Below are 457,023 nucleotides of genomic sequence, written 5' to 3' on the forward strand. Positions count from 1 at the left end.
AAGTTTCCTGCAAGGCTCGAACTTCTCTTGCGCTGTCTGAGCTGATGCCTCTGACGTTGGCACGGAGCAGGCCCGGGCGGTGGGACAGGGGGTGCCGGGACCGCAAAAACGCCATCCATGGCAGCTCGACAGCGGACATCCATGTCCGCTGACGCCCCGGCACCCCCTGTCCCACCGCCCGGGCCTGCTCCGTGCCAACGTCAGAGGCATCAGCTCAGACAGCGCAAGAGAAGTTCGAGCCTTGCAGGAAACTTGAAGGCGGTAGGGGCGGGCGTGGTAGTAGGGGGTTCCGGAACGTGCGAGGCATGGATGCCGAGCCCGAGCTGCCATGGATGGCGCTTTTGCGATTCCGGAACCCCCTACTACCACGACCGACCCGGCTCGGATGGCACACTGGAATCACCGCCCGGGCCGGCACTACTGGCACCCAGGGCCACACTGGTGGCACCGAGACAGACGGATCAGGATAATGGCCAGCTTTGCGGCAGAAGCACGGATCGACGATGAAGAAATACCGGGTCTACGGCATGGGGGCGGCGCTCCTCGATACGGAAATCAAGGTGACCGACGACGAACTCGGGAAGCTCGGCGTGGAGAAAGGGCTCATGACCCTGGTGGACGAGGCGCGGCAGGGTGAGCTGCTCGACGGGCTGCGCGGGCACCTGATCAAGGCCAACCATGCCAGCGGCGGCAGCGCGGGCAACAGCATGATCGCGACGGCCCAGTTCGGCGGGCCGACCTTCATGACCTGCAAGGTTTCCGGTGATGCCGACGGCGACCTGTACCTTGCAGATCTCGAGTCTGCGGGCGTAGACCATCCGCTCAAGGGCCAGCGCTGCGGCGGCACCACCGGCAAGTGCCTCGTCCTGATCACGCCGGATGCCGAGCGCAGCATGAACACCTACCTGGGTGTTTCCGAGACGCTGTCGGTGGACGAGCTGGACCCGGACGCGCTCGCCGCCTCGGAGTACCTGTACATCGAGGGCTACCTCGTGACCTCGCCCAGCGGTCGGGCCGCCGCCATCCGCGCGCGGCAGCTGGCCGAGGCCGCGGGCGTGAAGGTGGCCATCAGCTTTGCGGACCCGGGCATCGTCGCGCACTTCCGCGACGGGCTGGCTGAGATGGTCGGCGACGGCGTGGATCTCGTCTTCGCCAACGGCGACGAGGCGCTCAAGTGGACCGGCGCGGACGACCTCGCCGTGGCCGTGGAGCGCATGAAGGCCACGGCGAAACAGTTCGTGATCACCCGCGGCGGCGACGGCGCGCTCTGCCACGACGGGCAGGATGCACACGAGATCCCCGTGCACAAGGTGCACGCGGTGGACACCAATGGCGCCGGCGACATGTTCGCCGGGGCCTTCCTCTACGCGATCACCCGCGGCGAGGACTTCCCGACCGCCGGCCGCTTTGCCAGCCTGGCCGCCGGCAAGGTGGTGTCGCAGTACGGCCCGCGGCTGGAAGCGCAGGAGTACACGGCGTTGCGCGAGGAGTTCTTCGGCAATTAGAAGAGCGCGTACTGCGCGTCCACCACCTCGGCGAAGGACGTGCCGAGCTGGTGGAGCATGCCGTCGGCCACCGGCGCCAGCTGGCGGTCGATGTAGTGCTGGTAGTCCAGCGGGGCACGCGGGTCGTCAGCGGGTTCGGCGCCGGCGGTGGTGATGACGTAGCGCACGGCGCCGCCCCGGTGCGGCTTGCGCAGGCCCCGCTCGACGGCGAGGCGCGCGGCCTGCACGTGCGGCGGCACGTTGCGCTGGTAGTCGTCCAGGCGCCGGCGCAGGCGCTTGCGGTAAACGAGCTGGTCATCGCGCTCGCCTGCGCGCACGGCGGCCGCCTCGGCCCGCAGCCACTCCTCCCACGGTTGCTCGCGGAAGATGCGGCCGTAGAGTTCCTCCTGCACCTGCCGGGCGAGGCGCGTCCAGTCCGAGCGCACGTTCTCGAGACCCTTGAACACCAGGCGGTCGCCGCCAGCGCCATCCGCCACCAGGCCCGCGTAGCGCTTCTTGCTGCCCTTCTCCGAGCCGCGCACCGTGGGCATGAGGAAGCGCCGGTAGTGCGTCTCGAACTCCAGCTCCAGCCGGGATTCCACGGCGAACTCGGCCGCCAGCGTTTCCCGCCACCAGTCATTGAGCGTACGCTCCAGCTCGCGCCCGGCGGCCTCGGCGGCCTCATCGTCTTCCGCCTCTTGGATCCACACGAACACCGAGTCCGTGTCGCCGTAGATCACCGTATGGCCCGCGACCTCGATGCGGTCCTTCGTGCGGTTGAGAATCTCGTGGCCGCGCAGGGTGATGGAGGCGGCGAGGCGCGGGTCGAAGAAGCGGCAGCCCGGCGAGCCGAGCACGCCGTAGAAGGCGTTCATGATGATCTTGATGGCCTGCGACAGCGGCGCATCGGAGGCCCGCTTGGCCGCGTCGCGCTGGGCCCAGAGCTGCTCGATGAGGTCCGGCAGGATGTGGCCGTCGCGGGCGAAGCGCACACCGCGGAAGCCGGGCACGGCGGCGGACTCCGGCAATTCGGGATCGGCCGCCAGCACCAGGCCGAGCGGGTCGATGTTGAAGGTGCGGATGATGCTCGGGTACAGGCTCTTGAAGTCCAGCACCAGCACATGGCGGTAAAGGCCGGGACGCGAGTCGAGCACGAAGCCCCCGGGCGCATCCGGCGCCGTACTCGCCGCCACCGGCGCCACGAAGCCGCGGCGGTGCAGCCGCGGCAGGTAGAGGAAGTCGAAGGCTGCGACCGAGCCGCCGGAGCGGTCCGCCGCCAGCCCGGTCAGGTTGCTGCGCGCCAGGCAGAACTGGATGAGCCCGGTCTTCTCAAGGATCCAGCTCACCAGCTCGCAGTCGCGCAAGTTGTAGTCCACCAGCCGCTCCCGGCCCTCCCGGAACAGCCGGCCGATCTCCTCGCCCCGCTCGGGCCCGCGCAGGAGCTTGCCCTCGCCGAGCAGTTCCTTCGCCACGTTGTCGAGCGCAAAGCTCTCGAAGCGGTAGAACGCCGCCCGCAGCCACTCCGGCCCGTCGATCACCAGCCGCCCGGTCACCTGCAGCGCGTGGCGCTCGCCATCGTCGTCCAGCGGCCGCCAGTGCGACGGCCGGCCGTCGCGGCCGAGCGTGAGGGACACGCCGAGCCGGTCCGCCAGGCGCTGGAGGAAGCGCAGGTCGAAGTTGATCACGTTCCAGCCGGTGATCACGTCCGGGTCGTAGGCGGCGAGCCAGTCGAGGAAGGCGAGGAGCACCGCGCGGTCCGTCGGGAAGGCCTGTACCACGGCCTGCCCGGTCCCGGGCCCGCGCAGGAACACCCGCCGCTCCTCCACCCCGCCCGGCCCGGTGCCATGCGCGGCGATGGAGTAGAGCTCCAGTCCCTCCATGGCGGTCTCGATGTCGATGGAGGCGATGCGCAGCGCCGGGCGGTAATCCGCCGGGCGCAGCCGGGGAGACTTCATGACCAGGTGGCCGTCCATGCGCTCGACCGCCCCCTCCAGCGTGGCGGCGCCAGTGATGAAACGCTCCATCAGGTAGCGGTCGGCCGGGTTGAGATCGGCTTCCAGCGGCTCAAGCCCCGCGTCAAGGAGCCGGCGCGAGGCCTCCCGGGCCTGGCGGTGCGCAGGAAAGTAGAGCGCGCGCACCGAGCGTCGCGAGAAATCGCGCAGCCCGGGCTCGCTGGAAGTGAATCCTCGCTCACCTGCCAGCAGCCGCTCCGCCTTGGGCCACTGCTCCGCGGGGAGAAAGAAAACGCTCTGCTCTCCGGTGATGTGGGCACAGAGCGATCCATCTGCCGTGGCAAACCAAAGGTCAATCGCGACCCCGCCCGCAACATCTCGCCACTGGCGGGACAACAGGCAACCGGTGAGTTGCCGGGTCACGCCGGGAGCAAGACGTTCCCGCGGGAACGCTTTCTAGTAATAAATAGCAGCGCCTCTAACATCCGCACGTTATATCGCCGACCGCCAGAAAAGACGAATTGTAAGTGTCGCTACGGCGACCCGCTTCAGGCTATTGTCGTGCGGTAATTCCGTACGCTTAGGTACTATCGTGGAATCGGTCAGCGTCAACAAGTTCAGAGACAACCTGAAAAGCCTCATTGAGCAGGTTGTCAGCCGGCACGAGCCGCTCAAGGTCACGCGCCGCGCCGGGGAGGCCTTCGTGGTGATGAGCGCCGAAGACTGGGAGCGCGAGCAGGAAACGCTGCACGTACTGCAAAGCAAGGCGCTCATGCAGCAGATCGGCGAGTCACTGCAGACGCATACCCGCGGTGAGGGCTACCGGCCAACCGACGAGCAGCTGAATGAGATCACTGGTCTTTGAGGGGAACACCCGGGAGGCCTACGAGACCCTGCGCGAGAAGGACAAGCGGCTGCACAAGGCGCTCTGCAAGCTACTGAGGGAAATGCTTCGGTCAGAAGACCCGTCCCCAGGCCTCGGCAAACCCGAACCGCTCAAATACAACCTCACCGGCCTGTGGTCGCGGCGCCTGTTGCAGCGGGACCGGCTGATCTACCGCTTCGACGAGAAGGCCATCTACGTCTTCGCCATCGGTGGCCACTACGGTCAACGCTGACTTCCGCCCCCTCGCCCACAGCAGCGACCTGACCTCCATTACGCCAACCGGGCGCCGTTCGGAACGTCCGATTCCGGGCTGACCAGCACTACGGCACCATCCTCGCGGTGCACACCGGTCACCAGGCACTCGGAGATAAAAGGGCCGATCTGCTTGGGCGGGAAGTTGACGACAGCCAGCACCTGCTTGCCGAGCAGGGCTTCCTTTACGTAGAGGTTCGTGATCCGGGCGCTGGAGCGCTTGATGCCGATCTCATCGCCGAAGTCGACGCGCAGCTTCCAGGCCGGCTTCCGGGCTTCCGGGAAGTCCTGCACTTCGACGATAGTCCCGACCCGCAGTTCGACCTTTTCAAAATCGGCCCAGCTGAGCGGCGTTGTCGTCATTTCTTCCTCCGCATCCCGCTGCCCAGGGCAAGACCCACTGCAATACCGATAGCCAGACCCGCCCCCGTGTTGTCCATCGCCGCGCCCAGGGCAAGGCCGAGGCCGATGCCGATCGCGAGCCCGGCACCGACCGCGCCGGAATCGCGCTTCTCATTCGGCTCTGATGCCATATCGCCCCCCGTTAACGCCAGTACATGCTGAAGCTTTATCCTACCACTGGATCAGGCTACGACCCCAAAGGCGACCGACCGTGCACTGGAAGCACCCACGACCAAACCCTCCAACCTAGGCGATCCCCCTGCCGGCTACCCGCCTGGGGAACATCAGGCGTTACAGCCGGCAGTATGGCCAGCTGGCTACGAGCGAGGCGCCTGGTGACCTGACCCAAGCGGTGCATTACCCACGAGCGAACTGTGGTTGCCGGCCGCCGCGCAGGTCATCGGAAAGCGTCTATAGCCGCACGCGGGAGGTCGGCGACGACGGTGAGTAGGTCAACTCACCTGTCATCGGCGCGTACGCTCCGCGGCCTTTTCGATACGCACGGGAATGGATTTGAAGGCCGGTGTCTGGCTGCGCGGGTCTCGCTCCCGGGCGGACAGGCAATTGGCTTCCGGGTAATAGGCAAGCACATTTCCGGGAGGTAGATCGAATGGTCGCACAATCGCTCGGCGCATAACGCCGTCGCGGGAATACACGTCCACCAGACTTCCGGATTCCAGCCCCATGGCCTGCATGTCTTCGGGGCAGAGGAGCACGGCCCTTCGTTCCGCACCGTACCGATAGCTGTCCGTTTCTTCGTAAATGATGCTGTTGAACTGCCCCTCGCTGCGCACCGACGCCAGCAATAAGGGATACGTCTCCGGCACCGTACACGGTGGCAACGAACGAACACGGAAACGCGCCCTGCCGTCGCTGGTCCGAAAAACAGGGCGGTGCAGCGTGCGACCGCTAACATGAAACTCCCGCCGTGCTACGGCAATGTCCGCCAGTTCCTCCATGCCGGGAACGGTCCGCGAGATGGTCTGGCGGATGCGCTCATGGTCGCCATAGGCCGCAAAATCCGCAGGGTGATCGGGCAGTAGACGGCTGCCGAGATCGGCAAGGATCGCCACCTCGGAACGAACGTTGGGCAGGCGGCGGATCCCGCCATCGCTCAGGCGCACATAGTTGAACATGGATTCCTGGGTGGTGGGCTGAGGCTCTTCGTCGCGAGCCGTGACCGGGAGCACGAGCACTTCACCGTCGTCAACACCATGGAGATGGCCCTGGTTGAGGGTTGTGGTCAGGAACAGCTTGAAGGGGATTCGGTTAAGGGCGGTTGATGCCCAGGCGCTATCGGGTGTTGCCGCGTAGAGGTTACCTCCCATAACAACAGCGGCGTCTATGGCACCGGCGTGAGCCGCCTCCAGCCCCGCCATGGTGTCCAGCCCGCGCCCCACCGGGAGCTTGACGCCGAGCTCGGACTCCAGACGCTCGAGGACGTCCGTCGCTAGCACAGGCTTTACGCCAATGGTGCCGATACCCTGCACGTTGCTGTGCCCGCGCAGCGGCAACAGCCCCGCATGGCGCCTGCCAACCATCCCGCGCAGCAGCGCGAGATTGGCGATATACTCGACGTTGTCACAGCCGTGACGGTGATGCGTCATACCCATGCCCCAGGCGAATACCGCCGCATTGGCCGACGCGTAGCAATCCGCTACCACTTCGATAGCCTTCCGCTCCAGACCGCAGCATGCGAGCAGCGCCGCCCAGGACGTCTCCTCGAGATCGGCACGAAAAGCCGGCCAGTCACGACAGTGACGCTCGATGAACGGCCTGTCGATGGCATCACGCTCCAGCAATGCCTTCGCGATGCCCTTGAACACGGCGATATCGCTGCCGATACGCGGTTGCAGGTAGTGCGAAGCGATATCGCTCCCCCCGGCAATCATGGACCGGGCGCTCTTGGGCACCGCAAAGCGGACAAGGCCCGGCTCCCGGGCGGGGTTGATCACAATGACCATGCCGCCGCGCTGCCGGCAGGCGAGCAACTGGTGAATGAAGCGGGGATGGTTGGACGCCGGATTGGCGCCGATCAGAAACACCAGATCACAGCCGGACAGGTCCGTCAGCTCCACCGTCGCAGTACCTGTGCCCACGGTTGAATCGAGACCGACACTGGTTGCCTGGTGGCAATAGTAAGAGCAGTTGTTGACGTTATTGGTGCCCCAGCAACGCGCGAGAAGCTGCAGCAGGAAACCGGCTTCGTTAGAGGAGCGCCCGGAAGCATAGAAGAATGCCCGCCCCGGGTCGACGGCGGCAAGCCGGTCGGCCGCGCGTGCCATCGCCTCATCCCAGCAGACTTCACGGTAATGCTGCGCCCCGGCGTCCTTGTACAAAGGGTTGCCGAGACGCCCGGCGTGCTCGAGCTCATGGGGAGTCAGCTCCCGAAGCTCAGCGAGGCTGTGCCCGAATACCTCCGGAGGAATGGCAGGCTGGATGTCCGTCGACTGCGCCTGGACGCTCTTGTTGCAGACCGACGGGAACTCATCGAGCTCATTGGTCATGCCGCCGCGCTGGCCACCCATGCCCAGGCCGCAGGCCTTGCAGGTGTTGTTCGCGGTAAGTGCCTTTGCGGACCTACCCACGCCGATGCGCCTTACGGTGTTCAGCGTGTAGAGGACCTTCTTTACGCCACCACCTGCCAGTTCGCTCATAATTTTCTAACGTATTGCCATCTCGGGCCCGCCTCTAGCTTTCCGCACGCGGACGCCGCGCTGCCCACGCCTATTGACCCGTGGAAACTCCGTAAGAGCCCTGGGGCCGGGCAGCCTGTGCAGCGATTAGCGTATTTTCAAGCAAGCAGGCGATCGTCATCGGCCCGACCCCTCCCGGAACCGGGGTGATCGCACCCGCGACAGCAGCGGCCTCGTCAAAGTCTACATCGCCGACAAGTACAGCTTTGTCGCCCCGGGATATCCTGTTGATGCCCACGTCGATGACAATCGCGCCGGGCTTTATCCAGTCACCTTTAACAAGGCCGGGAACCCCCACCGCCGCGACAACGATGTCTGCCTGGCGGACAAGCTCCGGCAGATTGCGGGTCCGCGAATGCGCAAGCGTTACCGTGCAGCTTTCCCGCAACAGCAGCATAGCAACAGGCTTGCCGACGATGTTGGAGCGGCCGATAACGACGGCATGACAGCCCGCGATAGGCTCACTCGCAGCCTCGGTGATCAGGCGCATACATCCCCGCGGGGTGCATGGCACCAGCCCACGGCTATCACCGATCATGAGGCGGCCCGCATTGACTTCATGGAAACCATCAACGTCTTTCGCCGGGTCAATGAGGTCGAGCACACGGGTCTCGTCGATGTGTTCCGGTAGCGGAAGCTGGACAAGAATGCCGCTCACATCAGGGTCCGCATTCAAAGCCGCTATCTCGGTGAGAAGGTCCTGCTCACTGATCGATTCGCGGAAGCGTTTCACTTCACTGCGAAAGCCGACCTGCTCAGCACGCTTTTGCTTGTTCCGCACGTAGACTTGGCTGGCTGGATCCTCTCCCACGAGGATAACGGAAAGTCGCGGCGCCGTTTCCGGCGAGTACCCACAGTCCTGCAGACGCCGCGTGAGGTCGCTGCAGAGCGAATCAGCTATCAATTTGCCATCAATCAAGTTCATGTAGAAGTTCCCTGCCCTGGATCCGGGGGTGGACTACCGGTCAAAGACAACCGTGCGATTATTGCTCGCTAACATTACACGACCCTCCGCGTGCCACTTTGCTGCGCGCGCCAGGACCTGCGCCTCGACATTCTTGCCGACGGTGACGAGTTCTGTCGCAGCTGCAGCATGCGACACGCGGACGACATCCTGCTCAATGATCGGGCCCTCATCCAGGTCAGCCGTCACGTAGTGGGCCGTAGCGCCGATCAGTTTCACACCCTTGTCATAGGCCTGGTGGTACGGCTTGGCGCCCTTGAACCCCGGCAGAAAGGAGTGGTGGATATTGATCGCCCGGCCCTCGAGCTTTTCACAAAGCGAGTCGGAAAGGATCTGCATATACCTCGCAAGAAGCAGGAGCTCAGCATCGCGGTCCTCCATCACCTTGAGGATTCCGACTTCCTGCTCCGCCTTGGTTTCGGGGGTTACCGGAAGGTGGTGATAGGGCACCTCATACCATTCCGCGAGACCTTCCATGTCACGGTGATTGGACACTATCGCGACGATAGCCAGTGGCAGCTCACCGCTTTTCCAGGCGTTGAGCAGCGCGTTGAGACAGTGTCCCCACTTCGAAACGGCGATCACTGTACGCGGCCAATCGCTCTCCTTACGCAGCGACCAGTCCATGGAAAACTCCTCCGCCACGGTGGCAAAGGCGGCTTGCAGCGTTTCCAGCGTGTCCTTGCTCGCTGCCGGTGGGCACAGCACACTGCGCAGGAAGAACTGATTACCGCTCGGCTCGGTATGTTGCGCGGACTCTACGATGCTCCAGCCGCGTTCTGCGAAGAAGGTCGTCACCGCAGCAACAACGCCCGGGCGATCATCACAGCTAAGCCGGAGGATAAGCCGGTCCGGGGTCTGGTTCTTATTCATGACGTATCCGTAGTTCCTTCATTGACGTGAGAAGCGTTTGGGCTACCCCTTCATTCTGCTGCCGCTGGGGTCATACATCGGTCTCAGCGACGCAAGTGCCGGACAGCGCTCCCCCGCCACCAGAATTTCGAATTTCGAGCTTTCAAGCAGCTGCTTGTCGACACCATCGCCGCAACGAACATAACCGAGGCCCACGCTCGCACCCAGGCTGTGACCGTACATCGCTGAAGTCAGGTACCCCACCTCCTGCCCATCCATGAGTATGGGCTCGTTGTGATAGAGCATCGGCTCCGGGTCCTCCAACCGGAACTGCACGAGTCTTCGAAGAGGCTTCTCCACCTTGTTGATTCTGGCCCTGAGCGCGTCCGCGCCGATAAACCCGCCTGCCTTGTCGAGCTTGGAGGCAAACAGCAGCCCAGCCTCCCTCGGGTCATCATCGGAGCCTATGTCATGGGCCCACTCCCGGAAGGCTTTCTCAATGCGCAGGGAATTCAGCGCGTGGTACCCGCACAGCTTGAGCCCGCAAGGCGCGCCGGCTTCTCGCAGGGTATCGAATACCTGCGGCAGGAATTCTGTCGGCACGTAGAGCTCCCAACCCAGCTCGCCGACGTAGGAGATACGGAGCGCCTCCACCCTGGAGTAACCAATGTCGGCGGATCTCATCGTGCCGAAGGGATGACCAGCCGCCGAGAAGGACTGCCCGGAGACATCCTCCAGCAATGCGCGTGACCCCGGCCCCTGGACGCTGAGCACGCCCCAGGAAGCCGTGACATCGGTGACCGTAACGAACTGGTCTTTGCCGATATGCTGCCGCAGCCAGTGAAAGACGTGTGAATGCGTGAACGCTGCAGTGACCACAAGAAACTCGTTCTCGGCCATGCGCGTGATGGTCAGGTCAGCCTCGATGGTGCCGCGGGGGTTGAGCCATTGCGTGTAAACAGCGCCTCCGACCGGCACGTCCACCTCATTCGTACTGATCCAGTTCAGGTAGGCGCATGCATCTCTTCCCTGCACCAGAAACTTGCTGAAAGCGCTCAGCTCAAACATTCCCACCCCGTTACGCACAGCGAGGTGCTCGTCGCGGGAATATTCAAACCAGTTCTGCCTGCCAAAGCTGTATTCGTATTCCGGTTTAACGCCCTCGGGCGCATACCAGTTCGGACGCTCCCAGCCAGCCGCCTCGCCCATACAGGCGTTCGCGGCAAGCAGACGGTCATGCAATACAAGACGCTTTACGCCTCGTGCAGAGTTCCATTGCCGGAATGGCCAATGATTCTGGTAGCCGATGCCAAGCGATTCAACGATCCGGTCTTCGAGGTATTTGCGGTTGCTCTGAAAAGGCATGAACCGCCGTAAATCACTGTCAAAAAAGTCGCGGGGGCTGTGGCCGTCAACGATCCAGTCCGCGAGAGCCTTGCCGGCACCACCGGCAGAGAGGATCCCGAGGGAATTGAAGCCGGCTGCGACAAAGTATCCGGGAACGTTGGGAGATTCGCCCATAATGTAGTTGTGATCGGGGGTGAAACTTTCAGGTCCGCAGAAAAAGAGCTGGATGCCCGCATCATAGGATGCGGGAATACGGCCCATGGCGCGTTCCAGGTAGGGCATGAGCCGTTCCCAGTCAGGCGGCAGCTCATCAAAGCAGAATTCTTCAGGAATTTTGGGGACCTTCCACGGTGCTGCCGTGTCTTCAAACAGACCGATCATCAACTTGCCGGTTTCTTCACGGTAGTAGGCCTGGTTTCCCGGATCGCGGAGGATCGGCAAGTCGGCACGGACGCCCTCAAGGCTGTCGGTGACGAGGTAGTAGTGTTCTGCTGCCTGGAGAGGAACAGAAACGCCAGACCGCTCACCGAACTCCCTGGCCCACATGCCGGTGCAGTTCACCACGACGTCGGTGCGTATCGTGTGCTCGCCGGTCTTCACACCGACCACCCGGCCATCCTCAATGAGGATTTCATCGACCACGGTACCTTCAAAGAGCTTCGCGCCACCCGCGCGCGCACCTTTGGCCAGGGCTTGTGTCGTGTCTGTCGGGTTCGCACGACCGTCGTGGGGAAAATGAAAGCCGGCGATAATGTCATCCACGTTGGCCAGCGGCCAGAATTCCTTTACGTCCGCGGGCGCAAGCTCCCTGGACTCAACACCGAAAGAGCGGGCGACATCACATCCCCGCCGCATCTCTTCTACCCATTCGGGGCTGCTGGCGATCTGAATAGATCCGATCTCGCTGAAACCTGTGGCCTGACCGGTCTCTTCCTCCAGGCGGGCATAGAGGTCGCGCGTGTACTTGGCGAGCCAGGTCTGATTCTCCGTCGACCGCAGCGTCGTGATAAGACCAGCCGCGTGCCAGGTGGTCCCGCAGGTAAGCTGCTTCCGCTCAAGAAGCACCACGTCGGCGACGCCGCGCTTGGTCAAATGGTAGGCAACACTGCAACCGATGATTCCACCACCGACAATCACCACGGAAGCCGTGGCTGGAAGCTCCTTGGGCATGTTTTCCTCGTATGAAGCGGCGCATTCAATTTTCTTTCAGGTGAAATTTATCGCATCATTTTCACTTTTGCGCAACAGCTGGGCGCCAATAGTGAAAATTTTATTGTGGACTTACGTCGCTCTGGTCAGGACGAGCGCTGCACGCCGCCCCTGAATGCTTTGTGCGCCCGGTGCTGCAAACAGAAAAAGCCGCCAGGCGGCGGTGGCACCGGCCCCGCGAAGCATGGCACCGCAACACTAATTCGGTGTGGTGGCGCGCCGGAACTAGTACGAAGGGGGTGTAATGCACCAGACGACGGTGGTGCGCGTCGGACCCGGATTGCGGTAGCTGTGCTTCAGCGTGCTGGGAAAGGAAAAACTGTCGCCCTCGCGGAGGGACTGCACCTCGCCGTCTATGGAGATTTCGAACTCTCCCTCAATGACGATGCCGCACTCTTCTCCTTCATGCTGGTAGGGTAAATCACCGGAGCCCGCGCCGGGCTCAAAGGTACACCACAAAACCTCCAGCTGACTGATGGAACGGGTGTTCAAAAGAAAGTCCGTTACGCCCGTGCGGAAGTTCAGCTCCAGGCGATTCCCGGACCTGACAACAAAGCGGCTGGAGTCTTTCGCATGGCCATCACCCTGATGAAAAAACCAGGCCACATTGACGTCGAGTGCATGGCTTATCTCGAAGAGAACCTTGATCGTGGGCGAGGAGATATCCCGCTCGATCTGGCTTAGATAACCGATAGAGATGCCCGTTGCTTCAGACATCTCTGCGAGGGTCATCTTTTTCGCTTTGCGCAGCCGACGGATCTCTTGACCTACAAGATCCCCTTCCGAGTGACCGGGCGCACGGGCACCCTCCGGCATGGTCGCCAAATCTTTCACCGCAACAACTATCTCATCCCCGGGGCGTTGCGATGATGTCATAGGCTCAGCGTTCCATCAATAAACCGCGCACCAGCCTCGATAGCAGGGGGCAAAGGCAACCACCGCTTCTTAGCCCCACGCTGAGCGCGGGGCGAAGCGTACTTGTCAGAAGTCCTTGCGCAGAGACACGCCCCACCACTCCGGCCGCCCCTGCGCCTGCAGGTTGCAGCCACACACCTGGGACAGGTCAAAGCCAATGACGTCATAAACCTCGTCGGTAATGTTGCGCCCGAATACATCGATCCGCAGATCGCCCTCCGCGTTCAACCAGCTCAGCCTGGCATTCCACACCGTCCAGGAATCGAGCGTAGTGGCATCGTAGTTGGTGAGGTTATGCCAAACTTCATCCTGGTAGCTCACGTCTACCTGCAGCGAAAGCTCCCCGTCGGCAACCCGCATCGGGAAGTAGTACTTGGCCATGGCAGAGGCAGTCCATTCGGGTGCGAAGGTTGTCTCGACATCCTCCGTACGATTATCAAAGGGCACATCCTCTACTTCATTGTCCTGGTAGCCTGCGGCGATCATTACATCAAAGTTCGACGTGACGGATGCGGTCAAATCGAACTCCGCCCCCATGATGGTTGCATCGGCATTGACGATCTGATTGGCAATACCGGTCCAGCGGGACGCCTGGTAATCCTCGTAGTCGTAGTAAAAGGCCGCCGCATTGAACCGGACCTTTCCGCCCAGCCAGGTCGACTTCATACCAAGCTCGTAGCTGATGAGCGTTTCCTCATCGTAAGGAATCTCTTCGTCAAGCAGCGTTGCCGCCCCCGCATTGAAGCTGCTCGCCTTTACACCCTGGCTGATGCCACCGTAAACCAGCAGATCGTCCGTAGGACGGTACTCAAGCTGCATCTTCCAGGTCCAGAGGTCTTCATCAATCGAGTCCTGGTAGAGATCCCGCGAGAATCCGGGGAAAGGTATCGCCGGCTCATAGTCCCAGGCCAACGGGTCGCCGTCGTCATTCGGAAACACGAAGAGCACTTCAAAATCGTAGTCCTTCTCTTCCTTTGTGCCGCGCAGGCCCGCGATGACAGACCACTGCGGTGAGAGCTCATATTCCACCTGCCCGAACAGTGAATAGGATCGCGTTTCCATCGCTGCAACACGCGGCTGATCCCAGGAGGGTATGTGGAAAGCACTGTCCGGAAGGGCTCCAATACCGTGGACACTCTCATTGTCGATACCGAGGAAGTAGGCGCCTGCCACCCACGTCAGCGGTCCGTTCACGCCATCCAGCCTGAGTTCCTGAGTGAAGGATTCGGTCTCGGCCTCACCAATCCAGAAAAACTGGTTAACGGGAGCCGCCTCAAGATCGAGCCCGAACTTTTTGTCGAAGTCCTTGTAGTCGGTTATCGACGTCAGGGTAAAGGCGTCAAAATCGTAGGTGAAATTGACCGTCAGGCCGTAGGTCTCATAAGTATTGAAATCGTCGAAAGCATAATCACTCGACGTGGTGAAGTCGCTTCCATCAGGGTCCAGATAACCGAAGAAGTCGCGACCGGGTACCGGACGCGTGACATCTTCGGGGTCGTTGTCAAAGGTGCCGTTAGCACACCCTACTCCAAGCACGAGCGCTTCGCAGGTCTCGTCAGGCCCCGGGTAGACCGTGTTGACCTGGTCGCCGGCCGCATTGAATACCGACATCGACGGCACCTGCTGGTAGGGGCCGATTGAGCCTTCCGTTTCCGCTCCGACCGCAGTCAGCAGCAGGGTGCCGCGGTCTGTCACGTCGAATTCCAGGTGGCCGCGGAGCGCCCAGGAGGTCTGCCCGGCGAGGTCATCCCCGGCGCCGGGCAGCGTCACGCTGTTCAGCGCGTCCTGGAATTCAGGCGGAACAAAGGTCTCGTTGGGATAAACGTTGTCCAGGAAACCGTCGAAGGAGTGATACAGACCCGAGAGCCGCCCCCGCACACCGTCGCCAAGAGCGCCACTGACCGCACCTTCGATCCGGGTTTCATCGTAAGAACCGTAAGAAAGATCAAGGAATGCCTCAAACTCTTCTGTCGGCCGCTTGCTCAGGAAGTGGACCAGGCCACCGGTCGCATTCCGCCCGAAGAGAGTTCCCTGCGGCCCCTTCAGAACTTCGACGCGATCGACATCGAACATCGAAAAGGTCTGGCCTTGCTGCATGGCCACGTACCCTTCGTCAATGTACACCGCGATCACCGATTCTACGTGATCATTGAAATCATTCTGAGTCACGCCGCGGATGGTGAACTGTGACATCTGGCCAGCGTAGCTGCCGGACACCGCAACATTAGGTGTCATCTTCGCGATATCAATACTGTCATTGAAGCCGAAATCCTTCAGCTGATCCCCGGAGAACGCGGAAATGGCAATGCCCACATCCTGAATTGACTGTGAGCGCTTTTGTGCGGTCACGGTCACCTCCTCCAGCATCCCCGAAGACCGAGTGGCCTGCCCCTCCTGGGCAGCGGCCACCTGCGGCAGGGTCACCGACATCGCTACAGCGGTGACCAGCAGTCGAGGATTGAAAGCTGGCACCGCGGAAGGGCCCGGCAATAGGTGGTGCTGCTCTTTATTCGTCATGTCGATTACCCCTCTTTTTAGGCAGAGTCCCCCTGCGGCGGGGTAGAAAACCCCGCCGTAGGTCGGGTTAGCGTTGTGTTACGTTAGGGTCAGCTCGTGCTCGCGGCAGCCCTGAGTTCCGCGGTTCGCGCCTCATCGATCAGCATGGTCTTCGGATCGATATGTACGCCGTAGACCTCGCGTGCTTTGTCGATGGAGATGTACTCGTCCAGTACATCCTCAAGAACCGCCTTTTCCGGACGCTGCCGCGGGTCACCCCAGCCGCCGCCACCGGTGCTCTCGAACATGAACATCTCAGCGGGACCGAATTTGTGGGAGGCCAACAGCGGGTTCTTCCAACTGCTTTCGTCGAGAGATTTGCCGCCGATGACCTCTGAACGCCCATCGGGGAAAAGGTGGTAGGCACGCTGAACCGCGGAGCGTCCACCACCGGCAACGCCGGGGCTGCCCTCCCGCGTCCGGGCGGTTTCCATGCCCAACTCACCACCATTCAGGAAGCGCACCTTGAAGATAGCGCCGAGGCCGCCCCGGTGCTTGCCCGCACCCGCCGAGTCCTTGCGCAGCTCGAAGGCCTCGTAGGCGATAGGGAAGAAGAGCTCGGCACTCTCGGCAGGCATGTTCATGCAGTTGCCCAATGGATCCATCGTCACGCTCATGCCGTCCGCGTAGGGCGTTCCACCCCAGCCGCCAGCAGGCAGATCAGAAAATACATCGATATCGCCTTCTGGAGTCGTGCAACTGGACACAAACCAGTTCGCTTCAGAGCAGGTCGAGCCGGTCACACGCTCGGGGACGGCCTGAGCCAGGGCCTGCCAAACGGCGCTGGTTATCTTCGCAGCGGTGAGGGTGGTACAACCGATGGTCGGCGCAGGCCACTTGCAGTTCAGCCAGCAGCCTTCAGGCAGCTTCACCGTGATGGGGTTAAACATGCCCTGGTTCTGCGGCGCATCGGGCGCGAGGAAGAACTGCAGCGAGTAAAGCGCGGAGGAAATTGTGTTGGCCGCCGGGCTGTTAATAGCGCCCGCGCATTGCGGATCGGTACCTTCAAAATCAAGCTCAATGTCGCTATCGCTCACGGTGAGCTTCACTTTGATTTTGACGGGATCATCGGTGACCCCATCGGTGTCCGCGAAGTCCTCTGCCTCATAGACACCATCCGGGATAGTCCTGATCGCCTCACGAATCATGCGCTCGGTGTAGGCCTGAATGTGTTTCATCGCCAGTCTCACCGTGTCCGCCCCGTAGCGCTCACAGGCGCGCTGAATCTCCTGCTCTGCGGCTTTCAGGCAGCCCAGGTGCGCCTGCAGGTCACCCTTTACGAAATGGGGCGTCCGGGTATTGTTAAGCATGATGCTAAGTACATCCTCGTTGACCTTTCCTTCGCTGTACATCTTCAGGGGAGGCAACCGCAACCCTTCCCCGGCGATGTGAGTACCGAAAGACTGCCCGCCTGCACCGCCACCGCCAAGGTCCATCCAGTGGCCGCGGCTCACGGCGTAGCCCATCAACGTATCGCCGAAGAAGATCGGCATGATGAACGAGATATCGTTAATGTGCGTGCCCCCGCGGTAGGGGTCATTCACAATCAGAACGTCGCCCTTGTTGACGTTGGTTGCGCCAAAGGTGTTAATCGCTTCCTCGGCACTGAACTTCATCGCGGCCAGGTGTATCGGGCAGTTGGCAGCCTGCGACAGCAGGTTGATATCAGCGTCATAAATGGCGTTGGAGAAATCCATCATGTCGGAGAGAATCGGCGAAAACGACGAGCGCTGCAGCACCGTCGACATACGGTCACTTGCATACTCGAAGATGCTGCGAAGTACTTCAAAGGTGATCGGGTCAAGCCCGGAGTCCATATCAAACAGTGCTGGATGATTCATCTGCTGCCTCCTCTCCGCTCAGTTGAGGGTAATGACCAGTGAGCCACGCTCGTTGACGACACCTTCCGAATCGGGAGGTAGTACGGCACAGGCGTGATCGTATTCAATGATGCAGGGGCCGGAGAGCGGCTTGTCGGCGCCGAGGACATCACCGTCATAAACGGGACAGTTGATCCACTCGCCGTCGAAATAAACTTCCCGCTCACCTTTGTTAATTTCTGCCCCCTCGACCTTCTCCATATCAAGGAGGGGGGGAGAGGTCATCTTGCCAACCGCCGTAACGCCCAGAGAAACGAATGCCGGCGCAAAATCGTCTGAACTGACACCGAACTCCCGTTCATGCGCCTCATGGAACGCCTGTTCAATCTTCGGGAGCTCGGAGCTGCTGATTTTCCCGCTTTCCACTTCAACATCGACCTCGTAGGACTGACCCACATAGCGCATCTGGGCCGAGCGCTGAATCTCGATATCGGCTTTGGAAGTAACGCCCTGCTCGGCCAGTACGGCGACCGCTCGCTGCTCAAGCTCGTCGAAGATACTGTTGATTTTCTTGATGTCAGCCTCAGCCACTGGGGTGTAATAGAACGCTTCAAGGTCCTGCCGCAGGTTCATCGCCGTCGCGCCGAATGCCGAGGCAACGCCCGCGAACGGGGGAACAATGACTCTCGGAATATTCATTGACTGCGCCACGAACGCAGCGTGCAGGGCGCCGGCACCGCCAAAACTTGCAAACACGAAGTCCCGCGGATCGCGACCACGCGATACCAGCATTTTCTTTACCGCCTGCGCCATGTACTCGCAGCCGATCCTGATCATCCCTTCCGCGGTCTCGAGCATGGAGAGGCCTATCTGTTTCGACAGACGCTCCATTGCTTTCTCAGCGGCAGCGATGTCCAGGTTCATCTTGCCTCCCAGCGTGTGCTCGAGGCGCCCCAGGATGAGATTGGCATCGGTGATCGTCGGTTCGGTCCCCCCCCGGCCGTAGCAGACCGGGCCCGGCTCGGACCCGGCGCTCTGCGGACCCACCCGCAGCGAACCGCCCGAATCCACCCAGCCGATTGAGCCGCCGCCCGCACCGACACTGTGAATGTCCAGCATCGGGACGATAACGGGAACCTCCCACTCGAGTTCGTGATTCCGGGTAATCAGGCCCTTCCCGTGCTCGACGATCGAAACGTCGAAACTGGTACCGCCCACGTCCGAGTGGAGGATTTTCTCAAACCCGCCGTGCTCCGTGAGATAACTTGCGTAGGCGACACCGCCGGCCGGCCCGGACTCGAGCATGTCCTCGGGGTGCTGGCGCGCCAGGGAGGAAGACATCACGCCACCGCTGCTCTTGAGTATCAGAAGAATCCCGCTGAAATTGTACTTGCCCAGCCTCGCCTCGAGATCGTCGATGTACTTCGCCATAACGGGCATGAGGGCCGAGCGGATGGCGGTTGTTGTAAAGCGGCCATGCTCGCGAAATACCGGGCGCGTCTCGTGAGAGGTCACTACGTGGATGTCGGGGCAGTACTCCTTGAGAATGCGAGCGGTCTCAAGCTCATGCTCGCCGTTCTTGTAGGAGTTGATGTAGCCGATACCGACTGACTGAATACCGGAGTCCTGGATCTTCTCGGCGACCGCGCGGACTGCATCTGTGTCCAGGGGGCGGTCGATGCCGCCGTCCACATTTATCCGCTCAGGTATGGCAAAACGGAAACGACGCTTGATGATCGGCTTGGGCTTTTCCTGATAGGGATCATAAAGGTGCTGGCGGTGCTGCCGGCCGATTTCGATCGTATCGCGGAAACCTTCGGTAGTGATGAAAGCGGCATCGGGGTAACTGCGCTCGATCAGGGCATTTGTCGCCGTCGTCGTGCCATGCATCAAGTGGCTGATTTCGCCGATATCTATATCGGCCTGGTGGATAGCCTCGACAACTGCGATCGACCTGTCCTGCTTCGTGGTGAGTACCTTTGCCGTTACCTGTTGCCCTGTCTTTGCGTTCCAGGCGAAAAGATCAGTAAAGGTTCCACCAACGTCTACACCAACTCGCCACATTCGTCGTTATCCTCCGGAGTCGTCGCTATCCCGCTTTTCCAGGAACCCCACTGAATATTCATGAGAAAGTGAAATTCCCCTCGTCAGATTTCACCATTGTATAAATTTTGAGGTATGTCAATAGAAAGTTTTGCTGTGGCAACTGGACTACAGCGCAGAAGAAGGCACTCGCAGTGTTTGGCAGCTGGCTTCATGGTCCGAGGCAAAGCCGACCAGAACGGGCTAACAGTCACACTTTTTCAACTTGCCGGCCAAATTTCATCGGAGTGAAACTCCGCGTTTGAGTGAAAGATTCCGTCTCCCGGCAGCATGCGACAGCATCCAGCCTGTGAGATGCGCCAGGCCCTGACGCCTGCGCCGACCAAGCGAACCTTTCCCCGGGGCTATTGAGGCGGGCGAGCTGGAAGTAGCCCGTGGCGCTGCTCGCGGATGAAGGTCTTCAAGTGCAAGGCGAGGCCGACGCTTGCATCGCGTCGGGTGGCCCCCAGCCTGCTGACAAGCTCGATCGAGCGATCGCCGGAGAGCCCGCGCTCGCTGACGACGGTCAGCTTCCCGGCCCTCGCATGCTCGGCAATTTCGAGCCCGTCGGCCAGGGCAACGCCAAGACCCAGTCGCGCGGCCTCAATCGCCTGATAAGCATCCGTTACATACAGCGAGGCCATGCCTTCGGGTAGGTCCACACCCTCCTGGTGTGACCAGCGCTGCCAGTGGCGATGACGGTCGTGTATCAGAGGTAGCGTGAGAATTTCGGCCGGGCTTTTCGGTGCACCGAAGCGCGCCAGCAGTTCAGGACTGGCAACCGGCAACAGGTTCTCCCGATACAGCGTATCAATCCTGCGGGTCCGGGCGTCCATCGGGCTGCCGAAGGTCACGGCCAGGTCCAATGATTCAGGGAGCTCAGTAGAGGCCGGGGCAAGGTTGACAAGTTCCAGTTCGATGGTTGGGCGGGTGCGGCGAAAGCTTTCCAGCCCCCGCAGCAACCAGGTCATCGTCACCGACGGCGTGGAACCGATTCGGAGCCGAGCGTCTGCCTGGCCCTGCGCAACAACGGCGAGTGTATCGCCAAGGTCATCAAATACCTGCCCGAGCCTCGCGGCCAGCGTCCGACCGGCCGCGGTGAGCTGCAGCCGCCGCCCCTGGCGATCGACCAACTGTGCGCCCGCACGTTCTTCGAGAAGGCGAAGCTGACGACTGACAGCGCCATGGGTGACGCCCAGCTCCCGCGCCGCTGCCTGCAAGGTACCGCAGCGTGCAAGCACCTCCAGATGCCGCAGCCCGTTCAGTGGCAACAGCCGGCGGTCCCGACTGCTGACTGCGGCCGGCGGTGACCCCGACGAATTCACATCCACAACATCAGCTCACGCCTGTCTATTGTGAGTTTTACTGACAAAATATCAGAGAATAAATCGTTTTTATCAATATTTTTCTCCGATTAGTCTCCGGAAACGGTGAGCCGGAGACGCAGATCGATGCAAACGCTACTGACAGATGCCGATGACCGCCTTCAACCGCGATTAGTCATTGCGGGTCGATGGTGCGACGCCGAAGGAAGCGCCCGGTCCGCGGTGGTCAACCCCGCCACCGGCAGGACCATCGGTGAGTTTGCCTGCGCGGGTGGCGCCGACGCGATCAGGGCGGTGGATGCAGCCACCGCGGCGCTGGCAGAGTGGCGATCCCTCAGCGCACTGCAGCGGGCAGACCATCTGCAGCGCTGGTACGAGATGGTTTTGTCGAGCAGAGAATGGCTCGCCACTACGATCACCCTGGAGCAGGGCAAGCCGCTGAAGGAGGCACGCGCCGAAATTGACTACGCCGCCAGCTTCATACGCTGGTTTGCTGAGGAGGGACGCCGCATCTACGGCGAGACCATTCCGGCCGACGGCCCGGGAAGGCACCTTACGGTGAGCCATCGGGGCATCGGTGTCTGTGCGGCAATCACGCCGTGGAACTTCCCTGCCGCCATGGTTACCCGGAAAGCGGCACCCGCGCTGGCAGCCGGGTGCACGATGGTTCTGAAGCCCGCGGAGCAAACACCACTGACGGCGCTCGCCCTGGCGCGGCTGGCGCTGGAGGCCGGCATAGCACCAGGAGTGTTCAACGTCGTTACTGGACCACCGGTGGAAATCGGCGCGGTGCTGACCAGGGATCCGCGCATCCGAAAACTCTCGTTCACCGGTTCCACCGCCGTCGGCAAGAAACTTATGGAGGCATGCTCATCAACGGTAAAGCGCCTGTCACTGGAGCTCGGCGGTAACGCACCCTTCCTGGTTTTTGATGATGCCGATATCGAGCTGGCCGTTGAAAGCGCGATGCTCGCCAAGTTCCGCAATAGCGGCCAGACCTGCGTTGCTGCCAATCGTTTTCTGCTCCACGAGAGCATTGCCGACCGCTTCGTCAGCAGGCTTCTCCGCAGCATGGAAGGGCTGGTGGTCGGTCCCGGCATCGAGGACTCCTCCCGGCTCGGCCCCCTCATCAACGATGCAGCGGTCGGAAAAATCGAGCGACTTCTCGCAGACGCCACGGCGCGGGGCGCTGAATTGCGCACGGGCGGCAAGCGGCACCGACTCGGCCTCAGCTTTATTGAACCCACGCTGCTTGAGAGCGTGGACCCGCAAGCAGCAATCATGCAGGAAGAGGTCTTCGGGCCGGTGGTCCCGGTCACAACTTTCAGAGACGAACAGGAGGCCGTAGCGCTCGCCAATGCCACTGACTCCGGCCTCGCGGCCTATGTCCATACGCGGGACGTCAGCCGCTCACTGCGACTTCACGACGCGCTGGAGGTTGGAATGCTGGGGCTGAATACCGGCCTCGTGTCAAATGCCGCCGCTCCCTTTGGCGGCATCAAGCAGTCGGGGTTCGGCAGGGAGGGCGCTCGACAGGGCATTCAGGAGTATGTCGATACACGCCTGCTTTGCGTGGGCGGCGTCGACCGATGAGCAGCGTCATCTACCCGAGCACCAACCCCGCTGCAACCGAGCAGTGGCTGAGTCAGCGCGGTGAAGGCGTCTACGTTTTCGACGACAAGGGGAAGCGCTATCTTGAGGCGCTCTCCGGCCTCTGGTGCAACGCCCTCGGCTATGGAAACCAGGAACTGATAGAGGCGGCAAGGGAACAGATGCAGACCCTCGCCTATAGCCACCTCTTCGGCGGCCGCAGTCACGCACCGGCCATGAGGCTGGCGGAGGAGCTGGCGGCGGTTGTACCCGTGCGGTCTGCTAAGAGTTTTTTCGGTACCAGTGGCTCCGACGCCAACGATACGCACTGGAAGCTGCTTCGCTACTACTTCAACGCTATCGGGCAACCGCAACGCAGAAAGCTGATCGCCCGTGAGGGTGCCTATCACGGCGTTACCGTTGCTGCCGCAGCGATGACAGGGCTGCCCATTAACCACCAGCATTTTGATTTGCCCATGGAAGCGCTTGGCATCGTGCGCGCCCCCGGCATGCACTATTACCGGGAAGCGATGCCGGGCGAGTCTGAGCTGGATTTCTCCTCACGACGCGCGTCAGAGCTTGAGACGCTCATCGACCGCGAGGGCGCGGAAACCATAGCCGCCTTCATCGCTGAGCCCGTCAATGGCGCCGGCGGCGTCATCGTGCCTCCGCGCGGCTATTGGGAGAAGATACAGGCGGTGCTGCGCCGCCACGGTATCCTGTTCATCGCGGACGAGGTCATTACCGGCTTCGGCCGCACCGGCACGGCCTTCGGCTGCGCAACCTACGACATTGAACCGGACATGATGACTGCGGCCAAGGCCCTGACATCAGGCTACCTGCCGCTCTCTGCTTCGATTGTCCGCGGTGACCTCTACGAGGCGATGGTAGAACCTGCCGCCAACGTCGGCGCCTTCGGCCACGGATACACCTACTCGGGTCACCCTGTCAGCTGCGCAGTGGCGCTAGCAACGCTACGGATCTACCGCAGGGACCGGGTTTTTGAGCACGCGGCAAAAGTCGGACGCTATTTCCAGCGGCGGCTCGGTCGACTCTCGGACCATCCGCTGGTGGGAGACGTACGGGGCGTAGGGTTGCTGGGCGCGCTGGAGCTGATGGAAGATCCGGCGAGGAAAAAACCTTTCGCCGATAACACTGTCAGCCAGTTTATGCAGCAAAGCGCGATGCGCCATGGTGTCATCGTTCGCTCACTCGGCCCCACCATCGCACTCTGCCCCCCGCTCATCATCACGGAAGCGCAGGTCGACGAGCTTGTCGTCGCTCTTGAAGCTGCCCTCGACGACTCGCTCGAGTTCGCACGGCGCGGCGCCCGCTGAGGCGGTGCCGCGCCCTTCGAAGAATACTCAACCCGGATGCACACCCAGACTATGAGTCCCGCTTGGCAGAAGATGGATTGGAAAGACCCCCTCGGTCTTGAGCGACAACTCAGTGGCGAGCAGCTCATGATCCTGGAGAGTGCGCGCGCTTTTGCGCAGGAGGTTCTGGCGCCGCGAGTCCGGGCCGACTTTCGGTCCGGGGTTATTGACAGATCTATCTTCGAAGCCATGGGTAACCTGGGGTTCCTGGGATCCACCATCGACAGCTACGGGTGCGCGGGCGTTGACTATGTCAGCTACGGCATCATCGCCAGGGAAATCGGACGCATTGATTCAGGCTACCGCTCCATGATGAGCGTGCAGTCCTCGCTCGTGATGTTCCCGATTTACGCCTATGGAACAGAAGCGCAAAAGCAACAATACCTGCCAGGGCTTGCACGAGGAGAACTGATCGGCTGCTTCGGCCTCACCGAGCCGGATCATGGCTCTGACCCCTCCGGCATGACGACTCGAGCGCGCTCCGTCGAGGGCGGTTACCGGCTTTCAGGCACCAAGCAGTGGATCACCAACAGCCCCATCGCCGATGTGTTTATCGTCTGGGCCAGGCTCGACAGCGGGGATATCGGCGGTTTCATTCTGGACCGGGAGGCAGCTGGTCTCAGCGCGCCTGAGATCGACAGCAAGCTCGGACTCAGAGCGTCGATCACCGGTGAAATCGTGATGGAGAATGTCTTCGCCGGTCATGAAAGCCTTTTGCCCGGGGCCCGCGGACTCAAAGGGCCATTCGGCTGCCTGAATAACGCGCGTTACGGGATTGCCTGGGGCGCTCTCGGCGCGGCAGAGGCATGCTGGGAGGCAATGGAATCTCTGACGAGTGCCCCGTCATGCGTCACATGGTTAACCTTGAGGCAGTGAATACCTATGAAGGAACACACGATATTCATGCACTGATACTGGGCCGCGCGCAGACGTGCATTGCCGCGTTCTGACTGCACGCACAGCCACGACGCGCAATCACTTGCACATAACACTTTGTTCATGCAAGGAAGCAACGGCCGGGCCTACCGCCGCGGTTGACTGATACTCACCACGATCCGACAGGAGGCTGACCAGCCATGAAGACCAATATGTTAAGAGTGCTTGTGTTCCTGACTCTATCCGGTGCGGCTGAACTGAAGGCGAGCGAAGATACCGACGCGGCCTTCGACGCGCCTGAACAGGCGCACTGGCATCGGCAATCAGAAACGTGGTTCGTCTCGAACCTCGGCGGTGGAATCTCCTTGGAGCGGGACGGCTATGGCTGGATCACTCGACTAGACAAAAGCGGCAGGGTAGTCGATTCCCGCTGGCTCTCGGGACTTGACGCTCCCACCGGTATGGATTCCCGCGGAGGGCGACTCTACGTCGCGGACAGAAATAGACTGCTTGTCATCTCGATCGCCGAAGCATCAATCGAAAGCACCGTGCTTCTCCCCGAAGCTCGTTTCCCGAACGACGTGGCGGTTGACGGCAACGGCGCCGCCTACGTCTCGGACTTCACCGGTCACCGCATTTTCCGCGTGGCCGACGGAAAGGCAGAAGTCTTTCTCGACGACCCGGAGCTTCGCTACCCGAATGGTCTTCTCGTCGATGGGGACGAGTTGCTCATAGCAACCTGGGGGGAGATGCTGGATCCGTCTTCATTCGCGGTTTCGCAACCCGGAACGCTGCTCAAGGCGGACCTGAGCACAGGTTCCCTGTCAGCCTACGCTGACGGCCGCCCCACCGGGAGCATGGATGGTATCGTAAAGGTGGGCGAGTACATTTATGCAACCGACTGGTTAGCAGGCGCAGTGCTGCGTATTGCAGCGGACGGCGCCTTTACCCGGGTGTTGTCGGGCCTTGAGAATCCGGCTGACCTTGGCTATCGGCCGGACACACAGCAATTGATGATCCCCGAGATGGCAACCAACCGCGTCCTGATGCTTCATATTTCACCCTAGGCGGCATCGCGCCTTGTGAATCGCCGCACCGGAACGGTGGGCAGCAAACCTTCCTGGGATGGGGAGTCCTGGAGCCATGAACACCAGCTATTCAACGCAACCGCTTCACCCGAATGACCGGGCCGATTGGCAACCACTCTTCGAAGGCTATGCGGCCTTCTACGAAGTCCCCGTCTCAAAGGCGATCATTGATCGCGTCTGGAACTGGCTGCAAGAGCCGTCCCACCCCGTCGAGGGCCTGTTAGCAAGGGATAGCAAAGGCGTAGCACAGGGGCTGGTCCATTTCCGCGCATGCCCACGTCCTCTGGGCGGCTGCTACATCGGGTTTGTGGACGATATGTTTGTCAGCCCTTATGCGAGAGGCACGGGAGTCGCGGATGCGATGTTTGATGCCTTGGCAGAGATTGCGGCATGCCGGGCGTGGCCCGAAATCCGGTGGGTAACACAGCACTTCAACGACCGGGCGCGACGCTTCTATGATCGCTATTCATCAGGGCCGAGCGACTTCATCATGTACCGGTGGAATCAATAATCAGGTCAACAGCGACTCCAACCGCAGCGCCAGCGTCAACCCCCCGGTGCCCATGACTGGGTTTCCGCGCTTCACTACCGTAAGCTACCACCCCAAGGGCTTTCAACCTTGCACCGGGACCCCCCATGACCAAACCCGTCATCAAATCCGACCCCCTCTATCAACTCCTCCGCCAGGAGGACATCAAGGGCTTCAACGAGCAGCGCGACAAGCTGGATACGAGCCAGTTGAAGAGCGGCGACTACCGCGGCCGTGACCTGCGCAACATGAATGCCGCCGGGCTGGATTTCTCGGATTCCTACTTCCGCAACGCGGACCTGTCGGGCGTCGACTTCCGCACCACCAACCTCGAGGGAGCGAGCCTGCTGGACGCCAAGCTCTCGGGGACGTACTTCCCGGCGGAACTCTCCGCCGAGGAGATCCGCCTGTCGCTGGATACGGGCACCCGGCTGCGCTACCAACGCTAGCCGCGGGTCAGCCCTGGGCGAGCAAGTCACGGAGATCGATGATCGCCGCGTTGGCGCGGGCTAGGTAGGAGGCCATCACCAGGGAGTGGTTGGCGAGGAGGCCGAAGCCGGTGCCGTTCAGAATGAACGGGCTCCAGACGATGGCCTGGGTGCCCTCCAGCTCACGGATAATCTGCTGCACGCTCACCCGGGCGTTCTTCTTTTCGAGAATCTCGGCAAAGTCGATCTCCACCGCGCGCAGGAAATGAATGAGCGCCCAGGCGCTGCCGCGGGCCTCGTAGAAGACGTCGTCGATTTCGGTCCAAGGGGTGCGTACCTCCATTTCGCCCGGTGCAGCGGTGGACTGGGTAGCGCTCGCATCGCCGGCGAGGTCCGTGTTCAGGCGGCGCTGACCGACGCTGGCCACCAGCCGCTGCGACAGGCTGCCGAGGCGGGAGTTCACCGTTGTCAGCCATTCGCGCAGATTGTCGGCGCGGGCATAGAACTGCGCGTCGGCCTGCTCTTCGTCGACCAGGCGCTCCAGGTAGTTCCGGAAATACTTGAGCCCCTTGCGGTATTCCGACTCGGAGGGCGGCAGCAGCCAGCTGTCGGTCTGGAAGTTAAGGCGCGGCTCGCCGAGGGCGAGGTCCGGGTCTTCCTTGGACTGGGACTGGGAGCGGGAGAGAACCTCCCGGAAGGCCCGGCCGAGATCCCGGCTCTGGATGAGGACGCCGTATTCCCAGTGCGGCATGTTGTCGAGGTAAAGGCCCGGCGGCATACGGTCGTTGTAGAGAAAGCCGCCGCGCTTATCGAGGAGCGTATCGACCACGCCGATGAGCGTGGCGGTGGTGACTGCGCCGGTCACGTCGCTGCGGCCGGCGGGCACCAGTTCCGCCGTTTTCACCTTCACGTCGAACTCGGACGGCGCCACGCTCCAGACGAAACCGAGGATGATCACGATCACGGCGTAGATCGCCAGCAGGACACCGAGGAAGCGGAGCCAGTTGCCCCGCGGCAGGTAATCGTCAGCGAAGTTCTGCAGCCGCTGGCGGAGGCCGGGCTTCTTCGGGGTCACGTCAAGGGTGTCGTCTGCCATGATCAGTGCTCGTGGTGTTGGCCGCCTGCCGGGGCGTCGCGGCGCACGGCGGCTTCGGCGCAGCTGGGTTCGCCCTCGTCGGTGATGAGACAGAGGCGCACGGTTTCACCCGGGGCGGGCATGCGCGCGAGGTCCTTGAGCATCAGGTGCAGGCCGCCGGGTTCAAAGCTGGCGCTCTCGCCGGGAGCCAGCGGCAGGACCGCAACGGGCACCATGCGCATCGCACCGCCCTCGGCGCGGCTCTCGTGCAGCTCCGTCCGGCCGGCGCCGCTGGCTGCCGCGCCGACGATGCGCACGGCCTCACTGCCGTTGTTGGTCACGGTCAGGTAGCCGGCAGTCATCGACTGGGTCGGCGGCAGCGCCCGCACCCAGGCGCCCTCGACGGTGAGTGGGTCGGCGATTGCTGGAGCGGCAAGCACCGCGCCCAGGACAAGAAGGTGCAGGGGTCGGAACACGCGGAAAACCTCGATAGCTGTCTGGCGGGCGCACGCCGCGCCCGAGCCCCGATCATAACATCCCGACGCACGGGCGGCGCGTTGGGGGGGCGACGAGGCGCTGCTACAATGCGCCTCCTTCTCGATCCTCCGGGCCCCGGCTCCATGCGCGCACTCCTCGCAGCCCTCCTGCTCCTTTTCGCGACGGTCACCGCCGTGACGGCCACCCGGGCCGCGGGGCCGCTGACGGCCTCACCGCAGGCGGGCTCGCCCTTCGCGAGTCTGGAGCAGGACTTTCTCCCGGTGGAGGAGGCTTATGTGCCCGCCGTGGAGCTGCAGGACGACGGCACGCTTCGCCTGTACTGGCAGATCGCCCCCGAGTACTACCTCTACCAGCACCAGTTCGCCTTCTCGCTGAGTGATGCGCGGGCTGACGTGCCGCTGGAGGCCGCACTGCCGCCGGCACTCACGCGCACCGACGAGTTCTTCGGCGAGGTCGCGGTCTACTACGACAACGCCGATATCACGCTGTCTCCGGCCCGCCCGCTCGAGGGCACGGCGACGCTAACGGTGCGCTCACAGGGCTGCGCGGACGCCGGGCTCTGCTACCCGCCGCGGGACCAGGCCTTCCGCATCGACGCGGCCTCGGGGTCGATCAGCGAAATTGCGCTCCCGCGCCCGGGCCGGGCAGTGCCAGCAGCACCGCCCGCCGGGGCCGCTGGCGGCCTCCTGACCATGCTGCTGTTCGCGGCCCTCGGCGGGCTGATCCTCAACCTCATGCCCTGCGTGTTCCCGGTGCTCTCCCTAAAGGCGCTGGGCTTCGCCGCGGCCGAGCCCGCCGAGCGGCACCGCCACGCCTGGCTCTACGGCGCCGGGGTGGTGCTCAGCTTCCTGGTGGTGGCCGCGGCGCTCATCGCCCTGCGCGGTGCCGGCATGGCCGTGGGCTGGGGTTTCCAGCTGCAGTCGCCGGGCTTCGTCATCGGCCTCGCCTACCTGTTCGTCGCCATGGGCCTGTCGCTCTCCGGCCTGGTGCACTTCGGCGGGCGCTTCATGAACCTCGGCAACAGCCTGGCCAGCGATGGCGGCGACCGCGGCGCCTTCTTTACCGGCGCGCTCGCCGTGGTGGTGGCCAGCCCCTGCACCGCCCCGTTCATGGGCACGGCCCTCGGTTTTGCCCTCACGCAGCCGGCGCTGATCGGCCTCGCCGTGTTCGCCGCCCTCGGCGCGGGCATGGCCGCGCCCATGGTGCTGCTAGGCCACAGCACGCTGGCGCGGCGCCTGCTGCCGAAGCCCGGGGCCTGGATGCAGCGCCTGCAGCAGCTGCTCGCCTTCCCGCTCTATGCCACCGCCCTGTGGCTGTTCTGGGTGGCCGGGCGCCAGTCCGGGGTGGATACGATGACCGCGGCCCTGGGCGGCGCGCTCCTCCTCGCCCTCGCGCTGTGGCTGTGGAGCACCGGCGGCTGGCGCCGGGGTGCGGCTCTGCTCGCGCTCGTCGCCGCGGTGGCGGCGGGCAGCTACCGCGGCGAAGCACCGGCGGCGGGCGGCCCGGCCGGCGGGCACACCCCCTGGTCCGAGGCCGCTGTGCGCGAGGCCCAGGCGGCCGGCATGCCGGTGTTCGTGGATTTCACCGCGGACTGGTGCATCACCTGCCTCGCCAACGAGCGCACGGTGCTGGAGACGAACGCCGTCCGGGACGCCTTCGCGGCCCGCGGCGTGCGCTATCTCGTGGCGGACTGGACCAACCGGGACCCGGTCATCGCCGACTTCCTCGCCCGCCAGGGCCGCTCGGGCATCCCGCTGTACCTGCTCTATCCCGGCCGTGCCGGCGCCGCGCCCGTGGTGCTGCCCCAGCTGCTGCGCAAGGGCGTGGTCCTCGAGGCGCTGGAAGGCCTGTCGTCCACCTGAGGGGATGACCCCCGGCAATGTGTTCACCTCATATATTGCCGCGATAGTGCGGCTAAATTCGGGAAAAATCGCCAAAAACCCCGTTTGCGGTGGACAGGGCCCCCATCCTGATCCACACTGTGCCCTCTTGTGGAGCAACTCGGGCTTGCGCGCGCCATGGCCAGCATCCTCGTCCTGCACGGTCCCAACCTGAACCTGCTCGGTGAGCGGGAGCCGGCGGTCTATGGGCGCGAGACCCTCGACGACATCGATACGCACCTCGCCGCCGTGGCCCGCGATGCCGGCCACCACCTGCTGTCGCTGCAGAGCAATGCAGAGTCCGAGCTGGTGGAGCGGGTGCACGATGCGCGCCGCGAGGGGGTGGATTTCATCCTGATCAACCCGGCCGCGTTCACGCACACGAGCATCGCCCTGCGCGATGCCCTGGCGGCGGTGGCCATCCCCTTCATCGAGGTTCACCTGTCGAACGTGCACGCGCGCGAACCCTTCCGCCACCACAGCTATTTTTCCGACCTCGCACGCGGGGTCATCTGCGGGCTCGGGGCCCAGGGCTATGAACTCGCCCTGCAGGCCGCGCTGCGCCAGCTGGATACCTGATACCGACAACGCTTTTTTTCATTACAGGAACGCCGCTATGGACATTCGCAAGGTCAAGAAGCTGATCGAGCTCCTGGAGGAGTCGAACATCGACGAGATCGAGATCCAGGAAGGGGAAGAATCCGTGCGCATCAGCCGCAACGGCTCCCGGGTACAGTATGCGCCCGCCGGCTACGCACCGCCGCCCCCGCCGCCGGCCCATCCCGCTCCGGCAGCCGCGCCGCAACAGCCGGCCGCGGCCGCCCCGGAGCCGGCCGCGGCGCCGGAGGAGAAGGGCCACCTGGTGCGCTCGCCCATGGTCGGCACCTTCTACCGCTCGCCGTCGCCCTCCTCGTCGCCATTCATCGAGGTGGGTGCCACGGTGAAGGAGGGCGACGTGCTCTGTATCGTCGAGGCCATGAAGATGATGAACCAGATCGAGGCGGACAAGTCGGGCACGGTCGCCGCGATCCTCGTCGACAACGGCGAGCCGGTGGAATATGACCAGCCGCTCGTCTCCATCGTCTGATCGAACGGCCACGAGGTAACCCCATGCCCATGCTGGAAAAGGTGCTCATCGCCAATCGCGGCGAGATCGCCCTGCGCATCCTGCGCGCGTGCAAAGAGCTCGACATCCCCACGGTGGCGGTGCACTCGAGCGCCGATACGGAACTCATGCACGTGCGCCTCGCCGACGAGGCCATCTGCATCGGTCCCGCCGGCTCCTCCCAGAGCTACCTGAACGTGCCGGCGATCATCAGCGCCGCGGAAGTCAGCAATGCCGACGGCATCCACCCCGGCTACGGCTTCCTGGCCGAGAACGCCGACTTCGCCGAGCAGGTGGAGAAAAGCGGCTTCACCTTCATCGGCCCGCGGGCGGACACGATCCGCCTCATGGGCGACAAGGTCTCGGCCATTGCCGCCATGAAGGCCGCCGGCGTGCCCACGGTACCCGGCTCCGACGGCCCGCTGCCGGACGACCCGGACGAGATCCTCGCCATCGCGCGCAAGGTCGGCTTCCCGGTGATCATCAAGGCCGCTGCCGGCGGCGGCGGCCGCGGCATGCGCGTCGTCCACAACGAGGCGGCCCTGCTTAACTCCGTGCAGGTGACCAAGTCCGAGGCCGGCGCGGCCTTCGGCTCCGAGGTGGTCTACCTCGAGAAGTTCCTGCAGAAGCCGCGGCACGTCGAGATCCAGGTGATCGCCGACGGCCAGGGCCACGCCATCCACCTGGGCGACCGCGACTGCTCCCTGCAGCGCCGGCACCAGAAGGTGATCGAGGAAGCCCCGGCGCCGGACATCGACCCGCACCTGCGCGAGCAGGTGGCGGACGCCTGCGTGAAGGCCTGCATCGATATCGATTACGTCGGCGCCGGCACCTTCGAATTCCTCTACGAGGACGGCGGCTTCTACTTCATCGAGATGAACACGCGGATCCAGGTCGAGCACCCGGTGACGGAGATGATCACCGGCATCGACATCGTGCACGAGCAGCTGCGCGTGGCCAGCGGCCTGCCCCTCTCCGTGACCCAGGAGGAAGTACGCTTCCGCGGGCATGCCATCGAGTGCCGCATCAACGCCGAGGACCCGCACACCTTCATGCCCTCGCCGGGCACCATCAGCACCTATCACCCGCCCGGCGGCCCGGGCATCCGGGTGGACTCGCACATCTACGACGGCTACACGGTGCCGCCCTTCTACGACTCGCTCATCGCCAAGGTCATCAGCTACGGCGAGACCCGCGACAGCGCCATGGCACGCATGCGCCAGGCGCTGGACGAGCTCATCGTCCAGGGCATCCGCACCAACACGGCGCTGCACCGGGACCTGGTGCGCGACAGGGCCTTCCAGGCCGGCGGCGTAAGCATCCACTACCTAGAAAGCAAGCTCGAGGACCACTAGTGGTGCCGGCACGGACGGTGCCGTGAGCTGGCTGCAGCTGCGGCTGGACACGGAGCCGGACGCGGCCGCAGCCCTCGAGGACGCGCTCCTCGCCGCCGGCGCGGTGGCCGTTACCCTGGAGGACAACGCGGACGAGCCGGTCCTGGAGCCGGGCGTCGGCGAGACCCCGCTCTGGCGCCGGACCCGCCTCACCGGCCTGTTCCCTGCCGATGCGGACATGGACGCCGTGCTCGCGGGGCTCGACCCGGCGTTCACCGTCGACGCCACGCCGCGGGTCGAGATCCTCGAGGACAAGGACTGGACCCGGGAGTGGATGCAGCACTACCGCCCCATGCAGTTCGGCCCCCGCTTCTGGGTCTGCCCGAGCTGGCTGGCCCCGCCGGACCCCGGGGCGATCAACCTGCTGCTGGACCCGGGGCTCGCCTTCGGCACGGGCACGCACCCGACCACGGCGCTTTGCCTCGGCCAGCTCGCCGAAGCCGTTGCCGGCGGCGCGCGGGTGGTGGATTACGGCTGCGGCTCCGGCATCCTCGCGGTGGCCGCGGCGAAGCTCGGCGCGGGGCCGGTGCTCTGCGTGGATAACGACCCGCAGGCGCTCCTGGCCACCGCGGATAATGCCACCCGCAACGGCGTGCCGCTGGACGCTCTCACCATCGCCCTGCCCGGTGACTACGACGCCGGGCCCTGGACGGGCGAGAGCGACCTCGTGGTCGCCAACATCCTCGCCGGCCCGCTGCTCGAGCTGGCGCCGGTGATCACCGGTTTCCTCCGTCCTGGCGGCGTGCTCCTGCTGTCGGGGCTGCTGGCCTCGCAGGCCGCCGCGCTCATCGAGGGCTATGCCGGCCGGCTGCCGCTGGCGGTCGCCGGTGAACAGGAGGGATGGGTGGTACTGCGCGGGGTGCTGCCTGCCCGGCAAACGTGACTGTTGGCGCGTTTTTAGGCGGTCAGGCTTTAACCAGTTGCGACGCTCGCGTATCATCGCCCGTCCCCTGTCAGACGGCTGACCCATGATCCGCATCGGCGACTACACGCTGGCAAACCGCGTTGCCCTGGCCCCCATGGCCGGCGTCACGGACCTGCCTTTCCGTCGCCTCTGCACCCGTTTCGGCGCGGGCTATGCGGTCGCCGAGATGGTCACTGCCGACCCCTCCCTCCGCGACTCCCGCAAAAGCCGCCTGCGCAGCCGCCACGATGACGAGGCCGAGCCGCGGGCCGTGCAGATCGTCGGCGGCGACCCGGCCATGCTCGCCGAGGCAGCCCGCTACAACGTCGCTCTCGGCGCCCAGGTCATCGACATCAACATGGGCTGTCCGGCGAAAAAAGTCTGCCGCAAGGCCGCGGGGTCGGCGCTGCTCGCCGACGAGGCGCTGGTCGCGGACATCCTCCACGCCGTGACCGCGGCCGTGGACGTGCCCGTCACCCTGAAAACCCGCACCGGCCCCACGGCGAAGCGGCGCAACGGCGTGACCATCGCTCGCATCGCCGAGGACGCCGGCATCGCCGCCATCGCGGTGCACGGGCGCAGCCGCGCCTGCGCCTTCGGCGGCGAGGCCGAGTACGACACCATCGCCGCCATCGCCGCCGCGGTCGACATCCCGGTCTGGGCCAACGGTGACATCGACTCGCCGGCAAAGGCGCAGCAGGTGCTCGCCCACACTCGGGCCGCGGGCGTCATGATCGGCCGCGCCGCCCAGGGCCGGCCCTGGCTCTGCGGCCAGGTCGCCGCCCGCCTCGACGGGCGCCCGGTACCGGCCACCCCGGACCGGGACACGCAGTTCGCCGTGCTCAGCGAGCACCTGGCCGCACTGCACGCCTTCTACGGCGACTTCCTCGGCCCGCGTATCGCGCGCAAGCACGTGGGCTGGTACCTCACCGATGCCGGGATATCCGCCGCTATCCGGCGCCAGTTCAACCGCCTCGAAACGCCCGCGGAGCAGCTCGCCCTGCTCGCGGAACTCGCGGCCCAACGGCCAATGCAGGACCTGGCAGCATGACGAAGAACAGCAGCACCGGTAGCAAGACCAACAGCAGCACGAACAGCAAGAAGAACGCCGGCGCGGTGCCCGCCGTGCCTGCGACCGACGCCACGCCCATCGACGCCACCGTACGCACCTCCGTCCGCCAGTACCTCGCCGAGATCGACGGCGAACTGCCGACGGACTTCTACCAGCTGGTCCTGTCGCAGGTGGAGGCGCCGCTGCTCGAGGAGGTCATGCGCCACACCCGCAACAACCAGACCCGCGCGGCGCACCTGCTCGGCCTCAACCGCGGCACGCTGCGCAAGAAACTGCGCCTGTACAGGCTCTACGGCGAACCCTGACACGAGGAACAGCTCAACCATGACAGAAAGCCACCCGGTGCGCGTCCGGCGGGCGCTGATCAGCGTTTCCGACAAGACCGGCATCGTCGCCTTCGCCCGCGGCCTCGCCGATCTCGGTGTCGCCCTGCTCTCCACCGGCGGCACCTACCGGCTCCTCACCGGCGAGGGGCTCCCGGTCACGGAAGTGGCGGAGCACACGGGCTTCCCGGAGATGATGGACGGGCGGGTGAAAACGCTGCACCCGGTGATCCACGGCGGCATCCTCGGCCGGCGCGGCACCGACGACGCCGTGATGGCGGAGCACGGTATCGCCCCCATCGACATGGTGGTGGTCAATCTCTATCCCTTCGAGGCCACGGTCGCCCGGCCCGGCTGCACCCTCGAGGACGCGGTGGAGAACATCGACATCGGCGGGCCGACCATGGTCCGCGCCGCCGCCAAGAACCAACGCGACGTGGCCATCGTGGTCAATGCGCAGGATTACGACCGCGTGCTCGAGGAGCTGCGGGCCAACGACGGTGCAACCACCCTCGAGACCCGCTTCGACCTCGCCATCCGCGCCTACGAGCACACCGCCGCCTACGACGGCGCCATCGCCAACTACTTCGGCCAGCGCGTGCCGGGTGGCAGCGAGGGCTTCCCGCGGACCCTGAACCTGAGCTTCAGCCAGGTGGAGGCCATGCGCTCCGGCGAGAACCCGCACCAGCGCGCCGCCTTCTACCGAGAGCACAACCCGGCCGAGGCCGGCGTTGCCACCGCGCGGCAGCTGCAGGGCAAGGCACTCTCCTACAACAACGTGGCCGACACCGACGCGGCCCTGGAGTGCGTAAAGAGCTTCAGCGAACCCGCCTGCGTGATCGTGAAGCACGCCAACCCCTGTGGCGTCGCCGTGGCCGGCGACCTGCTGGCCGCCTACGAGCGCGCCTTCGCCACGGACCCGGAATCCGCTTTCGGCGGCATCATCGCCGTGAACCGGGAGCTCGACGAGGCTACGGCGAAGGCCATCGTCGAACGGCAGTTCGTCGAGGTCATCATCGCCCCATCAGTGAGCGACGGTGCCGCGGCCGCCATCGCCGGCAAGAAGAACGTGCGCCTGCTGGCCTGCGGCGAGTGGCAGGCGCCGGTGCCGGCCATGGACTACAAGCGGGTCACCGGCGGCCTGCTGGTGCAGGACCGGGACCTTGGCGCCGTGGGCGCCGCCGACATCAAGGTGGTGACGAAGGTCGCGCCGAGCGAAGAACAGCTGAAGGACCTGCTGTTCGCCTGGCGCGTGGCCAAGTTCGTCAAGTCCAACGCCATCGTCTACGCCGGCGGCGGACAGACCGTGGGCATCGGCGCCGGGCAGATGAGCCGGGTCAACTCCGCGCGCATCGCCGCCATCAAGGCCGAGCACGCGGGGCTGCCGGTGACCGGCTCGGTGATGGCCTCCGACGCCTTCTTCCCCTTCCGCGACGGCATCGACAACGCCGCGGCCGTGGGCATCGCCGCGGTGATCCAGCCCGGCGGCTCCATCCGTGACGACGAGGTCATCGCCGCGGCCGACGAGGCCGGCATGGCCATGGTCTTCACCGGCATGCGCCACTTCCGCCACTGAGGAGAACAGCTGTGAACGTACTCATCATCGGCAGCGGCGGGCGCGAACACGCCCTCGCCTGGAAAGCGGCCCAGTCGCCGCAGGTCGACACGGTCTTTGTCTGCCCGGGCAACGCGGGCACGGCCCGGGAGCCGGGCGTGACCAACCTCGCCATGGACCCCATGGACTTCTACAGCCTGGCGGACTTCGCCTCAGGCCTCGGCGGCGTAGAGCTGACCATCGTCGGTCCGGAGGCGCCGCTGGTCGCCGGCATCGTCGACGAGTTCCAGGACCGCGGCCTGCGCTGTTTCGGCCCGAGCGAGGCGGCAGCCCAGCTCGAGGGCTCCAAGGCCTTCAGCAAGGATTTCCTTGCCCGCCACGGCATCCCCACCGCAGCCTACGCCACCTTCAGCGAGCTGGAGCCGGCGCTGGCCTACCTGCGCGAGCAGGGCGCGCCCATCGTCGTCAAGGCCGACGGCCTCGCCGCGGGGAAGGGCGTGGTGGTTGCCGGGACCCTCGAGGAGGCCGAGGCCGCGGTGCGCGACATGCTCGAGGGCAATCGTTTCGGCGGCGCCGGCGCGCGGGTGGTCATCGAGGAGTGCCTCGACCGCGAGGAGGCGAGCTTTATCGTCATCGCCGACGGCCGCAGCGCCTTGCCCATGGCGACGAGCCAGGACCACAAGCGCATCGGCGACGGCGACACGGGGCCGAACACCGGCGGCATGGGCGCCTACTCGCCCGCGCCGGTGGTGGACGAGGCCCTGCACCAGCGCATCATGGACGAGATCATCATGCCCACGGTACGCGGCATGGCCGAGGACGGCCGACCTTACACCGGCTTCCTCTACGCCGGCCTCATGATCACCCCCGCCGGCGACCCGAAGGTCATCGAGTTCAACTGCCGCTTCGGCGACCCGGAGACGCAGCCCATCCTGCTGCGCCTGCGCTCGGACCTCGTCGAGCTCTGCGAGCGGGCCCTTGACGGCGACCTCGCCGGCGCCAGCGCGGACTGGGACCCGCGGCCGGCCCTCGGCGTGGTCCTCGCCGCCGGCGGCTACCCGGGGAGCTACGACAAGGGCGCGGTGATCAGCGGCGCCGACGAGGCCTTCGGCGACGCGGTGAAGATCTTCCACGCCGGTACCGCCGAGGAAGGCGGCCAGCTGGTCACGGCCGGCGGGCGGGTGCTCTGCGTCACCGCCCTCGGCGATGACGTGAAGGCAGCGAAGGAGGCGGCCTATGCCGCCGCGGAGCACATCCGCTTCGACGGCCTCACCCGCCGCAGCGACATTGGCTGGCGCGCTGTCGAGCGCTATAGTTGAAGCACATCGTGACCCTGCCGAGCGCCATGTCCAGCACCTCTTCCGCTACCCCCGGCACCCCTTCCAGCCCCCGGCGTCAGCGCCGGCTGAGCCTCATCGACCGCCTCATCAGCGAGACGGATACGGTCATGCGCACCCTCGCCAACCGCGGCAACACCGCGGGCCGTGAATCGCCCGCCGCCGGGCACAGCGAGACCCCGCTGACCGAGACCGAGCGCAGGCACGTGGCGGGGCTGATGCGCGTAAACCACACCGGTGAGGTCTGCGCCCAGGCCCTCTACCAGGGCCAGGCGCTGACCGCGCGCCTGCCCACGGTGCGCGAGGAGATGCAGGAGGCGGCCGCCGAGGAAGTGGACCACCTGGTCTGGTGCGCCGAGCGGCTGCGCGAGCTAGACAGCCACCCCAGCGTCCTCAACCCGGCCTGGTACGGCCTCTCCTTCGCCCTCGGCGCCGTCGCCGGCGCCATCGGCGACAAGGTCAGCCTGGGCTTCGTGGCCGCGACGGAAGAGCGCGTCTGCCGCCACCTGAAGGACCACCTCAAGGAGCTGCCGGAGGACGACCGCAAGTCGCGGCTCATCCTGCAGCAGATGCTCGAGGACGAGGAGCGGCACGGGCAGAACGCCCTGGATGCCGGCGGCACGGAGTTCCCCCGGCCCGTGAAGCAGGCCATGACCGCCGTCTCGAAAGCCATGACCCGGAGCAGCTACTGGGTCTGAGCACCGCTCAGGCGGCGGCATCCTCCTCGACGATCTCGAAGCTGTGGCTGATCGCCACGCCCGCGGCACCGAGCATGATCGAGGCGGAGCAGTACTTCTCCGCTGACAGTTCCACCGCCCGGCGCACGTGGCTTTCCTTCAGGCCGCGGCCGGTCACCACGAAGTGCAGCGTGATCTGCGTGAACACCGCCGGCACGGCATCGGCGCGCTCGGCGCTGATCTCCACCCGGCAGTCGGAGACCGCCTGGCGCGACTTTTTCAGCATCGACAGCACGTCGTAGATCGAGCAGCCGCCGGTACCGAGGAGGAGCATCTCCATCGGGCGCGGGCCGTGGTTGCGGCCGCCGAGGTCTTCCGGGCCGTCCATGACCACCGCGTGGCCGCTGCCCGACTCGCCCACGAACAGGGCGCCGTCGAGCCACTTCACTGTTGCTTCCATACAATCCGTTCCTTTCCGCCTGCCGGTTTCTCGAGGCGCGAAGCATAACCGCATTTTAACCGCGCCCGCGATGCAGTATTCTTGCGTCGGGATCAGAACAACAAGGGGCAACTGTGGTCAGGCCGCAGGTCAAGCAAAGTCTCCCTAGCGTCGAGAACTTTCTCCGCTACTTCGAGCAGAAGCAGTACCCGGCAAAGACGGTGATCCTCGCCGCCGGCGAGGCCAGCCGCAGCCTGTTCCTGATCCTCGACGGCTCTGTCTCCGTGATCGTGCAGGACGAGGAGGACGAGGGCCACAAGATGGTCGTGAGCTACCTGAACCCGGGGGAATTCTTCGGCGAGATGGGGCTCTTCGAGCAGGACGACCCGGAGCGCAGCGCCTTTGTGGAGGCGCGCACGGCCTGCACCGTGGCCGAGATCAGCTACGACCGCTACCGGCAGATCCGCGACAACTACCCGGAGATCCTCTTCGGTATCGCCCAGCAGCTGGCCAGCCGGCTGCGCCGGACCACCCTCAAGCTGCGCGACCTCGCCTTCGTGGACGTCTCCGGCCGCATCGCGCACACGCTGCTGGACCTCGCCCACCAGCCGGACGCCATGACCCACCCGGACGGCATGCAGATCCGCATCACCCGCCAGGAGCTCGGCAAGATCGCCGGCTGCTCCCGGGAGATGGCCGGGCGCGTGCTCAAGACCCTGGCCGAAAGCGGGCTGATCTCCGTCTCCGGCAAGACCATCGTGGTGTTCGGCACGCGCTGAGGCCGCGGACGGCTCAGGCAAACAGTTCGCGCAGCTTCTCGCCGGGTTCCTCGGCGCGCATGAACGCCTCTCCTACCAGGAAGGCATTCACACCGCCGGCGCGCATGCGCGCGACGTCCTCGGGGCCGTGGATGGCGCTCTCGGTGATGACCGTGCGGTCCCCGGGGACGAGCGGCAGCAGGTCGAAGGTGGTAGCGAGGGTGCAGGAGAAATCGTGCAGGTTGCGGTTGTTGATGCCGAGGAGCGGCGAGGGCACCGCCAGCGCGCGCTCGAGCTCCCCCCGGTCGTGTACCTCCACCAGCACATCACAGCCCACCTCGGCGGCGCAGGCCGCGAGCTCCGCCAGCTGCGCGTCGCCGAGCGCCGCGACGATAAGCAGCACGGCGTCGGCGCCGAGCGCCCGGGCCTCGACCACCTGGTAAGGGTCGATCGTGAAATCCTTGCGCAGCACCGGCAGCGCGCAGGCGGCACGGGCAGCCTGCAGGTAGGCGTCGGCGCCCTGGAAGAAATCCACGTCCGTGAGCACCGACAGGCAGGTGGCGCCGCCCGCTTCGTAGCTGGCGGCGATGGCCGCCGGGTCGAAGTGCTCGCGGATAACGCCCTTGCTCGGCGAGGCCTTCTTCACCTCGGCGATGACCGCGCTGCCCGGACCCGCGGCCGCGCCTGCGACCGCGGCGGCAAAGCCCCGGGCCGGCGGTTGCGCTCGGGCGTCTTCCTGCAGCGCCGCCAGCGGGCGCCGGGCGCGGCGCTCGGCCAGCTCCTCGGCCTTGCGTGCAAGGATGCGCTTCAGCACCGTGGGCAGACCGTCGTCGCTCACGCGCCCTCCTCGGCCATGAGCCGGGTGAAGTCGATGAAGGCCTTCAGCTTCTCCGCCGCCTGGCCGGTGGCGATGAGGTCCTCGGCCAGGCGCACGCCGTCGGCGAGGGAGCCCGCGACACCGGCCACGTGCAGCGTGGCGCCGGCGTTGAGGGCGATCAGCGCCGCCGCGTCATCATTGTCACCGGCGAGCGCCGCGCGGATCAGCCGGGCGGAAGCCTCGGCGCTGTCCACCGTGAGGCCGTCGACAGGCCGGCGCTCGATGCCGAGTTCCTCCGGCGTCACCGCGTAGCAGCGCACCGCGCCATCGCGGAGCTCCGCCACCCGCGTCGGCGCGGCGAGGGAGAACTCGTCGAGGCCGTCCTCGCCGTGCACGACCAGCGCGTGCTCGCTGCCGAGCTCACCGAGAGCCTTCGCCAGCGGTTCGCAGAGCGCACCGTCGAACACCCCGAGCACCTGCCGGCGCACGCCCGCCGGGTTGGTCAGCGGGCCCAGCACATTGAACAGGGTGCGCATGCCAAGCTCGCGCCGCGGACCGATGGCGTGGCGCATGGCGCTGTGGTGCGCCGGCGCGAACATGAAGCCGACACCGACCTCGGCGATGGCGCGGGCGATCTGCCCGGGGCTGAGGTCGAGCGGTACGCCAAGCGTTTCCAGCACGTCGGAGCTGCCGCTGGTGCTGGAGACCGAGCGGTTGCCGTGCTTCGCCACGCGGGCGCCGCCCGCCGCGGCGACGAAGGTCGCGGCGGTGGAGACATTGAACAGGTTGGCGCCGTCGCCCCCGGTGCCGACCAGGTCCACGAGGTCGAAGTTGCCGGGCACGGTCACCGGCGTGGCCAGTTCGCGCATCACCCGCGCCGCCGCGGCGATCTCCTCGATGGTCTCGCCCTTGGCGCGCAGGCCGAGCAGCAGCGCGCCGATCTGCGCGTCCGTGGCCCCGCCGGTCATCACCGTGCGCATGACTTCGGCCATGGCGTGCCCGTCCAGGTCACCCCCCTCGGCGAGCACCGCCAGTGCATCCTTGAGGCTCATGACGCGTCGCTCCCGGTATCGCGCAGCGCCCTGTCGCCCGGATAGCTGCCGCGCAGAAAGTTGTCGAGCAGGGCGTGGCCGTGCTCCGTGAGGATGGATTCGGGGTGGAACTGCACACCCTCCACCGCCAGCTCCCGGTGCCGCAGACCCATGATCTCGTCCACGGCGCCGTCCTCTGTCTCCGTCCAGGCCGTAAGCTCGAGGCAGTCCGGCAGGCTTTCCCGGGCGACCACCAGACTGTGGTAGCGGGTCGCCGTGTACGGCGACGGCAGGTTGCGGAAGACACCCTCGCCGCGGTGGTGGATCGGCGAGGTCTTGCCGTGCATGACCTGCCGCGCCCGTACCACGTCGCCGCCGAAGACCTGGCCGATGCACTGGTGGCCGAGGCAGATGCCGAGGAGCGGCACGCGGCCGGCGAAAGCCTCTACCAGCGCCATGGAAATGCCGGCCTCGTTCGGCGTGCAGGGGCCCGGGGAGAGCACGATGCGCTCCGGGGCCAGTGCCTCCACGCCGGCGACGTCGATCTCGTCGTTGCGGCGCACGACCACCTCGGCCCCGAGCTCGCCGAGGTACTGCACCACGTTGAAGGTGAAGGAGTCGTAGTTGTCGATCATCAGGATCACGGCGAGCCCTCCCCGCCCCGGGCCCCGCTGCCGGCCTCGTTACCGGCGCCACTACCGGCCATGGCCGCGGCACGGAGCACGGCGCGGGCCTTGTTCACCGTCTCCTGCCACTCGAGAGCGGGCACGGAGTCGGCCACGATCCCGGCCCCGGCCTGCACATGCAGCTCACCGTCCTTGATCACGGCGGTGCGGATAGCGATGGCCGTGTCCATGTCGCCGCCCCAGGAGAGATAGCCCACGGCGCCGCCGTAGACACCGCGCTTGACCGGCTCGAGCTCGTCGATGATCTCCATGGCGCGGATCTTCGGCGCGCCGCTCAGCGTGCCCGCGGGCAGCGTCGCGCGCAGCACGTCCACCGCGCTCAGCCTCCCGGCGAGGCGGCCGGTCACGTTGGAGACGATGTGCATCACGTGCGAGTAGCGCTCGATGACCATCCTGTCGGTGAGCTCGACGCTGCCGGTTTCGGCGATGCGGCCGACGTCGTTGCGGCCGAGGTCGATGAGCATGAGGTGCTCGGCGATCTCCTTCGGGTCCGCGAGCAGCTCCTCGGCGAGCGCCGCGTCCTCGGCGTCATCCCGGCCGCGGTGGCGGGTGCCGGCGATCGGGCGCACGGTGACCATGCCGTCCTCGAGGCGGGCGAGGATTTCCGGCGAGGAGCCGACGATCTGGAAATCCTCGAGGTCGAGGAAGTAGAGATAGGGCGACGGGTTCAGGTTGCGCAGCGCCCGGTACAGGTTCAGCGGCGGCGCCGCGAAGGGCACGCTGATACGCCGCGCCGGCACCACCTGCATGACGTCGCCGGCGAGCACGTACTCGCGCACACGCTCCACCGCGGCCTCGTAGGTCGCCTGATCCATGCTCGTGCGGGCGCTTTCCTCGAGCGTGGTCGAGCCGCGGGCGGCCAGATCCACCTCGGGCAGCGGGGCGATGGGCTCGCGCAGCTGCCGGGCCAGGGCCGCCAGCCGCGCCTCGCCGGCGGCCAGGGCGCCGTCCGCGGCCGGGTCGACGTTGACGATCAGCTTGAGCGTGCCGGCGAGGTTGTCGAAGACCAGCACCTCGTCGGAAACCATGAGCAGGATGTCCGGCGTCCCCAGCCCTTCCGGCGGGCAGCTCTCCGCCAGCCGCTCCTCGACATAGCGCACCGTGTCGTAGCCGAAGTAACCGACCAGGCCGCCGTGGAAGACCGGCAGATCGTCGGCCGGAGCGGCCCGGAAGCGCGCCTGGAAGGCCTCGACCCAGGCCAGCGGGTCCGCCACCGTCTCGCTGGCGGCCAGCTCACCGGCCTCCCAGGTCTCCACGCGCCGGCCGAAGACTTTCACCAGGGTGCGGCAGGGCAGGCCGATGATCGAGTAGCGGCCCCACTTCTCGCCGCCCTGCACGGATTCGAACAGGTAGGAGTAGGGGCCGTCGGCGAGCTTGCGGTAGGTGCTCACCGGCGTTTCCTGGTCCGCCAGCACCTCCAGGCTCACCGGGATGCGGTTGTAGCCCTCGGCCGCCAGTGCCCGAAAAGCCGCCGGGGTCATCAGGCCGGGGCGGCGAGCGCCGCGCGCATGTCGCCGATCACCGCGGCGTAATCGGGCTGGTTGAAGATCGCCGAGCCGGCGACGAAGGTGTCGGCGCCGGCCGCGGCGATCTCGCCGATGTTCTTCGGGCCCACGCCGCCATCGATCTCGAGGCGGATGTCGCGGCCCGAGGCGTCGATGCGCCGGCGCGCCTCGCGCAGCTTGTCGAGGGTCGCCGGGATGAAGGACTGGCCGCCGAAGCCCGGGTTCACCGACATGAGCAGCACCACGTCCACCTTGTCCATCACGTAGTCGAGGGCATCCAGGCCGAGGTGCGGGTTGAACACGAGCCCGGCCTTGCAGCCGGCGTCGCGGATCAGCTGCAGCGTGCGGTCGACGTGGGTGACGGCGTCCGGGTGGAAGGTGATCCAGCTGGCTCCGGCCTCGGCGAAGTCGCCGACGAGCCGGTCCACCGGGCTGACCATCAGGTGCACGTCGATGGGCGCGGTGACCCCGTGGTCCCTGAGCGCCCTGCACACCATGGGCCCGATGGTGAGATTGGGCACGTAGTGGTTGTCCATGACGTCGAAGTGCACCACGTCCGCGCCGGCGGCGAGCACGTTGTCCACCTCCTCCCCGAGGCGGGCGAAATCCGCCGACAGGATGGACGGCGCGATCAGGTAATCGGGCATGGGGCTCTCCAGCGGGTCTGGACGCGGATTCTAGCGTTTTGCGCCCCCGGGCACACCCTTCGCAGCAGGCTGCCCGGGGCATGCGCCGTCGGCGACCGAAAAGGGCTGATGCGCCCGCCTGGTGATGAATGTAAGATTTCCTTACTTTACTAAAGAAGGAATTCGCAGAATGCTTGCCAAGCTCACCGCCAAGAACCAGATCACGCTGCCCAAAGCCGTCGTCTCCAGCATCGATCAGACCGAGTACTTCGAGGTCACCGTTGAACAGGGCCGTATCGTCCTCACGCCGGTACGTCCCCAGGGCGCGCAGTATGTTCGCGACAAGCTCGAGGAACTGGGGATCAGCGAGAAAGATGTCGATGACGCTGTGAACTGGGCACGGGGCCGGTGAGAGGCGGCAGCACCGCCACCCCGAAACGGGTGGTGCTGGACACCAACGTGGTGTTGTCGGCGCTCCTGTTCACCTCGGGACGCCTTGCCTGGCTCCGCCACGGCTGGCAGCGTGGCACCATCCGCCCCCTGGTCTGCCGCGAGACGACGACGGAACTCCTGCGCGTGCTCGGCTACCCGAAGTTCGGGCTCTCCCGGGGGGAACAACAGGTCCTGCTCGCGGAGTTCCTGCCCTGTGCTGACGCGGTGCGACTACCCCGCCGAAGGCCTCCGCTGCCGCCCTGCCGGGACGCCGCCGATGAAGTCTTCCTGGTGCTGGCAGCCGCCGCCAACGCCGATGCGCTGGTGACGGGCGACAAGGACCTCCTGGCCCTGCGCGGTGAATTCCCCGGCATCGTCACCCCCGATGAGCTGGGCGCCATGCTGGGCCCGCGCTGACACCTGATCTACTGCCCGCGGAGCGCCGCATCCAGCGCCGCCAGCCGTTCCGGGGTGCCCACGTCGACCCAGCGCCCGCGGTGAAGCTCGCCGCTGAGGCGCCCCGCCGCCATGGCCGCCTCGAAGAGCGGGCGCAGGGGCCGGGCCCCCGGTGCCAGGCCCGCGAAGAAGGCCGGGTGGTAGAGCGCGGTACCGGTGAAGGTCAGCGTGCCCTCGCCGGCTGCGGGCTCGACGACCCGCCCGTCGCGCAGGGCGAAGTCGCCGCCCGGGTGGTGGGGCGGGTTGTCGGCCAGGAGCAGGTGGGCACCGGCGGGGACGAGGGCCGCGGCCCGGGCGGCCAGCGCCGGCACGTCGTAGTCCATGAACACGTCGCCGTTCACCACCAGGAACGGCGCGTCGCCCAGGAGCGGCAGCGCCTGCACGATGCCCCCGGCGGTCTCCAGCGGCGCAGGCTCCCGGGAATAGCGGATCGACAGGCCCCAGGCGCTGCCGTCGCCGCAGAAAGCCTCGATCTGCCCGCCGAGCCAGGAGACGTTGATCACGACCTCCCCCACCCCGCCGGCCGCGAGGCGCTCGAGGTGATGCTCGAGCAGCGCTTTGCCGCCTACGGCGAGCAGGGGCTTGGGCGTCTCGAGGGTGAGCGGGCGCATGCGCTCGCCGCGCCCGGCGGCGAGAACCATCGCCCTCACGGTGCGCGCCACCAGGGCTGCGCCGGCAGCCGGGGCGCGACCACGGCGTCGAGCCAGGCCGCAAAGGCGGCGAGCGCGGGCTCCCCGGGGAGTGCCGCGAGCACGTCGCGCACGTAGCCGTAGACCCGGGGCAGGTCGCCGAGATAGCCGTCCTTGCCGTCGCGCAGCCAGAGCCGGGCAAAGATACCGAGCACCTTCAGGTGCCGCTGCAGGCCCATGAGGTCGAAGGCGACCAGGAAGCCGCCGGCATCCGGCAGGCCGGCGAGGCCGCGGGCGGCCAGCTCGCCGTGAAACGCCCGCGCCCAGCGCTGGACGTCGTCGTCGGGCCAGCGGCAGTAGCAGTCCCGGAGCAGGGACACGAGGTCGTAGGTCACCGGGCCGCAGAGGGCATCCTGGAAGTCGATGGTGGCGAGGCCCCCGCCGGTGATGAGCAGGTTGCGGCTGTGGTAGTCGCGGTGCACGGGCACCCGGGGCTGGGCCGCGGCACTGGCAAGGAGGCGGGCGCAGAGGTCGTCGAAGCGGCGGGCCGCATCCGCATCCAGCGAGAGCCCCAGGAGCTGCTCGCAGAACCAGTGCGGAAAGAGGTCCAGCTCGGCCCGGAGCGCCGCGTCGTCGTAGGGCGGCAGGCCGTCACAGGGCGCCGTGGCCAGGGCGAGGAGCGGGACCATGGCCTGGCGGTACCAGCCGTCGACGCTGTCGCGGTCGAGCGCGGGCAGGAGCAGCGCATCGCCGAGGTCCTCGAGGAGCAGATAGCCTCGCTCCAGGTCGGCCCCGAGGAGCCCGGGCACGCGCACGCCGGCGGCGGCGAACTGCGCGCGCACGGCGATGAACTCGGCGTTCTTCTCGGTCGCCGGGGGCGCCACGCAGGCGACGGCGGTGCCGCCGTCCCAGCGCAGCCGGAAATAGCGGCGGAAGCTGGCATCCCCCGCGAGCGGCGCGAGCGCCGCCCCGGCCGCCCCGGGTAGCTGCGCCAGGCACCAGGGCAGCAGGTCCGCCGGGGCACTGCTCACGGGCGCTGTACCCGGGCAAAGACCCCACGGCGGGAACGGACAAGCAGCGGGGGATGCTTTATCATCCCCCGCAGGCACGTCCCCCGTCTTCTTCCATCGCTCAAAGGCCCATACCCGACACCCCATGATCCCGGCCCCAGCGAAGCACACGCTCCTGCGCGCGGCGGTTGCCGCACTGCTGCTCGCGCAGGCGCTGCCGGGGCGAGCGCAGGATAGCAACGGGGAGCGCTGCGCGGCCAGCGGTGACTGCGCGGAAGAGCGCCTCGAGGTCGAGGTCGTCGAGCCCGGCGCCGGGCTGGACTGGGTCCCCATCGAGGACGTGCCGCCGGCGCTCCGGGACCGCAGCTGCCAGCTCTGCCGCGGGCGCTACATCGACCCCAAGGCGGACCTCGCCGGGGGCAAGGACCCGGAGCAGGCCGACATCGAGGCCACCGCGGCGCGCACCGAGCTCCGCGGCAGCCAGCTGCGCCTCGAGGGCGGTGTGGAGGTCACCCAGGGCTACCGGGACCTCGCCAGCGACCGGGCCGACTACGACCGGATCAGCGAGACCGGCAACGTCGAGGGCAACATCGTGCTTCGCGAGCCCGGCCTGCTGCTGCGCGGCAGCCGCGGGGAGTTCTACTCGCGCACCGGCGAGGCCCAGCTCGAGGACGGCGTCTTCGTGCTCCACGAGAAGCACATGCGCGGCGAGGCCAGGCTCCTGTCGCGGGACGCCGAGGCGCTGATCCGCGTGGAGGACGGCGCGCTGACCTACTGCGCCCCCGGCGACCGCGACTGGTACCTGCGCAGCCGGCAGATGACCCTGGACCTCGACAAGGGCGTGGGCGTGGCCCGCGGCGCCACCCTCTCCGCCGCCGGCGTGCCCTTCTTCTGGACCCCCTGGCTGAGCTTCCCCCTGGATGACCGGCGGCGCACGGGCTTTCTCTTTCCCACCGTGGGCAACGACAGCCGCGGCGGCATCGACGTGAGCGCGCCGTTCTACTGGAACGCGGCGCCCAACTACGACCTGCTCTACGTCCCCCGCTACATCCAGGAGCGGGGCCTGAACCACGAGGTGCAGGCGCGTTACCTCGACCCGGCGCGCGGCCAGTGGCTGGTGGGCGGCGCCTTCCTCCCCGGCGACGAGCAGTACGAGGAAGACTTCCCGGCGGACGACAATGCCAACCGCTGGCTCGCCCAGGTGCTGCACAACGGCCTCTACGGCGAGCGCTGGCGCTCGCGCATCGACTACACGCGGGTCAGCGACGTGGCCTACATCCGCGACCTCGAGACCTCCAACCTCGAGACCCGTCGCGAGGTCAACCTGCTGCAGCTGGCCTCGCTGGACTACCTCGGCGACGACTGGCTGGTGAACATGGAGCTGCAGCAGTTCCAGAGCCTGGCCGACGACATCCGCGAGGACTACAAGAAGCTGCCGCAGCTCACCGTGCAGCGCCGCGGTGAGCGCGAGCCCTTCCGCCTAGAGCCCGTGTTCCTCGCCCAGTACAGCCACTTCGACAGCGACGAGGAGCGGGTCACCGGCCAGCGCCTGTATACGGAAGCGGGGGTCAGCTACCCGATGCTGTGGGAGTACGGTTTTCTGCGCAGCACCGCCAAGTACCGCTACCTCGACTACCGCCTCGACGACCCGCTGCTGCCGGACCGGGACGACCCCAGCGCCGGGTCGGCCCTCGCCAGCGTCGACGGCGGGCTCTACTTCGAGCGAGCCTTCAACTTCGCCGACCGGGAACTCGTGCAGACCCTCGAGCCCCGGCTCTACTACCTCTACTCGAGCTACGAGGACCAGCGCGACCAGCCGGATTTCGACAGCGCCGAGCTCACCTTCAACTACAACCAGCTGTTCCGGGACACGCGCTTCTCGGGCCGGGACCGCCTCGACGACGCCAACCAGCTCGCCATCGGCGTGACCACCCGCTTCCTGAGCCGCGAGACCGGCACGGAGCTTCTCAACGCCAGCCTCGGCCAGATCGTCTACTTCGAGAACCGCAAGGTGCGCCTTACACCCACCGCGCCGGAGCTGGACCGCACGGAATCGGAAATTGCCGGGGAACTGAACTTCTATCCCACGCAGCGTCTAAACCTGCGGGCGACGGTGCAGTACGACCCGTCGACGGAAAAGGTAAACGCCGGCAACCTGTTCAGCAGCTACGAGCGCGAGGACGGCGCGCTGTTCAACGTCGGCTACACCTACCGGCGACCCATCAACCTGGTGGGCACGCAGCCGACCACGGACCAGGCGCACGTCTCCGCCTACTACCCCGTGAGCCGCAACTGGCGCGTCTTCGGCGCGTGGAACTACAGTCTCGAGGCCGACGAGAGCGTGGAAGACATGCTGGGCATCGAGTACGATAACTGCTGCTGGAAAATCCGCCTGTTGCACCTGCGCTATTTCGACACCGCGCGTGGCATCGTCCCCGATTTCGATTCGCCCAACCTGGACCGCGAGCGGGCCGTCCAGGTGCAATTCGTGCTCAAGGGCCTCGGCGGCCTGGGGACGGAGGTGGAGCAACTGATGACCGACATGATCCGGGGGTTCCGACCGTGACAGCAATCAGCAACACCCTGCGCGCTTTGGCCGCGACCCGGGCCTTCGCAAGCACCCTCGCAAGCGCCGGCCTGCTGGCAGCCGTTTTCTCGGCGCCTTTCTCGACACCGGCCGGCGCGGAAACGGAAATGCTCGACCAGGTGGTGGCCATCGTCGACGACGACGTGATCATGGCCAGCGAGCTGCGCGAGCGCCTGGCGACCGTGACCAACAACCTCGAGGCCCGCGGCATGGACGTGCCGCCGGAGGACGTGCTGATCAGCGAGACCCTGGACCGGCTCATCCTCGACAGCATCCAGCTGCAGATGGGCGAGCGCTTCGGCGTGCGCATCCCGGATGCGCAGCTCGACGCGGCCATGCAGCGCGTGGCCGCGCAGAACGGCCTCTCCCTGGACCAGTTCCGCGTAGCGCTGGAGCAGCAGGGACAGTCCTACCGCGCCATGCGGGAAAAGATCCGCCAGGAGATGGTCATCCAGCGGGTCCAGATGGGCAACGTGAACCAGCTCATCGAGCTCTCCGAGCAGGAAGTGAAGAACTTCATGGCCACGGAAGAGGGCCAGAAGCTGATCCAGCCCGAGTACCGTATCGTCCACGCCCTGATCCCCGTGTCCGAAGACGCGCCCGACGCGGAAGCCTCGGCGGCCCGGGAACAGGCCGAGGCCCTGGCACGCCGCATCCAGGGCGGAGAAGGCTTCCAGACCGTTATCAGCGAGGCGAGCGAGCGGGTGCCCATGACCGGCGGCGACCTCGGCTGGCGCAAGCTCGATGACCTGCCGTCGCTGTTCCAGGATGTCGCCCCCGGGCTGTCCCCGGGCGAGCTCGCCGACGTGTTCCGCTCCCCGAGCGGCTTCCACCTCGTTTATCTCGCCGATGCGCGCGGCGCCGGCGGCCAGACCGTGGCCCAGACCCACGCCCGGCACATTCTCATCAAGCCCTCGGAGATCCTCACCGACGACGAGGCCCGCGAGCTCGCCGCGGAGCTGAAGGCGAGGATCCAGGCCGGCGAGGAGTTCGGCGCCCTGGCCCGCGAGTACTCCGAGGACATCGGCACCGCCGCCGAGGGCGGCGACCTGGGCTGGAGCAACCCGGGCCAGATGGTGCCGGCCTTCGAGAACACGATGGCCTCCACACCCATCGGCGAGATCTCGGACCCGGTGCGCACGGAATTCGGCTGGCACATCATCGAGGTGCTGGACCGGCGCGAGAAGGACATGACGAAGGAGGTGCAGGTCGCCCGCGCCACGGAGTTCCTGCACCAGCGCAAGTACGACGAGGAACTGGACGCCTGGCTGCGCAAGATCCGCGATGAGGCCTTTGTCGACATCAAGTAAACGCGGCGGCACGGCATGAGCGTGCCGCGGCTGGCTATCACCGCCGGGGAACCGGCGGGCATCGGCCCGGAGCTGCTGCTGGCGATCGCCGCGGAGCCCTGGCCGGTGCAGCTGGTGGCCATCGCCGACCGGGACATGCTCGCGGTCCGCGCCGCCGTGGTCCCGGGGCTGGGCGCGATCGCCCTCGACGACTTCGACCCTTCTGCGGCGCCGACCCCTCACGCGCCGGGCCGCCTGCCGGTCCTGCACACGCCGCTTGCCCGCCCGGCGGATCCCGGACGCCTGGACCCCGCCAACGCCGCGGCGGTCCTCGCCACCCTCGACACCGCCGTGGATGGCTGCCGCGACGGCCGCTTCGCCGCCATGGTGACCGGGCCGGTGCAGAAAAGCGTCATCGCCGATGCCGGTTTCGCCTTCAGCGGCCACACCGAGTACCTCGCCGCGCGCTGCGGCGTGGAGCGGGTGGTCATGCTGCTGGTGGCGGGCTCGCTGCGCGTCGCCCTGGCCACCACGCACCTGTCGCTCGCGGCCGTGCCCGGGGCCATCAGCCGGGAGCTGCTGGCGGGCACGCTGCAGATTCTCCATGGCGACCTGCGCGAGCGCTTCGCCATCGACGCGCCGCGGATCGCGGTGCTCGGCCTCAACCCCCATGCCGGCGAGGGCGGTCACCTGGGGCGTGAGGAGATTGACGTCATAGTCCCGGTACTGGAAGCACTGCGCGCCGAGGGCCTCGATCTCACCGGCCCCCTTCCCGCTGACACCGCCTTCACGCCCCGCGCGCTGGCCGGCGTGGATGCGGTGCTCGCCATGTACCACGACCAGGGCCTGCCGGTGCTCAAGCACGCGGGTTTCGGCGAGGCGGTGAACGCCACCCTCGGCCTGCCGATCGTGCGCACGAGTGTGGACCACGGCACGGCGCTGGACCTGGCCGGGACGGGAAAAGCGGATGCGGGGAGTTTGCGGGCGGCCGTCAGGCTGGCAGTGGACCTGGCGAGCCCGGGCTAGGCTAGCCAGGCCTGCAGCTGCGGCACCACCAGGACGAGGATGATCAGGCCCAGCATCCAGGTATGCAGCACCAGGATTCGGTCCTGGCGGGCGAAACGGGCGTCATAACGCGATTCCTGCTCCACGAGCTTGGCGTCGAACCGGGCTTCCTGCTCCGCAAAACGCGCGTCGAGCACCTCGTGGAAGTAGTCCTTCGTCAACAGGTTGTCGGCGTAGAAACCGAATGCCTCGGCCATGAGTTCTGCCTGCACGTTTGCCTGCGGCTCCGGCACGCCGGCTTCCCGCAGGCGGCGGGCGTAGCGCAGCGTGTCAAAGGCCATTGTCGTCATGGTAGCCGACTCCTGCGGCAAGGCAACCCGGGGACCTCAACACAGTCTGTGCCCGCAGCCCGGGTGGGGGCAAGCACGGCGATCCATCACATCCGCGCACCGAATCATCGGCCCACACGGTAGCCGACGATCTCCTTGAAGGCGCGGCCCGCGCCGTCCAGCGCCTCCGCGTCCGGCAACCAGTCCACGGCGGTGAAACGGTCCCGGGCCTCGTGGTCGGTCGCTGCCGGGATCACCTCGAGCCCCTGCGCCTCGAAGCGGGCCACGGCGCGGCGCATGTGCAGGGCGGAGGTGACCAGCAGGATTCGCTCGATACCGCGAGCGCGGAGCAGGCGTGCGCTGAAGGCCGCGTTCTCGCGCGTATTGCGGCTCTCCTCCTCGACCAGGATGGCCTCTGCCGGTACACCGAGCGCCAGCAACAGCTCCCGGGTGACGGCGGCCTCGCTGCGGGCGCTGATCACGGGATTGGCACCGCCGCTGAGGAGCAGGCGCCCGACCCGGCCGGCGTGGTAGAGCTCGGCCGCGTAGAGGACACGATCGGCCTGCGCATTGAGGTTGGCCGGACCATGAAGCCTTCCCGGCGGATCGATGCCGCCGCCGAGCACCACGGCGACCGGCGCCCGCGGCGCATCAAGCGGCGCAATGTAGGGGTAGGCCTCTTCGAGCATACCGCGCAGGGCGAAACTCGCGGGCGGTAGCGACCAGGTAAGCAGCCAGGCGAAGGCGGCGAGCCCCGCCAGCCAGGCGAGGCCGCGCCGGCCCAGGACCGCGAGCAGCAGGGCCGCGCCCCCCAGCGCGAGGGCGCTGCCGAGCGGTGCCAGCAGCGCAATTACCAGCTTGTCGAGGAACATACCCGAGCCACCGGGGCGCGGTTTACACCCATGGGCGCCCTCCCTACACTCTCAGCTTCACACGCACCGGCGCCAGGCCCACGGATGAGCAACGACAGCGGCATCTCCTATTCCTACAGCACCACCGGGCCCGCAAGCGCCGGCGCGCCCGCGCTCTACGCTTTCGCCAACTGCGAACTGGTCCCGGTAGACCATGCCGTGACGCTAGTGATCAATCGGGACAATGGCAAGCAGCAGCTGATCTCGCCGCAGGTGGTCGATGCACTGAAGACCTGCACCACCTTCCGTTCCCTCGACGCCCACGCCGACCAGCTCGCGCGCACCCGGCCGGAGCTCAAGGGCAACCGGGCGCTGGCGATGCAGGCGCTCGAACAGGTCCGCGATGCCGGCCTGCTGCTGGCCGCCGGCACGATCCGCGAGCGGCTCGGGGCTGCCGATGAGCGGCAGCTGGCGCCAACCCGGGTCTTCGTCATCACCTGCGACCGGCCGGACGCCGTCGAGCGGCTGCTCGAATCGCTGCTGCGCATCGGAACGCTGGCCCGCCACGATGCCCTGACCCTGGTCGATGACTCCCGCGACCCCGCCAACCGGGCCGCCAACCGCGACGCGGTAGAGCGCTTCAACCTACGCAGCGCCAAGGACATGCGCTACTTTGGCGCTGGGGAACAGGCGACGCTGCTGGAACAGCTGGTCAGCGCACTGCCGGAGCACGAGGCGGGCATCCGCTTCCTCATCGACCCCGCGCGCTGGGAGGGCAGGAAGACCTACGGCCGCAGCCGCACGCTGTGCCTGCTGCTCTCCATGGGCTGCCGGGCCATCGTCATGGACGACGATATCCTCTGCGAGGCCGTGCTGCCGCCCATCCCCGGCGATGACCGGGTCAGCTTCAGCGGCGAGCGCAAGGCGGCCTTCTACCCGGACCGGGAGTCGCTGATGGCGGCCCGCCGGCCCGCCCCGGAGGACCCGCTAACCGGCCATGCCCGCTGCCTCGGCCAGTCGCTGGGGTCGGCGCTGACCAGTCTCAACGGCGCGGCGCTGGAGGAGGCCCAGTTCGGCGACTGCAATGCCGCCATGCTCAACGTGCTGGACCCGACGGCCCCGATCCTGGTGACGCAGTGCGGCTCCTGGGGCGACCCCGGCACCGGCAGCGTTCACTGGGCAGTGCACCTCGGCGAGGACTCCATCGAGCGGCTGGTCAATGCCCCCCAGGGCATGGCCGCCGCGCTGGAGAGCCGCAGCAGCTGGCTCGGCTGCGCGCAGCCCACGCTGCACAAGATGGCCTTCATGTCGCAGATGACCGGCCTCGACAACAGCCACTTCCTGCCGCCCTACTTCCCGGCCTTCCGCGGCGAGGACCTGCTGTTCGGGACCATGCTCGAGGCCATGTACCACCGCGGCGCGCTGGTGGAATGCCCCTGGGCCGTGCCCCACCTGCCGCTGGATGAGCGCCGGCACAGCATCCGCGATCCGATCGCGAACGCCGGCGGCATCGGGCTGTTCTCGCGCTACCTGACCAGCCGCATAGACTACGAGGATGCAAGCAACCCCGCCGGCCGCCTGCAGCACATCGCCGACGACGCGCGGCGCCTGGCCGCCCGCTCCGACGCCGACCTGCTCCTCGACTACCGGCGCGAACAGGCAAAGAGCGAGGCCGAGACCCTCGCCCTGGCCCGGGCCCAGCTCAGCCGGGCGCAGGAGCTGCCGTCCATGAACTGGCAGGGCTACCTGTCGCGCGCCGTGGAGGAGCTTGGCAGTTCGCTGCAGCGCCGGCACAGTCCCATGGAGATCCGGGGCGTGCCGGAGGGGGCGACGGAGGAGGGGCTGGTGGCGGAGTTTCGCGGGTTTGCCGAAGGGTGGGCGGCGGCGCTGGAGGCGTGGCCGGCAGCGCGAGAGGTATGCCAGGCGACCGGCGGTCGCTGAGAGGCTGGCTATGGCCGGATCCGGGGCGGAGATGCATTCAGAGACCGGAGCCGAGGGTACGCGGGGGCCCGTGGAAAGCACAGCCCTGCCGCGCGGCCCCGCGTTTGCCGCGACGCTCACCATCGCACTTCTTTCACTGCTCGCCAGCACAGCGCTCGCAGCGCTCCTGCTACCTCGCGCACTGCCGCTGCTGAACCCGGCCCTGGCTCCCTTTTTGGGGTCTGCTGCGGTCGCCCCTGTAGAAGTCGCGGGCAACCGCTTCCGACCCGTCGTCTACGGTGAGGGCGGCTACGCGGGCAACGCCAGCCGCATCACGAGCCTGCGGGACGGCGAGGCGGTGCTCGTCGCGAAACTGCGCGAGCCGGCAAACCACTTCCCCTTCCTCCGCTGGCGGGCCACCGGCCTCCATCCGGGCTACATGACCCACCTGTTCTGGCGCGTGGCGGAGCGACCGGACGAACTGTTCAGCACACCGCTGCAGTACGCAGGGCAGGGCGCGAACTGGGCCAACCTGTCCAAGCACCCGGACTGGCGGGGCACGATCACTGAGCTCGGTATCGGCGTCTTCGGCGATCTCCGCGAGACAGCCTTCACCCTCGAGGCGGTCGCGCTGGAGCCGTATAGCGCGGCTGCGGCGCGGCGGGTGGTATGGCAGGAGTGGACGAACTTCCTACCATGGCAGCAGAACACGATCCATGCCTATCGGGGGCAGACGCCCGGCATGCTCGTAAGCCCTGTGCTGTTGATAGGCGCTGCGACGATCGTAGGTCTGGGCATTTCTGCGATTGCGTGTTTGCTACTTGGCCGAATGAAGGGCTACGCAGGGTTTTCTCACAACATGCGCTGGGTGTCACTCGCCGTCATCGGGGTCGGTTGGCTCGCTCTGGATGCCCTATGGCAGCACCACCTTACACGACAAGGCGCAGAAACTCGCTTGCTCTTCGCTGGCCTAGAACATGAAGAAAAGCTGCTGGCGGACTGGGACGGCGACTACTTTGCATTCGCAAGGAAAATCAGTGAAACATACCTTCCGGGAAACAAGGACAGCATCCCCTTGCTGGCCGTGCCGCAGACTCCGAAGCGATACGGATTCCGCATACGCTATCACCTGCTTCCGAGTCACTACGCCGATATCTCACACTTCAGCTATCCGCCAGGAGGCAGCGACTACCTCCGCCCAATGAATAGCGATCTGCTGAAAAAAGCCATTCGAAGCAGTGAATACTTTGTAGTGATCACCCCGCCGCAGATAAAGGCAAACAAGGTGGACGTCTTCTCGCTTGCTAACGTAGAGCCCAGCGGGATCGAAGAGAATGTCTACGCCAATGAGGCCGCGGTTCTGTTCAAGGTGCGACTCGAAGATGATTAGCAGGCGCAGAAGAGCTTTGACGGACCAAAGAGGCAGGCCCCGGGGCCTGCTGCCGTGATGATCGCCGGCGTCTGCTTTGCTGTTATTGCCCCGTGGGTGCTGGGCTTCCTATTGGCGTCACGTTTACCAGTAACAGCGAACCTCAACCCTGCCCTCCGCCTGGCACACGGCTACCTGATAGGAACCTTCTTGTGCACGATCTTGCTTCGCCTGTGCAACTTTGCGAACTGGTCGATCAACTTCATCGCGATCAGTGCCGTCCTGCTCTTCGGCGGGCTGCTGTTGTGGCTTCTGCCACCCCGACTGTCGAAGAACCAACTGCTCTCAAGGTACGCCACTGAAGCAAGGCGGCCGTTGCATCAGTTGCAGGAAGGGGGTTGGCTCCGCGTGCTGAGCGCCATGCTGCTTCTCGGCCTTATCGCATGGCGCTATTACACCATCGCCGTCGAGGCGCTCATTCGGCCCGTCTTCGCCTGGGATGCGTGGGCGTCCTGGGTGCCTCGAACACTGCAGTTTTTCGAAACCGGGACGCTGGAAGCTGGACTCAAGACGATCAAGGGCAGCCACGGGCTTTTCACCAACTTAGTTCATTACTGGGCCATGCTTGGGGCCGGCACGCCACAGGCCACCTTTACGGCCTTGCCCTGGCTCGGGGCGAGCCTGTCGATCACCCTCGGCGTCTACGGCTGGCTGCGCCCGGCAGGCGCTCCATTGCTACCGGCCCTGCTGGGCTGTTACCTACTGATTAGCCTGCCCTTCTTTGATATCCACAGTATGCTGGCGGGCTATGCGGACCTCTGGCTGACGCTGGCCATGTTACTGGGTCTGTCAAGTTGTGCTGCTTTCGCCGAAAGGCCGACTGTGGCAGGAGCATTGCTCGTAGTTTTCTACGCGGGCTTAAGTGCCAGCATCAAGCAGGCCGGCTTCGGCTGCGCGCTGATCCTCCTCGCCTGCCTGGTGCATTCCTGCTTATGTCGGTCCAAGGCCTGGGCCGCCTCGGTCATCCCTACCATAGCTGCCGCCGCTTCGGCCCTCTGTCTCCTGCTCCCTCAGTCGGGGCTACAAGTGAGCCTACCTCTCTTCGGCGAGCACCTGCTGCTGATGGATAGCGAACAACTGGGCATCACTGGCTTTATGCTTGTAAAAATCGATGCCTATGACAGCATTGGACATTACCTGTTTGAAAGTCTGTTCCTTTTCCCCAGCTGGCACCTTTTGTTTCCTATCGCGATTGGCGCGTACCTCTGGACCCTTCTGCGGGGAGACTATCGGCGCGCGTGCTTTCATTCGACGCCGTTGGCCCTTGTACTGGGACTACTCTACTCGGCTCTCTACCATGGACTCGCTGCACCGGAGGCAGCCGCCGGCCACCAGGGCCTCACCCGATCCATGCTCTACTTCGTGCCCGCCCTTATCTGTTGGCTGGTGATCGCCTTCCAGTACACACAAACCAGAGAGGTTGATGTCAGAACACTCAGCCGGAGCCTATCGAAGCCCCAGTAGCAATGAACGAGACGTAGGACATTTCGGCAAAGGCAGAGAGAAAGCCAAATTACAAAATAGACCAACGAATCAAGCGCGGAAGACCAGCAGAGCCCAACTAAAGGTAAGCTTACGGCACGACAACCCTTGCAAATTTACAGGCGGGCTTCCGCCCGAAACTCCAGGAACCATTGATAGGTATTTGCCAAACCTTCCTCCAAGCTGATGCTTGGGGCCCACCCCAAAGTCCGTAAGCGCGACACATCCAGCAGCTTGCGTGGTGCCCCATCAGGTTTACTGGTATCGAAAGTTAGACCCCCCTCAAAGCCAACCACTACGGCGACCGTCCGGGCCAGCTCAGCGATGGTACAGTCTCGCCCCGTGCCAACGTTGATATGACTTAGACGGGGCCGGGTGTTAGCAGCGTAAACCGCCTGAGCCAGCTCCATAACGAAGATGGAAGCCGCGGCCATGTCGTCCACGTGCAGAAACTCACGCCTGGGCGTGCCGGTTCCCCACACCATCACCTCTTGATCGCCCCGTCGGGCTGCCTCACTAAAGCGCCGCAGCATGGCCGGGATCACATGGCTGTTATCGGGGTGGAAGTTGTCGCCGGGGCCGTAAAGGTTGGTAGGCATAACCGAGCGGTAATCCCGCCCATGCTGACGATTGTAGCTCTCACAAAGCTTTATGCCGGCGATCTTGGCGATGGCGTAGGGCTCGTTGCTGGCCTCGAGGGGGCCCGTGAGCAGGGCCTCCTCCCGCATGGGCTGTTCCGCCAGCCGTGGATAGATGCAGGATGAGCCCAGGAAAAGAAGCTTCTGAACCCCCGCCGCGTGCGCGCCATGAATGAGGTTCGCTTCGATCAACAGGTTCTCGTAGATGAAATCCGCCGGGTACGTGTTATTGGCATAAATCCCGCCGACCTTCGCCGCCGCCAAGTACACCTGGTCGATCGCTCCGTTGGCGAGAAACGCATGAACCGCGCGCTGGTCAGTGAGATCCAGTTCCTCCCGTCCGGCGGTCACCAGCTGAACATCATCCCTCCCGGCCAACTGCCGACAAAGCGCTGCCCCCACCATACCCCGGTGCCCAGCCACGAAGACCCGATGCATTACCAGCTTACCCCACGCTTCACTAGCAACAGCTCGTCGCGATCAGGGCCGAAGGCCCGTTCAACACACATCTGGCCCACGCCTCGCCCCTACAAATCCTGCGGCATCGTCACATCATGCCCATATGCCCGCAACAACGCATTCCGCTGAGCTGCCTTCACATCCTCCGACACCATCTCCGAACACATCTCCCGTGCAGTAATCTCCGGCTCCCAGCCCAACTGAGCCTTCGCCTTAGCAGGATCCCCAAGCAACGTCTCCACCTCCGCCGGACGGAAGTAGCGTGGGTCGACCCGTACGATCACGTCCCCGACGCTCACGGCCGGCGCCCAGGCTCCCTTAACCGCCATAACCCGGGCCACCTCGTTCACGCCCTCGCCCTCAAAGGCGAGGGACAAGCCAAGATCCTCCGCCACCCAACGAATGAACTCCCGGATCGAATACTGCTGTCCCGTCGCGATCACGTAATCCTCAGCGCTTTCCTGCTGCAGCATCAACCACTGCATGCGCACATAGTCCTTCGCATGCCCCCAGTCCCGCAGCGCGTTCAGGTTGCCCATGTAAAGGCAATCCTCCAGGCCCTGGGCGATATTGGCCAGCCCCCGGGTGATCTTGCGCGTCACGAAGGTCTCACCCCGCCGCGGCGATTCGTGGTTGAAGAGGATCCCGTTGCAGGCATACATCCCGTAGGACTCGCGGTAGTTCACCGTGATCCAATAGGCATAGAGCTTGGCGACTCCGTAGGGCGAGCGCGGATAGAAGGGCGTGGTCTCAGTCTGCGGCGTCTCGCGCACAAGGCCATAGAGCTCAGACGTCGACGCCTGGTAGAAGCGCGTCTTCTCCTGCAGACCCAGGAGACGGATCGCCTCCAACAGCCGCAGGGAACCCAGCGCGTCTACATCCGCAGTGTACTCGGGGGACTCGAAGCTCACAGCCACGTGCGACTGGGCGCCGAGGTTATAGATCTCGTCCGGCTGCATTTCTTGCACAACTCGGATCAGGTTGGACGCATCGGTGAGGTCGCCGTAGTGCAGGATGAGCTGCTTATTCTCCTCGTGCGGGTCCTGGTAGAGGTGATCGATGCGCTCGGTGTTGAACAGTGAGGCCCGGCGCTTGATGCCATGCACCTCGTAGCCCTTGTCGAGTAAGAACTCGGCCAGGTAGGACCCGTCCTGGCCGGTGATGCCGGTGATTAGTGCCCTCTTCATCGACTCCACCCTACTTTCTAACGATTCCCCGCGCCTCGCAGCGCGACGCGCTCCGCGCTGAAAAACTCAAAAATGTCACTCCTCCCAATTACCCACCATATCCTTGAACGTCTCGTAACAATCGGCCAGCCCAAGAGGTCCTTCTCGACGCGTTGCGCCGTCCGCCGCATGTGGATCTAACGGGGTTACTATAGTCCCCACATTTTCTGCACTGCCTTTGGGTACAAGAGCAAGCGCCCACTAGCATCCAACACGGGCGCGCTACCGCCTACCATAATGGGTTGATCATTGATTCAACGCCAGAGCAATCCTGTCTCCAGTGCCCTAGCATGGCATATGAATTATCGGTTCGCATGTCCAGATATCTTACAGCCCCCAAGTGATATAGCTTCATGTAGGGTCGTAGCGCGGGCTGACGCGCCTAGGTTCATACAGACGAGGCGAGTGTAGTAGTGAGACCACATGTCGCCCGGATCACTCGGCTCGCCGGCGCCTCTGTAAGCGGGCTCCACGCGTGGCCCGCGCTCCATAGTCACTGACCGCAGGCTACTTGACCGGAGCGCGTCAACTAACGGGACAGCCAAGAGAGCGGCGCAAGCCAGGAAAGCATGCTCCTTCCGCACTTAACCGCACTCGAAAGGATTTCTTAAATAGTTTCCGCGGGGACACGAGCCGATCGCTCTCGATGTCCGCTGAGGGAGCGGACCAAGCATTTCCGGCCGCGGACAGACATCGACGCTAACCATTAGCAGCATGATCATATCTCTCTGCCGTTCACGCGAAAACCTCTTGCACTTTGGACTCGCGCTTTGGCGAGTTGCAGGTCTCTGATAAACAGAGTATTTCCGGAATCGCTGCTCTCGCCAGCGAGGTCGTCAAGGCTACGGGTAAAAGGGTCATAGGCATAACTACGAAACCCGTAGTCGAACATTAGTTCGAGTATAAGCGACTCATCAAATCCATATCGACTGCCACTACCGTTCAATTCTATAATCACTGAGTTCAAAGCTGATGAGTTCAATACTCTTGACGCCCCCATAAGCACGGGCATCTCAAAACCCTCCACGTCAATTTTAAGCAGCATCGGCTCACTTGCTCCCAGTGCCTCATCCAGCGTTAACACCTCGACATCTACGGCATCCACCGTGACCTCACCCTCAGCAAGCACATGATTAACTGTGTCTCCATCGGTCGTGAATCGGATTATCCCAGACTCTTTACCTATGCCGATTTGCGGGTGATCGACACATTCTTCAATACAATTCAATCGTAGGTTTTCTACGAGCCTTGCGTGCGTTGCGGGTACCGGTTCAAACGCAAAGCCCCTGGCTCCGACGGCACCACATGCGAGAATGCTGTAGGAGCCCGCGTTGGCGCCAACATCAGCGAAGACATCTGCTTTGCGCAGTAGATGAAGAACGTACGCCATGTCTATAAACTCGTGTAGACCAGTATAGATATTGCCGGTGAGGCCTGTTTCACCATTTCGGACTAGAAGCTTAGTGCCGCTAATCCAGTCTACAACCACAGCCCCTGGCGCCATACGGCTACTAAGCTGCCATTTGGCAAATCTGCACAGCGCTGCAATTTCTCTGCCTTCGTTGAGCGGATGAGATGTAATGAAGCAAAGAGTTTTTAGAATGGACATGCCGGCCTCTAAAGTGTAAATCGGCACGTGCAATTGTACAGCCAGCCTGCCCGTCGAAGCTAGGTGTGATATTTTGACCTGCCCGCCCTCAACGCACTCAGGCTATGTCGACGACGTGTAGAACCATGCCACAGAGACATTGCGAAGGGCAGGTCAAACCATTATGTCTATTTTTAGTGCGGCTTGAATAAGTGAGCTCTACAAGACAGTCCGCTGTCGACGAGCGTGGGACGCCGATGGTTGGAGCAGCATAAAGGTAAACACTGTTCGCACCTTGATTCGTTCTCTTACGCTGCGGGACACAAAACCTAGGATGTTTTCAAACTCTGTAATGAACTGCAGCCCGCGTAGCGCCGCTCTTAATAGTTCCGGCCGAAAAATTGTCAACTTCAGTTTCGACTTGTTGGTCCTTTGATTCCCATCTCGCGCAAACATCTTTTCATAAGAACTGTCCAAGCTTGCTTAGGTTCTTCATGGCGAGCGCACGAAGACCACCGACTCCATTGCTCCGCAAGGCCCGGTAGTCCTCGCGACTCTTTTCAATAATACGACCGGCCGATCGATTGCTCTCTCCACCTACGCGCATCTTGACCAGGACTTCTTGAACATAGGCTAAACTAATCCGACCGTGCGCAAGGTAGCGGAGCACCGCATCATAATCCGCGGCGATCCGATATTCGGTGTCATAAAGCCCCCACTTCTCGAAAACCTCACGTCGTAAGTAAAGCGTGGGGTGAGGTGGCATCCAGCCGCGACGCAGCCTGTGTAGTGCGTAGGTACCAGCCTTCCAGTTTCGGATAACACGGTCCGGATCGCTAGTAGAGACGTACTGGAGGTCCCCATAAACCCCTTGAACACTGGGATTGGCCATAGCATTCGCGATCTTTTCTAAAACGTAATCATTGGCATAGAAATCGTCGGAATGCATTAGTCCTATGATGTCGCCGGTGGATCTCAAAATCCCGCGGTTTACGGCCTCATAGAGGCCATTGTCTGACTCGGAGTAGAGCATTGTGGCCGAATTTGCGAGTCGGCTGATCTCTTCTAGGGTCCCGTCTGTTGATCCGCCATCCTGTATCAGATGCTCGATATCACCATGAGTTTGTGACTGCACACTTGAAATAGCGTGACCTACTGTATCAGCGCGGTTGTAAACGGCTGTAATAACTGAGATCTTCACCGAGAGATTACCTGCTCGCGGTATTCAATTGACGAAAATCAAGTGCAGCAAAGCACTGCGAGAAACAGACCCCTAAAGCAGCGACCTGCGACATAAACAGAACCCAACGACCTCCGATGAGCCAGACTAAAGTAGTTTTGTAAACCACAACGAGCACGACCAGACAGCAAAATCAACTTGGCGAAGAGACCGCTCATTGACTCTTTCTCGCCACCACACGCACCTGACGTCGACGCCAATCTATGATTGCCCATAGTCGAGAGAACAAATGAAACAACTTCCAGCCAAAGGTTCTCTGGATTAGCGCCCAGCTTGGTGGCCAACTGTGCAAAATACGTTCAGCTTTCTCGACCTCAAAGCCCGCTGCCGATGCAAGATTTCCAAGGTTGCCAGCGCTCCATGAGTATAGATGAAAATCCTTATCGTTCTGCCTATATGGAACCGTAGCAGCATCGATGGGTGCAACTATGATCATGCGGCCGCCGGGTTTTAATATACGATACATCTCCCGAATAGCATCGAGCGGTCTCTCTACATGCTCAATTGCGTGGTTAGATATCACTATATCAACACTCTCTTCTTCCACTTGCGATAACTCCGAGTAGACATCGATCCCGTTTTTTCTGGCGATCTCTCTGGCCGCAGGGTTGATCTCTACTCCCAGCCCACCGCCAAGTTCTCTAAGCAAAGCTCCGCTGCCACAACCAAAATCAAGAACAACCATGGCAGGCTTGACATAGGCTTCAAACTTGAAAGCATTGGCCTTGGCCTGAATATACATATTCTGGCTCTGCCACTGAAAGTAGGCATCGTCGTAATGAGTCTCTGGTCTTTTCAATAGTCCGCTCCCCAGCAATGAAACGCACCCCCATGATACCGGCAAACGCGTCGCCAGTCGGCCGCTAGCCGGCATTGAGGGGATCAAATGCCAAACTGTTGCATCTCGGCTGTTCCCAAATTCCCTGCTCCAAAGGCATCACATCGTGACGCACCTGCATGCGTCTGCGAGTTGTGCCATCCACGGGTGCCTCCCGTGGCGAACTATTCCAAGTGAATGACCACCGGTCGCAAGTTAGCAGAAAATTTGATCTGAAAGGCCGACATTACCCGTCCACTAGGATTATACGCACGTTGATCTTCAATATCGCCTAAACGGCATCGTCCGCTTGAGATGACTCACATAGCTCATGTTAGATTCCTAGCGAGATTGTCGATCTGCATCGCGATCTGAAAAACTGAGAATCGACGCCATCTGCCGATCAAATCTTTCCAAGGAAAAACGAGCCCTTGCGCGGGCGGCCGCTGCGGACAACTCACTATTATCAGGTGGCCTTGAGCAGAGCGTCGTGAGTGCTGTGATTACGCCTTCTGTACTCGAAGCACAAAGAATGGATGGGTAGTCTCCCAACGTTGCCCGCATAGCGGCGGTATCGGAAGCAATGACCGCTTTACCGGCGCACATGGCGTCGATCAGCGCGAGTGGCTGACACTCACTAGCGTAGCGCGACGGCAGCGCCACTGCATCCGCACTCGCGAGGTATGATGGAACGACCTCCGGTGGAACAGCGCCAACCACGGAGATCCAATCACTATCAATCAGACCATTTAGCCAGGAGAGCACCTCATCTTGATCAGCCTCCGCATCAGCCATAGGACTACCTAGTAGAATAAGGCGCAGAGAGGGGTGGTCGGCCCGCACGCGCTCGCAAGCAGTTACCAGATCTAGGACGCCCTTGCTGACCATCAGGTTCGAATTCCAAAGTACAGTGACGGTGCCCGAGGTCGACTCGTCTAGCAAGGATATCTCATCGGGACGGCCGAAATTTTCGCAAAGATGTACTTTGGCGCAGAACGCGTGAAGATCGTCAATCAAATGAAGAGATGGCACGATCACCTCGCATTTACTGTATAAAAATTTTGCCAGCCTGCTGATTGCCCGATGTTGGAGCAAATCGGGTAGGTCTGAACCGTGCGCATGGACGACTACTCGCGCCCCAAAGCGAGCCAAAACCAGTGCGGGCACATCTCTCAGAAAGCCGCCAGTCGAGCGCGAACAGACCAAATAGACGGTAGCCGCCCGCCCCAACAGCACCGCCGACCACGCCCTAACCGCGCTATACACAACACCGAGGACCGCTCGTGGGCCTCGTCCTGAAGGAAACGTCGCCATGACCCAATCACAATCGACATGGATCACCCTTTGGGTCACTAGCGCTTGCCCCGTAACCTCGCTCGTATCAGGGCTCCAAAAAACTATGCGTCCGGTCATCTACTGGCTACCACCATACAGTCGACGAACCCGCGGCGGTAAAGCCTGAACGATCGTAGCGCGACTTGGCTCGGAAAGCGCCTGCGCCTCCAAGTGAGTCCTCCCTTGCAGCGAAGACTCTGCACTGGCAGCCGGATCGGTGATTAACCGCCCGCTGTAGGCCTCAAAGGAATGGCGGTCTAGGAAAGACTTAAGGACATCCCCTTTCATGCCAATGTCGAGCGCACCAAATATTCTTCCGAAGGTCGCATTTGGCTCCGAACAACAGTCTTCATACCGCACTACGATTGCATTGGGATGGTCCTCACAAAAGGCTAGGAGTCTATCGTACTGGCCAAACCTATCCTTTTCCGCAAAATAGGATATAGCGTAGACGATCCGCTCGTGCTCCGTCTTGCAAGCCAAAAGGTCAGCGCGCCGTCGGAACATCTCTTCTCCGCGCTTGGTGATATGGTATTTCGACGTCGATTTGATCCACGAAAGCACCATTGCTACTGGATCGCGCACCACTGCCAATACGGCGACGCCATCAGATGCAAGAGTTTTGGCATCCTCTGGACCAAAGCGGCGGATAGGACTGTACACTCCGTCTACAGGTAGCGGGCTTATAGTGTGGCGCCAAGCTTGGTCTCGAAAGACCAGGCCGGAATAGGAATATACGTCAAGGTCGCTGAACATCTCGCGGAACCATACGGAGCCCGTCTTCTGCAGACCCACATGAGCAATCGCGCGGAATCGCGAGTGGTGACGCACAGGGCGCAGCATTCTCGCGGCGCCCAATGCAACCAGTTCAGTCCGCTTGACGGCCCGTACCATGCCTGGGGGAGCATGGCGACGAAGGAAGGTTGTCTTTTTAAGCCTACGATACGTACTGAACATATGCTGACCTTCGTACCGCGAACGTCAATCCGCGTGTGTTAAGCAAGCGGACGCTGCTCGGGAGCGCGGCAGGAGAGCGGAAAGTCCGCAGAATACCAGGAAGGGTCCGACCGTAAAAATCCAAAATAGAAGACCTGCAACAGTGTCCTGCAGCAGGAATTGTACGTAAAAGGAATAGTACCCAAACAGCATAACCGAAAGAAAATAACCTCGATATTGCCGCACGTGCTTGAGTAAGTACCCCCCTATAAAGCCGAAAAAGAACCAAAAAAACACTACAAACAAACCCCACTCAATAAAGGACTCGACCATACCTCCCGTGTGGGATCCGGAAGGTATAAAGAAATCTTCCGTGGAGTCAAAAACCTGGTAGGTTGTTGTTCCCATGTCATAGCGCGAGGGCTTGTCGGCCCAGACGGCCCTCGGTATAAGATTGACTATTGGAAAGGTCCAGCGGACTCCATAGTTGGGATCATAGCGTTCCATCGCCCCGCTCAAAGTGTTTGCCGCGAAGATTACGTGCTTGCCTTCGAGGTAGACTCTCATCTCACGGCCGGTTTTATCTGAAAGCTCCGGGAGGTTCCGCACTACCTCTGTAAAATTGCCGAGCGTAGATAGGCTAGTGGCCTGCCTTAAATAGGGCAAGAAGTTGAGCAAGACCATTGCTGTGCCGAGTAGCAAGAGTGCAGGCAGCTGCCGAGCTCGTGTCAGATAGCCGTAGACATAGAAAGGTACAAGTATTAACAGCACGAAACGGATAGTGTTGCCGCGCTTGCCTTGAGTGAAAGCGTCAAAGAACAGGAATACCGCCCCAAACACCATCAGAAGCTTGAGCGTTCTGGAAATACTTCTTCCAGAGAGACGATGGATCATGAGTATGAATATGGCGGTGAAGAGGGATAGCGGCAGTCGATATATATAGGCTGTAGTGAAGTTGGCGCTCGCGCCATGTGTCGCTGAATACTTCGCTAAGAATCCACCTGACTGCGAAATAAACACTGCCATCCCCACAGCGCCCACAAAGAATAGTAATGCCGCAATCTGGAGATACAGTCTTGGCTTCTCCACATGCACTTTCTTCCTTGCAACCATACGGCGACCAGCGTACTCGCCAGCCATGACACATAGAACGAAGATTCCTGATAACAGTAAAAGAATCGAGTATTCATCGGGTGTGATAAAATACCATCTCATATATCCGGGCATACGCAAGAAGTCGTAAACATAAAGTCCAATCACCGCAATGAAGGTCAAGAAAGAGAACGACATCCACGTTTCAAAGCCACGACCAGCGAGTCCACGGTAGAAAAGAAAAATCCCAGCAAAGCAGAGAAGTTGGATGCCCAACAACCCTGCCAGGTTCAGCGCCGTCATGACCCTGGGTTCCACCGCGCGGTCGCCTCCAGGTAGGTAGCGATCGCTTCCACTTGTTTCTCAGACATGCGGTCTACGTGTCGTCCAACGGTCTGTGGGCGTGCATTTCGTGTTAGATATCCAATCATCGGTTCAGGATCGCCGAGACCAAGAAACGCCGCCACTGCCGCACCTGTTTCTGCGGGCTTGAGCACGAGATCTTCGTAGCGCAGAGGCATAAAATTGTCACCGCCAAGGCCTCGGCTACCCAGGTAGATATGCGAATTGCAGGTCACCCACTGGTGAGTCGCGGCGATCTCAACATCAAAAGCGCGGCGCAGATCGGCGAGACCCGGTACGCGTTCGCCCCAATTCTCGGCGCGGCCAGTGATCGCTATGCGCAATGTCTCAAAAGCCTGATCAACCACGGCGTACGGCAGACGACCCAAAGGGATGTTACCGCGAGCGACGATGCGACGGGCGTGGGCAATCCGATCCTTGAGTATTGAAAAACGATGCTGGCTCGCACTAGCTGTATCATTGGCGGTAGGTATTTCTTGCCCAATCATGTGCAGTTCTTTGAGCCTTGAAGCCACATTGTCGAACGGATCTCGAAATACACCGATGATCTGCGCCTCGGGGAACACTGCCCGACAGAAAGGAAGCCTAAGCGAATTCGACGGCGTTTTGTCCACCACCCGCGCGCCTCGCCCCACCCGTGCAAAATGTTTCCTAATATACCGTTTGGTCGTGGGCGTAGCTTCTTTCGCGCTGCGTACGTCAGAGCCAAAGAGCCGCTGTCCTTTCATCCACACGTACCGCTGCTCAAAACAATTTACGATTCCTGTGACCTCCCCCAGAGCCATAGCTAGAAGGTTGGTCCCGGACCGCCCCGCACCCACAATCAGAATGGGGTAATCCAAAGCGCCCGCGTGCCTAGTCATAAGGTACTTGCTACTGAACCGCGCCTGCTGTCCCGCGCAGTCTTATAGCCGAGATCGGCGCAAGCGACCCCCAACGATGCCTCCGCCCGGAGAGTGTCCGCAGCACTCCAAGACAGCCAGTTGTCTGTGCTGGGCACGAATCCTTTAGTGCCTCGCGCGATCGGATCTTCAGTTCCAAAATTATGCAGCGCCTTATGATGCTCAAGCTGCGCTGGTTCAAACGATTCGCCCAACCATTCCATCAGCCCGCGGATCTGCGCCTCTGGGGCGGCTACCAGGTCCTCGTAGCGACTACGCCGGCATATTTGAGGGTTTTCTTTCTCAAACGCAATCTGCATCGCGTACTGAGACTTCATGTGTGCCAGGATTCCCTCAAACGTCGCAGACCCCTGACCTGAGAGGCTCCACCCCCGCTGTCGAATGGATTCGGCGACATCAAAGGGATGGCGGTAGGCCATTATGAAACGCGCGCCCGGAAACAAAGCTTTAAGCTCAGGCAAAACCGCAATGTAACCAGGCGTCTTATCAGCCCAAATTCGCTTACCTCGCGCAATTCGAAGACCCTCGTGTAGGCTTGAAGCTTTGCGAGCCAAGTCCGCTCGCATTAAGTCGGTTTCATTGCCAAAGCCACGATAGCCGGCGGCGACCTTAGTGTCCATGAGCATTTTCGCATAATGAGCCATAAAGAAGCTTTCTGGCGGGCACGCTATATTGGAATGTGCATTTAATACTCGCCGCATGAGCGAAGTCCCCGAGCGATGCAAACCGATTATGAAGATGGGGTCTTCACACGGGTCAATATCAGACAAAATGACAATACGGTCTTGAACCACCAGCCTTGGCTGACTAAGCCACGCGCGAAACCTGCGCAGGAAACTACTCATACTCGAGACCTACTTATATATGAAAATGGCAACTTCTCTATGGCTTTCGAACTGATCCGAATCGCGCGGAAAATGGAGCGATCCAATAATGAAAGGACGGGCAATGGCTCTGCCATCATGATGTGTGAGATAGCCAGAACGGAATTGGCAAACCGGTCTGCGTCCCAGATTGCACTGATGCTTGGGCAAACTGATGCCATCCTTTGGATCAGTTCAGGGTCACCCGACAAGGCCTCCATATAACGTGCAAGCTCTACATGATCGGACGGATCGAACTCGTAACCATTGAAACCATTTAGGACCAGATCGCGCGCTGACCCACAACGCTCCGAAACAAGAATGGGCAGCCCGGCAGCGAGCGCTTCGTTGACTACAAGACCCCATTGCTCCACCAAGCTAGGCAAAATAAACACATTAGCGGCATGATAGATGCCTGGGAGCTCGATATACTGCGCGAAGCCTGGGAACTCCACAAGCTCCGCCAAGTCAAGCCGCTGAGCCTCTGCTATAAGCTCGTCACGCTGCCCACCATCTCCAACCAGGACTAGGCGCCATGGGCTTCGTCCAGCAGGGAGCCGATCCAAATAGATTCGGAAGGCCTTCAATAAACCGAGAAAGTTTTTCCGGGGAATAAAGCGCCCGACCGAAAGGAAAACCCCAGAGCCGCGAATTTTTGTGTGTTCATCGCGTGCAAAATGAGCGTTATCTACGCAATTGTAGCCCAAAACAACCCTATCTGAGGGCAAACCAAGTTTGCATATATACTCTCTAGCACACCGACCAGCGACAAAGCCTCCACATGCATGCCGCACGATAGCCTTCTTGATTCGCTCGACAACCCATCGCCTCGGCGCGTCGAAGAGGTTACTATCCGACATTATGAGAGCGCGAGCATTGTTGCGGTAAGCCCAATCGATTCCGGCATGCGCATAGCTCGGAAACCACCCAGGTACAGCAACGATATCGGGGCTGTGCTTGTCGAGTCGATCGAACAGCCTGTCTGCTATCGCGTTTCTGCCAACTGACATATCTTTTGCTAGGCATTCGAACTTATAGGAGCCACGAGACCGTGCATGGCCCCACTCGTAGGTATCATCCGCTTGCGCGATTTCGATGCCTACAGTATCGATCAACTTTGCTACCGCGTGTAAGCGCGCATGGTGGTATTCTCCAAAACGCTCGAAGATAATCGCGACCTTCATGGCATGGTACCCGCTGAAGCAATGTGTCGCGCTCTAACCAGCTCAAATGTCGCAATTGCCTCGGCTTCACCCGGCGCGTCGAGATTGTCCAAGGCCTGAATAGCTTCGCATAGGAATGCTACTTCACTTTTATTGAGGTTTACATCAGGAGGGTTGGCGGGCGGCAGCAGCCCGTAAGCTAGAGCGCGACGCCACGATCTCGGAATGTATTCTCTCACCACTCCGTATGCCTGAGAATGAATCAAGAAACGCAGTCGTGATCGGTAGGCCGAGCGACGAGAAAATCCTCGATTGATGTTCATACCGTCTAAAGAAGCCAAATCCAATACGGGCAGGTCAAGGAAGTCAAACACGCGCGCTATAAGTTCATTGCGGTTTTCCTTATATTCTTTAAGATCGAACACCATTATGTGTTCACGGGGCACCCATTTTTTCCACAGGGACAGTTGCATTTCGTATGCAGAAACAAATGCGTACTCAGGGTTCTCAAATACGTCGAGAGCAGAGCTTCGGGTTTCTCCGTTGCCAATGTGATGCGCAATGTGACGCTCAATCCGTCGAATCGGATCGCGTAGCATGTAAAGCACACGAATCTCCTCCCGCTGCACGGAAGCTGCTTCTGCCGGGCAGGGCAGCATAGGGAACTTAGAATAACCAGTCGACGCATCACCGAGATAGATCTCCTGTCGACCCGCATATAAATCGGCATATGCTCTTGAGGCAGCTTGGTCGCCCTGGGCAATCCCATGAAGCCCGTTGGGCTCTTTTTTTTCAGGGAAGAAGATCTCGGGATGGCGGGATATGTCGGCGTAGAACGAACTAGTGCCAGCCTTCATGGCGCCAATTAGAAAAAGGTTTGGGAAGCGGGAGGTCATCGCGCCAGATCTCACGCTCTGAAATTCAGGCGTGTTGTGTCGTGTGCAACTTGGATGAGGGATCGTTCCTCTGCGACACATTCCTCCGAAAGGTTAATGCAAAATGTCTCTACGATCAGAGTGAACAGTTCATTAGATCGCGCAATAACCATCTTGGCGAGACGATTGGCTATATCTTGTAGGAGGCGACATCTGCAAGCGACCTGAGAAAATTCCTCACCACCCGGCAGAAGGGCTATTGCTACACCCCACGCTTTCGCTTGAACAAGCATTGATGCCAAGCGAATTCTAAAGGACGTGTGATCCTCCATAGTCATTTCTCCAATACACGGTTTAGAACTCGTCCATTACGAAATGGACTGGAGTCACTCGGCAGAAAGTCGTAGATCTGTCAGTCGACATCGACGCAATTGCTGACATAACCCTCATAACAAAGGCCTGAAGAATGCGTTCGGACAAGATCGCTTGCCGATAAGACTTCCCCAACTGCGCATGCAGAAGCCAACTCGCCCTTGGGGTAGATTACCTCAATCTCTAGCCTAGCATTGTGTTAGCGCTGCAAGCACTTTGCCAGCCTTAGCTACAATCTTCGACACTGGGACGAATACGCAGGGACGCGTAGTGTGAGCGGCACATCAAACTGTGGACACAGCTTTAACTTTCCCAACAATCCGGTGGTTTAACGACGTCTTACCTTCGGTTTCTGTCCCGGGCCTGGCCGGAAATATAGCCCAATTGAAGTGTCAACCCCTGCCCTCGCCCTAACAGCCAACCATATTACAGTGCTGCTCAATGTGGTCATCAGCAGAAATGCGGCGGCGATCGAGATCGGCGTCTTATTGACGGGGAGCAGCAAATATGCGCCGACAACAACAAAAAAGGCACCGAACCGTGCAATCGCGCTAAAGTGTTCGAGCTGCAGTTGGGTTGCAAAGGTCATATGGCCACCGTACAAGACTCTAATAATCGGGTTAGCCAGCATGAGCACAAAAAGAGCAACCCAGTACCACGAGAAACCTACTTCATAGAAGCGCATAATGACGGGGGATAAAGAAAGCACGGCCCCGGCGAACACTAGCGATGGCCAAACGGATATGTGCAGATATCTCCGCGCATGAGCTTCCAATCTCGCAGCGTCTGCTACCGCCGCGCTCTGAGCGATCTCGGTGGTTAGATCCCAATCTGATACTGTCTTTGGCAATATGGCAAGATTGGATATGCGCTTTACGACCTGATAGACACCTAGGTGTTCAGCAACCAGAAAGGCACCACCGATAAACGTATCGGTATGCTTGATCAAAATACTCAAGGTGCCGTTAACCCAAAATGATAGGGATAGCTTAGACTCTTCCGTTTCTCTGAAAAGTGTTCCAACTGGAAAGAAGGCCCAGTGACAGATCCAGATTAGAATGACGACCACCGCTCCACTCAACGCAAACATGTTTAGCAGGAGGTCAGCGCTGGGCTCAGCGCACGCAGTCATTAGCACCAAACTTGCCAGCAATATAAACTGGTTGCCAGCGAGCGAAATGTACATCGCAGAATTTTTACATTCAAAGACACGGAAGATGATAGCAACGTGCTGCACCTGAACTGATACCATTGACGCAATAACAATCGAGAAAGCAGCAACGTCTCCAGGAAGCAACGGAAGCGCAATGCCAAATAACCTTAATGCGGAATAAATGCCGTAAGCAGACGCAAGTACGATGCCGGGGATTATGACGGCCAGCTTGGTTGCGTAGCTTAACGAAACTCCGCGGCCTGGCGCAGCTTGATAAGCTGCAAGTTCTCGCAGCAGAAATTGTGGGGCGCCAATGGAGGCGAACGCTCCCAGAACTAGGATGGTGGACCAGTAGACCGCAAACCTTCCGAACTCTTCAAGAGACATCAGAGAGGCGATAACAAGCATAGTCCCAACCTGAATTCCAGAAGCGGCGACTCGATTGGCGGCTAATAACTTGTTCATTCCTGTATCAATGATTTTTTTGGCCTACGCCACGACCTTGATAAATGAGAAAGCGGAGTTCTCCCCCTGGCTAAGGTGCAGCTAGCGCAACCCCAATATGCGTGCTAATCAGGAAAGTTCAGACGTGATCATTACCTTCCCCTGAATCAAAGATCATACGCACAACCGTAGATTCGTGGCCCCAGACCCTCGGCTCTATAGTCATTGATCTCCAGAGCCAGAAGATGAACGCTGCGGCGATGGGAAGTGGCAAGTCCCGAAGACACGTATGGTAGTAGGAGTAGATCCTGAACAATCATTTCCAGCGATCATACATGATTTCGGTGCGACCGCGGCGCATGTCTGAGGCGCTATTCATAACGGGCCGGTTTATTGCGAATCTCTTTCCCAGCATCGAGGACCGCTGCTCCCGACCTTGAACGGCCTCACGGAACCGGTCTGCGGCGCAGCACCCATCCACCATCGGCGAGTTCGCCACCCGAAGTAAAGTAGCAGGTCGCTGTCACTCGGATGTACCCACGAGCATGACCGATCGCGGCAAGAACCTCGATCTGCAATCAGAGGGTGTCGATTACGGAATGCTCCAGCGGTTTGTTCCGCTTTCTTGCGTCAAGCCAAACGTCACACGACCGTAGGCAATTGACTGCGCTCAAGAATCCGGAAGGCTCTAGCGGGGCGCTCAGGTAAAGCAATTTGCGAAGGCGTGATCTCTAGCAAACCCTGCTTCGCAATAGTCCTGCGCAGTCGACTTCGCTCACCGGGGCGCGCCCAAGCCTGCTTCCGAACGAAAGGACGCAAACCAGGCCCCGGGTGGACCGGATCGGCGCGAGGTCCTGCTGCCCGACCTCTGCCGCAAGGAACAGGTAGCGTGGAGACAGCGGCCCGGCCACCCATTGCCAACCGCCGGGGCGGCGTTTACGCTCCTCCAGCGGCGGCAGGAACACATCGTAACCCTGCCGGGCGAGTTGCTCCGCTGCCTGCGCTTCGCACCGGGGCTTTGTGTAGACCACCAACCAATCCATGGACTAACGCCGTGCCAGGACCATTTCGCGATAGTATCGCAGCCCGGAAGCCAGGGTGCAGTGCCTGTCGTAATCAAGCTTTCCTAAACTGCCCATTTCTTCCCGCGTAAGCGGTAGGCCACCCCGCATGTCGGATCTGCTGATTCAAACCCTGGTCGCCTTTGCCGCTACGCTGGTATTCATCCGCGTGCTGGCGGCGATTGCTCCACGGGTTGGGCTTGTCGATGCCCCCAACCAGCGCAAGCTCCACACCGGCGAAATCCCGCTAGTGGGCGGCATCGCGATCTATCTCTCGTTACTGCTGGGAGCGCTGCTCTGGGGTAACGAAGGCGTGGACAGCCTTTCCAGCCATGGCAAGCCTGTATGGGTCTTCCTGCTCGCAGGCGGCATCCTCGTGCTGGTCGGCATTATCGATGACATACGCCACATCAGCGTTTTTGCCCGTATGCTGACGGAAATCACCGTCGCACTGTTGATCATCGAAGGCCTCGACCTGCGCGCCAACAACCTGGGCGACCTCGTTGGCACTGGACCCGTCAGCCTCAAGGGCTGGATCGCCTACCCGTTTACCGTGATCTGCGTGTTCGGCATCATCAACGCCTACAACATGCTGGACGGCATGGATGGCGTGCTCGGGATTATGGGCCTGATTACGCTGCTCGGCTTCCATCTTTTCACAGATACGGCGCCGGGCTTTATCACCATCTTTATCGGTATGTCTCTGCTAGCCTTCCTCGTATCCAACCTGGGCCTGTGGCCGGCGATACCCAAGACCTTCCTGGGGGACTCGGGCAGCAAGCTCATGGGCCTGATCGTCGTCTCTCTCATACTTACCGTGGCGGACGCAGGCGTGGCGGGCCTCAAATACATCGAGCCCGTCACGGCCCTGTACCTGGTGGGCCTGCCGCTGTACGACATGACCTTCACCACGCTGCGGCGGGTTTTCCGCGGCTACTCGCCGATCAGGCCGGATCGTTCCCATATTCACCACCTCATGCAGGAGCTTGGTTTGAGCGACCGCCGCGGCCTCCTGGTGATCAGCACACTCGGTCTCACCTCGCCACTGCTCGGCCTGATGCTCGCCCGCTCCGGGGCCAGCACGCCTTACCAGTTCTATATTTTCGTGGGCCTTTTCTTGCTCTATTGCGTGCTGATGCAGCAGGCCTGGGTGGTTGCAGAACGCCGGAAGCCTGTCGGTGTGCAGAGCGAGCATGCTACGCTTCCCGCGATGTCAGACGCAGCTTCCCACGATGAATAACACTCCGCGCCGTGAGGCGATGCCGCCGGCGCAGTACCCGGGCGCGCAGTTCGTAAGCTACGACGACGAGATCGACCTGCTGGAGCTGGGGGCCGGCCTGTGGCATCAGCGGCTGCTGATTCTCGCCACCACCGCGGCAGCAGCGCTGCTCGCCCTGCTGTACCTTCTCATCGCGAGCCCGGAATACCTTGCGGAGGCGCGTTTGCGCCCCCCTACCGCTGCGGACTTGCGCTTGCTGGAGGCGCGGTCGCCGCCACTGCTCGTCGGCGCAGACAAGAACGACGCCGAGCTCTTGACGCTATATGCTCCAGAGGCATCTGAGGTCTTTAAACAGATCATTGCCACAGCGCAGTCAAATGCAGCAAAGCGTGCGGTATTCGATGGGCTGGCCTCTGCACTCGTAGAGCCCGAAGCATCCGCCGAAGAACGCTCGAGAGCGCTTTCCCGCTTCCTCGACGCCTATGCGGTAGCCCAGAAGGGCGTCGACCAGCGCAACCCTGCGGTGGAAGTCACGCTAGAGATTGCTTTCCGAAACGCGGATCCAACGCTTGCCGCTAATGCCGTCAACCAACTCATCCGGGTCGCAAGCAGCTCAGTTGTCACTGACATTGTGGACGAATTCCGCACGGCAATCACATCGCGCATCACTTCGCTCCGTGCGGAACTGAAACGACGCATCAGCGCTGTTCGGCTCTCTACCGCGCGCACCATCACCCAGTTGCTCGAGCAGGACTCGCTTAAACGGGCCCAGCTCGAGGACGAGCTGGCGGCAGAGCTGCGCAAGACCACACAGGCGCGTGCCGACCGCATCACCGCGCTGCGGGCCGCACTGGCCATCGCCCGATCCCTGGACATCGAGCAGCCAACCAACCTCGAAACGCTGGCTGCACAGTCACTGCCCGGTGATGCCAGCATCCTCAACCTCGATGCCGCGGGTCGAGAAGAAGAGCTGCTATTCCTGCGCGGGACGGTCATGCTAGAGGCAGAGCTAAGGGAGCTTGAAGCTCGGGAGGACGACAAACCCTATACCGCCCTCGCCAGGGAGATCGAGAAGCAACTGCAATTGCTCGAGAAAAACCGCACCGTCGAGTCTCTGCGCGCAAGAAAGGACTTCGCAGCCTTTGCACCGCAAGCCGACGAGATTGAAGCCGAGATCGAAAAGCTGGAGGGCTTCCTCGAGCGCGACTTCAGCGAGCTACGCGTCGCCCGCATTGACCAGGTCGCTACACCGCCCACGCAGCCGGTGGCGCCGCGCAAGCGACTCGTTCTAGCGGCTGCTGTAGTCCTCGGCCTGATGCTCGGTGTGGTGGCGGCACTCATCCGCAACGCCGTGCTCAACCGGCGGGAGCCAGAGCCCGGCTGACGGTTGCTTGCATGCGGCCTCCCACAGCAGTCTATCCGCAGCTTAGCCGGCACCTGGCGCAAACAACATGAGCGCGCTTCGCAAGCTCGTCGCGCTCCTCTGCCCCGGCTTCGTCCTCACCGCAGGCCTGGCGATACCCCCGGCAATTGCCCAGGGGGAGGCCTACAGGCTGAACGGGGCGGATCTGGTTCCACTCCCCGGTGCAGCCATAACGCGGGAGAAGGGAACCATGATTGTGCATGGCTGGACCGACGGACAGGCCGTCGTCCACCGGCCGGTGCATCTCGAAGCCGCCGACTACGCCTACGCAACCATCGCCCTGGAGGGCCTCGCGCCCAGCCGGCAGGCGCGTTTCGCCTGGAAGGCGCGCGAGGAGGGTGTCACAACGCCGGTCAAGGCCCGCCTTCCGTGGACGGGCGGAGGTACGGTAACAATCGCCCTGCCCCCGTCGTGGCGCGGCACCATCAGCGAGATCGGGCTGCTGGTCGCCGGGCAACCGGGGCAGGCGCTGCGAGTGAAGTCACTTACACTGCGGGAACCCTCCGTCACCAACTGGCTGCGCGCCCGCCGGGATGACTGGTTTCACTTCGGGCCGTGGCAGCTGGTCGATATCAACTTTCTCCGCGCCCACGGCCTCGGCACGGCACCACGGCTCGTTCCCGCCATCCTCGCGGCATGCGCCCTTGCAGCGGTATTCGCATTGATCGCCGGGCATGGGGCGGGGCGGCAGCGGGCGCCGCTGGCGCTGGCCCTGGTCATCGCAACCGGCTGGCTCCTGCTTGACGCCGCCTGGCAGCGCAAGCTGCTGCTTCAGCTTGCAGTGACCCGCGACACTTTCGGCGGCGTTCCCGTGGCCGAAAGGCCCGAGCGGGACATCGACGCCCACCTGTTCGCGCTGTCGCAGAGGCTGGCGCCGCAGCTGCCGGTGGACCCCGCGCGACGGGTGTTTCTCCTGCACCCGGCCAAGGGTCACCAGTACGACCGGCTGAAGCTGCAGTACCACCTGCTGCCTCGCAACCTGTTCAACTTCGGCAGCTCGCTCCCCGCACTCGGCACTTTCCGGACCGGCGACCACGTGCTTCTCCTGGGCAGCGTCCCCAACGTGACCTTCGATGCGGCCTCGGGGGTCCTGCGCGATGAGAAGCGGGCGGTCGCAGCCTCGCCGGTGGACGTTACCGAGGCGGCCGCCCTCTACCGCCTGGAAGCCGGAGGCTCAGCGCCCTGATGGCGACGACGGGATTCATCATCGCCTCGCTCCTGCCCTGGCTGGCCGGTACCGGCCTCGCGTACCTCTGCCTGCCCAGGGGCAGGACAGGGACGCTGGCGCTGGCGCTTGGCTACGGCTACCCCCTGGGCATGCTGCTGGTAATCGGCCTGCTTCTCGTCTTCGAAGGGTTGGGGTTGACGCTGGCCGCGCTGCCGCTCGCTGCTGCACTGGTGCCCTTCGCCGCCGGGTTCGCATTAGCAGCCTACCGGCGACGCCACGAGAGCTCCGGACCCGACGGGCCTGTCCTGTCCGGCACAGCGGCGCAGACGCTGACCGCGCTCCTGCTCATCCTGGTCCTGGCCCGGATCGGCCTATTTGCCGCGGAGCTGCTCTCCCGCCCCCTCTACGCCTGGGACGCCTGGATGAACTGGGCGCCCAAGGCCGTGGTCTGGTTCCACGAGCAGCGCCTCGTGCCCTTCGTGCCGCCCGGCGAGTGGCTCGCCGCCGCGCCCGACAGCGGCGTCTACACCCTGGGGAACCGCGCTGCCTCGGCATATCCGCCCGGGGTGCCGCTGATCATTCTCTGGCACATGCTCGCAGCGGGCAGCGCCGAGAGCAGCCTGGCGTTCCTGCCCTGGGCACTGCTCCTGCTGGCAATGGGCGCTGCCTGCTGGGGCTACCTTCGCGGCCTCGGCGCGGCACCGGTCACGGCGGCGGCGGCGGCCTTCGGGCTGGTTTCGCTGCCCCTGCTCAACGTTCACGTCGCCCACGCCGGCTACGCGGACCTCTGGCTCGCCGGCTATTTCGGCCTCGCCGCGCTCGCCCTGGCGGGCTGGGCCCGTGATCGGACACCAGGGCTCCTGGCGTTGGTTCTCCTGCTGGCTCTGGGTGCCGCGCTGGTGAAAAAACCGGGCCTCGCGTTTGCCGCGGTCATCGTGCTCCTCGCTGCCGCGCGGGCGCTGGGCTGGTCGCTGCGCACCTGGGTCACGCTGCTGCTGGCCTCCGGACTGGCCGCCATCAGCCTCTTTGTCTTTCGACTCGAGATCCCCCTGCCCGGCGGCGCCTCGCTCGGCTTCGACGGAACCTTCCTGCGCCTGCCCTACCTCGGCAGCCTCAGGCTCTCAGCCCACCCGCTGCTTCCCATCCTCGGGGAGAACCTCTTCTTCTCGGCCAACTGGCACCTGCTCTGGCCCGCGCTGCTGCTGGCCATCGCCGCGAGCTGCATCCGCCGCCGCAGAGCGGTCGTGGGGGATGCGCTCCTCCAGGCCATCATCGTTGCCCTGGCACTGTTGTACTTCGTGTTCGGCTTTACCCAGTACTTCGACCAGGCGGCCAACCTGCTGACGCTGAGCAGAACGCTCTTGTACCCGGCGCTCCCGGCCGTGGTGTTCTGCCTGCGCGAGTTCGATGCCTGGTGGAAAAACCCGAGTGCTTCGGAGTGACACGGTGCTAGTGCGTCGCAGCTCGGTGCAAACCACGGCGCTACGGTGGCGTCGCACCGCTAGACGCTTCGACCGGAGCCTCCGCGGAGAAATAGGCGGTAACGAGCAGTAGCGCATAGCCGAGCCAGAGATCATCGAGCCAGGGCTCGACGACGACCAGCCCGGCGTAGAACGCAAAGAACACCAGCGCAAGCGGATGCCGGCGGCACAATGCCCACGCGCGCCTGACGAACAGCGCCACGAGAACGAGGGCGGCCAGGCCGGTCTCCGCCAGGAGGTTCGACAGCCCCGCGTAAGGCTTGTTGAGCGTGGATACCATCATCCGCGGGTGCTCCTGGAAGTGGCTCAACACGGGGCCGAAGTAGTCGACATAGAAGCTGCTGGTGAAAAGGCCCGGTAACTGCACGGGATCCCGCTTGAGCCGGACCGCCTCGGTGCACCACTGCTGCGGGCGCGACAGGAACTGTCCGAGACCCGTGCCGGTCAGCAGCGTCAGGGGTTCGCCCCGGTAGATGTCGGCGACCAGGCCATAGGCCAGCACCTTCGGCGGCACCCCGTAAATGGCGTAGAGCGTGTTGTTGACCGACGCCAGGCGGACCACCAGGGCGTAGTAGATTGCCGGCGCGGCCAGCAACACCGTGCCCAGGAGCAGCAATGGGCGACGCCGCGCCAGGAACCCCAGCGCCACCAGCCCGATCAGGATGCCGAAGTTGTAGCTCGGCAGGATGAAGTTTGCCGCCGGGACCAGGCTCCACGCGACGGTGCGCAGCAGCGAGGGCCCGCGCGCCGCGGCCTCCAGCAACAGCCCGGTGAAACCGAGGACGGTGACAATGCGGGCACCCCCCCAGCCGTATGCAGCCCAGTAATAATCCGCCGAGAAGTCGACGTAGGGAAGCTTCGCGGGGAACCCCTGGCCGAGGTAGCTGGCCAGACTCAGCAGCAGGCAGGCCAGGTTGATGGCGCGGAGCATCCACAACGCGTCCCGGGCACTGACGCCCGGGCTGAAGCCCGAAACGAACAGGAGGAAAGGCGCGACCAGCAGGAGCTCCAGCAACAGCGCCGTCGGCGACAGCACGGCACCCGTCGCGCTCTGGATGAGATAGGCCAGCAGCAGCCAGCCGACAATCAAAGCGAGGCAGCCGTACGCCCGACGCTGCGAGAGCCCCAGATCGACCAGCAGGCCATTTCCGAGCAGGTAAGCCGGATACATGGCGGCGCTGCGCGGCAGGACGATGAGCAGGGCGGACAGGCAGGGCCGCCAGCCCGGAAATGACGCCTTCACTGAATCCCCTCCGGCTTTCTGCGATACTCTCCCGGGTGCTTACGTCGGTGCAACCCCGCCCCATGCCAGACCAGCGAGCGACATGAACGCCGATCGGAGAGACCTGTCGCGCGTATTTCCACTGCTCGACGCCACTATGCTCGTCGCAGCCGGGCTGCTTGCCTACTGGCTGCGCTGGCAACACCTGCCCCCTCGCCCCGACTACAGCCTGGCCCTGGTGCTGGGCGGCCTCCTCGCCCTGGTGCTGCTGCCGGCCACCGGCGCCTACCGTTCCTGGCGCGGCCGCGACCACAGCCTGCAGGCGGGCAACGCGCTGCCGGGCCTCGCGGCGACCTTCCTCGCCCTCGTGGTCATCGCGGCCTTGAGCAAGACCACCGCCGATTACTCGCGCCTGTGGATGGGCTACTGGGTGCTCGCGGCGACCCTGCTCCTGTTCCTTGCGCGGCTGCTACTCGCCAAACTTCCCGCCCTGGCGTCGGCCGGCGCGCCGCGCATCCTCATCATCGGCACGGACCGGCTCGCCGCGGAGACGGTCGAGCGCCTGCGCCAGGCCTACCGCGACCCCGCGGTGGTCGTCGGCCTGCTGCACCCCGGTGACGACCCGGTGCCCGGCAACCTGCCCGCCCCGGTGCTCGGGCGAACCGCCGACCTGGACCGCTATCTCCGGGAAGAGGAGTCCGCTATCGACGAGGTCTGGCTGGCCAGCAGCCACCTGCCCGAGGCCAGCCGGGCTGCGCTGGTCGCCCGGCTGCAGGCGAGCTGCCTCACGGTCCGCTTCGTCCCCGATCTCTCCCTCCTCGATCTCCTCGGCCACATGCCGCGGGAGATCGCCGGCATGACGGTCATCGAGCTCAATGCCACACCGCTGACCGGCTCGGCCGCCCTGATCAAGGGCGGCTTCGACCGCCTTGGAGCGCTGGCGCTTCTACTGCTGCTCTCACCGCTACTGCTGCTGGTCGCGGCCGCCATCCGGCTCGAGTCGCCCGGTCCGGTGCTGTTTCGACAACGGCGTCACGGCGGCCTCGGCAACGTCATCGAAGTCTACAAGTTCCGCACCATGCGACACGAACCCGGGGCCGGCTACCAGCAGGCAACCCGGGGCGACCCGCGGGTCACCCGGCTCGGCGGTTTCCTGCGGCGTACAAGCATCGACGAGCTGCCGCAACTGTTCAACGTACTCCGCGGCGACATGTCGCTGGTGGGGCCCCGCCCCCACCCCGTGGAGCTGAACCTCGAGTTCACGGACAAGATCGATGCCTACATGCAGCGCCATCGGGTCAAGCCCGGCATCACCGGCTGGGCTCAGGTCCATGGCTATCGCGGCGAGACGGACACGGTAGAGAAGATGGCGCAGCGTGTCGCGCACGACCTCTACTACATCGAGAACTGGTCACTGTGGCTGGACATCCGCATCCTGCTGATGACGGCCTTCGGCGCCTGGACCGGCCGCAATGCCTACTGAGCGGCGACCCAACCTGTTTCTTGTCGGCGCGCAGAAGAGCGGTACCACGACCCTGGCCACGCTGCTGTCCTGCCATCCGCAGGTTTTCTTCTGCAGCCCCAAGGAGCCCGGCTTTCTCGCCTTCGGCGAGCGGGGCTACCCGTTCCCGACGGGCCGTGGCGAACCGGCCGCTGCCAGCGACTGGGTGGTCCAGGAGGAAAGCAGCTACCTTCAGCTTTTCGCTCGCGCACCGGAGGCTGCCAGCTACCTGGGCGACGCCAGCACCTGGTACCTCTCCGAGCCCGGCACGGCCGAGCGCATCCAGGCGTTCAGCCCCGACGCGCGCATCATCGTCATCCTTCGACACCCCGCGGAGCGCGCCTACTCGGCGTGGAGCCACGCGCGGCGGGACGGCGAGGAGCCGCTTGCCGACTTTGCCGACGCCCTGGCCGCGGAGACGGCACGGCAAAGCCCGTCGCACCTCCTCCGCTACCGCGCCATGGGCCGGTACGCGTCGCAGCTACGCCCCTACCTGGAGACGTTCGGACGGGAGCGCGTGCTCGTCTTGCGCTACGAGGACCTGCGGGACTCGGTGGACGCGCTCTGGCTCCAGTGCCTCCTGTTCCTGGAGCTCGATCCGTCGCTGCCCGCGCCCAAGGCCTATCGCCAGAACCGCTCCGGCATGCCGCGTTCCCGGCAGGTGCAGCGCCTTCTCAAGCACGAAGGCTTCAAGAGCACGATGAAGCGGCTGCTGCCGACGCCTCTCGCCGCTTGGTCCAAGGCCCAGGTGGACCGGCTGAACCTGGAGCGCTTTCCGCCGATGCCGCCGGCTGCGCGCGAGCTGCTTGTCGCGGACTATCGCGAAGAAGTGCGCGAGCTGGAGGCCATGACCGGCCTGGACCTCTCTGCCTGGCAGCGCTGACGTGCCTGCAATCACCCTCGATCACTGCGCGGCGCGGGACTTCTTCGGCACGACGCTCACACCCTTCCCCGAGAGCGAACTCCCGGCCATGATCGAACGCTGCCGGGCTGCGAAGAGCGGTGCCGCGATCATCGGCCACCACAACCTGCACAGTCTCTACCGCCGGCACAAAGAGGCACCGGTCGCCCGGTTCTACGAGGCCTGTGACTACTGCTACGTGGACGGCGTGCCCGTGCTGTGGCTACTGCGGGCGCTTGGAATCCGCGAGCCGGCGGCCCGTTTCAGTCTCATGGACTGCCTGCCCTCGCTCCTCGGGAAGGCCGAGCAACGGGGTTGGCGCCTCTGTTATCTCGGCAGTACACCGGCCGTCGTGGAACGCGCCAGGGCCTGGGCCGCCCGGCAATGGCCGGCCCTCCAACTCACGCTGGTCGACGGCTATCGAGAGGACGGGGACGCGTTCGCGGCCGTGGAGGACGCACGCCCCGACGTCCTGCTGGTCGGCATGGGCATGCCTAAGCAGGAGGCCTGGATCATGGCCCACGCGCAGCGCCTGCCCCACTGCGTGATTCTCCAGGCGGGCGGCACCCTGGACTATTACACGGGCGCCCAGGCCCGGCCGCCGGCGCTGCTCAGCCGCCTCGGCCTCGCTGGCCTCTATCGCCTGCTGCGCAACCCGCGAAGGCTCTGGCGCCGTTACCTGCTCGAGCCCTGGTCACTGGTCGCGCCGATCCTCGAGTTCCGGCGCCGGTTGTGCCGGTCGGGGGCGGAGTAGTGCGCGCGCGATCCGCGGTGAACGCAGCAGCCTGGTCAGGATCGGCCCACGGGCAGCTAGCGCGCCGAGCCCATACTGCGTCGCGAGTACTACCCGGCGCCGCCGATACAGTGGGGTGGCGCGTTGTTCCGCCTCCAACGCGAGTTCATCGATAGGGGGACGCCGCGGCACTCCGGCAGCCGCGGCGACGAGGGTAGCGACCTGGCGCACGCGCTGGAAGCGAAGATAGAGACGGGCCCGGCGCGGCAGCATCGCAAAGGCGTTGCCGCCGTGGATGCGGTAGGAAAACCCCTCGGCGGCGACGGCATACTTGCGCGCACCGAGCGCCGACGCCAGGCGAACGATGACGCCGTCGGCGTAGAGCCGGTTGTGATGCCCCACCTCCGGCGGCATACCGAGGAGCCGCCGCCAGCGCGGGTTCATCGGCACGCTGTCGGGCATGTCCTTGCATGCCCGACACAGCTCTCTCGCGAGCGGCGCCCGCAGCGCAAGGCCCGAGGTCGGGCTACCGAGGTACTCGCCGAAAAGCACCGCGGCGCAGCGGGTCACGCCCAGCGGGCCCTCGTCGTAGTGCATGCGCGCCAGGCTGCGGGCGACCGGGCTCAGCGCTTCAGCGTCCGGTCCCTCGGGGCGTGCCCGGGCGAAGAAAAAATCGGCCCCCGGGTTGCCGGCCGCGCACTCGCGCAGGCGCTCCAGGTAACCGGGGAGGTACTCGTCGTCGCTGTCGAGCAAGGCCATGAGTTCGCCGCGGGCTGCCGCGAGGCCGTTCGTGACGGCCTTCAGCTGTCCCTTGTTTGCCTGTCGGATCACCCGTACCCCTGGGCGCCCTCCATAATCGGCGAGCACCGCCGCCGACCCGTCCGTGGATCCGTCGTCAACGATCACCAGTTCATCGCCCTCGGCCAGCTGCACGAGCGCCGAGTCGAGCGCCGCGGGAAGAAAGCGGGCGTAATTGTAGTTGTTCACGACGACCGAGATCGACGGCGTCCTGTGCTTCAGCATGGCCAGCCCCAATCCTCGCCGAGCAGTTCGAACAGGCGGCGGTTGTACGGACGGTAGTAGTCCGTCAGCCACTCGCGGGTGGCAGGGGCCATGGGGTCGCGATAGGCGCCCTCGTTAGCCCTGATGGCCACGTAATCATGGGATGGCAGGCCGAGGAACGCCGCGGCCTGCGCAGCGGCGACCCGGGCATCACCTCGCCAGGCGTCAAAGTTCAGGATCAGCAGCCGCTCTCGAGGAAAGTGACGCAGCCAATGGGAGAGGTGCTCCACGTAATGGCCGCGGTTCAGATACCCATAGTTATGCAACAGGCGGCGCTGACGCCGAGAGCTGTCTTCGGTGAGCTGCAAACCCTGCTCGAGGAGCGCGGCCTCCTGTTCCAGCGCCACCTCAAAGGCGCGCCTGTCCGGTATGGCCGCGAGGGCCATGTGCTGGTAGTGGGAGTAGGCGCGGTCAACGGGGTTTCGCAGCGAGACCACGAGGCGCGCCTCCGGCAGCAGCAGCGCCGCCCGCTCGGCATAATCCGGAAGCGACATCGCGGGGGTGGCTTCACCGGTGAGGGGTCGATAGCCCAGGACCCGCTGCGAGGCCTCAACGGCCGATCGCGGCGGAAAGCAGCCTCGATACCACAGCTCCCCACGCCGGTAGTTCCGGGGGTGACTGAAGTACTGAAGCTCCTTGGTCACCGGCCTCAACACACCAGGGTGCTGGCAGAGCATCGCGAACAGCGTGGAGGTGCCCGATTTCATGGCGCCGATGATCAGGAAGTCCGGCAGCACGCCGGGCTCGCGCAGCCGGCTGGTCAGCGCCACGCGATAGGGAAGGGACCGACGTTCCAGCAATTTGACGATACTGCGCGTGCGCCTGCGGAGTCGTTTCATCCCCTTGACCGTCGCCCTCGCTCAGGACGCCCGCTGTAGCGATGCGAAGTAGTCCACGGTCCGCTCGAGCCCGGTCTTCAGCTGGGTACTCGGCTCCCACCCAAGCTGTTCCCGGGCGCGCGTGATATCCGGCTGCCGCTGCCGCGGGTCATCCTCCGGCAGGGGGCGGAATACCAGCTCGGAGGTCGATCCGGTCAGCTCCAGCACCTGCTCTGCAAGCTCGCGGATCGAGAATTCCAGCGGGTTGCCGAGGTTGATCGGCCCGGTCACCTCGTCCGCGCTGTCCATCAGCGCGATAAGACCGTCGACGAGGTCGTCCACGTAGCAGAAGGAGCGGGTCTGCTCGCCGTCGCCATAGAGGGTGATCGGCTCGCCGGCCAGCGCCTGGACGATGAAGTTGGATACGACGCGGCCGTCGTTCGGGTGCATGCGCGGGCCGTAGGTATTGAAGATGCGGGCGACCTTGATGCGCAGGTCGTGCTGGCGGTAGTAGTCGAAGAACAGGGTTTCTGCGCAGCGCTTGCCCTCGTCGTAGCAGGAGCGGGCACCGATGGGGTTGACGTGCCCCCAGTAGGACTCCTCCTGCGGGTGCACCTGCGGGTCGCCGTACACTTCGCTGGTCGAGGCCTGCAGGATCTTCGCCCGCACGCGCTTGGCCAGGCCCAGCATGTTGATGGCGCCGTGCACGCTGGTCTTCGTGGTCTGCACCGGGTCGAACTGGTAGTGCACCGGCGAGGCCGGACAGGCGAGGTTGTAGATCTCGTCCACCTCTACGTAGAGCGGGAAGGTCACGTCGTGGCGGAGGAGCTCGAAGTGTGGGTTGTCGAGCAGGTGGATGACGTTGTCCCGGGCTCCGGTGAAGAAGTTATCGACGCAGAGCACGTCGTGCCCCCGCGCGAGCAGCCGCTCGCAGAGGTGAGAGCCGAGAAACCCCGCACCGCCGGTCACCAGGCAGCGCTTGCGCAATGGCTGCATTCTGCTTCCCTCTTGCTATTGCCGGTTGCCGTCGCTACGCCGCGCCGTAGGCGGCCAGGACGTCGTCCACCGCGCCGTGGGCCCGGATGCGCCCGGCGTCGATCCAGGCCGCAGTATCACACAGGGTCGCCACCTGGTCCTCCTGGTGCGACACCAGCACCACCGTCTGTTCACCGGTCAGACGGTCTTCCATCAGGCTGCGGGCTTTCTTGCGGAAGGCCGCATCGCCGACGCTCAGGATCTCGTCGATGAGCAGGATATCCACCCGCGTCATGATCGCCGTGCTGAAGCCGAGGCGGGAGCGCATGCCGGCCGAGTAGGTGGCAACCGGCTCCTCGAAGGACGGACCCAGCTCCGAGAACTCGCGGATCTCCTCGAGGCAGGCCTGGGCCTGGCGCCGCGTCGCGCCCTGCAGCATGGCGGAGAGGAGCGCGTTGTCGCGGCCGGACAGGTGCGGCTGGAAGCCGAGGCCGAGGGTCAGCAGGCTGCAGCTCGCCCCCGGCCGCCGCCACACGGTACCGGCCCGGGGCGCGAGCACCCCGGCGAGGAGCCGCAGCAGCGTTGTCTTGCCCGCGCCGTTGCGGCCGAGGATGCCGAGCGTTTCGCCGCGGCGGATGCGCAGGGACACATCATCGAGCACCCGGTGCAGGCCGCGCTCGAAGTTCGCGCGACGCGCGTGGTAGCTGTGCGACACCCCCTGGAGTTCGAGTACGAGCTCCGCATCCCGGGTTTTGGCCACAGCCCCCTCGCTCATCCCGTGATGGCCTTCAGCGCGAGGAAGCGGCTGGCGCGCCGCAGGAGCAGCACGCCGGCCGCCACCAGCGCCGCGGCAGCCGCGCCGATCACGCCGAGGTGGACGGGGTCCGGCGCGACACCTTCCATCAGCACCTGCCGGTAGGCATCGATGAGGAAGGCCACCGGGTTCGCCGCGAGCACCGCGTCGGTCATGGCCGGGTCCGGCAGGTCGCGCACATCCCAGAAAATGCCGGAAGTGAACAGCAGGAAGATCATGCCCAGGGAGATCAGCATGCTGAAGTCGAAGGCCACGCAGACCAGGAAGGCGCCGAACAGGGAGAGCCCCACGATAACCAGGTAGTTCACGATCACCACCGGCAACAGCCAGGCCCAGCTGGCGCTCATGGCGTAGCCCTTGGCCCAGAGCACGATGAACAGCAGGAGGAACACCGACGCCTGCTTGTAGAGCCCTTCCTGGATCGTGGCCATGGGGAAGAGGCTCTTAGGCACGTCAATCTTCCCGACCAGGCCCTTGCTAGCCACGATACTGCGGGAGGCCTGGTTCACGGACTTGGAGAGCCAGATGAAGGTGAGCTTGCCGCACATGAGGAACACCAGGAAATCGGCGCGCTTGCTGCCGAGGATCACCTCGAAGACCACGTAGAACACGGCGACGTAGAGCAGCGGCTCGAGGATCCACCACAGGTACCCGAAAAAGAAGCGGGCAGCGTCGGCCTTGAGCGACATGCGCGCCATGGTGTCGACGAGGGTGAAGTAGTGCCTGAGAGTCATGGGTGGGGTGTCTGTCCCGCGAGGGGCGCTATGTTACCAACTTGGCACGCGCTAACATACGGGCCATGCCCCCACGCACCCCCAGCCCCCCGCCGGCGCGCAAGCGTTTCGGTCAGAACTTCCTCCAGGACGCCACGGTCATCCACCGCATCGAGAGCGCCATCGCACCGCGGGAGAGCGACCACCTCGTCGAGATCGGCCCGGGCCGCGGCGCTCTCACGGAGGCCCTCGTGAGCACCGGCTGTCGCTTCGACGCCATCGAGCTGGACCGGGACCTGGCAACGGGGCTGCTCGCGGCGTTCAGCATCTACCCCCGCTTCCGCCTGCACAAGGCCGACGCTCTGAAGTTCGACTTTGCCGCCCTGTGCGAAGGCCCGGATGCACCGCGACTGCGGGTGGTGGGCAACCTGCCCTACAACATCTCCACGCCGCTGATCTTCCGGCTCCTCGACCAGGCGGAACTCGTCGAGGACATGCATTTCATGCTCCAGCGCGAGGTGGTCGAGCGGCTGGCGGCCAGCCCCGGCAGCGGGCAGTGGGGGCGCCTGGGCATCATGGCCCAGTATCTCTGCGAGGTGGAGGCACTCTTCGACGTACCGCCGGAGGCGTTTACGCCGCAGCCGAAGGTCCAGTCCGCCGTGGTGCGCCTCGTGCCCTGGCGTGAGTCCCCGTGGCCGGCCTGCGAACGGGCGGCGCTCCGGGCGACGGTACAGGCCGCCTTCGCCCAGCGCCGCAAGACCTTGCGCAACAACCTCAAAGGCCTTACAACGGAGGACACCCTCGCGGCGCTGGGCATCGACCCCGGCGCCCGCGCGGAAACCCTCGAACTCCCGGATTTCATCAGGCTGGCGAACGCGCTGCACGGCACCGAGCACGGCAACGGGAAGACCGATGAAACAGGCGGCGGGAACGGCGACAAGTAGTGAGACCATGAGCGATTTCGACCCGGACCAGGTCCGCATCGAGGTGCAGACCACGTACCTTCCCTCCCACTCGAACCCGGAGGAAGCGCAGTACACCTTTGCCTACACCATCTCCATCAGCAACCTCGGCGAGGCGCCGGTGCAGCTGCTGTCGCGGCACTGGCAGATCACCGACGGCAACGGCGAGGTGCAGGAGGTGCGGGGCGCCGGCGTGGTCGGCGAGCAGCCGGTGATCGAGCCCGGCCGCTATTTCCGCTACACCAGCGGTGCGACGCTGCCCACGCCCGTGGGCTACATGCAGGGGGAGTACACCATGGTGCTCGCCGGTGAGACGGCCATCGATCCGGAAGCGCAGCCCGCCTTCGAGGTGCCGATCCCGGCGTTCACCCTGCACACGCCCACCGCGCTGAACTGACCGCCGAGGCAGACAGGCATGGCTGATTACGCCGTCGGCGACATCCAGGGCTGCCTGCCGCCGCTGGAGCGCCTGCTGGCCCGGGTGCATTTCGCACCGGACCGGGACCTGCTCTGGTCCGTGGGCGATATCGTCAACCGCGGCCCGGCATGCCTGCAGACCCTGCGCTTCCTCTACGAGCGCCGCGACAACCTGCGCCTGGTACTCGGCAACCACGACCTGCACCTGCTGGCCGCCCGCGCCGGCGCACGCACCCTGTCCCCCTCGGACACGCTCGGGCCCATCCTCCGCGCGCGGGACAGCGACCGGCTCCTGGACTGGCTGCAGGAGCAACCGCTCCTGCGCCGGGCGGGCGACGACCTCTTCGTCCATGCCGGGATCCCGCCGCAGTGGGACAGCGCCACCGCCGAGGCGCGGGCGCGGGAAGTGGAAGCGGCCCTCACCGGTGCCGACTGCGACCGCTTCTTCGGGCACATGTACGGCAACGAGCCGGCCACCTGGGCGGACGACCTGGCTGGCTGGCCGCGGCTGCGCGTGATCACCAACTATTTCACCCGCATGCGCTTCTGTGCCGCCGACGGCACCCTGGAACTCGAGAACAAGGGGCCGCCCCCCGAACGCGGCCAGGCCGACGGAGAAGACGAGCCGTTGCGCCCCTGGTTCCGCCACCCGCACCGCCTCGAGGACGGGGAGCGCGTGATCTTCGGCCACTGGGCCGCCCTCGGCGGCGCCACGGACGACCCGCGCTTCATCGGCCTGGACACGGGCTGTGTCTGGGGCGGCGAGCTGACCTTCTTCATCCTGGCCAACGGCGAGCGGCTCGCCGAGCCCTGCGGCGGCTGACGGCCCGGTCTACACTGGGCCCATGGAAATCTACCTGGTTGGCGGCGCCGTCCGCGACGAGCTGCTCGGCTACCCGTTCACGGAGAAGGACTGGGTCGTCGTCGGCGCCCGCGCCGAGGACCTGCTCGAGCAGGGCTATACTCCGGTGGGCAAGGACTTCCCGGTCTTCCTGCACCCGGACAGCAGGGAGGAGTTCGCCCTGGCACGCACGGAGCGCAAGCAGGGCCACGGCTACACCGGTTTCGACGTCCACGCCGCCCCGGAGGTGACCCTCGAGGAGGACCTGAAGCGCCGCGACCTCACCGTCAACGCCATGGCCCGCGACCCGGACGGCCGCCTCATCGACCCCTACGGCGGCCAGCGCGACCTCGAGGCGCGGGTACTGCGTCACGTCTCACCGGCCTTCGTGGAGGACCCGCTGCGCGTGCTGCGCACGGCCCGCTTCGCCGCCCGCTATGCCCACCTAGGCTTCACGATCGCGCCGGAGACGCTGGCGCTCATGGCCGAGATCGTCGCCCAGGGCGAGCTCGCCCACCTGCCGGCCGAGCGGGTCTGGGTGGAGACGGAGAAGGCCCTGCGCGAGCGGGACCCGGCGGTCTACTTCTCGGTGCTGAACGACTGCGGGGCGCTGGCAGCCCTTGCCCCGGAGCTGGCCGGCCGGGGCGACGCGTCCCTGGAGCAGCTCTCGGCCGCCGCGGCCGGCAGCGAAGACAGCGCCCTGCGCTTCGCCGCGCTCACCCACGGCCTCGAGCCCGCGGCGCTGGAGCAGGTCTGCGAGCGCCTGAAGGTTCCCCGAAAGCACCGGGAGCTGGCCCTGCTGCTCGCCGCCCAGGCGGAGCGCGCCGCCCGGGCGCGGAGCCTCGGCGGCGAGGAACTGCTGTTGCTGCTGGAAGCCGCGGGGGCGCTGCGCGACCACGGCCGCTTCGAGGTCTTCCTCGACGGCGCGGCGGCGCTCGCCGGCGAAGGCTTCCCGGGCGACTACCTGCGCCGCGCCCGCGAGCTGGTGCGCGACGTCTCTGCGGCGCCCTTCGTCGCGGAGGGCCTGGGGGGCAAGGCCATCGGCCGGGCGATGGAGGCGGAACGGCTGCGCCGGCTCGAGGCGCTCAGGGACAGTCCCGCCGGGGCGTGAGGTCGCGGCCGCGCCAGGCAAAGGGCACGGCGCGGATCGGCTGCGCGGCCTGGTCGAAGCGGTCCCACAGGGCCGCATAGGTCTCGCCGCAGGCCGGGTGCCGGTCGCCGGGGGCGAGCGCCGCGAGCGGCCGCAGCACGAAGGCGCTGGTGAGAATCTCCCCCCGCGGCAGCTCCACGCCCTCCTCCGTACCGACCCGGTCACCGTAGGTCAGGATATCGATATCCAGGCGCCGCGGGCTGTTGCGGGTCGCGTTCGGTGGGCGCCCGTGGGCCCGCTCGAGGGCGCGCAGGTCGTCCGCCAGCGAGCGCAGCGGCAGCTCGCCGTCGACCCCGACGACAAGATTGAGGAAAGGATCACCGACAAAGCCGAGGGCCGGCGCCTCGTAGACGGGCGACACGGCGACCTCGCCGAAGCGCGCGGCCAGCGCATCGAGGGCGATGGCCACGTGGCGCTCGCGCTCGATGTTGCTGCCGATGCCCAGGTAGATACGCGGCATCAGGGGCGCGCACCCCGCTCGATGATCACCCCCACGTCGTCGGCACCGGCGACGGCGCCGGGCTTGGCCAGGCGCAGGCGCAGCCAGGGCACGGCGAACTCCTCGCGCAGCAGAGTCGCTGCACCCTCGGCAAAGGTCTCCACCAGCTGCCACTCGCTCTCTGCCCCGTAACGGCGGAGCCGCTGGCAGACGGCATCGTAGTCGAGGGCCCCGTCGACGTCGTCCGTGGCCGCTGGGCTGGCGATATCCGCCGCCAGCTCCAGGTCGAGGACCAGGGTCTGGCGCACGGTGCGCTCCCAGCCGTAGACACCGATGACCGTGTCCACGCGCAGCCCGCGGATGAAGACCCGGTCGCTCACGGGGTCGCGGCGCCCGTCGCGGAGGCGAGGGGCGCCAGCTCGTCCATAGGCCAGCGCGGGCGCACGCGCGCCTCCGGCCCGTCCACCTCGCCGGCGGCGAGGCGGCAGGCACCGGCATAGGCGATCATGGCGCCGTTGTCGGTACAGAAGGCCGGCGCCGGGTAGAAGACCTGCGCCTGCCGCGCGCCCAGGCTGTCCGCCAGCCGCGCGCGCAGGCGCCGGTTGGCGCTGACGCCGCCGGCCATGACCAGGGTGGCGAGCCCTTCCTGCTCCAGGGCCCGGCGGCACTTGATCACCAGCGTGTCGACCACCGCCTCCTCGAAGGCGCGGGCGATGTCGGCCTTGTCGCGGGCGCTCGCCTCGCCCCCGCCGGCACACTCGCGCAGGGTGACCAGGGTGTGCGTCTTCAGGCCGCTGAAGCTGAAATCGAGGCCAGGCCGGTTGACCATGGGCCGCGGGAAGGTGAAACGCTGCGGGTTGCCGTCCGCGGCCAGGGCCGCCACCTGCGGCCCGCCCGGGTAGGGCAGGCCCAGCATCTTGGCGACCTTGTCGAAGGCCTCGCCGGCGGCATCGTCCACGGACTCGCCGAGGAGGCGGTAGGCGCCGATACCGTCGACCCGCACCAGCTGCGTGTGGCCGCCGGAGACCAGCAGGGCGACAAAAGGGAAAGCCGGCGCCGCATCCTCGAGCATGGGGGCGAGCAGGTGACCCTCCATGTGGTGCACGCCGAGGACCGGCACGCCCCAGCCGGCGGCGAGGCCGCGCGCCAGCGTTGCCCCGACCAGCAGGGCCCCCACCAGGCCCGGGCCGGCAGTGTAGGCGACCGCGTCGATATCTGCGGCCGTGCAGCCCGCGTCGGCGAGTACCTTTTCCAGCAGCGGGATGGCGCGCCGGACATGGTCCCGGGAGGCGAGCTCGGGCACCACGCCGCCGTAGAGCGCGTGCATGCCGACCTGGCTGTGCAGGGCGTGCGCGAGCAGGCCGCGGTCCGTGTCATAGACCGCGACGCCGGTCTCGTCGCAGGATGTCTCGAGGCCAAGAACCCGCATTACCCTTCCCTAGGGCGAAAAGAGGGCGCATGATACCGCCCGCCGGCAGGCTTTGCATTACGCACACCTTGCGTATAGAATGCGCGCCCCTTTACTGCACGGGACGTGCACTGCCGTGCTCAGGCGTGCGCGAACGATGAACAGACAGGTGAGGTTACATGCCGCACATCAAGGTTAAGGAAAACGAGCCCTTCGACGTGGCCCTGCGCCGCTTCAAGCGCTCCTGTGAAAAAGCCGGCGTGCTCTCGGAAGTGCGCCGCCGCGAGCACTACGAAAAGCCGACCACGGTGCGCAAGCGCGCCCAGGCCGCCGCCGTCAAGCGCCACCTGAAGAAGCTGGCTCGCGAAAACCGCAAGCGCACCCGCCTCTACTGAGGCAGGCGCCGTGAGCGAAGGCAGCATCCCCGAGCAGGTCAAGGCCGCCATGAAGGCGGCCATGAAGGCCCGTGACAAGGAACGCCTCGCCACCATCCGCCTCATCCAGGCCGAGTTCAAGCGCGTCGAGGTCGACGAGCGCATCGACATCGACGATGCCCGGGCGCTGACCATCCTCGACAAGATGGTCAAGCAGCGGCGCGACTCCCAGGCCCAGTACGAAGACGCCGGCCGTGCGGAACTCGCGGCCCAGGAAGCGTCGGAAATCGACGTGATCACCGAGTTCCTGCCCACTCCGCTCTCGGACGCCGAGCTCGAGCAGCTGGTCGACGAGGCCATCGCGAACAGCGGCGCCGGCGGCATGCAGGCCATGGGCGCTGTCATGGGTGAACTCAAGCCGAAGCTCGCGGGCCGCGCCGACATGGGCGCCGTGAGCAAACTGGTCAAGGCCCGCCTCTCCGGCTAACCGCAGTGCAACGTCCCCCGGCCCGGCCCCGCGCCCACCGACCGGTGCCCCGCTGATGGCCGGCCGCATTCCCCAGAACTTCCTGGACGACCTCCTCGAGCGGGTCGACATCGTCGACGTGGTTGATCGCCGCGTGAGGCTGAAAAAAACCGGCAAGAACTACAGCGCCCGTTGCCCGTTCCACGATGAGAAGACCCCCTCCTTCACGGTGAACCCCGAGAAGCAGTTCTATTACTGCTTCGGCTGCGGTGCCGGCGGCAACGCCCTCGGCTTCCTGATGGACTACGAGAACATCGACTTCCCGCAGGCCGTGGAGAGCCTCGCCGGGACCGTCGGCCTCGAGGTCCCGCGCGAGGCGGGGGGCCGGCGCGGCAGCGGCAACGAGGACCGACACAAGCCGTTGTTCAGCCTCCTCGAGGAAGCGGCTGTCTACTACCAGAAGGCGTTGCGGAGCCACCCCGCCGCTGAGCGTGCCGTGGGCTACCTGCGCGGCCGCGGCCTCACCGGCGAGATCGCCCGGGACTTCGGCCTCGGCTTTGCCCCGCCGGGCTGGGACAACCTGCTCGGGGCCCTCGGCACCGACGAGCCCCGCCGGGAGCGGCTGCTGGCCACCGGCATGGTCGTGCGCAACGATGCGGGCAGGGTCTACGACCGTTTCCGCGACCGGGTGGTTTTCCCCATCCGCGACCAGCGCGGCCGCGTGGTCGCCTTCGGCGGCCGGGTGCTCGGCGACGACAAGCCCAAATACCTGAACTCGCCGGAGACGCCGGTGTTCCACAAGGGCCGGGAGCTCTACGGCCTGTACGAGGCGCGGCAGCACAATCGCAAGCTGGAACGGCTGCTGGTGGTGGAGGGCTACATGGACGTCATCGCCCTCGCGCAGCACGGCATCCGCAACGCCGTCGCCACCCTCGGTACGGCGACCAGCCAGACCCATCTCGAGCGCATCTTCCGCCTGTGTCCGGAGGTGGTGTTCTGCTTCGACGGTGACGAGGCCGGCCGCAAGGCCGCCTTCCGCGCCCTGGAGGCGACGCTCCCGGCGATGACCGACGGCCGGCAGGCCCGCTTCCTGTTCCTGCCGGAGGGCGAGGACCCGGACACGCTGGTCCGCGCCCGTGGCCCGGAGCATTTCCGGGGGCTGGCGGACCAGGCCGCGCCGCTGGAGAGCTTCCTGTTCGAAGCCTGCGCCGAGGGCATCGACACCGGCACCCTGGAGGGCAGGGCCCGCTATGCAAAGGCAGCGCTCCCGCACCTGCGTACCCTGCCCCAGGGCGTCTACCGGGAACTCATGTTCCGTGAGCTCGCCGAGCGGACCGGGCTGGAACTCGCCAGCCTGATGGCCCTGGAGGCGCCCCCGCCGCCGCGGGAGTCACCGGTGCCGGCGCCGGAAGAACCGGCCCCCGATGCCGCCCCGGGCCCGGCCCCGCGGCGGCGCTCGCCACTCAGGGAGCGGCGCAGCGGGCACGCCAATCTGCTGCAGAGTGCCATCGCCCTGCTCCTGCACCAGCCCGCCGCCGCCCGCCACGCCGACCCGGCGGCCCTGCAAAGCCTCGCCGGCGAGGAAGCGGCGCTTTTACGGGCGATGGTCGAGCTGCTTCAGCGTCACCCGGACTCCAGCACCGCCATGCTCCTCGGTCACTGGCACGGGACCGCGGAGGGCGAGCTGCTGGGACGGCTGGCCGGCCAGGAGCGGCTCATCCCGGCCGAGGGCATCGAGACCCAGTTCCGCGCCACCATCGACCGGTTGCTGGCCCAGCCGGAGCGGGAGCGCATTGTGGCGCGGGTCGACAAATTAAGAAGCACCGACTACGCTTCGATGGGCGCAGAGCAAAAACAAGAACTGAGGGAACTGTTGCATCAGTTGCAGCAACTCGACAGGCAATCCCGCGACGACCGCCGTTAGCGCGTTCAATGCCCGCCTCGCCCCGAACAGACACCCGGCAACACGATCATCAACACCGGCTACGAGACAAAGCGACATTTTCCCGGACATTTTGTGGGCAAATCACCCTGATACCCGCTATAATGGCCGGCTACGTTTTTTCTCTTTATCGCTGATTTACAAAGGTTTTCTTGCATGACGAGCGTCGTGAAGCAGCAGTCCCGGCTGAAGTCCCTGATTGCCAAGGGCAAGGAGCAGGGCTACCTCACCTACGCCGAGGTGAACGACCACCTCCCGGACGACATCTCCGATCCGGACCAGGTAGAAGATATCATCCAGATGATCAACGACATGGGCATCCATGTCTACGAGCAGGCCCCGGACGCCGATGAACTGCTGATGACCGAGGGCGACAGCTCGGCCGACGATATCGCCGCCGCCGAGGCCGCCGCCGCGCTCGCCGCCGTGGAGACGGAAGCCGGCCGCACGACGGACCCGGTGCGCATGTACATGCGCGAGATGGGCACCGTCGAGCTGCTCACCCGCGAGGGCGAGATCGTCATCGCCAAGCGCATCGAGGAAGGCATCCGCGAGCTAATGGCCGCTCTCGCCTTCTACCCGGGCGCGGTGAAGTCGATCCTCGACGAGTACGCCCTGGTCACCAAGGAGGAGCGCAAGCTCAGCGATGTGCTCGTCGGCTACCTCGACCCCGCCGAGCACGTGCCCTCCGCCGCGCAGATCGCCGAGGCCGCTGCCAAGGACGATTCCGACGACGACAACGAGGGCGGCCCGGACCCGGTGGAAGCCAAGAAGCGCTTCACCGCCCTCAAGCGCCAGTTCAACAAGACCGAGAAGGTCATCACCGCGAAGGGTCGCCAGCACAAGGAAGCCATCGCCGAGATGGAGAAGCTCGGCGAGCTGTTCAAGTTCTTCAAGCTCACGCCGCGCGTCTTCGAGCCCATCACCGAAGAGGCCCGCACCGCCCTGGCGCAGGTCCGCGAGCAGGAGCGCGAGATCATGCGCATCGCCGTGCGCGATTGCGGAATGCCGCGTAAGGAATTCATCAAGTCCTTCCAGGGCGCGGAAGCGGACCTCAAGTGGGCCGGCCGCCACGCCCGCAAGAAGGACTACGGCAGCAAGCTCAGCGCGCGCAAGGATGACATCCAGCGCGCCCAGCGGCGCATCCAGCAGATCGAGGAAGAGACCGGCCTTTCGGTCACCGAGATCAAGGAGATCAACCGCCGCATGAGCATGGGCGAGGCCCGGGCCCGCCGCGCCAAGAAAGAAATGGTCGAGGCCAACCTGCGCCTGGTCATCTCCATCGCCAAGAAGTACACGAACCGCGGCCTGCAGTTCCTGGACCTCATCCAGGAGGGCAACATCGGCCTGATGAAGGCGGTCGACAAGTTCGAGTACCGGCGCGGCTACAAGTTCTCGACCTACGCCACCTGGTGGATCCGTCAGGCCATCACCCGCTCCATCGCGGACCAGGCCCGGACCATCCGTATCCCGGTGCACATGATCGAGACCATCAACAAGCTGAACCGCATCTCCCGGCAGATGCTCCAGGAGATGGGCCGGGAGCCGACGCCGGAAGAACTCGGCGAGCGCATGGACATGCCCGAGGACAAGGTCCGCAAGGTGCTGAAGATCGCCAAGGAGCCGATCTCCATGGAGACGCCCATCGGCGACGACGAGGATTCGCACCTCGGCGACTTCATCGAGGACACGACGATCCACTCGCCCGTGGACTCCGCCACCGGCCAGGGCCTGCAGGAAGCCACCAAGGACGTGCTCGCCGGCCTCACCGCCCGCGAGGCCAAGGTGCTGCGCATGCGTTTCGGCATCGACATGAACACCGACCACACCCTCGAGGAGGTCGGCAAGCAGTTCGACGTGACCCGCGAGCGCATCCGCCAGATCGAGGCCAAGGCCCTGCGCAAGCTGCGCCATCCGACCCGCTCGGACTACCTGCGCAGCTTCCTCGACGAGTAAGCCCCGGGGGCTTCACTGGTTGGCGCATGACCGGGGACCACCCTGCCATTGCGCCTTCGCTCAAACGGGGTTACTTTGCGCTGACTATTTAAAATCCTGGCCGGAAGATCAGGAAGGGGGGGGAGAAGAAATGCGCACGCTGCCAATCGTTATTACCCTTATCGCTTGTCTCGCGAGCTCGCTGGCAAATGGCGCAGCCTACATCCGGGGCGCCAGTGCACCATGGGGTGAGAACACTAACGAAACGGCGATGGACACGGTCTTCGGCGCCGGAGGCTGGGACGATCTACGTATGGCGGACGGCGCGACCCCTTTCACGTCCGGTGCGCATGACTTCATCTTCCTCGAGGGCGGGGACAGCACGGCAAATGAACTGTCGACTTACCTGACCACCTACCGCACGGAAATCGAAGCTTTTGTTAGCAGCGGCGGCGCCCTGCTGCTAAATGCCGCGCCCAACCAGGGTGGTAACATCAATTACGGCTTCGGCGGTGTCACGCTGACGTACCCGGCCTTTACTAGTGACGTGGTTGCCGCGAGCCCTGGGCACCCGGTCTTCAATGGACCTTTCACCCCCGTCGTAACCAGCTATTCCGGCTCCTCTTTCGGTCACGCCATTGTTGGAAACGGACTCTCGCCTATTATTATCGGGGCGCCCGGCGATACCAACGAGGGTGAGACGGTCCTCGGAGAAAGGAACTTCGGCAGTGGTCTTGTATTACTGGGCGGAATGACCACTGACAACTTTCACGACCCCCAGCCGGAGGCCGCCAACCTGCGTGCCAACATCATCGCCTACACCGCCGCCGGCGGTGACCTCAACCTCGAGCCCGAGGTCGTGCCGGCGACGCCTGTATGGTCTATCGCAATGCTCGCCATTCTCATGCTGCTGGCCGCCGGTCTGCGTAGACGTGCCGGACACGGCTGAAGGCGTGGCTTCCTCCCAGCAGTAACCAGGTCAGCCGACCCGGACATGGACACGGACCACACCCTCGAGGAGGTCGGCAAGCAGTTCGACGTGACCCGCGAGCGCATCCGCCAGATCGAGACCAAGGCCCTGCGCAAGCTGCGCCACCCGACCCGCTCGGACTACCTGCGCAGCTTCCTCGACGAGTAAGCCCCGCGGCGGCGCCCGGCCGGGCGCCGCCCTTTAAAGCTTGACAGAAACTGTGCGGCAGCCCCCGAAAACCGTGGGTAAATGCCGCTAACTCCCTGTTTCTGATTCAATTTTCCTCATTGCGCGCTGTCCAGCGCAAGGTTCATCCGACTGCAAAAGCGGCCGCGTAGGTTTTGTAGCCTGCCGCCCTGGTGACCAAGTGCCGGACGGGAATGGCTCCCCCAAAACCTGTCAATAACTGCCCCACGCAAGGAGTCCGAGCATGAAGTTGAGCAAGACGCTGAAGCAGTTTGTCCTTGGTTCCGCCGCTACCTTCGCCCTGCTGCAGGGTGCCCAGGTGCAGGCTAGCGAAGCTTTCGCCGCCTGCAATGCCACCCCCCGCGTATTCTTCGACGGCACTGTCGTCGACGCCGCCCTCGCGACGCCCGAGCTGTCCACGCTGGTGGACGCGGTAACGGCCGCCGGCCTCGTCGATGCGCTCGCCACCACGGAAGACATCACGGTCTATGCACCGACCAACGATGCCTTCGCGGCGTTGCCGCCAGGCATGCTGGACGCGATCCTCGCCGACCCGGACGTGTTGACGTCGGTCCTGACCTACCACGTCTCCACGGGTCGCCGTGATCCGCGTATTCACTTCACGTCCGTACTGCGCAACACGCTGCAGGGACAGCGCGTGTCCTACGCGTTCGTCGACGGCCACACCCGCGTCAACGGTGCCGGCGTGAGCTGCCAGGGCGTGAGCACCAGCAACGGTATCGTCTGGGTGATCGACAGCGTCCTGCTGCCCCAGTTCTGACCCCCCCTGCGGGTGGCCGCGTCGCCGCGGTCGCCCGCCTTTTTCTCTTCCAGCATCCCGCTCCTTCCAACCCCGCCTCGCCCCACCCGGGCCCATCGCCCTGTGCCCGCGCGGCGCCATGGCCTATACTCGGCGCCCGTACACGGGCCCATAGCTCAGTTGGTTAGAGCAGTCGACTCATAATCGATTGGTCGCAGGTTCGAGCCCTGCTGGGCCCACTATCTCCTATGAAGTTCATGGACTTTTAGCACCGCTGACCCATCGCCCAGGGGCGTGACACATAGCTCCGGGTCGGCAGGTGAACCGGTTGCCGCACAGACAAGCTGGCACTCTCGCCTCGGCCTCTTCGGGGCACCCATCGGGATCACGCCATGCTGAAATCAGTTTAATGACCCCGGTGTCTACGTTTAATGGTGGAAAGCAGTCCGGCGACAGCTCGACAAGCTCCCTCAAGGAGCAGAACAGCGTGATACTCAATATTGACGTCCAGTTGCAATACGCGGTCCAGGCACAGACGGACATAATCTTACAGATCACGGTCCCGGACTTTGCAGGTCAACGCGTCGTCAGTGAACAGCTGGTTCTGAGCGAATCGCTGCACAGCACTTCAGTGCCTGGTGAGGCGGGAGTCGGAACGCGTCTGCTTCTGTGTGTTGAGAGAGACTTCGAGTGCCACTACAGAGCGCAGGTGGTAATCGACCGACCGCTCGTTGACATTAGCCCTCTCGCTGCAGTGCCTCCCCACCGACTTTCTGATGACGCGCTGCGCTACCTGATGCCCTCTCGCTACTGCCAATCCGATGAGCTGCAAAGCTTTGTCGAAGCGGAGTTTGGCGGCAGTGCCGGTGGCGAGCGCATTGCGAGTATTCGGGACTGGGTTTTTGAGCGCTTCCGGTACTCGGCAGACAGCAGCAACCGACACACCACTGCGGTGGATTCACTCGTGCATGCTCAAGGCGTGTGCAGGGACTTCGCCCATGTCCTCATAGCGCTGGCACGAGCGTCGTCGATTCCTGCGCGATTTGTCAGCGGCTACGCACCCTACGTTGCGCCTCCCGACTTTCACGCAGTTGCAGAAGTCTACCTCGATCACGCCTGGCACCTTGTCGATGCGACAGGAATGTCCTCATCAAACCAAGTAGCCTTCATCGGCATGGGGCTCGATGCAGCCGAGGTGGCATTCCTCGCGAGCTTTGAACCAATCACGCTGCAGAAACAGACGGTTAGCGTGTTAGTGGAAGCCTGAGCTCGCGCCGTGCCTTGCCGCAGCGGTTTCGTCTTCGGGCCCATGGCCAGGTTGAAGGGAACGGCCTAGATTTAAGCTGGTTATAGCGGGACCCCAAGCCCGGATCTCCTCCCATAGCCCGCGGCGCGGGGCGTTCCCGCGCCCAGACGCGGGTTACTCAGGCTTCGTAAACACGAAGAAGAAGCGGTCGGTGTTTCCGGCGACCGTGCGGCGCCCCACTTCGTACTCGAGGCTGTCATCGAGCCGATAAAACATGTCGGAATAGTCGAGGAGGTCAAAACCCGCTGACTGGACTTCGACCAGCACCTTGACCGGGTCTTCTCGACGCACGTTTTCCGGGCCATCGGGCTGCATGTGCCGTCGGGAGTGGTCGACCACCACGTAGCGACCACCGGGCTTCAACGCTTCAAACACCGCCCTGTTGAAGGCCATGCGGTCGCCACCATGCAGATTGTGGTACTCGCGGATGTTCAGGAACATGTCCAGGCCCTCCGCATCAAAATCCATACTGTTGAAGGAGAATGCGTAGAGCTCACTGTCCCAGTCCATGTCGAGGTTGACCCGGCGCACCGCCGACAGCTCCGGCTCGGCGAGCAGATCGGCCAGCTCGTCGATCCACTCCTTCTTGTAGCCGATGATGAGTTCGCCCTCGTCTTTCAGGACCGGTGCCAGGATTTTCGTGTACCAGCCTGCCCCCGGACCAAACTCGAAGACTTTCATGTCGTCCCGGAGACCCATGAACTGCAGCGCCTGCAGGGGTGCCCGGTTGGCATCGCGACGGGTGTCAGCCTCGGTGCGGTAAGCAAGCGCGAGGGCGGCCTGGACCTTTTCGGTTGTGCGATCAGCGGCAACAGCCGGGAAGGCCAGTGACAGGGCGGCCGCCGTGGCGGCAATCAACAGAGCGTTTTTCATCGAGCAGTCTCCAGCGAGGTTCCGTGGCCGAGCTTTCAGCATAGCCCATGACGGCACCGGGCGAGAGACTAGCGCCAGCTGAACCCGGTACTTCCCGGGCACGTGGTCAACACACCCGGTACCAGGGGATCGGTCTCACTCGATAGCAGAGGATAAGCAAGCTCATCGGTGAGCTGGATGGTTATCATTGCCCGCATCGGCCCAGGAAGGACTGAAGGATGCCACAGCCCTCGAAAGTCATGGCGCTCGTGCCGGCCTATGCGTCGGCGGGAATCATACAGGAAACGCTGGACTCGCTATCGGCCCAGACCTACCCGAACTTCGAGGTACTGGTCTCTGTCGACGTCTGCAATGACGGCACCTACGAAACCTGTCTCGCGCACAGCGAACAGGATTCCCGGTTCCGGGTAATCCGCCAGCAGGGCGAGCGGCTTGGGTACTCGGGCAACTGCAACTTCCTGATGGACGAGGCCGACGCTGACTACGTGATGCTGGCCTTCCATGATGACCTGCTGGAACCGGAGTTTACGGAGAAGCTCTGTCGCGTTCTGGATCAGCGACCCGAGGTCATCCTCGCCTTTCCCGATACCTACCTGACAAACCCGGATGGTTCACAGGAGCACTGGAAGTTCACCGCCCTGGAGGGGTTGGAAACCCCGTTGCAGCGGGGGCTCGTGATGCAGGGACGGCCGCGACTCTGGTGGGCGCCCAACCGTGGCATGTTCCGTCTGAAGGAGGCGCGCGCGATCGGCGGTATCAAGCCGCACCGCGCCGGGGAGTTCTCCGTGGACTACCCGTGGCTTTTTCATATGAGCTTGCTCGGTGAGTTCGCGCGCGTACCGGAAACGCTCGTTCACAAGCGATATCAACCGGACAGCCTGTCGCGTTTGTGGGAGTTCAGCGGGGAGCAATGGCTGGAGGCCATGGGCTCGTGCATGCGCGAACTGTGGAACGCCGATATTGCCACCGAATACAAACTGCTGATCAGCCGTCGCCTGCACAGCGAGATGGGCCTGCTGCACGATCGACTGAAGGGAACAAACCCTGCAATGGTTTTCGCCAGGCGCGCCCTGCGCAAGCTTCGCTCCCTCCTGCCCGGCACCTGGTGAGCGTGCTCCAGCTCTCCCCGAGTCAGATCCGCCTGGCTGCCGAAAGCACCGCAAGGAGGTAGAAGGCTGCCGACGCCCGGCCGGGAGTACGGCGCTCGAGGGAACTGCCGCTACGCGGGCTCGGCCCATAATCCGGAATCCGCTGCTATAGTTGAGAGGATGAATAGCAACGCGCAGCGCTCGATTCCCGAAGGCGCGCAGGGCACCATGGTTGGAGGAAGCGCAGCGCCTTCAACGGGCCGGTGCGGCCGGTGACTGCAAAAAAAGACGCTGATGAAGCGAGGGTCGCCGCCGAGAGGCGCCATTTCGAGAGCGCCGGCGCCCACGACCCGCTCCCGGAAATCTGCCGCTACCGGACCCGCCGCTATGTCCAGCCGCGGGTCAACGAAGTGTTCGGCACTCTTACCCAGGCAGACTTCTACACCCGCCCGATCCTGGAAAAAGCGGCATCCGGCCGCCAGGTCACCGTCCTCAGCCTCGGCAGTGGCAACGGCGAGCTAGAGCTAGGCCTTGCAAGCGATCTTCTGCGCGGCGGTACGGACCGTTTTCACATCGAGGGTCTAGAGCTCTCCACGGTTAACGTCGAGGCGGCCAATGCAAACGCGAGGGCGCAGGGCCTCGAGGGAAAGGTGTCTTTCTTCGAGGGGGACTTCAACACGCTGACCGCAGACCGCGAGCGCGACTTCGTCATCGCCAACCAGGTGCTGCACCATGTATCGGCGCTGGAGAACCTGTTCGACGCGTTGGCACATATCCTGGGCAAGGACGGCATTCTGCTGACGCGCGACATGATCGGTCGCAACGGGCACCTGGCATGGCCTGAATGCCGCGAATTGATCGATCGTGTATGGAGCGAAATCCCGCGGCGCTATCGCTACAGCCACCGGGAGAACCGTTTTCTCGATGAACCCCCGGACCGGGACTATTCCAGGAACTCTTTCGAGGGCATCCGTGCGCAGGATATCCTGCCGCTCATGCTGGAGCGCTTCTCCTTCGCGCGCTTCTACGCCTTCGGCGGCATCACGGAGAAGATCCTGAATCGCGCCCTGGGACCCAATTTCAGCGTGGACAACGAGGATGACCTCGCCTTCGTCAACAATCTCGAGCTGTTGAACGACACGGCAATCAACGGCGGCCTGATCAAGCCCACGGTCATGCTGGCCCACGTCGCTGTCGAGCCCCGGACGCTGACCTGCTGGCGCGAACGCACGCCGGAACGCTGCGTGCGCATGCCGGGCTGATCGCGGAGGAATCAGTGGGCCGGGGTCGCGTGCCGGGCCAGCTCGTGCGCCTCGCGATCATCTGCTCCTGGCCAACCGCCCACAGCTGGCAGCTTGCAAAAAAGGCAAGAAAAACCGCCCCCGGAGGAGCGGCACTCTGTTCAATACGCCGTGCTATTTGTAGGTGATCCTGCGCAGGAGCTTGTAGTCGACGATCTCCCGCATGTCCTCGTAGCCCTTGGCAGTCGCGTCCTCCTCTTCCTCGTTCATGCCCGCCTCCCGGAGCGCCGCCATCAGCTGGTCGTAGCGAGCTTCGCTGCCCTGCATGGCGGCGGCGTTCTTGAACGTTGTGGTCAGGAAAATGTTTGGAGAGTCGGACACATTGGCAGCCCACACGCCGTAATCGACGACGTGACCCATCTCTTTCTGAATCTCCATGGCTCTGACCCAGGTGGTCTTGATCTGCATGAGATAGTCATCGGCGTAGTTTGATTTAACGTCAACGACCACGAGTTCCGTGATTTCTTCGCTGGGCGTATAGTCTTTCCATAGCTCGGCACCTGCGGCCATCGGCAGGCAGGCAATAAGGGCGAGGACTGACAGCTTCTTGAACATGGGCATGTATCCTTTTTCTGCTTTGGTTGGAGTACTGCCGTTCCAAGCTAGCACAGCAACGCTGCTACCGCCCCAATAAATCGGCGCTAACGGAGAAACAACGGAGGCCCCCATGGCCGGTGGCTTTGCAAAGGACGGCGCGGTCCAGGAACAGATCGACGCCAGCCTGACCGACGAGATCAACCGGGCGCGCAGCCGGCTGCCGCGCGGTGAGAGTGCGCGCGAGTGTGACGAATGCGGCGCGAAGATTCCCGAAGCGCGGCGCCGGGCAGTGCCCGGCGTCCGCCTCTGCGTTGCCTGCCAGGAGCTGGCCGACGGCAAGCAGCGGGCGACCACCGGCTACAACCGCCGCGGCAGCAAGGACAGCCAGCTGCGCTAGCAGCTGGCACGCCATGGTTTTCGAAACGCCGGGCCCACGCGCCGTTATCTTCGACCTCGACGGTACGCTCGTCGACTCGCGGCTGGACTTTCCCGCCATGCGGGCAGAGCTGCAGGCACCGGTGGATGTCGGCCTGCTGGAGTACATCGAGGGCCTGCCGACCGCCGGCGCAAGGCGCTCGGCGATGGCGGTCGTGCACCGGCACGAAATGGCAGGCGCTGCAGCGGCAACCTGGATGCCCGGTGCCGAGGAGGCCCTGCACACGCTGCACCGTGCGGGGCTGCGTACGGGCATCGTTACGCGCAACAGCCGCGAGGCCGCGCGCCTCACCATGGAGCGCCTGGGCATGCCGGCCATTCCCCTTAAGGCCCGGGAGGACGCGGCGCCGAAGCCGGACCCGGAGGCCCTGCTCTCGCTCGCCGCCGCCTGGGCACTGCGGCCAGCGCATTGCGCCTATGTCGGGGACTTCCGCTTCGACATCGAGGCGGCCGTGCGCGCGGGCATGACGCCGGTACTCTATGCGCCCGCCGGCAGGGCGGCACCGGCTGAGGCCGCACGCAGTCACCTGCTGACCGACTTCCGGCACCTTGTCGCCTGGGCCATGGGCCCGGCACCATGAGACCTGCGGTCTCAACACACCAGGACCCGGGAGGTACCCTTGGCTGAAAACCCCGAAACGACAGCCTGTGCAGAGCTCAAGTTCCTGGCCGACCTGTCACAACCGCTGGTCTACGTCCCTTCGAAGGGCGGCGGCGACCAGACGGAACACCAGGGCAACTTCCGCACGCACAGCGTCGAGGTTCACGACGCCCGGCGTGCCCTGCCCGCCACCGACCTGGACCGGGAGGGCTTCGTGCTTCTCGCACAGCCCAGTGCCGTCGGTGATTTCTACGACGATGATGCACTGCATGACACCTACCACGGCGAGCTGATCGCGCTCATCAAGGCGACCACCGGGGCACAGCGCGTCGAGGTCTTCGACGACACGCGCCGGAGCGCCTCCATCGCCACGCAGCGCGAGCGCGGCATCCGCGAGCCCGCGAACATCGTGCACAATGACTACACCGCCGCCTCCGGCCCGCGCCGGCTCAGGGACTTTTTCGCCGACGCGCCGGAACAGGCCGAGACACTGCGCCAGCGGCGCTTCGCGATCATCAATGCCTGGCGCCCGATCAACGGCCCCGTGTATGACCAGCCACTGGTGCTCTGCGATGCCAGCACGATCGCCGACGGCGACCTGGTCGCCATGGAGCGGCGCGCCGAGGAGCGTGTCGGCGAGCTGCAGGTCGCGCTCTTCAACCCGGAGCAGCGCTGGTACTACTACCCGCGGATGCGACCGGAGGAAGTCCTGCTGTTCAAGACCTACGACTCCGCTGAAGACGGCCGGGCGCGTTTCACGCCGCACTCGTCCTTTGCCGACCCGACTGCGCCGCAGGCTGCGCCCGCGCGCGAAAGCCTCGAGTCGCGCTGCCTGGTGTTTTTCTGAGCGGAGAGGCCCCCCGCTGTCTACTTCCGTCGAGGCTTCGAAGCCGTGACTTCGCGGTACGGGCGGCCTACCCTGACGTTTCGGGTACCGCCCCGGCGACCTACCCTGTCCAGCACAACAAGGAGAAGTGACATGGACTCTTTCCGAAGAACCCTTGCGGCCGCGAGCCTGCTCGCGGTGACCGCGACAGCCACAAACGCCGACGAGCTGGTGCACATGGCACCGCCCGGCGCCCTCGCGGATCTCCCCTTCTCGGAGGCGGTCATCTACGACGATTTCATTTTCTTGAGCGGCCAGCTCGGTGTAGACCCGGCAACCGGCGAGCTCGTCGAGGGCGGCATCGGCCCGGAAACGCGCCAGACCATGGAGAACATCCAGGCCACGCTCGCCCGCGCCGGCGCCACCATGAATGACGTGATCAAGTGCACCGTGTTCCTGGCCGATATCGAGGAGTGGGCCGCCATGAACGCGGAGTACGTGAAGTTCTTCGACAAGAAGCCGGCGCGAAGCGCCCTGGGTACCGCGGGCGGCATCGCCCTCGGGGCCCGCACGGAAATCGAGTGCCTCGCCGCCGCGCCTGACGACGACGCCGAGTAAGCCCCTCGGAAGCAACACCGCGCCCCGGTGACACCCGGGGCGGCAACTCATTTACCGGACAAGGACTTATCCATGTCGACCCTTCGTCTTTTCGCCGTGCTGACGGCCTTTGCCCTCTCACCCTTCGCCATCGCCGACAGCGCGGCGGACGATCCGCTCAAGGCGGAGGTCATCGCCTCCGTCGACGCCCAGGCCAAGGCCCTGGCCATGACCATGGTCGACCTCTACCAGAACCCGGACCTGGTGCAGGCCATCAAGGCCGAGTTCCGCGAGCGCAAGGGTGACTACGTTTACGAGGGCATCGTGCCCCCGGGGCCGCCGCCGCTGGACTTCGAGCAGTGAATCGTCCCGGGTGAGTGACCCCGAGACAGGTGAACCTCCCGGCCGCCCCACCGGCGCCGCCGTCAACTGGCCCCTGTTCGCCCTGACGGCGGGCTTCATCGCCGCCTTCTGCGGCCTGGCCATCGTCAGCGCCGAAACGCTGAACCGGATCGTCGATGCCAGCTTCGCCTGGTCGGCGCGCTTCTTCGGCCTCTACTGGCAGTTGCTGCTGCTGGCGACCTTCTTCGTGGGCCTGCTCATTGCCCTGCTCCCCGGCGGGCGCAGCGTTCTGGGCGGCCGGTCGACACCGGAGTTCAGCCTGTTCCAGTGGGGATCCATGATCATGTGCACGCTGCTCGCCGGCGGCGGCGTGTTCTGGGCGGCCGGCGAGCCCCTTGCCCATTTCGTCGACGTACCCCCGGCGTTCCCGGGCGTAGAGGCCACCACCAGGGCAGCCGTACCCTATGCCCTCGCGCAGTCCTTCCTGCACTGGGGCTTCCTCGCCTGGGCGATTCTCGGCAGCCTGACGGCAGTGATGCTCATGCACTACCACTACGACGAGGGCCTGCCGCTGGCACCGCGAACCCTCCTGTATCCCGTGTTCGGCCGGCACGCCATCGACGGGCCCGTCGGCGACCTCGCCGACGCGGCCTGCATCATCGCCGTGGTCGCCGGCACCGTCGGCCCCATCGGCTTCCTGGGCCTGCAGGTGAGCTACGGCCTCGAGGCGCTGTTCGGCATCCCCGACCGCTTCCTGACCCAGGCGGCCGTGATCGGCGTGCTGATGGTCGTTTACCTGGTCTCGGCGGTGAGCGGCATCGGCCGCGGCATCCAGTTCCTGAGCCGCGTGAACATGTTGCTGGGCGGGCTGCTGCTGGTCTTCATCCTGGCGGCGGGCCCTTCCCGCTTCATTGTCAGCAGCTTCTTCTCGGGCCTGGGCACGCACCTCGCCAATTTTTTCGACCTTGCCCTGTACCGGGGCGACGCCGAGCTTTTCGGCCCCGCCGGCTGGCTGGGCTGGTGGACGGTGTTTTTCTGGGGCTGGTTCATCGGCTACGGGCCGCTGATGGCGATCTTCATTGCCCGGGTGAGCCGCGGCCGCTCGATCCGCGCCATCGTGGTCATGCTCTCCCTGGCTGCACCGCTCATCACCATGGGCTGGTTCACGATCCTCGGCGGCGCCGGGCTGGGGCTGGAGCTGGCGGACCCGGGGGTCATCTCCGAACCCATGGCCGGCCTCAACCTGCCGGCGGCGCTGCTCGCCGTCACCCAGGCCATGCCCCTGGGTTTCGTTGTCTCGCTGTTGTTCCTGCTGCTCACGACGATCTTCGTCGCCACCACCGGCGACTCCATGACCTACAGCCTGTCCGTGTCCCTGTCGCGCAGCGACCGGCCGTCCACGGCGATGCGGGTTTTCTGGGGCGGCGCCATGGGCGCCATGGCGCTGGTGCTGGTCTCCCTCGGCTCCGGCGGCATCGGCAAGCTGCAGAGCTTTATCGTGGTCACGGCGGTGCCCGTGTCGCTGGTGCTCCTGCCCTCGCTCTGGGACGCGGTGCGTATCACCCTGGCGAGAAGCCCGGTGCGCTGACGCGGCCCCGGCTCAGAGTTGCGGGGCCAGCCACTGGGCATAGGCGAAAACGAGCAAGCCGACGAACAGCCAGAGGCCGAGTGCGAGCGCTGCGGCGGCGAGCCAGCGCATCATGATGAGGCATTCACTCCATGGAAGGGGTTGGAGGTCAACAATGCCCCCACGGCAGCCGCAACGATAAACACCCGCCGTAGTATAGGCCACGTTCATGCCCTGAGGCCCGGGAAACAGTGCCCCGGAGGCGGGGACGCGTCATACTCGGGGCACAGTCATCGCCCCGAGGAACCTCCTGCCCTTCATGGCCGCAACGCCTTCATCCTTTCGCCCCGGCGCCGCCCTGCCTGTTACGGCGGCCGTCACCGCCGTGCTCGCCCTGGCCTGGAGCGGTGTGCTCGACCGCCCCTCGGAGGCCTACCTCGATGCGGCGCTCCTCGGCGCCGGCGCCATCTATGCAACGGCACGGGCGATCAACGGGCTGGTCTCGGTGCTGCAGGGCACCGAGTTCAGCATCCCCATGCTGTCGTTCACCATCGGTGAGTTCCTGGACCCGGTGAACGACCTGGTCGAGCGCTTCTCCGCCGTGATGATGCTGGCCCTCGGCTCCCTGGCGCTGCAGAAGGTCCTGCTCGCGCTGGTCACGGACCGGCTGTTCAATCTTATGCTCACCGTCGTGGGCATCGCCGCTGCGGTGGCCAGTGCAGGCGGCCCGGCCGCGCTGCGCCGGGGCCTGCTCCTCGCCTTCACGCTATTCGCCGCCGCCCGGCTTGCGCTGGTGCTGGCGGCGCTGGCGGCGGGCTGGACCGACCAGCTTTTCCTCGCCGGCGAGGAGCGGGCGCGCCATGCGCAGATGCAGGACTTCCGCGGGGAGCTCGAGCAGGTGGGCCGCAGCGCCGGCGTCTCCCTCGAGGACGGCGCCGAAGGAGAGCAGAGCGGCCTCGGCGACCGGCTGCGCGGCATGGGAGAACTGCGGCCTCAGCTGGCGGCGCTGGGTGAGCGGGTGGATGCGTTCGCAAGCAACCTGATCACGCTGCTCGCCGCACTGCTGCTGAAGACCGTGCTGCTGCCCCTTTTGTTTCTCTACGCCCTGCTCCGGCTGGTCCGGCGCGCCTTCACAGCGAGGGTACCCCTACCGCGACAAGGGGCTTGATCGGAAATGCTGCTCACCATCATCGAAAAAAACCGATGGAAAAGCGGTTTGTGATCGACCTACCCTTAAATTATCTCGTGGCCAGCGTGAAGTCGGCCTGAAGCTCCGAAGACATCGCGTCGGGGTAAGGACCGGGTTACGGGAGAGACGGTGCAAGCAGGTACCTGCTTTTCTCTTGCACGTTGTAACCGCAAGAAATGATGAACCGGGAGGCAACATCCATGGTAAAGAAGACACTGCCCGCCGCGATCCTCGCGGCCCTCATGTCCGCATCCGCAGGAGCGGACATGCACAATGCCGAGAGCGGCATGATGACCGGCAAGCCGAAGCCGAACAGCTTCTGGTGGCCCGACCAGCTCAACCTGCAGCCGCTCCGTGACCACGCAATCGAATCCAACCCCTACGGCGACGATTTCGACTACGCCGAGGCGTTTGCCGAGGTGGACTTCGAGCAGTTGAAGGCCGACCTGAGAGAAGTCATGACCGATTCCCAGGACTGGTGGCCGGCCGACTGGGGCCACTACGGTCCGTTCTTCATCCGCATGTCCTGGCACGCTGCGGGCACCTACCGCACGGCCGACGGCCGCGGCGGCGCCGGCGGCGGCCAGCAGCGCTTCGAGCCGCTTGCCAGCTGGCCCGACAACGCCAACCTCGACAAGGCTCGCCGCCTGCTCTGGCCGGTGAAGCAGAAGTACGGTCGCAACGTCTCCTGGGCCGACCTGCTGGTTCTCGCCGGCACCGTCGCCATGGAAGACATGGGTTTCAAGACCTTCGGTTTTGCCGGCGGCCGTGAAGATGACTGGGAGCCGGATATCGTCTACTGGGGCCCGGAAGAGGAGCTGCTCGCCAGCGACCGCCACGACAAGGACATGAACCTGCAGCCGGGCCTCGGCGCCACGGTCATGGGCCTCATCTACGTCAACCCCGAAGGCCCGGGTGGCAACGCCGACCCGGTGGCGGCGGCCAAGCAGATCCGCCAGAGTTTCGGCCGCATGGCCATGAACGACGAGGAAACCGTCGCCCTGATCGCCGGCGGCCACACCTTCGGCAAGGTCCACGGTGCCGGCAAGGCCTCCGAGTGCGTCGGCCCCGATCCCGCCGCCGCACCGGTCGAGCAGCAGGGTCTCGGCTGGAAGAACAGCTGTGGCAAGGGCAACGCCGAAGACACCATCACCAGCGGGCTGGAAGGTGCGTGGACGGCGGCACCGACGCAGTGGACCATGCTGTACCTGCAGAACCTGTTCGCCTACGAGTACGAGAAGGTGAAGAGCCCCGGCGGGGCCGTGCAGTGGGTGGCCAAGAACGACGCCACCAAGGACACGGTGGCACCGGTTGTCGAGGGCGCCGACAAGTCGACGCCGATCATGCTGACGACTGACCTGTCGCTGAAGGAAGACCCGGTTTACCGGGAGATTTCCAAGCGCTTCCTGGACAACCCGGAAGAGTTCGAGCTCGCCTTCGCCAAGGCCTGGTTCAAGCTGACGCACCGCGACATGGGTCCGAAGGCCCGCTACGTCGGGTCCGAAGTGCCCGACGCCGATCTCCTCTGGCAGGACCCGCTCCCCGAGGCGGACTACAAGATGATCGACGACGGCGATGTCGCCAAGCTCAAGGAGCAGATCCTCGAGACCGATCTCACCAACGCAGAGCTCGTGCGCGCGGCCTGGGCCTCGGCGGCCAGCTACCGCAACACCGACATGCGCGGTGGCGCCAACGGCGCCCGGGTACGCCTGGCGCCGCAGAAGGACTGGCCGGTCAACGACCCGGAGGAACTGGCAAAGGTACTGTCTACACTGGAAGAGCTCCGCGAGGACTTCAACAGCGGTCTGTTCAAGAGCAAGAAGGTGTCCCTGGCTGACCTGATCGTCCTCGGCGGCGCGGCGGCCGTCGAGCGCGCGGCCAGCGAGGCGGGCTACGACGTCGAGGTGCCGTTCATCCCCGGCCGCGTGGATGCGACCGCCGAGATGACGGACGTCGAGTCCTTCGAGCCGCTCGAGCCCCATGCCGATGCGTTCCGCAACTACTATGCCGAGGGCAACCGCCTCTCGCCGGCAGAAATGATGGTGGAGCGCGCCGACCTCCTGGGCCTGCGTGTCCCGGAGATGACGGTCCTGGTCGGCGGGATGCGCGCCCTGGGCGCCAACAGCGGCGGTATTGAGCACGGCATCTTCACCGACCGGCCGGGCACGCTGAGCAATGACTTTTTCGTCAACCTGCTCAGCATGGACACGAAGTGGGAGAAGTCGGACGACATGGAAGGGATCTACGAGGGCTATGACCGCGCCAGCGGCGAGCTCAAGTGGACCGCCACGCCCGTCGACCTGATCTTCGGCTCCAATTCCGAGCTGCGCGCGGTGGCCGAGGTCTACGCCGAGGCCGGCGGCGACGAAAAGTTCGTCAACGACTTCGTCGACGCCTGGGTCAAGGTCATGCGGGCCGACCGCTTCGACCTCGACGAGGCCTGAGGCACGGCTGCAGCGGGGCCCTCCCCGGGCCCCGTCCCCCACCCTGGAACCCGGCGGCAGTCCGCCGGGTTTTTTATGTCCGGCGCCGGGCTCTTCACCGACCCCCCGGCACGCTATAGTGTCCGGAGGAACCCGCCAGAGACAGCATCCGCCGCATGGACCGCCCCCGCAAACACGCTCCCAGGCTGAGCCTGGGCACGCTGCTGACGGCGCTCGTCCTCGGAGCCGTGCTGTTCGCGGCGGCGACGATCACCGCGATCAACTACTACTTCGATACCCGGGCCGCGGAACGGGTGGCTGCCGAGGAGTTCACCGCCATCGCCCAGCGCAGCGCGGAGGCCGCCGGACGCCTCGAGCGCCGGGGCGAACAGCTGGCCATCGCCGTTCGCCGCGAAGAGGCTTTTAGCGCTCCGCTGGGGCACGGCCTGCATCCTATCGTGGGCCCGCTGGTGGAGTACCTCCAGCGCCGGAAGGGCGTGTTCAGCCTCTTCGTCGGCTACGCCAACGGCGATTACCTGGAGGTCTCCAACCTGGAAGTCGCCGCCGGCGTGCGCGCGGCCTGGGGCGCCCGCGACGACGAGCGGTGGGTCGTCATGCAGGTCTCGGACTTCGACGGGGAGCGGGTAGAGAAGCGCCGCTTCCTGGACGACGCACTGCAGGTGGTGCGCGAAACAGACAGCTCCAGCCAGTATTATGCCGACCTGCGACCCTGGTTCACCGATGCGCGACCGGGCCAGGTCCGAAAAACGGCCCCCTACGTCCTCACCATGGTGCAGGAACGGGGCATCAGCTATACCGTCGGCTCCCCGGAGGGCGCCGTCGCCGGCGCCATCGTGCTCTTGTCCAGCCTCGACGCACTACTCGACAGCAGCCGCTTTCCCCAGACCCACGCGGCGATGATCTTCAACACGGAGGGCCGCATCGTCGCCAGCAGCGCCCGCGACCGCCGCTTCCGCGGCGTGACCTCCGCCGCCAACATCCGCGATGATACGGAGGTCTACCCGACCCTCGTGGCGCTCGCCGGCGACCCCGCCGGCTACGGCCTGCTGCAGCGCACGCGCGTTGGCACGGCCGACTACTACGCCTGGGTGCAGCCGTTGGACAGCTTCAGTTCACAGAGCACCCAGGAGTACATCGGCCTCCTCGGCCAGCGCGCCGAAGTCATGGCCCCCTATCGCCGCCAGGCGCTGGTCACCCTAGCTCTGTCGCTGGCCGCGGCGCTGCTGCTACTGCCGCTGGTCTTCGTCTCCACGCGGCTGGTATCGCGGCCGATTCGCGCCCTGGTCGAGCAGAGCGACAAGGTGCGACACCGGGATTACGCGAGCGTGACGCGTGTACCCACGGCAATCCGCGAAGTGGGCTGGCTGTCGAGTTCCCTCGTGAACATGGCCGAGGCCATCAGCGACTACGAACAGAAGCAGCGTGACCTGCATGACGCCATCGTCCGCCTGATCGCCGCGGCCATCGACCAGAAATCCCCGCATACCGGTGGCCACTGCGAACGGGTACCGGCTATCGCCGCGCTGCTGGCAGAGGCCGCGACAGAAGCAGCGGAACCCCCCTTCGACGATTTCGCCCTGCGCTCCGAGGAGAAGTGGCGCGAGTTCAAGATCGCCGCCTGGCTGCACGACTGCGGCAAGATCACCACGCCGGAACATATCGTCGACAAGGGCGCAAAGCTCGAGGCGCTGTACAACCGTATCCACGAAGTGCGCATGCGCTTCGAGGTGCTGCTGCGCGACGCGGAGATCGACTACCTGCGTGCCCTCCGGGAAGACCCCGGCGCAGAGGCGGAGCTGCGCGCCGAGCTGGCAGAGAAACAGCGCCAGCTGCGGGAGGACTTCGCCTTCGTGGCCGAGTGCAACGTGGGCGGCGAAGCCATGAGCGACGCGGCCATCGAGCGCCTGCATCACATCGCGGGCCGCAGCTGGCTGCGCACGCTCGATGATCGCCTCGGCCTGTCGCCGATGGAGGCGCTGCGCCTCGCCGACTTTTCCAGCGAAACCCCGCGGTGGGAGCCCCTCCTCGCGGACCGGCCCGAGCACCGCACGCCCCGCGAGGACGCCGAGTCGCGCTTCGCCGGCTTCGGCTTCACCATGAGGCCGCCGGCGCTGGAGCAGGACCTGGGAGAGCTGTACAACCTCTCCATCCGCCGCGGCACGCTGACGGACGAGGACCGCTACCGCATCAACGAGCACATCTCCTCCACCATCGAGATGCTGGAAACCCTGCCCTGGCCGGAAGAGCTCGCCCGCGTGCCGGAAATCGCGGGCGGCCATCACGAGAAGCTGGACGGTACCGGCTACCCGCGCAGCCTGCCGGCAGAGAAGCTGAGCGTGGCGGCGCGGATCATGGCCATCGCCGATATCCTGGAAGCACTCACCGCCCCGGACCGCCCCTACAAGAAGGGCAAGACCCTGTCGGAATCCCTGCAAATCATGCGTTTCATGGCCCTGGACCGGCACATCGACGCGGATTTGTTCCGCCTGTTCATCGAGCGCGGCCTGCACTACCGCTATGCGGAGGTGTGGATGAACCCCTCGCAGATCGACGACGTGGACGCGACCGCGCTGCTCCGGGGCTTGCAGGGAGTCTCCGTGTCCGCCAACCAGCGCGGCGTTGTCGAAAACCGACCCCGCGCCTAGACTCCTCATAAACTCCACGCGGACAGCCCGAATGAGCACCCAGATCCTCGCCCCCGCCGCCGTTCTCGTCGCCTGGACAATCCTCGTCCTGTTCTGGATGGCCGCGCGCCGCTTCCCGGCCATGAAGCAGGCCGGCATCGACCTCTCCAAGCCTCAGCCCGGCGGCCGACGCGGCCAGGACCTCGATGGAGTGATACCCGATTCCGCCAACTGGATCGCCCACAACTATGCGCATCTGCTAGAGCAGCCCACAGCCTTCTACGCAATCGGCGCTATTCTCGCGATCACCGGTAGCGTCGGCAGCTGGGACCTGCGCCTGGCCTGGGCCTACGTCGGCCTGCGCGTTGCCCACAGCCTCGTGCAGTGCACCGTGAACTACGTGCCAGTGCGCTTCCTGCTGTTCCTGCTCTCGACCTTCTGCCTCCTCGGGCTCACGGTTTCGGCGCTGAAAGCAACACTCTGAACAAGCCACCGCACGGCGCGCTTCCCCGCCGCTGCGACGGGGTGCTATCGTGGCGAAAATGATAAGTAGAAGCACGCCAACCGCACGGGGGTCCCTGCATGAGCGAGTTCTTCATTTACCCACCTCTCCTGGGTATCGGCGGTCTGCTGGTCGCCTTCTTCATCTACCACCTGCTGCTGCGCCACAACCACGGCGACGGCGTGGTGAAGCACATCGGCGATCAGATCCACCTCGGCGCCATGGTCTTCATGCGCAGGGAGTACCAGCTACTCGCGCTCTTTGCCGCCGCGCTGCTGGTGGCCATCCTCGCCTCGCCGCTGTCCGTGAACACGGCCATCGCCTTCACCGTCGGTGCCCTGTCATCGGCGACCGCCGGTTTCCTCGGCATGTGGGCAGCGACCAAGGCCAACGTGCGCACGGCAGTCGCAGCGCAGAACCACGGCCAGGCCTTCGCGCTGTCCATCGCCTTCTACGGCGGCTCCATCATGGGGCTCTGCGTCGCTTCCCTGGGGCTGATCGGCCTGGGCAGCCTCTACTACTACTTTGGCGGTGATCCGCACACGGCCCACGCCATCCATGGCTTCGGCATGGGCGCCTCGGTGGTCGCGCTGTTCTCACGGGTCGGCGGCGGCATTTTCACCAAGAGTGCCGATGTCGGCGCGGACCTGGTGGGCAAGGTCGAGGCGGGGATCCCGGAGGACGATCCGCGCAACCCGGGCGTCATTGCCGACAACGTCGGCGACAACGTCGGCGACATCGCCGGCATGGGCTCGGACATCTTCGAATCCTACTGCGGCTCCATGATTGCCTGCATCGCCATCGCCTCGACCATGGCCGTCGACGCTGACACGCAGAGCGCGCTCATGTTTCTTCCCCTGGCGCTGGCCAGTATCGGCCTGCTCGCCTCCCTGGTGGGGATCGTCGTGGTCCGGGCGCGCTCCGGCTCCGCGCCGGAAGCAGCCCTGCGCACCGGGACGATCCTCGCGCCGGTGGTCTTCATCATCGCCGCCTGGTTCCTGGTGGGCGTCATGGGCCTGGACAGCCGGGTCTGGTGGTCCGTGGTCGCCGGCGCGGTCGGCGGTGTGTTCATCGGCCTGATCACCGAGTACTACACCGGCGGCGCGCCGGTAAGGAAAATCGCCGAGTCCGGCGGTACCGGCCCCGCGACGGTGATGATCACCGGCCTCGCCGTGGGCATGCAGTCCGTGGTGCTGCCGATCCTCTTCCTCGCCGGCATCATCTACCTGTCGACGGAGCTCTCCGGCCTCTATGGCGTCGGCATCTCCGCCGTCGGCATGCTTGCCACCGTGGGGATCACCATGGCCATCGACGCCTACGGGCCGGTGGCCGACAACGCCGGCGGCATCGCCGAGATGGCCGGCATGGGCCCGGAGACCCGCAAGATCACCGACGGTCTCGACGAGGTGGGCAACACCACCGCTGCCATCGGCAAGGGCTTCGCCATCGGCGCCGCGGCGCTGGCGGCCATGGCCATCATCGCTGCCTTCGTCGAAACGGTGACCCTCGAGCACCCGGGCTTCGCGCTCGAGCTGTCAGACCCGAAGGTCCTCGTGGGCCTGTTCATCGGCGGCACGATCCCCTTCCTCATCGCCTCCATCACCATGACGGCCGTGGGGGACGCGGCCTTCGACATGATCAAGGAGATCCGCCGCCAGTTTCACGAGATCCCCGGGCTCCTCGAAGGCACCGCGGAGCCGGATACGGCGCGCTGCGTCGACATCGCCACCACCGCAGCCCTGCGCCGCATGATCCTGCCCGGCGCCATCGCCGTGGCCGCCCCGGTCATCGTCGGCTTCGGCCTCGGCGCGCAGTCCCTGGGCGGCATGCTCGGCGGTGCACTGCTGGGCTGCGTGCTGCTCGCGCTGATGATGGCCAACGCCGGCGGGGCCTGGGACAACGCCAAGAAGTACATCGAGAAGGGGCACCACGGCGGCAAGGGCTCGGACACGCACTCGGCAGCGGTAGTGGGCGATACGGTCGGCGACCCCTTCAAGGACACTTCCGGCCCGTCCATGAACATTCTCATCAACGTCATGGCCATCGTCAGCCTGGTCATCGCGCCGCTGCTCTGACCGGCGGCGCGACGGTCCGCGGAAGCGTCGGTCGTGGCAGCGGGCCGCATTCCGTTACCCTTGACCCTTTGCAGCAGCGGAGACCGCCGTGCTGACGGCAAAGGGACTGACCTACCGTTTTCGCGAGGGTGGCGCCGACCACGAGCTCTTTGCCGGCCTGGACCTCGAGCTTGCCGCCGGTGAGTGCGTTGCGCTTCTCGGCGCCTCGGGCTCCGGGAAATCCACGCTGCTCAACCTCCTCGGCACCATCGACAGCCCGCAGGCCGGTGCGATCCATATCGGCGGGCGCGACATCTCCCGACTCGTCGAGCCGGAGCGGACGCTGTTCCGCCGGCAACACCTCGGTTTTGTCTACCAGCGCTTCCTGCTCGTTCCTACCCTGACCGTCGCGGAAAACGTCCGCCTGCCCCTGGACCTACTCGGCGTGCCGGGCAACGACGCCGACGCGCGGGTCGCGCACTGGCTCGACGCCGTGGGCCTCGGCAGCCGCGGCGAGAGCTTTCCGGACCGGCTCTCCGGGGGCGAGCAGCAGCGGGTGGCCATCGCCCGCGCCCTGGTTCACGCGCCGGAGCTGGTCCTCGCCGATGAACCCACCGGAAGCCTCGACGCAGAAACCGGCGAGCGCGTCCTCGACCTGCTGCTGGCGCGGGCGCGGGAGGGTGGCGGCGCCCTGCTGCTGGTGACCCACAGCGAGGCGGTCGCCCACCGCGCGGACCGGGTGCTGCGCCTCGAGGGCGGTCGCGTGACGTCGCTGTGAGCGGCAGCCGCCTTCCCGTCGCGGCCAGCACCCGCTTCTACCGGCAGCATCCGCTGCAGCTGCTGCTCGCCCTGCTCGGGATCAGCCTGGGCGCGGCAGTGATCGTCGCCGTTGCGCTGGCTACCCGCACCGCCGCGCTGTCCTTCGACCGCTCCCTCGAGGCGCTCGCCGGCCCCATGACGCACGAGCTTCGTGCCCGCGATGGCGCCCTGCAGGAAGACCTCTACCGCCGGCTGCGCTTGAGCGGCAACCCGCCGCCGGCCCTGCCGATGCTGGAGGCGCAGCTGCGTATCGGTGATCGGCAGCTAACCCTGGTCGGCATCGATCCGCTCGCGCTGCCTCCGGGCGGCCCTGCCCCGGGGGCAGTCAGCAGCGAGCTGCCGCGGCTGCTCACGGAGCCCGGTGCGGTGCTGGTGCCCGAGACGATCGCGGCGGAGACGGGCCTCCGGCCCGGGAGGCCGGCCCGGGGCACGATCCGGGAGCGTGGGATGGCCCTCCTGCCGCTGGCCCTTTTTCCCGCGGGCCCCGGGGACTGGCTCGGCGATGCGCTGCTCGCCGATATCGCCACGGTCCAGGAGCTCGCCGGTCGGGAGGGCGAACTGGACCGTATCCAGCTCAGGCTGGCGCCCGGCGAGGCCGAGGTCCTGCGGCGCGCGCTGTCGCCGACGGTCGAGCTTCGCCGCCATGCCGACCGCCGGGACACCTTCGACGCCATGACCGGCGCCTTCCGCACCAACCTGACCGCCATGAGCCTGCTAGCCATGCTCGTCGGCGCCTTCCTGGTCTACAACACCATGGCCTTTGCCGTGGTGCAGCGACGGGCCACCTTCGCCGTGCTGCGCATGGTCGGCACGACACCGCGGCAGCTCTTTCACCGGCTGCTGCTGGAGGCAGCGGCCCTCGGCCTGGTCGGCGGGCTTCTCGGCATCGCCCTGGGTCTCGTCCTCGGACAGGGCCTGCTGACGCTGGTCGCAAGGACCGTCTCCGATCTCTATGTAGCTATCGAACCGACACGCCCGGCCATCGCCCCGTCGCAGCTGCTCACCGCGCTGGCGGTGACCCTCGGCGCCGTGCTTGCCGCCACCCTGATGCCCGCGCGGGAGGCCGCGCGCACCGCGCCCGTGGCCCTGGAGAAGAGCAGCGCGGCGCCGGGACGGCGTCGGCTGCAGGCCGCCGCCGGCCTCGTCCTGCTCGCCGCCTGTCCGCTGCTACTCGCCGTTTCCGGCAGCTCCCTCCTCGCCGGCTTCACCGCCCTGTTCCTGCTCATCACCGGCTACGCGCTGCTCTGTCCCGCGCTACTGCGCGGATTGCTCGCCGGGCTGCTGCGGGTCCTGCCGCGGCGCGGCGGCGTGGGCCCGGCGCTCGCCCTGCGCGGGGTCGAGAGCGCCCTTCCCCGCACAGCCCCGGCACTGACTGCGCTCGCCGTCGCCGTGGCCGCCACCGTGGGCGTCGCCATCATGATCGATTCCTTCCGCGGCAGCGTTGCCAGCTGGCTCGAGCGGACACTGCAGGGCGACCTCTATGTCTACCTCGAGGGCGAGGGGGAGCGCCTCGCCCCGGACTGGGAAGCGCGCCTAGCGGCCCTGCCGGGTGTGGAGACCGTCGCCGCCGCGCGGCAGCGCACGCTGCGCATCGACGGCGAGCCGCTGCGCGTTCTCGTGCTCGGCGCCAACGCGGTGGCCTCGCGCAGCTTCGCGATCGTCACGGGCCCGGCGACGGCAGCGGGGGATATGCTCGCGGCGGGCGACGGCATCCTCGTGTCAGAGCCCCTGGCGCGGCGGCGCGGGCTCACCGTCGGCAGCACCATCGAGCTGGCCACGCCGGCGGCGCCACTGACGCTGAGCGTACGCGGCGTGTACCGCGACTATGCCAGCTCCTACGGCGCGGCGGTCCTGCCCCGCGCCCTCTACGAGCGTCACTGGCCGGACCGGGAGCTGTCCAGCATCGCGCTCACGCTGGCCGCGGATGCGGACCCGCAAGCCCTGCGCCGGCAACTTCTCGCGCTCGGCGCCGCACGCGGCCTCGAGCTCAACGTGAACTCCAACCGCGCCATCCGCGATCACTCCCTGGCGATCTTCGACCGCACCTTTGTCATCACCGAGGTGCTGCGGGCGCTGGTCATCGTGGTCGCCTTCGTGGGCATCCTGAGCGCCCTCATGGCCCTGTTCCTCGAGCGCAGCCGCGAGTTCGCCGTGCTCCGCGCCACCGGCATGACGCCGCGACAGCTCCTCGGCCTGGTGCTGACGCAGGCCGGCGCCAGCGGGCTCCTCGCAGGGCTCCTCGCCCTTCCCCTGGGCGGCCTTCTCTCGATACTCCTCATCGACGTGATCAACCGGCGCTCCTTCGGCTGGTCCCTCGCCACGCGCGTGGATCCGGCCATCGTCCTGCACTCGCTCCTGCTTGCCGTCGCCGCGGCCGCCCTCGCCGCGCTCTGGCCGGCCCGCCGCCTCGCCGGCAGCGATCTCCGCGACGCTCTCTACGCGCCATGAGACGGGCCTCGCTGCTGCTGCTCTGCCTGCTCGGCGTCGCCTGCGGTGATCGCCGGCCCGCCACCGGGCTCGACGTGTCCAGCGCCCTCGGCGGCGAAGCGGCGGCCGGCTTCGCGCGCGCCAGCGAACCGCGGCGCTTCGCCTTCCCCGAGGACCACAACGCCCATCGCGCCTTCCGCAACGAGTGGTGGTACTTCACGGGCCAGCTGGCGACGGCGGACGGGGAAGGCTTCGGCTACCAGGTGACCTTCTTTCGTATCGCCCTGGCGCCAGCTGCGCCGGGCCGGTCCTCAGCCTGGGCAACGCGCCAAGTGTGGATGGCTCACGTCGCCCTCAGCGCCATCGATGCCGGTGCGCACTGGCACGGGGAGCGCTTCGCGCGCGCGGCCCTGGGGCTCGCCGGCCAGCAGGCGCGGCCCTTCCGGGTCTGGCTGGAAGACTGGCAGGTCACCGGGGGCGAGGGCGGCAGCTTTCCCTGGGAGCTGGCCGTCGCAACGGAGGACTTCACCCTGGCCCTCAGCCTGAGTCCCGAGCGCGACCCCCTACTCCAGGGCGACGAGGGGCTGAGCCAGAAAAGCGCGGAGGCAGGCAACGCCTCCTACTACTACTCGATCACGCGCCTGGCCACGGCCGGTGCGATCACCGTGGGCGGCGAGCGTCACACCGTGACGGGCCGGTCCTGGCTTGACCGGGAGTGGAGTACCAGCGCGCTGGGTGCTGACCAGGCCGGCTGGGACTGGTTTTCCCTGCAGCTCGACAATGGCGCGGACCTGATGGTCTACCGGCTGCGGCAGAAGGACGGCAGCACCGACCGGCACAGCGCCGGCACGCTGCTCGGCGCCGACGGCCGGCGGCAGGCCCTGGCCGCCGGTGACTTCCAGCTGCAGCCGCGTCGCTGGTGGCGGAGCGAGGATGGCACACGCTACCCCGTCGCCTGGCGGCTGCAGGTACCCGGCGCCGGGCTCGATCTCCGGGTCGAGGCCCTGCTTGACGACCAGGTCATGGACACGGCCGTGCGCTACTGGGAAGGTGCCGTCTCGGTAGCGGAGGCGGACAGCGACCGGACCCTGGGCCGCGGCTACCTGGAGATGACCGGCTACCGGCCCTGAGGACACGGAACCTGATCAGTGCGCGAGCAGGCCTTTAAGGACCATCTCCCGGTAGGTGACCACGCCGACAATGTCCTTGTTCTCGACCACGGGCGCCGTGGACAGGCCGAAGCGGGAGAACAGCCGGGCGCAATAGCGGATATTCATCGCCGGGGCGACGCCGATCACCGGCTTGGTCATGATCTCGTAGAGATTGACCCGGTCCGGCGCCCGGTCCCGCGCCAGCACCTGGTCGGCGATGTCGGCGAGGACGACGATGCCGGGCTCGTCGTCCTCGTGGCGGCGGTGAATGAACACCGTGTCGGCGTTCTCACGCACCATGGTGTCGATGGCCTCCTGCACGGTCGCGAGGCCCTCGAGACAGACGAAGCTGTACTGCATCACGTCGCGGACGCGGACGATCCTGCTGCTGCTCATAGGTCCTCCTCGATGCGTTCGGCAATCTCCGTGAACTGGTGAGAAATACCGACGGCATCCTCCACATCCACCTGCACCGCGACGCCGGTTCCCGAGGTGTCATCGAACTCCCCGACCCGGGCAATCTCCTCGAGAATCTGACGAGACAGGTGCTCCTCGACGAGGAAAAGCAGGACGTCCCGCTGGGTCTCCAGCGACAGACCGAGAAAGGTCTTCTTCTGCCTGAGTCCCTCGCCGCGCGCGTTGTTGATGACCGTCGCGCCGGTGGCACCCGCGGCGCGGGCGGCATCGAGGACGTCGTCAGAACGCGCGTCTTCCACAAAGGCCATGATCAGTTTGAAATGCATGGTGCTAGTTTACCTCCGTAGGTCCCGGATCGCGGCGCTCCCGGCGCCGGGCTCGCAGCTCGGAGAGCTGCGCGTAAGCCATGACGGTCATCATGGGAAACAGGCTGGCAAAGGCAATCAGGCCGAAGCCGTCGAGCAGCGGGCTGCGCCCGGGTACGGTTTCCGCGAGCCCGAGGCCCAGGGCCGCCACCAGCGGCACGGTCACCGTCGACGTGGTCACGCCCCCCGAATCATAGGCCAGGGGCACGATAAGCCGCGGCGCAAAAAAGGTCTGCAGCACCACCACGACATAACCCGTGATGATGAACCAATGGATCGGCGCGCCGATGATGATGCGGAAGGTGCCGAGGGTGATGCCCACGGCCACCCCGAGAGCTACCGCAAGGCGCAGCCCCCAGATGCCGATGGCGCCGCCGGAGACCTCGTTGGCCTTGATTGCCACCGCGATGAGCGACGGCTCGGCGATGGTGGTGCTGAAGCCCACGGCGAAGGCAAACAGGTACACCCAGCCGTAGTCCTCCCAGCCCAGCAGGCTAGCCACAGCACCGGGGCCGGCAATGAACTCCGGGGCCGTGAGCTGTGCGGCCATGACCCGGCCGAGCGGGAACAGGGCTTTCTCGAGGCCGAGCAGGAAGAGGGACAGGCCGATCAGCACGTAGAGAAAGCCGATGACGATGCGGCGCAGGTGCGGCGGCGGCTCTCGGATGACCAGAAACTGGAAGCCGAGCAGGACGGCGGCGATCGGCAGAACGTCGCGGATGGTGCCAACGGTGGTCGCCAGGAACTCCGCGAGCAGTGCCTCTACGTTCACGCGTAGAGCATCCCGTAGCCCATGACGAAGATCATCGGCGTCAGCGAGGCGAAGGCGATGAGGCCGAAGCCGTCGATCATCGGGTTGCGGCCGCGGATCGCCGACGCAAGGCCCACGCCCAGAGCGGTGACAAGGGGCACGGTAATCGTCGAGGTGGTCACACCGCCGCTGTCGTAAGCGATGCCGATGATCTCCTTCGGCGCGATGGCGGTCATGCAGACCACGAGCACATAGCCGCCGGCGATCATGAGATGAATCGGCCAGCCGCGGAGGATGCGCAGCACGCCGATGATGATCGCGATGCCGACGGACACGGCGACGGTCAGGCGCAGGCCGAGCGCATAGCGCGCCATGGACGCCTCGCTGTTGTCGATCATGCGGCCGTCCGCCGCGATGGCCGCCGCCTCGCCGGCGACGGCGATCAGCGCCGGTTCGGCGATGGTGGTGCCGAAGCCCAGGGCGAAAGCGAACAGCAGGAGCCAGAGCACCGAGCCCTTGCGCGCAAACGCGTAGGCCATGGACTCGCCGATGGGAAAAAGCCCGAGCTCGAGGCCGAAGATGAAGAAGGTCAGCCCGAGGACCACGAAGGCCAGGCCGAGGCCGAGCTCGAGCGCATTCGGCAGCGGCTGTCCGAGCACCAGCAGCTGGAAAACGAGTACCAGCAGCACCACCGGGGCGAGGTCGCGGAGGCTGCCAAGGGTGATCTTCAGGAAGGCGAGCAGGTTGTCGCGCAAGGGAACCCCGTCCCGGGTGAGAGCCCCTTCATGCTAGCGGGGCGGAGCGTATCGGGCCTTGAGGTCTGTCAAGGTTCCGGGGGCGGGCCCGGTCAGCGCAGGGCGGCGGCGAGGGCGTTGAAGAAGACGTACTCGTCGATGGCGTCCGTGCCCTCGGGCTTCGGCTGGGCGCTCCACAGGGCCACCACCAGCCGGTCCGCCGGGTGCACGTAGACGAACTGGCCGAAAATACCGATGGCAGCGTAGGCCCCCTCGTCGAGAGGCCACAACATGTAGCCGTATTCCACCGTCTCACCGCCGATGCGCTGGGGCCGGGTCGCCTCCTCGATCCAGCCGTCCGGCAGCGTCGGCGCACCCGCCACGACCGCACCCTCGAGCATGAACTGGCCGAAGCACGCGTAGTCCCGGAGCGTGGCCGACAGCCCGCTGCCGCCGATCTCCAGCCCGCCGGGGGCGGCGAGCCACCAGGTGGCATCCGTGGCCATGCCCGCGGGCTGCCAGATTTTCTCGGCGAGATACTCGGCCACGGGCCGGCCGGTGGCCGCTGCGACCAGGGCGCCGACCACCTGCGTTTCACCGGTGCTGTAGTTCCAGCGCGTTCCCGGCGCTGCCGCGCGCGGCAGCGAGGCCATGAGATCCAGGATGGCGCCGGGTTCCTGGGCCAGCTGCGCCTCGAGCATGGCCCGCCGGTCCGACGTCGGATCCGTGTAGGTCTCGTTCCAGCGCACGCCCGAGGCCATCTGCAGCAGCTGGCGCACCGTGACCCCCTCGTAGGCGCTGCCTTCGAAACGCGGCAGGTAGCGCTCGAGGGTGTCGTCCAGGCTGTCGATGTAGCCGTCGCGGATCGCCATCCCCACGAGCGTGGCGGTCATGGACTTGACCACCGACATGGACATCCAGCGCGTATCAGGGCCATTGCCGAGGCCGTAGTACTCGAAGGCCACCTCGCCCTCCTTGAGCACCAGCATGCCGGCCACGCGGTTGAGCGAGAGGTAGTCGTACAAGTCCCAGCGGCGGCCGCGGGACTCGAAATGGAAGTTGCCCAGCGGTTCGCCGGCCGGCGGCAGGGGCCGCGGCGTCCCCGCAGCGCGCACGGTCCGGGTGGGAAAGAGGCGGTGGATATTGCGAAAGGTATTGACCTGGATATCGGGCAGGAGCCGGCCGTCATAGACCTCGCGCACGGAGCCGATGGCTTCGTCCTCGTGCGGATAGGCGGCGCGGGCGGGAGACCCCAGCACCAGGAGGATACAGGCGAGGCACAGGCCCGGGCGGCGGAGCAGATTGCAGATCATGGATTGGTTCCCCCTGGACGGTCACGGAAGTAGAGGAGGCTTGCCGCGCCGCCGAGGCTGGCGGGCCGGCAATCAGCGTAGCCGAGCTTCTCGGCAATGCGGATCGATGCGCCGTTGTCCGGGTCGATCAGGCAGCAGGTGCGCTGCTGCGGCAGCTCGCGGTCCGCCCAGGCGAGCACAGCCGCCATGGCCTCGCTGGCGACACCGCGGCCATGGAAGGCCGGGGCAATGACCCAGCCGGCCTCGGGGATGCCGTCGATGGCAGGCTTGAGGTCGCGCTTGAAATCCGCGAGGCCCACCTGGCCGGCGAAGGTGCCGGTCGCCCGGTCCTCGACGGTCCAGTAACCGTAGCCGAGCAGGGCCCAGAGCCCCGGAAAGCGCAGCATGCGCGCCCAGGCTTCCGTGGGTGTGGAGGGCGTGCCGTCGATATAGCGCACCACCTCCTCGTCGCCCCAGAGCGCGGCGCAGCCGTCGAAATCGCCGGCCCGGGTTTCACGCAGGCGCAGCCGGTCGGTGAGCAGCTCCGGGGTCAGGCCCATGACTGTCGCTCGCCCGCGGCCACGGCGGGTCAGCCGGCGAAGCCCTCGCCGCCGGACCCTTCACCGAAACGCATGAGGCGGCTGTCCTCCACCGCCAGGGTGCGGTGGTGAACGATCGCCTGGTAATCGGGATTCGTGACCATCGCCATGAAGGCTCCGGCGTTCGGGTAGCGGGCCACGAAGGCGATATCCCACTGCTTGTCGTCAGGTCCGATCACCATGGCTTCCCAGGTGCCCCGCCAGACGATCTCGCCGCCGAGACCGCGGAAGATCGGCCCGCTGTACTCGCCGTAGCGCCGGTAAGCCTCGGCGCCGCTCACTGTCTCGCCGTCCGGATACTCCACCGTATCCTTGAGGCGGATGAGGTTGAGCATGAGGATCGGGCTATCCCGCGGCAGGGACTTGAAGGCGTCGAACTGCTCGCGGGTGGGGTCGATGTGGACCATGAGAGCGCTCCGTTTTTCCAGGCGACGGGCAAAGGCTGGATAGTCACCCGGGGCGGTGCTAACGTCAAATGCGCCGCGATTCCGACGGAGAACCCCATGCGCTGCGCCCGCCCCGCCCTCCTTGCGATGGCCCTTACCGCCTTTACGCCCTCGCTCACCCTCGCCGGGTCTGCCGGTTCCGCGCTCGACGCGGTGGATGCCGCCCTGGCGCGCATCGCGAAGACTGACGCGAGCTACGCCGCCGTGGTCGCCGTCGATGGCGCGGCCGCCCGCGCTGCCGCGACCGCGCAGGACGCCCTGGCGCCGGCCGAGCGCGCCCGCCTGCCCCTGGCCGGGCAGCCGGTGCTGCTCAAGGACAACATCGAGAGCCGGGAACTGCCCACCACGGCAGGCTCCCTGGCCCTTGCGGACAACCGCACCGGGCGCGACGCACCGCTGGTGGCGCAGCTGCGCGCTGCCGGCGCGATCGTGCTCGGCAAGACCAACCTTTCCGAGTGGGCGAACTTCCGCTCCTACCACTCGGTCTCCGGCTGGTCCGCCGTGGGCGGCCAGACCGTCAACGCGGTGGATCCCCGCCGCTCGCCCTGCGGCTCGAGCTCCGGCTCGGCGGTGGCCGTCGCCCTGGGCTACGTCGACATTGCCGTCGGTACCGAGACTTCCGGTTCCATCGTCTGCCCCGCCGCTGTCAACGGCGTGGTCGGCGTGAAACCGACGCACGGGCTGGTCGCCGGCGCCGGCATCGTGCCCATCGCCGCCAGCCAGGACACCGCTGGGCCGATCACCCGCACAGTCGCCCTGGCCGCCCGCACGCTGGCGGCCATGCTCGACCCGGCAGCCCCGGGAGCGGACGCGATCGCGGCGGGCCTCGCAGACGTCGAAGGGCTCGACAGCCTCGAAGGCCTGCGCATCGGCGTGTTCAGCAACACCACGGGCTATGCCGCCGAACGGGACCGGGAGCTCGACGCGGTGCTGGCACTCGCCCGGGCAGACGGCGCCAGCGTGATCCCCGGTCTCGGGATCGAGCGCTACGACGGCTTCAGCGACGATGCCGAAGCCGTGTTGCTCTACGAGTTCCGCCGCGACCTGGAGAACTACCTGGCGGGCCTGCCCAACGCCCTTGCCGGCCTCAACCTGGAAGACCTCATCGCCTTCAACACCGCTCACGCCGACCGGGAGTTACGCTACTTCGGGCAGGAGATCTTCCTGGCTGCCCGCGACCTTGACCTGGACGCGGCAGGCTACGAGGCCACCCGGGACCGGCGCCGCCGGCAGGCGCGGGAGGAGGGGCTCGACCGGCTTTTCGCGGAGGCTGAGCTCGACGTGCTTATCGGCATCACGGAGGGTCCCGCGTGGATGATCGACACGGTGAACGGCGACGCCTTTTTCGGCGAGAGCATGGCGTCCCTGCCGGCGATCGCCGGCAATCCGCACGTCACCCTGCCCCTGGGAACGGTGGACGGCCTGCCCCTGGGAATCTCCCTGGTGGGCCGTCGCGGCGAGGACCACGGGCTACTGCGTATCGCCCACCGCCTCGAGGCCCTGCACCGCGGCGGGCCCTGACCTGGATCAAGTGAAAGCCGTGCCGGCCTGACCGCCGGCGCCCGGCTTCGTTACACTTCCCCCTCGATCAGCGAGAGGCCCCGCCATGCGGCAGGAACGCTCAGACATCGTGATCATCGGCGGCGGCGGTGCCGGCCTGCGCGCGGCCATCGCAGCCGCCGAGGCGGACCCGACCCTCGACATCGCGCTCGTCTCGAAGGTCTACCCGATGCGCAGCCACACGGTGGCGGCGGAGGGCGGCTGTGCCGGCGTGGTCCAGGACCACGACTCCATCGACCATCACTTCGACGACACCGTTTCCGGCGGCGACTGGCTCTGCGACCAGGACGTGGTCGAGTACTTCGTGCGCCACGCGACGGAGGAGAACCTGCGCCTCGAGCACTGGGGCTGTCCCTGGAGCCGAAAGCCCGACGGCCGGGTGAACGTGCGCGCCTTCGGCGGCATGAAGATCGAGCGCACCTGGTTCGCCGCCGACAAGACCGGCTTTCACATCCTGCACACGCTGTTCCAGACCTCGCTCAAGTTCCCGTCCATCCGTCGCTTTGACGAGCTGTTCTGCACGGACCTGCTGGTCGCGGACGGGCACTGCGGCGGCGTTCAGGGTATCCACATGGCGAGCGGGGAAACGGTCGCGCTCCTCGCGCCCGCGGTGATCATCGCCACCGGCGGTGCCGCCCGGGTCTACCGCTACAACACGAACGGCGGCATCGTCACCGGTGACGGCATGGCCATGGCATACCGCCAGGGCGTGCCCCTGCGCGACATGGAATTCGTCCAGTACCACCCCACGGGGCTGCCGGGCTCCGGCATCCTGATCACCGAGGCCGCCCGCGGCGAGGGGGGCGTGCTGACCAACAGCGAGGGCTACCGCTACCTGCAGGACTACGGCCTGGGCCCGGAGACACCGCTCGGCGCACCGCAGAACAAGACCATGGAGCTCGGGCCCCGGGACAAGGTGAGCCAGGCCTTCTGGCACGAGTCCCAGGCCGGGCGCACGCTCAGCTTACCGCGCGGCGAGGCGGTCAACCTCGACCTGCGCCACCTCGGCGAGGCGCGGATCAACGAGCGCCTGCCTTTCATCCGCGAACTCGCCCGCACCTATATCGACGTCGACCCGGTGCACGAGCCCATCCCGGTGCGTCCCACGGCTCACTACACCATGGGCGGTATCCAGACCGACGGGCGCACCGCCACCGCCCTGCCCGGCCTGTTCGCCGCCGGCGAATGCGCCAGCGTGGGGCTCCACGGCGCCAACCGGCTGGGCTCGAACTCGCTGGCGGAGCTTTCCGTCTTCGGCCGCGTGGCCGGGGAGGCGGCGGCGGCGATGGCCCGCGCCGGCAGCACGCCCTCCGAAGGCGAACTGCTCGCCCAGGCGCGGGACAACGCGGCCCGCTGGGACGCGCTGCGCGCCACCCGCGGCACGGAGAAGCTCGCGGACCTGCGCAACGCCATGGCCGAGGCCATGGAGGAAGGGGTCGGCATCCAGCGTATGCCCGCCGCCATGGAAAAGACCGCGGCAACGCTCCGCGAACTCCGGGAGCGCTACGGGCAGCTGCGGCTCGAGGACGACAGCCTGGCATTCAACACCGAGTGGCTCTCGGCGATCGAGCTCGGCTTCCTGCTCGACGTGGCCGAGGCGATGACCGCGGCAGCGCTGGCCCGCCGCGAGTCCCGCGGCAGTCACCAGCGCCCCGAGGACTACCCGGCGCGGGACGATGGCAATTTTCTCAAGCACAGCCTGGCGCACTACGGCGGCACCGGAGCGCCCACTGTGGACTGGCAGGCCGTGAACATCACGCGCTCGCAGCCCGGTGAGCGCCTCTACGGCGGCGCCGCGCGGGCGAAGGAGGCGGCACAATGAGCGACAGCATCGCCATCTACGTGGCCCGCTACCGGCCCGGCAAGGACGAGGCGCCGACGGAGCAACGCTATGACGTGCCGTTCAGCGCGGACCTGTCGGTTCTCGAGGTGCTCAACTACATCAAGGACGAGCTGGACCCGACGCTGTCCTACCGCTGGTCCTGCCGCATGGCCATCTGCGGCAGCTGCGGCGTCATGATCGACGGCGAGCCCCGCCTCGGCTGCAAGACCTTCCTGCGTGAGTTCGCGGACCGGGGCGAACTGCACCTGCGGGCCCTGGACCACTTCCCGGTGGAGCGCGACCTCGTCGTCGACCTCGAGGGCTTCATGGACCACCTGGAAACGGTGAAGCCCTGGATGTTCCACGAGGCCGAGCGCCCGCTGGCGGAGGGCGAATACCGGCAGACACCGGCGGAACTCGAGCGCTACCAGCAGTTCAGCCAGTGCATCAACTGCGGCCTGTGCTACGCCGCCTGCCCGCAGTTCGGACGCGACGACAGCTTCCTGGGGCCGGCGGCGCTGACCCTGGCGCTGCGCTACAACCTAGACTCGCGCGACGAGGGCAGCGCCGAGCGCATGCCGGCCCTCAACGCGGACGAGGGGGTCTGGCGCTGCACGTTTGTCGGCTACTGCTCCGAGGTGTGCCCCAAGGACGTCGACCCGGCGCAGGCCGTGAACCGCGGCAAGGTGGCCTCCACCATCAACTACGGGCTGAACCTGCTTCGGCTGGCGGGAGGCAAACGCGATGCGTAAACCCTGGCGACCGGCGCAGCGCTGGAACTGGTGGCAGCACAACCGGGCCTACCGCCGCTACCTGCTGCGGGAAGCGACGGCGCTGCCGCTGTTCGTCTACGCCCTGGTGCTGGTGAGCGGCCTCTATCGCTACACGCAGGGGCAGCTGGCCTTCACGCGCTGGCTCGAAGCGCTGCAAGCGCCGGGCTGGCTCGCGTTCCACGCGCTTGCCGCGGCGGCCTGTGTTCTTCACGCGGTCACCTGGATCGAGCTCGTGCCCAAGCTGCTGGTGGTGCCGGGCATCAGCGGTACCACGATCAAGCGCGGCCACCAGGTCGCGGCGCTGATCGGGTCTGCCGTCATCGTCGGGGCGGCCCTCGCCAGCTGGCCCCTCGGGGGGGGCGGGTCGTGAAGCGGTCCAACGAACCCATCGCCTGGAGCCTGTTCGGCGCCGGCGGCATGCTGCTGGCCCTCATCGGGCCGGGGCTGGTGTTCGCCACGGGGTTCCTGCTTCCCTTCGGCGAACCGGTCGCCACCTGGCACGCCGTGGATAAGTTCATTGCCCACCCGCTGGGCAAGCTGTTTCTCCTCGCCGTGATCGCCCTGCCGCTGTACCACACGGTGCACCGGCTGCATCACGGGTTGCAGGAGCTGCACGTCCCCCTGCCCCACCGCCTGGCCGCGCTGCTCTGCTACGGCAGCGCGACCGTGCTGACCATCGCCAGCGCCAGCTGGCTGCTGGTGCGCTAGCCCTGTCCCGGTCACCCGCCCGGGCAACGGGCAGAGGGGACGGTCAGAGAACGCCGGGGCGGATACTCGACGGCGGTGCCTCGAGTCAGACGATCTCGACCAGCTCGATGTCGAAGGTCAGTTCCTCACCGGCCAGCGGGTGGTTCGCGTCGACGGTGATTTCCGCATCGCCCACCTCGGTAACGACGAGGTTCATGACCTGGCCGTCCGCACTCTTGCCCTGGAGCTGCATGCCCACAGCGGGTGCGATGTCGTCCGGCAGGGCGCTCTTCGGCACCTCCTGCACGAGCTGCTCGTGCCGGGGGCCGTAGGCCTCCTCCGGCGGAATCTTCACGGATTTGCTTTCGCCGACGGCCATGCCTTCCACGGCCTTGTCGAAGCCGGCGATGACCATGCCACCGCCCACGGCAAACTCGAGGGGGTCGCTCCCTTCCGAGGTATCGAACTGGGTACCGTCGTTGAGCGTGCCGCTGTAGTGGATGCGCACGGTGTCACCCGCCTGTGCCTGTTTCATGCTTCTGCCTCCTCCGGGCTTGGCTGTGGACCCGGTGTCATTACCAGGCATTCGATAACCCTAACAGACCCCGCGGGGCACGCGAAACCGCGCCCTGGTGCCGTGCTAACATCCTCCGGGGCACAACGACCGGTCGGACGCTGCCCGGAGACAAGAACCCATGGGGAACCAGTAAAGGGGAGCACGCCATGACCACGGAGCACCGCGGCGGTCCGGTCATCGAAACGGTTGTGCAGGTTGCGCTGCTAGCCCTCCTCGCCTACGCCTGCGCGCACATCCTCTCGCCCTTCGCCAACCTGCTGCTCTGGGCGCTGATCCTCGCGGTGACCCTGAACCCGCTGAACCGGCGCCTCGCCGGCGCTATCGGCGTCCGCCAGGGGCATGCCGCCACGCTGCTCGTCTTGACCATCGTCGTCCTCATCGGCACGCCGACGGTGCTGCTGACCGTCTCTCTCGCGGGCGACGTGGTCAGCGGCTACCGCGCCTTCGAGGCGGGCACCCTGGAGGTGCCGCCGCCGCGGGATGCGGTCGCTGCCTGGCCCGTGATCGGCCCGGAGCTCCACGCCGCCTGGACCGAGGCTGCCGCCGATTTCTCCGAGTTCCTCGACGAGCACGGGGAGCAGCTGCGCAGCATCGCGCGCTGGGCCATGGGCGCGGCCGGCAGTTCCGTGGCCACGCTGCTGTTCTTCACCGGCGCCTTCATCATCGCCGGCGTCATGATGGCCTATGCGGACAGCGGCACGGGCGCCCTGCAGCGCCTCTGCTGCCGCGCTGCCGGGGAGGAGCGCGGCACGCGACTGCACACCCTGGCCGTGGCTACCACCCGCTCGGTCGCGGCCGGCGTGGTCGGCGTCGCCTTCATCCAGGCCGTGCTGTTCGGCGTGGGTTTCCTGCTCGCGGACGTCCCCGCTGCCGGGCTCCTCGCCCTGGCCGCGCTGATCCTCGGTATCGTGCAGATCCCCGCGCTCATCTTCACCCTGCCGGCGATCGCCTGGCTCTGGATCGGCAGCGACCACGGCACCCTCGCCAACACGGTCTTCACGGTCTACTTCTTCCTGGCGGGCCTGGCGGACAATATCCTGAAGCCGCTGCTGCTGGGCCGCGGTGTCGATGCGCCCATGCCCGTCATTCTTCTCGGCGCCCTCGGCGGCATGGTCAGCAGCGGCCTCATGGGCCTGTTCACCGGCGCCGTTCTGCTCGCCGTGGGTTACCAGCTGCTCATGGCCTGGGTCGACCGGACCGCGCCGGCGGCGGCCGGGGGGCCCGTTCCCGGGCCCGAGCCAGAGCCGGCAGCCGGCCAGGACGGCGCCTGATCCGCCGACCATGCGTGTCGCACGGCAGCTGACGCTCGCGCTGGCACTGGGAACCGGTGCCGCCTGCGCGCCGCTGGGCCCCGACTTCCGGGAGCCCGAGGTCGCCTGGCTGGCAGCCTGGCAGCCGTCGCTCTACGGGCAGGTTGACGGCAGCGACCCCGCTTTCGAGGACAGCCTCGCCCACTGGTGGGACCGCTTCGAGGATCCGCAGCTGGCGTCGCTCCTGGCGCTCGCCCGCCGCGACAACCCGGGGTTGCGCAGCGCGGGCCTGCGGGTCCTCGAGGCCCGCGCGACCCTTGGGATTGCCAGCGGCAGCCGCTACCCGCAGCTGCAGCGCATCGAGGCCAGCGCCTCGATCGCCGGGGTCGACGACAGCTCGGGCCTGTCACCGGACCGCAGCGACACCAGCGCCAGCCTCGGCCTGTCCCTGGCCTGGGAGCTCGACTTCTGGGGCCGTTTCCGCCGCGCCGTGGAGGCGGCGGAGGCGGCGAGCTTCGCCTCCATCACCGCCCAGCGCGATGCCCAGCTGCTGCTGACCGCAGAGGTGGCCGCGCGCTACTACGGCTACAAGACCACCCTGCGGCGCATTCGGGTGGCCCGGCAGAACGTCAAGGTGCAGGCGCGCAGCCTCGAGATCACGACGCGCCTTTACGACGAGGGGCAGACCTCCGAGCTCGACCTGCAGCAGGCCAAGGTGCAGTACCTCGGCACCCGCGCCGGCATCCCCAGCCTGGAGATCGCCCTCGCCCGCCAGCGCAACGCGCTGGCCGCGCTCCTCGGCCGCCCGCCCGGGGACATCCCGGGCCTCGAGGGCATCGACGACAGCCTGCCGGCGGTCTCACCAGAGGCGATCCCGGCGCTGCCGGCGCGGCTCCTCGCCCGCCGCCCGGACGTGCGCACGGCCGCCTGGCAGGCCGCGGCGCAGAGCGCGCGCATCGGCATCGCCGCCGCGGATCTCTACCCGGCCATCGGCCTGGCCGGCAGCGTCGGCTGGTCCGGAAGCTCCCTGGCGCTGTCGCCGGACCGCACGGTGCTCGCCGCCGGGCCCACCTTGCGCTGGAACATCCTCAACTACGGCCGCCTCGAGAACGCGGTGCGCGTGGAGGATGCGCGGCTGCAGCAGGCTCTCGAAGGCTACCGGGCGGCGGTGCTCACGGCGGCCCGGGAAATCGACGACGCGGCCGTGCAGGTCGTGAAGACCGCCGAGCGCCAGGGAGACCTCGATGCCTCCCTCGACGCCGCCGAGCGCTCCCTCGCCCTGGCCACCCGCCGTTACCAGGAGGGTTACTCCGGGTTCCAGCGAGTCCTCGACGCGCAGCGCGCCCTCGCCGCACAGGCGGACCGCGCCATCAGCAACCAGGGCGACCACCTGCAGGCGGTGATCCAGCTCTACGCCGCCCTCGGCGGCGGCTGGGAGCCCGCCACGGCCGAGACGCTGCTGCCCGCGGAGACCCGGGAGCAGCTTCGGGCCCGCGGCGCCTGGGACCATCTCATCGACGCGGCGCCGGCGGACCCGCCGGCCCACCAGGAGTAGGATGACGCCATGACCGAGCCCGACACGCCGGCGCCGGAAGCGCCCCCCGAAGAGACCCGGGAGCCGGCCCCGCCCCCGGCCGGGCGCCGCGGCGGCCTGCTGCTCCTCGCCTTCATCATCGTGAGCCTGGGCTGGTACCTGCTGGCGGACCGCTACACGCCCTACACCAGCCAGGCGCGGGTGCAGGCCTACGTGGTCGGGGTCGCGCCCAAGGTTGCCGGCAAGGTTACCGCCGTGCTGGTCGGCAACAACGAGCGCGTAAGCCAGGGACAGCCGCTCTTCCGCATCGACGACAGCCAGTACGCGATCGCCGCCGAGGGCGCCCGGGCCGACCTCGCCAACGTCCGCCAGCAGGTGCGCGCCGGGGAGGCGGCGGTTACCACCGCCCGGGCCAACCTGCGCGCCGCCGAGGCCAACCGGGAGAAGGCGGAAAAGGACGCGCGGCGGCTGCGGCGGCTGCGTGAGGACGACCCGGGCACGGTCTCCCTGCGCCGGCTCGAAATCTCCGAGGCCAGCCTGGAGGCGGCCAGGGCCCAGGTGGCCGCGGCCCAGTCCGAGATCCAGCGGGCCATCGACGCCATGGGCGGCGCGGGCGACGACAACACCCAGCTGGCGGCGGCCAGGGCCCGGGTCGCGAAGGCGGAACTCGACCTCGCCAACACCACCGTGGTCGCCGAGAGCGACGGCTTCGTGACCGACCTGCGGACGGAGGTCGGGCAGTTCGCCGGCACCGGCAACCCGGTGCTCACGCTGATCGCCCTCAACGACCTGTGGATCGACGCCGCCTTCACCGAGAACAACCTCGGCCACCTGGCGCCGGGCACGCCGGTGGAGGTGGTTCTCGACGTGCTGCCCGGGCGCGTCTACCCGGGGCGCATCCGCGGTATCGGCCGGGGTGTCAGCGGCAGCCGCGAGGCCCAGGCCGGCAACCTGCCGACGCTGCGCTCGAGCCGCGACTGGCTGCGCCCCGCGCAGCGCTTCCCGGTGCAGGTGGCCTTCGACGAACCGCTGCCCGCCGAGTTCCGCGCGCAACTCCTGGTCGGCGGCCAGGCCTCGGTGATCGCCTACGGCGAGGGCTCGGGGCTGCTCGTGCCCCTCGGCAAGCTCTATATCCGCCTCGCCAGCCTGCTCTCCTACGCCTACTGATGGATCCGCTCGAGGCCCGCCGCCGCAGTCACCGCCTCGCCGCGTCAACCGCGCTCGCCATCGCGGCGGGCTACGGCCTGGCGCTGCCGCTGCCCTACCTCGCTGCGCTCTTCGCCGTGTTCCTGACCAGCGGCGCCAGCGAGGCCCCCCGGGCGAAGCGCATCGTCGTCATCCTGCTTGCCCTGGCGCTGACCCTCGGCATCGGCGTGATCCTCGGCACGCTCGCCAGCACCTATCCCGCGACCGGCCTCGCGCTGATGGCCGCGGGCATTTACCTCAGTACGCGCATTGCCACCAGCGAGGGCAAGGCGCCCGCCGGCATGCTCCTGTCCATCGGCTGTGCAGTCATCCCGGCCATCGCCGCCGTTGACCCCGGCCTTGCCGCCACCCTGATCCAGGCCATGGTCCTGGCCATGGCTGTTGCCCTGCTCTGCCAGGTCGTGGCCTTCGCCCTCTTTCCCGCCACTGGCCCGGCGCCGGCACCCCCGCCGCCCCCGGCGCTCGCCGACAGCCAGTGGATCGCCCTGCGCGCGACGCTGTTCATGGTGCCCCCGGTCGGGCTGCTGCTCCTGGACCCCACCTTCTACCTGCCCGTGGCCATGAAATCACTGCTCCTGTCGCGGGAGGCCTCTGCCGTCAGCGCCCGGGCGGCGACCCGGGAGCTGCTCACCTCGACCCTCGCTGGCGGCGCCGGGGCCGTGCTGTTCTGGCTGCTCCTCGGCCTTGCACCGACCCTGTGGTTCTTCACCCTCTGGACCGCGGTCTTTACCGGCTACACGGGCTACCGCCTTTACGGCCTCGCGCCGACCCGCCACGGCCCGTCCTGGTGGGTGAACGCCCTCGTGACCCTGCTCATCCTGCTCGGCGCGGCGGTACAGGACAGCGCCGCGGGCAGGGACGTCTACCAGGCTTTCGCGCTGCGCATGGCGCTGTTTCTCGGCGTTACCGGCTACGCCATAGTGGCCATGGCAGCGCTCGAACGCTGGCGCGAGCAGCGCCGCGCCGCGCCCACCCGTACCCCGGAGGCCGTACCGTGCTCCTGAACCTGCTCCTCGGCGTGCCTGTCATGGCCGTCTGCCTGATCCTCCAGTCCACGCTCGTGGTGTTCGCCCTGCGCTTCTACGTCAACCGGCAGGCCAACATCCGTGACCACGCGCTGGGCTCGGCGCTGAAGATCCTCACCGTGGTGATGCTCATCCTGATCTTCGGCAACCTCGCCCAGGTCGCCGCGTGGGCCGCGCTGTTCGTGTTCATCGGCGAATTCGACGAACTCTCCGTGGCCGTCTACCATTCGGCCGTGAACTTCGCGACCCTCGGCTACGGTGATATCGTCATGTCCGAACGGCACGCGCTGCTCGGCCCCCTCGAAGCCATCAACGGCATTCTCATGGTCGGCATTTCCACCGCCGCGCTGATGCAGACCTTCCAGCACGCCCTGCGCCGGGTCCTCGGCGGCCCCTCGCTGTGAACACGCGCGAGGAACAGGACGCCCTGGGCACGGTGGCGGTACCGGCGGAGCGCTACTGGGGTGCGCAGACCCAGCGCGCCCTGGGCAACTTCTCCATCGGCGACCAGCGCATGCCGCTCCCGCTGGTCCGCGCCCTCGGCCTGGTGAAGTACTGCGCAGCGCGCTGCAACGGCGAGCTCGACGCCCTGCCCGCGGACATCGCGGACGCCATCGCCCGCGCCGCCCGGGAGGTAATGGACGGGCGCTGGGACGATCACTTCCCGCTCCCGGTGTGGCAGACCGGCTCCGGCACCCAGTCGAACATGAACGCCAACGAGGTCATCGCCAACCGCGCCTGCGAGCTCCTCGGCGGCACGCTCGGCAGCCGCGACCCGGTGCACCCCAACGACCACGTCAATCGCGGCCAGTCCTCGAACGACACCTTCCCCACGGCCATGCATATCGCCGCGGCCCGGGAGGCGCACGAACGCCTGCTGCCCGCCCTGGCGCGACTCGAACAGGCCCTCGCCGGCCATGCCCGCGCCTGGGCGGGAATCAACAAGATCGGCCGCACACACCTGCAGGACGCCACGCCCCTCACCCTGGGGCAGGAGTTTTCCGCCTTCGCCGTACAGGCCCGGTCAGGGCGCCACCGCGTCGAGGCGGCCCTCGACGACGTCTACGCGCTCGCCCAGGGCGGCACCGCGGTCGGCACGGGCCTCAACTGCCCGGCCGGCTTCGCCGAGCGCTTCGCAGCCCTCGTCGCCGGGGAAACCGGGCTGCCCTTCCGCACGGCACCGAACAAGTTCGAGGCCCTTGCAGCCCACGACGCGCTGGTGCAGCTCTCCGGGGCACTGAACACCCTCGCCGTCAGCCTCGGCAAGCTGGCCAACGACGTGCGCCTGCTCGCCTCCGGCCCGCGCTGCGGTATCGGCGAGCTCCGGCTTCCGGCCAACGAGCCCGGCTCCTCGATCATGCCCGGCAAGGTCAACCCGACGCAGGCCGAGGCCCTCGGCATGGTCTGCGTACAGGTCATCGGCAACCACGCGGCGGTCACCGCCGCGGGGCTGCAGGGACAGCTGCAGCTCAACACCTTCAAGCCGGTGATCATCCACAACGTGCTCACCAGCATCGCCCTGCTCGCCGACGCCGCGGACAGCTTCACCGAGCGCTGCCTCGCGGGGATGGCGCCGGAGCGGGAGCGGATCGCCATGCACCTCGAGCAGTCGCTCATGCTGGTCACCGCCCTGGCCCCGGCCATCGGCTACGACCGCGCCGCGGCCATCGCCAAGCGCGCCCACGCGGAGGGCACGACCCTGCGCGAGGCGGCCCTCGCCGACGGCGCCGTGGACGGGGAGACCTTCGACCGGCTGGTGGACGTGGACGCCATGACCCGGCCCGCGGACCGGGACGACGACTGAGCCGTGCAGCTGCCCCGCTTCGTTCCCGAGGACCTGCGCCAGCTCGCCCGCTTCGTGCCGGCCCGGGGCTGGGATGCCATCGAGTGGAAGCCCCTGCTGGGCAGCCTGCGCTCTGTCAGCTGGCGTTTCGTCAGCGGCTCGGGGGTGGAGAAACTGCGCGAAGGGCTGGCGGCCCGGGACCCGGGCGTGGAACTGGCCGCGGACCTGGACGGCCTCCGGCCGCTCCCGGCGGTGGACGGGCCGCGGCTGCGCAAGCGCTGCGGCGACGCCCTGCTGCGGCTCTACTTCGCGCAGTGGCTCAACGAGGACGGTCTCTTCCTGGATCTGCGCAGCCAGCGCTTCGCCATCGACGGCCAGGCGCTGGTGTTCGCCCCGAACGGGCTCTGGGTGCAGCTCCGCCCGGCGTTCCGCGAGGGCATGGCCGACATCTACCGGGGCTTCTACAGCGCTGACGAGGCCCTGCTCGAAAGGGCGCTCCTCGCCACCGGCATGCTCCGGGAGGGGCTCCCCGATACCGCCCGGGACGAGCTGTTCGGCCTGCTGCGGCAGCACTTCGGCATCAGCCAGTCGCGGCAGCACTTCGCCATCGACAGCTTCAAGGCGTCCTTCGACGAGCTCTTCGATTTCTTCCTGGCCCACGACTACACGCTGCACAGCGATTTCGTCTGGGTCGGTTTCTACCTGATCACCCTGTACCTAGCCCTCGAGGAGGGCCGGCAGGCGCACGACGTGCGCGCGATCTGCGAGGAGGTGCTCCTCCCCGCTTGAAACCCCGCCCCGGCAGCCTGCCCGGGCGGTCTATTCGAAATCCGGCAGCGCGGGTTTCACCAGTGCCTTGCCCGCCTCCCGCCAGGCGTCGATGCCGCCGGCGATGGAGGCCACGTGGAGGTAGCCCATCTCCTGCATGGCGACGGCCGACAGCGCGGCGCGGCCGCTGGTCTTGCAGTAGACGAGCACGCGGCGGGTGCGATCTTCCAGGTCCGGGTCGGCGGTGAGCTTGAACTCGAGCATGCCGCGCGGGATGTTCACGGCGCCTGGCAGGTGATCCTCGCGGAATTCCTCCGGCTCGCGCACGTCGATCAGCAGGTCGATATCGGCGAGGGACGCCTCGGCCTCGGCGGGAGTCACCTCGTGGATCTTCGCCTTGGCGTCGGCGACGAGGTCGTGGGCTGTCTTCACGGGTCGCTCCTGTTCATGGATCAGGCTGCAGTCTAGCTGCAGCGCCGGCCTGGCCAAATGATCCCGGTCAAAGCCAGCGCCGGAGGCGGAAAACCACGAACACCAGCACCGCCGCCACGACGCAGCCCCCGGCGACGACCCAGAAGGCGCTCTCGTTCTCCACGCCGGGCATGCCGCCGACGTTGATGCCCATGAGCCCCGTAAAGAAGCCCAGGGGCAGGAACAGTGCGGCGACGAGGGACAGCAGGTACATGCGGGCGTTCAGCTGCTCCGACAGGCGCGCGGCGAGCTCGTCGTGGGAGACCGCGGCGCGCTCGCGGACCTCGTCGATGGCCTCGACCAGGCGCACCTGCCGATCGGCAATCTCGCGCAGGCGCAAGCGGTCGAGCTCGCCGATCCACGGCAGCGGCTCCGTTGCCAGGCGGGCCAGGGCCTCGCGCTGGGGGGCCAGGTAGCGACGGATAGCGATGGTGCGCTTGCGCAGGCGGCCCAGGGTCGCGCGCAGCGAGCTGGTGTCGTCGAGCAGCAGGTCCTCCTCGACGCCGAGCACCGCATCCTCGAAACCCTCAATGCTGTCGCTCATGCGCTGCACCAGGCGGTCGAGCCAGGCGACGAGCAGCGCCGCCGCGGATTCGGGGCCTTCGCCGGCGCGCAGCACGGCGAGCATGTCTTCCGTGGACTGCAGCCGGCGGCGGCGCACGGTGATCACGCGCTCACCGTCGCTCCAGAGGCGCAGCGAGACCATGTCCTCCGGGTCCTCCCCCGGGTTCAGGTTGATACCCCGCACCGTGAGCAGGAGATTGTTGGCCCGCGTCAGCACCCGGGGCCGGGTCTCCTCCATGAGCAGACCGTCGATGGCGATGTCGTTGAGACCGCTGTGCCCTTCCAGGTAAGCGCGGGTCGAGGGCTCGTCCAGCCGAAGGTGCACCCAGAGGCAGCCGCTGCCGGGGCGCCAGGCCAGGACCTCGTCCCAGGAGACTTCCCGGGCGCCGCCGGCGCCGTCGAGTTGCAGGGCGTGGATCACACCCTCCGGCCAATCCTCCATCGTGATTCCCCCCGGGGCTTGTCTCGCAAAAATACCATTTGTCGTCACCTGCTGCCTGTGCTACTTACGCTGCCGAGGGCGCAAGGTCGCGCGGCCACAATGGTGAGCGCAACGTCCTGGAAACTTCGCATATGCGCAAGACGCTCATCGTTGTCGACGATGAAAGCTGCCTCCCGGCCGACGCCGGCGAACACTGGCTCACCTTCCAGGCCTACCTGGAAGACTACCCCCGCGCCGGGGAGCCCCCGACGCGACTGATCAACCTCTGCGACACGGCCCAGTACCTGAGCCGTGGTTACTACTGCTCGCTCCTCGCCGAGGCGCGGCAGCACGCCGCCCTGCCGAGCGTCGAGACCATCAACGACCTGCGCCAGCGCGAGGACGAGCCCGGGCCGCTGCTGCTGCCCGCCGGCAAGGATACCCGCCAGGTGAGCGAGGCGCCCGCGGAAACAGCGCTGGTGTTCTTCGGCCAGTGCAGCGACGCCGCCTGGCAGGGTGTCGCCCGGCAGGCCTTCCGCCGCTACCCGGCGCCGATCCTCATCCTGCAGCGCGAGAACAGCGGCGCGGTACGCATCGGCCGCGGCAGCTTCGCCAACCTGGAGAACGAGGAACGCGGGCAATGCCTGGTCGCCCTCGAGCGCTTCACCAGCCGGGTCTGGCGCGCGCCGCCGGCGGACAAGCGGCTGCGCTGGGAGATGGCCATCCTCACGGACCCGGGCGAGAGCAGCCCGCCGAGCGACGCCGGTGCGCTGCGCCGCTTCATCGCCGCCGCCGCCGCGGTGGGCATCCGCGCGGAAACGATCAGCCACGACCAGGCGGACCCGATCAGCCGCTACGACGCCCTGTTCATCCGCGAGACCACGGCCATCGACCACGCCAGTTACCGGCTGTCGCGACGCGCCGAGCGCGAGGGGCTGGTGGTGATGGACGATCCGCGCTCCATCCTGCGCTGCTGCAACAAGATCTTCCTGCACGACGCCTTCAGCTACCAGGGCGTGCCGGCGCTGCCCACCCTCGTGGTGGGCGCGGCGACAGAGAGCGAACTGGACCGCATCGAGGCCGCCCTGGGCTACCCGGTGGTGCTGAAGCTGCCCGAGGGTTCCTTCTCCCGCGGGGTGTTCCGCATCCACGACCGGCCCGAGCTGCGCCAGCGCCTCGGCGAGCTGCTGGAGGAGACCACCCTGGTGCTGGCCCAGGCCTACTGCTTCACGGCCTTCGACTGGCGCATCGGCATGCTCGCGGGACGGCCCATCTACGCCTGCCGCTACCACATGGCGCGCAACCACTGGCAGATCTACCACCACGGCCGGCGCCGGGACAGCTCCGGCGGCTTCGATACGCTGCCCACCTTCGAGGCGCCCCCCAAGGTGCTGCAGGCGGCGACCCGCGCCGCCGCCGTGGTCGGGGACGGTCTGTACGGGGTGGACCTGAAGGAACGCGACGGCCAGGTCTACGTCATCGAGGTGAACGACAACCCGAGCATCGAGCGCGGCGTCGAGGACCGCTACCTGGGCGACGAGCTGTATGCGCTGATCATGGCCGAGTTCGCCCGGCGCCTGGAACTCCGCGGCCGGGGCTAGCCCGGCGGGTGTCCTTCAGCTGTCCAGGCACTTCTCGAGCCGCAACCCGTCCCCGCCGCCTTCGTAGTAACCCGGCAGCCGCTCGCGCTCGCCGTAGCCCGCGGCGCGGTAGAGCGCCCGTGCCGGCCCGTTGGTCACGGCCACCTCGAGGCGTGCCACCGTGTAGCCGCGTTCGCGGGCTGCGCTTTCCAGCGCCGCCAGCAGCCGGCCGCCCAGTCCGCTGCCGCGCGCCCCGGGCGACACAGCCAGCGAATAGACGCGCGCTACCCGCCCGGCCCGGTGCAGGCTGGCCAGACCGTAGGCAACGACCGCGCCGGCGCTTTCCGCCACGAGGCAGCAGGCATGGGGCACGCGAAGCCAGCGGCGCAGGGCGCGGCGGCTGAGCCGGTCGCCCGTGAAGCTCTCTGCCTCGATGGCCAGCAGGCCGGGCAGGTCGGCGGGGTGCGCGGGGCGCAGCGTGATCGAGGGTCGAGAGGTCACCATGGGCGCGACTATAATCGAGGGCCCCGGGGCGGTCACTGCCCCGCCGGCAGAGAGCATGGATGGAACACCGGGATCAGCAGGTCCTCGACTTCGCCCACGAGCATAGCGCGCACGGCGCCTGGCTGGTGACGATCATCGCCGCCAGCGGCTCCTCGCCGCGGCCCGTGGGTTCGCTCCTCGCCTGCGCCGACGACGGCACCCGCGCCGGTTCCGTCTCCGGCGGCTGCGTGGAGGAGGACCTCCTCGAACGCCTCGCGGACGGCGAGTTCGCCGGCCACCGCGCGGCGCAGGTGGAGTACGGCGTGAGCGCCGAGGAAAACGCCCGCCTCGGCCTGCCCTGCGGCGGCCGGCTCATCCTGCTGCTGCAACGCCTCGGGCCCGGGGACCGGTCCTGGCTCGCGGCCCTGGGCGCGGCCATCCGGGAACGTCGCTGCCTCTGTCGCAGCGTGGCCCTGGCGAGCGGCGAGACGACCCTCGCTGACGATGACACAGCGGCGCTGCCACAGCTGGGCGAGGGCATCTTCCGCCAGGTCTTCGGACCCCGGCAGCGCCTGCTCCTGGTCGGCGCCGGCGAACTGGCCGCCAGTCTCGCCGAGCTGGCGCTGGCCATGGACTACGAAGTGCTGGTCACGGACCCGCGGCAGAGCGCCCTGGACCAGTGGAGCGGACCCGCGGTCCCGCTGCTGCAGGGCATGCCCGACGACATCGCCCGGGAGCACGCCGCCGACCGGCACTCGCTGGTGATCACCCTCACCCACGACCCGCGCATCGACGACATGGCGCTCATGGAGGCCCTGGAAAGCGAGGCGTGGTACGTGGGCGCGCTGGGCTCGCGGCGCACCACCGAGGCGCGCCGTGAGCGCCTGCTTGCACTGGGTGTGCCGGAGACCGCGCTGGCGCGGCTGCATGCCCCCGTGGGTCTGCCCATCGGCAGCAAGACACCGCTGGAGATCGCCGTGGCGATCATGGCGGAACTGGTGCAGCTGCGCCACCGGGGACCGGCGGCGGCCTGAACCGTCAGGCGCGGAGCTGCTCGCCGATGGGCAGTTCGCGGATGCGCTTGCCGGTCGCTGCAAAGATCGCATTGCACAGCGCCGGCGCGAAGGGCGGCGTGCCCGGCTCGCCGACGCCGGCGGGCGGCGCGTCGGAGTCGACCACCTCCACGCTGATGGACGCCGGCGCCTCCGGCATGCGCGCCACCGGGTAGTCATCGAAGTTGCCCTGTTCCACGGCGCCGTCCTTGACGGTGATCGCCGAGTGCAGCGCGTAGCTCAGGCTGAACACCGACGCTCCCTCCATCTGGTTGCGCACCGAGTCGCGGTTGACCACCGTGCCGGCATCCACGGCGACCCAGGTGCCCGGGATGCGCAGGCTGCCGTCCTCGGCGACGGCGACCTCGACCACGGTCGCGACGTAGGTGAGGAAGCTGCGATGCACCGCCAGGCCCAGGCCGGACCGGGCCGGCAGTTCGCGACCCCAGCCCGCCATGTCGGTGGCGCGGCGCAGCACGTGCTTCAGGCGGCCGGTGTCGAAGGGGTACTCGTCGAAGTCGGCGCCGTAATTGTCGAACTTCGAGCCCTCGGCCTCGAAGTCGATGACGCGGTCCGGGCCGATGGCCTCGAGGAGGAAGTCGCGGTGGTCGCGGCCGGCCTTGTGGGCCATCTCCGCCAGGAAGGACTGCAGCGCGAACACGTGGTAGATGTTGGCCACGGAGCGCATCCAGCCCGTGCGCACCTGCGCCGGCGCGCGGCCCGTCTCGGCCTGGATGTGCGGAATGGCCAGCGGCGCGTCGGAGAGCCCCAGATCCGTCTCGAAGCCCGGCACCTCGGCGCCGGCCTCGAAGGTGGCGTTGATGGTCGGGAAGGTCGAGCGGTGACGCAGGGCCGTGAGCCGGCCGCCGTCGTCCAGCGCCGCCTCCAGGCGCTGCGCGCTCACCGTGTGGAAGAAGCCGTGGCGGATGTCGTCCTCGCGCTGCCACTGCACGCGCACCGGGCGGCCGCTCTTGTAGGCGAGCCAGGCAGCCTCCGCGGAAAAATCGGGCTTGGACTTGCGGCCGAAGGCGCCGCCGAGGAGCGTGACGTGCACCTTCACTTTCTCCGGCGGCAGGTCGAGGAGGCCGGCGATCAGGGACTGGTCAGCCTGCGGATTCTGGGTCGCCGCCCAGACTTCCATGACACCGTCTTCGAAGCGGGCCGTGGCCGAGGGCGGCTCCATGGGCGCCTGGGCCAGGTGCGGCACGTAGTATTCGGCGCTGTGCCGCCGCTCGTCGCCGGCCTCGGCCAGCGCGGCCTCCACGTCGCCCTTGCTGCGGTGCACGTCCCCGGATTCCCGGCAGGCGGTCTCGAGGCGGCCGCGGAAGCTGGCCGAGTCATAGCTTGCGTTCGGCGAATCGGTCCAGCTGATGTCGAGCTTGTCGCGGCCCAGCTGCGCGGCCCAGGTGTGCTCGGCGAGCACCGCCACGCCGCCCAGCGGGTTGAAATCCACGGGGTTCTCCGTGAGCGAGGGCATGCGGATCACGTCCACCACGCCGGGCACCTCGCGCGCGGCACTGTCGTCGACGGAAGCCACGTCGGCAAGCACGACGGGGGGCCGGGCGATCATGGCCACCAGGGTGCCGGGGAGGCGCACGTCGGCGGCAAAGGTCGCGCGGCCGCTGACGATGTCCTGCATGTCGACGATCGCCTTGCCCTTGCCGATGTAGCGCCAGTCCTTGCGGTCCTTGGGCGTGACGTCCGTCGGCGGTTCCCGGCCGGCAACGGCCTCGACCAGCTCGCCGTAGTCCAGGCTTCTTCCGCTGGCATCGTGGTAGACGCGGTGCTGCTCCGCCCGGCAGCTGCCGGGTTCCACGCCCCAGCGCTCGGCCGCAGCGTCCCGGAGCATCCGGCGCACGGTGGCGCCGACCAGGCGCAGCCGCTCGAGGTTGAAGCGGATGCTGCGCGAGCCGTCCGTGTTCTGGTCGCCGTAGCGCTTGTCGCCGAGGGCCTGGGCGATGGTGATGCGGTCCCAGTCGGCCTCGAGCTCGTCGGCGACGATCTGCGCCACCGCCGTGCGGGCGTGCTGACCCATCTCGGAGCGGTGGCAGGTGATTTCCACGGTGCCGTCGGGCTGGAGGGCGACGAAGAGGCGCGCTTCGCTGTCCGCGGCGGCCGCCTCCGAGGCGATGGCGCCGGGCACGGCCCGGCGGCCGAGGAGCGGGACGGCGAACACGGCGGCGCCGGCGACCGCCGTCGTGCGCAGGAAGCGCCGGCGGGAAAGATCGAAGTAATCGGTCATGACGCGGGCTCCGCGAGATCGAGGAGGGCGGCCTTGATGCGCGGGTAGGTGCCGCAGCGGCAGATGTTGCCGGCCATGGCCTCGTCGATCGCGTCCGTGTCCGGCGACGGGTTCTTCGCCAGCAGCGCCGCCGCCTGCATGATCTGCCCGGGCTGGCAGTAGCCGCACTGGGGCACTTGGTGCTTCGCCCAGGCCTGCTGTACCGGGTGGTCCGCGTTCTCGGCGAGGCCCTCGATGGTGGTGACGGCCTTGCCCTCGGCGGCGGCGACGGAGGTGACGCAGCTGCGCACGGCCTCGCCGTCGAGGTGTACGGTACAGGCGCCGCAGAGCCCGGCGCCGCAGCCGTACTTGGTGCCGGTCAGCGTGGCGACGTCACGCAGGTACCAGAGCAGCGGCAGCGTGCCGTCGCCCTCGACGCTGTGCGCCTCGCCGTTGATGGTGAACTCGATCATCAGCCTCTCCCGGAGCTTCCCGAAACGATCAGGCTCCCTACCCTAGCGCGTCATGGGTCGCGTTGCGACCGGCATGGCGACGGGCGCTACAGGCCGGAACCGTCGGCGGAGTAGATCACCCAGATCTTGGTGTAGCCGTCGGTCTCCCAGACGCCGGTCCACTCCTTCGGAATGGTCACCGCCTCGCCCGCCTCGATCTCCATGACCGTGCCGTCACTGGAGGTCAGCGTGACGCCGCCCTCGAGGAAGTACATGAACTCGTCGACCCCGTAGGGCTCGTCGATTTCCCAGCGCGAGGGGCCGGCGCGGTACATGCCGGAGGCGAACTTGCCGTCGCTCGATTTCAGCGACGTGATGTCGAGGACCGAGCCGTTCTCCGATACCAGCGTCTCGGGGCTGTCGAAGAGTCCACCCGCGAGGTCTTCCCGGCTCATTTCTGCCGGGTGGGTGGCCTCCTCGGCGGCAACGGGCAGGGCGGCAAGGGGCAGCGCGGCGGCGAGGATGCCGGTGGCGACCAGGGACTTGGTGCGAAGCATGGGAACCTCCTGGGTTCGGGTCAGTGATTGAAGCCGGCGTACCGTGCTAAAGATAGCCGATGGCCAGGTAACCGGCCGCGGCGATGGCCGCGGCCACGAGCGCGTAGGGCAGCTGGGTCAGCGCATGCTGCAGCGGGGTGCAGCCCGTTGCCTGCGCCGTCAGCACCGTCGCGTCCGAGTAGAAGCAGGCGTGGCTGCCGAAGGTACTGGCCGAGAGCGTGGCGCCGATGAGCAGCGTCATGTCGGCACCGAGGCTCTGGCCGAGGCTGGCCACGATGGGCAGCACGATGACGAAAACGCCCCAGTTGGAGCCGGTCATGAAGGAGACCAGCCCCATGCCGATGAAGATCACCACCGGCAGCGACTGCGCCGAGAGCAGCGGCTCGAGGCTGGCGACCACGTAGGCGGGCAGGCCGAGATCGTCGTTCACCTCCTTGAGGATGAAGGCGGCCACCAGCACGGCCAGCGGCTCGATCATGATCTTGAAGCCGTCGATGACCGTGTCGAAGGTCTCGTGCAGGTCGAGCAGACGCATGACCAGCACGGTGATCACCGTGAGGCCGAGCGCAATGTAGATCCCGACGAGGAAATCGTTGTCTGCCAGCATGGTGGCGGCGACCAGGCCGACCATCGGCGCCACGAACAGCCACATCCTCGGCCTGACGCCGGCCTTCGGCTCGATGGAGCGGTTCGCCGCCTCGATGTGCGCGGCTTCCGGCGGCACCATTTCGCCTTCCTCGACCGCGCGGCGCTCGGCCGCGCGCATGGGGCCGAGGGACGGCAGCCAGCCCATGATGACCAGCGGCACCACCAGCACCGCCGCCCAGGCATAGAACATGTAGGGGATGGCGGCGATATAGGCCGCCAGCCCCTCGCCGTCCGCGGCCAGGTCGTTGGCAACGATCAGGCCGGCGAAAAAGGCGCCCCAGGTGGAGTAGGGAATGATCACGCTGATCGGCGCCGCCGTGGAATCGACGATGTAGGCAAGCTTCTCCCGGGAGACGCGGAAGCGGTCCGTGATGTCGCGCATTGCCGCGCCGACGGCGAGGGAGTTGAGGTAGTCGTCCACGAACATGGCGATGCCGAGCAGCCAGGTGATGAACAGCGCCCGTCGCTGTGTACCCGCGCGCCGGGTGAGATAGGCCGTGAAAGCCGCGGTGGACCCGGTGCGCAGGAGCAGGCCGATCAGGCCGCCCATGAGACCGCAGACCAGGATCACCCAGGCGACATCGGGGTCCGTCAGGACCGCGACGGAGGTCTCGGCCATGGCCGTCACGAAGCCCGGGCCATGGAGCATCATCAGGCCGAGCAGCGAACCGGAGAGCAGGGATTCGATGGGCCGGTGGGTCCACAGGGCGAGGACGAAGACCAGGCCCGTCGGCAACAGGCAGAGCGCACCCCAGTCGGTCGCCTCCACGGCCGCCCCCGGCTAGCCCAGCTGCTCGCGCGTGGCGCGCCAGGCCGCGTCAATGGCGCCGTCCACGAAGGCCCAGGCCGAGGCGTCGGAGTTGGCGATGGAGATGCGGCCGAGCTGCCGTGCGCCGAGCCGATGCGGGCCCTTGTCGCGGCCCCAGTCCGCAGGATCGAAGAGTTCGTTGTACTCGTAGGCATAGCCGTGGGGCCAGCGGTTCACCGTCAGCCCGGCGAGGTCCCGCTCCACGTCGAAACCGGCCACACCCAGCGCGCCGTCGAGCTGGCGGGTGATGCGACGCTCGAAACCGTCGAAGGAGAGCTCGTAGATGGCCCGGCGCCCGGCCCGGTGCTGCTCGACGGCGGAGAGGCCCAGGTCCGGCGCAGTGGGGATGTAGCTGCCGTGCAGCACCGTGGGCTGATCCGGGTCCCGGGCAAATTCGACCCCACCCATGCTGACGGGAAAATCGAGGCCGAAGGAGTGCATGAGGTCCGGCTGGGGCACGCTGATGCTGTGCATGCCCAGCTCGGCAAGGGGCCGCCAGTTGCGCACGGCCATGCTCACGTAGACCAGCGGTACCTTCTCGGAATACTCGATTGCCTCGCGCTGCGCCGCCGGCAGCTCGGGGCAGAGGTAGGGCACCATCGCGTTGTAGCAGGCCAGCACCGCGTGGCGGCCCCGCGCCTTGCGCACCTGGCCGTTGTGCACGTAGCAGACATCCACGGCAGACTCGTCGGGCAGGTGGCGCACGTCCACGGCCGTGCTCGACAGGCGCAGGCGGCAGGCCTGCCCCCGGCGGTCGAGCGCGCCGTAGTCGGCGCGCGCGAGGACCAGGTCCTCCATGGTGCTGCCCGGGATGGCCCCGGGAATGAGCGCGCGCACCAGGGAACGGGCGACGCCTGCGTTGCCGTCGGGAAAGTGGAAGATGTAGGGCTCGTCGCGCTCCGGCGCATCCGACGGGGGCTCCGGCAGGTCCAGGTAGCGCGTCCCGGGCATGCCGAGATCCGCGGCCTGGGCCGCGGACACCGCATCCCAGCCCACGCCCCACCAGCCGCGCATCTGGTCGCGGAACAGCAGGTACACGGCCTCGGGAACGCCGACGGTCCCGAGCAGGAAGTCCCGGTAGCTGGTGCGCTTCAGCCAGGGCACGCGCGCCTTCGGCGCCAGGTTGGCGAGGTAATTGCGCCGGCTCCCCAGCAGGTCGAGGAGCGCCTCGCGGGACGCATCGTCGATGGGATACGCGGCGATCTGCGCGGGGTCGAGCTTTTTCTCAGGGCTGCGCCAGAGGTCGAGCCCCGGCGCCGTGACATCGCGCCCATAGGCCTCGGCGCTGAACCAGGTGCCGGCCTCCAGGCCCATGCGTTCCGAGAACGCCTGGTCGAAATACTCGTAGAAGCGGTCCGTGACGATACCCACGTCGCGCAGCACCTTGCCGGCCTCCGGCGAGTACCTGCGCGGCGTATCGATGGACTGGCTGCCGCCGTAGCCCACGAGGAGCTCGCCGTCGACGGTGAACTCGTTGCGCCGGGCGTGACCGCCGAAGTCATCGTGGTTGTCGAGGATGAGGATACGGGCGTCCGGCCCCCTGGCCTGGCGCCAGTAGAAAGCCGCGGCGAGGCCGGAGATGCCGCCACCGACCACCACCAGGTCGTAGGGCGCCTCGTCCGGCGCCGCCGGGCGGGGATATTCCCGCCCCGCCCAGGCCACGGCGTGGGCGACGTCGAACGCGCCCGGGTGGCTCCCGCGCAGGCCGGTCAGGGCGGGTGGATAGGAAACCGGCTCCGTGCCGGCAAGCAGCTCGCCCGGCGCCAGCGTGCCGGCGGCCGTACCGAGGGCGACCCCGCCGAGGAAATCCCGGCGGGTGATCGACAGGCGTCGCGTCATCGCGACAGCTCCGGCGCTACAGGTTCCAGGTGAAACGCAAACCGGCGGTGCGCGGCCGACTGGGGCTGATATTCGACTGGACGTAGGGTGACATGCCGGTCACCCCTCCCTCGGCATCGAAGTACTCGTCGTCGAGGAGGTTCTCGACGTACAGGGCCAGCGCCCACCCCGCAGGCGCGCGGTAGCCGGCGAGGGCCTGCACCTCGGTGAAACTGCCGCCCATGGTGGCGCCCGCGGCGATGGTTTCCGGGGTAAAAGGCACCCAGTCCGAGGGGGCATCGTCTTCCCAGGAACCGGTCAGGTTGCCGAAAAGCTCCCCGCTGCCCAGGGGAATCGTGCCGTCGAGGGTGGCATAGGCGGTCCATTCCGGGATCCCGGGCAGGGGCGAACCTTCACAGGCATTGCGATCGCCCAGCACCTGCTCGCCATCGGCACAGAAGTCCTGAATCCCCTTGCCTTCGCTGTCGAACCAGGAAAAGCCGACTCCGAAGCTCCAGTTCTGGGCAAACGCGTAGTTCCATACGCCCTCGACACCTTGTCCGTCGACGGTACCGGTGTTGCAAACGGCCACGAGTGGCGAGCCCGGCTCGCTGCAGGTTGCTTGAAGATCCTCGTACTCATAGACGAACGCATTGAGCTGCACCTGGCTGGCGCCATCGAAGTGCGTGCCCTTATAGCCCACCTCGTAGGAAATGACCGTCTCCGAGTCGAAGGAAGCGGGCCGGTGCTGGCCCGGCACCGCCTCCAGGCTGCCGAAGGGGCCGCCGGGGGTAACCTGGAAGGTATCGAACCCCCCCTGCTTGTAGCCCGTGGTCACGCTCGCGTAGAGCAACTGCCCATCCGTGGGACGCCAGTTGACCACGGCGCGCCAGGTGGGCTCGCTCCAGCTCTGCGTGTCGGAAATCGGCCCCTCGGGGGTCGTGAAACCGGTCTGCACCACCTGGCCAATCAGGCTCTGGTTCCTGTCCGCCAGGACTTCCTGCGACAATTCCTTCTCGTCGTCGTTGTAGCGCACGCCGAAGCTGGCATCGAGCTGCTCGCTGAAGCGGAACTGCAGGTCGACGTAGGCGGCCCAGCCCTGAAACTTGCCGCGGGTGCGGTTCCAGTCGTCGATCAGGCCGTCGTTCGCGCTCGGGGTCCAGGTACTGGTACCGAAGTAGTAGAGGAGGTAATCGCTAAGCCCGTAGGTATTATAGTAGTCGAACAGGCCCTGGCAGTTGTCGCCGAAGTAGACGTTACAGTAGACGTCCTCGTCCTGCTGACCGAGGAACTCACTGTCGATGTCCTCGCGGTAATAGGAAACACCCGCATACCAGCTGAGCGGTCCATCCGTGTCCGAGGTCAGGCGGAGCTCCTGCTCAAAGTACTCCCCCTCCTGCTCCTGCTCGTAATTGAAGATCGTGAGCGCCGTGGCGTCGAAGTCCTCGGTGTAGTGGTAGTCGTGGTCTTTGTAGCCGGTCAGCGAGGTCAAGGTCGCCCAGCCGAGATCGAAGTTCACCTCGAGGCCGACCTGGAAAATCTCGCCGTTGTCGATGAGCCCGTTGCGGGGCTCGTCGATGCGAATGTCCCGAGGATCCTCGGGAACAGGGATTTCGCCGTAGATACTCTCGAGAAAAGCGTAGGCGGGGCCGTCTCCGGTAGCACGGTACACCGTGCCCGACTGCTCTCGATCCTCGTACTCGAGGTAAAGCGTCGCCTCCAGAGCGCCGCCGGTATCGTAGACGCCGGTCACCCGGAAAGCCGTCTTTTCGTGTTCGATGTGATCGTTGCCGGTAAACAAGTTGTCGACATAGCCGTCCTCGCGCGAGTGCAGACCGGCGACCCGCACGGCGAACGCATCGCCTAGGTTGAAGTTGGTGCCACCCTCGGCGCGGAAAATACCACGCTCCCCGCCGCGCAGGTCCACGTAGCTGTCGCTGTCGCCACGCACGGGCTTGCGGGTAATGACATTGAGAGCGCCGGCGATGGAGTTGCGTCCGAAGAGAAAACCCTGCGGCCCACGCAGGATTTCGGAACGCTCGAGATCGAAGATGCTGGTGACCGCCGCTCCGTTGCGGCCCTGGTAGAAACCGTTCTTGTAGACACCGAAGGAAGGATCGCCGCCGTTACCGAAGTCGTTGGTAGAGATACCTCGAACGGCGATGCTGTCGAGGAAGCTGTCCTTCGAGTTCCCTGTAACCCCGGGGGTAAAACTGACAAGGTCCTTGATATCGTCCGTGTTGACGGTGCGCAGGAAGTCGCCGGACAGGGCCTGTACCGCGAGTGGCACGTCCATGACGGACTCGGCCCGCTTGGTGGCGGTGACGATCACTTCCTCCAGCTGCTGCGCGCTGCTGGCGCCGGAAAACAGTGCTGCGGAGACGGCGAGGCTCAGGCCCCTGCGCGCGCTTGACGGGATGGAACGGTGACGCTTGCTCATGGCTACCCTCTCTTGTTAGCGAGCCCGGAGCGGACCACGCCGGCCGGACCGGTGCGCGTCGCGCTGAACTCGACGTTAGCTTGCGGGTGCCTTGCTACCGATCTGTCGCTGGGGCTGTTCGCCGCGTCCTGCGGCGTCCAGTCTTTGACTTCGCCCGTGTCCAGGAGTGCAAGCGATCGCCCGTCGGTATTTCGCTTGAGGCTACGCAAAAGCCCGGGGGCCGGCAAGCAGAAGCAGCGCCCCGGAGCTACCCATTAGGGGGTAGGCGCCATCGGCCCGGTGCCGGGTGCAGGCTATACTCCGGGGCAGAACACACGGGCGGAGGCGCGGGGGAACGACGGCATGCAGGCAGCTGATAACAGCTTTTTCCAGGGGGCCGCGATCGGACCCGCAACCCGCGCAGCGATCATCGCCACAGCGCTCACCCTGGCCGGCGCGCAGGCGGCTGCCCTGGAGGTCGCCGACCGCGTACTGCGCGGCGGCAAGGTCTACACGCTGAACAGCGATGCCCCCTGGGCCGAAGCGGTGGCGATCCGCGGCGACCGCATCCTGTATGTCGGCGACAACGCCGGCGTCGCCGCGTTCACCGGGCCCGGCACGGACACCCTGGAACTCGGCGGCCAGCTGGTGCTGCCCGGCTTCATCGACAGCCACATGCACATCGGCAGCACGCTGCCCTACCTCGAGGCCGTCGGCCTGTCGCCGGACATGGCGCCGGCGGAGCTGATCGAGACCATCCGCGCCCACGCCGAGGCCAACCCGGAGCTGGACCCGGTGCTGGGCTTCGGCTTCCTCGGTGCCGCCTTCGGTCCACAGGGACCGACGGCCGAGGACCTGGACCGGGCCGTGGCGGACCGGCCGGCGATCATCATCGACGAGGGCGGTCACTCGGCCTGGATCAACACCGCGGCCATGGAAAAGGTCGGCCTCGATGCCGACAGCGAGGACCCGATCCCCGGCGCGCACTACTACAAGCGCTACCCCGACGGGCGCCCCACGGGCTGGCTTATCGAGGGCGAGGCCTTCGGCTGGGTGAGCGATGCCCTGGGCGTCGCCTCCGGCGATGCGCTCGCCCGGGCGGCCGAGCAGTTCCTGCCGACCCTGTCGGCCATGGGGATCACCGCGGCCTTCGACGCGGGCATGATCGAGGGCGGCGGCCGCCTCTTCGACTTCATGGGCGGCCTCGCCGCCGAGGACCGGATTCCCCTGCGCATCGTCGGCTCCCACTACGTCAACAGCCCGCGGCAGCTGCCCACGGCCATCGACGACCTCGCCGCCCTGCAGGCGCGCTTTAACGGCGAGTTCTTCGACGTGCGCGTGCTCAAGCTGTCCCTCGACGGCACGGTGGAAGCCCAGACCGCCTACACCCTGGAGCCCTACCTGCAGCCGCCGGGGCACCGCGCCGAGCCGCTCATTCCCATCGGGCCGACCAGCGCGGTGGCCTCGGAGGCGGCGGCGCGGGGCATCGACATCCACATGCACGCCATCGGCGACGGCGCCGTGCGCATGGCCCTCGACATGGTGGCAACCGCCCGGGCGGCCCACCCGCAGACCACCAGCCGCTTCACGATCTGCCACGCGCAGGTCGTCAACCCGGCGGACGTGCCGCGCTTCGGCGAGCTGGGCGTTGTGGTCCAGTCGACGCCCACCTGGTACGCCTACGACGAGATCGCGCTGGCCTACCTGGGCGAGGAGCGGCTGGGGCACCTGTATCCGCTGCGCTCCATCGCCGAAGGCGGGGCGAAGGTGACCCTCGGCAGCGACTACCCGGCGAGCTGGATCGGCCTCAACGGCCTGGACCCGCTGTACAACATTGAGATGGCGCTCACCCGCCAGCCCGCCGGCGACGCGGACTACCCGGTCCAGCCCCCCGAGGACGAGCGCATCGCCCTGACCCGGGCGATCCGCGGCTACACGCTGGATGCGGCGTGGCAGCTGCGCCTGGAGGACGAGATCGGCTCCATCGAGCCCGGCAAGCAGGCAGACCTGGTGGTACTGAACCGGAACCTCTTCGACCTCGACCCCTATGCGATCCACGAGACCGACGTGGTCATGACCCTGGTCGACGGTGAGCTGGTCTACCGCGCGCCCTGATCAACCGCCTGCGGGCTGCACCGCCGGCGGCTGCCAGCGACCGGCGAGCACCTCGCCGCCGGGCTCGTACAGGCGCAGCGTCAGCTGCACCGGGCCGGCCGGCGGCAGCGGCAGCCAGTTCGCCAGCGCGTCGCCGGCCGGCGCCTCGGGCTGCAGCAACAGCGTGAGGCCGCCGTCCGCATCGCGGAGCAGCGCATCGGAGCTGCCCAGGCGATGCCGCCCGCCGACGCCTGGCAGCAGGTAGCCCTCGCCGTCATAAACCGTGAGCGACCAGAAGGCCCGCGCCGGCGGCAGGTTCCCCGGCGGGAAGCGCAAGCGGTAGGCGCGGCCGCCGCTCAGCGGGTCGCCGTTGTCGTCACGGTCGGTGGTCGGGTAGACGGCATCCTCGGGCAGGTTGGCGCCGAAACCGATCAGGGCGACGCCTGCGCGCAGCCGGTAGTCGGTGCCGTAGCGCCCCATACCATCGACCACGAGGCGCCAGCCGGTCGGCCCCCCGGCCGCATCCGCGACGGCGGCCGCCAGGCGCGTGCGTACCTCCTCGACGCCCCGCTCGAGCAGGCGCCGGGCCAGCCAGCCGTAGGCATCCCGATCGGGCCCGGCACCGGGCTCGACGCCGAGGCGGGCGAGCGAGGCCAGCGCCTCCCGGTCCGCCGGCGCCGCCGGGTTGTCGGCGAGGAGCGCGGCCAGGCGCTGGAAGAACGCCAGCGCCGGCAGCGCTGCGACACGGTCCGGCGGCAGACCACCGGCGACATCCGGCGCGGCAGCCGCCGCGGGCCAGGGCCCTGCCGCGGCGCCGCCCGTGGGCGCCAGCCGGACCCGGTCCTGCAACGCGTGAACCACCGGAAAGTCCGCTTCTCCCCGCGCGTGAATGCGGCCGAGGAGCCAGGCAATGCGCGTCGGAACGGCGACGAGCTCGGCGCCCTCCGGGACCTCGCCCGCCCAGCCGGGACCGGCAATGAGGAAACGACCCGGCCGGCCTTCCAGGGTCCGCGAGCCCGGAGAAGCCACCACGTTGCTCCAGCCGTCGAGGACCGGGAACTGGTAGAAGCGGTCGGGGATCGGCGGCAGCGTCAGCAGGAGCGGGCCCGAAGCCAGGTCCAGCCAGGCGATGGAATAGAGCGTGTCGAGGTTGGGACGCACCACGGCCCGGAAACCGGCGCCGGGAAACTCACGCACGTGGCGCAGGGCGTTCACGGCCGAGCCCGGCACGTCGGTGCCGCCGCTGCGCGCGGACTCGTCCATGAGCACCAGCGGGTAGCCGAACAGGTAGCCCCGGGCGGCGCTTTCCGCGAGTTCGCGCGGGCCGAGGTTACCCGGGTTGGCAAGCGCCCAGCGGTAGGCGGCACCGCCGAGGATCGCGAGGACCGCGAAAGCGAGAACGAGCGTGCGCAGGCTGCGGGTCATGGCGGGCCTCAGCTGACGAAACGGGGGTTGCGGAAGGGCCAGCGGCCGGCGAGCCAGTCGCGAAGAGCACCGCCGAGCTCGCCCTCGAGACCGGTTTCCAGCTCGCTCGAACGCACCCAGTAGCGCACGACGGCATCGTGCCCGGGCAGTGCCGTCGGTTCGATGTAGACACAGCCGAGCACCCGGCTTTCGTCGGGCGCCACCAGCGTGTAGGCGAAGGAGCTGCGGCGCTGGAACTCCTTCTCGTGCCAGCCGAGGTCGACGAGATTCTGGCGGCGGGTGAGTCCCGTGGGCCAGCCGGGACCGAAGCGCGCGAGCAGGTGCGCCTCGCTGCTGACCACCGCGTCGTAGTCGAGGTCGACATCGTCCACCGTGAGCATGCGCAGGCGCCAGCGCGGGGTCTCGAGCCCTGCCGGCACGGCAAAATCCGCGGCCACGAAGGCGCTGGTGGGGGCCGAAGCCTTGGCGACGCTCTCGGTCACGGTGCCGTTCCTCGCAACGGGATGACGACAGTTTACTCCGCGGACCGGCGTGCGTCCTTTTCCGGCCGCGGCGCGTAGGAAGGGCATGACATCAAAGCAAAGCACTCAGGAACGCTCGCCAGACACGCCGGCAGAGAGGGCTGCCGCGCCGGGGCTCGGGCTCCTCGCCGCCTACGGCGCCCTCGCCTTTCCCCTGGCCGCGGGCTTCATCGCCCTGCAGGTGATCGTGCCCACCTACTACGCCCAGGTGCTGGGCCTCAGCCTCAGCGCCGTGGGCGGCATTCTTCTCGTCGCCCGGCTCTGGGACCTGGTGACGGACCCGCTGGTGGGCTTTCTCTCCGACCGCACGCCGCCCCGCCTGGGCCGGCGCCGGGTGTGGGTCGCCGCCAGCGCCCCGCTCCTCGCCATCGCCGCCTGGTACCTGTTCAATCCCGCTCCCGGCGTGGGCAACGGCTACCTGTTCTGGTGGGGCATCGCCATCTATATCGCCGGCACCTTCGCCGTGGTGCCCATGAACGCCTGGGGCGCCGAGCTCTCCGCCGATTACCACCAGCGGGCGCGGATCACCGGTGCGCGCACCCTCTTCGGGCTGCTGGGCACCCTGAGCGGCCTGCTGCTCATCGACAATACGGATAACGAGACGCTGGCGGCGTCCCTGCGCGCCATCGCCCTGCTGCTGACCATCGGCCTCGCCGTCGTCGTGCCGTGGGCGGTCTGGCGGGTACCGGACCGCTCGCCGGTGACCGGCGGCGGCAACAGCCTGCGCGGCGCCTGGGCGCTTCTTCACCAACCCTCGCCGTTCCGGCGCCTGCTGCTGGCGTTCCTCGTCAACGGTACAGCCAACGCAATGCCCGCGACCCTGTTCCTGCTCTACGTGACCCACGTGCTCGAGCGCCCGGGCATCGCGGGACCGATCCTGTTCCTTTACTTCGCGGCCAGCGCCGTCTCCATTCCGGTCTGGGTGGCCGTCGCCCGGCGCATCGGCAAGCACCAGGCCTGGTGCGTGGCAGTCGTGGGCTCGTGCCTGTTCTTCGCCGGCGCACCCTTCCTCGGCGCCGGGGACACGGTGTGGTACATCGCGATCGTGGCGGGCACGGGGCTGATGATCGGCGCCGACCTCTCGCTGCCCAGCGCCATCAATGGCGACCTCATCGAGTGGGACGAGTGGGAGAACGGCCAGCGACGCCCCGGGCTCTTCTTTGCGCTCTGGGGCACCGCCTCGAAGCTCGCCTTCGCCCTGGCCGTGGGCACGATCTTCCCGCTGCTGGACCTGGTCGGCTTTTCGGCCCAGGGTGGCAACAGCGACCAGGCCGTGCGCCTGCTGGCGGTGCTCTACGGTGCGCCGAGCATCGCCCTCAAGCTGATCGCCGTCGCCATGATGGCCCGCTTCCCCATCGACGAGGCCGAGCACAGCGACCTGCGCCGGCGCCTCGCGGCGCGCGAGAACGCTGCCGCGAGCTAGCGGGGCGCTGGACAGCGCACGGGAGACGGCCGAGACTCCCCTTCAACAGGAGGGAGGACGGCATGAGCGCTACGGCACAGACACCGGCACACTGCGAGTACTTCAAGGTCCGCTACCGGGACACGGATGCCCAGGGGCACCTGTATTTCGCCAACTACCTCGTCTTCGCGGACGAGGCCGCCGGCACCTACATGTCATCGCTCGGCTTCGACTGGAGCGACCCGGCGGGGACGCCCTGTCTCGTGTTCACGGTGAACATCAACATCGACTACCTCGACGAGTGCCGCATCGAGGACACGGTGCGGGCGGAGGTCGGCTACAGCCGTCTCGGCAACTCGAGCGCACAGCTCGACTTCGCCCTGTACAACGATGCCTGCGGCACCGCCCTGGCCCGCGGGCACATCCACCAGGTCTTCGTCGACCGGGAGAGCCGGCGCTCCACGCCCATACCCGCCGCGCTGCGGGCGGCCATCCTGGCCCGCCAGCCCACGCTGGCCGATGCGTGAGCGAGCCCTTGCGTATTGCGGCGGGTGGGGCTACGTTCCGGGCACGGACGCCTGAGACAAACCGATGGACCCCGACAGGATGCGCGCCGCTGCCTCGGAGGTCACCGAGCTGCTGAAGCTTCTCGGCCACCGGGACCGACTGATGGTGCTGTGCGAGCTGAACAGTGGCGAGGCCTCGGTGGGCGAGCTCGCCCGGCGCCTCGGCATCAACCAGTCCCCCCTGTCCCAGCACCTCGCCCGCATGCGCCATCGCGGCGTGGTCGTCGCCCGCCGCCAAGCGCAGACCGTCTACTACCGCATCAGCGACGGCAAGGTCGCGGAGGTCGTCAGCGTCCTCTACACGCTGTACTGTAGCGACGACAACTGACGCCGCCCCGCGGGCGGCCCGCTGACCGGGGGACGCCCATGGAAAACCACCTGCTGTACATCCTCGCCGCCGTGCTGGTGCTCGGCGTGGGAGCGCAGTGGCTTTCCTGGCGGCTGAAGACGCCGTCGATCCTCGCCCTCCTGGTGCTCGGCATCGTCGCCGGTCCCGTTACCGGGGTGCTGCGCCCGGACGAGCAGTTCGGCGACCTGCTGTTTCCTTTCATCTCCCTGGGCGTCGCCCTGGTGCTGTTCGAGGGCGGCCTGACGCTGCGCTTCCGCGACCTGCGCGGGCACGGCCGCACAGTCACCAACCTGGTGAGCTGGGGCGCACTGCTCAACTGGCTGCTGATCGCCGGTGGCTGCGTCGCCTTCGCGGGCTTCGCGCCCCACCTGGCGCTGCTCTTCGCCGCCCTGATGGTGGTGACCGGGCCGACGGTCATCAACCCGCTGCTGCGAACCATGCGCGCCCGCGCCGATGTCAGCCAGGTGCTGCGCTGGGAGGGCATCCTCATCGACCCGGTCGGCGCCCTGCTCGCCGTGCTCGTCTTCCAGTACCTGGTGCCGGGAAGCGAGGGCTGGGTGGTCTTCGGCAAGAGCATCGCGGTGGGGCTGGTCGTCGGCCTCGCCGGCGCCTTCGGCCTCGGCTTCGTCCTGCGCAAGCGCTGGGTACCCGAGTACCTCGCCAACGTCGTCACCCTGGCCTGGGTGGTGCTGGTCTTCGCCACCAGCGATTTCGCGGCCCACGAGTCCGGCCTGCTCGCGGTGACCGTGATGGGCGTCCTGCTGGGCAACATGAAGGACGTCGGCGTCAGCGAGATCCTGAGCTTCAAGGAGAGCCTGTCGATCCTCGTCATCTCGGTGCTGTTCGTCGTCCTCGGTGCCCGGGTAGACCCGCTCGACATCCTCGCCACGGGCTGGGGCGGGGTCACGGTGCTGCTGGTCGTGCTCCTGGCCCGCCCGGTGATGGTCTGGGCCTGCACCATCGGCGCCGGCTACAGCTGGCAGCAGCGGGCGCTCCTGTCGTGGGTCGCGCCCCGGGGCATTGTCGCCGCCGCGGTCTCCAGTCTCTTCGCGCTGCGGCTTGCCGACGTCGGTTACAGCGATGCGGTGCAGCTCGTGCCCTACACCTTCCTCGTGATCATCGCCACGGTCGTCCTGCAGAGCATCACGGCGCGCCCCGTGACCCGCGCGCTGGGCCTTGCCGAGGAAGAACCGAACGGCATGCTTATCGTCGGCGCCAACCCGGTGGCCCGTGCCGTCGGCGACGTGCTCCGCCGCCAGGGCTTCCGGGTCAAGCTCGCCGACACCTCCTACGAGGAAGTGCGCGCGGCGCGCATGGCGGGCCTCGAGACCTACTACGGCGACCCGATCTCCTCGCATGCCGACCAGTACCTGGAACTCGTCGGCATCGGCCGGCTCTTTGCCATGTCCCGCCGCTCGCGCTGGAACACGCTGGCCTGCATGAAGTATCGCGGCGAGTTCGGGCCGAACCGCGTCTTCAGCCTGCGCAACGCGGAGGACCGGGACGCCAGCGAGCGCGAGCGCCTGCCGGAGGACTACCAGGTCCCGCGCATGTTCAGCGAGGATCTCTCCTACGAGAAGTTCGCCAGCCTGCTCGCCCAGGGCGCGGAGCTGAAGGTGATCAATCTCACCGAGACGTTCGACGTGGATAACTGGAAGGAGACCACGGGCAACCGGCTCATCCCGCTGTTCTCGCTGGGCGAGGGCCAGAAGCTGCGCGTATTCACCCAGGACGAGGAGCCGCCCCTGGACCCGGGCAGCAAGCTCATCGCCCTGGTCTGGGCCGCCCGGGACTGACACCCCGCGGTGCCGCGCCAACAGCCGTCGCCGGCAGGAGGTAGCCATGAACAGCATCGACGTTGACGGCCGCGCCGTCATCCCGTCCAAGATCCTCTGCGTCGGGCGCAACTACGTTCGCCACATCGAGGAACTCGGGAACGAGATACCGGACCAGATGGTCGTTTTTGCCAAGCCGAACTCGGCGATCGGCGACCGGCTGCAGGCAACGCGGGAAGGCGAGACGCTGCACTACGAGGGCGAGATCGCCCTGCTCGTGGAAGGCGGCCGCTACACCGCGGCGGCCTTCGGTCTGGACCTCACGCGGCGGGCGCTGCAGAGTGAGCTGAAGAGCAGGGGCCTGCCCTGGGAGCGGGCCAAGGCCTTCGACGGCGCGGCGCTGTTCAGCCCCTTTGCAGCCCTGGACCTTTCGCTCACCAGCCTTTCCCTGCGCCTCACCGTCGACGGCGAGGAACGGCAGACCGGCAGCGTGGGGCTCATGATTTACAAGCCCGCCTTCATCCTGGAAGAACTGTCCCGGGTATTCACGCTCGAGGACGGGGATATCGTCATGACCGGCACGCCGGCCGGCGTAGGGCCCATCGACCCCGGCGCGACCTTCGAGGGTACGGTGTTCGCAGACGACGCACCCCTCAGCAGCGCTCAGTGGCTTGCGCAGCCCTGACGAGGGATTGTCTCACTGCGGCAATTGCAGTAGCGTTAATCGAACTTCCCTGGATCGCGGCCTATGCGAGCGGTGCCGAAGTGCAAGCGATACTGAAGCTGGACCTCGCGGGGCAGCCCCGTGGGTGGATGAGCCTTCACGAGGCGATTACCGCTTACGCCCGTGGCGCGGTGGTCTACGGCATCGGCGACCTGCTGCCGCCGGTCTTTGGCGGCATCCAGCGCCTGAGCGGTGAGCGTTCCTTTATCCAAGTGCAGCCGATCGTCGCCCTCGACGGGCGCGTGATCCAGGGCTTCACCCCGCCGCTGTGCAACCGCACCCTGTTCCGCCGGGACGATCACCGCTGCCTCTACTGCGGCAACCAGTTCACCCGCGGCGAGCTGACCCGCGACCACGTGCTGCCCGTTTCCCGCGGCGGCTCGGACCGCTGGGAAAACGTGGTCGCCGCCTGCCGGCGCTGCAACTGGCAGAAGGACAACCAGACACCGGAGGAGGCGGGCATGCCGTTGCTGGCGGTGCCCTTCCGGCCGAACTCCTACGAGTGGCACTTCCTCGCCAAGGAGCGGATCCTCGCGGACCAGATGGAGTATCTCTCCAGGCAGTTCCGCGCCGAGCGCGACTGGGCCAACTGAGCGCCGGCGAGTTCCTCGCTCAAAACCCGCACAGCTTCTGAGCACCCTGTTTCTGCAGCTACCGCGGCATTCTGCGGGGAGTCAGCCGCGGTAGTAGCGCTGCGGCACGAACGGCATCCGCGCCACCGCCACCGGCAGGCGCTTGCCGCGGGCCTCGGCCTGCAGCGGCGTATCGACTTCGCTGAAGGCGGCAAGTACGTAGGCCATGGCGATGGGGCCGCCGGCGCTCGGCCCGTAGCAGGCCGAGGTGATGACGCCCACCTCCTCGCCGGACTCGGCGAACAGCGGTTGCCCGTCGCGCACGGGGCGCTTGCCCTCCACCCGCAGACCGACGCGGCGCCGCTCGGGGCCGGCAGCCTTGCGGCTGAAGATGGCATCGGCGCCGGGGAAGCCACCCTCGCGCTCGCCGCCCGGGCGGCGGGCCTTGCCCACGGACCAGTACAGGCCGGCGTCGACCACGTTGGTCCCGGCATCGAGTTCGTGGCCGTACAGGCAGAGCCCCGCCTCCAGGCGCAACGAGTCCCGTGCCCCCAGGCCCGCCGGCGCCACGCTCGGCACCGCGAGCAGGCGGCGGGCGACCGCCTCGGCGCCGGCGGCGGGCAGCGACAGCTCGAAGCCGTCCTCCCCGGTATAGCCGGAGCAGGTGACGTAGCAGTCGACGCCGTCGATGACCGCTTCGCTGCCGCGCAGGAAAGGCAGCCCGGCGAGCTCCGGGGCGAGCTCCGTCAGCACCGCGCGCGCGGCCGGCCCCTGCAGCGCGAGCAGGGCCCGGTCCTCCAGTACGGCCAGGGACTGTCCGTCAAGGCTGGCCTCGAGGTAGGCGATGTCCTCGGCCTTGCAGGCCGCGTTCACGACCAGGAAAAAGCGCTCCTCGCCCCAGCGGGTAATGATGAGGTCGTCGCGCACACCGCCCGCGTCATTGGTGAGCAGTGCGTAGCTCTGGCTGTGCGCCGGCAGCCCCGCGACATCCGCCGGTACCAGCCGCTCGAGCAGGGCCGCCGTGCCGGGGCCCTCGATGACGACCTGGCCCATGTGCGAAACGTCAAAGAGCCCCGCCAGCTCACGCGTGTGCTGGTGCTCGCGGAGGATGCCGGCGGGATACTGCACGGGCATCTCGTAGCCGGCGAAAGGCACCATGCGGGCCCCGAGTTCGCGGTGCAGGGCGTCGAGAGGAGTGGTCAGCAGGCTCATGGGCATTCTCCGGGCGGGCAGGCGCGACACTCTACCCAGCGCCCCGGCCGCGAGGCAAGCTGCTTCCGGGCACGGCGAGCGCGCGCCGCTTGCTGTGGCGGCAGGGAATCGCATAATGCCCCCTGCCCCAGCGAACGAGGCCCGCCATGACCAGCCGCCACCAGACCATCAGCCTCATTGGCATGCCCGGCGCGGGCAAGAGCACGGTCGGTGTCATTCTCGCCAAGCGCACGGGGCTCGCCTTCACCGATACGGACCTCGCCATCCAGGTGCGCGAGGGCGAGATCCTGCAGGACATCGTCGACCGCGTGGGCAACCCCCGCTTCCGCCATATCGAAGAGGAGGTGCTCCTCGAAGTGCCCCTCGACGATGCGGTGGTCTCGACCGGCGGCAGCGTGATCTACTCCGACGCCGTCATGCAGCGGCTCCGCGCCGCGGGGCCCGTGGTCTACCTCGCCGCGGATCTCGCCACCCTCGAGGCGCGGGTCGCCGCGAACCCGCTGCGCGGTATCGCCCGCGGCGCGGGGCAGAGCTACGCGGATGTCTACGCGGAGCGCTGCCCGCTCTACGAGCAGTACGCCGATATCATCGTGGACGCGGCCGCCGGCAACGCCGATGCCGTGGCCGACGCGATCTTCCGCGCGCTGCCCTGACCCCGGCGTGTCCGCGGGCGCGTCCGCGACACCGGCCGCCCTGCGGCCGGCCCGGAAAGCACGGCGAACCCGGGCCCCGGACGCTGGCACGCGCCTTGCTGATACACCCCCGGGCGGCCCGGTCTGCCACGCGCTCAGGGAGGAGCGGCGACAGGGACGTTGCACGGCACCCGCCAGGGAAGGGGCCGGGCCGCCTGGTTTCGAGGCGACGACCGGAGGCTGAAGCGATGGCTAGAGGAAAGGGATCGGCCGCCGGAACGGGCCGCGAAAGGCGACAGGTCTGACCCTGCAAATGCCAGCAAAATTCACTTTACTCGGCGGCTTCTGTGTCCGATATTCCGCGGAAATGGCGTGCTGGCCAATACCGGGGGAGGTTCTCTGATGGGTGAGCGCGAACAGGCTGCCGACCTGGACGGCAACGACGACGGCTTCGAGCCCCTCGTCGGCGATTACGACAACGACGACTTCGAGCCGCTGGAAGCCTTCAGCTCCCAGAAGCAGCGCCTTGCCGCCATGCGGCGGCGGGCGGAGCGACGGCTGGAGGAAAAGCGTCTGCGCGAGGAACTGGGCGACTACGACCTCGAGCTGGACGACTACTAGCCCGGGCGAAGGAAACCCGGCGGCGCGCCTCAGGCGGGCGCGCCGTGCGCCGTCTCCTGCTGCCAATCGAAGACGTTCAGCTCGATGAAGATGAACGCGAAGAGCCAGAGGAAGGCATCCCAGAAATCCAGGAAGTCCCCCGCGTAGCCCCAGTAGGCCGCCGCCAGGAACAGTACCCCGTACACCCCGAACTTCAGGAACTTGTTGATCCGCATAATGTGGTCCGACAGGTTGCCCCGCAGCTGCAGACGCACTTCCACCTCAAGCAGGAGCACCACCAGGATCCAGGCCCCGGCGTTGATCACGTCCGTCCACGCCAGCCAGCGCGCCTGCTGCAGCACGTCGGCGTCGGCCAGGATCTGGAAGCCGTCGATCTGCAGCGGTGCCGCGCCCAGGCCGGCACAGTTCGCAGTGGACAGCGGCGCGTACTTATCGAGCTTTTCGAGTACCGACCAGGGCTCGGACACCCGCTGGCAGGCGTCGAAGCCTTCGAGCACGGTGGCGTCCAGGAGCGTCGACAGCTCCGCCAGGTAGCCGGTGAACGCGTAGACGATTGCGGCGCCGCAGGCGAGCCGCGTCCAGTGCAGGGCCCTGCGCGTCCAGCCGCGGATCTGCTCGTCTTCCAGCACCGAGGTCTCCAGCTCGAACAGCAGCAGCAGGATCACCCAGGCCGCGGTGTCGATGGTCGCGGCGAAGACCTGCACCACCTCGCCCAGGGCGAGGCCGCCGGTAAAGGTATGCTCGAGGGAGAGCAGTTCCTCGCGCAGGAACAGGTAGACATTGAAGCAGAGCGCGAGATAGGTCGCGTACTTCACCGCCTGGAAGAGGCGGTAGCCGCGGCGGCTGTCGAACAGGCGACCGGTCAGGGTCATCGCTTGCTCAGACCTGCAGCAGGAGATGCTCCCGCTCCCAGGAGCTGATCACGCGGTTGAATTCCTCGAACTCGTCGAGCTTCACGGCCGTGTAGGCGCGCAGGAACAGGTCCCCGAAGAGGTCGCAGAGCGCGGGCGTGGCGCGCAGGTTGCGCAGACCCTCTTCCAGCGTGCGCGCAACTTCCACGTCGTCCTCATTCGCCGTGCCGGCGTGGGGCTCCGTGGGTGTCAGCTGCTCGCGCATGCCGAGGAGGCCGCTGGCCAGGCTCGCGGCAATGGCGAGATAGGGGTTGGCATCGGCGCCGGGGAAACGGTTCTCGACCCGCGTGTGGTCCGGCGCGCTGTGCGGCACCCGGAACGCGGTGGTGCGGTTGTCGAAGCCCCAGTTCAGGTTGATCGGCGCGGAGATGTCCGGCGCCAGGCGCCGGTAGGAATTCACGTTCGGCGCATAGAGGCTGATCAGCTCCGGCGTGTAGCGCTGCAGGCCGGCGATGTAGCTGAGTAGCGCCGGCGTGAAGCTGCCGTCGTCCTTGGCGAAAATGTTGCGCCCGGTCTCGACGTCAAGCACGCTCTGGTGGATGTGCAGCGCGCTGCCGGGCTCGATGCGCATGGGCTTGGCCATGAAAGTGGCGTACATGTCGTGCTTGTGCGCCGTCTCGCGCACGGTGCGCTTGAACACGAAGACCTGGTCCGCGAGCTTGAGCGGGTCGCCGTGGCGGAAGTTGATCTCCATCTGCGCGGCGCCGTTCTCGTGGATCAGCGTATCCACGTCGAGCTCCTGCGCATCGGCAAACTCGTACATGTCTTCCACGAAGTCCTCGAACTCCGCCACGGCATCGATGCCGTAGGACAGGCGCGCCGTCTCCTTGCGGCCGGAGCGGCCCGCCGGGGGCTCGAGCTCGTAGTCGGAGTCGAGGTTGCGGGCGACCAGGTAGAACTCGACCTCCGGTGCCACCACCGGCGACAGGCCGGCCTCGCTGTAGGCGGCGAGCACCTTGCGCAGGATCGTGCGCGAGGCCAGCGGGTGCAGGTCGCCCTTCAGGTTATAGCAGTCGTGGATGATCTGCGCGGTGGGCTCCCGCGCCCAGGGCACCACGCGCAGGGTGCTGACATCGGGCTTCAGCAGCATGTCCGTGTCGGTGGGCTCGACGAACTCCCAGTGCTCGTCCGAGTACTCGCCGGTCACGGTCTGGACCAGGATGCTCTCTGGGAGTTTCGGCAGGCTGTCGTTGAGGAACTGGTGCGCGGGGATGAACTTGCCGCGGGCGTTGCCGGTGAGGTCGGGCACCAGCACCTCGACCTCCGAGATCTGGTGTTGCTTGAGCCAGTCCCGGATGACCTGCTTTACATCGTCCATGGGCGCGTCCGCTGGGGGAGTTGACGGCAGTATCGCAGTACCTTTCGCGAGGCGGCAAGTGCGGCTAACCCCGGGGTGGTATCCTTGGCGCGCATCGCCAGCTGCTAGAGTTTTGCCATGGACGAAGGCCAGCCCCACACCGATTCCTGGTATGCCGCCAGTGCCAACCGCGACCTGACCTTTGCGCGCCTCGAGGGCGACCGGGAGGTCGACGTCTGCATCATCGGCGGCGGCTACACGGGCCTGTCCAGCGCCATCCACCTGCGCCGCCGCGGCTACAGCGTCATTCTTCTCGAGGCCAACAAGGTCGGCTGGGGCGCCTCCGGGCGCAACGGCGGCCACGTGGGTACCGGGCAGCGGGTCGACCAGCCCGAGCTCGAGAAAATGGTCGGCGATGAGCGCGCCCGGGCCCTCTGGGACCTCGGCCTCGAAGCCGTTGGCACGGTGTGCAGCCTCATCGACGAGTTCGCCATCGACTGCGAGCTGAAGACCGGCAACCTGCACGTCGCCTCGAGCGCCCAGGCGGGCGAGGACCTCGCCGGCGAGGCGGAGCACCTGGCAGAGCGCTACGGCTACGACCAGCTGCGCTACGTGCCGCCGGCGGAACTGCCCGAGTGGACCTCGGCCCAGGGCATGCACGGCGGCCTCATGGATTACGGCGCCCGCCACCTGCACCCGCTCAACTACGCCCTGGGCCTCGCGGCCGCGGCGCGCGACCTGGGCGCGGAGCTGTTCGAGGACAGCCGCGTCCTCGACTACCGGGAAGACACCGCCGTGCGCGTACGCACCGCGCGCGGCACGGTCAACGCGCGCTACCTCGTGCTCGGCTGCAACGGCTACCTCGACAAGCTCGAGAAGCGCTGCGCGGGGCGCATCATGCCCATCAACAACTACATGCTGGCCACGGAGCCGCTGCCGGAAGAGACCGCCCGCCGGCTGATCCGCGACGACGCCTCCATGTCCGACACGCGTTTCGTCATCAACTACTGGAAGCTGTCCGCGGACAACCGGCTGCTCTTCGGCGGCGGCGAAACCTACACGCGCACCTTCCCCAGTGACATCAAGGCCTTCGTGCGGCCCTACATGCTGAAGATCTACCCGGAGCTCGAGGACGCTGCCATCGAGTACGGCTGGGGCGGAACGCTGGCCATCACCATGAGCCGGCTCCCGGACCTCGGCCGCCTGTCCGCACGCATCTTCTACGCCCACGGCTACTCGGGGCACGGCGTACCCATCGCCACCCTCGCCGGCAAGATCCTCGCCGAGGTCATCAGCGGCAGCGCCGAACGCTTCGATATCATGGCCGGGATGCCCACGCGGCGTTTTCCCGGCGGCACCGTGCTCCGCTTCCCGGGCCTGGTCGCGGGCATGCTCTTCTACAGCCTGCGCGACCGCCTCGCCCGCTGACCCTGCCGATGACCCCGGACCCGATCCGCCTCACACCGGCGGGAGACTGGCAGGCGCAACTGCGCGCTGCCGTCGCGGACCCGGCCGAGCTCGCCGCGGCGCTGGACCTCGACCCGGGGCTCTTCGGCGACAGCGCGGGCGCGGCGGCGGCGTTCGCCCTGCGCGTGCCCCGGCCCTTCCTCGCCCGCATGCGCCCCGGCGACCCCGATGATCCGCTGCTCCGGCAGGTCATGGCCGCCGGTGCCGAGCTGCAGCCGGCGGCCGGCTTCAACGACGACCCGGTCGGCGAGGTTGCCGGCGCCAACCCGCGCCCCGGCATCGTGCAGAAGTACGGCGGCCGCGCCCTGCTGCTGGTGGCCGGTGGCTGCGCGGTGAACTGCCGCTACTGCTTCCGCCGCCACTTTCCCTATGGCGACAATGCCCTCGGGCGTCGCGAGCGGGACGAGGCGCTCGCCTGGCTCGCGGACCAGGAGGACCTCGAGGAGTTGATTCTCTCCGGCGGCGACCCCCTGCTCGCGGGCGACGGCTACCTGGCCGAGCTCGTGGACGCGCTGGCGCGACTGCCCCGGCTCAGGACGCTGCGCGTGCACACGCGGCTGCCGGTGGTCATCCCGGACCGGGTGACCCCCGGCCTGCTCGACGCCCTCGACCAGGAGGGCTTGCGGAGCGTCGTGGTGCTGCACGCCAACCACGGCAACGAGATCGACGCTGCCGTGCGCGCGGCCTGTGACCGGCTCCGGGCCCGGGGCATCACGCTGCTGAACCAGGCCGTGCTCCTCGCCGGGGTGAACGACAGCGCGGATGTCCTCGCCAACCTGTCGGATCGCCTCTGGGACGCGGGCGTCCTGCCCTACTACCTGCACCTCCTGGACCCGGTGCACGGCGCGGCCCACTTCGATGTGAGCGAGGAGTGCGCGCGCGCGCTGGTCGGCGAGCTGGCGACGCGCAGGCCCGGGTACCTCGTGCCGCGACTGGTGCGGGAAGTCCCCGGGGCCGCCAGCAAGCGCGAGCTGGCCCCCGCCTACCCGCGCTAGCCCCGCGGGCCCTGTCCCCGAAGCCCCGGGCTCTCGCTGGGCGCGCCGGGGCCATCTCGTGTAGGCTCGCAACTCAGGAAAGCTGCTAGTCCCGTCCCCGGTGGCCTGATAGATGCTCGAAATCGTCAAGGTAAACGTCGAAGATCTCGAGCTCGGCATGTTCGTGTCGGGCCTGGATCGATCCTGGCTGGAAAGCCCCTTTGCCGTGCAGGGCCTGCTCATCAAGGACGAGAAGGATCTGGCGACACTGCGCGCCCTGTGCAAGTACGTGTTCATCGACGTCGAGAAGGGCGAGCAGCGCGAGCCGCGGCGACCTGCTCCCCAGGTCGCGCCGGCGCACCACGAGCGCCGGCGCCAGCCGCGCAAGGGCAGCGACCCGATCACGCGGGATCGCCTCGACAAGGCCAAACTGCTGCCGGGCCGGGAGCTCACGACCTACCGGGACCAGTCCGACTGGGAGACCGAGTACCCGCAGGCCACGACGGCGGTCGATACACTCTCGGCCGAGGTGCGCGGCGTCTACGGCTCCCTCGCCCGCGGCGGTGCGGTGGACATGTTGAGCATCAAGCGCTCCGTGGAGCCGATGATCGACAGCATCACCCGCAACCCCGACGCATGTATATGGCTAGCACGGCTGCGGCAGCTCGACGAGTACACCTACCAGCATTCCGTGGCCACCTCGATCTGGGCCGTGGCCATGGGCCGGCAGCTGGGTCTGCCGAAGCAGGACCTGCGGACCCTCGCCGTCGGCGGCCTCCTGTTCGACGTCGGCAAGCTGCAGGTACCACCGGAGCTCCTGAACAGCCCGGAGCGCCTTGAAGGCGAGGATCTCGAGCAGGTGCGGGCCCACGTCCACCATGGCGCGGCCTTCATCACCGAGAGCGGCACCCTGAACAACGACATCATCGCGATGGCCCTGCACCACCACGAGCGTCACGACGGCTCCGGCTATCCCGATGGCCTGAAGGGCGACAACATTCCGATTTTCGCCCGCATCGCCGGCATCGTCGATTGCTACGATGCCCTCACCTCGGACCGCAGCTATGCGCGCGGGCAGTCGCCGTCGAGCGCCATCAAGTACCTCCACGACGTCCGGGACCGCGAATTCCAGGCGGAGTTCGTCGAGGAGTTCATCCAGGCTATCGGCATCTACCCGGCGGGTACGCTCGTCGAGCTGACCTCCGGGGAAGTCGCGGTCGTGGTGTCGGAGTACCGCTCCCGCCGCCTGCGCCCCCGGGTCCTCCTGCTCCTCGATGGCGACAAGCAGCCGCTGGCGAAGCCGCGCATGCTCGACCTGCTCGAGACCACGGAAGACGCGAGCGGAGGGCCGCTGGAGATTCTCACCAGCCTCGCGCCCGGCGCCCACGGCATCGACCCCTGCCGCCTGGGTCTGTGACGTGCCCGCGGTTCCAGCCATCGCGCGCGACGCCTTCCTGGACCGCCTGGGTCAGTTCGCCGCCTGGGCCGGCGGCGAGGCCCCCGATCTCGGCCTGCTCCTCGTCGACATCGCCAACCTCCGCGAGATCAACCACCGGCACGCCTTCGACATCGGCGACGCGGTCCTGGCAGAGACTGAACGGCAGCTGGCAGCACTCGCACCGGCCGAAGACACGGTCTTTCGTATCGCCTCGCACACCTTTGCGGTCATCCTGCCGACGGTCACGCAAGCGGAGCTGCTGCCGGTGGTCGTCGGCCGCATGCGCACGGCGCTCGAGGAAGCCCTGGAACTCGACGGCTACCTGACCGCTGCCGAACTCCTCATCGCCATCGCCCTGAACCGGGCCTGCCGCCTGTCGCCACTGCTCACCCTGGCCCGGGCGGAAGAACACCTGGCCGCGCTTCGCCGCGGCGACGGGCGGGAACTCAGCGAGGTGCTCGCCGACAGCCAGGCGCGTCCCGACGACCTGATCCGGCCCTTCACCGAGGCGCTGCACGACAACGACTTTCTTCTCTACTACCAGCCGAAGGTCGCCATCGGCAGCGGGCAACTGGCCGGCGCCGAGGCGCTCCTGCGCTGGCACAACCCCGAGCGCGGCTGGATATCACCGGAGGTCGCGGTGCAGATCGCCGAGGACATCCAGCGCAGCTTCGAGCTGACCAAGTGGGTGGTGCACGCCGCCGCGCGGCAGTACCGGGATTGGTCCCGGGCGGGGCGGGAGGTGCCGCTCTCGGTAAACATACCGGCGAGCCTCATCGACCGCGCGGACCTGCCCGGCATGATCAACGGCGCGCTGAAGATCTGGGACATGCCCCCGGCACGCATGACCCTGGAGATCACCGAGCAGGCCTTCATGCGTGACGCCGAGGCCGGGCTCAAGATCATGGGGCAGCTGCGGGACCTGGGCTGCCGGATTTCCATCGACGATTTCGGCACCGGCTACTCGTCCCTGGCCTACTTCCGCGACATTCCCGCCGACGAGCTCAAGGTGGATCGCTCCTTCGTGACTCGGCTGCTGCTGTCGCCGGAGGACGCGGGGCTGGTCCGCACCATCGTCGAGCTGGCGCGGATCTTCGGCATGCGGGTGGTCGCCGAGGGGCTGGAGGACGCCGACACGCTCGACTGCCTGCGGTCCATCGGCTGCGAGGTCGCCCAGGGGTTCGGCATCGCGAGGCCCTTGCCGCCCGCCGAGTTCGCTGCCTGGGCCGACCGCTGGGAGGGCAGCGACGCCCTCGCGCGACTGCCCGGCGCAGAAGCCTTCCGCAGCTGACAGCACCCGCTGGGGCGTCGCCGCTCAGGCGACCGGCGGCTGCCCGGCGGGCGGCCCCAGGGCCGAGAGCGCCCGGCTGGCCGCCTCGTAGCCGATCTCGGCGAGCTCCTCGGCCCGGTCGAACTCGAAGAAGCCGCAGGCACCGCGAGGGATCTCGACGGTCACCGTCGGCGCGTAGGTGGCGAGCTTCATGCGCGCGATCTGCCCCTGCATGGTGTCGAAGGACTTCGACAGCAGTTCCATCGCCGTGGGGTGGGCCTCCGCCGGCTCGCTGTCGCCGAACTGGTCGCGGAAGAACTGGGCGATGCGCTCGCGGTAGCTGTCCACTTCCGCCGTCGCCGCTTCTTTCTCGGTTTCCCCCGCGCCTTCGCCGCCGGCCGGTGCCGGCCGCGCCGCGGCCTTGCGACGACGGCGTCCACCGAGGGCATTGAGGTTGACCGCGATGGTGGCGTCGGTGGTGTCGGTCAGCGTGGGCGCGATGGGAATGGGGTTTACCAGGCCGCCGTCGACCAGCACCCGCCCCTCCTGGGTGACGGGCGTGAAGACCCCGGGCACTGCACTGGACGCGCGGATGGCGCGGAACAGCTCGCCGCGGTTGAGCCACACCTCCCGCTGGGCGTTGATGTCCGTGGCCACGGCGACGAAGCCGCGGTCGAGGTCCTCGATGTGGCGCTCGCCGAGCAGCTCCCGCAGCACGTCGAAGACCCGCTCGCCCTTGAACAGGGAGCGGCGCGAAAAGGAGATGTCGAGCAGGCGCACCACGTCGCGCCGCTCCAGGTGGAAGGCCCAATCGCTGTAGGTATCGAGCGCGCCCGCGGCGTAAACGCCGCCGATCAGCGCCCCCATGGAGGTGCCGGCGATGTTGCTGATCGCATAACCCCGCTCGAGCACCGCGCGGACCACCCCGATGTGGGCGTGGCCCCGGGCGCCGCCGCTGCCGAGCACGAGGCTGACGCTGCGGACTTCGTTCACGGCATCTCCTCGTCTCTCAACGCCGGGCAGCCAGTATCGGCATGGCGCCTCGCGCCGGCAAGGGCCTGCGGCAGCTGCAGGGCATCGCGTATACTCCGCCCGAGTCACCGAATGGCCCCGCGGCCCGGAGCAGCGCATGGCACCCCGCATCTACGTCACCAAGGAAGCCCTGAAGGCCGCCGAGAACGCGGCCCGGCGTGGCGACATCGAGCAGGCGAAGCGCCGCTATCACCAGATCCTCGCCCGCGAGCCGGGACACAAGAAGGCGCGCAAGGCCCTGAAGGCCCTGCAGGGTGATCTCCGGGGGCAGCGGGCACCGCTCAGCAGCGCCGATTTCCAGCGCCTGGAGTCCCTGCGCAAGAGCAACCCGGCGGCGGCGCGCAGCGAGGTGGCGCACCTGTGCCGGCTGCACCCGGAGCAACCTTCCCTGCACAACCTGCACGGCGTGCTGCTCGCCGGCAAGGGCGACCTCGCCGCGGCCTGCCTCGCCTACCGGCGCGCCCTGACCCTCGAGCCGGCCTACACGGATGCGCTCAGCAACCTTGCCATCGCCCTGGCGGAGCTCGGTGACCTGGAGGATGCCCTGCGCTGCTTCGAGGCGCTGCTCGGCCGCATCGACGACGACCCCGTGCTGCATTTCAATCACGGCAACGTACTGCTGCGCCACGGTCGGCCCGCCGAAGCAGCCCGGGCCTACGGGCACGCGATCCGCCTGCGCCCCCTTTACGTCGAGGCGCACAACAACCTGGGCAACGCGCTGCGGGCGCTGGGCAAGCCCGCCGGCGCCCGGGGCAGCTACGAGCGTGCGCTGGCCATCGACCCGGGGTTCAAGGACGCGGCGAGAAACCTGGCGCGCCTGGCAAAAGCGAGCGAGACACCGGCAGAAAAGTAGAGGGCGGGACGGAAGTTTTCGGCTGAAATGGTCGGTGTGGCAGGATTTGAACCTGCGACCCCTTCCTCCCGAAGAAGACTTTCACGCCTCTCATACCATTTCAAACCATAACATCCCAACTTCATATCTATCTGTTTTAATTGATTTTTTTGACAAGCATCGGCGGTCAGGTCTAACATTTCATTTCATTCCAACTCACGGGCAATTCCACCTGGAAGTCCACCTGGAGCGAGGTGCAGCTCAATGGCTCAAAGGTCGCCGGTTAGGACAGAGCTTCAACTAGACCGGCTGCGTCCTCGGAATGCACCGTTTGACGTACCGGTCGCTATCGCGCCGGGCATGATCGTGCGTGTGTCGCCTCATGGGAAAAAGTCTTTTCGATGGGATCGCGGGCGAGGCCACAAGCCCAGGATCATTACTTACGGTCACTATCCGAGCATGGGTCTCGAAGAGGCCGCCAGAGAACACCGTAGGGCCAAGCAGCGGCATGAAGATGGCGTCAGCATAGTCAGCGGCGCGACGCCGACGACGGTGCGCGAGCTCGGCGAGGCGTTCTACAACGAACGCATCAAACCTCACAGGCGCCGCCCGGAAAATGTCCGCCGCACGCTCGATAACGACATCCTCCCCCGGCTGGGCAGGCTAAAGTTGCGAAGCGTCACAGCTCCTGCCGTGCGCTCCCTGATCCGAGATGTCATCGACCGGGACGCGCCGGCGCAGGCTGGAAAGGTCCTGGCCCACACAAAGCAAATGTTCAACTACGGTGTATCGATAGGTGCGATGGAGGCAAACCCAGCCCAGACGCTGACCTTGAGCTTGTTTGGCGTATCGGAAACTGTCCGTGATCGAATCCTGAACGACTCCGAGATCAGGCAGTTGCACGAGGCGCTGGACAAGCACAAGCGACTCTCCTTGCAGATCAAGATTGCGCTCAAGTTGTTACTTCTCACCGGGTTAAGGAGCGGCGAGCTACGGCAGGCTAGATGGGAGGACTACGACGCCGAGGCGGCCACGCTGATGATCCCCGTCGAGCACCAGAAGCTCTCTCCGAAGCAGGCGAAGAAAGCGAAGCCGTTCGTATGTACCCTGCCCCGCCAGGCCATTGGCTTGATAAAGGAACTCGAGGGGCTAGATCCGGTTTGGCTGTTCCCCGGCAAACTAAGGTCGGAGGCTGAGACGAGTCAGCCGCTCTCGGACAAAGCACTAGGGCGGGCGGTACGCCGGCTCGTTACGAAGCCTGACCCGAAACGCGAGCCTGTGCTGCCTATCCCCTCGTTCTCGCCCCACGACCTGCGGCGCACGCTGCGATCGGGACTAAGCCGGCTCAAGGTCGCACCACACATCGCAGAGCGCTGCCTCAATCACAGTCTGGGCGGCATCATCGATGTCTACGATCACCATGACTACTTCGAGGAGCGCAAGTTCGCACTGCAGCAATGGGCAAACCACGTTGACGCCATTCTTCAGGTTGGCGCGGGAAATGTATGTCAGTTCCGACGGGGAGCAGCATAGTGGCGAAGACGAAAATACGCGCCAAAAACGGACGACCAGCGGCCAGGGCTCGCAGGCCTTCGCACTCAGGGCGCACCGTCATTACAATTGCCGGATGGGATGATCAGCTGGCCCCTGAAAATCCGGAACACTCCCCGCCTACTTCTTTCATTGGCGACGAAATCTCCGAAGAAGATGCCGCCTTAGTAATCAGGTCGACCAATTCAGCTGGTCAACAGGTTCTTTGTGAGAGCAAGCTTGATCAAGTGCGAGAGTGTTTGATGCGACTAAGCTGCGAGGTCCGGCGCATGCAGGAGGTGGAGGCCCACGATCATACAGTTACCAGCAACCCTGGCGCTCAGCGCGAATATTTTGACGATTTGCTCGATTCCGCCGCGACTATCAAGGAAATCCTCACTGAGATGGGCGACGCATCGCAAGCGAAGCTCTACGAACACGGCGCTTTCCGAACATATCAGGGGGACCGCGACGCAAAAGCCTTACCGCATCTACTTGAGCGTATAGAACAACTCGAGTTAGCGGCCAAATCGGCGCGAGCAGAGCTTGCGGGACAACGACCAAGAAAAAACCATGTACGCGACTGGGCAATTCTTGAGCTAGCTGCCATCTACCGGGAGCTCGGCGGGCGCTTGAAGAGAGTGCAGTCGCAAACTGAGCATCCATTTGAGCGATTCGCTCGAGTGGCTATGCCATTGATTGGACTGCAAGAAGTAGGCAAAAACCCGATCAGAGAAGTCGTCAACAACGCGATCGACAAGTAAGAGAGCACGCTACGTTTAGTCAAGAGGGGGTTACTGCTTGGAAAAATCGGTGATCGCCCCCTCTGCTCTAATTTTCGAACACTCCTTAGCATGAACGACGTCACCCAACACAACGAGGGACGTCGGGCATGCACATTGATCAATCTCGAATCTACCGCACACGCGACCTACTCGCGCGGTACGGCATCACTTCCGCGACTCTGTGGCGCTGGCGACGGTCGGGGAGGATCCCGGAACCGTTCAAGCTGAACGACCAGAACTACTGGCGCCCTGAGCAGGTTGCCGAGGCAGACCGCCAGATCCTAGGTGACGACCTGGATATGGTGAAAAAGGAGGTCGCGCCATGCGGAATCAGCTGAATGGCAACCTCTCAATCACCGACCTACCGGGCATGGAACGTAGCGCTCTCGCTACATTCCCTCCGGAAGCACAGCCGCTGCTCTTCGCCGAAGTCATGTCTAGAAGCCAGCAAGCAGTCGCAGCAGAAGGATGGAGCACGCTGGGCTCTACACGCAGAACCGCGGCGCTCCATGAAGCATCTCATGCCGTGGTGTGGCAGATCACTACCTGCGACCGCTTGCCGCCTCCAGCAGAAGTGGTAATCCACGAGGAGAAATCGCCGCCTGAGGAGGTAGGCGAGACCTGGCTCGGCTACATAACGCCGAAACTAGGAAACTACTTAGGACAGTATGCTGATCCTCGAGATCATCCAATGCTGTATGCGCTCGGGATGCGACATATCTCTGGACTAGTTGGTGAACATCTATTCAACCCTGCCGACGCTCGCAGGGCTTCATCCTTAGACGAGGTAGTAGCGGCACAGGTCGTTGCGCTCAACATCGCGCTGCACTCGGGTCTCGACGTAGAAACGGCTTACGCACAGATCACCTCACGGACGGCAACCCTGCTGCGTGCAAATGAAAAGGTGGTACTGGCTATCGCTGACCGGCTCGAACAGAAGCTCTTGCTCGACGAATCCGAGCTCCAGAAGCTGCTGCGCAGGGTAAAGCGACCGGCGGGAATTCAACCCAGGCTCGCAAAAGGAGCAATTTTATGACGCGCTCCTCAACCGCTGACGTCCGGCTCAGCACGGCCAGCAATAGCCGTCGACCAGTTAGTGGCAGTGGGGCTGGAATCGATGCGAACGAGATCTCGTTTCCCGAATTTCTGCGAGGCAAAGACAGATGGCTGGTATGCAAGGTTGCATCCGATGCCGGCTCGGCGAAACTCCGAAAAATACCCTGCACTATCAGGGCCTACACCACGACGCGACGCGGAAGAAAAGTAGAGCTCGAGGCAGGGACGGCAGCAGACCCGCTCGATCCGCGAAGCTATGGCAGCTTTGCCCAGGCAATGTCCTTGCTTGGACAGCGAAAAGGCCGACTGCTTGGCTACGTACTTACCGAAGCGGATGGCATCACTGTCATCGACATGGACGACGTGTTGGAGCCCTCCTCGACCAACGATGACCTGGTCTTTTACTCCCCAGCGGCTCGGAGAATCGTACAAAGCGCACTGCGGGAAGGAGCATTTGTGCAGCGATCTGTGTCCGGCGCCGGGCTACATATCTTCGTCAGAGGATCCTCCACGCCGGTCCAAAGACTTGTTCTCGAGGATGGCGGAGGAATCATTGAAGTATTCAACTCAAAGCGATTCATCGCGATGACGGGGGAACGAATCCCGGGATCTGGCGAGGAACTGGCTTGCGGTCGCAATCTGTTGCGGCCGGTCGCAGAAGCGGGAAGCCCCTCAGTCTTGGGCTCTGAGTCAGCATTCAATCTGGCGTCGGTGAGCGACTACCCCTGGATTCACGAGCTTGCGAACACGCAGGAGGCTGATAACTGGTTCGCCTACCCGGAAGTGGACGCGATCGATTTCCTCGTTAACGACAACGTTGTTGAACACTTCCGCACTTGCCTCGAGGACTTGACTGATACTCAGCTAGCCAACGAGGGGTTCTATAAAAGGCTCACCCGATGCACTGCCGAACTTCGGAAACGCTGCTACTCGGACGGCCAGCGTGAGGCGATAGAGGCACTTTGGGAAGCACGGTGCCAGCGGGCACCTGGTTATGACAAGACTGGTAACGAAGCTGACCTCGCCCGGTTCGATGGCGAGGCAAATCAGGGCACCAACAAGATCGGGCCACGCTGGCTCTCCCGTGAGGTAGGTCGAGAAGATGAGCTCAACCGGTTAATCGGTGCACCGATGCAAAGCGCTTCAGGACCTCCAGCGACGTCTTTTATCGAGATTACACCTAAGCAGAAGTACCCTGTGTCTGACCTTGGAGCCCGTCTCGGCTCAGCAGCAGCCAGTCTTGCGCGAGATGTACAGGCGCCATTGGCGATGGCGGCGCATTCGATACTTTCATACGCGAGCTTCTGCGCCCAGTCTGTATGTAACGTCGAGCTTGATGGGCGCATCATACCGGTCTCACTCTTCCTTGCTACGGTAGCGGAATCGGGCGACCGCAAGAGCGCATGCGACAAGGTTGCCGGCAGGCCGCTGCTCGAGTTCCGACAGCAGCAAATCCACGACCACGCCGCTGACCTGAAGGCCTACCGAGACGAAAAAGCCCTCATCGAGTCAAACAGAAAGAAGGCTCTCGCCTCGAAATCCGGGGAGGAAAACTGCCGATCTCAGCTTGAGCATCTGCAAGAACCTGATATGCCGCGGGACCCCCAGCTGATCGTGCAAGAGCCCACCCTCGAGGGCTTGCAGAGGGCGTTCCACCTTGGTCCACCAAGCCAGATACTCAATAACGACGAAGGGGCGCAGTTTTTCGGCGGCCACGCCATGCAACCAGAGCAGCGCGGCAAGACGATAGCAGGTCTGAGCAAGTTCTGGGACGGCGGACCCATTGCTCGCACGCGAGCCGCTAAAGGGGAGTCGATGATGCTTTTCAACCGGCGGTTGACAGTGCATCTACAAATGCAGCCAATCATCGCGGAAGAGGTCTTGAGTGATGCCCTCATGCAGCAGCAAGGAATTCTGGCCCGGTTTCTTATCGCCGATTGCGCCAGCCTGGCCGGAACGCGCTTCTACCATGGCAAGGATGCCCACGCCTCTGACGCTATGCAAGAATTTCACCGTCGCATCAAGGAACTACTCGAACATGAGCCTGCGCTGGACGCTGGGCACGGCCTTCAACTGCCATCGAAGACCCTCACAAAGAAGGCGCGAGAATGCTGGATCGAGCACTACGACGCTGTGGAGCGAGAGCTCGGGCCGTCAGGCAGGTACGAACCAATCAGACCCTTCGCATCTAAGGCCGGCGAGAACGCGCTGCGCTTAGCCGGTGTAATCTCGTTGCTCGAATCCTCCGCAAAGCCAAACAAAGCTGCGATCGAGCGAATCACAGAACACCAGATTGAGCGCGCGTGGCGCCTGATGCACTACTATCTCGAGACTACGCTTCGACGTGCGCTGCTTAATGAGCAAAGCAAGACTCGCAGGCAAGCTGCTGAGATTCTTAGCTGGCTGGAGGAGAACGACGGCCGCGCGAAGATTGACGACATACAGCGACTAATCCCCAAACGCGAACTGCGCAAATCGGTAAGCCACCTCAGATCTCTTCTAGCTATTCTGGAGGAATCAGGACATGTGCGCGTTGTCGAGTGCAACACAAATGGTGACGCGAGTGCGTGGGAGGTCTGTAGCTGAGGCAGTCCTTTGCACATGCGGGTTGTGCGGATTGTGCGGATTGTGCGGATTGTGAATACTGAATCTGCAGAGAGACGGGGAGGCCAACGAGATTTGAGGGTGCTTCACCTGACCTGAATCCGCACTTTCCGCACAATCCGCACGCTTCAGTGAGACACGCTGCTGCGTCATGCTCGTCATACGCGGGAGGAGTAGCGAGAAACCTGAGCACGCAGCTATGATGACCATCGAGCTACCGTACACTTCCCAAAAATGCCCGAACCCAACTCCCTAAAATCTGCCCTGTGGGATGCAGCCAACACGCTGCGGGGGTCAGCCGTAGACCGCACCGACTGGAAGGGCTACATCCTGCCCCTGCTCTTCTTCAAGCGAATATCTGACGTCTGGGACGAAGAGACTGCAGACGCGCGGGAGATCTACGGTGAAGCTGACCCTTCACTGTTCCCTGAGGTCCACCGCTTTAACGTTCCTGACGGATGTCATTGGCGCGATGTGAGGGAAACTGCGGCAAATGTCGGTGCGGCGCTTCATCGGGCAATGCAGGAAATCGAGCGAGCCAACCCGGACACGCTCTTTCGTGTTTTTGGGACAGCCGACTGGGGGAATAAGGAAAAGTTCTCAGACGAACTTCTCAAGGACCTTATCGAGGATTTCTCGGACATAGGGCTCGGCAACAAGGCAGTGAGTACGGATGTCCTCGGCGACGCGTACGAGTACCTGATCGGCAAGTTCGCCGACGTAACCCGCCGCAACAAGGCCGGCGAGTTCTATACCCCGCGCAGCGTTGTGCGGATGATGGTCGAGATCCTCGACCCCCAGGAAGGCGAGAGCATCTATGACCCCGCCTGCGGTACCGGGGGCATGCTGCTGGGCGCAATCGAGCACGTGATGCGCAAGGGGGGCGACCCGCGGACTTTTTTCGGCAAAATCTATGGCCAGGAGAAGAACCTCACCACCTCTGCTATTGCCCGGATGAACCTCGTGCTACACGGGATCGAGGACTTCCAGATCGCTCGCGAAGACACGCTCCGGAATCCCGCTTTCACGGATTCAAGCACGAGTGGGATCGCCACTTTTGACTGTGTGATCGCGAACCCGCCGTTCTCGCTGAAGGAGTGGGGGCGCGAGCTCTGGGAGGCCGACCCTTGGGGTCGTGCCCAGTACGGCGTCCCGCCCGAAAGCTATGGCGATTACGCCTTCGTCCAGCACATGATCTCGTCCATGGCACCCGCAGGTAACAGCCGAATGGCTGTCGTCCTGCCGCAGGGCGCCCTGTTCCGGAAGTCGGCCGAGGGGGCCATCCGCCAGGCGCTGCTCGAGAAAGATATGATCGAGGCCGTCATCGGCCTGGCACCGAATCTCTTCTACGGCACCCAGCTAGCGGGTTGCGTAGTAGTGCTACGGCGCAAGAAGCCGGCAGAAAGTAGGAACAAAGTGCTGATCATCGACGCGTCGAGCCTCTCCCGCAAAGGCCGCGCGCAAAACTTCCTCGACCAGGAGCACCGCGACCAGATCGTCGCCTGGTACCGCGCCTTCAAGGATGTCGATGATCGTACCAAGGTCGCAACCATCGACGAGATCAAGAAGGAAGGATGGACGCTCAACATCTCCCGCTACGTGCTCCCGCCCATCGGCGAAGATGTTCCACCCCTGCCTGAGGCCATTGATGCCTTCAAAAACGCTCTCGCAGACGCGCGTGCGGCCGAGGATCACCTGCGCAAGGTGCTGAATGACAGGGGTTGGCTATGATCTGGAACGTTGGTTACGGGTCAGACAATCGAGAGACTTTCATCCGAAAGCACTCTGAAGTAGATCATTGTGGAGCGGTGGTTTTGGCCGCGATGCATTTCGAGTGGACCCTCAAGCGCGTCGTACTGAAGCTCGGAAAATCCCCCACCAAGCCGCTGCGAAAAGAGTTAGAAAGAGTGTTCTCGTTCAGCAAGAAGCGGCGCGGTAAGAACTACTTTGATATTTGGAAGCGAGAGGTGGAACCCAGCTATAGAAGAGCTGCACTAGGCACAGTTGTGGGAAATTTCGCGACGCTCGATAACAAAGCCATATCTGCTCGGGGAAAGGTTGTGCATGGAAATGGAACGATCTCCCGAAAAGAGGCTCTCGAGGGCATAAGCCTGTTTCTTAAGGCTAGCGGAAAGCTTAGGAAATTTGCAGAAGCGCAGGGTATGCCTGTTGATGAACGCCTAGCACCCAGACCTGTACCAAAGACTCCCAAATGACTGCATACCTCTCCCAACGCGAGCTCGAAAGTTATCTCTGGGATGCTGCTACGTTGCTCCGCGGCCTCGTCGATGCCAGCGACTACAAGCAGTACATTTTCCCGCTGATGTTCTTCAAACGCCTATCTGACGTCTGGGACGAGGATTACCGGGAGGCGCTCGACGAGACAGGCGATGAAGGCTATGCGACCGCCACGGCGAACGACCGTTTCGTCATCCCCGAAGGCGCACACTGGACCGACGTGCGGGGCGCACCGAAGGATGTTGGGCGAGCGTTGCTTTCGGCCTTCCTCGCCATCGAGACGGCCAACCCGAAGCGGCTGCAGGGGGTCTTCGGCAACGCGCCCTGGACCGACAAGGGCCAGATGCCCGACGCCACGCTCAAGAACCTGATCGAGCACTTCTCGAAGCACGATCTCACGCTCGCCGCCGTGCCCGAGGACGAGCTCGGCAACGGCTACGAATACCTCATCAAGAAGTTCGCCGACGACAGCGGCCACACCGCGCAGGAGTTCTACACCAACCGCACGCTGGTCCACCTCATGGCGCAGATGCTTGAGCCGAAATCGGGCGAGAGCATTTACGACCCGACCTGCGGTACTGGCGGGATGCTGATCTCGTGCTTGGCCGAGGTAAAGCGGCGCGGCGGCGAGACGCGCACCATGGGCCTTTACGGGCAGGAGCTGATCACCATCACCGCCGCCATCGCCCGGATGAACCTCGTCATCCACGGCGTGTCGGACTTCCAGATCTCCAGTGGCAACACGCTGGCTGATCCTGCTTTTATCGAAGGCGACGAACTGCGCACGTTCGACGTGGTCCTCGCCAATCCGCCGTATTCGATCAAGAAGTGGAACCGCGTCGCGTGGGAGAAGGATGTCTGGGGACGCAACTTCCTTGGCACCCCGCCGCAGGGGCGCGCGGACTACGCGTTCTTTCAGCACATCCTGCAAAGCATGGACTCCGAGACCGGGCGCTGCGCGATCCTGTTCCCGCATGGCGTACTGTTCCGCAACGAAGAGGCCGAGATGCGGCGCAAGCTGATCGAGGCCGATCTGGTGGAATGCGTTCTCGGGCTCGGGCCGGGGCTGTTCTACAACTCGCCCATGGAAGCCTGCGTGATAGTCTGCCGCAGCCGCAAGCCGGCCGAGCGGCATAGACGCATCCTGTTCATCGACGCCGTGGCCGAGGTCGCGCGCGAGCAGGCGCAGAGCTTCCTGCGCGATGCGCATCAGGCGCGCATCCTGATGGCCTATCACGCGTTCGACGACGCGCCCGGCTTCGCAGCCGTGGTCAGCACGGCCGAAGTGCTGGCGGCAGAGGGGAACCTGTCTATCGCCCGCCATGTGAAAAAGCAGAGGCCCGCGGTGGCGGCGGAGGATGCCGTGACGCTCCCGGCGGCCTGGCGTGCCTTCGATGCAGAGGCGCACGAGTTCTGGACGGGCATGGATGCGCTGGTCGACATGCTGGACGGGATCGCACCGGCGGAGGATGCCGATGCTTGAACAGGTGATTTCTGACAAGGCCGGATGGACGCGTGTCGCGTTCGGCGATGTGGTGCGACTGTCCAAGAAACGGGCAAAGAACCCGGAAGCCGAGGGTTATAAATGCGTCGTGGGGCTGGAGCATATCGATTCCGGCGATGTGCGCATTCGCCGCTGGGCCGACATCGCGGACGGGACGACCTTCACGTCGGTTTTCAAGCCCGGACAGGTCCTTTTCGGCAAGCGGCGCGCATACCAGCGCAAGGTGGCTGTCGCGGATTTCGCGGGCGTCTGCTCGGGCGACATTTACGTGCTCGAGCCATCGGGCGATGCGCTTATGCCAGAGCTGCTCCCATTCATCTGCCAGACAGATGCATTCTTCGATCATGCTGTCGGAACCTCTGCGGGCTCCCTGTCACCGCGAACGAATTGGAAGAGCCTCGCCAGCTTTGAATTCCTGCTGCCCCCGGTCAAGGAGCAGGTGCGGCTGGTGGAGGTTCTTAGCGCACTGCAATACTACGAGGAATCTCTTAGAGCCGCTGTATCTAAGGCGACAAAGTTGGAAGAAAGCCTTTTCGGGTTTAGGCTCTTTGTTCAGAAAACAGACTCACGATTGGTTTCGGGCAATCAATTCGAACGCTTACGTTCGAACTTTTCTATGGATCGAGTTTCTGAAATCGCTGATGTTGCCTACGGCATTTCCGCAGCCGTGTCGGGGAACACCTCACCAGAGATTGGATGGCCCATCATTACAGGTGCAAATATCACTCTTGATGGCAGGCTCGACTTTGGAAAACTCGTCTACCATCCAGAGCCGACAAAAGAGAGTTTCATGCTCAGCAAGGGCGATATTCTTCTCAATTGGAGATCGGGGAGCGCTGCACATGTTGGAAAGGCAGCCATTTTTTCCGAAGAGGGCAATTGGACATACGCGAGCTTCATTCTTCGCATTAGAGTAAATGAGCAGCAGAATACTCAATATCTGTGGCGTCTTTTGAACTTTATGCGAAAAAGAAAACTCTTTGGGGCGGCCACATCTCAACAGATCAATTTCAAGATGAACGCAGCATACTTCAGGGATGTTTTGGTGCCGGTGACGAGCAAGCCAGCTCAGGATGAGATCGTAACAGAACTTCAAAGTGTCTGGCGTCAAATCTCTAATGCAAGGAATCGTATCGCGGAAGTCCGGAAGCTCCGAAGGATCATCATTGAAGAAATAGGCGTCGAGTGACATTCAACGAAGGCAACACCGTCGAAGCCTTTATCCGGGACCGCCTCGCAGGCAGCACCGGTCCATCCACCGTCGCGCCCGGTCTCGCCCGGCAGGGCGGCACGATCTCCGGCCTCGGCTGGCATTTCGTCGGCCCCACTGACCTGCCACGCCAGTCGCAGGAGGCGATGGTCGAGCCCTATCTGCGCGACGCCCTGATCCGCCTGAACCCCGACATCGCCGCCAATCCGTCCCGCGTGGACGACGTTCTCTACCGCCTGCGCGCCATCGTCATGGGCGCGCGCTCGGACGGGCTGGTGAAAGCCAACGAGGAATTCGCCGCCTGGATGCTCGGCGAACGCTCCATGCCCTTCGGCGCGGACGGGCAGCATGTCACAATCCGACTGATCGACTTTGACGACATCGAGCAGAACAGCTTCGTCGTCACCCAGCAGTTCACCTTCCGCGCCGGTAAGACCGAAAAGCGCGCCGATCTGGTGCTGCTGGTCAATGGCCTACCGCTCGTACTGATCGAGGCCAAGACGCCGGTCCGCTCCAGCCAGAGCTGGCTCGACGCCGCGCTCCAGGTCCATGACGACTACGAGCAGAACGTGCCGGAGCTGTTCGTGCCGAACGTCTTCTCGATCGCCACCGAGGGGAAGGAATACCGCTACGGTTCCGTCCGGATGCCCATCGATCTCTGGGGCCCGTGGCGGACGGACGCCAATGGCCCGCAGTCGATGGGCGAGGTCGAGAAGTCCGTCAACGCGATGCTGCGGCCGGCGATGGTGCTGGACCTGCTCGCCAATTTCACAGCCTTCGCCACGCAGAAGGGCAAACAGCGTATCAAGATCATCGCCCGTTACCAGCAGGTCGACGGCGTCAACAAGATCGTAGAGCGCGTCGTCGCCGGCCAGGTGCGCAAGGGGCTGATCTGGCACTTCCAGGGCTCAGGGAAGTCGCTCCTGATGCTGTTTGCCGCACGCAAGCTGCGCCTGCACCCGGCGCTGAGGAATCCAACCGTACTGGTTGTGGTGGACCGCATCGACCTCGACAGCCAGATTGCCGGCACCTTCTATGCCGCCGACATGCCGAACATGGTCCGCAGCGAGAGCCGGAATGAGCTCAAGGAGCTGTTAGAGAAGGATGCTCGCAAGGTCGTTATTACGACCATTCACAAATTCGGGGAGGCCTATGGCGTCCTGAATACCCGAGACAACATCATCGTCATGGTCGACGAGGCGCACCGGACGCAGGAGGGCGACCTGGGCCGCAAGATGCGCGAAGCGCTCCCCAATGCATTCCTCTTCGGCCTGACCGGGACACCTATCAACCGCGCCGACAAGAACACCTTTTACGCTTTCGGTGCCGAGGTCGACGAGAACGGCTACATGAGCAGATACGGGCTCAACGACTCGATCCGAGACGGGGCGACCAAGGAGCTCCATTTCGAGCCGCGGTTGGTCGACTTGCATATCGATCAGGAAGCGATCGAGGAAGCCTATGCCGAGCTGACCGAAGGCCTCACCGACGAGGACAAGGACAAACTCGGTCGCGCCGCTGCGAAGATGGCGATTCTCGTGAAGGCCCCAGAGCGAATCAGCGCCATCTGCGCGGATATCGCTGAGCACTTTCAGTCGAAAGTCCAGCCGAACGGTTTCGGTGCGCAGGTCGTCACCTTCGACCGCGCGAGCTGCCTTCTCTACAAGCAGGAGCTCGACAGGAATCTACCACCGGAAACATCTGACATCGTCATGTCGGTGAACAGTGGTGAGACGGAGTATGCACCCTACAGTCGCGACCGGGATGCCGAAGAGAAGCTGCTTGACCGCTTTCGCGACCCCAAGGACCCGCTAAAGATCATCATCGTTACATCAAAGCTGCTGACAGGCTTCGATGCTCCCATCCTGCAGACGATGTACCTCGACAAGCCTCTGCGTGATCACACACTGCTGCAGGCCATATGCAGGACGAATCGACCCTATGGCGAGCAAAAGACGCACGGCCTCATCGTGGACTACCTGGGAAGCTTCGACGATGTGGCACAAGCGCTGCAGTTTGACGAGAAAGGTGTGCAAAAGGCGGTTTCGAATATCGCGGAGTTGGCGGGCATGCTGCCTTCCGCCCTCCAGAAATGCCTTGAGTACTTCGCCGGAGTGGACCGAACGCTAACCGGGTACGAGGGCCTTATTGCGGCGCAGGACTGTCTGCCAACCAACGAGCTCAGAGACGCCTTTGCATCAGACTTCAGCATTCTCAGCCGCATCTGGGAAGCGCTTTCTCCGGATCCGCTACTGACGCCCCACGAAGCTGACTACCGATGGCTGGCACAGGTCTACGAGTCCCTAAAGCCATCAACCGGCACCGGCAAGCTACTGTGGCATCGACTGGGAGCCAAGACCATTGAGCTGATCCACGCCAACGTTCACGTCGACGCAGTGCGCGATGACCTGGATACGCTGGTAATGGACGCGGAGCTGCTTGAGGCCGTGCTCGGCAACCCAGACCCGGAAAAGAAGGCAAAGGAGATCGCCGTCAAGCTGACGGGCCGCCTCCGCAAGCATTCGGCAAACCCGAACTACAAAGCGCTCGCGGAGCGTTTGGAGGACCTAAAAGAGCGGCACCAACAAGGCTTGCTCCATAGCATCGACTTCCTGAAAGAGCTGCTTGCGCTAGCCAAAGACGTGGTCAAGATGGAGCGAGAGACGCCTGTCGATGAGGATATCGACCGGGGCAAAGCCGCACTAACCGAGCTTTTCGAAGAAGCACAGAATGGGGACACTCCCGTGATGGTCCGGCGAATCGTCGACGACATTGACGAGATTGTGCGCGCTGTGCGGTTCGATGGGTGGCAAGCTACGCATGCCGGTGAGCGCGAAGTGAAACAGGCGCTTCGGCAGACACTGTTCAAATACAAGCTACATCAGGACTCAGAGCTATTCGACCGGGCGTATAAGTACATCAGGGAATATTACTAGTTTCATATAGCGGGGGCTTACTGAGGTGATGGCAAATGTTCCTCTTCTTCGACACAGAGACCACCGGAACAAATAGATCGAAAGATCATATCGTTCAGCTCGCATGGATTCTTGCCGGCGAGGATTACAAGGAAATCGCCCGCGCCTCCCACATCATCAAGCCAGACGGCTACTCGATTCCACCAGCTGCAACGGCGGTTCATGGAATCACCACCGCAAGAGCCACTAGGGAAGGTAGGCCTCTAAACTCCGTACTCTCTGAATTCGCGAAGGCCGGGGCGCAAGCTAAGGTAGTTGTTGCGCACAATTTGAGCTTCGACGAGGCGTTTGTTCGAAGGGCCTATGAAGACGAGTACTTTCGCGACTACCCGCTGAGCGGGAAGAAGAAGGTTTGCACCATGAAAGAGACCACCACCTGGTGCCGTCTACCGAAGCCTTCTTCAAAGCCGGGATATAAGTGGCCAAAACTCGAAGAGCTGCATGCCAAAGTTTTCCGACGCCCGTTTGACAACCCACACGACGCACTTGCTGATACACAAGCATGCATGGCGTGCTTCTTCGAGCTTCTCCATCGAAAGGTCCTCGAGCCACCATTCGGTCGGACGAGCAGCATAATTAAACCAACCGAGGGTATCCGAAGTAGCACCGATGTCTCGGGGCAGCCCAGAGGCGCTCCGAAGCAATCCAAGCAAGACCGAAGTCAACAGCGCGGAGATTCGAACCGAAAGACCGTTCGCCTATGGCTAAGCAGAGAGCATGATCGCCACTACCTAGCGAAGTCCTCGAAGGCCACGACGGAGCAGCTTGAGCGTCTGCTCGAGTACGATGATATGGCCGCACTGGCACTCGCTGCGAAGAATCCCAACGCCACGACGACTCTAGTCCAGAAAATACTAGAGCGCTTAAGGCAGGATGACCTCTTTGCGTTACTTGAGGACGAAGGTCTCTCAATAGAAACGCTGGCAGCTCTGGCTGTGCACCGGGATATCAAGACTGTACATGGCGTCTGCAAGCACCCCCGCTGCAATAGCCAGATTCTGCAGAAAGTAATCAATCGATTGATGTGGGGACAGACTGGCTGGGAATCCCTAGTGGTCACCGCAAGCGCTCTTGGGATCGAGGCGGTCCTAAGTCAGGTACTCGCTCACCCAGAAACGCCAGATGATTTCCTGGACGAATGGTTCTGGGCATGGGTTTCCACCGGGCAGTGGATGTCGGGCACCATCGAAGCGGATGATCCACAGGCTGTTGGATTCACCCAGAACCCAAATTCGGAAAAACGCCATCTTGCCGAGTTGGCCTGGCTAGTTCCCTATGGAGGATCGCTTTGGCAAGATCTCAACAATCATTCACGGGCCAGCATGGCGGACCTCGAGGATTCACTCAGTGAGCTTGTTGATCACGGAACGGTCGAGCCAATCCCAAGCAAAGTGGGCAGCGATGTTCGGCAGAGAATCTCTACTGAACACCTGCACTGGGAGCATACGGACCCTCGATTGTTGTCGCGCCTAGCTACCTTGCAAGACAGGCTGGTCCAGCACCTGCTAGCGTGTCACCCAAACTCTCCGAGCGATGTCGTGTACACAATCTCCGAGCGGGCGTACTTGGCCATGCGTGGTCTGAACAACTACTACCAGAACGACTATGAGAATGAGTACTCCGACCCGGACGGCATAGCAAAGCGAGGCGGGATTGGATTCGATACCATTCTTTCGGCTGCTCTCACTCATGCCGCGCATCCTATACATCTGGTGCGGTCGGCTAATTGCTCAGCCAACATATTGAAGCAGTACGAGGACTCAGCACTCGCCGTACTACGGGGGTTGATTGCAGGGCACAAGAATTCAACGGGGGCGATACTTTCAAGCCTTGCCGAGGATCCAGAAAGAGAGGTTCGTGAGCTCCTCGCTCAGAACCAGAACTGTACCGCCGCTACACTGATAACCCTCTTGAAAGATGAAGAGTCGCAAATCCGCGTCATGGCGGCGCAAGCCTTTATCTCCCGAAGAGAGGCGATAAGCAGAAAAGTCCAAGAAGCGTTTGCCAAAAACGCATGTGCCGAAGTCAGGTTGAAGTTTCTCTCGCTGCCGACCCCGGATCGAGATCTGCTGTTCAGGCTGACCAATGATCCGGACGGGAGGGTTCGCAAGGCGCTGGCGACATCTGCAAAGGTGGGCTCTGATCTATTGGAGAGATTTGCAGATGACCCCTGGTGGGAAGTTCGGGAGCAGGTTCTCTGCAGGGAAGATTGTCCCGCTAGCTTCGTCGCACGCATCGCCTCCGACCCGTCAACTCAGTGGCGCCTGGCTGCCGCATCAAGTTCTTCAGGGCCTGCTGAATTGTTCGAGCTTCTGGCGTCTGATCCCAATGAGAGCGTGAGAAGAGCCGTGATGAACAATTCAACCTGCCCAGTCGGCATTCGGCTGCGGTTGTTTGAAGAGACCAAACAGGAGTCCGATGGCGTTGCCGGAATGCCACCCGAGGAAACGCTATGACGACACAGCTTGTTGATCAGATTCAGCTTGGGGACGAGGTGTATCAGATCTGCGAGTACGCCGGTGAGCCAATGTTCACTCCTGAGCAGCTCAGCCTCACACCGGTTATGCGGTCAACGTGGAGCTGGCGTGGGCTTTGGTGCTTTTTCAATATCGTCGAAGGTCGCCTTGAGTTGGATAGCCTGCTTCTTGATTCAGATGTAAGGCCTCCTACCATCAACAGAGTAATCCCGGAGCAGATCGAAGAAAGCCGAGATGAACTATTTGAGTATCGCTACCAAGGTTTGCGGCTTCCTCTGAAGTTCGATAGCAGAGTTATCGTGGGCGCGAAGCCAATCAGGCGAACGCGATTGCCTGACGACTTCAGGTCTCTCCAAGAGTACTTGTACTGGGAAGAGGTTCGGTACTGGGAGTTCGTCGGAGGCGAGCTCTCACGACAGGTAGATTGTTCAGAGCTTGTTGATTGCTTCAGGGATGAGTTTTTTGATCAGCGCGAAGCCAAAGGCGACTCTTGGGATTACAATGACATAAAAAAGCTGAAAGAGAATTATGAAGACCGATTCTTTAATTCCTGCGGTGCTACGCCATTCCCAATGCAACCGTTTGCATGCTGAATCACTTTAAAAGAGGTCTAGAGCAGCGCGGGTCGAACCGCGACCGAGAGAGGCCGTTTCATCTCAAGCCCTCTAGCCGAAGACCTCTTTTGACTGTTTGATGTACTCCACAAAACTCATCGTCGCAACATTCACGCCAGGAAGACCGCATACAGCTGGAATTTTGTATTTCTTCATGTCTCCTGGCAGATCATCCTGTCGACCCTCATTAGTGATCAGCGGCATTCCGTTTGTCTGAGCAGACGAAATGATCAGGATATCATTCTCATCAACGCCTTTAGGGTGAAAGTCTCCGTCTGAAACGCCGAGAGCTTTCTGTATCTCAAGGGCTTTCGTAACTTCTGCGTTACCTATCCCCAGCTGGCGTACGGACGCGTCTTTCAACCATTTAGCACAGTCAGGCGCGACATGCTCCACCTCTTCCAACGCAACGCTGGCGATCACGAGCTGCCCGCTGCTGATCTCTGTAGCAAGCCAGTCCCATAGTCTCGGAAACTGGTCAGGAGGGTAGTTATCCCAGCCATACACGATTGAAGAGGCATCAATTGCCCGCATAGTACCCGGCAAGTTTATGTATGTCCTGGAGCTTTATGCCGTCTAAGTAGCGGCTTGCGCGAGTAACAGTGATTTTTTGATCGCTCAGTGAGTCCAGTACAGTTTTTACATACTTGTCGCCAAACAAATGAATCGGCTCTCGATACCGGTATATACGACTCCCTGACGACTCTTTTTGTGGCAGCGCCTCTCGCCATTGCCGGTAAGCAGTGTAAAACTCTTGCTCAAGTCGCCCTACTTCTATCAACCGAAGAATGAGTACGTCATTGCTGACACCCCAGGAGGAGCGGCAGTCTCTCAAGAGGTCGTTCACAACCTCAAAGCTACCTGCATCAGTTAACTCGGGTATGGAATCGATAAAACTGTCTGGGACTAGGAAATGTGCCGCAAACTTGTTCGCCTGAGACTCCCTGCCAGAATCTGATAGAAAGTCTGCCTCCTCATCAACGGAGCTTTCACGATGCAGCAATATGTGGCCCAGCTCGTGTGCCAACGTGAAAGACTGCCTGCTCGCTGGGTCCTGCTTCCTCACAAAGATAATGGGCAGAACCTCATGATAAAGACTAAACCCCAAGATCGGACTCTGTCTTTGAATCTGCCACTTGCCTTGATACCCATTACTTCGAAAGACAAGAACGCCCTTGGCCTCAATAGATTGCCTGTACGTATCGAAGCTATTTGTCTCGCCCAACTGCAACCACGCTCGAGCAATACCCGCCGCTTCCGCAGGTAACGTCCCTGCAACCTCCGGCGGATCAAAGGCAACTATCGCCTCGGGGCGAAGGTCAGAGAGCAGCTCGAGATAGATTTTGCGTTGCTTTTCGGCTCTCTCGATTATGCTTCTAGTGTTCGCAGAGAGTGCTGGCTTTTGTTTCGTCAAGCTGCGGAAGTTCGGGGTGTGGATACGCTCCTCGTCTACCTTCCCCTCTTCGAGGAAGAAGAGCGCGCCTCTCCCGAAGAAGTTGGCCAGCTGCTTTAATTGACGGAAGGTTAGCCCCTGCTGCTCTTGTAACAATTTCTCAAAGGTTTTTTCTGGGATTCGTGAAGCTGCCGCGACCTCTGCAGGGTCAACGCCAAGGTCGTTGCAACTCCAAAGTACTCGGTCGACGTTTATGTTGGTTAATCTCTCCATTGAGATACCCTAGACCACCATGATCAGTTTTCCTAAGAGCCTTTGCGCCATCTAAGTAGCTAGCAAGGGCTTTCTATCAGCAGGCTCTGTAGTTGTTCTTCCATTACTACGCCTTACATCTTGAGGCTCTTACATTCTACTTTTTGCCTATCTCAGGCTTCTTGGGTTTACTCCGTCGCCTCATCATCAGCCTTCCATACGTCTGAATTTTGATACGGGTCGCCGATGCCCGGATAGCCAAAGTTAGATGTGGGAGCCAATACGAGCTCCAACAGCAATTATTATGTCCAGCCAGCTGCTGGCACACCGCGGGTAACGGTCAATGCCGCATTGCGCGGCTTCAGCCTGCTTGGCTCGATTATGGCACAGGCCGGGCGGTAGTGTTGTGCCCATACGCCGATCGCGCCAGAGATCGCCATATCATCGTGCCCACTGGGCGGACACGTCCACACGACATTCGACGCCCGCGTGATCTCCCGCGACAGGCTGCTCAACTCTCGAATGATCTCCGGTCCATCGCCCTGCTCCGTGATGCGTAGCGTCCCGAGCTCGAAGAACGGATATAGGCCATCGATCAACTCGGTCCTCGACAGCATCCAGATCGGTACACGGGCCTTCTGGCCGCCCACTGTGATGTTGCCGAGCGAGGGGTCGAGCGCGTGTTGAACTCGAGACGTAATCTTAAGTGGGCAGATGGGAATCGGTGAGGCTCCGGCGAGGGCTTCGAGGTGTGCCTGTTGGTTCGAGATGTCTGCAACAACCTCGTGTGCGCGCCAGTCGACGGCGAGGCGAACGACCCGCTCCACGGTTTCGGTCGGGCTGAGCCCATGAGGAAAGCGCTCGGCGTACATCACAGCGAAAACAGGCCTTCCGAGGTCAGTCCATTTACCCATCACGACAGCCGTAGAGAAGTCGGCAGTCAGACCGAAGTCATGAGCAAGGACCGTGTACTCGGATCCACGCCATTTGGAGGGGTCGAGGTCAGAGATTGGCATGGGCAGCACTCCGTAGCAGAGAGAACGGTTGCGAGCGTTGTATGACAGGATCTTCCGCATCCGGTTCGTGAGCGGATGCCGGAGGCGACTGGCCACCCAGGGCGCCGGCCAGCATTTCCTGCGTGAACGGGTTCATGCTGTTCGCGGCGAAGCTGCAACAGTACTCCTGGTCGAACACGGCAGGGGGTATTGACGCTCGAATGGTTGCCATCAGGCCTGCGTTGAGCCGCGGGCAATCGGTCCACGGCACGGATATGCGGCGCCAGTATTCATCGCCGGAGTGCCAGATCTGAGCGAATCGATTAAGCCTGCCATTCGGCGTCGAAAGCAGAATTGGCGTCCCATGGCCCGCGCTGATCGTTGGCAGGAGGGAATCAATCACTCCCGCCTCGCCACCCTCCTCGTCCGGCAGGAAGGCTGCCTCGTCCACGATAAGCAGGCCTTGCTTGACCACGAAGCCACGACCAGCCTTCGGCGAAGAAGAGATGCATGCCACGCCAGCGCCATTGTCGAGCTGGATGCGGGTCGCGTTGTCAGAGTCGATCTGGCAAAGGCCCTGCTCTTCCCCTTTCCGAATGTAGTCTTTGATGCGTGAAAGTACGGTTCCGGCATGCTCTCTACCGGTGGATACCACGAGGCTGAAGCTCCCGGGCACCAGTATGCATTGACTGGCAGCCAGCAATGCCACGCATTCTGTTTTCCCCACCTGCCTACTGCAGCAGAGAATCGTCGGCTGATACGGCTCGGAGAGTACGTCCCGCTGCCAGTCATCCAGCTGCAGGCCGCAGACCTCTTCCGCGAAGAGCTCCCGGCAGTACCGGTATCGGAGAGCCCGATGCAGTTCGGGGGGGATTGCCAGTGTCACCGAGGCGCCCCCAACACATTGTCAGCAAACCAGCGCCGGATCTCGGCGGGGGCTCTGTCGAGGCTCTCCCCTAGCGACGTATCGATGGCAGTCGAGACATCATGCAGCGATACCTTCACTCCCACCTGCACGCTGGGGCTCGCGTGGATAGCTCCCGAGGAGAGGCCCAGCTCCTTGATCTGGCCGGCGCAGGCCTTGAGGCCGTCGAGCAGGCCGCGCTTGTCGTCATCCGAATCTAAGCGATCGCACAGCTGCTCCAGGCGGCGGAGCACATTGGCCTGCTTGGTAACGATGTAATCAGGGGTGATGTCTTCCATCCGCATCGGGTTGTTGCGAAAGGTATCCAACAAAGCCTGCCGCTCAGCCTCTGGGACAACGCGCAGAGGCGTCACGTCTTCCGGGGAGGCTGCGACACGCCCGGAACCGGCATTCTGCAGCAGGCGTAGGTGGTTTCGCTTGTGACGCGAGATAGCCTGGGTGCTGATCCCGAATCGATCAGACAGGTCTTTCAGGGTTTCCCCCGACGCGAGCGCCCGGTTGATATCAGCCGCATGCGGGGACTCGCAGACTTTGCAACGCCGGGCCATATATTCACACCATGAATGCTGTTTCTTAATAGCATACACCAAATTGATGCCTTTTTCTCGTTATCTCGGCAATCGATTCCGCTTACCAAGGCAGTGACTTATACCCTCCCCCCCTCCCGAGCCCGCCTTGGTCCATCCCCCCCACCCCACCCGTGGTTTGAAGTGGGTAGCGGTGCGGTATGAGACCCCCGCGATTCATTGGGAGACTTAGCGATGGCAAAGATCACACTCTATGAACTGAGCAGCTACAACGGCGGCTGCCTCGTCCCGGGGACCTTCGATCTGGAAGAGACGCCCACCTACCAGGATTGGCTGTCGGCTGTCAGCAACTGGCTCAGACGGCTTACGCGGGAGCTCGGGCATCTGTGCGAGGAGTGGATTGTGGCCGACGTGGAAGGCTTGCCGCGGCAGTTCGTTGGTGAATACAGCCTGGATGCCGCCTATTGGGACTACCGGGAAGCCCTGGACGCCAGCTACCTTGATGAGGACGTCTTCATGGCTGCTGCCGCGCTGGATATCCCAGCCAACATGGTCGAGGAGCTCTACCAGGGCGAGTTTGAGAGCGACAGAGAGTTTGCCTGCTCCATGGCAGAGGATCTGGGACTGCTTCAGGAGGACGCTCAGTGGCCGCACACCTGCATCGACTGGGACTACGCGGCGCGGGAACTCATGTATGACTACGGGCAGTCCGACGGGCACTATTTCCGGACTTGTTACTGATCAGGGAGCGCTGAGGGGTCATGACGACTGAGTGTCGCCGACAACCGAATTCCACCTGAGATTCCACCTAGCAGTGAAATCTGAAATCCGGGGCGGCCGTAAGTCATTGAAAATATGGTCGGTGTGGCAGGATTTGAACCTGCGACCCCTTCCTCCCGAAGGAAGTGCGCTACCAGGCTGCGCTACACACCGACGTCAGCGGGAGCGCGATCATAGCAGACCGGGGCGGCATCGCCAACGGCAAAATCGACCGCCCCCGGCGCGTCCTCCCCCCACCGCCTGTCCACAGCTTAGTCACAGGAAAAAACACTACATATAGTGGGCGCCCCATAGAAAAAATCTAAATAAGGGGCCTCAGGGCTTGTCAGCCCCCGCCGTGTCGCGCAGACTGTGGGTTCGTCACGTCACACCGAGCGCAGCGGAGATAACAACCATGGGAGAAGCAGTCCAGGCTTTCACGGCGGGTCCTGACATCGATGTACAACCGGCATCGGAAGATATCTGGGACAAGAAGTACCGGCTCAAGGACCGCGCCGGCAACCCGGTAGACGCGGACATCCTCGATACCTACAAGCGGGTTGCCCGGGCCCTGGCCGAGGCGGAGCCCACGGAAGAGAAACAGAAGCAGTGGTTCCAGCGCTTCGTCTGGGCGCTGCAGAACGGCGCCCTGCCGGCGGGCCGGATCATCTCCAATGCCGGCGCGCAGGCCTACAAGCCGGCCACCTCGACCATCAACTGCACGGTGTCCGGGTCCATCGTCGACTCCATGGACGACATCCTCAACAAGAACCACGAGGCCGGCATGACCCTGAAAGCGGGCTGCGGCATCGGCTACGAGTTCTCCACGCTGCGGCCGAAGGGCGCCTACGTGAGCGGCGCCGGCGCCTACACGTCGGGGCCCCTGTCCTTCATGGATATCTACGACAAGATGTGCTTCACCGTCTCCTCCGCCGGCGGCCGCCGCGGGGCGCAGATGGCCACCTTCGACGTCAACCACCCGGACGTGCTCGACTTCATCCGCGCCAAGCGCGAGGACGGGCGCCTGCGCCAGTTCAACCTGAGCCTGCTGATCACCAGCGAGTTCATCCACGCGGTGAAGGCCGACGAGCAGTGGCCCCTTTCCTTCCCGATGACGGAGAAGGAGGCCAGGGACTCGGGCCTCGACCTCGATGATCCGAAGCAGGTGGTCTGGCGCCCGTTCCCGGTCACCAAGGACTACCTCTGCAACGAGCACGGCGAGATCGCCTGCCGGGTCTACAAGACGCTGCCGGCGCGGCGCCTCTGGGACCTCATCATGTCCTCCACCTACGACTTCGCCGAGCCGGGTTTCATCCTGATCGACAAGGTCAACGAGATGAACAATAACTGGTGGGTGGAGAGCATCCGCGCGACGAATCCCTGCGGCGAACAACCGCTCCCCCCTTACGGCTCCTGCCTGCTCGGCTCCGTGAACCTGACCCGGCTGGTGCTGGACCCGTTCACGGAGAAGGCCCGCTTCGACTGGGAGCGCTACCGCGAGGTCGTGGCCGTGTTCACGCGCATGCTCGACAACGTCGTCGAGATCAACGGCCTGCCGCTCGAAGAGCAGCGCCACGAGATCACCTACAAGCGCCGTCACGGCATGGGCTTCCTGGGCCTTGGCTCCACGCTGACCATGCTCGGCATGCGCTATGGCGACGAGGAGTCGGTGGCCTTCACGGAGCGGGTCGCCAAGGAAATGGCCATCGCCGGCTGGGAGCAGGCGGTCGAGCTGGCCGAGGAAAAGGGTCCGGCGCCGATCATGAATGACGAGTTCGAGGTCACCCCGGCGATGATGGACGCCCGCCCGGAGATGGCCCGCGACGGCATCAAGGTGGGCGACAAGCTACCCGGCCGTGTACTGCACGCGCGCTACAGCCGCTACATGCAGCGCGTGGCCGAGGTAGCGCCGCAGCTGGTGGACAAGCTGGCCGAAAACGGCGCGCGCTTCACGCACCACAGCTCCATCGCGCCGACCGGCACCATCTCCCTGTCCCTGGCCAACAACGCCAGCAACGGTATCGAGCCCAGCTTCGCTCACCACTACGCGCGCAACGTGATCCGCGAGGGCCGCAAGACCAAGGAGAAGGTCGACGTGTTCTCCTTCGAGCTGCTGGCCTACCGCCAGCTCATCAACTCGAAGGCCATGCCCTACTCGGACAACGAGGACGAGCAGCTGCCGGGGTACTTCACCGTCGCCGACGACGTCACGCCCAAGCAGCATGTCGACATCCAGGCCGCCGCGCAGAAGTGGGTGGATTCCTCCATCTCGAAGACGGCGAACGTGCCCACGGACTACCCTTTCGAGGATTTCAAGGACATCTACATGTACGCCTACGAGAAGGGGCTGAAGGGCTGTACCACCTTCCGCTTCAACCCGGAGGCCTTCCAGGGCGTGCTGGTGAAGGACAAGGACCTGGAGAACACCACTTACGAGTTCAAGCTGGACGACGGCACGACCGTGGAGCTGAAGGGCAACGAGGAAGTGGAATACGACGGCGAGATCCATACCGCCGCCAATCTTTTCGACGCCTTGAAAGAAGGCTACTACGGCAAGTTCTGAGCGCCGGGAGGGCGACGAGACAATGACTACCAAGATCGAGAAGAAAATCGTCGGCTACAAGGTCCGCGAGCCGGAAGCCGAGCGCAGCGCGGAAGAAGCCGCGGTCACCGAGGCCCCGCAGCAGCCCGAAAGCAACGTCGTGCAGATGCACGAAGCCTTCGTACGCCCGGAGCGGCTGGTGGGCTCCACCTACAAGGTGAAGACACCGCTCTCCGAGCACGCCATGTACATCACCATCAACGACGTGATCCTGAACGAGGGCACGGAGCACGAGGCCCGGCGCCCCTTCGAGGTGTTCATCAACTCGAAGAACATGGAGCACTTCCAGTGGGTGGTGGCGCTGACCCGTCTCATCTCCGCGATCTTCCGCAAGGGCGGCGACGCGACCTTCCTGGTGGAAGAGCTGAAGGCCGTGTTCGACCCGCGCGGCGGCTACTTCAAGAAGGGCGGCGTGTTCATGCCCTCGATCGTGGCCGAGATCGGCTATGCCATCGAGGACCACATGAAGCACATCGGCCTCATCAACACGGACCTCGACAGGCACCAGCAGGAGTACCTGGAACAGAAGCGCATGGAAATGCAGGGGCAGGAGCCGGGCGCAAAAAAGACTGACGGCGCTGAGGCGGAGGACAATCCCTTCCCGCCCAGCGCCAGCCTGTGCATGAAGTGCCACACCAAGGCGGTCGTCCTCATGGACGGCTGCATGACCTGCCTGAACTGTGCGGACTCGAAGTGCGGGTAGCACATCACGTCGCCTGACCCCGGGGTGCCACGCGGGCACGCACATGGCATTCGTCGAACCGGCAAGACTCAGCGCGCATGGCGTCACCCTCGAACCGCTCGAGCTCGAGCATGAGGGCGGCTTGCGCGCTGCAGCGGCGGACGGCGAGCTGTGGCAACTGCGGGTCACTTCCGTGCCCGCTCCCGCGGAGACGCGCGATTACATAGCCCGCGCCCTGGCAGACCGGGGGGAAGGCCAGCGCTTCGCCTTTGCGGTAATCGAGGACGCGACCGGCGACGTGCTCGGCTCCACGAGCTATCACGACATCCTGCCCGCGGTGAAGCGCCTGGAAATCGGCTACACCTGGTACGCCCGCCGCGCGCAGCGCACGCACGTCAACACCGCCTGCAAGCTGCTGCTGCTGGCGCATGCCTTCGACACCCTGGGGTGCAACGTGGTCGGCTGGCGCACCGACAACTTCAATTTCGCCAGCCAGCGGGCGATCGAGCGCCTCGGTGCGAAGAAGGATGGCGTATTGCGCGGCCACGCGCTGCGGCGGGACGGCACCATTCGCGATACGGTGATGTACAGCCTCCACCGGGGGGAATGGCCAGAGGTACGCGCGCACCTTCGCTGTCTGCTGGACCGGTGAGCGCTCCGCTGCTGCCTTGACTAAGCTGTCGCTAGACGAGGAGGCCTACCATGCGTGATTGGATCGGTGCTCTGGCGGCGACCCTTTTCGGCCTAGGCCTCGCGGTGGTCGGCGGCCGGCTGGTCGTCTACGACGAACTGCTGGAGAACGGCGGAGAAACGGTCGTGGCGGAGATCACGGCCTCGGGTTCGGTCCGCAGGTCCTCGGGGGGCTACGTGGACTACATCAGGTATTGGTTCACGGACCCGAAAGGCCGTGTGCGGTCGGGGCAGTCGAGCGGCTATGCCGGGCAGGTGGGTGAAACGATCCTCGTCCGCTATGCGAGCCGCTTCCCGGGCATTCATCGCGTCTCTGGCGAAGGGGCGGGGCTCGGCTACCGCTGGCGCTGGGTGTTGGTTGCCATCGGCCTCCTTTTTCTCTTTGCCGGCGTGCGCTGGCTGTTGCTGCTGCGCGCCGGGCGCGACAATTCCGGGCGGCGCTGACCGCGACGGCAGCTCACCCCACCCGTACACCGGCCGGAGAACAGCGGATAGACAGGCGCATCATCAGACACGGCTTCATCCTTATCCTGCTGGCGCTGCTGACGGGGCTGGTCTTACCGGCCCTGGCGCTGCCGCGTCTCGGCCTCTCGGCACACACCATCGGTGCGCTCAGCGGGGTCCTTCTGCTAGCCATCGGCTCGGTCTGGGAGCTGTTCCTTCTGTCCGCGCGCCAGCAACAGGTCATGCGCCTCGCCTGGCTCTACACGGGCTACGTCAACTGGTTCGCGATCCTGCTCGGCAGCATCGTCGGCGCGGGCAGGGTGACACCGCTGGCCGCGGGAGGCCGGACCGGCACGACTCTGGTGGAGGCGATCGTGGCTGCGCTTCTGATCAGCGTGGCGCTGGCATCCTTTGTTGCCGTCGGGCTGGCCGTCCTCGGGCTGCGCACGCGGGACTAGCGCAGGCGTCGGCGCGAGGCGGCTTTGAAGGACTTGCGTTCGACGGCGTCGAGGCACCTTCCATGCGCGCTTACCGCAATCTATAGTCGTAAGCATCTGATCGGGCGCCGAAGCGGCCGTCGCAAGAAGGAGGTTCAGCGTATGAAGAACTTTATGGCTTACGCCCTTGTCGCTGCCCTGTTAACGGCTTGTAGCGGTGAAGGCCCGTCGCCGGAGGCAGCCAGTACCGCAGTTCCAAAATCGACAGCGGTGCAAGTCCCGGCCAAGCCGGACGCGACCGACCTGCAAGAGCGCCTCGCGGCCGTGCTTGCCGCCCAGCCCGAGGAAGTGGCGGCGCGGTACCCCTGGCGTCACCCCGGCGAAACGCTGGCCTTCTTTGGTATTGAACCCGGCATGACGGTGGTCGAGGTGCTTCCGGGCGGCGGGTGGTACACGAGACTCCTGCTGCCCTACCTCGGCGAGGCCGGCCACCTGATCGGCGCGGATTACCCCATCGCGCTTTATCGGAATTTCAACTTCATGACGGATGAAGCACTTGCCAAGAAGGAGGACTGGGCCGCCACCTGGCCGGCGCAGGCGGCTGCGTGGGCGTCGAACCCGGGCCCGAAGCTTTCCGCCTTCGCGCTGAACTCATTGCCCGACGCGATGCACGGCACGGCAGACGCGGTGCTGTTCATCCGCGCCTTTCACAACATGGCACGCTTCGCGGACAAGGGTGATTTTGTCGGGCGGGCCCTGGCCGACGCCTACGCGGTCCTGAAGCCCGGGGGCACCGTCGGGGTGGTACAGCACCGCGCGCCCGCCGACGCAACAGACGACTGGGCCGATGGCTCACGCGGCTACCTCAAGCAGGACTGGCTGATCCAGCGCATCGAGGACGCGGGCTTTGAACTTGTTGCGACCAGCGAGATCAACGCCAACCCGGCGGATCAGCCGGGCGAGGAGGACATCGTCTGGCGACTCGCGCCAAGCTTCGCAACCAGCCAGGACGACCCGGGGCGCAGAGAGGAACTCGCCGCAATCGGAGAATCGGATCGCATGACGCTGAAGTTCATCAAGCCCGAGGCCTGAGCGACGGCGGCCGGGCTGCAATGCACGCCAACGTCCATCGACCATAGCCCCGGGGTGACTTGACCGCAGCAGCGGCACCGGCGCCCTACGCGCTGCGGCCTTCAGCGAGGCCTCGATATAACCAGAAAGCGTTCCCGCGGGAACGTCACCCAATGCGGCCAGTACACCCCTGCCCACTTTGCCAGCAGCTGGCTGAGGACGCTCAGCGTGGTCACCACCATGAGCAGCAGGACGAGGAGCCGCAGCGGCTTGTAGAGCTTGTACTCAGTGGAGTGGCCGCCGCTGCCGCCCGGGGGGTGGCTGCTGAGCCCGCTCCGGAGCATGCTCACTCGAGCATGCGGCAGAGATAGGTCACCAGCCGGCCTTCCAGTGCCTCGAGTACCTCGACCCGAGGCCTGCCCATGCTGAGCACGACCATGAGGCCGTCGAACTCCGACGTGATCAGCCACGCGGCTTCCTCGGCATCCCTGGCGCTGAGGCCGGGCGCAGCGCTCCGCAGGGAAGCGGAAAGCGTCTTGACGTACTGCGTGTAAAAGCGGCCGGTGATGGCGCGGATTTCCGCATCGTGGGCGGCCATGCTCCAGATGGCCAGCCAGAGATTAAGGGTCTCTTCCAGCCTCACGTCCGCGAGCAGAAACGTGACCATCTCGACGACCGTGTCCCGCTGAGACTGGCCGGCCTGGCAGATCTTTTCCAGGCGCTGCTGGTAGTTATCGAGCTCCGGCTCTAGCACCGCCCAGAGCAGGTCCCGCTTGTTCGCGAAGTAGTACTGGACGTTGCCGGGTTCCACGCCCGCCGCCGCGGCGACCCGGCGGTACACGAAATGGCCGTAGCCCTCCTCCAGGAGGACCTTGCGGGCGGCGGCAATGACGGCGTTTCGCGTTTTCTGACCTTTTTTTCGCGTCGGGGTTACGGCCCCCATGACCTCATCTCCGGCACACCTGATCGAAAGGAAGCGCGCCAGCCGCTGCGAAGGAGACGGTCTCCAGCGCATTCCAGGCAACTTCCCGGGTCCCAAGGCTACCACCTTCGCCCTCGGGACGAGTAGCGCGGTCCGCGGCACACCCCGCGGTGAACCCGAAACGACCCGGGTTGGTGCACGGCGGCGGAGTCGAGCAATTATTTTACGTTGTACTATTTTTTACGTTGTACTAATAAAGTTCATGAACTAGCTTCAAAGGAGCCGCGCTGAGGCGGCGTGAAGTTCGTGCGTCCTGAGGACCCGGCGGGTGACGCACCCCTGGATCACTCGGGTCACGACACAGGAGATTCGCTATGGTCAGCGCAAAGAAGACACTGCCAGCCGTTTTGGCGTCGGGGCTGGGAATGGCGGCGCTGCCGACCGCCGCGCAGCAGCTGGAAGAAATCATCGTCACCGCGCAGAAGCGAGAGCAGAACATCCAGGATGTGAGCGTATCGATGTCCGCCTTTGGCGGGGACAGGGTACGGGAACTGGCCTGGCGCAGCAGCGAGGACATCGCCGCCCAGACACCGGGGCTGATCGGCACGTCCTTCTCCGGCGACTCGACCGTTTCCATCCTGACCATTCGCGGCGTCGGGCAGAATGATTTCGCCGACCACCAGGAGGCGCCGACCGCGCTGTACGTAGACGGCGCCTATGTCGGCTTTACCGGCGCAGCGGGCGTTCAACTGTACGATCTCGATCGCGTCGAGGTACTACGCGGCCCCCAGGGCACGCTGTTCGGCCGCAACGCCACCGGCGGGCTGGTGCACCTGATCAGCAAGAAGCCTACCCGGGAATTCGAAGCCTATGCCGACCTAACGGTGGCAGAATTCGACCAGCTGCGCTTCGAAGGCGCCGTGAGCGGACCTCTAACGGACAAACTGTCAGCGCGGCTGTCGCTGCTCCAGGACACCGCGGACGGCTACTTCGACAACGCGCTAGGCGACGACGCCCGGGATCGGGATTTCAGCAGCGCGCGGCTCCAGTTCGATTATCGACCGACGGACTGGCTCGACGCGCATATCGCGCTCCGCGCCGCGCGCAGCGATACGGTAGCAGGCGCCTACGACTTTCGTCCCGCGTTAAACGAGCTCGGCGATATGCCGACCGACTTCCAAGGCTCTCCGGACAGCTTTCCCGGCATCAACGACGGGGCGTTGAACCCCCTGGGCGAAAATGACCGTGAGGCCTACGGCGCCACCACCACCCTGGTGTTCAGGGCCGACAATTTCACGCTCACCTCGATCACCGACTTTACGGATCTTGAAAAGTTTTACCTTGAGGATTCGGACGGCAACCCGAGCCTGTCTCTCGATTACTTCACGGACCAGGACAGCACCCAGTTCTCGCAGGAGTTCCGCATCAACGGTGAAACGGAAAACAGCCGCTGGGTCGGCGGTTTCTACTACCTGAACCTGGATGGTGATTACATCAGCTTCCTCTCGGCCCCCACCTTCGGCGGTGCCAACACCAACCGTTATTCGCTGGAAACCGATTCCTGGTCGCTGTTCGGCCAGTTTGAGCTGGATCTCAGTCCGACGCTGACCGTGATCGCCGGCGCCCGTTACGTCGAGGACAAGAAAGACTACGACCTGCTGTCCGAGTGCACGCCATCGCCGGCCCTTCCCGTCGGCGAACCGTGGCTGCCAGGCTTTCCGCCTAACGACTGCAGCATATTTACTTCCGGTGACCCGCAGAATCCTCTCGCGGTGGAGGCCGGGCCCATCAACCTCTCCCGGGATGACGAGGACATTACCGCAACCCTGTCCCTGAACTATAAACCCCGGGACAACGTCCTTGCCTACGCGAAATTCAGTCGCGGCATGAAGGGCGGCGGTTTCACGGCGCCGCTCGACGGCTTTTTGTTGGTCGACGAGCTGTCCTACGACCCCGAAATTCTTGACAGCTACGAAATCGGCCTGAAAACAGACTTCTGGGACGGCAGGGCCCGTCTCAACGCGAGCGCGTTCTATTACGACTATGAGGACTACCAGGGTTTCGTCTTCCAGGGCGTGACCTCGCAGGTGCGCAATTTCGACGCGGAAATTTTCGGCGGCGAGATCGAGCTGTTCGTCAACCCCGGCGAGGGCTGGGAATTCGCCACGGGCCTGTCGCTCCTCGATGCGACCGTGAACGATGTGGAGCTTTCACCGGGTGTGTTCGAAGACCAGGACATGATCACGGCGCCGGATCTGTCCGTGAACTTCCTCGGCCGCCGCAGCTGGACCCTGGCCAGCGGCGCCACGGTGTCTGCGCAGCTCGACGGGACCTACGTCGATGAGCAGCAGTACAACACCAACAACAGCCCGCTCACGCTGGGTGAGGAGTACGACCTGTGGAACGCCCGCATTTCCTACGAGGCATCGCATGGCTCGAACAGCTGGGAGGTGGCACTGTTCGTCAACAACATCGGCGATGAGGAGTACCAGACCTATCGCTTCGATCTGTCCGATTTCTTCGGCTACGCCTTGCTCGTGTATGGCCCGCCCCGCTGGGCCGGAGCGCAGTTCCGCTACAACTGGAACTGAGCCGGCGATGAGGTTTCTCACCGTACAGGAACCCCGGGCGACAGGAGTCATTGATGGGTAAGAAAATTGCGGTGTTCCCGGAGCCCGGCGCGCTGGGGCCAGTCATGAACCTCGTCGGCATTGCCCAGGGCCTGCGCAGTCGGGGTCACGAGGTCGTTTTCATCCTGGAACCCGGCCTGCGCGGCCACGTCGAAAAGTACGGCTTTGCGGAGAAATACATCAGCTGCATGCCGCCCATGTCCGAGGCGGAGCAGGCGAAGTACTGGGACGACTTCATGATGGAGTACATGCCCACTTTCCGCGATTCACCGACCGAGCAGGTTGGAACCTACGTCAAGGCCTGCTGGGAGGCTATCGTCGATACGTCGAAGTGGTCCGTGAAAAACGGCCTCGACAAGGTGCTTGAAGAAATCGCACCGGACCTCATCATCAACGACAACGTCACCACCTACCCCGCAACGCAACAGGCGCCCTGCCCCTGGGTACGCATGGTCTCCTGTTCGGAGAACGAAATTCCCGATCCCGACATACCGCCGCACCTGTCGGGCTGTTCCGAAAACGACAAGGCGTGCTTCGAGGGCTACAACCGCGAGTTCGAGAAGCACATCAAGCCGATTCACGATGATTTCAGGTCGTTCCTCGAAAGCTGCGGCTGCGAGTGCCCGCCCTTCCCGGAGTTCCTGCGCCCCTCGCCGCACCTGAACATGCTGCTCTATCCGGAACCCCTGCGCTTCAGGCGCCGGCAGCCGCTCGACGACAAGCTGTTCATCTACCTGGACGGCTGCGTGAGGACCGAAGAGCAGGCCTACACCCTACCGACGTTCCGCGAGCACGCCGACGCACCGCTTATCTACCTGAGCTACGGTACCCTGGGGGGGGCGGACGTCGACCTGATCAAGCGCATCATCGACCTGCTGGGCAAGCAGTCCTACCGGGTCCTTGTGAACGTCGGCGAATACCTGGATCAGTACGACCAGGCATCCCTCCCTGCGAATGTACACATCAGCAACTGGTACCCCCAGGTCGCCGTACTGCCCCATGTCGACGTGTTCATACAGCACGGTGGCAACAACAGCTTCAACGAGAGCCTGTACCACGGTATCCCGCCGCTCGTCATGCCCTTTGTCTGGGACGGTCACGACAATGCGCAGCGCGTGAACGATACTCATCACGGCATCGGTATGCACCGCTACCATTGGCGGGACGAGGAACTCCTCGAGAACATCCGGATCCTGTTGACCGAAGAGAAGCTACGCGAAAACGTGAGGAAGACCGGCGAGTACATGCGCTCGCAGGATGGCAAGGAGAAGGCCGCCGCTGCCATCGACGAATTTCTCCAACGATGAACGAGGTAAGCCAATGTCCGAAGCCAAGCTTCTCCAAGATCCGCTGACGCTGTCGCGGGAGGAAATGACCGACTGGGGCGATGTTGCGGTGCCAATCGGCGAGCCCGTCTCCCACGAGTGCGGCGTGCTGCTGTTTCGCCGAGAGGACAGATCCTCCGAGATGGGCCTGTGGGAATGCACGCCGGGCACCTGGCGCTGCGACGTGGAGAAAGACGAATTCTGTTATTTCCTCTCCGGGGAGGCCGTCTACCGGCCGGATGACGGCAGTGAATTCGTGGTCCGTGAAGGAATCGCGGCTGCTTTCCCGGCGGGCTGGAAGGGCACCTGCGAAGTGAAGCAGACCGTAAGAAAAGTCTACATGGTGCGATAGCAAGCGAGGCGCAGGTGATCCGATGTCCGACTTCGACCCCGGGATAGCGCAGTGTTTCAGCGCCAATCGCTACTTCGCCGTCGACGGCGAGGAATTCGAGGTGGCAAACCCCTCGACGCTGGAGACGGTCGGCAAGCGGGGCGTGCCGAACAGAGCCCAGCTTGAAAAGATCCTCGCAGAAGCGCGCAGTGCCCAGCGCGCCTGGGCGAAAACGGACCCGAAAACGCGGGCGGCGATGCTCCACGCGGTCGCCCATTCCATGCGCCACGAACTGCACCACGAGGTTGCGCGGCTGATGACCCTCGAGGTCGGCAAGCCGCTGCCCGAGGCCTTCGGCGAGCTCGCAAACATCGCGCCCATCTTCCAGTACTTCGCCGAGCTGGCACGGGACGACGCCGGCAGCATCGCCGGTGCAATCCAGCCGGGTCTCCTGCAGTTCAAGCGCTACGACCCCTGTGGGGTCAGCGCGCACATCGTTCCCTACAACTACCCGATCCTGATCATGGCTTTCACCGTAGCCGCCTCGCTGGCGGCGGGAAATGCGGTGGTCATCAAGCCATCGGAAGTCAGCACGCTCTGCACGCTACGCTTCATGCAGCACTTTGCAGCGCTACCTGTCGGCGTTGTCAGCTGTATTCCCGGCGACGGGGCAACCGGAGCGACCCTGGTGGAGTCGGAACACGTGGATGTCGTCGCATTTACCGGCTCTGCGGAAACAGCGAGAACCGTCGCAATCAAATGCGCGGAGCGCATGATTCCGTCTGTAATCGAAGGCGGCGGCAACGATCCGATGGTGGTCAGCAGCCATGGCAATCTCGATTACGCAGCCGCCGCTGCGACCTGCGCGGCGTTCCACCTCTCCGGCCAGATCTGCACATCGACTGAGCGGATTTATGTGTTGGAAAGCGTATACGACGAGTTTGTGGACAGGTTCGTCGAACGCGTCAAGGCACTGCGTATCGGCGATGGCCTGGGCCGCCACGAAATCGGCCCCATGGCTACCGAGAAATCCCGCGAGCGGCTGGCGAAGCTTGTCGTGGAGGCGTGTGAGGCGGGTGCTCGCCTTGCCTGCGGTGGCCGCATACCACCAGATCAACCGGTTGGCTGGTATTACGAGCCGACCGTCTTGTTGGACGCGACGCCCGAAATGCCCATCATGAAGACCGAGATCTTCGGCCCCGCCGTGGCCCTATGCAAGGCAGCCAGCTTCGAAGAGGCGCTCGATCTCTGCAACGCGTCCCGCTACGGCCTGGGGGCGACGGTCCTCACGAGTAACCTCCAGGAGGCGATGCGGGCTTCGGAAGAGCTGGAAAGTGGCATGGTCTGGATCAACAACCCCCTCGTCGACAACGACGCGCTGCCCTTCGGCGGACGCAAGCGTTCCGGGCTGGGACGCGAGCTGGGGCCAGAAGGCCTCAACGTGTTTCGCAACGTCAAATACGTGACCCTTGACCCCTCACAGGCAGTCCAGGAATGGTGGTATCCGTATAACGACGCGGTGTTCGATGTCTAGGCGGACTCCCTTTCTCCCTGGGGCAGATGGCAACGGGCGCTAGCGAACCCCAGCAGCTGCAGAGCGTGCTCGCTAGCTACGGCTTTCAAGAGGCGACGGTCGAGGAAATCACGGCGGGCCTGATCAACAGGACCCTGCTCGTCACCACCGCGTGCCGGGATCGCTACATATTGCAGCGGCTCCACCCTGCGCTCCCCGACGCCGTCTCCCGAAACATCGAGCGGGTAAGCCGGCAACTGCTGGCCTCCGGCCTGCAGTCGCCGGAGCTGGTCCGCACGCTCGATGGCGATACGGAGGCAAGCATCGGCGGTGCGCGATGGCGGACCTTGAGCTACGTCGACGGTTTCAGTCAGACAGCTTTTCTGCATCCCGCTGACGCGTATCACGCCGGGCGCCTCGTCGCCCGGTTCCATCGCGCCCTGGCGAGGCAGCCGGACGGCTTCGAACATCACGACATGAAGCTGCTGGACCTGGATTTCCACCTGGCACGGCTGCTTGCCTGCGAAAAGGCACTTGTCACCCACCGGCGGCGCCGTGCGCTCTTACCGCTCGTCGACACGCTCGGGGACGCGGCGAGTCGACTGCCGCCACTGCCGGCGCTGCCCACGCGAACCTGTCACGGCGATCTAAAGATATCCAATATCCTGTTCCGGCGCGAAGACCGGGTCGCCACATGTCTTATAGACCTCGATACGGTCGGGCAGGGTCTACTCCCGCTCGAGCTGGGTGACGCCATGCGGTCCTGGTGCAACCTGGCCGCAGAGGACAACGCGGTAGCGCACTTCAGTGACGAGCTTTTCCGAAACGCCGTGCTGGGCTATGCCTCCGCGGCCAGTGGTTTTCTCGACGAGGCGGAGGGCGATTCCCTGGTGGCCGGGATCGCGCGGGCCTGCCTGACCCTGGCGGTGCGCTTCTGTGTGGACGCGATCCGTGAGGATTATTTCGCGTGGGACGCCACGCGCTTCCCCAGTCACAGCGAGCATTCACAGCGGCGTGCCGAGTCCCAGTTCGCGCTCTACGCGGCCGTGCATGACCAGCGTCAACGGCTGACGGATATCGCAGGCGCTGCCTTGAACAGCGGCGAGAATACACAGGCGGTAACCGGTCTGCCTTTCCTTGGCTAGACTCCGATTCTGAAAGGCGCCCTGCACCCTCCCGTCTCTCTAACCATCGCGGCCATGCGCTATGCTTCGGGCATGCACACGAATCGTGAGTCCGGGGCGAAGGAACCATGCAGCGCTTCCTCGGCACGCTCCTGATTATCGCCGGCGCCGGGCTTGGCGCCTGGTCACTCCTCGTCGGCGGGAGCTTCGTGGGACTCCTGCTGATGGGTTTTATCGGCACGGGCGGCCGCGAGGCGGGCGACCAGCTCGCCGTCATGGCTCTGCTGACGGTGGCGGGGGTGGGCGCCGGCTATGGGCTGCTTCGGCTGGGGCGCCGGCTGGCTCCACCGCGGCCGAAGTGATCAGTACACCCCGGCCCATTTTGCCAGCAGCTGGCTGATAACGCTCAGCGTGGTCACGACCACGAGCAGGAGGACGAGGAGCCGCAGCGGCTTGAAGGGCTTGCGTTCGACGGAGTTGACGCCCTGTTGCAGGAATTCGTCGACCTTGGCCTGGTCTTCCGGCTTCAGGCGCGGGCTATTGTCGTCCACGGGGTCGCGATCCTGTTCGTGCTTGCTGTCGTCCATGGCCACATTGTAGCGCCACTGGCCATCGCCCGCCCGGTAGGCGAGCGCCGATTCGCCTAGACTTGAGAGCATGACCGGTCGACGTCTTCCAGCCAGCGCCGTTTTCCTGGCCACCTGCCTCTGCTTCGCGGCACCCGGCAGCGCCCGCGAAATCAACAGCTATGCCATCCTCAACGAGGATGCCACCCTACGGATCGCGGGCCAGACCGTGCGCCTCTACGGGATCCACATCCCGCGCACCGACCGCACCTGCCGCACGTCGCGACGGCCCGTGGTCTGCGGGTCGCAGGCGGCGCTGGCCCTGGATTTCCGCATCGACGGCTTCGTGCGCTGCGTGCTCGGCGAGCGCCTGCAGGACGGCACGGTACCCGGGCGCTGCCGCGTCGACGCCAGCACCTTCGACGAAGGCGAGGACCTCGCCGCCTACCTGCTGGAGCGCGGCTGGGCGGTCGCGCTGCCCGATGCACCCATCGCCTACCAGACCCTGGAGAAGATCGCGCGTTCCCGGGGGGTTGGCGTCTGGGGCTTTGCGGGCTACCTACCCTAGCGGAAAATCCGGCCCCGGGGCGGCGCCCGGGGCCGTTCAACGGCCTAGAGGGCAAATAGCGCCTCCGGCATGGCCATCAGGTTGTCCGCGCCGGACTGCAGGGCCGCCCGGTGCGCGTCGGCGCGGGGCAGCAGGCGCTGGAAGTAGAAGCGCGCGGTGTGCAGCTTGGCCTCGTAAAAGTCCTTGTCGCCTTCACCGGCAGCCAGCTTTGCCTGCGCGACCACCGCCATGCGGGCCCAGAAGTAGCCGAGGGTCACGTAGCCGGCGTACATCAGGTAATCCACCGCGGCAGCGCCCGCTTCGTCGGCATTGGCCATGGCCTTCTCGCCCACGGCGAGGGAGAGCGTGAGCCACTCGTCCTTGTAGCGGCCCAGCGGGTCCATGAATTCCACCACGGGCTCGTCGTCGTGCGCAGCGATGAACTCGCCCACCTGGTCCGTGAAGGCCGTGAGCAGCTTGCCGCCGGAGCCGAGCACCTTGCGGCCGAGCAGGTCGAGCGCCTGGATGCCCGTGGTGCCCTCGTAGAGCATGGCGATGCGCGCGTCGCGCACGATCTGCTCCATGCCCCACTCGCGAATGAAGCCGTGACCGCCGAAGATCTGCACGCCGTGGTTGGCCGCCTCGAAGCCGGCCTCGGTCACGAAGGCCTTGGCGATCGGGGTGAGCAGGGCCATCAGGTCGTCGGCCTGCTTCGCCCGCTCCTCGTCACCCCGGTCGACCACGTCGCCGAGCATGGCGAGGTAGTAGAGCATGGCGCGGCTGCCCTCGGCGATGGCCTTCTGGGTCAGCAGCATGCGGCGCACGTCCGGGTGCACGATGATCGGGTCCGCCGGTCCGTCCGGGTTCTTCGGCCCGGACAGGCTGCGCATCGCCAGGCGCTCCCGGGCATAGGCGAGAGCACCCTGGTAGGACAGCTCGGCGTGGGCCAGGCCCTGGATCGCCGTGCCGATGCGGGCCGTATTCATGAAGGTAAACATGAGGTTGAGGCCGCGGTTGGGCTCACCGATGAGGTAGCCGGTGGCGCCGTCGAAGTTCATGACGCAGGTGGCCGAGGCCTTGATGCCCATCTTTTTCTCGATGGAGGCGCAGTGCACGGCGTTGCGCGCGCCGAGGCTGCCGTCCTCGTTCACGTTGAACTTGGGAACCACGAACAGGGAGATGCCCTTGGTGCCCTCCGGGGCGTCCGGCAGGCGCGCCAGCACGATGTGGACGATGTTCTCGGCCATGTCGTGCTCACCGGCGGAGATGAAGATCTTGGTGCCGGTGATGGCGTAGCTGCCGTCGGCCTGCGGTTCGGCCTTGGTGCGCAGGAGGCCCAGGTCCGAGCCGCACTGGGACTCGGTGAGGCACATGGTGCCCGTCCACTCGCCGGCGACCAGCTTCGGCAGGTACTGCGCCTTCTGCTCGGCGCTGCCGTGGGCCTCGAGGGTCTTGATGCAGCCGTGGGACAGGCCCGGGTACATGAGCCAGGACCAGTTCGCGGTGCCGACCATCTCGTTGATGACGATGCCGAGCATGTTCGGCATGCCCTGGCCGCCGAACTCCGGGTCGGCCGAGAGCGAGGGCCAGCCGTTCTCGACGAACTGCTTGTAGGCCTCCGGGAAGCCGGCCGGCGTCTTCACGCCGTCTTCGGACCAGGTGCAGCCCTCTTCGTCGCCGCTCTGGTTGAGGGGCGACAGCACGCCTTCGGCGAACTTCGCACCTTCCTCGATGATCGCGGCCATCAGGTCCGGCGTGGCCTCTTCGTAGCCGGGCAGGGTCTGGTAGACGGCCCCGGAATCCAGCACCTCGTCGATGACGAAGCGAATATCGCGCAGGGGAGCCTTGTACTCGGGCATGGTGTCTTTCCTCCAACAGGACCGCGGCGAGGCCGCGGGGGTAGCGGGCACGGGGCGGCGGATTGCCACCGGCCGGTGTTCAGCGGTGCATGTGTTCACCGTTTACATGGATCGCTAATATAGTCGATATCCATGGCAGCGGAAGGCGCCCGACGGGTTTTTTCAGACGCGGTTCACAGGCCTGCGAACGGCACGCCGCGCCACCCGGGATCGCGGAAATGACGAAACGCAGGGCGCGCCCCGCGCGCCCGGTGCAGGCAAACTGGTGCCATGGCGAAAGAGTCTCTGGCGAGAGACGCGGCAGTCAGGGCCTGGCGCCGGTCCCGCCGCGCGGGCCGCGATCTCGTCGACGGCCTGTTCCCGCACCACTGTGCTCTCTGTGATCGGCTGAGTCGCCGGCCCCTGGCGCTCTGTGGCGAATGTGAAGGCTTACTTACTTTCAACTTCAACGGGTGCGAGCGCTGCGCGCTGCCGGATACGCCGCCCGGCGGCCCACCCTGCCCCGCCTGCCGCGGCGGCCTCGCCTTCGACCGGGTGCTCGCGCCGCTCAGCTACGACGCCACCCTCGCCGCGCTCGTGGGGCGCTGGAAGTACCGGCGCGACCTCGCGCTGAACGCGCTCTTCGCGGACCTGTGGCTGCGCCATGCGCCGGCGCCGGACCGCCCCGACCGGGTCCTGCCGGTGCCGCTGCACTGGCGCCGCCTGTGGTGGCGGGGCTTCAACCAGGGCGAACGGCTGGCCACGGCCATCGTCCGCATCCATCCGGCACTCGATGGCGTGCCCATCGACCGCCGCCTGCTGCGCCGCCACCGGCCCACGGGCAACCAGGCGGCGCTGGGCCAGCGCGAGCGCCGCGCCAACGTGAGCGGCGCCTTTACTCCCCGGGGGCCCTGTGACAACCTCCATCTCGCCGTGGTCGACGACGTCTGCACCACCGGCGCCACCGCCGACGCCGCGGCCCGCGCCCTGAAGGCCGCAGGGGCGCGGCGGGTAGACCTCTGGTGTATCGCCCGCGCGCCGGCCACGACCCAGCGATGAGAGCGCCATGCCCCGCCGCAAGCGACTGTACGCCCTGTTGCTTTCCCTCTGCCTCCTGGCGCTGCCCGCCGTGGCGGAGCCGCTGCGCGTGGCGGTGGCGGCCAACTTCCGCGCGACCGCCGAGCGGGCGGGCGCCGCCTTCGAGCGCGAGACGGGCACGTCGGTGCTGCTGAGCAGCGCGGCCACGGGCATGCTTTACAACCAGTTGCGCCACGGCGCCCCCTTCGACCTGTTCCTCGCCGCCGACGCCGAGCGGCCGCGGCGCCTCGCCGAAGAAGGGGTCGGCCTCGCCGCGAGCCGGCGCTGCTACGCCCGCGGGCGGCTGGTGCTCCTCGGCGGTCCCCTGGCCGCGCTGGCGACGCCGGGGCAGCGCGTCGCCATCGCCAACCCGACCGTAGCGCCCTACGGCGTCGCCGCCGAGGCAGTGCTCGCACGGCCCCCGTTCGCAGAAATCGAACGACGGCTGCTTCGCGGCGCCAGCGTGCAGCAGGCCTGGCAGTTCCACGCCACCGGCGCGGCAAACCTGGCCCTGGTCGCCCGCTCCCTGGTCGGCGACGGCGAGGCCTCGGCTTCCATTCCGGCGGACTGGCACGCGCCCATCGAGCAGCAGGGCATCGTCGTCGCCGGCGGCCGCGAGGAATCTGCGGGGGCCTTTCTCGCCTGGCTCACCGGGCCCTCCGCCCGCCCCATCCTCGATCGGGATGGCTACGACCCGTGCCCCTGACCGGCGACGAGTGGACGGCGATCCGCCTCACCCTGGCCCTGGCCTCGGTGACCGCCGTGCTGCTGCTACTGCTGGGAACGCCGCTGGCCTGGTGGCTGTCGCGGCGCAGGGGAGAGACCGTGGCCGCCATCGAGGCGATCGTCGCCCTGCCCCTGGTGCTGCCGCCGACGGTGCTCGGCTTCTACCTGCTGCTGCTCTTTGCGCCTGACAGCCCCCTCGGCCGGGGCTGGCAGTGGCTCACCGGCGAGCAGCTGGCCTTCAGCTTTCCCGCGCTCGTGATCGGCTCGGTCATCTATTCCCTGCCCTTCGTGGTACAGCCCCTGCAGCACGCGTTCCAGCGCATTCCCGGCGAGCTGCTCGAGGCCGCCGCCACCCTCGGCGCCGGTCCCCGGGACCGTTTCGCCAGCGTGGTGCTGCCGCTTACCCGGCGCAGCTTTCTCACCGCCGGTGCCCTCGGCTTCGCGCACACGGTCGGCGAGTTCGGCGTGGTCCTGATGATCGGCGGCAACATACCCGGGGAGACGCGCGTGGTGTCCATCGCGCTCTTCGACCAGGTGGAGTCGCTGCAGCTGGCGAGCGCGCACCGCCTCGCCGGCGGGCTCGTGGTCTGCTCCCTGCTGCTCCTTTTCCTTATCTACCGGGGCGGCGGCCTGCGCCCCTGGCGCCTCGGCCGATGAACGGGCTCAGCTTCGATCTCGCCTGGACGGCACCCGACAGCGGCTTCCGCCTCGCCTGTGCCGCCGAACTCCCCGCGCGCGGCGTCACCGCCGTCTACGGCCCCTCCGGGGCCGGCAAGTCCACGCTGCTGCACTGCATCGCCGGCCTGCGCCGGGGCGACCCGGGCTCGCGCATCGCCTTCGCCGGCGAGACCTGGCAAACAGGCGGCAGCTGCCTGCCCGCCCACCGGCGGCGGGCCGCGGTGGTCTTCCAGGATGCGCGGCTGTTTCCCCAGCTCAGCGTCGCCGGCAACCTCGCCTATGCCCGGCGCCGTGCCGCACCCGGCGGGCCGGAAGCGGCGGCCGTGAGCGCGGCCCTGGGCATCGAGGCGCTGCTGCCGCGCCGGCCGGACACGCTCTCTGCCGGGCAGAAGCAGCGCGTGGCCATCGCCCGCGCCCTGCTCGCCAATCCGCGGCTGCTGCTCCTGGACGAACCGCTGGCCAACCTCGACGGCGAGGCCCGGCGCGAGTGCCTCGCGGCCCTGCAGGCGGCCCTCGGCGAGCTGGCGATCCCGCTGCTCTACGTCAGCCACAGCATCGAGGAGATCACCGGCATCGCTGACGAGCTCCTGGTTCTCGCCGACGGCGCTCTCCTTACCCGCGGCCCCCTCCTCGACCTCGCCGGCCGCCTCGACTCGCCCCTCGCCGACGAGCCCGACGCGGCCGCCATCGTCGAGGTGACGGTGGCCGGCACGGAAGACGCCTACGGCCTCACCCGCCTCACCCTCGCCGGCGAGCCGCTCTGGGTCACCGCAGAGGCGGTGACCCCGGGGCAGCGCCGGCGGCTGCGCATCCCGGCGCGGGACGTGTCCGTGTGCCGCACGCGACCGACCGACACCAGCATCCTCAACCTGCTGCCCGTAACCCTCGAGGCGCTGCGACCCGCCGGGGAAAGCCACTGCCTGCTGCAGCTGGCCATCGATGGCCAGCGGCTACTCGCCCGCATTACCCGCAAGTCCGCCGACGCGCTCGCCCTGGCCCCCGGCGATTCCCTCTACGCCCAGATCAAGAGCACGGCCCTTGCCGGAGACAGCCTTTGAGCAACCACCCCTACGACCAGCTGGGTCCGGACACGGTCATCGACGCCGTGGAGGCCGCCGGCTACCTGAGCGACGCCCGGCTCCTCGCCCTCAACAGCTACGAGAACCGCGTCTACCAGGTCGGCATCGAGGACGGCGAACCGCTTATCGCCAAGTTCTACCGCCCCGGCCGCTGGACGGACGAACAGATCCTCGAGGAGCACGCCTTCGCCGCGGAGCTCGCGGAGGCGGAAATCCCGGTCATCGCGCCCCTGCGCGGCGCCGACGGCCGCACGCTCTTCGAGCACGCCGGCTTCCGCGTCGCCCTGTTCCCGCGCCGCGGCGGCTATCCCCCGGAACTCGACGACCCGGACGCCCTCCTCGTCCTCGGCCGCACGCTGGGCCGCATCCACCGCGTGGGCGCCGCACGGCCCTTTGAGCACCGCCCAGCCATGGACCCGAAGGACATGCTCGACGACAACCGGGTCTTCCTCCTCGAGCATTTCATCCCCCGCGACCTCAAGCCCGCCTACGAGAGCCTCACCGCCGACCTCGCCGGCCGCATCGCGCCACTCTGGGCCGAGATCACCCCCGCCGACTGCCAGCGCCTGCACGGCGACTGCCACGGCGGCAACATCCTATGGCGCGACGATAACGCCCATTTCGTGGACCTCGACGACTGCATGACCGGGCCGGCGGTCCAGGACCTGTGGATGTTCCTCTCCGGCGAGCGTCTGCAGCGCGAGGCGTTCCTGTCGGAGCTGATCGCCGGTTACGAGGAGTTCATGGATTTCGACCCCCGGCAGCTGCGCTGGATCGAGACCCTGCGTACGCTCCGCCTGATCCGCTACGCCGGCTGGCTCGCCCGCCGCTGGGACGACCCCGCCTTCCCCCACAGCTTCCCCTGGTTCAACACGGACCGCTACTGGGCCGACCACGTGCTCGAACTCCGCGAGCAGCTGGCGGCGATGGATGAGGAGCCGTTGCGGTTGCTCTGATTGAACTTCGGCTCGGTGCTTCGGTGGTTGGGGGGTTGGTGCTTCGGTGGTTGGGGGCTGGTGCTTCGTAGTCCGGCGCTGGAGGGTGAGGTATACCCTGCCGGGACCGCAAAAGCGCCATCCATGGCAGCTCGACAGCGGACATCCATGTCCGCTGACGCCCCGGCAGGGTATACCTCACCCTCCAGCACCTGCCGTGTAGCCACACATTGAGCGCCGACTTACCTGGCGCATTAAGCACCGGCAATTACGTCCGGTGGCGGGGGTAGCAAAAACGTCAGGCGGCGGGGGCTGGGATTTACTGTCCCGGGACGTCGAAGGCCATGGATGGCCTTCGTCGAGCTGCCATGGATGGCGCTTTTGCGGTCCCGGGACAGTAAATCCCAGGCCCCGACGCCGAACTACGAAGCGCCCCCGGCGTCGACTACGAAGTACCCCAAGCGCCAGCTAGCGCTTAACCACAGACCGCGGATAGACCATCGACAACAGCCACCGCCAGAAAGAATTCCCCGAGAGCACCTCCCGATCCACCGCATCGAAGAAGCTTTCCATGCCCTCCGGGTCGGCAAAATAATCGAGGCGGGTGGTCATCGGGCGCTCCGGGTCGAGTTCACGGACCACGCGGGCGGGGTTGCCGGCGACGACGACGTTGGGGGGGACGTCTTTGGTGACCACCGCGCGGGCGGCGACCACCGAGTTGTCGCCCACCGTGACGCCCTTGAGGACCGTGGCGTGGTCGCCGAGCCAGCAGTTGCGGCCGATGTGCACCGGGGTGGGGGTTTCGGCGCGGGCGGTGCGGTCGTAGAGCGTGTGCCAGTCCGAGTCCGTGACGTAGGCGCCGTTGGCGAGCATCGTGCCGTCGCCGATGGTGATCTCGTCCGAGGCCGAGAGGCGGCTGCCGGGGCTCATGAGGACGCAGTCGCCGATCTCGATGCGGCCCAACCCCTGCTCGCGGCCCCAGACGCCAATCTCGACGCGGGCACCGGGTTCACCGATGGCGGTGAAACTGCGGCCGATGCGGATATTGTTGCCCGAGATGTGCACGTACCAGGGTTTCATGAGGTTGGCGTGCGGGCCGAGACCGGCGCAGCGCGGGCGCAGGAAATAGTCCGTGTACGCGTCGCGCAGGCGCAGGTAGAGCTTTTTCAGCCAGTAGGGGCGCAGGTCCTCGTGCATCGCTTGGGGGCCTTGGTTTGGGGCCATAGGTGCCAGCGATTATGATCGCAGGGCCGCGCAGCAGCGGCAATCACGGGGGCAGAACAAGCGCGGCGGAGTGAGGGCAGCGTGGGCCATGACGGGTAACTCCAGGCAGGTAGAAAGCAACCAGGCGGGGCCGCACCGGGCACTCGGGCCGCTGGTCGCGCGGCACCTGCGCGAGCCCTGGCGCAAGCCGGTCGCGGCGCACAACCGGCCGGCCCTGGACGCACTCGCGGCGCAGCGTGCGGTGGACCCGCGGCCGCTGGTGCTCGACAGCTTCTGCGGCACCGGGGCCAGTACCCGGGCGCTCGCCGAGCGGCACCCGGACTGCCTCGTGGTGGGCATCGACAAGTCCGCGGCGCGGCTGGCAAAGCACGGCGAGGCGGGCGACGGTTACCTGCTCCTGCAGGCGGACTGCGAGGCCGTGTGGCAGGTGCTGGCGGGGGAAGGTGTGCGGCTGGCGGCACACTACCTGCTCTACGCGAACCCCTGGCCGAAGGCCGCGCAGCTGAAGCGCCGGGTTCACGGCCACCCGGCCTTCCCGCTGCTGCTCGAGCTCGGCGGTGCGCTCGAGCTGCGCAGCAACTGGCGTCTCTATGTCGAGGAATTCGGCATCGCACTGCACCTGGCGGGCGTGCCCTCGGCGATCAGCGCGGTGCCCGCCGGCGAGCCCCTCACGCGTTTCGAAGCCAAGTACCGGGCCAGCGGCCACCCCCTCTGGCGCTGCCGGGCGCGGCTGTGACTCGTACGGTGAATGCGCTACCCTCTGACGCCGACCCGGAGGTTTAGCCATGGCCAAGACAGCCCAGGATCGCAGCCGGCTCGATCCGGTGTGGCAGCAGATCCTCGAGGAAACCGCGTCGCACGCGGCGGAAGAGCCCATGCTCGCCAGCTACCTGCACGCCACCATCCTCAACCATCGCTCCATCGAGAGCGCCCTCAGCTTTCACCTCGCCAACCAGCTCGACAGCCCCGCGCTGTCGTCGCTACTGTTGCGGGACGTGGTGCTCGAGGCCTTCGCCGCTGACCCGGCGATTCTCGATGCGGTGCGCGCGGACCTCTGCGCCGTGGTGGACCGGGACTCCGCCTGCTGCGAGCTGTACATCCCCTTCCTTTACTACAAGGGCTTTCACGCCCTCGAGGCGCACCGGGTGTCGCACTGGCTTTGGCAGCAGGGCCGGCGCTCGCTGGCGCTGCTGATCCAGAACCGCATGAGCTCGAAGTTCGGCGTGGACATCCACCCGGCGGCCCGCCTGGGCCGCGGCATCATGCTGGACCATGCCACCGGCCTGGTCATCGGTGAAACCGCGGTGGTCGGCAACAACGTGTCGATCCTGCAGTCGGTCACCCTGGGCGGCACCGGCAAGGAGGATGGGGACCGGCACCCGAAGATCGGCGACGGCGTCCTGATCAGCGCCGGAGCGAAGATCCTCGGCAACATCACCGTCGGCGAGGGCGCCAAGGTCGGTGCCGGCAGCGTGGTGCTGCAGCCGGTGGCGCCGCACACGACCGTGGCCGGCGTGCCGGCGAAGGTGGTGGGGCGGCCGGGCTCGGACCAGCCGGCTCTCGAGATGGATCACGGCTGGCCCTGCAGCGAGGGCTGACGGGGCCGGCGCGCGGCAGGCTCAGTCGTTCTTGTGGTACTGGGGCGAAAGCTCCACCACGGCGTCGGCAAAGGCGGTCACGTGGTCCGGGTTCACGCCGGGCGTGATGCCGTGGCCGAGGTTGAAGACATGGCCGCTGCCGTGGCCGAAGCCCTCGAGGATCGAGGCCACCTCTTCGCGAATCCGCGCCGGGGACGCAAACAGCATGGACGGGTCCATATTGCCCTGCAGCGCAACCTTGTCGCCCACCGCGGCGCGAGCCGTGGCGATGTCCGTCGTCCAGTCGATGCCGACCGCGTCGGCACCGCTCTCGGCGATGGCCGGCAGCCACTGGCCGCCGCCCTTGGTGAAGAGGATGCAGGGCACCTTGCGGCCGTCCGCCTCTTTCGGCAGGCGGGCGACGATGCGCTGCATGTACTTGAGGGAGAACTCCTTGTAGCCCGCGGCGGAGAGCGCGCCACCCCAGGTGTCGAAGATCTGCACCGCCTGGGCGCCCGCTTCGATCTGCGCCGTGAGGTAGTCCGCAACCGCGTCGGCGAGGATGGTGAGCAGCTGGTGCATGAGCTCCGGCTGGTCGTAGGCCATGCCCTTCACCCGGGCGAAGTCCTTGGACGAGCCGCCCTCCACCATGTAGGTGGCAAGGGTCCACGGGCTGCCTGAGAAACCGATGAGCGGCACGCTGCCGTTCAGCTCGCGGCGGATCGTCCGCACCGCGTCCATGACGTAGCCAAGGTCGTCCTCGGCCTTGATGGGCTTGAGGCCCTCGATGTCCGCCTCGCTGCGCACGGTCTTCTTGAAGCGCGGCCCCTCGCCGGTCTCGAAGTAGAGGCCGAGACCCAGGGCGTCCGGCACCGTGAGAATGTCCGAGAAGAGGATGGCTGCGTCCATGGGGTAGCGGCGCAGCGGCTGCAGGGTGACCTCGCAGGCGAGCTCGGCGTTCTTGCACAGGTCCATGAAGGACCCCGCCTGCTCCCGGGTGGCACGGTACTCCGGCAGGTAGCGGCCCGCCTGGCGCATCATCCACAGGGGGGTGCGGTCCACGGGCTGGCGCGTCAGCGCGCGCAGGAAACGGTCGTTCTTCAGTTCACTCATGGGTCGTGCCTTGTCCTTAAGATTGCCCGATGGCCGGCGCGCCGGCGCGCCGGCGCTGCTCACACCTCGAGATAGTCGAGGATGCCCTCGGCCGCCTGGCGGCCCTCCCAGATCGCGGTGACCACGAGGTCCGAGCCGCGGACCATGTCGCCGCCGGCGAACACCTTGGGGTTGGTGGTCTGGAACTTGTACTGCTGGTGCTCGGGCGCCACCACGCCCTGCCAGTCGTTGGTGTCGACGCCGACCTTCGGAAACCAGTCTGCGGGGCTCGGCTGGAAACCGAAGGCGATGATCACCGCGTCGGCCTCCAGCACGTGCTCGCTGCCGGGGATCGGCTGCGGGCGGCGACGCCCGTCGGCGTCCGCTTCGCCCAGCTCCGTCTTCACCAGCTTCACGCCGCCCGCTTCGCCGAAGTACTCCACGACTTCGAGCGGCTGGCGGTTGAAGAGGAAAGTGACGCCCTCGTCGCGGGCGTTCTTCACCTCGCGGCGAGAGCCCGGCATGTTCTCCTCGTCCCTGCGGTAGGCGCAGGTCACGTCGGCCGCGCCCTGGCGCACGGCGGTGCGCACGCAGTCCATGGCCGTGTCGCCGCCGCCGAGCACCACCACGCGCTTGCCGCGCAGGTTCACGTACTCGCCGTCGGCCTGGTCGAAGCCCAGGTTGTTGTTCACATTGCCGATGAGGTAGGACAGCGCCTTGTGGACACCCGGCAGGTTCTCTCCGGGGAAGGCGCCCTGCATGGCCTTGTAGGTGCCCATGCCGAGGAAGACCGCGTCGAAGTCGGCGAGGAGATCATCGATCTCCACGTCCTTACCCACCTCCATGTTGAGGCGGAACTCGATGCCCATCTCCTCGAAGATCTCCCGGCGGCGCATCATGACCTGCTTCTCGAGCTTGAACTCGGGAATGCCGAAGGTCAGCAGGCCGCCGATTTCCGGGTAGCGGTCATAGACCACGGCCTTCACCCCGGCGCGGGTGAGCACGTCGGCACAGCCGAGGCCCGCGGGGCCGGCGCCGATGATCGCGACGCGCTTGCCCGTGGGTACGACCTGCGACAGGTCCGGCCGCCAGCCCATGGCGAGGGCAGTGTCCGTGATGTACTTCTCGCTCGAGCCGATGGTCACCGCGCCGAAACCGTCGTTCAAGGTGCAGGCGCCCTCGCAGAGGCGGTCCTGGGGACAGACACGGCCGCAGACTTCCGGCAGCGTGTTGGTCTGGTGCGACAGCTCGGCGGCCTCGAACAGGTTGCCCTCGGCCACCAGCTTCAGCCAGTTGGGGATGAAGTTGTGCACCGGGCACTTCCACTCGCAGTACGGGTTGCCGCACTCCAGGCAGCGGTCCGCCTGCTCCTCGACCTGTGCCTTGGTATAGGGGTCGTAGATCTCGACGTACTCGGTCTTGCGCGTCGTCATGGACCGCTTGTCCGGGTCGTGCCGACCGACATCGATGAACTGGAAATTGTTGCTGACGCGTCCACTCATGGGATTACCTCCTGCCCGCGCGGCCTCAGTCGGTCTCGCGCAGGCGCGTGAGCAGCTGGTCGAGATCTGCCGCCTTCGGCTTGACCAGCCAGAACTTGCCGACGAAATCCTCGAAGTTCTCGAACACCTCCGCGCCCCACTCCGAGCCCGTCTCCTCGACGAACTCGGCGATGATGGCGCGCAGGTGGGTACGGTGGGCCTCCATGTACTCGGAGCTCACCCGGTGGATTTCGACCAGCTCGCTATTGTACTTGTCGATGAAGCGGCGCTCTAAGTCCAGCACGTAGGCGAAACCGCCGGTCATGCCGGCGCCGAAGTTGACCCCGGTGTCGCCGAGCACGGTGATACAGCCGCCGGTCATGTACTCGCAGCAGTGGTCGCCGGTACCCTCGACGACGGCATGGGCCCCGGAGTTGCGCACGCCGAAGCGCTCGCCGGCGATGCCCGCGGCAAACAGCTTGCCGCCGGTCGCGCCGTAGAGGCAGGTGTTGCCGACGATCACCGCCTCCCGGGAGCGGAACTCGGACCCGGCCGGCGGGTACACGACCAGCTTGCCGCCGGCCATACCCTTGCCCACGTAATCGTTGCAGTCGCCCTCGAGGTACATGTGCAGCCCGCCGGCGTTCCAGACGCCGAAGCTCTGACCGGCGGTACCGGTGAGACGCAGAGTGATCGGGGCCGCCTCCATGCCCGCGTTGCCGTGGCGGCGGGCGATCTCGCCGGAGAGGCGGGCACCGATGGAGCGGTCGCAGTTGGTCACGGTGAAGTGGAACTCGCCGCCCGCCAGGGCCTCAATGGCCGGCAGCGTGGCGGCGACCATCGCTTCCGCCTTCTCGCCGCGGTCGAAGGGCCGGTTCGCCGCGACCTGGCAGAACTGCGGCTGGTCGGCACTGTCCTCGTCCTTGTGCAGGATCGGTGACAGGTCCAGGCGCTTGTGCTTGTCGGTGCTTCCCGGGAGCACGCGCAGGAGATCGGTGCGGCCGATGAGCTCCTCGAGGGAGCCGACACCGAGGCGGGCCAGCCACTCGCGTACCTCCGTGGCGACGAAGGTGAAGAAGTTCACCACCATCTCCACGGTGCCGTTGAAGTGGTCGTCGCGCAGGCGTTCGTTCTGCGTGGCGACGCCCGTGGCGCAGTTGTTCAGGTGACAGATGCGCAGGTACTTGCAGCCCAGGGCAACCATGGGCGCGGTGCCGAAGCCGAAGCTCTCGGCGCCGAGGATGGCCGCCTTGATCACGTCGAGACCGGTCTTCAGGCCGCCGTCCGCCTGCAGGCGGATATTGCCGCGCAGGCGGTTGCCGCGCAGAGTCTGCTGCACCTCGGCAAGGCCCAGTTCCCAGGGCGAACCGGCGTAGCGGATGGAGGTCAGCGGGCTCGCCGCGGTGCCGCCGTCGTAGCCGGAGATGGTGATCAGGTCCGCGTAGGCCTTGGCCACGCCGGCGGCCACCGTGCCCACGCCGGGCTCGGACACCAGCTTCACGGAGACCAGCGCCTCCGGGTTGACCTGCTTAAGGTCGAAGATGAGCTGCGCCAGGTCCTCGATGGAGTAGATGTCGTGGTGCGGCGGCGGCGAGATCAGCGTGACCCCGGGCACGGAGTAGCGCAAGCGGGCGATGAGCCTGTTCACCTTGCCGCCCGGGAGCTGGCCACCCTCGCCGGGCTTGGCGCCCTGGGCGATCTTGATCTGCAGCACCTCGGCGTTGACCAGGTAGTGCGGCGTGACCCCGAAACGGCCGGAGGCGATCTGCTTGATCTTGGACACGCGCTCGGTGCCGAAGCGGGCCGGATCCTCGCCGCCCTCGCCGGAGTTCGAGCGCGCACCGATGCGGTTCATGGCCGCGGCGAGCGCCTCGTGGGCCTCGGGGCTCAGCGCCCCGAGGGACATGCCGGCGGAGTCGAAGCGCTTGAGGATGTTTTCCAGCGGCTCGATCGCATCGAGAGCCAGCGGCTGGTCGGCGCACACCGGTTCGAGCAGGTCGCGGATCGTCGCCACCGGGCGCTCGTTCACCAGCGTCGCATAGCGCTGGTAGACCGCGTAGTCGCCGCTCGCCACCGCCTGCTGCAGCGTCGTCACCACGTCGGGATTGAACGCGTGGTACTCCTGGCCATGCACGTACTTGAGCAGGCCGCCCTGTTGGATCGGCTTGCGCTCGCGCCAGGCATCCAGTGCCAGCCGATGCTGGTCCGACTCCAGCTCGGCGAAGCCCGCGCCGGCGATCCGCGACGTGACGCCACAGAAGCAGCGGTCGACGACGTCCGGCCCGAGACCAATGGCCTCGAAGAGCTGGGCGCCGCGGTAGGAGCTCACCGCCGAGATACCCATCTTGCTCATGATCTTGAGCAGGCCCTTGTTGATGCCCTTGCGGTAGTTCTTGAAGCACACGCCCGGGTCGCCGAGGAGTTCGCCGGAGCGCATCAGGTCCTCGAGCACGCTGTAGGCGAGGTAGGGATACACGGCGGTCGCACCGAAGCCGATCAGGCAGGCGATCTGGTGGGAATCGCGGGCGCTGGCGGTCTCGACGACAATGTTCGCGTCACAGCGCAGGCCCTCGGCGATGAGGTGATGGTGTACCGCGCCCGTGGCCAGCAGGCTGTGGATGGGCAGCCGGTCCGGGGCGATGGCCCGGTCCGAGAGCACCAGGATGGTCACGCCCTCCTCCCGCACCAGCCGCGCGCACTCCGCCACCATGGCGTCGATGGCCTCGGCCAGGGTGTGCTCCGAGGGATGGTAGGTGCAGTCCACGTCCCGCGGCGAGAAGCCCTCGCGCTTCAGGTTGATGAGCGTGTTGAACTTGCCCTGGGACAGCACCGGCGAGGTGAGGATGACCCGGTCCGCGTGCTCGGGACCCTGGGAGAAGATGTTCTTCTCACCGCCGAGGTCCGTCTCGAGCGACATGACGATGGCCTCGCGCAGCGGGTCGATGGGCGGGTTGGTGACCTGCGCGAACTGCTGCCGGAAGTAGTCGTAGAGTGAGCGCGGCCCCGCGGAAAGCACCGCCATGGGCGTGTCGTCGCCCATGGAGCCGACGGCCTCGTTGCCCGTCTCGGCGAGCGGGCTCAGCACCTGCTCGCGCTCCTCGAAGCTCACCTGGAACATCTTCATGTACGCGTTCATGCGCTCGGGCTCGATGCCCGGGGTGACCTCCGGGTCGAAGCTGCCGACGATGCGCTCGGCGTTCTCTTTCAGCCAGCGCTTGTAGGGTTTGCTGGCCTTCAGGCGGTTGTCGATCTCCTCACTCTGCAGCAGCTCGCCGGTGTGCGTATCGACCATGAGAATCTGCCCCGGGCCGACCCGGCCCTTGGCGATGACATCCTCACTGCGGTACTCGTGCGTGCCGACCTCCGAGGCCAGCGTGATGAAGCCGTCCTTGGTGCGCACCCAGCGCGCCGGGCGCAGGCCGTTGCGGTCGAGCAGGCAGACCGCGTAGCGGCCGTCCGTGAGCACGATGCCCGCCGGGCCGTCCCAGGGCTCCATGTGCATGGAGTGGTACTCGTAGAAGCCCTTCAGGTCCGGATCGATGGATTCGATGTTCTGCCAGGCCGGCGGGATCAGCATACGCAGCGCCCGGGGCATGTCGACGCCACCGGTGAGCAGCACGTCGAGCATGTTGTCCAGGCTCGAGGAGTCCGAGCCGGTGCGGTTCACGATCGGCGCAATCTCGCGGATGTTCGGCAGCCGTTCCGACTCGAACAGCGCCGTGCGCGCCTCGGCCCAGTTGCGGTTGCCCTGGATGGTGTTGATCTCACCGTTGTGCGCGAGCAGCCGGAACGGCTGGGCCAGGGGCCAGCGCGGCAGCGTGTTGGTGGAGAAGCGCTGGTGGAAGACGCAGATCGCCGTCGCCAGGCGCTCGTCGCCCAGGTCCGGGTAGAAGCGCGGCAGGTCCACCGGCATGACCAGGCCCTTGTAGCTGAGTACCCGGCCGGAGAGGCTGCAGATGTAGAAGTCCTCGTCGCCCTCGTTGGCGATCTCCGCCTTGCGCCTGGCGACGAAGAGCTTCGTGGAGAGCTCGGCCTCGGTGCACTCGCCGCCATCGAAAAAGACCTGCTCGATACGCGGCAGCGACGCCAGGGCGATCTCGCCGCAGACGCTCGGGTCCGTCGGCACGGCCCGCCAGCCGAGCACGGGGAGGCCCTGGTCCTCGAGGGCACCCTGCATGGCGGCGCGGGCCGCATCGGCGCGGGCCTCATCGGCGGCCAGGAAGACCATGCCGACGGCGAAGTTCGCGGGCAGCTCGACGCCGAGGTCTTCGCGCGCCACGGCGGCCATGAAGTCCCTGGGCATCTGCATGAGCAGGCCGCAGCCGTCACCTGTCTTGCCGTCCGCCGCGATGCCGCCGCGGTGGGTCATGCAGGTGAGGGACTCGATGGCTGACTGCAGCAGGCGATGGCTCGCATCACCGGCCGTGTGTGCGATCAACCCGAAACCGCAATTGTCACGGAACTCCTCAGGTCGATACAGGCCTGCTCTCATAAGATTCCCAAAAAATAAGATAAATCAGCTGGTTACCGCGGCAGTCGCCTCGCCACGGCGAAGCTGGGCAGGGCGGGGATCGGCAATTCTACACAGATGGGAGGGGGCGAACAAACCACCCCGGGGTGGTCCTAAATGGCCACGGCACCGCCGAGGAGGGCATCGATTTCCTGCCCGTCAACGTCGCCCACGACTACCGCGTGACCGATCTCCCGCAACAGGACGACCCGCAGGCGACCGTCGACAACTTTCTTGTCCCGGGCCATGAGCGCGAGAAAGCGCTCCGCGTCCATGTCCGCCGGCGGCACCACCGGCAGGCCGGCGCGGCGCAGCAGGGCGATGAGCCTGTCCACCTCTGCCGCGGGCACCCAGCCCCGGGACGCGGACAAGCGCAGGGCGAGCACCATGCCGGCGGCCACCGCCTCGCCATGGAGCCAGCTGCCGTAGCCCTGCGCGGTCTCGATGGCGTGGCCGAAGGTGTGGCCGAGGTTGAGAATCGCGCGGACACCGCCCTCGCGCTCGTCCTCCGCCACCACCGCAGCCTTGGTCGCGCAGCTGCGCTCGATGGCCTCCGCGAGCACGGCCTCTTCCCGCGCAAGCAGCGCCGCCAGGTGCTCGTCGAGCCAGCGGTAAAAGCCGGCATCGCGGATCAGGCCGTACTTGATCACCTCGGCGAGGCCCGCCGCGAACTCACGGTCCGACAGCGTCTGCAGCACCTGCAGGTCGATGAGCACCGCCGCCGGCTGGTGGAAAGCGCCGATCATGTTCTTGCCCAGCGGGTGGTTGACGCCGGTCTTGCCGCCGACGGAGGAATCGACCTGGGCCAGGAGCGTCGTCGGCACCTGCAGCAATGCCGCACCGCGCTGGTAGCAGGCGGCGGCAAAGCCGGTAAGGTCGCCGACCACGCCGCCGCCGAGCGCGATGAAGGTCGTCGTGCGATGGTGTCCGTCGGCGAGCGCCCGGTCGAGGATGGTCTCAAAGCTCTCGAGGGTCTTGTGCGCCTCGCCGTCGGGCAGGATTACCTCGGTGACCGCCACCGGCGAGTCCAGCGCATCGCGGAGCCGGCCGAGGTAGAGCGGTGCCACCTTGTCGTTGGACACGATCACCACCTGGCGTCCGGCGAGGTGCCGGGCGAGGAGTGTCGGGTCGCCGAGCAGGTCTCGGCCGATATAGATGGGATAGCTGCGCTCGCCGAGGTCGACGTGCAGCATGTGCATGATCAGCGCCATGGCGCAGGTCCTGTCAGCTGTCGGTAGCGGCGCGCAGGGAGGCCAGCACGCGCTGGGCAACAGTCTTGGGGCTGCTCGAATCGGTGTCAATCACCAGGTCCGCCACCGAGCGGTAGAGCGGGTCGCGCTCGGCAAACAGGCGTCGCAGCGTGCCTTCCGGGTCGGCCGTCTGCAGCAGGGGCCGGTTGCGGTCCTTTCGCGTGCGGCGAAGCTGCTCCTCGAGAGTCGTGCACAGGTAAATGACGAAGCCCCGCTCGGAAAGCACCTGCCGGTTGGCGGGCCGCAGCACCGCGCCGCCGCCCGTCGCCAGCACCGTGTCGTCCCAGGTGGTCATCTCAGCGATCACGGCCTCTTCGCGGTCGCGAAAGCCCGCCTCGCCCTCGACGTCAAAGATCCAGGGAATGTCCGCCCCGGTCCGGGCCTCGATCTCCGCGTCGGTATCGGCGAAGCCGAGGCCGAGGGAGCGGGCCAGCTGGCGGCCGATCGTGGTCTTGCCGGCCCCCATGGGGCCGACCAGGAAGACCCTGCGCAGATCGGGCACGGCCTGCCGGGGACCCCGCTAGTCGAGGAGCGTATCGGCGAGGATGCGCGGCGTAATGAAGATCAGCGTCTCGGTCTTCGTCGTCTGCCGCGCTTCGTTGCGGAACAGCGCACCCACGTAGGGAATATCGCCGAAGAACGGCACCTTGTTGACCGTCTCCACCAGCTCCGTGCGGAACACCCCGCCGAGGACCACGGTCTCGCCGTTGCCCACCAGCACCTGGGTGGTCAGCTCCGTGGTGTCGATGGCGGGGATGAGGCCGCCCTGCCCGCTGGGCACGAGGTCGCCCACGGAATCCTGGGTGATCACCAGGTCGAGGAGAATGCGATCGTCCGGGGTGATGTTGGGCGTCACGTCCAGGGACAGCACCGCCTCCTTGAACTGCACCGCCGTGGCGCCGGAGGCCGCGGCCTGCTGGAAGGGAATCTCCGTACCGGACTTGATGTTCGCCTGCTGCTTGTCGCCGGTAATCACCTTCGGCTGCGACACCACTTCGCCCTTGCCCGCCGACTCAAGGGCGTTGAGCTCGGCGGTGAGGAAGAGGTCCTCGGAGGTGAAGCCCACGGCAAAGCCGCTGGTCGCACTGCCGACGCCGAGATCCACCATGAGCGCGCCCGGGTAGGACAGGTTTGGCTGGGTGCCGTTGATGACCGAGTTGTTCAGGTTCACGGCGTTGGCACTGTCGCCGGTGATGGACAGGATGTTGCCATCGGCGTCGGGGTCGAGGTACCCGCCGCCCCACTGGATGCCGAGTTCCTTCTCGAGGTCGGACTGGGCGATGACGATGCGCGACTCGATCATGACCTGGCGGATCGGGATGTCGACCTTGTCGATGAGGTCGCGCATCTCCGCCAGCTTGGAGGAGGTCTCGGTAACGATCAGCGAGTTGGTGCGCGGGTCCACGATCACCGAGCCCCGGGAGGAGATCAGCGAGCCGCCTTCCTCGGAGCCGGCCTGGAACAGCTGCACCATCTCCGCGGCCTTGGCGTAGCGGATACGGATGAACTCCGAGCGCAGCGGCGCCAGCTCGGCGATCTGCTTGTTGGCCTCGATCTCCTGGCGCTCGCGCTCGGCGATCTCCGCCGCCGGCGCCACCAGCAGTACGTTGCCCACCTGGCGCTTGTCCAGCCCTTTGGTCTTGAGCACGAGCTCCAGGGCCTGGTCCCAGGGCACGTTCTTGAGGCGCAGGGTGATGCGGCCGGAAACCGTGTCGGAGGCGACGAGGTTCAGCTCCGTGAAGTCGGCGATGAGCTGCAGCACCGCGCGCACCTCGATGTCCTGGAAGTTCAGGGAGATGCGCTCGCCGACGTAGGCGAACTCGCTGCGGCGCTCTTCCACCTCGGCCTCGGTGAGGGGCTTCACGGCGACCACGTACTGGTCATCTGCCTGGTAGGCGAGGTAGTCGAAATCCCCGGTGGTCTTCAGGGTCAGGGTGGCACCGCGCTCGGTGGTGCCCACATCCACGGAGACGACGGGAGTGGCGAAATCCGTGACGTCATAGTTGCGCATGAGCCGCTCGGGCACGTCCGTGTCGATGAACTCGACCTTCACGTCGCCGCGCTCGCTGAACACGTTCACGTCCACAGAGGGGTCAGACAGCTCGAGCATCAGCCGGCCCTCGCCGTCGGGGCCGCGCTGGAACTGCAGGTCCTCGATACGCGAGACGACCTCCATCACATCCTCCACCGCTGACTTGACGCGGTTCGGATCGGAGCTGCGCTTGTAGTACTGGCCCTCGGAATCCTGGCCGACGGTGAGGTAGAGACTGTTGCCGTCGACGCGGGTCTCGTACGGCACCAGCTTGACCAGGTTGAGCACCAGCCGCGTGCGCTCGCTGGCCTCGAGGACGAGGACCTCGGTGGCATTGCCGTAGGGCAGGCTGAAACGCTTGCGCTCGAGACGGCTGGCGGTATCGGGAAAATCGATGGCGATCCGCGCCGGCTTCTCGATCGTGTAGGACTGGAGCTCCGCCGGCGGCGGGCCATCGAAGTCGAGGCGCACCTCGAACTTGCTTCCGGGCCGGGAGCTGAACTCGATATCGGTGACCGCGTGGGTCGCCGCGGCGGCCGCCGCGAGGTCCACCAGGGTCGCCACGCCGGCGAGCAGCAGCGCCAGCGCGAGCCGTCCCCCTGAGCGTTCTTGTCTCTGTGCCATGATGCCAGCTCCCCGTTTTGTCCTGCTCTTCCCCATGGCCGTCATTGTGGTAATCATCTACAAGCCACTCAGTTCGATGGTGCGCGGCCGCTCGACCCAGCCTTCACTGGTGCCGTCGCTGACGATCTCTACCACGGCCAGGTAGGTATCGGTCAGCTCAACGATCTTGCCGTGGTCGCGGCCGAGGAAATTGCCCTCGGTCACCCGGTGGATGCCGCCATCGGGATCCCGCACCAGGGCCCATTCCCTGCCGCCCCGGGCCAGCGTGCCCACCATCGACAGCGAATCGAAGGTGAACTGCTCGAGAAACTCCTTCGGCCGCTCCGTGTCGGGCTTGATCGCGTTCTTGCCGGCGAGCCGGGCAATGTCGCGCACGGCGATGGGCCGGTCGAAGGGGCTGCGCATGCGGGTGGCGCTGTAGGCGAAGGGCTCGTAGGCCTTGAAAGTCGGGATCGGCGCGATGACGCCGCCGGGCCGGGCCTTCTTCTCGGCCATGAACTGGTCGAGGTCGGAAAAATCCTTGCCACCACAGGCACCCAGGGCGAGGGCGAGGGCGAGGGCGGCGAGAACGCGGGCACGCTTCAACATTGCTAGCTGTCCCCGTCCTTGTAGCGGTAGGTCTTGGCGGTGATGTTCATCTGCAGCGCGCTTGCGTTGCCACCGCCGCCGGAAATCACGAAGTCGTGCAGCGTCACGATCCTCGGCAGACCGGCCATGCTGCTGATGAAGGCGCCGAGGTCGTGGTAGGAGCCGCTGGCGGAGATGGCGATGGGCAGCTCCACGTAGAACTCCCGGCTGACCTCCTTCTGCAGGTCGATGGAGGCGATCTTGAGGCCGTTCTGGAGCCCCTTGTTGGTGATGTCCTCAAGCAGCCCGGGCACTTCCGTGTCGGAGGGAAGCTGGCTGATCAGCGCGCCGAAGCTCTCCTCCATCTCGATCATCTGCCGGCGGTAGGCATCGAGGTTGGCAACCTGAAAGGCCTTCTTCTCGTATTCCTGCTTGAGCTTGCCTTCCTCGCCCTCGACCCGCGCGAGGTTATTGCGCAGTTCCTCGACATGGTAGTAGTAGCCCGCTGCCACCAGCGCGCCGAAGAGCAGCACGCAGAGGATCGCCTTGACCAGCACCGGCAGCGTGCCGATGTTGTCCATGTTGAGGTCGGAGAGATCGAACTCCCGTAAGGCCCGCAGGGAATCTTCAAGCGCCATCAGCTCAGCCCCCCGTTCCTTGATCTTTGTCGTCCTGCGGCAGGTCCACCATCACCGAGAGGTCGAAGGTGGCGGCCTGCTCCCCGTAGGCCGGTGCCGCTCGAACCGCGTCGAGGTTCGGGTTCTCCAGCCACTCGGAGCCGTCGAGGCGACGCATGAGGCTCGAGACCCGGTTGTTGGACTCGGCCACGCCGGTGATCTGCAGCTTCTTCGCCTGGGCCTGGACCCGGTTGTAGAAGACCCCGTCGGGCACCGTGCGCACGAGCTGGTCGAAGATGCGGACGATAATCGGCCGGTTCCCCTGCAGCTCCTGGATGACACGCATGCGGTCGATGAGCTGGTTGCGCTTGCGCTGCAGGTCGCGGATTTCCGCCACCTGCTTGTCCAGCTCCTTGATGTTCTCCTGCAGGTAGGCGTTGCGGGCCCGCTGGTGATCGATCTGCGCATTGACCACCCGGTCCGCCAGCACCACCAGCAGTACGGCGCCGATCGCCACCAGGCCGAGGATGGTCAGGAACTGGCGCTTCTGTTCTTCGCGGCGGGCATCGCGCCAGGGCGGCAGGTTGATTTGCGCCATCAGTCGAAGCTCCGCAGGGCGAGGCCACAGGCGATCATCATCGCCGGTGCGTCGCTGCCTAAGGCCACGGCGTTCACCCGCGGCGAGATGCTCATCTCGGCGAAGGGGTTGGCCATGGCGGTGGGCGTACCCAACCTTTCCTGGACCAGCTCGACGAGGCCTTCCATGTAGGAGACGCCGCCGGCCATGATGATGAAGTCGACGTCGTTGTACTGGCTGGAGGAGAAGAACAGCTGCAGTGAGCGCGTGACCTGCTGCACGACGGCGTCGCGGAAGGGGTTCAGGAGCTCTTCCTCGTAGTCGTCCGGCAGACCGCCCTGCTTCTTGGCAAGGCCGGCCTCCTCGAGGGGCAGGCCGTAGCGACGCATGATCTCGTCGGTGAGCTGCTTGCCCCCGAAGAGCTGCTCACGGGTGTAGATGGTCTGGCCGTTGGCGAGGACGCTGAGCGTGGTCATGGTGGCGCCGATGTCGACGACGGCGACCACCGCGTTCTCCTCGAGGCCGAGGTTCTCGCGAAGCAGCCCGTAGGCCCGCTCCATGGCATAGGCCTCGACGTCCATCACCTTGGGTTCGAGGCCGGCGTTCTCGATGGCCTCGACGCGGGCGTCGATGGTTTCCCGGCGGCAGGCGGCAAGGAGCACCTCCACCATGCCCTCGCGGCCGGGTACGGTGCCCTGCACCTCGAAATCCAGCGCGACTTCCTCCAGCGGATAGGGAATGTACTGGTCTGCCTCGAGGGTGAGCTGGGTCTCCATCTCCTCCTCGGAGAGGCCCTCGGGCATCTGCACCTGCTTGGTAATGACCGCGGAGCCGGCGACGGCAGCGGCCACCAGCTTGAGCTTACTGCGGGACTGCGCCAGCACGCTGCGGATCGCGTTGGCAACGCCATCGATGTCGCTGATCGCCTTCTCCACCACCGCGTCCTGCGGCAGCGAAGCAACGGCGTAACTCTCCACACGGTAGGAGTCGCCGTTGCGGCTCAGCTCTAGCAGCTTGACCGTGGTGGAACTGATATCCAGCCCCAGCAGCGCCACCTGCTTTCTCTTCCCTAAAATGCCAAGCAAGTCATTTTCCTATATGATTCACAGACTTAGCTATTGTTTGTGTTCTTATACTTCAATATCGGCCGTTAAGCCAGTCTGCTACACAATTTAAACACAAAAAAAGCATACTATTACCACAAGGTAAACCTTTTGCCGTATTCTGCCCGCCCTCCTGACACAGACCCGGAGTTGTCTTGAGTTTGCTGCGCCGACTCCTGCGCCTGGCCGTTCTCGGCGGCCTCGGCCTCGCCTGGCTGCTCGCCGGCGTCTATCTCTACCTGGGCCCCGGGCTGCCGGACGTCGAAACCCTGCGCGACGTGCAGCTGCAGACGCCCATGCGTGTGTACACCGCGGACGGCGAGCTGATCGGCCAGTTCGGCGAACAGAAGCGCAACCCGCTGGCCTACGCCGATATCCCGCCGCAGTTCATCGAGGCGCTGCTCGCCGCCGAGGACGACGGCTTCTTCGAGCACGGCGGCATCGATTTCATGGGGCTGGCCCGGGCGGTAACCGAGCTGGTCATGACCGGCGAGAAGCGCTCCGGCGGCAGCACGCTCACCATGCAGGTGGCGCGCAACTACTTCCTGTCGCTCGAACGCACCTTCCTGCGCAAGTTCAAGGAGATCCTCCTCGCCATCGAGATCGAGCGGCGCCTCGACAAGGAAGAGATCTTCGAGCTGTATTTCAACCGGGTATTCCTGGGCCACCGCGCCTACGGCTTCGAGGCCGCGGCGCAGGTCTACTACGGCCGCAGCATCGGCGAACTCACCCTGGCGCAGCACGCGATGCTCGCGGGCATTCCCAAGGCGCCGTCCCGAGACAACCCGCTCTCCGGCCCGGAGGCCGGCCGCGAGCGGCGCAACTGGATCCTCGGACGCATGCTCAGCCTCGGCTTAATCACCCGCGCCGCCTACGAGGAGGCCGTGCGCGCGCCGGTGACCGCAGACCATCACGGTCCCCAGGCGACCTTCGACGCCCAGTACGTGGCCGAGATGGCCCGCAAGGAGATGCTCGAGCGCTTCGGAAGCGAGGCCTACACAGCGGGTTACGAGGTCTACACCACGCTCCGCGGCGACCTGCAGCGGGTGGCGCAGCGCGCGATCATCGACGGCCTGCTGACCTACGACCGGCGCCATGGCTACCGCGGGCCCGAGCTGGAACTCCCGGTGCCCGGGCCGGTCGCGGCTGCGGGAGATGACGGGGAAGCCGCCGCGCCGGCCGTCGGGGACGACCCGAACGCGCCGCCGGGCGCAACGCCGCTGCCCCGCGAGGCCTGGCTCGCCACGCTCGCCGAGCTGCCGGCGGTCGCCGGCCTCGCACCCGCCGCGGTCACTGCCGTGGAGGCCGACCGGGTGCGTATCCTGCTCGCCGACGGCAGCGAAGACGAGGTGCTCTGGGAAAACGGCCTGCGCCAGGCCCGGCCCTACCTGAGTGAAAACGCCGTCGGCAGCGCGCCGGGCAGCCCGGCGGACGTGCTCGCCGTCGGCGACGTTATCCGCGTCGACCGCCGCGACGATGCCTGGCGCCTGTCGCAGGTGCCGGCCGCCCAGGCCGCGCTGGTCTCCCTGGACCCGGACGACGGCGCCATCATCAGCCTCGTGGGCGGCATCGGTTTCGAGCTCTCCAAGTTCAACCGCGCGACCCAGGCCGAGCGCCAGCCCGGGTCCAACTTCAAGCCCTTCCTCTATGCCGCCGCCCTGGATGCGGGCTTCACGGCGGCGAGCATCATCAACGACGCCCCGATCGTCCTCGAGGATGCGTCCCTGGAAGGTATCTGGCGACCCGAGAACGACGGCGGCAAATTCTACGGTCCGACGCGGCTGCGCTGGGCCCTGACCAAGTCGCGCAACCTGGTGTCGATCCGCCTGCTGCGCCAGCTGGGCGTGAGCCGCCTTATCGACTACGCCGGCCGGCTCGGTTTCGACACCAGCGATTTCGCCCCGGACCTCTCCCTCGCCCTGGGTACGCACGCGATGGCCCCGCTCGAGCTGGCGGCGGCCTACGCGGTACTGGCCAACGGCGGCTACCGGGTAGAGCCCTACCTCATCGCCCGCGTCGATGACAGCGTCGGGGAGACGGTCTGGGCGGCCGATCCCGTGCGGATCTGTCGCGACTGCGAGGGCCGGGAGCTGAGCATGGAGGAGATCCTCGCCGGTGAGAACGCCAACGGCCACCGCCGCGCCGGGCGGGTCATGGACGAGCGGGTGAACTTCATTCTCGACGACATGCTGCAGGATGTGATCACCCGCGGTACCGGGCGCCGCGCCCTGACCCTGAAGCGCAAGGACCTCGCGGGCAAGACGGGGACCACCAATGGCCCCATGGACGCCTGGTTCTCCGGCTACAACCGCGACGTGGTAACGACTACCTGGGTCGGCTTCGACGCCTACACGCCCCTCGGGCGCAGGGAGTTCGGCGGCACGGCCGCGCTACCCATCTGGATAGACTTCATGCGCGAGGCGCTCGCGGACAGCCCGGACCGGGAGCGGCCGGTACCGGCGGGCATCGCCAGCGTGCGCATCGACCCGGAGACCGGGCGCCTTGCCGGCGCCGGCGACAGTGACGCGATCTTCGAGTACTTCAGGGAAGAGTATGTGCCGGCGCCCGGCGAGGGCGGCGGTGAGGACGTGCCCGGCAAGACCGGGACCGACGACCTGATCCGGGATATCTTTTAGCGGCTGGCGTCACCCGCGCAGGCGGGTGAGAAACACGGCGGCGCGGGCGCGCCGCCGCTGAACGGTCCTCAGCGCTTGGCGCCGCGGTTGCCGAAGCGCTTCTTGAAGCGGTCGACGCGGCCGCCGGAGTCGACGATCTTCTGCTTGCCCGTGAAGAACGGGTGGCACTGTGAGCAGACGTCGATGTGGAAGTCCTGCCCCAGGGTCGACCGGGTGGTGATGGTGTTGCCGCAGCTGCACGTTGCCGTGACCGCCTCGTACTTCGGGTGGATATCGCTTTTCATGGCGTTGACTCCTGCCGTTCGACGCCGCCACCCGGTCCCTGCCGGGCACCGCGCCTGTGGGTGCCACTCTCCGGGCCAGAGGGCCCGGGGAAAAAGAGCGCGAATACTACCAGAACGGCGCCCGCGCGCAAGAGGACTGAGGACTGAGGCCGCCGGCCCGCCTCCGGTCGGGCCGCAGGGCAGTGCTAGACTGCGCCGACCACCGCGAGATCGCCCATCGATGCCCGTCATCCTCCGCATCGCCGTGCCCGGCAACCCCCTGCGCCGGTACTTCGACTACCTGCCGCCGGCGGACCTCGACCCGGCCGCGGCAGCCGCGCTCGCGCCAGGCTGCCGGCTCCGGGTGCCCTTCGGACGGCGCAGCGTCGTGGGTTTCCTGGCGGAGGTCGCGGCACAGAGCGACCTGCCCGCCGACAGCCTGCGCCCCGCGGAGGCCCTGCTCGACGAGACGCCGCTGCTGACGGCCGCCGTCACCGCCCTCTGCCGCTGGGCGGCGGCCTATTACCAGCACGCGCCGGGGGAGGTCTTCGCGGCCGCCTTCAGCCAGCGCCTGCGCAGCGGCCGCGCTCCGGCCCGGCACGCCTGGCAGCTCACGGACCGTGGCGCGGGCCTTGCCGACGATGCGCTGGCCCGGGCACCGCGACAGCGCGAGGCTCTCGCCGCCCTGCGCCGCGCGGCACTGCTTGCGGACGACGGGCTCGCCGCCGCCGGCATCCGTCGCGAGGCCCTGCGCGAGCTGGCCCGCAAGGGGCTCGCCGAGCGCTGCGCCCCGGGGCCGCAGCCGGCGCGTGTGCGCGAGCCGGGGCCAGAGCTGGCGCCGGAGCAGGCGGCCGCCGTCGACGCGCTCGGCGCCGACCTGGGCCGCTTCGCCTGCCACCTCCTCGAGGGCGTAACCGGCAGCGGCAAGACGGAGATCTACCTGCGCCTCATCGCCGCCTGCCTCGAACGCGGCGAGCAGGCGCTGCTCCTCGTCCCCGAGATCGGCCTCACCCCCCAGACCCTCGCCCGCTTCGCCGGGCGCTTCGACGCGCCCATGGCCGTGCTCCACTCCGGCCGCGCCGCCGGCGAGCGCAGCGACGACTGGGAGGCGGCGGCCAGCGGCCGCGCCGCCGTGGTCATCGGCACGCGCTCAGCGGTGTTCGTACCGCTGCCGCGCTGCGGCGCGATCATCGTCGACGAGGAGCACGACGCCTCCTACCGGCAGCAGGACGGCTTCCGCTATTCCGCCCGGGACGTGGCCGTGAAGCGGGCCCAGCTCGAGGCCTGCCCGGTACTCCTCGGCAGCGCCACGCCGTCGCTGGAGTCCCTGCACAACGCAGGCAGCAGCCGCTACCGGCACCACCGGCTCACGCGCCGGGCCGCCGGCGCCAGCCTGCCGGCACTCACGCCGGTGGATTTGCGCCGCCAGCCGCTGCGCGCAGGCCTGTCCCCGGCGCTGCTCGCGGCGGTGGAGGAGACCCTGGCACAGGGCGGGCAGGTGCTGCTGTTTCTCAACCGGCGCGGTTACGCGAGCAGCCTGCAGTGCCACGACTGCGGCTGGGTCGCCGGCTGCGACCACTGTGACGTGAGGCTCACGGTGCACCGGCGGCGCAAGCGGCTGCAGTGCCACCATTGCGGCGCCCGCAAACCCCTGCCCGCCGCCTGCCCGGATTGCGGCGGCGGGCAGCTGCTCGCGGGGGGGCTGGGCACGGAGCAGACGGAGGATTTTCTCGCCGCTGCCCTGCCGCACTGGCCACTGCACCGGGTCGACTCGGACGCGATCGACAGCCCCGCCGCCATGGAGGACCTGCTGGCCGAGGTTGGCCGCGGCGAGCCCTGCATTCTTCTCGGCACGCAGATGCTCACCAAGGGACACCACTTCCCGGGCGTGACGCTGGTCGGCGTGGTCGATTGCGACGCCCTGCTCTTCGCCGGGGACTTCCGCGGCGAGGAGCGCCTTGCCCAGCTGCTGACGCAGGTCGCGGGCCGCGCCGGGCGCGCCGGCCGTCCCGGGCGCATGCTCCTGCAGAGCCACTACCCGGATCACCCGCTGCTGCGGGCGATCCTCGAACAGCCCTACGGCGACGTGGCGGCGGCACTGCTTGACCGCCGCGCGGAGGCCGGCCTGCCGCCGCTCGGGCAGCTCGCCCTGGTCCGCGCCGACAGCCCGCGCGCCGGTGAGGGCGAGCGCTTCCTCGCCGCGCTGCGCCGCGGCGCCGAGGCCGTCCTGCCGCCGGGTAGCCGGCTCGTCGGCCCGCTGCCATCGGCGCTGCCGCGCCGGGCGGGGCGCTACCGGGACCAGCTTCTCTGCCTCTGCCCGGACCGGGCCAGCGGCAGCCGCGCGGCCGCTGCCCTCGTTCGTGCCGGCGAGGCACTGCGCGCCCCCGGGGGTCTCAACTGGTTCATCGAGATCGACCCCCTGGAAACGCTCTGAGCCCGCCGCGCAGCTGGCCAGCGGCGGGCAGACGCGCGATAATGCGCGGCTTTCACGGCGCCCCGCCCGGGGCGGCTTCCGCCAACGCAAACGGGCTCCTTTCCCGCATGAATCGCACATGAAAAGCTTGATCGAGCGCCTCCTCGGGGACGCGCTGGCCACGCTGGTTGCCGAGGGCACGCTGCCCGAGGGCACCGCGCCGGCGATCCAGGTGGAGCGCACCCGCGACCCGTCGCACGGCGACCTCGCCAGCAACATCGCCCTCGCCCTCGCCAGGAGCGCCGGCATGAAGCCCCGGGACCTAGCCGGGCGCATCAGCGAGGCGCTGCCCGCCGACCCGGCGGTCGAGCGGACGGAGATTGCGGGCCCGGGCTTCATCAATTTCTTCCTCGCCGCCGACGCCAGCACGGCGGTGGTGGCCGAGGCCCTGCGTGCCGGCGAGCGCTTCGGCGAGTGCGACGAGGGCGCCGGCCGCAAGGTGCAGGTGGAGTTCGTCTCGGCGAACCCCACGGGCCCGCTGCACGTCGGCCACGGCCGCGGCGCGGCCGTCGGCGACAGCCTCTGCCGCCTGCTCCGGGCCACGGGCTGGGAGGTCTCCAGCGAGTTCTACTATAACGATGCCGGCCAGCAGATCGAGAACCTCGCCCGCTCCGTGCAGGCCCGCTGCCGGGGGCAGGCGCCCGGCGATGCCGCCTGGCCCGAGGACGGCTACCGCGGTGACTACATCGTCGAGGTGGCGGAAGCCTACCTGCGCTGCGACAGCGTCGCCGCCGAGGACCGGCAGGTCACCGGGGCCGGCGACCCGGAGGACCTCGCGGCGATCCGCGACTTCGCGGTGGCCTGGCTGCGCCACGAGCAGGACCTGGACCTGAAAGCGTTCGGCGTCGACTTCGACGTCTACTTCCTCGAGTCCTCCCTGTACCGCTCCGGCGAGGTCGACGACGTGGTCGGGCTGCTCGTCGAGGCCGGCAGGACCTACGAGCAGGAAGGCGCCCTGTGGCTGCGCACGACGGACTACGGCGACGACAAGGACCGGGTCATGCGCAAGGCCGACGGCGGCTATACCTACTTCCTGCCGGACGTCGCCTACCACCTGAACAAGTGGCGCCGCGGCTTCACGCGCGTTATCAACGAGCAGGGCGCGGACCACCACAGCACCGTCACCCGCGTGCGCGCCGGCCTGCAGGCGCTGGAGCAGGGCATCCCCGAGGGCTGGCCCGACTACGTGCTGCACCAGATGGTGACGGTCATGCGCGACGGCGCCGAGGTAAAGCTGTCCAAGCGCGCCGGCAGCTACGTCACGCTGCGCGACCTGATCGACGAGGTGGGCCGGGACGCGACACGCTACTTTCTCGCCGCCCGGGCGCCGAGCTCGCAGCTCACCTTCGACATCGACCTGGCCCTGTCGCAGAGCAACGACAACCCGGTCTACTACATCCAGTACGCCCACGCCCGGGTATGCAGCGTGCACCAGCGCCTCGCCGAGGCGGGGCTGGCCTGGGACCGGGAGGCGGCCCTCGCGCAGCTCACGCTGCTCGGCAACGAGGAGGAGCAGGAGCTCCTGCGCTCCCTGGCCCGTTACCCGGAGACGGTGGCGCGGGCCGCCCGCGAGGCCGAGCCCCACGCGGTCGCCAACTACCTGCGCGAGCTCGCCGGCCACTTCCACACCTTCTACAACGCCCACAAGGTCCTCGTCGACGACCCGGCGCTGCGCGACGCGCGTATCGCCCTCGCCGAGGCCGTGCGCCAGGCCATCGCCAACGGCCTCGGCCTGCTCGGGGTCAGCGCGCCGGAGCGCATGTAGATGGCGGGAGGCGGCAGGACGCAGGGTCGTACACCGGGAAAAGGGCGGCGCCAGGGCGCGAGCCGGCGCAGCCCCGCGGCCGGCGGCGAGAGCCGCGGCCGGCTGCTGCGCTGGTACGGCGGCGGCGTCGCCACCGGCGTCCTCGCCAGCTTCCTGGTCTACCTGGCGACACTGCCGGGCGGGCCGGCCACGGAGGCACCCTCTGCAAAGCCGAGCGCAGGGAGCGAGCCAGCGGCGGAGCCCCGCTACGAGTTCTTCGAGGTGCTGCCGCGGCAGACCATCGAGGTCGACGTGGACCCGGCAGAGGTCGCCGCGCAGCGCGGCACCAGCGACAACGCCGTCTACCTGCTCCAGGCCGGCTCCTTCCGCCGCGCCGAGGACGCGGACCAGCGCCGCGCCGAGCTGCTCCTGCTGGGGCTCGAACCCCGCGTGGAGGAGACCAACGGCAGCAACGGCCGCTGGTACCGGGTCCTCCTCGGGCCCTTCCCCTCGCGCTCGCGCATGGCCGCGGCGCGCAGCCTCACGGCCCAGCAGAACATCGACACGCTGCTGATGCGGCGCAGCGCCGAAGGCTGAAGGCCCGCCGCCCTTGAATTGGGGTGCTGCCGGACCCATAGACAGGGGAAACCCCGGCGGAGAACGCTCGTGAAGCAATTCGACGGCACCACCATTCTGTGCGTGCGCCGCGGCGACCGCGTGGTGATCGGTGGCGACGGCCAGGTGTCCATGGGGCACACGATCATGAAAGGCAATGCCCGCAAGGTCCGCCGCCTGTACAAGGACCGCGTCATCGCCGGCTTTGCCGGCGGCACCGCCGATGCCTTCACCCTGTTCGAACTCTTCGAGGGACAGCTCGAGAAACACCAGGGCCAGCTCGTGCGCGCCGCAGTGGCCCTGGCCAAGGCCTGGCGCACGGAGCGCAGCCTGCGCCAGCTCGAGGCGCTGCTCGTCGTCGCCGACCGCGACAGCTCGCTGGTGATTTCCGGCAACGGCGATGTCATCGAGCCCGAGCACGACCTCATCGCCATCGGCTCCGGCGGCAGCTACGCGCAGGCAGCGGCGCTCGCGCTGCTCGAGAACACCGACTTGGACGCGCGCGCCATCACCGAGAAAGCGCTGGCCATCGCCGGCGACATCTGCGTCTACACCAACCACCAGCACAGCTTCGAAGAGCTGGAGACCGGCCACTGACCATGTCCTCCATGACCCCCCGGGAAATCGTCCACGCCCTGGACAAGCACATCATCGGCCAGGACGACGCCAAGCGCGCCGTCGCCATCGCCCTGCGCAACCGCTGGCGCCGCCAGGCCGTCGACGAGGACCTGCGCGGCGAGATCACGCCGAAGAACATCCTCATGATCGGCCCCACCGGCGTCGGCAAGACCGAGATCGCCCGCCGCCTCGCGCGCCTCGCGAACGCGCCGTTCATCAAGGTCGAGGCGACCAAGTTCACGGAAGTCGGCTACGTCGGGCGCGATGTCGAGTCAATCATCCGCGACCTGGTGGAAACGGCCGTCAAGATGGAGCGCGAGGCCGCCGTGCGCCGCGTCCGCCCCCGCGCCGAGGAGGCCGCCGAGGAGCGCATCCTCGACCTGCTCCTGCCCGCGGCCCGCGACGGCGAGGCGGGGTCCGGCGAGAGCACCCGGCAGCTCCTGCGCAAGAAGTTCCGCGAGGGCGAGCTCGACCAGCGCGAGATCGACGTGGAGCTCAGCACTCCGGGACGCAGCGTCGACATCATGACGCCGCCGGGTATGGAGGAGATGACCAGCCAGCTGCAGAGCCTCTTCTCCAACCTGTCGAAGCAGCAGCGCAAGACGCGGCGGCTGACCGTCAAGGCCGCCTTCGAGGCCCTCTGCGAGGAGGAAGCGGCGACGCTGGTCAACGAGGAGGAGATCGTCCAGCGGGCCCGCGAAGCCGCCGAGCAGAACGGCATCGTCTTCGTCGACGAACTGGACAAGGTCTCCAAGCGCGGCGAGACCGCCGGCGCCGACGTGTCCCGGGAAGGCGTGCAGCGCGACCTGCTCCCGCTCATCGAGGGCTGCACCGTGAGTACGAAGCACGGCATGCTGCGCACGGACCACATCCTGTTCATCGCCTCCGGCGCCTTCCACCTGTCCCGGCCGTCGGACCTCATCCCCGAGCTGCAGGGGCGCCTGCCGATCCGCGTCGAGCTGCAGGCGCTGACGCCGGCGGACTTCCGCCGCATCCTCGCCGAGCCCGATGCCTCGCTCACGCGGCAGTACGAGGCCCTGCTCGGCACCGAGGGGCTCAAGGTGCGCTTCACGGACGACGGCCTCGAGCGCATCGCCGAGCTCGCCTGGCAGCTCAACGAGACCACCGAGAACATCGGTGCCCGGCGGCTGCACACGGTCATGGAGCGGCTCCTCGAGGAGGCCTCCTTTACCGCGGCCGACGCCAGCCTGGCCGGCGACGAGCTGGTCGTGAACGCGGCCTACGTCGACGCCCAGCTCTCGGACCTGGCGGCCGACGAGGACCTGTCGCGCTTTATCCTGTAGGAGGCAGGCCATGGCTGCTGACAACGCACCGCGCCCCGAGGGCCTGAAACTCCGCAGGGGCTCCCGCGTGCTGGAGGTGAGCTACCCCGGCGAGACGCCCTTCGCGCTGCCCTTCGAGTACCTACGCGTCTACTCTCCCTCGGCCGAGGTCCGCGGGCACGGCCCGGGCCAGGACACGCTGCAGACAGGCAAGAAGCATGTGCTGGTGGAGACCGTGAAGCCGGTCGGGCACTACGCCGTCCAGCTGGTCTTCGATGACGGCCACGACAGCGGCATCTATGCCTGGGACTACCTGCGCGCCCTCTGCGTGCACCACGAGGCCTGGTGGCAGGACTACCTGGACCGGCTCGCCGCCGCGGGCGCTTCCCGGGACCCGGACACGCAGGTGCTCCACTTCGAGCCCTGACCCCCCGGGACGCCTGACCCGCCCCCGCCATCGCGCTACAATGGCGCCCCTGCCATGCCACGGGGTATACCCCGAGCGGCGCACCCTGGGCGACGCGCGATGAAAGACTCACTATGAAAGAGAAGGACACGACGCACTTCGGCTACCGCGAGGTGGACAAGGACGAGAAGGCCGGGCTGGTCGCCGGTGTCTTCGACTCCGTGGCCTCGCGCTACGACCTCATGAACGACCTGATGTCCGGCGGCATCCACCGGCTCTGGAAGCGCTTCACCATCGAGCTCTCCGGCGTGCGTCCCGGGCACAGTGTCCTCGACATCGCCGGGGGCACCGGCGACCTCGCGGCGAAGTTTTCCAGGATCGTGGGCGAGACCGGGCAGGTCATCCTAGCCGACATCAACTACGCCATGCTCGCGGTGGGCCGGGACAAGCTCCTCGACCACGGCCTGTCGCAGAACCTCGAGTTCGTCCAGGCCGATGCCCAGTGCCTGCCCTTCCCCGACGACAGCTTCGACTGCATCACCATCGCCTTCGGCCTGCGCAACGTCACCGACAAGGACCTGGCGCTGCGAGCCATGCTGCGCGTGCTCAAGCCCGGCGGCCGGCTGCTCGTGCTGGAGTTTTCCAAGCCGAAGAACCCGCTGCTGTCCAGGGCCTATGACGCCTACTCGTTCAGCGTGCTGCCGGTCATGGGGCGTCTCGTTGCCGGCGACAGCGACAGCTACCGCTACCTCGCCGAGTCGATCCGCGTGCACCCGGACCAGGAGACGCTCAAGGCCATGATGGAAGACGCGGGCTTCGCACGGGTCGAGTACCACGACATGACCGGCGGCGTGGTCGCGCTGCACCGCGGCGTCAAGGCCTAGGGCCGTCGTCGAGCCATGATCGTCAGCCCGACCCTGCACACGGCCGCCATCGCCGCGCTGGAGCGGGCCGTGAACGGCGCCCTGGCGCTGTCCCCGCACAGCCGCCGCGAGCTCGCGGCGCTCGCGGGCCGGGTAATCGCCATCGACTGCACGGCGCCGCCGTTCAGCGTCTACCTCCTGCCCACCGCCGAAGGCGACCTCGGCCTGCGCGGGGTCCACGAGGGACCCGTGGACACCCGGGTGCGCGGCAGTGGCAGCGCCTTCGCCGAGCTCGCCGGCTCTGCGGACCCGGCGGCGACGCTGGTGAACGGGGAGCTGTCTCTCGAGGGCAACAGCGCGCCGCTCACGGAGCTCTCGCGCATCGTCGCCGATCTCGATGTCGACTGGGAGGCGCCCCTGGTGGACACGCTCGGCGACGTCGCCGGTCACCAGCTCGCCGGGGCCCTGCGCGGCCTGTTCAGCTTCGGCCGGGACGCGGGCCGCAGCCTGGCCCGACAGCTGGACGAGTTCGTCCACGAGGAGGCAAGGCTCACCCCGCCGCGGGCGGAGCTGGAGGACTTCTACAGCGAGGTGCAGGCCCTGGGCCTCGCCGTCGACCGCCTGGGCGCCCGCCTGGAGCGGGCCCGCGCCCGGCTGGCGCGCCTGGGCGAAGACTGACCATGTCGCGCCTGGCGCGCCTCGCGCAGATCCTGCGGGTGGCCGGCCGCCACCGCCTCGATGAACTGCTGCCGGACGGCAGCCTGCCGGCGCCGCTGCGCCTGGCGCTGCGACTGAACCCCTGGCGGCTGCAGGCACCCCCGGAGCGGCCCCGGGCCGAGCGGCTGCGGCTGGCGCTCGAGGAGCTCGGGCCGGTCTTCATCAAGTTCGGCCAGACCCTGTCCACGCGCCGCGACCTCCTGCCCGTGGACATCGCCGACGAGCTGGCGCGGCTGCAGGACCGGGTGCCGCCGTTCCCCGCGGCCGAGTCCCGGGCCATCATCGAGCGCGAGCTCGGCGACAGCGTGGGCCGGCTCTTCGCCAGCTTCGAGGAGGCGCCCATGGCCTCCGCCTCCGTGGCACAAGTGCATGCCGCCACGTTGCACGACGGCCGCGAGGTGGTGGTCAAGGTCGTGCGACCGGGCATCGAGGCGGTGATCCGCCAGGACATCGCGCTCCTGTTCACGCTCGCCCGCCTCGCCGCCCGCTACCTGCCCGACGGCCGTCGCCTGCGCCCGGTGGAGGTCGTCGCCGACTACGAGCACGTGATCCTCGACGAGCTGGACCTCGGCCGCGAGGCGGCCAACACCTCCCAGCTGCGGCGCAACTTCGCCGACAGCAAGCTGGTCTACGTGCCCGAAGTGCACTGGGACTACACCCGGCGCAAGGTTTTCACCATGGAGCGGATTCACGGCATCCCGGTGACCGACCTCGCGGCCCTGCGCGCCGCCGGCACGGACCTCAAGGTGCTCGGCGAGCGCGGCGTGGAGATTTTCTTCACCCAGGTTTTCCGCGACAGCTTCTTTCACGCCGATATGCACCCGGGCAACATCTTCGTCGACGCCTCGGACCCGGCGGACCCGCGCTACATCGCCATCGACTGCGCAATCATCGGCAGCCTGAGCGACTCGGACCAGTACTACCTCGCCCGCAACCTCCTCGGCATCTTCCGCCGCGACTACCACGAGGTGGCGCAGCTCCACGTGGAGTGCGGCTGGGTGCCGCCCGATACCCGGGTGCAGGACTTCGAGCAGGCCATGCGCGCCGTCTGCGAACCGGTCTTCGAGCGGCCCATCGCCGAGATCTCCTTCGGCCAGCTGCTGGTCTACCTGTTCCGCACCGCGGCCCGCTTCGACATGGAAGTCCAGCCCTCGCTGGTCCTCCTGCAGAAGACCCTGCTCAACATCGAGGGACTCGGCCGCCAGCTCTACCCGGCGCTAAACCTCTGGGATACGGCGCAGCCCTTCCTCGAGAAGTGGGTGCAGGACCGTTACTCGCCGCAGAGCATGCTCAAGCGCATCCAGCACCACGCACCGGGCTGGCTGGAGCAGCTGCCGCGGGTACCGGACGTGGTGCTCGAGAACCTGCGCGAAGCCCGCGACAGCGAGGCGCGACTGCAGGCGGAGCTGGCCCGCCAGGCACGCCGGCGGGACGAGGCCCGGCGCGGCGAGCGGCGCCGGCTTCTCGCCGCGGCGGTCTGCGGCCTGGCTGCCGTGGCGCTGCTGCCCGGCGTCCGCGCCGGCCTGGCGGCGGTGCCGCTTCCCAGCCTGCTTCTCGGCGCTCTGGCGCTGGCCCTCGCCTGGCCCCGCCGGGCGCAGCCCTGAGCTGCCTGTGGGACAGCCCTGAGCCATCTGTGAGGCAGCCCTGAGCGGTCTGTGAGACAATCCTGCGCCCGCAAGCGGCCATGGAAAGCCCATGAACGACGACCTGATGAGCGCGATCAGCTGGAACGAGGACGGGCTGATCCCGGCCATCGCCCAGGACGCGGCCAGCGGGCAGGTGCTCATGCTGGCCTGGATGAACCGCGAGGCCCTGGCCGCGACGGTGGCCGAGGGGCGCGCCGTGTACTGGTCCCGCTCCCGCCAGCGCCTCTGGCGCAAGGGCGAGGAATCGGGCAACGTACAGAAGCTCAGGGGCCTGCGCCTGGACTGCGATGGCGACACGCTGCTGCTCGCCGTGGAACAGGTCGGCGGCATCGCCTGTCACACCGGCAGGGCACACTGTTTCTACCGCCTGCTCGAGGACGGCAACTGGACCGTCACCGAAGCGGTCAAGCGCGACCCGGCCAGCCTGTACGGGAGCGTGCAGGGAGGCGAGCATGAGTGACGACATCCTGGTCCGCCTCGGCGCGATCATCGCGGAGCGCCGGCAGGCCTCCCCGGAGGAGTCCTACGTTGCCCGCCTGCAGGCCGCGGGGCTGAACAAGATCCTCGAGAAAGTCGGCGAGGAGGCTACGGAGGTCATCATCGCCGCAAAGGACGCCGACACGGGCCCCGACAGGGACGCGGGGCGCGAGGCACTGGTGGGCGAGGTGGCGGATCTCTGGTTCCACTGCCTGGTCATGCTGGAACAGGCCGGCACCGGGCCGGAGGCGGTACTGGCCCGGCTCGAGGAACGCTTCGGCCTCTCGGGGCTGGCGGAAAAGGCGGCACGCGAGCGTTCACACTAGGACGCTCACAACAGTAAGAGGAAGACACCATGGGACTCGGCGGCATCAGCATCTGGCAGCTCCTGATCATTCTCGCGATCGTGATCATGCTGTTCGGCACCAAGCGCCTGCGCGGCCTCGGCAGCGACCTGGGCGGTGCCATCAAGGGCTTCAAGAAGAGCATGCAGGACGAAGACACGGCGACCGGCAGCGCGGGCGATGAACCCGACGCGGATACGCACGCGTCGGAAGAGCGCACGAAAAACGGCGACAAGCCGGCGCAGGAAGACGACGACCAGCGCCACGCCTGACCTGACGACCCATGTTCGATATCGGTTTCGCCGAGCTGCTGCTCATCGCCGTGGTCGGGCTGCTGGTGATCGGCCCGGAGCGGCTGCCCGGCGCCATCCGCACCGGCAGCGCCTGGCTGAACCGGCTGCGCCGCGGTTTCAACGAACTCAAGCACGAGGTGCAGCGGGAGCTGCACAACGACGGCGTCATGGAAGAGCTGCGCAAGACGTCCGAGAGCGTGCGCAAGGAGACCGAGCGCTGGCGCGACGACCTTACCGGCAGCGGCGAGGCAGGGACGCCGGATAAAGCCGGGGACAAGGCAAAAGGGAGAGCGGGGGAAAAGGCCGGGGAGACGGCACAGGACAGCACCCCGTTGCGACACGGCGAAGGCGGCGCCGGGGAGGCGCCCGGCGACGCTGCGGCCGAAGCCGACCGGCCGGACCCGGCCCCGCGCGACGACGGGGAGCAGCGGTGACCGACGATCCGAACGACAGCGCCATGCCGCTGGTCGCACACCTCACCGAACTGCGCGACCGCCTGCTCCGGGCCATTCTCGCCGTGCTGGTGGTGTTCATCTGCCTGTTCCCCTTTGCGAACGACATCTACACCTTCGTGTCGCAGCCGCTGCGCGCCCTGCTCCCCCCGGGAACGAGCATGATCGCCACGGAAGTGGCCTCGCCCTTCCTCACGCCGTTCAAGCTGACCCTGTTCACGGCGCTGTTCCTCGCCATTCCCTACGTGCTCTACCAGGCCTGGGGCTTCATCGCCCCGGGCATGTACCGGCACGAGAAGCGGCTGGCCTTCCCGCTGCTCGCCTCCAGCATCCTGCTTTTCTACTGCGGCGCGGCCTTCGCCTATTTCGTGGTGTTCCCGCTGATCTTCGCCTTCTTCACCAGCGTCGGTCCCGAGGACATCGCGATCATGACCGACATCAATCGCTACCTCGACTTCGTGCTCAAGCTCTTCTTCGCCTTCGGTATCGCCTTCGAGATCCCCATCGCCGCGGTGCTGATGATCTGGGCCGGCGTCACCACACCGGAGGCCCTCGCCCGCAAGCGGCCGTACATCATCGTCGGCTGCTTCGTCTTCGGCATGCTGCTCACGCCCCCGGATATCATCTCCCAGTCCCTGCTTGCGCTGCCCATGTGGCTGCTGTTCGAGGCGGGGGTGGTCGCCGGACGCCTGCTCGTGCGCGAGCGCGGTCCGGCCGACGATTGAGCCCGCTGGCCTGCGGCGGGCACGGCGCCTACACTAGCCGGCGATACCGCCAGGAAACGCCCGCATGAAGCGCGTTCCAGCCTGCCTGCTCACCTGCCTGGTCTCCTGCCTTCTAGCGGGCGCTATTGCGGCCCAGGAGACGGCCCCCGCCGGGACCTCCGTGCGCGAGGTCCTCGCAGCGGAGGAGCAGGCCGCGAAGCTGCTCGAAGAGAAAAGCGAAAAACTGGCCCGCGACGGCGAAAGCACACCCCTCGGCGCGATGGTCAAGCTGCGCGACGCGGTGCAGGCGAGCAACTGGGAGGCCGCCGGCGCGTTCCTCGACACCCGCTACCTGCCGGAGCCGGCGGCCTCCATGGAGCCCGCGGTGCTCGCCCGGCAACTGGTCTACGCCTGGGCACAGCAGAACCTCGTCGACCTCTCGCGCCTCTCGGACCAGCCGGAGGGGAACCGCGAAGACGGCCTCCCCAGCTACCGCGAGCTGATCGGCACCGTGCACCTGCCCGGGAAAGACGTGCCGGTCTACCTGCAGCGCGTTCCCGGACCCGGGGACAGCCGGGTCTGGCGAATCTCGAACGCGACCGTGGCACAGGTGCCGGCCATCTGGGAGGAACTCGGCTACCATCCGCTGGCGATACGCCTCGGCGACTTCCTGCCGCATTTCCGCTTCCTCGGCATGGAGAACTGGCAGGTGATCGGCGCACTCGTCGCCTTCCTCGTTGCCTGGCCCGTCGCCGCGCTCGCCGCCGGCCTCCTGTCCCTGGCGACGCGGCGGCTGCTGAAAGATGCCGGCCGCCCCCTGGCACGGTTCTTCCGGGTGCCGGTGCGCTTCTTCCTGTTCCTGCTGCTGGCCCGGGCCCTGATCATCGAGTACCTCGGCCTGTCCATGACCGCGCGCATCTACGTGCAGTCCTCGGGCGTCGACTTCGTTGCCTGGGGCGTGCTGATCCTGGGTGCCATCACCCTGCTCCGGGATTTCCAGGTCCGCCGCCTCGAGCGATCCGGGCGACCGCAGTTCGTGCCCCTGATGCGTCCCTTCGCGCTGATGGTGAAGATCCTGGTCGTGGTGATCATCGGCCTGCTCTGGGCGCAGGAAGCCGGCTACAACATGTCCACCGTCCTCGCCGGCCTCGGTGTCGGCTCCCTGGCCGTGGCGCTCGCCGCGCAGAAAACGCTGGAAAACGTTATCGGCGCGCTCATGCTGTACACCGCTCGCCCGGTCAACCCCGGCGACCTCTGCCGCTTCGGTAAGGTCGTCGGCACCGTGGAGGAAATCGGACTGCGCTCCACGGTCATCCGCACCCTGGACCGGTCCCTCATGGTCATCCCCAATGCCATGTTCTCCGCGGTCGAGATCGAGAACATCTCGGCCCGCGACCGCATCCGCTACTACCGTCACCTGCACGTCCTCGCCGGCAGCGCCGACCAGTTCCGGGTGCTGCTGACGGAGCTCCGGCGCCTGCTCCTGGCGCACCCGCGGCTGCAGCAGGAAAGCGTTTCCGTCCGCCTCGAACGGCTCGAGGGCGCCGCGGCGGTGGTGCGCATCGACGCGCGGGTGGATACGCGGGATTACCAGGACTTCCTCGCCGTCGCCGAGGACCTGAACCTGCGCATGCTCGAGCTCGTCGCCGGTGCCGGGCTGTCGCTCACCGCACCCGGCCAGTACGTCGCCGTGGACCGGCACCGGCAGGGCTCGCCGGAGGGCCGGTCCGACGCCGAGACCCGGCTCGCCAGCTGGCGCGAGGAGGACCGCTGGCCCTTCCCCGACCTCGGCGACGACGAGAAGGAACGGCTCCGGGGCTCCCTCGACTACCCGGCGCGCGGGCCGGCCTGATGGCAGCGCGCCGCCTCGGGCCGCTGCTCGCGGTCGCCCGCTTCCTAGCCCCCTACCGCTGGCGCCTGGCGGCCGCGGCGGCGGCCCTGCTGGTGACCGCCGGGGCGACCCTCGCCCTCGGGCGCGGCATCCAGTTCCTCATCGACCGCGGCATCGCCGGCGGCACCAGCGCCGATCTCGGCCGCGCGGTGGGTCTGATCCTGCTCATCAGCACGCTGATCGCCGCCGGCACCTTCATCCGCTTCTACCTCGTGTCCTGGCTCGGGGAGCGGGTCAGCGCCGACCTGCGCCTCGCGGTGTTCAACAACCTCGTGCGCCTGCACCCGGCCTACTTCGAGGAGAACCGGGCGGGGGAGATCCTGTCGCGGCTGACCGCCGATACCACGCTGCTGCAGACCATCATCGGCTCCTCCCTGAGCATGGCGCTGCGCAATGCCCTCACGCTCACCGGCGCCCTGGTGCTGATGTTCATCACCAACCTCGGGCTCAGCCTGATCATTGCGGCCACGGTGCCCCTCGTCCTGCTGCCCATTCTCATCTTCGGGCGGCGGGTGCGGCGCCTGTCCAGCGAGAGCCAGGACAGCATCGCCAGCGTCGGCAGCTACGCGGGAGAGATCTTCCAGAACATCAAGGTGGTGCAGAGCTTCAACCGCGAAGCCCACGAGTCGGACGCGTTCCGGCACGAGGTGGAGCGCGCCTTCGCCATCGCCCGGCGCCGGGTGCGCCAGCGGGCCATCCTCGTCGGCGCGGCGATCCTGCTGCTCTTCGGCGGGCTGGCGGCGATGATCTGGTCCGGCGGCCAGGACGTGATCGCCGGGCGCATGAGCGGCGGCGAGCTCGCGGCTTTCGCCTTCTACGCGATCATGGTGGGCACCGGCTTCGCCACGCTGTCGGAGGTCTGGGGCGAACTGCAGCGCGCCGCCGGGGCAGCGGAGCGGCTGCTCGAGCTCGCCGCTGCCGAGAGCGCGCTGCCGGACGAACCGCGCCGCGAGGCCGGCGGCGGGGCGCGCATGGCCTTCGAGGCGGTGACCTTCCACTACCCCTCGCGGCCGACCGCTCCCGCCCTCGTCGATTTCTCCCTGGCTATCCCCGCCGGCCGCTCTCTCGCGCTCGTGGGCCCCTCGGGCGCCGGCAAGAGCACGGTGTTCGAACTGCTGCAGCGTTTCTATGACCCCGGGGCGGGCCGCATCACCCTCGACGGCATCGATCTTCGCGAGCTGTCCCTTGCCGACCTGCGCGAGCAGCTGGCGCTGGTACCGCAACAGCCCGTGCTGTTCAGCGCGGATGTGCGCTACAACATCGCCTACGGGCGGCCCGGGGCCACCGATGCCGAGATCGAGGCGGCGGCGCGGCGCGCCCACGCCCTCGAGTTCATCGAGCGGCTGCCGCAGGGCTTCGGCACGGAGCTCGGCGACCGCGGCGTGCGCCTGTCCGGGGGCCAGCGCCAGCGTATCGCCCTCGCCCGGGCCATCCTGAAGGACCCGAAGATCCTGCTCCTCGACGAGGCGACCAGCGCGCTGGATGCGGAGAGCGAGCACCAGGTACAGCTCGCGCTGGCCGAGGTCATGGCCGGGCGCACCACGGTCATCATCGCGCACCGGCTGGCGACGATCCGCCACGTGGACAAGATCGCGGTGATGGAAGGCGGCCGCCTCGTGGCGACCGGCAGCCACACGGAACTACTCGCGGAGAACCCGCTCTACGCCCGCCTGGCCAGCCTGCAGTTCCGCGACGACGCGGTCAGCGAGGTGCCCCTGCGCGCTTGAGCAGGCGCATGCGGTCCTTGCGCTCCCGGTTGACGCGGGCGAGGTCACTCGCGGTGTCGCGGGTGAGCTGGGAGAGCTCCTCCAGCCAGCTCAGGGTGAGCCGGGCATTGTTAGCCGCGCAGAGCAGCGGCGCCTGCAGCGGCCGGTCGAGGGCGATGTAGACGGCCTCGCGCAGCGAGGAGCGCAGGTGATCACCGGTGATCGTCGCGCCGCCCTGCCAGGCCATGGTCATGACCTCCCAGGACTCGAGCAGCGCTTCGATACCGACCCACTCGATGACCGCCCCCTGCTCGACACCGTGGCGCAGGCTCCGCCGCACCTTGCGCGCCAGGTGGCGGAACTCACGCTGCACGCGGCGCCCGAACACCGGGTCCGCCGCGGGGTTCAGGCTGTCCTCGGCTTCCAGGTCACGCCAGTCGCTGCGGGTGAGCACGGAGTCGATGAGGGGAAAGACTTCCTCCTCCTCGAGGTTCATGTGCTCGTGGGCGCGCTTGACGTAGGCGCGACCCTTCTCGACCACCTCGCGACCGGAGAGCTCTCCGGCCCGCCAGCGCTCGATCACGTAGAGCACCTCGCGCCCCTCCCGCGCCATGCGGTCGTGGTCGCGCTCGAGCTCCCGCACCTCGCCGGCCATGCCGTGGTCGACCTCGGCCACGTGGTCGTAGATGAGGTCCTCCCGCGGGTGGTGGAAGCGGTCCGGCCAGGTCACCATGTAATCCATGATCTCGTAGAGCACATGAGTGTCGACGAGGTCACCGCGCTCGATAGCGTTCAGCTGCTGCGACAGCAGCGCCATGACCGCCGCGATATGACGGTGCTCTGCGCGCAGGGCAACCAGCATGGCGGCCTCGTGCGGACCTGCCGGCTTCTCCCGGCGCGGGCTGGGGGCCATGGTGTACTCCGCGGAAACTACAGTGCTGGAAGCGTAGCGGAGGCGGCCCGGGGCGGCAACACGCGAACCGGCGCAAAAAAAACGCCGGCGCGAAGGCCGGCGTTCCGGGGCGGCACTGCCGCGGTTCAGTCGAATTCGCGGATCAGCCCGGTGATGGTCTCTTTCGCGTCGCCGAAGATCATCCGCGTGTTGTCCTTGAAGAACAGCGGGTTGTCGATGCCGGCAAAGCCCGAGGCCATGGAGCGCTTGAGGACGAAGACCGTACGCGCGCTGTCGACGTTGATGACCGGCATACCATAGATCGGCGAGGACTCCACCTCGCGCGCGGCAGGGTTCACAACGTCGTTGGCGCCGATGACGATCGCCACGTCAACCGTGTCCATGCGCGGGTTGATCTCGTCCATCTCCAGCAGCAGGTCGTAGGGTACGTCCGCCTCGGCGAGCAGCACGTTCATGTGCCCGGGCATGCGCCCTGCCACCGGGTGGATACCGAAGACCACTTCGGCGCCGTTCTTCTCGAGCAGCTCGCGCAGCTCGTTGACGACGTGCTGGGCCTGGGCGACAGCCATGCCGTAGCCCGGGATGATCGCCACGCTGCTGGCGGCCTCGAGCACGTAGAAGGCATCCTCCACGGAAAGCGGCTTGACCTCACCCTCGATCGCGGCCGCGGCCTCCACCGGGTCCGCGAAACCGCTGAACAGCACGTTGGTGAGGGAGCGGTTCATGGCCTTGCACATGATCTGCGTGAGGATGATCCCCGAGGCGCCGACCAGGGAGCCGGCCACGATGAGGATGTTGTTGTTGATGGCGAAACCCGCGGCGCAGGCGGCCAGGCCCGAGTAGGAGTTCAGCAGCGAGATGACCACCGGCATGTCGGCACCGCCGATGGGGATCACCAGCAGCACACCGAAGACCAGCGCCAGCACCACCAGCAGCAGCAGCCAGAGGTCCCCGCCGGGGAAGGCCAGGAACAGCAGCGAAGAGGCCGCGATGCCGCCGACCACGGCGAAGCTCACCAGCTTCTGGTTCGGCAGGGCCTTGAGGTGGCCCAGCTTTTCGCTCAGCTTGCCCCAGGCGATGATCGAGCCGGTGAAGGTCACGCCACCGATGAGGATCGACAGCACCACCGTGAACAGCGTGAAGGTGCCCGCGCTCGCGCCCACGGCGGCGATACCGACGCAGAGGCTGGCGAGGCCGCCGAAGCCGTTGAAGAGCGCCACCATTTCCGGCATGGCGGTCATCTGCACCAGGCGTGAGGCCGCGGCACCGATGGCACCGCCGATGATAAAGCCGGCAAAGATGTAGCTGTAATCGACGATGCCCTGGTCCATGAGCGCGGCGACCACCGCGAGCAGCATGCCGACCGCGGAGATCTGGTTACCCCGCCGCGCCGTGGCCGGCGAGCCGAGGTACTTCAGGCCGAAAATGAACAGCGCCGCCGCGATGACGTACGCCAGCTGGATACCGATCTGTTCGTTCGCCATGCTCAACCCCCCCGCTTCTTGAACATGGCCAGCATGCGGTCCGTGACCATGTAGCCGCCGACCACGTTGATCGAGGCCAGGGCCACGGCAAGGGCGCCGAGCCAGTTGGCGAGATCGCCCCGACCGGTGCCCGCCAGGGCCACGGCACCGACCACGGTGATGCCGGAGATGGCGTTGGCACCGGACATGAGCGGCGTGTGCAGCGTCGCCGGTACCTTGTTGATGAGCTCGAAGCCGACGAAGATCGACAGCATCAGGATGAACATCAGGAATACGGCTTCCATATCACTCCCCTCCCGCCAGCAGGTTCTTGATGGTTTCGTTGACGATCTCGCCACCGTGGGTAATCACACAGCCGGAGAGGATGTCGTGCTCGAGGTCGATGAGCAGCTTGCCCTCTTCCCCGTTCCAGACGTCGTCAACCAGGTTGAACAGGTTGTTGGAGTACATGACGCTGGCATCGCGGCAGACATGGTTCGGCAGGTTGCCCTTGCCGATCACGGTCACGCCGTTGATCTCCACCACCTCGTTGGGCACGGAGCCCTCGACGTTGCCACCGGTTTCCGCCGCCATGTCCACGACCACGGAGCCGGGCTGCATGCCCTCGACCATGTCGCGGGTAACGATCACCGGGGGCTTGCGGCCGAAGACCTGGGCCGTGGTGATGACCACGTCGGACTCCGCGATGACCGCCTTCTGCGCCTCGCGCTGCTTCTCGATCTGCTCCGGCGTGAGCTCCTTGGCGTAGCCCCCGGCGGTCTCACCCGTCTCCCCGAGGTCGATCTCCAGGAAGGTACCGCCGAGCGAGCGGACCTGCTCCGCAACCACGGGGCGCGTATCGAAGGCCGTGACCCGGGCACCGAGGCGCTTGGCGGTCGCGATGGCCTGCAGGCCGGCCACGCCGGCACCGATGATGAAGACCTTGGCCGGCTTCAGCGTGCCCGCCGGGGTCATCATCATCGGGAAGATGCGCGGCAGGTGGGCCGCGGCCTGGATCACCATGACGTAGCCCGCGAGGTTGGCCTGGGAAGACAGCGCATCCATTTTCTGGCTGCGCGTGGTGCGCGGAATCATTTCCATGCTGATGGCGCTGATCTTGCGCTCGCGGAACGCGTGCACCAGCTCGTGTTCGTTGAACGGGTCGAGGTAGCTGATATGGATGCAGCCTTCCTTCATGCCGCCGATCTCCTCGACCGTCGGCTTGCGCAGGCGCAACAGCACGTCCGCCTCGGCGAGCAGCTTTTCGCGATCGCTGACGACCGTCGCTCCGGCTTCCGTGTACTCGGCGTCCTCGAAGCCGGCACCGGCACCCATGCCGGCCTCGACCTGCAGTTCGGCGCCGAGCCGCACGAGCTTTTTCGCGGATTCCGGGGTAATGGGAACGCGGTTCTCCCCCGGGTGGGTCTCTTTTGGCACACCTAAGAGCATGTTTTTCATCCCCTCTCTACCATGTCGTAGCCTGTTTCACAGCCCGCTTCTCACAGCCCGCTTTCCATAGCCCGACCAGGGCGTCCGGATGCGCCTGCGTTATTCGATGGTGCAGCTCCCGCTTCACCCGCTGCCGCCGGGGCGCGGGCGCACAGGGGCGCTGACTTTAGCACAGGAAAAGCAGGGCGGCATCCGCGGCGGGGGACCCCGACGGCGGCGCTTCAGCCGGCGTGCAGCGTAAGGAAAGGGTTCATCCAGCGGTGTTTCCAGCCGGTGAAGCGCAGGGGCGCGTCGAGCACCGCCAGGCAGATGCAATCCTGCCCCGGCAACGCTCGCGGCGCGTGCGCCTCGCTCGCCTGCCGGAACGTGAAATCCCCCGGGTGGTAGGTACCGCGGTCATCGCTGAAGCCGCCCTCGAGGACGAGGGTCATCTCGCTGCCGCGGTGGTCGTGGTCCGGAATCGTTCCCCCCGCCTTGATCTGGTAGAGGGCGAACTCGTAGTTCGGGTCGCCGGTTTTCAGGTAGGCGATACTCAGCGCCGAGGTGATCTTGCGCCAGGCGAGGTCTGAGAAATCCCCGCTCATCAGCCGCTGCAGCAGCGCCGGCACGCCATTCTCGCTTCGCCGGGGCTTGCCGTAGGAAAGCGGCGGGGCCTCGTCGAGGCGGGCCAGTACGGTGTTCAGCAGTGCGTCACCGACCGGTGCGGCATCCTGCGCCTCGAACAGCGCGGCGCCCACGTCCTGCAGCTGCTCCGCGGTGCGCTGGCAGCCGTCGCAGTAGTTGAAGTGCGCCGACACACAGGCCAGCTGTGCGAGCGACAGGGTGCCCGCCGCGTACTCGGTGAGAAGTTCCAGTTGTGGATGATGGTGCGTGGCCATTGTCTCTAGCTCTGTTCGGCACGCTCGAATTGGACCTGCATCTTCTGCATCGCCAGCCTGACCCGGGACTTCACGGTGCCCAGGGGCAGGTCGAGTTCCGCAGCGGCTTCGGCGTGCGATTTACCCTCCATGTATACCTTGGCGAGGATCTGCATCTGATCTGGAGGCAGCCCCGCCATCACTTCTCTTATACGCTCCCCGCTACGTTTGGACTGCAATTGGGCGAACGGTTCCTGATTTTCTTCGTGCTCGGGGACGAAATCCTCCGCCGCGAGGGGCGTGTCGAATTTCTGCAACCGCCGGAAGAGGTCCGTTCGGCAGTTACGGGCGATGGTGTAGACCCAGGTGCTCGCCGCCGCCTTCTCGGGGTTGAAGGCACCGGCTTTCTGCCAGACCTTCAGCATGACTTCCTGCACGAGTTCGTCGGCGTGATTTGCCGACAGGGTCGACCCGGACAGGGCAAAGGCCTTGATGAGCGGTGCAAAATGCCGGAACAGCCGGGTAAAGGCGGCCCGGTCCTGGTCCCTGGCGATCTTCACCAGGCACTCGCTCCACTCGTCCGTGCGGCGCCCGGCCTGCGGCCAGCGCACCACTTTCTCGTCTGCCTGCGCTGCTACTTCCTGTTGCCCTGCACTGCTTTCCATGTGATCGCCTCCAGGCTCTCGGTTAAAAAGCATACGCTATCACGCGGGGGAGCGCCCGCCTCACGTTGACCAGGTTCTGACCATTAGTTGTCTTGCTTTTCCTGGGCAACTTCCCGGACGGAAGCGGCAGAGCCAGAACGTGCCCGGTGCCAGGCGCCAGCCAGCACCGGGGACAGGCGCTTGGGGAATGCCCGCGGTGTTGATCCGGCGACCTCCGGACGGCGTAGTCACCTCGTACTCACCGAGGCAGTCGCTTTGCAAATTGCAGTAATTGGGTCTGGCATCTCCGGGTTAGCATGCGCTCACTATCTCAGCGCTCACCACCGGGTGGAGGTCTTCGAGGCGAATCGCCAGATCGGCGGGCACACGGCGACCGTCGACGTACAGCTCGGAACGCGGCGCTACGCGGTGGACACGGGTTTCATCGTCTTCAACGACTGGACCTACCCGAATTTCATCGCCCTGCTGGAAGAGCTCGGAGTGAGCAGCCGGCCGACGACCATGGGCTTCTCGGTGCACGACGAGGTGACCGGGCTGGAGTATTGCGGCAGCGGCCTGAACGGGCTGTTCGCCCAGCGCCGCAACCTCCTCTCGCCGCGCTTTCTCGGCATGGTGCGCGACATCCTGCGCTTCAACCGCGAGGCCATCGACGACTTGGAGGCCGGCCGTGTGGACGACGCCACCACGCTCGGCGAGTACCTGGACCAGTGCCGCTACGGCCAGGCGTTCCGGCGCCAGTATCTCGTCGCCATGGCCTCCGCGATCTGGTCCGCCGACTGCGACTCGGTCCTCGATTTCCCGCTGCAGTTCTTCCTGCGCTTCTTCCGCAACCACGGCCTGCTGTCGATCCGCGAGCGGCCCCAGTGGCACGTCATCGAGGGCGGGTCCCGGGAGTACCTGCGGCCCCTGTGCCAGCGCTTCGAAGACCGCATCCATACCGGTTGCGCCGTGACCGCCGTGCAGCGCCAGCCGGACCGGGTCACGCTGACCCTCGCCAGCGGCGAGCAGCGGCAGTTCGACCAGGTGGTCATCGCCACCCACTCGGACCAGGCGCTGGCCATGCTCGCGGACCCGAGCGACGCCGAGCACGCCGTGCTCGCTGCGCTGCCCTACCAGGAGAATGACGTCGTCCTGCACACGGACGTGCGCCTGCTGCCCGGAAACCGCAACACCTGGTCGAGCTGGAACTACCGCCTGGGCGTGGATGAGCAGCGCGCGGTCGTTACCTATAATATGAACATCCTGCAGGGACTGGAGGCACCGGAGACGTTCTGCGTGACGCTCAATAACACCAGCGCCATCAATCCGAACAAGATTCTCGGCCGCTTCAGCTACGCGCACCCCGTCTTTTCCCTGGCCGGCGCCCGCGCACAGGGACGGTGGGGTGACATCAACGGACAGCGCCGCACCTGGTACTGCGGCGCCTACTGGCACAACGGCTTCCACGAAGACGGCGTGGTCAGCGCGCTTCGGGTCGCCCAGGCCCTGGCCGGGAGCGAGCAAGCCGCGGCATGAAATCGCGGCTGTACACCGGGCTGCTGCGCCACCGCAGACACCGCCCCCGCGACCATGCCTTCAGCTACCGGGTCTTCATGCCCTACCTGTGCCTGGACGAGCTACCGAAGCTGTTCGACGACATCCCCCTGTGGTCGGCCCGGCGCTGGGCCCCGGGCCGCTTCCGCCGCGAGGACTTCCTCGGCGACCCGGCTAAGCCCCTGGCCGACGAGGTCCGCCGGCGGATCCGTGAAGAGACCGGACGGGAGCACCGCGGGCCGATCTACCTGCTGGCCAACCTGCGCTACTTCGGCATCCAGATGAACCCCATCTGCTGCTATTACTGCTACAACGAGGACGAGACCCGCCTCGAGTACCTGGTGGCGGAGGTCACCAACACGCCCTGGAATGAGCGTCACAGCTATGTGCTCTGCGCCGGCGACGAGGCGCGCCTGTCCTGCGACTTCGACAAGGCGCTGCACGTTTCGCCCTTCAACCCGATGGCGCAGCGCTACCACTGGCGCAGCAACACCCCGGGCCGGCGCCTCGGTATTCACCTTGCCAACAGCGCGGGCGGCGACCTCGTGTTCGACGCCACGCTGGCGCTGACGGCGGAGCCATTGACCGCGCGCAACCTCAACCGCATGCTGCTGCGCTACCCCTTCATGACTGCGAAAGTCGCGGCCGCGATCTACTTCGAGGCGCTGAAGCTGTTCGTCAAGCGAGTGCCCCTGTATCCCCACCCCGAGAGAAGCAAACCGTCTGGAGTGTGACATGAACGACCTGAGCGTCAGCCGGATCCGGCTGTTACCGCAGGCCCGCAGCCTGCTCGGCGGCAACCTCGCCCGCAAGCTCATGCTGGGCGTGCTGGAGAAGATCAGCACCGGGAGCCTTACGCTGCGTGATGGCGACGAGACCTTCCACTTCGGCAAGCGCGGGGCACCCGGCGAACCGCAGGCGGAGATCGTCGTGCACAACCGCGAGGCCTATCGCAAGGTGCTCACCGGCGGCACGATCGCCTCCGGGGAGGCCTATATCGAGGGCGACTGGTCGTCACCGAGCCCCACGGAGGTGACGCGCCTGTTCAGCGCCAACATGGCTGCGCTGGACACGCTGCAGGCCAAGCAGCACTGGTACGTGCGCGCCGGCCTCGCCGTCGCCCACGCCATGAACCGCAACACGCACGCGGGCTCCCGGCGCAATATCTCGGCTCACTATGACCTCGGCAACGACTTCTTCCGCCTGTTCCTCGACCCGACCATGATGTACTCCTCGGCGATCTTCGAAGACCCGGCCGATTCCCTCGAGACCGCAGCGGTCGCCAAGCTGGACGAGATCTGCCGCCAGCTCGAACTCTCCCCGGACGATCACCTGCTGGAGATCGGCACCGGCTGGGGCGGCATGGCCATCCACGCCGCCTCCCGCTATGGCTGCCGGGTCACAACGACCACGATCTCCCGGGAGCAGTACGAGCACGCGCGCCTCGAGGTCGCCCGCCACGGCCTCTCGGACCGGATCACGGTACTCTGCGAGGACTACCGGCAGCTTACCGGTGAGTACGACAAGCTGGTGTCCATCGAGATGATCGAGGCCGTCGGCCACGACTTCTACCGCAGCTACTTCCAGTGCTGCTCGAAGCTGCTCAAGGCCGACGGCAAGATGGTCATCCAGGCCATCACCATCCCGGACCAGCGCTACGATCGCGCCCGCCGCTCCGTGGATTACATCAAGCGCTACATCTTCCCGGGCGGCTGCCTGCCCTCGCTGGCGGTGATCGCCCAGCATATCGCGGAGGACACCGACATGCAGCTGGTGCACCTGCGCGACATCACCCGCGACTACGCCCGCACCCTGGCGCACTGGCGCGAACGCTTCCTCGCCAACCTCGACAGCGTGCGCAAGCTGGGTTTCGACGAGCGCTTCATCCGCATGTGGGAGTTCTACCTCTGCTATTGCGAGGGCGGTTTCCGCGAGCGCATCATCGGCACGACGCAGCTCGCCTTTGCCAAGCCCGGCTACCGCCCGCCCGAGGGCTGAGCGTCCTCCGCGCCCGCAAGCCGGTAGTCCCAGTGCGGCGCCAGCAGGCCGCGGTAGGGTGCGCGCAGGAAGCGCGGGTCGATGAGCAGGGCAGCCCCGCGATCCGCGTCTGCCCGGACCACCCGGCCCAGGGCCTGGTTCACGCGCTGTAGCGCCGGATAGAGGCAGGCGCAGGCGAAGCCGTCGCGCCCGCGCGCGTCGAACCACGCCTCGAGGGCGCGGGTGTCGTGGGAAAGTTGCGGCAGGCCGGGGCCGACCACCACCACGGAGCAGAGCTGGTCCCCCGGCAGGTCGATGCCCTCGCTGTACCCGCTACCGAGCACACAGAGGGCGAACACGTCCCGCGCCGTACCCAGCAGGGCCAGCAGGTCCTCCCCCGGCGGCCCGCCGGGCGCCGGCTGCACCCAGAGCCGGCGTCCGGCGAGGCCCGCGTCGATCGCTTCGCGGCAATCGGCGAGGTAGCGATGGGACGGAAAGAACACCAGGCAGTTACCCGGGTGCTGATCGGCCCAGGCGAGCAGGCGCGCCACCAAGGCGTCGCGGCTCGCCGCGCGCGCGGCGTAGCGGGTGTCGATGGCGGGCTCCAGGGTCACCGCCAGCTGCGAGGGCTCGAAGGGTGACAGGCAGCGGTGCCACACCGCGTCGGCCCGTAAGCCGAGACGCTCTCCCATCCACGCCGGCGGCGCCAGCGTGGCGGAGAAGGCGACGCTGGCATGGCCCGCGTCGTGCCGCCGGGCCAGCAGGCGTCCCGGGTCGAGGCAGTTGAGCACCAGGGCCGCGGGCTCCCCGCCGCCGTCGAGCTGCAGGTCGCAGCGGTAGTCCTCGCCCCATTCCTCGCTGACCCGCAGGTAGTTGAGAGCGGCAAACCAGGCGTCCCGCAGCGGGCCGGGCGCCGCCAGCACGTCCGGGCGCTCGACCAGCAGCGCCGCGGCCGCCGCCACCAGCCCCTCCAGCGCCCCGGTCACGGTGGCCGGCGGCCGGTCAAGCGGATGGACCCGCTCCCCGGTAGCGGCCTTCGGCGGGGCGAGGTCCGCGAGGGCCCCGTCGACGGCGGCCAGGGCGCGCCGCAGGCGGCCCCGGGCGGCGCGGCGGGCCAGGCGGACCAGCGGCAGGAACAGGGACGCGCTGTACATGTCGCGGGCCCGGGCCGGCAGGTTGTGGGCCTCGTCGACGAGCAGCGACCAGCGTTCCCCCCGCTCCAGGGCGAGCTGACCCAGGGTGGCGCCGAGGGAGAACGCGTAGTGCTGGTCGGCGATGATCGCGTCGCACCAGGGCAACAGGTCGAAAGCGAGCTGGTAGGGGCAGAGCTCGTGCCGCCGCGCCAGGGCCTCGAGGGCCGGCTGGTCGAGGCGCCGCAGCGCAACGCCCTCGGCGCGGGCCGCGGGCAGCTTGTCGTAGTAGCCCCTGGCGAACGGGCACTCCTCCGGGCGGCAGGCCTTGCCCGGCGAAAAACAGATGCGCTCCTTGGCCGTGAGCGTGAGCCGCGTGGCCGCCAGCCCCCCGTCCTCCAGCTGTGCCAGGGTCCGCTCCGCCGCCCGCCGCCCCGTGTGCCGCGCCGTGCAGAACACCAGCCGGTCGTGTTTTCCCGTGGCGAGCGCCTTCAGGGCCGGGAAGAGCACCGCCAGGGTCTTGCCGATGCCCGTCGGCGCTTCCAGCAGCAGTTGCCCGCCGCGATCGAGACAGCGGTAGACCAGCTCCGCTGCGCGCCGCTGGCCGGCCCGGTAGTCCCGGTGCGGAAAGGCCAGGGCGGCAATGCTGGCATCGCGCTCCGCAGCCAGCGCAGCGACGGTGTCCAGCCAGGCCGCGTAGCGCGCCAGGCTGTCCTCGAGAAAGGCCGCGAGCTCGGCGGCCTCGTAGTGCTGCTCGAGGATGTGTTCGTCGCCGCTGTCCAGCTGGTACCAGGTAAGGCGCACGGTCACCGCCGGCAGGCCTTCCGCCTGCGCCAGCATGGCGGCATAGAGGCGGCCCTGGGCGAGGTGCTGGCGGCTCTGCGCCTGCGGGATGCGCGCCGGGTCGACCCGGCAGGTCTTGATCTCCTCCACCAGGGCGGCGCCGCGCTCCACGCCATCGGCCCGGCCGCGGAGGAGCAGCGTCCGCTCACCGTCGGACCAGCGATGACTGAGCGCAACTTCCGCCTCCCAGCCCGCCGGCCGGCGCTGCGCGACCTCGCGGTGACCGCGCTGCCCGTCCGCCGCAGTCGGCGAGGCCTGGAAACGCTGGTCGATGTCTCCGCTGCGGTGGCAGAAGGCCACCAGCTCGCGCACCGCAACGGCGGTCCCGTCGGTCTCAGCCATCATCGGCCCAGCTCACCTGCAGCACCGAGGCGGGCATGCCGAGGCCCGCAAAGTGGTTCAGCCAGCGCCGCTGGTGTTCCTGCAGCGCATCGCCGGGCCCCTTTACCTCGTAAAGGGCGTAGTCGCCGGGCGCCTCGCCCAGGGCCACGAGATCCGGGAAACCGCGGCGGTTGTCCGCAGGGTCGAAGAGCAGCCGCTCCCAGGTGCCGGCGAGGTGGTCGAAGGGGATGCAGCGGGCGGCGCGGCGTACGAGCGCCTCGTCGATGGCGCGCCAGTCCACCCAGTGGCACTGGTAGCCCCGGTAGCGACGGAAAGCGCCGGCCAGGAGCGTCGGCAGGTCCGCGGCGGCCAGCGCCTCCAGGCGCCGATCGATGGCGTCGCGGCGGCGTTCGCGGAAGGAGGCACTGAACGCATCCGCGGGGCCCGCCTGGTAGGGATGATGAAAAGCGCCCGGCACCGGCGCGAACAGCTCCTCCCAGAAGGCGAGGCCGAACAGCCCGGTGAAGAGCGCATTCTCGAGATAGAACACCGGCCGCCCGTCGCGGGCCTCCAGGGCGGCGGCGCTGTCGCGCTCCACGCTGCCGGTCACGCGCGTCACGGTGAGGCCGGCGACCGGGAAATGGTCCCGGGGTCGGGGTTGCGGCCGACCGTGGACACGCCGGCGCAGGCGCCGGGCCATGCGCTCCGCCGCGGCGGCCTCTGCCTCGCACCAGGGCGCGGCGAGCATGGCCTCGACCGCCCCCAGCGCCGCCGCCTCTTCACCGCCGGCCTCGAGCACGCGGGCCCGGCGCTCCCGTGCCGGGTGGCGTCCGCTGGCCGCGTAGAGCGCCAGCGCGACGTCGCCGGCGCCCTGGCGCTCGCAGTCGCGCCCGAGGCGGTTGAGCAGGCGCCACCAGGATCGTTGCGCCGCATCCCCACGGACCTCGAGCGCCAGCGTCGCCTCGGCCAGGGCCGGCAGCACGCCGGGATCGAGTTCCGGGTCCTCGCGCCACTGCCAGTACAGGTCCGACAGCTCGCCGACGGCCCGCACCGCCTCCAGGGCGTCCCGATCCCGGAACAGCCGCGTCTCCCGGTCGAGGGCGTAAGGGTAGTAGCGGGCCACCCCGAGGTCGGAAAGCACGAAATCGACCAGCCCCTGGCGCCGGTTGCCGAAGAAGAGCAGCTGCAGGACCTCCAGCACCTCCAGGGCCAGGGGCGCCACGACGCGCTCCGGCGCCTGTGCCTGCAGCCGCGCCCAGCGGGCTTCATCGTCCTCGCCCAGCGCGGCGACCGCCTCCAGCAGCGGCCCCTTGGCCAGGCGCGCGGCCCCGGGCAACGCAGCGGCATAGAGCGCCGCGATCTCCGGCCGGGTGAACAGCCGGCCGAGCTCCGCCACGGGCAGCGCGTCGAGTTCAACGGCGAGCCCGGCGTCGACCAGCGCATCGAGGGCCGGGCCCGGCGGCCCGATCTCCGCGTAGTCGAGACGGGAGGCGCGGAACCACGGCCCCACCCGGGACAGCAGGCGGAGGTAGAGGCAGCGGGCGGGGGCCGGCAGCGCATCGAAGGCAGCGAGCACCGCCCGCTCCCCCGCATTCAGGAGGTCCCCGTAGCGCGCCTCCACGGCCTCGCGCAGGCGCTGGAAGTTGTCCAGGTAGTAGCGCGGCGGCAGGGTGGGCAGCGCAGCGGGCTCGTGCTCCGGGGGCTCTGTTTTCAGGGGCTCGGGTTCCAAGGTCTTCGCTGCGCCGGCAGGGGTGACAGAACCCCGCCATGGTACGCCAGCGGCCGCGGGCTGTCAGAGGCCGCCCGCCCCTGTCGCCTGTACCGCGCCGTGGTTTTCCGGCATCCTTCGCCCGGAGCGCCGGCGGCAGAGCCAGGCGAGCCGGCTAGCAACGGGGGCAGGCCTTGACCAGTGAACACGCCAATGACCGACTGACCCTGCCCCTGGCCGCAACGCCGATCGTCTTCCTCGTTGCCCTTCTCGCCTGCTCCGTTTTTCTCTTCGGCTCCGACGCCTCCTACGGCCCGAACCAGATCGCCCTCGTCCTCGCCACCTGTGTCGCCGCGCTGGTCGGCTACCGCACGGGCCTGGGCTGGGACGCCGCGCAGGCCGGCATGGTGGACGGCATCGGCGTGGGCCTCGGCCCGACGCTGATTCTCCTCGCTGTCGGCATGCTCATCGGCACCTGGATTCTTGGCGGCACGGTGCCGGCGATGATCTACTACGGGGTGCAGATCCTCGATCCGCGGGTGTTCTACGCCGCCAGCGCCGTGCTCTGCGCCATCGTCGCCCTCAGCATCGGCAGCTCCTGGACCGTTGCCGGTACCCTCGGTATCGGCCTCATGGGCATCGCCGGCACCTTCAGCCTGTCGCCGGCGATCACCGCCGGCGCGATCGTTTCCGGCGCCTACTTCGGCGATAAGATGTCGCCCATGTCCGATACCACCAACCTCGCGGCGGCCTCCGGGGGGGTGGACCTCTTCGATCACATCCGCCACATGGTCTGGACCACGGCACCGGCGTTCTGCCTGGCGCTTGTGATCTTCGCCTTTCTCGGCAGCGGCGATGCCGCGGAGCCGGCGCAGATCGCCCGGCTCACCGACAGCCTGCAGCAGGAATTCGCCATCGGGCCACACCTGCTGCTGCCGCTGCTGCTCATGCTCTACCTGGTCTACCGGCGCTTTCCCGCCTACCCCGCCATCGTTCTCTCGGCCCTTGCCGGCGGGCTGGTGGCCATCATCTTCCAGCCGGAGCAGGTGCTGCGCCTGGCCGGCGAGACGCCCGGCGGCAGCGTCGCCGCCTACGGCAAGGGGCTGTGGATGGCCCTGGCTGACGGCTACCAGTCCGAAAGCGGCAACGCCGACCTAGACGCCCTGCTCAGCAAGGGCGGCATGAGCAGCATGCTCAATACCGTCTGGCTGATCCTCTGCGCCCTCGGCTTCGGCGGCGTGCTCGAGCGCACCGGCGTGCTCAACTACTGGCTCGAGGTGGCCCTGCGCGGCGTGCGCAGCACCGGTTCGCTGGTCGCCACCACCGTGGCCACCTGCTTCACCACCAACGTCCTCGCGGCGGACCAGTTTATCTCCGTCGCCCTGCCGGGGCGCATGTTCCGCCGCGCCTACATCGCCCGGGGCCTGTCGCCGCTGAACCTGTCGCGGACGCTGGAGGACTCGGCCACCATCACCTCGGCGCTTATCCCCTGGAACACCTGCGGCGCCTACATGAGCGCCACCCTGGGGGTCGCGACGGCGAGCTACGCGCCCTTCGCATTCTTCAACATCGCCTGCCCGCTGATCGCGATCGCCTACGGCTTCCTCCACTTCGCCCAGAAGCCCCTCGAGAGCGAGGACGGGCGCATCGCCGGGAAGCATTGAGCGTGCCGGCATGGGACCACCCCGCCCCGTTCGTCATCCGGCGGACCGTCGGCGAAGGCGACATCGACGGCCTCGAGCACACCAACAATGCCGTCTACGTACAGTGGTGCGAACAGGCTGCCTGGGCGCACACGGAGGCACTGGGTATCGATCTCGCGGCCTACCGGTCCCTGAACCGGGCCATGGCAGTGATTCGCGGGGAGTACGACTATCTCGCGGCCTCAAGGCTCGGCGACGGCCTGGCCATCGCCACCTGGATCACCGGCTGGGACCGGCGCCTGACCATGACCCGCAACTTCCAGGTGTGCCGGGAAGAAGACGGCACCACGCTGCTTCGCGGCCGGGTGACCTTCGCCTGCATCGAGATCTCGACCGGCAAGCCCCGGCGCATGCCGCCGGTGTTCATCGAGGTCTACGGCCCCGCGATCATCGATCCCACGGAACCGGGGGAGTAGGCCCGGGGAGTGAAGGCGGGGACCGGGCAGGCCTAGGCCCGCCCCCAGGGAAAGGCCAGCACCTCATCGACGCTCGCCGCACCGGTGGCCGCCATCACCAGGCGGTCGAAACCCAGGGCCACGCCGCTGCAGGGGGGCAGGCCGGCTTCCAGGGCGGCCAGCAACCGCGGGTCCGGTGCTCGCTCGGCGAGGCCGCGGCGCCGCCGCGAGGCGTTGTCGGCGGCAAAGCGCCGCGCCTGCTCTTCGGGGTCGGCCAGCTCGTGGTAACCGTTGGCGAGCTCCAGCCCGTCGACGTAGAACTCGAAGCGCTCTGCCACGGCCACGGGGCCGCTCGCGTCGACGCGGGCCAGCGCCGCCTGGGAGGCGGGGTAGGCGTGAACGCAGACGATGCCCTCCAGCGCGGGCTCGATGCGGTGGGACAGCAGCAGGTCGAGCCAGCCGTCGCGGTCCAGTTCGAGCCCGCCGGTATCCAGCTCCGCGCGGGCGAGGCCTGCCAGCGCCTCGGTGCTGGCCCGGTGCGGGTCGAGATCGAGGTGGTCCCGGAACAGGTCACCATAGCTGACCTTGCGCCAGCCCGTGCGGCCCAGGCAGTGCTCGAGGAGCTCGGCGACCTCGGCCATGAGCGCGTGGTGGTCGAAGCCCGGCCGGTACCATTCCAGCAGCGTGAATTCCGGGTTGTGCCGCCGCCCCGCCTCGCCGTCGCGGAAGGCCCTGCCGAGCTGGTAGATGGACCCGCTACCGGCGGCAAGCAGCCGCTTCATGGCGTACTCGGGGGAGGTCTGAAGGTAGCGGGGCGCGGCAACGATGGCGCCGCCCTGCACCACCAGCGGCTCGATGGCCGGGTCGGTCACCCCGTGGCTGGCTAGCAGCGGTGTCTCGACTTCGAGAACGCCGCGGCGGGCGAAGAAGCCGCGCACGGCGGCCAGGAGTTCGGCGCGGCGCGCGAGCGCCGCGGGGCTGGCGGCGGGCCGCCAGTCGTCCATGTCAGGACTTGCTGGCCCGGGCCACGTACTCGCCGGTGCGGGTGTCGACGCGGATCACCTCGCCCTGGGAGATGAACAGGGGCACGCGGACGACCGCGCCGGTGCTCAGCGTCGCCGGCTTGCTGCCGCCCTGGGCGGTATCGCCCTTGAGCCCGGGGTCCGTCTCGACAATCTCGAGCTCCACGAAGTTCGGCGCCGATACCGACAGCGGAGTGCCGTTGTAAAGGGTGACCTCCACCGGCTCCTGCTCCTTGAGCCACTGCTTCGTATCGCCCACGGCGGCCGCGTCGGCCTGGTGCTGCTCGAAGCTCTTGGGATCCATGAAGTACCAGAACTCGCCGTCCGTGTAGAGGTACTCCATGGAAACGTCCATGACGTCGGCCCCGTCGAGGGACTCGCCGGACTTGAAGGTGCGCTCCCAGACCCGGCCGGTCTTCAGGTTGCGCAGCCGGACGCGATTGAAGGCCTGGCCCTTCCCGGGCTTCACGAACTCGTTCTCGAGGATACTGCAGGGATCGCCGTCGAGCATCACCTTGAGGCCCGAGCGGAATTCATTGGTCGAGTAGCTAGCCATGGGTGACCACCTGTACCGGAAAAGCGGCGCATCATAGCGCAGGAGGGCGGTGGAAGTCAGCGGTGCATTCCGTGACGCAGTCCCCAGTGCAGCCCCCGATGCATTGCGCTGCGGGAGCCGGCATGCGATAAACTGGCCGCATCTGGTGAGAGCCCCGGGGAGGGTGGCGACCATGCCGGACAGAAGCACGGGCATCCTCCATTTGCCGCAACAGGACCTCGATTCCTTCGACCTGTTTGACCTTACGCCGGCGGCCGCCGAGGCCTGGGCTGCCGCGCTTCCGGGCGGCAACCCTGCCAAGGGCGCCGCCGCGCTCCGCGACGCACTGTCCTCGCTGAACCGGGTGGCCATCGCGCCGCCGCAGCGCTTCGCAATCCTCGAGGCGCTGCGCGCGACGCTCAAGCAGGTGACGGAGGCGCTGACCCAGGGGCTCATTGCGGACAGCGCAGTGGTTTCCGAGCACATCCGGCAGCGCTCGGAACTGGTCTCGGACCTCTGCGAGCTCGGCGCCGCGGGCTACGCGCTGGTCGCCGTGAACACGATCCGCAAGCCGGACGCCATCGAGGGCCTGAACCCGGCGCGGCTGGCCTGCGAGGCGCTGCAGCGCGCCGTGGCCTTCCGCAGCCGGGAACTGCTCCAGTACCACCTGCTCTACCAACCCGTGCCGCTTAACCACTGGGCGATGCTGCATCACCTCTACGCCCTGGCCGAGCGCCAGCAGCTGGCCAACCTGCCGGTCAGGGACCCGCTCACGGACACCGAGTCCACCGTGGCCGGCGAATACCTGCCGGGCGTCCTGCTCGCCTGCTGCAAGAGCAACCAGCTCCGGCAGCAGGACATCCTCACCACCTTTCACGCGCTCTGGCACTGGCGCGATCTCGCCCGCATCGAGGACCCGGCCGTGGGCGAGGGCCTGTTCTTCCTCGACCTCACCAGCGACCGCCCGCCGGGCTACAGCGCCCTGCAGGCGCAGCCGCTCGGTGGCAGCCAGCGCTACCTGAACACCCGGGCGCTGGTGCGGCACCTGGCCGAGCTCCGCGGGCGCAGCGAACAGGGCAGCTACAGCCTCGACCGGGAAACCCGCCTCGACGGCCACCTCTGCGCGCACCTGGGCCGGGCCCTCGGCGAGGTCAGCCAGCGCCATTTCAACCGCCAGCCGGCGCGCCACCAGCTGTGGATCGCCACGGGCCTGTCAGCGGTGCACTACTACGTTGCCGGCGAACGCGGTCTCGAAAAGGTACTGCACGGCGACGACTATGAACCTCCGGTGACGGAACAGATCCCGCAGAACCCGTTCCTGAAAACCTCCGAGGGCGGCGACCGCTGGCAGCAGGCTAACCCGGAGGAAGACTTCGAGGATGACGCAGACCACAGCGATAGCGCTCTCGTCGTGGATGCGGGGTCCCTGGCCGCGCCAGAGCAGGACGCCCCCCCGCGCCGCTACACGGTCTTTACCGTCGAATCCGCCAACGTCAGCCCCGGCGGCTACTGCGTGGAATGGACCGGCCTGCCGGACGGCATCAGTATCGGCGACGTGGTCTGTCTGCGCGAGCAGCAGCACGGCGAGGGCGACTGGTCCATCGCCGTGATCCGCTGGATCAGCCAGGTGAAGAACGCGCCGACGCTCCTCGGCCTCGAACTGCTGAGCCCCCGGGGAACGGCCTACGCCGCGCAGGTCCGGCTCCCGGACGGCGATTACTCGCGGCCGATCCGCGTCATCCTGTTGCCGGAAATCGCCCTGGTTGGCCAGCCGCACACGCTGCTCGCCCCGCGGCTGGTATTCAAGGAGAACCAGAAGATCATCCTCGCCCGCAAGGACGAAACGTTCCTGGTCAAGCTGAAACGGCAGATCGCCTCGACGGCGGCCTTCGGCCAGTTCGACTTTGAGTACCGCCGCCAGCTCGACGAGGACATCGACGCCGGGCACGATGCTCTCCACGCCAACCAGTTCGAATCAGTCTGGGACGACCTCTGATACCCAGTGCCGCTCCGGCACGCCGAGCAGGAACAGCACGCAGTCCAGGCCGAAATGGCTGATAGCCTGCTGCGCCGCCGCGCGCACTACGGGCTTGGCGCGAAAGGCCACGCCGAGGCCGGCCTCGCCGAGCATGGGCAGGTCGTTCGCACCGTCACCGACCGCCAGCACGTGCGCGGGCGTCAGCCCCTCCCGGGCCGCCAGCTCCCTGAGCAGCGACGCCTTGCGCGCGCCATCGACGATCGGCTCCACCGCCTCGCCGGTGAGCCGCCCGGCCTCCAGCTCCAGCCGGTTCGCGTGCACCTCGTGAATACCCAGGCGGGCCTGCACGTCGCGGGCAAAGTAGTCGAAGCCCCCGGAGAGAATCGCCGTGTGCACGCCCAGGGCGCGCAGTGTTGCCACCAGCTGCCGGGCGCCATCCACCAGCCGGAGGCTCGCGGCGATGTCGTCGAGGCAGTCGCCGTCGAGGCCGCGGAGCGTGCCTAGGCGGGCGCGGAAGCTCTCGCGGAAGTCGATCTCCCCGCGCATGGCCCGCTCGGTCACCACACTGACGGCCTCGCGCACGCCGGCGGCTCCCGCGAGCTCGTCGATCACCTCCGCCTCGATCAGGGTGGAGTCCATGTCGAACACGGCCAGGCGCCGGTGGCGTCGCAGCGGGCCCTCGCGCTGCAGGCAGATGTCCAGGGACCGCTCCGCCGCGAGAGCCAGCGACGCTTCACGCAGCACGGGCAGCGAGGTCTCGTCACCGGCGAGCGCAACCTCCAGGCAACCCCGCGGCGAACCCGGCAGAGACAGCCACTCGCCGCCGAGCACCTGCCATCCGCCGCGAGCGAGCAGCTCGGCAAAGGCGGCGACCGCGTCCGCGGCCAGGGGGCGGCCGACCAGCGTGGCAACGTGGCTCGGCGGCCGCGGCCGCGCGGCGAAGAGGTCGTTGAGAGGCGGGGGCAACACGGGCAGGGATCCTTGCGGGCCGGTGGCGCATTCTAGCCCGGATGACGCGGCGATTCACGGTGCCTCGCGCGGGCACGCTATACTGGCGCCGCCGCGTCGGGAGGACCGCCAACGCACCGTGAAAACACCGCAGTGAAGAGCCCGCTACGCAACCTCAGCCTCACCCTGCAGCTGCCCCTCGCCGCCGCGGCGCTGAGCCTCGCCGTGGCCCTCGCCCTGGTCACCCTGGCCGCCACCTCCAGCCGCTACCTGCTGGAAACGCAGCAGGCGGACTACGGCAGCGCCCTCGCCCAGCAGATCGCCCGCCGCATCAGCACCGCCCTCGAGTCCGGCGACCTGCTCAGCGTGGCCGCCTCCCTGCAGCGCTTCGTCGAGAGTTCGCCGGCGACGGTGGTGGAGATCTACGATGTCGAGGGCCAGGCGCTAGGGCGCGCGGGCACGGACGGCCGCCCCGGCGAGGCCCACTACGAGGCCCCGGTCCGGGTCGGCCCGGACATCGCCGGGCGGGTCCGCATCGCCCTCGATACAGGCAGCGCCCGCGAATCCCGGCAGCGCTTCCTGCTCAGCCTGAGTGCCCTGGCCGTCGTCCTCAGCCTGCTGGTCTTCCTGGTGGCCCGCTACGGCGCCGCGCGCCTGGTCGGCCGCATCGCCGGCGCGGCCGAGCGCCTGGCCCTCGACGGCGCGTCGCCGCCGGCCGCCGGCATCAGCGAGCTCGAGCTGCTGGAGTCACGGGTCGAGGCGCTGCCGCTGGAGCTGCTGCGGCCGCGGGACGCGGGCGCGCCGAGCGGCGAGCACTACCGCACGAACACGGTGCTCTACCTGCACCTCGCCAGCCTGGCCGGCTACGTCGACACGCTGAACGAGCGCAACCTGCACCGCTACACGGACCGGCTGCACCGCATCATCTACGCGTCGGCCGCCTGCTACGGCGGCAAGCTGCAGGTCGCGCGCCCCTTCGGCCTGGCCCTGTGCTTCGCCGAGGGCGAGGGAACCGGTAGCGCGACGCTGCGCGCCGTGGCCTGCGCCGCCCTGGTCCGGGAGGTTGCCGGCACCCTGGAAGCCGGGATGTCGCTCTCCCTGTCCATGGGCATGGCCGTCGGCCGGAGCGAACTCGGCCCCGGCGACGCCGCGGACATCTACCCGGGCCTCTACCTTCAGGGGGTGCTGGATGAGCTGCGCGACGCCTGCCTGCACGATCGCGAGCACGTGCTGGTGACGGAGGATGCCGCCGCCGACAAGGACCTCGCGGCGCACGCGGAACTGCGCCTGGAGAAGCCGGGCTTCAAGCGGCTGGCCGGCTTCGCCGATACCCAGCAGCTGCTGCTGGAGCGGCAGTCGGCACTGCTCCTCGCCCGCCTCCGGGGCCGCCGGGAGGCCGCCGCCTGAGGCGCGGCGATCACCCGCGCTCCAGGCGCTCCGCCCGCTGGAAGCCCCGCGGCAGCTTGTTGCCGCGACGGCCACGCTCGCCGCGGTAGTGCTCGAGCTCCGCGGGTTTGAGGGTCAGGTGGCGCTTACCGGCATGAATGACCAGCGACTCGTCGTTACCGACCGCCAGCACGCCGACCACGTACTCTTCCCGGGCCTGTACCCGCGCCGGCGGAATGCCGATGATCTTGTTGCCCTTGCCGCGGGCGAGGGCGGGCAGGTCCTCGAGGGGGAAGACCAGCAGCCGTCCCTCGCTGGAGACCGCGGCGACCCAGGCGGCCGCCTCGGGCACCGGCGTGGGCGCCAACACCTGGGCGCCCTTCGGTAGCGTCAGCACCGCCTTGCCGGCGCGGTTCTTCGCCTGCAGGTCGCCGAGGCGGCCGATGAAACCGTAGCCGGCATCGCTGGCGAGGAGGCAGCGCTGGTCCGCCTCGCCCATGAGCAGGCCGTTGAAGACCGCGCCCGAAGGCGGGCTGATCCGCCCGGTCAGCGGCTCGCCCTGCCCGCGGGCCGAGGGCAGGTTGTGGGTGGCCACCGTGTACGCGCGGCCCGTGGAGTCGAGCAGCACCGCCGGCTGGTTGCTGCGACCACGGGCCGCCAGCTTGAAGCCGTCGCCGGACTTGTAGCTCAGGGTCGCGGGGTCGATCTCGTGGCCCTTGGCCGCGCGGATCCAGCCCTTCTCCGAGAGCACCACCGTGACCGGATCGGCGCTCATGAGCTCAAGCTCGCTGAACGCCTGCGCTTCCTCCCGGGCGACGATGGGCGAGCGCCGGTCGTCGCCGTAGCTCTCGGCAACGGCGCGCAGTTCCTTCTTGATCAGGGTCTTCAGCCGCGCATCGGAGCCGAGCAGCTTCTCCAGCTGGTCGCGCTCCTTCTCGAGCTCGTCCTGCTCGGTACGGATCTTCATTTCCTCGAGCTTGGCGAGGTTACGCAGCTTCAGTTCGAGGATCGCTTCCGCCTGCACGTCAGTCAGGCCGAAGCGCGCCATGAGGGCGGCCTTGGGCTCGTCCTCGGTGCGGATGATGTGGATCACCTCGTCGATGTTGAGGTACGCGATCAGGTAGCCCGCGAGCACATGCAGCCGCTTCTGCACCTTGTCCAGCCGATGCTCCAGGCGGCGGCGCACCGTGCTGCGACGGAACTCCAGCCACTCCCTGAGCATCCGCTCGAGGCTGCGCACGCCCGGGCGGCCGTCGATGCCGATCACGTTCAGGTTGACCCGGTAGCTGCGCTCGAGGTCCGTGGTCGCGAACAGGTGGCTCATGAGTGCCTCGCCGTCGACCCGGTTCGAGCGCGGCACGATCACCAGGCGCGTGGGGCTCTCGTGATCCGACTCGTCGCGCAGGTCCGCGACCATGGGCAGCTTGCGCGCCTGCATCTGCTGGGCGATCTGCTCCAGCACGCGGGCGCCGGAGGTCTGGTAGGGCAGCGCGTGGATCACGATGTCGCCGTTCTCCCGCTCCCACACCGCGCGCATGCGCAGGCTGCCACGGCCGGTCTCGTAGATCGTGCGCAGCTCTTCCTCGGGGGTGATGATCTCCGCGTCGGTGGGAAAGTCCGGGCCGCGCACGAAGGCACACAGGTCCGCGACGCTCGCCTTCGGGTTCTCCAGCAGGTGCACGGCGGCGTCGACCACTTCGCGCAGGTTGTGCGGCGGAATGTCCGTGGCCATGCCCACGGCGATGCCCGTGGTGCCGTTGAGCAGCACGTTGGGCACCTGCGCCGGCAGGATTGCGGGCTCCTTCAGCGTGCCGTCGAAGTTGGCGACCCAGTCGACCGTGCCCTGTCCCACCTCGTCGAGGAGGACCTCGGCGTAGCGCGCCAGGCGGGACTCCGTGTAGCGCATGGCCGCGAAGGACTTCGGGTCGTCCGGTGAGCCCCAGTTACCCTGGCCGTCCACCAGCGGGTAGCGGTAGCTGAAGTCCTGTGCCATCAGCACCATCGCCTCGTAGGCGGCGCTGTCACCGTGCGGGTGGAACTTGCCGATCACGTCGCCCACGGTGCGCGCGGACTTCTTGTACTTGGCCGTCGCCTTGAGCCCTAGCTCGCTCATGGCGTAGACGATGCGCCGCTGTACCGGCTTCAACCCGTCGCCGACGTGCGGCAGGGCCCGGTCCAGGATCACGTACATGGAATAGTCGAGGTAGGCTTTCTCGGCGTACTGCCGCAGGGAGACCTGCTCGGTGGCGTCGCCGTCGTTCACTTCCGTGTCAGCCATGCGTTTGTCTCGTCGCTCGCTCCGATCGGGGGGTGGATGATGTTGCCGGCACCGCGGGGCACCGGTGCCCTGCTCAGGCGTCCCCGGCGCTGGCCTGCAGGCGCACGACCTGCTCGTTCAGGCTGGCGATGGAGTTTGCCATGTCCGAGAGCAGGGCGTGGATGGTCGCCGGGTTGCTCTTGATCAGGTCCGAGAACTGGTGCGTGGGCACCTTGACCACGGAGCAGGCACTGCGCGCACGCACGGTGGCGCTGCGGTCCGCGTGGGTTAGCGCCGCCATGGCGCCGAAGATCTCCCCGGAACCGATACGCCCGACCATCACGCCGTCAACGAGCACGTCGGCAACACCCGAGGTCATGTGGTAGACGAACTCGGCCCGGTCACCCTGGCGGATGATGATATCGTCCGGCTGGTAGACCTCGAAACCCGGGGTGGTGACGACATCGGCGCTGCTGTTGACGGCGGCGAGGCGCACCATCATGCCCGAGTAGGTCACCAGCAGGCGGGTCCAGAGCTTGGTCGTCGAGGAGCGCGAGAACACCTGGCGCATGAACTCCAGCGCCGGGAAGCTTTGCAGGCTGGCGCCGGCTTCGCTGCCGTAGTAGACGGCGGCGTCCGGGTCACCGAGACCGGCGATGTCCGGCAGCAGCAGGTCGCCCTCCTCGAGGAGAAACACGGACCGGTCCCGGTAGCGGGCCGTGATCGTGCCGCTCTCGACGAGGTAGAACTTGCCGCCGTCAAAGCTGCGAAAGTTGCCGCTGCGGGTCGCTGTGACCTCGACCCGGCCGGGCGGGAGGTCGACATCGTCGAGGAGGGTCTGGACGAGCTCCCGGAACTGGCGGTTCAGGGCCGTGAAATCGTCGGGAAGATCTACGCTCGCGAGCATTCGGTCGGATCCGGTTGGGAGGCCTGCCCGGGCACCCGGGGAGACGGCTTGGCCCTGCACCGCTGTCTCAGCGTGATCATACCAATTTCTCACGGGCTGCGCGATTGCAATTTGCGAAAACAGCGCTGGCGCCGCCCGCGCGACCGCGCTAGCATGCCCGCCCGCAGCGGGCGGAGAGCTTAGGCACGGAGCAGGCATGGCGACGGGGGACGAGACCGGGGACCGCTGGGAGGCGCTGCCCTTCGACGCGCTGGGCGTGCACCGGCTTTACGACATCCTGGCCCTGCGCCAGGCCGTCTTCGTGGTGGAGCAGGACTGCCCCTACCTGGACTGCGACGGGCTCGACGCGGCCGCCTGGCACCTCTTCTGCCACCGCCGCGCTACGCTCCTCGCCTACCAGCGCTGCCTGCCGCCAGGAACCCCGTACCGGGAGAGCTCCATCGGCCGCATCATCGTTCCCGAGGCGGGCCGCGGCCTCGGCCTCGGCCGGGAACTGGTGCGCCGGGGCATTGCCTTCAACCGCGAGCGCTGGCCGGGCCATGCCATCCGCATCGGCGCCCAGGCGCGGCTTACCGCGTTCTACGAGAGCCTGGGCTTCACCGTCGACGGCGACAGCTACGACGAGGACGGCATCGAGCACATCCACATGACGCTGCCCGCCGGGGCCTGAGGGAGACGCGCGCTGCCGGCGGCGTCAGCCCCGCGAGGCGCGCTTGCGCTCGTGCTCCTTGAGGAACTTCTTGCGCAGGCGGATGCTCGCCGGGGTGACTTCCACCAGCTCGTCGTCGGCGATGAACTCCAGCGCCTGCTCCAGGGTGTGCTCCACGGCCGGGGTCAGGGTCAGCGCCTCGTCCGTGCCCGCGGCGCGGATGTTGGTCAGCTGCTTGGCCTTAGTGGGATTGACCGTGAGGTCGTTGCCGCGGCTGTGCAGGCCGATGATCTGCCCCTCGTAGACCTCTACGTTCGGCTTCACGAACAGCCGGCCGCGGTCCTGCAGGTTGAACAGGGCGTAGGCGAGAGTCTTGCCGGTCACCATGGAGATGAGCACGCCGTTGTTGCGCTGCGCCAGCAGCCCGGTGCGCACCGGGCCGTAGTGGTCGAAGACGTGGGTGAGGATACCGCTGCCGGAAGTCAGCGTGAGGAACAGGGAGCGGAAGCCGATGAGCCCGCGGGCCGGCACGATGAACTCCAGGCGCACCCGCCCCTTTCCGTCCGGCACCATGTTCGAGAGCTCCGCCCGGCGCTCGCCCAAAGCCTCCATGACCGCGCCCTGGTGTGCCTCCTCGCAGTCGACGAGGAGCTGCTCGTAGGGTTCGCAGAGCTCGCCGTCGATCTCGCGCTGGATCACCTCCGGGCGCGATACGCCGAGCTCGTAACCCTCCCGGCGCATGGTCTCGATCAGCACCGACAGGTGCAGCTCACCGCGGCCCGATACGATGAAGCGGTCGGGGCTGTCGCCCGGCTCGACCCGTAGCGCCACGTTGTGGATCAGCTCGCGCTCGAGGCGCTCGGCGATGTTGCGCGAGGTGACGAACTTCCCCTCCTTGCCTGCGAAGGGCGAGTCGTTCACCTGGAAAGTCATGCTCACCGTCGGCTCGTCCACCGTGAGCGGCGGCAGCGCCTCGACCTTTGCCGGGTCGCAGAGCGTATCGGAAATGTTGAGGCCGTCGATGCCGGTGACGCAGACGATGTCACCGGCCCTGGCCTCAGCCACCTCGACGCGCTCGAGGCCCAGGTAGCCCATGACCTGCAGCACGCGGCCGTTGCGCTGCCCGCCCTCGCTGTCGACCACCGCCACCGCGGTGTTCGGCGTGAGCCGGCCGCGGGTGATGCGGCCGACGCCGATAACCCCGACATAGCTGTTGTAGTCCAGCGCGCTCACCTGCAGCTGCAGCGGGCCGCGCTCGTCCACCTTCGGCGCCGGCACCTCGCGGATGATGGCATCGAAGAGCGGCGTCATGTCCTCGGCCATGGCCTCGTGGTCCAGGCCGGCGATGCCCTGGATGGCCGAGGCGAAGACGATGGGGAAATCGAGCTGCTCTTCCGTGGCACCCAGGTTGTCGAACAGGTCGAACACCTGGTCCACGACCCAGTCGGGCCGGGCACCGGGGCGGTCGACCTTGTTCACGACGACGATGGGCCGCAGGCCGCGGGCGAACGCCTTCGCGGTGACGAAGCGGGTCTGCGGCATGGGCCCGTCCACCGCATCCACCAGCAGCAGCACCGAGTCCACCATGGACAGCACGCGCTCGACCTCGCCGCCGAAGTCCGCGTGCCCGGGCGTGTCGACGATGTTGATGCGGTAGTCGTCGTATCGGATCGCCGTATTCTTGGCGAGGATCGTGATGCCGCGCTCGCGCTCCTGGTCGTTGGAATCCATGATCCGCTCCGCGCCGGCGCTGCGCCGGTCGAGGGTGCCCGACTGCTGCAGCAGGCAGTCGACCAGCGTGGTCTTGCCATGGTCGACGTGGGCGATGATAGCGATGTTGCGCAGGGACTCGATCACGGGGTTCTCCGCAGGCCGCGGTGCGGCGGAAAAAAGGCGCCGGATTATACCTGACGCAGCGCCGACCACCAGCCTGCTTGCAGCAGCCCCGGCAGCCATGCACCATTCAGAGGCCCTGATGCATTATTGTGGTGCAAGTCCTGCTCCAGCCGCGTCGCGGGAGAAAAAAAGCTTCCCGGAATCAGAGGCTTGTAGCCGGGGTCGGCTGGCACAGGACTTGCAATTCCGCGAAGCACCAGAACTGACGCGGTGCGCCCTTTGCGGTGCGTGGCGCCGACAGCTCGCAAGAAACGGGTTCGAGGACCCGATTACATTCCCAATGGAGGACTGACCATGTCAGACAAGACCCTGGACCTGATCAAGGAAAGCGAAGCGAAGTGGATCGACCTGCGCTTCACGGACAGCAAGGGCAAGGAGCAGCACGTCACCATCCCGGCCACGGAAGTGGATGATGACTTCTTCGAAGAGGGCAAGATGTTCGACGGTTCCTCCATCGCCGGCTGGAAGGGCATCAACGAGTCGGACATGATCCTCATGCCCGACGACTCCACCGCCGTCGTCGACCCCTTCACCGACGACCCCACGATCAACCTCCGCTGCGACATCGTCGAGCCCTCCACCATGCAGGGCTACGAGCGCGACCCGCGCTCCGTCGCGCACCGCGCCGAGGAGTACCTGAAGTCCACGGGTATCGGCGACACCGCCTTCTTCGGTCCGGAGCCCGAGTTCTTCGTCTTCGACGACATCAAGTGGCACTCGGATATGTCGGGCGCCGGTTACACGATCCACTCTGAGGAAGCGGCCTGGGTCTCCAGCCACAAGTTCGACGAGGGCAACATCGGCCACCGTCCGCGCGTCAAGGGCGGCTACTTCCCCGTCCCGCCGGTCGACTCCCTCCACGATATCCGCGCCGCCATGTGCGACGCCATGGAGCAGATGGGCCTGCCCGTCGAGGTTCACCACCACGAGGTGGGTACGGCCGGCCAGTGCGAGATCGGCGTGAAGTTCAACACCCTCGTGCGCAAGGCCGACGAGGTGCAGATCCTCAAGTACTGCGTGCTCAACGTCGCCCACGCCTATGGCAAGACGGCCACCTTCATGCCCAAGCCCCTGGTCGGTGACAACGGTTCCGGCATGCACGTGCACCAGTCGATCAGCAAGGACGGCGAGAATGTCTTCGCCGGCGACGGCTACGCGGGCCTCTCGGAGACGGCGCTCTACTACATCGGGGGCATCATCAAGCACGCCCGCGCCCTGAACGCCTTCACCAACGCCTCCACGAACTCCTACAAGCGCCTGGTGCCGGGCTTCGAAGCGCCGGTCATGCTCGCCTACTCGGCGCGCAACCGCTCCGCCTCGATCCGCATCCCCTACGAGCCGAGCCCCAAGGGCAAGCGCGTAGAGGTCCGCTTCCCGGACCCGACTGCCAACCCCTACCTGGCCTTCGCCGCCATGCTCATGGCCGGCATCGACGGTATCCAGAACAAGATCCACCCCGGCGACGCTGCCGACAAGGACCTGTACGACCTGCCCCCGGAAGAGGGCAAGGCGATCCCGACGGTGGCCTCGAGCCTGGAGATGGCCATCGATGCTCTGAACGCGGACCGCAGCTTCCTGACGGCTGGCGGCGTGTTCACAGACGACATGATCGACGGCTACATCGCTCTCAAGGAAGAGGACATCGAGCGCCTGCGCATGACCACCCACCCGGTGGAGTTCGACCTCTACTACTCCGTGTAAGCTCTCTTGCAGCTTGCACCCGAGGGCCCGCTTCTTGCGGGCCTTTTTTTTGCGCGCATTCCCGGGGCGACCCTGAACCGTTAACTTGGCGCAAACACGGCAAAAAGGCACATAATGGGAAACAGCCAGTCGCCGGAGGTGACCATGAGCAAGCTTGTCGCCGTTTTGGGTTTTCTTGTCGCGTATGCCGTTTCCGGGTCTGCCCTGGCGCAGCAGATCTACCGCAGCGTGGACGAGCACGGCAACGTCGTGTTCAGCGACCAGCCGCCGGCCCCGGGGCAGGACGGCGAGAAGGTCGAGCTACGGGACCTGAACACGACGCCGCCGCCGGACCCGCGGCCGCGGCCCGCGCCGGCGAAGCGTAAGCCCGAGCCGGCGCCGGCGCCGACCGTGACCATCGCCTCGCCGGAGAACGAGACCACCATCGCCATGGGGCCCGGGAACTTCAGCGTGAGCGGCAGCGCAGAGCCGCCGCTGGGTCCCGGTGAGCGCCTGCAGCTGTTCATGGATGGCGAGGCCGTCGGGCCGCCGCAGGCGGGCGCAAGCTGGGGCCTGCAGGGCGTGCTGCGCGGCCCTCACGACCTGGTCATCCGCCGCCTGAACAACAGCGGCAAGACGATCGCCGAATCGGAGTCCGTCCGCGTCTACGTGCTTCGCCCCTCGGTGCGCTGATCCCGGCGGCCCCCGCGCTGGCCGGGACGGCATACATGCACAATACTGGTGCATAAACCGACGGGGACGCCGATACCGCTGTCCGCTTTGGCGCACGAATTCTGGTCGGCATAGTTGAGGTTAGCACTTACTACGCTTTAAATCGGCGCTTGCAAGGACCTAAACCCCCGTCTTAAGCCAATGCCCCGTCGTGGCTCCAATCTTGCTTTGTCGAGAGGCAGCCACTCGACGGGCGGTAAAAAACAGGGCAGGCATGCAGGACGCGGACGTTCTCGACAACATCAGCACCGGGGTGCTCTGCCTCGACAAGGCGCTGCGTGTCCGCTACCTCAACCCAGCGGCGGAGGCACAGCTGGCGATCTCCACGGCGCGTGTCTGCGGGCTGCACGCACGCCACATCGACTCGCTGCCGCCGGTGTGGCTGACCACCCTGGAGCAGGCGCTCCGGGAGAAACACCCGATCGTGCGCCGGGGAGTGGAACTGGTGCTGCCGGCCGGTGCCTACGGGCAGGTCGACCTGGTGATCACGCCCCTGCATGAGGAGGGGCCGGTGGCGCTCGTGGTCGAGGTGCAGGCGGTGGACCGGCTGCAGCGCATCAGCCGCGAGGAGAGCCTGCTCAACGCGCAGGAGGCGACCCACTCCCTCGTCCGCGGCCTCGCCCACGAGATCAAGAACCCCCTCGGGGGCGTCCGCGGCGCGGCGCAGCTCCTGGCGCGCGCGCTGCCCGATGGCGAGCTCGGGGAATACACGGAGATCATCATCCGCGAGGCGGACCGGCTGCGCGACCTCGTCGACCGCCTGCTGGGGCCGAAGGTGCAGCCCCAGCTCGAGCCGCTCAACGTGCACGAGGTGCTGGAACACGTCTGCCGCCTGGTGCGGGCGGAGGCCGGGCCGGCGCTGGCGCTGACCCGCGACTACGACCCCAGCCTGCCCGACATTCTCGGCGACCGGACCCAGCTGGTGCAGGCGGTGCTCAACATCGCCCGCAACGCTCTCCAGGCTACCAGCGAACAGGTCGTGCGGGAGCTCGCCATCATCAGCCGCTCCCAGCGCCAGTTCACCATCGGCAATCGGCGGCACCGGCTGGTCTGCCGTGTCGACATCGTCGACAACGGCCCCGGCATTCCCGAGGAGCTCCGCCACTCCCTGTTCGTGCCCATGATCAGCGGCCGCGCCGACGGCTCCGGCCTCGGGCTGGCGATCTCCCAGTCCATCGTCAACCGCCACGGCGGTCTGCTGACCTGTGACAGCAGGCCCGGCGAGACCCGTTTCAGTCTTTATCTACCGCTGGAAGAATCCTATGCCCAAGCCCCCTAAAGTCTGGGTCGTCGACGACGACCAATCGATCCGCTGGGTGCTGGAGCGCGCCCTCAGCCAGGCCGGCATCGAGAGCGAGTGCTTCGCGAATGGCGACCGGATGCTGCGCCGCCTCGGCGAGGACCAGCCGGACGCCGTGATCAGTGATATCCGCATGCCGGGCACCGACGGCCTCGAGCTCCTTGAGCGGCTCACCGCCAGCCATCCGCGGCTGCCGGTGATCATTACCACGGTCCACTCAGATCTCGACAGCGCCGTGGCCTCCTACCAGCAGGGGGCCTTCGAGTACCTGCCCAAGCCGTTCGATATCGACGAGGTGGTGGCGGTGACCGAGCGGGCCCTCGCCCACGCCCGGGAACACATGGCGCCGGCGGGCCCCGGGGACGACCTCGCCCCGGGTACGGAGATCATCGGCGAGGCCCCGGCCATGCAGGAGGTGTTCCGCGCCATCGGCCGCCTCGCCCACAGCAACATCACCGTGCTCATCAACGGCGAGTCCGGCACCGGCAAGGAGCTGGTCGCCCGGGCGCTGCACCGGCACAGCCCGAGGGCCGGTCAGCCCTTCATCGCCCTGAACATGGCCGCCATCCCCCGGGACCTCATGGAATCCGAGCTGTTCGGACACGAGAAGGGGGCCTTCACCGGGGCGGCCTCACGCCGCGAGGGGCGCTTCGAGCAGGCCAATGGCGGCACCCTTTTCCTCGACGAGATCGGCGACATGCCGGCAGAGACGCAGACCCGGCTCCTGCGGGTGCTCGCCGACGGCGAGTTCTACCGCGTGGGCGGGCACACCCCGGTACGCGTCGACGTGCGCATCATCGCCGCCACCCACCAGGACCTCGAGGAACGGGTGAGCCGGGGCGAGTTCCGCGAGGATCTTTTTCACCGCCTCAACGTGATCCGCATACACCTGCCGCGGCTGGCCGAGCGGCGCGAGGACATCCCCAAGCTCATGGACTTCTTCTTCGCCCGGGCGGCCAGGGAACTGGGGGGCGAGACCAAGGTACTGCTGCCGGAGACGGAGCGCTTCCTGGCCGGGCTCGACTGGCCCGGGAACGTGCGCCAGCTGGAGAATACCTGCCGCTGGATCACGGTCATGGCGTCGGGACGGGAGGTACACCTGGCAGACCTGCCGCCGGAGCTCGGCCGCCGGGAGGCCGCGGCGCCGACGGGCGAGGGCACGGACTGGCGGGAGCTGCTTTCGCTGTGGGCGAACAACGAGCTCGTGCAGGGAAAGCAGCACATCCTTCGTGCCGCCGTCCCCGCCTTCGAGCGAACGCTCATCGAGGTGGCCCTGAGACACACGCAGGGCCGCAAGCGGGATGCCGCGGAGCTCCTCGGCTGGGGCCGCAACACGCTGACCCGCAAGATGAAGGAGCTGGACATGTAGGCGGGGCAGGCCCGTCGCGGGGGCTCAGGCTTCGGCCGGCGCCTCGCCGTTACCCTGGGCCGCGGCCTGCTGGCCTTCGGCCTGGGAGCGGGCCATGGCCTGCTGGTAGAGCGCCTCGAAGTTAACCGGGGCGAGCATGAGCGCCGGGAAACCACCCTTGACGACCAGCCCGTCGATGGCCTCGCGGGCGTAGGGGAAGAGGATGTTCGGTGCGGCCGTGCCGAGCACCATGCGCAGCTGCTCCGTGTCGAAGCCGGCGATGTAGAAGATACCGGCCTGCTGCACCTCGACGAGGAACGCGGTCTGCTCCTCGACCTTCGAGGTGACCGTGATGGTCAGCACGACTTCGAAGTTGCCGTTCTCGTCAATGGTGTTGCTCTTGGTATTGAGGTCGATATTGACCTTCGGCTGGTACGACTTGCGGAAGATCTCCGGGGTCGCCGGGGACTCGAAGGATACGTCCTTGCAATAGATTCGCTGCAGCGAGAACTGCTGTTGCGGGGCGTTTTGTTGTGCTGCTGCCTGCTCGTCGGCCATGGCTTGCTGTCTCCGTGTGAGGTGGTGTCAGTGTGAAAGCGTGTCGGTCAGGGGGACGCGGAAAGCCCGAGCAGCCCGTCGAGACGCCCGCTGCGGTCCAGTGCCGCAAGTTCATCAAAGCCGCCCACGTGCTGGTCGCCAACCCAGATCTGCGGCACCGTGCGGCGGCCGGCTTTCTCGGTCATTTCCGCGCGCAGGGCGGCATTGCCGTCGACGGCAATCTCCTCGAAGGCCACGCCCTTGCCCTCGAGCAACCGCCGCGCGGCGATGCAGTAGGGGCAGAAGCGGGTGCTGTAGACGGTGACGGGAACGGCCACGGCGCTGCTACTTCTTCGCCACCGTGGGCAACTGCAGGTTGCGCCACTCGAGCATGCCGCCGGCCATCTTGTATACCTTGCCGAAGCCGTCGCCGCGCAGCTGCTTGGCGGCAGCGCCGGCCTGCTGGCCCATCTTGCAGACCAGGATGATCGGCCGGTCCCGGTACGCGTCGAGCTCGCTCTTTCGGTCCGCGAGCTTCGCCATGGGAATATGCAGGGCGTCGACGATATGCCCCTGCTTGAACTCGCCGCCATCGCGCAGGTCGAGGAAGATACCGTCCTCTGCGTTGACGAGGTCGATGGCCTGCTGCGGGCTCAGCGCCGGGCCCGCCTTGCGGGTCTCGTGGAACAGCAGCATGCCGATCGCCACGAGCAACGCGGCGACCAGGATCCATTGCTGGAGCAGGAACTCTAGGAAGAGGGCCATGGAGCGGTTTCCGGGTCCGTCTTGCGCCCGGCGGAAAGCCGGGCCTCGGCAAAAAGGCGCGCAGTATACCCTGTCTGTCCGGCGCGCTCCACAGCGCCCCGGGGTCCCCGGCGAGGCCGCGTCGCAGCGCCCCCTGCCAGCGGTTACAATAGCGCGCTTTCCACCACGGGAGCAGGCATGACAGACTCGAGCAGGGTCCCCACCGTCCTCATCATCCTGGACGGCTGGGGGCATCGGGAAGAAACCCGGGACAATGCCATCGCAAACGCCCACACCCCGGTCTGGGACCGGCTCTGGGCCGAAGCTCCGCACACGCTCATCTCGGGGTCGGGCCTCGATGTCGGCCTGCCCGAGGGACAGATGGGCAACTCCGAGGTGGGCCACATGAGCCTCGGCAGCGGCCGCGTCATCTACCAGAACATCACCCGCATCGACCAGGCCATCGCCGACGGCAGCTTCGACGAGAACCCGGTCTACACGGAGGCCATCAATGCCGCCGTGAACCGCGGCGGCGCCGTGCACGTGCTGGGCCTGCTGTCACCCGGGGGTGTGCACAGCCACGAGCGGCAGCTCTTCGCCGCGCTGCGCCTCGCCGCTGCCCGCGGCGCGAAGCAGGTGTTCCTGCACGCCTTCCTCGACGGCCGCGACACGCCGCCGCGCAGCGCGCAGGCCTCCATCGACAAGGCCGAGGCAGTGTTCGCCGAGCTCGGCATCGGGCGCATCGCCAGCCTCTGCGGCCGCTACTACGCGATGGACCGCGACCAGCGCTGGGACCGGGTGGAGAAAGCCTACAACCTGCTCACCGAGGGCGATGCGGACCACCGCGCGGCGAGCGCGACGGAAGGCCTCGCCGCCGCCTACGAGCGCGACGAGAGCGACGAGTTCGTCGCGCCGACGGTGATCACCGATGCCGGCGGCAGCGCCGCGCGCATCGAGGACGGCGACACCGTGCTGTTCATGAACTTCCGCGCTGACCGCGCCCGGCAGCTCAGCCGCGCCCTCACGGATCCGGCCTTCGACGGCTTCCAGCGCCGCGTGCAGCCGCGGCTTGCGGGCTTCGTACAGACCACGGAGTACGCGGCCGATATCGACGCGCCCTGCGCTTTCCCGCCGGAGGCGCCGGCCAACGGCCTGGGCGAGTACCTCGCCGACGCCGGCCGCACGCAGCTGCGCATCGCCGAGACCGAGAAGTATGCGCACGTGACCTTCTTCTTCAGCGGCGGCCGCGAGGAAGAGTACGATGGCGAGACGCGCATCCTCGTTCCCTCCCCGGACGTTGCCACCTACGACCTCAAGCCGGAGATGAGCGCCCCGGAAGTCACGGACAGGCTCGTCGAGGCCATCGGCAGCGGCGCCTACGACCTTATCGTCTGCAACTACGCCAACGGCGACATGGTGGGCCACACCGGAAGCTACGAGGCCGCGGTGGCCGCCGTGGAGACCCTGGACGCCTGCCTGGGGCGGGTCGAGGCGGCGGTGCTCGAGGCCGGTGGCCGCGCCCTCATCACCGCCGACCACGGCAACTGCGAGCAGATGGTCGACTACGAGTCGGGCCAGCAGCACACGCAGCACACCACGGAGCTCGTGCCCCTCGTCTTTATCGGCCGCGAGCCCGTGGCACTCGACCCGGCCGGCGGCATCCTCGCCGACATCGCGCCAACGCTGCTGGCCCTCATGGGCATACCCCAGCCCCCCGAAATGACCGGCCACAGCCTGCTCACGGACCGCTGAGCGCCATGGTCCGCTGGCGCCGTGCGGGGCCCGGGCCGGCGGGGATGGCCCGGGCCGCTTTCATTGCCGCCGTGCTTGCCGTCGGCCTGCCCCCCGCCGCGGTGCTTGTCGCCGCGCTGGCCCCGGTGGCCGCCGGCGCGGACCCGGTTCAGGACGAGCGCGCCACGCGGGAGAAGCTCGAGGCCCTGACCCGGGCCATCGAGAAGATCGGGGCCGAGCAGCGCCGGGACGAGGCCGCCCGGGACTCGCTGCAGGCCGAGCTTCGCGCTGCCGAGACGGAGCTCACCCGCCTCGCCGGGCGGGTGAGCACCATCGAGGGCCGCATCGATGCGCTGGTGGCGCGCCTCTCCGAGCTCGCCGGGGAACAGGCGACCCTCGCCGCCCGTCGCGACGCCCAGCGCGCGCGCATCGCCGAGGAACTGCGCCAGGCCTGGGCCAGTGGCGGCGACAGCAGCTTCAAGCTGCTCCTGAACCAGGAGGACCCGGAGGCGCTCGCCCGGGTGCTCGCCTACTACCGCTACCTCACCGCCGCGCGCAGCGAGGCGCTGGCCGGGTTCCGCGAGACCCTGGCCGAGCTCGCCATCGTCGAGGCGAGCGCGGCGGCGCGGCGCGACGAGCTCGACGCCGAGCGCGACGCCCTCGTGGCCCGGCAGCGCGAACTCGCAGCGGCGCAGGACCGGCGGGCGGAAGCGGTCGCCGCCCTGGCCGCCAGCATCGCCGAACGCGATGCCGAACTCGCGCGCCTGGCCCGCGATGCCGAGGCGCTGGAGAAGGTCCTCGTCGAGATCGAGGCGGCGATCCGCGACCTCGCGATACCGGCGAACTATCAGCCGTTCACGGCGGCACGCGGCGCCATGCCCTGGCCGGCGGCGGGTGAGCATGCGAACCGCTTCGGCCGGCCGCGGAATCAGGGCAAGATGCGCTGGCGCGGGGTTACCATCAACGCCGAGGCCGGCAGCACCGTGGCGGCGATCCACCACGGGCGGGTGGTCTACGCGGACTGGCTGCGCGGCTCCGGCCTGCTCCTGGTGCTGGACCATGGCGAGGGCTACATGAGCCTCTATGCGCACAACCAGAGCCTGCTCAAGGACGTGGGCGACTGGGTCACCGCCGGTACTCCCATCGCCACCGTCGGTGCGAGCGGCGGGCGCGAGCGTGCCGCGCTGTACTTCGAGATCCGCGAGGACGGCAAGCCGGTCGATCCCGCCCGCTGGTGCCGGGGCTGACCCCGGAACGCGCGGCACGGACTGGCGAAACCCGTTGAAGCGGAACCCGCGTAGGCGTAACCGGTCGAAGCAGGGAGCCGGGCCCTTGGCCGCGGCGCGCGGGATTGCGCTACACTTTCCCGCCTGTTCGCGAGTTGACGGGCGCCGCCCGCCCTGCTCGGCCAAGCCCACAGCCATAAAGGCACGCACCATGCTCCTCGATCCACGACAGCTGCTGCGCCGCTACCTTCGCGCCGTCGCCCTCGCCACCGCCTTCCTCGCCGGCACCGCACAGGGCGCCATGGAAACGGAAGAGGGCCGGCTGGCCTTCGACGACCTGCGCACCTTCGCCGATGTCTTCAACCAGATCCGTCAGGGCTATGTCGAGGAAATCGACGACAGCACGCTCCTCGAATACGCTATTGAGGGCATGCTCACCGGGCTGGACCCGCACTCGGTCTATCTCACCCGGGACGCGTTCGAGGACCTGCAGACCACCACCTCCGGCGAGTTCTCCGGCCTCGGCCTCGAGGTCGGGATGGACAACGGCCTGATCCGGGTGATCGCCCCCATCGACGGCTCCCCGGCCGCGGAAGCCGGCATGCAGCCTGGCGATATCATCCTCAAGCTGGACAACCAGCCGGTGAAGGGCATGAGCCTCGGTGACGCGGTCGCCAAGATGCGGGGAGAAAAGGGCAGCGAGATCGAGCTCACCATCGGCCGCGCCGGCCAGGGCCGTCCCTTCACCGTGACCCTGGTGCGCGATGTCATCAAGGTCGCCAGCGTGCGCGAGCGCTGGCTGGAGCCGGGTTTCGGCTACATCCGCATCTCGCAATTCCAGAAGAGCACCGGTGATGACGTCGGCGCCGCCCTGGAGCGGCTGCAGGAGGAGCAGACTCTCAAGGGCCTGGTGCTGGACCTGCGCAACAACCCGGGCGGAGTGCTCGGCGCCAGCGTCGACGTCGCCGGCCTGTTCCTCCCCGGGGGGCAGGTGGTGTACACGGAGGGCCGGCTCGCCAACGCCGCCCAGACCTACGATGCGACGCCGGAGGACGCCACCGGCGGTGTGCCGCTGATCGTGCTCATCAATGGCGGCTCCGCCAGCGCCTCGGAGATCGTCGCCGGCGCGCTGCAGGACCATGGCCGGGCGATCATCATGGGCACCGGCAGCTTCGGCAAGGGCTCGGTACAGACGGTACTGCCGATCTCCGAGGACCGCGCCGTCAAGCTCACCACGGCCCTCTATTTCACGCCCAGCGGCCGCTCGATCCAGGCCGCGGGCATCGCCCCGGACATCGTGGTCGAGCGCGCAAGGCTGGAGGCGCTGTCGGAAGAGGGCCGGATCAGCGAGGCCGACCTCGTCGGCCATCTCGCCAACGGCAACGGCGACGGCGACGAGGAAGGCAGCAGCGGGTCGGGCAGCAGCGCCAGTGCCCTGCTCGGCACCGACAACCAGCTCTACGAGGCGCTAACGCTCCTCAAGGGCGTCAGCATCCTCGGCCTGCGCAGCGCGCCGGCGGCGCCTGCTGCCAGCGTCGCGGCCAAGGAGCCGGCCTCAGAGTAGGCCTCGCTCAGCTGCGGCCCCCGCGCCGGCGCCAGCCCGAGAACGGCGCCAGCGCGTCGCGGAACGGCTCCAGGGGCGCAATCGGGTAGGGCCCCAGGCGCACCGGCAGCGGCCCGAGATAATGAAACCCGTCGGGCCGGGGCGCGATGGTCACCGCGCGGAAGCGCACCCCGGCCGCCGCGGCCTCCGCCGCCGCAGCCGCGAAGGCGGGATCGTGCAGCCGGCTCGGACGCAGGAAGCGGGCGTCCTCCCGCTGCACCGTGAACAGCACCGTCGCCTTGTCCCCCGCCGCCAGCACCGTCGCCAGCTCCCGCAGGTGCCCCGCGGCGCGGACGCTGACACTGTCGGGAAAGTAGGCGCCGCCGTCGGGGTAGACGAGGTGGCAGTTCTTCACCTCGACATAGTGCCGCACCGGGTGCCGGCGGCTGCCCTGCTCCAGCAGCAGGTCGATGCGCGAATTCTCGCCGTAGCGCACCTCCCGCGCGAGGCTGCGGAAGCGCCTGAGCCCCGGCACGCAGCCTTCGCGCACGAGGAACTCCGCGAGGCGGTTGGGCACCACCGTGTTGGCGCCGACATAGCCACCGTCGATCTCGAGCAGTTCCAGCGTGTAGCGCAGCTTACGCTTGCTCTCCGGCGGCACGGCGGAAACCCAGGCCCGCGCCCCGGGCCGCACCAGCCCTTCCATGCGGCCGGGATTCACGCAGTGGGCATCGACGACCTCACCGTCCAGTTCGACGCTGGCGATGAAGCGATCGTAGCGGGCGAGGAAGCGGCAGGGCAGGAGCGGCCGCTCGTGGGGAATCACCAGGCTGCCGGCGGCGCAGGCCGCCATCGTTACAACCGGACCTCAATGCCCCGGCCGGCCATGTGGGCCTTGGCCTCGGCGATGGTGTACTCGCCGAAATGGAAGATGCTGGCGGCGAGGACCGCGGCGGCGCCGCCCTCGAGGACGCCCTCGGCGAGATGCTCCAGGTTGCCGACACCGCCGGAGGCGATCACCGGGACGGGAACGGCGTCGCTCACGGCCCGGGTCAGGGCGAGGTCGAAGCCGTCGCGGGTACCGTCCCGGTCCATGCTGGTGAGGAGTAGTTCGCCGGCACCGAGCTCGGCCATGCGCCGGGCCCAGGCCACGGCGTCGATGCCCGTGGGCCGTCGGCCGCCGTGGGTGAAGATCTCCCAGCGCGGCGCACCGTCCCGATCCTCGACTCGCTTGGCATCGATGGCGACCACGATGCACTGGGCGCCGAAGCGGGCCGAGGCCTCGGCGACCAGCTCCGGCTCTCGGATCGCCGCGGTGTTGATGCTGACCTTGTCGGCCCCCGCATTGAGCATGGTGCGGATGTCCGCCACGGAGCGGATGCCGCCGCCGACGGTGAGCGGGATGAACACTTCCCGGGCGATGGCCTCCACCGTGTGCACGGTGGTCTCCCGCGCCTCATGGCTGGCGGTGATGTCGAGGAAGGTGATCTCGTCGGCCCCCGCCTCGTTGTAGCGCCGGGCGATCTCCACCGGGTCGCCGGCATCGCGGATGTCGACGAAATTCACGCCCTTCACCACGCGGCCGTTATCCACGTCGAGGCAGGGGATGATGCGGCGCGCCAGCCCCATCAGCCGTCACCGTCGCAGAGACGCTGGGCCTCGGCCACGTCCAGCGTGCCCTCGTAAATGGCGCGGCCGGTGATGGCACCGATGATGCCCTCGCCCGCCACAGCATGCAGGGCGCGGATATCGTCGAGGTCGGTGATGCCGCCGGAGGCGATCACGGGGATGCGCGAGGCCCGGGCCATGGCGACCGTGGCCTCCACGTTGACCCCCTGCATCATGCCGTCGCGGGCAATGTCCGTGTACACAATCGCGGCCACGCCGTCGGCCTCGAAGCGGCGGGCGAGTTCCGTGGCCTGCACGTCGCTGACCTCCGCCCAGCCGTCGGTGGCGACCCGGCCGTCGCGGGCGTCGAGGCCGACGATCACCCGCCCGGGGAAGGCGCGGCAGGCCTCGGCGACGAACGCCGGCTGCTTCACGGCCTGGGTGCCGATGATCACGTAGCTCACCCCGGCCCGCAGGTAGTGTTCGATGGTGGCGAGGTCGCGGATGCCGCCACCGATCTGCACCGGCAGCTGCGGGTACGCGGCGGCGATGGCCTCGACCACCGCGCCGTTCATCGGCTCTCCGGCGAAAGCGCCGTTCAGGTCCACCAGGTGCAGGCGCCGGCAGCCGGCGTCGACCCAGCGGCGCGCCATGGCGACCGGGTCGTCGGAGAACACCGTGCTGTCGTCCATGGCGCCCTGGCGCAGGCGGACGCACTGGCCGTCCTTGAGATCGATAGCGGGGATGATCAGCATGTGCCGTCCCAGGCGAGGAAGTTGCGAAGAAGCGTGAGCCCCGCGGTGTGGCTCTTCTCCGGGTGAAACTGCACGGCGAAGAGGTTGTCGCGGGCGAGCGCGGCATCGATGGTCACGCCGTAATCGACGCTGCCGGCGACGAGGTCGCGGTCCGCGGCGTGGACGTAATAGCTGTGCACGAAGTAGAAGCGGGTGCCGTCGGCGATCCCCTCCCAGAGCGGGTGCGGCCGCCGCTGGCGGACCTCGTTCCAGCCCATGTGGGGAACCTTCAGTCGCTCGCCGTCATCACACCGGAGATCGGCCCCGAGAAAACGCACCTCGCCCCCGAGCAGGCCCAGGCAGGGTACGCCGCCGTTCTCCTCGGAGCTGTCCAGCAGTGCCTGCATGCCCACGCAGATGGCCAGCACCGGCTTGTGCTGCGCCGCGAGCGCCGTCTGCAGCAACTCGTCACAGCCGAGGCGGCGGATTTCCGCCATGCAGTCGCGGATGGCGCCGACCCCGGGGAACACGACCCGGTCCGCGGCGCGCAGCACCGCCGGGTCGCAGGAAACGTGCACCGCCCCGGCCCCCGCGTGCTCCAGGGCGCTGGCCACGGAGTGCAGGTTGCCCATGCCATAGTCGATGACGGCAACGCTGCCGCCCTTTGCCGGCGAGCTCATGGCGGCTAGAGAACGCCCTTCGTGGACGGGGTGACGCCGGCCATGGCCGGGTCCTGCGCCAGCGCCATGCGCAGCGCACGACCGAAGGCCTTGAACACCGTCTCGGCCTGGTGGTGGCTGTTCTCACCGCGGAGGTTGTCGACGTGCAGCGTCACCTGGGCGTGGTTGACGAAGCCCTGGAAAAACTCGTGGAACAGGTCGACGTCGAAGCCGCCGATCACGGCGCGCGTGAAGGGCACGCGGAACACGAGGCCCGGCCGCCCGGAGAAATCGACCACGACGCGGGACAGCGCCTCGTCCAGCGGTACATAGGCGTGGCCGTAGCGGTAGATGCCCTTCTTGTCGCCGATGGCGGCGGCGAAGGCCTGGCCCAGGGTGATGCCGATATCCTCCACCGTGTGGTGGGCATCGATGTGCAGATCGCCTTTGGCATTGATCTCGATATCCATCATGCCGTGGCGCGCGATCTGGTCGAGCATGTGTTCGAGGAACGGTACACCCGTGTCGAGGCGGGCCTCGCCGCTGCCGTCGAGATCGAGGGTGACGCTGATCTGCGTCTCCAGCGTGTTGCGGGTGACGGAGGCCTTGCGCTCTGCCATGTCGCTCCTGCTCCCGGCCGCGGGTACTGCCCGCGGGCCATTGGTGAAAAACGGCGCATTATACGTGAATCCCGCCGCGGCAGGGTGCCCCCGGTGCACCCCGCCGTTATCATGAACGTTTCCGCAGCCCAGGACTCTTCGAAATGCACTTCTCTCGCTTCCCCCGCCGCCATTACGCCCACCTGCCGACGCCGCTCGAGCCGTTGCCGCGCCTGAGTGCGGAACTCGGGGGCCCCACGCTGTGGATCAAGCGCGATGACTGCACCGGGCTCGCCGGGGGCGGCAACAAGACCCGCAAGCTCGAGTTTCTCATGGGCGATGCGCTTGCCCGGGGTGCGGATTGCGTGATCACCCAGGGCGCCACCCAGTCGAACCACGTGCGCCAGGCCGCCGCAGCCTGTGCCCGGGAGGGCCTCCCCTGTTACCTGCTCCTCGAGGACAGGACGGGCTTCACCGATACGGACTACCGGGACAACGGCAACGTGCTCATGGACCGGGTCCTCGGCGCCACCCTGGAGGAGCGCCCGGCCGATACGGATATGGATGCCGCCATGGCGGAGGTCGCGGAGCGCCTGACTGCCGAGGGCCGCACTCCCTACGTGATTCCGGGCGGGGGCTCGAACCGCGTCGGCGCCCTGGGCTACGCCAACGCGGCCCTCGAGCTCCTGCAGCAGGCCAACGACCGGGGCCTGCGCGTCGACCACCTCGTCCATGCAACGGGCAGCGCGGGCACCCAGGCAGGTCTCGTCGCCGGGCTGGTGGCAGCGAACAGCGGCATCCCGGTGCTCGGCGTCGGCGTGCGCGCACCGGCGCCGGTACAGCATGCCAAGGTTCTCGACCTCGCGCGGGCGACTGCCGCTTACCTGGGTGCCAGGACCGCCCTTGACGACGATGACGTGCAGGTGAACTGCGACTACATCGGCGAGGGCTACGGTATCCCGACGGAGGGCGCCATCGAGGCCATCCGCCTGCTCGCCGAACTGGAAGGCATCTTCCTGGACCCCGTCTACAGCGCCAAGGGCATGGCGGGACTGATCGACCTCATCCGCCGCGGGCACTACGGCGCCGGCGAGCAGATCGTCTTCCTGCACACCGGCGGCGCCCAGGCGCTCTACGGCTACCGCCGCTTCTTCGGGGACGCGGACCGAACCCTGCCGTGAGCCGCGCTTTCGAAGACAGCTTCGAGGACGGCTTTGCCGGGCGGCTGCTCGCCTGGTTCGACGACCACGGCCGCAAGCACCTGCCCTGGCAGCAGGCTATCGATCCCTACCGGGTCTGGGTGTCGGAGATCATGCTGCAGCAGACGCAGGTGAGCACCGTGATTCCGTACTTCGAGCGCTTCATGGCCGCCTTCCCGGACGTGAAGGCGCTGGCCGCGGCGGACATCGACAACGTGCTGCACCACTGGACCGGCCTCGGCTACTACGCCCGGGCGCGCAACCTGCACCGCGCTGCCCGGGCCGTGATCGGCGAGCACGGCGGACGCTTCCCGGAAACCGTAGACGCACTCGCCGCCCTGCCGGGCATCGGCCGCTCCACGGCCGGGGCGATCGTCAGCATCGCCTGCGGCGGCCGCGCGCCGATCCTCGACGGCAACGTCAAGCGCGTGCTGGCGCGCTACCACGCCGTCGCCGGCTGGCCGGGGCGCAGCGCGGTGCTGAACACGCTCTGGGAGCACGCGGAAGCGCACACCCCAGGGCAGCGCGTGGCCGACTACACGCAGGCCATCATGGACCTCGGCGCCACGGTCTGCACCCGCAGCCGCCCCGCCTGCGCCCTGTGCCCGCTGGCGGAGGGCTGCGCGGCCCGCGCGGCGGGCAACCCCGGCGACTACCCGGGGAAAAAGCCGCGCAAGATCCTGCCGCAACGGCAGACGGCCTTCGTCCTCGCCCGCCACCCGGACGGCGCCTGGCTGCTCGAACAGCGGCCCCCGGCGGGGATCTGGGGCGGCCTCTGGTGCTTCCCGGAAGTGACCAGCCCCGGGGACGCCGAGACCTGGTGCCGCGACGCCCTGCAGGCAGAACCCGGTACCGGCAGCCCCCTGGCCCCGTTCCGGCATACCTTCAGCCACTACCACCTCGACATCACGCCGGTGGTGATCCCCCTGGACAGCGCCGGCGAGGCGGTGACGGAAAGCGGTGGCCGACTCTGGTACGATCCCGCGTCACCGCCGCGAATCGGCCTCGCCGCGCCCGTGCTGCGACTCATCGAGACCCTGACCACTTTCGACCCAGCGGAGGACCCATGACCCGCAACGTTTTTTGCCGCAAGTACCAGCAGGAACTCGAGGGGCTGGACAGCCCGCCCTACCCGGGCCCCCGGGGCCAGGAGATCTACGAGACCGTCTCGAAGCGGGCCTGGGAGGAATGGCAGGCGCAGCAGACCATGCTGATCAATGAGAAGCAGCTGAGCCTCGTCGACCCGTCCACGCGCAAGTACCTGCAGGGCGAGATGGAAAAGTTCCTGGCCGGCGAGGACTACGACCAGGCGGAAGGCTACGTGCCCCCGGACGCCGGCGACGCTTGACGCAAAGGGTCGCAGCAGGTCTAATACGCGGCCTCACCGCACTACCCTGCCCGGATAGCTCAGTTGGTAGAGCAGGGGATTGAAAATCCCCGTGTCGGCAGTTCGATTCTGTCTCCGGGCACCAATCTCCTCTACTCCCTAAACCAAATACCACGGATTCATCGTGGGTTGCCGACACCGTGTCGGCCCCGGGGTGCCGGTCTAGAGGAGCTTCCAGTGGATGGCGTAGAGCACCGCCTGGGTGCGGTCGCGGCAGTTGAGCTTGGCGAGGATGTTCGACACGTGGTTCTTCACCGTGCCCTCGGCGAGGTGGACCACCGCGGCGATCTCACGGTTCGACAGGCCGCCGGCCGCCAGCTTGAGGATGTCCCGCTCCTTGTTGCTGAGAATCTCGGGGTCGGTCGGAGGGGCATCGTCTATACCCGTGGTGGCCTGGGAGACCAGCCTGGGTTCGGCGATGAAACCGCCGCCCGCCACCGTCTCGATAGCGTGCATCAGCTTCTCCAGCGATACGTCCTTGAGCAGGAAACCATTGGCGCCGGCGGCGAGCGCGTCCAGGAATAGCTGGTGATCATCAAAGGTCGTGAGCACCAGCACCGGCTGCGGGTTTCCCTCACCCCGGAGGCGCTTGAGCAGGGTTATGCCGTCCATGCCCGGCATGCGAATGTCGCAGACGAGAATATCAACCGGGTCGCGGCGCAGCTCGGTCAGGGCCGCCTCGCCGTTGTCGCACTGCCAGGCGGTGGTCGCGGCACCGGAGATCTCGATCAGGCGCGCGATGCCCTCGCGGATCAACACCTGGTCATCCACCAGCCCTACGCTGATCATGCCGCGGCGCCTTCCGGGTGCGGCAGCTCGAGGGTCAGGCGACAGCCGCGCCCGTCGAGCGGCGTGAGCTTCACCCGGCCGCGGTAGGGCGACAGGCGCTTTTCGATGTTGCCGAGACCGAAGCCCGGCACCACCGCACCGCGCGTCCCGATGCCGTTGTCGGTGACGGAGAATACCCGGTCGCGGCAGGCGATCTCGATCACCGTCGCCCTGCCGTGACGGATGGCATTGTGGATGGCTTCCTGGAAACAGAAAACGAGCTGCTGGCCCAGTTCCGCCGGCAGGTCCGGCAGTGGCGTGGTGACGCGAAGCTCCACGTCCGGCGTGACTTCGGCAAGCCGATCGATCGCCGCGGCCAGGTCGGACCGGCGCTCCTCGGACAGCTGCCGAACGATACCCCGAACGCTGTCCAGCAGCTCCCGGGACAGTTGCTGGCAGCTTTCGACACGAGCGTGCAGGTCCGCCGGACACTGGTGCGCCAGGGCCTCGAGCTGCAGCCGCAGCGCGGTGAGCTGGTGGCCGATGCTGTCGTGCAGGTCGCCGGCAATGCGCAGCCGCTCCTCCGCGCGGCTCTGCTGGGCCAGCATGGCGCGGGCGGCCAGCAGTTCATTGTTCTGCCGCGTGAGTACTTCCTGCACCTGCACCTCGCGCTGTCGGCTGAGACTGGACGTGATGGCGAAGCCTTCGAGGGCCAGGAAGGAGAACCAGGCCAGCCGATAGCTATCGCCTTCCCGGGACAGCTCGAAGATCGCCAGGTAGGCCACGTTGACCAGCGCCAGGAGCAGCCAGCAGCGTCGCGGCGAGAGGTGGTAGGGTGCGCTCGCGATCAACACCACGGCGAGAATCAGGTTGATGCTGTCGGGATTGGCCAGCAGCGCACCCGCGCTGAGCGCGGCCATGCCGTAGACGCAGAGCGCCGCCGCCCGCGGGGTCAGCTCCAGTTCCGCGTCGTAAGCCGCCGCGAGAAAGAGCCCCAGAAAGGCTGCGAACAGCAGGCTGCGCGGCCAGAAATCCGTGTAAATGCCGTTGATGATCGCGGTCAGCGCGACCGCTGCGGCGCCGCTGGCGATAAGGAGGTGGTTCTCGATGCCCTGTCGACGTCTGCTCATGGACTGCAGCTTAGCGCAGACCGCCACAGCCGGGAGTGTGCCGAAAGTCACGCTTTGACCTGCGCGAGCCCATGACTTCTCGCACCTGCGTCGCACAGGTCGCCCGGCGATACTGGCAGACGTCGTCAAGAAGTCATTGGGAGACCGCGAACATGAAGAAGCTCATAGTTGCCGCATCCGTCACCACCGCACTCGTACAGCAGGTCGCGGCCGCTGACCTCGGCCTGCTGGTCGAGAACATCACCGACCCGCAGGGCACCCTGCTCTGGTCTGTGTTCGACAGCGCCGAGGCCTTCGCCGCAGATACCCGCCCGGTCGTTTCGGCACGCAGCAGGGTCACCGGGAACAAGCTTCGGGTGACCCTGCACGATCTGCCTGCGGGCGTGTACGCGATCAAGCTGTATCACGACGCCAACGGCAACGGCGAACTCGACACGAACATGCTGGGCATACCGGTGGAAGGCTACGGCTTCAGCAACAATGCCGGCCGACGCGGCCCCGCGTCCTTCGAGGATGCAAGCGTTGCGGTCGACCGCGACACCCAGATCACGATCCGCCTGAGGTAGCCGCCATGCAACGACGTGCGTTCCTGCAGGGCACGGCAGCGCTGGCCGCGCTGCACGCCTTTCCCGGCCTCGCCCGCGACGTCCAGTCGCCCCCCTGGGCACTGGGCTTCCAGGGTGTGTCCTCGGACCTGCCGCCCCTGCCCATGGCCGTTCGCGGCAAGATACCCGAGGCCTGCACGGGCACGCTCTACCGGAACGGCCCGGCACTTTACGAGCGGGCCGGCCAGCGCTACCGGCACTGGTTCGACCCGGACGGCATGATCCAGGCCTTTCGGTTCGGGCGGGAGGGAGCCGTGCATGCGGGGCGCTTCGTCCGCACCCGGAAATTCCGGCAGGAGGCCGCCGCCGGCCGTTTCCTGTTCGACGGCGCGGGCACGCGGATCTCGGGCAGCCTGCCGCCGCGGAACAATGACGACTTCAATACCGCCAACATCAACGTGCAGGCCTTCGACGGCGAACTGCTCGCGCTGTGGGAGGCGGGTTCGGCCTACCGCGTCGACCCGGAAAGCCTCGAGACCCTGGGCACCCGCAGCTGGCGGGAGGACCTGGCGGGGGTGCCCTTTTCCGCGCACCCGCGCTTCGACGGGCGCGGCGACCTGTGGAACATCGGTTCGGTGAGTTTCGGTGCCGAGCCACTGCTGGTGCTCTATCACATCGACGCCGCCGGCAGGCTGCGCAAGGCCCGCACGCATCGCCTGGATTTTGCCGGGTACATGCACGACTTCGTGCTGACCGGGCGCTACCTGGTGGCACTCAACAGCTCCGCGGTGCTGGGCAAAGGCGAGACGTTCATCGACAGCATGCGCTGGGAGCCCTCCCGCGCGAGCCAGCTGCTGGTCTTTGACAAGGACAGTTTCGACCTTCTGCACACGGTGGAGGTGCCGGCCGCCTTCGTTTTCCATTTCGGCAACGGCTGGGACACGCGGAGTGGCCTGGAGTTCACCGCCTGCCAATACCCCGACGCCCGCCTGGCCACGATCGGCATGGCGCGGCTGGCCCGTCAGCAGCCCGGGCCCTACCACGACGAGCCCCGGCTGCTGCGCTACCGGGTGGACCTCCACAGGGGCCAGGCAGCCGTGACCGACCTGGGTATCGACCTGGAGTTTCCGGGTTTCGATCGCCGTCGTCCCTTCGAGCCCCAGGCGCTCTTCGGCGTGAGCAAAGGGAGAAACTCTCCATCCGGACCGGCATCGGCTGTTGTGCGGGTTAACCCGTCCAGCGGCGAGGTGGACCGCTTCGACTACGGCGACGGAACTCTCGTCGAGGAGCCTCTGCCGGTGCCCGGCCCGGGGGCAGCAGCGAGCTACCTGGTGCACAGCTATCTCGATGTCGAACGCAGGCGCTCCGGGGTGTCGATCCTGCGCGCGGACGCGCTGGCAGATGGGCCGGTGGCGACTGCCGAAATGGACAGGGTGGTGCCGCTGGGCTTTCACGGTTGTTTCCTCACGGCGTGAGCGCGGCACCTGCCGGCACCGGTCTCCACGTCCCCTCCGCGGTTGCGCTCAATGCCCGCGTTTGGCAGGGTCAGCCCAGGGCAAACGGATCGTGGAGGGGGTGCATCATGAAGCGTCTCGGCCTACCGCTTTTCCTGTGGGCGCTGGGAAGCGCGGGAGGACTCCCGCTCGCCGCGGCAGAGGCCGTGCTACCCGAGGTCGATTGCGATGTGCTGGCCGCCTGGGCGGCAGAGTTCGACCCCGGTGAAACCTTTGCGCCCAGGCCCGGCCTGGAGGTCAACGCCCTGTTCAGCGACGAACGCCTCCTGCCCCTGTTCGGCAGCCCGGTGGTCGAATGGCAACGCGACCACTTCCGTGATCTGGGCGCGATGATGAACACCTGCCGCCGCGAGCTGTACGCCCGCGACGACAGGCCCGCCGGGGACGCGCTCTACGCTGTGATGAAGGCGTCGCGCGACGTCACCTCCGCCATGCAGCAGCTGTGGACCGCGCAGACCCGGGTCGAGCGGCAGGTCGACAAGCTGCTCGAGCTGGAGCCGTCACCGGAGCTTGCCGGCGTGTTCGCCATGGCTGCGGACGCCCTGCAGGGCATCGACGTCTCTGATCGCGTGCGCGACCAGGAACGGCGCTACCAGGGCCTGGCGCGACAGGTGGCACAGCTGAGCGAGTATGCACCGCTGCTGGCACCGGCGGAGGTAGCGGCGTACCGGGCCCGCCTGGAAGGTACGCGGGCCGCCGCCGCCGAGGCGCTGGCAGCAGAGAACGCCGCGTTCCAGGCCACGCTGCGGGCAATCGCCGACGCGCCGCTGAATGCCGAGGGCTACGCGCAGCTCAAGCAGATCTCCTACAACACCGATCGGAGCGCGTTGACACGACAGCAGCTGGCCGCGTTCAACAGTGCCATGCAGCAGAAAACGCAGGCGATCCGCGAAGTGCAGGCGGCAGAGCAGGCCAGGGCCGAGGCGGAGGCCGCACGGCCCATCGACCTCGGACCGCACCTGCAGGACCTGGTGAGCGGCAACGGGATAAAGCGTCTCGCTATCGCCGGCCTGGCGCCGGAGATGGCACAGGCGGCCGCGATGGACCAGGTTCAGCGCGGCCTCGGTCTGGCGCGCGCGGCGAACCCGATCGATTCCGCACAGTTCGCCGTTCCCCGCGAGAATGCGGCACAGTACCTGGCCGAGCGCCGTACGGGACCGCGGGTCAGCCTGGATCTCATGGACGACGGCCGGGTGGGGCAGGTGACCTACGAGGAGTTCTTTCGCGCCCGGGTGGTCACGCAAAGCGCGCGGCAATTGTTGACGCAGGCGCTCGGAGAGCCAGACGCCGTGCGGGCGGAGGACGATGACCTGCGGATGCGCTGGCACGACGGCGGCCGGCGCCTGCAGGTGCGGGTGACCAACACGCTGGAAACCGTCTGGCGCGGCGCCGGCTACGAAGGCCGGCTGATTGCCGCCCTCTGGCATCGCGACTACGAAGACCACCTCGACACCGTCAACGAGCGCTGCGCCGCCATCCGCGAAACGCCACGCGGCGACTGGAGCACGGACGACTCCCGGTTCTTCGCAGCCGAGTGCCCGATGATGCCGGGCTCAACGCGGACACCGGGGCTGCGCCAATGACGGTACACGCCGTGGCTCCCGCACGGCGCCGTGGCGCGCCGATCGAGAATCGGTTTCTGGCATCGCGTACGGGGTCGACCAGCCGAATCACGCCGGCGGCCATACCCCTCATCGAGCGACCGGGCCGTCTTCGTCGCTGTGCTGGGCTACCCGTGCAACAGCTGCGTAGCCAGCGACGCTTCCTCGCGGAGCCCACGATAGAACACCACGCCGGAACTCAGCGAGAACGCGCCGCATCGCGGGCCTGAAAACCGGCTCCGATTGCGCGTGTCTGTACTTTCAGCCGCGCGACCGACATGATGCGCTCCATCGCTCCCGGAAATTCGCTTTCCCCAGGGGCCCAGCGACAGGGCCGGCATGCAGGCTGATCACTCATTATCCCTCAGCAGCGGTACGCGACGGGTTCTGCGACGCTCCACCGGTGAGCGTCGCCTGAGAACGGCCCTGCCTGATCGAAACAACGGCGCCCGGCGGTGCTGAGCACGGCGGAGAGGGTCCCGCGTTCAGCGGTGCTGCGCTTTCTAGTGCCGTCGCTGCTGGGTGCCTTCATCTTCCTGTTTCCAGTGCTTCTGGCGGATCGCCAGACCATCGTTTTCGGTCTGATTACCGATGCGCTGTCGTCCCTGCTTTCCTCCGCACAGGATGAAGTACTGCTCGGGCTGCTGCTGCTTTCGGCTTTGCTGACGCCCCTTCAGTACCTGTTGCGCAACAGCGCTCCGGGACGGCATGAACTCATGCGGCGCTGGTTCTCGGCCCGGCCGGCGTGGATCGGCCTGCGGCTGGCGGGCAGCCTCATCGCCGTAGCGGTCTACTTTGACGTCGGTCCCGCATCGATCCGCGCCGCCGACACGGGCGGCACGGTTTTCTACGACATCTGCATGCCCGTGATGCTGGTGTACTTCGCCGGCACCCTCTTCCTGGGTCTGCTCACGGACTACGGCCTCATGGAGTTCACCGGTGTCCTGGTCCAGCGGCCCTTCCAGCGCTTGTTCCGCCTTCCCGGAAGCGCAGCGGTAGACGCCATCGCATCCTTCGTGGCCGCATCCGGCCTGGGCCTTATCCTGACGATCCGTCAGTACGAGAACGGGCGCTACAGCGCCCGGGAGGCCTGCGTCATCTGCTGCAGTTTCTCCGTGGTATCGATACCCTTCTCCCTGGTGATCGCCGAGGTCGCGGGGATCCCACAGCTGTTCTTCGGCTGGTATGTCACGCTGGTTGTCGCTTGCATCGCCGCAGCGATGGTAATTGCGCGCATCGGACCCATGGCGGGCAAGGGCGAGGGCCGCTTTGCGGGCGCTGCCGCCCCGCTGCCGCCATCCACCGGACGGCAGAATGGGAAAACTTTCCGGCGGGCGCTCGATGCGGCCGTGATGCGCTCAGCCGCAGGGGCGAGGCCCGCCACCTACCTGCGCATGGCGCTGCTGCAGTGCGGCGACCTGCTCTTCGGGCTGCTCGGACCGATCATGGTGGTCGCCACCTCAGCAGCGATACTCGTGTTTCATACGCCGCTGTTCGATATCGCCGCCAGGCCTCTGGGGCACCTGCTGGGGGCCTTCGGCTTCCCGGAAGCGGAGGCGGCGGCAAAGGGCTTCGTCGTCGGCGCACTCGACCAGTTCATGCCCGCCCTGGTGGCCAGGGGGCTCGACTCGGAGTTCGCGCGCTTCGTTCTCGCGGGGCTGTCGGTAACGCAACTGGTTTACCTCTCCGAGTTTGCGCTGCTCCTTCTGCGCTCCCCGCTACCGATCACCCTTGGCGACCTGCTGATCACTTTTCTTCTCAGGACCATCGTGGTGACGCCCTTCATTCTCACGGGCGCCTGGTTGCTGGTGTGAGCAACCCCTTGGCTGGGCCGCTTTGCAGCCTGGCTGAGAAGCACTGCATAGCGGCGAGACAGGCTTAACGGAACTCTTCAAGCAGCGCTGCCGCACGCTGCACGGATGCGAAGCTTCGGTGACACAAGAGCCGCAAATCCATCCTGAGGGGCGCTTCTGACGTCACGACACATCAGCCCACGGCAACAAGAATCGCGTTCAGTTAATCAATTCTGTGACGGCGAAGTAAGAAAATTTAAACAGGCTTCGGTTAACAGGCAATCGAAAATCGCCTATCTATGTAGCTATGCTGCGCGACCCGGAACAACCGGGCAGTTGTCCCTTTCCGGCCGCGCCATCAATCGGGCGGCATGCACCCCGTTCCCGGGCGGCGCCCTGTTGCGAGGTCGAGTGTATGAGCGTCATGCCCTCGACGTTCCCGCTTGCTGATAAGGGCCTTCTCCATGCAACGCATCTTTTTTATTGTCTTTTTGCTTTGCTGCGCCTGGCGCGTCGAAGCGTCGCAGCCGGAGGCACCGAATGTCATTCTCATCGTTGCCGACCACATGGGGGCGAGCGATATCGGCCCCTATGGTGCGACCGACATTCGCACGCCCTCGCTGGACAGCCTTGCCGCACAGGGTGTCCGCTTTAGCAATTACAACGCTGCGGCGCCCATCTGCGGCCCCTCGCGAGCGGCGATGATGACGGGAAAGTACCCGGCGCGCATCGGTTTCGAAGACAACATCGGTCATGAAGGCGGGCTCAGCGCGGCAATCCCGACAATACCTGCCCTGTTGAAGCAGCGGGGTTACAGAAGCGGGCTCTTCGGTAAGTGGCACCTGGGCCATGTTGCGGGCATGGACCCCCTGGCCCATGGCTTCGACGAGTTTCTCGGCTATGACGAGTGGAGCATCAACTACTACACCCATCGCAACGACAGTGGCCAGGAGGCGCTCGTACACAACGGCGCTATCGTTGAGCGGGACGGTTACCTGACGGACATCCTCACGGAAGAAAGTATCCGCTTCATGGAGGCGAACCGGGACAATCCTTTCTTCGTCTACCTCTCCTATAACACGGCGCTGCCGCCCTACCTGGGACCCGGTCTGCCGCCGGAACGCTGGGATGCCGAATTCAACATCAATGGCGCCACCCGCGCCGATTACATCGCGATGGTCGAGGCCATGGACGACGGTATCGGCAGAGTGCTGGCTTCGCTCGAGGAGCTGGACCTCGCGGGGAATACGCTGGTCCTCTTCACCTATGACCACAACGGTCGGAACCTGGTGCGCAACGCCCCCTACTCCGGTGGTTTCGCCATGCTGAACGAGGGCGGAACCCGTGTTCCGCTGATCATGCGCTGGCGCGACCAGCTACCCACCGGGGAAACGACTGGCAGGCCCTCGATCGGCATGGATATCACAGCGACCATTCTCGCTGCCGCTGGGGTCGAAACGGCGTCACTGGGCCTCGATGGCGTGAATCTACTCGCCGACACGGCGCCCGATAAAGAGAGAACCTTTTTCTGGCGCCTGCAGCTCGGGGATTTCGGCCAGGCCGCCGTGCGCAGAGGCAAGTGGAAGCTCCTGGTACATCGCTTCGCGATCTTCAGCAAGCCCACCACCTATCTCTACAACCTGGAAGCCGACCCGAGCGAGTCGAGCGACCTCTATTATCAGCAGGCGGAACTCGCCGATGAGCTGCATCGGTCGCTCCTGGACTGGGAGGCATCCGTGGCAGCAGGCGTTGTGGAAGACCAGCCGCCGCGCTCGCCACTTTGATGATCAGTGGTCCTGGTTCGGCAACACCGGGTCGGTGCCCGACGGCTTGGCGTCGGCGGCCGACATCCTCGCAAGATAGCTGCGCAGGTCGCGCCTGATGGTCGGCGCCAGCAGGTAGAGACCGATGATATTGGGTATCGTGACCAGCACCACGAGGCTGTCTATGAAGTCGATCACCTGCTGCACGGTCAGCACGCCGCCGGGGATTACGGCCAGGCAGAAGAGCACGCGGTAGCTGTACAAAGACAGGCGCGAATAGCCGAGGAGGTACGCCCAGGCCCGGCTCATGTAGTAGGACCACGAGACAATCGTCGTGAACGCGAACAGCAGGACACAGGCCGCAAGCACATAGGGAAACCACCAGATCACGCTGCCGAAGGCCGCCGAAGTGATCTGGATGTCATTGAGACCCTCGAGCTGGTAGGCCCCGGTGACGACGATCACCAGGGCGGTCATGGCGTTGACGACAATGGTGTCGAAGAAAGGCTCCACCGACGCGGCCAGCCCCTGGGAGACCGGTTCGCGGGTCCTGGCAGCCGCGTGCACCATCGTCGAAATGCCAGTTCCTGCCTCGGTGGAATACACCGCCCGGCGCATGCCGATCACAAAGACCCCGATCACACCGCCGACCACCCCTTCCGGCGCAAAAGCGTCGGTAACAATGGCTACGATTGCGGCGGGTATGGCACTGGCATGCAGCAGAAGTATCGTCAGCGCTGCCAGCAGGTAGACCACGCACATCAGGGGAACGACGCGACTGGTAACGCTGGCGATGCTGCGAATTCCCCCGATGATCACCAGCGCCACTGCAAGCGCCAGAGCAAAGCCGAAGGCCCAGGGCGCGTCGATCCCGCTTACCGCGCTCAGCTGGCTGTAGGCCTGGTTGACCTGCGTGTACACCAGCATCTGGGGTACTGCACAGGCGGCATAGATCAAACCGAGCGCCTTGCCGAGCCGGGGCCAGCTTTTCTCTGCCAGACCGGCCCGGAGGTAGTACATGGGGCCGCCGAATACCGAGCCGTCCTCGAGAATGGTCCGATACTTCACCGCCAGGGTTGCCTCGGCAAACTTCAGGGACATGGCAAAGAAGGCAATGACGATCATCCAGAACGCGGCGCCGGGACCACCGATACCGATCGCGATAGCGACACCGGCAATGTTGCCGAGCCCGACCGTTCCGGCGAGGGCGGTAGTCAGCGCCTGGAACTGGCTGACCTCGCCGGGAGCATCGGCGTCAGCGTAGCGCCCCTTGAGGATCCGGATGGCCATCGGGAAGCCGCGCACATTAATGAAGCCCAGGTAAAGCGTAAAGAAAACCATCGGCACTGCCATCCAGAGCACGGCCCACTCGATGTCGACGCCGAACAGGTGCAGCTGGCTGAAGGCAAGTCCGCTGAAGAAGGACGTCGCTGCGCTGGCGATGTACAGGAAACTCTCGGCGACTGACTGCATGGTCTACCCGGTACCTTGTCGTTTCTTATGCGCCAGGGACAGCTAGGGCGACCGGCGGCGTCGCGACCGTTCCCTCAGGACCTGGATGATCCCGACCAGGCTGATCAACAGCCAGAAAGCCTCGATGACAAAGGCCGACAGGTTGAAGTCCACGGTCAGCGAATAGAGGATAAGTGCGGCGCCGGTCGCATTGAGCACCGAGTAGCGCACGTCCGAGACATCGATCCGGCGCAGCTGGATCAACAGGTAAGTCACCACGATGAGCGCGGCACCGAGCGTCCCGATGAGCTCATGAAGCTGCATGCTCACGGCCCGTCCTGGCCCGGGACCGCGACGCCCGCCTTTTCCCAGCTTCGCAGATACTGGTCGGCAATCGCCCGGAGCCGATCTCTCCCGAAGCTGGCTTCGTGGCCGCCGTGGACTACCCGCACCGGCAGCTCCCGCAGCCTGTGCATGGTTCGTGCGTAATCATCGAGGTCGGCACCGGGGAAGTTGGTAAGCAGGGCACCGTCGTAGACCGCGTCGCCAGAGAAAAGGATTCCCGTTGCCGCCTCCCACAGACCGATACTGCCCGGTGAGTGGCCGGGCAGGTGCAGGACCTCGAAGCTGCGGTCACCCAGATCGAGCCGGTCCCCCTCCCTGACGGACCGGGTACAGGGTGCGGCTCGCGTGGTGTGCGCGGCGATATCGAAGCTCGCCTCGGGCAAGGCACTGATCAGCACTTCACTCTCGACCGGGTAGCCCAGTTCGCCCAGCTCACGCCGCTCCTCATCACTGAAGTCGCACGCGCGCAACATCATGGGCGAGGAACCGTCCGCCATGACCGCCGCCTCGCTCTCGTGCACCACGCGCTCCTCGAACTCGTGGATACCGCCGATATGGTCGAAGTGCGTATGCGTCGCCACCGCGGTCAGGCGTTTGTCGAAGATATCCCGGGCGGCGCTGCGCAGGCTGGCAATGCCGAGCCCCGTATCGACCAGCAGGTCGCTGTCCCTGCCGCGCACATGCCAGATATTGCAGCGAATCAGAGGCTCGACCCAGGGCTCCCAGATAAGCGTGATGTCGTCGTCGATCCTGCGGTGCTCGAACCAGCGGTGTTCGATTCTCATAGCGGCTCCTGCTTTCTGCCTTTCGCGGCGCTGGCGACGTCCGCCGCCACCCATCGGTGAAACTGGTGACGCATACCGTCCCAGAAAGGGCAGTAAAAGCGCTCGCGGTACACCGGTGACCGCGCGGCCTTCTGCACGGCCTCGGAAACCCGGTTATCCTCGGGCGCGACCTCGCCGTGGAAGCCGAAGACCTTCTCGTGCCTCGCCGCGTTCTCCGGAGTGACTGCGGCGGAGGGCAGCAGGTACATGCGCCGGTCGACGGTTCGTTCGGGACCATCCGGTAGATTGATGGCGATCTCGAGGTAGCCCGGAGCGATGGAGAGGCTCATCGCCGGGTAAAGATCGACGTAGGCTGCCTGCTCGGGCACGCGGCCGTCGGCGCCGAGGTGCGGCTCCGCCGGATCGATTTCCCCGTAGGTCTCGCTGAACGCGCTGTAATCGAAGCCGAGCCCGATCAGATAGCCGTCGACGACCTCGCGATAGGTCTTCTCACCCTCTGCGGTCACCCGCGGATGGGCCGAAGACTCCCGGTAGGCACGGTGCACGAAGTTCTCGTGCAACACGTTCGGACCGTCGATATCGAAGAAGATCTTCCAGTTGCAGTGGGTCACTGCGCGGGGAACGATCGGCTGCCCCGAGCGATCGCGGACCACGGCCACATCGCCGAAATCGTACTGCGAGAACTCCCGGGCGATCGGGGCAACGTAACCCTCGAAAGGGGCCGGTTCCGGCGAGAGGTTCACGAACACGGTATGCAGGTAGCTTTCGCAGCGAACCTCAACCAGGTCCGTGGCCGGCGCTCCGTCGGGGAGCTGCTCACGTTGCGGCGTGCCGTCCCAGAACGGTGCCGCCCGCAGGCGTCCCTCGAGGTCGTAGACCCAGCCATGGTAGGGGGTGACGATTTCGCTGAGCCCCGCGGCCGGCTCGATCACGGCCAGGCAGCCGTCATAGGGCACCACGTTGTGAAAAACCCGCAGCGTGCCGTCCAGGCCGCGGACCGCAAGCAGCGGCATGCCGCAGAGCTCAAAGGGCAGCGCATCGCCCGGCCCGGGCACGTCAAAGTCGAACAGGACGCACACCCAGTGCCTGCTGAAAATACGCTCTCGCTCGGCCTCGTAGAAGGCCTGGCTGTAGTAGGACGACGCTGGCAGGGTTTGCGCAGTGGCTATCGGCTCATTGATGCGCTCAAGCTGCTCAGCGGAGAGAACGCTTCCTGGCGGCTCCATGGTTTGTGCTCCCGGCTTGTGTTCCCGTCGCATGACAAAGCTAGTCCCAGTAGTTGGCGTGGTCCGCGGCACGTCGGTTCACGTGCTCGAGGAGAGCTTCCCGGTCCACCGGTTCACCGTTCACCCATACCCGCTCGATTGCTCGAGTATTGTGAATGGCTGCGAGAGGATCCCGGGACAGGAGCACGAGATCGGCACGCAGGCCGGGCGCGACGACCCCGACATCCTCGAGGCCCAGCATCCGTGCGGCATGCCCCGTAGCGGCGGCAAGCGCCTCGAGGGGTGACAGCCCGACGCTGACGAGAAGCTGCAGTTCATCGTGCAGGCTGAAGCCGGACCACATCCACGGCGTCCCGTCCGGAAAGATGGCATCGGTACCGGCAAGGATTGGCACGCCGGCCGCATGCATCCGGCCCAAAAGCTCGACGAGCAAAGCGTAGTGCCGGGTCATGGCGGCGCGATCCGCGTCGGAGAAGGGTTGACCCAGAACCTCCACACCCGCCGTCTGTCGCCAGCGCTCCAGCAGGGTTTCCGGCGCCTCGCGGAACTCCTCGTCCGCGGCCTTGCGCCGCCCGGCAAAGACCGGATCGGCAGCGCGCAGCGACGGGTGCTGCACGATCAGGGTCGGCACAATGGCCGCACCGCTTTCGACGAAGGCGTCGACCAGGGCGTCGGCCTTTCCAGGGTCGAAGGAGTCGACCAGGCGATCGAGAAAGTCTGCTCCGAGCGCGCGCGCGTAGAGCGACGTTACGTCGCCGCTCGCGGTGGCCTCGCTCATCAAGGCGAGCAGTTCCTCGCGCAGCCGGCCTTCGTCGGCAGAGCAGGCGAGCAGCATGCCGCCGAAGAGGCTGCCTTCGTGCTCGACGGTGGCGAGACCGGCACGGACCGCGTCGCCGACGGGAACCGCCGTCGGTACATGGCCGACGAGCTGAAGATGCATGGCTGCACCGGCGCCCACCAGCGCCATGAATTCATCGCGGCTTAGAAAATCCCGGGTCTTGATGAAATCCACGTCCAGCTCCCGCAGGGTATCGAGGGCACCGGGGAGCGAGGCAAGGGTCAGCTGCAGGTGAGACGGGTAATCGTCGTAGGGAGAATCCCCGTCCAGCATGGGGCCGGCGAATACCAGGCGGGGAAACTCACCGCTGCCGGCGCGGTAGGCTTCGCGCAGCGCAGCCAGGTCCCGCGCGCAGTCCGCGCTGCAGCCCATGTCGCGCAGCCCGGTGACACCTGCGGTCAGGTAGGCATGCATTGCCGTCTCGTCCGCAAAGCTGTGCGCGTGCAGGTCCCAGAGCCCCGGTATGAGGTAGCGGCCGCGCCCGTCCAAGATCACGGTATCGGGGCCGGTTGCCGGCGGGTCGTCGCTGATGCTGGCGATTCGTCCCTGCTGCAGGAGCACATGTTGATGAGGTACCGGTGGGTTGGCGAGACCATCGATGACGGTGACATCGCTGATCAGGGTGTCCCGGGGCTGTGCAGCCGCGGTCTGAACCGCGCCGACGAACAAGGCGAAGAGGAGAGCGACGGCCCTGATCGGCACGGCGCCATGCGGACCGGACCGTCCCCTGCCTGGCGATCTGTTCGAAAACCTTGCTGGAGTCATAGCGGCTAACCCGTAGGAGCTGGTAGTGAAGCAGAGCGCAAGCGAAAGTCGCTAGGCGCCGTGGCCGGCAGGCGCGGGCGGGAGCAGCCGCTTCAGTGCCTCGAAGTGCGCTGCAACGTAGGTACCGCCCGCATCGAACTGCTTTTTCGTTGCCCGGGCGATATCCGCACCCACGTCACGAAGCGGTTCTCCCGTCGCCATCGCCTTGACCTGTATCTCGCAGGCACGCTCCAGGAAGTAAAGACGATCGAAGGCCTCAGCGACGCTGGCACCCACCACGATCACCCCGTGATGGGCCATGAACAGAACGTGCGCGTCACCCATTGCTGCAGCGATTCGCTCGCCTTCCTCCGGGCTGTCCGCGAGACCCCGGTAGTCATTGTCCCAGGCGATATCTTCGTAGAAGCGCAGTGCGTTCTGGTGAACGTAGCGGAAGGATGGCCGCTCGAGGCAGGTCAGTGCGGTCGCCCAGGGCATATGCGTATGCATGACGCAAGCCGCATCACGGTGTTGCCGGTGTATGGCACTGTGAATCTGCAGCGCAGTGACCTCTGCCTCCCCGGAAACCTCGGGGCCTACCACCACCAGATCCGGCGCGGTCACCGCAGACCAATGGATACCGAACGGGTTGAGCAGATAGCTGTCACTTCCGATGGCAAAGCTGAAATGGTTACAGATACCTTCATTGAGACCGAAATGTGCCGCCAGGCGCAGGGCGGCGGCAAGGTCAATACGGTTCTGCTGATTTTCTGGCGCAGTCATTCATACCTCCCCGAACAGGGTCCATTTCTCAAGCGCGGCAAGCAGCCGGAATCGCGCACCCGCCCATCACCTCACCGACCTGCCGTGCAAACTCGATGGTCGCCAGGTCGCCCATTTCCCGCCCCGCAGCCTGCACTCCGAGCGGCAGGCCCTGCTCGTCAAGGCCGGCAGGGAACACCGTGGACGGCAGGTAGGCGACGCCGGTAAGGCCCGCCCAGAAGATCTGCTCGAAGTAGGGGCGCTGCTCCCTGTTGACCGTCAGCTCCCTCGCCTCCAGCGGCTCGGAATGATCGTGGGGAAAGGCGGTGGTTGCCGCGGCGGGCGTCAGCAGGATGTCGAAGTCGCGGAAGAATTCGTGCCACGCCCAGCGCAGGTGCGTCCGCCGTTCGTTGCAGGCATGCCACTGGCGATAGTAAAGCGTCGAACCGCGGATCTCGTAGGCGAGTTCGCTCTTGTCCCGAGGGTCGAGACGGGACAGACGCTCGAGATTCTCCTCGAAGACGGCCTCCGGCTGGCGCGCGGACATCGCGGCATAGAGGAGGTGCTCGTACTGCTCGTGGGAGTGATCCGCCGAGAAGGCCGGGCGTGCACGGTAGTCGACCCGGCCACCGGCATCCTCCACCAGCCGGGCAACCTCCAGAACCCGCGCCTTGATCGATTCGTCAACCGGCGCCATCTCTTCATCGGCCCATACCGCCACCCGCCAGTCTCCCAGCCGCTTCTGCGTCGGCGCAGGCAGTTCGAGGTGCCAGCCCGGCGTCTGCAGCGCATCCGCGCCACCGACCACGTCCAGCACCAACGCCAGGTCCCGGGCGCTGCGCGCCAGGGGGCCGATCACGGACAGGTCCGTTGGCGTCAGGATGCCGGGGAGCGCGTGGCCGCGTATGGGCAGGATGCCCCAGGTGGGCTTGTGACCGAAGACGCCGCAGTAGTGCGCGGGGTTGCGTATGGAGCCGCCAATGTCGCTGCCCATTTCGAGTGCGGTCATGCCTGCGGCCAGGGCCGCTGCCGAGCCGCCGGACGACCCGCCGGGCCCGCGCCCAGGGTCATGGGGATTGCTGGTCGTTCCGTAGATGTCGTTGTAACTCTGGAAATCCGCGAGAGAGAGAGGCACGTTGGTCTTGCCGAAGATGATGGCGCCTGCCGATTGCAGCCGCTGACAGGCGACGGCATCAGCTGCTGCAATGTTGTCCTTCAGCAGCGGATTCCCCCAGGTGGTCGCCATACCCGCGATGTCATAGGACTCCTTCACGGTCATCGGCAGCCCGTGGAGCGGACCCAGGCGCCGTCCTTTCGCCAGCGCCTCGTCCGCCGTTCGCGCACGCGCGCGAGCCTCGTCGAGCTGCATGGCGACAACGGCATTGATTCGAGGGTTGTACCGCTCCACTCGCTCGACGTAGTGTTCGAGCAATTCGATGCTGGAGAACTCCCTCGCTACCAGCCTCTCGACCAGCGACGAAGCATCACTGAAGGCGATATCATCCACGCACGCTCACCCCCTGCGCTGTGAGACCGGCCGATGCCCGCGCGTCCCTAGCCAATGTAAAGCCCCTCCGGGACACCGATGCCGCTGTTGCGGAAGAAGTCGTGGCAGCGCTCGACGTCCCGGACCCATTCAAAAAACAGGCCCTTGCTGCTGGTGACCGTCACGCCGGCATCGCGCATGCGCAGCAGGCCATAGTCATGCCCCTCCTGGGGCGAAGCGCAGGCGTCGGCAACTACGACGACGCGGTAGCCCTGCTCGAGCAGCCCGAGCGCTGATTGCGCCACGCACACGTCGGTTTCCAGGCCGGTGAGGACCGCCGTACGCCGGCCCGTCGCCGCCACGGCCTCGAGGATGTCGGCCTGCCCTGTCAGTCCGAAAACCATCTTGTCGTGCTCGGAGGACCCGGTCGCCATGCAGTCGCGAAGGGCGCCTGTTGTCGGGCCCATGACGGCAATCTCTTCGGCCGTCACGCAGGTCGGTACCGCCAGCCAGGCTGCGACCTGCATCAGCCAGCGGCAGCGTTCCACGACGCGCTGCGCATCTTCCTGCGCAAGCCGCACCAGGAACTTGTCCTGCACGTCGATGACCAGGAGGAGGCTGTCTGCAGCCTCGATCAGTTTCGCGGTCTCTCTCATCGATGCTCCGGTAGTGGGAAATTGAACAGACGGACGCCGGGCGAAGGGACAGTCATTCCGCCAGGGCCCGGGTCAGCCGGTAGAGGAACTCGAGCCCCTCGTCGAAGGACCTGGCACGGATCCGCTCGTTCTTTGCATGGCCCCGGTCGTCCTCGACGTCGATGAAGATACCGTTGACGCCGTAGACCGGTATGCCGCGCTCGCGCAGGAACCTGCCGTCGGTTCCGCCGGGCCCCATGATCGGCATCGTCGGGACATCCGGCCAGACGCTGCGGGACACCTGTTCAATGACCGCAAGAACTTCCGGCTGCAGGGAGATTCCCGGCTGTACCGACTTGTGCGGCAGGGCTTCTAGCGCTACACCATCCGCAAGCGCTGCAGAGAGTCGCGCTCGCACGCTGTCACGGTCTTCGGTGGGAAGCAGCCGGCAGTTCACCGTCAGCACGACCCGCTGCGGGAGCGCGTTCTCGGCGTGACCGCCGGCGATCATCGTCGGGGCACAGGTGGTACGCATACTCGCATTGTAAAAAGGAATGCCGGAGAGGAAGGCAACGGATGCCGGTTCCGGCGGCTCCGCCAGCAGCTCCTCGATCGCTGCGCGAAGTTCCCCGTCGGTGATCGCGAGTGACCGCTCGAAGAAGCTGCGGGTCACTGCATTCAGTTCGACAGGGAATACGACGTTCCGCAGCGCCAACAGCATTTCACCCGCCAGGTAGAGCACGTTATCGCTGGACGGCATGGAGGAATGTCCACCCGGACCCGAAACCGTGAGTTCGAAGGACTGGTACAGCTTCTCGGTTGCCTGCACTTCGTGGGCCAGCCGTTCACCACCGACCAGGACGCCGGCACCACCCTCGCTGACCACGTACGCGGCGCGCAGCTTCTCGGGATGCTCGGCAAGCAGCCATTCCACGCCGTTGTGACTGCCGCCCTCCTCGTCGCTGGTGAGCGCCAGCACAATGTCACGTCTTGGACGATAGCCCTCGGCGTGAAGCCTGAGCAGATTGGTTATGTGGATAGCCGCTTCGTCCTTGTCATCGGATACGCCACGACCGTAGAGATAACCATCCTCGTCGCTGAAGCTGAAGGGGTCGCGGTCCCAGGCGGCGGCATCCGCCTCCACCACGTCGAGGTGGGCCAGCAGCAGCAGGGGCTCGCATTCCTGCTCGGTGCCGCGATAGCGGACGACGAGATTGCCCTTGCGCGGCGCCGGCGCCAGCACCTCGACTTCCGTGGCCGGAAAGCCGGCATCCAGGAACCGGCCGGCAATTGCCTCCGCCGCCCGGGTGTTGCTACCCGTGCTGTGTGTCGTGTTGATGCCGACCAGTTCGGCCAGTATCTCCCGGGCGAGGCGTGTCCACTCGTCGCGCGCAGCGACGGTTCCATGCACGCCCTCCGCCTCCGCAGCGCCAGGGGGAATCGCCTTTCGCGCGGCGTCATCCGCATCCAGCAGACAACGGGCGTCCTGCGCGACGGCGCCGGATGACGCCGCGGCAGAGAGTAGCAAGGCAAGCACCAGCGTGACGGCCCGGCGCGGTCCGCGGCGCAACCGCGCTCGATGACTATTGCGTTCCTTGCATGCAGTCAGGGTGTCCACGAAAACGATACTCCTCGTCATTCCGTCGCTTTCCCCGGAGCCGGCACCAGGCCAAGGGGTGAACGACGGTTGATCCGCCAGACAGCCGTTGCCAGGCACAGGGCCGCTGCGCACAGGGGCAGCGCAGCAACGATGATTGCCAGGTCCACCCGCTCCCTGGAGAAGGCGAACTGCTCGAGCGCCAGCGCGATCACCGTGGGCCCGAGGCCCAGACCAATGAGGGAACTGACCGAGGCGACTGCGGACGATGCCACGCCGCGAAGCCGAGCCGGCGCCGCAACGGCGATGAAGGTATAGGCGGACGCCGTCGTCGATACCAGGGCGATGACCCACAGCCACGTGGCGGCGTAGACCAGCCACAGGGAGCCAGTGGCATAGAGGGGAAGCACGCAGGCGGCTGCCACCGTGCCCAGCAACACGACCAGCAGCGGCCCGGCGGCCCCGCTGCGACGCGAAAAATAGTCACTGAGATTACCCCCGACCGGACCGCCGACAAGACCGCCGATAGCTACGATGACCCCGAGCGCGATGCCGATTTCACCGGGGGCGAGCGCATAGCTTCGGGACAGAAGCCGCGGCAGCCAGGCGTAAATGCCGTTGTCCGCCACCGCCAGCAGCGAGATCACCAGCACCACCAGCAGCAGCACGACGGTGAAGGTGGAGCGCTGAAACAGCAGCGCAAGCGTACCGCTGGAGCCGCCGGGCTCAGGCATGTCCTGGCGCGACGGCTCCCGCAGGGATAGTAGGAGCAAGGGGATGAGGAAGCCCGGCACAGACAGAACGACAAAGACCTGGCGCCAGGGAGCCAACTCACCGACCAGGGGCACGAGCTGGAAAAAACCCGCCTGGGCAGCCTCCAGGGTGAGACCGCCGATGGCGTAGGCGGAGCTGAAGCCGGCGTTGATACCCATGAAGAAGACACCCATGGCGAGCCCGCGGCGATCGCCTGCGAAGCTGTCTCCGATGAAGGACACCACGGCGGGTGTGAGCGCGGCCTCACCCACGCCGACGACAATCCGTGCGAAAAAGAGCATCCCGAAGCCCGTCGCCACGCCGCACAGCAGTGTGCCCAGGCTCCAGACCAGCGCACCGAGGCTGAGCAGCAGCAGGCGGTTGGCGCGATCGGCAAGCAGTCCCATGGGTATCACCATCAGGGCATAGGCGACGGCGAAAGGCGGGCCCTGGAGGAGACTGGCCTGCGTGTCCGAGATTGCGAGCTCGAGGCTGATCGGCTCGATAAGGATATTGATGATGAGACGGTGTACGTAGCCGATCAGCGGCACGAGGAAGAGGACGAAAAGCAGCCAGTGGCTGCCCTCGGGCAACTGCCACCAGCGTCGCAACCTTGCGGGACCGGCGTTCACGCCCCGGCAACCCCGGAGCACGACGCCGTGGCGGGACCCCGGGTGCTAGCGGCCATGGCTGCCGTCCGGTGCCGCGCGGCCCTCAAGGTTAACTACCTCCGAATCCGCCCCGAGTAACGACAACAGTGCCTGCAGCCGCTCGTCCCGCCAGGCCTCGATGTCCGCCAGCGGCAGGTCGCCATAGGCGCCCTCGGTCTGGGCGATCACCGCTTCGAGTAACGCCTCGGTCAGTTCCGGCGCGAGGAGGCGCGAGTAGGGCTGCCCGAGGAAAGCGCCGAAGCGCTCGAAAGAGCCGCGTATGCCGTCCTCGCCCCCGGTGAGGTGATAACACAGGAAGGGTCCCATGAAGGACCAGCGCAACCCGGGGCCCTGACTGATAACCGCATCGACCTGCGCCACCGTCGCCTCACCGGCTTCGACCATGTGCAGCGCTTCGCGAAAGACGGCCTCCTGGAGCCGGTTGCCGATGTAGCCGATGGTCTCGCTGTTGCAGACGACCGGAAACTTGCCGATGCCACGATAGAACGTTTCAGCCCACGAGACCGTTTCCGCAGCCGTTGCCCGCCCAGGGACGATTTCCACGAGTGGCAGGAGGTAAACGGGATGGAACGGGTGACCGACCACGAGCCGCCCGGCGCCCGGGCAGCCTGCCTGGAGCTCACTCATGGGCAAACCGGAAGACGAAGACGCGATGACCACGTCCGGCGAGGCAGCCGCGTCCAGCCTGGCGATGGTATCCCGCTTGGTCTCGATATCCTCCGGCGCGTTCTCCTGGATGAAATCGCTTGCCGAGGCCGCGCCCTCCGCACTACCGGCGAACTCCAGCCGCGACAGATGCCCTGCCTGCTCGTCGGCTCTCAGGTTCAGGCGCCCGAAGATCCTGCGAACGCTCCGCAGCAGCGCTTCCTCGAAGCCGGGCGACGGGTCCCAGGCCGTCACCCGGTATCCTCGCTGCAGGAAAAGCGCGGTCCAACCCGCCCCGATGAGGCCGGTGCCGACGATAGCGACCCGCTTGACTGCGCCCGGCTCGATCAGCGGCTTCATGGCGCGCTGCTCCCCTGCGCTGCAGGGAGTCCCAGCAGGGCCCGCGCGCGCGCCGTACCGGCGACCTCACAGCCGAGATTCCGCACCAGGTCGGCGGCACGCGCGACGAGACCCGCATTCGTCGCGAGAACACCGCGGTCGAGATACAGATTGTCCTCCAGGCCGACCCGCACGTGACCACCGAGCAGCACCGCCTGCGCTACCATGGGGAACTGCATTCTGCCGACACCGAAGGCGGCCCAGAGTGCGCCGGGCGGCAGCGCATCGCGCATGGCCATCATGCTGCGCGGCGTCGCCGGCGCCCCGTACTTGACCCCCAGGCACAGCTGGAACATCGGCGGCTCGGGGACGAGGCCTTCGTCGATGAGCAGTTTTGCAATCTCTAGGTGCCCGAGTTCGAATACCTCGATCTCCGGCCTGACCCCCCGCTCCCGGTAGGCCACGAGGATCTCCCGGAGCAGGCGGGGGGTGGTGGCGTACACCATCTCGCCGAAGTTCAGCGACCCGCAGTCGAGGCTGCCGATGTCCGGCCCGAGCTGCAGAATATGCGCTACACGCTCGCGCGCGCCGACGAAGTCGGATTGCGGCGCGAGAGCGGCCCCGTCCTCGAAAGCAAACCACAGGTCGCCGCCCATGCCGCCGGTGTAGTTGAGGATGAGGTCACGGCTCCCGGCGCGAATGCGTTCATGCACTTGGGCAAACAGCCCGGGATCGCGCGACGGCCTGCCGCTTTTCGGATCGCGAACGTGGACGTGTACCACTGCCGCTCCGGCGGCCTCGGCGGCTAGGGCATCCGCGGCTATCGCCTCGGGCGTGACCGGCACGTGGGGGCTTCGTTCGACGGTGTCGCCGGCGCCGGTGAGTGCACAGGTGATGATGACTTCCCGATTCACGACGCTCCCGCTATTCCTTCGTCCCGCAGCAGTCGCAGCAGCGGTTCCAGCTCTCGGGCGTAGTGCCGCCACTTGCCTACCGATGAGCGATAGATCGGGCGACGCACCTGGCTGGCGCTCGCCGTCATCGACGGCGAGGGGTTGTCATGGAAGGCGCGCATTCCCGCCTCCCAGGACAGCCCGCAGGCCTCGATGAGTCTTCGACTCTCCTCTTCTGGAGCTGCCACCAGGTCTTCGTAGCGCACCCGGACGATCCGCCCCGGCAGACAGCGGTGCCAGTGTTCCATCAGCCGGTAGTAGGCGATGAAGTAGCGCCCCAGGTCCTCAAGGTCATAGGAGAACGGATAGGCCCGCTGGAACAGTGTCTTGTAAATGGCATAACAGGTATCCACCGGGTCCCGGGTAACGTGGATGATCGTCGCCCTGGGTAGCGACAGGTGTATCAACCCTGCATTGAGGTAGTTGAAGGGCAGCTTGTCGATCGCCCGGCGGCTGCCTGCGGCCCGCCGTGCGAGGTTGTCGCCGTAACGTCGTCCCAGCTCCTCCATATCCAGCTCGAGGGAGGCGCCGACGAGCGCATGGGGGTCTTTACTGCTCCCGTGTGTCTGCCGCTCGGCCAGCTCAGCCATCAGGCGGGGAAAGTCCGGGGACTCCCCCACCGACCGCACCTCGGAGTGACTGGCAAGGATCCGCTCTACAAGGGTGGTTCCCGTGCGCGGCAGACCGAGTACGAAGACCGGCAGCTCGGAATCGAAGCCTGTGTTCCGGACCGGGTTCAGCCAGGCCGATGAAAAGCGATCGATCAGTTCATCGATGAGCGCGAGGTCCTGGCATACATCGTAGGACAGGTGCCGGCGCCGGAGCTGTGCACCGCGGGCCAGGTAGCGGAAGGAGCGGGGATAGTCACCGGTATCCTCGCACTCCTTGGCGAGCGCATAGCAGAGCATGACCTCTCCGAGGTAAGGCGCACCGCCGCGTGCCAGAACCCGCTCCATCGCAGCGATGTGGTTGTCCTCAGCCGTCTGCGTTCGAAGGTCTGCGCGTATCAGGTATGCCTCGTATTCCGCAGGGTCGAGCTCGAGAGCGCGGTCGCAGGCCAGTTCCGCCTCGCGCAGCCGGCCAAGGAAGCGAAGGGTGGCTGCCTGGCTGAAGTGGTGTTTTGCGTTGCCAGGCTCCAGCTCAATGGCTCGCTCGTAAGCCACCAGGGCACGCTCATGCTCGTCGACCTTGACATAGAGGCTGGCCAGCATGGCGGCGCTGTCGCCAGAGCCCAGCGCGCAGGGCTCGGCCTTCTTGAGTGCTGCGGTCGCCTCAGCCTGCTCCCCGGCGGCGACAAGACAGATCGCGAGGTGGAGATATTGCCCCGCATCGGCAGCAGCGGGCTCCAGCGCCGCTTTCGCATACATTGCCGCCAGCCCGGCGTCCCCGGCACGGAGCGCGATTTCGCTGATCGCCCGCTGCACGCGGCAGTCCTCCTTGAACGCCTCGGCGATGCGCGGCAAGAGCGGGAGTGCTTCGCGCGCCTCCCTGGGCTCGCGCACCCTGGCGAGGCGCCCCAGGAGCTGCGCTCTCGACGGCCGAACGGGGTTGCGCGGGTCTGACTCACCTGCGGGCATGGACGCCATCATGGTAACGCGGCTCCCGGCGCGTTACTGGAACTGATAAGTCAGGCTCAGGCCAACCGTCCGCGGCCGGGTCAGAACGAGGCGATTGGTCTGCGGCGAGACAAGCGAGGCAGACATCGCGGCATTTTCGTCCGACAGGTTCTTGGCGAAGAGGCGGAACGTCCAACTGGGGATCTCGTAGCTCACGTGGGCGTTCCAGATAGTATAGGAGTCGAGCGTGAAGGCGCCCGGGCCTCCAGGCAGGGCATTCTCGTAGTCCGACCGGTAGACCGCATCGACTGCCAGGTTGAGGTCGTTGCCAGCGACAGGAACCGTGTAGCCCAGGGAACCGGCAAGCATATGCTTGGAGTGCCCCGGCAGCCGCGTACCGTCAGCAATGGCTGTGGTGTAGAGCTCACCATCTTCGACGAACTCCGCGTTGGTATAGGCGTAGCCGAGCGAGTAGTTGAAGCGATCGCCGACCACGCCATCGATTTCGAGCTCCAGACCGCGGGATTCCGCATCAGCGGTGGCGTTGCTGACGCCGTCGATGCCGCTGTTGAAACCGACGATGCGCGCCTGGGGATCCTTCCACTCGATGTAGTAGGCGGCCAGGCTGTAGCGAACGCTCCGCTCTGCGAGAAAACCCTTGATGCCTACCTCGTAGTTGTCCGCCTTGTCGGCAGAGAAGCTGTTGATGTTGGGGAACTCGCCGCCGAGCGTCTCATCGATGAACCCTACGTCGGGCAGTGCATTAACGCCGCCGTTGCGGAAGCCCTGAGACCAGGTCGCATAGAGGTTTGTATCATCGTTCAGCTCGTAAGAGGTATTGAGCTTGAATACCTCGTCATTCACCGTGTCATTGGAGCTGTTCGCAGAACCGCCCAGCGGTGGCATGCCGCAATAGAAGCCCTCCCCGAAGCCCTCCTCCAGGATGGTATAGCAGGTAGGCAGGATGGAGGTGTCGTCGTTGCCGATTTCCTGCTCGAAGACTCGCACACCGCCGGTGACCTGCCAGGCATCGGTCAACTGGTAGCTGAGTTCTCCAAAGAGCGCCCGCTCGGTGAAGTCCGTGGTTCGGTCCTGCCCGTACACGAGGTCCGGCGGGCTGGTGATCGGTATGGGCACGCCGAAGTAGGACGCGAGCCCGGAAGCATCGAACCAGGCCTCGAAGCCTGGCATCGATTGCCCGGTTTCAAAGGTCATTTCCTGGTCCAGGTAGAAGGCACCGACGATCCAGCCGAGGGGACCATCGCTATTGGAGGTGAGGCGCAGTTCCTGCACGAAACTCTCATCGGTGGCGTCATAGCTGGAGACCGTCGAGATCCGCGGGTAGTAGAAGTAAAAGAAGGAGAAGAAGTCCTCGTACAGACCGGAAGCATCGACCTGCGTCTCGGTGGTGCGTTCATAGTACGAAGTCGCAGAAGTCAGCGTTGCAAAACCCAGGTTGGCCGTGATCTCGAGCGCGCCGAGGTTCATGTCAGACTCGAACGGGTTGGTGCCGTGCAGGGACAGCGTCCGGTCCTCACCAAGACTTTCCGCCTGGTAGTTGTCCGTTTCCGACTCCTGGTAGTGATAAGTAAAGAGCGCCTCGATATCGTCGTTCACATTCCAGAGCAGGGAAGTGCGCAGGTGGGTGATGCTCCCTTCGTTGGAATCCTCCTCGGAGCCGGACCGGTCCGGACCACTGCCGACAAAATCACTCGGGTCCTCCAGCAGGAAGGCGCCACTCTCGTCCCGGAGGCCCAGATTGATGGCATCCACGAAGCCAGCCAGGTAGGTATGCCCGCCGGAAACCCGCAGCGCGGCGCGCTCTCCGAGCGGCAGGTTGATCATGGCGTCAAAGTCGTAGTTGGGGTCGTCCGCATCTTCTGTGGTTGAAATGCTCGTGCGGAGGCTGCCCTCCAGCACCGATGGGTCCGGCTTGTTGGGCATGATCCGCAGCGTTCCTCCGAGGGAGCCGGCCCCGTATAGCGTGCCCTGGGGACCCCTGAGCACCTCCACACGGTCAATGTCTGTCAGGCGCAGGTTGTAATAGACAGGGGTCTCGCCGACATAGGTGGACACGGTCGGGCGGGCAAGGTTGGGAATCTCGCCGGCGCCGTTGCCCGGCTCGGCGGAGAGGCCGCGCATCACCAGGGTGCTGTTATTGCCCGCCTCGCGAATGCCACGATCATTGAAACTGACACCGGGCACCTGGCGCACGAACTCCCCCAGGTTGATGATTTCCCGCTTGTCCAGCAGGTCGCCGGAATAGGCGGAGATGTTGTAGGGCACGTCCTGGGTCGAAGTGGCCCGGCGAGTAGCCGTGACAACGACCTCTTCCAGTGCCTGTGCCCGTGCCTGCTGCGCGGGGAGTGTTGCCGCCGCTACCGCGGCTGCGAGTATCGATACCCTTCCGGCAGCCGCCAGATGTCCGTGCTGGTACATATCTGCACCCCCCCTGCTGGGCTCTGGCAAGTTGTCTTGCCTAATTGCTGTTGAAACCGCTTTTGTTGGAGGCTAGTGCATTGCCGCAGCCGTTCAATCAGCATATTCTGCGGGGCAAAGTTAAGATAAACTTAATTGATATGCTGCGCACAAAACATAACCTACCGCTCAATGCCCTTCGCGTCTTCGAGGCGGTTGGCCGACACGGGCAGATGAAGCGCGCCGCCGACGAGCTCTGCGTCACCCAGAGCGCCGTCAGCCAACAGGTCAGGAAGCTCGAGGGATTGCTCGACGTGGAACTGCTGCAGCGAACCAATACCGGCCTTGCCCTGACTCCGACAGGCGCGCGGCTGCTGCAGGATGTTTCCGGCGCACTGGACAGCCTGGTCCGGGCAACCGAGCGGGTGAACCTGGACGACCGGGTGGCCGAGCTGCGGATCGCGTGCCCGGCGGGGCTCGCGAGCAACTGGCTGCTGCCGCGGCTCGGCGGATTCCTCGATGAATACCTTGGCCACGAGTTCAGCCTGGAGCCGATCGCGGTCTATCCCCGCGCCATTCCGGCAGAGGTGGATCTCGCCATTACCTATGGCAAGCCGCCGGTGAGCGAAGAGCGTGTCACGCGGCTCGGGAAGTCGGAGCTTGTTCCCGTGGCTTCCGCGGCGCTGGTGGGTGCAAAGTCTTTGCCTACCGTGCACGACATGCTCCAACACACGCTGATCCACGCCGACGATGGCGCCGAGTGGCGACTGTGGCTTCAGCTGGCGGAAGCCGACGGTGCCCGCTCAGCCAACAATATCTATCTCGGCACCGGTTATCACATGATCGTCGATGCCGTCCGCCACGGCCTGGGTATCGGCTTGCTCGCACGTCGCTTCATAGAGGACGAACTCGAGGCAGGCCACCTCGTGATCGCTCATAGCGCGGCTCGCCTGGAACCCGAGTACTACTACGTCGTGCGCCCGGAGGAGGCCTATCGTACGTCGACCGGCCGCGTTTTCGAGACCTGGTTATACGATCAGTGGGGCCAGGGCTGACCCTGGCGGCCTTGACGATGCGGTGCTTTGCACCGGCAACGCGACCCGTGCAAGGCCGATAGCCGTAAAACTGCAGCAGCAGGGGTTTGCGCACCGCCACGCGCCGCTTGCCAGCACGCGAGAAAAACAGGAGAAGCCACATCGTGGAACCGCAGGAGAACTCCCTGGAAGACACGCCGCTGCAAATCAACGGCGAGCGTCTTTGGCAACGCCTGATGACAATGGCGACCCACGGCGCTACGCCCCGGGGCGGCTGCAACCGCCAGGCGCTGACGGACGTCGATCGCCGTGGGCGCGACCTCTTTGTCGATTGGTGTCGCGAAGCAGGCTATGACACCCGTGTCGATGCCATCGGCAACATCTTCGCCCGGCGGGCTGGGATGGAGGCGCTGCCGCCCGTTCTTACCGGCAGCCACCTGGATACACAGCCCACGGGCGGGAAATTCGACGGTGTCTACGGCGTACTGGCCGGCCTCGAGGTGCTGAACACGCTCGATGAGCAGGGTATCGCGACCCGGCACCCGCTCGAAGTCGCCGTCTGGACCAACGAGGAGGGCTGTCGCTTCCCCTCCGCCATGCTCGGATCAGCGGTTTGGGGGGGGAGCATGGCGCTGGCGGATGCGCTGGCGCTTGAGGACCGCGAGGGTCACTCGGTGGGCGACGAACTCGTCCGCATCGGCTACGCGGGGCAGGAAGAGGCCAGCGCCCGTCCCCTGAAGGCGGCTTTCGAGCTGCACATCGAGCAGGGACCGGTGCTAGAGGCCGAGCAGCTCGACATCGGCATCGTGACCGGCGTTCAGCACATGAGCCGCCACCTGGTGACCTTCAGCGGCGAGGCGACCCACGCGGGGCCTACGCCGATGTCCATGCGCCGGGACCCGGTGCGCGCACTGAGCGCGCTGCTTCCCGAGCTCTACAAGCTCGTCGAGGAACACGGAGTCGATACCCGGGTGACCGTCGGCTTCCTCGATGCCCGGCCCGGCGCTGGCAACACGGTGCCGCACACCGTGGAGCTCACTGTCGACGTGCGGCACCCGCTGGCAGCGGTGTACAGCGATCTGCGGGCTGCCGTCACCGACCTGGCCGCGGGCGCGGCGACGGGCGCCGGCGTAACAGCCGAGGTTGCCTGCCTGTGGGAAGCACCGGGGGTGAGCTTTGATGAAAGCTGTGTCGCTTCGGTGCGTACTGCGACACAGCGCCTGGGCCTGCGCGCGCGCGGCATCGTTTCCGGCGCCGGGCACGACGCCTGCAACCTGGCCGGCGTCGCCCCGACCGGGATGATCTTCATCCCCTGCGAGGGCGGCGTCAGCCACAATGAGGCGGAAGCCATTACCCCGGCGCAGGCGACCGCCGGCGCAAACGTGCTGCTCCACGCCATGCTCGAACAAGCGGAAAGGCCATGACTCTTGCAGTGAGAAGGGAAGGCGGCGGCACGCCCGCGCCGTCGCACTGGGGTATCGATTCGGAGTACGGCAGGCTGCGTGACGTGCTCATCGGACCCGCGGACCACTACCGGTGGCAAACGGGCAACGCGATGGCGCGACGCTCGATGCGCATCGGCCGGGCGTTCGATCCGGCGATCGCCCGCGACCAGTTTACCGGCATGCTCGAGGTCTTTCGCGATGCCGGTGTAAGCGTCCACACACTAGCTCCCGACCCCGCACTGCCCTACCAGCTCTATGCCAGGGACTCTTCCGTCATGACGCCGTGGGGCGCAATCGTGACCCAGCTCTACAGCCCCTGGCGCCGTGGCGAATGGCGCGCCGTGATCGAGTTCTATCAGCAGGCAGAGATACCCGTCTACGATGTCGTCACCGCCGGGGCTTTCGAAGGTGGCGACTTCATGGTCCTCAAACCGGGCCTGATCGTCTGCGGCTGCAGTGGCGAGCGCACCAGTCCACAGGGGCTTGCACAGGTGCGTGCCTGGGTCGAAGCGGAAGGTTGGGAATTCCTCAGCTACGAGTTCGATCCCTACTTTCTGCACCTCGACGTGAAGCTGGGCATGCTCGCGGAAGGCCTCGCCTGTGCGTGCACCGACGCCCTGGAGCCGGACTTCGTCGCGGCCCTGCAAGACCGCGGGATCGAGCTCATCGACATTCCCTACCCCGCCATGCTCGAGCTGGGGTGCAATGTCGTGGCCCTGGGCAACGACCGCGTGCTCATGCCGTCCGACAATCGCGAGTTGGCCGAGCGGTGCCGCGCCCACGGCCTCGAGGTACTCGCTCCCGATATCGGCATGTTCACGGCCGGTGGCGGAGGCGTTCACTGCATGACTCAGCCGCTCAGGCGCGATGCCGGCTGACGCGAGTTGCTAAAGCGAAGAGCGGTTGGACACCGGCACGGTGCCCTGGCAGGCTGAGCCGCACCGCCTCCGGGGTGTCCGCTGATGGCGGAAGGACCCACCACCAGTAAAGCGAGCGCCGACCACGTGGGACGGGGGAAGACATCCATGACACCGACAAAGCCCTTCAACCGCGAGGAGCTCGACGCCGCCCTGCACACCGTGCGCGAGGCCGTGCCGCCAACCCCGCAGTACCGCTGGCCGCTGCTGGCTGAGCGCTACGGCTGCGAGGTCTGGGTCAAGCACGAGAACCATACGCCCACCGGGGCCTTCAAGGTCCGCGGCGGCCTCACCTATCTCGAGCAGCTGGCTGAAGAGGGGCTGCCGACGGGGCTCGTTACCGCCACGCGCGGCAACCACGGGCAGAGCATCCCCTTCGCCGCGGCCCGCTATGGCGTGCCCGTCACCGTCGTGGTGCCGGAGGGCAACAGCACGGACAAGAACCGGGCCATGCGCGGCTGGGGTGCGGAGGTGCTCATCCACGGTCGCGACTTCGACGAGGCGCGGGCCTTCGCCAACGAACTCGCGACGGAGCGGGGGCTGGCGCTGGTGCCGTCTTTCCACCCGGCGCTGGTGCGCGGTGTCGCCACCTACGCGCTGGAGCTGTTCAACGCCGTGGAGCGCGTGGACACGGTCTATGTCCCCATCGGCATGGGCTCGGGCATCTGCGCCGTGATCGCGGTGCGCGACCTGCTCGGGCTGGACACCGAGGTGGTCGGCGTCACCGCAGCCGGTGCGCCGGCGTACGCCGAGTCTTTCCGCGCCGGGCAGCTGCGCCCGCAGGCGCAGGCGCGCACCTTTGCCGACGGCGTGGCCTGTCGCGACCCCGATGCCGGGGCGCTCGAGATCATTCTCGCCGGCGCGGCGCGTGTACTCTCGGTCACCGACGCGGAGATCGCCGAAGCCATGCGCGTCCTGTTCACCGACACGCACAACGTGGCAGAGGGTGCGGGCGCCGCCGCCCTGGCCGGCCTTGCCCAGGAGCAGGCGCGGCAGCGCGGCAAGCGGATCGCCGTGATTCTCTGTGGCGGCAACGTGGATGCTGCCGTGTTCGCAGCGGTGTTACAGGGTGCCGCGGGTGGCCCTGGCAGTCCCGACTGAAGCCGCCGATCATCCACCCTTGCATTCCCGCAAGCTGAAGATGCCCTGATCCCGTGGCCCTGGAATCATCCGTTGTCCGCCTGAAGCTATAGCTCGTAGGCCGCGGCGCGGCTGAAAGGGGGCCGGCGGAGAGCGACGCGAGTGACCGTCTCACCCAGTTAAACGATCAAAACCCTTTGCAGCGATCGCTGCCTAATCCGACATAAAATGAAGCGATCGTTTCTTTTTATGGACGAAAGTGAAGCGGTCGCTTTTTATCTTTCACGATGCGAAGGGATCGTTTCCCGAGGCGGATGATGCGGCAAACCGGAGAATACGAGCAAAGCACCGTGACGGGAGAGGAGGTCAACGCCTTCATCCCGTTTCCGCTGCCACCACGCGATCCCCCGCTGGCACTGGACGATAACCTTGCGCAGCTCCTCGCCCGCGCAAGCGAACAGCTGCGGCTGCTCGATCTGGCCGGCGATCTCGTGCCCTCCGTCGAGTGGTTCGTGTATGCCTTCGTGCGCAAAGAAGCGGTGCTGTCTGCACAGATTGAAGGCATGCAGGCTACCCTGATGGACCTGCTCGAGGTCGAAGCCTCTGGCAAGGCGCCTGTGGATGCCGACGTCGAGGAGGTCTGCGGCTACCTGGATGCGCTGAACTTCGCCTGGAAGGAACTGGGCCGCGACACCGGCGCGCCGCTATCGATGCGCCTTCTGTCACAAGCTCACGAAAGGCTGCTGGCAGGGGCGCGAGGTGCCGGGAACCAGCCAGGCGAAGTGCGGCGATCGCAGAACTGGATCGGGGGTACGCAACCCGGCAATGCCAGCTTCGTCCCGCCCCCGCCGCGTCGGCTCGGCGACCTGCTCAGTGAGTTTGAGCACGCCATCCACGGCGAGAGCGACCTGCCGCCCCTCGTCCTTATAGGTCTCCTGCACGTGCAGTTCGAGACCCTGCACCCGTACCTCGACGGCAACGGTCGCCTGGGTCGTTTGCTGATCACGCTGCTCCTGCGCCACTGGAACCTGCTGTCGCGCCCGCTGCTCTACCTCAGCCTGTTCCTGAAGGTTCACCGCCAGGAGTACTACCGGCGCCTGAGCGCGGTCCGCTCGGATGGCGACTGGGAGGGCTGGCTCGCATTCTTCCTTGAGGGGGTCGCCACCGTCGCCGAAGAGGCGATCGCCACGGCTCGACGTTTGCACACCATCGTGGGCGAAGCGCGCGAAAAGCTGCTCGCACGAGAGGATGCGACCGTCCTGAGCCTGCGGCTCTTCGAAATGCTACCGCAGCATCCACTGATTACAGTGAAACGCGCGGTGGATCTGCTTGACTGTTCGCGTCCTGCGGCGGCAAAGGCAATTCGGGTTCTCGAAGCGGCCGCTGTGCTGCAGCCGCTCGATGCCCGTAAGAAAAACCGGACGCTGGTGTTCAGGGAGTACCTCGATCACCTCAGCGAGGGGACTGACGTCGTGTAACAGACGTTGATCTGCGCCGGAGGTGCCGCAATCGCCGAGCTCATTGAGCGATGCCACCCAGGCCAAGCCAGCCACTAGCGCCAGCGGGGACCGACGATCCAGGCAATGAGGCTGTAGCGAACGCCCTTCGTCACCGGCGTGACCCGGTGCATGACCCAGCTGGGAAAGGTAACGACGGCGCCCCGCTCCCGCGAGGCGAACTGCTCCTTGTTCGTGTAAAAGAAGCCGATATCGCCCCCTTCATAATCATCGGAGTTGCTTAGCTGCACCGACAGGCTGATCTTGCGATTGGCGGTCTTCCTGCCGCCGTCCATGTGCCAGGTGTAGTGCCCATGGTCCTCCTCGTGGTAGCGCGTTACCTGCATGCGGCCCTCGAACTTCGTGATGTCGAAGCCGTAGTTGCCGGCGTTGACCTGCTGCACGGCATGCCAGACCTTGCGGTACGCCCAGTCGTACTTCGCGCGGTCGAGCCAGTGCACATGAGAACGACGGATCGAGGGGTCTGTCTTCTGCCCGCCCACCGTGGCGGTGCGGATATCCTCCTCCGCCGCGCGGACCAGGGCATCCATCTGCTCGTCGGAGAAGCAGCGCTCGACCGTGACCTGCCTGTCAAAGCCGTCGATGACCGGGGCGCCCCTCGGCCGGGCCGTTCTGCGCTCCGACTTCTTCCTGCCCGCCATGCTCGCCTCTCTTGCTGGCTGTACCGTGCACCGGTAAGTCGCCGCACAACGCCGGTCGCTACCTGATCGGTATCATCGTAAACCGCTACCCGCCTTTCACAAACTACGCGTTGACAGAGCGCCGGTTGTACCGCTCCCACGCGCATCTACCGCAATCGTGGAGCGACCCGACTCCGTGCCCCAATCTTTGGTAATCTGTTAGCAGAACGCTCCCGGGGGAAGTGCCGTGTCCGCCATCATCACCACCGGAGCCGGCCGAGTCCCCGCAGCTGCGAATTCACGTTCATGGATGCCAATAGAGGGTGGGTAGGCATGGTTAGCTTTAAGACATCAGGGCGCGCCACGGCCGGCTGGCTGTCAGGCGTCTCAATCGGCCTTTGCGCGACGCTTGTGCCGGCCCAGACAGAGTGGGAAGAAGCACGCGAGAGGGAGCGTGCGGCCTTTTATGAAGACCTCGAGGTCGTCGATGACGCGCTGAGGACCAACCCGACCGGGGCACTCCGACAGTCCATGGAATCCTGCCTGAACCAGCGGCGGCACGCGAACGTGCTAATGGATATCGGCATGATTGAGCGCGCGCGGCGGTCGCTGCAGTACTGCTTCGACTCGCTGGGCCTGGCAAGGAACACGGTGGAGAAGGTCACCGGCCCGACCGAGGAGGAACTGCAGGCCCGGGCCGCCAGGGAGTACGAGAAGGCGATGAGCCTGACACCGGACGTGGACAACGGCCGTGCAATCTATGCGGACTGCGCGGCCTGCCACAAGCCTGAGGGCTGGGGACTGATCACGGGTATCGTGCCGCAGATCGCCGGGCAGCACCGCAGCGTGGTGATCAGTCAGCTCGCAGACTACCGGGCGGGCGCCCGGGATTCGGTCCTGATGGTGCCCTACGCCACCGCCGAGACGATCGGCGGTGCGCAGGCCATCGCAGACGTGGCCGAGTACATCTCGACACTCGAAATCAGTGTCGAGAACGGCACCGGTGATGGTGCAAACCTCGAACTGGGCGAGGAGCTGTACCGCAACCACTGTGCAGACTGTCATGGCGCTTCCGGCGAGGGCAGCGACGAGGGCGCCATTCCGCGGCTGCAGGCCCAGCACTACAAGTACCTGGTGCGGCAGTTCGAGTGGATTCGCGACGGCAAACGACGCAACGTCGGCGACAAGATGAAGTTCGTCGAGGCGTTCAGCGACGAGGAGATGACCGCAGTGCTGGATTACGCGTCGCGCCTGCTGCCCCGGGAGGAGCTGCGCGCACCCCCGGGCTGGCAGAATCCCGACTTCGTCCAACGCATAACGCAGTGACCCCGCTGAGCATAGAGCGCCTGTCGGCGGACCCTGCTTTACTGCCGGCTCCCTGCCGTTGGGTCGATGGGTCCGATAGGACCCTCTCAAGTGGCAAGCTGAACAGCGGGGCATAAACCGCCCCAGACAACAGTGCTGACTTAACCCGGGGCGCCATGTTCAAACATCATAGAAAAGGCTCACGGACGCTTCGCTTGCGCGAGCGCATCGCAGCCCTGTCAAACTTCTTCTTTGCCCTGGTCGGACTGGTCCTGCTGTACGCAGGCCTTTTCCAGGTCATCATGGCCTACGAAGGGCGCGACTATTCCTGGCTGAGCGGGGTCTACTGGACCCTGGTGACGATGTCGACGCTGGGCTTTGGTGACATCGTTTTCACCAGCGATGTCGGGCGTGGCTTCTCCGTCGTGGTGCTGCTCTCGGGCACAGTCTTCATGCTGGTCCTGCTGCCTGTCCTGTTCATCGAGCTGGTGTACGCCCCCTGGGTTGCAGCGCAGTCGGCCAACCGTGTTCCGAGAAGCGTGAAAGCTGATCTATCAGGTCACGTTATCCTCACCTTCGCCGGCCCGGTCGCCCGAGCGCTCATCGAGCGCCTTACACGCTTCGGTTACGCTTACGTCGTCGTCCTGTCGGCGGAGGACGAAGTGCTTGCGCTGCGTGACGAGGGAATTCAGGTTCTCTGCGGCGAACTGGACGATCCGGACACCTACCGCAGAGCGCGGATCGAGGCCGCAGCGATGGTGGCGACCACGCGCTCAGATGTTGAAAACACCACGGTCGTCTTTACCGCGCGCGGAGTCGCCCCATCGATTCCCATTGTGTCGACAGTTCGGGAGGGGGCCGCCGTGGATGTCCTGCGCCTCGCCGGCTGCAATCGCACGCTGAATCTCGCCGAGTTGATGGGCAATTCCCTGGCGCGCCGAGCCATCGGCGGCGAACGGGTCGCGCACATCGTCGGCCACATTGACGACATCGTGATCGCCGAAGTGGAGGCGTCGCGAACTACCCTGGTGGGCGGGACTCTCGGCCATGCCCAGGCTGTGACAGCGATCAGTATCGTCGGCACCTGGGACCGCGGCACCTTTGTTACCGGCGATGACCAGCAGGTCATAGCGGAAAGCGCAACCCTGGTGATGGCGGGCGCACCAGAGGACCTCAAGGAGTTTGATCGCCAGTTCGGCAAGCGCGGGACTAAAGCAGAAGCCTACCACCCCGTATTGATCGTAGGCGGCGGCCGCGTAGGTCGCTATACGGCACGGGCGCTTGAGCACCGGGGTATCGACTATCGCATCGTCGAGCAGCTGCCCGAGCGCGTTGAGGACGACGAACGCTACGTCACAGGCTCCGCTGCCAAAAAGCAGGTGCTGGAGTCGGCGGGTATCCGCAAGGCGCCGACGATCATCATCACGACCCGTGACGATGACACCAATATCTACCTGACAATCTACGCGCGGCTGCTGCGTCCGGACATACAGATCATTGCCCGCTCCACGCTGCAGCGTAATGTCGCTGCACTGCACCGCGCCGGCGCCAACATGGTCATCTCCTACGCCTCGATGGGCGCCAACGCGATCTTCAACCGCCTCAAGCGCAGCGACCTGATGATGATTGCCGAGGGGCTGGACGTATTCAAGCTGCCGGTGCCCGAAGCGCTGGCGGGTCGGTCTCTGCAGGAGGCAGACATACGCGCCGTCACCGGCTGCGCCGTGATCGGCATAGACCAGCACGACAACACGCTGACCAGCCTGCGCCCGCAGACAGTCATTCCCGCCAAAGCCGAGATCATTCTGCTTGGCACCGCGGAAGGGGAACAGGCGTTCCTGGATCGCTTCCGCTAACCCATCCGCCAGGCACGCCTTCTCAAGCGATGAGGAGTGCTGTGCCCAGGCCGAGCAGCGTAAAGAAACCCACGACATCCGTCACCGTGGTGAGGATCACACCCCCGGCAAGCGCGGGGTCAATACGCAGTCGCTCGAGGCCGAGGGGTATGAGCGCGCCGGCGAGAGCCGCCGCGAACTGATTCACGAGAAGCGCAACCGCAACCACGATTCCAAGCGTGAAACTACCGAACCACCACAGCGCCAAACCTCCGACAACGGCGGCCCATACCAGCCCGTTGATGGTGGCAGAAGCGAGCTCCCTACGAAGCATCCAGGGTATCCTCGCGCGCTCCAGGCGACCCAGCGCGATCCCGCGCACCACGACCGTCAGCGTTTGTGTGCCGGCGATCCCCCCCATGCTGGCAACCACGGGCATCAGCACAGCGAGGGCCACGACTTTCTCGATAGTGGCGTCAAAGAGGCCAATAACCCAGGCTGCGAGCAGGGCCGTGAGCAGGTTGATACCCAGCCAGAGCATGCGGCGCTTCGCCGTGGCCAGGCTCGGAGCGAGCATGTCGTCGTCCTCGCTGAGCCCCGCGCGCCGCATGATCTGATGCTCCCCCTCGCGTCGGATCAGGGGCACCACGTCATCGATGGTAATCCTGCCGAGCAGTATCCCCGCGGCATCGACGACGGGCAGAGAGATGAACTCACGCGTTTCAAAGAGTTGCACCACCTCCTGGAGCGGGGTTAGCGGCGCCAGCGGTGGGATGCCCTCCTCAAGCAGGCTATCGACCTGCGTGTCGCTGCCGTGGAGAAACAGGTCGCCGAGGCGGACCGATCCGCAATACCGGTTCTCCCGGTCTACGACCATCAGCCGGTTAGTGTGAGAAGGAATCGCGCCAAGGCGGCGCAGGTACCTGGTGACGACCTCGATGCTGACGTCGCCGCGAACCGCTAGCGTGTCCTGATGCATGACGCTCCCCGCGGTACCCGCAGGGAACGCGAGAAGCGTTTGCAGCCGGGATCTGGCCTGCTCGTCCATCGCGTCCAGAGCCTCGTCGCGGGCATCGGGAGCCAGGTCGCGAAGCAGCTTCGCCGAAGCCGCATCGCGGCCGGAAGCTGCGGCGCTGGCCAGCGCGTCCGGCGTTAATCGTTCAATGTGCGCGCGGGCAACCCGCCGGCTCGCCATGGCGAGAGCCTTGACCAGATCCGGGGGTGAAACTTCATCCAGAAGCGCTGCACGGTCTCTCGGCGGTGTCGCTTCGAGCGTGCGGGCAATAACGACCGGTGGAGCATGGTCGGACACAGGAACCACTGCGGCCTGATCGCCAGCCGCAACTTCTTCTTCGCTGAACAATTCGCGCTACATCCTCATGAAAACAGCTAATGCCTGAAATGCCCCTCCCCGAGGGAGGACCTCACACCCAACCATTCGGCACTTAGGCGGGCGAGAGCTCGCCAGCGGGACGGGAGCCGCGGCGACCGTCCCTGGCGATTCCCTCCATCAGGCGCCCCAGCAGGTCGGCGCCGGTGATGATCCGCGGCTGCCCATCCCAGAGCAGAATGACGTCCCGGGAGATCATCTGGTCCTCGCCCAACTCACGATCCAGCCAGAGACGGGTGATCACGTCACCGAGGCTGCGGTCCCGGTTGCGGACGATTACCGGTCGATGACAGAACGCCCGCGGATCTGCAGCGTCCGGGTGAAAAAGCACACTGCGCAGAAAACCGTCGACATCCAGCACCTGCCGCGGGTTGTCTTCCGTGTCAGTCAAGACTGCCCACGGCTTTCCAGAGGCCTCAAGGGCACGCAGAAAGGGGTCCTCGACGACGCCTGCGAAGTCGGGGAACCGCAACTGATCACTCTCCACCGGAAGCTGGATGATGCTGTCCGGATGCAACGGAACACCTTCATCCGACACGGGCAGATCGTCCATGTTCAGAAAGTTGAGCGCCCCCATTGCCTCAGCGCGCTCCATCTCCGATTCGTCAGCGCGCAGATGCTGCAGGATGATCTCTTTCAGCTCTGCTTCCCGGTAGTACTGAATCGCCTCTCTTCCAAGCCAGGCATCCAGGAGCATCGCACTGGGTCGCGCCACCGGGTAGAGCAGTAGCTGATATGCCCGCAGCAATGGCGCCAGCATAGAGGCCATCTTCATGGCATTCCGAGAAAAATAGGCTTGCGGCATGATCTCGCCGAAGATCGTTATGGCGAAAGTGGAAAAAAGGAAGGCTACGACCCCAGCCAGCACCGAATCCGACAGCAGCGTGAGAAGCACATTGATACTGACGTTACCCCAGAGAATCGTTGTCAAAACCAGATTCGAGTCTTCACGCAGCCGCAGCACACGCTGCGCAGCGACGCTGCCCGAGCGGGCTTCGATCTCCAGCTTGAGGCGGTTCAGGCTGAACACGGCCAGGTTCAGCCCTGAGAACATTGCTGACTGGCTGACACAGAAAGCAATACCCAACCAGGTAGCGAGCGTGATCATCAGCGGAAAACCCCGTGTTATCTGGGCGTGAAGTTGAGGGCGCAGCCTTCCCGCGGGCCAGGATGTCATGACTCGATGGGCGCCCCGTGGAGTGTACCTCGCCGAAGACAACCGTGAGAGCGGAATCTCGTGCAGGGTAGCTCATGCACCGAAGCAGCCGCTGCGATCGGGCTTTGGCGTATGATCGGGTGATGACGATTTTGGTGGTCAATGCCGGCAGTTCCTCGCTGAAGTTTGCGCTCTACGACAGGGCCGCAGATCATCGCAGCCTGCGCGGAGAAATCGCGCCCCTTGGCGACTCGACCCCTGCCCTGCTTTGCCTGGAGGACTGCCCAAAAGCTGAACACTCCGAGGTCAGAGTGGGAGCACTTGATGATGCCGCCGCGGGTGTCGAGTGGCTGGCGCATAATCTGGAGGCACTGTCAGGCGGCGGAGTCACCGCGGTGGGACACCGGGTCGTGCACGGTGGTAGCGACTTCGCCGCGGCCACGCCCATCGACGAACAGGTGCTTGCGAAGTTGCACAAACTGGACCCGCATGCGCCGCTGCACAACCCCTCGAGCCGGCGCGCCATTCTCGCGGCGAGCCGTCTGTTCCCGGGGGCCATGCAGGTAGCGGTCTTCGACACCGCTTTTCACCAGTCCATGCCGGCCGTGGCTAGGCACTACGCATTACCCACGGAACTCGCGCGGGATTTCGACATCCGACGGTTCGGTTTCCACGGAATATCACACCAGTACCTGGCACGGCGCACGGCAGAGATACTGGCCAGGCCCGCGGCAGATCTTCGGCTCATCACGCTGCATCTTGGCAACGGTGCAAGTGCGGCCGCCATTCGGGGCGGGCACAGCATCGATACCTCGATGGGCTTCACGCCACTCGAGGGCCTCGTGATGGGAACGCGCTGCGGTGATCTCGACCCCGCTGTGCCGCTTTTCCTGCATACACAGGGGGGCCTGCCGGTAGACGCCATCGACGACTTGCTCAACCGTCGCAGCGGCCTGAGGGGACTCGCCGGCACCCACGACATGCGGGAGGTGGAGCGCCGGCGGCAGCACGGCGACGAGGCCGCGGCACTGGCCTTCGAGCTGTTCTGCTACCGCGCGCGAAAGTACCTGGGCAGCTTCCTCGCGGTGCTCGGCGGGGCAGACGCTATCGTATTCTCAGGGGGTATTGGCCAGCACAGCGCTGCCGTTCGCAGGGCTATCTGCGATGACCTCTCCGGGCTGGGCATCGTGCTCGATGTGAATAAGAACGAGACGGCGGAGCCCGATGCGCTCGTTCACGCCGACGAGTCGGCTGTTGCCATCGCCCTGCTGGCGACTGACGAGGAGCAGGAAATTGCCCGCCAGGTATCAACTCTGCTGCCGCTTGAGCCTTCCTAGAATTGTCACGAAGTTCTGCTAGCTTGGAGCAGACACTTGGCATTCTCTTTTACGAAAGAGGAAGAGCCTGACAAGGAGCCGTGATGACAGAGTTGCAACCGCAGGATTCGCCAGAAACGACCGGTCCGTTGTCCGGGGAGGACGTAGAGGCCCTGGACGCCTATTGGCGTGCCTGCAACTACCTCGCCGCCGGAATGATCTACCTGCAGGACAATCCTCTGCTGCGAGAACCGCTGCGGGAGGAGCACATCAAGCGGCGTCTCCTCGGTCACTGGGGGGCAAGTCCGGGCCTGTCACTCATGTATCTGCACACCAACCGCCTGATTCGCGAACAGGGCGTCGAGGCAATTTTCCTCGCGGGGCCCGGCCACGGCGCACCGGGCGTGCTCGCCCCCGTCTACCTCGAGGGAACCTACTCCGAGGTCTACCCCGACATGGGCGAGGACGAGGAGGGACTGCGCCGGTTCTTCAAGCAGTTTTCTTTCCCCGGCGGCATCGGCAGCCACTGTACCCCGGAGACGCCGGGGTCTATCCACGAAGGCGGCGAACTGGGCTATAGCCTGTCACACGCTTTCGGGGCGGCTTTCGATAATCCGGACCTTCTTGTCGTGGTGGCCGTCGGAGACGGCGAGGCCGAGACCGGGCCGCTGGCGACGGCCTGGCATTCGAACAAGTTTCTCAACCCGGTTCGCGATGGCGCAGTGCTGCCGATCCTTCATTTGAACGGCTACAAGATCAACAACCCGACCCTGCTGGCGAGAATTCCCAGGGACGAACTGGCGCAGCTGCTCGCCGGTTATGGCTGGACACCCCACTTCGTGGAATGTGAGGACCCTGGGCAGGTTCACCAGCCGCTCGCCCAGGCCATGGACAAATGCCTGTCAGAGCTTCGCGCTATCCAGCATGAAGCGCGCCTCACGGGCAAGGCAGCCCGCGCCCGATGGCCGATGATCGTCCTGCGCACGCCGAAGGGCTGGACCGGGCCCAAGGCAGTCGATGGCAAGCGCGTGGAAGGTTACTGGCGATCGCACCAGGTGCCACTCGGCAAACTGCACGGGAACCCGGCTCACCTCGCGCAGCTCGAGGAATGGCTGCGCAGCTATCGCCCCGAGGAACTGTTTGACGAGCACGGACGCCTGCTGCCTGCGCTCCGGCGCCTTTCGCCGGAGGGCACACGACGGATGAGTGCAAGTCCCCACGCCAATGGCGGCTTGCTGCGGCGTGCGCTGCGCCTGCCGGACTTCCGCAAATATGCCGAGACGGTCGAAAAGCCTGCGCAAGCAGAGGCAGAAAACACGCGGCCGCTGGGCCGCTACCTCCGCGACGTGATGCGCAGGAACGGCACGAACTTCCGCGTTTTCAGCCCCGACGAGAACACGTCGAACAAGCTCGATGCCGTTTACGAGGCGAGCAAGAAGCTATGGCTCGCCGAATACCTGCCTGAAGATGAGGACGGCGGGGAGCTGTCCCCCGACGGTCGGGTCATGGAAATGCTCTCGGAGCATACGCTTGAAGGCTGGTACGAGGGCTACGTACTGTCCGGGCGGCACGGGTTCTTCTCGACCTACGAGGCCTTCGTGCATGTGATCGACTCCATGTACAACCAGCACGCCAAGTGGCTCGCGATCTGCAACGAGATCCCCTGGCGCGCACCGGTATCGTCGCTGAACATGCTGATCACCTCGACGGTCTGGCGCCAGGATCACAATGGCTTCACGCACCAGGACCCGGGTTTTCTCGATGTGGTAGTCAACAAGAACCCCGAAGTCACACGCATCTACCTGCCACCGGATGTGAACACCCTGCTCGCGATTTCCGACCAGGCGCTGCGCAGCACCAACGCGATCAATGTCATCGTTGCCGACAAGCAGAAGCACATCCAGTATATGGATATGGAGGAGGCAATCCGGCATTGCCAGAAGGGGATCGGCACCTGGGACTGGGCAAGCAACGATCATGGCAGCGAGCCGGACGTGGTGATCGTCGGCTGCGGCGACATACCGACGCAGGAGGCGCTGGCGGCAACAGCCATGCTGCGCGAGCACTTCCCGGCGTTGAAGATCCGCTTCATCAGTCTCGTGGACCTGTTCCGCATGCAGCCGGCCGGAGAGCACCCCCATGGCCTGTCGGACCGCGACTTCGACAGCCTGTTCACCAAGGACAAGCCGATCATCTTCAACTTCCACGGCTATCCCTGGCTGATTCACCGTCTCGCCTATCGTCGGACGAACCATCGCAACCTGCACGTACGCGGCTACAAGGAGCGAGGCAACATCAATACACCGCTGGAGCTGGCGATCGAGAACGAGATTGACCGCTTCAGCATAGCTATTGACGTGATCGATCGTCTGCCCCAGCTACAGGTGGCAGGGGCTCATATCAAGGATACGCTGCGGGATCGGCAGATCGACTGCCGCAACCATGCCCACGCCTATGGCGTTGATCCTCCGGAAATTCTCGCCTGGCGCTGGCCCCACTAACTTTAGCGAGAGCTGCAAGAAAAGCTGTTAAGCTGCGCGCGGTGTAGCAGCAGGACAACCGGAACACGGAGCGGTCACAGCTTGGCCCTGAAATCAACGATTTCTCGCCTGACATTGCAGCTGGCCGACCTCGACCGCCAGCTCTACCGGGACTTTCCGCTGACCCTGGCGAGACACCCCTCTGAAACCGCTGCGCGCATGATGCTCCGGGTACTCGCCTTCGCCCTGCACGCGGACGAGCAGCTCGCCTTCGGCCGGGGCATCAGCACCGACGAGGATCCGGACCTCTGGCTGAGGAACCTGGACGGCACCATCGACAGCTGGATCGAGCTGGGCACCCCGGACCCGGACCGGCTGAAACGGGCCTGCGGGCGGGCGGCGCGGGTGACGCTCTACGCCTACGGCGACCGGGCCGTGCCGGTCTGGTGGAAGCGCCACCAGGCGGCGCTGGAACGCCTCGACAAGCTGTCAGTCATGCAGGTCGATGACGGGGCGATGCAGGCCCTCGCCGAGGCCTTCCAGCCGGGCATGACCCTGCAATGCACGATCAGCGATGGCGAAGCCATGCTGTCCTGGGACCAGGGCTCGCTCGCCGTTGCCCCGGCGACACTCAAGGCGGCGGCGTGAGCGGGCAGGGTTCCCGGTCATGAGTCCACGGCTGCTGCTTTCACGCCTGCACTCGCGCCTGCACTCGCGCCCGCTCTCGATCCCGCTTGTTCTGCTGATTTCTCTCCTGCTTCTCCCGGGGCTGGCGCCCCGGGCGCGGAGCGAAGCGGCCCTGGAGGCGCTGCTGCGCGGCGAGGGACCGACTTCCGCCCTGAGCGGCCTGCAGGTCAGCCTGATGCAGAATGGCGAGGCCGCGGAGAGCTTCGCCCTCGGCTTCGCGCAGCTGCGGCCGGGCGGCCCCGTGGCCCTGCGGCGCGATCACAAGGTCCGCGTGGCGTCCGTCTCGAAGCTCGTGGTCGCCATCGGGGTCATGCAGCTGGTCGAGCGGGGCGCCCTGGCGCTCGATGCAGATGTATCGGAGATGCTCGGCTTCGCACTGCGCAACCCGGCTTTCCCGGGGGCACCCATCACGGCACGGCAGCTGCTCAATCACACCTCTTCCCTGCGCGACGGCGGCGCCTACTTCATCCGCGCGGGCACCGGCACCCTGCGCGACTTTTTCGGGCCCGGCACGGCGCTGTGGGAGGACGGCGCTCACTTCGCCAGCGGACCGGGGCGCGAGCCGGGGGCATTTTTCACCTATGCCAACCTGAACTTCGGGGTGCTGGGGGCGCTGGTGGAGCGCGCGAGCGGTGAGCGTTTCGACCAGTACATGGCCGGGCACGTACTGGCGCCGCTGGACCTGGCGGCGCGCTTCGATCCCTGCGCGATCCCCGACGGGCAGCGCGCCGCGGCGTTTCGCAAGCGGGTAGCCGGGGGCGCCTGGAACCCGGCCGGGCCCTGGGTACCCCAGGTGGATGCCGGGCCGCCGCGCTGCTTCTACGGCATGGCGGACGTGGCCTCGCCAGAGGCGTTCCTGGCCAACTACGTACCCGGCTCGAACCCGACCCTGTTCTCGCCCCAGGGCGGCCTGCGGGCCAGCGCCGACGACCTGGTGGCGATCCTGCGCCTGCTCGCCGCCGGCGGCGAAATCGACGGCCGCCGCATCCTCAGCGAGGACAGCGTCAAAGCCATGCTCGCACCGTCCTGGACCCTGGACGCAGCTGGCAGCAATGGCCTCTCGTCCGGGGAGGCCGAACCTGGCGGTCCCACGGACGGCCTCATGACCGGCTACGGGCTCTCTGTTCACCGGATCGATCCGCGGGCCTGGGGCCTCGACGCCGGACCCGAACTGCTGGTCGGGCACCTCGGCGAAGCCTACGGCGTCCTCAGCCACGCGCTCTTCGATCCCGCCTCCGGGGACGGCGTCGCGACCATCATCACCGGCACTGCCGACGACCCCGCAGCTGCGCCGCCGGGTACGAGCCCGCTCTATCGCGTGGAGGAGGAGGTCCTGCGCTGGTGGCTGCGGCGCAGGGCCCGGTGAGCGCCGGCCGGACGGCCATGTGCTAAGGTCAGACATACTGGTGTCCAGGACCCACCGGAAGAGGGGCCGCGTGAAAAGAACCCTTGCAGTCTCCCTGCTCGCAGTGCTCGCCGGCTGTGGCCGCGAGACCGAACTGATCACCTACGTCTGCGACGAACCGCTCGCGGGCTATCTTGCCCAGGCGCGCAAGAACATCGAGAACGATTACGATGTGGAGCGCAGTCTCAAGCTTCTCTCCGCCTGCCCGGACAAGGGCTATCACCGGCGCTACACTTTCGAGTTTTCCCGTGAGTCCATGGCCTCCAAGCAGGTCGTGGATGCGCAGGTAACAGCCGCCTGGTGTGGCGACCCGGATGCCAGGACCACCGAGGCAGACCTGAAGCAGTCCCCCGGCATGCTCGTCTTCCAGTTTACCTACCCCTGGTCGACGGCGACGGGAAAATACCCGCAGACGACTTTCCGGCTTAACCGCAGCACGCTCAGGGGTGGTTTCCTCGAGGATCTCGACTGGACCTGCCGCCTGGAGCAGGCGGCCGAGGCCGGCAGCTGATCGTCCAGGCCAGCGGAGAACCGGCCCTCAGAAGCTGCTGCGCAGGGTTACGGAGATCTGCAGGCCGTCGACGTCGCGCCCGCCCGTGCGCAGCGGCGCCGCGAGGTCGATGTGGATCATGCCGCTGGTCGGCAGCCGCGTGGGCATGAGGCGCAGGCCGATGCCGGCATTTGCCAGCCAGCCATCCTCCTCGTCGTCCGGGTCATCGGGGAACCAGGCCCGCCCGGCATCGAGGAAGGCGGCGACTCCCCAGCGGAACAGGCGCAGCGGCTCACCGGAGGCGTACCAGCGCTCCTCGACCCGCGCGCGTACTCGGCGGTCACCCTGCTGGTAGCGTTGCGGGTAGCCGCGCAGCCCGAGGTCGCCGCCCAGCTGCAGCTGGATATCGTCCGTGAGACCCTCGGTCCAGGTCCCGTCGAGAGCCGCGTAGAAGCGCCAGCTGTCGGTCTGCAGGTAGTGCAGCTCGGTACCGATGGTGGCGAAGACGTTCTCCGCTTCGCCGTCCGAGGTGGTCACAGCGCCATTCACTGACACCGCGCCCGAGAGGATGATCGACTCCCGCGGACGGATGGCATCGCGCCAGCTGCCCTCGAAGATGAGCCGGCCGTCATCCGCACCCAGCGCGTCGGGGGAGAAGCCGATGCGGCCCGCCAGGCGCTGGCCCAGGTGCACATCCTGCGGGCGGCCGATGAGCGCCAGGTTCGCGATCGGCACGAAGTCGTCCTCGATGGTCTCAAAACCGACGAAGGGGTAGGCGGCGCTGCGGTCGTCCGGGAGCTCTGTCGGCTGCAGCGGACCCGGCGCCCGCGCGAAGCTGTAGTCCCACCACGCTAAACCCGCGTTCCAGCGGCGTATGTTGCCGTTTTCGCGGCCCGTGGACCCGGCCAGCTGGAACTCACCGCTGTGGGTCTCCTGGCGGAACTCCACCACCCGGTCGCCGGCGTCGAAGAGCGGCTGGATGCGCTCGTCCACGGTCAGGCGCAGACCCATGCTGCTGCGTTCGTCGAGGGAGCGGAAGGGATGGCGCAGGTGCACGTTGAAGCGGTGCCCGTCGTCGTTGTCCGCGGCGTCGAGGTTCAGCCGCCAGGCGCTGCCGGCCACCGCGGGGTCGAAGAAGTAGGCGCCGTAGCCGCTGCGGTCGACGTCCTCGGTGAAGAGGAAACCCAGGGTCTCGCCGCGACCCAGGAGGTTCTCGTCCTCGATACCGAGCGACCAACTCGATTCGCCGCCGCTGCGGTCGAAGGAGACCGTGGGCAGAATGGTCCAAACGTCCCGGGTGACCACCGCGAGATCCACCACATCGCCGCAGCGGCGCACGGGCACCACGCGCGCGTCATAGAGCCAGTCGACGGACCGGAGCACGCGCTCCGCCTCCACCAGCTCCAGCGGCACGAAGTCCTCGCCCTCCAGCAGGAAGGGCAGCTGCTCGCGGATCGTCTGTTCCCGGGTGAGCACGTGCAGCCCGTTCGCAAGCCTGAACAGCGCGTTGTCCTGCGCCGGGTCGGAAAGGTCGAAGACCTGCTCGCGCTCGAGGATGAGACGCCCCACGACACCGCCCTCCGCCAGCTCGCCGCCGATACCGGCGGGAATGGCCTCGAGCCGGCCTGCTGCGGCCTCGTCTGCGAAGGGCAGGGCCTCGCAGGCGTCTGCCGCCCCGGCCGGCGACCCGGCGACGAGGCAGAGCAGCGCCAGGAGGGTCGCTATAGCCGGAACTCCCCGGCTGCCGCGGGAGCCCGCTGTCAGTGCCCTGCCACCCACGGGGGCCAAGAAAGCGTGACACGTCTCGCGCAGAGTCTGTTGACCGGGTGCCATCGGAATCTCACGTCGCCTTTTGCTTGAAACGGCAGTCGCCCGCGGACGGATCAGCCGTCGCCCCGATCGCGGGCCCCTGCGGCATCACGGCCCGGGTACAGCCGAGGCACCGCCGATGGGGCGGGCAAGTGCGAAATCAGCGGCCGACGATCAGGGCGGCGGCTGCTGCGGGATCTGCTCGAGGCAGTAGGCCATGGCGTAGGGCTGGCCGTCGCTCGGCACCGTGCCGCCGTCGGCAGCCACCTGGCCCTCATCCGCCGCATCGCAGAAGTAGTCCAGCGTGCAGTTCTGCGCAGTGAGCGGGTCGCCGTCACCGGAGGTCCCGTTGACGAGGGTATAGCTCACGGTCACCGGCTGGCCGCAGCTGTTAACGAAGCACGGTGGTGGCTGGGTGGGCCAGGTGCCCGTGTAGGTCGCGGTGCCGCTGCAGCTGCCTGCCGCCACGTCGGGAGGAGTGACTTCGATGCCGGCCGTGATGTCCCGCGCCCAGAAGCTGCCGGCCGCCACCAGCCCCGCACCGGCCAGGGGCAGGACCGCGCGCAGCACCGCCGGGCGCTGGCGCAGGATGCGCGCGCAGGCGACGGCCACGAGCACGGCGAGCGCCACTGTGCCCCAGGTGCCGAGTGCAGGAACGCCCGCCGCGCCGCCGGACCAGGTGACATTGAAGGTCGCGCTGCCGGGTGACGGTGCCTGTGCGTTCGCTGCCGGCAGCAGGCAGTACGATGCGAGCGCGGCCAGTGTCGCGCGGTTGATGACGGTACGGTTCATGCTTTTCCCCTCGGTCCCCGATTGCCCCGCCCGATCATAACCGGGCACCGGGGAGGGCGCCAGACCGTCGCTGGCGCGCCCTGGGCTGGGACAGGTCGACGCCTCAGGGGCTCAGCGCATCCCACTGCAGTCCTGCCGCAGCCTTGATGCGCTGCGCGTCCTCGGGCAGCAGGTAGCCGGCCTCGACAGCGGCATCGGTGGCCTCGGCCACAGCCTCTACGTAGCCATCGCGATCGACATAACGCGTCGCCATGGTGGCCGCGTCAAACAGCGTCGTGGTACCGGAGAGCCGGCAGCCGACGAGGCCGGCGTTGATTTCACCGGAAAGCCGCGCAGCAGGTGCGTCCACGTAGGGCGTGCGAAGACCGCCGACGACGTTGCCGACGTCGTCGTACTGGAAGTCCGCTTGGTCATCGGTGACCGCCATGCGCCCCGCTTCCGGGGCCGGCTCGCCGGTCCGCACCCAGTTGTCGAGGGCGTTGAGGGCGGCCATGTAGACCCAGGGGTAGGGTCCCGAGTTGATCGGCCGATCACAGGCGAAAATGCCAAGGATCAGGTCGTTCTCGACCACCAACGCCTTTTCCGCGCCGACCCCGACATCGTCCCGGCCGGCCACCAGCTGGTAGTTGTCGTTGTGGGCGGAACCGGTGACCTCCCAGAGACGGAAAAAGTCGCTGTCCGGCTGCCGCTCATCCACGGCGCCGAGGGCGATCACGTCCGTCTCTGCCTGGAAGTTGATTACCGGGGTCTCGAGGTCGTCCCGGAAAAGTACGCGCTCCGGGGCGGGGATGGCCACCTGCGGCTCCTGCGCCAGCGGCTGGCTGCTGTCGTAGCGGCTGTCGACGATGAAACCATCGTAGGCGTTGTACAGCGGCTGGATGGCGTTGATATAGGTAAGCAGCCGCGAGGCCGACTGCGATTCCCCTGTTGCCAGCAGTACATCGGCCCGAAGGTCGCCCAGGATGCCACCGTCTTCCGCGCGGATAGCCGCCGTGACCTGCGTGAAGATGTCGTAGGAGAAGCTGTCGCCGGGGTGGTCCAGGCTCTCGTAGCGCTCCGGGTCCGCATCGCGCAGGTTGAGCGGCAGCACCGCATCCTCCAGGCCCTCGATACCGACGCGCTGCGCGGTCACATTGACCCAGGCATGGCCGCGGCGCAGCGCTTCGACGTGGCCGACGCCCCAGCCTGCCGGCACGTCGAAACCGTTGGTAACGTTCAGCCATTCCACCACGGCGGTACCGCTGAAGTCTGCCGCGTCGGCGGGCCGGTACACCAGCACGCGGGTGCGGTAGTCCGCGGTCGCCCCCGGCTCCGCCTCCCAGTAGCCGTCGCTGCCCAGCTCGTTGAGATTCGTGAAAGCACTGGCCGTGCCGCTCAGGAAAAACTCCTCCTGCACGTAGCCCTGCCCTGCGAGATCGAAGCTGGTGCTGATGAGCACCGCTTCGCCGATCGCCGGGGGCATCTCCACCGCCGGCTCCGCCACCGGCAGGAATTCGGGCTCGGGGGGCGGCGGCTCGATCGCCAGTGTGTTGCTGTCGTCGCAGGCCGTAATCGCCAGCAGGCAGAGGGCAAAGAGCGGCGCGAGGAGACGGGTGCCGCCCCGGGTCAGCGGGGCGGTAGTGGGCAGGGTCATGGTGGGCGTTACCTCAGAGTTTGCCAAAGGCTTCGTCGAAATCCCTTGCGGCGGCATCGGTGAACTCGAAGTTCTGGCGAATGTAGGCCAGGGTCGCCTTTTCCGTATCGGTCACGCCGGGGCCGTCGTGCGCAGACTTGAACAGGTCCGCCACCTCGTCCTTCGACAGCTTGCCCTCACCGGCACCGGTGGTGTGGTGGCGGGCCAGGTCGAGCAGTTCCTTCTCGTACTTGTTGCCGTCGATCGTTTCGTAAGCCATCGGCTGTTGCTCCTTCTCCATTTATCCTTTGATTATTGCAGTCTCAGGTGCGGCGCTGGCAACCGGCTACGGCCGCGACCCTCTTGCAGCGCCTCACCCGCCAACCTCGCGTAGCATGCCACCGGCCCGGGGGGCTGACAATTTCCGCGGCTGGCGCGCTAGCCTGCCGCCTTGCTCTCGTCGCGCTCCTTCGCCTGCATCCCGGCAAGCGCCGCCTGCAGGCGGCTTTTCAGCCGTTCCCGCTCGAGGGTCAGCTGTTGCGCACGCTGTTCCGCCTCACCCTCGCCCCCTTCGCGGAGCGCGGCCAGTTCCTCGTCCAGCCGCTCAACCTCGAGGCGGAGCTTTTCCGCCGACGCAGCCTCTTCGGCCTTGTCGAAGGCGACCTCCTCGGCCTGCACATGCTCCGACGGGCGCTTGCCTTCCTTCGCCTCCGGCGGCAGCACGAGGGCCCCGGGCTCGTAGGCACGGGTATTCATGAACGTCGGCGAGACGATCTCGATGCCGGCGCCATGCAGCGCGTCGAGCATGCACTCGTGGAGCTGCGAGCGTGCCGACAGCAGGCTCTGCACGTCCTCGAGCAGGCCCGCCGCACGGTAGGTCACGGAAAAGTTCCCGAGCTCGCGAAGGTGGACGAAGCAATCCTTGAGCCCGGACGCCTCCGCCGCGGTGCGCAGGACCTCGCGCGCCAGGTTGTGCGGCACATCGAAGCCCAGGGAGACCTCCGCCGTGATGATCGTCCCGGACGCGCGCACGACCTTCACCGGCTGCGTCACCATGTAGATGTTGGGCACCGTGACCAGGTCGCGGAACTCGGTCTGTATCTCCGTGTGCAGGAGGCCCATCTCGGTGATGCGCCCGGTGAGGGACGCCACGGTAATGAAATCGCCCGGCCGCGCGCTGCCCACGGCCTTCAGCATGATGCTGGCCAGGATGTTGCCGATGAAGGTCGCGGAGGACAGGGCGATCGCCGCGCTCAGGAGGATGCCGATGAGGCTGAGCAGCTGCCCCTGCAACGTATCGCTCACCGGCAGGGCAACCACGAGCGCGAGCAGCCCCGCGAGGGTCAACGCCAGCATGATGAGCTGGAACTGGAACTGCGCCTCGGGCCGCTCCGCCCAGCGCCGCCGCAACGTGATGTGGGCGCCGAGCAGGGTGGCGAGCACCAGCGCGAGGGTCACCAGCAGCGGCAGAAACGATCGGACGATTTCCAGGAACCCTGTCACCGACACTGTTCCCCCTGGATCGGCCTAGCGCTGGGCGGCGTCTGCCATCGGGCCGGCAAACAGCGGGTGCCCGTCCCCGTCGAAGTCGAGAACGTGGATGCCCTCCCACGGCGGTGCGTCGATATGGGTCGCCACCAGCGCCTTCTGCTGGCTCCACTTGACGACGTCGAAGCAGAGCTCGGCAACCTGGCCGGGCGTGTAGTGCCGCTCCAGCTCGACCTTGAGGTCCGCGCCGGCATCGGCGGGAAACATGATCAGCGTATCGACCAGGCGCAGCGCCGCCGTCTGCGCTTCACTGAAACCGCCCTGTTCATAGCGGGCGATGCGGCCTGCCATGTCCTCGTCGAAACCCTCGTCCAGCGCGCTGCGCTGGCGCAGGGAGCCGCAGAGGCGGCAGTGATGAACCTGGGCGCAGCGCAGGCGAACGAGCTCACTGGTGACCGCGTCGATGCCGTCGGCCAGCACCGCGGCCGCGGCGAAAGCAGCGATGGTATCGGCGATCAGCGCGTCGCTGTCCTCCGCGGGCTGCGATGCGCTGCCCGGCGCAGCCGCCGCCGGGGCTTTCCCGGAGGCGGACAGCAGCACCGGGACGACCCGTTCGAGGCGCAGTCCCATGTCGATGAGGTAGAGCCCGTTGACCAGGGCATTCACCCTCTCGGCGCCGAGCGCGTCGGTCAGCGCGGCGACCTGCCCCTCGGTGACGCCGTTCACGTCGACAGCGAACTGGTCGGCCAGGGCGATGACCTGTCGCTCCACGTCACTGCAATCCCCGGGAGCCTCGCAGACCTCACGCTGCTGCGCGGCCTGCAGCCGTTCCCGGGCCAGTGCGAGCAAGCGCTCGTCGCTCAGGGGCAGAACGACGTCGAGGGCGCGCTGCCACGCCGCGCTGGTCGCGGGCTGAAGGGTCGTGAGCGCGGACGGGATCGTCACCATGGGTTTTCCTCCTTATTCTGTTTGCTCGAAGTGTGCGGGACGCCCCCTGCAAGGGGCAAGATGCAGCGCTACCGGGGCCGGTGGCGCTGCGCTACCAGCTCACCTCGATCTCGATGCTGCCGCCGTCATCCTCCACCTCGACCTCGAGTTCCAGTTCGACCCGGTCGGGCACGCGCACCTCGATGCGCTTGCCGTTGCGCTCCAGGGTCAGGCCATTGTGACGCTCCAGCGCATCGGCAATCTCGCGCAATCGGGCCGCGGCGGCCTCGCGCTTCAGCTGCTGTTTTTCCTCGATTTCCAGGATCTCCATTGCTGTACTCCCAGCCGCTTTCCGGTCCCCGAGCATGGCACGGGACCCGGGGGCCTGCCAGTGGTCTCAAAAGGATGAAACTCTGACCCGGGTCACACTCGGCGGGAGACCGGCATGGCACGGGGGAACGAATTCGCTACACTCGGGGCCTTTCTCCAGGGGGGGCGTCACTTGCCTGCTCGATGGATGATGGCGGCGGGGGGCCGGGCATGGCTCGCGCTGCTGATGCTCTGCAGCCCGGTCTCCTTCGCGGCACCGGTAGTCGTCGAGGTCCTCGGTGCCGACGGTGAACCGATGCCCTACGCGATCCTGTCGCTGCCGGGTAACGCTGCCCGGCAGGCAGGCACAGAGACCGCGCTCATCGACCAGCGCGAAAAGCGCTTCGACCCCTTCGTGACGATCGTACGCCCCGGCTCCCTCGTTCGCTTCCCGAACAGCGACGACACCCGCCACCACGTCTACTCCTTCTCGGAGGCCAAGACCTTTGAGCTGAAGCTCTACGAAGCCAACGACGCGCCGCCCGTGCGCTTCGAGCGGCCCGGGCTGGTGACGCTTGGCTGCAACATCCACGACAACATGAAAGGCTACGTGCTGGTGACCGGCGACCCGCTGGCCACCGTGACCGACGGCAACGGCGTGGCCATCGTCGATGGCGACCAGCTGCCCGCCGAGCGCCCGGCGCTGGCGCTATGGCACCCGCTCGCAGACGCACCGCGCACGGTGTCCCTCACGGCGGCCCAGCGGGCCGGCCAGGAGCCCGTGCGCGTGCAGCTGCCCTTTGCCTGGAAGGACCCGCAGACGGCGCGCAGCAGCGACACCCTGGAACGGCTGCTACGCGGCTTTGGCGGTGGCGATGCGGACTAGCTTCCGCGCGCGACTGCTGCTGCTCCTCCTCGCGCTGCTCGCCGCCACGCTGCTCGCAACCACGCTCGCCGCCCTGCGGGCCGCGAACGGAAGCGCCGAGTCGCTGCTCAGGAGCGAGCTTGCCACGGTGGAGCGGGTGTTCCTGCAGCTGCTGCTTCGCGAGCGGGAGCAGCTTCGTGAGCGCGGCGCCGTACTGGCGCAGGACTACGGCTTCAAGGAAGCCATTGCCAGCGGCGACCGGGGCACCATGGCGAGCGCCCTGGCCAACCATGCCGACCGGGTGGATGCGAACCTCGCCGTGCTGCTGGGACCCGAAGGCACGGTCACCATGAGCACCCACGAGCTGGCGCCGGTGCTCGCCGCTCTCCGGGCGACGGTCGTCGGCGCCGAGGGCGCCCGCAGCGCGCGCCTCGTGCTCGACGACCGGGTCTTCGACACGGTGCTGCTGCCCGTGGAGGCGCCGGACCTGATCGGCTGGGTGGGCGTAGGCCGTCTCGTCGACAACAACCTGCTTCTCGAGCTGCGCGGGCTCACCGGTGCGGATATCGTCCTGTTCGCCAACGGCAGCAGCACGCTGGCGACGCTCCCGCCGGCGCTGGCGCCCGATGGTGCCGGGGCACAGGCGCTGGCCGCTTCGCTGCGCGCGTCCCGCTGGCTGACCCGCGCGGTTCCCCTTGCGACCGATGCCGGCGGCACGGCGGAGGCGCTGCTCACCGTCTCCCTGGATGCCGCCCTCGCCGACTTCAAGCGGCTCCGGCTACAGCTGGTCGCCATCGGTGCGCTCGCGCTGCTGCTGGCAGGGCTGATTGCCCTGTTTGCCGCGCGCTCGGTCACCAGGCCGATCCGCCAGCTGGCGCGCTTTGCCGAGCGCATCTCCGAGGGTGACTACACGACCCGCACGGAGATCGCCACGGGCACCGAGTTCGACCTCCTCGCGCAGACCCTCAACAGCATGCAGGACACGGTGGCCGAGCGCGAGGCGCGCATCGTGCACCAGGCCCAGCACGACCTGCTGACGCAGCTGCCGAACCGCAACTACATCAGCGCGATGTTCGAGGGCGGGGACCGCCAGCGCGCACCGGGCGGCCGCTTCGGCATGGCGCTCATGGAGCTGGGAAACCTCGCCGACCTCACCGACCTCTACGGCAGCGACTTCAGCGACCACTGCCTGCGCGAGGCGGCGGACCGGCTGCGGCGCTCGCTGCGGCGGGGCGACCTCGCGGGCCGCGTGGGCGACAACCAGCTTCTCCTGTTCCTCGACGATCTCGACCCCGCCGGCCTGGAGCCTGCACTGGGCAAGCTGCTCGCCACCTTTGCCGATCCGCTCGAGGTCGCGGGCGTCCCCGTGGTGCTCGAGCCCCGCTTCGGCTGCGTCTTCTACCCCCAGCACGGGGCCAGCTTCGACGAGCTCCTGCGCCGCGCGCAGATCGCCCTGTCCCGGGCCCGGCGCGGCGCCGAGCGCTTCACCGTCTACCAGGTCGGCCAGGACGAGGCACACCTGCGGCAGATACGCGTCGCCAACCGGCTCCGGGAAGCCGTCGAGGCCGGTGCCTTCGAGCTGCTCTACCAGCCCAAGTTCTCGCTTCGCGAGGCACGCATCACCGGCTTCGAAGCGCTCGTCCGCTGGCACGACGACGAACTTGGGCAGGTCTTCCCCGATGAGTTCATCCCCATCGCGGAGCAGACGGGCATGATCACGGGGATCAGCGAGGCCGTGCTCGCAAAGAGCCTCGCGGACCTGGCGATGCTGCGCGAGCGCGGCGGCGAGCTGGCCGTCAGCGTCAACCTGTCGGGCATCGATATCCTCCAGCCCCGGTTCATCGATCACGTCATCGACCGTGTCCGGGAGAGCGGCCTGCCATCGCATGCCGTGACCCTCGAGATCACGGAGACCGCGATGGTCGAGGACCTCGACGTGGCCCGCGGACACCTGCTGCGCCTGGACGCGGCGGGCCTCGCGCTGTCCATCGACGACTTCGGCACGGGCTTTTCCTCCCTCGGCCAGCTGCGGGCGCTGCCCGCCCGGGAGCTCAAGATCGATCGCAGCCTGGTGCAGCCCCTCGGCGACCGCAGCGAGGACCGGCAGATCGTTGCCTCGACCATCGACATGGCCCACCATCTCGGCCTGTCCGTCGTTGCCGAAGGGGTGGAGAACATGGAGATCGTCAACCACCTGCAGGCCATGGGCTGCGACGTGCTCCAGGGTTACTTCCTCGCCCGGCCAATGCCGGCGGCGGCGCTCGCCGCATGGCTCGACGAGCCGCCGGCCCAGGTGGCCGCGCTGGAGCACCTCGCCGGTGGCTGAGCGCCGCCTGCTCTGCATCGCGCTGCTGCTCGCGGCCGGCCCGGCACTCGGCCAGGGCAAGCTGCTGGCTACCGGCGGCGCCTGGCAGCTGGAAGGGCAGGCCGGCGGTGGTATCGTGCCCTGGGCCGTCGTCGCCGGCTATGGCGAGGCCGGGGAATGGGGCGGCAGCGCGGCCGCCACGCGGGTCAGCGTCGACGATTTCGATCTCACCGTCGCCGGCGCGAGCCTGGGCCTCGGCAACCGTTTCGAACTGGGCTACGCCCGCCAGTCACTGCGCGTGGCGCCACTGGACCTGACCATCGACCAGGACGTGCTATCCGCGAAATGGCGCTTCGCCGGCGACCTGCTCTACCCGGGCCTGCCGGCCCTCGCGGCCGGCGTGCAGGTCAAGCACAACCGCGACTTTGCCGTACCCGAGGCGCTCGGCGCCGCCGACGACACGGGCGTCGACGCCTGGGTCGCCGCCAGCCGGCTGTGGCTGAATGGAGTGGCCGGGCGCAACCTGTTCACCAACGTCACGCTGCGCGCCTCGGAGGCCAACCAGGCCGGGCTGCTCGGCTTCGGCGGCGAGGGCAGTGACCACGAGCTCCTGCTGGAGGCGTCCGCGGGGCTGTTCCTCGACCGGCACTGGGTGGTAGGCGCCGAGTACCGGCAGAAGCCGGACAACCTCGCCGCCGTGCGCGAGGACGACTGGGCCGATCTCTTCATCGGCTGGTTTCCGACCAAGCGCGTAGCCGTGGTGGCCGCCTGGGCGGACCTCGGCGACATCGCGGGCCTGCGCGACCAGCGCGGCTGGTACCTGTCGCTGCAGGTGAACCGGTGAGCGGCCGCCTGCTGCCGGCTCTGCTGGCCGCGGCCCTGCTCGCCGCCTGCGCCGGCGGCGGCCCTCTGCCAGACCGCACCCTCTATGCGCGCCTCGGCGGGGAAGCGGGCATCGAGGCGATCGTCGACCGTTTCCTCTTTCACCTCGCGGACAACGAGCGCTCCCTGCCGCTCTTCCGCAACACGGATATCGAGCGCTTCCGGGAAAAGTTCATCGAGCATCTCTGCGAGCTGAGCGACGGCCCCTGCGAGTACAGCGGTGACAGCATGGCGGCCACCCACCGCGGCATGGACATTACCCGCACGCAGTTCAACAGCATCGTCGAGACGCTGCAGCACGCCCTCGAGGACACGCACACACCCACGGGCGCCGGCAATGCACTGCTGGCACGCCTGGCGGCGCTGTACCCGGAGGTCGCAGGACAGTAGCGGGCCCGCGCCGGGTGTCAGCGACCGTCAGCGCGCGTAAACTGTGCGCCACACTCCCGGGCCCCGACATGCTGAAAGTCTTCTTCCTGCTCAGTGGCGTGATCGCCCTCGTGGTGGTGATTCACTACGAGTTCCTGTACCGCTTCACGGTCATCATGCCGCGGCTGAACGTGCGCCACCGCTTCCGCATCGTGTTCGGCGTGCTGGCCGCGCTGGTCGCGCACGCCGTCGAGGTGTGGATCTTCGGGCTGCTCTATCTCTACATGCATCACAGCGACCACTGGGGGGAGCTGGTGGGTAACTTCTCCGGCACGCTCTTCGACGCCGTGTACTATTCCTTTACCACCTACTCCACCCTCGGGCTCGGGGACATCGAGCCGCACGGCGACATACGCTACGCGACGGGCCTGGAGTCCCTGGTCGGCCTGGTCCTCATCACCTGGACCGCGTCCTTCCTGTACCTCGAGATGACGCGCTACTGGGACCGAGACTAAGCCGCGACCCAACACCCATGCCAGGGAGGGCACCACCATGGCACAGCTCACGCTGAGACCGGCAGAGCCGGCAGACTGCGCGCAGATCCTCGACTTCATCCGCGGGCTGGCGGAATACGAGCGCGAGCCCGAGGCGGTAGAGGCCACCGAAGCACACCTCGAGCGCACCCTGTTCGCCGACGAGCCGAAGGTCTTCGGCATCATGGCCGAGCTCGACGGGGCGCCGGCAGGGTTCGCGGTCTATTTCTACAACTACTCGACCTGGCTGGGCCGGCACGGCCTCTACCTCGAGGACCTCTTTGTCGACCCGGCCCTGCGCGGCCGCGGGGTGGGCCTGGCCCTGCTCCGGCACCTGGCCGGTATCGCCGTGGCCGAGGGCTGCGGCCGCTTCGAGTGGATGGCACTCGACTGGAACGAGCCGGCGATCGATTTCTTCCGCAACGCAGGGGCCGTTCCCATGGACGAGTGGACCGTCTACCGGCTCAGCGACGGGGCGCTGCGGGCGTTCGCAGCCGGCGGCGAGGCGCCCTGAGCGGCGCATTTGCGTCGAACAGCCCGACTACTGCGATGAAACTGCAATAAAAAACCAGCGCGGGAGGGACACCGCCCTATAATGGCCCCATGACCCTGGACGACCTGCTGCACGACAAGCGCCGCCTTTTCTGGGTGCTCCAGCTCATCGGCTGGAGCGGCTGGGCGATGTCGTTCTACCTCGGCGTCCTGGTCTGGGGGGAGCCGCCGGAGAACTACCTCTGGTACCTGCCGGTGGTGTCGGGCATAGGCATGCTGATCACGCTGGCCCTGCGCTGGCTCTACCGGATGACCTGGGAGGCCTCCCTGGGGCGCCGCGTCTTCGCCATTCTCGCCGGGTCCTGGTGCGCCGGTGCGTCCTGGATGGCCTGCCGGGCAACCATTTTCGCCAGCGCCTTCCCCAAGGAGCACGCCGCCCAGGACACCGGGAAGAGCGAGTTTCTATCCTATTTCAGCGGTTCGATCTCGGCCTTCTGGGTCATGCTCGTTTGGAGCGCCCTCTATTTCGGCATCAAGTACTACCTCCTCGCCCAGGAGGAAAAGCAGCGCAGCCTGAAGGCGATGAGCATGGCCCAGGAAGCGCAGCTCAAGATGCTGCGCTACCAGCTCAACCCGCACTTCCTCTTCAACACACTGAACGCCATCTCCACGCTCATCCTCGATCGGGACACGAAGCTCGCCAACGACATGGTCATGCGCCTGTCACGCTTCCTCCGCTACTCGCTGGACAACGACCCGATGCAGCGGGTCACCGTGGCCGAGGAAGTCGACGCGCTGAAGCTCTACCTCGACATCGAGCAGGTCCGCTTCGGCGACCGGCTGCAGCTGCACTTCAACATCGACCGCAGGGCCGCCGACGCGCTGATCCCGAGCCTGTTACTGCAGCCCCTGGTCGAGAACTCCATCAAGTACGCCATCGCCCAGTCCGTGGGCGGCGGCAGCATCGGCGTCTCCGCAAGCATTGCCGGCAGCGAACTGCAGCTGGAGGTGGCCGATGACGGCCCGGGGCTGGACCTGCGCAACGGCCGGCTGCCGAAAGGGGGCGGAGTCGGCCTGGTCAACATCCGTGAGCGCCTGAAACAGCTCTACGGCGACCGGCAGTCCTTCCGGCTGTCGACGACGGAGCCGCACGGACTCACCATTACCATCACCCTGCCCGTCGAACGCAGTATCCCGGGGGATCAGAAACCATGAACACGCTCACCGCCATCATTGTCGATGACGAGAACCTCGCCCGCCGCGGCCTCGCCGTGCGCCTGCAGCAGCTGCCCCAGGTGGACGTGGTGGCCGAGTGCGCCAACGGCGAGGAAGCCCTCGTCGCCATCGCGCAGCACGCACCGGACCTCGTGTTCCTCGACATCCAGATGCCGGGCATGGATGGCTTCCAGGTGGTGAACGAGCTCCAGGGCGACGCCATGCCCATGGTGGTCTTCGTCACCGCCTACGACGAGTACGCCGTGGAAGCCTTCCGCGTGCACGCCGTCGACTACGTGCTCAAGCCCATCGACGACGACCGGCTGCACGAGGCCGTGGAGCGCGCCGTGGCGCACCGGGACCAGCAGGCGAGCAGCGAGAGCAAGGAGAAGCTCGTCAAGCTGGTGATGAGCATGACCGGCGAGAGCGCGAGCGGCGTGGAGGGCATGCTCGAAGGAAATGGCCCTGGAAGCTGGCCCGAGAAAATCACCATCAAGGACGGCAACGACATCCGTTTCATCCGCGTCGCCGACATCCGCTGGGTCGACGCCGCCGGCGACTACATGTGCATCCATGCCGGCGGCGAGACGCACATCATGCGCATCACCATGAAGCAGCTCGAGGGCATGCTTAACCCGGCCGTGTTCCTGCGCGTACACCGGTCGACGCTGGTCAACACGGGCTGCATCATCGGCGCGCAGACCCTCGACAACGGCGAGTTCCTCCTCAACCTCGAGGGCGGTGCGCAGCTCAAGGTCAGCCGCAGCTACCGGGAGCGCATCCGCGAGTTTCTCTCCCGCTGATGCAGGACCGGGGGAAACTGGCGCCGCAGCGCTCGCGTCCCTAGACTGGCCGCCATGGATACGGCCATCGCCCTCGACAGCCTGCCCGACGCGGCCGCCAGCCGGGTGCGCCTGGATGCGCGCATTCTTGCCGCCCGCACCTTCCCGCCCCCGCCGGTGCCGCCGTCGTGCCCCGCGCGGGTGACCGCGACCAGCGTGCCGGAAGTGCCGGCCGATGCGCTGACCGGCGCGCTGCTCCGCGAGGCCATCGCTGACTGCGGAGCGCTGCTGGTGCGGGGCCTGCTACCCGGGGCCCACCATGCGCCGCTGCGCGCCGCCATCGATGCGGTGCTGGCGGCCGACGGCAAGCAGGGCACCCCCTGGTTCGATCCGCCGCCGTCGCTGCTCGAGGTCATGCCGGCGCGGGAACTCGCCACCTCGAGAGCCTTCCACCGCAACTCGGGGTCCGCCATGTGTGCCGAGGCGCCCGCCATCGCCGAGCACCTGCTCGCCCTCTACGGAAGAATGGGACTCGACGACCTGGCGTCGCAGTGCCTGGATGACCGGCCCTGCCTGTCGGTGAAGAAATGGGTCCTGCGCCGCAGCCACCTGGCGGTTGAAGAAGCCGGCTGGCACCAGGACGGCGCCTTCATGGGCGCGGGGATCCAGAGCATCAACCTCTGGCTGCCCCTGACCGACTGCGGCGCCGACACGGGCGCGCCGGGCCTCGACATCATACCCGCGCGCATCGAGGGTCTGCTGCGCGACGGTGAGGGCACCTTCGACTGGAGCGTCAGCCCGGCTTTCGTAAAGCGGGAGCTACCGCCCCGGCAAAGCCCCCGCTTTGCCGCCGGCGACGCCCTGTTCTTCGACCACTTCTTTCTGCACCGTACGCAGTACCGGGCGCACTTCAGCCGCCCGCGCTACGCGGTCGAGACCTGGTTCTTCGCCGAGAGCCGGGCGCCGGCCAACCAGGTGCCGCTCAGCTGGCGCTGAACAGCACCTTTTCCCTAGGGCTCCTCGTAGCGATCGGCGAGCGCGAAGCCGGCCAGGGGCTTTCTCCTGGGCAGCGGGTAGACGTGACCACTGTGGCTCAATCCCAGCTTGCACAGGCTGTCGGCGCTGTGCAGCAGGAGCGGGATCGGGTCAATGACCGGCACCGGGTGGCCGTCCGCCGCAAGACGCTCCGCGATCTTCTCTGCGCAACCTAAGAAGCCCGTGCAGCCGAGAACGATCGCCCCCGCCCGATGGTCACGAACAAGCCGGAGTGACTCGCTGGCAAGCTGCTCAACGACCTCATCCAGTCGATGCTCGATTTCAAGAACAGGAATATCGATGGCGCCGAAGCCTGCGTAGTTCTCGCGCAGGCCATAGCGCGCCACCAGGCCGTCGATCAGCGGGTAGAGCCGGTCGAGCACCGTCACGAATGCAAAGCGGTGCCCGAGAAGGCTGGCGTAGTGCATGCTGGTCTGCGCCGGACCGAGGACGGGAATCGATACCAGCTCCCTCGCCGCTTCCAGGCCGGGGTCGCCCATGCAGTCGATGACGATTGCCGTCGCGCCATCACGCTCCGCTGCCAGCGCCTGCTCCAGGATGCCGGGCACGCTGAGTGCCTCGTCGGCGGAACACTCGATAGACGCAGGACCGGTGCGGATGAGGCTGTGGCGCACTTCCAGGTCCGGACGGAGGAAAGGCTCGACGTCGGCAAGGGTGCGGATGCCCTCCGTGATGATCGGGGTGATGATATGGACGATGGATTTCATGGGACCCCCTACCAGGCGAGCTCGAGACTGACGCCGTAGGTTCGCGGCATGCCCCAACTCTCACCGAAGCCGACACTCGAGAACAGGACCTGTGTGCGGTATTCCTCGTCCGCCAGGTTCTTGCCCCACAGGTAGGCCATCCAGCCGCCGGAGGCCGCGCCGATACCTACCCTGGCGTTGTACAGCCAGTAAGCGTCCTCCCTTGCCTCGGGCGGCTGGCGAACGATATCGAAGGTCACGCCGTCCTGGTAGCTGAAATCGAGCTGTGCATCGGCTGTAAGGGTAGAGCCAATATCCCACCGGTAGCGAAAGACGCCGTTGAAGTTCCACTCCGGCGAGTTGGGCAGCTCGCTGCCCTCTGCCACGCCCCCGACCACCGACTTGGTGATCTCGGTATCCAGGTAGCCGGCACCCAGCCGGACATCAAGTCCCGCAGCAGGACGCCAGAAAAGCTCCGCCTCAGCACCGTAGATCTCGGAGTCTCCGACATTGTCGATACCGAACAGCGTCCCGACCGGGGAGTCGAAGATGCCCCCGTAGAACTGCATGTCGGTGTAGTCGTAGAAGAAGGCTGCCGTATTCAGCTGCAGCGCACCGCCGGCAAGGGTGAGCTTCGCGCCGACCTCATAGGCCCAGACATCCTCCTCGTCGAAGGCCTGGAGGTCTGCCGGGTTGAAAGTGAGCTGCCCCTGGAAGCCGCCAGCCTTGAAGCCGTTCGAAACACTGGCATAGAGCAGCGCATTCTCAAAGCCGAGATAGTCGACTGCCACCTTGCCCGAGAGGTCGGTGACATCGTAGTCGTTGGCTACCGCAGGGAATAGCTGTGCCTCTACACCATCGGCGATCAGGTAGGTGAAGGCATCGCTGAAATCCTTCTGCTCATCGGTGTAACGAAGACCGCCGGTGAGGCGCCAGCGATCCGCGAAGGTATGCTCGGCATGGAGGAACACCGCGGCAGAGTCGGTTTCCTGGCGGTACTCGTTGCCCAGCGACTCGAAGCCCACCAGCCCCAGCAACGGCAGAAGATCTGCGGAGTCGAAGCGATCCCGCGTCTTGACCTCGTCGCTGCCGTAATACGCTCCCGCGATGACCACACTGTTCTCGGAAACCCAGCTCAGGCGCAGTTCCTGGGACCACTGCTCGACGCTGTTGATGAAGTACCCATCAAGCTGCTCGAGGGAAGTGGCATCGCGATCTTCAACATGGAAGCGATCAAGGTCCTCATAAGCACTGATCGAAGTCAGCGTGAGCTGCTCTGACAGGTCCCAGTTCACCGTGAGAGCCGCGCCCTCCGATTCGATATCCTGGCGCGTAGCCACAGAAGCGCCGGAACGGAAGACATCGGAATCGCCGTCGTCCTCGTCGGAAAAAGGATTATCTATCTTGATCAGCCAAACGTCCGATTCGTCCTTCCCTCCGTGAACATTGAGCAGCACATCCAGTCCCTCGGTGGGTTGCCATTGGAGCAGACCGCGCCAGGCCGTGGCATCAATCTCGCCAACGTCGTCGCCCGTCAGCCGATTGGTCTGGTGTCCCTCTCCCTGCTGCACCGTCTGTACCGAAAGCCGGCCGGAAAGCGTCTCGCCGAGGGGCCCGCTGATGTAGCCGCGCGCCGCAGCATGCTCGAACCGGCCGTAATCGAGAGAAAGCCCCGCCTCGAACTCCTCGGTGGGCTTGCGAGCAATGAAATTCACTGCGCCGGCAGTGGTATTGCGACCGTAAAGCGTTCCCTGGGGACCCTTCAGAACCTCAACGCGCTCCAGGTCGTGCAGCTGGAAGCTGAGCATGGCCGGCGACACGAGATAAACCTCGTCGACGTAGACCCCCGCCGCCGGATTATTGTTGGTCGCGTAGTCATTCAACCCGATCCCGCGGATAGTGATGTTCGGTATGGTGTTGGCAATGATGTTGTTGATGCGAAGATTCGGTGTCTGGGCGGCGATATCGACCGGCTGAAACAGTCGCAGGGCTTCGATTTCGTCACCCGAAAGCGCCGTAACGGCGATACCGACATCGTTGAAGCTCTGCTCGCGCTTCTGCGCCGTGACGATGACCTCCTCGAGCTGCAGCCTGCCGCCGCTCTCCTGGGCCTGCGCCGGTGCATGGTTAATCCCCGCTAGCGCCATACCGATGGCTGGGACGATCGCTTTTCTCTTCAAGGCCATCATAAGCTTTCCCCTCAATGCTGCGGCTTCGGCCGCGTTGTCATTACTCTGCGAGCCCCGTGAGTTCTTCGAGGGGCTCGAAATCGCGCTGCAGCCCGAAGGCGCGTGGCCCCCAGACCGCAAGCGCTTGTTCCGAGCGTAGGATCGGCGGCGCACTGACACCGATCACCTTGACGCGCTGCCCGTACTTCATCGCCTCGACGGGCACCGGCTCCGCCGTTTCGCCGTCCACGACGCAGATCAGGTCGGGAACCATAGCGAGCGGTTGTCCGGCGCTGTTGCTCAACATCAGGTGTTCGTTCTGAAAAACCAGCTGCGCACCACCGGTTCCCTGCAACGCGGCCAGGTCACAAAGCCCAACGGCGAAGCCGCCGCGATTTTCACGCTCAAGGTTCGTGATCTTGCCTTCGAAAAGCACCCGGGCATGCGCGTAGTGCATTGAGCTCTCGAGGGCTGCGAGGAGCGCCGCTACAGGATCATCCTTCCGCCTGCCCTCATGGATTGCCCGTCCAAGCTCAAGAGCCAGGGAGAGCGTCCCGCGAACGGCGGCGTCCTTCACCTGCCGCCCGGTCATGGGATAGCTCGAGATCATGACGCTGCAGCCCATCTCTACGGCGCACACCCGGACGAGATCTTCCGCCCGCTTGGCGTTGCCCGTTTCAACCAGGAGTGAATTCAGGTGCTCGTCGGTCACAACCAGCGGTGTGCACGACACACCATGAATGTTGTAGGTGACCATCTGGATTTCAGGGAAAGCGCGCCCCATGCCGTCGGCATCGACCAGGGGCAGCCCGCTGCGCGCTGCGGCCATGACAGGTACCAGTGAGTTCACGCCGCCGACTTCGATGGGGATAATCGCGTCAGCGCGCCGCCCGGTGTAAGCCTCGAGCTTCGCCAGCGCCAGGTCGATGTCGTCACCGCAGGCCGCCTTCTCGACAAGCACCGTGGGTGCGCCGAGCATGGCTATCGTGTATACATTGGCGTCGTCGGCAAGCTCCTCGACCGGCAGCAGTTCCGGCGCGGCATGCGACTCGATCGCGGCCCGGGCGAGCAGTCTGCCGATATAGGGGTCACCACCGCCACCGGTGCCCAGGAACGCCGCGCCCGTCGCAATGTAAGGCAAATCTTCGATTTCGATTTTCACGTTCAGGCGGCGCCTCCAATGCGCGAACCGCTCGTCGCGGCCAGGGCCAGTTCGCCAGCCACCTTGACCTTCACCCGGACAGCGTTCCCCGGCACGTAGGCGAGGGGCAGTTCCTCCAGGTCAATGGTCTTCAACGTTCCGGGAGCGGCACCCGCCTGTAGCGCCCGAGCCTCTGCTTCGGCCACCGCATCGGCCAGTGCCTGATCGCGGCTGGTCTCGTCGTAGCTGAAGACGCGGTCCGTTTCTCCGCCCACCTGCGCAATAGACGCACCGATCGCGTTCGCCACGCTCGCGTGTTCCGGAACGATGACATCGGACGTCCCGGCTATCGGGCGGTTGAGCAGCACAGCGCCTCCACCAACCAGGATGAGCGGCACCGGCTCGGCGCTGGTCTTCATGCGGTCCACGCCCTCGGCGACCATCTCGTGAATCCGGTCGATGGCGCGGGAAACCAATTCCGGGTCCAGGTCAGCGACGCGCTCCGGGTCGCCGATAGTCACATAGCCTGCGGCAACCGCGAGGTCGGTGGCGGTCAGCGTTTCACCACCGAACACGCGAGCTTCGGACAGGAGACGGTAGCCGACCGAGCGCGGGCCGACCTGCGGTTGCGGTGCCCCGGCCTCCACCAGGGAGCCTCCGCCGAGACCCATCGCGTACACATCGGGCATGCGGAAGTTGGTGCGCACACCCCCGATATCGACGGCAACGGAAGACTCCCGGGGAAATCCCTTTTCGAGCCAGCCGAAATCCGTCGTCGTACCGCCGATGTCCGCCACCATGGCATTGTCGAGGCCCGCCAGGCTGGCTGCTCCGCGCATGCTGTTGGTTGGGCCGGAAGCGAAGGTGAGGACCGGGTACGCTTCGACGAACTCGGCACTCATGAGCGTGCCGTCATTCTGGCTGATAAAGAAAGGGGCCTTCAGGCCGAGCGTCACCAGAGCCCGCCGGAAGGAACTGACCACCTTGCGCGACAGGCTGGCGAGGGAGGCATTCATGATCGCCGCGTTCTCACGCTCAAGGAGGCCGATACGCCCTATCGAGTGCGACAGGGTGATCGTCACCGCCTTGTCCATTTCCTCGCGGACGATCTCTGCGACACGTTCCTCAAGGCTGCTGTCGATGGGCGAGAACAGCGAGGAAATGGCGACAGTTTCAAGACCCTGCCGGGCAAAGGCACCCGCCGCCCGGCGGACGGCATCCTCATCCAGCGGCGCGTTGAGCCGGCCATCGTACTGCACGCCGCCCCGAACCTGATGCACGTCACCGCCGACGAGCCGGCGAAGCTCTTCAGGCCAGTCCACCAGTGGTGGCACCCCTCGTGCCGCGGGCAGCGCCGCGCGGATGATGCCGACGGGAAGCAGCGACTGCCGGGCGACGAAGGCGTTGGTCAACTGCGTTGTACCGATCATGACAGCTTCGATCGCTTCCGACCGCACTCCGGCACCTGCCAGCACCCTGGCAAGCGCGTCCTCGATGCCGGAACTGACGTCCTCGGTAGTAGGCGCCTTGCAGCTCGCGACGACCGACCGTCCCTCCATGAGCACAGCGTCAGTATTCGTTCCACCGACGTCGATTCCGATGCGCATCCGGATACTCCGGGCTGATGACCAGACAAGAAGCTAGCGGCCGCCCACCCTGGCGACAAACACACCGTGGGGTGGTTCGCGGGGTTTCTCGTGTAGGCAGGACTTTCGGGTGCATGGATCAGGCCTACCCGTTCGGGTAGGCCGCAGCACAGAGCTCTTCCGTTTTCGCTGATACACTCAGGGCATGAATGACGCTCGCGGGCACGAGACCGACGCACTGCCACCGTGGCTGTCCCGCGCCAAGGTGCGGCCGCCACAGCAGCGCCTGCATATCGTCCGCCGCCCCGCCCTCGAAGCGAGGCTGAACGAAGGCATGGAACGGCAGGCCACGCTGCTGTCCGCGCCTGCGGGCTACGGCAAGAGCACTCTGCTCGCAACCTGGTTGGAGACGCTGGAGCGGGATAGCTGCAAGCGCTGCTGGCTGACCCTCGACGCCGATGACAACAGCGACTGGCAGCTGGAGGCCTACCTCGCCCTGGCGCTCTTCGAGGGTGGCGCACTGCCGGCGTCGCTGGTGCAGCATGCAGTCGGACAGACAGAAAGCCCGAGGCAGCTCATCAACCGCATCATCAATGCCATCGAGGAGCTTTCGCTAGACACGGTACTGGTGCTCGATGAACTGGAGCACCTGGCTCCGCCTGTGCTTTCCGCGGTGATTCACCCGCTGCTCGCGACCGCCCCGGGCAACCTGCACATCTTCATGGCCACGAGAGACGCAAGCGCCCTGGACCTGTCCCGACTCCAGGTAGCAGGCGGTGCCGGGACCCTCGACGCCAGGGCACTGCAGTTCACACCGGAGGAAACGCGAGGACTGATCGGCGACGCCCTGACCGACGCCGAATTATCCGAGGCCGTAAACCGGACAGCCGGCTGGGTCGTCGCGGTGCAGCTCCTGCGCAGCGCGCTCGAGCACGACCGGGACACGGTTCGCCAGTTGCAGGCGCTGGCCACGGAAAGGCACGCCATGGGCGACTTCCTGTCGCGCCAGGTGGTCGAGGCGCTGCCCGACCATCTTCGAGTCTTCCTGGAAGATGTCTCGATCATGAACCAGGTCGGCTTTGCCGAAGCCGACCACCTTCGTGACACCGATGACGCAAGGCAATGCTTCAATGAGTTGCGCGCGCTTCATGCGCTGGTACGCCCGCTGGACGGAGCAGATGATGCTTTTGTCCTTCACCCGCTCCTTCGCGAGCATCTCCGGCAACGCCTTCGTGCTACCCGTGCTTCGAACCACCAAGCGCTGCAGGCGCGTGCAGCACGCTGGCGAGCGGATCGAGGCGATCTCATCGGCGCGGTACGCCACGCCCTGGAAGGAGACAACCCTCTCCTGGCGGCAGAGCTGATTCTTGATCTCGGTGGCATCTCCCTCTGGCTGCGGGAGGGCATTACCCGGATTCGCAGCGCAATGCAGCTCCTCGGAAAACCGTTGATCAACAGCAATGCCCGTTTACTCCTGCTGCAGTGCATTATCGATATCAAGGAGGGACGGGTCTTCGAGGCCGGCATGAACTGCCGCCGTGCCGAGGCCCTCGCCGGGACCGGTGCCGACGAGCTGCTGCAGGAGGAACTTGCACTCGTTGATGCCTATCACGCGATCTACGCGGGCAAGCGCGTGCGCGACTCGAGTTATCGCCATGTGCTCGAGTCCACCAGCCGCTTGCGCAGCTTTGACTACGACCGCTATGCCTTCCACTGCACCTCGCTCTGCGTCATGAACACGCAGAGCGGAAACTTCCCCAGCGCACGGCGCTTCGCGGAAGAGGCCATCCGCGCGTTCAGGGAGATGGGTTCTCTCTACGGCGAAACCTACATTTACTTCCACACCGGGGACATAAGCTTCGCTGCCGGTGACAGCGCAGCCGCTGAAGCCAATTACCGTCACGGTCTGGACCTGGCGAAACGTCACTTCCGGGAGGACAAGGGGCTGCGCCTTGTCGGCCACACCATGCTCATAGAGCTGCTGGATGAGCTGGGCCGGGAAGACTATTCGGAAGCTGTCCTGCGCGCCCTGCCGCGCGAACTTGAGGCCCGGGAAGCCTGGTTCGAGATTTACGCGGCAGGCTACTGCACCGCGAGCAACATCGAGCTGCGAACCAGCGGTATTGCCGCGGCACTCAGGATACTCGATCGTGCCGAGCGTTACGCGGAGCGCCAGCAACTCACCCATCTTCGCAACCTGCTGCTCTGCCAGCGCATCGAGCTGTTAGTCCTGGCAGGCCAGGCGCGGCGGGCCCGCATGCTTGTACAGCGCGCGCGCTTCACACTCTCCAGCTACGCCCCGGACGCGGAACATGGCGCGGCCTGGCGCGAGACGGCCGCGGCCGCCCTGGCCCTGGGCAAGCTGCTCCTGGCTGAAGGGCAGGCAGAGGCCGCTATCGAGGCAGTTTCCGGGCAGGTTGTAGAGGCGCGCCGCCTGGGGCATACCCGGTCACTTATCCGCTATACCCTGCTCGAAAGCCTCGCGCGCTGGTCACTAGGGCAGAAGGCAGCGGCCATGGAGCGCCTCGGGGAAGCCACGGGCGCCGCCCGGCAAAGTGGCTTCATCCGCGCCATGCTTGACGCCGGCCCGGAGCTCGACGAGCTCCTGGAAGCCACAGCAGCTGTGTCGACCGGCAACGAGCAGGCAGAGTTTCTCGATAAGCTCTCGCGCCTCCGCCGGCAGGAGGCGCCGGATGGGCTCGCCGGTCTCTGCGAGCTGAGCAGCCGCGAGAAGGCCATCCTGCAGGAAGTCGCTTCGGGAGGCTCCAACAAGCAGGTAGCTCGCGCGCTGTCGATCTCGGAGAATACGGTGCGCTTCCACCTGAAGAACATCTTTCTGAAACTACGCGTGCATAACCGGGCGGAAGCGGTAAGCCAGGCATACAGCCGGAAGCTCCTGGAGCCGGAGCTTGAAGCCGGCGAAGGTTCCTGCGTCGCCACTGACCGCTCGCAGCACCCGGGAATCAACGCTGATCCCTGAGGCGGATCGACCCCGGCTCCGTCGCCCCACACTCCCCGATCACCGCCGCCCCAAGGTTTGCTGCCTCGAGCACGCGCCGCGCCTCCGGCACCCCCGCCGGCGGTAGCGCCAGCAGCAGGCCGCCCGCGGTCTGCGGGTCGAACAGGAGCTGCTGCCGCACCGGGTCGCCCGTGCCCAGGACCCGGGCGCCCCAGGCAGCGAGGTTGGCCGGGGCCGCCGTGCTGCGCAGCCCGGCCGCGATCGCGGCTTCGGCGCCGGGCAGCACCGGCAGCGCGGCGAGGTCGAGCGTTGCGCCGAGTTCGTCGCCGAGCATTTCGCAGAGATGGCCGGCGAGACCGAAACCGGTGACATCCGTAGCCGCATGGGCACCGCCGGCAAGGGCGGCCTCCAGCGCCGCCGCCTGGCTCGTGCCCATGAGGGCCAGGGCCCGATCGATATCGCGCCCGTCGGCGGCGAGCTGCATGTGCGCCGCGAACAGCACCCCGACCCCCAGGGGGCGGGTGAGCAGGAGCACATCGCCCGCCCGTGCGCCGCGCTTGCGCAGCGGTGCTCCGGCCGCCGCCTCGCCGGTCACGGCAAACCCCAGTTGCCACTCCGGCCCCTGCAGGCTGTGGCCGCCGAGGAGCACGCAGTCAGCCTCCGCAAAGGCCGTCAGCGCGCCGGCGAGCACCTGGCGGAGGTCCCGCGCCTGTACGCTGGGCGCCGCGAAGGGCAGGGTGATGGTGGCGAGGGCCGCCCGCGGCCGGGCGCCGCTCGCGTACAGGTCGTTGAGGGCGTGCTGGGCGGCAATCCGGCCCATGACCCAGGGGTCCTCGACGAGGCCGCGCAGCGTATCCAGGCTCTGCAGCAGGGTGCCGCTCGCGGCGGGCAGCGCCGCGGCGTCTTCCGCGGCGGCACCGCCCGGGAGGCAGTGCGCCGGGAAGTCCTCGCGCAGGGCGGCGAGCGCCTCCGCGAGCGGGTCGCCGCCGACCTTGGCGCCGCAGCCGCCGCAGGGGGCCTGGGCCGGGGTGGCACCCGCGGCCGCGGCCTTCATCCGCGGCAGGTCGCTGAAGCGGCGCATGAACGACCGGTCGATGTGGTCCTTCCAGCGCCAGACCCAGGCCCCGGTGGCGCTGAAGGGGCCGCGGTCCGCCGTCGCGCGCTGCTCGCCCAGGGACAGGAGCGAGAGGAAACGCTGCTGCGGCCGGTGCTCGCGCAGCTTGCCGCCGGCCAGGCTGGCGCGCAGGTTGTGCGCCAGCGCCGGCCCCTGGCGCACGGCGTAAACGCCCGCCTTCGGCCGCGGGTGCTCAACCTGGGTGGCGATGTCACCGGCGCCGAAGACCCGCCCGTCGTCGAGGCTGCGCAGCGTGTCGTCCACCGCGAGGAACCCGCGCTCATCCACGGCGAGCCCGCTGGCCTTTACCCACGGTGCGGCGGACGCCGCCGTGCACCAGTAGAGGCTGTCGAAAGGCTCGCGGCGGCCATCCTCGAGGCTGAGTTCGCCGCCATGGACCTCTGCCACCCGCGCGCCCTCTTCGAGCGTGACGCCCAGGCGGCCGATGGCATCCCGCGCCGCGGCCCGGGCCGAGCGGTGATAGCCGGGAAGCAGTTCACCGCCGCAGTAGAGCACCAGGGACGCAGCGCTGCCCCCCAGGGCATGGGCCATGGCCAGCGCCAGCTCAAGCCCGCCCGCGCCGCCACCGACGATCGCGATGCGCTGGCCCTCGTGGGTCGCGAGCCCGGCCTGCCAGCGCTGCCAGAACCCCGCCACGGGCTTCACCGGCACGGCGTGCTCGCGGGCGCCGGGCACGACGTCCAGGGTGGGCTGAGAGCCGACATCCAGGCTGAGGAGGTCGTAGCCCAGCGGTGGACGCTCCGCGAAATAAAGTTCCCGCCGCGCAGGGTCGAGGCCCGTGACCGTGTCCCGCAGGAAGCGCACTCCGCCCCACTGGCAGAGGCGCGCCAGGTCGATGTGCGTGTCCTCGAAGCGGTAATGCCCGGCGACGAGCCCCGGGAGCATACCGGAGTAGGGCGTGTGGCTGGCCGGTGAGACCAGGGTCAGGCGCGCACCGGGCACCGGGTCCATGGCCAGCATGCGCAGCACCAGCGCATGGGCGTGGCCGCCGCCCACGAGCACCAGGTCACGGGTGATTTCCGTCGCCGTCAGCACGCTGTCATTCCTCTTCTCTCACTGTTCGCTATTCAACGGCCTCAACGTCCCGGGCCTCCGCCCAGGCCGCGAGCTCATCGCGCCGCCCCCGGGCGAGCACCGGGCCGTCGCGCTGCGCGGCCTGGTAGTCGTACATGGGATCGTAGTACTCGTGCAGCAGGCGGGCGATCCACGCCCGGTGCCCATCCAGCCCCTCGCCCCGCGCCTGGGCCGCAAAGGCCTCGTCCATCAATGCGCTGACGGCCCGGTAGCGCTCCCCGCCCAGGCGCTTGCGGGCGCGGGCGAGGTCGCCCTGGAGACGGTCACGATGCCGCGCCGGACCGTCATCACCAACCGCGGCGCGGAAGCGCTCGCCGAGGTCGATCACGTAGTCTTCGAGCACGACCTCCACCCGGTCGGCGAGGGGATGGTCCAGCTCGATACGCGGCGCAACGGCCATGCGCTCGCGCAGGTCCGGCGGCAGGTAGAGGCGGCCGATGTTGCGGCCCTCGTCCTCGACATAAACGGTCCGCCGGTCGCCCTGCGCGTGGCGCAGCAGCGCGACGGACAGCGCGTTCTCGAAATCGATCTGCGTCGGCTGCGGCTCGAGGAGCCGGCCGAAGGTGGAGCCGCGGTGCCGGGCCAGCCCCTCGAGGTCGACGCTGCGCGGCAGCCGGGGCAGGAGACGGGTCTTGCCGCTGCCGGTGCGGCCCGAGACCATCACGATGTCCAGGCCGGCGACACTCGTTGCCAGGCTGTCGATGAGGAAGCGCCGCAGCGCCTTGTAGCCCCCGGTCACCCGCGGGTAGGCGATGCCCGCGTCGGCCAGCCAGCGCTGCACGATCTCCGAGCGCAGCCCGCCGCGGAAGCAATAGAGATAGCCGTCCGGGTGCGCGCGGGCGAAAGCCGCCCACGCCGCGAGGCGCTGCTCCCGCACCGCCCCCGCGACCAGTTCGTGGCCGAGGGCGATCGCCGCCGCCTGGCCGCGCTGCTTGTAGCAGGTACCGACGGCCGCCCGCTCGTCGTCGGTCATGAGCGGCAGGTTGCGGGCGGTGGGAAAGGCGCCGCGCTCGAACTCCGCCGGCGCCCGGGTATCCAGCAGCGGCACGTCCGCCAGGAACAGGGCCCGGTAGTCGTCAGTGTCCGCGCGGGCGCTCAAGGGTCACTACTCCGCGAGCCCGCCAAAGGCGGCGAGCACCGCCTCGAAGAGCTCGACGACCGCCTCGGCCATGAGGACGAAGTCCGCGTCCAGGCGGGCGAGGGCATCCTCCGGCGGCAGATCCTCGTTCTCCTTGAGCAGCGCCTCGGCAAACTTCAGCCGCCGCAGGCACAGGTCGTCGCCGAGCACGAAGGCCACGCGCTCGTCGTGGCGCAGGGCGAGCCGGGACACCTGCCTTCCCGCGTGCAGGTGGCTGTCCACTTCCTCGCTGAACAGGTCGAGGCCGCGGCAGCGCACCACGCCGCCGTCCTCGCCCGGTTCGCGCAGCTCGCATTCCCCCGCCGCGTCGAAGCCCGCCGGCAGGTCGCGGTCGAGCAGCCACCGGGTCATGCACGCCTGCGGCGAGTGTTGCACGTCGGGCAGCAGCACCGGGAAGGTGCCGATGCTGTCGCGCAGCAGGTTGAGCAGTTCCTCGGCCCGCGTCGCGCTCGCCGCATCGACGTAGATCCAGCCACCGGCCGGATCGATGAAGGCGTACAGGAACGTGTTGCGGGTGAACGCCCGGGGCAGGCAGTCCTGGATGATCTCGTCCTTCAGGCCCAGGCGCTCCTTGCGGTAAACCTTGCGGCCTTCCTTTTCCTCGATGGCAGCCACGCGCTCGACCAGGGCCTCGCGGACGACGGTGGCAGGCAGCAGCCGCTCCTCCCGCCGCAGGCGCAGCAGGAGCCGGCCGCCGGCGGCGTGCGCGAGCGGCCCGTCCTCGACCCCGAGCGGCGACGACCAGCCCAGGGACAGCGGCTGGCTGGGGGCGCAGGCGCGGAAGGTCTTGCCGGCCAGCTGCTCCTCGAGCTGCTCGGCGGTCAGGTTGAAGGGCTGGGTCAGGCGGTAGGCGCGCAGGTTGCGAAACCACATGGGCGGTACTTCTCCGGCAAAGCGCGGCATTGTACCCGAGGGCCGCCCCCGCTTGCCCCCCCGCCGGCAGCTTCCTACCATGCAGCATCAAGCCTGCGTAACGGGAGCACCGCCGTGAAATACCTGCACACCATGGTCCGGGTCAGCGAACTCGACGAGAGCCTGGACTTTTACTGCAACAAGCTGGGCCTGGCGGAAGTGCATCGCATGGAGAGCGAGCAGGGGCGCTTCACGCTGGTTTACCTGGCGGCGCCCGGGGACGTGGATGCGGCGAAGGCCGGGCAGAGCCCGCTGCTGGAGCTCACCTGGAACTGGGACCCGGAAGCATACTCGGGCGGGCGCAACTTCGGTCACCTCGCCTACCGGGTAGAGGACATCTACGCGCTCTGCGAGTCACTGCAGTCGGCGGGGGTGACCATCAACCGCCCGCCGCGGGACGGTCACATGGCGTTCGTGCGCTCGCCGGACGGTATATCCATCGAGCTGCTGCAGGCCGGCGGGGCGCTGGAGCCGAAGGAGCCCTGGGCCTCCATGGAGAACAGCGGTACCTGGTAGCGCCGCGGCGAAGCGCGCACGGTCATGCGCCAGTCTCTTGCAGCCCGGCTCACCGTCCCGCTGACGCTGAGCGCGGGGCTGATCATCGCGCTGGGGCTGCTGGTGGACTACCGGCTGTCGCGGGCGGGGATCATCCAGCAGCTCGAGGACAGCGCCCGCAGCTCGCTCGCCAATGCGCGCGAGCTCATCGACGGCATGGCGGAAGGGGTCGAAACGCCGGTACGCGTGCTCGCGGAGCTGGCGGCACAGAACCCGGCCGATACGGGCAGGCTCGAGCTCGCGCTCGAGGCACTGGTCGAGGGCAACCGCCACATTTTCGGGGCAGCCCTCGCCGTCAATCCCGAGCTGGTGGAGGATCCTGCCGGCTACGCCCCCTTCGTGTTCCGCCGCGGCGAGCGCATCGCGCGCACGACCCTCGCCGGCGGTCCCGAGCCGTACTGGGAGCGGGACTGGTTCCGCGCTGCGGCCGAGGCCGGCAAGCCGCTCTGGGTCGAGCCCTACTACGACGCGGGGGGCGGGGAGGTGCTCATGACGACCTTCTCCGTGCCGGTCTTCAACGCGAGCGGGGCTGAGCGCCGCTTTCTCGGAGTCATCACGGCGGACATCGCCCTGGCCGAGTTCCGCCGCTACCTCACGGGCGTCGACCTCGGCGAGCACGGCTTCGGCTTCGTGCTCAGCGGCGACGGGGCGATCCTCGGGGCGCCGCGGGCAGAGCTTGCCGTGCGGCCGGTCGCGGCAGTGCTGAAGCCGCTGGACGGACGTCGCTGGGGCGCCCTGCTCGGGCAGGCGGCGGACGGCGAGCCCGTCGCCGCGCCGGTGCGCTGTCCGGGCTTCGAGGCGCGCTGCACGGTGCAGCTGCGCCGCATCGAGCCCACCGGCTGGTTCATCGGTGCGGTCTATTCCGAGGCGGAAGTCCTGAAGCCCCTGCGCGACTACGAGACGCGGGTGGTCACCGTGGGCGTCGCCATGCTGGTGCTCATCGTTCTCACGGCGACGCTGGTGACCCGCCGGCTGGTCGCACCGATCCAGGCGCTGGCGCGGGCCAGCGGCGCCATCGCCCGGGGGCACCTCGGCGTGGAGCTGCCGCGGGTACGCAGCGACGACGAGATCGGGCAACTGGTGCGCGCCTTCGACGCCATGCGCCGCGATCTCGGCGACTACATCGACGACCTCGCGGTAGCTACCGCGAGCCGCAGCCGCATCGAGGGTGAACTCGCCGCGGCCCGGGATATCCAGCTCTCCATGCTGCCGCAGCGGGGCAGTGCCACGCTGCGCCTGGGACATATCGCCCTCTGGGCAGCCGTGCGCCCGGCCCGCAGCGTGGGCGGCGACCTGTACTCCTTCCACCTGCAGGGCGACAAGCTGCTCTTCGCCGTCGGCGATGTGTCCGACAAAGGCGTGCCCGCGGCGCTGTTCATGGCCCGGGCCATCAGCCTCATCCAGCAGTGGGAGGTGCAGCCCGGCCCCGTACCGCCGGCCATCGCCCTGCACCAGCTGAACGCGGTGCTGCTCGAGGACAACGACAACTGCATGTTCCTGACGCTGTGCCTCGGCGTGCTGGATACCCGGACCCTGGACCTCGAGATCGCCCTCGCCGGCCATGCACCGCCCCTGTGCATCGACGAGCGGGGCGCAGAGCCCCTTGCGCTTGCCGGCGGCCCCGCGCTGGGACTGAACCCGGATGCGCGCTTCCAGGGCCAGGCGATGCGCCTCGCCCCCGGCGAGCGCCTCGCCCTGTACACGGACGGCCTCGACGAGGCCTTCAACCCCGCGGGCGCCATGCTCGGCAGCGAGGCCCTGGCGCGGATCTTTGCCGAGCACGCGCCCGAGCCACCCCCGCGCGCAGGCGAGAGTGCGATCGCCGCCGTCGATGCCTTCGCGGACGGCACCCCGCAGGCCGATGACATGACGCTCATGATCATCGATGCACGACCCCGGGGCGAGCGCACGGGCATCCGGCTCGCGGCGGGGCCGGGCCTGGCGGCGGCCGGCCTGGGCTGGCTGCAGGCGCAGCCGCTGCTCGCGACGCTCGGCGAGGACTGCGCGCGGGACCTCACCGTCGCCCTGGAGGAACTGCTCACCAACCTCGAGAAATACGCCGACCTGCCCGCCGGGTGCGAGGCCGCCATCGCCCTCGAGGTCCGGCGCGATGAGGCCGTGCTCACGCTGCGCGACCCGGGCCGGCCCTTCAATCCCCTCGAGGAGGCGCGCCGCGCACGCCTCGGCGTACCGAGCGAACGTGCCGAGATCGGCGGCCTTGGGCTACACTTGCTGTCAGGGCTGACCGATGAGCAGCACTACAGCCGCGACCAGGCGGAGAACGTGCTGACCTTGGTACGCTATCGCGAACTCTTCCACGACGGGCACCGGCAATGGAACTGACCACCTCGGCCACGATCGATGCCGACAAAGACATGGCCCGGGTGACCATGGCCGGCGCCCTCAATACGGAAACGGCGCCCGGCTTCGAGGACGCCCTCGACGGCGTCATCGCCGGGGGCCAGCACCTCGTGGTGCTGGACATGGCGGACCTCGACTACATCTCCTCTGCCGGGCTGCGGGTAATCTTCAAGGCCGCGAAGCAGCTCAAGGCCGAGGGGCGCAGCCTCTCGGTAGCCAACCGGCAGGCGCAGATCGCCAAGGTATTCGAGATCCTGCAGGCGCTCCCTGACATGCGCGTCTTTGCCAACGACCGGGAGCTGGACGAGTACCTCGATGCCATGCAGACCCGGGTCCGCGGCGGCGGCGACTAGGCGCTCTCTGCACGCCGGGCGCCGGCCCGCTCCAGGAAGGCGAGAATCCAGCGGCCGATACGCTCGCGCTCCGGCGCCTCCGCCAGGGACGCCATCCCCGCCCGGTAAACCTCCTCACCGATGATCTCGCGGCGGAAGTTCATGATGGCCTCGGCATAACCGGGCACGAACTCCGGGTGTCCCTGGAAGGTGAGTATGTGCTCGCAAACCTGGCAGACCGCGTTTTCACAGAAGTCGCTGCCGGCGAGCACCGCCGTACCGGGCGCGGGCCGTTCGACCTGGTCCTGGTGGCTCACCAGCACGCGGAAGCTCGGGTCGCCGCCGTCGAACCAGGCCGGCTGCGCCCGGAAGGCGTGCCGGTGCAGCCCCACGCCCCAGCCCTTCGCCGATTTGCGCACCTCGCCACCGAGGGCCTGCGCGACGGCCTGGTGGCCGAAGCAGATGCCCACCAGCGGCTTGCCGGCGTCGTGAAGCCCGCGGATGAAGGCGAGGAGGCGGTGGATCCAGGGCAGGTCCTCGTAGACGCTGAACTTGCTGCCGGTGACCAGCCAGGCATCGGCGGCGTCCACGCCGGCCGGGAACTCCCCGGCCTCCACGTGCCAGGTCGCGAAGGTGAGTGACGGGTCCAGGCCGCCCAGCAGCGCCTCGAACATGTCCGGGTACTCGCCGTAGGTGCCCGCCCACTCGGGGCGGACCGTATCGGTGCGCAGGATGCCCAGCTTCATGGCGCTGTCGTCTCCGGTGGCAGTTTCGGGGCCGGATCCCGGGCCCGGGGAAGTGCGCATGGTAGAAAGGGACCCCCGGCCTGTCCATAACACCCCGGCGGTGGCCCTTGCGCTACCATGGAGCCCTGCCGACCGAGGAACCTGATTGCCGTGCCCCGAATTGTCCTGCTGCTCTGCCTGCTCGCCGCGCCTGCGCTCGCCAGCGACTACCTCGGCAGCGGGCGCTGCGCGGACTGCCACGAGGCCGAGTACCGGGCCTGGCAGGGCTCGCACCACGACCTGGCCATGCAGGCGCCGACGCCGGCGACCGTGCTCGGCGATTTCGACGATGCCCGCTTCGACTACAACGGCGTGGAAACCCGGTTCTTCCGCCGCGGCGACGCCTTCGTCGTACGCACCGACGGCCCCGACGGCAGGCTGAAAGACTACGAGGTCGCCTACGTTTTCGGCGTCTATCCCCTGCAGCAGTATCTCCTGCCGCTCCCGGACGGGCGCCTGCAGGCACTGTCGGTCGCCTGGGACACGCGGCCGGCGGAGGAGGGCGGGCAGCGCTGGTACCACCTCTACCCCCAGGAGAGCATCGGCCACGACGACCCCCTGCACTGGACCGGCCCCTACCAGAACTGGAACACCCGCTGTGCCGAGTGCCACAGCACGGACGTGCACAAGAACTACTCGCCGGCCAGCGGGCGTTACGACACCAGCTACGAGGAGATCGACGTGGGCTGCGAGGCCTGCCACGGTCCCGGGGCGACGCACGTCGCGCTGGCCGAGGGAGGCGAACTCGCCGGCGCGGCCGCCGGCGGCTTCCCGGTCGACCTCACCCAGCGCGGCGCCTGGGCCTTCCCGGACGGCGCGGCCATCGCCCGCCGTAAAAAACCGGTCACGGACAACCGGCAGATCGACAGCTGTGGCCGCTGCCACGCCCGGCGCGGCACGCTCGGGGACTACCACTACGGCGCCAACCTGCTCGACACCCATCGCCTGTCCTTCCTGCAGCCGCCGCTGTACCACGCCGACGGACAGATCCTCGACGAAGTCTACGTCTACGGTTCTTTCGTGCAGAGCAGGATGCACCTGGCCGGCGTGGTTTGCAGCAACTGTCACGAGCCGCACAGCAACGCGCTGCGGGCGCCGGGTAACGGGGTGTGCGCGCAGTGCCACAAGCCGGCGGTCTACGACAGCGCCGCGCACCACCGGCACGCGCCGGGCCCGGGCAGCCAGTGCGTCGATTGCCACATGCCGGCGACCACCTATATGGGCGTGGACCCGCGGCGGGACCACAGCATGCGGATCCCCCGGCCGGACCTGTCGCTGGTCCTCGGCACGCCCAATGCCTGCACCGACTGCCACGGCGATCGCGACGCCGCCTGGGCGCTTGCCACCCTGCGCGACTGGGGCGTGGCGCCGGGCGACACCGCCAGCCACCCGGCGCGGGTGCTGCAACGCCTGCGCGAGGGCGACCATCGCGCCGCCGACGGCGTCCGCGCCCAGCTAGCGGACGCAGAGCTCGCCCCGCTCTGGCGCGCGACGGCGATGGAGACCCTCGGCAACAGCGGCGACCGGCGGCTTGCCGAGACCGCGGCGCCCCTGCTGGCCGGCGACGATCCGCTGCTGCGCCTCGCGGCCGTGCGCAGCGCGCAGGCCCTGCCGGCGGGCCAGCGCTACGCCCTGCTCCGGCCCCTGGTCACCGACCCGGTCACCGCGGTGCGGATGGAGGTGGCGGCCGGCCTCGCCGCCGTGCCCCTCGACCGCCTGCGCGACGACGACCGCAAGGCCCTGGAAACCCTCTTCGCGGAATACCTGGCTATCCAGGCCGGGCATGCCGACATGCCGTCCGTGCAGCTGCAGCTCGGGCTGTTCCACAGCGCCCGCGCGGACGGCGTCGCTGCCGAGGCCGCCTACCGGGAGGCCCTGCGCCTGAACCCGCAGCTGATACCGGCCCACCTCAACCTGGCCGACCTGCTGCGGGCGAGCGGCCGCGACGGGGAGGCCCACGCGCAACTGGAGCGTGCCCGGGCCATCGCGCCGGAAAGCGGCGAGGTGCTCTACGCCCTTGGCCTTTCGGCGATCCGGGCCGGCGACAGCGAGCAGGCGCTCACCTTCCTTACCGCGGCAGCGGAGCGGGAGCGTGACGGTACGCGGCACCGCTACGTCCACGCCGTGGCCCTGCACGACCTCGGCGACCCGCGTGCCGCCGTGCGCGCGCTGCGCCGGCTGAATCGGGAGGTTCCGGGCAATCCGGAGGTGCTGCTCGCGCTCGCCAACTACAGCGCAGAGCTCGGCATGGCAGAGGCCGCTGCCGGCTACGCCGGCGAACTGGCCGCGGTAGACCCGGGGAACACGAGCTGGCGGCGCCTGGCGGAGCGCTTCGGCGCCATGGCCCGGGGGCGCTAGCGGGAACGGGCGCCCGCGGCGCGGGCGTCAGTCCTGGCGGAACACCAGCCGCGCCGACACCGGCACGGCCGTGCTGATGGAATCGAGGCCGGCGAGTTCCTGCAGCTTGGCGATGCCCGCGCCGAGTTCGAAATCCGCGGCGTTGACGACAATGGGCTCGCTGGTCGCGACGGTCAGGCTGCCGTCCTTGGCCCGGGCGACAACGACCGCCGCCTCGTAACTCGCCTCCTGCCCGTGCAGGTTGACCGTCACCGGCACCGCGCCACTCTGCGCGCCGGCGGTACCGAGCAGCGCCGGATCGACGCTGGCCGTGATCGTGAGGCTCGGGAAGTCCGCGGTTTCGAAGAGAAATTCGCGCATGCGCTCGTTGCGGATGGGGATCGCGGTCTCCACGCTGTCGAGGGGCACCTCGACGCGCGCGTCGCCGTTGTCGGTCACGGCACCGCTGACTTCGCGGAAGTGATGGACCTCCGCCTTGCTGGCGTTCTTGGTGGATATGAAACTGAGCCGGGACGCGTCGGCGTCCAGCGTCCAGTCTGCCTGGGCGGCGGCGCTCGCCGCGATAAGCAGCGCAATTGCCGTCGCGCGGGTAGCGTGCGTCAGCATGGCAACCTCCCTCCTGTAGCCGGGCGAGTGTTGAGCTAGATCTACTACATGGTACGACAAATCGACTCCGGTCGATGACCCGCGCCGCGATGCCGCGCGGCGAGGGCTCAGGCCAGCACTTCCGCCAGGTCGCCCTTGGACTCCAGCCAGTGCCTGCGGTCGGCAGAGCGCTTCTTGGCCAGCAGCATGTCGAGGAGGTTGTTGGTCTCGTCGCCGGCGTCCACGACCAGTCGCACCAGGCGGCGGGTGTCCGGGTCCATGGTGGTTTCCCGGAGCTGCAGCGGATTCATCTCGCCGAGGCCCTTGAAGCGCTGCACGTTCACCTTCCCGCGCTTGCCCTCGGCGGCGATGCGGTCGAGGACGCCCTGTTTCTCGCCCTCGTCGAGCGCGTAGTACACCTCTTTGCCGACATCGATGCGGTACAGGGGCGGCATGGCCACGAACACATGGCCGGCGGTGACCAGCGGGCGGAAGTGGCGCACGAAAAGCGCGCAGATGAGCGTCGCGATATGCAGCCCGTCGGAGTCCGCGTCGGCGAGGATGCAGACCTTGCCGTAGCGCAGCCCGCTCAGGTCGTCGCTGCCCGGATCGATGCCGAGCGCCACGGAGATGTTGTGCACTTCCTGCGAGGCGAGGATTTCCTGCGAATCCACCTCCCAGGTGTTCAGGATCTTGCCGCGCAGCGGCAGGATGGCCTGGAACTCCCGGTCCCGGGCCTGCTTGGCGGAACCGCCCGCGGAATCGCCCTCGACCAGGAAGAGCTCGCTGCGCGCGGTGTCCTCGCTGGCGCAGTCGGCGAGCTTGCCCGGCAGCGCCGGGCCGGCGCTGACCTTCTTGCGCGCGACCTTCTTCGCCGAGCGCAGCCGCCGCTGGGCGCTGTTGATGCACAGCTCCGCCAGCCGCTCCGCATCGCCGGTGTGCTGGTTGAGCCACAGGCTGAAGGCGTCCTTGGCGCAGCCGGACACGAACGCCGCCGCCTCCCGGGACGACAGCCGCTCCTTGGTCTGGCCGGAGAACTGCGGGTCCTCGAGCTTGCTCGACAGCACGTAGCAGCAGCGCTCCCAGATATCCTCGGGGGTCAGCTTGACGCCGCGGGGCAACAGGTTGCGCAGCTCGCAGAACTCGCGCATGGCCTCCAGCAGCCCGCTGCGCAGGCCGTTCACGTGGGTGCCGCCCTGGGGCGTGGGAATGAGGTTCACGTAGGACTCGGCGACCACCTCACCGCCTTCCGGCAGCCACTGCACGGCCCAGTCCACCGCCTCGCCGGCACCGGAGAAGCTGCCGGTGAAGGGCGCCTCGGGAATTGCCGGCCAGTCGATGGTCGCGTCGGCGAGGTAGTCCGTGAGGCCGTCCTCGTAGTACCACTCCTCGCTCTCGTTCTTTTTCTCGTCGGTGAAGCGCACGCGCAGGCCGGGACACAGCACGGCCTTGGCGCGGAGCACGTGCACCAGGCGGGGCACGGAGAAATTCACCGAGTCGAAGTACTTCCCGTCCGGCAGGAAACGCAGGCTGGTCCCCGTGTTGCGCTTGCCGCAGCTGTCGATGACCTCGAGGTCGCGGGTCTTCTCGCCGCCGGCGAAGGCCATGCGGTGCACCTGCCCGTCGCGGCGGATGGTGATCTCCAGTTCCTTCGACAGGGCGTTCACCACGGAGACCCCGACGCCGTGAAGGCCGCCGCTGTACTGGTAGTTCTTCGAGGAGAACTTGCCGCCGGCGTGCAGCGTGCAGAGGATCACCTCCACCCCCGGCCGGCCCTCGCCCGGGTGCGTGTCGACCGGCATGCCGCGGCCGTCGTCGGCAACGGTCACCGAACCGTCCGCGTGCAGCACCACGTCGATGCGGCTGGCATGGCCGGCGAGCGCCTCGTCGACGCTGTTGTCGATGACTTCCTGGGCGAGATGGTTGGGGCGGCTGGTGTCCGTGTACATGCCGGGGCGCTTGCGCACCGGCTCCAGCCCGGTGAGGACCTCGATGTCTTCAGCGGTGTAGTTGCTCATGACTCCTCGCTGGCTGCGGGGCGCGCGTCAGGGGGACGGCGCAACTGCGCGGCGACGAACCGTCGCTGCGGCGAACCGTCGCAGCGGCGCACCGCGCGATTGTACACGAGGACTGGCAGCGCGAGGCCGCGATGACGTGAAAACGGCCGCCTACTGGTAACCGCGGGACTCGAGGTCTACCGGCAGGTCGACGGGGACGCGGGTCACGGCGCTGTCGATCCGGCCGTCCGGGTGCAGCGCCAGCCAGCGGAAGCCCGGCGCCGCGTCATCCACGGTGAATTCGGCCTGGCCGGGCTTGAACTGGACGCAGGTCGACGGTGTGCAGAACAGCTTGAGGCCGTCGCGGTCGCGCTCCAGGGCCTGGTGCACGTGACCCCAGAGCAGGCCCCGGGCGCCGGGGAAGCGCTCGAGCACGGCGAAGAGCCGTTCCGCGTCGGCCACGCGCTGCTCGTCGAGCCAGGCGCAGCCCACGGGCACCGGCTGGTGGTGCAGGCAGACCAGCGTGTACAGGCCCGCCGCCGCGGCCGCCGAGAGCCCCGCCTCCAGGCGGGCGAGTTCCTCGTCACCGAGCCGGCCGCCGACCTTCCCGGGGACCTGGGAATCCAGCATGAGCACCTGCCAGGCGCCGAGGCGCAGCTCCCGCGGCATACGCGACTCGCCCGCGACCGCGGCCATGGCCCCGCGGTCGTCGTGGTTGCCGGGCAGCCAGTAGTGGCGCGGGGTGACGGCGTCGAGGTAGCCGAGCAGCCGCTCGTAGGCTTCCGGCGCACCGGCGTCGGCCAGGTCGCCGGTCGCCAGCAGCGCATCCGGCGCCGGGTGCGCGCGGCGCAGCGCCTCGAGCACCGCGACCAGGGAGCGGTCCGTGTCCATGCCAATGAGGGTGCCGCCGGCCACGGCCGAGAGGTGGGTGTCGGTCACCTGGACCAGTTGCACCGTGCCGCCGGGATCGGAAATGGAGAGCTCTGGAACCGCGGCGGCCGGCATGCCTGGGCCCGTCAGGCCTCTGAGCTGCGCTCGGCGACGCCGCGTGGCAGGGGCGCCAGGCCGTGCTGGAGGCAGTGCTCCAGCCAGTCGGCCAGGAAGCGGTTCTGCTGGTTCTTCTCGTCCTGTTGATGCATCGCGGGGTTGGGGTAGCTGTAGCGGCCGCGCACGCTGCCGCTGGTCTGGAAGGAAATGACCTCGAGCATGCCGGCATCGTGGTAGGCGCGCACGTCGATGCAAAGCGGCGCCAGCCAGCGTTCCACGTGGGCAAGGGAATGCAGGCGGACATGGGTGGTGTAGCGGCTGCGCTCGAGAACCTCGAGCAGCACGCGCTCGTCACCGAGCTGGAACTCGCGGCGGTTCGTCACCTCGTAATCCGGGAACAACCGCACCAGCCGCGCGTAGTTTGCCTCGCACAGCGCGTGCAGGGCCGTCAGGTCCACCTTGTAACGCGGCTTGCATTGACGGGGCTTTCTTTGCGGACGTAGGGCCAGCGTCGATCCCTCCGGGTGCGTCTCCTATGAAAAACGACGGGGCGAGTTCTTGCTGAGACCAGCGGCCCCACCGCCCGTAGCGTTCAATGAGTGTAACACCTAAGATGGCGACTGCTGCCGGGGGCTTCTTTTTTTGTTAACTGTTGCACACGCCCCTGCGCCGTGCCGGGCCCCCTGTTAAACTCGTGCCGCGGCAAGCCCGACTGACAAGACACAGGATTCTTCGCATGAAACTACCTGGCGCGGCCCCCCTGGCCCTGGCGTTGGCCCTGCTCAGCGGGACTGCCGGCGCCGAGTCGCTCACCGACATCTACGAACTGGCGCTGGAGAACGACGCCCAGCTCAAGGCCGAGGAGGCGCAGTACCGGGCCTCCCTCGAGGACGAGAAGGTGGCGCTGTCGGCGCTGCTGCCCCAGGTGAGCGCGGGCTACAGCTACCAGGACTCGGACGTCGAGACCACGGCTCCAGGCATCATCGGCTTCGACAACGGCGGGGTGCCGATCATCGGCGACACCTTCGACAATACCAAGACGGATGTCGATACCTACCAGGTGTCCCTCTCCCAGGCGATCTTCGACCTTCCCGCCTGGTTCAGCTTCCAGTCCGGCAAGGAGCTGACCAGGCAGGCGGAGGCCACCTTCGCCGCCAACCAGCAGAACCTCATCGTTCGCGTCGTCGAAGCCTACCTCGGCGTCCTTCGGGCCGAGGACAACCTCGAGGCGTCCAAGGCCCAGGAGCGCGCCTTCGAGCGCCAGCTGGAGCAGACCCGGCAGCGCTTCGAGGTCGGCCTGATCGCCATTACCGACGTCTACGAGGCGCAGGCCGCCTATGACCTGGCGCAGGTCACGCGCATCCGCGACGAAAACGCCCTCGACGTGGCGCGGGAGCGCCTGAGCGTGCTCACCGGCAAGCGCCACGACAACCTCGAGATACTCGCCGAGGCCTTCGAACCGAAGAAGCCGGACCCGATCGAGCGCGACGCGTGGGTCGAGTTCGCCCTGGAGAACAACTTCAACCTGCAGGCGGCAGCCTACGCCGAGGAAGCGGCGCGGCAGAACGCCAAGGCGCGCAAGCTCGCCCACGCCCCGACCGTGAGCGGCACCGCGCAGTACTCGGAGTCGGAGACCACCGGCTCGCGCTTCCAGGATCCGGCCGGCATCTTCAACTTCCCGCCGGACCAGGAGCGCGATGTCACCGCCTTCGGCATCGAGGTCAACCTGCCGCTCTACTCCGGCGGCGCCATCAGCGCCAACCGCCGCCGCGCCGCCCAGGAGTTCATCGCCGCCCGGGAAAACCGCATCAACCTGTCGCGCAACACGGTGACCGAGGCGCGCTCCCTGCACCTGACCGTGCTCAGCGACGTCGCCCAGGTCGCGGCGCGCAAGCAGAGCATCGTCTCCTCGAAGAGCGCCCTGGACGCCACCCAGGCCGGCTACGAGGTCGGCACGCGCAACGTCGTCGATGTGCTCAACGCGCAGAACACGCTGTTCGCCGCCCAGCGCGACTACGCCAACAGCCGCTACGACTACATCCTGAACATGCTGCGGCTGAAAGAGCAGGCGGGCCTCCTGAGCCCGGAGGATGTCTATCGCCTGGACAGCTCCCTGGTGGAGCCGCCGCCCCCCACGGCCTCGGAAGACAGCGAAGAAGAATAGCGCCCCGCATGGGCCTCGAACTGCCCCTGGCGATCGACCGCGTGCCCGGCTTCCTCGCACCGGAGGAGGGCGAGACCCTGTACCGGCACGGCTGCCGGGCGGTGGCGCTAGGCCCCCTGGTCGAGATCGGCAGCTACTGCGGCCGCTCCGCCGTCTACCTGGGCTGTGCCTGCCGCGACGCCGGCGGTGCCCTCTACGCCGTGGACCACCACCGCGGTTCCGAGGAACACCAGCCCGGCGGGGCCTTTCACGACCCGGCCCTGCTCGATCAGGCCACGGGCGCGGTGGATACCTTCGGCTGCTTCCGCCGGACCCTGGCCAGCGCGGGCCTCGAGCCCTACGTGCTGCCCGTGGTGGCAGAAGGCACGCTGTTCGCCAGCCACTTCCCGGGGACCGCGGGCCTGGTGTTCATCGACGGCGGGCACAGCCTGGACGCCGCGCTGGCGGACTACCGCGCCTGGGCCGGCAAGGTCGCCCGGGGCGGCGTCCTCGCCATCCACGACGTCTACCCGGACCCGGCCGGCGGCGGCCAGGCCCCGGCGGCCGTGCGCCGGCTGGCACTGGACTCGGGACTGTTCGACGAAATCGACGCCGTGGGAAGCCTGCGGGTGCTCAGGCGCCTATAAACAATACCTCTGAGCACCACCGCTGAATACCGCCTAAAGCCGCGGCGGGCGGGCGCTTTCCCGGGCCTCGGCGCCGCCCAGCAGCTCCACCGAGGTGAAAAGGCGCGAGGCGCCGGTGTGGCCGGTGAGCGCATCGGCGGCGAGGAGCACGGCGCCGGCGGTCCAGGTGGGCTTCTCCGCGGGCCAGAGCAGGTCCTCCACGAACTGGTAGCCGGTCCAGTAGGCGCCGTCGCCGTCGCGCCACTGGTGCAGCCAGCTGTAGAGCTCGACGGCCCGGGCGTGGTCGCCGGCGGCAAGCAGCGCCATGACCAGCTCGCAGGACTCGGCCACGGTCACCCAGGGTTCCTCCACCACGCAGCGGCAGCCGAGCCCCGGCTCGACGAAGGCATCCCAGCGCGCCGTGAGCCGTGCCCGCGCCGCGGCACCCTGCACCGCCCCGGTGAGAACCGGGTAGAACCAGTCCATGGAAAAGCGGGCCTTGCTTTCCCAGGTGCGGTCGAAGCGCTCCGGCCGCCGGCGCAGCGCCTCGCCCAGGCGCGCGCGGGCGCGCAGCCAGGCCGGGCGGGGCCGGCCGACGGTCGCGGCGATATTGACCGCGCACTCGAGGCTCTTGTAGATGGAGCTGCAGCCGGTAACGAGCGCATCGCCCTTGGGCCGCCCGTCCCCGTCCACGGCCCAGTCGATCTCGCCGTGCTCCGATTGCAGCGACAGCACGAAGCCCACCGCCCGCTCGACCATCGGCCAGTAGCGCAGCAGGAAATCGTCGTCGCCGGTCACGAGGTAGTGGTGCCAGACACCGGTGGCGGCGTAGGCGACGAAGTTGCTCTCCCGGCGCTCGAGATTATCCGGCAACGCGCCGCGGTAGGCGGCCCACCAGCTGCCGTCCTCCAGCTGCCGCGCCGCGAGCCAGTCATAGGCGCGCGCGGCGGCCTCGACTTCGCCGCCGATGGCGAGACCCATGGCCGCTTCCACGTGGTCCCAGGGGTCGGTGTAGTTGCCCGGGAACCAGGGAATCTCGCCGCTCTCGCACTGGCTGTCGAGAATGAACTGAACCGTCGGCCGCAGCAGGTCGCGCGGGAACAGGCCCGGGCTCAGGTAGGGGCCGCTCACGGCGTCGCCTCGCGGCGGAAGTAGAGCACAACGCTCTTGCCCAGGAACGGGTCGAGGAGCTTTTCGAGGCGGCGGGTGAGCCAGGGCGCCTTCAGCATGTCCCAGACGAGCAGCCGGTGCCAGGCACGCACCAGCCAGCTGCGCTCGCGGTGCTCCCAGAACAGGCACTGCAGCCACCAGTAGGGCACGTGCAGCGCGTGCGCACCGTGGCGGTGATAGCAGCGGTAGCCCACGCCGGCAACTTCCCGCTCCAGCGCCTCGCGCCGGAAGATGCGCAGGTGGCCGCCGGGCACCTGGTGGTAGCCGCGGCTCAGGCGCCAGCACAGGCGCTCCGGCCAGGCCCGCGGGACGCTCACGCAGAGCAGCCCGTCGGGGCGCAGCACCCGGGTCGCCTCGGCCAGGGCGGCGCGGTAGTCCGGGATGTGCTCGAGCACCTCGCTCATGATGACCGCATCGAAAGCACCGTCGGCGAAGGGTAACGTGAGGGCGTCCGCGGCCACCACGGCCGCCGGCGCCGGGGGCGGCAGCTCTGCGAGCCGTGCGCGGGCCGTGGCGAGGTCGCCGGGGGACAGGTCGACGCCCACGGTCTCGAAGCCGGCGAAGGCGGCACCGTGCACGTGACGCCCCTCGCCGCAGCCCAGGTCGAGCACCCGGGCGCCGGCGGGCAGCGCCAGGAAGCTGAAATCAACGGTCTGCACGGGCGAGCACGCGGCGGTAGTAGGCGACCATGGCGCCGGCGCAGACAGACCAGCTGAAGTTGTCGACGATGCGGCGCCGGCCGGCGATGCCCAGGGCCTGGCGGCGGGCCGGGTCGCGGAGCAGCCCGCGCAGGGCGGCGGCCAGCGCCGCGGCATCGCCCCGGGGCACGGTGACGCCGGCGTCGCCGACGATCTCCGGCAGGGCGCCGCCATCGGTCGCCACCACCGGGACACCGCAGGCCATGGCCTCCCCCGCGGGCAGGCCGAAGCCCTCGTAGAGCGAGGGCACCACCGCGACCGTCGCCTCCGCGTAGCGCTGCACCAGGGTCTCCGTGCTGATCCCGCGCTCGAAGCGCACGCGGCCGGCAAGGCCGAGCCGGTCGAGCAGCTGCTCGGTCTTGCCGCCGGGCTGGGGCCGGCCGATCACCAGCAGCTCCAGGTCCGGGTCGTCACGAAGCAGCTCGGCGTAGGCCAGGAGCAGGTAGCGCAGGCCTTTCAGCGGCGCGTCGGCGGAGGCCGTCGCCATGAGCCGCCGCGGGTGCCGGGGGGTGTCCGGGAGCGGCCGGAAGACGGCGGTGTCTATGCCGTTGTAGACGAGGTCGACCTGCGCCGGGTCGATGCCGAAGTCCGCGCCGATATCGCGCCGGGAGCATTCGGAGACGGTCACGACGTGGTCGAGACGCCGGGCGACGTGCTTCTGCATGCGCAGGAAACTGTGCCAGCGCCGGATGAGCAGCCGCTCCACGGGGCCGCGAGCCGCGTCGAGGGCCAGGCGAAGATCGTGGGTAATCGGGTGGTGGATGGTGCTGACCAGCGGGATGCCGAGGCGCTGCAGTGCCAGCATGCCGTAGGACAGGCTCTGGTTGTCATGCACGAGGTCGTAGCGGTCCCGATGCCGGCGCAGGCATTTCACCACCCGCCGGCCGAAGGTGTACGGCTCGGCGAAGCCGCCGGTGAGTTTGCTGGTCCACTCCACCATGTCGGTATAGGACGCCAGGTGGCGCGGCCGCAGGGAGCCGAGCCCGTTCTCGAACAGGTCCAGGCTCGGCAGCTCGATGAGCGGGACCCGCGGGTCGAGGTGGGGGTAGGGCGGCCCGGAGATCACGTCGACCCGGTGGCCGGCATCGACCAGCGCCTTGCTCAGGTACTTGAGGTAGATCCCCTGGCCCCCGCCGTAGGGCTGGCTGCGGTAGCCGAGAAGGGCGATGCGCAGCGGCCGGTCGAGCGCGGGCGCGACCGCCGGCGGGGGCGGCACGGGCTCCGCGGCCGGGATGCCCTCGCGGAGCAGGGCCAGGTTGTTATCGAACTGTGCGATGTGGGCGTCCCCCGATCGGTGCCGGCCCCGCGTGCACACCTCGCCCGGCGCCGCGCGGGCACACGGTGGAGGGGGGAATCGGGCGGGCGAACTCTGCTGCCGGAAAGTTGCCAATGTTAACAATGGCGCCGGGGAAATTCACCCGCCGCCGCGCGCAAAGCGGAAGGCAAACAAGGAAGGGCGGGGAGGCAGGCGCGGGGCGACAGGGCCGGGCCGCCGTCGCTATACTGGCCCACCCCAGGGATGGAACGGCAGGCCATGGCGACAGGAGAGACCAGCTACCGGGGCATCATCCTCGCCGGCGGCAGCGGCACCCGCCTGCACCCGCTCACCAGCACGGTGAGCAAGCAGCTCATGCCGGTGTACGACAAGCCGATGATCTACTACCCGCTGGCCACGCTCATGGCGGCGGGCATCCGCGACATCCTGGTCATCACCACCCCGCGGGACCAGCGCGCCTTCAGCGACCTGCTCGGCGACGGCAGCCAGTGGGGGATCAGCCTCCAGTACACCGTGCAGCCGAGTCCGGACGGCCTCGCCCAGGCCTTCATTCTCGGCCGCGAGTTCATCGGCAGCGCCCCGGCGGCCCTGGTTCTCGGCGACAACATCTTCTACGGCCACGGTTTCACCGATTCCCTGCGCAGCGCCGCCGCCCGCGAGCACGGCGCCTCGGTCTTCGCCTACTATGTGCAGGACCCGGAGCGCTACGGCGTGGTCGCCTTCGACGAGGCCGGCGTGGCCATCGACATCGAGGAGAAGCCGGCGCGGCCGCGCTCGAGCTACGCCGTCACCGGCCTCTATTTCTATGACAACGACGTGGTCGATATCGCCGCCGGCATCCGGCCCTCCTCCCGCGGCGAGCTGGAGATCACCGACGTCAACCGGGCCTACCTCGCCCGCGGCGACCTGCGGGTGGAAGTGATGGGCCGCGGCACCGCCTGGCTCGACACGGGCACGCACAACTCGCTGCTCGACGCCGCCAATTTCATCCGCGTGGTCGAGGAGCGCCAGGGCCTGAAGATCGCCTGCCCGGAGGAAATCGCCTTCCGCATGGGCTACATCGACGCGGCCCAGCTCGAGGCCCTGGCTGCACCACTTCAGAAGAGCGGCTACGGCCTCTACCTGCAGCGCCTGCTGCAGGGCGACATGGCGGTGTTCGATGGACTTTGAAGCCACCGCCATCCCCGGCGTCTACCTGCTCAAGCCCCGCGTCTTCGGCGACAGCCGCGGGTTCTTTCTCGAGAGCTGGAACGCCGCCACTTTCCGCGACGCGGGCTTCGACCTCGGCTTCGTGCAGGACAATCACAGCCGCTCGACCCGGGGCACGCTGCGCGGCCTGCACTACCAGACGGAACACACCCAGGGGAAGCTTGTGCGCGTCACCAGCGGCCGCGTCTTCGACGTCGCCGTGGACCTGCGCCGGGACAGCCCGACCCTCGGCCGGTGGGTCGGCGCGGAACTCGGCGACCACAACCACCACATGCTCTGGGTGCCGCCGGGCTTCGCCCACGGCTTCTACGTCCTGTCCGAGAGCGCCGACTTCCTCTACAAGTGCACGGACCGCTACCACCCGGAGTCCGAAGTCACCCTGGCCTGGGACGATCCCACGGTAGGCATCGACTGGCCGCTCCCCGGCGATGAAGCCCCGCGCCTGTCCGACAAGGACCGCCAGGGCCTGGCCTTCGCCGAGGTGCCGCTGCTGGGCTGAGTCACCGCCGCTGCGCTGGCTGAGCCTTCCCGTGGCTCATCACTGTTTCCGGGGGCGGAGGCGGGAGTCTCTCCTCAGCCAGGCCCGGCCGGCCAGCCCCGGGCCCGGGCCGTGAGCCCGAACTGCGCCGCGTAGTAAAGCAGCATGATCGCGTGGCGCGCCCCGGGGACCGGCTCGAGGAAGCGGTTCACGGCGATCAGCGCATCCGAGAGGACGAAGGCCACCGCACCGGCGACGGCCCAGCGGCCGGCGCCGCAGAAGGCGGCCACCAGGGCCATGGCCGTGATCACCGCGAGGTAGGCCAGCACCGCCGGGGCGAGCGTACCGGTTTCGGGCAGCAGCAGCCTGCCGAGGCCGGCTGCAAAGGCAAGCAGCCCGAGCGCGAGGAGCACCCCCCCGGCCGAGAACCGCGGCCGCGCCGCGAAGGCCGCGATGTAGCAGAGGTGCGCGAGCAGGAACGCGCCGAGCCCCGGGACAAAGGCCCCGAGCTCGAGCGACAGGTCGCCGGTTGCCGAAAAAACCAGGGCCGCAAGCACCGGCACCCAGCCCGCGCCGCGCTGCAGCAGCACGAGTGCCGCCAGGCTGGCGATGGGGGTCACCTTGAGGACGAGGGGCGTCGGCCCCGGGCCGGCGCCCGGCGCGACAACGAACACCACGGCGCTGAAGAGAAACAGCGCCTCCAGGGCGCTACGCACGGTCATGGCATCCGCCCGCTTTCCACCCGGCCTCGATCCGCCATCAGTCCGGCAACAGCGGCCGCCACCAGTCCTCCCGGCCGAGGTACCAGTCGATGGTGCGCGCAAGGCCGCTCTCGAAGTCTTCCTGCGGCGCGTAGCCCAGCTCCCGCTCGGCGCGGCCGGCGTCGATGGCATAGCGCCAGTCGTGCCCCGCCCGGTCCGTGACGAAGGTCACCAGCTCGCGGGCGCTGGCGCCGCGGGCCGGCGGCGCGTCGGGGAAGCGCCGGGCGAGCTCGCCGTCCGCTGCAAAGCGGGCGTCGAGCTGGTCGCAGAGCAGGTGGACGATGTCGAGGTTGGCCCACTCGTTGTTGCCGCCGATGTTGTAGCTCTCGCCGACGACGCCGCGCTCGAGCACGCCCTCGATGCCCCGGCAGTGGTCCTCCACGAAGAGCCAGTCGCGGATGTTGCTGCCGTCGCCGTACACGGGCAGCGGCCGGCCGCGGAGGATATTGGTCAGGCAGAGGGGAATGAGTTTCTCGGGAAAGTGGTAGGGCCCGTAATTGTTCGAGCAGTTGCTCGTGGTCACCTCGAGCCCGTAGGTGTGGTGGGCCGCGCGCACGAGGTGGTCCGCGGCGGCCTTGCTCGCGGCATAGGGCGAGTTCGGGGCGTAGGGCGTGTCCTCGCGGAAGGCCGGGTCGCCCGGGCCGAGGGTGCCGTAGACCTCGTCCGTGGACACGTGGTGGAAACGGTGCGGGCGCCCGCTTCCGGCGAGCCACTCGGCGCGCGCCGCCTCGAGCAGGCTGTGCGTGCCGAGCACGTTCGAGCGGACGAAGGCGTCCGGGCCGCTGATGGAGCGGTCCACGTGGCTCTCGGCGGCGAAGTGGACGATCGTGTCCGCGGCGTGCTCGCGCAGGCAGCGCGCGACGGCGTCGCGGTCGCAGATATCCGCTTCGACGAAATGGAAGCGCTCGTCGTCCTCGCGGCTGGCAAGGCTCGCGCGGTTGCCCGCATAGGTGAGCGCGTCGTAGACCACCACCCGGTCCGCCGGGTGGGCGTCGAGCCAGTAGTGAACGAAGTTGGCGCCGATGAAACCGGCGCCGCCGGTCACGAGTAGCGTGCGGCTCATGCCCCCTGCTCCTTGAGATCGTGCAGCATCAGGCGCAGCTGGCGGCGCCAGTGCACCCCGTCGATGGCGAGGTCCCGCCAGGTCGCGCCCTTGTCGAGAACGCTGTAGGCCGGCCGCTGCGCGGGCGTCGGGTAGGCGGCCGTCGGCACCGGCAGGATGCGCGGCAGTCGCCGCAGCAGGCCCAGGGCCAGGGCCTCCTCGCCGATGGCGACGGCGAAGTCGTACCAGCTGGCCACGCCGGCGTCGCTGAAATGATAGGTGCCGGCGAGCGCCGGGCGCTCGACGAAGGCCCACAGCGCCAGGGCCAGCCCCCGGGCCCAGGTGGGGGTCCCGACCTGCTCGGCGACCACCGTGAGCTCCTCGCGCTCGGCCATGAGCCGGAGCATGGTCTTCACGAAATTGCCGCCGTGCCGCGAGTAGACCCAGCCCGTGCGCAGCACGATCGCGTCGGCCAGGGAGGCGCGCACGGCGTCCTCGCCGGCGAGCTTGCTGCGGCCGTAGGCGCCCAGCGGCGCCGGCGCGGCCTCCGGGGCGTAGGGGCTGGAGGCGCGCCCGTCGAAGACGAAGTCGGTAGAGACGTGCAGCAGGCGCACCCCGCGCTCGGCACAGGCCGCCGCGAGCAGCCCCGGCGCCGTCCCGTTGATGGCGTCGGCCGCGCCGGGCTCGGCCTCGGCGCGGTCGACGGCGGTGTAGGCCGCCGCATTGATGACCACCCGCGGCGCCAGCGCATCGAGGGTGCGGCCGATGGCGGCCGCATCGGTGATATCGAGGGCCTCGCGATCGAGGGCAGCGCAGTCGGGGCCTTGCGGAGAAGTAAGGACCAGCTCACGGCCGAGCTGGCCGCCGGCACCGGTCACCAGGGCGCCGCCGCTCACGGCGGGCAGCGGGCCCGGAGCCAGTCGTAGAGGTCCGCCAGAACGGTCTCGCGCTCGGGCTCGTTGAAGATCTCGTGGTACAGCCCCGGGTACAGGCAAAGGGTCTTGTCCTCGGAGCCGGCGCCGGCGACAAAGGCCTCGGAGCCGGACGGCGCCGTCATGGCATCGGCATCGCCGTGCATGACCAGCAGCGGCAGCCGCAGTTCGCCGCGCCGCTTCTCTACCTCGCCCATGGCGGAGAACAGTTCCACCACCAGGCGGGCGCTGAACTTGCCCGTGTGGACGAGCGGGTCGGCGCGGTAGGCCGCCACCACCTCGGGGTCCCGGCTGATGCCGCTGGCATCCAGCTGCAGCACCCCCAGGCGCGGGAACAGCGCGGCCAGCAGCCGGTTGATCCAGATCGCCACCACCGACGGCGGTTCGGCCACGGCCAGGGCCGCGCCGGACAGGGCGGCACCGGTGAAGCGGTCCCGGCGGTCGAGGAGGTAACGGGCAGCGATCAGGCCGCCCATGCTGTGGCCCACCAGGAAGCAGGGCAGGTCGGGGTAATCCTCGTCGATGCGATCGCGCAGGGCGTCCAGGGGCTCGAAGAAATCGGCGAAACGGTCGATGTGCGCGCGGTGCCCGGGGGACTGCCCGTGACCGCGGTGGTCCGGCGCGAGCACCGCGATGCCGCGCTCGTTCAGCCACCCGGCAACGGCGGCATAGCGGCCACTGTGCTCGCCGGCCCCGTGCGCGAGGAGCACCACGGCCACCGGGTTCGCCACCGGCCAGTACCGGTAGAAGGTCCCGTCGGCGAGGCGCCCCTCGCCGGGGGCACCGGGCGCCTGGCCGCTCATGCCACCGGGGTCAGCCATGCGCTGTTCTCCGGCCGCTTGCCGCGCACCGCGTCGAAGTACATGGCCTGGAGCTTTTCGGTCACCGGACCGCGCCGGCCCTCGCCGATGACGCGGCCGTCGAGCGACTGGATCGGCACGACCTCCGCCGCGGTGCCGGTAAAGAAAGCCTCGTCGGCGATGTACACCTCGTCGCGGGTGATGCGCCGCTCCTCGATGCGGTAGCCGAGTTCCGCCGCCAGGGCGAACACCGTGGCCCGGGTGATGCCGTCGAGGCAGGAGGTCAGGTCCGGCGTGTAGATGCGGTCGCCGCGAACGAGGAAGATGTTCTCGCCGCTGCCCTCGGCCACGTAGCCCTCGTTGTCCAGGAGGAGGGCCTCCTCCGCGCCGGAGTCGATGGCCTCGCGCAGGGCGAGCATGGAATTGATGTAGTTGCCGCAGGCCTTGGCCTTGCACATGGTGATGTTGACGTGGTGCCGCGTGTAGGACGACGTGCGCACCTTGATGCCCCGCTCGCGCGCTTCCGGGTCCATGTAGGAGGGCCACTCCCAGGAGGCGATCATCACGTGCGTTTCGAGGTTGTCGGCGCGCAGGCCCATGGCCTCGGAGCCGTAGAAGCACAGCGGGCGCAGGTAGGCTTCCTCGAGACCGTTCTCGCGCACCACGCTGCGCTGGGCCTCGTTGATCGTCGTGCGGTCGAAGGGCATTTTCATGCCGAGGATCTTCGCCGAGTTGAACAGGCGGTTGGTGTGCTCCTCGAGGCGGAAGATGCAGGTGCCGCGATCCGGGGTGCGGTAGGCGCGCACGCCCTCGAAAACGCCGAGCCCGTAGTGCAGGGTGTGGGTGAGCACGTGCACCTTCGCGTCACGCCAGGGGACCATCTCCCCGTCCAGCCAGATCAACCCGTCGCGGTCAGCGAATGTCATGCCCTGCTCCTGCCCCGTGTTCTGTTCGACGTCTCGTCGAAGGTTATCGTCAGTGGTTCCTGTCAAAGGGTCCCGTCCAGCCCCGCCGGCTCCACGCCCGCGAACAGTGCGTCCCACTGGGCCTGCACCGCGTCCCGGTGCATCGGGACATCGCCTTCCAGGGGCACGACCCCGTCGGCCTGCTGCAGCGCCAGGCGGTGCGAGGCGGAGCGGAAGGCGATGTAGGCCGCGATCAGGTCCGCGGCTACTGCTTCGGGGAAACGCCCCTCCCGACCGAGGGTCTCGAGGATACGGATGTTATCGGACCAGCGGGTGAGTTCCGGCTCTTCGTGCGACCAGGCGAGCACCGCGTATTGCACCATAAATTCAATATCGACGATACCGCCCGGGCTCTGCTTGAGATGGAAAGACCCGTCCGCGAGATCGCGCGGCAGCAGGTGTTCGCGCATGCGGTCACGCATGCCCACCACCTCCCCGGCGAGGGCCCCCGGGTCGCGCGGCCGGGCGAGGATGTCCCGGCGCAGCGCCTCCACGGCATCCGCCACCCCGGGATCGCCGGCCACGGGCCGCGCGCGCACCAGGGCCTGGTGCTCCCAGGTCCAGGCGTTCTCCCGCTGGTAGCTCTCGAAGGCGGCCAGGCTGCTGACCAGGAGGCCCGAGGCCCCGGACGGGCGCAGCCGCAGGTCCACCTCGTAGAGCTCGCCGAGGGCCGTGCGCGTCTCGAGGATGTGGATGATTTTCTGCCCGAGCCGCGTGTAAAAGACACTGTTGTCGATGCTGCGCTCGCCGCCGGTCACACCGCGGGGTTCCGCGTCCCAGATGAATACGAGGTCCAGGTCCGAGGCGTAACCGAGCTCGATGCCGCCGAGCTTGCCATAGGCGCAGATGGCAAAGCCGGTGCCCTCGCCCGCACGCGCGGGCTCGCCGTAGCGCGCCACCAGGGAGGACCAGGCGACCTTGAGCACCTGCTCGAGCACGACCTCGGCGATGAAGGTCAGCTTGTCGCTCACCTTCATGAGCGGCAGGCGGCCGAGGCGCTCGCTCGCAGCCACGCGAAGCACGTGCGCGGCCTTGAAGTAGCGCAGCGCGTCCATCTGCCCCTCGAGGTCGTCGAGGGGCAGCCGGTCCACCTGCTGCACAAGCTCCTCGCGCAGGCGCTCCCGGTCCGGCGCGCGGTACAGGCTGGAGCGATCCAGCAGCTCGTCGAGGAGCACCGGGTGCGCCGCCAGCAGTCCGGCGATCCACGGGCTGGCCTCGCACAGGGCGACCAGCTCCGCCAGCGCCGGCGGGTTTTCCGTGAGCAGCACGAGGTAGGCGCTGCGGCGCAGCACCGCCCGCACTAGCGGCAGGATACGCTCGAGCGCCAGGTCCGGCGCCTCGACCTCGGCACAGGCCTCGAGCAGCAGCGGCATGAAATGCTCGAGGCGCTCGCGCCCCTCGGACTGCAGCCCGCGCAGGCGGCTGCCGTCCTGCAGTTCGGCGAGAAGCCCGAGGGTCGAGTCCGGGTCGCGGTAACCGAGGCCGGCCAGGGTCATCGCGTCCACGGCGCCGAAGGCGACGCCGTCCAGGGGAGCCGCCGGGGCGTCCGCCGGCGGTGCGATCAGCTCGTCGAAATGATGGGCGACGCGGGCCCGCTCCCGCTCCAGCCGCCCGCGGTAGTCCCCCCAGCCGTCGCAGCCCATGACCAGGGCCAGCGCCGCCCGCGCTTCCGGGTCCGTGGGCAGCTCCTGGGTCTGGCGGTCGTTGTAGCCCTGGATAGCGTGCTCGCTGTCGCGCAGGAACAGGTAGGCCGCGCGCAGCTCCTCGACCACCGGGGGCGGCAGGATGCCGAGCGCCGCACAGCTTTCGAGGACGGGCAGCAGCTCGCGCTGCTGCAGGGCACGGTCGCGGCCGCCGCGGATGAGCTGCAGGCACTGGGCGATGAACTCCACCTCGCGGATGCCGCCGCGGCCGAGCTTCACGTTGTCCTCGAGGCCGCGGCGCGCGACCTCCGTCGCGATCATGCTCTTCATGGCGCGGAGGCTTTCGATCACGCCGAAGTCCACGTAACGGCGGAAGACGAAGGGCCGCAGGGTGCGCATGAGCTCGTCGCAGCGCGCGGGATCGCCGGTAAGCGGGCGCGCCTTGATCAGCGCGTAGCGCTCCCAGTCCCGTCCCTGGTCCTGGTAGTAGGCCTCCAGCGCGGAGAAGTTGTGCGCCAGGGGGCCGCTCTCGCCATAGGGACGCAGGCGCATGTCCACCCGGAAAACGAAGCCGTCGGCGGTGACCGGGTCCAGGGCGGCGATGAACGCGCGGCCGAGGCGGGTGAAGAACTCCTCGTTGCTGATGACCTTGCGTTCGCCGTCCGTCTGCCCCGCCTCCGGGTAGGCGAACACGAGATCGATATCGGAGGACAGGTTGAGTTCCCGGGCGCCGAGCTTGCCCATGGCGATGACGATGAGCGCCTGCGGCTTGCCGGAGCGCCGACCGATCGGGCGACCGAAGCGGGCCTCCAGCTTCGCCTGACAGGCGGCCAGCGCGTGGCGGATGCAGGCCTCGGCGAGGAGCGAGGTGTCGCGGACCGTCTCGGCGGTATCCGCGAGGCGGTTGAAGTCGCGCCAGAGGATGCGCAGCATCGCGCGCTGGCGGAACCGGCGCAGGACCACCGGCAGTTCCGCCGCCGGGTCCGCCAGCGCCTCGCCGAGGGCCCGGTCCCAGGCGTCATCCGGCAGCCGTTGCCACAGCTCGCCACTGCCGGCGAGCGCCGCGAGCAGCGCCGGGCGCCGCGCCAGCTGCGCCGCCGCCCAGGGGCTCGCGGCGAGGACGCGGGCGAGCTGGCCAGCATGACCGTCGTCATCGCCCAGCGCCGCCCGCGCCGCGCCGTCGCGATCGGCCTCGCAGAGCGCCTGCCAGGCGCGGCGCGCCGGGTCCACCAGCGCGGGCGGCAGGGATGCCAGGGGTAACTCCACTGCCGCTAGCGCTCGACCGCCGGGGCCACGCGCATGACCTCCTCGATGGTGGTTTCGCCCCGGGCGACGCGGGCAGCGCCGGACATGCGCAGGGACTGCATGCCCTCATCCATGGCCGCATGGCGGATCTTGCCGCTGTCCAGCCGGGCGGTCACCAGGTGCTGCACGCCCGGTGACATGACCAGCACCTCGTAGATGCCGCGGCGTCCGCGGTAGCCGGTGTCGCGGCACTGCTTGCAGCCGACGGGGCGGGCGATGGTCTCCGGCAGCGGCAGCTCCCGCGGCGCCGTGAGCTCACGCCACGCCTCCGGATCGGGCTTCGCCGGCGCTTTGCAGGCCGGGCAGAGGATGCGCACGAGGCGCTGCGACATGATACCGCGGACCGTGGCGCGGATGAGATAGGCCGGCACGCCGAGCTCCAGCAGCCGCGACAGCGAAGACGGCGAGTCGTTGGTGTGCAGCGTCGACAGCACCAGGTGACCGGTGAGCGCCGCCTGCACCGCCATCTCGGCGGTCTCGAGATCACGGATCTCGCCGACCATGATGATGTCCGGGTCCTGGCGGAGCAGCGTGCGCACGCCGGTAGAGAAGTCGAGGTCGATGGTGTGGTTGACCTGCATCTGGTTGAAGGCCGGTTCCACCATCTCGATCGGGTCCTCGATCGTGCACACATTCACCTCGTCCGTGGCGAGCTGGCGCAGCGTCGAATAGAGGGTGGTCGTCTTGCCCGAGCCGGTGGGCCCGGTCACCAGCACGATGCCGTTGCCGCTGTCGGTCATCGCGTGCCAGCGGGCGAGGTCCTCGTCAGCGAGGCCCAGTTCCTCGAAGCTCTTCTGCAGCACCTCCGGATCGAAGATGCGCATCACCAGCTTCTCGCCGAAAGCCGTGGGCAGCGTGGACAGGCGCAGCTCGATCTCGCCGCCGCCGGGGGTGCGCGTCTTCAGGCGGCCGTCCTGGGGCCGGCGCTTCTCGGCCACGTCCATGCGCCCGAGGATCTTGATGCGGCTGGTCATGGCGGCGCAGACCGCGGCCGGCAGCTGGTAGACCGTGTGCAGCACCCCGTCGATGCGGAAGCGCACGTAGCCCAGTTCGCGCCGGGGCTCGACGTGGATGTCGCTCGCGCGCTGCTCGAAGGCGTACTGCAGCAGCCAGTCGACGATGCTGACCACGTGCTGGTCGTTGGCGTCCAGCTCCTTCATGGAGCCGAGCTCGAGCATCTGCTCGAGGTTGGTCACGTTACCGCCGGGGCGCGCCGCAGCCACGGCGCCGGCACCGGCGCCGCGCACGGAGCGCGCCATGGTGTAGAACTCTTCCGTGTAGCGGTGGATCGCGCGCGGGTCCGCCAGCACGCAGCGCACCGGACGCCGGGCGACGTGCTCGAGATTGTCCTGCCAGTCCCGGCGCCAGGGCTCGGCGCTCGCCACCACGACCTCGTCCGGGTGCACTTCCACGGCGAGAATCCGGTGCCGCTCGGCGAAGGCCCGGGACATGACCTCGGCGACTTCGCCGACGTTGATCTTGAGCGGATCGATCTCGTAGACCTGCTGCCCGGTGCGCTCGCCAAGCCAGGCCAGCAGCGCGGGCATGTCCAGGGTCGATCCGGGGCGGGCCGCGTCCGGCAGCTTCTGTTCGGCGAGGAAGACCAGGGGATGGACGGAGCCGACGTTGACGCCGGCCAGGCGCCGGCTGTCGGCGGCGGCGAGCCTGCCGTCGCGATGCAGGTCGGCCACGACCTGCTCGAGGCGCAGGCGCGGGTCGCCCTGGGGGTGTGCTTCCTGGCGGCTCATAAGCGGTCTCTTGCGCGCATCGCGGCCCACGGCGGGATGCTATCACAGTGCCAATCCCGGCCGGGATTGCCCCGCTTCACTGTCACGGAACCGCGCAAGACAAGCGCGGCCGACTTGCCTATACTCGGCGCGCACTTGAACGGAGCAAGGCCATGGCCGTCGGCAGCCCGCTCGGCAAACTTTTCGGCACCTCGCCGATCAAGCCCCTGCAGCACCACATGCAGCTCGCCGGCCGCTCGGCGGAACTGCTCTGCCACCTGGTCGAGGCCGCCCTCGACGGCAAGCAGTCGCGCATGGAAGCTCTCTCGCTGGAGCTCGAGGCCGCCGCCCGCGAGGCCGGGACCGTGGCCACGGAGCTGCGTCGGCACCTGCCCCGGGGCCTCTTCCTGGCCATGCCGCGACCCGACCTGCTGCACCTGCTCAGCGCCCAGCAGCAGCTCGTGGACGGCGCCCGGCGCACCGCCCGCAGCCTGCTCTTCCGCCCCCTCGCGGTACCCGGGACGGCGCGCAAGTCCATGGACAGCCTCCTGAAGCGCAGCGAGGGCCTGGCGAAGCTCGTCCTCGAGGTGATCGAGAGCACGGACGAGCTGCTCGAGACCGGCTTTGCCGGCGCCGAAGCCCGCCGCGTGGAGCGACAGCTCGACAGCCTTCGCCGCCGCGTGCAGCAGAGCGACAAGCAGGCCGACAAGCTGCGCGAGATGCTCCTGCGCAGTGAAGGGGAAAGCGATCCCCTCGACAGCGCCTTCAATTACCAGCTGGTCGATGCGCTGGACGCCCTCGCCGCCGTCTACGGCGAAATCGGCGAACGGCTGCGGCTGCTCCTCGCCCACTAGCACACCGACCCCGGGACCTGATCGTGGACATCATTGCCCAGTACGGGACAGAACTTCTTATTCTCGCGTGCATCGCGGGCTTCTTCATGGCCTGGGGCATCGGCGCCAACGACGTCGCCAACGCGATGGGCACCTCCGTCGGTTCGCGCGCCCTCACGATCCGCCAGGCGATCCTCGTCGCCATCGTGTTCGAATTCTTCGGTGCCTACCTTGCCGGCGGCGAGGTCACGGCGACGATCCGCAAGGGCATCATCGACCCGACGCTGCTGGCCGACACGCCGGAACTCCTCGTCTACGGCATGATGTCGGCGCTGTTCGCGGCGGGCACCTGGCTGCTGGTGGCGAGCGTGCGCGGCTGGCCGGTCTCCACCACCCACTCCATCGTCGGCGCCATCGTCGGCTTCGCCGCGGTCGGCATTTCCGTGGACGCGGTCTCCTGGGGCAAGGTCGGCACCATCGTCACCAGCTGGGTCGTCTCGCCGGTGCTCGCCGGTAGCATCGCCTTCGGCCTGTTCATGAGCGTCAAGGCACTCATCCTCGACACCGACAATCCCTTCGACCGCGCCAAGCGCTACATCCCGGTCTACATGTGGGCCGTGGGCTTCATGATCTCCATGGTCACGCTGCTCAAGGGCCTGAAGCACCTGGGCCTGGATCTGGACTTCGGCCTGGGCTCGAAGTTTGCCAACGCGCTGCCGCTCTCCGCCGCCATCGGCCTGGTAGTGGCCGGCCTCGGCGCCCTGCTGCTGCGGCGCATCCGCTACGTCGAGAACTCCGACGACCGCTTCGCCAGCGTCGAACGCGTGTTCGCCGTACTGATGATCTTCACCGCCTGCTCCATGGCCTTCGCGCACGGCTCCAACGACGTGGCCAACGCCGTGGGCCCGCTCGCCGCCGTGGCCACCACCATCAAGAGCGGCGGCATGATCGGCAGCCAGGCCCCGATGGCCGGCTGGATCCTGCTGGTCGGCGCCATCGGCATCGTCGTCGGCCTCGCCACCTACGGCTGGAAGGTGATCATGACCGTCGGCCGGCGCATCACGGAGCTGACCCCGTCCCGCGGCTTCGCGGCCGAGCTCGCCGCCGCGTCCACCGTGGTCATCGCCTCCGCCACGGGGCTGCCGGTGTCGACCACGCATACGCTGGTCGGCGCGGTGCTCGGTGTCGGTCTCGCCCGCGGCATCGCCGCCATCGACCTGCGCGTGATCGGCTCCATTTTCCTGTCCTGGATCATCACGCTGCCGGCCGGCGCGGTGCTGGCAATCATCTACTTCTTTACCCTGCGCAGCATCTTCGGCTGACAGCTTTCCCTGACCCGACTTCCTCACACCTGCCCGGGCACTCGCCACCACCCTGCCCCTCGAAGGCCCCGGTTGGCGAGCGCTCGCGGCACTTTTTGGGTACGCTCACGGCACGGACGGTGGCAGGACGACAGGCAGTGAGCGGCGGCGGTAAACACAGCGCAGGCGGGGACAGGAAGGGCGACTTCGCCTGGTTCCGGAACACGGCCCCCTACATCAACGCCCACCGGGGGCGGCGCTTCGTACTGATGCTCGGCGGCGAGATCGCCGATAGCGGTGCGCTCGCGCCGCTCATCCACGACATCGCCCTCCTCGCCAGCCTCGGCGTGCACCTGGTGCTGGTGCACGGCAGCCGGCCGCAGATCGACGCGCGCCTCGCCGGCGCCGGGCAGCACTGCGCCTTCCACCGCGGCCTGCGCATCACCGACGCCGCGGCCATGGCCCACGTACGAGACGCCGCCGGCGCGCAGCGCGTGGAGATCGAGGCCCTACTATCCATGGGGCTGCCCAACTCGCCGATGCAGGGCGCCAACCTGCGCATCGTCAGCGGCAACTTCGTCACCGGGCGCCCCATCGGGGTCCTCGACGGTATCGACCACCAGCTGACGGGGCGGGTCCGGGGCATTGACCGGGACGGCATCCTGGCCCAGCTCGACGCCGGCTCCATCGTGCTGCTCTCGCCGCTCGGCTACTCGCCCACGGGCGAGGTGTTCAACCTGGCCCTCGAGGACGTGGCGGTGCAGGCCGCGGTGGCTATCGGCGCACAGAAGCTCATACTTTTTGGCAGCACGGACGGCGTGCGCGACCGCGAGGGACGGCTCATCCGCCAGTGCGCCGTGGACGAGATCGCCGCGCTAGCGCCAGCGGCGCCGGAGCAGGCCCGGCTTCTCGACACCGCCGGCCGCGCCTGCCGCCAGGGCGTGCCGCGCTGCCACGTGATCAGCTACGAAGCCGACGCCGCGCTCCTCGAGGAGCTGTTCACCCACGACGGCTGCGGCACCCTGGTCACCCGGCGCCCCTACGAGCAGTCGCGGCAGGCAAAGATCGACGATGTCGGGGGCATCATCGAGCTCATCGAGCCGCTGGAGGCGGAAGGCATCCTGTTGAAACGTTCCCGGGAGCTGCTGGAGGCGGAGATCGACCGCTTCCGGCTGCTCGAGCGCGACGGGCGCATCATCGCCTGCGCCGCCCTCTACCCCTTCCCGGCGGAGCACTGCGGCGAGCTCGCCTGCATCGTCTCGCACCCGGACTATCGCGGCGCCCACCGCGGCCAGCGCCTGCTCGAGGAGCTGGAGGCCGAGGCCCGGGCGCAGGGCCTCAGCCGGGTCTTCGTGCTCACCACGCAGACGGCGCACTGGTTCATCGAGCAGGGCTTCGTCGAGGGCAGCCGGGACGAGCTGCCGTCGGCCCGGCGGGAGCTCTATAACCTGCAGCGCAACTCCAAGGTCTTCTTCAAGGAGCTCTAGTGTCCGACGGGACGGCAGGCACCATCAGCTTGCCGAGGTCGCGCTCGAGCGCCGCGAGCTCGCGCTCGAGGCGCGCCTGCTGCCGCTCGCTGCGCTGCGCGAGAACGTCCGTGACCGCGCTCAGCACGACGGCACTGTTGTGGTTGGTGCCCGCGATGTAGCTTTCCGGCACCCACTCTGCCCAGTCGCGCACCGAGGCGCGCAACCGCTCCTGCCAGCCGGGCTCCTTCGCCAGGATCTCCTCGAGGCGCTCGATCCAGGCGGCGCGTACCGCCAGCCATTCGCCGTCGATGCGCTCGAGCTCGGCCACGGCCACCGCGAGGCGCTGCTCCTGGCCGTCGTCCAGGCGGCCGAGGTAGTCGCCGAGGCTGTCCTCGAGGCGCTCGAGCGCGTCTTCCCGGTACTCCTCGTCCGTGCGCGGCAGGTACTCGGCCTCGTACTCGGCCTGCCGTTCGCGAAGCTCCGCGATGAAAGCCTCGACCTGGGCCTCCGTCAGGGTCTCGGCCAGGCCGAGCAGCGCCTCAAGGGCGCGGTCGCGCAGCCGGTACCAGGCGACCTCGATGTCGGCCGCGAGCTCCGTGACATCCGGGAGCGCCGGATCCGCGGCCGTCAGCCGCCGGACCTCGTCGACCAGGGCGGCATAGCGCGGCAGTTCCTCGCGCCGGTGCCAGGCCAGTACCGGGTCCAGCAGTGCCTCGAGGCGGTCCTCCTGGTCCCGGTCGAGGGGCACGTAGCCCTCGATGTACCAGGGGATGAGAAAGTCGAGGCGATTGTAGAAGAAGACGCGGGCGCTGCAGGCGGACAGCAGCGCGGCCGCCAGCAGCAGCGCCAGGACGCGGCAGAGCCTCAGGGGTAGTCGAGGCCGTCCGTCGCGAAGAGCATGTCGGGGTTGCGGAAGCACTTGAATTCCAGGTAGTTGCCCGCGGGGTCGCAGACGAAACAGGTGCGCTGCTCGCCGCGGCGCCCGGCGAAGCGGGTCTGCGGCGCGATGGCGAAGGGCACGCCGTGCGCCTCGAAGCGCGCCAGGAGCGCATCCCAGGCGTCCCAGGCAAGCACCAGGCCGAAGTGCGCCGCCGGTACGGACTCCCCGTCCACCGGGTTGCTGGCGACCGCGGGCATGGCCTCGCGATCGACGAGGTGCACCACGAGCTGGTGGCCGCCGAAGTCGTAGTCGATCCAGCGCGGGGAGGCGCGCCCGCGGCGGCAACCGAGGACGTCACCGTAGAAGCCGGCCGCCGCGTCGAGGTCATCGACGGGGAGCGCGAGGTGGAAAAGTCCGCTGTCCAGAGCGCTGTCCACCTCGTTCACCAGGGCAGCCGGTCGAGGTCGACATTGCCGCCGGAGATCACGATGCCGCAGCGGCGCCCGGCGAAGCGTTCCCCGTGCTCGAGCGCGCCGGCGAACGGTACGGCCCCAGAGGGTTCGACGACGGCCTTCATGCGAGTCCACTGCAGGCGCATTGCCTCGACGATGGCCTCCTCCGACACGGTCACGATCGTATCCACGAAGCGCTGGATGAGCGCGAAGTTGCGCACGCCGAGGCTGGTGCGCAGGCCGTCGGCGATGGTCTGCGGGTTGGTCTGCGGCTGCAGCTCGCCGAGGCCGAAGGAGCGGAACGCGTCGTCGGCACCGGCGGGCTCCACGCCAATCACCTCGATGGAGGGCTTGAGCGCCTTCGCGGCCACGGCAATGCCCGCGAGCAGGCCGCCGCCGCCCACCGGGGCGGCGATCACGTCGAGCTCCGGCACGGCGCGGAGCAGTTCCAGGGCCACCGTGCCCTGGCCGGCGATCACGCGCGCGTCGTCGTAAGGGTGCACCACGTGCGCGCCGTGGGCGTCGATGACTTCTGCCAGGGTCTCTTCGCGCGCGGCGAGCGTCGGCGCGCAATCGACGATGGTGGCGCCGTAGCCGGCCACCGCCGCGCGCTTCACCGCGGGGGCGTTCTCCGGCATGACGATCCAGGCCGGAATGTCCCGCCGCGCCGCCGCCATGGCCAGGGCTGCACCGTGGTTACCCGAAGAGTGGGTCGCCACCCCGCGGGCCGCCACGTCCCCGGGCAGGCCGAGCACCGCGTTGCTGGCACCGCGGGCCTTGAAGGCGCCGGCGCGCTGCAGGTGCTCGCCCTTGAAGAACAGCTTCGAGCGGGTGTGCGCATCGAGCAGCCGGCTGGTGAGTACCGGCGTGTCGTGCACGGCATCGGCAATGCGGGCGTGCGCGGCCTCGATGTCGGCAAGGGTAACGGGGTCGGGTTGCTGGTCGGCGGTCATCGGTCGTGCGTGTCGCGGCTGGCCGGCCATTGTTGCGTGAATGGCGGTCGGTAACAACGCCCCCGGGCCTGCCGGGAACGACCCGCGTCCGCCGGAAACCCCGTGCTAAGCTGCGTCCTTTTGCCCGGGAGCGTCATGGAGACCCTCGAAGCCCTCTCCCTCACCTTCGTCAACGCCGTCTGGAGTACACCGCTGGTCATGCTGCTCCTGGGCGGCGGGCTGTTCTTCGCCCTCTACTCCCGGGGGCTTCCCTACCGGCACCTGGGCCACGCGGTGGGCATCATGCTCGGCCGCTACGACCAGCCCGACGAGCAGGGCGAACTCAGCCACGGGCAGGCGCTGGCGGCGGCACTCTCCGGCACCATGGGCCTCGGCAACATTTCCGGCGTGGCCCTGGCCATCTCGGCCGGCGGCCCGGGCGCGGTGTTCTGGATGTGGGTCTCAGCGACCGTGGGCATCGCCACCAAGTTCTTCACCTGCAGCCTGGGCGTCATGTACCGCGGCCGCGACGACCTCGGGCGGCTGCAGGGCGGGCCCATGTACATCATCCGCGAAGCCCTCCCCCGGCGCTATTACCCGCTGGCGATCCTCTTTTCCATCGCCGGCCTCATCGGCACGCTGCCGATCTTCCAGGCCAACCAGCTCACGGCGCTCATCCGGCAGAACTTTCTGCCGGCAGAAGCGGCCCCCGGCTACTTCAACCTCATCGTGGGCTGCACCATCGCCGCGCTGGTGGCGGCGGTCATCTTCGGCGGCCTGCGCCGGGTGGCCGCGGTGGCGGTGGCCTTGCTGCCGACCATGGTCGTGCTGTATCTCGCCATGACGCTGTTCGTGCTCGTCCTGCACGCCGAGGAGGTGCCGCGGCTCCTCGCCAGCATCGTCCGCGAGGCCTTCCAGCCCAGCGCGGTCGGCGGCGGCCTGCTGGGCGTGATTCTCATCGGCATCAGCCGCGGCGCATTCTCCAACGAGGCGGGGGTCGGCACCGAGGTCATGGCCCACGGCGCGGCGAAGACCAACGAGCCGGTGCGCGAGGGCCTGGTCGCCATGCTCGGGCCGGTGGCGGACACGCTGATCGTCTGCACCTGCACCGCGCTGGTCGTGCTGCTGGCGGGGGACTGGCAGGGATCGGAGGGGCTCTCCGGCATCACGCTCACCGCCGGCGCCTTCCGCAACGAGCTGGGCATCCCCGGCGCGGTGCTCCTGGGCGTGGTCACGCTGATCCTCAGCACCACCACGATGTTCACCTGCTGGTACTACGGCGCGAAGTGCTTCGGCTTTCTGTTCGGTGCCCACATCCAGCACCACTTCCGCTGGTTCTACGTGATCGCGGTGGTCTTCGGCGCGGCAGTGAGCATCGACGTGGTGTTCAACATCATCTCCGGGTGCTACGGCCTCATGGCCATCCCGACGATGATCGTGTCCCTGCGCCTGGCGCCGCGGGTGCGGGCGGCGGCGACGGAGTACTTTCGCCGCCACCCCTACTAGCTCAGGCGGCCGCTTCGGCCGCCGTCGTGGCGGCGCGGTTGAGCGCGCCGAGGATACCGTTCATCGACGCCTGCACGATGTCGTGGCTGCGGCCCACGCCGCAGACCCGTTCGCCGTCGATGTTGAGCTGGATGTAACAGACCGCCTCGGCGTCCGCGCTCTGCGACAGGGCGTGCTCGTTGTACTCGACCAGCACGATCGGCTTGCCGGTGAAGCGCTCCATCGCGTCGACGAAGGCTGCGACCACGCCGTTGCCGCTGCCCGTGATCTGGTGGGCCTGCCTGCCCTCGTTGAGCACGATGGTCAGCTGGTCCACGTGGTCGGCGCGGCTCAGCTGGTAGTCACCGAGCGTCCAGCGGCCGTCCGGGGCGAGGTAGGTGCGCTGGAAGAGGTCGTGGATCGCGGCCGACTGCACCTCGGCTTCCTGCTCCTCGGCATAGGCCTGCACGGTCGCGCTGAAGTCGATCTGCAGCCAGCGCGGCAGCTCGTAGCCGTGGTCCCGCTCGAGCACGTAGGCCACGCCGCCCTTGCCGGACTGGCTGTTGATGCGGATGACCTCCTGGTAGGAGCGGCCGATGTCCGCCGGGTCGATGGGCAGGTAGGCCACCTCCCAGGGCTCGGCGTCGTCGCGCCGGGACAGGCACTTCTTGATCGCGTCCTGGTGGCTGCCGGAGAAGGCCGTGAACACCAGTTCCCCCGCGTAGGGGTGGCGCGGGTGCACCGGCAGCTGCGTGCAGGCTTTCACGGTCTCGATGATTTCGTCCATGTGGCCGAGCTGCAGCTGCGGGTCAACGCCCTGGCTGTACAGGTTCATGGCCATGGTGACGATGTCCATGTTGCCGGTGCGCTCGCCGTTGCCCATGAGCGTGCCCTCGACCCGGTCGGCGCCGGCGAGGACGCCGAGCTCCGCCGCGGCCACGGCACAGCCGCGGTCGTTGTGGGTGTGCAGGGAGACGATCAGGCTGTCGCGGCGCTTCACGTGGCGGCAGAACCACTCTATCTGGTCCGCGTAGATGTTCGGCGTGCTCATCTCCACCGTCGCCGGCAGGTTGACGATCGCCGGCCGCTCGGGGGTCGGCTGCCAGACGTCCATGACCGCATCGCAGACCTCGACCGCGTACTCGATCTCCGTGCCGGTGAAGCTCTCCGGGGAGTACTCGAAAACCCAGTCGGTCTCCGGGTACTTCGCCGCCTCGTCGCGCACCAGTTCCGCGCCGCGCACGGCGATGCCGGTGATGCCCTCGCGGTCGAGGCCGAAGACCTTCTCGCGCTGCACCGTGGAGGTGGAGTTGTAGACGTGCACGATGGCCCGGCGCACACCCTTCAGGGCGGCAAAGGTCTTTTCGATCAGGTCCGGCCGGGCCTGGGTGAGGACCTGGATGGTGACGTCCTCCGGGATGCGGCCGTTGTCGATGAGATCGCGCACGAAGTCGTAGTCGTGCTTCGAGGCGGAGGGAAAGCCGACCTCGATCTCCTTGAAACCGATCTTCACGAGCTGGTCCCAGAGCTGCGACTTCTGCGCCGTGGTCATGGGCTCGATGAGGGCCTGGGTGCCGTCGCGCAGGTCGACGCTGCACCAGCGCGGGGCGGCGGTCAGGCGCCGGTCCGGCCACTGCCGGTCGGGCAGGATGACGGGCTCGAAGGCGCGGTACTTTCGATGGTCAAAACCGCGATGGTCGGCGTTGTCGAGACGGCTCATGGGTCGTCGGCTCCCCCGGGCAGGGCCCGGCTCGGTTCGTTACTCGTCTGTCGACAGGCTTGGTTTGAAAAGCCTGCCAGGAAAATCAGGCGGCCCTGGTGCGGGCGAGGCCCGGTCCCTGCGCCCTCGTGAGGCGCCGGTCCGCCCGCCGCGGGGATAAACCGCGTGCGCGCTGCCTGCCGCCAGCACCGCTGGCCGAACCCACAGTATAAAGGTACCGGCATAGCGATTTACTGCAAATTCGCCCCCGAACAGGGCGAGTATGAAGATTACTCGCTAATTTTAGTTTAAATTATAGCAACAGAAACCATTCTGGCAAAAATCCGGAGTGACCATGCCCCGCCTCGACCGCACCGACCGCCGCATCCTCGACCTCGTCCAGCGCAACGGCCGCATCAGCAACCTGGAGCTCGCCGAGACCGTGGGCCTGTCGCCCACCCCCTGCGCCCGCCGGCTGAAGCGCCTGGAGGAAAGCGGCCTGATCCGGGAGACGGTCACCCTGCTGGACCAGGATGCGCTCGGCCTGAAGCTCACCGCCTACATCGGTATTTCCATGGACCGGCACACCCCGGACCGCTTCGCCGCCTTCGAGGCCGAGGTAACCAGCTACCCGGAGGTGCTCGAGTGTTCCGTGGTGACCGGGCAGGCAGCCGATTACCTGCTGAAAGCCGTGCTCCCGGACATGCAGCACTACGAGCAGTTCCTGCTCGGCCGCCTGACCCGGATTCCCGGGGTCACCGGCGTGCACTCCAGCTTCGAGCTGCGGCGCGTGGTCCAGCGCACCGTACTGCCGCTGGACTACGTCGACGGGGCCTAGTCAGCGGCGGACGGCGACCCGCCCTCGCCGCACGGCACGGAAAAAGGCCGCGCTCACGGCTTTTCGTGTACCCTAGCGCGCCATGCCCGCAACCCATGACCACGACTCGCGGCGGCTCCTCGCCCTGCTCGCCGCCCTGGCCGCCCTCGGTCCGCTCTCCGTCGACATGTACCTGCCGGCGATGCCCGGCATGATGCGCGCCTTCGACACCGATATCGCGCACATGCACCTGACCGCTAGCGCCTACCTCTGGGGCTTCGCTTTCTTCCATCTCGCCTGCGGACCCCTGGCGGACCGCTTCGGCCGCCGCCCCGTCCTGCTCGGGGGCACCCTGCTTTTCATCGGCGCCTCCCTCGGCTGCGCGCAGTCCGGCGGCGTCCTCGAGCTCGCGGCCTACCGCTTCGTGCAGGGCATCGGCGCCTGCGTCGGCCCCACCCTGGCGCGCACCATCGCCCGCGATGTCTACGGCCCGACCCGCGCCGCCCGCGCCCTGTCCCTCATCGCCATGCTCATGGCCCTCGCTCCCGCCGTGGCCCCGGGGCTCGGCGGCATCATGCTGCGCTTCGTTCCCTGGCCCAGCGTCTTCCTGTTCCTGGCCAGCTATGCGGTCGCCGTCTTCCTGCTGGTGGGGCGCTACCTGCCGGAAACGCTGCCGCAGCGGCAGAGCCTGCACCCGCTGGCCATCGCGCGGAACTACGCGGAGCTGATCGTGCACCCCTTCTTCCTCGCCGTGAGCATCTGCGGGGCGCTGGTCTACGCCGGGCTGCTGGCCTACCTCACCTCCTCCGGCTTCGTCTTCATGGACATGCTCGGCGTGCCCCTGCACTGGTTCGGGCTGATCTTCCTCACCTCGGTCATCGGCTACATGGCCGGCAGTGCCCTGTCCGCGCGCCTCGCCAGCCATCACCGTTCCGAGCAGGTCATGCTGGCCGGCTGCGCCACGGCCGTGGCCAGCAGCGCCGGCCTGCTGGGCGGGCACCTGCTGCTGCCCGCGAGCGTGCTCGCCCTGGTCCTGCCCATGACCTTCTACGCCCTCTCCCTGGGGCTGGTGATGCCGCACACCATGGCCATCGCCCTGCGCCCCTTTGCCCACATCGCCGGGACGGCCTCTTCGCTCATGGGCTTCGTGCAGATGGGCCTCGCCGCGCTCGTCACCGCCGTGGTGGGCGAGGTCCTCGCCGACACGCCGCGGCCGCTGGTGCTGGGGATGCTCGCGGTCACGGCCGGCGCCCTGGTGCTGGCCCTCTGGGTCCAGGGGCGCGACGAGCCCGCGGAAGCCCTGCCAGCGGGCGAGTGATATGCCATACTTCTGCGCCATTTCCTGAGGCGAGGTATCCATGAAGATCGGAATCATCAGCGGCAGCCACCGGGTCGACTCCCAGAGCGCGAAGATCGCCGGCTGGATCGAGCGGTCGCTCAGTGACCGCGGCCTGTGCGACGAGACCTGGCTCTATTCCCTGGCGGGCAACCCCCTGCCGTTCTGGGACGAGGGGGTGTTCGAGGGTACGGAGGCCTGGGAGGAGATCATGGGCCCGCTGCGCGATGCCCTGAACAGCTGCGATGCCTTCGTGATCGTCTCACCGGAGTGGCACGGCATGGCGCCGGCGGGGCTCAAGAACTTTTTCCTGCTCTGGCCGGGCAGCGGCGAGCTGGCGCACAAGCCGGCGCTGCTGGTTTCCGTCTCGGCGTCGCAGAACGGCGCCTACCCGATCGCCGAGCTGCGCATGAGCAGCTACAAGAACAGCCGCATCTGCTACCTGCCGGAGCACATGATCGTGCGCAAGGCAGCGCAATGCTTCAATGCCGACCCGGCCGACAACGACCCGGAGCACCACGAGTACCTCGCGGGGCGCATGGGCTACTGCCTGGAAATGCTGCGGGAGTACGGGCTGGCGTTCCAGCAGATCCGCGCGAGCGGCAAGGTATCGCTGGAGAACTACCCGAACGGGATGTAGAAAACCGGGGCGGCGGGCGCCGCCCGGGCAGCTACCGTCAGGCCCCGGTTGCCGCCTCGGCCGGTGCTGCCGCGGCTTTCGCGGCGCGCTCCTTCTCGATGAGGAACTCGGCAATCTCGAGCATGCCGGCCTGGCTGCCGGCCTTGCGCGTGGTGACGCGGTACTTGCCGGCCACCATCACTTCCGGCGTGCCGCTGATCCGCGCGGCCCGCGCCCGGGCGTCGGCCTGGCGCGCCAGGCTGCTCACGCCGAAAGAATTGAACGCCTTCAGAAATTCCTCTTCGGGCACGCCGCCGTCCTCGAACACTTCCGCGATATCGGCCGCGGAGGTCAGGCGCTGGCGGTCGACGTGGATGGCCTGGAACAAAGCCAGGTGCATGAGCTCCGTCACGTCGAGCACCTCGGCCGCATAGTAGGCCTTGGCGAGCAGTTCCATCGGCTTGTTCCAGATCACCGGCGAGGGCACCACCACGACGTCGTCGGGCTGGGACTCCTTCCACTTGCTGATCACCGGCTCGAAGTTGTAACAGTGACCGCAGCTGTAGGAGAAGAACTCGGTGACCTCGATCTTGTCCGGGTGCCGGCCCGCTATCGCCGGCGAGATGACATCGTAGTCCTCGCCTTCGACGTACTCCTCGGCACGGGCGCTGCCGCCGGGGGCGGCGGCAAGGACGAGGCCGAACGCCAGGAAACCGGCCAGGGTGTGCTTGAGTGTCAGCATGGGTGTCTCCGTGTGCATCATCGCTAGTCAGACCACGGCGGGCGCCGCAGGTTCACGCTAGCACTGCAGGGGAAATTCACAAAATCGAAGCCGCGAAAGAGCGCGTGCGGGCGTGCTTCGGAGAAACAGGTAATACGCGAGGGAAGGAAGCGTAGAGGGGTGACTTGCGCCACCCCCGGCGTCCCGCCACCCCTTACTGCAGGCCCTCGATGTAGCTGGCGACCGCCTTGATCTCGAGGTCGGACAGGCCGAAGGCGTTGCTGCGCATCACCTTGGACTCGCCGTCGGTGTAGCGCCCTTCGCCGGGCCTCTCATAGCCGGTCTGGTAGGCCTTTAGCTGAGACTCAATGTACTCGGCGTGCTGGCCGGCAAGGCCCGGGAACCCGGCCGGATCGTTGCCCTGGCCGTGCGGGCCATGGCAGGCCGTGCACGCGGCGACATTGCGCTCGGCGACGCCGGCGCGATACACCTTCTCACCCAGGTCGACGAGGTCCGGGTCGGCCTGGCCGCCGCTGCGCGACAGGCTGTCGTAGTAGGCGGCGAGGTCTGCCAGCTCCTGGTCACTCTTGTTGTCGACCTGGCCCGCCATCTGTGCCACGACGCGAACGCCGTCACGGATGGCGACCATCTGTTCGTACAGGTAGCGCTCACCCAGCCCCGCGAGCTTCGGGAAGGACGGCACCATGCTGTTCCCATCCTGCCCGTGGCAGGCGGCACAGACCGCGGCCTGGGCCTCGCCGGAGGCGACGTCGCCCTCGGGCATGGTGTTGGCAGCGTAAGCGTACTGGACAGCACTTGCGGCCAGGCCGCAAGCCAGCAGGAGTTTTTTCATAGCTAATCTCGGCGCGGGAGCGCGCGGCGGATTATTCCGCCGGCGAACTCATGAAGGTAATCAGTTCCTGGTACTCTTCGTCGGTGCAATCGAAGCACATGCCCTTCGGCGGCATGGCGTTCAGCCCGTTCTTGACGGAGGCGACGAGCGTATCCATCCCCTTGGCAAGGCGCGGCTCCCACGCTGCCGCGTCGTGCGTCTTCGGCGCGCCGGCGACACCGGCGGCGTGGCACACGGCACAGGCCTTGTTGTACTTGTCCATCGGCGGCTCGGCCATGGCAACAGTGGAACCCGTGGCGACGAGTGCGGCAATCAGCAGTTTCTTCATGGGAAACACCTCAGTGTCAGGTAAGGCAGAGTCGCGAATCCCGTTTCCGGGGGGCGAAAAGCGGTGGCATTATATACGACTTGCCAACGGCGACAAACCGGTGCCCCTGATGGCTGTCCCAGCCCCCGACTACCGTCGTGCCGCCTTTCTCACCAGCGCGGCGCGCTTCAACCAGTGCCCGCCGGACACCGGCTGGGAGGTGGCCTTCGCCGGCCGTTCCAACGCCGGCAAGTCGAGTGCCATCAACAGCCTCACGGGGCAGGCGAACCTCGCCCGCACCTCCAAGACCCCGGGCCGCACGCAGCTGATCAATTTCTTCGAGCTCTCGGACGCCCAGCGCCTCGTCGACCTCCCGGGCTACGGCTTCGCCAAGGTGCCGCAGGCGGTCAAGGCCAAGTGGATGCGCGAACTCGAGCGCTACCTCCAGGCCCGACAGTCGCTCCGCGGCCTTGTCCTGCTCATGGATATCCGCCACCCGTTCCGCGATTTCGACCGGCAGATGCTGGAGTGGGGCACGGTCGCCGGCATGCCGGTACACGTCCTCCTCACCAAGGCCGATAAACTCGGGCGCGGCGCCGCGAAATCCGCACTCCTCGCCGCCCGCAAGGAAGCGAGCACTTACCCGGACGACATGGTCTCGGTCCAGCTCTTCTCCGCCCTCAAGCACCAGGGCCGCGAGGAACTCACCGCCGTCCTCGACGCCTGGCTCACGGACGAGAGTGTCCTGGAGCCGGAGAATTCCGAGCTGGATAAATAAAGCCTCGTTGGCCCTGGCTTCTGATTGCGGCCCAGCTACCAGTCTCCAGACTCGGACCTTTCGATACCGGCGCCAGCGCCGCGGAGAATCCCTCCGGGACACGCTACAAGCACATCCATGTGCGCTCGACTGCGGCCATCCATGGCCGCAGACGGTCCCGGAGGGATTCTCCGCGCCACTAGCGCCTACCGTGGTGCCAATCGACAGGCTAAGTCGACGTGGAAGCCAGTGAGCGGTGGTCAATCAATGGGCTTGGGAACGCACGACAGATTCAGGCGCCGGGGGTTGCAGCTACCTGTCCCGGGGCGTCAGCGGACATGGATGTCCGCTGTCGAGCTGCCATGGACGGCGCTTTTGCGGTCCCGGGACAGGTAGCTGCAAGCCCCGGCGCCGGGCTACGAAGCACCTCCTGAGTCGACTACGAAGTACCCCCTGAGCCAATCACGAAGCGCCCCCGGCGCAAACAATGAAGCACCAAACAAGGAGTGACCAGAATCAGAAGGAATAAGGGAGGCAAAAAAAAAGCCCGGCAAGTGCAGAGGGGGAGCACCGGCCGGGCAGGGCTTGGCTTTCTCAGGGGAAGAGAAAAAGGTATTTCCACCGGGGATGATGGAAATACCCGGTGTGGCTTGCGCCACACCCGAATAGACAGGGTCGGGGGGCCATTGTTCCCCGCGGTGAGAAAAAAATTTGCCGCGACCGCGGGCTAGTGTGCCTCGTCCCAGTTGCGACCGCTGCCCGCCTCCACGACGAGGGGAACCGCGAGCTCGGCGGCGCCGGCCATGCGCTCGCAGAGGGCGGGGGAGATCGCGTCGACATCGTCCTCGGGGACCTCGAGGATCAGCTCATCGTGCACCTGCATCACCAGGCGGACCTTCGGCGCCTCGGTCGCCAGCCAGTGGTCCACGTCGAGCATCGCGCGCTTGATGATGTCGGCCGCCGTGCCCTGCATGGGCGCGTTGATCGCCGTGCGCTCCGCGGCCTGCTGGCGCTGCTTGTTGCGGGCGTTGATTTCCGGGAGGTAGAGGCGGCGGCCGAAGAGCGTTTCCACGTAGCCGCGCTCGTGGGCGGTGGCGCGGGTGCGCTCCATGTAATCGGCGACGCCCGGGTAGCGCTCGAAATAGCGGTCGATGTACTCCTGCGCCTCGTTGCGGCCCAGGTGCAGCTGCCGGGCGAGGCCGAAGGCGGACATGCCGTAGATCAGGCCGAAGTTGATCGCCTTGGCCTTGCGCCGCTGCTCTGTCGAGACCTTGTCCAGGTCCGTCGAGAAGACCTCGGCGGCGGTGGCGCGGTGCACGTCGAGGCCCTCGTTGAAGGCCGCGAGCAGGCCCTTGTCGCCGGACAGGTGGGCCATGATGCGCAGCTCGATCTGCGAATAGTCGGCGGCGAGCAGGCGGTAGCCTTCCGGGGCGATGAAGGCCTGGCGGATGCGCCGGCCCTCCTCCGTGCGGATGGGGATGTTCTGCAGGTTCGGGTCAGAGGAGGACAGGCGCCCGGTGGCGGTCACCGCCTGGTGGTAGGAGGTGTGCAGGCGGCCCGTTTTCGGGTTCACCAGCGTCGGCAGCTTGTCCGTGTAGGTGGACTTCAGCTTGGACAGACCCCGGTATTCCAGGAGCACCTTCGGTAGCGGGTAGTCGAGGGCCAGCTCCTGCAGCACCTCTTCCGCGGTGGACGGCGCGCCTTTCGGCGTCTTGCGCAGCACCGGCAGGCCGAGGCGCTCGAAGAGGATCTCGGCGAGCTGCTTGGTGGAGCCGAGGTTGAAAGGCCCGCCGGCCAGCTCATGGGCCTCCGCTTCCAGCTCACCTAGGCGCTCCCCGAGCGCCTCGCTCTGCCGGGCAAGGCGCTCGCAGTCGAGGAGGGCACCGTGGCGCTCCATGCGCGAGAGCACGGGGACCAGGGGCAGCTCGATCTCCTCGAAAACGGCGCGCAGCGACGGCTCCGCCTCCAGCTTCGGCCACAGCACGGCATGCAGGCGCAGGGTGACGTCCGCGTCCTCGGCAGCGTAGGGAGCGGCCTGCTCCACCGGCACCTGGTCGAAGGTGAGCTGCTTCGCCCCCTTGCCGGCCACCTCCTCGAAGTGGATCGTGCGGTGGCCGAGGTACTTGAGGGCCAGGCTGTCCATGTCGTGGCGGGTGGCGGTGGAGTCGAGCACGTAGGACTCGAGCATGGTGTCGAAGCGCACACCGGCAAGGGTGATGTCGTAGCGCGCCAGCACGCTGGCGTCGTACTTGAGGTTCTGGCCCACCTTGCCGAGCGCCGGGTCCTCGAGGAGAGGTTTCAGCTTCGCCAGCACCGCGTCGCGATCGAGCTGCTCGGGGGCGCCGGTGTAGCCGTGGGCCAGGGGCACGTAGGCGGCCTCGCCGGGGGCGACGGCGAAGGAGACGCCGACGATCTCCGCGACCATGTAGTTGAGGCTCGTGGTCTCGGTGTCGAAGGCAAAGAGCTCGGCGGCCTCGAGCCGTTCCAGCCAGGCGTCCAGCGCCGCCTCGGTGGTCACCGTGTCATAGCCGTCCCGGTCGATCTCGCCGGCGGCGGTCTCCGGTGCCGGCGCCGCGCCCTCGCCGAGCAGTTCCTCGAGCCAGCCCCGGAACTCGAGCCGGGTGTACAGCTCCACCAGGGCGTCTTTGTCGGGCTCGCCGGGCTCGAGATCACCTGGGGCGAAGGGCAGCTCGACGTCGGTCTTGATGGTCGCCAGCTGGTAGGAGAGGCGCGCCTTGTCTTCCTGCTCCGCGAGCTTCTTGCCGAGGCCCTTGGCGCCGCGCAACGGCAGTTCCGCGACCTTGTCCAGGTCCGCGTAGATGGCATCGAGGCTGCCGATCCCCTGCAGAAGCCCGAGCGCGGTCTTCTCGCCGACGCCGGGAACCCCGGGAATGTTGTCCACCTTGTCGCCCATGAGCGCGAGAAAGTCGATGATCAGCGACGGCGGAAGGCCGAACTTCCCCTCCACCCCCGCCTCGTCCAGCACCGTCTCGGTCATGGTGTTGACCAGGGTGATGTGCCCGTCCACGAGCTGGGCCATGTCCTTGTCGCCGGTGGAGATGACCACGGAACGGCCGCGGCCCGCGGCCTCCCGGGCGAGGGTGCCGATAACGTCGTCCGCCTCGACACCGGCCTCGCAGAGCAGCGGCAGGCCCATGGCGCGGACGATCGCGTGGATGGGTTCGACCTGGGCGCGCAGCTCGTCGGGCATGGACGGGCGCTGGGCCTTGTACTCGGCGAAGAGCTCGTCGCGGAAGGTCTTGCCCGGCGCATCGAAAACCACCGCCACCGTGCTCCCCGGGTAGTCCTTGAGGAGCCGCCGCAGCATGCTGATGACACCGCGTACGGCGCCCGTGGGCTGCCCGCTTGCGGTCGACAGGTCGGGCAGGGCATGAAAGGCCCGGTAGAGGTAGGACGATCCGTCGACGAGAACCAGCGGTGCGGCATCACCCATGGTCGTTCCTCCCGGGGGTCAGCGATTCCAGAGATAGCGCGCCGAGCGCAGCGTGACCTTCATCTTGGCGAGGTCCAGCGGGGCCTTGAAGAAACCGTGGTAATCGCCGCGCGGGTTGATGAGGACCACGTTCGCGCTGTGATCCACCACGTAGTCCTTCCCCTGGCCCGGCACCTTGCGGAAGGGGGAGTTCAGCTTGGTGGCGAAGTTGAACAGGTCGAGGAACTCGCCGGTCACACCGGTGAAGTCCTCGTTGAAATAGGGGACGTAGCGGGCGAGCTGTTCCACCGAGTCCCGGGCCGGGTCCACGGAGACCATGAACACGTCCGTATCCGCCGCCTCCGTGCCCTCGAGCTCGCCGGCGAGGCGGTCGAGAAACGCCATGGTCGTGGGGCAGATGTCCGGGCAGTGCGTGAAACCGAAGAAGACCAGGCTCCAGTGACCCTCGAGGCTGGACGGCACGAAGGGCTCGTCGCGGTGGGTCACCAGGGCGAAGTCGCCGAGCTCCCGCGGCGTGTCGAGCAGGTAGAGGCCGTTGGCGCGCATCTCGCTCACCGTGAGGACCCGCGGCTGCTGGATGCGATGAACGAAGCCGGCGACGATCACCAGGATGAAGGCGAGCACGCCGACGATGGTCAGGCGCACGCCGCGGGGCATGGGCTTGCCGCTGGACCCGCTCACGGCGCCGGGTACCCGAACGGCAGCAGCCCGGGGGTGAACAGATAGTGGTCGACGAGCATGACGAGGAACAGGAGCATCAGGTAGTTGATCGAGTACTTGAAGGTCATGATAGCCGCCCGCGGGTTCGTGTCCCGCATGAGCACGATGGCCCACCACAGGAAGCGGCCGCCGAGCACCAGCGCGCCGGCGAGGTAGAGCGGGCCGGACAGCCGCGTGGCGAAGGGCAGCAGCGTGATCAGGAACATGATGATCGTGTACAGCAGGATATGCAGCTTGGTGAAGGCCTCGCCGTGGGTGACCGGCAGCATGGGCACATCGACCAGCGCGTACTCCTCCTTGCGGTGGATGGCCAGGGCCCAGAAGTGCGGCGGCGTCCAGGCGAAGATGATGAGCACCAGCAGCAGCGCGTGGCCGTGGATCTCCCCGGTCACGGCGGTCCAGCCGAGGAGCGGCGGGGCGGCGCCGGCGAGGCCGCCGATCACGATGTTCTGCGGGGTTGCGCGCTTCAGGAACAGCGTGTAGATGAAGGCATAGCCGACCAGGGACGCGAGGGTCAGCCAGGCGGTGAGCGCGTTCACCCAGAGGAGCAGGATCGCCATGCCGGCCACGCCGAGGGCCAGCGCGAAGAGGGCGGCGTTGACCGGCGTCACCCGGCCGCGGGCGATCGGGCGGTTGCGCGTGCGCGCCATGCGCTCGTCGATGCGCTGGTCGACGAGGTGGTTCACCGCGGCGGCGGCACCCGCGCACAGCGCGATGCCGAGGTTGCCGAGGATGAGCGCATCCAGCGGCACCCAGCCGGGCACCGCCATGCACATGCCGATCACGGAGGTGAGAATCATCAGCGCGACCACGCCGGGCTTGGTGAGCTCCTTGTAGTCGCGCCAGCTGGCCCCGGCGGTTTGCGTCACGGCTTCGGTCATCGCGCTCACCCGGCCGAGTTCTTGAGCAGGAACTTGAGGTCGGCCATCACGTCCTTGTAGTTGACGCTGTCATCGTAGGCCATCATCACCCACCCCGCCGGATCCACGAGGTACCAGGTGTCCGGGCTCTCGGCTAGCTCCGGGAACTGCGCGCGCAGTGCCGCGCGGTCCGCCGCGAGGGTGAACATGCCCACGTGCTGGCTCTGCAGGTAGCGCACGAAGGAGGCCGGCGCGGCGGTGCCATCACTCAGCGTGTCGACGGGAAAGGCCGTTTCTGCCACTCGCTGATCGCCCACCCAGGCGCGCTGGATCCGGTTGAACTCCTTGCCCATGGCCACGTGAATCTGCCGGGTCAGGTACAGTCGGTGCTCGCAGGCGGCATCGCAGGCCCCCGGGGAAGGAACCAGCAGGGTCCACTTCGGCTCCTGCGCGGTCAGCGTGAACGCGTCACCGGCCTGGTCCCGGAGACCGAGCTCCGCGACGGGCCGCGGCGGCTCGAGGAGCCGGCCGTTGTTGGCGGTTCCCAGGCTGCCGACCAGGTCGAGGTCGCCGTTGACCACGAAGTACCACAGCCAGGTGGCCGCGAGGATCATGGTCACCGGTATACCGGCGATCGTCAGCAGCACCAGCCGGTTGCGGTTTACCGTGGCCGGGTCCAGCTCCGGTGCCGTGTTGCCCATCGGGTCAGTCATGCGTCCTTCCGTCATCGTTGCCCCCCGCCGGTTGCCGGCCGCGCAGGAGGGCCCAGAGATTGCTGCTGCGCAGCACAAAAAACAACCCCAGCACCGCCGCCATGGTGAACCACTGCACCGCGTAGCCGCGGTGCTTGGCCGGGCTCACGTTGACCACCGGCCAGTCCACCGCCAGCGCGCCGGGCGCGCCGGCATCGAGGCGGATACTCCAGGGGAAAACCGGGGCGCCGAGAGCGGCGGCCAGGGCTTCACCAAGCGGCGCCATTTCCAGCGCCTGCACCACCCGCGGCCAGTCATCCACAGCGCTGGACTGCTCGCCCAGCAGGTAGGGCGGGTCCGGCGGTACGTACAGCTGCCCGGTAAGCTCGACCGCCCCGGCCGGCGCGGCGGGCTCCGGCAGGGAGCGCCGCGCCGGGTCGCCCGGGACCCAGCCCCGGTTGACCAGCGCGTAGCCGCCGTCTTCGCGGGCGAACAGCGACACCACCTCGTAGCCGAAGCGGCCGCCCTGCACCCGGTTGTCGAGCAGCAGGTAGCGGTCCGCCAGGTAGCGCCCGCGCAGGCGCACGGGCAGGTAGGCCAGGGCCGCCGGCGCCCGCGTCGCAAGGGCGCTGTTCACGGGCACCGGGTCCGCGGCCCGGCGGGCTTCGAACTGCGCGAGCAGCTCGCGTTTCTCCACCTCCCGGTCGAGCTGCCAGCAGCCGAGGCCGACGAGCACGGGCAGAAGCAGCGCGACGAACAGCGTCGTCCGCCACTCCAGGTCCAGCTCCAGTGCGCCCAGGGAGGCCCGCATCAGCCCGCACCGACTGCGCTATACTGAAGGTTTGCGCCGAATCCGAGGGCCGTCGTGCTGAAAGGGCTGATCATCGTGTTCATGGTACTACTCGTTGCCAGCCTCGGTAGCGGGCTGTACTTCCTGATGGTCGACCAGGGAGACAAGAACAGCAGGCGGACCTTTCATTCCCTCGGGGTCCGCCTCGGGCTGGCGCTGGGGCTGGCGGCGGTGATCGTCTACGGCGTTGCCACCGGCCAGCTCGGGCATCGCAACCCCTGGGACGCCGGCCCGAAGGGCGCGGCATCGCGGGCTGCGGAGTGATGGCTCAGGAAATCACTCAGAGAATGTAGACGAAGAGGAACAGGAACACCCAGACCACGTCGACGAAGTGCCAGTACCAGCTGGACCCCTCGAAGCCGAAGTGGTCGTCTGCCGTGAAATGCCCCGCGCGTAGCGACCGGTAGAGCTGCACCCCCAGCATGAAGGTCCCCATCGCCACGTGGAAGCCGTGGAAGCCGGTCAGCATGAAGAAGGTGGATCCGTAGATCCCCGAGTTCAGCGTCAGGCCGAAGTGCGCGTAGGCCTCGTAGTATTCCGCTGCCTGCAGGATGATGAACACGATACCCAGCAGCACGGTCAGGCCGAGCCACAGGTTGAACTTGCGCCGGTTGTTGTCGAGCAGGCCCATGTGCGCAATGTGCACCGTCACGCTGGACGAGAGCAGGATGATCGTGTTCCAGAGCGGCAGCCAGGCATACCAGGCGTGCGCCTCCGCGAACGCCATGCTCTTGTGGGCGCTGCTGAAGGTCCCGTTGTTGGCGATGAGCTGGCTGCCGGCTCCGCCCACTGCCTCCTGCGGCGTCTGCATCATCGGCCAGGAGAACTGGAAGCCCTCCCAGAGCAGGTGGTTCATGCGGCCGCCGTCACCCTCGCCGGCCAGCCAGGGGCCGACCAGGTTGCGCACGTAGAACAGGGCGCCGAAGAAGGCGGCGAAGAACATCACCTCGGAGAAGATGAACCAGCCCATGCCGAGCACGTAGGACTTCTTCAGCTGGGCGCTGTTCATGCCCGCGATGTTTTCCCGGATCGCCTGGCGGAACCAGGTGAACAGGGTGGCACCGAAAATGAACAGGCCCGCGTAGAGGATGAGGCTCGAGTTGCTGTCCGCCCCCGGCTCGCCGAAGGTCATGTCGTTCATGAGACTGGCGGCGCCGAAAATGCTGAGCACGAGCCCGATGGTGGCCATCACCGCCATCTTGCTCTTTTCGGGCACGTAGTAGGTTTCGTGCGCGGTAGACGTCTGGGTTGTCATTCTCTCTCTCCGTTTACGAGGGTGCCGCTCCCCTGCGCGGCACCTCAGCGGGCGGCGACGGCGTCGCTCGCCATGTCCGTCACGTCAAACAGCGTGTAGGACAGCGTGATGGTCTTGATATCCCGGGGCAGCTCCCGGTCGACGATGAACTGCAGCGGCATGTCCGCCGCGCTTTCTCCGTCCAGCGGCTGCTGGTTGAAGCAGAAACACTCGGTCTTGTGAAAGTAGGCCGCGGCCCGGGACGGCGAGATGCTCGGGATCGCCTGGGCGACCATGGCCTTCGGCAGCGGGTTCTGCGCGTGGAACACGGTGTTCGCCGCCTGGCCCGGGTGCACGCGCAGCACCCGGTCGCCGGGGCTGAAGGCCCAGGGCATGCCGTCGTTGTTGCGGGCGATGAACTGCACCGTGATCTCCCGGGACTCGTCGATGCCCGCGGGCGCCGCCGTGTAGGCCTGCCCGCTGGTCTTGCCGTTGATGCCCAGGGCATCGCAGAGCACGTTGTACAGCGGCACCATGACCACGAACACGAAGCTGAACATCACCACCGCCGCTACCACCAGCTTCGCGGCGGTGTCGACGGTGGGGTTGTTGCTGATGCGCAGCATGGCGTGACCTGTGCCTCTCCCTAGCCTGCCTCAGGAGTGCGCATGCGCCGGGTCGATCTTCGGCGGCACCTCGAAGGTGTGGTAGGGCGCCGGTGTCGGCACGGTCCACTCGAGGCCCTCGGCGCCGTCCCAGACCTTCTCGTCGGAGACCGGCTTGCCGGCGACGATGGTGGCGATGACGTTGTAGAGGAACAGCAGCTGCGAGGCGCCGTAGATGAAGGCACCGATCGAGGACATCATGTTGAAGTCCGCGAACTGCAGCGAGTAGTCCGGGATACGCCGCGGCATGCCCGCGAGGCCCACGAAATGCTGCGGGAAGAAGGTGATGTTGAAGCCGATGAACGAGATCCAGAAGTGGGTCTTGCCCATGGTCTCGTTGTACATCTTGCCGCACCACTTCGGCAGCCAGAAGTAGATGGCGGCGGTCATGCTGAACACGGCGCCGGCGACCATCACGTAGTGGAAGTGGGCCACAACGAAGTAGCTGTCGTGGTACTGGAAGTCCGCCGGGGCGATGGACAGCATCAGGCCGGTGAAGCCGCCGATGGTGAACAGCACCAGGAAGCCGATGCAGAACAGCATGGGCGTCTCGAAGCTGAGCGCACCGCGCCACATGGTGGTGATCCAGTTGAACACCTTCACGCCGGTGGGCACGGCGATGAGCATGGTGGCGTACATGAAGAACAGCTCGCCGGCCACCGGCATACCCACGGTGTACATGTGGTGCGCCCAGACGATGAAGGACAGGAAGGCGATCGCCGCGGTGGCATAGACCATGGAGTCATAACCGAAGAGCGGCTTGCGCGAGAAGGCCGGGATGATCTGCGACACCACGCCGAAGGCCGGCAGGATGATGATGTAGACCTCCGGGTGGCCGAAGAACCAGAAGATGTGCTGGAACAGCACCGGGTCACCGCCGCCGGCGGCGGAGAAGAAGCTGGTGCCGAAATGCACGTCCATGAGCATCATGGTCACGGCCCCCGCCAGCACCGGCATCACGGCCACCAGCAGGAAGGCGGTGATCAGCCAGGTCCAGACGAACAGCGGCATCTTCATGTAGCTCATGCCCGGCGCCCGCATGTTCATCACCGTGGCGATGATGTTGATGGAGCCCATGATCGAGGACAGGCCGAGAATATGGATGCAGAAGATGAAGATCGTGACCGACGGCGCCGCGTAGGTCGTGGACAGGGGCGCGTAGAAGGTCCAGCCGGCCGCCGGGGCACCGCCCTCCATGAACAGCGTGGAGGCGAGCAGCAGGAACGCCGGGGGCAGGATCCAGAAGCTCCAGTTGTTGAGTCGCGGCAGCGCCATGTCCGGCGCGCCGATCATCATGGGAATGAGCCAGTTGGCCAGGCCCACGAAGGACGGCATGATCGCGCCGAACACCATGACCAGGCCGTGCAGCGTGGTCATCTGGTTGAAGAAGGCCGGCTCCACCAGCTGCATGCCGGGCTGGAACAGCTCCGCCCGGATGATCATGGCGAAGGTCCCGCCGAGCAGGAACATGGCGAACGAGAACCACAGGTACATCGTGCCGATGTCCTTGTGGTTGGTGGTAAAGAGCCACCGCGAGAGGCCCTTGGCCGGGCCGTGATGATGATCTCCCATGGTCTTACTCTCCTCAGCCCTGCTTGTAGTTGAACACGTCGATGGGCTGCACGAGGTCACCCATGTTGTTGCCGAACGCGTTCCGCTGGTAAGTGATCACGGCCGCCAGGTCGACGTCATTGAGCTGGCCGCCGAAGGCCTGCATCGCCGTGCCGGGCACACCGTTGATGCCGATTTCGAGGTGGCCGCCGATCTCGCCGGTGGCGATGTTGCTGCCGGCGATGGCGGTGCCGACACCTCCCTCACCGCGGGCGCCGTGGCAGGCCAGGCAGTTGCGCTCGTAGACCGCTTTACCGCGCGCCATGAGCTCGTCGAGGGTGAAGGTCTGCGCCATCAGCTCCTTGACCTTGGCGGCCTGCTCCTGCTTCTCGCCGAGCCAGGCGGCGTAATCTTCCTTGCTCACGACCTCGACCACGATCGGCATGAAGCCGTGGTCCTTGCCGCAGAGTTCGGCGCACTGGCCGCGATAGGTGCCGACCTCGTTGGCGCGGGTCCAGGTCTCGTTGATGAAGCCGGGGATGGCGTCCTTCTTCACGGCGAGTTCCGGCACCCACCAGGAGTGGATGACGTCGTTGGCGGTGACCAGGAAGCGGACCTTGGTGTCCACCGGGATCACCAGCGGCTCGTCCACCTCCAGCAGGTAGTTCTCGTTCTTGTCGTCGGTATTGTAGATCTCCGACTGCGGCGTCGAGAGGTTGGAGAAGAAGGCGACGTTCTCTCCCTCCTCGGCGAGGTATTCGTACTTCCACTTCCACTGGTAGCCGGTGACCAGGACATCCATCTCGGCATCGTCGAAGTCGTAGATGTCGAGCAGCGTGGAGGTCGCGGGCACGGCCATGGTGATGAGGATGAGGAACGGCACCACCGTCCAGGCGATTTCCACCTTGGTGCTTTCGTGAAATTGCGCCGGCTTCACCCCGCGGGACTTGCGGTGGTAGATGATGGAGTAGAACATGACCCCGAAGACCAGCGCGCCGATGGCGACGCAGATCCAGAGAATGATCATGTGAAGGTCGAAGATGGACCGCCCGACATCGGTAACACCGATCGGCATGTTCAGCGCGTTCTTCTCGCCGCCGGCCGCCAGGGCAAGCCCCGGGAGCGTGACGAGCGCACCGGCCGCGCACGCGAGCAGCCTTTTGAGGTTGTTCAGGGACATCGAGTACTTCTCCAGTTCCAAGCCTGAGGACATCACCACCACCAGTTCAGGCCCGTCGAGCTGCTGAGCGCGCCGACCGTACTGCCCCCCGGGGCAGAGTGGACGAGCGCGGAGTGGACTGTGCTGCCGGCCCCGCTGCGACAAAGCGCCGCAGTTCGGGCGGCGCAGATTATAGCGAAAGGCGCTGCCATACGTAACCGATTTGCATCCAGATCATCCCCGGGGGATGACCGGAGAGGAGTTCTACCAGCGGTGGCAGACACACGGCGCCTTGACCACAAGATATGGGGTATCGCGTGGCCCGCGATTCTCGCCAACGTGTCCATTCCGACCCTCGGGCTGGTCGACGCGGCGATCCTCGGGCACCTCGACAGCACCCGCTACCTCGGTGCCGTGGCCATCGGCAGCGCCATTCTTTCTTTCCTCTACTGGGGCTTCAGCTTCCTGCGCATGGGCACCACCGGGCTGGTCGCCCGTGCCGGCGGCGCCGGCGAGCCCGGGGAGGCGCTCAGGATCCTCGCGCGTTCCGCCGCCCTCGGCGTGGCCATCGCCACGCTCATCGTCTTTTTGCACCCGCTCTGGCTGACGCTGGGCCTGTCGCTGATGCAGCCGGACCCGGCCCTTGCCGCACCGGCCGCGAGCTACATCCGGCTGCGGCTGCTGAGCGCGCCCGCGGTCCTGGCCACCTATGCGGTGGTCGGCTGGTGCATCGGCCGCCAGGACACGCGCTGGCCCATGGCCATCCTGCTGGTGACCAACGGCAGCAACATCGCGCTCGACGTGCTGTTCATCCTCGGGCTCGGCCTTGCCAGCGACGGCGCGGCCCTGGCCACCGCCTGCGCCGAGTACCTGGGGCTGGCGGTCGCGATTTTCGCGGTGCGCCGCGCGCGGGTCCCGCTGCCGCCCGGCGCCCTGCGCCGCGCCCTGGCCGACCGTCAGGGCTACGGCCAGCTCTGGCGCGCTAACACCAACCTGTTCCTGCGCACCGCCTGCCTGCTGGCCTGCTTTGCCTTCTTCACGGCGGCGGGGGAGAAGCTCGGCGAGGACGTGCTCGCCGGCAATGCCCTCATGCTGCAGTTCCTGCTCTTCGCCGCCTTTTCCCTCGACGGCTTCGCCTACGCCGCCGAGGGGCTGGCCGGCGAGCGGCTGGGCGCGCGCGACCTCGACGGCTTCCGCACCGTGGTGCACCGCTGCGCCTGGTGGAGCGCGGGCAGCGCCGTGGTCATCAGCGCGCTCATCTACACCGGGCGGCCGCTGATCTTTCCGCTGCTGTCGGATCTCGCCAGCGTGCAGGCGGTGCTCTCGGCGCACAGCGGCTGGCTGGTCGCGCTGCCGCTGCTGGCCGCGCCGAGCTACCTGCTGGACGGGGTGTTCATCGGTGCCGCGGAAACGCGGCCGATGATGACGACGATGTGGCTCTCCGCCCTCGGTATCTACCTGCCGGTGTGGTGGCTGGCACAGCCCCTGGGCAACGACGGTTTATGGCTGGCCTTCAGCCTCTTCAACCTGGCCCGCGGGGTGCTCCTCGGCTGGGTGTACCTGCGCTACAGCCGCCGCGGCCGCTGGCTGGCGGCGTGAGCGCGGGCGCCCGGCCGCCGGAGCCTAGTCGTTCCCGTCGGAGGACGCCCGCGACGGGTCGATGAGGTTGACTACCTCCGCCGCGGTCTCGCTGCGGCGGGCGGCGGCCCGGGTGACCCGCGTGGGCACCTCGGAGGCCGCGGGCGGCTCGGGGCGCGCCTCGCTGAAGCCGCAGGCGACGCATTCTCGGCGGTCCGTGTCCAGGTCGACCACTAGGCGGTCCATGGCGGCGCAGCGCGGACAGACGGCGCCGGCAATGAAGCGGCGGCGGGGCCGGAAGGGCGGTTCCATGCGGGCTCTCCGTTAAAGTCTTTCCGATCAGATCGTGATCGGTTCGTGATCGGTGGCCGATGCTGCGGTTACACTCGCCAGCTCACAGCATTCTAGCAACTCCAGGGAAAGCCCCATGCGTCACTACACCGCAACCAGCCTGCGCAGCTACGGCGGCCACCGGCCGCAGCTCGGCGAGCGTGTGCTGATCGATCCGTCCGCCGTGGTCCTCGGCGACGTCACCCTCGGCGACGATGTCTCCATCTGGCCGAACGCGGTCGTGCGCGGCGACATGCACTGGATCACGATCGGCGCACGCACCAGTATCCAGGACGGCAGCGTCCTGCACATCACCCACGCCGGCCCCTACAACCCGGACGGCTGGCCCCTGGCGATCGGCGCCGAGGTCACCGTGGGCCACAACGCCACGCTGCACGGCTGCCGCATCGGCGACCGGGTGCTGGTCGGCATGGGGGCCACGGTAATGGACGGCGCGGTGGTGGAAGACGAGGTCGTCATCGCCGCCGGCGCGCTGGTCACACCGGGCAAGCAGCTGGCCTCCGGCCACCTCTACGCCGGGGTACCGGCCCGGCAGCAGCGTGCCTTGACCGACGCAGAGCAAGCCTACTTCCGCTACAGCGCGGACAACTACGTCCGTTTGAAAGACAGCCACCTCGCCGAACTCGAAGGCTGACCTCCCGCTAGCGGCAAGGCAGACGCCGCGCTTATGCCGCGGCAGCCAGGACCTCGCGAACGTGGCGGATGACCGGGCCGGTCTCGGGCCGGGCCTGGTGCCAGCGGTAGTAGGACTCGGCCGCCTGCTCCACCAGCATGCCGAGGCCGTCGGACACGGCCCAGGCAGCATGCTGCGCCGCCCAGCGCATGAAGGCCGTGGGTTCTGCGCCGTAGACCATGTCGTAGCAGCAGCTGCGCTCAGTGAGGATGGCGGGCGGCAACGGCGGCACCTCGCCGGCGAGACCGGCACTGGTGGCGTTGATCACCAGGTCGAAGCCGCGGCCCTCGAGGGCGTCGAGGCCACCGCCTGCCACATCACCAAGATCGCCGAAAATGTCGGCAATTTCCGCGACTTTCGATGCTGTTCGGTTTGCGATGAACAGGCTGCGGGGGCCCTCGAGGAGCAGCGGCTCGAGCACGCCGCGGGCGGCGCCGCCGGCGCCGAGGACCAGCACCCGCGCGCCCTGCACCGCCCAGCCGAGGTTTACGACCATGTCGCGCACGAGGCCAAGGCCGTCGGTGTTGTCGCCGAGGATCGCCCCGTCCTCGCCGGGGTGCAGCGTGTTCGCCGCGCCGGCCCGGCGGGCGCGGTCCGAGAGCCGGTCGGCAAAGGCCGCCGCGTCGGGCTTGAAGGGCACGGTGACGTTGAGGCCGGCTCCGCCGCGCTCGAAGAAGGCGCGGGCGGAGCGCTCGAAATCGCCGAGCTCGACGCGCACCGCCCGGTACTCGATGCGGTGGCCGAACTGCGCCGCGAAGGCGCTGTGGATGATCGGCGATTTGCTGTGCTTGATCGGGTTGCCGTAGACGGCGAACTTGCGCGCGCTGCTCACGGGGCTGTCCTCCCGGTCCGTCCTGGGTTCAGTCATGGTTTCCGTCACGGCGCCAGCCAGTCGCGGCCGGTCAGGAACTCGCCGGTCAGCGCCGCTTCCGGCGTGCCGGGCTCCGGGTGGTAGTCGTATTCCCAGCGCACCAGCGGCGGCAGGGACATGAGGATCGCCTCGGTGCGGCCGTCGGACTGCAGGCCGAAGAGCGTACCGCGGTCGAAGACCAGGTTGAACTCGACGTAGCGGCCGCGCCGGTAGAGCTGGAACTGGCGCTCGCGTTCACCCCAGGGCGTTTCCCGGCGCCGCTGCACGATCGGCCGGTAAGCCCGCAGGTAGGAATCGCCGACGGCGCGCATGAACGCGAAGCAGCTATCGAAATCCCACTCGTTCAGGTCGTCGTAGAACAGGCCGCCGACGCCCCGGGGCTCCTTGCGATGCTTGAGGTAGAAGTACTCGTCACACAAGCGCTTGAAGCGCGGATAGACATCGTCACCGAAGGGCGCGCAGGCATCGCGGGCGGTACTGTGCCAGTGCACGCAGTCCTCTTCGAAGCCGTAGTAGGGCGTGAGGTCGTAGCCGCCGCCGAACCACCAGACCGGCGCTTCGCCGGGCTTTTCCGCCACGAACAGGCGCACGTTGGCATGCGAGGTGGGGACGTAGGGGTTCTCCGGGTGGATCACCAGCGACACCCCCATGGCCTGGTAGCTGCGGCCGGCAAGCTCCGGCCTCGCCGCCGTGGCCGAGGGGGGCAGGCCCTCGCCCATGACGTGGGAGAAGTTGACCCCGGCCTTCTCGAAGACAGCGCCGCCGGCGAGGACACGGCTGCGGCCGCCGCCGCCCCCGGGCCGCTCCCAGCTGTCGACGATGAAGCCCTCGCGACCATCCTCCTCGGCGAGCTCCTCGCAGATGCGGTCCTGCAGGCCGAGCAGGTAGGCCTTGACGGCGTCCATCGGCAGGGTGTCGGGCTGGCTGTCGGTCATGCTGTCGGTCCTTCTGGCGGGGCCCGGCCGGGGCGGGGGCCGGCGCGGACTGCCGGCGAGCAGGGATTCTAGCAGGCGCTGGGGGGCAGGCAAGGCGAACTCAGCGCAGGCGCCGGTAGCCGCCCGCGCCCCGGTCCGCAAGGCCCGCGAGCTCCAGCTCTCCCACCGCAGTCAGTACCCACTCAACGCTTTCACCCAGGTCCATGGCGAGGCGGTCCGACGCGCGCTCACCGGCGTCGAGGGCGCCGAGCAGGCGGCGCGCGGGTGCCGACAGGTCGACGCCGGGCGCGGCGCTGCCGTCCGCGGCGGGGCCTTCCGCCGCCGCGGCCGCCGGCAAGAGGCCCGGCCAGCCCAGGCTGAGGAGCACGTCCGCGGCGTGCTCCACCAGGCCGGCACCCTCGCGAAGGAGCTGCAGACAGCCGCGGCCGCCCGGGTGGAAGCGCGACCAGGGCACGGCGAATACGTCCCGGCCCTGCGCAGCAGCGGCCTGGGCGGTGAGCAGGGAGCCGCTCGGCAGTGCCGCCTCGACGACCACGGTACCGAGGGAAAGGCCGCTGATCAGCCGATTGCGCTTCGGGAAGTGCGACGGGCGGGGCCCGGTACCCGGGGGCAGTTCCGTCACCAGGCAGCCGCGCTCGACGATGCGCTCCGCCAGCTCGCGGTGCCGCCGCGGGTAGACCTTGTCGATCCCCGTGGCCATGACCGCAACGGTGTCGCCGCCGGCGTCGAGGGCACCGCCGTGGGCACAGCCGTCGATGCCGATGGCCAGCCCGCTGGTCACCGTGAGCCCGGCCCGCGCCAGCTCGCCGCCTAGCTCCCGCGCCGCCCGGCGCCCGAGGGCGCTGGCGCGGCGGCTGCCGACGATGGCGACCTGGGGCACTGCGAGCGCGGCGGGGTCGCCGCGCAGGTAGAGCCAGGGCGGGGCGGCGGCGATGGCGCGGAGCAGAACCGGGTAGCGCGGGTCGCCAAAGGAGAGGGCGCTGGCACCGAGGCGGCGCAGGCGCTCGAGGGCCGCCGCTTCCTCGCGACCCGGGCCCCGGCGCAGGCGGGACGCCAGCGCGCTGCAGGCCGCGGGCGCCAGGCCGGCATCGCGCCAGGCGCGCGGGCCGGCCGCCAGGCCCTGCTCCATGTCCGGAAATGCGCTGAGCAGCCGGCGCGCAGCGGCGACCGTGAGGTCGTCACAGGAATCGAGCAGCAGGCAGTGGGCGAGGCTGTCCCCGGGCATGATGTCTTCCCTGGCCGGTCGGCGCCGGGGCGCCGCGCGCGCCACGTCCCTGTGGCGCCGGTATGCTGAGTCAGCAGTGTAGCCTAGGGATTCTTGACTTTGTCCATCACTTTCAGCACCCGGCTGGCCTTGAGGACGAGCGCATAGCTCGCCTTCTCGGCGACCTCGAAGACCATGGCGAGGCCGGCGCGCGTATCGGGCAGACGGACGTTGTTGCGGGCGATCTCGTCGAAGGTCATGCCGCCCGCCTGGTAGATGGCGAGCACGTGCCCGCGCTCGAGCCCGTCCCGGGCACCCTTGTTCAGGACCACGATATCCGTGGTGCCGATCTGGCTGACGCCGCCGTCCACGGCAATCATGAAGGCGTTCTCGAGGTCCACGCCCGGTGCCCGGGGCTGGAAGGTGGCGTCGAGGACCCGCTCCTCGAGGGGCAGCAGCCGGTCAGTGATGCGTACTTCCTCGGTGACCCGGGTCACCTCGAGCGTCGTGACCTCGTCGCGGTTGCTCGATAGCAGCTGGGCATCGCCGATGTCCTTGCCCTGGTAGCCGAGAATCTCCAGCGTGATCGGGTCCCGGTAGATGTCCCCGGCCCGGTAGATCCCGTAGCTGCGCTCGTCGTCGGGGAAGCGACCACGGCCGTAGATGGTATCGCCGGCGGCGCTGATGAGCCGCTCTTCCGAGGCGGCGACCACGTAGGCGGCGTTTTCCAGTTCCTCGGCACCGAGGATGCGGTGCCGGCGCAGGAAGGCGCCGATCTGGTCCAGGGGGATCACCGGTATCGCGAGATCGCGCGGCGAGACACGCATGTTCGGTGTGAGCTTGACGTCCCGGCCCCGGCGCACGCTCAGCCGCGGCTTGCCGTCGACCCAGCTCAGGTAGAGCTCGTCGCCCGGGAAGATCAGGTGCGGGTTGTCGATCTGCGGGTTGACGTCCCAGAGCTCCGGCCACAGCCAGGGCTCCTCGAGGTACATGCCGGCAATGCCCCAGAGCGTGTCGCCCTTCTTGACGATGTAGCTCTCCGGGGCGCCCTCGGCCAGCTCCAGCGCGGCGGCCAGCGGGGCCGCGAGGCCCAGGGCAGCGGCGAGGATGAGGGCGCGCACCGCCCCCGTGACGGAACTGCTACCGGGTGATCTCGAGTTGCTCATGGCTACCTACCGCCCGTTTTTTTGTGGTGCTGCCTGTTTATGGTGCTGTTTATGGCGCCGCCCGCGGCGGCCGCTTCCCCCGACGCCCGCACTGCTGCCGGCGTCGCCGGGCGCAGGACAGACCTGTATACTTGGAGTTTGCTGTGACGACGCGCAACTGACAAGTCCCTGCGGGACTATTCACGCCGGCGCACGCCGAAGACAAAACGCCACCGAGAACGCAAAAAGGGCCGCTGACGATGGCAATCATGGACATTCTCTCCTTCCCGGACCCGCGGCTGCGCACCCGCGCCGCGCCCGTGGAGTCCGTGGATGACGCCCTGCGGTCGCTCGTGGACGACCTCCTCGAGACCATGTACGACGCCGGCGGGATCGGCCTCGCCGCGACCCAGGTCAATGTCCACCAGCGCCTGCTGGTCATGGATACCTCGCCGGAGCGGGACTGTCCCCGGGTCTACATCAACCCCGAGTTCGAGATCCTCGACCCGGAGCTGGGCGAGTACGACGAGGGCTGCCTCTCCGTCCCCGGCTTCTACGAAACGGTGAACCGGCCGCAGCGCATCCGCGTCAGCGCGCTGGGCCGCGACGGCGAGGCCTTCACGGAAGAGCTCGAGGGCCTGGCGGCGATCTGCCTCCAGCACGAGGTGGACCACCTCGACGGCAAGCTGTTCGTCGACTACATCTCGCCGCTGAAACGCCAGCGCATCCGCCGGAAGCTGGAAAAAGCCCAGCGCGTGCACGCCTGAGCCGGTGAAACTCCTCTTCGCGGGCACGCCCGAGTTCGCGCGCGTCCACCTCGACGCACTACTCGCCGCACCGGAGCACGAGGTGCTGGCGGTGCTGACCCAGCCCGACCGCCCCGCGGGGCGCGGCAAGCGCCTCACCGCGAGCCCGGTGAAGGAAAGCGCGAGCGCGGCCGGCGTTCCGGTTTTGCAACCGCCGACGCTGCGCGACGCGGCCGTGCAGGCGACCCTCGCCGGCTACGGGGCGGACGTCCTGGTCGTGGTTGCCTACGGCCTCATCCTGCCCGCGGCCGTGCTCACCATCCCCGCGCACGGCTGCCTCAACGTCCACGCCTCGCTGCTGCCGCGCTGGCGCGGCGCCGCGCCGATCCAGCGCGCCATCGAGGCCGGGGATACGCAGTCCGGCGTGACTATCATGCAGATGGATGCCGGCCTCGACACCGGGGCGATGCTCGCCACCGCCACCTGCCCCATCGACGAGAGCACGACCGCCGCCGACCTCCACGACCGGCTCGCGGTGCTGGGCCCGCCCCTGCTCCTATCCGTGCTCGCCGACCTGCCGGCGCGGCGGGCCGCGGCGCGGCTGCAGGACGATGCCGGCGCCAGCTATGCCGCCAAGATCGACAAGGCCGAGGCAGCGCTGGACTGGAACCTGCCCGCGGCGCAGCTGGCCCGCCGCATCCGCGCCTTCAACCCGTTCCCGGTCTGCTTCTCCACCCTGGGCGGTGAGCGGGTGAAGATCTGGCACGCGGTGACCGCCGCGGGGCCCGCGGGCGCACCGGGAACGATCCTGGCCAGCGACGACCGCGGCCTGCTCGTTGCCTGCGGCGAGGGCTGCCTGCGCCTGGTGGAGCTGCAGTTTCCCGGCGGACGCCGGCTGCCGGTGGCCGAGCTGCTGCGCGCCCGGGCCGACCGCCTCGCCCCGGGCGCCCGCTTCGGCACTCACGCAGACACCGGCGCGGCCTGATGGCCCTGGCACCCCGGGCCGCCGCCGCCGGCGTCATCGCCGGGGTTCTCGCGGGCCGCTCCCTCGACGCCCTGCTCGCCGGCGCCCAGGAACGCGTTGCCGAGCGCGACCGGCCCCTGCTCGCCCAGCTATGCTACGGCACCCTGCGCCTGGCGCCGCGGCTGGAGGCGCTGGCCGCCCGGCTCCTCGACCGGCCGCTGCGCCGCAAGGACCGGGACGTCCACGCGCTGCTCCTGCTCGGCCTGTACCAGCTCAGCGACACGCGCATTCCGGAGCACGCGGCGGTCGCGGAAACCGTCGCTGCCGCTACCGACCTCGGCAAGCCCTGGGCGCGCGGACTCCTGAATGCCGTACTGCGGCGCTACCAGCGCGAGCGGGCCGAGCTCGAGGCCGCGCTGCCCCCGGCGGCCCGGGCGGCGCACCCGGGCTGGCTGTTCGATGCCATGGCCGCGGAATGGCCCGACGCCCTCGACCGCATCATCGCCGCCAACAACAGCCAGCCGCCACTCACCCTGCGGGTCAACCGAGAGCGCCTGGACCGCGAAACGGCCCTGGCAGCGCTCACCGCGGCCGGCATCGAGGCCTCCGCGGGGACGCTGTCCGAGGACGCGCTGACCCTCGCCCGGCCGCGCCCGGTGGAGGGACTGCCGGGCTTTTCCGAGGGCAAGCTCAGCGTGCAGGACGAGGCCGCCCAGCTCGCGGCGCCCCTGCTTGCCCCGCGCGAGGGCGAGCGCGTGCTCGACGCCTGCGCCGCCCCCGGCGGCAAGGCCTGCCACCTGCTGGAACTCGCGCCGGGCTGTGAGCTGACGGCCGTGGACGTGGACGAGGTGCGCCTCGCCCGGGTGCGGGAGAACCTCGATCGCCTCGGCCAGCGCGCACGGCTGGTCGCCGGCGATGCGGCGGACCCGGCGCTGCTCGCCGGCGCCGCAGCGTTCGACTGCATTCTCGTGGATGCCCCGTGCAGCGGCAGCGGCGTGGTGCGCCGGCACCCGGACATCAAGGTCCTGCGCCGGGATGCCGACCCCGGGCAGCTCGCGGCGCGCCAGCGCGCTATCCTCGACGGCTGCTGGGCGCGCCTCGCGCCCGGGGGACGGCTGCTCTACGCGACCTGCTCGCTGCTCGCCGCCGAGAATGACCACGTGATCGGGCCCTTCCTCGCCGGTCGCGACGATGCCCGCGAGTGCACCCCGCAAGTGCCGGGGGCCGAGCGCACCGTCCTCGGCTACCAGCTGCTGCCGCGCGTGGACGGCTGCGACGGGCTGTACTACGCACTGCTCAGGAAGGCGCCTCCTTCTCCGTGAAGGCTTACAATACCCCAGCTAATTCATTAAGGTTCGACCAACTCGGCAGGACGCTCAGCGGGACGGTCACGGCGGCATGAAAATCATCATCCTCGGGGCAGGCCAGGTCGGCGGCACCCTCGCCGAGCACCTGGCCGACGAGAAGAACGATATCACCGTCGTCGACACCAACGGCGAGAAGCTCCGCGCCCTGCAGGACCGCCTCGACATCGGCATCGTCACCGGTCACGCGTCGGACCCATCCACCCTGGAGAGTGCCGGCATCGCCGATGCCGAGATGCTCATCGCGGTGACCAACAGCGACGAGATCAACATGGTCGCCTGCCAGGTGGCACACACGCTGCACCGCACACCGCGCAAGATCTCGCGAGTCCGCGCCACGGCCTACCTCGAGCGCGAGGAGGCCCTGTTCAACCGCGAAAACATCCCCATCGACGTGATCATCGGCCCGGAGCAGCTGATCACCGACAGCATCCGCCAGCTCATCATCAACCCCGGCGCGCTGCAGGTCATGGACTTCGCCGGCGGCCGGGTACAGCTGGTGGCCGTGCGCGCGGTGCACGGCGGACCGATCGTCGGCCAGGAGCTCGCGGCGATCCGCAAGCACATGCCGAAGGTGGACACGCGGGTAGCGGCCATCTTCCGCCAGGACCGGGCCATCATTCCCGAGGGCGACACCGTGGTGGAGGCCGACGACGAGGTCTTTTTCATCGCCGCCCGGCAGCACATCCGCAAGGTCATGTCCGAGCTCCGGCGCGTGGACAAGCCCTACCGGCGGGTCATGATCGCCGGCGGCGGCAACATCGGCGAGCGCCTCGCCGCCGGCATCGAGAACGACTATACGGTCAAGCTCATCGAGAACAGCTACGTCCGCTGTCGCGAGCTGTCCGAGCGCCTCAAGCACACGCTCGTGATCGACGGCAGCGCATCGCAGCCGCAGCTGCTGAAGGAAGAGAGCATCGACTCGGTCGACGTTTTCTGCGCGCTGACCAACAACGACGAGTCCAACATCATGATGTCGATGCTGGCCAAGCGTCTCGGGGCCAAGAAGGTCATCACGCTGATCACCAACAAGGCCTACGCGGAGCTCGTGGGCGACGAGATCGACATCGCCATCTCGCCGCAGGAAATCACCATCTCCAGCCTGCTCGCCCACGTGCGCAAGGGCGAGGTGAGCAACATCCACGCGCTGCGCCGCGGCGCCGCCGAGGCGCTGGAGCTCACCGCCCTCGGCGACGCCTATTCGTCGCGGGTGGTGGGCCGCAAGCTCGAGGACATCGCGCTGCCGGAAGGGGTGACGATCGGCGCCATCGTCCGCGGAGACGAGGTGCTCATCGCCCACCGCCACGTGGCAGTCGAGACCGGGGACCACGTGATCCTCTTCGTCGTGGACAAGACGCGGATTCCCGCGGTGGAGAAACTCTTCGCCGTCGGCCTCGGCTTCTTCTCCTAGCCCCAAACGCCCATGCAGCTCGCCATCTCCCTGCGCATCCTCGGCCTGCTGCTGACGCTGTTCTCCAGCGCCATGCTGGTCCCGCTGGTGGTCGCGGTCATGGGCGAAGACGAGACGGTGCCCGGCTTTCTCGCCGCCTTTTCCATCACCCTCTCCGCCGGCCTCCTGCTCTGGCTGACCATGCGCGGCGCGCAGCGGGAACTGCGCATCCGCGACGGTTTCCTGGTCACGGCGCTTTTCTGGACCGTCCTCGGGCTCTTCGGCGCCCTGCCCTTCGCCCTGACCGAGTCCCTGGGGGTGAGCCCCGTGGACGCCGCCTTCGAGTCGATCTCCGGCCTGACCACCACCGGGGCGACGGTGCTCGTGGGCCTCGACGACCTGCCCCGGTCCCTGCTGCTCTACCGGCAGCTGCTGCAGTGGCTGGGCGGCATCGGCATCATCGTGGTCGCCGTGGCCGTGCTGCCCATGCTCGGCATCGGCGGCATGCAGCTCTACCGTGCCGAGACGCCGGGGCCGAGCAAGGACAGCAAGCTGACGCCGCGTATCGCCGAGACCGCGAAGGCGCTGTTCGTCATCTACGTGGCCCTGACCGCGACCTGCGGGCTCGCCTACTTCGCCGCCGGCATGACGCCCTTCGACGCCCTCTGCCACGCCTTCTCCACCGTGGCCATCGGCGGCTTCAGTACCCACGACGCCAGCATGGGCTACTTCGACAGCAACACCATCTACCTGATCTGCACGCTGTTCATGCTGGTGTCGGCGATCAACTTCGGCATGCACTACAGCGCCTTCAAGCGGCGCAGCCTGAGCCACTACCGCCGGGACTCGGAAACCCGCTTCTTCGGCAGCGCCATGCTCGTCTGCACCACGGCGACCATCGCCTACCTCATCGCCTCCGGCACCCTTGAGGTCGAGGACGGCATCGTTCACGGCCTGTTCCAGGCGGTGTCGATCACCACCACCACCGGCTTTGCCACCCAGGACTTCGCGGCCTGGCCCGGGTTCCTGCCCATGATGCTGATGATGTTCTCCTTCATGGGCGGCTGCGTCGGCTCCACCGGCGGCGGCATCAAGGCCATGCGCCTCATGCTCATCTACAAGCAGGGTATCCGCGAGCTCAAGCAGCTGATCCACCCGCACGCGGTGATCCCGCTGAAGGTCGGCAACCGGCGGGTGGAGGCCACCGTTGTGAGCGCGGTGTGGAGCTTCTTCGCCGTCTACACCTTTGTCTTCATCGTGCTGATGCTGGTGCTCATGGCCACCGGGCTCGACTTCCTCACGGCCTTCTCGGCCATGGGCGCGACCCTGAACAACCTGGGGCCGGGCCTCGGTGCGGTCAGCGCCAACTACGCGGGGATCGGCGACTTCGCCAAGGGGGTGCTGTGCCTCGCCATGCTCCTCGGCCGCCTCGAGGTGTTCACGCTGCTGGTGCTGTTCACGCCGATGTTCTGGCGCCAGTAGCGGGCACCGCCGGCATCGGCGCTTCCGGGTACCGCGCTCAGGCCTGGCCGCGGGCCTTGCGGACCATGTCGTAGGCGACCTGGATCTCCTGCGCCCGTTCCGTCGCCACCTTCAGCATGTCTTCCGGCACGCCGCGGGCGATGAGCTTGTCCGGGTGGTGCTCGCTCATGAGCTTGCGGTAGGCCCGCTTCAGCTCGCGGTCATCCACCTCCGGGCTCACCCCGAGCGCCGCGTAGGCATCATCGAGGGACGTGCCGGGCTGCACGGCGGCGCCGCCGGCGCCGTGGAAATGCTCCTGCGCCCGGGTCATGCCGAGGATCTGGTCGAGCTGTGCCTCGGTGTAGCCGAGGAGCCCGGCCACCTCGCCGAGGACCCGCCGCTCCGCCGCGTCGAGCTGGTGGTCCGCCAGCGCCAGCGACACCAGGAAGAACAGCAGCGTCTGCTTTACGAGCCGCTGGCCGCGGGAAGCCTCGAGGAAACGGGCCACCACCGGTGCCGGGTCGAAGCCCGGCGCCGAACCCTGCTTGAACAGGCCGATAGCCTCCTTGCGCTGCTCCGGGTTAAGGCGCAGCTGGCGGAACAGCGCCTCCGTGTGGTCGATCTCTGCCTGGGAGACCCGGCCGTCGGCCTTGGCGATATAGCCCAGGAGCAGAAAGCAGCTCTCGAAGAAGCTGCGCTGGATGCGCGCGATACCCTCGCGGCCGCCGAGGGCGAACTGGCCCGCGAGGCCGCGATCGAAGGCGTGGCCGAGCAGCAGGCCGACGAGCAGGCCCAGGGGGCCGGCGATCAGGAGTCCGAGGAGGCCGGCGACGAGTTTGCCGTAGTACATGCGCGTCTCCGCTGGCGGGGGAGGTGTCGGCGAGCGGCCGGGGCGGCCTGGCGGGGCACCGCGACGGCGCCGGCCGCGCATATTATGCCGGGAGCCCAGCCTGTATAATACCCGCTTTTTTGCCCCGGTCCGCCGCCGGGGCGAGGCCCGGGGACGGAACGAGCATGAGCGACAAGCTGACTTTCCAGGAGCTGATCCTGCGCCTGCAGGCCTTCTGGGGCGAGAAGGGCTGCGTGGTCCTGCAGCCGCTGGACATGGAAGTGGGCGCCGGCACCTTCCACCCGGCCACGTTCCTGCGCTCCCTCGGTCCGGAGAATTGGAATGCGGCCTACGTGCAGCCGAGCCGCCGGCCCACCGACGGCCGCTACGGGGAGAATCCCAACCGGCTGCAGCACTACTACCAGTTCCAGGTGGTCATGAAGCCCTCGCCGCCGGAGTTCCAGGCGCTCTACCTCGAGTCGCTGCGCGCCCTCGGCATCGATACGGGCATCCACGACGTGCGCTTCGTGGAGGACAACTGGGAGTCGCCGACCCTCGGCGCCTGGGGCCTCGGCTGGGAAGTGTGGCTGAACGGCATGGAAGTGACCCAGTTCACCTACTTCCAGCAGGCCGGCGGCCTCGAGTGCTACCCGGTCACCGGCGAGATCACCTACGGCCTGGAGCGCATCGCCATGTACCTGCAGGGCGTGGACAGCGTCTACGACCTCGTCTGGGCCGAGACCCCCGCCGGCACGGTGAGCTACGGCGACGTGTTCCACCAGAATGAAGTCGAGATGTCGCGCTACAACTTCCGCGAGGCCGACACGAAAGCGCTGTTCGCGCAGTTCGATCACTGCGAGGCCGAGGCCGGCCGCCTGGTCGGGCTCGAACTGCCCCTGCCCGCCTACGAGATGGTCATGAAAGCCTCGCACACCTTCAACCTGCTCGATGCCCGGCACGCCATCTCGGTGACCGAGCGCCAGCGCTACATCCTGCGCGTGCGCACCCTGGCCCGCGCGGTGGCCGCGGCCTATGTCGAGGCGCGGGCGCGCCTGGGCTTCCCGATGGCGGACGCCGCGCTGCGCAAGGCCGCCCTTGCGGACCGGCAGCAGGCAGCGGAGGCCAGCGCATGAGCACCGAAACGCTGCTGGTCGAGATCGGCACGGAGGAGCTGCCGCCGAAGGACCTCCGGAACCTGGGCCTGGCCTTTCGCGACGGCCTGCTGAAGGGCCTCGCCGACCGCGACCTCGCCCACGGCGAAGCCCGCTGGTTCGCCACGCCCCGGCGCCTGGCGGTGCTGGTGGAGGAGGTCGCCGAGGCCGCACCGGCCCGGCAGCTCGAGCTGCTCGGCCCGCCGGCGGACCGGGCCCGCGACGAGCAGGGCGCCTGGACGCCGGCCGCGGCGGGCTTTGCCCGCAAGCAGGGCGTCGAGCCCGACGGCCTCGAGCTCATCGATACCCCCAAGGGGCCGCGCCTGGGCCTGCGCCGGGAGGAGGCCGGCGCGCGCACGGCCGAGAGCCTCGGCGCCGTCATCGACGAGGCCGTCGCCGGGCTGCCCATCAGCAAGCGCATGCGCTGGGGCGCGCACCGCTTCGAGTTCGTACGGCCGGTGCACTGGCTCGTGGCCCTCTTCGGTGACGCGGTGCAGCCCTGCGAGGTGTTCGGCATCGCGGCCGGCAACCGAACCCGGGGCCACCGTTTCCACGCCGACCGCGAGATCACTCTGGAAAGCCCCGAGGCCTACGAGCAGGCCCTCGCCGAGGCCTGGGTCGTGGCCGACTTCGAGCGCCGGCGCGGCATGATCCGCGAGCAGGTCGCCGTGGAGGCCAGCGCCCTCGGCGCCGAGGCCGTGGTCGACGGGGACCTGCTCGACGAGGTGACCGGCCTGGTCGAGTGGCCCGTGGCCCTCACGGGCGCCTTCGACGAGCGCTTCCTGGCCGTGCCCCCGGAGGCCCTGATCTCCGCCATGAAGGAACACCAGAAGTATTTCCACGTGGTGGATTCAGGCGGTGAACTGCTGCCCCATTTCATCACCATCGCCAATATCGAGAGCCGGGACCCCGTGCAGGTCATCGCCGGTAACGAGCGCGTGATCCGCCCGCGCCTTGCCGACGCGGCCTTCTTCTATGAACAGGACCGGCAGGCCACGCTCGCCAGCCGCGTCGACGCACTGAAGGACGTGGTGTTCCAGAAGGACCTCGGCACGCTGTGGGACAAGACCTCGCGGGTGCAGTGCCTGGTGCGCGAGCTGGCTGATGCGATCGGCGCCCCCGCCGATGCCTGCGAGCGCGCGGCGCATTTGGCCAAGGCCGACCTGACCACGGAGCTGGTGCTGGAGTTCGGCGACCTGCAGGGAATCGCCGGCGCTTACTACGCGCGCCACGACGGCGAGGCCCCGGCCGTGGCCGAGGCCCTGCAGCAGCAGTACTGGCCGCGCTTCGCCGGCGACCGCCTGCCGCAAGGGCCCGTGGCCACCGCCCTGGCGCTGGCCGACCGGCTGGACACGCTGGTCGGTATCTTCGGCATCGGCCAGCCGCCCACCGGCTCCCGGGACCCCTTCGCCCTGCGCCGGGCAGCGCTAGCCGTGCTGCGCATCCTCGTGGAGAAGGACCTCGACCTGGACCTGCGCGAGGCCCTCACCCTCGCGGCCGCCCAGTTTCCTGCCGGGGCCCTGGCCGGCGACACGGTGGTGCAGACCCTCGGCTACAGTATCGAGCGTTTCCGGGCGTGGTTCGAGGACGAAGGCATTGCCGCCGGCACCTTCCGCGCCGTCGCGGCCCTCGGCCCCAGCCGGCCGCTGGACATCCACCGGCGCGTGCACGCGGTCCACGCCTTCAGCGAAAGGCCGGAAGCCGAATCCCTCGCCGCGGCGAACAAGCGGGTCGCAAACATACTCGCCAAGGCGGATGAGAATGACACGGCCGCGGGCGTCGACCCGGCGCGCTTCGTCGAACCCGCGGAGAGCGCGCTCTGGGAGGCACTCTCAAACGCGGGCGCCCAGAGCGCCGCGCAGCTGGCCACCGGCGCCTACCGCGAGGCGCTCGCGGCCCTCGCCACGCTGCGCGAACCCGTCGACCGCTTCTTCGACGACGTGATGGTCAACGCCGAGGACCCGGCCCTGCGCGCCAACCGGCTCGCCCTGCTGCACGCGCTGCGCCAGCACTTCCTCGCCGTCGCGGACATCTCGCTCCTCGAAACCCGCTGACCCGCCTGCCGGGGCGACAGGTCCGCCCCGAGGCCCCTGCCCGGGCGCGGGCCGGTGCTTTACACTGCGCCCATGGACAACCCCGACCTGCTGCTTCCCGCCGCCGCCGTGCTGCTCGCCCTGCTCGTCGGCGCCGGCCTCGGCGCCCTGCTGCGCGGCCGCACCCTCGGCCGGCTGCAGGCCCGCTGCGAGGGACTCGAGGGGCAGCTGGCGGCCGCGGCCGAGGAGGGCGGGCGCGCGCGCCAGGCCCTGGACGAGGCACGCGGTGAGGGCGCCCGCCTCTCGCGCAGGGAAGCGGAACTCAAGGCCGAGCTCGGCCACCGGGAATCGCGCTATGCCGAGCAGCTCGCGCTTCTCAAGGACAGCCGCGAGCAGCTGGCGCGGGAGTTCGAGAACCTCGCCAACCGGATCTTCGAGGACAAGGGCAAGCGCTTCACGGACCACAACCGCCAGTCCCTGGAGGCGCTCCTGAAACCCTTCCGGGAGCAGATCGACGGTTTCCAGCGCCGCGTCAATGAGGTCCACGGCGAGACCTTGCGCGGCAACACCGCCCTCGAGAAGGAAATCCAGAAAGTGCTCGAGATCGGCCTGAAGATGAACGAGCAGGCCGACAACCTCACCCTCGCCCTCAAGGGCGACAACAAGGCGGCCGGGAACTGGGGCGAGGCGCAGCTCGAGCGCACCCTGGAGATGGCCGGGCTGCTGCGCGAGGAGCACTACGAGACCCAGGCCAGCTTCCGCGATGCCGACGGCCGCCGAAAGCAGCCGGATTTCCTGATCAAGCTGCCGGACGGCAAGCACCTGGTGATCGACAGCAAGGTCTCCCTGGTGGACTACGAACGCGCGGTGACGGCGGCCACGGAGGAAGAGTGCCAGCAGGCGCTGGGCGCCCACGTACAGGCGGTACGGCGCCACATCGACGATCTCGCGTCGAAGGACTACGCCAACCTCCCCGAACTCGGCAGCCCGAGCTTCGTGCTCATGTTCATGCCCATAGAGCCCGCCTACATCGAGGCGATGCGGGAGAACCGGGACCTGTTCAACTACGGCTACCAGCGCAACGTGGTCATGGTCTCGCACACCACGCTCATGCCCATCCTGCGCACCGTGGCCAACCTGTGGATGGTCGACCGCAGCAACCGCGAGGCGCGGCAGATCTCCGACGCCGCCGGCGACCTGTTCAACCAGGTCTGTCTCGTGTCCGAGCGCCTGTCGAAGCTCGGCAAGACGCTGACCGCGGCGTCCAACCATTACAACGACACGGTCACCGCCCTGGTCGGCAACCAGGGCCTGCACGGCAAGGTCGAGCGTTTCAAGACGATGTCGGCCAAGGCCAGCAAGGATCTACCGGCCATGGAACCGCTGCACCCGGGGCTGGACGACGAGCGCCTGGACCTCGTCCTCGCACCGCCCGCGGACAGCTCCCACGACACCGATGACGCCGCTGATGACACGGCCGGCGAGCAGTCAGCCGAGATCTCGCCTGCCGACCGGCAAGCCTGAGCACGCTCGGGGAGAGACGACCCGGCACGGGCAGCCCGGCTACTCGGTAAAGATCAAGCGCAGCAGCAACAGCAGGAAGGCCAGCGCCAGCGCGCTGTGAAAATGGCGCTGCCGCTATTCAAAGGCACTCAAGTTGTACCCCCGCGAAATGCCCTGAGCGAAGCGCCCGGCAGCCCGTCGCAGAAGCCCCTGGCCCGAGTACGTCGCGTGAGCTTAAACGAACACGCCGGCGGCAGATAGCGCCCCGCGTTCCTCTGCGCCGCCGGCCTGTGCTAGGCTCGGCGCGCGAACGGGGCATGGATCCCGCCGGCGGCCGGAAACCGGTCAAAACGGAAAGTAACGGAGGCCAGGCGAGCTTGCGAGACGGTGCCAAGCCCGGCAAGGGGCGCAGTCCGCGGAAACCCGGTCCGGCGGTGGTGCGCGCACTGCGCCGCGGCATCGCGCTGCAGCAGGGTGGCCGCATCGACGAGGCGAGAGCCGTCTACGAGGAAATCCTTCGCGAGGACCCCGGCCAGGGCGACAGCCTTTACCTGCTCGGGTTCCTGGCCTACCAGGCCGGAGACTTCGAGAAGGCGGTCGGTTACCTCCAGCGTGCCGCCACCGCCCTCGGCCCTCACCCGGCGACGCTGCACACGCTGGGCGCTTCCCTGCAGGCGCTTGGCCGCCTCGCCGAGGCGATCGAAAGCTACTCGAACGTCCTCCGGGTCAGACCGGACTACGCCGACGCGTTGATCAACCGGGGGCTCGCCCTGCAGGCGCTGCACAGGCACGCCGAAGCCCTCGCCGACTACGACAGCGCCGCCCGCCTGCGGCCGACCGACGCACGCGTCTGGACGAGCCGTGGAAAAGTGCTCACCAGCCTTCTGGATTACAAGAAAGCGCTGGCGTCCTTCGACAGGGCAATCCGCTGCGATGCGGGCAACGTGCAGGCCCATATCGGCCGCGGCGATGCCCAGAGGCACCTCAAGCGCTACGCGGAAGCCGTCGAAGCCTACGACGCTGCCCGCGCCCGCGATCCGGATTTCCCTCTGCTGGCCGGCGCGGCGCTGTATACGCGCATGCACCTCTGCGACTGGCAGGACTTCCCGGCCCGGCGCGATGAACTGGTGGCGGCCGTCAGGGCCGGCAAACCGGCGTGCACACCGTTCGCACTTCTTTCCCTCGTCGACGATCCCGCGCTGCACCTGCAGGCGGCTGAGCGCTACGCGCAGGGCCTCGCGTTCAAGGAGCAGGCCCTCCCCCGCCGCCAACTCAACGACCGGCTGCGCATCGGGTTCTACTCGGCCGACCTGTTCGAACACGCCACCGCCCGCCTCATGGTGGAACTGATCGAAGGCCTTGACCGGGACAAGGTCGAACCGATCGCGTTCTCCTTCCACCCCGCCGGCGATACGCCGCTTGGCCGGCGCATTGCCGCTGCCTTCGACCAGTTCATCGACGTGAGTGCGCAGAGCGATGAGCAGGTTGTCGCGCAGTCCCGATCGATGGAAATCGACATTGCCGTCGACCTCAAGGGTGACACCGATCGGGCCCGGCCGCGGCTGTTTGCCAGGCGCTGCGCGCCGCTGCAGCTTGCCTACCTGGGCTACCCCGGCAGTTTCGCAGTCGGCGGCATCGACTACGTGCTGGCGGATGCCGTGGTCATACCGGAAGGGGCGGAAGCGCATTTCACCGAGCAGGTCATCCGCCTGCCGCAGTGCTACCAGCCGAACGACTCGCAGCGAGTCCGCGCGGGGCACGCGGGAAGCCGCGCCGATCACGGTCTGCCCGATAACGCGGTCGTCTTCTGCTGCTTCAATGAACCCAGGAAAATCCTGCCGGAGCTGTTCTCCGCGTGGATGGCGATCCTGCGCGAGGTCACCGGCAGCGTGCTCTGGCTCCTGGAGGGGCCGCCCGGTTCGGCAGACAACCTGCGGGCCGCCGCGGAGGCCGAGGGCGTGGACTCCCGGCGCATCGTTTTCGCACCCTTCGCTCCCTATCCGGATCACCTGTCGCGCTACACCCTCGCCGACCTGTTCCTGGACACCTTCCCCTACAACGCCCATACCACGGCCAGCGATGCCCTCTGGGCGGGCCTGCCCCTGGTGACCCGGGCCGGGCAGAGCTTTGCCAGCCGTGTCGGCGCCAGCCTGCTGACGACGCTCGGCATGCCGGAGCTGATAACCGAGAGCGATGCCGCCTACCGCGCACTGGCCATCGAGCTGGCGCGGGACGCGGCCCGTCGCCGGGCGCTGCGCGACGAGCTGGCCGCATTGCGCGAGAGCTCGCCCCTGTTCAGCGGCAGCACGCTCGCCCGCCCCGTGGAAACTGCCTTCCGGGCAATCGCCCAGCGCTACGCAGCCGGAGAGCCCGCTGGCGCACTCACCATCGCCGCGGACGGCAGCGCCAGCTTCGAGAGCTGAAGAAAGACTGCGAGGCGGTCAGACGTCCAGGTTGGCAACCGAGAGCGCGTTTTCCTCGATGAACTCCCGCCGCGGGTCGACCTGGTCGCCCATGAGCGTGGTGAAGATCTGGTCGGCCTTGATGGCGTCCTCGATGGTGACCTGCAGCAGGCGGCGGGTTTCCGGGTCCATGGTCGTTTCCCAGAGCTGGTCCGGGTTCATCTCGCCGAGACCCTTGTAGCGCTGGATGCTGTAGCCCTTGCGCGCCTCCGTCATCAGCCAGGCCAGGCCCTCGGAGAAGTTCCGCGTCTCGAGGGTCTTGTCGCCGCGCTGGAAGTAGCCGCCCTCGTCGATGAGGCTGTTCAGCTCGTCGCCGAGCTCGGCCAGGCTGCGGTATTCACCGGAGGCGAAGAAGTCGCGCTGGTAATCGTGCTCGGTCTCGACGCCGTGGGCGAGCAGGCGCACCACCGGGTAGTAGTAGCCCTGCTCCGGCGCGCGCCGCACCGTCACGGTGTAACGTTCTCCCTGGGCAAGGTTAGCTTGTAAGCGCTCACTTAGCTTCTCGGCAAAGTCAGTAACGGCCGCCTCGTCCTCCAGCTGCTCGGGCGAGAGGCGCAGACCGTCGACAATCGCCCACAGGGCCGAGGGCGCATAACGGCGCGAAAGCCGGTCGATGGTCGCTGCAACCGCGCGGAAGCGACCGACCAGCGCGGCCAGGGACTCGCCCGCGATGGCCGGCGCTTCCGGGTTCACGTACAGCGCAGCCCCGTCCAGGGCGGCTTCCGTGAGGTACTGGGTCAGAGCCGCCTCGTCCTTCAGGTAGTTATGCTGCTTGCCGCGGCTGATCTTGAACAGGGGCGGCTGGGCGATGAAGACATGGCCGCGCTCGATGAGCTCGCGCATGTGCCGGAAGAAGAAGGTGAGCAACAGGGTTCTAATATGGGACCCATCGACATCGGCATCCGTCATGATGATGATGCTGTGATAGCGCAGCTTGTCTGCGTTGAACTCCTCCTTGCCGACGCCGCAGCCGAGCGCGGTGACCATGGTGCCGACCTCCGCGGAGCCCAGCATCTTGTCGAAGCGCGCCTTTTCGACGTTGAGAATCTTGCCCTTCAGGGGCAGGATGGCCTGGAAGCGCCGGCTCCTGCCCTGCTTCGCGGAGCCACCGGCAGAGTCGCCCTCGACCAGGAACAGTTCCGACAGCGCCGGGTCCTTCTCCTGGCAGTCCGCCAGCTTCCCGGGCAGGCCGGCGATGTCCAGCGCGCCCTTGCGCCGCGTCATCTCCCGGGCCTTGCGCGCGGCTTCCCGCGCCCGTGCCGCGTCGAGCATCTTGCCGACGACCGCCTTCGCTTCCTGCGGATTTTCCAGCAGGTAGTCGGAGAAGTGGGTGTTCATGGCCTGCTCGACGGCCGTTTTCACCTCCGAGGAGACCAGCTTGTCCTTGGTCTGGGAGGAAAACTTCGGGTCCGGCACCTTCACGGAGATAATGGCGGTGAGGCCCTCGCGCGCGTCGTCGCCGGTCGTATTCACCTTCGCCTTCTTCGCCAGGCCCTCGCGCTCGATATAAGCGTTTAGGCTGCGGGTCAGGCTGGCCCGGAACCCGGCCAGGTGCGTGCCGCCGTCGCGCTGGGGAATGTTGTTCGTGTAGCAGAAGATGCTTTCCTGGTAAGCATCGTTCCACTGCATGGCAACCTCGACACTGATGCCACCTTCCGCTTCCACCTGGAAGTGGAACGGCCGGTTGACCGGGGTCTTGTTGTGGTTGAGGTAGTTCACGAACTCCTGCAGGCCACCCTCGTAGTGATAGGTTTCCGTCTTGCCGGAACGCTCGTCCTGCAGCTCGATATGCACCCCGGAGTTCAGGAACGCGAGCTCCCGGAGCCGCTTGGCGAGCAGATCGAAGTGAAACTCGATGTTGGTAAAGGTCGCCGCGGAGGGCTTGAAGCGGATGAGGGTGCCTGTCTGCTCCGTTTCACCGATGACAGCCAGCGGTGCTGCCGGTACCCCGTGGTGATACACCTGCTCGTAGACCTTGCCGTCGCGCCAGATGGTCAGGCGGAGCTCTTCCGAGAGCGCATTCACCACGGACACACCCACGCCATGCAGGCCGCCAGAGACCTTGTAGGTGTTGTCGTCGAACTTACCACCGGCATGGAGCACGGTCATGATGACCTCCGCCGCCGACACGCCCTCTTCGTGCATTTCCGTGGGAATCCCGCGGCCGTCGTCAGAGACGGAAACGGACTCATCGGGGTGAATGATGATACGCACGGTACTGCAGTAGCCGGCCAGGGCCTCGTCGATGGAGTTGTCCACCACCTCGAAGACCATGTGGTGCAGGCCCGTGCCGTCGTCCGTATCGCCGATGTACATGCCAGGGCGCTTGCGCACCGCGTCCAGGCCCTTCAGGACCTTGATGCTGGAGGAGTCGTACTGGCCGGGATTATCTTGTTCGCTCATGCGTCGTTCTCACTGTCCGTCTTCGACGGCGTTTGCCGCGCCCGGATTGGCGGGGTCCACCGCTGTTACCTGCCCCTGTTCCACGTGGAACAGTTGCGGTGGCACCGCCGCAGCGGGCCACATGCCTGTCATCGCATCTTCCGCGATGCAGGTAATGAATACCTGGGCCCCGAGTGCCTGGAGCTGTTCGCAGACCCGGCGGGTGTGGGTCGCATCCAGCTCCGAGGGCAGGTCGTCGATGAGGTAGCTGCACGTCATCGGCCGCTCCTGGCGCCGGAGCACGTGGCCCTGCGCCAGCTTCAGGGCACAGACCACGAGTTTCTGCTGGCCGCGGGACAGCGTATCCGCGGCGCTGTGACCTCCGACGGTTACCACGATCTCCGCACGCTGGGGCCCGACATGGGTATAACCCTGCTCCCGGTCGGAACTCTCCGTGGCAGCAAGGGCCGCCTCGTAAGGCTGGCTCGCATCCCAGCCCTGGCGGAAACGCAGGCCGACGGCGTCGCACTCGGGCAACAACTCGGCTGCCACCTCCCCGAACACGGGAACTAGCTGGTCAAAGTACCGGCGGCGGCAGCCAGTCAGACGCTCACCTGCGTGCGCAAGGTCCCGCGTCCACGCCGCCAGCTCCTCCGGGCACAGTTTATCACGGCGGAGTAGCGTATTGCGCTGCTTGATGCAGCGCTGAAAGCGTTGCCAGGCGGGGAAGAATTCATGTTCCACGTGGAACACACCCCAGTCGAGAAACCGCCGGCGCCCGGCCGGCGGCCCGACCAAAAGTTGAAAGCTGTCGGCGTTGATGACGAGCACGGGCAGCTCTGCCACCAGGCTCGACACATTGCGCACGGGCCGACCCGCCACCTTGAGCATCGCCATCCCGGACGTTTCCCGCTGTACACCCAGGGCCCGCACCGCACCGCCCGCCTGGGCAACTTCACCATAAACCGTGCAATGAGGCTCGCCGTGGCGAATCACGGAGCGGGCGCTGCTGGCCCGGAAGGACCGGGCAAGGCTCAGCATGTGTATGGCCTCGAGCACGCTGGTCTTGCCGCTGCCGTTCTCCCCGAAAAGCACGCACGCCCGGCCAAGGCCGTGCAGGCGCACCGCTTCGAGGTTGCGCACGTTGTAGATATCCAGGCGCGTCAGCATGACGGCAAGAGGGAAGTCTCTCTCCAGCAGCCGCGCCGGACAGCCTCGTTCACCCTGGAGAAGAGAGCCCGATCAGAGCCGCATGGGCATGACGACATAGAGCGAGTCGCCGGCCTCGGACTCCTCGAGGAGAGCACTGCTGTTCGGATCGGACAGGGAAAAGCGTACTTCCTCTCCGGAAAGGACCCCCAGCACGTCGAGGAGATAGCCCACGTTGAAGCCGATCTCGAGGCCATCCCCCGCATAGTCGACCGGAACCACTTCCTCGGCCTGCTCCTGCTCCGGGTTGTTGGCAACGATTTCCAGCGTGTCCGGTGACAGCTTCAGTCGAACGCCGCGGTATTTCTCATTGGAGAGGATCGCGGTGCGCGTAAACGCCTGGCGCAGATCCAGGCGCGATCCGACCAGGACCTTCTCCGCCGAACGCGGCAGCACCCGTTCGTAATCGGGAAACTTGCCGTCCACCAGCTTGGAGGTAAAGGTAAAGCCCGCGGTCGTGGCACGCAGGTGATTGTTGCCGAGAATCACCGTGACCGCGTCATCATCATCCTGGAGGAGGCGGCCCAGCTCGAGCACGCCCTTGCGCGGCAGGATCACCTGCGCGTCATCGACGCCGGAAAGCGCTTCCGGCAGCGTGCAGATCGCCAGCCGGTGGCCATCGGTAGCGACAAAACGCAGGCGACCGCCCTTGATCTCCCAGAGCATGCCGTTGAGGTAGTAGCGTACGTCCTGTTGCGCCATCGCAAAGCTGGTCCGCTCGATCAGCCGGCGCAGCTGCTGCGGTTCGATGCTGAACTGGTGCGTGCCGATACTGTCTTCGATGTTCGGAAACTCGCGCGCCGGGAGCGTTGCGAGGGTGAAACGGCTCCGACCCGAGGTGACCGTTGCCTTGCCATCGGTCACGGTCACCTGCACATCACTGCCTTCCGGCAGGGACTTGCAGATATCGAGGAGTTTGCGCGCCGGGAGCGTGACTTCACCGGCGTCTCCCGGTGTCGGCAGCTGCACGCGGCCGACGAGCTCCACCTCGAGATCGGTGCCGGTCAGCGACAGGCGGTCACCATCGAGTTGAAGCAGCACGTTGGCGAGCACGGGCAGCGTGTTGCGCCGTTCCACGACCCCGGCGACCAGGTTCAGGGGTTTGATGAGGGCATCCCGGGGTACGCTGAATTTCATGGATGTTCCTTAGCCAGCCGCTATTGTAAGTGTGTACTTACTTATTGGTCTTGCTGATTGCGATTGCCGATGACGCAGGTCGCCCCAGGCGCCAACCTTCCATTGTGCTCAAGTTGTCAAGGAGCGCAACAGGTTCTTGTAATCTTCGTGGATATCCGAGCTCGTTTCCCGCAGTTCCTTGATCTTGCGGCAGGCATGCAGCACGGTCGTATGGTCCCGACCGCCGAAACTGTCGCCGATTTCCGGCAGGCTGTGGTTGGTGAGTTCCTTGGCGAGCGCCATGGCCACCTGCCGCGGTCGCGCCACCGAGCGGCTGCGTCGCCGGGACATGAGGTCGGCCACCTTGATCTTGTAGTACTCGGCAACGGTGCGCTGGATGTTGTCGAGGCTCACCTGCTTGTCCTGCAGCGCCAGCAGATCCTTCAGGCTCTCCTTGACCAGGTCGACATCGATGGCGCGGCGGGTGAAGTTCGCGCTGGCAATCACCCGCTTGAGCGCGCCCTCGAGTTCGCGCACGTTGGAGCGGATGCGCTGAGCGATGAAAAACGCCGCATCCGGCGGCAGGTCGAGCTGGGACTGGCTCGCCTTCTTCATGAGAATGGCCACCCGCGTCTCCAGGTCCGGCGGCTCAACGGCCACCGTGAGCCCCCAGCCGAAGCGCGACTTCAGCCGCTCCTCGAGCCCCTCGATCTCCTTCGGATAGCGGTCGCAGGTAAGGATCATCTGCTGGCCGCCCTCGAGCAGCGCGTTGAAGGTGTGGAAGAACTCCTCCTGGGAGCGGTCCTTCTTGGCGAAGAACTGGATGTCGTCGATCAGCAGCGCATCCACCGACCGGTAGTAGCGCTTGAAGTCCGTAATCGCGTTCAGCTGCAACGCCTTGACCATGTCGGCCACGAAACGCTCGGAATGCAGGTAGACGATGCGCGCCTCCGGGTTGTTCTCCTTTAGCGCATTGCCCACCGCGTGCATGAGGTGGGTCTTGCCCAGGCCGACGCCGCCGTAGAGGAACAGCGGGTTATAGGCATCGCCGGGGTTCTCGGCAACCTGGTTGGCAGCGGCCAGGGCCAGCTGGTTCGACTTGCCCTCGACGAAGTTGCGGAAGGTATAGTTCGCGACGAGGTTGTGCTGGTGCTGCAGCGCCTCGTGTACCTCGGAGTGCTGCGCCTGGCCGAAGGTCGGCGTGCTCACGCTGGCGAGCATCGGCGTGGGCCGGAGCTCGTGCGCGGGGGCCGGCTCAGGCTCCTGCCGCGGGGGCGGCGCGGGTGCCGGCGCCTTTGCCGGGACCGCCGGAGACCCGCCGACCGTTGCCAGCGACACCGGGCGCCGGGCCTCGCCGATCTCGAGAACCACGTCCTGCTCGCTGCCCGCCTCGCGCAGCAGCTCGGCGATGCGCGGCGCGAACTTGTCGCTGACAAAGTCCCGGATGAAACGATTGGGGGCATAGAGGCGAAGGCACTGCGTGTCTTCGCTGGCCTCGAGGGGGCGTATCCAGGTGTTGAATTGTTGCGCCGGCAACTCGTCCTGCAGCTGGTTCCTGCATTGCGTCCATACCGCGTCGGGCAAAGATCACCTCGCTCGTGCCCTTCGCACGGGGCACTGAATGCTTCCTGACTTGATTTTCCGGTGGTTCTCGCCGCCTGTTGACATCTTCGTGCCATGGGCGACAGGACGGTGCATCATAACCCGCCGGCGGTCACTTATCCACACGTGAGGGAAAATTTCTTTGTTTTTTTTGTTCTTTTATTTCAACCACTTAGACCCTAACAGGGAAGTCGCGGTCCATTGATGCCCACGACAGTCCCCGACCTCCGTCCTGTGGATAAACTGTGATTATCTTTGGGGAGATTTGTTGGCCGATGGCTGCAGCCCGCAGCGTTGCTGGCTTCTTCCGAGCCGCGTCACAGGCCGCGACATCCACCCGGCCGACGACCCGGCGCAACACCGCGCCGGGTCGTTTACTGCACCGCACGGAAGCCATTGAATAAACGGGGCGCTTTCTCTACAATCTGCGTCCTTTTTTGGCTGTGCCCCATCGGCACCGCGGCGGCGCCGCGACTGCCTTCCTTATATAGACAGCAACTCGAGTCACTGACATGAAAAGAACGTTCCAGCCCAGCGTGCTCAAGCGCAAGCGTAACCATGGCTTCCGCGCGCGGATGGCAACCAAGAACGGTCGCCAGGTCCTCGCCCGGCGCCGCGCCAAGGGGCGCAAGCGCCTGTCCGCGTAAGCCGGCGCCGCGCACAGCGAGAGCCGGTACCTTCGCTGATGGCCGCGTCCTTCCGCAAGCATCAACGCCTGCTCACGGCCCGGGATTACCGGACCGTGTTTTCCTGTGTCAGCGTGAAGGCCGGCCAGCGCGAATTCCTGCTCCTGGCCCGGCCCTCGACGCAGCCGCACCACCGCCTCGGGCTGGCCGTTGCCAAGAAACACGTGTCCCGGGCGGTGCGCCGCAACCGCATCAAGCGCATCGCCCGGGAACGCTTCCGCCAGCTGCCGCCGCCGGCCGTTCCCCTGGATATCGTCTTCCTGACGCGGCCCGGCGCCGGAGAGCTCGACAAGGCTGCTCTGGCCACGGGAATAGACCGGCAGTTCCGGCGCCTGATCGAGCGCGCCGCGGCATGAAGAAGCTCCTGCTCGCCGTACTCCGCGTTTACCAGTGGTGCCTCAGCCCCTTTCTCGGCCACCACTGCCGCTTCTACCCGACGTGTTCCGAGTACGCCCGCGAAGCCATCGACACCCACGGTGCCACTCGCGGCATGATGCTGGCAGCCAGACGCCTGTCGAAATGCCACCCCTGGCACGAAGGCGGCGCCGACCCGGTGCCCGCCACCCGAAGCACAGACTGAGAGATTATGGATATCCAGCGAACCCTGCTCATCGGCGCCATCGCCCTGCTGTCGTTCATGCTGCTGTCCGAGTGGGTCGCGTTCCGCGATGCCCGTGAGGCCGATGCCGCGCCGGCCACCCAGCGCCTGACGGCCGGCAGCGCCCCGGCCAACGCGCAGGTCCCGCCCGCCGGCGGCGAGGCACCCGCCGCAGGTGAACTGCCCGCGGACCTGCCGCCGCCGCCCGATGACACCCCGGACACTGCGGCGGCGGAAGCCGGGGACGCGCGCATCGTGCAGGTGTTCACCGATACGCTCGAGCTCGCCATCGACCTGAACGGCGGCGACATCGTCGAAGTCGCCCTGCCGAAATACCTGGCGGAGCTCGACGGGGATGATCCCTACGTTCTCCTGGAGCGCAACAGCAGGCGCACTTACGTGGCCCAGAGCGGCCTGGTGGGCCCCGACGGCATCGACGCCCCCCGCCGCGCCCGCTACGACGCTGCCCAGGCCCGCTATGAGCTGGCGCCGGGGCAGGACACGCTGACCATCGACCTGGCCTGGACCGGCAACAACGGCCTCGACATCACCAAGCGCTTTACCCTGCGTCGCGGCGAGTACGTGCTCGACGTCACCTACCTGGTCGAGAACAACACGGAAGCGCGCTGGCAGGCCAACCTCTTCGGGCAGATCAAGCGGGACTCGAGCCAGGATCCGTCCGCGGACGCGGGACTGGGGCTGCAGCCCTTCCTGGGCGCCGCCACCACGCAGCCGGATGACCGCTTCACCAAGTTCGACTTCAAGGACATGCGCGAAGACCCCTTCAAGCGACAGCTCGAGGGCGGCTGGATGGCCATGGTGCAGCACTACTTCCTGAGCGCCTGGATTCCCAACCCGCAGCAGACACATACCTACTCCACGCGCGTTACCGCCGCCGGCTTCAACATCGCCGGCTTTACCAGCCCGGCCCTGGTCGTCGATCCCGGTGAGCGCGGGAGCAGCACGGCGCGCTTCTACGCGGGGCCGAAGGACCAGTACCGCCTCGAGGAGATCTCCCCCTTCCTCGAGCTGTCCGTCGACTACGGCTGGCTCTGGTGGATCGCGCAGCCGCTGTTCTGGCTCCTGAACAAGATTCACGCGCTGGTCGGCAACTGGGGTGTTGCCATCATCGCCCTGACGGTGCTGATCAAGGCAGCCTTCTACAAGCTGTCCGCCACCAGCTACCGGTCCATGGCGAACATGCGCCGCATTACGCCGAAGGTGCAGGACATCCGCGAGCAGTACGCCGACGACAAGCAGAAGCAGTCCCAGGCCATGATGGATCTCTACCGCAAGGAGAAGATCAATCCCCTGGGCGGCTGCCTGCCGATCCTCGTGCAGATGCCGGTCTTCATCGCGCTGTACTGGGTCCTCATGGAAAGTGTCGAGTTGCGCCACGCGCCGTTCATGCTGTGGATCGACGATCTATCGGTGATGGACCCGTACTTTGTCCTGCCCGTGCTCATGGGCGCGAGCATGTTCTTCATGCAGAAGCTCAACCCGCCGCCCCCCGATCCCATGCAGGCGAAGATCATGCAGTGGCTGCCGGTGGTCTTCACTTTCTTCTTCCTCTGGTTCCCGGCGGGCCTCGTGCTCTACTGGCTGGTGAACAACCTGCTCTCCATGGGGCAGCAGTTCATCATCACCCGGCAGATCGAGAACGCGGGCAAGGCCTGAGGCCCACCGCCCGTGGCCGGTGCCCCGCCTGAAGACACCATCGCCGCGATCGCCACGGCAACCGGGCGCGGCGGCATCGGCATCCTGCGCCTGTCGGGCCCTGCCGCCCTCGCCATCGCGCGCCAGCTGACCGGGCGCGACCGTTTCCGCCCCCGCTACGCCCACCGCGCCGACTTCCTCGATGCCGGGGGCGCTCGCCTCGACGACGGCCTGGCGCTGTATTTTCCGGGACCGCACTCCTTCACCGGCGAGGACGTCATCGAGTTCAACTGCCACGGCAGCCCGGTCGTCCTCGACCTTCTTCTGCAGGCGGCCTGCGCCTGCGGCGCACGGCCGGCACAGCCCGGCGAGTTCTCCCGCCGCGCCTTCCTCAACGACAAGCTGGACCTCACCCAGGCCGAGGCCATTGCCGACCTTATCGAGAGTGCCAGTGTCGAGGCCGCGCGCAACGCACTGCGCTCCCTGAGCGGCGCCTTCAGCAAGCGTGTGCACGACCTGGTGGAGGCGGTCACGCGCCTGCGGGTCTATGTCGAAGCGGCCATCGACTTCCCGGACGAGGAGGACGTGGACTTCCTGGCGGAGGGCGAAGTCGGCGCCCGCCTGGCAGGCATCGCCACGCAGCTGGCCGCCGTGCGCGAGAGCGCCCGCCAAGGCAGCCTCCTGCGGGAAGGGCTCAAGCTGGTCATCGCCGGTAGGCCCAACGCGGGCAAGTCCAGCCTGCTCAACGCGCTGGCCGGTGAGGAGCGCGCCATCGTCACGGCCATCGAGGGCACCACGCGCGACGTGCTGCGCGAGGACATCCTGGTTCACGGCCTGCCGCTGCATATCGTCGATACCGCCGGCCTCCGGGACAGCGATGACCCCGTCGAGCAGGAGGGCGTGCGCCGCGCCATGGTGGAGATCGCCAGCGCCGACCGGGTGATTCTCGTTGTCGATGACAGCGCCGGCGGGGCGCCGCCCCGCCTTGCAAACCTGCTGCCAGCGGGCGTCGCGCCCCCGCCGCCGGGCACACCGGTAACCCGCGTGCATAACAAGATCGACCTGTCCGGCACTGCCGCGGCCATCGAGAGCACGGCGGACGGCACGGACATCTGGCTGTCGGCGCAGAGCGGTGCTGGCCTGTCGCTCCTGCGCGAGCACCTGCGCGGCAGCGTCGGGCTGGCGAGTGCCGGGGAGAGTACCTTCAGCGCCCGGCGCCGGCATCTCGATGCCCTGGATCGCGCCGCGGCCCACCTCGACGACGCGCGGACACAGCTGGACGGCAGCGGTGCCGGCGAACTGGTCGCCGAAGACCTCCGTTACCTGCAGGGCTGCCTGGGCGAGATCACCGGCAGGGTCAGCAGCGACGATCTCCTCGGCGAGATTTTCTCCAGCTTCTGCATCGGCAAGTAACAGCCTGTCCACAAACCTGTGCAGGCGCTGGCGCGGTGTGATGATCGTGCACGGCTTACCCCCGCTCGCTCCCCCGGCTATCCACCTTCCTTTCCCCCGATGCAGGGACCTGTGGGCAGACGCGGTAACCGCGGTCACACAAGTCGTGGACCAGGCGGTGGCCCGACTGGCGACACGCCGGGCTCGCAGAACCCTCCACATTCGGTACCCAGCCTGCCCCGGAGCTATACCGCTGCCGCGAACAGCCCTTTGCGTCGCGCAACCTCCCGGCAAACAAGATAAAAACCGGCTTATCCCCGGATCTCACCGCGCCTAATAATCACAACAATAAATCTCTATTTCTATCCCAACCATGATTTATTCTCTTCTTCCGGTAAGGCGAAACCGGGTTTGGCGGAATACCGACACGCCCGTATAATCCGCTCCCCTTGCCAGCCTGCAGCGACGCAGCGGTCAAACCATGCGCTACCCGGACAGTTTTGACGTGATCGTGATCGGCGGTGGCCACGCCGGGACCGAGGCGTGCCTGGCCGCCGCGCGCATGGGCTGCCGCACGCTGCTGCTGACGCACAGTATCGATACGCTCGGGCAGATGTCCTGCAACCCGGCCATCGGTGGCATCGGCAAGAGCCACCTGGTGCGCGAGGTCGATGCCCTCGGCGGCGCCATGGCCGCGGCCACGGACCGCGCCGGTATCCAGTTCCGCGTGCTCAATGCGCGCAAGGGCCCCGCGGTCCGAGCGACCCGGGCGCAGGCCGACCGCGTGCTCTACCGCGCCGCCATCCGCGGCATCCTGCAGGCGCAGCCCGGCCTGCAGATTTTCCAGCAGCCGGTGGACGACCTGCTCCTGGACGGCGACCGGGTTGTCGGCGCGCGCACGGCCATGGGGCTCGACTTCCACGCCGAAGCGGTCGTGCTTGCCACCGGGACGTTCCTCGGTGGGCGGATACACATCGGCCTCGAGAGCTCGAGCGGCGGCCGCGCCGGCGATGCCCCGGCGATCGCCCTCGCCCGGCGCCTGCGCGAGATGCCCTTCCGCGTCGACCGGCTGAAGACCGGTACCCCGCCGCGCATCGACGCGCGCAGCGTAGACCTCGCCTCCCTCGAACAGCAGTGGGGAGACGACCCGCGGCCGGTCATGTCCTTCCTCGGTGATCCGGCGACGCATCCCGAGCAGCGCTGCTGCTGGATCGCCCATACCAACGCGCGCACCCACGACATCATCCGCGCCAACCTCGACCGCTCGCCGATGTATTCCGGGGTGATCGAGGGCACCGGGCCGCGCTACTGCCCGAGCATCGAGGACAAGATCCACCGCTTCGCGGACAAGGACGCGCACCAGGTCTTCGTCGAACCCGAGGGTCTCGATACGCCGGAGCTCTACCCGAACGGCATCTCCACCAGCCTGCCCTTCGACGTGCAGCTGGCGTTCGTGCGTTCCCTCGCCGGTTTCGAGAACGCGGTGATCACCAGGCCGGGCTACGCCATCGAGTACGACTTCTTCGATCCCCGGGACCTCCGGCCCTCGCTGGAGACGCGCCCGGTCGAGGGGCTTTACTTCGCCGGGCAGATCAACGGCACCACCGGTTACGAGGAAGCGGCCGCCCAGGGCCTGCTGGCGGGTATCAACGCGGCCCGCCGCGTGCGCGGCGAACCGCCGTGGTGCCCGCGCCGCGACGAGGCCTACCTCGGCGTGCTGGTCGACGACCTGATCACCCTGGGCACCCGTGAGCCCTACCGCATGTTCACCTCCCGTGCCGAGTACCGGCTCCTGCTCCGGGAAGACAACGCGGACCTGCGCCTCACCGCGACCGGCCGTGAGCTGGGGCTCGTCGACGATGACCGCTGGGCCCGTTTCGAGACCAAGCGGGAGGCGATCGAGCGCGAACAGCAGCGCCTGCGCACGACGTTCCTCCACCCGGGCACGCCGGGGGCCCGCCAGCTGGAAGAAAAGCTCGGTAGCGAGCTGAAGCGTGAGTATGCGCTTGCTGACCTGCTCAAGCGTCCGCAGCTCGATTACGCGGCGATCGCCCCCCTGGCCGAGGGCGCGGTGGAAGACGCACAGGTCGCTGAGCAGGTCACGATCCAGGCGAAATACGCAGGCTACATCGAGCGCCAGGCCGAGGAGATCGCCCGCCTCGCCCGCCACGAGAGCCTGGCCCTGCCCGAAGCGCTCGACTACGCCGCGGTCGACGGCCTGTCCCACGAGGTACGGGGCAAGCTCGCCGACGCCCGCCCGGCGACCCTCGGCCAGGCGGCCCGGGTCCCCGGCGTGACCCCGGCGGCGATTTCCCTGCTGCTCGTGCACCTGAAGAAGCGCGAGGGCCAGGCGCGGGCAGCGACCCGGAAAAGCGCCTGAGGTGCGCGACCCGGCGCTGGCAGCGGGCTGTGCCGCGCTGGGCCTGACGCTGCCGCCGGCCGTGCTGGCCGCGCTGTCGTCCTACCTCGATCTCCTCGAGAAATGGAACCGGGCCTACAACCTCACCGCCGTGCGCGAGCGCGATGCCATGGTCACCCGCCACCTCCTCGACAGCCTCGCCGCTCTGCCGCACCTGCCTGCGGGCGGCTCTTTCGTCGACGTGGGCACCGGCCCGGGGCTGCCGGGCATTCCCCTGGCGCTCGCAGCGCCGGCGCACCGCTACTGCCTCCTCGACAGCAACGGCA

The 457,023-nt window shown here is 67.0% G+C and carries 408 protein-coding genes, 3 tRNA genes and 2 pseudogenes (1 of these 413 only partly in view); 223 read left to right on the forward strand and 190 right to left on the reverse strand.

Going from position 1 to position 457,023, the window contains the following annotated elements:
- Positions 1 to 503: 503 nt before the first annotated feature.
- Positions 504 to 1,505: an adenosine kinase gene (locus RKE50_RS00975; RefSeq protein WP_350033639.1), complete on the forward strand. Its 1,002-nt coding sequence runs from the start codon at positions 504 to 506 to the stop codon at positions 1,503 to 1,505.
- Here RKE50_RS00975 and RKE50_RS00980 read toward each other — a convergent pair.
- Positions 1,502 to 3,859 (reverse strand): DNA polymerase II, encoded by a 2,358-nt coding sequence (locus RKE50_RS00980; RefSeq protein ID WP_350033641.1) that lies wholly within the window; start codon positions 3,857 to 3,859, stop codon positions 1,502 to 1,504. The two genes, RKE50_RS00975 and RKE50_RS00980, sit on opposite strands and share 4 nt — an antisense overlap.
- Positions 3,860 to 4,028: 169 nt before the next feature.
- Here RKE50_RS00980 and RKE50_RS00985 point away from each other — a divergent pair, with 169 nt between their 5' ends.
- The gene (locus RKE50_RS00985) at positions 4,029 to 4,301 is read left to right on the forward strand and encodes a type II toxin-antitoxin system Phd/YefM family antitoxin (protein WP_350033643.1); all 273 of its coding nucleotides are present in this window, start codon (positions 4,029 to 4,031) and stop codon (positions 4,299 to 4,301) included.
- Positions 4,282 to 4,554, forward strand: coding sequence for a Txe/YoeB family addiction module toxin (locus RKE50_RS00990; protein ID WP_350033645.1), 273 nt, complete (start codon positions 4,282 to 4,284; stop codon positions 4,552 to 4,554). The genes RKE50_RS00985 and RKE50_RS00990 overlap by 20 nt, the downstream gene beginning before the upstream one ends.
- Positions 4,555 to 4,592: 38 nt before the next feature.
- Here the strand turns inward: RKE50_RS00990 and RKE50_RS00995 are convergent, their stop codons facing one another.
- The 11 genes from RKE50_RS00995 to RKE50_RS01045 all read right to left on the reverse strand — a co-directional run bounded on the left by RKE50_RS00995 (position 4,593) and on the right by RKE50_RS01045 (position 20,748).
- Complete coding sequence (locus RKE50_RS00995) at positions 4,593 to 4,937, reverse strand: tRNA-binding protein (protein ID WP_350033647.1); 345 nt, start codon at positions 4,935 to 4,937, stop codon at positions 4,593 to 4,595.
- On the reverse strand, positions 4,934 to 5,107 hold the full coding sequence (locus RKE50_RS01000; RefSeq protein WP_350033649.1) for a glycine zipper domain-containing protein: 174 nt from the start codon (positions 5,105 to 5,107) through the stop codon (positions 4,934 to 4,936). Before RKE50_RS01000 ends, RKE50_RS00995 begins: the two co-directional genes overlap by 4 nt.
- 333 nt (positions 5,108 to 5,440) lie before the next feature.
- On the reverse strand, positions 5,441 to 7,633 hold the full coding sequence (locus tag RKE50_RS01005) for an FdhF/YdeP family oxidoreductase (RefSeq protein WP_350033651.1): 2,193 nt from the start codon (positions 7,631 to 7,633) through the stop codon (positions 5,441 to 5,443).
- A 70-nt stretch (positions 7,634 to 7,703) separates the two neighbouring features.
- Complete coding sequence (gene folD, locus RKE50_RS01010; protein WP_350033653.1) at positions 7,704 to 8,597, reverse strand: bifunctional methylenetetrahydrofolate dehydrogenase/methenyltetrahydrofolate cyclohydrolase FolD; 894 nt, start codon at positions 8,595 to 8,597, stop codon at positions 7,704 to 7,706.
- A gap of 33 nt (positions 8,598 to 8,630) precedes the next feature.
- Positions 8,631 to 9,509 (reverse strand): formyltetrahydrofolate deformylase, encoded by an 879-nt coding sequence (purU, locus tag RKE50_RS01015; protein WP_350033655.1) that lies wholly within the window; start codon positions 9,507 to 9,509, stop codon positions 8,631 to 8,633.
- A 42-nt stretch (positions 9,510 to 9,551) separates the two neighbouring features.
- Entirely contained in the window at positions 9,552 to 12,005 is a 2,454-nt protein-coding gene (locus RKE50_RS01020; RefSeq protein ID WP_350033657.1) for a GcvT family protein, read from the reverse strand.
- Positions 12,006 to 12,269: 264 nt separating this feature from the next.
- Positions 12,270 to 12,920, reverse strand: a complete 651-nt coding sequence (locus RKE50_RS01025) for a helix-turn-helix domain-containing protein (RefSeq protein WP_350033659.1) — start codon at positions 12,918 to 12,920, stop codon at positions 12,270 to 12,272.
- 105 nt (positions 12,921 to 13,025) lie between these two features.
- The gene (locus RKE50_RS01030) at positions 13,026 to 15,476 is read right to left on the reverse strand and encodes a TonB-dependent receptor (RefSeq protein ID WP_350033661.1); all 2,451 of its coding nucleotides are present in this window, start codon (positions 15,474 to 15,476) and stop codon (positions 13,026 to 13,028) included.
- 89 nt (positions 15,477 to 15,565) lie between these two features.
- Positions 15,566 to 17,356 (reverse strand): hydantoinase B/oxoprolinase family protein, encoded by a 1,791-nt coding sequence (locus RKE50_RS01035; protein ID WP_350033662.1) that lies wholly within the window; start codon positions 17,354 to 17,356, stop codon positions 15,566 to 15,568.
- An 18-nt stretch (positions 17,357 to 17,374) separates the two neighbouring features.
- Positions 17,375 to 19,399: a hydantoinase/oxoprolinase family protein gene (locus RKE50_RS01040; protein WP_350033663.1), complete on the reverse strand. Its 2,025-nt coding sequence runs from the start codon at positions 19,397 to 19,399 to the stop codon at positions 17,375 to 17,377.
- A 383-nt stretch (positions 19,400 to 19,782) separates the two neighbouring features.
- Positions 19,783 to 20,748, reverse strand: a complete 966-nt coding sequence (locus RKE50_RS01045; RefSeq protein WP_350033664.1) for a LysR substrate-binding domain-containing protein — start codon at positions 20,746 to 20,748, stop codon at positions 19,783 to 19,785.
- Positions 20,749 to 20,868: 120 nt separating this feature from the next.
- Here RKE50_RS01045 and RKE50_RS01050 point away from each other — a divergent pair, with 120 nt between their 5' ends.
- From RKE50_RS01050 to RKE50_RS01075, 6 genes and pseudogenes are all read left to right on the forward strand, one after another.
- A complete protein-coding gene (locus RKE50_RS01050) occupies positions 20,869 to 22,335 on the forward strand; it encodes an NAD-dependent succinate-semialdehyde dehydrogenase (protein WP_350033665.1) in 1,467 nt (488 codons plus the stop codon).
- Positions 22,332 to 23,669, forward strand: a complete 1,338-nt coding sequence (locus RKE50_RS01055) for an aminotransferase (RefSeq protein WP_350033666.1) — start codon at positions 22,332 to 22,334, stop codon at positions 23,667 to 23,669. The genes RKE50_RS01050 and RKE50_RS01055 overlap by 4 nt, the downstream gene beginning before the upstream one ends.
- Positions 23,670 to 23,705: 36 nt before the next feature.
- Positions 23,706 to 24,658, forward strand: a pseudogene (locus RKE50_RS01060) (acyl-CoA dehydrogenase family protein).
- Between the two features lie 126 nt (positions 24,659 to 24,784).
- A complete protein-coding gene (locus RKE50_RS01065) occupies positions 24,785 to 25,651 on the forward strand; it encodes an SMP-30/gluconolactonase/LRE family protein (RefSeq protein ID WP_350033667.1) in 867 nt (288 codons plus the stop codon).
- Positions 25,652 to 25,727: 76 nt separating this feature from the next.
- Positions 25,728 to 26,183: a GNAT family N-acetyltransferase gene (locus RKE50_RS01070; RefSeq protein WP_350033672.1), complete on the forward strand. Its 456-nt coding sequence runs from the start codon at positions 25,728 to 25,730 to the stop codon at positions 26,181 to 26,183.
- Positions 26,184 to 26,308: 125 nt separating this feature from the next.
- Complete coding sequence (locus RKE50_RS01075; protein ID WP_350033673.1) at positions 26,309 to 26,650, forward strand: pentapeptide repeat-containing protein; 342 nt, start codon at positions 26,309 to 26,311, stop codon at positions 26,648 to 26,650.
- Positions 26,651 to 26,657: 7 nt separating this feature from the next.
- Here RKE50_RS01075 and RKE50_RS01080 read toward each other — a convergent pair whose 3' ends face one another.
- Entirely contained in the window at positions 26,658 to 27,725 is a 1,068-nt protein-coding gene (locus tag RKE50_RS01080; protein ID WP_350033675.1) for a DUF2333 family protein, read from the reverse strand.
- A 2-nt stretch (positions 27,726 to 27,727) separates the two neighbouring features.
- On the reverse strand, positions 27,728 to 28,180 hold the full coding sequence (locus RKE50_RS01085) for a copper chaperone PCu(A)C (protein WP_350033677.1): 453 nt from the start codon (positions 28,178 to 28,180) through the stop codon (positions 27,728 to 27,730).
- A gap of 108 nt (positions 28,181 to 28,288) precedes the next feature.
- Between RKE50_RS01085 and RKE50_RS01090 the strand changes: the two genes are divergently transcribed.
- From RKE50_RS01090 to coq7, 10 genes are all read left to right on the forward strand, one after another.
- Complete coding sequence (locus RKE50_RS01090; protein WP_350033679.1) at positions 28,289 to 30,064, forward strand: protein-disulfide reductase DsbD family protein; 1,776 nt, start codon at positions 28,289 to 28,291, stop codon at positions 30,062 to 30,064.
- A 156-nt stretch (positions 30,065 to 30,220) separates the two neighbouring features.
- Positions 30,221 to 30,661 (forward strand): type II 3-dehydroquinate dehydratase, encoded by a 441-nt coding sequence (aroQ, locus tag RKE50_RS01095; RefSeq protein WP_350033681.1) that lies wholly within the window; start codon positions 30,221 to 30,223, stop codon positions 30,659 to 30,661.
- 37 nt (positions 30,662 to 30,698) lie between these two features.
- Entirely contained in the window at positions 30,699 to 31,169 is a 471-nt protein-coding gene (accB, locus tag RKE50_RS01100; RefSeq protein WP_350033683.1) for an acetyl-CoA carboxylase biotin carboxyl carrier protein, read from the forward strand.
- A gap of 29 nt (positions 31,170 to 31,198) precedes the next feature.
- Positions 31,199 to 32,542, forward strand: coding sequence for an acetyl-CoA carboxylase biotin carboxylase subunit (accC, locus tag RKE50_RS01105; protein WP_350034389.1), 1,344 nt, complete (start codon positions 31,199 to 31,201; stop codon positions 32,540 to 32,542).
- Between the two features lie 22 nt (positions 32,543 to 32,564).
- Entirely contained in the window at positions 32,565 to 33,464 is a 900-nt protein-coding gene (gene prmA / locus RKE50_RS01110) for a 50S ribosomal protein L11 methyltransferase (RefSeq protein ID WP_350033685.1), read from the forward strand.
- Positions 33,465 to 33,549: 85 nt separating this feature from the next.
- Positions 33,550 to 34,536 (forward strand): tRNA dihydrouridine synthase DusB, encoded by a 987-nt coding sequence (gene dusB / locus RKE50_RS01115; protein WP_350033687.1) that lies wholly within the window; start codon positions 33,550 to 33,552, stop codon positions 34,534 to 34,536.
- Positions 34,533 to 34,862: a DNA-binding transcriptional regulator Fis gene (fis, locus tag RKE50_RS01120; protein ID WP_350033688.1), complete on the forward strand. Its 330-nt coding sequence runs from the start codon at positions 34,533 to 34,535 to the stop codon at positions 34,860 to 34,862. The genes dusB and fis overlap by 4 nt, the downstream gene beginning before the upstream one ends.
- A 19-nt stretch (positions 34,863 to 34,881) precedes the next feature.
- Positions 34,882 to 36,456, forward strand: a complete 1,575-nt coding sequence (gene purH, locus RKE50_RS01125) for a bifunctional phosphoribosylaminoimidazolecarboxamide formyltransferase/IMP cyclohydrolase (RefSeq protein ID WP_350033689.1) — start codon at positions 34,882 to 34,884, stop codon at positions 36,454 to 36,456.
- 11 nt (positions 36,457 to 36,467) lie between these two features.
- Complete coding sequence (purD, locus tag RKE50_RS01130) at positions 36,468 to 37,754, forward strand: phosphoribosylamine--glycine ligase (RefSeq protein WP_350033690.1); 1,287 nt, start codon at positions 36,468 to 36,470, stop codon at positions 37,752 to 37,754.
- Positions 37,755 to 37,780: 26 nt separating this feature from the next.
- Positions 37,781 to 38,470, forward strand: coding sequence for a 2-polyprenyl-3-methyl-6-methoxy-1,4-benzoquinone monooxygenase (gene coq7, locus RKE50_RS01135; RefSeq protein WP_350034390.1), 690 nt, complete (start codon positions 37,781 to 37,783; stop codon positions 38,468 to 38,470).
- A gap of 7 nt (positions 38,471 to 38,477) precedes the next feature.
- On the opposite strand, the gene RKE50_RS01140 is transcribed toward coq7, so the two are convergent.
- On the reverse strand, positions 38,478 to 38,909 hold the full coding sequence (locus tag RKE50_RS01140) for an OsmC family protein (RefSeq protein WP_350033692.1): 432 nt from the start codon (positions 38,907 to 38,909) through the stop codon (positions 38,478 to 38,480).
- A gap of 113 nt (positions 38,910 to 39,022) precedes the next feature.
- On the opposite strand from RKE50_RS01140, the gene crp reads away from it, so the two are divergent.
- Positions 39,023 to 39,667 carry a cAMP-activated global transcriptional regulator CRP gene (crp, locus tag RKE50_RS01145; RefSeq protein ID WP_350033693.1) on the forward strand — a complete coding sequence of 215 codons (645 nt, stop codon included), beginning with the start codon at positions 39,023 to 39,025 and terminating at the stop codon, positions 39,665 to 39,667.
- 13 nt (positions 39,668 to 39,680) lie between these two features.
- On the opposite strand, the gene trpC is transcribed toward crp, so the two are convergent.
- From trpC to rpe, 5 genes are read right to left on the reverse strand one after another with little or no spacing between them, the layout of a single operon-like run.
- Entirely contained in the window at positions 39,681 to 40,484 is an 804-nt protein-coding gene (trpC, locus tag RKE50_RS01150) for an indole-3-glycerol phosphate synthase TrpC (protein WP_350033695.1), read from the reverse strand.
- On the reverse strand, positions 40,481 to 41,515 hold the full coding sequence (gene trpD, locus RKE50_RS01155) for an anthranilate phosphoribosyltransferase (protein WP_350033697.1): 1,035 nt from the start codon (positions 41,513 to 41,515) through the stop codon (positions 40,481 to 40,483). The genes trpC and trpD overlap by 4 nt, the downstream gene beginning before the upstream one ends.
- Positions 41,512 to 42,138 (reverse strand): anthranilate synthase component II, encoded by a 627-nt coding sequence (locus RKE50_RS01160; protein WP_350033699.1) that lies wholly within the window; start codon positions 42,136 to 42,138, stop codon positions 41,512 to 41,514. The genes trpD and RKE50_RS01160 overlap by 4 nt, the downstream gene beginning before the upstream one ends.
- Positions 42,135 to 43,661 (reverse strand): anthranilate synthase component I, encoded by a 1,527-nt coding sequence (gene trpE, locus RKE50_RS01165; RefSeq protein ID WP_350033700.1) that lies wholly within the window; start codon positions 43,659 to 43,661, stop codon positions 42,135 to 42,137. The genes RKE50_RS01160 and trpE overlap by 4 nt, the downstream gene beginning before the upstream one ends.
- A complete protein-coding gene (gene rpe / locus RKE50_RS01170) occupies positions 43,661 to 44,332 on the reverse strand; it encodes a ribulose-phosphate 3-epimerase (RefSeq protein WP_350033702.1) in 672 nt (223 codons plus the stop codon). The genes trpE and rpe overlap by 1 nt, the downstream gene beginning before the upstream one ends.
- Before the next feature lie 169 nt (positions 44,333 to 44,501).
- Between rpe and RKE50_RS01175 the strand changes: the two genes are divergently transcribed.
- On the forward strand, positions 44,502 to 44,723 hold the full coding sequence (locus tag RKE50_RS01175) for an AbrB/MazE/SpoVT family DNA-binding domain-containing protein (protein WP_350033703.1): 222 nt from the start codon (positions 44,502 to 44,504) through the stop codon (positions 44,721 to 44,723).
- Entirely contained in the window at positions 44,720 to 45,160 is a 441-nt protein-coding gene (locus tag RKE50_RS01180; RefSeq protein ID WP_350033705.1) for a putative toxin-antitoxin system toxin component, PIN family, read from the forward strand. The genes RKE50_RS01175 and RKE50_RS01180 overlap by 4 nt, the downstream gene beginning before the upstream one ends.
- Before the next feature lie 8 nt (positions 45,161 to 45,168).
- On the opposite strand, the gene murU is transcribed toward RKE50_RS01180, so the two are convergent.
- Entirely contained in the window at positions 45,169 to 45,840 is a 672-nt protein-coding gene (murU, locus tag RKE50_RS01185) for an N-acetylmuramate alpha-1-phosphate uridylyltransferase MurU (protein WP_502937863.1), read from the reverse strand.
- 5 nt (positions 45,841 to 45,845) lie between these two features.
- Complete coding sequence (locus RKE50_RS01190) at positions 45,846 to 46,859, reverse strand: aminoglycoside phosphotransferase family protein (protein WP_350033708.1); 1,014 nt, start codon at positions 46,857 to 46,859, stop codon at positions 45,846 to 45,848.
- Between the two features lie 124 nt (positions 46,860 to 46,983).
- Here RKE50_RS01190 and RKE50_RS01195 point away from each other — a divergent pair, with 124 nt between their 5' ends.
- The 3 genes from RKE50_RS01195 to pdxA are packed head-to-tail and all read left to right on the forward strand — an operon-like array spanning position 46,984 to position 51,740.
- A complete protein-coding gene (locus RKE50_RS01195; RefSeq protein WP_350033709.1) occupies positions 46,984 to 49,404 on the forward strand; it encodes an LPS-assembly protein LptD in 2,421 nt (806 codons plus the stop codon).
- Positions 49,401 to 50,735, forward strand: coding sequence for a peptidylprolyl isomerase (locus RKE50_RS01200; protein ID WP_350033710.1), 1,335 nt, complete (start codon positions 49,401 to 49,403; stop codon positions 50,733 to 50,735). Before RKE50_RS01195 ends, RKE50_RS01200 begins: the two co-directional genes overlap by 4 nt.
- A 15-nt stretch (positions 50,736 to 50,750) precedes the next feature.
- Positions 50,751 to 51,740, forward strand: coding sequence for a 4-hydroxythreonine-4-phosphate dehydrogenase PdxA (gene pdxA, locus RKE50_RS01205; RefSeq protein WP_350033712.1), 990 nt, complete (start codon positions 50,751 to 50,753; stop codon positions 51,738 to 51,740).
- Here pdxA and RKE50_RS01210 read toward each other — a convergent pair.
- A complete protein-coding gene (locus tag RKE50_RS01210; RefSeq protein WP_350033713.1) occupies positions 51,737 to 52,069 on the reverse strand; it encodes a hypothetical protein in 333 nt (110 codons plus the stop codon). The two genes, pdxA and RKE50_RS01210, sit on opposite strands and share 4 nt — an antisense overlap.
- 104 nt (positions 52,070 to 52,173) lie before the next feature.
- Positions 52,174 to 52,920 carry a YdcF family protein gene (locus RKE50_RS01215; protein ID WP_350033715.1) on the reverse strand — a complete coding sequence of 249 codons (747 nt, stop codon included), beginning with the start codon at positions 52,918 to 52,920 and terminating at the stop codon, positions 52,174 to 52,176.
- A gap of 84 nt (positions 52,921 to 53,004) precedes the next feature.
- Here RKE50_RS01215 and RKE50_RS01220 point away from each other — a divergent pair, with 84 nt between their 5' ends.
- From RKE50_RS01220 to RKE50_RS01230, 3 genes are all read left to right on the forward strand, one after another.
- A complete protein-coding gene (locus RKE50_RS01220; RefSeq protein WP_350033717.1) occupies positions 53,005 to 54,840 on the forward strand; it encodes a hypothetical protein in 1,836 nt (611 codons plus the stop codon).
- Between the two features lie 70 nt (positions 54,841 to 54,910).
- A complete protein-coding gene (locus RKE50_RS01225) occupies positions 54,911 to 56,209 on the forward strand; it encodes a hypothetical protein (protein WP_350033718.1) in 1,299 nt (432 codons plus the stop codon).
- Positions 56,210 to 56,263: 54 nt separating this feature from the next.
- Positions 56,264 to 57,712: a hypothetical protein gene (locus RKE50_RS01230; RefSeq protein ID WP_350033719.1), complete on the forward strand. Its 1,449-nt coding sequence runs from the start codon at positions 56,264 to 56,266 to the stop codon at positions 57,710 to 57,712.
- Between the two features lie 134 nt (positions 57,713 to 57,846).
- On the opposite strand, the gene fcl is transcribed toward RKE50_RS01230, so the two are convergent.
- The 14 genes from fcl to RKE50_RS01300 form a co-directional block, all read right to left on the reverse strand.
- Positions 57,847 to 58,806, reverse strand: a complete 960-nt coding sequence (gene fcl, locus RKE50_RS01235; RefSeq protein WP_350033721.1) for a GDP-L-fucose synthase — start codon at positions 58,804 to 58,806, stop codon at positions 57,847 to 57,849.
- 89 nt (positions 58,807 to 58,895) lie between these two features.
- Complete coding sequence (gene gmd, locus RKE50_RS01240; RefSeq protein WP_350033723.1) at positions 58,896 to 60,014, reverse strand: GDP-mannose 4,6-dehydratase; 1,119 nt, start codon at positions 60,012 to 60,014, stop codon at positions 58,896 to 58,898.
- 757 nt (positions 60,015 to 60,771) lie between these two features.
- Positions 60,772 to 61,662 (reverse strand): FkbM family methyltransferase, encoded by an 891-nt coding sequence (locus RKE50_RS01245; protein ID WP_350033724.1) that lies wholly within the window; start codon positions 61,660 to 61,662, stop codon positions 60,772 to 60,774.
- 439 nt (positions 61,663 to 62,101) lie between these two features.
- Positions 62,102 to 62,842, reverse strand: coding sequence for a glycosyltransferase family 2 protein (locus RKE50_RS01250; protein WP_350033725.1), 741 nt, complete (start codon positions 62,840 to 62,842; stop codon positions 62,102 to 62,104).
- A gap of 193 nt (positions 62,843 to 63,035) precedes the next feature.
- A complete protein-coding gene (locus tag RKE50_RS01255; RefSeq protein ID WP_350033727.1) occupies positions 63,036 to 63,680 on the reverse strand; it encodes a methyltransferase domain-containing protein in 645 nt (214 codons plus the stop codon).
- Positions 63,681 to 64,040: 360 nt separating this feature from the next.
- Positions 64,041 to 64,736 (reverse strand): glycosyltransferase family 4 protein, encoded by a 696-nt coding sequence (locus tag RKE50_RS01260; RefSeq protein ID WP_350033729.1) that lies wholly within the window; start codon positions 64,734 to 64,736, stop codon positions 64,041 to 64,043.
- 375 nt (positions 64,737 to 65,111) lie between these two features.
- On the reverse strand, positions 65,112 to 65,696 hold the full coding sequence (locus tag RKE50_RS01265) for a hypothetical protein (protein WP_350033731.1): 585 nt from the start codon (positions 65,694 to 65,696) through the stop codon (positions 65,112 to 65,114).
- 318 nt (positions 65,697 to 66,014) lie between these two features.
- Positions 66,015 to 67,364, reverse strand: coding sequence for a hypothetical protein (locus RKE50_RS01270; RefSeq protein WP_350033733.1), 1,350 nt, complete (start codon positions 67,362 to 67,364; stop codon positions 66,015 to 66,017).
- Positions 67,361 to 68,287: a sulfotransferase family protein gene (locus RKE50_RS01275; protein ID WP_350033735.1), complete on the reverse strand. Its 927-nt coding sequence runs from the start codon at positions 68,285 to 68,287 to the stop codon at positions 67,361 to 67,363. The genes RKE50_RS01270 and RKE50_RS01275 overlap by 4 nt, the downstream gene beginning before the upstream one ends.
- Positions 68,284 to 69,171 (reverse strand): sulfotransferase family protein, encoded by an 888-nt coding sequence (locus RKE50_RS01280; protein ID WP_350033737.1) that lies wholly within the window; start codon positions 69,169 to 69,171, stop codon positions 68,284 to 68,286. Before RKE50_RS01280 ends, RKE50_RS01275 begins: the two co-directional genes overlap by 4 nt.
- A complete protein-coding gene (locus tag RKE50_RS01285) occupies positions 69,168 to 70,373 on the reverse strand; it encodes a glycosyltransferase family 4 protein (RefSeq protein WP_350033739.1) in 1,206 nt (401 codons plus the stop codon). Before RKE50_RS01285 ends, RKE50_RS01280 begins: the two co-directional genes overlap by 4 nt.
- On the reverse strand, positions 70,370 to 71,248 hold the full coding sequence (locus RKE50_RS01290) for a hypothetical protein (RefSeq protein ID WP_350033741.1): 879 nt from the start codon (positions 71,246 to 71,248) through the stop codon (positions 70,370 to 70,372). The genes RKE50_RS01285 and RKE50_RS01290 overlap by 4 nt, the downstream gene beginning before the upstream one ends.
- 679 nt (positions 71,249 to 71,927) lie before the next feature.
- A complete protein-coding gene (locus RKE50_RS01295) occupies positions 71,928 to 73,217 on the reverse strand; it encodes a lipopolysaccharide biosynthesis protein (RefSeq protein WP_350033743.1) in 1,290 nt (429 codons plus the stop codon).
- Between the two features lie 710 nt (positions 73,218 to 73,927).
- On the reverse strand, positions 73,928 to 74,239 hold the full coding sequence (locus tag RKE50_RS01300) for a transcription termination/antitermination NusG family protein (RefSeq protein WP_350033745.1): 312 nt from the start codon (positions 74,237 to 74,239) through the stop codon (positions 73,928 to 73,930).
- Positions 74,240 to 74,366: 127 nt separating this feature from the next.
- Here RKE50_RS01300 and RKE50_RS01305 point away from each other — a divergent pair, with 127 nt between their 5' ends.
- From RKE50_RS01305 to RKE50_RS01320, 4 genes are all read left to right on the forward strand, one after another.
- Positions 74,367 to 75,497: a hypothetical protein gene (locus tag RKE50_RS01305; protein WP_350033747.1), complete on the forward strand. Its 1,131-nt coding sequence runs from the start codon at positions 74,367 to 74,369 to the stop codon at positions 75,495 to 75,497.
- Complete coding sequence (locus RKE50_RS01310; protein ID WP_350033749.1) at positions 75,490 to 76,860, forward strand: Wzz/FepE/Etk N-terminal domain-containing protein; 1,371 nt, start codon at positions 75,490 to 75,492, stop codon at positions 76,858 to 76,860. The genes RKE50_RS01305 and RKE50_RS01310 overlap by 8 nt, the downstream gene beginning before the upstream one ends.
- A gap of 67 nt (positions 76,861 to 76,927) precedes the next feature.
- Entirely contained in the window at positions 76,928 to 78,085 is a 1,158-nt protein-coding gene (locus RKE50_RS01315) for a hypothetical protein (protein WP_350033751.1), read from the forward strand.
- Positions 78,085 to 79,509 (forward strand): hypothetical protein, encoded by a 1,425-nt coding sequence (locus tag RKE50_RS01320; RefSeq protein ID WP_350033753.1) that lies wholly within the window; start codon positions 78,085 to 78,087, stop codon positions 79,507 to 79,509. Before RKE50_RS01315 ends, RKE50_RS01320 begins: the two co-directional genes overlap by 1 nt.
- Positions 79,510 to 79,549: 40 nt before the next feature.
- Here the strand turns inward: RKE50_RS01320 and RKE50_RS01325 are convergent, their stop codons facing one another.
- The gene (locus RKE50_RS01325; RefSeq protein ID WP_350033755.1) at positions 79,550 to 80,791 is read right to left on the reverse strand and encodes a hypothetical protein; all 1,242 of its coding nucleotides are present in this window, start codon (positions 80,789 to 80,791) and stop codon (positions 79,550 to 79,552) included.
- Positions 80,792 to 80,873: 82 nt separating this feature from the next.
- Here RKE50_RS01325 and RKE50_RS01330 point away from each other — a divergent pair, with 82 nt between their 5' ends.
- Genes RKE50_RS01330 through RKE50_RS01340 form a run of 3 tightly spaced genes read left to right on the forward strand, consistent with a single transcriptional unit; the run spans position 80,874 to position 83,926 of the window.
- The gene (locus tag RKE50_RS01330) at positions 80,874 to 82,253 is read left to right on the forward strand and encodes an undecaprenyl-phosphate glucose phosphotransferase (protein ID WP_350033757.1); all 1,380 of its coding nucleotides are present in this window, start codon (positions 80,874 to 80,876) and stop codon (positions 82,251 to 82,253) included.
- Positions 82,243 to 83,154, forward strand: coding sequence for a sulfotransferase family protein (locus RKE50_RS01335; protein WP_350033759.1), 912 nt, complete (start codon positions 82,243 to 82,245; stop codon positions 83,152 to 83,154). Before RKE50_RS01330 ends, RKE50_RS01335 begins: the two co-directional genes overlap by 11 nt.
- Position 83,155: 1 nt before the next feature.
- Positions 83,156 to 83,926, forward strand: coding sequence for a WecB/TagA/CpsF family glycosyltransferase (locus RKE50_RS01340; protein ID WP_350033761.1), 771 nt, complete (start codon positions 83,156 to 83,158; stop codon positions 83,924 to 83,926).
- Here the strand turns inward: RKE50_RS01340 and RKE50_RS01345 are convergent.
- Genes RKE50_RS01345 through RKE50_RS01365 form a run of 5 tightly spaced genes read right to left on the reverse strand, consistent with a single transcriptional unit; the run spans position 83,867 to position 88,308 of the window.
- A complete protein-coding gene (locus RKE50_RS01345) occupies positions 83,867 to 84,928 on the reverse strand; it encodes a glycosyltransferase family 2 protein (protein ID WP_350033763.1) in 1,062 nt (353 codons plus the stop codon). The two genes, RKE50_RS01340 and RKE50_RS01345, sit on opposite strands and share 60 nt — an antisense overlap.
- A complete protein-coding gene (locus tag RKE50_RS01350; RefSeq protein ID WP_350033765.1) occupies positions 84,922 to 85,806 on the reverse strand; it encodes a sulfotransferase domain-containing protein in 885 nt (294 codons plus the stop codon). Before RKE50_RS01350 ends, RKE50_RS01345 begins: the two co-directional genes overlap by 7 nt.
- Positions 85,807 to 85,827: 21 nt before the next feature.
- Entirely contained in the window at positions 85,828 to 86,781 is a 954-nt protein-coding gene (locus RKE50_RS01355) for a UDP-glucuronic acid decarboxylase family protein (RefSeq protein WP_350033768.1), read from the reverse strand.
- A gap of 34 nt (positions 86,782 to 86,815) precedes the next feature.
- Entirely contained in the window at positions 86,816 to 87,520 is a 705-nt protein-coding gene (locus RKE50_RS01360) for an ABC transporter ATP-binding protein (protein ID WP_350033769.1), read from the reverse strand.
- Positions 87,521 to 87,531: 11 nt separating this feature from the next.
- On the reverse strand, positions 87,532 to 88,308 hold the full coding sequence (locus RKE50_RS01365) for an ABC transporter permease (RefSeq protein WP_350033771.1): 777 nt from the start codon (positions 88,306 to 88,308) through the stop codon (positions 87,532 to 87,534).
- 65 nt (positions 88,309 to 88,373) lie between these two features.
- On the opposite strand from RKE50_RS01365, the gene rsmA reads away from it, so the two are divergent.
- From rsmA to RKE50_RS01385, 4 genes are read left to right on the forward strand one after another with little or no spacing between them, the layout of a single operon-like run.
- Positions 88,374 to 89,231 (forward strand): 16S rRNA (adenine(1518)-N(6)/adenine(1519)-N(6))-dimethyltransferase RsmA, encoded by an 858-nt coding sequence (gene rsmA, locus RKE50_RS01370; RefSeq protein ID WP_350033773.1) that lies wholly within the window; start codon positions 88,374 to 88,376, stop codon positions 89,229 to 89,231.
- Positions 89,232 to 89,238: 7 nt separating this feature from the next.
- A complete protein-coding gene (apaG, locus tag RKE50_RS01375) occupies positions 89,239 to 89,646 on the forward strand; it encodes a Co2+/Mg2+ efflux facilitator ApaG/CorD (RefSeq protein WP_350033775.1) in 408 nt (135 codons plus the stop codon).
- Positions 89,647 to 89,664: 18 nt separating this feature from the next.
- Positions 89,665 to 90,489 carry a symmetrical bis(5'-nucleosyl)-tetraphosphatase gene (locus tag RKE50_RS01380; RefSeq protein WP_350033777.1) on the forward strand — a complete coding sequence of 275 codons (825 nt, stop codon included), beginning with the start codon at positions 89,665 to 89,667 and terminating at the stop codon, positions 90,487 to 90,489.
- 22 nt (positions 90,490 to 90,511) lie between these two features.
- On the forward strand, positions 90,512 to 91,618 hold the full coding sequence (locus tag RKE50_RS01385; RefSeq protein WP_350033778.1) for a tRNA nucleotidyltransferase/poly(A) polymerase-related protein: 1,107 nt from the start codon (positions 90,512 to 90,514) through the stop codon (positions 91,616 to 91,618).
- On the opposite strand, the gene folK is transcribed toward RKE50_RS01385, so the two are convergent.
- From folK to tsaD, 3 genes are read right to left on the reverse strand one after another with little or no spacing between them, the layout of a single operon-like run.
- Entirely contained in the window at positions 91,593 to 92,117 is a 525-nt protein-coding gene (folK, locus tag RKE50_RS01390; protein ID WP_350033780.1) for a 2-amino-4-hydroxy-6-hydroxymethyldihydropteridine diphosphokinase, read from the reverse strand. The two genes, RKE50_RS01385 and folK, sit on opposite strands and share 26 nt — an antisense overlap.
- Positions 92,117 to 92,476, reverse strand: a complete 360-nt coding sequence (gene folB, locus RKE50_RS01395) for a dihydroneopterin aldolase (protein WP_350033782.1) — start codon at positions 92,474 to 92,476, stop codon at positions 92,117 to 92,119. The genes folK and folB overlap by 1 nt, the downstream gene beginning before the upstream one ends.
- The gene (gene tsaD / locus RKE50_RS01400) at positions 92,473 to 93,525 is read right to left on the reverse strand and encodes a tRNA (adenosine(37)-N6)-threonylcarbamoyltransferase complex transferase subunit TsaD (protein ID WP_350033784.1); all 1,053 of its coding nucleotides are present in this window, start codon (positions 93,523 to 93,525) and stop codon (positions 92,473 to 92,475) included. Before tsaD ends, folB begins: the two co-directional genes overlap by 4 nt.
- 158 nt (positions 93,526 to 93,683) lie before the next feature.
- On the opposite strand from tsaD, the gene rpsU reads away from it, so the two are divergent.
- The 9 genes and pseudogenes from rpsU (at position 93,684) to RKE50_RS01445 (ending at position 101,404) form a co-directional block, all read left to right on the forward strand.
- On the forward strand, positions 93,684 to 93,899 hold the full coding sequence (rpsU, locus tag RKE50_RS01405; protein ID WP_350033786.1) for a 30S ribosomal protein S21: 216 nt from the start codon (positions 93,684 to 93,686) through the stop codon (positions 93,897 to 93,899).
- A gap of 10 nt (positions 93,900 to 93,909) precedes the next feature.
- The gene (locus RKE50_RS01410) at positions 93,910 to 94,365 is read left to right on the forward strand and encodes a GatB/YqeY domain-containing protein (protein WP_350033788.1); all 456 of its coding nucleotides are present in this window, start codon (positions 93,910 to 93,912) and stop codon (positions 94,363 to 94,365) included.
- 55 nt (positions 94,366 to 94,420) lie between these two features.
- The gene (dnaG, locus tag RKE50_RS01415) at positions 94,421 to 96,268 is read left to right on the forward strand and encodes a DNA primase (protein WP_350033789.1); all 1,848 of its coding nucleotides are present in this window, start codon (positions 94,421 to 94,423) and stop codon (positions 96,266 to 96,268) included.
- 174 nt (positions 96,269 to 96,442) lie between these two features.
- Entirely contained in the window at positions 96,443 to 98,242 is a 1,800-nt protein-coding gene (gene rpoD / locus RKE50_RS01420) for an RNA polymerase sigma factor RpoD (RefSeq protein WP_350033791.1), read from the forward strand.
- Positions 98,243 to 98,372: 130 nt separating this feature from the next.
- On the forward strand, positions 98,373 to 99,170 hold the full coding sequence (locus tag RKE50_RS01425; protein ID WP_350033792.1) for a hypothetical protein: 798 nt from the start codon (positions 98,373 to 98,375) through the stop codon (positions 99,168 to 99,170).
- A gap of 42 nt (positions 99,171 to 99,212) precedes the next feature.
- Positions 99,213 to 99,359: pseudogene (locus tag RKE50_RS01430) on the forward strand (sigma factor-like helix-turn-helix DNA-binding protein); the annotation flags it as partial.
- A 262-nt stretch (positions 99,360 to 99,621) separates the two neighbouring features.
- Complete coding sequence (locus tag RKE50_RS01435; RefSeq protein ID WP_350033795.1) at positions 99,622 to 100,158, forward strand: fasciclin domain-containing protein; 537 nt, start codon at positions 99,622 to 99,624, stop codon at positions 100,156 to 100,158.
- 144 nt (positions 100,159 to 100,302) lie between these two features.
- Positions 100,303 to 100,376: transfer RNA gene (locus RKE50_RS01440), tRNA-Ile, on the forward strand.
- A 170-nt stretch (positions 100,377 to 100,546) separates the two neighbouring features.
- Entirely contained in the window at positions 100,547 to 101,404 is an 858-nt protein-coding gene (locus RKE50_RS01445; protein WP_350033796.1) for a transglutaminase-like domain-containing protein, read from the forward strand.
- A gap of 153 nt (positions 101,405 to 101,557) precedes the next feature.
- On the opposite strand, the gene RKE50_RS01450 is transcribed toward RKE50_RS01445, so the two are convergent.
- Complete coding sequence (locus RKE50_RS01450) at positions 101,558 to 102,316, reverse strand: class I SAM-dependent methyltransferase (RefSeq protein ID WP_350033798.1); 759 nt, start codon at positions 102,314 to 102,316, stop codon at positions 101,558 to 101,560.
- 218 nt (positions 102,317 to 102,534) lie between these two features.
- On the opposite strand from RKE50_RS01450, the gene RKE50_RS01455 reads away from it, so the two are divergent.
- A complete protein-coding gene (locus tag RKE50_RS01455) occupies positions 102,535 to 103,425 on the forward strand; it encodes a glycosyltransferase family 2 protein (protein ID WP_350033799.1) in 891 nt (296 codons plus the stop codon).
- Between the two features lie 251 nt (positions 103,426 to 103,676).
- Positions 103,677 to 104,666: a class I SAM-dependent methyltransferase gene (locus RKE50_RS01460; protein WP_350033801.1), complete on the forward strand. Its 990-nt coding sequence runs from the start codon at positions 103,677 to 103,679 to the stop codon at positions 104,664 to 104,666.
- 153 nt (positions 104,667 to 104,819) lie between these two features.
- Here RKE50_RS01460 and RKE50_RS01465 read toward each other — a convergent pair whose 3' ends face one another.
- Complete coding sequence (locus tag RKE50_RS01465) at positions 104,820 to 105,260, reverse strand: hypothetical protein (protein ID WP_350033803.1); 441 nt, start codon at positions 105,258 to 105,260, stop codon at positions 104,820 to 104,822.
- Between the two features lie 112 nt (positions 105,261 to 105,372).
- Between RKE50_RS01465 and RKE50_RS01470 the strand changes: the two genes are divergently transcribed.
- From RKE50_RS01470 to RKE50_RS01535, 14 genes are all read left to right on the forward strand, one after another.
- Positions 105,373 to 105,639, forward strand: coding sequence for a DksA/TraR family C4-type zinc finger protein (locus RKE50_RS01470; RefSeq protein ID WP_350033805.1), 267 nt, complete (start codon positions 105,373 to 105,375; stop codon positions 105,637 to 105,639).
- A 13-nt stretch (positions 105,640 to 105,652) separates the two neighbouring features.
- Positions 105,653 to 106,258 (forward strand): HAD family hydrolase, encoded by a 606-nt coding sequence (locus RKE50_RS01475; RefSeq protein WP_350033807.1) that lies wholly within the window; start codon positions 105,653 to 105,655, stop codon positions 106,256 to 106,258.
- A gap of 39 nt (positions 106,259 to 106,297) precedes the next feature.
- Complete coding sequence (locus tag RKE50_RS01480) at positions 106,298 to 107,125, forward strand: CmcJ/NvfI family oxidoreductase (protein WP_350033809.1); 828 nt, start codon at positions 106,298 to 106,300, stop codon at positions 107,123 to 107,125.
- Between the two features lie 132 nt (positions 107,126 to 107,257).
- Positions 107,258 to 107,722 carry a Rid family hydrolase gene (locus tag RKE50_RS01485; RefSeq protein WP_350033811.1) on the forward strand — a complete coding sequence of 155 codons (465 nt, stop codon included), beginning with the start codon at positions 107,258 to 107,260 and terminating at the stop codon, positions 107,720 to 107,722.
- A 72-nt stretch (positions 107,723 to 107,794) separates the two neighbouring features.
- Complete coding sequence (locus RKE50_RS01490) at positions 107,795 to 108,064, forward strand: hypothetical protein (protein WP_350033812.1); 270 nt, start codon at positions 107,795 to 107,797, stop codon at positions 108,062 to 108,064.
- A gap of 10 nt (positions 108,065 to 108,074) precedes the next feature.
- On the forward strand, positions 108,075 to 109,631 hold the full coding sequence (locus RKE50_RS01495; RefSeq protein WP_350033813.1) for a BCCT family transporter: 1,557 nt from the start codon (positions 108,075 to 108,077) through the stop codon (positions 109,629 to 109,631).
- A gap of 298 nt (positions 109,632 to 109,929) precedes the next feature.
- Positions 109,930 to 110,778 (forward strand): hypothetical protein, encoded by an 849-nt coding sequence (locus tag RKE50_RS01500; RefSeq protein WP_350033814.1) that lies wholly within the window; start codon positions 109,930 to 109,932, stop codon positions 110,776 to 110,778.
- Between the two features lie 221 nt (positions 110,779 to 110,999).
- Positions 111,000 to 113,243, forward strand: coding sequence for a catalase/peroxidase HPI (gene katG, locus RKE50_RS01505; RefSeq protein ID WP_350033816.1), 2,244 nt, complete (start codon positions 111,000 to 111,002; stop codon positions 113,241 to 113,243).
- A gap of 155 nt (positions 113,244 to 113,398) precedes the next feature.
- Positions 113,399 to 115,888 (forward strand): HD-GYP domain-containing protein, encoded by a 2,490-nt coding sequence (locus RKE50_RS01510; protein ID WP_350033818.1) that lies wholly within the window; start codon positions 113,399 to 113,401, stop codon positions 115,886 to 115,888.
- 31 nt (positions 115,889 to 115,919) lie between these two features.
- Positions 115,920 to 116,351 (forward strand): MAPEG family protein, encoded by a 432-nt coding sequence (locus RKE50_RS01515; protein WP_350033819.1) that lies wholly within the window; start codon positions 115,920 to 115,922, stop codon positions 116,349 to 116,351.
- A gap of 98 nt (positions 116,352 to 116,449) precedes the next feature.
- Positions 116,450 to 118,444 (forward strand): sodium-translocating pyrophosphatase, encoded by a 1,995-nt coding sequence (locus tag RKE50_RS01520; protein WP_350033821.1) that lies wholly within the window; start codon positions 116,450 to 116,452, stop codon positions 118,442 to 118,444.
- A gap of 88 nt (positions 118,445 to 118,532) precedes the next feature.
- A complete protein-coding gene (locus RKE50_RS01525) occupies positions 118,533 to 119,201 on the forward strand; it encodes an ABC transporter ATP-binding protein (protein ID WP_350033823.1) in 669 nt (222 codons plus the stop codon).
- Positions 119,198 to 121,690 (forward strand): ABC transporter permease, encoded by a 2,493-nt coding sequence (locus RKE50_RS01530; protein WP_350033824.1) that lies wholly within the window; start codon positions 119,198 to 119,200, stop codon positions 121,688 to 121,690. Before RKE50_RS01525 ends, RKE50_RS01530 begins: the two co-directional genes overlap by 4 nt.
- On the forward strand, positions 121,687 to 122,799 hold the full coding sequence (locus RKE50_RS01535) for a lipocalin-like domain-containing protein (protein WP_350033825.1): 1,113 nt from the start codon (positions 121,687 to 121,689) through the stop codon (positions 122,797 to 122,799). Before RKE50_RS01530 ends, RKE50_RS01535 begins: the two co-directional genes overlap by 4 nt.
- Before the next feature lie 15 nt (positions 122,800 to 122,814).
- On the opposite strand, the gene RKE50_RS01540 is transcribed toward RKE50_RS01535, so the two are convergent.
- The 7 genes from RKE50_RS01540 to RKE50_RS01570 form a co-directional block, all read right to left on the reverse strand.
- Positions 122,815 to 123,216, reverse strand: coding sequence for a CBS domain-containing protein (locus RKE50_RS01540; RefSeq protein WP_350033826.1), 402 nt, complete (start codon positions 123,214 to 123,216; stop codon positions 122,815 to 122,817).
- On the reverse strand, positions 123,213 to 123,563 hold the full coding sequence (locus RKE50_RS01545) for a P-II family nitrogen regulator (protein ID WP_350033827.1): 351 nt from the start codon (positions 123,561 to 123,563) through the stop codon (positions 123,213 to 123,215). Before RKE50_RS01545 ends, RKE50_RS01540 begins: the two co-directional genes overlap by 4 nt.
- Before the next feature lie 4 nt (positions 123,564 to 123,567).
- Positions 123,568 to 124,374 (reverse strand): DUF1538 domain-containing protein, encoded by an 807-nt coding sequence (locus tag RKE50_RS01550; protein WP_350033828.1) that lies wholly within the window; start codon positions 124,372 to 124,374, stop codon positions 123,568 to 123,570.
- Positions 124,371 to 125,108, reverse strand: coding sequence for a DUF1538 family protein (locus tag RKE50_RS01555; RefSeq protein ID WP_350033829.1), 738 nt, complete (start codon positions 125,106 to 125,108; stop codon positions 124,371 to 124,373). Before RKE50_RS01555 ends, RKE50_RS01550 begins: the two co-directional genes overlap by 4 nt.
- 92 nt (positions 125,109 to 125,200) lie before the next feature.
- Positions 125,201 to 126,400, reverse strand: a complete 1,200-nt coding sequence (locus RKE50_RS01560) for a serine hydrolase domain-containing protein (protein WP_350033831.1) — start codon at positions 126,398 to 126,400, stop codon at positions 125,201 to 125,203.
- Positions 126,397 to 126,939 carry a GNAT family N-acetyltransferase gene (locus tag RKE50_RS01565; RefSeq protein WP_350033833.1) on the reverse strand — a complete coding sequence of 181 codons (543 nt, stop codon included), beginning with the start codon at positions 126,937 to 126,939 and terminating at the stop codon, positions 126,397 to 126,399. The genes RKE50_RS01560 and RKE50_RS01565 overlap by 4 nt, the downstream gene beginning before the upstream one ends.
- Positions 126,940 to 126,968: 29 nt before the next feature.
- A complete protein-coding gene (locus RKE50_RS01570; protein ID WP_350033835.1) occupies positions 126,969 to 127,385 on the reverse strand; it encodes a DUF1330 domain-containing protein in 417 nt (138 codons plus the stop codon).
- A 96-nt stretch (positions 127,386 to 127,481) separates the two neighbouring features.
- On the opposite strand from RKE50_RS01570, the gene RKE50_RS01575 reads away from it, so the two are divergent.
- The 5 genes from RKE50_RS01575 to frdD all read left to right on the forward strand — a co-directional run bounded on the left by RKE50_RS01575 (position 127,482) and on the right by frdD (position 132,287).
- Positions 127,482 to 128,945 (forward strand): amidase family protein, encoded by a 1,464-nt coding sequence (locus RKE50_RS01575; protein WP_350033837.1) that lies wholly within the window; start codon positions 127,482 to 127,484, stop codon positions 128,943 to 128,945.
- 85 nt (positions 128,946 to 129,030) lie between these two features.
- Positions 129,031 to 130,806, forward strand: coding sequence for a fumarate reductase (quinol) flavoprotein subunit (gene frdA / locus RKE50_RS01580; RefSeq protein ID WP_350033839.1), 1,776 nt, complete (start codon positions 129,031 to 129,033; stop codon positions 130,804 to 130,806).
- Positions 130,803 to 131,558: a succinate dehydrogenase/fumarate reductase iron-sulfur subunit gene (locus tag RKE50_RS01585; RefSeq protein WP_350033840.1), complete on the forward strand. Its 756-nt coding sequence runs from the start codon at positions 130,803 to 130,805 to the stop codon at positions 131,556 to 131,558. Before frdA ends, RKE50_RS01585 begins: the two co-directional genes overlap by 4 nt.
- On the forward strand, positions 131,551 to 131,949 hold the full coding sequence (locus tag RKE50_RS01590; protein WP_350033841.1) for a hypothetical protein: 399 nt from the start codon (positions 131,551 to 131,553) through the stop codon (positions 131,947 to 131,949). The genes RKE50_RS01585 and RKE50_RS01590 overlap by 8 nt, the downstream gene beginning before the upstream one ends.
- On the forward strand, positions 131,946 to 132,287 hold the full coding sequence (gene frdD / locus RKE50_RS01595; RefSeq protein ID WP_350033843.1) for a fumarate reductase subunit FrdD: 342 nt from the start codon (positions 131,946 to 131,948) through the stop codon (positions 132,285 to 132,287). The genes RKE50_RS01590 and frdD overlap by 4 nt, the downstream gene beginning before the upstream one ends.
- 85 nt (positions 132,288 to 132,372) lie before the next feature.
- Here the strand turns inward: frdD and RKE50_RS01600 are convergent, their stop codons facing one another.
- Positions 132,373 to 132,801 carry an FKBP-type peptidyl-prolyl cis-trans isomerase gene (locus tag RKE50_RS01600; protein WP_350033844.1) on the reverse strand — a complete coding sequence of 143 codons (429 nt, stop codon included), beginning with the start codon at positions 132,799 to 132,801 and terminating at the stop codon, positions 132,373 to 132,375.
- A 188-nt stretch (positions 132,802 to 132,989) separates the two neighbouring features.
- Between RKE50_RS01600 and RKE50_RS01605 the strand changes: the two genes are divergently transcribed.
- From RKE50_RS01605 to RKE50_RS01635, 7 genes are read left to right on the forward strand one after another with little or no spacing between them, the layout of a single operon-like run.
- Entirely contained in the window at positions 132,990 to 134,114 is a 1,125-nt protein-coding gene (locus RKE50_RS01605) for an AI-2E family transporter (RefSeq protein ID WP_350033845.1), read from the forward strand.
- Positions 134,115 to 134,124: 10 nt separating this feature from the next.
- A complete protein-coding gene (locus RKE50_RS01610; RefSeq protein WP_350033847.1) occupies positions 134,125 to 135,648 on the forward strand; it encodes an efflux transporter outer membrane subunit in 1,524 nt (507 codons plus the stop codon).
- 9 nt (positions 135,649 to 135,657) lie between these two features.
- A complete protein-coding gene (locus tag RKE50_RS01615; RefSeq protein ID WP_350033848.1) occupies positions 135,658 to 136,794 on the forward strand; it encodes an HlyD family secretion protein in 1,137 nt (378 codons plus the stop codon).
- Positions 136,794 to 137,837 carry a DUF2955 domain-containing protein gene (locus RKE50_RS01620; RefSeq protein WP_350033850.1) on the forward strand — a complete coding sequence of 348 codons (1,044 nt, stop codon included), beginning with the start codon at positions 136,794 to 136,796 and terminating at the stop codon, positions 137,835 to 137,837. Before RKE50_RS01615 ends, RKE50_RS01620 begins: the two co-directional genes overlap by 1 nt.
- Positions 137,828 to 138,262, forward strand: a complete 435-nt coding sequence (locus RKE50_RS01625) for an ion channel (protein WP_350033852.1) — start codon at positions 137,828 to 137,830, stop codon at positions 138,260 to 138,262. Before RKE50_RS01620 ends, RKE50_RS01625 begins: the two co-directional genes overlap by 10 nt.
- Positions 138,259 to 139,662: a class II fumarate hydratase gene (fumC, locus tag RKE50_RS01630; protein WP_350033854.1), complete on the forward strand. Its 1,404-nt coding sequence runs from the start codon at positions 138,259 to 138,261 to the stop codon at positions 139,660 to 139,662. Before RKE50_RS01625 ends, fumC begins: the two co-directional genes overlap by 4 nt.
- Before the next feature lie 3 nt (positions 139,663 to 139,665).
- Complete coding sequence (locus RKE50_RS01635) at positions 139,666 to 140,430, forward strand: hypothetical protein (RefSeq protein ID WP_350033855.1); 765 nt, start codon at positions 139,666 to 139,668, stop codon at positions 140,428 to 140,430.
- A 30-nt stretch (positions 140,431 to 140,460) separates the two neighbouring features.
- On the opposite strand, the gene RKE50_RS01640 is transcribed toward RKE50_RS01635, so the two are convergent.
- A complete protein-coding gene (locus tag RKE50_RS01640) occupies positions 140,461 to 140,841 on the reverse strand; it encodes a rhodanese-like domain-containing protein (RefSeq protein ID WP_350033857.1) in 381 nt (126 codons plus the stop codon).
- Between the two features lie 67 nt (positions 140,842 to 140,908).
- Positions 140,909 to 141,886 (reverse strand): zinc transporter ZntB, encoded by a 978-nt coding sequence (locus tag RKE50_RS01645; RefSeq protein ID WP_350033858.1) that lies wholly within the window; start codon positions 141,884 to 141,886, stop codon positions 140,909 to 140,911.
- A gap of 131 nt (positions 141,887 to 142,017) precedes the next feature.
- Between RKE50_RS01645 and RKE50_RS01650 the strand changes: the two genes are divergently transcribed.
- The gene (locus RKE50_RS01650) at positions 142,018 to 143,466 is read left to right on the forward strand and encodes a RimK family ATP-grasp domain-containing protein (protein ID WP_350033859.1); all 1,449 of its coding nucleotides are present in this window, start codon (positions 142,018 to 142,020) and stop codon (positions 143,464 to 143,466) included.
- Between the two features lie 15 nt (positions 143,467 to 143,481).
- On the opposite strand, the gene RKE50_RS01655 is transcribed toward RKE50_RS01650, so the two are convergent.
- Complete coding sequence (locus tag RKE50_RS01655) at positions 143,482 to 143,949, reverse strand: GNAT family N-acetyltransferase (protein ID WP_350033861.1); 468 nt, start codon at positions 143,947 to 143,949, stop codon at positions 143,482 to 143,484.
- 59 nt (positions 143,950 to 144,008) lie between these two features.
- On the opposite strand from RKE50_RS01655, the gene RKE50_RS01660 reads away from it, so the two are divergent.
- On the forward strand, positions 144,009 to 144,962 hold the full coding sequence (locus tag RKE50_RS01660) for an XdhC family protein (RefSeq protein WP_350033862.1): 954 nt from the start codon (positions 144,009 to 144,011) through the stop codon (positions 144,960 to 144,962).
- A 4-nt stretch (positions 144,963 to 144,966) separates the two neighbouring features.
- Here RKE50_RS01660 and RKE50_RS01665 read toward each other — a convergent pair whose 3' ends face one another.
- The 6 genes from RKE50_RS01665 to RKE50_RS01690 all read right to left on the reverse strand — a co-directional run bounded on the left by RKE50_RS01665 (position 144,967) and on the right by RKE50_RS01690 (position 153,924).
- On the reverse strand, positions 144,967 to 147,222 hold the full coding sequence (locus tag RKE50_RS01665; RefSeq protein WP_350033863.1) for a xanthine dehydrogenase family protein molybdopterin-binding subunit: 2,256 nt from the start codon (positions 147,220 to 147,222) through the stop codon (positions 144,967 to 144,969).
- On the reverse strand, positions 147,219 to 147,674 hold the full coding sequence (locus RKE50_RS01670; protein ID WP_350033864.1) for a (2Fe-2S)-binding protein: 456 nt from the start codon (positions 147,672 to 147,674) through the stop codon (positions 147,219 to 147,221). The genes RKE50_RS01665 and RKE50_RS01670 overlap by 4 nt, the downstream gene beginning before the upstream one ends.
- Before the next feature lie 86 nt (positions 147,675 to 147,760).
- Positions 147,761 to 148,210: a cupin domain-containing protein gene (locus RKE50_RS01675; RefSeq protein ID WP_350033866.1), complete on the reverse strand. Its 450-nt coding sequence runs from the start codon at positions 148,208 to 148,210 to the stop codon at positions 147,761 to 147,763.
- Between the two features lie 46 nt (positions 148,211 to 148,256).
- Positions 148,257 to 149,627 carry a Na+/H+ antiporter NhaC family protein gene (locus RKE50_RS01680; protein WP_350033867.1) on the reverse strand — a complete coding sequence of 457 codons (1,371 nt, stop codon included), beginning with the start codon at positions 149,625 to 149,627 and terminating at the stop codon, positions 148,257 to 148,259.
- 12 nt (positions 149,628 to 149,639) lie between these two features.
- Complete coding sequence (locus RKE50_RS01685) at positions 149,640 to 151,505, reverse strand: NAD(P)-binding protein (RefSeq protein WP_350033868.1); 1,866 nt, start codon at positions 151,503 to 151,505, stop codon at positions 149,640 to 149,642.
- Between the two features lie 16 nt (positions 151,506 to 151,521).
- Positions 151,522 to 153,924: a TonB-dependent receptor gene (locus tag RKE50_RS01690; RefSeq protein ID WP_350033870.1), complete on the reverse strand. Its 2,403-nt coding sequence runs from the start codon at positions 153,922 to 153,924 to the stop codon at positions 151,522 to 151,524.
- A gap of 342 nt (positions 153,925 to 154,266) precedes the next feature.
- Here RKE50_RS01690 and RKE50_RS01695 point away from each other — a divergent pair, with 342 nt between their 5' ends.
- On the forward strand, positions 154,267 to 156,018 hold the full coding sequence (locus tag RKE50_RS01695) for an amidohydrolase (RefSeq protein ID WP_350033871.1): 1,752 nt from the start codon (positions 154,267 to 154,269) through the stop codon (positions 156,016 to 156,018).
- On the opposite strand, the gene RKE50_RS01700 is transcribed toward RKE50_RS01695, so the two are convergent.
- Together RKE50_RS01700 and RKE50_RS01705 are read right to left on the reverse strand one after the other, a co-directional pair.
- Positions 156,019 to 157,422, reverse strand: coding sequence for a DUF1254 domain-containing protein (locus RKE50_RS01700; RefSeq protein ID WP_350033872.1), 1,404 nt, complete (start codon positions 157,420 to 157,422; stop codon positions 156,019 to 156,021). It lies immediately after the preceding gene.
- 8 nt (positions 157,423 to 157,430) lie between these two features.
- Complete coding sequence (locus tag RKE50_RS01705) at positions 157,431 to 157,904, reverse strand: GNAT family N-acetyltransferase (RefSeq protein ID WP_350033874.1); 474 nt, start codon at positions 157,902 to 157,904, stop codon at positions 157,431 to 157,433.
- Positions 157,905 to 157,989: 85 nt separating this feature from the next.
- Here RKE50_RS01705 and RKE50_RS01710 point away from each other — a divergent pair, with 85 nt between their 5' ends.
- The 6 genes from RKE50_RS01710 (at position 157,990) to RKE50_RS01735 (ending at position 163,352) form a co-directional block, all read left to right on the forward strand.
- A complete protein-coding gene (locus RKE50_RS01710) occupies positions 157,990 to 159,366 on the forward strand; it encodes an MFS transporter (RefSeq protein WP_350033876.1) in 1,377 nt (458 codons plus the stop codon).
- Between the two features lie 62 nt (positions 159,367 to 159,428).
- On the forward strand, positions 159,429 to 159,872 hold the full coding sequence (locus tag RKE50_RS01715; RefSeq protein ID WP_350033878.1) for an acyl-CoA thioesterase: 444 nt from the start codon (positions 159,429 to 159,431) through the stop codon (positions 159,870 to 159,872).
- A gap of 64 nt (positions 159,873 to 159,936) precedes the next feature.
- The gene (locus RKE50_RS01720; protein ID WP_350033880.1) at positions 159,937 to 160,239 is read left to right on the forward strand and encodes an ArsR/SmtB family transcription factor; all 303 of its coding nucleotides are present in this window, start codon (positions 159,937 to 159,939) and stop codon (positions 160,237 to 160,239) included.
- A gap of 38 nt (positions 160,240 to 160,277) precedes the next feature.
- Complete coding sequence (locus RKE50_RS01725; protein ID WP_350033882.1) at positions 160,278 to 162,056, forward strand: cation:proton antiporter; 1,779 nt, start codon at positions 160,278 to 160,280, stop codon at positions 162,054 to 162,056.
- Between the two features lie 46 nt (positions 162,057 to 162,102).
- Positions 162,103 to 162,720 (forward strand): fumarylacetoacetate hydrolase family protein, encoded by a 618-nt coding sequence (locus tag RKE50_RS01730; RefSeq protein ID WP_350033884.1) that lies wholly within the window; start codon positions 162,103 to 162,105, stop codon positions 162,718 to 162,720.
- Positions 162,721 to 162,800: 80 nt separating this feature from the next.
- On the forward strand, positions 162,801 to 163,352 hold the full coding sequence (locus RKE50_RS01735) for an HNH endonuclease (protein WP_350033885.1): 552 nt from the start codon (positions 162,801 to 162,803) through the stop codon (positions 163,350 to 163,352).
- An 81-nt stretch (positions 163,353 to 163,433) separates the two neighbouring features.
- Here the strand turns inward: RKE50_RS01735 and gcvT are convergent, their stop codons facing one another.
- Positions 163,434 to 164,543 carry a glycine cleavage system aminomethyltransferase GcvT gene (gcvT, locus tag RKE50_RS01740; protein WP_350033886.1) on the reverse strand — a complete coding sequence of 370 codons (1,110 nt, stop codon included), beginning with the start codon at positions 164,541 to 164,543 and terminating at the stop codon, positions 163,434 to 163,436.
- A gap of 146 nt (positions 164,544 to 164,689) precedes the next feature.
- On the opposite strand from gcvT, the gene RKE50_RS01745 reads away from it, so the two are divergent.
- Together RKE50_RS01745 and RKE50_RS01750 are read left to right on the forward strand one after the other, a co-directional pair.
- On the forward strand, positions 164,690 to 165,196 hold the full coding sequence (locus RKE50_RS01745; RefSeq protein WP_350033888.1) for a shikimate kinase: 507 nt from the start codon (positions 164,690 to 164,692) through the stop codon (positions 165,194 to 165,196).
- A gap of 381 nt (positions 165,197 to 165,577) precedes the next feature.
- On the forward strand, positions 165,578 to 165,796 hold the full coding sequence (locus RKE50_RS01750) for a PA3496 family putative envelope integrity protein (RefSeq protein WP_350033890.1): 219 nt from the start codon (positions 165,578 to 165,580) through the stop codon (positions 165,794 to 165,796).
- Positions 165,797 to 165,825: 29 nt separating this feature from the next.
- Here the strand turns inward: RKE50_RS01750 and RKE50_RS01755 are convergent, their stop codons facing one another.
- Both RKE50_RS01755 and RKE50_RS01760 read right to left on the reverse strand, forming a co-directional pair.
- Positions 165,826 to 166,668, reverse strand: coding sequence for a hypothetical protein (locus RKE50_RS01755; RefSeq protein WP_350033892.1), 843 nt, complete (start codon positions 166,666 to 166,668; stop codon positions 165,826 to 165,828).
- Between the two features lie 7 nt (positions 166,669 to 166,675).
- Complete coding sequence (locus RKE50_RS01760; RefSeq protein ID WP_350033894.1) at positions 166,676 to 168,025, reverse strand: glutamine synthetase family protein; 1,350 nt, start codon at positions 168,023 to 168,025, stop codon at positions 166,676 to 166,678.
- Positions 168,026 to 168,142: 117 nt separating this feature from the next.
- On the opposite strand from RKE50_RS01760, the gene RKE50_RS01765 reads away from it, so the two are divergent.
- The 4 genes from RKE50_RS01765 to RKE50_RS01780 all read left to right on the forward strand — a co-directional run bounded on the left by RKE50_RS01765 (position 168,143) and on the right by RKE50_RS01780 (position 173,174).
- A complete protein-coding gene (locus tag RKE50_RS01765; RefSeq protein WP_350033896.1) occupies positions 168,143 to 169,432 on the forward strand; it encodes an NAD(P)/FAD-dependent oxidoreductase in 1,290 nt (429 codons plus the stop codon).
- Positions 169,433 to 169,440: 8 nt separating this feature from the next.
- Complete coding sequence (gene epmB / locus RKE50_RS01770; protein ID WP_350033898.1) at positions 169,441 to 170,466, forward strand: EF-P beta-lysylation protein EpmB; 1,026 nt, start codon at positions 169,441 to 169,443, stop codon at positions 170,464 to 170,466.
- A 112-nt stretch (positions 170,467 to 170,578) separates the two neighbouring features.
- Positions 170,579 to 171,862 carry a cyclic di-GMP phosphodiesterase gene (locus tag RKE50_RS01775; protein ID WP_350033899.1) on the forward strand — a complete coding sequence of 428 codons (1,284 nt, stop codon included), beginning with the start codon at positions 170,579 to 170,581 and terminating at the stop codon, positions 171,860 to 171,862.
- Position 171,863: 1 nt separating this feature from the next.
- On the forward strand, positions 171,864 to 173,174 hold the full coding sequence (locus RKE50_RS01780; protein ID WP_350033901.1) for a putative bifunctional diguanylate cyclase/phosphodiesterase: 1,311 nt from the start codon (positions 171,864 to 171,866) through the stop codon (positions 173,172 to 173,174).
- A gap of 24 nt (positions 173,175 to 173,198) precedes the next feature.
- On the opposite strand, the gene RKE50_RS01785 is transcribed toward RKE50_RS01780, so the two are convergent.
- Positions 173,199 to 174,146: a patatin-like phospholipase family protein gene (locus RKE50_RS01785; protein WP_350033903.1), complete on the reverse strand. Its 948-nt coding sequence runs from the start codon at positions 174,144 to 174,146 to the stop codon at positions 173,199 to 173,201.
- Between the two features lie 136 nt (positions 174,147 to 174,282).
- Between RKE50_RS01785 and RKE50_RS01790 the strand changes: the two genes are divergently transcribed.
- The 13 genes from RKE50_RS01790 (at position 174,283) to RKE50_RS01850 (ending at position 191,989) form a co-directional block, all read left to right on the forward strand.
- Positions 174,283 to 175,038 (forward strand): tetratricopeptide repeat protein, encoded by a 756-nt coding sequence (locus tag RKE50_RS01790; RefSeq protein ID WP_350033904.1) that lies wholly within the window; start codon positions 174,283 to 174,285, stop codon positions 175,036 to 175,038.
- A 243-nt stretch (positions 175,039 to 175,281) separates the two neighbouring features.
- Positions 175,282 to 176,550 carry a tyrosine-type recombinase/integrase gene (locus RKE50_RS01795; protein WP_350033906.1) on the forward strand — a complete coding sequence of 423 codons (1,269 nt, stop codon included), beginning with the start codon at positions 175,282 to 175,284 and terminating at the stop codon, positions 176,548 to 176,550.
- On the forward strand, positions 176,550 to 177,311 hold the full coding sequence (locus RKE50_RS01800; RefSeq protein ID WP_350033908.1) for a hypothetical protein: 762 nt from the start codon (positions 176,550 to 176,552) through the stop codon (positions 177,309 to 177,311). Before RKE50_RS01795 ends, RKE50_RS01800 begins: the two co-directional genes overlap by 1 nt.
- Before the next feature lie 128 nt (positions 177,312 to 177,439).
- Positions 177,440 to 177,670 carry a helix-turn-helix transcriptional regulator gene (locus RKE50_RS01805; protein WP_350033910.1) on the forward strand — a complete coding sequence of 77 codons (231 nt, stop codon included), beginning with the start codon at positions 177,440 to 177,442 and terminating at the stop codon, positions 177,668 to 177,670.
- A complete protein-coding gene (locus RKE50_RS01810; protein ID WP_350033911.1) occupies positions 177,655 to 178,368 on the forward strand; it encodes a hypothetical protein in 714 nt (237 codons plus the stop codon). The genes RKE50_RS01805 and RKE50_RS01810 overlap by 16 nt, the downstream gene beginning before the upstream one ends.
- Positions 178,365 to 180,974 (forward strand): DUF3987 domain-containing protein, encoded by a 2,610-nt coding sequence (locus RKE50_RS01815; RefSeq protein WP_350033912.1) that lies wholly within the window; start codon positions 178,365 to 178,367, stop codon positions 180,972 to 180,974. Before RKE50_RS01810 ends, RKE50_RS01815 begins: the two co-directional genes overlap by 4 nt.
- Positions 180,975 to 181,226: 252 nt before the next feature.
- Positions 181,227 to 182,723 (forward strand): type I restriction-modification system subunit M, encoded by a 1,497-nt coding sequence (locus RKE50_RS01820; RefSeq protein WP_350033913.1) that lies wholly within the window; start codon positions 181,227 to 181,229, stop codon positions 182,721 to 182,723.
- Entirely contained in the window at positions 182,720 to 183,208 is a 489-nt protein-coding gene (locus RKE50_RS01825) for a hypothetical protein (RefSeq protein WP_350033915.1), read from the forward strand. The genes RKE50_RS01820 and RKE50_RS01825 overlap by 4 nt, the downstream gene beginning before the upstream one ends.
- A complete protein-coding gene (locus RKE50_RS01830) occupies positions 183,205 to 184,713 on the forward strand; it encodes a type I restriction-modification system subunit M (RefSeq protein WP_350033916.1) in 1,509 nt (502 codons plus the stop codon). Before RKE50_RS01825 ends, RKE50_RS01830 begins: the two co-directional genes overlap by 4 nt.
- Entirely contained in the window at positions 184,706 to 185,923 is a 1,218-nt protein-coding gene (locus tag RKE50_RS01835; protein WP_350033918.1) for a restriction endonuclease subunit S, read from the forward strand. The genes RKE50_RS01830 and RKE50_RS01835 overlap by 8 nt, the downstream gene beginning before the upstream one ends.
- Complete coding sequence (locus tag RKE50_RS01840; protein ID WP_350033920.1) at positions 185,920 to 188,880, forward strand: type I restriction endonuclease subunit R; 2,961 nt, start codon at positions 185,920 to 185,922, stop codon at positions 188,878 to 188,880. The genes RKE50_RS01835 and RKE50_RS01840 overlap by 4 nt, the downstream gene beginning before the upstream one ends.
- Positions 188,881 to 188,915: 35 nt before the next feature.
- Positions 188,916 to 191,375 carry an exonuclease domain-containing protein gene (locus RKE50_RS01845; RefSeq protein WP_350033922.1) on the forward strand — a complete coding sequence of 820 codons (2,460 nt, stop codon included), beginning with the start codon at positions 188,916 to 188,918 and terminating at the stop codon, positions 191,373 to 191,375.
- Positions 191,372 to 191,989: a hypothetical protein gene (locus tag RKE50_RS01850; protein ID WP_350033924.1), complete on the forward strand. Its 618-nt coding sequence runs from the start codon at positions 191,372 to 191,374 to the stop codon at positions 191,987 to 191,989. Before RKE50_RS01845 ends, RKE50_RS01850 begins: the two co-directional genes overlap by 4 nt.
- Before the next feature lie 72 nt (positions 191,990 to 192,061).
- Here RKE50_RS01850 and RKE50_RS01855 read toward each other — a convergent pair whose 3' ends face one another.
- From RKE50_RS01855 to RKE50_RS01875, 5 genes are all read right to left on the reverse strand, one after another.
- Positions 192,062 to 192,556 carry a DUF4411 family protein gene (locus tag RKE50_RS01855; protein WP_350033925.1) on the reverse strand — a complete coding sequence of 165 codons (495 nt, stop codon included), beginning with the start codon at positions 192,554 to 192,556 and terminating at the stop codon, positions 192,062 to 192,064.
- Positions 192,531 to 193,676, reverse strand: coding sequence for an ImmA/IrrE family metallo-endopeptidase (locus RKE50_RS01860; RefSeq protein ID WP_350033926.1), 1,146 nt, complete (start codon positions 193,674 to 193,676; stop codon positions 192,531 to 192,533). The genes RKE50_RS01855 and RKE50_RS01860 overlap by 26 nt, the downstream gene beginning before the upstream one ends.
- Positions 193,677 to 193,957: 281 nt before the next feature.
- Positions 193,958 to 194,671 (reverse strand): hypothetical protein, encoded by a 714-nt coding sequence (locus tag RKE50_RS01865; protein WP_350033927.1) that lies wholly within the window; start codon positions 194,669 to 194,671, stop codon positions 193,958 to 193,960.
- A complete protein-coding gene (locus RKE50_RS01870) occupies positions 194,658 to 195,536 on the reverse strand; it encodes a terminase large subunit domain-containing protein (RefSeq protein ID WP_350033929.1) in 879 nt (292 codons plus the stop codon). Before RKE50_RS01870 ends, RKE50_RS01865 begins: the two co-directional genes overlap by 14 nt.
- Entirely contained in the window at positions 195,533 to 196,123 is a 591-nt protein-coding gene (locus RKE50_RS01875; protein WP_350033931.1) for a hypothetical protein, read from the reverse strand. The genes RKE50_RS01870 and RKE50_RS01875 overlap by 4 nt, the downstream gene beginning before the upstream one ends.
- A gap of 213 nt (positions 196,124 to 196,336) precedes the next feature.
- On the opposite strand from RKE50_RS01875, the gene RKE50_RS01880 reads away from it, so the two are divergent.
- Positions 196,337 to 196,843 carry an antirestriction protein ArdA gene (locus RKE50_RS01880; RefSeq protein ID WP_350033933.1) on the forward strand — a complete coding sequence of 169 codons (507 nt, stop codon included), beginning with the start codon at positions 196,337 to 196,339 and terminating at the stop codon, positions 196,841 to 196,843.
- Between the two features lie 115 nt (positions 196,844 to 196,958).
- Here the strand turns inward: RKE50_RS01880 and RKE50_RS01885 are convergent.
- A tRNA-Pro gene (locus tag RKE50_RS01885) sits at positions 196,959 to 197,035 on the reverse strand.
- Positions 197,036 to 197,276: 241 nt separating this feature from the next.
- On the opposite strand from RKE50_RS01885, the gene RKE50_RS01890 reads away from it, so the two are divergent.
- From RKE50_RS01890 to RKE50_RS01915, 6 genes are all read left to right on the forward strand, one after another.
- Positions 197,277 to 199,424 carry an adenosylcobalamin-dependent ribonucleoside-diphosphate reductase gene (locus tag RKE50_RS01890; protein WP_350033935.1) on the forward strand — a complete coding sequence of 716 codons (2,148 nt, stop codon included), beginning with the start codon at positions 197,277 to 197,279 and terminating at the stop codon, positions 199,422 to 199,424.
- A 22-nt stretch (positions 199,425 to 199,446) separates the two neighbouring features.
- Positions 199,447 to 200,166 (forward strand): TSCPD domain-containing protein, encoded by a 720-nt coding sequence (locus RKE50_RS01895; RefSeq protein ID WP_350033937.1) that lies wholly within the window; start codon positions 199,447 to 199,449, stop codon positions 200,164 to 200,166.
- A gap of 43 nt (positions 200,167 to 200,209) precedes the next feature.
- Entirely contained in the window at positions 200,210 to 200,797 is a 588-nt protein-coding gene (locus RKE50_RS01900) for a GNAT family N-acetyltransferase (RefSeq protein WP_350033939.1), read from the forward strand.
- A gap of 50 nt (positions 200,798 to 200,847) precedes the next feature.
- Complete coding sequence (locus RKE50_RS01905) at positions 200,848 to 201,279, forward strand: DUF3592 domain-containing protein (RefSeq protein WP_350033941.1); 432 nt, start codon at positions 200,848 to 200,850, stop codon at positions 201,277 to 201,279.
- A 62-nt stretch (positions 201,280 to 201,341) separates the two neighbouring features.
- A complete protein-coding gene (locus tag RKE50_RS18560; protein WP_502937864.1) occupies positions 201,342 to 201,737 on the forward strand; it encodes a styrene oxide isomerase in 396 nt (131 codons plus the stop codon).
- Between the two features lie 141 nt (positions 201,738 to 201,878).
- Entirely contained in the window at positions 201,879 to 202,808 is a 930-nt protein-coding gene (locus RKE50_RS01915) for a class I SAM-dependent methyltransferase (protein ID WP_350033944.1), read from the forward strand.
- 101 nt (positions 202,809 to 202,909) lie between these two features.
- On the opposite strand, the gene RKE50_RS01920 is transcribed toward RKE50_RS01915, so the two are convergent.
- Both RKE50_RS01920 and RKE50_RS01925 read right to left on the reverse strand, forming a co-directional pair.
- Positions 202,910 to 203,137, reverse strand: a complete 228-nt coding sequence (locus RKE50_RS01920; protein ID WP_350033946.1) for a hypothetical protein — start codon at positions 203,135 to 203,137, stop codon at positions 202,910 to 202,912.
- The gene (locus RKE50_RS01925; protein ID WP_350033948.1) at positions 203,134 to 203,730 is read right to left on the reverse strand and encodes a TetR/AcrR family transcriptional regulator; all 597 of its coding nucleotides are present in this window, start codon (positions 203,728 to 203,730) and stop codon (positions 203,134 to 203,136) included. Before RKE50_RS01925 ends, RKE50_RS01920 begins: the two co-directional genes overlap by 4 nt.
- Before the next feature lie 404 nt (positions 203,731 to 204,134).
- Here RKE50_RS01925 and RKE50_RS01930 point away from each other — a divergent pair, with 404 nt between their 5' ends.
- The 6 genes from RKE50_RS01930 (at position 204,135) to RKE50_RS01955 (ending at position 210,994) form a co-directional block, all read left to right on the forward strand.
- Positions 204,135 to 206,300 carry a TonB-dependent receptor gene (locus tag RKE50_RS01930; protein ID WP_350033949.1) on the forward strand — a complete coding sequence of 722 codons (2,166 nt, stop codon included), beginning with the start codon at positions 204,135 to 204,137 and terminating at the stop codon, positions 206,298 to 206,300.
- A gap of 53 nt (positions 206,301 to 206,353) precedes the next feature.
- A complete protein-coding gene (locus RKE50_RS01935; RefSeq protein ID WP_350033951.1) occupies positions 206,354 to 207,646 on the forward strand; it encodes a glycosyltransferase in 1,293 nt (430 codons plus the stop codon).
- Between the two features lie 13 nt (positions 207,647 to 207,659).
- A complete protein-coding gene (locus tag RKE50_RS01940; RefSeq protein WP_350033953.1) occupies positions 207,660 to 208,016 on the forward strand; it encodes a cupin domain-containing protein in 357 nt (118 codons plus the stop codon).
- A gap of 22 nt (positions 208,017 to 208,038) precedes the next feature.
- Positions 208,039 to 209,529: an aldehyde dehydrogenase family protein gene (locus RKE50_RS01945; protein WP_350033954.1), complete on the forward strand. Its 1,491-nt coding sequence runs from the start codon at positions 208,039 to 208,041 to the stop codon at positions 209,527 to 209,529.
- Between the two features lie 65 nt (positions 209,530 to 209,594).
- A complete protein-coding gene (locus RKE50_RS01950; protein ID WP_350033956.1) occupies positions 209,595 to 210,653 on the forward strand; it encodes a phosphotransferase enzyme family protein in 1,059 nt (352 codons plus the stop codon).
- 107 nt (positions 210,654 to 210,760) lie between these two features.
- Entirely contained in the window at positions 210,761 to 210,994 is a 234-nt protein-coding gene (locus tag RKE50_RS01955) for a hypothetical protein (RefSeq protein WP_350033958.1), read from the forward strand.
- On the opposite strand, the gene RKE50_RS01960 is transcribed toward RKE50_RS01955, so the two are convergent.
- Complete coding sequence (locus tag RKE50_RS01960) at positions 210,995 to 211,291, reverse strand: DUF3094 family protein (protein WP_350033959.1); 297 nt, start codon at positions 211,289 to 211,291, stop codon at positions 210,995 to 210,997.
- Here RKE50_RS01960 and RKE50_RS01965 point away from each other — a divergent pair.
- Positions 211,290 to 211,766, forward strand: a complete 477-nt coding sequence (locus RKE50_RS01965) for a thermonuclease family protein (protein WP_350033961.1) — start codon at positions 211,290 to 211,292, stop codon at positions 211,764 to 211,766. The genes RKE50_RS01960 and RKE50_RS01965 overlap by 2 nt on opposite strands.
- Positions 211,767 to 211,810: 44 nt before the next feature.
- Here the strand turns inward: RKE50_RS01965 and RKE50_RS01970 are convergent, their stop codons facing one another.
- Positions 211,811 to 213,604 carry an acyl-CoA dehydrogenase C-terminal domain-containing protein gene (locus tag RKE50_RS01970; protein ID WP_350033962.1) on the reverse strand — a complete coding sequence of 598 codons (1,794 nt, stop codon included), beginning with the start codon at positions 213,602 to 213,604 and terminating at the stop codon, positions 211,811 to 211,813.
- Between the two features lie 270 nt (positions 213,605 to 213,874).
- Between RKE50_RS01970 and RKE50_RS01975 the strand changes: the two genes are divergently transcribed.
- From RKE50_RS01975 to RKE50_RS01995, 5 genes are read left to right on the forward strand one after another with little or no spacing between them, the layout of a single operon-like run.
- Positions 213,875 to 214,642, forward strand: coding sequence for a ComF family protein (locus RKE50_RS01975; RefSeq protein WP_350033963.1), 768 nt, complete (start codon positions 213,875 to 213,877; stop codon positions 214,640 to 214,642).
- A gap of 7 nt (positions 214,643 to 214,649) precedes the next feature.
- The gene (gene modA, locus RKE50_RS01980; RefSeq protein WP_350033965.1) at positions 214,650 to 215,366 is read left to right on the forward strand and encodes a molybdate ABC transporter substrate-binding protein; all 717 of its coding nucleotides are present in this window, start codon (positions 214,650 to 214,652) and stop codon (positions 215,364 to 215,366) included.
- On the forward strand, positions 215,357 to 216,043 hold the full coding sequence (gene modB / locus RKE50_RS01985; RefSeq protein WP_350033967.1) for a molybdate ABC transporter permease subunit: 687 nt from the start codon (positions 215,357 to 215,359) through the stop codon (positions 216,041 to 216,043). Before modA ends, modB begins: the two co-directional genes overlap by 10 nt.
- On the forward strand, positions 216,040 to 217,122 hold the full coding sequence (modC, locus tag RKE50_RS01990; RefSeq protein ID WP_350033969.1) for a molybdenum ABC transporter ATP-binding protein: 1,083 nt from the start codon (positions 216,040 to 216,042) through the stop codon (positions 217,120 to 217,122). The genes modB and modC overlap by 4 nt, the downstream gene beginning before the upstream one ends.
- Positions 217,119 to 218,099: a serine/threonine protein kinase gene (locus tag RKE50_RS01995; protein WP_350033971.1), complete on the forward strand. Its 981-nt coding sequence runs from the start codon at positions 217,119 to 217,121 to the stop codon at positions 218,097 to 218,099. The genes modC and RKE50_RS01995 overlap by 4 nt, the downstream gene beginning before the upstream one ends.
- Before the next feature lie 447 nt (positions 218,100 to 218,546).
- On the opposite strand, the gene RKE50_RS02000 is transcribed toward RKE50_RS01995, so the two are convergent.
- Entirely contained in the window at positions 218,547 to 219,275 is a 729-nt protein-coding gene (locus RKE50_RS02000; RefSeq protein ID WP_350033974.1) for an acyltransferase, read from the reverse strand.
- Between the two features lie 115 nt (positions 219,276 to 219,390).
- Here RKE50_RS02000 and trmB point away from each other — a divergent pair, with 115 nt between their 5' ends.
- Together trmB and cysE are read left to right on the forward strand one after the other, a co-directional pair.
- The gene (gene trmB / locus RKE50_RS02005) at positions 219,391 to 220,038 is read left to right on the forward strand and encodes a tRNA (guanine(46)-N(7))-methyltransferase TrmB (protein ID WP_350033976.1); all 648 of its coding nucleotides are present in this window, start codon (positions 219,391 to 219,393) and stop codon (positions 220,036 to 220,038) included.
- Between the two features lie 49 nt (positions 220,039 to 220,087).
- Positions 220,088 to 220,900, forward strand: a complete 813-nt coding sequence (cysE, locus tag RKE50_RS02010) for a serine O-acetyltransferase (protein ID WP_350033978.1) — start codon at positions 220,088 to 220,090, stop codon at positions 220,898 to 220,900.
- 21 nt (positions 220,901 to 220,921) lie between these two features.
- Here cysE and hemE read toward each other — a convergent pair whose 3' ends face one another.
- The 10 genes from hemE to RKE50_RS02060 all read right to left on the reverse strand — a co-directional run bounded on the left by hemE (position 220,922) and on the right by RKE50_RS02060 (position 234,684).
- A complete protein-coding gene (gene hemE / locus RKE50_RS02015) occupies positions 220,922 to 221,992 on the reverse strand; it encodes a uroporphyrinogen decarboxylase (RefSeq protein WP_350033980.1) in 1,071 nt (356 codons plus the stop codon).
- Positions 221,993 to 222,051: 59 nt separating this feature from the next.
- Entirely contained in the window at positions 222,052 to 223,473 is a 1,422-nt protein-coding gene (locus RKE50_RS02020) for a glutamate synthase small subunit GltD family protein (RefSeq protein ID WP_350033982.1), read from the reverse strand.
- A 25-nt stretch (positions 223,474 to 223,498) separates the two neighbouring features.
- On the reverse strand, positions 223,499 to 227,944 hold the full coding sequence (gltB, locus tag RKE50_RS02025; RefSeq protein WP_350033984.1) for a glutamate synthase large subunit: 4,446 nt from the start codon (positions 227,942 to 227,944) through the stop codon (positions 223,499 to 223,501).
- Between the two features lie 131 nt (positions 227,945 to 228,075).
- The gene (gene aroB / locus RKE50_RS02030; protein WP_350034391.1) at positions 228,076 to 229,161 is read right to left on the reverse strand and encodes a 3-dehydroquinate synthase; all 1,086 of its coding nucleotides are present in this window, start codon (positions 229,159 to 229,161) and stop codon (positions 228,076 to 228,078) included.
- 25 nt (positions 229,162 to 229,186) lie between these two features.
- Positions 229,187 to 229,714 (reverse strand): shikimate kinase AroK, encoded by a 528-nt coding sequence (aroK, locus tag RKE50_RS02035; RefSeq protein WP_350033985.1) that lies wholly within the window; start codon positions 229,712 to 229,714, stop codon positions 229,187 to 229,189.
- An 18-nt stretch (positions 229,715 to 229,732) separates the two neighbouring features.
- Positions 229,733 to 231,868, reverse strand: a complete 2,136-nt coding sequence (locus RKE50_RS02040; RefSeq protein ID WP_350033986.1) for a type IV pilus secretin PilQ — start codon at positions 231,866 to 231,868, stop codon at positions 229,733 to 229,735.
- A 57-nt stretch (positions 231,869 to 231,925) separates the two neighbouring features.
- Complete coding sequence (locus RKE50_RS02045; protein ID WP_350033988.1) at positions 231,926 to 232,456, reverse strand: pilus assembly protein PilP; 531 nt, start codon at positions 232,454 to 232,456, stop codon at positions 231,926 to 231,928.
- A gap of 2 nt (positions 232,457 to 232,458) precedes the next feature.
- Entirely contained in the window at positions 232,459 to 233,073 is a 615-nt protein-coding gene (locus RKE50_RS02050) for a type IV pilus inner membrane component PilO (protein ID WP_350033990.1), read from the reverse strand.
- 4 nt (positions 233,074 to 233,077) lie between these two features.
- On the reverse strand, positions 233,078 to 233,650 hold the full coding sequence (locus RKE50_RS02055; protein ID WP_350033992.1) for a PilN domain-containing protein: 573 nt from the start codon (positions 233,648 to 233,650) through the stop codon (positions 233,078 to 233,080).
- A complete protein-coding gene (locus tag RKE50_RS02060) occupies positions 233,650 to 234,684 on the reverse strand; it encodes a pilus assembly protein PilM (protein WP_350033994.1) in 1,035 nt (344 codons plus the stop codon). Before RKE50_RS02060 ends, RKE50_RS02055 begins: the two co-directional genes overlap by 1 nt.
- A gap of 203 nt (positions 234,685 to 234,887) precedes the next feature.
- Here RKE50_RS02060 and RKE50_RS02065 point away from each other — a divergent pair, with 203 nt between their 5' ends.
- Complete coding sequence (locus RKE50_RS02065; RefSeq protein ID WP_350033996.1) at positions 234,888 to 237,368, forward strand: penicillin-binding protein 1A; 2,481 nt, start codon at positions 234,888 to 234,890, stop codon at positions 237,366 to 237,368.
- Positions 237,369 to 237,436: 68 nt separating this feature from the next.
- On the opposite strand, the gene rpmE is transcribed toward RKE50_RS02065, so the two are convergent.
- Positions 237,437 to 237,652: a 50S ribosomal protein L31 gene (gene rpmE / locus RKE50_RS02070; RefSeq protein ID WP_350033997.1), complete on the reverse strand. Its 216-nt coding sequence runs from the start codon at positions 237,650 to 237,652 to the stop codon at positions 237,437 to 237,439.
- A 220-nt stretch (positions 237,653 to 237,872) separates the two neighbouring features.
- Here rpmE and RKE50_RS02075 point away from each other — a divergent pair, with 220 nt between their 5' ends.
- The 16 genes from RKE50_RS02075 to RKE50_RS02150 all read left to right on the forward strand — a co-directional run bounded on the left by RKE50_RS02075 (position 237,873) and on the right by RKE50_RS02150 (position 253,884).
- Positions 237,873 to 240,065 (forward strand): primosomal protein N', encoded by a 2,193-nt coding sequence (locus RKE50_RS02075; RefSeq protein WP_350033999.1) that lies wholly within the window; start codon positions 237,873 to 237,875, stop codon positions 240,063 to 240,065.
- Positions 240,066 to 240,183: 118 nt separating this feature from the next.
- Complete coding sequence (gene argS / locus RKE50_RS02080) at positions 240,184 to 241,869, forward strand: arginine--tRNA ligase (protein ID WP_350034000.1); 1,686 nt, start codon at positions 240,184 to 240,186, stop codon at positions 241,867 to 241,869.
- Entirely contained in the window at positions 241,870 to 242,445 is a 576-nt protein-coding gene (locus tag RKE50_RS02085) for an SPOR domain-containing protein (RefSeq protein ID WP_350034001.1), read from the forward strand.
- A 69-nt stretch (positions 242,446 to 242,514) separates the two neighbouring features.
- A complete protein-coding gene (gene hslV, locus RKE50_RS02090) occupies positions 242,515 to 243,060 on the forward strand; it encodes an ATP-dependent protease subunit HslV (protein WP_350034002.1) in 546 nt (181 codons plus the stop codon).
- A 2-nt stretch (positions 243,061 to 243,062) separates the two neighbouring features.
- On the forward strand, positions 243,063 to 244,385 hold the full coding sequence (gene hslU, locus RKE50_RS02095; RefSeq protein ID WP_350034003.1) for an ATP-dependent protease ATPase subunit HslU: 1,323 nt from the start codon (positions 243,063 to 243,065) through the stop codon (positions 244,383 to 244,385).
- A gap of 10 nt (positions 244,386 to 244,395) precedes the next feature.
- A complete protein-coding gene (locus tag RKE50_RS02100; RefSeq protein ID WP_350034005.1) occupies positions 244,396 to 244,791 on the forward strand; it encodes a gamma-butyrobetaine hydroxylase family protein in 396 nt (131 codons plus the stop codon).
- Between the two features lie 113 nt (positions 244,792 to 244,904).
- Positions 244,905 to 245,654: a bifunctional demethylmenaquinone methyltransferase/2-methoxy-6-polyprenyl-1,4-benzoquinol methylase UbiE gene (ubiE, locus tag RKE50_RS02105; RefSeq protein ID WP_350034006.1), complete on the forward strand. Its 750-nt coding sequence runs from the start codon at positions 244,905 to 244,907 to the stop codon at positions 245,652 to 245,654.
- Positions 245,655 to 245,669: 15 nt separating this feature from the next.
- Positions 245,670 to 246,311: a ubiquinone biosynthesis accessory factor UbiJ gene (locus RKE50_RS02110; RefSeq protein WP_350034008.1), complete on the forward strand. Its 642-nt coding sequence runs from the start codon at positions 245,670 to 245,672 to the stop codon at positions 246,309 to 246,311.
- Positions 246,312 to 246,313: 2 nt separating this feature from the next.
- On the forward strand, positions 246,314 to 247,954 hold the full coding sequence (ubiB, locus tag RKE50_RS02115) for a ubiquinone biosynthesis regulatory protein kinase UbiB (RefSeq protein WP_350034009.1): 1,641 nt from the start codon (positions 246,314 to 246,316) through the stop codon (positions 247,952 to 247,954).
- A gap of 91 nt (positions 247,955 to 248,045) precedes the next feature.
- Entirely contained in the window at positions 248,046 to 248,456 is a 411-nt protein-coding gene (gene hisI / locus RKE50_RS02120) for a phosphoribosyl-AMP cyclohydrolase (protein ID WP_350034010.1), read from the forward strand.
- Complete coding sequence (locus tag RKE50_RS02125) at positions 248,449 to 248,799, forward strand: phosphoribosyl-ATP diphosphatase (protein ID WP_350034012.1); 351 nt, start codon at positions 248,449 to 248,451, stop codon at positions 248,797 to 248,799. The genes hisI and RKE50_RS02125 overlap by 8 nt, the downstream gene beginning before the upstream one ends.
- A gap of 29 nt (positions 248,800 to 248,828) precedes the next feature.
- Entirely contained in the window at positions 248,829 to 249,089 is a 261-nt protein-coding gene (gene tatA / locus RKE50_RS02130) for a twin-arginine translocase TatA/TatE family subunit (protein WP_350034014.1), read from the forward strand.
- Between the two features lie 11 nt (positions 249,090 to 249,100).
- Entirely contained in the window at positions 249,101 to 249,544 is a 444-nt protein-coding gene (tatB, locus tag RKE50_RS02135) for a Sec-independent protein translocase protein TatB (RefSeq protein WP_350034015.1), read from the forward strand.
- A 23-nt stretch (positions 249,545 to 249,567) separates the two neighbouring features.
- Entirely contained in the window at positions 249,568 to 250,287 is a 720-nt protein-coding gene (tatC, locus tag RKE50_RS02140) for a twin-arginine translocase subunit TatC (RefSeq protein ID WP_350034392.1), read from the forward strand.
- Between the two features lie 64 nt (positions 250,288 to 250,351).
- Complete coding sequence (locus tag RKE50_RS02145) at positions 250,352 to 252,118, forward strand: mechanosensitive ion channel family protein (protein ID WP_350034017.1); 1,767 nt, start codon at positions 250,352 to 250,354, stop codon at positions 252,116 to 252,118.
- A complete protein-coding gene (locus tag RKE50_RS02150; RefSeq protein ID WP_350034019.1) occupies positions 252,118 to 253,884 on the forward strand; it encodes an ABC transporter transmembrane domain-containing protein in 1,767 nt (588 codons plus the stop codon). Before RKE50_RS02145 ends, RKE50_RS02150 begins: the two co-directional genes overlap by 1 nt.
- On the opposite strand, the gene RKE50_RS02155 is transcribed toward RKE50_RS02150, so the two are convergent.
- From RKE50_RS02155 to RKE50_RS02180, 6 genes are all read right to left on the reverse strand, one after another.
- Complete coding sequence (locus RKE50_RS02155; protein WP_350034021.1) at positions 253,859 to 254,776, reverse strand: hemerythrin domain-containing protein; 918 nt, start codon at positions 254,774 to 254,776, stop codon at positions 253,859 to 253,861. The genes RKE50_RS02150 and RKE50_RS02155 overlap by 26 nt on opposite strands.
- A 125-nt stretch (positions 254,777 to 254,901) precedes the next feature.
- Positions 254,902 to 256,260, reverse strand: coding sequence for an NAD(P)(+) transhydrogenase (Re/Si-specific) subunit beta (locus RKE50_RS02160; protein WP_350034022.1), 1,359 nt, complete (start codon positions 256,258 to 256,260; stop codon positions 254,902 to 254,904).
- 2 nt (positions 256,261 to 256,262) lie between these two features.
- Positions 256,263 to 256,544 (reverse strand): NAD(P) transhydrogenase subunit alpha part 2, encoded by a 282-nt coding sequence (locus RKE50_RS02165; protein ID WP_350034024.1) that lies wholly within the window; start codon positions 256,542 to 256,544, stop codon positions 256,263 to 256,265.
- A gap of 1 nt (position 256,545) precedes the next feature.
- Positions 256,546 to 257,688: a Re/Si-specific NAD(P)(+) transhydrogenase subunit alpha gene (locus RKE50_RS02170; RefSeq protein ID WP_350034025.1), complete on the reverse strand. Its 1,143-nt coding sequence runs from the start codon at positions 257,686 to 257,688 to the stop codon at positions 256,546 to 256,548.
- Between the two features lie 221 nt (positions 257,689 to 257,909).
- The gene (locus tag RKE50_RS02175; RefSeq protein ID WP_350034027.1) at positions 257,910 to 258,566 is read right to left on the reverse strand and encodes a ChrR family anti-sigma-E factor; all 657 of its coding nucleotides are present in this window, start codon (positions 258,564 to 258,566) and stop codon (positions 257,910 to 257,912) included.
- A gap of 5 nt (positions 258,567 to 258,571) precedes the next feature.
- Positions 258,572 to 259,210: a sigma-70 family RNA polymerase sigma factor gene (locus tag RKE50_RS02180; protein ID WP_350034028.1), complete on the reverse strand. Its 639-nt coding sequence runs from the start codon at positions 259,208 to 259,210 to the stop codon at positions 258,572 to 258,574.
- A 255-nt stretch (positions 259,211 to 259,465) separates the two neighbouring features.
- Between RKE50_RS02180 and RKE50_RS02185 the strand changes: the two genes are divergently transcribed.
- From RKE50_RS02185 to RKE50_RS02195, 3 genes are read left to right on the forward strand one after another with little or no spacing between them, the layout of a single operon-like run.
- Positions 259,466 to 260,725, forward strand: a complete 1,260-nt coding sequence (locus RKE50_RS02185) for an NAD(P)/FAD-dependent oxidoreductase (protein ID WP_350034029.1) — start codon at positions 259,466 to 259,468, stop codon at positions 260,723 to 260,725.
- Positions 260,722 to 261,477 carry a DUF1365 domain-containing protein gene (locus RKE50_RS02190; RefSeq protein ID WP_350034030.1) on the forward strand — a complete coding sequence of 252 codons (756 nt, stop codon included), beginning with the start codon at positions 260,722 to 260,724 and terminating at the stop codon, positions 261,475 to 261,477. Before RKE50_RS02185 ends, RKE50_RS02190 begins: the two co-directional genes overlap by 4 nt.
- A 1-nt stretch (position 261,478) precedes the next feature.
- Positions 261,479 to 262,741 carry a class I SAM-dependent methyltransferase gene (locus RKE50_RS02195; protein ID WP_350034031.1) on the forward strand — a complete coding sequence of 421 codons (1,263 nt, stop codon included), beginning with the start codon at positions 261,479 to 261,481 and terminating at the stop codon, positions 262,739 to 262,741.
- Here the strand turns inward: RKE50_RS02195 and RKE50_RS02200 are convergent.
- A complete protein-coding gene (locus RKE50_RS02200; RefSeq protein ID WP_350034033.1) occupies positions 262,720 to 265,038 on the reverse strand; it encodes a helicase C-terminal domain-containing protein in 2,319 nt (772 codons plus the stop codon). The genes RKE50_RS02195 and RKE50_RS02200 overlap by 22 nt on opposite strands.
- On the reverse strand, positions 265,028 to 266,743 hold the full coding sequence (locus RKE50_RS02205; protein WP_350034035.1) for a VRR-NUC domain-containing protein: 1,716 nt from the start codon (positions 266,741 to 266,743) through the stop codon (positions 265,028 to 265,030). The genes RKE50_RS02200 and RKE50_RS02205 overlap by 11 nt, the downstream gene beginning before the upstream one ends.
- 173 nt (positions 266,744 to 266,916) lie before the next feature.
- On the opposite strand from RKE50_RS02205, the gene nhaC reads away from it, so the two are divergent.
- Both nhaC and RKE50_RS02215 read left to right on the forward strand, forming a co-directional pair.
- Complete coding sequence (gene nhaC, locus RKE50_RS02210; RefSeq protein ID WP_350034037.1) at positions 266,917 to 268,386, forward strand: Na+/H+ antiporter NhaC; 1,470 nt, start codon at positions 266,917 to 266,919, stop codon at positions 268,384 to 268,386.
- Between the two features lie 2 nt (positions 268,387 to 268,388).
- Positions 268,389 to 268,841, forward strand: coding sequence for an acyl-CoA thioesterase (locus tag RKE50_RS02215; protein ID WP_350034039.1), 453 nt, complete (start codon positions 268,389 to 268,391; stop codon positions 268,839 to 268,841).
- 32 nt (positions 268,842 to 268,873) lie between these two features.
- Here RKE50_RS02215 and epmA read toward each other — a convergent pair whose 3' ends face one another.
- Both epmA and efp read right to left on the reverse strand, forming a co-directional pair.
- Entirely contained in the window at positions 268,874 to 269,824 is a 951-nt protein-coding gene (gene epmA / locus RKE50_RS02220) for an EF-P lysine aminoacylase EpmA (protein ID WP_350034041.1), read from the reverse strand.
- Position 269,825: 1 nt separating this feature from the next.
- Positions 269,826 to 270,398, reverse strand: coding sequence for an elongation factor P (gene efp / locus RKE50_RS02225; protein ID WP_350034043.1), 573 nt, complete (start codon positions 270,396 to 270,398; stop codon positions 269,826 to 269,828).
- 172 nt (positions 270,399 to 270,570) lie between these two features.
- On the opposite strand from efp, the gene RKE50_RS02230 reads away from it, so the two are divergent.
- Complete coding sequence (locus RKE50_RS02230) at positions 270,571 to 272,373, forward strand: cyclic-di-GMP receptor FimW-related protein (protein WP_350034045.1); 1,803 nt, start codon at positions 270,571 to 270,573, stop codon at positions 272,371 to 272,373.
- Here RKE50_RS02230 and serB read toward each other — a convergent pair.
- Positions 272,353 to 273,324, reverse strand: coding sequence for a phosphoserine phosphatase SerB (gene serB, locus RKE50_RS02235; RefSeq protein ID WP_350034047.1), 972 nt, complete (start codon positions 273,322 to 273,324; stop codon positions 272,353 to 272,355). The genes RKE50_RS02230 and serB overlap by 21 nt on opposite strands.
- A 132-nt stretch (positions 273,325 to 273,456) precedes the next feature.
- Between serB and RKE50_RS02240 the strand changes: the two genes are divergently transcribed.
- Positions 273,457 to 274,710 carry a hypothetical protein gene (locus tag RKE50_RS02240; protein WP_350034048.1) on the forward strand — a complete coding sequence of 418 codons (1,254 nt, stop codon included), beginning with the start codon at positions 273,457 to 273,459 and terminating at the stop codon, positions 274,708 to 274,710.
- A 10-nt stretch (positions 274,711 to 274,720) separates the two neighbouring features.
- Here RKE50_RS02240 and parC read toward each other — a convergent pair whose 3' ends face one another.
- Both parC and RKE50_RS02250 read right to left on the reverse strand, forming a co-directional pair.
- Positions 274,721 to 276,967 (reverse strand): DNA topoisomerase IV subunit A, encoded by a 2,247-nt coding sequence (gene parC / locus RKE50_RS02245; protein ID WP_350034050.1) that lies wholly within the window; start codon positions 276,965 to 276,967, stop codon positions 274,721 to 274,723.
- 73 nt (positions 276,968 to 277,040) lie between these two features.
- On the reverse strand, positions 277,041 to 277,853 hold the full coding sequence (locus RKE50_RS02250; RefSeq protein ID WP_350034052.1) for a Crp/Fnr family transcriptional regulator: 813 nt from the start codon (positions 277,851 to 277,853) through the stop codon (positions 277,041 to 277,043).
- 196 nt (positions 277,854 to 278,049) lie between these two features.
- On the opposite strand from RKE50_RS02250, the gene RKE50_RS02255 reads away from it, so the two are divergent.
- Entirely contained in the window at positions 278,050 to 278,523 is a 474-nt protein-coding gene (locus RKE50_RS02255; RefSeq protein ID WP_350034054.1) for a GNAT family N-acetyltransferase, read from the forward strand.
- A gap of 24 nt (positions 278,524 to 278,547) precedes the next feature.
- Here the strand turns inward: RKE50_RS02255 and typA are convergent, their stop codons facing one another.
- Positions 278,548 to 280,359 (reverse strand): translational GTPase TypA, encoded by a 1,812-nt coding sequence (typA, locus tag RKE50_RS02260; RefSeq protein ID WP_350034056.1) that lies wholly within the window; start codon positions 280,357 to 280,359, stop codon positions 278,548 to 278,550.
- A 333-nt stretch (positions 280,360 to 280,692) separates the two neighbouring features.
- Here typA and glnA point away from each other — a divergent pair, with 333 nt between their 5' ends.
- The 4 genes from glnA (at position 280,693) to glnG (ending at position 285,479) form a co-directional block, all read left to right on the forward strand.
- Positions 280,693 to 282,099: a glutamate--ammonia ligase gene (gene glnA / locus RKE50_RS02265; RefSeq protein ID WP_350034058.1), complete on the forward strand. Its 1,407-nt coding sequence runs from the start codon at positions 280,693 to 280,695 to the stop codon at positions 282,097 to 282,099.
- Positions 282,100 to 282,243: 144 nt separating this feature from the next.
- Positions 282,244 to 282,771, forward strand: coding sequence for a DUF4124 domain-containing protein (locus tag RKE50_RS02270; protein WP_350034060.1), 528 nt, complete (start codon positions 282,244 to 282,246; stop codon positions 282,769 to 282,771).
- A 253-nt stretch (positions 282,772 to 283,024) separates the two neighbouring features.
- Positions 283,025 to 284,089: a nitrogen regulation protein NR(II) gene (glnL, locus tag RKE50_RS02275; protein WP_350034062.1), complete on the forward strand. Its 1,065-nt coding sequence runs from the start codon at positions 283,025 to 283,027 to the stop codon at positions 284,087 to 284,089.
- On the forward strand, positions 284,073 to 285,479 hold the full coding sequence (gene glnG, locus RKE50_RS02280) for a nitrogen regulation protein NR(I) (RefSeq protein ID WP_350034064.1): 1,407 nt from the start codon (positions 284,073 to 284,075) through the stop codon (positions 285,477 to 285,479). The genes glnL and glnG overlap by 17 nt, the downstream gene beginning before the upstream one ends.
- 24 nt (positions 285,480 to 285,503) lie before the next feature.
- On the opposite strand, the gene secB is transcribed toward glnG, so the two are convergent.
- Genes secB through RKE50_RS02295 form a run of 3 tightly spaced genes read right to left on the reverse strand, consistent with a single transcriptional unit; the run spans position 285,504 to position 286,760 of the window.
- On the reverse strand, positions 285,504 to 286,016 hold the full coding sequence (secB, locus tag RKE50_RS02285) for a protein-export chaperone SecB (RefSeq protein ID WP_350034066.1): 513 nt from the start codon (positions 286,014 to 286,016) through the stop codon (positions 285,504 to 285,506).
- Positions 286,017 to 286,063: 47 nt separating this feature from the next.
- Positions 286,064 to 286,333: a glutaredoxin 3 gene (gene grxC / locus RKE50_RS02290; protein ID WP_350034068.1), complete on the reverse strand. Its 270-nt coding sequence runs from the start codon at positions 286,331 to 286,333 to the stop codon at positions 286,064 to 286,066.
- Positions 286,334 to 286,340: 7 nt separating this feature from the next.
- Entirely contained in the window at positions 286,341 to 286,760 is a 420-nt protein-coding gene (locus RKE50_RS02295; RefSeq protein WP_350034070.1) for a rhodanese-like domain-containing protein, read from the reverse strand.
- 177 nt (positions 286,761 to 286,937) lie between these two features.
- On the opposite strand from RKE50_RS02295, the gene gpmI reads away from it, so the two are divergent.
- The 3 genes from gpmI to RKE50_RS02310 all read left to right on the forward strand — a co-directional run bounded on the left by gpmI (position 286,938) and on the right by RKE50_RS02310 (position 291,260).
- Positions 286,938 to 288,491, forward strand: coding sequence for a 2,3-bisphosphoglycerate-independent phosphoglycerate mutase (gene gpmI / locus RKE50_RS02300; RefSeq protein WP_350034072.1), 1,554 nt, complete (start codon positions 286,938 to 286,940; stop codon positions 288,489 to 288,491).
- Positions 288,492 to 288,496: 5 nt separating this feature from the next.
- Positions 288,497 to 289,717: a murein hydrolase activator EnvC family protein gene (locus RKE50_RS02305; RefSeq protein ID WP_350034074.1), complete on the forward strand. Its 1,221-nt coding sequence runs from the start codon at positions 288,497 to 288,499 to the stop codon at positions 289,715 to 289,717.
- Between the two features lie 190 nt (positions 289,718 to 289,907).
- Positions 289,908 to 291,260, forward strand: a complete 1,353-nt coding sequence (locus tag RKE50_RS02310; protein WP_350034076.1) for a S41 family peptidase — start codon at positions 289,908 to 289,910, stop codon at positions 291,258 to 291,260.
- Positions 291,261 to 291,267: 7 nt separating this feature from the next.
- Here the strand turns inward: RKE50_RS02310 and sfsA are convergent, their stop codons facing one another.
- From sfsA to hisB, 5 genes are read right to left on the reverse strand one after another with little or no spacing between them, the layout of a single operon-like run.
- Complete coding sequence (gene sfsA, locus RKE50_RS02315) at positions 291,268 to 292,092, reverse strand: DNA/RNA nuclease SfsA (RefSeq protein ID WP_350034078.1); 825 nt, start codon at positions 292,090 to 292,092, stop codon at positions 291,268 to 291,270.
- 2 nt (positions 292,093 to 292,094) lie between these two features.
- On the reverse strand, positions 292,095 to 292,868 hold the full coding sequence (gene hisF / locus RKE50_RS02320; protein WP_350034080.1) for an imidazole glycerol phosphate synthase subunit HisF: 774 nt from the start codon (positions 292,866 to 292,868) through the stop codon (positions 292,095 to 292,097).
- Positions 292,868 to 293,602 carry a 1-(5-phosphoribosyl)-5-[(5-phosphoribosylamino)methylideneamino]imidazole-4-carboxamide isomerase gene (gene hisA, locus RKE50_RS02325; RefSeq protein ID WP_350034082.1) on the reverse strand — a complete coding sequence of 245 codons (735 nt, stop codon included), beginning with the start codon at positions 293,600 to 293,602 and terminating at the stop codon, positions 292,868 to 292,870. The genes hisF and hisA overlap by 1 nt, the downstream gene beginning before the upstream one ends.
- On the reverse strand, positions 293,596 to 294,261 hold the full coding sequence (hisH, locus tag RKE50_RS02330) for an imidazole glycerol phosphate synthase subunit HisH (RefSeq protein ID WP_350034084.1): 666 nt from the start codon (positions 294,259 to 294,261) through the stop codon (positions 293,596 to 293,598). Before hisH ends, hisA begins: the two co-directional genes overlap by 7 nt.
- Positions 294,262 to 294,266: 5 nt before the next feature.
- Positions 294,267 to 294,860, reverse strand: a complete 594-nt coding sequence (gene hisB, locus RKE50_RS02335; protein WP_350034085.1) for an imidazoleglycerol-phosphate dehydratase HisB — start codon at positions 294,858 to 294,860, stop codon at positions 294,267 to 294,269.
- A 143-nt stretch (positions 294,861 to 295,003) separates the two neighbouring features.
- Here hisB and cuyA point away from each other — a divergent pair, with 143 nt between their 5' ends.
- From cuyA to RKE50_RS02355, 4 genes are all read left to right on the forward strand, one after another.
- The gene (cuyA, locus tag RKE50_RS02340; protein WP_350034087.1) at positions 295,004 to 296,020 is read left to right on the forward strand and encodes a D-cysteate sulfo-lyase; all 1,017 of its coding nucleotides are present in this window, start codon (positions 295,004 to 295,006) and stop codon (positions 296,018 to 296,020) included.
- On the forward strand, positions 296,017 to 297,108 hold the full coding sequence (mutY, locus tag RKE50_RS02345; RefSeq protein WP_350034088.1) for an A/G-specific adenine glycosylase: 1,092 nt from the start codon (positions 296,017 to 296,019) through the stop codon (positions 297,106 to 297,108). Before cuyA ends, mutY begins: the two co-directional genes overlap by 4 nt.
- Entirely contained in the window at positions 297,105 to 297,386 is a 282-nt protein-coding gene (locus RKE50_RS02350; RefSeq protein WP_350034090.1) for an oxidative damage protection protein, read from the forward strand. The genes mutY and RKE50_RS02350 overlap by 4 nt, the downstream gene beginning before the upstream one ends.
- 48 nt (positions 297,387 to 297,434) lie before the next feature.
- A tRNA-Phe gene (locus tag RKE50_RS02355) sits at positions 297,435 to 297,510 on the forward strand.
- A gap of 77 nt (positions 297,511 to 297,587) precedes the next feature.
- Here the strand turns inward: RKE50_RS02355 and RKE50_RS02360 are convergent.
- Both RKE50_RS02360 and RKE50_RS02365 read right to left on the reverse strand, forming a co-directional pair.
- Positions 297,588 to 298,214, reverse strand: coding sequence for a response regulator (locus RKE50_RS02360; protein WP_350034091.1), 627 nt, complete (start codon positions 298,212 to 298,214; stop codon positions 297,588 to 297,590).
- On the reverse strand, positions 298,211 to 299,323 hold the full coding sequence (locus RKE50_RS02365; protein WP_350034092.1) for a sensor histidine kinase: 1,113 nt from the start codon (positions 299,321 to 299,323) through the stop codon (positions 298,211 to 298,213). The genes RKE50_RS02360 and RKE50_RS02365 overlap by 4 nt, the downstream gene beginning before the upstream one ends.
- 152 nt (positions 299,324 to 299,475) lie before the next feature.
- On the opposite strand from RKE50_RS02365, the gene RKE50_RS02370 reads away from it, so the two are divergent.
- From RKE50_RS02370 to RKE50_RS02390, 5 genes are all read left to right on the forward strand, one after another.
- On the forward strand, positions 299,476 to 299,889 hold the full coding sequence (locus RKE50_RS02370) for a DUF2141 domain-containing protein (protein ID WP_350034093.1): 414 nt from the start codon (positions 299,476 to 299,478) through the stop codon (positions 299,887 to 299,889).
- Positions 299,890 to 299,894: 5 nt separating this feature from the next.
- On the forward strand, positions 299,895 to 301,343 hold the full coding sequence (locus RKE50_RS02375) for a carotenoid oxygenase family protein (protein WP_350034094.1): 1,449 nt from the start codon (positions 299,895 to 299,897) through the stop codon (positions 301,341 to 301,343).
- A 107-nt stretch (positions 301,344 to 301,450) separates the two neighbouring features.
- Positions 301,451 to 302,965: a hypothetical protein gene (locus RKE50_RS02380; protein WP_350034096.1), complete on the forward strand. Its 1,515-nt coding sequence runs from the start codon at positions 301,451 to 301,453 to the stop codon at positions 302,963 to 302,965.
- Between the two features lie 509 nt (positions 302,966 to 303,474).
- A complete protein-coding gene (locus tag RKE50_RS02385) occupies positions 303,475 to 304,797 on the forward strand; it encodes a YjiH family protein (protein WP_350034098.1) in 1,323 nt (440 codons plus the stop codon).
- A gap of 443 nt (positions 304,798 to 305,240) precedes the next feature.
- Positions 305,241 to 306,560 (forward strand): sulfatase-like hydrolase/transferase, encoded by a 1,320-nt coding sequence (locus RKE50_RS02390; protein ID WP_350034099.1) that lies wholly within the window; start codon positions 305,241 to 305,243, stop codon positions 306,558 to 306,560.
- Between the two features lie 3 nt (positions 306,561 to 306,563).
- Here the strand turns inward: RKE50_RS02390 and RKE50_RS02395 are convergent, their stop codons facing one another.
- From RKE50_RS02395 to RKE50_RS02460, 14 genes are all read right to left on the reverse strand, one after another.
- A complete protein-coding gene (locus tag RKE50_RS02395) occupies positions 306,564 to 308,012 on the reverse strand; it encodes an alanine/glycine:cation symporter family protein (RefSeq protein WP_350034100.1) in 1,449 nt (482 codons plus the stop codon).
- Between the two features lie 42 nt (positions 308,013 to 308,054).
- Positions 308,055 to 308,315, reverse strand: a complete 261-nt coding sequence (locus RKE50_RS02400; protein WP_502937865.1) for a CBU_0592 family membrane protein — start codon at positions 308,313 to 308,315, stop codon at positions 308,055 to 308,057.
- 2 nt (positions 308,316 to 308,317) lie between these two features.
- On the reverse strand, positions 308,318 to 309,121 hold the full coding sequence (locus tag RKE50_RS02405) for an MBL fold metallo-hydrolase (RefSeq protein ID WP_350034103.1): 804 nt from the start codon (positions 309,119 to 309,121) through the stop codon (positions 308,318 to 308,320).
- The gene (locus RKE50_RS02410) at positions 309,118 to 310,347 is read right to left on the reverse strand and encodes an aromatic ring-hydroxylating oxygenase subunit alpha (protein ID WP_350034104.1); all 1,230 of its coding nucleotides are present in this window, start codon (positions 310,345 to 310,347) and stop codon (positions 309,118 to 309,120) included. The genes RKE50_RS02405 and RKE50_RS02410 overlap by 4 nt, the downstream gene beginning before the upstream one ends.
- Before the next feature lie 40 nt (positions 310,348 to 310,387).
- Complete coding sequence (locus tag RKE50_RS02415; protein ID WP_350034105.1) at positions 310,388 to 311,887, reverse strand: amidohydrolase family protein; 1,500 nt, start codon at positions 311,885 to 311,887, stop codon at positions 310,388 to 310,390.
- A 114-nt stretch (positions 311,888 to 312,001) separates the two neighbouring features.
- Entirely contained in the window at positions 312,002 to 312,712 is a 711-nt protein-coding gene (locus RKE50_RS02420; RefSeq protein ID WP_350034106.1) for a class II aldolase/adducin family protein, read from the reverse strand.
- Positions 312,713 to 312,740: 28 nt separating this feature from the next.
- Positions 312,741 to 314,198, reverse strand: a complete 1,458-nt coding sequence (locus RKE50_RS02425) for an amidase (RefSeq protein ID WP_350034107.1) — start codon at positions 314,196 to 314,198, stop codon at positions 312,741 to 312,743.
- A 47-nt stretch (positions 314,199 to 314,245) separates the two neighbouring features.
- The gene (locus RKE50_RS02430) at positions 314,246 to 314,833 is read right to left on the reverse strand and encodes an isochorismatase family protein (RefSeq protein WP_350034109.1); all 588 of its coding nucleotides are present in this window, start codon (positions 314,831 to 314,833) and stop codon (positions 314,246 to 314,248) included.
- 52 nt (positions 314,834 to 314,885) lie between these two features.
- A complete protein-coding gene (locus tag RKE50_RS02435) occupies positions 314,886 to 316,430 on the reverse strand; it encodes a M20/M25/M40 family metallo-hydrolase (protein WP_350034111.1) in 1,545 nt (514 codons plus the stop codon).
- 17 nt (positions 316,431 to 316,447) lie between these two features.
- The gene (locus RKE50_RS02440) at positions 316,448 to 317,794 is read right to left on the reverse strand and encodes an MFS transporter (RefSeq protein WP_350034113.1); all 1,347 of its coding nucleotides are present in this window, start codon (positions 317,792 to 317,794) and stop codon (positions 316,448 to 316,450) included.
- A 45-nt stretch (positions 317,795 to 317,839) separates the two neighbouring features.
- A complete protein-coding gene (locus tag RKE50_RS02445; RefSeq protein WP_350034114.1) occupies positions 317,840 to 318,838 on the reverse strand; it encodes a 3-hydroxyacyl-CoA dehydrogenase NAD-binding domain-containing protein in 999 nt (332 codons plus the stop codon).
- Complete coding sequence (locus RKE50_RS02450) at positions 318,835 to 319,731, reverse strand: beta-keto acid cleavage family enzyme (RefSeq protein ID WP_350034116.1); 897 nt, start codon at positions 319,729 to 319,731, stop codon at positions 318,835 to 318,837. Before RKE50_RS02450 ends, RKE50_RS02445 begins: the two co-directional genes overlap by 4 nt.
- Complete coding sequence (locus RKE50_RS02455) at positions 319,728 to 321,359, reverse strand: tetratricopeptide repeat-containing sulfotransferase family protein (protein WP_350034118.1); 1,632 nt, start codon at positions 321,357 to 321,359, stop codon at positions 319,728 to 319,730. Before RKE50_RS02455 ends, RKE50_RS02450 begins: the two co-directional genes overlap by 4 nt.
- Before the next feature lie 21 nt (positions 321,360 to 321,380).
- Positions 321,381 to 323,765: a TonB-dependent receptor gene (locus RKE50_RS02460; protein WP_350034119.1), complete on the reverse strand. Its 2,385-nt coding sequence runs from the start codon at positions 323,763 to 323,765 to the stop codon at positions 321,381 to 321,383.
- Between the two features lie 80 nt (positions 323,766 to 323,845).
- Here RKE50_RS02460 and RKE50_RS02465 point away from each other — a divergent pair, with 80 nt between their 5' ends.
- The 5 genes from RKE50_RS02465 to RKE50_RS02485 all read left to right on the forward strand — a co-directional run bounded on the left by RKE50_RS02465 (position 323,846) and on the right by RKE50_RS02485 (position 329,698).
- Positions 323,846 to 324,799, forward strand: a complete 954-nt coding sequence (locus tag RKE50_RS02465; RefSeq protein WP_350034120.1) for a LysR substrate-binding domain-containing protein — start codon at positions 323,846 to 323,848, stop codon at positions 324,797 to 324,799.
- A gap of 143 nt (positions 324,800 to 324,942) precedes the next feature.
- Positions 324,943 to 326,202, forward strand: a complete 1,260-nt coding sequence (locus RKE50_RS02470) for a Zn-dependent hydrolase (protein WP_350034121.1) — start codon at positions 324,943 to 324,945, stop codon at positions 326,200 to 326,202.
- On the forward strand, positions 326,199 to 327,101 hold the full coding sequence (locus RKE50_RS02475; RefSeq protein ID WP_350034123.1) for a dimethylarginine dimethylaminohydrolase family protein: 903 nt from the start codon (positions 326,199 to 326,201) through the stop codon (positions 327,099 to 327,101). Before RKE50_RS02470 ends, RKE50_RS02475 begins: the two co-directional genes overlap by 4 nt.
- Positions 327,102 to 327,248: 147 nt before the next feature.
- Positions 327,249 to 328,241: a threonine dehydratase gene (locus tag RKE50_RS02480; protein ID WP_350034125.1), complete on the forward strand. Its 993-nt coding sequence runs from the start codon at positions 327,249 to 327,251 to the stop codon at positions 328,239 to 328,241.
- Between the two features lie 329 nt (positions 328,242 to 328,570).
- The gene (locus RKE50_RS02485) at positions 328,571 to 329,698 is read left to right on the forward strand and encodes a Fic family protein (RefSeq protein ID WP_350034127.1); all 1,128 of its coding nucleotides are present in this window, start codon (positions 328,571 to 328,573) and stop codon (positions 329,696 to 329,698) included.
- Positions 329,699 to 329,772: 74 nt separating this feature from the next.
- Here the strand turns inward: RKE50_RS02485 and RKE50_RS02490 are convergent, their stop codons facing one another.
- A complete protein-coding gene (locus tag RKE50_RS02490) occupies positions 329,773 to 330,378 on the reverse strand; it encodes a 2OG-Fe(II) oxygenase (protein ID WP_350034129.1) in 606 nt (201 codons plus the stop codon).
- A 390-nt stretch (positions 330,379 to 330,768) separates the two neighbouring features.
- On the opposite strand from RKE50_RS02490, the gene RKE50_RS02495 reads away from it, so the two are divergent.
- Positions 330,769 to 331,683 carry a c-type cytochrome gene (locus RKE50_RS02495; protein ID WP_350034131.1) on the forward strand — a complete coding sequence of 305 codons (915 nt, stop codon included), beginning with the start codon at positions 330,769 to 330,771 and terminating at the stop codon, positions 331,681 to 331,683.
- A gap of 194 nt (positions 331,684 to 331,877) precedes the next feature.
- Positions 331,878 to 333,518 carry a potassium channel family protein gene (locus RKE50_RS02500; protein ID WP_350034133.1) on the forward strand — a complete coding sequence of 547 codons (1,641 nt, stop codon included), beginning with the start codon at positions 331,878 to 331,880 and terminating at the stop codon, positions 333,516 to 333,518.
- Positions 333,519 to 333,540: 22 nt separating this feature from the next.
- Here the strand turns inward: RKE50_RS02500 and RKE50_RS02505 are convergent, their stop codons facing one another.
- The gene (locus tag RKE50_RS02505) at positions 333,541 to 334,860 is read right to left on the reverse strand and encodes a magnesium transporter (protein ID WP_350034134.1); all 1,320 of its coding nucleotides are present in this window, start codon (positions 334,858 to 334,860) and stop codon (positions 333,541 to 333,543) included.
- A gap of 82 nt (positions 334,861 to 334,942) precedes the next feature.
- The gene (locus tag RKE50_RS02510; protein ID WP_350034136.1) at positions 334,943 to 335,995 is read right to left on the reverse strand and encodes a DUF21 domain-containing protein; all 1,053 of its coding nucleotides are present in this window, start codon (positions 335,993 to 335,995) and stop codon (positions 334,943 to 334,945) included.
- 191 nt (positions 335,996 to 336,186) lie between these two features.
- On the opposite strand from RKE50_RS02510, the gene RKE50_RS02515 reads away from it, so the two are divergent.
- The 5 genes from RKE50_RS02515 (at position 336,187) to RKE50_RS02535 (ending at position 342,442) form a co-directional block, all read left to right on the forward strand.
- The gene (locus RKE50_RS02515; RefSeq protein ID WP_350034393.1) at positions 336,187 to 337,380 is read left to right on the forward strand and encodes an acetate/propionate family kinase; all 1,194 of its coding nucleotides are present in this window, start codon (positions 336,187 to 336,189) and stop codon (positions 337,378 to 337,380) included.
- Positions 337,381 to 337,463: 83 nt separating this feature from the next.
- Positions 337,464 to 339,860 (forward strand): phosphoketolase family protein, encoded by a 2,397-nt coding sequence (locus tag RKE50_RS02520; protein WP_350034138.1) that lies wholly within the window; start codon positions 337,464 to 337,466, stop codon positions 339,858 to 339,860.
- 81 nt (positions 339,861 to 339,941) lie between these two features.
- Positions 339,942 to 340,487, forward strand: coding sequence for a YaeQ family protein (locus RKE50_RS02525; RefSeq protein WP_350034140.1), 546 nt, complete (start codon positions 339,942 to 339,944; stop codon positions 340,485 to 340,487).
- A 19-nt stretch (positions 340,488 to 340,506) separates the two neighbouring features.
- Positions 340,507 to 341,892 (forward strand): serine hydrolase domain-containing protein, encoded by a 1,386-nt coding sequence (locus RKE50_RS02530; protein ID WP_350034141.1) that lies wholly within the window; start codon positions 340,507 to 340,509, stop codon positions 341,890 to 341,892.
- Between the two features lie 70 nt (positions 341,893 to 341,962).
- Entirely contained in the window at positions 341,963 to 342,442 is a 480-nt protein-coding gene (locus RKE50_RS02535; RefSeq protein ID WP_350034143.1) for a hypothetical protein, read from the forward strand.
- A gap of 27 nt (positions 342,443 to 342,469) precedes the next feature.
- Here the strand turns inward: RKE50_RS02535 and RKE50_RS02540 are convergent, their stop codons facing one another.
- From RKE50_RS02540 to RKE50_RS02570, 7 genes are all read right to left on the reverse strand, one after another.
- Positions 342,470 to 344,209, reverse strand: a complete 1,740-nt coding sequence (locus tag RKE50_RS02540) for a BamA/TamA family outer membrane protein (RefSeq protein ID WP_350034144.1) — start codon at positions 344,207 to 344,209, stop codon at positions 342,470 to 342,472.
- Positions 344,210 to 344,404: 195 nt separating this feature from the next.
- Positions 344,405 to 345,022, reverse strand: a complete 618-nt coding sequence (locus tag RKE50_RS02545; RefSeq protein WP_350034146.1) for a hypothetical protein — start codon at positions 345,020 to 345,022, stop codon at positions 344,405 to 344,407.
- A gap of 103 nt (positions 345,023 to 345,125) precedes the next feature.
- Positions 345,126 to 346,655, reverse strand: a complete 1,530-nt coding sequence (locus RKE50_RS02550; RefSeq protein ID WP_350034148.1) for an alpha/beta hydrolase domain-containing protein — start codon at positions 346,653 to 346,655, stop codon at positions 345,126 to 345,128.
- 13 nt (positions 346,656 to 346,668) lie between these two features.
- The gene (locus RKE50_RS02555; RefSeq protein WP_350034150.1) at positions 346,669 to 346,914 is read right to left on the reverse strand and encodes a hypothetical protein; all 246 of its coding nucleotides are present in this window, start codon (positions 346,912 to 346,914) and stop codon (positions 346,669 to 346,671) included.
- A 158-nt stretch (positions 346,915 to 347,072) separates the two neighbouring features.
- On the reverse strand, positions 347,073 to 348,137 hold the full coding sequence (locus tag RKE50_RS02560; protein ID WP_350034152.1) for a mechanosensitive ion channel domain-containing protein: 1,065 nt from the start codon (positions 348,135 to 348,137) through the stop codon (positions 347,073 to 347,075).
- A gap of 24 nt (positions 348,138 to 348,161) precedes the next feature.
- Positions 348,162 to 349,070, reverse strand: a complete 909-nt coding sequence (locus RKE50_RS02565; RefSeq protein WP_350034154.1) for a carboxymuconolactone decarboxylase family protein — start codon at positions 349,068 to 349,070, stop codon at positions 348,162 to 348,164.
- Between the two features lie 91 nt (positions 349,071 to 349,161).
- Positions 349,162 to 349,380 (reverse strand): amphi-Trp domain-containing protein, encoded by a 219-nt coding sequence (locus RKE50_RS02570; RefSeq protein WP_350034155.1) that lies wholly within the window; start codon positions 349,378 to 349,380, stop codon positions 349,162 to 349,164.
- A gap of 171 nt (positions 349,381 to 349,551) precedes the next feature.
- Between RKE50_RS02570 and RKE50_RS02575 the strand changes: the two genes are divergently transcribed.
- The 9 genes from RKE50_RS02575 to RKE50_RS02615 all read left to right on the forward strand — a co-directional run bounded on the left by RKE50_RS02575 (position 349,552) and on the right by RKE50_RS02615 (position 357,797).
- Positions 349,552 to 350,244: a methylamine utilization protein gene (locus RKE50_RS02575; RefSeq protein ID WP_350034157.1), complete on the forward strand. Its 693-nt coding sequence runs from the start codon at positions 349,552 to 349,554 to the stop codon at positions 350,242 to 350,244.
- Positions 350,234 to 352,549, forward strand: coding sequence for a putative bifunctional diguanylate cyclase/phosphodiesterase (locus tag RKE50_RS02580; protein ID WP_350034159.1), 2,316 nt, complete (start codon positions 350,234 to 350,236; stop codon positions 352,547 to 352,549). Before RKE50_RS02575 ends, RKE50_RS02580 begins: the two co-directional genes overlap by 11 nt.
- The gene (locus tag RKE50_RS02585; RefSeq protein WP_350034161.1) at positions 352,542 to 353,372 is read left to right on the forward strand and encodes a DUF3034 family protein; all 831 of its coding nucleotides are present in this window, start codon (positions 352,542 to 352,544) and stop codon (positions 353,370 to 353,372) included. The genes RKE50_RS02580 and RKE50_RS02585 overlap by 8 nt, the downstream gene beginning before the upstream one ends.
- On the forward strand, positions 353,369 to 353,800 hold the full coding sequence (locus tag RKE50_RS02590) for a group I truncated hemoglobin (protein ID WP_350034163.1): 432 nt from the start codon (positions 353,369 to 353,371) through the stop codon (positions 353,798 to 353,800). The genes RKE50_RS02585 and RKE50_RS02590 overlap by 4 nt, the downstream gene beginning before the upstream one ends.
- Positions 353,801 to 353,868: 68 nt before the next feature.
- Positions 353,869 to 354,294 (forward strand): potassium channel family protein, encoded by a 426-nt coding sequence (locus tag RKE50_RS02595; protein ID WP_350034165.1) that lies wholly within the window; start codon positions 353,869 to 353,871, stop codon positions 354,292 to 354,294.
- Positions 354,295 to 354,331: 37 nt separating this feature from the next.
- Positions 354,332 to 354,826, forward strand: coding sequence for a GNAT family N-acetyltransferase (locus RKE50_RS02600; RefSeq protein ID WP_502937859.1), 495 nt, complete (start codon positions 354,332 to 354,334; stop codon positions 354,824 to 354,826).
- Positions 354,827 to 354,915: 89 nt separating this feature from the next.
- A complete protein-coding gene (locus tag RKE50_RS02605) occupies positions 354,916 to 356,019 on the forward strand; it encodes a sensor histidine kinase (protein WP_350034166.1) in 1,104 nt (367 codons plus the stop codon).
- On the forward strand, positions 356,016 to 356,822 hold the full coding sequence (locus tag RKE50_RS02610; protein ID WP_350034167.1) for a LytR/AlgR family response regulator transcription factor: 807 nt from the start codon (positions 356,016 to 356,018) through the stop codon (positions 356,820 to 356,822). Before RKE50_RS02605 ends, RKE50_RS02610 begins: the two co-directional genes overlap by 4 nt.
- 54 nt (positions 356,823 to 356,876) lie before the next feature.
- Positions 356,877 to 357,797 (forward strand): phytanoyl-CoA dioxygenase family protein, encoded by a 921-nt coding sequence (locus RKE50_RS02615; RefSeq protein ID WP_350034168.1) that lies wholly within the window; start codon positions 356,877 to 356,879, stop codon positions 357,795 to 357,797.
- Positions 357,798 to 357,811: 14 nt separating this feature from the next.
- On the opposite strand, the gene RKE50_RS02620 is transcribed toward RKE50_RS02615, so the two are convergent.
- The 4 genes from RKE50_RS02620 to RKE50_RS02635 are packed head-to-tail and all read right to left on the reverse strand — an operon-like array spanning position 357,812 to position 363,459.
- Entirely contained in the window at positions 357,812 to 358,564 is a 753-nt protein-coding gene (locus RKE50_RS02620; RefSeq protein WP_350034169.1) for an aspartate/glutamate racemase family protein, read from the reverse strand.
- Between the two features lie 8 nt (positions 358,565 to 358,572).
- Positions 358,573 to 360,732, reverse strand: coding sequence for a TonB-dependent receptor (locus tag RKE50_RS02625; protein ID WP_350034171.1), 2,160 nt, complete (start codon positions 360,730 to 360,732; stop codon positions 358,573 to 358,575).
- Positions 360,733 to 360,772: 40 nt separating this feature from the next.
- On the reverse strand, positions 360,773 to 361,873 hold the full coding sequence (locus RKE50_RS02630) for an S-methyl thiohydantoin desulfurase family protein (protein WP_350034173.1): 1,101 nt from the start codon (positions 361,871 to 361,873) through the stop codon (positions 360,773 to 360,775).
- A gap of 2 nt (positions 361,874 to 361,875) precedes the next feature.
- Positions 361,876 to 363,459, reverse strand: a complete 1,584-nt coding sequence (locus tag RKE50_RS02635) for a hydantoinase/oxoprolinase N-terminal domain-containing protein (RefSeq protein ID WP_350034175.1) — start codon at positions 363,457 to 363,459, stop codon at positions 361,876 to 361,878.
- A gap of 184 nt (positions 363,460 to 363,643) precedes the next feature.
- Between RKE50_RS02635 and RKE50_RS02640 the strand changes: the two genes are divergently transcribed.
- Positions 363,644 to 366,418: a LuxR C-terminal-related transcriptional regulator gene (locus RKE50_RS02640; protein ID WP_350034177.1), complete on the forward strand. Its 2,775-nt coding sequence runs from the start codon at positions 363,644 to 363,646 to the stop codon at positions 366,416 to 366,418.
- Here the strand turns inward: RKE50_RS02640 and selD are convergent.
- The 3 genes from selD to rdgC are packed head-to-tail and all read right to left on the reverse strand — an operon-like array spanning position 366,402 to position 370,617.
- Positions 366,402 to 368,567, reverse strand: a complete 2,166-nt coding sequence (gene selD / locus RKE50_RS02645) for a selenide, water dikinase SelD (protein WP_350034179.1) — start codon at positions 368,565 to 368,567, stop codon at positions 366,402 to 366,404. The genes RKE50_RS02640 and selD overlap by 17 nt on opposite strands.
- A gap of 28 nt (positions 368,568 to 368,595) precedes the next feature.
- Positions 368,596 to 369,705 carry a tRNA 2-selenouridine(34) synthase MnmH gene (gene mnmH, locus RKE50_RS02650; RefSeq protein WP_350034181.1) on the reverse strand — a complete coding sequence of 370 codons (1,110 nt, stop codon included), beginning with the start codon at positions 369,703 to 369,705 and terminating at the stop codon, positions 368,596 to 368,598.
- Between the two features lie 6 nt (positions 369,706 to 369,711).
- Positions 369,712 to 370,617 carry a recombination-associated protein RdgC gene (gene rdgC / locus RKE50_RS02655; RefSeq protein ID WP_350034182.1) on the reverse strand — a complete coding sequence of 302 codons (906 nt, stop codon included), beginning with the start codon at positions 370,615 to 370,617 and terminating at the stop codon, positions 369,712 to 369,714.
- Positions 370,618 to 370,731: 114 nt separating this feature from the next.
- Between rdgC and RKE50_RS02660 the strand changes: the two genes are divergently transcribed.
- Genes RKE50_RS02660 through RKE50_RS02670 form a run of 3 tightly spaced genes read left to right on the forward strand, consistent with a single transcriptional unit; the run spans position 370,732 to position 373,925 of the window.
- Positions 370,732 to 371,172: a VOC family protein gene (locus RKE50_RS02660; protein WP_350034184.1), complete on the forward strand. Its 441-nt coding sequence runs from the start codon at positions 370,732 to 370,734 to the stop codon at positions 371,170 to 371,172.
- A gap of 24 nt (positions 371,173 to 371,196) precedes the next feature.
- Positions 371,197 to 373,554, forward strand: coding sequence for a SpoIIE family protein phosphatase (locus tag RKE50_RS02665; protein ID WP_350034185.1), 2,358 nt, complete (start codon positions 371,197 to 371,199; stop codon positions 373,552 to 373,554).
- Positions 373,545 to 373,925 (forward strand): STAS domain-containing protein, encoded by a 381-nt coding sequence (locus RKE50_RS02670; protein WP_350034186.1) that lies wholly within the window; start codon positions 373,545 to 373,547, stop codon positions 373,923 to 373,925. The genes RKE50_RS02665 and RKE50_RS02670 overlap by 10 nt, the downstream gene beginning before the upstream one ends.
- Here the strand turns inward: RKE50_RS02670 and RKE50_RS02675 are convergent.
- Positions 373,922 to 374,650, reverse strand: a complete 729-nt coding sequence (locus tag RKE50_RS02675; protein ID WP_350034187.1) for a glutamine amidotransferase-related protein — start codon at positions 374,648 to 374,650, stop codon at positions 373,922 to 373,924. The genes RKE50_RS02670 and RKE50_RS02675 overlap by 4 nt on opposite strands.
- A 150-nt stretch (positions 374,651 to 374,800) precedes the next feature.
- On the opposite strand from RKE50_RS02675, the gene RKE50_RS02680 reads away from it, so the two are divergent.
- Complete coding sequence (locus tag RKE50_RS02680) at positions 374,801 to 377,047, forward strand: multiheme c-type cytochrome (protein WP_350034188.1); 2,247 nt, start codon at positions 374,801 to 374,803, stop codon at positions 377,045 to 377,047.
- Positions 377,048 to 377,074: 27 nt separating this feature from the next.
- Here RKE50_RS02680 and RKE50_RS02685 read toward each other — a convergent pair whose 3' ends face one another.
- The 4 genes from RKE50_RS02685 to RKE50_RS02700 all read right to left on the reverse strand — a co-directional run bounded on the left by RKE50_RS02685 (position 377,075) and on the right by RKE50_RS02700 (position 381,074).
- Positions 377,075 to 377,653 (reverse strand): YceI family protein, encoded by a 579-nt coding sequence (locus RKE50_RS02685; RefSeq protein ID WP_350034189.1) that lies wholly within the window; start codon positions 377,651 to 377,653, stop codon positions 377,075 to 377,077.
- Positions 377,654 to 377,760: 107 nt separating this feature from the next.
- The gene (gene parE, locus RKE50_RS02690; RefSeq protein WP_350034191.1) at positions 377,761 to 379,650 is read right to left on the reverse strand and encodes a DNA topoisomerase IV subunit B; all 1,890 of its coding nucleotides are present in this window, start codon (positions 379,648 to 379,650) and stop codon (positions 377,761 to 377,763) included.
- Between the two features lie 150 nt (positions 379,651 to 379,800).
- Complete coding sequence (cpdA, locus tag RKE50_RS02695; RefSeq protein WP_350034192.1) at positions 379,801 to 380,634, reverse strand: 3',5'-cyclic-AMP phosphodiesterase; 834 nt, start codon at positions 380,632 to 380,634, stop codon at positions 379,801 to 379,803.
- 11 nt (positions 380,635 to 380,645) lie between these two features.
- Positions 380,646 to 381,074: a DUF1249 domain-containing protein gene (locus tag RKE50_RS02700; RefSeq protein WP_350034193.1), complete on the reverse strand. Its 429-nt coding sequence runs from the start codon at positions 381,072 to 381,074 to the stop codon at positions 380,646 to 380,648.
- A 278-nt stretch (positions 381,075 to 381,352) separates the two neighbouring features.
- Here RKE50_RS02700 and RKE50_RS02705 point away from each other — a divergent pair, with 278 nt between their 5' ends.
- Both RKE50_RS02705 and RKE50_RS02710 read left to right on the forward strand, forming a co-directional pair.
- Complete coding sequence (locus RKE50_RS02705) at positions 381,353 to 382,780, forward strand: TolC family outer membrane protein (protein WP_350034194.1); 1,428 nt, start codon at positions 381,353 to 381,355, stop codon at positions 382,778 to 382,780.
- Between the two features lie 8 nt (positions 382,781 to 382,788).
- Positions 382,789 to 383,406, forward strand: a complete 618-nt coding sequence (locus RKE50_RS02710; protein ID WP_350034195.1) for a class I SAM-dependent methyltransferase — start codon at positions 382,789 to 382,791, stop codon at positions 383,404 to 383,406.
- Positions 383,407 to 383,439: 33 nt separating this feature from the next.
- Here RKE50_RS02710 and RKE50_RS02715 read toward each other — a convergent pair whose 3' ends face one another.
- From RKE50_RS02715 to RKE50_RS02725, 3 genes are read right to left on the reverse strand one after another with little or no spacing between them, the layout of a single operon-like run.
- Positions 383,440 to 384,516 carry a prenyltransferase/squalene oxidase repeat-containing protein gene (locus RKE50_RS02715; RefSeq protein ID WP_350034197.1) on the reverse strand — a complete coding sequence of 359 codons (1,077 nt, stop codon included), beginning with the start codon at positions 384,514 to 384,516 and terminating at the stop codon, positions 383,440 to 383,442.
- Positions 384,513 to 385,214 (reverse strand): class I SAM-dependent methyltransferase, encoded by a 702-nt coding sequence (locus RKE50_RS02720; RefSeq protein ID WP_350034199.1) that lies wholly within the window; start codon positions 385,212 to 385,214, stop codon positions 384,513 to 384,515. The genes RKE50_RS02715 and RKE50_RS02720 overlap by 4 nt, the downstream gene beginning before the upstream one ends.
- Positions 385,201 to 386,568 (reverse strand): glycosyltransferase family 4 protein, encoded by a 1,368-nt coding sequence (locus RKE50_RS02725; protein ID WP_350034200.1) that lies wholly within the window; start codon positions 386,566 to 386,568, stop codon positions 385,201 to 385,203. Before RKE50_RS02725 ends, RKE50_RS02720 begins: the two co-directional genes overlap by 14 nt.
- A 219-nt stretch (positions 386,569 to 386,787) precedes the next feature.
- On the opposite strand from RKE50_RS02725, the gene rfbA reads away from it, so the two are divergent.
- On the forward strand, positions 386,788 to 387,699 hold the full coding sequence (rfbA, locus tag RKE50_RS02730; RefSeq protein ID WP_350034202.1) for a glucose-1-phosphate thymidylyltransferase RfbA: 912 nt from the start codon (positions 386,788 to 386,790) through the stop codon (positions 387,697 to 387,699).
- On the forward strand, positions 387,689 to 388,237 hold the full coding sequence (gene rfbC / locus RKE50_RS02735; protein WP_350034204.1) for a dTDP-4-dehydrorhamnose 3,5-epimerase: 549 nt from the start codon (positions 387,689 to 387,691) through the stop codon (positions 388,235 to 388,237). Before rfbA ends, rfbC begins: the two co-directional genes overlap by 11 nt.
- A gap of 74 nt (positions 388,238 to 388,311) precedes the next feature.
- Here rfbC and RKE50_RS02740 read toward each other — a convergent pair whose 3' ends face one another.
- From RKE50_RS02740 to tfpB, 7 genes are all read right to left on the reverse strand, one after another.
- Positions 388,312 to 388,938 carry a lysoplasmalogenase gene (locus tag RKE50_RS02740; protein WP_350034206.1) on the reverse strand — a complete coding sequence of 209 codons (627 nt, stop codon included), beginning with the start codon at positions 388,936 to 388,938 and terminating at the stop codon, positions 388,312 to 388,314.
- 37 nt (positions 388,939 to 388,975) lie between these two features.
- The gene (rfbB, locus tag RKE50_RS02745; protein ID WP_350034208.1) at positions 388,976 to 390,040 is read right to left on the reverse strand and encodes a dTDP-glucose 4,6-dehydratase; all 1,065 of its coding nucleotides are present in this window, start codon (positions 390,038 to 390,040) and stop codon (positions 388,976 to 388,978) included.
- On the reverse strand, positions 390,037 to 390,915 hold the full coding sequence (rfbD, locus tag RKE50_RS02750; protein WP_350034210.1) for a dTDP-4-dehydrorhamnose reductase: 879 nt from the start codon (positions 390,913 to 390,915) through the stop codon (positions 390,037 to 390,039). Before rfbD ends, rfbB begins: the two co-directional genes overlap by 4 nt.
- Positions 390,912 to 391,772: an alpha/beta hydrolase gene (locus RKE50_RS02755; protein ID WP_350034212.1), complete on the reverse strand. Its 861-nt coding sequence runs from the start codon at positions 391,770 to 391,772 to the stop codon at positions 390,912 to 390,914. Before RKE50_RS02755 ends, rfbD begins: the two co-directional genes overlap by 4 nt.
- Complete coding sequence (locus RKE50_RS02760; RefSeq protein WP_350034214.1) at positions 391,751 to 392,677, reverse strand: branched-chain amino acid transaminase; 927 nt, start codon at positions 392,675 to 392,677, stop codon at positions 391,751 to 391,753. The genes RKE50_RS02755 and RKE50_RS02760 overlap by 22 nt, the downstream gene beginning before the upstream one ends.
- Positions 392,678 to 392,739: 62 nt before the next feature.
- Positions 392,740 to 395,625: a bifunctional [glutamate--ammonia ligase]-adenylyl-L-tyrosine phosphorylase/[glutamate--ammonia-ligase] adenylyltransferase gene (gene glnE, locus RKE50_RS02765; RefSeq protein ID WP_350034216.1), complete on the reverse strand. Its 2,886-nt coding sequence runs from the start codon at positions 395,623 to 395,625 to the stop codon at positions 392,740 to 392,742.
- A gap of 5 nt (positions 395,626 to 395,630) precedes the next feature.
- Positions 395,631 to 397,412, reverse strand: coding sequence for a type IV pilus assembly ATPase TfpB (tfpB, locus tag RKE50_RS02770; RefSeq protein ID WP_350034218.1), 1,782 nt, complete (start codon positions 397,410 to 397,412; stop codon positions 395,631 to 395,633).
- A gap of 152 nt (positions 397,413 to 397,564) precedes the next feature.
- On the opposite strand from tfpB, the gene RKE50_RS02775 reads away from it, so the two are divergent.
- From RKE50_RS02775 to argA, 3 genes are all read left to right on the forward strand, one after another.
- On the forward strand, positions 397,565 to 398,245 hold the full coding sequence (locus RKE50_RS02775; RefSeq protein WP_350034220.1) for a DUF47 family protein: 681 nt from the start codon (positions 397,565 to 397,567) through the stop codon (positions 398,243 to 398,245).
- A gap of 23 nt (positions 398,246 to 398,268) precedes the next feature.
- Entirely contained in the window at positions 398,269 to 399,546 is a 1,278-nt protein-coding gene (locus RKE50_RS02780) for an inorganic phosphate transporter (RefSeq protein ID WP_350034222.1), read from the forward strand.
- A gap of 137 nt (positions 399,547 to 399,683) precedes the next feature.
- A complete protein-coding gene (gene argA, locus RKE50_RS02785; protein WP_350034224.1) occupies positions 399,684 to 401,012 on the forward strand; it encodes an amino-acid N-acetyltransferase in 1,329 nt (442 codons plus the stop codon).
- Here the strand turns inward: argA and RKE50_RS02790 are convergent.
- From RKE50_RS02790 to RKE50_RS02800, 3 genes are read right to left on the reverse strand one after another with little or no spacing between them, the layout of a single operon-like run.
- Positions 400,999 to 401,913, reverse strand: a complete 915-nt coding sequence (locus tag RKE50_RS02790) for a DUF6279 family lipoprotein (RefSeq protein ID WP_350034226.1) — start codon at positions 401,911 to 401,913, stop codon at positions 400,999 to 401,001. The genes argA and RKE50_RS02790 overlap by 14 nt on opposite strands.
- Positions 401,859 to 402,311 (reverse strand): VOC family protein, encoded by a 453-nt coding sequence (locus RKE50_RS02795; RefSeq protein WP_350034228.1) that lies wholly within the window; start codon positions 402,309 to 402,311, stop codon positions 401,859 to 401,861. Before RKE50_RS02795 ends, RKE50_RS02790 begins: the two co-directional genes overlap by 55 nt.
- A gap of 5 nt (positions 402,312 to 402,316) precedes the next feature.
- On the reverse strand, positions 402,317 to 403,279 hold the full coding sequence (locus RKE50_RS02800; protein ID WP_350034230.1) for a pyridoxal-phosphate dependent enzyme: 963 nt from the start codon (positions 403,277 to 403,279) through the stop codon (positions 402,317 to 402,319).
- Positions 403,280 to 403,414: 135 nt separating this feature from the next.
- On the opposite strand from RKE50_RS02800, the gene RKE50_RS02805 reads away from it, so the two are divergent.
- Positions 403,415 to 404,764 (forward strand): alanine/glycine:cation symporter family protein, encoded by a 1,350-nt coding sequence (locus RKE50_RS02805; protein WP_350034232.1) that lies wholly within the window; start codon positions 403,415 to 403,417, stop codon positions 404,762 to 404,764.
- Position 404,765: 1 nt separating this feature from the next.
- Here the strand turns inward: RKE50_RS02805 and leuA are convergent, their stop codons facing one another.
- The gene (gene leuA / locus RKE50_RS02810) at positions 404,766 to 406,463 is read right to left on the reverse strand and encodes a 2-isopropylmalate synthase (protein WP_350034234.1); all 1,698 of its coding nucleotides are present in this window, start codon (positions 406,461 to 406,463) and stop codon (positions 404,766 to 404,768) included.
- Between the two features lie 334 nt (positions 406,464 to 406,797).
- On the opposite strand from leuA, the gene RKE50_RS02815 reads away from it, so the two are divergent.
- The 3 genes from RKE50_RS02815 (at position 406,798) to RKE50_RS02825 (ending at position 409,235) form a co-directional block, all read left to right on the forward strand.
- Entirely contained in the window at positions 406,798 to 407,280 is a 483-nt protein-coding gene (locus RKE50_RS02815; RefSeq protein WP_350034236.1) for an Lrp/AsnC family transcriptional regulator, read from the forward strand.
- Between the two features lie 82 nt (positions 407,281 to 407,362).
- On the forward strand, positions 407,363 to 408,577 hold the full coding sequence (locus RKE50_RS02820) for a multidrug effflux MFS transporter (RefSeq protein ID WP_350034238.1): 1,215 nt from the start codon (positions 407,363 to 407,365) through the stop codon (positions 408,575 to 408,577).
- 40 nt (positions 408,578 to 408,617) lie between these two features.
- Positions 408,618 to 409,235 carry an NADPH-dependent FMN reductase gene (locus RKE50_RS02825; protein ID WP_350034240.1) on the forward strand — a complete coding sequence of 206 codons (618 nt, stop codon included), beginning with the start codon at positions 408,618 to 408,620 and terminating at the stop codon, positions 409,233 to 409,235.
- Between the two features lie 37 nt (positions 409,236 to 409,272).
- On the opposite strand, the gene RKE50_RS02830 is transcribed toward RKE50_RS02825, so the two are convergent.
- The 3 genes from RKE50_RS02830 to RKE50_RS02840 all read right to left on the reverse strand — a co-directional run bounded on the left by RKE50_RS02830 (position 409,273) and on the right by RKE50_RS02840 (position 411,116).
- On the reverse strand, positions 409,273 to 409,956 hold the full coding sequence (locus RKE50_RS02830) for a thiol:disulfide interchange protein DsbA/DsbL (protein ID WP_350034242.1): 684 nt from the start codon (positions 409,954 to 409,956) through the stop codon (positions 409,273 to 409,275).
- A 193-nt stretch (positions 409,957 to 410,149) separates the two neighbouring features.
- Entirely contained in the window at positions 410,150 to 410,788 is a 639-nt protein-coding gene (locus RKE50_RS02835) for a c-type cytochrome (protein WP_350034244.1), read from the reverse strand.
- A gap of 31 nt (positions 410,789 to 410,819) precedes the next feature.
- Positions 410,820 to 411,116 (reverse strand): c-type cytochrome, encoded by a 297-nt coding sequence (locus RKE50_RS02840; protein WP_350034246.1) that lies wholly within the window; start codon positions 411,114 to 411,116, stop codon positions 410,820 to 410,822.
- A 109-nt stretch (positions 411,117 to 411,225) separates the two neighbouring features.
- Between RKE50_RS02840 and yihA the strand changes: the two genes are divergently transcribed.
- Positions 411,226 to 411,873 (forward strand): ribosome biogenesis GTP-binding protein YihA/YsxC, encoded by a 648-nt coding sequence (gene yihA, locus RKE50_RS02845; protein ID WP_350034248.1) that lies wholly within the window; start codon positions 411,226 to 411,228, stop codon positions 411,871 to 411,873.
- 706 nt (positions 411,874 to 412,579) lie between these two features.
- On the opposite strand, the gene polA is transcribed toward yihA, so the two are convergent.
- From polA to RKE50_RS02870, 5 genes are read right to left on the reverse strand one after another with little or no spacing between them, the layout of a single operon-like run.
- The gene (polA, locus tag RKE50_RS02850; RefSeq protein ID WP_350034250.1) at positions 412,580 to 415,306 is read right to left on the reverse strand and encodes a DNA polymerase I; all 2,727 of its coding nucleotides are present in this window, start codon (positions 415,304 to 415,306) and stop codon (positions 412,580 to 412,582) included.
- 18 nt (positions 415,307 to 415,324) lie between these two features.
- Positions 415,325 to 415,963 carry an SCO family protein gene (locus RKE50_RS02855; RefSeq protein ID WP_350034394.1) on the reverse strand — a complete coding sequence of 213 codons (639 nt, stop codon included), beginning with the start codon at positions 415,961 to 415,963 and terminating at the stop codon, positions 415,325 to 415,327.
- A 20-nt stretch (positions 415,964 to 415,983) separates the two neighbouring features.
- Positions 415,984 to 416,907, reverse strand: coding sequence for a heme o synthase (gene cyoE / locus RKE50_RS02860; RefSeq protein WP_350034252.1), 924 nt, complete (start codon positions 416,905 to 416,907; stop codon positions 415,984 to 415,986).
- A 5-nt stretch (positions 416,908 to 416,912) separates the two neighbouring features.
- Positions 416,913 to 417,599 (reverse strand): redox-active disulfide-containing membrane protein, encoded by a 687-nt coding sequence (locus RKE50_RS02865; protein ID WP_350034254.1) that lies wholly within the window; start codon positions 417,597 to 417,599, stop codon positions 416,913 to 416,915.
- Complete coding sequence (locus RKE50_RS02870; protein ID WP_350034256.1) at positions 417,592 to 418,389, reverse strand: SURF1 family protein; 798 nt, start codon at positions 418,387 to 418,389, stop codon at positions 417,592 to 417,594. Before RKE50_RS02870 ends, RKE50_RS02865 begins: the two co-directional genes overlap by 8 nt.
- A gap of 54 nt (positions 418,390 to 418,443) precedes the next feature.
- Here RKE50_RS02870 and RKE50_RS02875 point away from each other — a divergent pair, with 54 nt between their 5' ends.
- Positions 418,444 to 418,692 (forward strand): DUF2909 domain-containing protein, encoded by a 249-nt coding sequence (locus tag RKE50_RS02875; RefSeq protein WP_350034258.1) that lies wholly within the window; start codon positions 418,444 to 418,446, stop codon positions 418,690 to 418,692.
- A 16-nt stretch (positions 418,693 to 418,708) separates the two neighbouring features.
- Here RKE50_RS02875 and RKE50_RS02880 read toward each other — a convergent pair whose 3' ends face one another.
- Genes RKE50_RS02880 through coxB form a run of 4 tightly spaced genes read right to left on the reverse strand, consistent with a single transcriptional unit; the run spans position 418,709 to position 423,058 of the window.
- Positions 418,709 to 419,683 (reverse strand): cytochrome c oxidase subunit 3, encoded by a 975-nt coding sequence (locus RKE50_RS02880; RefSeq protein WP_350034260.1) that lies wholly within the window; start codon positions 419,681 to 419,683, stop codon positions 418,709 to 418,711.
- Between the two features lie 44 nt (positions 419,684 to 419,727).
- Positions 419,728 to 420,288: a cytochrome c oxidase assembly protein gene (locus RKE50_RS02885; protein ID WP_350034263.1), complete on the reverse strand. Its 561-nt coding sequence runs from the start codon at positions 420,286 to 420,288 to the stop codon at positions 419,728 to 419,730.
- Positions 420,289 to 420,318: 30 nt separating this feature from the next.
- Positions 420,319 to 421,899 carry a cytochrome c oxidase subunit I gene (gene ctaD, locus RKE50_RS02890; protein WP_350034265.1) on the reverse strand — a complete coding sequence of 527 codons (1,581 nt, stop codon included), beginning with the start codon at positions 421,897 to 421,899 and terminating at the stop codon, positions 420,319 to 420,321.
- A gap of 13 nt (positions 421,900 to 421,912) precedes the next feature.
- Positions 421,913 to 423,058, reverse strand: a complete 1,146-nt coding sequence (coxB, locus tag RKE50_RS02895) for a cytochrome c oxidase subunit II (protein WP_502937860.1) — start codon at positions 423,056 to 423,058, stop codon at positions 421,913 to 421,915.
- 252 nt (positions 423,059 to 423,310) lie between these two features.
- On the opposite strand from coxB, the gene RKE50_RS02900 reads away from it, so the two are divergent.
- A complete protein-coding gene (locus RKE50_RS02900; protein ID WP_350034267.1) occupies positions 423,311 to 424,636 on the forward strand; it encodes an MATE family efflux transporter in 1,326 nt (441 codons plus the stop codon).
- Positions 424,637 to 424,660: 24 nt separating this feature from the next.
- Here RKE50_RS02900 and RKE50_RS02905 read toward each other — a convergent pair whose 3' ends face one another.
- On the reverse strand, positions 424,661 to 424,927 hold the full coding sequence (locus tag RKE50_RS02905) for a YheV family putative zinc ribbon protein (protein ID WP_350034269.1): 267 nt from the start codon (positions 424,925 to 424,927) through the stop codon (positions 424,661 to 424,663).
- A gap of 115 nt (positions 424,928 to 425,042) precedes the next feature.
- Between RKE50_RS02905 and RKE50_RS02910 the strand changes: the two genes are divergently transcribed.
- A complete protein-coding gene (locus RKE50_RS02910) occupies positions 425,043 to 425,600 on the forward strand; it encodes a gamma carbonic anhydrase family protein (RefSeq protein WP_350034271.1) in 558 nt (185 codons plus the stop codon).
- 31 nt (positions 425,601 to 425,631) lie between these two features.
- Here the strand turns inward: RKE50_RS02910 and aroE are convergent, their stop codons facing one another.
- The 4 genes from aroE to RKE50_RS02930 form a co-directional block, all read right to left on the reverse strand.
- A complete protein-coding gene (gene aroE / locus RKE50_RS02915; RefSeq protein ID WP_350034273.1) occupies positions 425,632 to 426,507 on the reverse strand; it encodes a shikimate dehydrogenase in 876 nt (291 codons plus the stop codon).
- Positions 426,508 to 426,515: 8 nt separating this feature from the next.
- Complete coding sequence (gene hemF / locus RKE50_RS02920) at positions 426,516 to 427,445, reverse strand: oxygen-dependent coproporphyrinogen oxidase (protein ID WP_350034275.1); 930 nt, start codon at positions 427,443 to 427,445, stop codon at positions 426,516 to 426,518.
- 100 nt (positions 427,446 to 427,545) lie between these two features.
- Positions 427,546 to 428,670, reverse strand: coding sequence for a DNA-processing protein DprA (dprA, locus tag RKE50_RS02925; protein ID WP_350034277.1), 1,125 nt, complete (start codon positions 428,668 to 428,670; stop codon positions 427,546 to 427,548).
- 83 nt (positions 428,671 to 428,753) lie between these two features.
- Positions 428,754 to 429,815, reverse strand: coding sequence for a LysM peptidoglycan-binding domain-containing protein (locus tag RKE50_RS02930; RefSeq protein WP_350034279.1), 1,062 nt, complete (start codon positions 429,813 to 429,815; stop codon positions 428,754 to 428,756).
- A gap of 239 nt (positions 429,816 to 430,054) precedes the next feature.
- Between RKE50_RS02930 and def the strand changes: the two genes are divergently transcribed.
- The 5 genes from def (at position 430,055) to RKE50_RS02955 (ending at position 435,740) form a co-directional block, all read left to right on the forward strand.
- A complete protein-coding gene (gene def / locus RKE50_RS02935; RefSeq protein WP_350034280.1) occupies positions 430,055 to 430,561 on the forward strand; it encodes a peptide deformylase in 507 nt (168 codons plus the stop codon).
- A gap of 4 nt (positions 430,562 to 430,565) precedes the next feature.
- Complete coding sequence (fmt, locus tag RKE50_RS02940) at positions 430,566 to 431,525, forward strand: methionyl-tRNA formyltransferase (RefSeq protein WP_350034282.1); 960 nt, start codon at positions 430,566 to 430,568, stop codon at positions 431,523 to 431,525.
- Positions 431,525 to 432,826 (forward strand): 16S rRNA (cytosine(967)-C(5))-methyltransferase RsmB, encoded by a 1,302-nt coding sequence (rsmB, locus tag RKE50_RS02945; protein ID WP_350034284.1) that lies wholly within the window; start codon positions 431,525 to 431,527, stop codon positions 432,824 to 432,826. Before fmt ends, rsmB begins: the two co-directional genes overlap by 1 nt.
- 76 nt (positions 432,827 to 432,902) lie before the next feature.
- A complete protein-coding gene (gene trkA, locus RKE50_RS02950; RefSeq protein WP_350034286.1) occupies positions 432,903 to 434,279 on the forward strand; it encodes a Trk system potassium transporter TrkA in 1,377 nt (458 codons plus the stop codon).
- Between the two features lie 12 nt (positions 434,280 to 434,291).
- Positions 434,292 to 435,740, forward strand: coding sequence for a TrkH family potassium uptake protein (locus RKE50_RS02955; RefSeq protein WP_350034287.1), 1,449 nt, complete (start codon positions 434,292 to 434,294; stop codon positions 435,738 to 435,740).
- A 37-nt stretch (positions 435,741 to 435,777) separates the two neighbouring features.
- Here the strand turns inward: RKE50_RS02955 and djlA are convergent, their stop codons facing one another.
- Positions 435,778 to 436,569: a co-chaperone DjlA gene (gene djlA, locus RKE50_RS02960; RefSeq protein WP_350034288.1), complete on the reverse strand. Its 792-nt coding sequence runs from the start codon at positions 436,567 to 436,569 to the stop codon at positions 435,778 to 435,780.
- Positions 436,570 to 436,733: 164 nt separating this feature from the next.
- On the opposite strand from djlA, the gene glyQ reads away from it, so the two are divergent.
- The 4 genes from glyQ to RKE50_RS02980 all read left to right on the forward strand — a co-directional run bounded on the left by glyQ (position 436,734) and on the right by RKE50_RS02980 (position 443,658).
- A complete protein-coding gene (gene glyQ, locus RKE50_RS02965; RefSeq protein ID WP_350034290.1) occupies positions 436,734 to 437,681 on the forward strand; it encodes a glycine--tRNA ligase subunit alpha in 948 nt (315 codons plus the stop codon).
- The gene (glyS, locus tag RKE50_RS02970) at positions 437,678 to 439,753 is read left to right on the forward strand and encodes a glycine--tRNA ligase subunit beta (protein WP_350034292.1); all 2,076 of its coding nucleotides are present in this window, start codon (positions 437,678 to 437,680) and stop codon (positions 439,751 to 439,753) included. The genes glyQ and glyS overlap by 4 nt, the downstream gene beginning before the upstream one ends.
- Positions 439,754 to 439,807: 54 nt before the next feature.
- Positions 439,808 to 441,256: a DNA recombination protein RmuC gene (locus tag RKE50_RS02975; RefSeq protein ID WP_350034294.1), complete on the forward strand. Its 1,449-nt coding sequence runs from the start codon at positions 439,808 to 439,810 to the stop codon at positions 441,254 to 441,256.
- Positions 441,257 to 441,612: 356 nt separating this feature from the next.
- Positions 441,613 to 443,658, forward strand: coding sequence for an O-linked N-acetylglucosamine transferase, SPINDLY family protein (locus tag RKE50_RS02980; protein WP_350034295.1), 2,046 nt, complete (start codon positions 441,613 to 441,615; stop codon positions 443,656 to 443,658).
- A gap of 18 nt (positions 443,659 to 443,676) precedes the next feature.
- Here RKE50_RS02980 and gyrB read toward each other — a convergent pair whose 3' ends face one another.
- From gyrB to dnaA, 4 genes are all read right to left on the reverse strand, one after another.
- On the reverse strand, positions 443,677 to 446,100 hold the full coding sequence (gene gyrB, locus RKE50_RS02985) for a DNA topoisomerase (ATP-hydrolyzing) subunit B (RefSeq protein ID WP_350034297.1): 2,424 nt from the start codon (positions 446,098 to 446,100) through the stop codon (positions 443,677 to 443,679).
- 9 nt (positions 446,101 to 446,109) lie between these two features.
- Positions 446,110 to 447,249: a DNA replication/repair protein RecF gene (recF, locus tag RKE50_RS02990; protein WP_350034299.1), complete on the reverse strand. Its 1,140-nt coding sequence runs from the start codon at positions 447,247 to 447,249 to the stop codon at positions 446,110 to 446,112.
- 72 nt (positions 447,250 to 447,321) lie between these two features.
- Positions 447,322 to 448,425 carry a DNA polymerase III subunit beta gene (dnaN, locus tag RKE50_RS02995; RefSeq protein WP_350034300.1) on the reverse strand — a complete coding sequence of 368 codons (1,104 nt, stop codon included), beginning with the start codon at positions 448,423 to 448,425 and terminating at the stop codon, positions 447,322 to 447,324.
- Positions 448,426 to 448,533: 108 nt separating this feature from the next.
- Positions 448,534 to 449,988, reverse strand: a complete 1,455-nt coding sequence (dnaA, locus tag RKE50_RS03000) for a chromosomal replication initiator protein DnaA (protein ID WP_350034301.1) — start codon at positions 449,986 to 449,988, stop codon at positions 448,534 to 448,536.
- Between the two features lie 530 nt (positions 449,989 to 450,518).
- On the opposite strand from dnaA, the gene rpmH reads away from it, so the two are divergent.
- From rpmH to rsmG, 7 genes are all read left to right on the forward strand, one after another.
- Positions 450,519 to 450,653, forward strand: coding sequence for a 50S ribosomal protein L34 (gene rpmH / locus RKE50_RS03005; protein ID WP_080048951.1), 135 nt, complete (start codon positions 450,519 to 450,521; stop codon positions 450,651 to 450,653).
- Positions 450,654 to 450,691: 38 nt separating this feature from the next.
- Positions 450,692 to 451,048, forward strand: a complete 357-nt coding sequence (rnpA, locus tag RKE50_RS03010; protein WP_350034302.1) for a ribonuclease P protein component — start codon at positions 450,692 to 450,694, stop codon at positions 451,046 to 451,048.
- Complete coding sequence (yidD, locus tag RKE50_RS03015; protein ID WP_350034304.1) at positions 451,045 to 451,272, forward strand: membrane protein insertion efficiency factor YidD; 228 nt, start codon at positions 451,045 to 451,047, stop codon at positions 451,270 to 451,272. Before rnpA ends, yidD begins: the two co-directional genes overlap by 4 nt.
- Before the next feature lie 6 nt (positions 451,273 to 451,278).
- A complete protein-coding gene (gene yidC, locus RKE50_RS03020; RefSeq protein WP_350034306.1) occupies positions 451,279 to 452,967 on the forward strand; it encodes a membrane protein insertase YidC in 1,689 nt (562 codons plus the stop codon).
- A gap of 12 nt (positions 452,968 to 452,979) precedes the next feature.
- A complete protein-coding gene (mnmE, locus tag RKE50_RS03025; RefSeq protein ID WP_350034308.1) occupies positions 452,980 to 454,359 on the forward strand; it encodes a tRNA uridine-5-carboxymethylaminomethyl(34) synthesis GTPase MnmE in 1,380 nt (459 codons plus the stop codon).
- 460 nt (positions 454,360 to 454,819) lie between these two features.
- Positions 454,820 to 456,718, forward strand: coding sequence for a tRNA uridine-5-carboxymethylaminomethyl(34) synthesis enzyme MnmG (gene mnmG / locus RKE50_RS03030; RefSeq protein ID WP_350034309.1), 1,899 nt, complete (start codon positions 454,820 to 454,822; stop codon positions 456,716 to 456,718).
- Between the two features lies 1 nt (position 456,719).
- Positions 456,720 to 457,023: the start of a 16S rRNA (guanine(527)-N(7))-methyltransferase RsmG gene (gene rsmG, locus RKE50_RS03035; RefSeq protein WP_350034311.1), read on the forward strand. It continues 329 nt past the right edge of the window; only the first 304 of its 633 coding nucleotides appear in the window; its start codon is at positions 456,720 to 456,722; its stop codon lies off the right edge, out of view.

Origin of the sequence: Pseudohaliea sp., from assembly GCF_040217025.1 — a bacterium.
GTDB lineage: Bacteria > Pseudomonadota > Gammaproteobacteria > Pseudomonadales > Halieaceae > Pseudohaliea.

What these genes read in the sequence shown, in the direction of transcription:
- RKE50_RS01935 (WP_350033951.1), top strand. Translation starts at nt 206,354, where the DNA reads ATGGGTAAGAAAATTGCGGTGTTCCCGGAGCCCGGCGCGCTGGGGCCA.
- RKE50_RS02150 (WP_350034019.1), top strand. Translation starts at nt 252,118, where the DNA reads ATGGCAGCGCGCCGCCTCGGGCCGCTGCTCGCGGTCGCCCGCTTCCTA.
- rdgC (WP_350034182.1), bottom strand. Translation starts at nt 370,617, where the DNA reads ATGTGGTTTCGCAACCTGCGCGCCTACCGCCTGACCCAGCCCTTCAAC.
- coq7 (WP_350034390.1), top strand. Translation starts at nt 37,781, where the DNA reads ATGTCCAGCACCTCTTCCGCTACCCCCGGCACCCCTTCCAGCCCCCGG.
- RKE50_RS02675 (WP_350034187.1), bottom strand. Translation starts at nt 374,650, where the DNA reads ATGAAGCTGGGCATCCTGCGCACCGATACGGTCCGCCCCGAGTGGGCG.
- RKE50_RS02800 (WP_350034230.1), bottom strand. Translation starts at nt 403,279, where the DNA reads ATGACCGCCGACCAGCAACCCGACCCCGTTACCCTTGCCGACATCGAG.
- rpoD (WP_350033791.1), top strand. Translation starts at nt 96,443, where the DNA reads ATGACGAGCGTCGTGAAGCAGCAGTCCCGGCTGAAGTCCCTGATTGCC.
- RKE50_RS01385 (WP_350033778.1), top strand. Translation starts at nt 90,512, where the DNA reads ATGGAAATCTACCTGGTTGGCGGCGCCGTCCGCGACGAGCTGCTCGGC.
- RKE50_RS01490 (WP_350033812.1), top strand. Translation starts at nt 107,795, where the DNA reads ATGTCGACCCTTCGTCTTTTCGCCGTGCTGACGGCCTTTGCCCTCTCA.
- RKE50_RS02775 (WP_350034220.1), top strand. Translation starts at nt 397,565, where the DNA reads ATGGCCGTCGGCAGCCCGCTCGGCAAACTTTTCGGCACCTCGCCGATC.
- RKE50_RS02165 (WP_350034024.1), bottom strand. Translation starts at nt 256,544, where the DNA reads ATGGAAGCCGTATTCCTGATGTTCATCCTGATGCTGTCGATCTTCGTC.
- coxB (WP_502937860.1), bottom strand. Translation starts at nt 423,058, where the DNA reads ATGTCCCTGAACAACCTCAAAAGGCTGCTCGCGTGCGCGGCCGGTGCG.
- RKE50_RS02620 (WP_350034169.1), bottom strand. Translation starts at nt 358,564, where the DNA reads ATGAAATCCATCGTCCATATCATCACCCCGATCATCACGGAGGGCATC.
- yihA (WP_350034248.1), top strand. Translation starts at nt 411,226, where the DNA reads ATGGCTGTCCCAGCCCCCGACTACCGTCGTGCCGCCTTTCTCACCAGC.
- RKE50_RS01565 (WP_350033833.1), bottom strand. Translation starts at nt 126,939, where the DNA reads ATGGGCCTGACCCCGGAGCTGCTCACCGACCGGCTGCGCCTGCGTGAA.
- RKE50_RS02085 (WP_350034001.1), top strand. Translation starts at nt 241,870, where the DNA reads ATGGCGGGAGGCGGCAGGACGCAGGGTCGTACACCGGGAAAAGGGCGG.
- RKE50_RS01940 (WP_350033953.1), top strand. Translation starts at nt 207,660, where the DNA reads ATGTCCGAAGCCAAGCTTCTCCAAGATCCGCTGACGCTGTCGCGGGAG.
- RKE50_RS01810 (WP_350033911.1), top strand. Translation starts at nt 177,655, where the DNA reads ATGCGGAATCAGCTGAATGGCAACCTCTCAATCACCGACCTACCGGGC.
- dusB (WP_350033687.1), top strand. Translation starts at nt 33,550, where the DNA reads ATGATCCGCATCGGCGACTACACGCTGGCAAACCGCGTTGCCCTGGCC.
- RKE50_RS02570 (WP_350034155.1), bottom strand. Translation starts at nt 349,380, where the DNA reads ATGGAGATCCTGGAAATCGAGGAAAAACAGCAGCTGAAGCGCGAGGCC.
- glyS (WP_350034292.1), top strand. Translation starts at nt 437,678, where the DNA reads ATGAGCACCGAAACGCTGCTGGTCGAGATCGGCACGGAGGAGCTGCCG.
- RKE50_RS01830 (WP_350033916.1), top strand. Translation starts at nt 183,205, where the DNA reads ATGACTGCATACCTCTCCCAACGCGAGCTCGAAAGTTATCTCTGGGAT.
- RKE50_RS01140 (WP_350033692.1), bottom strand. Translation starts at nt 38,909, where the DNA reads ATGGAAGCAACAGTGAAGTGGCTCGACGGCGCCCTGTTCGTGGGCGAG.
- RKE50_RS01600 (WP_350033844.1), bottom strand. Translation starts at nt 132,801, where the DNA reads ATGAAACAGGCACAGGCGGGTGACACCGTGCGCATCCACTACAGCGGC.
- RKE50_RS02255 (WP_350034054.1), top strand. Translation starts at nt 278,050, where the DNA reads ATGGCGACGGGGGACGAGACCGGGGACCGCTGGGAGGCGCTGCCCTTC.
- RKE50_RS01815 (WP_350033912.1), top strand. Translation starts at nt 178,365, where the DNA reads ATGACGCGCTCCTCAACCGCTGACGTCCGGCTCAGCACGGCCAGCAAT.
- RKE50_RS02490 (WP_350034129.1), bottom strand. Translation starts at nt 330,378, where the DNA reads ATGGCGGGCAGGAAGAAGTCGGAGCGCAGAACGGCCCGGCCGAGGGGC.
- RKE50_RS02910 (WP_350034271.1), top strand. Translation starts at nt 425,043, where the DNA reads ATGCGTCACTACACCGCAACCAGCCTGCGCAGCTACGGCGGCCACCGG.
- RKE50_RS00995 (WP_350033647.1), bottom strand. Translation starts at nt 4,937, where the DNA reads ATGACGACAACGCCGCTCAGCTGGGCCGATTTTGAAAAGGTCGAACTG.
- RKE50_RS01175 (WP_350033703.1), top strand. Translation starts at nt 44,502, where the DNA reads ATGCTTGCCAAGCTCACCGCCAAGAACCAGATCACGCTGCCCAAAGCC.
- RKE50_RS01790 (WP_350033904.1), top strand. Translation starts at nt 174,283, where the DNA reads ATGGCACCCCGCATCTACGTCACCAAGGAAGCCCTGAAGGCCGCCGAG.
- glnA (WP_350034058.1), top strand. Translation starts at nt 280,693, where the DNA reads ATGTCAGACAAGACCCTGGACCTGATCAAGGAAAGCGAAGCGAAGTGG.
- RKE50_RS01895 (WP_350033937.1), top strand. Translation starts at nt 199,447, where the DNA reads ATGACTACCAAGATCGAGAAGAAAATCGTCGGCTACAAGGTCCGCGAG.
- RKE50_RS01700 (WP_350033872.1), bottom strand. Translation starts at nt 157,422, where the DNA reads ATGACCCGCAGCCTGCGCACGCTCGTTCTCGCTTTCGCGGTCCTCGCG.
- RKE50_RS01510 (WP_350033818.1), top strand. Translation starts at nt 113,399, where the DNA reads ATGGACCGCCCCCGCAAACACGCTCCCAGGCTGAGCCTGGGCACGCTG.
- RKE50_RS02595 (WP_350034165.1), top strand. Translation starts at nt 353,869, where the DNA reads ATGCTGAAAGTCTTCTTCCTGCTCAGTGGCGTGATCGCCCTCGTGGTG.
- RKE50_RS02170 (WP_350034025.1), bottom strand. Translation starts at nt 257,688, where the DNA reads ATGCTCTTAGGTGTGCCAAAAGAGACCCACCCGGGGGAGAACCGCGTT.
- tatA (WP_350034014.1), top strand. Translation starts at nt 248,829, where the DNA reads ATGGGACTCGGCGGCATCAGCATCTGGCAGCTCCTGATCATTCTCGCG.
- RKE50_RS02370 (WP_350034093.1), top strand. Translation starts at nt 299,476, where the DNA reads ATGAAGAAGCTCATAGTTGCCGCATCCGTCACCACCGCACTCGTACAG.
- RKE50_RS01380 (WP_350033777.1), top strand. Translation starts at nt 89,665, where the DNA reads ATGGCTGATTACGCCGTCGGCGACATCCAGGGCTGCCTGCCGCCGCTG.
- RKE50_RS02075 (WP_350033999.1), top strand. Translation starts at nt 237,873, where the DNA reads ATGCCCGTCATCCTCCGCATCGCCGTGCCCGGCAACCCCCTGCGCCGG.
- gyrB (WP_350034297.1), bottom strand. Translation starts at nt 446,100, where the DNA reads ATGAGCGAACAAGATAATCCCGGCCAGTACGACTCCTCCAGCATCAAG.
- RKE50_RS01070 (WP_350033672.1), top strand. Translation starts at nt 25,728, where the DNA reads ATGAACACCAGCTATTCAACGCAACCGCTTCACCCGAATGACCGGGCC.
- RKE50_RS02445 (WP_350034114.1), bottom strand. Translation starts at nt 318,838, where the DNA reads ATGAAGCCGCTGATCGAGCCGGGCGCAGTCAAGCGGGTCGCTATCGTC.
- RKE50_RS01575 (WP_350033837.1), top strand. Translation starts at nt 127,482, where the DNA reads ATGCGCTGCGCCCGCCCCGCCCTCCTTGCGATGGCCCTTACCGCCTTT.
- pdxA (WP_350033712.1), top strand. Translation starts at nt 50,751, where the DNA reads ATGAGCGTGCCGCGGCTGGCTATCACCGCCGGGGAACCGGCGGGCATC.
- RKE50_RS02400 (WP_502937865.1), bottom strand. Translation starts at nt 308,315, where the DNA reads ATGCAGCTTCATGAGCTCATCGGGACGCTCGGTGCCGCGCTCATCGTG.
- RKE50_RS02835 (WP_350034244.1), bottom strand. Translation starts at nt 410,788, where the DNA reads ATGAAAAAACTCCTGCTGGCTTGCGGCCTGGCCGCAAGTGCTGTCCAG.
- RKE50_RS02360 (WP_350034091.1), bottom strand. Translation starts at nt 298,214, where the DNA reads ATGATCAGCGTAGGGCTGGTGGATGACCAGGTGTTGATCCGCGAGGGC.
- RKE50_RS01650 (WP_350033859.1), top strand. Translation starts at nt 142,018, where the DNA reads ATGCGCAAGACGCTCATCGTTGTCGACGATGAAAGCTGCCTCCCGGCC.
- RKE50_RS01485 (WP_350033811.1), top strand. Translation starts at nt 107,258, where the DNA reads ATGGACTCTTTCCGAAGAACCCTTGCGGCCGCGAGCCTGCTCGCGGTG.
- RKE50_RS01970 (WP_350033962.1), bottom strand. Translation starts at nt 213,604, where the DNA reads ATGCCCGAGTACAAGGCTCCCCTGCGCGATATTCGCTTCGTCATCGAC.
- ubiB (WP_350034009.1), top strand. Translation starts at nt 246,314, where the DNA reads ATGTCGCGCCTGGCGCGCCTCGCGCAGATCCTGCGGGTGGCCGGCCGC.
- def (WP_350034280.1), top strand. Translation starts at nt 430,055, where the DNA reads ATGGCAATCATGGACATTCTCTCCTTCCCGGACCCGCGGCTGCGCACC.
- epmB (WP_350033898.1), top strand. Translation starts at nt 169,441, where the DNA reads ATGACCCCGGACCCGATCCGCCTCACACCGGCGGGAGACTGGCAGGCG.
- RKE50_RS01450 (WP_350033798.1), bottom strand. Translation starts at nt 102,316, where the DNA reads ATGAAAAACGCTCTGTTGATTGCCGCCACGGCGGCCGCCCTGTCACTG.
- rpsU (WP_350033786.1), top strand. Translation starts at nt 93,684, where the DNA reads ATGCCGCACATCAAGGTTAAGGAAAACGAGCCCTTCGACGTGGCCCTG.
- RKE50_RS02840 (WP_350034246.1), bottom strand. Translation starts at nt 411,116, where the DNA reads ATGAAGAAACTGCTGATTGCCGCACTCGTCGCCACGGGTTCCACTGTT.
- hisH (WP_350034084.1), bottom strand. Translation starts at nt 294,261, where the DNA reads ATGAGCTCGCCGGCAAAGGGCGGCAGCGTTGCCGTCATCGACTATGGC.
- RKE50_RS02375 (WP_350034094.1), top strand. Translation starts at nt 299,895, where the DNA reads ATGCAACGACGTGCGTTCCTGCAGGGCACGGCAGCGCTGGCCGCGCTG.
- RKE50_RS02545 (WP_350034146.1), bottom strand. Translation starts at nt 345,022, where the DNA reads ATGAACCGTACCGTCATCAACCGCGCGACACTGGCCGCGCTCGCATCG.
- yidC (WP_350034306.1), top strand. Translation starts at nt 451,279, where the DNA reads ATGGATATCCAGCGAACCCTGCTCATCGGCGCCATCGCCCTGCTGTCG.
- trpE (WP_350033700.1), bottom strand. Translation starts at nt 43,661, where the DNA reads ATGACCCCGGCGGCTTTTCGGGCACTGGCGGCCGAGGGCTACAACCGC.
- sfsA (WP_350034078.1), bottom strand. Translation starts at nt 292,092, where the DNA reads ATGGCGGCCTGCGCCGCCGGCAGCCTGGTGATTCCCCACGAGCGGCCG.
- RKE50_RS01675 (WP_350033866.1), bottom strand. Translation starts at nt 148,210, where the DNA reads ATGCTTCGCACCAAGTCCCTGGTCGCCACCGGCATCCTCGCCGCCGCG.
- RKE50_RS02520 (WP_350034138.1), top strand. Translation starts at nt 337,464, where the DNA reads ATGACAGAGTTGCAACCGCAGGATTCGCCAGAAACGACCGGTCCGTTG.
- RKE50_RS01090 (WP_350033679.1), top strand. Translation starts at nt 28,289, where the DNA reads ATGCGCCTCCTTCTCGATCCTCCGGGCCCCGGCTCCATGCGCGCACTC.
- RKE50_RS02410 (WP_350034104.1), bottom strand. Translation starts at nt 310,347, where the DNA reads ATGGAGCCGCCAGGAAGCGTTCTCTCCGCTGAGCAGCTTGAGCGCATC.
- RKE50_RS02190 (WP_350034030.1), top strand. Translation starts at nt 260,722, where the DNA reads ATGAAATCGCGGCTGTACACCGGGCTGCTGCGCCACCGCAGACACCGC.
- aroQ (WP_350033681.1), top strand. Translation starts at nt 30,221, where the DNA reads ATGGCCAGCATCCTCGTCCTGCACGGTCCCAACCTGAACCTGCTCGGT.
- hslU (WP_350034003.1), top strand. Translation starts at nt 243,063, where the DNA reads ATGTCCTCCATGACCCCCCGGGAAATCGTCCACGCCCTGGACAAGCAC.
- RKE50_RS01880 (WP_350033933.1), top strand. Translation starts at nt 196,337, where the DNA reads ATGGCAAAGATCACACTCTATGAACTGAGCAGCTACAACGGCGGCTGC.
- RKE50_RS01290 (WP_350033741.1), bottom strand. Translation starts at nt 71,248, where the DNA reads ATGACCTCCCGCTTCCCAAACCTTTTTCTAATTGGCGCCATGAAGGCT.
- RKE50_RS01845 (WP_350033922.1), top strand. Translation starts at nt 188,916, where the DNA reads ATGTTCCTCTTCTTCGACACAGAGACCACCGGAACAAATAGATCGAAA.
- RKE50_RS01725 (WP_350033882.1), top strand. Translation starts at nt 160,278, where the DNA reads ATGGAAAACCACCTGCTGTACATCCTCGCCGCCGTGCTGGTGCTCGGC.
- RKE50_RS01355 (WP_350033768.1), bottom strand. Translation starts at nt 86,781, where the DNA reads ATGCAGCCATTGCGCAAGCGCTGCCTGGTGACCGGCGGTGCGGGGTTT.
- accB (WP_350033683.1), top strand. Translation starts at nt 30,699, where the DNA reads ATGGACATTCGCAAGGTCAAGAAGCTGATCGAGCTCCTGGAGGAGTCG.
- RKE50_RS01905 (WP_350033941.1), top strand. Translation starts at nt 200,848, where the DNA reads ATGCGTGATTGGATCGGTGCTCTGGCGGCGACCCTTTTCGGCCTAGGC.
- folK (WP_350033780.1), bottom strand. Translation starts at nt 92,117, where the DNA reads ATGCCGCGTATCTACCTGGGCATCGGCAGCAACATCGAGCGCGAGCGC.
- modA (WP_350033965.1), top strand. Translation starts at nt 214,650, where the DNA reads ATGCCCCGCCGCAAGCGACTGTACGCCCTGTTGCTTTCCCTCTGCCTC.
- RKE50_RS01075 (WP_350033673.1), top strand. Translation starts at nt 26,309, where the DNA reads ATGACCAAACCCGTCATCAAATCCGACCCCCTCTATCAACTCCTCCGC.
- RKE50_RS01715 (WP_350033878.1), top strand. Translation starts at nt 159,429, where the DNA reads ATGAGCGCTACGGCACAGACACCGGCACACTGCGAGTACTTCAAGGTC.
- RKE50_RS02455 (WP_350034118.1), bottom strand. Translation starts at nt 321,359, where the DNA reads ATGATGGCGTCCATGCCCGCAGGTGAGTCAGACCCGCGCAACCCCGTT.
- RKE50_RS01320 (WP_350033753.1), top strand. Translation starts at nt 78,085, where the DNA reads ATGGCGACGACGGGATTCATCATCGCCTCGCTCCTGCCCTGGCTGGCC.
- RKE50_RS01425 (WP_350033792.1), top strand. Translation starts at nt 98,373, where the DNA reads ATGCGCACGCTGCCAATCGTTATTACCCTTATCGCTTGTCTCGCGAGC.
- RKE50_RS01665 (WP_350033863.1), bottom strand. Translation starts at nt 147,222, where the DNA reads ATGACCGATTACTTCGATCTTTCCCGCCGGCGCTTCCTGCGCACGACG.
- RKE50_RS01610 (WP_350033847.1), top strand. Translation starts at nt 134,125, where the DNA reads ATGCGTGTCGCACGGCAGCTGACGCTCGCGCTGGCACTGGGAACCGGT.
- RKE50_RS01470 (WP_350033805.1), top strand. Translation starts at nt 105,373, where the DNA reads ATGGCCGGTGGCTTTGCAAAGGACGGCGCGGTCCAGGAACAGATCGAC.
- RKE50_RS02705 (WP_350034194.1), top strand. Translation starts at nt 381,353, where the DNA reads ATGAAACTACCTGGCGCGGCCCCCCTGGCCCTGGCGTTGGCCCTGCTC.
- RKE50_RS02740 (WP_350034206.1), bottom strand. Translation starts at nt 388,938, where the DNA reads ATGACCGTGCGTAGCGCCCTGGAGGCGCTGTTTCTCTTCAGCGCCGTG.
- RKE50_RS01860 (WP_350033926.1), bottom strand. Translation starts at nt 193,676, where the DNA reads ATGGAGAGATTAACCAACATAAACGTCGACCGAGTACTTTGGAGTTGC.
- djlA (WP_350034288.1), bottom strand. Translation starts at nt 436,569, where the DNA reads ATGTACTACGGCAAACTCGTCGCCGGCCTCCTCGGACTCCTGATCGCC.
- recF (WP_350034299.1), bottom strand. Translation starts at nt 447,249, where the DNA reads ATGCTGACGCGCCTGGATATCTACAACGTGCGCAACCTCGAAGCGGTG.
- RKE50_RS02905 (WP_350034269.1), bottom strand. Translation starts at nt 424,927, where the DNA reads ATGGAACCGCCCTTCCGGCCCCGCCGCCGCTTCATTGCCGGCGCCGTC.
- RKE50_RS01975 (WP_350033963.1), top strand. Translation starts at nt 213,875, where the DNA reads ATGGCGAAAGAGTCTCTGGCGAGAGACGCGGCAGTCAGGGCCTGGCGC.
- cuyA (WP_350034087.1), top strand. Translation starts at nt 295,004, where the DNA reads ATGCACTTCTCTCGCTTCCCCCGCCGCCATTACGCCCACCTGCCGACG.
- yidD (WP_350034304.1), top strand. Translation starts at nt 451,045, where the DNA reads ATGAAGAAGCTCCTGCTCGCCGTACTCCGCGTTTACCAGTGGTGCCTC.
- RKE50_RS02580 (WP_350034159.1), top strand. Translation starts at nt 350,234, where the DNA reads ATGCGGACTAGCTTCCGCGCGCGACTGCTGCTGCTCCTCCTCGCGCTG.
- frdA (WP_350033839.1), top strand. Translation starts at nt 129,031, where the DNA reads ATGCGGCAGGAACGCTCAGACATCGTGATCATCGGCGGCGGCGGTGCC.
- RKE50_RS01035 (WP_350033662.1), bottom strand. Translation starts at nt 17,356, where the DNA reads ATGAATCATCCAGCACTGTTTGATATGGACTCCGGGCTTGACCCGATC.
- RKE50_RS01745 (WP_350033888.1), top strand. Translation starts at nt 164,690, where the DNA reads ATGACCAGCCGCCACCAGACCATCAGCCTCATTGGCATGCCCGGCGCG.
- RKE50_RS02250 (WP_350034052.1), bottom strand. Translation starts at nt 277,853, where the DNA reads ATGCTCGCGAGCGTAGATCTTCCCGACGATTTCACGGCCCTGAACCGC.
- RKE50_RS01350 (WP_350033765.1), bottom strand. Translation starts at nt 85,806, where the DNA reads ATGAAACGACTCCGCAGGCGCACGCGCAGTATCGTCAAATTGCTGGAA.
- RKE50_RS01960 (WP_350033959.1), bottom strand. Translation starts at nt 211,291, where the DNA reads ATGCTCTCAAGTCTAGGCGAATCGGCGCTCGCCTACCGGGCGGGCGAT.
- RKE50_RS02885 (WP_350034263.1), bottom strand. Translation starts at nt 420,288, where the DNA reads ATGCTGCGCATCAGCAACAACCCCACCGTCGACACCGCCGCGAAGCTG.
- RKE50_RS01475 (WP_350033807.1), top strand. Translation starts at nt 105,653, where the DNA reads ATGGTTTTCGAAACGCCGGGCCCACGCGCCGTTATCTTCGACCTCGAC.
- RKE50_RS02045 (WP_350033988.1), bottom strand. Translation starts at nt 232,456, where the DNA reads ATGTTGAAGCGTGCCCGCGTTCTCGCCGCCCTCGCCCTCGCCCTCGCC.
- RKE50_RS01435 (WP_350033795.1), top strand. Translation starts at nt 99,622, where the DNA reads ATGAAGTTGAGCAAGACGCTGAAGCAGTTTGTCCTTGGTTCCGCCGCT.
- RKE50_RS02555 (WP_350034150.1), bottom strand. Translation starts at nt 346,914, where the DNA reads ATGGCTTACGAAACGATCGACGGCAACAAGTACGAGAAGGAACTGCTC.
- gltB (WP_350033984.1), bottom strand. Translation starts at nt 227,944, where the DNA reads ATGAGAGCAGGCCTGTATCGACCTGAGGAGTTCCGTGACAATTGCGGT.
- trmB (WP_350033976.1), top strand. Translation starts at nt 219,391, where the DNA reads ATGACGGGTAACTCCAGGCAGGTAGAAAGCAACCAGGCGGGGCCGCAC.
- RKE50_RS01465 (WP_350033803.1), bottom strand. Translation starts at nt 105,260, where the DNA reads ATGTTCAAGAAGCTGTCAGTCCTCGCCCTTATTGCCTGCCTGCCGATG.
- accC (WP_350034389.1), top strand. Translation starts at nt 31,199, where the DNA reads ATGCTGGAAAAGGTGCTCATCGCCAATCGCGGCGAGATCGCCCTGCGC.
- RKE50_RS01615 (WP_350033848.1), top strand. Translation starts at nt 135,658, where the DNA reads ATGACCGAGCCCGACACGCCGGCGCCGGAAGCGCCCCCCGAAGAGACC.
- RKE50_RS01000 (WP_350033649.1), bottom strand. Translation starts at nt 5,107, where the DNA reads ATGGCATCAGAGCCGAATGAGAAGCGCGATTCCGGCGCGGTCGGTGCC.
- fcl (WP_350033721.1), bottom strand. Translation starts at nt 58,806, where the DNA reads ATGCATCGGGTCTTCGTGGCTGGGCACCGGGGTATGGTGGGGGCAGCG.
- RKE50_RS01590 (WP_350033841.1), top strand. Translation starts at nt 131,551, where the DNA reads ATGCGTAAACCCTGGCGACCGGCGCAGCGCTGGAACTGGTGGCAGCAC.
- RKE50_RS01660 (WP_350033862.1), top strand. Translation starts at nt 144,009, where the DNA reads ATGGAACACCGGGATCAGCAGGTCCTCGACTTCGCCCACGAGCATAGC.
- RKE50_RS01710 (WP_350033876.1), top strand. Translation starts at nt 157,990, where the DNA reads ATGACATCAAAGCAAAGCACTCAGGAACGCTCGCCAGACACGCCGGCA.
- RKE50_RS01775 (WP_350033899.1), top strand. Translation starts at nt 170,579, where the DNA reads ATGCTCGAAATCGTCAAGGTAAACGTCGAAGATCTCGAGCTCGGCATG.
- RKE50_RS01295 (WP_350033743.1), bottom strand. Translation starts at nt 73,217, where the DNA reads ATGAACAAGTTATTAGCCGCCAATCGAGTCGCCGCTTCTGGAATTCAG.
- gmd (WP_350033723.1), bottom strand. Translation starts at nt 60,014, where the DNA reads ATGAAGAGGGCACTAATCACCGGCATCACCGGCCAGGACGGGTCCTAC.
- RKE50_RS01030 (WP_350033661.1), bottom strand. Translation starts at nt 15,476, where the DNA reads ATGACGAATAAAGAGCAGCACCACCTATTGCCGGGCCCTTCCGCGGTG.
- RKE50_RS02175 (WP_350034027.1), bottom strand. Translation starts at nt 258,566, where the DNA reads ATGGCCACGCACCATCATCCACAACTGGAACTTCTCACCGAGTACGCG.
- RKE50_RS02805 (WP_350034232.1), top strand. Translation starts at nt 403,415, where the DNA reads ATGGAGACCCTCGAAGCCCTCTCCCTCACCTTCGTCAACGCCGTCTGG.
- RKE50_RS02880 (WP_350034260.1), bottom strand. Translation starts at nt 419,683, where the DNA reads ATGACAACCCAGACGTCTACCGCGCACGAAACCTACTACGTGCCCGAA.
- RKE50_RS01005 (WP_350033651.1), bottom strand. Translation starts at nt 7,633, where the DNA reads ATGAGCGAACTGGCAGGTGGTGGCGTAAAGAAGGTCCTCTACACGCTG.
- RKE50_RS01685 (WP_350033868.1), bottom strand. Translation starts at nt 151,505, where the DNA reads ATGACGCGACGCCTGTCGATCACCCGCCGGGATTTCCTCGGCGGGGTC.
- RKE50_RS01335 (WP_350033759.1), top strand. Translation starts at nt 82,243, where the DNA reads ATGCCTACTGAGCGGCGACCCAACCTGTTTCTTGTCGGCGCGCAGAAG.
- RKE50_RS01620 (WP_350033850.1), top strand. Translation starts at nt 136,794, where the DNA reads ATGGATCCGCTCGAGGCCCGCCGCCGCAGTCACCGCCTCGCCGCGTCA.
- RKE50_RS01820 (WP_350033913.1), top strand. Translation starts at nt 181,227, where the DNA reads ATGCCCGAACCCAACTCCCTAAAATCTGCCCTGTGGGATGCAGCCAAC.
- RKE50_RS01605 (WP_350033845.1), top strand. Translation starts at nt 132,990, where the DNA reads ATGACCACGGAGCACCGCGGCGGTCCGGTCATCGAAACGGTTGTGCAG.
- RKE50_RS02380 (WP_350034096.1), top strand. Translation starts at nt 301,451, where the DNA reads ATGAAGCGTCTCGGCCTACCGCTTTTCCTGTGGGCGCTGGGAAGCGCG.
- RKE50_RS02350 (WP_350034090.1), top strand. Translation starts at nt 297,105, where the DNA reads ATGACCCGCAACGTTTTTTGCCGCAAGTACCAGCAGGAACTCGAGGGG.
- hisB (WP_350034085.1), bottom strand. Translation starts at nt 294,860, where the DNA reads ATGGCAGAGCGCAAGGCCTCCGTCACCCGCAACACGCTGGAGACGCAG.
- RKE50_RS01020 (WP_350033657.1), bottom strand. Translation starts at nt 12,005, where the DNA reads ATGCCCAAGGAGCTTCCAGCCACGGCTTCCGTGGTGATTGTCGGTGGT.
- RKE50_RS01865 (WP_350033927.1), bottom strand. Translation starts at nt 194,671, where the DNA reads ATGCCAATCTCTGACCTCGACCCCTCCAAATGGCGTGGATCCGAGTAC.
- polA (WP_350034250.1), bottom strand. Translation starts at nt 415,306, where the DNA reads ATGGGTGATGCCGCACCGCTGGTTCTCGTCGACGGATCGTCCTACCTC.
- RKE50_RS02755 (WP_350034212.1), bottom strand. Translation starts at nt 391,772, where the DNA reads ATGGCTGACCCCGGTGGCATGAGCGGCCAGGCGCCCGGTGCCCCCGGC.
- tatB (WP_350034015.1), top strand. Translation starts at nt 249,101, where the DNA reads ATGTTCGATATCGGTTTCGCCGAGCTGCTGCTCATCGCCGTGGTCGGG.
- RKE50_RS02550 (WP_350034148.1), bottom strand. Translation starts at nt 346,655, where the DNA reads ATGACCCTGCCCACTACCGCCCCGCTGACCCGGGGCGGCACCCGTCTC.
- RKE50_RS02815 (WP_350034236.1), top strand. Translation starts at nt 406,798, where the DNA reads ATGCCCCGCCTCGACCGCACCGACCGCCGCATCCTCGACCTCGTCCAG.
- RKE50_RS01515 (WP_350033819.1), top strand. Translation starts at nt 115,920, where the DNA reads ATGAGCACCCAGATCCTCGCCCCCGCCGCCGTTCTCGTCGCCTGGACA.
- RKE50_RS01055 (WP_350033666.1), top strand. Translation starts at nt 22,332, where the DNA reads ATGAGCAGCGTCATCTACCCGAGCACCAACCCCGCTGCAACCGAGCAG.
- rsmA (WP_350033773.1), top strand. Translation starts at nt 88,374, where the DNA reads ATGCCCCCACGCACCCCCAGCCCCCCGCCGGCGCGCAAGCGTTTCGGT.
- RKE50_RS01965 (WP_350033961.1), top strand. Translation starts at nt 211,290, where the DNA reads ATGACCGGTCGACGTCTTCCAGCCAGCGCCGTTTTCCTGGCCACCTGC.
- parE (WP_350034191.1), bottom strand. Translation starts at nt 379,650, where the DNA reads ATGAGCAACTACACCGCTGAAGACATCGAGGTCCTCACCGGGCTGGAG.
- RKE50_RS02600 (WP_502937859.1), top strand. Translation starts at nt 354,332, where the DNA reads ATGGCACAGCTCACGCTGAGACCGGCAGAGCCGGCAGACTGCGCGCAG.
- rfbC (WP_350034204.1), top strand. Translation starts at nt 387,689, where the DNA reads ATGGACTTTGAAGCCACCGCCATCCCCGGCGTCTACCTGCTCAAGCCC.
- RKE50_RS01900 (WP_350033939.1), top strand. Translation starts at nt 200,210, where the DNA reads ATGGCATTCGTCGAACCGGCAAGACTCAGCGCGCATGGCGTCACCCTC.
- RKE50_RS01245 (WP_350033724.1), bottom strand. Translation starts at nt 61,662, where the DNA reads ATGTCCATTCTAAAAACTCTTTGCTTCATTACATCTCATCCGCTCAAC.
- RKE50_RS02610 (WP_350034167.1), top strand. Translation starts at nt 356,016, where the DNA reads ATGAACACGCTCACCGCCATCATTGTCGATGACGAGAACCTCGCCCGC.
- RKE50_RS01300 (WP_350033745.1), bottom strand. Translation starts at nt 74,239, where the DNA reads ATGGATTGGTTGGTGGTCTACACAAAGCCCCGGTGCGAAGCGCAGGCA.
- RKE50_RS01285 (WP_350033739.1), bottom strand. Translation starts at nt 70,373, where the DNA reads ATGAAGGTCGCGATTATCTTCGAGCGTTTTGGAGAATACCACCATGCG.
- folD (WP_350033653.1), bottom strand. Translation starts at nt 8,597, where the DNA reads ATGAACTTGATTGATGGCAAATTGATAGCTGATTCGCTCTGCAGCGAC.
- gcvT (WP_350033886.1), bottom strand. Translation starts at nt 164,543, where the DNA reads ATGAGCCTGCTGACCACTCCTCTCGACGCCCTGCACCGCGAACTCGGG.
- hemE (WP_350033980.1), bottom strand. Translation starts at nt 221,992, where the DNA reads ATGAGTGAACTGAAGAACGACCGTTTCCTGCGCGCGCTGACGCGCCAG.
- rnpA (WP_350034302.1), top strand. Translation starts at nt 450,692, where the DNA reads ATGGCCGCGTCCTTCCGCAAGCATCAACGCCTGCTCACGGCCCGGGAT.
- RKE50_RS01585 (WP_350033840.1), top strand. Translation starts at nt 130,803, where the DNA reads ATGAGCGACAGCATCGCCATCTACGTGGCCCGCTACCGGCCCGGCAAG.
- RKE50_RS02395 (WP_350034100.1), bottom strand. Translation starts at nt 308,012, where the DNA reads ATGCAGTCAGTCGCCGAGAGTTTCCTGTACATCGCCAGCGCAGCGACG.
- RKE50_RS02475 (WP_350034123.1), top strand. Translation starts at nt 326,199, where the DNA reads ATGACTCTTGCAGTGAGAAGGGAAGGCGGCGGCACGCCCGCGCCGTCG.
- RKE50_RS02510 (WP_350034136.1), bottom strand. Translation starts at nt 335,995, where the DNA reads ATGATCACGCTCGCTACCTGGTTGGGTATTGCTTTCTGTGTCAGCCAG.
- RKE50_RS02635 (WP_350034175.1), bottom strand. Translation starts at nt 363,459, where the DNA reads ATGCGCATCGGAATCGACGTCGGTGGAACGAATACTGACGCTGTGCTC.
- RKE50_RS01065 (WP_350033667.1), top strand. Translation starts at nt 24,785, where the DNA reads ATGAAGACCAATATGTTAAGAGTGCTTGTGTTCCTGACTCTATCCGGT.
- RKE50_RS01570 (WP_350033835.1), bottom strand. Translation starts at nt 127,385, where the DNA reads ATGGTCCACATCGACCCCACCCGCGAGCAGTTCGACGCCTTCAAGTCC.
- RKE50_RS02870 (WP_350034256.1), bottom strand. Translation starts at nt 418,389, where the DNA reads ATGCGGGCCTCCCTGGGCGCACTGGAGCTGGACCTGGAGTGGCGGACG.
- ubiE (WP_350034006.1), top strand. Translation starts at nt 244,905, where the DNA reads ATGAAAGAGAAGGACACGACGCACTTCGGCTACCGCGAGGTGGACAAG.
- RKE50_RS02480 (WP_350034125.1), top strand. Translation starts at nt 327,249, where the DNA reads ATGACACCGACAAAGCCCTTCAACCGCGAGGAGCTCGACGCCGCCCTG.
- RKE50_RS01330 (WP_350033757.1), top strand. Translation starts at nt 80,874, where the DNA reads ATGAACGCCGATCGGAGAGACCTGTCGCGCGTATTTCCACTGCTCGAC.
- mnmG (WP_350034309.1), top strand. Translation starts at nt 454,820, where the DNA reads ATGCGCTACCCGGACAGTTTTGACGTGATCGTGATCGGCGGTGGCCAC.
- RKE50_RS01760 (WP_350033894.1), bottom strand. Translation starts at nt 168,025, where the DNA reads ATGGACGATGTAAAGCAGGTCATCCGGGACTGGCTCAAGCAACACCAG.
- RKE50_RS01050 (WP_350033665.1), top strand. Translation starts at nt 20,869, where the DNA reads ATGCAAACGCTACTGACAGATGCCGATGACCGCCTTCAACCGCGATTA.
- RKE50_RS01720 (WP_350033880.1), top strand. Translation starts at nt 159,937, where the DNA reads ATGGACCCCGACAGGATGCGCGCCGCTGCCTCGGAGGTCACCGAGCTG.
- RKE50_RS00975 (WP_350033639.1), top strand. Translation starts at nt 504, where the DNA reads ATGAAGAAATACCGGGTCTACGGCATGGGGGCGGCGCTCCTCGATACG.
- trpD (WP_350033697.1), bottom strand. Translation starts at nt 41,515, where the DNA reads ATGAGCCTCAAGGATGCACTGGCGGTGCTCGCCGAGGGGGGTGACCTG.
- RKE50_RS02760 (WP_350034214.1), bottom strand. Translation starts at nt 392,677, where the DNA reads ATGACATTCGCTGACCGCGACGGGTTGATCTGGCTGGACGGGGAGATG.
- RKE50_RS01280 (WP_350033737.1), bottom strand. Translation starts at nt 69,171, where the DNA reads ATGAGTAGTTTCCTGCGCAGGTTTCGCGCGTGGCTTAGTCAGCCAAGG.
- trkA (WP_350034286.1), top strand. Translation starts at nt 432,903, where the DNA reads ATGAAAATCATCATCCTCGGGGCAGGCCAGGTCGGCGGCACCCTCGCC.
- RKE50_RS02365 (WP_350034092.1), bottom strand. Translation starts at nt 299,323, where the DNA reads ATGAGCAGACGTCGACAGGGCATCGAGAACCACCTCCTTATCGCCAGC.
- rpmE (WP_350033997.1), bottom strand. Translation starts at nt 237,652, where the DNA reads ATGAAAAGCGATATCCACCCGAAGTACGAGGCGGTCACGGCAACGTGC.
- murU (WP_502937863.1), bottom strand. Translation starts at nt 45,840, where the DNA reads ATGGTTCTCGCCGCCGGGCGCGGCGAGCGCATGCGCCCGCTCACCCTC.
- RKE50_RS02305 (WP_350034074.1), top strand. Translation starts at nt 288,497, where the DNA reads ATGGTCCGCTGGCGCCGTGCGGGGCCCGGGCCGGCGGGGATGGCCCGG.
- hisF (WP_350034080.1), bottom strand. Translation starts at nt 292,868, where the DNA reads ATGGGGCTGGCGCGCCGCATCATCCCCTGCCTCGACGTGGATAACGGC.
- RKE50_RS01655 (WP_350033861.1), bottom strand. Translation starts at nt 143,949, where the DNA reads ATGGTGACCTCTCGACCCTCGATCACGCTGCGCCCCGCGCACCCCGCC.
- RKE50_RS02155 (WP_350034021.1), bottom strand. Translation starts at nt 254,776, where the DNA reads ATGGCCCCCAGCCCGCGCCGGGAGAAGCCGGCAGGTCCGCACGAGGCC.
- RKE50_RS01210 (WP_350033713.1), bottom strand. Translation starts at nt 52,069, where the DNA reads ATGACGACAATGGCCTTTGACACGCTGCGCTACGCCCGCCGCCTGCGG.
- cyoE (WP_350034252.1), bottom strand. Translation starts at nt 416,907, where the DNA reads ATGACCGAAGCCGTGACGCAAACCGCCGGGGCCAGCTGGCGCGACTAC.
- purU (WP_350033655.1), bottom strand. Translation starts at nt 9,509, where the DNA reads ATGAATAAGAACCAGACCCCGGACCGGCTTATCCTCCGGCTTAGCTGT.
- RKE50_RS02625 (WP_350034171.1), bottom strand. Translation starts at nt 360,732, where the DNA reads ATGATGGCCTTGAAGAGAAAAGCGATCGTCCCAGCCATCGGTATGGCG.
- RKE50_RS00990 (WP_350033645.1), top strand. Translation starts at nt 4,282, where the DNA reads ATGAGATCACTGGTCTTTGAGGGGAACACCCGGGAGGCCTACGAGACC.
- dnaN (WP_350034300.1), bottom strand. Translation starts at nt 448,425, where the DNA reads ATGAAATTCAGCGTACCCCGGGATGCCCTCATCAAACCCCTGAACCTG.
- RKE50_RS01805 (WP_350033910.1), top strand. Translation starts at nt 177,440, where the DNA reads ATGCACATTGATCAATCTCGAATCTACCGCACACGCGACCTACTCGCG.
- cysE (WP_350033978.1), top strand. Translation starts at nt 220,088, where the DNA reads ATGGCCAAGACAGCCCAGGATCGCAGCCGGCTCGATCCGGTGTGGCAG.
- RKE50_RS02605 (WP_350034166.1), top strand. Translation starts at nt 354,916, where the DNA reads ATGACCCTGGACGACCTGCTGCACGACAAGCGCCGCCTTTTCTGGGTG.
- RKE50_RS01925 (WP_350033948.1), bottom strand. Translation starts at nt 203,730, where the DNA reads ATGGGGGCCGTAACCCCGACGCGAAAAAAAGGTCAGAAAACGCGAAAC.
- dprA (WP_350034277.1), bottom strand. Translation starts at nt 428,670, where the DNA reads ATGCCCGGGGACAGCCTCGCCCACTGCCTGCTGCTCGATTCCTGTGAC.
- RKE50_RS01850 (WP_350033924.1), top strand. Translation starts at nt 191,372, where the DNA reads ATGACGACACAGCTTGTTGATCAGATTCAGCTTGGGGACGAGGTGTAT.
- cpdA (WP_350034192.1), bottom strand. Translation starts at nt 380,634, where the DNA reads ATGCCGGCCGCCGCGGTTCCAGAGCTCTCCATTTCCGATCCCGGCGGC.
- RKE50_RS01755 (WP_350033892.1), bottom strand. Translation starts at nt 166,668, where the DNA reads ATGACCCTGACCGGTCGCCTGTTCGACAGCCGCCGCGGCTACCGCCTC.
- RKE50_RS01220 (WP_350033717.1), top strand. Translation starts at nt 53,005, where the DNA reads ATGAGCAACGACAGCGGCATCTCCTATTCCTACAGCACCACCGGGCCC.
- rsmB (WP_350034284.1), top strand. Translation starts at nt 431,525, where the DNA reads ATGGCCCTGGCACCCCGGGCCGCCGCCGCCGGCGTCATCGCCGGGGTT.
- RKE50_RS01825 (WP_350033915.1), top strand. Translation starts at nt 182,720, where the DNA reads ATGATCTGGAACGTTGGTTACGGGTCAGACAATCGAGAGACTTTCATC.
- modC (WP_350033969.1), top strand. Translation starts at nt 216,040, where the DNA reads ATGAACGGGCTCAGCTTCGATCTCGCCTGGACGGCACCCGACAGCGGC.
- epmA (WP_350034041.1), bottom strand. Translation starts at nt 269,824, where the DNA reads ATGGACGACTGGCGGCCCGCCGCCAGCCCCGCGGCGCTCGCGCGCCGC.
- RKE50_RS02405 (WP_350034103.1), bottom strand. Translation starts at nt 309,121, where the DNA reads ATGAGAATCGAACACCGCTGGTTCGAGCACCGCAGGATCGACGACGAC.
- RKE50_RS02955 (WP_350034287.1), top strand. Translation starts at nt 434,292, where the DNA reads ATGCAGCTCGCCATCTCCCTGCGCATCCTCGGCCTGCTGCTGACGCTG.
- RKE50_RS02040 (WP_350033986.1), bottom strand. Translation starts at nt 231,868, where the DNA reads ATGGCACAGAGACAAGAACGCTCAGGGGGACGGCTCGCGCTGGCGCTG.
- RKE50_RS01540 (WP_350033826.1), bottom strand. Translation starts at nt 123,216, where the DNA reads ATGAGCAGCAGCAGGATCGTCCGCGTCCGCGACGTGATGCAGTACAGC.
- gpmI (WP_350034072.1), top strand. Translation starts at nt 286,938, where the DNA reads ATGACAGACTCGAGCAGGGTCCCCACCGTCCTCATCATCCTGGACGGC.
- RKE50_RS02100 (WP_350034005.1), top strand. Translation starts at nt 244,396, where the DNA reads ATGGCTGCTGACAACGCACCGCGCCCCGAGGGCCTGAAACTCCGCAGG.
- RKE50_RS02180 (WP_350034028.1), bottom strand. Translation starts at nt 259,210, where the DNA reads ATGGAAAGCAGTGCAGGGCAACAGGAAGTAGCAGCGCAGGCAGACGAG.
- RKE50_RS01915 (WP_350033944.1), top strand. Translation starts at nt 201,879, where the DNA reads ATGAAGAACTTTATGGCTTACGCCCTTGTCGCTGCCCTGTTAACGGCT.
- glyQ (WP_350034290.1), top strand. Translation starts at nt 436,734, where the DNA reads ATGAGCGACAAGCTGACTTTCCAGGAGCTGATCCTGCGCCTGCAGGCC.
- apaG (WP_350033775.1), top strand. Translation starts at nt 89,239, where the DNA reads ATGAGCGATTTCGACCCGGACCAGGTCCGCATCGAGGTGCAGACCACG.
- RKE50_RS01795 (WP_350033906.1), top strand. Translation starts at nt 175,282, where the DNA reads ATGGCTCAAAGGTCGCCGGTTAGGACAGAGCTTCAACTAGACCGGCTG.
- dnaG (WP_350033789.1), top strand. Translation starts at nt 94,421, where the DNA reads ATGGCCGGCCGCATTCCCCAGAACTTCCTGGACGACCTCCTCGAGCGG.
- RKE50_RS02270 (WP_350034060.1), top strand. Translation starts at nt 282,244, where the DNA reads ATGAGCAAGCTTGTCGCCGTTTTGGGTTTTCTTGTCGCGTATGCCGTT.
- RKE50_RS01025 (WP_350033659.1), bottom strand. Translation starts at nt 12,920, where the DNA reads ATGACATCATCGCAACGCCCCGGGGATGAGATAGTTGTTGCGGTGAAA.
- RKE50_RS02640 (WP_350034177.1), top strand. Translation starts at nt 363,644, where the DNA reads ATGAATGACGCTCGCGGGCACGAGACCGACGCACTGCCACCGTGGCTG.
- RKE50_RS02160 (WP_350034022.1), bottom strand. Translation starts at nt 256,260, where the DNA reads ATGGCGAACGAACAGATCGGTATCCAGCTGGCGTACGTCATCGCGGCG.
- RKE50_RS01445 (WP_350033796.1), top strand. Translation starts at nt 100,547, where the DNA reads ATGACCCCGGTGTCTACGTTTAATGGTGGAAAGCAGTCCGGCGACAGC.
- fis (WP_350033688.1), top strand. Translation starts at nt 34,533, where the DNA reads ATGACGAAGAACAGCAGCACCGGTAGCAAGACCAACAGCAGCACGAAC.
- glnL (WP_350034062.1), top strand. Translation starts at nt 283,025, where the DNA reads ATGCAGGACGCGGACGTTCTCGACAACATCAGCACCGGGGTGCTCTGC.
- katG (WP_350033816.1), top strand. Translation starts at nt 111,000, where the DNA reads ATGGTAAAGAAGACACTGCCCGCCGCGATCCTCGCGGCCCTCATGTCC.
- rpmH (WP_080048951.1), top strand. Translation starts at nt 450,519, where the DNA reads ATGAAAAGAACGTTCCAGCCCAGCGTGCTCAAGCGCAAGCGTAACCAT.
- RKE50_RS02930 (WP_350034279.1), bottom strand. Translation starts at nt 429,815, where the DNA reads ATGAGCAACTCGAGATCACCCGGTAGCAGTTCCGTCACGGGGGCGGTG.
- RKE50_RS01195 (WP_350033709.1), top strand. Translation starts at nt 46,984, where the DNA reads ATGATCCCGGCCCCAGCGAAGCACACGCTCCTGCGCGCGGCGGTTGCC.
- hisI (WP_350034010.1), top strand. Translation starts at nt 248,046, where the DNA reads ATGAACGACGACCTGATGAGCGCGATCAGCTGGAACGAGGACGGGCTG.
- argS (WP_350034000.1), top strand. Translation starts at nt 240,184, where the DNA reads ATGAAAAGCTTGATCGAGCGCCTCCTCGGGGACGCGCTGGCCACGCTG.
- RKE50_RS01670 (WP_350033864.1), bottom strand. Translation starts at nt 147,674, where the DNA reads ATGATCGAGTTCACCATCAACGGCGAGGCGCACAGCGTCGAGGGCGAC.
- RKE50_RS02195 (WP_350034031.1), top strand. Translation starts at nt 261,479, where the DNA reads ATGAACGACCTGAGCGTCAGCCGGATCCGGCTGTTACCGCAGGCCCGC.
- RKE50_RS01545 (WP_350033827.1), bottom strand. Translation starts at nt 123,563, where the DNA reads ATGCATTTCAAACTGATCATGGCCTTTGTGGAAGACGCGCGTTCTGAC.
- parC (WP_350034050.1), bottom strand. Translation starts at nt 276,967, where the DNA reads ATGGCTGACACGGAAGTGAACGACGGCGACGCCACCGAGCAGGTCTCC.
- RKE50_RS01560 (WP_350033831.1), bottom strand. Translation starts at nt 126,400, where the DNA reads ATGATCTGCAATCTGCTCCGCCGCCCGGGCCTGTGCCTCGCCTGTATC.
- tfpB (WP_350034218.1), bottom strand. Translation starts at nt 397,412, where the DNA reads ATGAGCCGCCAGGAAGCACACCCCCAGGGCGACCCGCGCCTGCGCCTC.
- RKE50_RS02125 (WP_350034012.1), top strand. Translation starts at nt 248,449, where the DNA reads ATGAGTGACGACATCCTGGTCCGCCTCGGCGCGATCATCGCGGAGCGC.
- RKE50_RS01750 (WP_350033890.1), top strand. Translation starts at nt 165,578, where the DNA reads ATGGGTGAGCGCGAACAGGCTGCCGACCTGGACGGCAACGACGACGGC.
- RKE50_RS02430 (WP_350034109.1), bottom strand. Translation starts at nt 314,833, where the DNA reads ATGAGAGAGACCGCGAAACTGATCGAGGCTGCAGACAGCCTCCTCCTG.
- RKE50_RS02825 (WP_350034240.1), top strand. Translation starts at nt 408,618, where the DNA reads ATGAAGATCGGAATCATCAGCGGCAGCCACCGGGTCGACTCCCAGAGC.
- RKE50_RS02230 (WP_350034045.1), top strand. Translation starts at nt 270,571, where the DNA reads ATGCCGGACAGAAGCACGGGCATCCTCCATTTGCCGCAACAGGACCTC.
- RKE50_RS01835 (WP_350033918.1), top strand. Translation starts at nt 184,706, where the DNA reads ATGCTTGAACAGGTGATTTCTGACAAGGCCGGATGGACGCGTGTCGCG.
- RKE50_RS01695 (WP_350033871.1), top strand. Translation starts at nt 154,267, where the DNA reads ATGCAGGCAGCTGATAACAGCTTTTTCCAGGGGGCCGCGATCGGACCC.
- RKE50_RS02865 (WP_350034254.1), bottom strand. Translation starts at nt 417,599, where the DNA reads ATGACTGACCCGATGGGCAACACGGCACCGGAGCTGGACCCGGCCACG.
- aroB (WP_350034391.1), bottom strand. Translation starts at nt 229,161, where the DNA reads ATGCACATGCTGCACGTCGACCTCGGCGAGCGCAGCTATCCCATCTAT.
- RKE50_RS02295 (WP_350034070.1), bottom strand. Translation starts at nt 286,760, where the DNA reads ATGGCCCTCTTCCTAGAGTTCCTGCTCCAGCAATGGATCCTGGTCGCC.
- RKE50_RS01310 (WP_350033749.1), top strand. Translation starts at nt 75,490, where the DNA reads ATGAATAACACTCCGCGCCGTGAGGCGATGCCGCCGGCGCAGTACCCG.
- aroE (WP_350034273.1), bottom strand. Translation starts at nt 426,507, where the DNA reads ATGACTGAACCCAGGACGGACCGGGAGGACAGCCCCGTGAGCAGCGCG.
- RKE50_RS02710 (WP_350034195.1), top strand. Translation starts at nt 382,789, where the DNA reads ATGGGCCTCGAACTGCCCCTGGCGATCGACCGCGTGCCCGGCTTCCTC.
- RKE50_RS02670 (WP_350034186.1), top strand. Translation starts at nt 373,545, where the DNA reads ATGGAACTGACCACCTCGGCCACGATCGATGCCGACAAAGACATGGCC.
- secB (WP_350034066.1), bottom strand. Translation starts at nt 286,016, where the DNA reads ATGGCCGACGAGCAGGCAGCAGCACAACAAAACGCCCCGCAACAGCAG.
- RKE50_RS01955 (WP_350033958.1), top strand. Translation starts at nt 210,761, where the DNA reads ATGCAGCGCTTCCTCGGCACGCTCCTGATTATCGCCGGCGCCGGGCTT.
- RKE50_RS02665 (WP_350034185.1), top strand. Translation starts at nt 371,197, where the DNA reads ATGCGCCAGTCTCTTGCAGCCCGGCTCACCGTCCCGCTGACGCTGAGC.
- tsaD (WP_350033784.1), bottom strand. Translation starts at nt 93,525, where the DNA reads ATGCGGGTTCTTGGCCTCGAGACATCCTGCGACGAGACCGGCGTCGCG.
- hemF (WP_350034275.1), bottom strand. Translation starts at nt 427,445, where the DNA reads ATGACCGACAGCCAGCCCGACACCCTGCCGATGGACGCCGTCAAGGCC.
- RKE50_RS02200 (WP_350034033.1), bottom strand. Translation starts at nt 265,038, where the DNA reads ATGATGGCTGAGACCGACGGGACCGCCGTTGCGGTGCGCGAGCTGGTG.
- rpe (WP_350033702.1), bottom strand. Translation starts at nt 44,332, where the DNA reads ATGCCCGATTACCTGATCGCGCCGTCCATCCTGTCGGCGGATTTCGCC.
- RKE50_RS01930 (WP_350033949.1), top strand. Translation starts at nt 204,135, where the DNA reads ATGGCGGCGCTGCCGACCGCCGCGCAGCAGCTGGAAGAAATCATCGTC.
- RKE50_RS02565 (WP_350034154.1), bottom strand. Translation starts at nt 349,070, where the DNA reads ATGGTGACGATCCCGTCCGCGCTCACGACCCTTCAGCCCGCGACCAGC.
- RKE50_RS02855 (WP_350034394.1), bottom strand. Translation starts at nt 415,963, where the DNA reads ATGCCCCGCGGCGTGCGCCTGACCATCGTCGGCGTGCTCGCCTTCATC.
- RKE50_RS01890 (WP_350033935.1), top strand. Translation starts at nt 197,277, where the DNA reads ATGGGAGAAGCAGTCCAGGCTTTCACGGCGGGTCCTGACATCGATGTA.
- RKE50_RS01520 (WP_350033821.1), top strand. Translation starts at nt 116,450, where the DNA reads ATGAGCGAGTTCTTCATTTACCCACCTCTCCTGGGTATCGGCGGTCTG.
- RKE50_RS01345 (WP_350033763.1), bottom strand. Translation starts at nt 84,928, where the DNA reads ATGCTGAAGCACAGGACGCCGTCGATCTCGGTCGTCGTGAACAACTAC.
- efp (WP_350034043.1), bottom strand. Translation starts at nt 270,398, where the DNA reads ATGGCTAGCTACTCGACCAATGAATTCCGCTCGGGCCTCAAGGTGATG.
- RKE50_RS01765 (WP_350033896.1), top strand. Translation starts at nt 168,143, where the DNA reads ATGGACGAAGGCCAGCCCCACACCGATTCCTGGTATGCCGCCAGTGCC.
- RKE50_RS02310 (WP_350034076.1), top strand. Translation starts at nt 289,908, where the DNA reads ATGCTCCTCGATCCACGACAGCTGCTGCGCCGCTACCTTCGCGCCGTC.
- glnG (WP_350034064.1), top strand. Translation starts at nt 284,073, where the DNA reads ATGCCCAAGCCCCCTAAAGTCTGGGTCGTCGACGACGACCAATCGATC.
- RKE50_RS02420 (WP_350034106.1), bottom strand. Translation starts at nt 312,712, where the DNA reads ATGACTGCGCCAGAAAATCAGCAGAACCGTATTGACCTTGCCGCCGCC.
- RKE50_RS02145 (WP_350034017.1), top strand. Translation starts at nt 250,352, where the DNA reads ATGAAGCGCGTTCCAGCCTGCCTGCTCACCTGCCTGGTCTCCTGCCTT.
- RKE50_RS02530 (WP_350034141.1), top strand. Translation starts at nt 340,507, where the DNA reads ATGAGTCCACGGCTGCTGCTTTCACGCCTGCACTCGCGCCTGCACTCG.
- RKE50_RS01690 (WP_350033870.1), bottom strand. Translation starts at nt 153,924, where the DNA reads ATGAGCAAGCGTCACCGTTCCATCCCGTCAAGCGCGCGCAGGGGCCTG.
- hisA (WP_350034082.1), bottom strand. Translation starts at nt 293,602, where the DNA reads ATGCTGATCATCCCCGCTATCGATCTCAAGGACGGCCAGTGCGTCCGC.
- RKE50_RS01535 (WP_350033825.1), top strand. Translation starts at nt 121,687, where the DNA reads ATGAGACGGGCCTCGCTGCTGCTGCTCTGCCTGCTCGGCGTCGCCTGC.
- rfbB (WP_350034208.1), bottom strand. Translation starts at nt 390,040, where the DNA reads ATGAGCCGCACGCTACTCGTGACCGGCGGCGCCGGTTTCATCGGCGCC.
- RKE50_RS02830 (WP_350034242.1), bottom strand. Translation starts at nt 409,956, where the DNA reads ATGCTGACACTCAAGCACACCCTGGCCGGTTTCCTGGCGTTCGGCCTC.
- RKE50_RS01875 (WP_350033931.1), bottom strand. Translation starts at nt 196,123, where the DNA reads ATGGCCCGGCGTTGCAAAGTCTGCGAGTCCCCGCATGCGGCTGATATC.
- RKE50_RS02055 (WP_350033992.1), bottom strand. Translation starts at nt 233,650, where the DNA reads ATGGCGCAAATCAACCTGCCGCCCTGGCGCGATGCCCGCCGCGAAGAA.
- RKE50_RS02020 (WP_350033982.1), bottom strand. Translation starts at nt 223,473, where the DNA reads ATGAGTGGACGCGTCAGCAACAATTTCCAGTTCATCGATGTCGGTCGG.
- RKE50_RS01365 (WP_350033771.1), bottom strand. Translation starts at nt 88,308, where the DNA reads ATGACTCTCAGGCACTACTTCACCCTCGTCGACACCATGGCGCGCATG.
- RKE50_RS01215 (WP_350033715.1), bottom strand. Translation starts at nt 52,920, where the DNA reads ATGTTCCTCGACAAGCTGGTAATTGCGCTGCTGGCACCGCTCGGCAGC.
- RKE50_RS02685 (WP_350034189.1), bottom strand. Translation starts at nt 377,653, where the DNA reads ATGCTGACGCACGCTACCCGCGCGACGGCAATTGCGCTGCTTATCGCG.
- RKE50_RS01040 (WP_350033663.1), bottom strand. Translation starts at nt 19,399, where the DNA reads ATGTGGCGAGTTGGTGTAGACGTTGGTGGAACCTTTACTGATCTTTTC.
- RKE50_RS02820 (WP_350034238.1), top strand. Translation starts at nt 407,363, where the DNA reads ATGCCCGCAACCCATGACCACGACTCGCGGCGGCTCCTCGCCCTGCTC.
- RKE50_RS01270 (WP_350033733.1), bottom strand. Translation starts at nt 67,364, where the DNA reads ATGACGGCGCTGAACCTGGCAGGGTTGTTGGGCATCCAACTTCTCTGC.
- RKE50_RS02110 (WP_350034008.1), top strand. Translation starts at nt 245,670, where the DNA reads ATGATCGTCAGCCCGACCCTGCACACGGCCGCCATCGCCGCGCTGGAG.
- RKE50_RS02000 (WP_350033974.1), bottom strand. Translation starts at nt 219,275, where the DNA reads ATGCACGAGGACCTGCGCCCCTACTGGCTGAAAAAGCTCTACCTGCGC.
- RKE50_RS02050 (WP_350033990.1), bottom strand. Translation starts at nt 233,073, where the DNA reads ATGGCGCTTGAAGATTCCCTGCGGGCCTTACGGGAGTTCGATCTCTCC.
- purH (WP_350033689.1), top strand. Translation starts at nt 34,882, where the DNA reads ATGACAGAAAGCCACCCGGTGCGCGTCCGGCGGGCGCTGATCAGCGTT.
- RKE50_RS01645 (WP_350033858.1), bottom strand. Translation starts at nt 141,886, where the DNA reads ATGGAGGATTGGCCGGAGGGTGTGATCCACGCCCTGCAACTCGACGGC.
- RKE50_RS01315 (WP_350033751.1), top strand. Translation starts at nt 76,928, where the DNA reads ATGAGCGCGCTTCGCAAGCTCGTCGCGCTCCTCTGCCCCGGCTTCGTC.
- RKE50_RS01730 (WP_350033884.1), top strand. Translation starts at nt 162,103, where the DNA reads ATGAACAGCATCGACGTTGACGGCCGCGCCGTCATCCCGTCCAAGATC.
- ctaD (WP_350034265.1), bottom strand. Translation starts at nt 421,899, where the DNA reads ATGGGAGATCATCATCACGGCCCGGCCAAGGGCCTCTCGCGGTGGCTC.
- RKE50_RS01945 (WP_350033954.1), top strand. Translation starts at nt 208,039, where the DNA reads ATGTCCGACTTCGACCCCGGGATAGCGCAGTGTTTCAGCGCCAATCGC.
- RKE50_RS01275 (WP_350033735.1), bottom strand. Translation starts at nt 68,287, where the DNA reads ATGACTAGGCACGCGGGCGCTTTGGATTACCCCATTCTGATTGTGGGT.
- tatC (WP_350034392.1), top strand. Translation starts at nt 249,568, where the DNA reads ATGCCGCTGGTCGCACACCTCACCGAACTGCGCGACCGCCTGCTCCGG.
- RKE50_RS01500 (WP_350033814.1), top strand. Translation starts at nt 109,930, where the DNA reads ATGGCCGCAACGCCTTCATCCTTTCGCCCCGGCGCCGCCCTGCCTGTT.
- RKE50_RS01455 (WP_350033799.1), top strand. Translation starts at nt 102,535, where the DNA reads ATGCCACAGCCCTCGAAAGTCATGGCGCTCGTGCCGGCCTATGCGTCG.
- RKE50_RS01080 (WP_350033675.1), bottom strand. Translation starts at nt 27,725, where the DNA reads ATGGCAGACGACACCCTTGACGTGACCCCGAAGAAGCCCGGCCTCCGC.
- leuA (WP_350034234.1), bottom strand. Translation starts at nt 406,463, where the DNA reads ATGAGCCGTCTCGACAACGCCGACCATCGCGGTTTTGACCATCGAAAG.
- rfbA (WP_350034202.1), top strand. Translation starts at nt 386,788, where the DNA reads ATGGCGACAGGAGAGACCAGCTACCGGGGCATCATCCTCGCCGGCGGC.
- RKE50_RS02460 (WP_350034119.1), bottom strand. Translation starts at nt 323,765, where the DNA reads ATGTACCAGCACGGACATCTGGCGGCTGCCGGAAGGGTATCGATACTC.
- RKE50_RS01305 (WP_350033747.1), top strand. Translation starts at nt 74,367, where the DNA reads ATGTCGGATCTGCTGATTCAAACCCTGGTCGCCTTTGCCGCTACGCTG.
- RKE50_RS02390 (WP_350034099.1), top strand. Translation starts at nt 305,241, where the DNA reads ATGCAACGCATCTTTTTTATTGTCTTTTTGCTTTGCTGCGCCTGGCGC.
- RKE50_RS02615 (WP_350034168.1), top strand. Translation starts at nt 356,877, where the DNA reads ATGGATACGGCCATCGCCCTCGACAGCCTGCCCGACGCGGCCGCCAGC.
- RKE50_RS02515 (WP_350034393.1), top strand. Translation starts at nt 336,187, where the DNA reads ATGACGATTTTGGTGGTCAATGCCGGCAGTTCCTCGCTGAAGTTTGCG.